This is a genomic window from Mesorhizobium sp. ISC15 (assembly GCF_037162615.1).
Taxonomy (GTDB): Bacteria; Pseudomonadota; Alphaproteobacteria; order Rhizobiales; family Rhizobiaceae; genus Mesorhizobium; species Mesorhizobium mediterraneum.
The window spans coordinates 918,926-1,374,079 of record NZ_JAVSPX010000001.1; the positions used below are offsets into that span (position 1 = coordinate 918,926).

The following is a 455,154-nucleotide window of genomic DNA, read 5'->3' on the forward strand; positions in this document are numbered from 1 at the left end:
GCCGCCGCCGTCGCAAGCGGCATGGTGCCGGTAGCGCATGGCTCCGATATCGGCGGATCGATCCGCGTGCCGGCGGCCTGCTGCGGCTTGTTCGGCCTAAAACCTTCCCGCGCCCTTAATCCTGTCGGCCCTTATCGCGGCGAGGTCGGAGCCGGACTCCATGCCGAAAACGTGCTTTCGCGCACGGTCCGCGACAGCGCCGCCATGCTGGATATGACCGCCGGCCCGGAACTGGGGGCGCCTTACCGCGTGTCCAGATCCGTGCCCTCCTATCTCGACTGGCTGCGCACGCCGAGCGAACGCCTGCGCATCGCCTGCTTGGGACGGCGAGCCGATGGCACTGATGTCACGCCCGAAATCAAGACCCGTTTTCTGGAAGCCATGGCGCTGCTCGAGGAGCTGGGGCACGAGGTGGAGGAAGCATCGTTTCCACCCGAGGCCGATTGCGGCGACGGCTGGAGCATCCTTTGGATGTCGGAGATCGGTCTGACCATCCGGGAACGAGCCGGTGAGATCGGCCGCATGCCGGGAAACGATGAAATCGAGCGACTGAGCCGCCACGCGCTGGAGCGCTTCGAACAATCCTCGGCGGCCGATTACCTCGATGCGCAGGGGTGCGCTCATCGGGCGTCCCTCGCCATGGCGAGGAAATTCGATCGGTTCGATCTGATCATGACGCCGACCACGGCCGAATTGCCGCCCCGCCTGGGCGAAATCAACGGCAACGGCGCGCATTTCGACTATGAGGAATGGTCAAACAGGGCCTACGGATTCGCGCCCTTTACCGAGATCTTCAACGTCACCGGGCAGCCCGCCGCCAGTCTTCCGCTCTTTCAGTCCGAGGGCGGCGTGCCGATCGGCATCCAGCTCGTTGCCCGCCAGAATGAGGATCACCGGCTGCTTCGCATTGCCCATGAGCTGGAGCAGGTAACGCAATGGCCGACGCGGTATCCGCCGATCTGGGCGGGGGAGTGTTAGGATCAGCTGCTATTGGCGTTCACAAGAGGGATCGCAGCCCCAAGAGGCTGCCGCCTGATCAGAATGATTGCCGAGAAAGCCAGTATGCCGAGCATGCCGACCGCTGCGGCCAGCCAGAGCGATGGTTGGACGCCCATGCCTGCCATCGCCATGGCGAGGGCAAATGGTGCAAGTGCCGACGAGAACTGACGCGCCGCCGTCACCCAGCCGAGCCGGGCGCCGTAACGCTCCCGCCCGAACAATTCCAGGGGCAGCGTGCCGCCGACGATGCTGGCGAGGCCCGAGCCCAATCCAAACAGGATGACGAAGGCGATGGCTCCAGGCACCGATGGTGTCGTCGCCAGCAGCACGACAAGGCCGAGCGGCAGCAAGGTCGCGCCGATGACCGCGAGCCAGGTCTGCGCCAGCCGGCCGCCGAACAGCATGTTGATGAGCCGGCTCGCCACCTGGGACGGCCCGAAAAGCGTGGTGACGACGAGCCCGGCGGAGCCAAGCCCGAGCGCCGTCGTCAGCGGCACCATGTGAACGAGGATCGAGGACAGCACGAAGCCCTCGAGCGCGAAGCCGCCAAGCATGAGCAGAAACACTCTGCTGCGGTCGCGCGAGGCAACCGCACCGCCTGCCGGCCCAATGGCCGCAGGTATCGGTGAAGCACTTTCATCTGTCCGATGCGACAGCCGTGCCAGCCAGGCATGGATGGGCAGGCAGATGGCGACATTGATGCCGGCAAAGACCAGGTAGACCTCGCGCCAGGTCAGGTATTCGTGCAGTGCCGCCGTCAGCGGCCAGAACAGCGTGGAGGCGAAGCCGGCGATCAGCGTCAGATGGGTGATGCTTCGCTGCGCCCTGGCTCCGCCGACCTGGACGATCGCCACGAAAGCGGCGCTGTAGAGCACGAACGCGGACGCCAGTTCCATGGCCATCAACGCCAAAACGAAGGTCACCCGACCGGGTGCTAGCGCGCAAGCGACAAGCGCTGCCGCCGCGGCTGCCGAGCCAAAGGTCATCACCCGGCCGGCGCCGAAACGATCGGCCCAGCGCCCGGCTGTCGGGGCAAACAGGCCACCCACCAGCAGCGACGCCGACAAGGCGCCGAAAACCCATTGTTCCGGCCAGGCGAACTCGAGCGCGATCGACGGCACCAGGATGCTAAAGCTGTAATAGAGCGTGCCGTAGCCGATGATCTGCGTCAGCCCCAACGCCCAGAGTGCCGCAGCCGGGATCTTCCGGTCGCTCATTGAGCGGCATCCGCAATCTCGAGATCGCCGCTGCGCACTGCTGCGATCGCTTGCGTGCTGCCGCAGCCGCAGCCAGACTTGCCGCTCGCCTTTGCCTTGGCGTCGTCGACACAGCAGGCGTCGACAGCAGCCGGCGCTGGTCCGCCGCAGCAGCCCTGGGACGACGTGCTTGAAAGCGATACCGGCACCGTGCAAACGCCGGTCTCGGGCAACACCAGCTGCACGGCATCGGCCGCTTCCATGTCGCCGGCGATCGCCGCGGCGACCGAGCGGACCTGCTCATAGCCTGTCAGCAGCAGGAACGTCGGCGCTCGGCCATAGCTTTTGACGCCGACCGTGTAGAACTCGGGCTCGGGATGGCTGAGCTCGCGGTGACCATGCGGCGGGACATCGCCGCAGGAGTGCTCATTGGGGTCGATGAGCGGCCCCAGCGCCTTGACGCCTTCGAGCCACGGATCGAGGTCCAGCCGAAGCTCGCGGGTCAAGGCGAGGTCGGGGCGCTGACCGGTCGCGGCGATGATCCGGTCGACGGGCCCGAGCGTGCGCAATCCATCTTTTGTCTGCCCTTTGACCACCAGACGGCCGTCGACCTCGCGAATGGCAACCGTGGCAAAGCCAGTCACCAGCCGCACGCGCCCGCTTTCAGCGAGATGCCGGACATCGGAACCAAGCTCGCCCCGCGCCGGCAGGGCGTCGGCATCGCCGCCGCCATAGATGCGGACAAGATCGGTGCTGCGCGTCACCCATAATGCCGAGGTGCCCGGCTCGGTTTGTGCGAGCTCCGCCAATTCCAGCAAGGCGTTGGCGGCGGAATGGCCGGCGCCCACCACCAATGTCGTGCGGCCTGCATAGAGATGACGGTCGCGGCCGAGAACATCCGGGATGCCGTAGGCGATGCGATCTCCGAATTCCCTCTCACCTTCGGCCGGCAAGCCGCTGGCACCGAGCGGATTCGGCGTCTGCCATGTGCCGGACGCGTCGATGACGGCACGGGCGCTGTCCCGACGCGTGCCCGCACCCGTTTCGACCAGAAGCATGAACGGCCGCGTCTCTCGCGCTCTGCTCAGAACCTTGTCGGCTCCCCACCGGGAAATGGCGACAACGCGGGCATTGGTCTCGATCGACGGCGCCAGTTCGGAAAGCTTTGCGAGCGGCGCGAGATATTGGTCGACGATCTCATCGGCGGTGGGGAATGCCTCGGGCTCCGGCATTTGCCATCCGTGGCTCTCGAGAAGTTTTCGGGCGACCGCATCGACACAATAGCGCCACGGCGTGAAAACCCGCACATGGCCCCAATCCAGAAGGTTCGAGCCGACCGCGGAACCCGCCTCGTAAACCCTGACCGGAAGGCCGCGGCTGACAAGTTGGGCCGCTGCGGCCAGACCGACAGGTCCGCCGCCGATGATGGCGACCGGGAGATTACTATTGGGAGCCATGACGCACCTTCTATGCTTCTAGGACTATAGAAATATTGGCCAAAAAAGAGTTACGCAGCCGCCTCGCCGACCGCCGGACCGCATGCAGCGTCGGCACAACATTCGTCGGCAAGAAAGCCGAGCAGATCGTTCATGACGGGGTAATTGGCACGGCAGATCAAGGTCGTTGCCTGGCGCTCCTGGGTGACCAGGCCGGTCAGGATAAGCCGGTGCAGATGGTGCGACAGGGTTGACGCAGCGATGCCGAGGGTTTCCTGCAGATAACCGACGGGTCGTCCGGTTTCGCCTGCCCTCACCAGCGTGCGATAGAGGTTGAGCCGCGTTGGATTGCCGAGCGCCTCGAGCTGTTTTGCTGCTTGTTCGAGTTTCATGGAAATAAGGTAGCGCCGGAAATACGTGGCGTCAACCCTATTTCGAAAATTCTCGAATTAGTCGTATACCGGTATCCAACCCCGATCGCTTGTGAGACCGATCAGGATAATCCTGCATCCGGCTACGACGCCGAAGAGCGGCAATCACCTCAGATCGACCGCTGACTGACCCGTTTGGCAACCTCTTCAGCGCTTTCGACGCGCTCGGAATAACGGTCCGTGAGATAGGCGGATCGATCACGCAGGAGCAGCGTGAACTTCATCAGCTCCTCCATCACATCGACGATCCGGTTATAGTACGGTGACGGCTTCATGCGGCCAGCCTCGTCGAACTCATTGAAAGCCTTGGCCACCGACGACTGGTTGGGGATGGTGACCATCCGCATCCAGCGGCCGAGGATACGAAGCTGGTTGACGGCGTTGAAGCTCTGCGAGCCGCCGGAAACCTGCATCACCGCGAGCGTGCGGCCTTGCGTCGTCCTGACGCCGCCAGCCGAGAGCGGCAGCCAATCGATCTGCGCCTTCATGACTCCCGTCATCGAGCCATGCCGCTCGGGCGAGCACCAGACCTGCGCTTCCGACCAGACCGACAGGTTTCGCAGCTCCTGGACTTTGGCGTGGTCGGCCGACGTCGAATCCGGCAGCGGCAGGCCAGCGGGATTGTAGATGCGCACCTCGGCGCCCAGGCGACGCAAGATGCGAGCGGCTTCCTCCGTCGCCAGCCGGGAGTAGGACCGCTCGCGCAGCGAGCCGTAGAGCATCAGCACGCGAGGCTTGTGGATCGACCGCGGCACGTCGAGCAGCGCCTGCAGGTCGATCGGCCGGAACTGGTCTTCGTCCACGTTCGGCAAGGAATCTTCGGGTATCTGGTCAGGCAACGCGCTTGCCCTGCTCGTCGATGACGACTTCGCCGTCTTCCTTGGTGAACGGCCCGATATCCGGGTTGGGCAGGATGTCGAGAACCGCTTCGGACGGCCGTGCGAGCATGGTGCCGAGCGGCGTGACGACAATCGGCCGGTTGATCAGGATCGGATGCTTCAGCATGAAATCGACGATCTCGTCGTCGGTCCATTTGGGATCGCCGAGATTGAGCTCGGCGTACGGCGTGCCCTTCTCGCGCAGCAATTCGCGCGGCGTCATCCCCATCGCCGCGATCAGCTCGACCAGCCGTTCGCGCGACGGCGGGTTCTTCAGATACTCGATCACCTCAGGCTCTTCACCCGACTGCCTGATGATGGCGAGCGTGTTGCGCGAGGTGCCGCAGTCGGGGTTGTGATAGATGGTGATAGTCATTTCGCGGCTCTCATCTGTCTGATTGGTTTAGGCTCGGTGAGCAGCCATCCTGCCAAGGCGATGGCAAGCAGCGCGCCCAGAAGTTCGGCGACGATAAACGCCGGCAAATCCATCGGCCGGATGCCCGCGAATGTGTTGGAAACCGCCCGCGCAATGGCGACCGCTGGATTGGCAAACGACGTCGAAGCCGTGAACCAATAGGCCGCGGTGATGTAGAGCCCGACGAGCCAAGGGATGGACTCCGAACGGAAGCGAAGGCCCGCAAGAATGGTGAAGACCAGACCAAAGGCGGCCACCAATTCGGCAATCCATTGTCCGTTTCCGGTCCGCACGGTTTGGGAGATCTGAAAAATCGGCAGTTCGAACATGGCGTGCGCCAGCAACGTTCCAGCGACGCCGCCGACAATCTGGGCCACGATATAGGCCAAAGCCGTGGTCGCGTCGATTTCGCGCCTCAGCGCAAAAACCAGCGTCACTGCCGGATTGAAATGCGCCCCGGAAATCGGTCCGAGTATGGTGATCAGCACCACCAGGATCGCTCCGGTCGGCAAGGTATTGCCGAGCAAGGCAAGACCCGCATCATCCGTCAGCCTGTCGGCCATGATGCCGGACCCGACGACCGTCGCGACTAGCATTGCCGTGCCGAGCGCTTCCGCGACAATGCGACGGGGCAGGTCAGCCGCCATGGTTAGCCCACTTTCGGCAGATCGCGGCCAATTTCATCCAGCCGTTTCTGCAGGGCGAGCTTGTCGATCGTGTTCATCGGCAGGCTGACAAAGATCGAGATCCGATTGTTGAGCATGCGGTAGGCTTCGGCAAAGGCCAGGTGCTTTTCGGCGTCCGTGCCGTCCACGGCGGCCGGGTCGGGCACGCCCCAATGCGCCGTCATCGGCTGCCCCGGCCAGACCGGGCACGATTCATTGGCCGCGTTGTCGCAGACGGTGAAAACGAAATTCATCTCGGGCGCACCGGGAGCTGCGAATTCCTGCCAGTCTTTCGAACGGGCGAAGGACGTGTCGTGGTTGAGGGTTTTCAAAAGCTGGAGCGCGTAGGGATGGACCTCTCCCTTCGGGCGCGATCCGGCCGAATAGGCCCTGAACTTGCCGGCGCCGACACGGTTCAGAATCGCCTCGGCGAGGATCGACCTTGCCGAATTGCCGGTGCACAGGAAAAGAACGTTGTATGGCTCACTCATGGCGTCCTTCTAACAGTTGCAGGTCACCGCCTGGATGACCGGCTGGCAGAGCTCCGGCGCACCGTTGCAGCAATCCTCCATGAGATAGGCAAGCAGATCGCGGAAGCCGGTCATGTCGGCGACGTAGCGGATTGTCCGGCCGTCGCGCTCTGCGCGCACGAGGCCGGCATGGTCGAGAACCTTCAGATGCGCCGACATGGTGTTCTGCACCGTGCCGAGGCGCGAGGCGATCTCGCCGGCCGGCACGCCGTCTGCGCCCGCCCGGACCAGCAGGCGAAACACCGCGAGCCTGGTGTCCTGGCCAAGCGCTGCCAATGCGAGAAGAGCGGTGTTCTTGTCCATGTATCCTAGAATCCGGAATTATGGATGTATAGCGCCAAAATATGACAGTCAGATGACGATTGATAGTCAAAAATCGTCTTTGCGGACTGCAATGGTCCGCATCCGGCAAAGACGACCTGGATCCGGAAGAACCGGTCCTCGGTCGTGCTGCCTAGTTGCGCAGGTTGAACACGAAGGGCGCCGTGCGACTTATCCGCGAGCCGAGTTCTGGCGGCGGCGTCGGCACTTTGGCACCTTGCAGCGCGCTGAGCGCCGCACGATCGAGGTCGGCATCGCCGGAGGAACGAGCCAGCCGGGCGGATAGGACTCGGCCGGATCCGTCGACCGTAAAGGTGACTTGCGGACTACCCTCCGCGCGCCGGGCTTTCGCCGCCCTCGGATAATCCGTGTGCCGCCTGATCCATGCACCCAGGCGCGAGTCCCACTTGGATGAGTCGCCGCGTCTCGAGGCCGCCGCTTTGGCCGATTTCGGTGCGGCCGCCCTGGTTGCGGGCTTCGCAGCGACACTGGCCGTTGTCCGGGGCGGTGCGGCTTTCTCCTTTTTCGGGCGCTGTCTGGCCTCTTTGACTGGTTTCTTCGCCTTGACCTCAGCCGGCTCCTTCACCTTCGCCTGCTTCTTTGGCTTGGCCTCGACGGGTTTGTCGACCGGTTTCGGCTGAGGCAGCGGAATGACCACGTCCGGCGTGACGGCCTCGGCAATATCAGGCACGACCTCCTCGAGCGGCGGCTGGTCGACCCGTTCCGCCACGGTCGGCGGGGTGGGCTCGATTGCATCGGCCGGAGCGGTTTCCGACGGCTCGACGACCGGCTCTGCCTGCTCGACGGGCGGTTCGGGCGGAGGCTCCGTTTCGGCTATCTCGGGCTCCTCGGCCGGATCCGGCTGATCGGGCGTCACCTCGTCCGGTATCGGGGCCGGCATGGCCGGCGTGAACGCCATCGGCGACAATTCGATCAGCTGCGCCTGCGGCGGCCCGCCATCGGGCGCGGCCGGCCGCCAGCCCTGCATCGCATAGCCGATAGCGGCATGCGCCACCAGAACCAGCGCAGCCGCGCCCGCCCACCATGCCATCTCACGCATGCCGAAGCGGCGCTGATCGGCCATAGGCAGGGCGGCCGCCGGCGACATTATTGGCCCGTTCCGTCTTGCGGCGCCGCGGCATCGCCGGGCGCCGTCTCGAGACCGACCAGCGCGATCTTCAGATAGCTGGCGCCGCGCAAAAGGTTCATCACCTGCATCAGATCGCCATAGCCGACCGCCTTGTCGGCGCGCAGGAAGATGCGCGTCTGCCTGTCGCCCTTTGTCCTGCCGACAAGCGCGGCGGCGAAAGTTTCACGCGGCACGGTATCGTTGCCGATTGCCAGGCTGAGATCATCTTTCAGCGTCAGGAACAGCGGCGTCTCCGGCCGGGGAGCCGGCGTCGCGGTCGAGCCGGGCAGGTCGACATTGACGTCCACCGTCGCCAGCGGTGCTGCGACCATGAAGATGATCAGCAGGACCAGGATCACGTCGATGAACGGCGTGACGTTGATCTCGTGGTTTTCCTCGAGATCGCCGTCGATGTTCTCTCGAATTCTAGCCGCCATGGCGTCGCTCCGTGTTCATTCCGCGGCCATCGACTTTGCCGGCGCGACCGTGCGGAAATCGAGATCCCGGCTGACCAGCCGTTCGACCCCCGCCGACGCATCGGCAAGGATCTGCCTGTAGCCGGCTATCGATCGCGCAAAGACGTTGTAGATGACCACCGCCGGGATCGCCGCGACAAGGCCCATCGCGGTGGCCAGCAAGGCCTCTGCAATGCCCGGGGCAACGACCGCGAGATTGGTGGTCTGCGCCTGCGAGATGCCGATGAAGGCGTTCATGATGCCCCAGACGGTGCCGAAAAGGCCGACAAACGGCGCCGTCGAGCCGATCGTCGCCAGCACGCCGGTGCCGCGCGACATGCGCCGCGCCGCCGCCGCCTCGATGCGCGACAGTCGCGAGGTGACCCGTTCCTTCAGCCCGTCGCCGGACACATGGTCGAGCGAGCCGGCCGAAAGCGCTGCCTCTTCCTCCGCCGCCCGCACCAGCAGGGCGCCAGGACCACCATTGTGGCCAAGCGCGCGCCCGGCCTGGTTCAGCGTGGCGGCATTGCCGATCGCTTGTGCCGCGCGGCGGGCGCGCAGCTTGCTGCCAAGGATCTCCAGCGATTTGGCCAGCCATATCGTCCAGGTGACGAAGGACGCGAAAGCCAGCCCGATCATCACCGCTTTCACGACGATGTCGGCTGCCATGAACATGCCCCATGGCGACAGATCATGCGGCAGGGTCAGGGACGTCGCCGCCGAAGGACCAGTCTCGATGGGTGTGGTCTGGGTGGGCGTGGTCACGCCGGGCTGCGTCGCCTGCGGCACGACGGCGTTTGGCGCGGCCTCCGCCGGCGGCGCGGGAGCGGGCGCCTCGATCGCCGGAGCCGCGCCCGGTTGCTCCTGGGCGGCCGTGCCCGGTTGCTCCTGGGCGGCAGTGCCGCCGGCCGACAGGATGACGGATGCGACCAACGCGGCGAACAAACCATGTCTGGACAAGGGCTTCTTCCTCATTCTCACAGTGGCCTCATTGCACATAGCCGATGGGCTGGCCGGTGACGGGGTGCGCGAACACACCCATTTCGACACCGAAAATTCCTTTGAGCACGTCGCCCTGCATGATCTGGTCCGGCGTGCCGCGCGTCAGCAGCCTGCCATCCTTCAGCGCGATCAGTTCGTCGCAGTAGCGCGCCGCCATATTGGGATCGTGCAGCACCACGACGACGCACAGATCGCGTTTGCGGCTAAGAGCCCTGACCAGCCCCAGCACCTCGACCTGATGGGCGATGTCGAGCGCCGAGATCGGCTCGTCGAGCAGCATGACGCCGGCATTTTGCGCCACCAGCATGGCCAGCCATGCGCGCTGGCGCTCGCCGCCGGACAATTCGTCCACCAGCCGGTCGGTGAAGTCAGCCATGTCGGTCAGGACAAGCGCCTCGTCGACATGGCGCCTGTCCTCATGCCCGAAGCGGCCGAGCGCGCCATGCCAGGGATAGCGCCCGAGCGTCGCCAATTCGCGCACGGTGAGACCGGTCGCCGCCGGCGTCGTCTGCGGCAGATAGGCGAGCGCGCGGGCGAGCTCGCGCGCGCCCCACTGCACCAGCGGCCGCTGCGCGAAGGTGATGCCGCCCGAGCTTGCCGGCTGCTGGCGCGCCAAGAGCTTGATCAGCGTCGACTTGCCCGAGCCGTTGTGCCCGATCAGCCCATAGACGCGCGAGCGTTGCAGCTCGAGTGTGACAGGACCGAGCAGCGTCCGCTCGCCGACAGCAAAGCGCACCGCATCGACATGGAAGGCAGTCTGGGCATGTGTTCCAGCCACGGTGTTGGCCTCTCTTCGGCTTCGCGCGCGCATTTCCGAAATCGGTTTCGGCAATCCGGTTTTCGGCGCCGATGCCCGGTTGACTATGAAACATGACTTTACTAGTCAACAATGAAGATGACTTTTTGAGTCAACAAAATGTCGTGACGCGCCGGATCTGCGTCGAAATTCGAAAAAGTAGGGCTGGCCGAGATGGTGAGTGGTTCTGGTCGCGGAAGAATCCGGTATGAAATGCCTGCGCGCCGAAACCTGCTGATCGCGGCGATGTCGCTGCCTGTGCTGCTTGGCGGCGGCCATGCCGTCGCGCAGGAGGCGACCACCACTCTCGACCCGATCAATGTCCAGGAACGCGTCGAAAGCGCCTTTGGAACGGTCGACGGCTATGTCGCCACCCAGGGCTCCACCGCCACCAAGACCGACACCCCGCTGATCGAGACGCCGCAGTCGATATCGGTCGTCACCAGAGACCAGATGGAAGCGCAGGCGGTGGACAGCCTGAACAGCGCGCTGCGTTATACTCCAGGCGCCAGCGGCAATCTCTACGGCACCGACAATCGTGGCCACGGCTTGCAGATGCGCGGCATTTCGAACTCCAGCGGCGTCTTCTACAAGGACGGGCTGCAGCTCAAAGAAAGCAATTTCACGCTGTTCACCGCGCTCGATTCCTACGGCGCCGAACGCTACGAAATCCTGCGCGGGCCGGCGTCGGTTCTTTACGGCCAGGCAAGTCCTGGCGGCATCATCAATTACGTCAGCAAACGCCCGACCGAGGAGAACCTCCGCGAGGTCGAGCTCGGCGCCGGGAGCTTCAACCGCTATGAAGGAAAGTTCGATTTCAGCGGCGCAGTCAACGCCGACAAGTCGCTGCTGTTCCGCCTCACCGGCGCCGCCCATATGGGCGACACCCAGACAGATTTCGTCAAGGACGACCGCATCTTCATCGCCCCGGCGCTGACCTGGCAGCCGGATGCCGATACCAGCCTGACGATACTCGCTAATTATCAGCGCGATCGCTCCGGCTGGGCGATGCAGTACCTACCGGCATACGGCACGATCAGGCCGGGTAAGGACGGGAAATATCTGCCGAACAGCATGTTCGTCGGCGAACCGGACTTCGACACCTACAACAATGACCAGGCGTCGATCGGTTACGAGTTCGATCACCGCTTCAACGAGACATGGCAGGTTCGCCAGCATGCCCGCTATGTTTATCTGAAGCACTATGAGGAAGGCGTCTTCGGAGGCGGGCTTCTGAATGATGAGGGCGACTATTCCCGCTATGCCGATGCCGGCGGCACCAGGCTCAGCGGCGTGACCATCGACAACCAAGCGCAAGCCGATTTCGATACCGGGCCGCTCGCCCACACGCTGCTCATTGGCCTCGACTACAAGCGCTACACCTATCGCGACGATGCCTCCAGCAACGATATGATCGGCGACGATTTCAATATTTTCGACCCGGTCTATGGCTACCCGGTCGGCGAAATGACGCCCTATACAGACACCGACACGACTCAATCGCAGGTCGGCCTCTATGCGCAGGACCAGATCAAGCTGGGCAACTGGCGGCTGACGCTCGGCGGACGCCAGGACTGGGCGGACTCGAAAGTCTACGACAATCTGGCCGGCGCTTTCGATCCCCGCCAGAAGGACAACGCCTTCACCAGCCGCGCCGGCCTGCTTTATCTCGCCGACAACGGCCTTGCCCCTTATGTCAGCTATTCCGAATCGTTCCAGCCGGTGTCCGGCCCCGACAGCAACGGCAATCCCCTCGTCCCCGAAACCGGCAAGCAGTACGAAATCGGCCTGAAATATCAGCCGGTCGGCTGGAACTCCTTCGTCACCGTTTCGGCCTTCGACCTGACTCGGCAGAATGTCGTGCGCTATGGCGGCGTTGGCCGACCCGACGACATCTTCCAGACCGGCGAGATCCGCTCGCGCGGCATCGAGCTGGAAGGCGTTGCGAGCCTTGATTCCGGCTTCGACCTCAGGGCGGCCTACACCTATCTCGACACCGAGATCACCAGTCCGACCAGCATCAACGGGGATGGAACGAGCAACCAGGGCAACACGCCTTTCGGCGTGCCGACACACGCGGCCTCGCTGTGGGCGAACTACACTGTCGGCAGCGGCAGGCTGGAGGGCCTCGGGCTCGGCGCCGGCATCCGCTATGTCGGCTCGACCTACGGCGACGACGCCAATACGTTCAAGGTGCCGGCCGTCACGCTCGTCGATGCCGCGCTCCACTACAAATGGCAGAGCGCCGAGCTGAACCTCAATGTCAGCAATCTGTTCGACAAGCGCTATGTCGCCTCCTGCTTCGCAGAAAGCTTCGGCTGCTTTTATGGCGAGGGGCGCCGGATCAAGGGCTCGGTGAAGTACACATGGTGACCCTCGCGTGCAGGCCCGGACCCAATTGGCACCCCTGACGCGGCGCCGATGCCTTGCCGGCCTGGCCGCGACGAGCCTCGGTCTGCGCGGCGATCTGGCGCGTGCGGCACCGCCGCCGCGGATCGCCTGCCTCGAATGGACCTCGGCCGAGATGGTCATCTCGCTCGGCATCGGGCCAGTCGCGGTCGCCGACGTCAAGGGTTACCGCGACTGGGTCGTGGGTCCGGCTCTTCCCGCCGGCTGCATCGATCTCGGCTCGCGCGGCGAGCCCAATCTCGAGCTGCTCCTGGAACTCAAGCCCGACCTGATCACCGGCGCCTATGGCTTCGGGCTCGACGAAGCTCCGTTCAAGCGGATCGCGCCAGTGCACACCGTGCCCTTCTACGACGGTGCCGAAGCGCCTTATCGCCAGGCCGAAACTGAAACGCTGAAGCTTGGCTCGCAGCTCGGCCGCGAGGCTGAGGCGCAGCGGCTTATCCAGGAGACGGCGGCGGCAATCGCCCAGATCAGGGCACAATTGGCAGGACGGGCAAAGCAGCCGCTCGCTGTGGTCAGCATGTTCGACGACCGCCACGTCCGTGTTTACGGCAAGGGCGGTCTGTTCCAGGACGTGCTCGACAGGCTGAGCCTCACCAATGCCTGGACGGCGCCGACCGATGGTTGGGGGTTTTCCATGCTGGGCATCGAAGAGCTGGTTGCGATCGGCGAGGCTCGCGTGATTTCCCTCGATCCGATCCCGCCGCATGTGAAGATCAGGATCGACCAAAGCAGCCTCTGGGCGAATCTTCCCTGCGTCAAAGCCGGCAACGTAAGGACAATCCCGCCGGTATGGCCGTTTGGCGGACTTGCCGCCGCTGCCCGTTTTGCAAATTTGCTGGTCCGGGCATGACCGTCATGCAGTCCACGGCCGGCCCTCGTGCTCGTTTCGTGGCAGGCGGCTGGATGCTCGTCGCCCTCGTCGGCGTGCCGGCGGTGCTCGCGGCATATCTCACCGCAGCCGGGCTTTTGCGCCTGTTGCCCGCCGACATGTGGTGGCAGTCGCTCGGGGCGACGGACTTTGCCGATCCGCGGCAGCTGCTTTACCGCCATGCCTTTCTGCCGCGTCTGGCGATCAGCCTGCTGGCCGGCGCGGCGCTCGGCCTGACCGGCACGCTGCTCCAGCAGGTGCTGCGCAATCCGCTCGCCGAGCCGACGACCATCGGCACCAATGCAGGCGCGACCGTCGCCCTGACGATCGCCACGCTCTACGCGCCGTGGATGCTGGAGCAAGGTCGCGAATGGGTGGCGCTCGCCGGCGGCGCCCTGTCGACGCTGGCGGTTTTGGCGCTGGCTCAGGGCCGGAGTTTCTCGCCGGTCGCGATCATCATTTCCGGCCTGGTGGTCAGCCTGACATGCAGTTCGGCGAGCGCTCTGCTGATGGCAGCCAATCGCGAATATTCCGAGGAGCTTTTCATCTGGCAGAGCGGTTCGCTGATCCAGAACGGCGACGCCGTGGTGCTCGGCGACGCGCCATGGCTCGCGGTGGCCGGCATTGCTGCCTTCGTTCTGCTCCGGCCGCTACGGCTTCTGGACCTGAGCGACGAGGGTGCGGAAAGCCTCGGCACGAAACCCGTGGTGACACGGCTGGCCGGGATGACTGTCGCCGTCGCGCTGAGCAGCATGGTGGTCGCAGCCGTCGGCGTCATCAGCTTCGTGGCGCTTGCGGCGCCGGCGCTGGTCAGGCTCGCCGGCGCACGGACCTTGCGCCAGCGCATGATCTGGGCGCCCCTAGCGGGCGCCGCGCTGTTGTGGCTGACCGACCGGCTGGTGCAGGTCGTGCCGTTCACCTCCGAAATCCCGGCAGGCGTGGCGACTGCTTTCCTCGGTGCGCCGCTGCTGTTTCTTCTCCTGCCGAAATTGCGCACCAGCCCGGATCGGGACGGCGCCATGCTGTCTTCCGTGCGCAGGCGAAGCGGGTGGGTCTATCTGCTGGCCGGCCTCCTCGCGATGGCGCTTCTTCTCTGCGCCGCGCTTGTTGTCGGGCGAGGCGCGGCCGGCTGGCACGTGGCCTCGGCCGCCGAACTTGCCGACCTCCTGCCGCTCAGGGCGCCTCGCATCGCCGTCGCAGTTTCCGCTGGCATGATGCTGGGCGTGGCCGGCACGCTGATGCAGAGGATGACCGGCAATCCGATGGCGGCGCCCGAGGTGCTGGGTGTTTCCGGCGGCGCCTCGCTAGGCATCCTGCTGCTCTTCTCCGCGACTTCTGATGTCAGCCGCCCGGCAATGATCGCGGCCGGTCTCGTCGGGGCTCTGGCCAGCCTGGCGATGATTTCGCAGACCGGCCGCCGGCAACCCATCGCGAATGATCGGCTGCTGCTTTCCGGTGTCGCCGTGGCGACGATGGCATCGGCATTCTCGGCGGTGCTGCTCGCCAGCGGCGATCCTCGGCTCGATACGCTCATCGGCTGGCTATCCGGCTCCACCTACCGGGCCACCGCCGCCGATGCCACAATCGCAGCTGTGACGGCAATTGCTCTGCTGGCCGTCGTGCCCCTCACAATCCGCTGGCTGGAAATCCTGCCGCTTGGAGAAGCCGCCTCGCGCGGGCTCGGGCTTAGCCTCTTTCGCGTTCGGGTCATCCTCCTGGTGCTTATTGCGGTGCCGACGACAGTAGCCACGCTTGTCATCGGACCGCTGAGCTTCGTCGGATTGATGGCGCCGCACCTGGCCCGCATGCTCGGCTTCCAACGCGCCTTGCCGCCGCTTTTCGCATCCGCGATCGTTGGCGGGATGATCCTTGTTTTGGCCGACTGGGCCGGCCGGACGCTCATTTTCCCATGGCAGATTCCGGCGGGCCTGCTGGCTGCCCTGGTCGGAGGGCCTTATTTCATGGTGCTGATGTGGAAAGGCCGGCAATGAGCGCTGGCCTTCGCACCGTCAAGCGCTACCGGCTGGCGGCCAGATAGCGTCGGAAGATCCCACTGTTAGCCGGCTCCGTTAGGGATCAGCACACGACCACGCCCTGCCGCGAATTTTAGTGGCGGCACCACCCTATGTTTCCGAAGACAGATCGCAAATTCACGAAACCGGTTTAGTAAAGCGGTTTACAAACCCTGTTGCCTATGCTGAACTCTCGGCTGTTGGGAGAAGTCGATATGAGGGCCGCAGACGTTTGCACTGTTGAAGGAATGTGGCCGAGCCTCCGATGAAAAAGCCCGCTGCATCGACGATCAGGAATGTGGCGCACGCGGCCGGCGTCTCGGTCACCACCGTGTCACGTCACCTGAACGGCCGTATCAAGCTGCCCGCGGAAACCAGCGAGCGCATCAGAGCCGCCGTGGCGAAGCTGGAGTATCGCCCCAACGCCATCGCGCGACGCCTCAGCAAAGGCCGCAGCGAAACCATCGGCCTGATCGTTTCCGACATCTCCTACCCATTTTTCGCCGCCATCGCGAGTTCGGCGGAAGAGGAAGCGAGCCGTCTCGGCTATAGCCTGGTGATGTTCAACAGCCGCAACATCGCCGCCAAGGAACTGGCCTTCCTGTCGCGCATCGACGACGCACAGGTGGACGGCATCCTGCTGATGACCAACCATCCGGACGATGGCGCGCTCGTCGAGAAGATCAATGCCTGCAGCAACGTCGTCCTGGTCGACGAGGATGTTCCGGGCGCCATGGCGCCGCGACTGTTTGCCGATAACCGTCTCGGCGCCCAGCTTGCCACCGATCATCTTCTGGCGCATGGGCACGAGACGATCGCCTTCGTCGGCGGCCCGCCGGCGCTGCTCAGCAGCAGGGAACGGTTCGGCGCCTTCAAGGACAGTCTCAAGAATAGCGGCCTGAGGGTGAATCCCGATCACGTCTTCTTCGGCGACTACGACGAACAGTCAGGCCTGCGTGCCATACTGCAGTTCGCCGCACTCGACAATCCGCCGACCGCCATCTTCGCCTCCGCCGACATGCTGGCGCTGGGGATTTTGCAAGGCTGCCGCAAGCTCGGCATCACCGTGCCGGCCGAGCTGTCGCTGGTCGGGTTCGACGACATCCGCAATGTCGATCTTCTCGATCCGCCGCTGACGGCCATCCACCAATCCGCCGAGGAATTCGGGCGCCGGGCGGTTGGCCTGCTGATCGACCACATCAACGGCGCCGAGATTCCGGACGTGGCGCCGGTCGCGGTGAAGCTTGTCGTGCGCCACTCCGTGGCCGCGCCGCGCAAGGCGCATTGGAAACTGGCAGGAAACGCCTCAGCGGAAAATCGACCGCCGGCAAGAGTGGGAATCTAGGCCATGATCCCGAAAAGATCATGGCCAAGAAAGACAACAGAGACGGATTAAATCCGCGAAGACATGCAGTCACCATCAACAATGGGAGAATGAAAAATGACAATCTCGCATTTCGCACAAGACGCGGCGCAGATCGCGCTGGAAAAATTCAACCGCGGTGAGATCGATCGCCGATCTTTCCTCTTTGCCCTCGGCGGCCTCGGACTTGCGGCCGCCTTCAAGCCGGGTGTTGCCCAGGCCGACGCCTCCGAAATCGTCGTCTGCAACTGGGGCGGTGCCGCGGCGGACGCCTTCGCCAAGGCCTATGGCGACCCCTTCACCAAGAAGAGCGGCATGAAAGTGGTGATCGACGGGGCCGGGCCAGCGGTCGGAACAATCAGGGCCATGGTCGAGTCCGGCAAGGTCATCTGGGACGCCACCGACGGCGGCATGATCGACTCGCTGACACTGGGCAAGGGCAATCTGGTCGAGCCGATCGACTACACGATCGTCGACAAATCGCAGGTGCCCGAGAATTTCGCCGGCGAGTTCGGCGTCTCGAACTATGTCTATTCGAACGTGCTCGCCTATGACGCCGAGGCGACCAAGGGCACAGCACCCACCGGCTGGGCCGACTTCTTCGACACGGCGAAATTCCCCGGCAAACGCACCATGTGCAAATGGATCCAGGGCCAGCTCGAATTCGTCCTCATGGCGGACGGCGTCGCGCCCGCCGACCTTTATCCGCTCGATGTCGACCGGGCGTTCAAGAAGCTGAAGCCGATGCTTGCCGACATCATCTTCTGGGAAGGCGGCGCGCAGACACAGCAATTGTTCCGCGAGGGCGAAGTCGTGATGGGCAACATCTGGCACACCCGCGCCAACCTGCTCAACAAGGAGACGCCCGACAAGTTCAAATGGATCTGGGAACAGAACATCCTTTCGGCCAGCGCATGGTCGGTTCCCAAGGGCAATCCCGCCGGCAAGAAAGTGTTCGATTTCATCAATTCGACACTCGATCCGGCAGGCCAGCTCGTGCTGCTGCAGATCATGGGCAACGGGCCTTCCAATCCCAAGACCCTGGCCTTGATGACGCCGGCGGACGCCGCCGTGAACCCGACGACGAAGGAGAACGCGGCCTCGCAGATCATGCTCAACCCCGCCTATTACGCGGAACACGAGACCGAGCTCCAGAACAAGTATCTGGATTTCATCTCGAGCTGATTGACGAGCCAACAGGGAAGGGCTGCCGCCGGCAAGGCGGCGGCCCCTCATCCGATGCGAATTTGATCCGATGCGCAATTTCAAGACAACAGCTCTGCTGCTGACCGTTCCCGCCAGCCTGGTGGCGATCGGCCTCTATGCAGCGCCGATCCTGCAGGTTCTGGCATTGAGCCTGACCGAGCCGAAGTTCGGCCTTGCCAACTACCAGAGCCTGTTCGCCAACGCAGCCGTGGGCCGCGTCGTCATGACGACGCTCAAAGTGTCTCTGATGACGACGGTGCTGACCGTGCTGGCGAGTTACGTCGTCGCCTTCGCCATCATCCATATGTCGGCAGGCTGGCGCCGCATCTCGCTGTTCCTGGTGCTGGTGCCGTTCTGGATATCGGTGCTGGTCAGGGCATTTTCCTGGATCACCATCTTGCGCCGGCGCGGCGTTCTCAACAGCGCTTTGATGGAGATGGGCGTCATCTCGAGCCCGCTCGACCTCGTCTATAATCTCTTCGGCGTCACCATCGGCATGGTGCACTACATGATGCCGTTCGCCATCCTGCTGCTCTATGCCAATTTGTCGGACATCGACCGCCGTATCATGCAGGCGGCGCGCTCGCTAGGCGCACGCCCGGCCACGATCTTCTGGCGCGTCTGGCTGCCGCTCAGCCTGCCCGGCATCGCGCTTGCGACTCTGTTCGTCTTCGTCTTCTCACTCGGCTTCCTGGTCACGCCTGCTCTGCTCGGCGCCGGCAAAACCCTGATGATCGCCGAATACATCTCGGTTCAGATATCGAGCACCTCGCGCTGGGATCTGGCAACATCGCTGTCGACGATGCTGCTTCTGGTGGTCGGCATTATTGTCTTCGCTGCCATGCGCAGCCCGGCGCTGCGCGCCGCCTTCGTCGCGAGGCCGCAGCAATGAGGCTTCGGCGCATCATAGAAGTCGGCCTGCCGCGCCTGCTCGCCTGGTGCCTGCTCGGCTTCCTGTTCGTTCCGATCCTGGTGGTGATCCCGGTCGCGCTCACCGACCGCGATTACCTGTCGCTGCCGCAGGACGGCATTTCGATGGAGCATTTCGCGGCACTGACCGACTGGAGCAAGGGCTGGCTGCCAAGCATGCTGACCAGCGCCGGCATCGCGCTGGCCTGCGCCGCGATCGCCACGGCTCTCGGCGTCGCCTTCGCCGTCGGCGCCTGGGCGGCGGGCGGCTGGTGGCCGTCCCTGATGCGCATCCTCCTGCTGTCGCCGATGATCGTGCCGCCGATCATCTACGCGGTCGGCATGGTCAAGCTCTGGGCGCGGCTGTCGCTGCTCGACAGCTACACCGGCGTCGTCCTGGTGCATGTCGTGCTGGCCCTGCCGCTGACCGTGCTGGCCATCGGCGCGTCGCTCTCCAACCTCGACCAGCGGCTGGTGCAGGCGGCGAGAAGCCTCGGCGCCAGGCCGATGACCGTGTTCGGCAAGGTGATCCTGCCGAATATCGTTCCCGGCGTTGCCGCCGGCGCCCTGCTCGCCTTTGTCGCGTCCTGGGACGAGATCACGGTGACGCTGTTCATCACCGGACGCGCCGTCGTCACGCTGCCGCGCCGCATCTGGACGAGCATCCAGGATGCCGTCGACCCGGCGCTGGCGGCGATCGCCACCGTCCTGCTCGTCGTCACCGTGCTGGCGCTGGTCGCACGAGCGCTGATCGAACGCAGGCAACGGCAACGGAAATTCTAAATTCAAACACCTCGGAAACAGATCGAAAGGAAAGGAATACCCATGAGCACCGCGATGAGCGACAACGAATACCGTGAGAACAAGTTCTTCAGCATCTTCGGCTCCGTTCCGGAACCGGGCTTCGACACCGCTGAGGAGCAGATCCCGGTATGGGGCCGCCATTGGGGCTGCTCGAACGATGTCGGCAAGCTGCGCGCCGTCCTGATGCATCGCCCCGGCGACGAGCTTTCCGTCGTCGAGAACAAGCCGATGCCCGAAGTCGGCGGCTTCGGCGATCCGGAAAAAGGCTGGTACTGGATGGGCCGCACCATGCCGGACCTGCCCGCCATGCAGCGCGCCCACGACGAATTCACCGGTTTGCTGCGTTCGGAAGGCGTCGACGTCATTCTCGTCGACAAGGCCGCCCCCGGCGCGATGAAGCAGATCTACACGCGCGACAGCGTCATCGGCATTCCGGGCGGCGCCATCGTCACCCGCCTGGCGCGGCGGGTGCGCCGCGGCGAGGAACTGCCGGTGACCCGGGCACTGGCCAAGGCCGGATGCCCGATTCTCGGCACCATCCACGGATCGGCCGTCTTCGAAGGCGGCGGCTTTGCCTTCATCGATGCCAAGACCGCCGTCTGCACGGTCTCCATCGCCTGCAACCCGGAAGGCGTGCGGCAGGTCGAGAGCATCCTCGCCGGCCTCGGCGTGACGCTGATCAAGGTGCCGATGCCCGGATACCGTATTCACATCGACGGCGCTTTCATTATGGTCGACGTCGAGACGGCGATCGTCAATGTCAACGAACTGCCCTACCCGTTCATTGAGTATCTGGAGAAGCGCGGCATCAAGATGATCGAACTGCCTCCCGAGGACAGCGCCATGTCGCTCAATTGCCTGGCCGTCGCGCCCGGCCGGGTGATCATGCATGGCAGCCGCTCGAAGCGCCTGGCCGACAGGCTCGACGCGGCCGGGATCACCGTGCTGACCTGCAATTACGAGACGGTCGAGCTCGGCGGCGGCGGCCTGCATTGCTCGACCGCACCGCTGATCAGGGACCCGATCTGATATGGTCTCGAACTGATGGCATTGCTGGTCATCGACGATCTCGAAAAGACCTATGACAAGGTCACCGCCTTGACCGGGATCAACCTCTCGGTCGAGGCGGGAGAGTTCGTCACCTTGCTCGGGCCCTCGGGGTCCGGCAAGACGACCTTGCTGATGTCGCTGGCCGGCTTCACCACGCCGAGCAAGGGGACGATCCGCCTCGACGGCAAGGACATCACCCATGTCGACCCCGAGGACCGCAATTTCGGCTTCGTCTTCCAGGGTTATGCGCTGTTCCCGCATCTCTCCGTCGCCAACAACATCGCCTTCTCCCTCCGCGTCCGCAAATGGGAGAAGCCGAAGATCGCCGCGCGGGTGGCCGAAATGCTGTCGCTGGTCGGCCTCGACAATCTGGCCGAGCGCAAGCCGCGCGAATTGTCGGGCGGCCAGCAGCAGCGCGTTGCCATCGCCCGCGCCCTGGCCTTCGGGCCGCGCATCCTGCTGCTCGACGAGCCGCTTTCGGCGCTCGACCGCATGCTGCGCGAATCCATGCAGAAGGAACTGAAACGGCTGCATCGCGAGACCGGGGTGACCTTCGTCTACGTCACCCACGACCAGGAGGAGGCGATCGCCATGTCCGATCGCATCGCGGTGTTCAACCACGGCCGCATCGTCGAAATCGGGCTGCCTCGCGACCTCTACAAAAAACCGTCGACGCGCTTCGTCGCCGGTTTTCTCGGCGAGAACAATTTCCTGTCCGGCCATCGTGCCGATGATGACGAGACGATGGTCGAGGCGTTCGGCACGCGCTTCGGCTTTCCCTTGGTCAAAGACCGCGAACGGCCCGGCGACAGTCTGACCGTGTGGGTGCGCCCCGAGGACATCTGCATCGGGCAGGCAACGGACGACGAGATCGGCTTTCGCGCGACGGTCGTCGAGAATTCCTTTGTCGGCGCGCTGGAACGCATCCTGCTGCGGACGGCGACCGGCGAACAGATGGTTGCGACGCTGCGCTCGGAAGCAGCCGTCGCGGCCGTTCCCGGACAAGTCATCGACTGCCGGATTGACCCGTCCGCTATCGGCGTCCTGCCGAACGAAACCCGGGGGTCTTGAGCCGGCGAAACATATCTCGCTGGAGAAGAGAGAAAAATGATCAAGGCGACGCCTTTCGATTTTCCTTACGACGGCAGGCTGGTGCCTGGACATACTGCTCTTGTCGTCATCGACATGCAGGAGGATTTCCTGTCGACATCTGGCTATTTCGCCAAGCAGGGATACGATCCGAGCCCGCTGCGAGCCATCCTGCCGACGGTCAACCGCCTGATCGCGGCCGCCCGCGCGGCAGGCCTGAAAATCATCCACACCAGGCAAGGCTACCGGGCCGACATGGCCGACATGACGCCTTATGAGAAATGGCGCCGCAAACGGGCCGGCCTTGAGGGTACCGACATCCTGCTGCGTTCGAGCCCCGGCTTCCAGATCGTTCCCGAGATCGACGTCGCGCCTGAGGACATCATCGTCGACAAGACCTGCAATGGCGCTTTCACCTACACCGATTTCGAGCACGTGCTGCGCGCGCAGGGCATCACGCATCTGCTGTTTTCAGGATGCACGACCGATGTCTGCGTGCACACGACCTTGCGCGAGGCCTGCGACCGGAATTTCCAGTGCCTGACGATCACGGATGCTTGCGCCAGCGGCGACAGATATGCGCATGAGGCTGCACTCCACATGGTGACGGTCGAAAATGGGATTTTCGGCGCGCTGACCGATTCAAGCGCCGTTATCGCGGCGCTGTCGCTACTCTCCGGCAAGGCGCACTGATATGCCCGAAGATACTGCCGACACACCCGCCGCAGCCAAGACCGGCCGGCTTTACGTCTCGCTGATGCGGTTGACCGACAAGGGGCTGGCTGAGCTTGCCGGCAGCCCCAATCGCCGGAAAATCAGCGAGGAGCGGGTTGCAGCCCTTGGCGGCAAATCCGTCGCCTTCTATGCCACGCTCGGCGCCTATGACTTCGTTCAGGTTTTTGAAATGCCTGATAACGAGGTCATGATGCAGTATGTGCTGACGGCCCGGCGCGACGGCTTCGTCGAGCCTCTCATTCTGCCGGCGTTCGACCCGCCGACCTTCGGCGACATTGTCGAACGCGTCCTGAAATAACCAGCGTTCAGCCTGCGGCACGTGTTTCCCGGACCACGCGGGACGCAAACGCCTCGGGCTGCGGGGCATCGGCCTCGCGACGCGCCACCGAGTTGCGCAACAGCGCGATCACCTCGCGGCCAGCCGTCGCGATTTCGCGTGGCCTGTCGACGCCAACGATCATGAATTCCTGGATTCCCAAGGCCGCGTAAGGAAGCAGCGCCAGCGCGACCTGCGCCGGAGGCCCGGCAATTTCGACCGCCTTCTGACAGGCGGCGTTGTCCTCCGAACGGATCCTGACGGGAAGCGCGAAACGCAGCTTGCCGGCCCGGCCGTGTTCGGCGGCGGCACTGCGCACCCGCTCCATCAGCTGCCGGATCTCGTCGAGCGAACCTGGCGTCAGCTCGAAGACATCGGCATGCCGCCCGGCGACCCTGAGGGCCGTTCCGGACTGTCCGCCCATGCGGATGGTCATGTCGGCGCCATGCGGTCCCTTGCGCGGCACATACCCGGACCTGACGCTGTAGAAGGCGCCTTCATGATCGAACGGCCTGTCGTTCGACCATAACCGCTTCAGCAGCACCAGATATTCGTCGATCCGCTGCCAGACGACCGTATGGCCGACCGGACGTGCCTCGGCATCGTCGTCGCTCAGCGGCTCGCTGAGCATCCTGAGCGACAGCCGACCGCCACTTTCTGCGTCGAGGGCTGCCAATTGCCGCGCCGCCACCGTCGGCTCGATCACACCCGCCCAATGTGCGAGAACGACCTCCAGAGATGAGGTGCGGCTCAGCGCCTGGGCGGCAATATCCATATTGGTCAGCAGCCCAGCCGGATCGTCGACGACGATCTTTTGGAAACCGATGTCCTCGACCAGCGACAGCTTTGTCGCGGTTTCCGCGAAATCGTAGAAAAACGGCACGGTTGAGTCGGCGGGGTGAGTTTTACCGGGAACATGCGTGAACTCGATCGGCATTGCCATCTCCTCCATCACGTTGGGATCACGGGCGCGCAAAAGCGCACCTGAATTCGGTTCATTCAACTCCGGTATTCTGAAAGCGGCAGGTCGCTACCCCCTGATCATTCAGGGCCCGACGGCTCGGGACTTCATGGTCAAGGGATAAGGCCCAGAACAACCGCTCCGGTGAACACAAACGCAAGGGCAAAAACGAGATAGGCAAAGGCGCCTGCATAGGCCGGCCGCCAAGTCTGGTCAGAACCAAGCCTTTGGCCTTTGCGGGCAGTCCGGGCGTTCTGGAAATAGGACATATCGACCTCCGTCTTCGGCGGTTAATCTATAAAATCAGTAGACTTTGTCGAGTGCTATTTTCCAGCGATTATTAGAATGTTTTTCTCAATTATGATGATAATTTGGTTTGTTTTCTGCTTAGAGCTATGCTTCCGAGCCTGATCGGCCAAGTGATAAAAACCCCGGGCTCCTGCAGGCGGAGGGACGGGGATGGGCGGAGCGGCCTCCTATCTGCTGGGCGGCCTGTAAGCTTCCAGACCGAACAGCATCAGCACGAGCGACACCAGGAAGAAGCCGACCGCAACGCCGAGCGCGATCCGGGCGTAGAGTTTGTAAACGTCGCTCATGATGGTGCCAAACACCCGTCGCGCCGGGCCATCGGCTGGGCGCGACTTCTCGTCGAGATAGAGCCAGACTTCGGTGTGCTTGGGATTCTTGCTGCCTGCGGTCGTGGCTTTCCACATCAACGCCAGAACCATGGTCAGCGTGAGGAACGCGCCGGCGCGGAAGGCGGATACCGGGTTGAAGGAGAAGCCGATCATGACACAGCCGATGGCAAGCGATCCGAACATAACGGCGCGCCCGATGCATCCCACAGCAACCCGCCTGATCTCGTCCATCGGCTGCCTCGGCAACAAACTGGCCGACAATGTGCGAGCGCTTCGACCGTATCAAATCACTTTAAGGCGAATATGCCGCCTGGACGGGTGAACCTCCGGGATTCGGATGGACGTGCGGGCGCAGCTCCGGACCGACCGGCGCACTTTGCGAGCGCCACAGCCTAAAATTTGGCCATCGACGCGGCCGGCGGCGGAAATCGGCGGTGCTGGACTCATTGCCATGGACAGGGCTTAATGCTGCGCGGGGCTGGCGAGATTGCCGGGGGGCGATTATGAGATCACCGCAGCAAATGACTGACGGCGGCGATGTTCTCGATGCTGTCGTCATCGGGGCCGGCTGGGCCGGCCTGGGTGTCAGCTATTGGCTGGCGCGACGGGGCCTGCGCCACGCCGTATTGGAGCGGGGCCGCATAGGAGAGACCTGGCGCACACAGCGATGGGATTCATTTCGGATGAATACTCCCAACGTCCAGACCGTCATGCCGGGTGATTGCTATGACGGTCCGGATCCGGATGGTGCTCTGACGCGCGATCAGTTCGTTACTCTCCTTGAGGATTTCGCCGGGCGCAACGCGCTGCCGATCGAACCGGATACTGCGGTAAGCGAACTCACGCACGAGAATGGCGCCTATCGGCTGACCACCTCACACGGCACGCTTTGGGCGCGCAATGTGATCGTCGCAAGCGGCAGCCTGAATTGTCCGGTGCGCCCAGTCTGGGCCACCGCGTTGTCGCCAGCTCTCCACCAGATCGACGCCTCCGGCTACCGCAGCGCTGCCGATCTGCCCGATGGAGCGGTGCTGGTGGTCGGAGGCGGCCAATCTGGTGTTCAGATCGCGGAGGAATTGGCGGACGTGGGTCGAACGGTCTTCCTTGCGACCAGTCGTGTCGGACGGCTCCCACGGCGCTACCGGGGTCGCGACATCATGGTCTGGCTGCTCGAAAGCGGGTTTCTCGACGTGCGCCGGGAGGAAGTCATTCGATTTGCGGGACGCATCCCGCCGCGTGGTGTGCTCGGGTCGATGCATACGATAAGCCTTCAGGCGCTGAGCGCCCAGGGTGTCGTGCTTCTTGGGCGCCTCACCGGCATCGAGGATGGCGGCAGCCTCTCGTTCGCCGACGATCTCGAAGCGAATGCCCGCTTTGCGGATGAAGCCTCCGAAAATGTCAAACGCCATGTCGACGACTATATCAGCCGCGCCGGGATCGATGCGCCCGTTGCGGAGCCCGACCCGGCGGAGACGGTCGCGATGCGTCAGCCGAACCCGACGATCGGTTCGCTCGATCTCTCCCGCTCCGGCGTAACGAGCGTGGTGTGGTGCACGGGTTTTAGGGGCGATTTCAGTTGGATGAGGCTTCCCGGTGCGCTCGACAGCGCGGGACAGCCTGTTCACGCGGATGGCGTGGCCGCCCTGCCGGGCCTTTACTTCGCAGGGCTGGACTTCGCCTCCACACGCAAGTCAGGCATCATCTTGGCGATCGCCGAGGAAGCACCTCGCCTTGTCGAACATATCGCAAGGCATTCGTGACCGCCTTTGGCATAGTCGAGAAGCTCTTGACCGTCAGGGCCGGGATTAGTGTCAGAGGCCGGCAGATCGCCAGCCACCGCCTTGCGCCGCCACCAGGGTCACGTCTCGCCCCTTAGCGACGTTCCTACTGAGCGAAGGCAAAGGCCCCCAACGATCAGCCAATAACTTCGCTCCTGCACGACTGAATGTCTGCTATGATTACCGCTGGAAGCGATCGGTCCCACTTCCGGCCCGAGCTAGTCGAAGATAGGCGAGGACCTAAATGACCGCTTGTGGCGCATTACAGCCGACATCGCGGCCGCCCTCCACTTGCGCGGCGTTCAACGTCTTTTCGCGGCCAGCGCTTCTCTCCGGGATCGGCTATGCTGCAGGGCAAGCAAGATCGACCTTTCCGGCATCGACAGAGCGCTGTCTCGGCAAGCCGGGACATCCGGCAGAGGAATGCTATCGGCTATGCCGAAAGGGACGAAATTGAAGCCGGCGACCGGCGCGACACCGCTGATAGCAATTGCGGCTGCGGCCGTCGACACCGAAACAACCGGGCCCGACGCCACAAAGGCACGCGTGATCCAGATCGGCGCGGTCGGCATCGCGCATGGCAAGGTCGTCCGGGAACGTCAGCTCGATCTCCTCATCGATCCCGGCGAAGCGATTCCGTCCGAGGTCTCGCTCGTCCACGGCATCACGGATGCCGATGTTGACGGGGCCGGGACCTTCCTGGACGCATGGGCGCAATTCCAGGAGTTCGTCGGGGACCGTATCCTCGTCGGCCACTCGATCGGCTTCGATCTGGCGGTATGGGAGCGCGAATGCCGACGCGCCCGTTTGCCCTGGAAAAAGCCTCGGGCGCTGTGCGTCCGGCTTCTTGCAACCATAGCAAATCCCAATCTGGCAGACCATTCGCTGGAAACGATCGCCGCCTGGCTTCGCCTGGAGATAGCTGGCCGCCATTCGGCTCTGGGCGATGCGATCGCGGCGGGAGACATCTTTGCCGCGCTGATTCCGGAGTTGCGCAAGCGCAACATCCGAACACTCGGAGAGGCAGAGGTCGCCTGCCTTGCCCTTTCGGACGCTCTCGAAGCCGGCCATCGCGCCGGCTGGGCCGAGCCGGTGTCGCGACCCCAGGCTCCCGCGTTTCAGCCGGTTGATCCCTATGCCTATCGCCATCGTGTCGGCAGCCTGATGAGCGGCCCGCCGGTCGTGGTGAAGTCGACCAAGCCGACAAGGCAGGTCATCGACCTCATGGTGAAGCGCAAGATCAGCTCGGTCCTCGTGTCCGACCGAGGAACGCCGGATCAGCCGATTGAGGACTATGGCATCGTTACCGAGCGTGACCTGCTACGCCGCATATCGTCCGACGCCGAGCGCGCTTTTGACATGCCGGTCGCAAGCATCGCAACGCGACCGCTGATAAGCATCCGCGCCGCCGCCTTCGCTTATCGGGCGATCGGCCGCATGGATCGGCTGAAAGTCCGCCACCTCGCTGTCCGCGATGACGGCGGCATGCTGGTCGGCGTGCTTTCGTCGCGTGACCTGCTGAGGCTCCGCGCCGCCGCTGCCATCGATCTCGACGACACGATCGAACATGCCAAGGACGCCGCCGAACTGGCGGCCACATGGTCGATGCTGCCGGGCGTGGTACGTTCGCTGATCGGCGAAGCGATCGACCCACGCGTGGTGGCGGAAATCATCAGCGACGAACTTTGCTCGCTTACCCGCCGCGCCGCTGTGCTTGCCGAACAGCAGATGCTAATCGAAGGCCACGGCCCGCCGCCCTGCGCCTATGCCACGCTCGTGCTCGGCTCAGGCGGCCGTGGCGAAAGCCTGATGGCCCCAGACCAGGACAACGCAATCGTCTTCGCAGAAGGCGAGCCGGACGGGCCCGAAGACCGCTGGTTCAAAATTCTCGGCGCCAAGCTCGCCGACATGCTCGACATATCAGGCGTGCCGTATTGCAAAGGCGGGGTAATGGCCGCGAATGCCCCATTCCGCGGAAGTCTCGACACCTGGAAGGCGCGCGTCGAAGATTGGGTTCGCCGCCTACGGCCGGAGGACCTGCTCAACGTCGATATCGTCTACGATCTGCGGCCGGTTCACGGCGACACGACGCTGGCCGCGCAGTTCATCGAATATGCATATGAGCGTGGCCACGCCGAGCCGGTGTTCGCAAAGCTTCTCGGCGAGCAGATGACAACCGGCAATCCCTTCACTGTTTTTGGCGGCTTTCAGCTTGAAGATGGCCGGCTGAACATCAAAAAGCATGGCCTTTTTCCGATCGTCGCGACCGCACGCACGCTTGCAATTCGCCATGGCATCCGCGAGCGGAGCACACGTGCCCGGCTCGAGAAACTAATCGCGCTGGATATTGGCGGCGAGCGCGACATGAAGGCGATGCAGGCTGGTCATGCCATGCTGATCGGCTTGCTGCTCGGCCAGCAGACGCATGACATCTACGCCGGTATACCGGTATCCAACCGCATCGAGGTCAATGCCCTGACGCGCGAGCAGCAAATAGAGCTCAAGAGCCTCATTAAGCGCCTTCAGTCGGCACCCGACCTGGTGCGGGACCTGATGTTCGCATAGCTGGCGACGATTGGACAGTGCAAGGCCGAAGGCGAAGCCCTGGATATCGGCAGGAACAAAGCTCAGATGCGCGCGGCACCAAGCAGTTCGTCGACGAGGGCGCTGCGGTCAGCCTGCTCAAGGAAATCCTCATTCGCGCGCAGCAGATTCATTCTCAGGAAGTTGAAAATGTAATCGTAGTCGTTGGTCAGGAGATTGGGGTGGATCGGGACCATCTCGAAAACCGTTCGCGCCAGCGGCTCGGGGATTTCGCGCACCGGCCGCGGCGGACCGATCTGCGTGGCGGCGAGGCGCTGACGTGTGAGTTCGGCGGCGTCCTCCCAGAAAGAGGGGGCCGAGCCCTCCGGAACGGCATATTTGGAGAAGCTTGCCAGGGCCACTTTTTCCAGCGCCGCCGGCAGACCCCGCTGGCGCAAGCCGGCAGGTTCGCGCAGCGCGCCCTCCACCATTTCCGCCACGATGGCATAGCACGCAGGGTAGGCGCGCCAGCGTGAATGGTTGAGCGCCGCCTGGAACTCCTTCTCGCTGAACAGCTTCTGCCAGTAGACCCCTGCCCTGACGCGGCAGAACTCGACGATGCTTTTCTGCGCCAGGAAGGCGGCGCGCGAATCCATGAAGTCAGCCAGTTCGCCGACGCTGCCGATCGGCTGCGGCTTGCGCAGGAACTCGGGCAACAAATCGTTCAGCAGGCCCATGGCGCTCTCCCTTCGGTTTTGTTCCAACCGATGTTAACCGTTTAGCCTCCGTCACGCCGCACCGCCAGCCCTCTTACGCACCAAGTTCCTCTCACCGATTCTCCAGTCCTCCCACCGATTCTAAAGTCGTATGAACAGCAGCGGCAAGAAGTGTTACTCCTATAAAGTTACGGTCGGCTGATTCTATACCTGGCCGCAACATATGCCGGAGGACTTCCGCGCTAGCGGAAGAGGCAAGCTTTAAACGGCGCCTTGCGCTCGAGACGGTTCGCAAGCTGCCAACCAAGGGAGGTTCAACGCTATGGCGACGCCAGACCGCGTAAGTTATTGGAACAAGACCAAGAGTCTCATGTTCGTCATGCTGGGACTGTGGGTGTTCTTCGGTTACGTCATCCACATGTTCGTGGAGCAACTCAACACCATCGTCATTTTTGGCTTTCCGCTCGGTTTCTACATGGCCGCTCAGGGCTCGCTCATCGCCTTCGTCGTCATGCTGTTCTGGTTCGCACGGCGCCAGAACGCGATCGACGAAGAGCATCATGTCAATGAAGAATGATTGGGGGGGCTTCAATGGCTAACACGACAGCGACTACGGCAGGCGGAGGCGATTTCACCTCCAACCTCGGCCGCATCTACGGCATCTACACCGGCGGCTTCATAGCCTTCATCATCCTGATGGCTATCTTGAGCGCCTTGGGTGTCGAAAACGTTGTAATCGGCTACCTGTTCATGGGCTTTACCATCGTCATCTACGCGGTGATCGGCGTCCTGAGCCGCACCATGCATGTTGGCGAATATTACGTCGCCGGGCGGCGCGTGCCGGCGCTCTACAACGGCATGGCGACCGGCGCCGATTGGATGTCGGCGGCTTCCTTCATCGGTATGGCCGGTTCGCTCTACCTGCTCGGCTATGACGGCCTCGGCTTCGTGCTCGGCTGGACCGGCGGCTACGTGCTCGTGGCCATCCTCGTTGCACCCTATCTGCGCAAGTTCGGCGCCTACACGGTTCCCGACTTCCTGTCGGCGCGCTATGGCGGCAATCTTGCCCGTCTGATCGGCGTGGTCGTTCTGTTCTCCTGCTCGTTCACCTATGTGGTCGCGCAGATTTTCGGCACCGGGCTGATCTCGGCCCGCTTCCTGGGAATCGACTTCAACGTCGCAGTCTATGTCGGCCTCGCCGGCATTCTGGTCTGCTCGATGCTCGGCGGCATGCGCGCCGTCACCTGGACGCAGGTCGCACAGTACATCGTGCTGATCATCGCCTATCTCATCCCTGTCATCTGGATGTCGACGGTGAAGACCGGCGTGCCGATCCCGCAATTGATGCAGGGCCAGGCGCTGGCGAACATCACCGCGCTTGAGACGGCGCAGGGCATCACGGTGCACCACATCACGCCATTCGTGCATGGTGGCTATGATGCCAAGAACTACTTCCTGCTGATCCTCTGCCTGATGGTCGGAACGGCGTCACTGCCGCACGTCCTGATGCGATACTTCACCACCCCGTCGGTGCGTGAGGCGCGCGTTTCGGTCGCCTGGTCGCTGCTGTTCATCTTCATCCTCTACTTCACGGCGCCCGCCTATGCGGCGTTCGCCAAGTGGACGATGCTCGACCTGGTGGCGTCCGGCCTGACGCCTGAAAACATCTCGGAGAAAGCCGGATGGATGATGCGCTGGGCCGCTGCCGACAATACGCTCGTGCAGATTTGCGGCAAAGCGGCGACAGACACCGCGGCGATCGTCGCGGCCTGCGCCGAAAAGGGCGTGACGGCACTTTCGTTTGCCGATATCAACCTCAACGCCGACATGATCGTGCTGGCCACGCCGGAAATGGCCGGCATGCCTTACGTCATCTCGGGCCTCGTCGCCGCCGGTGGTCTTGCCGCCGCGCTGTCGACGGCGGACGGCCTGCTGCTGGCCATCGCCAACGCGCTCAGCCACGACATCTACTACAAGATGATCGACCAGAACGCGCCGACGTCGCGGCGTCTGATCGTGTCGCGCATCTTGCTGGTTATGGTCGCGGTGCTGGCTGCTTACGTCGCATCGACCAAGCCGTCGGACATCCTGTCGATGGTGTCGTGGGCGTTCTCGCTTGCAGCCGGCGGGCTCTTCCCAGCCCTGGTGCTCGGCGTTTGGTGGAAGCGGGCCAATTCGGCTGGCGCTGTCGCCGGCATGATCGCTGGCTTCGGCATCACCATCTTCTATCTCGTCATGACGCAGTACGGCGCCGACTTCGACAAGGCGACGCCCAATATGGAACTGTGGTGGGGCGTGAAGAACATTTCGTCGGCGGCCTTTGGTCTGCCGGTGGGCTTCGCCGTGATGATCATCGTCAGCCTTCTCACCAAGGCGCCGTCCCGGGATATGCAGGATTTCATCGAGGAAATCCGTGTGCCTCGCGGCAAGCAGATGATGGAAGAAAAGATCGCCTGATCTCGCATAGCGATCGGCGCTCGAGGCGGGGTCCGGCGACGGACCCCGCTTTCATTTCGGGGGCGTCGCTGGCATAACGCGGCGCCGCCGCTCCTTGGAAAATCCACATGAACGATTTCTGGTCTTACTGGTATTTCCACCTACCGAATTTCATCCTTGCCGCGGTGATGTACACGCTGATGGGGCGTCTCCTGCTCGGCCTCTTCGTGCCCGAAAGCTGGGACAACTACATCTGGCGCTTCTTCAAGACCGTCACCGACCCATTCCTGCGGATCGTGCGGACCGTCACGCCGTCGATCCTGACCCAGCCGGTTGTGATCGTCTTCAGCGTGCTCTGGCTTATGGCCTTGCGCATCAGCTATCTCGTCTTGCTGATCAATTTCGGCATCGCGCCGATGACTTCACAGGGGGGTTGAGGCGATGGACAGAAACGCTCTTGTGCCTGTCATGGCGGTCGCAATCGTCAACGGTATCTTTTCGCCTTGGGTGCTGATGGTGTTCCTGTTCTATCCGGTTTGGTATCCGGCCTGGGCGCCCCCCCTAAGTCAGATCGTCTACATGGCAAGTGCGCTGATCCTGTCGACGATAACCATCATGCTCGCCGGCGTGCCGGCCGCGCTCTATGAGCGCTGGTCGGCGCAGCCCAGAAGCATCGTCGTTTCGTCTATCTGGCTTGCCGGCACGGTTTTGTTGACGCTGCCGGCGCTGCCGAATGTGGTGCGGGCGCTAAGCGGCGGCTGAGATTTCCCTTCGGCTCGGGTCGGATCAACCGGCTTTCAGCCAGCGGGCAGCGGCCGTGTCCTCTGGGCGCGTGTTGAACGTTGAAGGGGAAGCGGGGTTCCGGCCACGGCCATATTGCCGTGGTGTGCAGTTCATGACCCTCTTGAAGGCCGTGCTGAAGGCGCTTTCGGATTCGTAGCCGAGCGACAGGGCAATGACGGAAATTGGGTCGCTGGAATTTGCCAGCCTGTCCCCCGCCAACAGCATTCGCCAGTTCGTCAGGTACTCCATCGGCGACGTCCCAACCATCTCCTTGAATTTCAGGGCAAAGGTCGATCGCGACATGCCGGCACGCTCCGCCAGCTCCTGCAACGTCCAGCGATGCGCCGGATCGTCGTGCATGGCGTTGATCGCAGCAGCCATCTGTCTATCTGCCAGCGCGAAGAACCACCCAACGCCACCTCCCAGCCCTTCCGCCAGATGCAGGCGCAAGGCCTGAACCAGCATCATGTGGGCGAGGTGTTGCGCGACCAGGAAACCGCCCGGCTGCGGCTCGTGCAGTTCCTGCATCATCCGCTCCACCGACCAGCGCAGCGCCGCCTGATCCGTTTCTTTCCGGATATGCACGATGGGCGGCAGCATGCCCAGCAGCATGCCGGCATGATTGCCACTGACAGCGAAGCGGCTACCGACAAGAAAGAAATCACCGCCGCCATTATACGTCACGACGCCGCCAGCCCGCGCGGGGGGAAAAATCGTGCCGGCTCCGACAGGCGTCAAAGTCATGTCGCTTGCGAGGCGGAAAGGCCGCCCGCTCGGCAGCACGAAGCAGTCCCCCTTCTCCAGCCGCACCGCATCGGCAACACCTTCCACGGTGAGCCAGCACCCGCCGGAAACCACAGCGTAGCATTTGATAAGTTCGTGCTGATCGGAGAACTGGATTGACCAGTTTCCCCCTGCATCGAAGCCGGCGGACACATAACTGCGTGGCTTAAGCAGCGACAGCACATCTGAGAGCGGATCCATGGGCCTCCCGGACGATTGCGAAGATAATACGGACTTTACAGCATAGATCGCATTTCCTCAACAGGCTATTTTATAACAACGTCTCCGACAATGTGGAAACATCTGAAGTAATAATCAAATTCTTGAAATATTCATGATGGCATAGTCGTGGATGTCTACGGATAGAGCGGATAACGTTGCCATCATCACTGGAAGAAATCCGATGATTGCGCCGGTTAAGGGAACAATAGCCATGACAGCGTTCACGATCAATGGACGGGCGGTGGATCTCGCCGCCGAGCCAGATACCCCGCTTCTATGGGTGATACGAGAGCATCTGAAACTCACCGGCACCAAATTCGGCTGCGGCATCGCGCAATGTGGCGCCTGCACCGTTCATGTCGACGGCGAGCCGACGCGCTCCTGCATAACGCTGCTTCAGGACGTGGCCGGAATGGAGGTGACGACAATCGAGGGCCTGTCGCCGGATGCCAACCATCCGCTGCAGCAAGCCTGGATCGCCGAGCAGGTGCCGCAATGCGGCTACTGCCAGTCCGGGCAGATCATGCAGGCGGCGGCACTCCTCAAGAGCAACCCCAACCCCACCCGCGATCAGATCGTCGAACACATGGACGGCAACATCTGCCGCTGCGGGACCTATGTGCGAATCATCAGCGCCATTCAACGCGCCGCACGGGAGGCCTGAGCCATGACCGAGACATTGCAGCTGCACACCAGAACGTTGTCGCGGCGCAGCTTCCTCATCACCGTTGGCGCCACCGGCATCGCGGTTGCGTTCGGAGGCCTGCTCCAGGACGCCTCTGGCGCCAGCATTGCGCCGACGGTCGAGGGCAGTTACCGGCCGAACGCCTGGCTGGCCATCGCGGCCGACGGCACCGTGACCATCATGTCACCCGCATCCGAGATGGGGCAGGGTATCATGACGACGCTGCCGCTGCTCATCGCCGAGGACATGGACGCCGATTGGCACAAGGTTCGCGTCGTCCAGGCTCCGTCCGACGCGGAAAAGTACGGCAACCCTGGCTTTTACGGCGTACAGCTCACCGGCGGCAGCGAATCCACGCGGGGCTATTACACAATGCTGCGCCTGGTCGGCGCCCAGACCCGCAAGATCATCCTGGCGAGTGCTGCCGCCATGCTCAACGTTCCGGTGAGCGAACTCACCACGGAGCCCAACCGGGTCGTGCACGCGCGGTCGGGCCGCTCGCTGGAGTATGGCGAAGTCGCCGCGGCCGGCGCGCTTCCGGATCCGCTGCCGCAGGCGACCGACGCCGATCTGAAGCCGAGCGATCAGTGGCGCTATATTGGAAATCTGACGGTACCGCGTGTCGACATACCCTCGAAGGTCGACGGCACGGCGATCTTCGGCATCGACGTGCAGCTTCCGGACATGCTGTACGGAGCGGTGCTGCGGGCGCCCGTTCAGGGCGAACAGCCGGAAACCATCGACGATGCCGAAGCCATGGCCGTGCCGGGCATCACGCACATCGTGCCGCTGCCTTACGGCGTCGGCATCATCGGCGAAACGGTCGAGGCGACGAAGCGGGCCAAGGATCTGCTCAAAATTGTGTGGACCACGTCGTCGCGGATCCGAAGCTACACCAGCGATCGGCTCTTGGAAGAGTATCGCCGCATTGGCCGCGACCTCGCTCAAAGCGGCGTTAGCGCTGCCACGGAAGGAGATGCACAGACCGCGATCTCGAAGGCCGCAACGGTCATCGAGGTCGATTACATGAGCGACCATGTTCACCATGCGACCATGGAGCCGATGAACGCCACGGCGCTCGTGACGGGCGATACGGTTGAAATCTGGGCTCCGACGCAAGGCCCAACAGGCACCCAGGGCTTTGCCGCGGAGGTGGTCGGCACCACCCCTGACAAGGTCAAGGTGAACACCACCCTGCTCGGTGGCGGCTTTGGTCGCAAAGCCGAGGCCGACTTCATCATCGACGCCGTGTCGCTCGCCAAGGCGGTCCAAGGCCGCCCGGTCAAGGTCATCTGGAGCCGCGAAGACGACGTCCAGCATGGCAAGTACCGGCCGCTCGAAGCGCAACATGTGCAGGTCGGGCTCGACGGCGACGGCAACATTATCGGCTGGCGGCATCGGATCGTGGCGGATTCCATTTTTGCCCGCACGATGCCTCAACTGTTCGAGAGCGAAGGTGGCCACGACAGTGTGGTGACCGAGGGCGCGCATTTCAACTATGCCGTCCCTGCGCATCAGATCGAGTATATCCGTAGGGATAATGGCCTGGACATAGGCTTCTGGTTCGGGGTCGGCGTTGGCTACACCAGGTTCGGCATCGAATGTGTCATCGACGAAATCGCGACCGCCAAGGGGGTCGATCCTGTGGCGCTTCGGCTGGAGCTCCTGAAGGACCAGCCGCGGGCGCGCAAGGTCATCGAGACCGTCGCCCAGATGGCGGAATGGGACCGCCAACGCGACGGGCGGGCGCTGGGCGTCGCCTATTCCGATGCCTTTGGCTCCCACTGCGCTGAGATCGCCGAGGTCTCGCTCGACCGCGAGACCGGCGAGATCCGCGTGCACACCGTGTGGTGCGCTGTCGATCCGGGAATAGCCGTACAGCCACGCAACATCGAAGCGCTGATGATTACCGGGATCACAGGCGGCGCCAGCCATGCGTTGTTCGAGCAGATCAACATCGTCGATGGCCAGGTGCAGGAAACGAACTTCGACACCTATCGGGTGATACGCATGTCCGAGGCACCCGATATCAACGTCACCGTTATTCCAACGCCCGAGGGACCGATCGGGGGCATCGGCCAGGTCGGGCTGCCGCCGATTGGTCCGGCGATCGCCAACGCGGTGGCGCGGCTCACCGGCGGCGTGCGGCTCCGGCACTATCCGTTCCTGCCGGAGCGCGTGCTGGCGGCGCTCAACGCCTGAATTGGGAGGTGCTCACCCTCGCCCTCGTTGCGCTCATGGCGGTCGTCTGGATGATTCAAGCGACCGCCATCGACCGGGAACGCGAGGGCGATCTATCCCGTCGATCGCGAAATGCGGTCACGACACGAAGTGAGAGATCCATATGATCGTCGTCACCACACCTACAGGCAGCATCGGCCACCAAGTCCTCGAGATTCTCCTCGGCAGCGGCGAGCCTATCCGGGTGATCGCGCGCGACCCCTCCCGTCTGTCCTCGCACACACGCGAGCGCGTCGAGGTGGTGCAGGGGTCGCACGGCGACATCGGCATCGTCAACGAGGCGTTCGCTGGCGCCGACGCCGTGTTCTGGCTGGTGCCCCCAAACGTCCACGCCGAGAACGTCGAGGCAGCCTATGTGGATTTCAGCCGGCCGGCATGCGACGCGATCAAGAGCCAGGGCGTGAAACGGGTGGTCGCGGTGTCGGCCCTTGGCCGCGGGACGGCGGTGGCCGGGAAGGCCGGACATGTGTCGGCATCGCTGGCAATGGACGATCTGATTGCGAGCACGGGCGTGAGCTACCGGGCGCTGACGATGCCTTCGTTCATGGACAACATCTTGCGCTTCGTTCATGGACAACATCTTGCGCCAGGTGGTGCCGATCAAGAACCAGGGCATGTTCTTCTGGCCAATCTCCGGGAACCGCAAGCTCCCTACCTGCGCCACCCGCGACATTGCCGCTGCCGCCGCCAAGCTGCTGCTCGACCCCACCTGGAGCGGACAAGACCGTGTCCCAATCCTCGGCCCAGAGGACCTGTCCTTCAACGACATGGCGCAGATCATGTCGCAGGTGCTGGGAAAACCAGTACGCTTTGAGCAGGTCTCCTTCGAGGCATTCAGAGCGGGTTTCATCGAGCGCGGCGCCTCCGAGGCTTTCGCGCAGGCCATGGTCGACATGCTGGAGGCCAAGAACGAGGGCCTCGACAATGCCGAGCCGCGTACACCACAGTCCACCACACCCACCAGCTTCCGCCAATGGTGCGAGGAAGTACTGAAGCCCGCTGTCGCCAGCTAAGGACCCGGCATTTCGCCTGGCTGTTAGCGTTCTTCCCGGCGAAACGGTTTGAGCAACGCCGAAGGAGCGACGGCGTTGCGAGACATAACCGCCATGGCGACGATGGTGAAGATGAAGGGCAGCATCAGGAACGCCTCATAGGGAATGTGGCCGAGCCCGCTCGCCTGCATGCGCAATTGCAAGGCATCGACGAAGGCGAACAGCAGTGCGGCCCCCGCCGAACGCCAGGGATCCCAGCGGCCGAAGACGACGAGCGCGATCGCCACCCAGCCGCGCCCCGAGACGAGGCCGAAGGTGAAGGCGTTGAACTGCACCATCGACAGGAAGGCGCCGGCCAGCCCCATCAAGGCGCCGCCGAGGATCACCGCCTGGAAGCGCGTGGCGATGACGCCGACGCCGGCCGAATCGGCGGCACGCGGATTTTCGCCTACCATGCGCACCGACAGGCCCCATGGTGTCCGGTAGAGAACGAAGGCGGCCAGGGGAACCGCAAGGATCGCCATGTAGACCAGCGAAAACTGATTGAACACCGCCGGCCCGAGCACCGGGATGTCGGAGAGAACAGGGATCGGCAGCGTTTCGAAACTCTTGATGCTCGGCGGCACCGATTGCTGGCCGAAGATCAGCCGGTAGAGGAAATAGGCAAGCCCCGATGAGAACAGCGTGACACCGATGCCGCAGACATGCTGGCTGAGGCCGAGCGCCACCGTGAACAATGCATGCAGGGCACCCATCAGCGCACCGGTGACAACTGCCGCCAGCACGCCGAGCCACAGGCTGCCGCTGAGGTTGGTCGCGGTGAAGCCGGTCATCGCCGACAACAGCATGATGCCTTCGATGCCGAGATTGAGCACGCCGGCCCGCTCGGAGAACATCTCGCCCAGCGTCGCAAAAGCCAAAGGCGTGGCGATGCGGATGATCGCAGCGAGGAAGCCGACCTGAAAAATCTGTTCGAGCACCACGCTCATTTGACTGTCCCCACGCGGCGGATGCGGTAGGCGGTGAACAGCAGCGCCACCAGCATGGCGAGCAGCGCGGTTCCCTGGATGACGTCGCTGAGGAAGGCCGGAACGCCGGTGGCCCGCGACATCGCCTCGGCACCGGTCATGACCGCCGCGAGGAAGAGCGCCGCCGGCACCACGCCGAGCGGATTGAGCCTCGCCAGCATGGCAACGACGATGCCGGAATAGCCATAGCCCGGCGAGATGTCGCTCATCACCTGGAAATGCACGCCGCCGACCTCGCCGACGCCGGCAAGTCCGGCGAGCGCCCCGGACAGCAGCGCCGTCGAGATCAGCACGCGCTCGACATGAATGCCGCCATAGCGCGCCGCTTCGGGGTTCTCGCCGATGATCCTGATCCTGAAGCCGAGCGTCGTGCGCGCGATCAGGAACCAGATGACCGGCGCAGCAAGGAACGCCGCCACGACCCCAAGATGCAGCCGCGTGCCTTCGAGCAGCACCGGGAAATTCGCCGAATCCTCGATCGGCGGCGAGATCGGGTAGCCGCTGAAACTGTCTTTCCACGGACCCTCGATCAGCGCCATCAGGGCATAGAAGATGACCGAGTTGAGCAGCAGCGAGCTGACCACGTCATCAACCCTGAATTTTACGCGCAGCGTCGCCGGCACCAAGGCGATCGCAGCGCCGGCTGCAGCACCCGCCACTGCCATGAGAAGTATGGCGAGCGGCCCCGGCATCGGGATGGCGCCGACCGCGCAGCTCGCCACCGCACCGGCCAGCAACTGCCCCTCGGCGCCGATGTTCCAGAATTTGGCGCGGAAGGCGACGGCGACGGCAAGCCCGGTGAAGATCATCGGTGTTGCACGCACCAGCGTTTCGGTGATTGCGTAGCTGTCGCCGAGCGACGCCGAAAACATCACGCCATAGGCCTCGATCACGCCGGCGCCAGCCAGTGCGATCAGACCGCTGCATAGCACCAGCGCTGCCCCGATCGCCAGCAGCGGCAGAGCGAGATTGAACCAGGCGGGCGTGTTGGTGCGGGCTTCCAAGCGGAACATCAGCCGTGACCCTCCGCCCCGGTCATCATCAGGCCGAGCCGCGCGATGGTGGCGTCGGCGCTGGCGAGCGTGCCGACGATGCGTCCCTCGTACATTACCGCGATGCGGTCGCAGAGCATGAGCAGCTCTTCGAGATCCTCGCCGAGGACGATGATACCGCAGCCCTTGGCGCGCATGTCGAGGAACTTTTCGTGGATGAAGCGCGCCGCGCCGATGTCGAGACCGCGCGTCGGCTGCGACACGATCAGCACCTTTGGGTCGAAGGCGAGCTCGCGCGCCAGCAGCGCCTTTTGCAGATTGCCGCCGGACAGCGCTCCGGCCCGTGTCATCGGCCCGGGGCAGCGTATGTCATAGGCCTTGATCTGCGCCTCGGCGAAGGCGCGGATCGCGTCGGGCCTGAGCAGGCCGTTGCGGCTGAACGCGTCGGTGCCGATGCGCGGCAGCACCATCGAATCGGCGAGCGGCAGGTTGGTGACCAGCCCGGTCGTCATGCGGTCTTCCGGAATGCGCCCGAGACCGAGCGCTTGCACCTCGCGCGGCGAGAACCGCGAGACAATCTTGCCGGCTATGGTCATCCGGCCGGCATCGGGCGCACGAACGCCGGAGATCACCTCGGCCAGCGCCCGCTGGCCATTGCCCGAGACACCGGCAATGCCAAGGATCTCACCGGCTCGCACAGCAAGCGACACGTCACGCAGCGCCATGCCGGAATGCCGCGACGTCGAGATATCGTCGAGCGTCAGCACCGCGGCACCCGGCGTCGATGGTCCCCTGGCCGGCGGAACGATCTCGTGGCCGCACATCAGCCGCGCCATCTCCGAGGACGTCGTGCTGGCAGGCGCGTCGACACGGCCGGCAACGCGGCCATGCCGCAGCACCACGCAGCGATGGGTCAGCGCCCTGACCTCGTTGAGCTTGTGCGAGATGAAGATGATGCCGAGGCCCTGGGCCGCCATCGACCGCAGTGCCGAAAACAGCCCGTCGACCTCTGTCGGCGCCAGCACCGCCGTCGGCTCGTCGAGGATCAGCAGCCTTGCGCCGCGAAACAGCGCCTTGACGATTTCGAGACGCTGCTGCTCGCCGACCGAGAGTGCCGAGACGGGAAGGTCCGGATCGAGCGTGAGCCCGTGCTGCCGGCCGATCTCCCCCAGCCGCGCCAGCCCGCCGGCGCGATCGATCCGGCCCGACTTTCCGGGAATGCCGATCAGCAGGTTTTCCAGCACCGAAAGCCGCGGCGCCAGATGGAAGTGCTGGTGCACCATGCCGATGCCGGCGGCAAGCGCATCGGCCGAACTGTTGATCGTCACCGGACGGCCCTGAACCAGGATCTCGCCGGCATCGGGCGCATAGGCGCCGAACAGCACGTTCATCAGCGTCGTCTTGCCGGCGCCGTTTTCACCCAGCAGCCCGAGAATTTCACCGGGTGCCACGCTCAGATCGACGGCTTCGTTTGCCTTGACGGCGCCGAAGCTCTTGGAGATGCCGCGCATTTCGATGAGTGGGGCGGGCCTCGGCACGGGTGCTCCTGATCGGAATTGGCTCTACGATTCAGCTTTGATCGACGGGATGCGCCGCACCCCCCTCTGGCTTGCCGGCCATCTCCCCCTCAAGGGGGGAGATTGGATGTCACTTCGGCTTTCGCAGATCGTCAACGCTGAAGAAAAGGCGCTGTCCGCGAAGCTGCAAATCTCCCCCCTTGAGGGGGAGATGGCCGGCAGGCCAGAGGGGGGTGCGACAAGCGCCAGATCCCCAAAAAAAAACAGCGCTCTAATCCGAAACCGGCGTGTTCTCGTCGACATCGACGCGGAAATTGCCGTCTAGGATTTCGGCCTTCCTCTTCTCGACCAGCTCCTTGACGTCAGCAGGCAGCGTCTTGTCGAACTTGTGGTAGGGCGCCAGAAAGGAGCCGCCCTTGGCCATGCGCGAGAAATCGCCGTAATCCTGCGCGGTGAAGACACCCGCCTTGACCAGCTTGATCGCGTGCTCGACCGTCGGATACATGTCCCAGACCGGGCCGGTGATCACCGTGTCCGGGCCGAGGCTCGACTGGTCGGACATGTTGGAGATGGCGAGGATTTTCCTCTCGACCGCCGCTTCGATGACGCCGAAGCGTTCGGCATAGATCACGTCGACGCCGGCGTCGATCTGGGCGATCGCCGCTTCCTTTGCCTTCGGCGGATCGAAGAAGGAGCCGATGAAAGCGACCTTCCTCTTGATATCAGGATTGACCTCCCTGGCACCGGCAAAGAAGGCGTTGACCAGCCGGTTGACCTCAGGAATGCCCATCGCCGCGACGGCGCCGATCGTGCCTGATTTCGACATCTTTCCGGCGATCAGGCCGGAGAGATAGGCCGGCTCGTGGATCCAGTTGTCGAAGACTGCGAAATTCGGCTCGGCCGGCCCGGCGCCGGAGCCGAACAGGAAGGCGACCTTCGGGAACTGCTTGGCGGTTCGGCGGGATTCGCGCTCGGCGGCGAAAGCATCGCCGAGAACCAGCTCATAGCCGCCTTGCGCATATTCGCGCATGACCCGGCTGAAATCGGCCGATTGCACCTTCTCCGACCATTTGTATTCGATGCCGAGTTCCTTCTCGGCCCTCTGCAGGGCGACATGGATCTGGTGGTCCCATGGCTCCTCGATCGGCGTGGCGAAGATCGCCGCCACCTTCAGCTTCTTGTCCTGCGCCAAGGCACTGCCCGGCAGCATGGCTGCTGCCAAGCCTAGCGCGCCCAGCTCCAGCACATTGCGTCGCGAAAGTCCTTCGCGTTTCGATTGGATTTTGCTCTTCCCATTTTCCATTGCATGCCCCTCTGATTGACGCCGTGTCGAGCCGGCTGTTTCTTTGAATTATCAGCGAGGGAACTATGGAACGGCGTCCGACCTTTGTCCACATGGTCAAATTTGCCGGGAAGCTGCAGCTGGCCGCGCCTCGTGGCGGCGACCGTTGATTGCAGTTTGTTTTACAGCCTTTCCAGCGCCACGGCGATGCCTTGGCCGACGCCGATGCACATGGTGGCGAGCGCATAGCGGCCGCCGCGCTCGCGAAGCTCCAGCGCCGCGGTGCCTGATATGCGCGCACCCGACATGCCGAGCGGGTGGCCGAGCGCGATGGCACCGCCATTCGGATTGACGTGCTCCGCGTCCTCGGCAATGCCGAGTTGGCGGAGCACGGCGATGCCCTGGGAGGCAAAGGCTTCGTTGAGCTCGATGACGTCGAAATCTGTTGGCTTCAGGCCGAGCCGGGCACACAGCTTCTGCGTCGCCGGCACAGGACCGATGCCCATGATACGTGGCGCCACGCCGGCGGCCGCGCCTCCAAGAATGCGGGCGATCGGCGTCAGGCCGTATTTCTTCACCGCGGCTTCCGAGGCAACGATCAGCGCAGCGGCGCCATCGTTGACGCCCGAGGCATTGCCGGCCGTGACCGTGCCGTCTTGCCGAAACGGCGTCGGCAATTTCGCCAGCGCCTCGAACGTCGTACCGGCGCGGGGATGCTCGTCCTTCGAGACGATAACCGGATCGCCCTTGCGCTGCGGGATCGTTACGGGAGTGATCTCTTTCGCCAGCCGGCCATTGGCTTGCGCGGCGACCGCCTTGTCCTGGCTGCGCAGGGCGAAGGCATCCTGGTCCGCGCGGGAGATGGCGTACTCTTTTGCGACATTCTCACCGGTCTCCGGCATCGAATCGACGCCATACTGCTTCTTCATCAACGGATTGACGAAACGCCAGCCGATGGTGGTGTCGTGGATCTCGGCATTGCGCGAAAACGCCGTCTCCGCCTTGGGCATGACGAAGGGAGCGCGGCTCATCGATTCGACGCCGCCTGCTATCATCAGCTCCGCCTCGCCCGCCTTGATGGCGCGCGCGGCGATGATGACGGCATCCATGCCCGAACCGCAGAGGCGATTGACGGTCGAACCCGAAATCTCCTTGGGCAGTCCGGCGAGCAGTAGCGCCATGCGCGCCACATTGCGATTATCCTCGCCGGCCTGGTTGGCGCAGCCATAGACGACGTCGTCGATACCAGCCCAGTCGATGCCGGGGTTGCGCTCGACCAATGCCCTTAGGGGTATCGCGCCAAGATCGTCGGCTCGGACCGACGCCAACTGCCCACCAAAGCGCCCGATCGGCGTGCGGATGTAGTCGCAGATATAGGCCTCGGCCATCTATGCAGCTTTCTCTTTTCCGGTTTCCTTATACGCCGCCCTGCTACGGTCCCGCCCGCTTTCGCTCAGTGCTTGATACGGTCGCGCATCGCATACCAGAGCATGCCGAGCACATAAAGCGGACCGCGCAGCGCCGTGCCACCAGGAAACGGCATTGGCCTCAGCGTCGAAAACAGATCCAACCGCGAAGCGTCGCCGGTGATCGCCTCGGCGAGCAGCTTTCCCGACAGCGTCGACAGGATCACGCCCTTGCCGGAATAACCATGCGCAAAATAGACCTCGCCATAGTGGCCGACATCCGGCAGGCGCGATGTCGTCACCGAGACGAGCCCGCCCCAGGCATGGTCGATGCGGCGACCGCGCAATTGCGGAAAAGTGTTTTCCATATGCGGCCGCACGAAGCCAGCAATGTCGGCTGGCGGCGACGGCGTGTAGCGCTCGCCGCCACCGAACAGCAGGCGGCCATCCGCCGACAGCCGGTAGTAGTTGACCACGAAGCGCGTGTCGGAAACGGCCACATTGCTTGGGATGACGTCGCTCGTGTCGTCCAGCGGCTCGGTCGCGATGATGTAGTTGCCGACCGGCATGATGCGGCTGTTGACGCGCGGCTCGAGCCCCTGGAGCAGGGCGTCGCCAGCCAGCACGACATGCCTAGCCCGGACCGAGCCCTTGGCCGTCGAAACCCGGATGGAAGGTTGCCGCTCCAGCCGCAGCGCCACCGAATTTTCGTGGATGGTGACGCCCGCCGCTGCCGCCGCGCGGGCAAGACCCAGCGTATAGTTCAGCGAATGCATATGGCCGCCGAGCTTCTCGTACATCGCGCCGTGATAGGGCGTGTTTACCATTCCGCGCGCCTGCGCTGCCGACAGCATCTCGATGTCATGAAAATTCATCACGGTGGCAAGGCACTCGGCCTCTTCTTCGAGGTCGCGCAGGTCGGAGCTATTGACCGCACCGGCGAGGTGGCCGGTCAGCCGGAGGTCGCAATCGATGGCGTGGCGCTCGATCAGGTCGAGCACCAGCCCGCGCGCCTCGAAGGCGAGGTCGAACAGCGCCCGCGCCCGTTCGGGCCCATAAGCTTGACCAGACCCTTGGCGCCCTTGCGCAGGCCGGGGATGATCTGGCCGCCATTGCGCCCGGACGCGCCCCATCCGATCTTGCCGCCCTCCAAGAGCACGACCTTCAGCCCGCGCTCGGCGGCATGAAGAGCCGCGGACAGGCCGGTGCAGCCGCCGCCGACCACCACCAGATCGGCGTCAACGTCGCCTTGCAGCGCCGGATGATCCGGAGCCGGATTGGCCGTCGCGACATAATAGGACTTGCCGATATCCAGGCCGGAGTTGAAGCCCATCATCAAACCTTGAGCAGCAGATGGTCGCGTTCCCAGCTCGTGACGACGCTCTGGAACAAGTCGAGTTCGACGCTTTTGACGCGCAGATAGGTCTGGAAGAAATCCTCGCCGAGCAACTCCCGGACCGGACTGCACGCGGCGAAACGGTCGAGCGCCTCCTCCATGGTTTTCGGCAGCGTGCTCTTGCTGCGATAGGCGTTGCCCGATGCCTCTGGCGAGCGCGAGAGCTTTTCCTCGACGCCGAGATAGCCGCAGAGCAGCGAGCCGGCCATCGCCAGATAGGGATTGGAATCGGCGCCGGGCAGCCGGTTTTCCACCCGACGGGCGGCGCGCCCACCGGCCGGCACGCGCAGGCCGCAGGAGCGGTTGTCATGCGACCACTCGATGTTGGCCGGCGCGCTGTGGTTCGGCCGGATGCGGCGGAACGAATTCACGTTCGGTGCAAACAGCGGCATCACCTCGGGAATGTATTTCTGCAGGCCGCCGATGAAATGCCCGAACATATCGGTGTCGGCATCATCACGCCCGGCAAACAGCGTATTCCCGGCCTCGTCGATGACCGACATGTGGAGATGCATGGAGCTGCCGGCTTGTGCTGCGATCGGCTTGGCCATGAAGGTTGCATGCATGCCGAATTCCTGTGCGGCCTGGCGCGTCAACCGCTTGAACAGCAGCACCTTGTCGGCCAGCGGCAGCGCGTCGCCATGCAGGAAATTGATCTCGAGCTGCGCCGTGCCCGATTCATGGATCAGCGTGTCGAGCGGCAGCCCGGCCTTTGCCGCGTAGTCGTAGAGCCGCTGGATCACCGGCTCGAACTCCTCCAGCGCCGCCATGTCGTAGGGGTGCTGCACGGTTTCGGAGCGGCCATTGCGCCCGACTGGTGCTGTCAGCGGCCGATCAGGATCGGGATTGGGCGCGGTCAGGTAGAACTCGAGTTCCGGCGCGACTACCGCCCGCCATCCGCGCTGGCGATAAAGATCGAGCACGGCCCTTAGGACATGACGCGGCGAGGCCATCCATGGCCGATCGTCCATGTGAAACGCATCGGCAAAGACATAGGCCCTGCCTGCTCCGGCGCCAGGCGCAAGGCAGAGCGTCGCAACATCCGGCACCATCCGCATATCGGGGTCCTGATAGCCAAAACCCTCGTCGTTGGAACCGGAATAGCGGCCGTCGATGCAGACCAGGAAGGCGCTGCTCGGCAGATAGAGCGCGCGATCCTCGAGTGACTTCAGCAGCTTGGCCGTCGGCAAGGTCTTGCCGCGCAACACGCCATTCACGTCCGGCACCAGGCACTCGACTTCCCTGATCCCCTGCTGCTCCAGCCATCCCTTCGGATCCTCCATTGGGGTCATTTGCGGTGCATCCGTTGTTGTGGTCTTGAGCATCAGGTCACGTCCTTACAAGGGCGAGAATGGCTTCGGCGGCGGCGTCGGTTCCCGGCGCCCGTGCCATGGTGGCCGCATTCTCCTTGAGACGAAAGCGCATTTCGCCGTCGGCCATTAGGCCAAGGATGGCGTTTTCCAGTTCATCGTCGCTCCAGCCATCGCGGCTGAGGTGACGGCCGACGCCGGTTTCCTCGGCACGTTGCGCATTGTCGTGCCCGTCCCAGCAATAGGGCATAATCAGCGACGGAACGCCGAAACGCAGCGCTTCGCAAAAGCTGTTGTTGCCGCCGTGATGGATGAAAAGGTCGGATTTCGCAACGACCGATGGCTGCGGAAACCAGGCATCGAGATAGACATTGTCCGGAACCGCGCGATAGGTGTCGCGCAGACCGCCGACATTGACGATGAAGCGGGCCGGAAGCCGGTCGAACACGGCGAGCATGCGCTCGATCAGCCCGACATCCATGGCGCCCAGGCTGCCGAAGCTGAGATAGACCAGCGGCCCGTCATTGCGCGGAAACACCGGCACGTCGAACGGCCCTTCCGAACGGACGCAACCTTCGAGATAGACGAAGCGGGCTGGGTCGAGCGGCTCGGCGCGTTCCCGCCGCACGATCGTCGGGGTCAGCAGCAGATTGAGGTCGGGCGAAGCTTCGAGAAAAAGACCCTTCGGCAAGGACGCAAGACCGGCATCCGCCCGAAGCCGGTTGAACCGGTCATGGGCCGGAGCGACCGCTGCCAGATAGCGGGCCTCGAAGGCTGCGCGGCTTGGGTCGTCGGCGGCGAGACCGGAAAGGTAAGGCGGTACATCGGCGTCGGGCAGCTCGGTTTCGGCGCAGGAGACGACGCGCACCCATGGGCAGCCGGCGGCAGCCAGCGCCGGAAACATGATGACATTGTCGAGCACGACCGCGTCCGGCTTTAGCCGCGCCAGCAATTGACGCAGCGGCGCCTCGGCATTGAGCGCAGTATCGACAATCGCTTCCCAGGTCGGTGCGACGTAGGTTTCGAGCTGGTCGATCGGGCTCAGCCTGAAATGCGGCAGATGCCGGCGCACGAAGGCCTGCCAATAGCTCTGGCGTTCGCTGTCGGTCAGCGGCTCGTCGGTCGGCAACTGGTATTCCTGAAAACCATAGTCGGCAAACACGCCGGAGAAGCCGGCATGGCAGATGAACACCGGCCGGGCGCCACGAGCGCGCAAGGCCTGCGCGATACCGACGCAATTGAGTGCGGCGCCGAAGCTCGCTTCGGGAAACAGCGCGATGGTCGGGCTGGCTTTGCGCGTCACTATGGTCCTCGTCAAGCCGGCCGGCTGATCATGCCGAACAATGCGGGGGCCCCGCGACTGGCCGCCTGCGGCCGCTGGCTGCGGGAAAGCCGCAAGTGGACGCGAAGCAGGTCGGCCGCAACCTCATACTGCCGGCTTTCCAATTGGTCGAGTATGGTCAGGTGCTCGCGTAGCGACTGCTTCAGCCGGAAGACGTTGACGCCGGCATAGGTCCCCGGCAGCCGGCGCAGTCTGAGATGGTCGGACAGCGCGTCGGTGACGAACCGGTTGGCGGCGCCATCGGCGATTAGGCCGTGAAAGTCGATGTCCAGGCGCTGGAACTCTCTGATATCGAATGCGGCGTCGGGCAGCGCCAGCAGCGCCTCCATGCCCTGGCGCAATGCCGCCGCGCGGGCCCCGTCCAGCCGGAAGCCAGGCGCCAGAATGGCGGCAGGTTCGAGCAGCAGGCGGAACTCGTAGCTTTCCCCTTGTGCCTCCGGATCATCGGGCGCCCGCCTGAACAGCCAGGACTGACCCGGCGCGCGGTCCAGAAGATTTTCATCTGTCAGTTTCTTTAACGCTTTTAGTACCGTCTTCCGCTCGGCATCATACCGCCGCATCAGCGCGCCGATGGTCACCGTCTGATCCAGCCGGCGCGCCGACCGATCACGCAGGATCATCTCCGCGAGCTCGTCCTCCTCGGTAACAGGCAGATCGGTGGCAAGAGTCGCCTGGCTGGTGAGGTCCACCGCAAGGCGGTAGCCCGATTCAGCCTCCCAGCGCACGACGCCTTTTTCGGTGAGCAGGCGCAATGCGGCCCGCACCGGAGTCCGCGAAACGTTGCAGAGGGAGGCGATCTGCTGTTCCGGGAGGTGGGCTCCGGCTTCGAAGCCGCGCTGCCGGGCCACATCCAGAATGCGCTGAGCGAGATCGAGATGGTTGGTGCGCGGTCGTCTGGCGGCGGCTTGCATGGCGATTCTCGTGAGCGGGCTTGACCGCTGCGGCTTGACCGATCGCCCTTGCAGACACAATCGGCCAGGTTTCGCAGCGATTTTCCAAATTATGGATTGACGTACTTTTTTCTGCAATAGTACTGTCAGGTCAATCGGCAATAAAAAGACCGGGGAACAGGATCGAAGCGGCGGCATGGTCGCAAGCGCTGGTCCGACGATTGATTGAATTCGACGATCAACCAGAATGGGAGTCTGTCATGACCGCCTCAACCCGCCTGCGCCATCCGTTAAAGATATCTTCGATTGCGCTTGGCCTCGCCCTGGCGCTGTCGGCGCCGGCTTCTGCCGCCGACCTCGTCATTTCCAACTGGGATGGCTACATGGCGCCGGATGCCATGGCCGCCTTCAAGGCCGCGACCGGCGTTTCCGGTGAGGTCGTCGTCCACGCCACCAATGAGGAGATCATGGGCAAGCTCGTCGCTTCGGGCGGCAAGGGCTATGACGTGGTCTTCGTCTCCTCGCCCTTCGCCGAAGTGCTGAACAAGCTCGGCCTGATCGAGACGATCGACCACGCCAAGATCCCCAACCTCGCCAATCTTTATCCCGAGGCGGCGAAGCTGCCGCACGACGCCGGCAACAATTTCTCCGTGCCTTACACCTGGGGCACGACCGGCCTTTGCTACCGCTCGGATCTGGTCAAGACCGAGCCGACCAGCTGGAACGATCTTCTCGCCCCATCCGACGCGCTCAAGGGCAAGACCACCATGCTGGCGACAGACCGCTGGCTGCTTGCCGCCGGCCAGCTCGCCAAGGGCTATTCGGTCAACGAGACCGATCCAGCCAAGCTCGCCGAGGTCAAGGACCTGTTGATCTCGGCCAAGAAGACCTTGCTCGCCTATGACGATACCACCTTCTATTCGAAGCTGGTCTCGGGCGAGGCGCTGATGGTGCAGGCATGGGATGGCTGGTGCAATTATGGCATCGCCGAGAAGCCTGAGATCAAATACGTCATTCCCAAGGAGGGTTCGGACCTGTGGGTCGACACGATGGTGGTGATGAAGGCGTCAGCCAACAAGGACGCCGCGTTCCAATTCATCAACTTCATGCTGGACGCCAAGAACCACGCCTGGGCGGCCCAGAACATCGACTACAAGGTGCCGAACAAGCCGGCTATGGAAAGCCTGCCGGCCGATTTCCTCGCCAAGTTTCCCAATATGGCCATGCCGGTGGCTGAACTCGTCAAGTTCGAGCAGTTGCGTGACGTCGGCGACGCCCAGCGCGATTATTCGAAGATCGTCAGCGAGATCAAGGCCGCGCAGTAAAATCGATTACTGGAAGCAAGCTTGCGTTCCTTCGCGCCCCCCTCTGGCCTGCCGGCCATCTCCCCCTCAAGGGGGGAGATTGGCTGTGGCGTCGCTTTCGCCAATCTTCAATATTTGAAGGTAAGCGAGAGGTTGGAACTGCTAATCTCCCCCCTTGAGGGGGAGATGGCCGGCAGGCCAGAGGGGGGTGCGACTTGACGCAACCTTCCCGCTCCTCGTTGCTGATGGCGCCGGCGCTGGCCTGGCTCACCGCCTTGATGGTGGTGCCATGCGCGCTGGTGCTGGCGCTCGCCTTCTTCCGGCGCGGCATCTATGGCGGCATCGAATACACCTTCACGCTGGAGAATTTCGGGCTGGTGTTCGACCCGCTCTATGCCGGCATCTTCCTCAATTCGGCACGCATCGCCGGCACGGCAACGCTGATCGCGGTGGTGATCGGCTATGCGGCCGCCTATGCGATCGCGGCAGCACCGCGCCGGTGGCAGCCGGTGTTCCTGTTCTTCGCCGTGCTGCCGTTCTGGTCGAACTACCTGATCCGCACCTATGCCTGGATCGTGCTGCTCAACCGCGAGGGCCTGATCACCCAGCTCTTGCGCTGGCTTGGCTACACCGGCGAGCCGCCGTCGATGCTTTACACCGAAGGCGCCGTCATCGCCGGCCTGGTCTACAACTATTTGCCTTTCGTCATCCTCGCCTGCTACGCGCCGCTGTCGCGGCTCAATCCGGAGCTTGCAGAAGCCTCGCGCGACCTCGGCGCTTCGGCCATGACCACATTTCGCCGGGTCATCCTGCCGCTGACCGTGCCGGGTATCGCCGCCGGGGCGGTCTTCGTCTTCGTGCTGTCGATCGGCAATTTCGTCACGCCGGCGCTGCTCGGCGGCGGCCGCTTCCAGATGATCGGCAATCTCGTCTACGACCAGTTCCTGACCGCCAATGACTGGCCCTTCGGCGCGGCGCTGGCGATGGCGCTGATCGCTATCATGCTGCTGGTGCTGACCGCGCAGGCTTTGGCCGCAGATCGCGCCGCTGGCCGTATCGCCGAAGCGAAAGGAGGCGCGGATGGCTGAACGCTCCCCTGCCACGCGTCGCACGCTCTGGCTCGTGCTTTCGTTCGTCTTCGCCTTTCTCTACATCCCGATCGCCGTGCTGGTGGCGCTGTCGTTCAACCAAGGTGGGCTGCCGACCGTCTGGTCGGGCTTTTCGCTGAAATGGTATGCCTCGCTTGCCGGAAACGCCGCGATCCTTTCCGCCGCCCTCAACACGCTGATCGTGGCGCTGGTCTCGACCGCAATCGCCACGCTGCTCGGCACCCTGCTGGCGATCGGCGTCGAAATGCGCCGGCAGTATGGGAGAGGCCTCGAGGCCCTGATCTTTGCGCCGATGATCATTCCCGACATCGTGCTGGCGATCGCGCTGCTCAGCTTCTTCTCTATGCTCGATTTCACCCTGGGCCTGCACACCATCATTCTCGCCCATGTCGTGTTCAATCTCGCCTTCGTCTGTTCGGTGGTGCGCGCGCGGCTGAAAAGCTTCGACTGGTCGATCGTCGAGGCCTCAGCTGATCTCGGCGCCTCCGCGCTCACCACCTTCAGGCGGGTGACATTGCCGGTCATCCTGCCGGCGGTCGTCGCCGGCTCGCTGCTCGCCTTCACCCTGTCGGTCGACGAATTCATCATCGCCTTCTTCACCGCCGGCGCCGGCCGCGCCTCGACCACGCTGCCGATGCAGATCTATTCGATGATCCGCTTCGGCATCACGCCGGAGATCAATGCATTGGCGACCATCGTCATGGCGGTCTCGATCACCGCGCTGACACTGTCGCAGCGGCTCAACCGTGGGGTCATCGGCCAATGAGCGCACCCCGCACACTGCTGGCGATCGACAAGGTGTCGAAGAACTTCGGCCGGGTGACCGCTGTCGACGGCATTTCGCTCGATATCCGCGAGAACGAGTTCTTCGCCCTGCTCGGGCCTTCGGGCTGCGGCAAGACCACGTTGCTGCGCATGCTAGCCGGGTTCGAGATGCCCAATGACGGCCGCATCCTGCTCGACGGCCGCGACATCGCCAGGACCCCGCCCAACAAGCGGCCGGTCAATCTAATGTTTCAGTCCTATGCGCTGTTTCCGCATATGAGCGTCAGGGCCAATGTCTCCTACGGCCTCGAAATGGAACGCTTGCCGGCAAAGGAAATCCGCTCCCGCGTCGACGCCATCCTGGCAACGACCGAGCTCGTCGCCTTCGCCGACCGCAAGCCGGAGCAACTGTCCGGCGGGCAGAAGCAGCGCGTCGCGTTGGCCCGGGCGCTGGTCAAGCGGCCGCGGCTGCTGCTGCTCGACGAGCCGCTCGGTGCGCTCGATAAGAAATTGCGCGGCGCCATGCAGCTGGAGCTGAAGCGCCTGCAGCACGAGGTCGGCATCACCTTCGTCATCGTCACCCATGACCAGGAGGAATCGCTGGTCATGGCTGACCGCATGGCGGTGCTGAGGGACGGCAAGCTGCTGCAATGCGACACGCCGCACGCGGTATACGAGTATCCGGCCGACCGTTTCGTCGCCGACTTCATTGGCGTTATGAACTTCGTGCCGGGCAAGGCCGCCACCGACGGCGTGCTGGCGGCCAACGGCGCGCGGATATCAGGCCGGGTTCCCGCAACACTTATCCCCGGCGCTGCGGCGGTCGCATCAGTGCGGCCCGAACGCATCCGGCTGTTCCCGTCGCCAGAAACGGCCAACCGTGTTGCCGGCACCGTCGAGGCGTTGGCCTATCAAGGGCTCGACCTGCAGCTGCATGTCCGCACCGCCCTGTCGCCAAAGCCGTTCCTGGTGCGCGTTACCGCCGACGCCGCCGACCGACGCCCAGTTGCGTCAGGTGATGCGGTCGAGCTCGGCTGGGACGCCGCCGACGTCAGAATTTTCGCAGATTGATTGAAGGAGAAGCTGTCATGGCGCAGAAGACGATCGCGTTTTTTCCGGAAGCGGCCTATGGCCCGGCGCTCAATTCCGTCGGCATCGCCCAGGCGGTCGAGGCACGCGGCCACAGAGCGGTGTTCCTGTCGGATCCCGGCTTTGTCGACGTCTACAAGGGCTACGGCTTCGAGGCTCATCCGGTGAACCTGTCCGAACCGATGCCGCCCGAACAGATGGCCAAGTTCTGGGAAGATTTCATCAACGGCCATATCCCGAATTTCCGCAAATCGCCCTACGACCAGGTCGACAACTACGTGAAGGACTGCTGGACGGCGATCGTCGATAGCGCCAAATGGGCTGAGAAGGATCTGCCCGGCGTGCTTGCGACGATCAAGCCCGATGTCATCTGCGTCGACAACGTCATCCTGTTCCCGGCGATCAAGCAGTATGGCAAGCCGTGGGTGCGCGTCATCTCATGCTCGGAAAACGAGATCGAGGACGAGGACATCCCGCCGCATCTGTCCGGCTGCGGCGAGAACGACCACGCCTGCCATCAGCGCTATCGCGACCATTTCAACACGGTCATCAAGCCGATCCACGACGACTTCAACGCGTTCTTGATTGCCAACAACGAAGCGCCTTATCCGATCGGCCAGTTTTTCGAGGCCTCGCCCTACCTCAATTTGCTGCTCTATCCCGAGGCGGCAAAGTTCAAGCGCCGCCATCCGCTCGACCCGGCAAAATTCCAGTATCTGGAAGGCTGCGTGCGGCAGGAGAAACCCTACACGGTGCCGACTTTTACGAAGAATAACGACGGGCCGCTGCTCTATGTTTCCTTCGGCAGCCTTGGCGCCGGTGATGTCGACCTACTGAAGCGCATTATCGCGACGCTAGGCAAGACGCGCTACCGGGCGCTGGTCAATGTCGGCGGCTACAAGGACCAGTACGCGCAAGTGCCCGAAAACGTCATCGTCGAGAGCTGGTTTCCACAGCCCTCGGTCATCCCGCAGGTCGATGCGGTGATCCACCATGGCGGCAACAACTCATTCACCGAGTGCCTCTATTTCGGCAAGCCGGCGATCATCATGCCCTATGTCTGGGACGGCCACGACAACGCGACGCGGGTCGAGGAAACCGGCCACGGCTTCGGCATGCCGCGCTACGACTGGAGCGACGCCGCGCTGATCGCGAAGATCGAAACCTGCCTGACGGACCCCAAGATGAAGGCCAAGCTGGCGAAAACCTCGGCGCAGATGCAGTCGCAGAACGGCCCGGAGAAAGCGGCGGGGCTGTTGGAGCAACTTCTATGAGCGCGATGTTTGACGTGCGGAGCCAAGGCACCCCCCTCTGGCCTGCCGGCCATCTCCCCCTCAAGGGGGGAGATTGGATGTCACCTCGGCTTTCGCCAATCACCAACATCGCAGGAGTGAACAGGGGGCCGAAGCTGCTAATCTCCCCCCTTGAGGGGGAGATGTCCGGCAGGACAGAGGGGGGCGCCGTAGAGCGAAGCCATCTCGAAAATGAGCGTCGAACCGGAGCACCCGCATGACCGCCTCTGCGCCGCATCTCCACCAGGCCTCGACCCGCACCGACCTTGTCGACTGGGGCGCACAGCCGGATATGCTGGAAGGCGCGTCCCACTCCACCGGCAGGCTCGCCCACAAGGGACCGAACAACCAGCCGGAATCCGGCATTTGGGTCTGCACGCCCGGCCGCTGGCGTCTGGCGATTCCGCGCGACGAATTGTGCCATTTCGTTGCCGGCCGCGCGACCTACAGATCGGACGACGGCGAGGTGATAGAAATCTCCGCCGCCACGCTTGTCATGTTCCCGGCCGGTTGGACCGGCGAATGCACCGTCCATGAGACCATCCGCAACGTCTACATGCTGGCCTGACTCACGCCTGCCGCACTGGAGCTTCACGAAATGCCAACGCCAATCATGAAATCGCCGCTCGCCATCACGACCTCGTCGACTGGGGCGTTATCCCCACCATGATCGCCGGCGAATCCCGCACCTCCGGCAAGCTGCTGCACAAGGGGCCGGAGGGCCGCTCCGAATGCGGGCTGTGGGTCTGCACCCCAGGCAAATGGCACTGCCATGTCACCCGCGACGAGTTCTGCCATTTCCTCGAGGGCCGCTGCACCTATGTCCACGAATCCGGCGAGGTGATCGAGATCGAGCCGGACACGGCGGCGTTCTTTCCGCAGGACTGGAAGGGCGTCTGCACCGTCCATGAGACCATCAAGAAGGTCTACATGATCCGCTGAGCGGGGTTGAAAGGAAGACCATGGAATTCTCCGCTGACCGGCCGGCCTTCTTCGTCAATCCGGATTATCGGCCGATGGCCGGCACAAGAAAGCCGGTGATCGACCCGGCGACGCTCGAAACCGTCGGCGCGATCGCGACTGCAACCGATGGCGAGATCGACGCCGTGCTGACCGCGGCGACCAAGGCGCAAGCGGCATGGAAAAAGCTCGACGCCAAGAGCCGCGCCAAGCATCTGCATGCAGTCGCGAACGCCATCGAGGCGGCCGACTTCACGCGCTGCGCCGAGCTGATGGTGCGCGAGATGGGCAAGCCCTATCCGGAAGCGATCGGCGAGATCGCCAATTGCGCGCCGATCTTCCGCTATTACGCCGAAATGGCGCGTGACGATGCCGGCAAGATTGCCGGCACGACGCAGGCCGGTTCGTTCCAGTACGCGCGCTACGAGCCTTACGGCACCTCGGTGCACATCATGCCCTACAATTTCCCCATCCTGTTGATGTGCTGGACCGTCGCCGCTTCGCTCGCCGCCGGCAATGCCTGCGTGATCAAGCCGGCCGAAGCGACGACATTGTCGACGCTGGATTACATGGCCGTGTTCCGCTCCTTGCCGGAGGGCCTGGTTTCCTGCCTGCCGGGCGGGGCGGCCACCGCGCAGGCGCTGATCGCTTCGGACCGTACCCACGCGGTCGCCTTCACCGGCTCGGTCGCCGCCGGCAAGGCTGTCGCCGTCGCCTGCGCCGAACGCATGAAGCCGTGCGTTATCGAGGCGGGCGGCAGCGATCCGCTGATCATCAGCCAACACGCTCCGCTTGATATAGCGGCGGCCGGCAGCGTCACCGCCGCGTTCCATCTTACGGGCCAGGTCTGCACCTCGGCCGAGCGATTCTTCGTCGTCGATGCCGTTCACGACCGCTTTGTCGAGCTGTTTGCGCAGAAGACGCGTGCGCTGCGCATCGGCAACGGCCTCGACAAGACCGAGATCGGGCCGCTGGTCAGCGAGGCGGCGCGGGCGAAAGTCATGCGGCTGGTCGATGATGCGATCCGCAGCGGCGCCAAGGCGGTCACCGGCGGGCGTATTCCGCCGGCGCATAATGTCGGCTGGTTCTACGAGCCGACGATTCTCACCGGTGTCACCCCCGGTATGGCGATCGTGCGCGAAGAGTGTTTCGGACCGGTCGCCGCGATCTGCCGGGTCAAGGATTTCGACGAGGCGATAGAACTTGCCAATGACAGCCCGTTCGGGCTCGGCGCCTCGGTCTTCACCACCGACCTTGCCGAGGCGCATGAGGCCGCCGAACGGCTCGAAGCCGGCATGGTCTGGGTCAACAATCCGCTGATCGACAATGACGCGCTGCCTTTCGGCGGCTGGAAGGCATCGGGCCTCGGCCGTGAGCTCGGTCGCCAGGGCCTCGATGCCTTCCGCCGTTCGAAGATGGTCATCATCGACCACAAGCCAGCGATCCAGGACTGGTGGTATCCCTATCCCGACAGCTGGTTTCGCGAGGCCGGCGGACGCAAGCACGTATGAGATATGAACGGCTGCGTCAGCCGATGCTCTCGCCGCCGTCGATCACCAGCGCCTGGCCGGTCATGAAGGACGAACGATCGGAGACGAGGAACAGGATCGCTTCGGCTATTTCTTCCGCCGCGGCCCAGCGCTGCATGGGAATCTTGGTGCGGACATAGCGTTCGATCGCATCGCGCCCGCCCATCTGGGCGATGAACGGCTCGTTGAAGGGCGTGTCGACCCAACCCGGACAGAGTGCGTTGACGCGGACATTGTGCTTGGCATAGTCGAGCGACATCTGCCGGGTCATCGCCACCACGGCATGTTTTGAGGTTGCGTAGGCGATCATCTCGCGGTCATAGAACACACCCGAATTCGAGGCGGTGTTCACGATGACACCGCCGCCCTGTTCGATCATCGACGGCATGACGAGCCTGGCCGCGAGGAACTGCGCCCGTACGTTGATCCGCCAGGAGGCATCCATGCCGTCGACGCCGACTTCGGTCAGCGTGCCGCCGACCTGGACCCCGGCATGGTTGTGCAGGACATCGATCCGACCATGTTTGCCCAGTGTGCCCGTAATGAGTTGCTCGATCGCCGCATCGTCGCCGACATCGGTGGCGACCGCTTCGGCCCGGCCGCCGGCGGTACGGATGTCGAAAGCCGTGGCTTCGCCCGCAGCCTGATCCCTGTCGGCGATCACCACCACCGCGCCTTCCCTAGCCATGATCATCGCACCGGCGCGCCCGATGCCCGACCCGGCGCCGGTCACCACGGCGATGCGATCTTTCAGAATCATGATGCGACTTTCAGTTTGATGGTTTGCGTTGGCGCAATTGCCATTGGGCAAGCACCACAAGCAGAACGGAGGCGACGAGGACGATCGTCGCGATGGCGTTGATTTCGGGCGTCACGCCGCGCCGGATCGAGGCAAAGACATAGATCGGCAATGTCGTCTGCGCGCCGGCGACGAAGAAGGCGACGATGAAATCGTCGAAGGAGAAGGTGAAGGCAAGCAGGAAGCCGGCGATCACCGCCGGCATGATCTGCGGCAACACGATGCTGCGGAACGTCGTCAGCGGGGTGGCATAGAGATCACTTGAGGCCTCGACCAGATTGCGGTCGAGGCTGCCGAGGCGTGTGCCGACGATCATTGCCACCAGCGCCATCGAAAACAGCCCGTGCGCGGCGATAATTGAGCCGTAGCCGAGTGCGAGGCGCGGCGGCTGGTCGTTCGGCCACAGCGACGCGAGAAACGGATTGAGGACCCCAAACAGCTGGACGAGCGCGACCAGCGTCGAGATGCCGATGACGACGCCCGGAACAACGATCGCAGCACCCAGGAGCGCATCGAAAACGGCGCGTGTCCGCGCGCCGACGCGCGCCAGGCCAAGCGCCGCCGCCGTGCCGCACAGTGCTGCGAGCAAGGCGCTGGTGGTGGCGATGAACAGGCTGTTCTTCAGTGCCTCGACCAGAAACGGGTTCGACAGCGCCTTGCCGTACCATTGCACCGACAGGCCGGTGAGCTCGCTGGCGTGGCGGCCGGCATTGAAGGAGAACAGCACCACAAGCGCGATCGGCAGGTAGAGAAATGCAAAGACCGCTATGACGAAGGCGCGCATCAGATCAGGTCCACCCGGCGCGCTCCGGAAAGCCGGGTCGAAATTCGGTTGGCGGCAAGCAGCACCACCACGGAAACCAGAACCAGCGTTATCGCGATTGCCGACCCGAACGGCCAGTTGCGCGACTGCAGGAACAGGTCGACCAGCGCGTTGCCGATGAAGAAGACCTTGCCGCCACCGAGCAGCGTCGGGATCAGATATTCGCCGAGCAGCAGGATCATGACCAGCGAGAAGCCGGTCATCACACCCGGCAGCGACAGCCGCAGCGTCACGCCTAGGAATGTCGAGATCGGCGTGGCGCCGAGATCGGCGGAGGCTTCCAGCAGCCGGCGATCGAGCCGCTCGAGGCTGACATAGATCGGCAGGATCATTAGCGGCAGATAGCCATAGACGATGCCGAGCAGGACCGCGCCCGGCGTGTTGATCAGCCGCACGTCTTCAAACCCGACATAGGCCAGCAATGCCGGGATGCCGCGCCCGCCCAGAACATACATCCAGGCATAGGTTCGCATCAGCAGGCTGGTCCAGAACGGGATGACGACAAGCGCAAGCAGGATCAGCCGCCACCGCTCCGGCGCGCGCAAGGCGAGGTAATAGGCGACCGGATAGGCGACGAGGAGACAGGCCAAGGCGCCTGCCGGTGCCAGCACCATCGTGTTCCAGAAGGCAGTCGCCCGTGCCGGAAGATTGGCATATTGCGTGAGCGTGAAAGCAGCCTGATAGCCGCCTTCAGGCGCCCGCTCGCCGACGCTGAAGACGGCGATCGCGATGAACGGCAGGACCAGAAACACCACCAGCCACGCGGTTGCGGGACCGAGTAGCAGCGCGGTCAGCAGATTATGACGAAGGACATTGCTGCGCATTAAAAAACCGCCCCGGTGCCGGCGGACATCTGCCCGCCGGGTGAGTTGCCTGCATCGGACCTAGGGCCCGCCCGGTTCAAGCCGACTTGAAGCGGGCCATCAGTTCGGCCCGGGCCGGATCGGTCAGCGTCGCAGCCGCACCGAATTCCAGCGGAGTCAATAGTTCGGCCGCCGGGTAGAGGATCGGATTGTCCAGCACCTCCTTAGGCAGCAGCGCATTGACCCGCGCGTCGGTGGAAGGCGCGCCGTTGGCCAGGTGCTCCTTGACCGCGACCTTCGGGTCCATCAGGTAGTTGAGCAGGGCATAGCCGGCGGGCTTATTGGGCGCGTCCTTCGGAATGGCGTAGAAGTCGGTCCAGATCTCGCCGCCCTCCTTGCCAAGCACATAAGCGATCTCGGGAATGTCGCGGTGGAGCTGCGCCCCGTCATTGGTCCAGCACATCGTCAGCCAGGCGTCGCCGGCACGCATCGACGGCTGGTAATCGCTGGAAACGGCAAACAGGTGCGGCTTGACCTTCAGCAGCAGTTCCTCCGCCTTGGCGAGTTCGTCCTGCTTCAGTGAGTTGAACGAGAAGCCGTAATATTTCAGCGCATTGCCGATCGTGGTGAGCTGGTAGTCATGAACCATGGTCCGGCCGTCGCCCTCGGTCATGGCCGTATCCCAGAATTCCTTCCAGCTCGTCACCGGCTTGGTCAGCTTCTTGGTGTTGACGGCAAATCCGGTGGTGCCCCAGTTCTTCGGCACCGCGTAGGTCGCACCGTCGATCGTGCCTTCCCCAGTGAAGCGCGGGTCCTGTTGCGAGCCGTCGAAATTGGCAAGCTTGGCCATGTCGAGCGCTTCGATGATATCGAGCTTCTTGTAGGTGGAGATCGTGTAGTTGGTCGGCACGAAGAGGCTCCAGCCCGAGGCGCCGGCCTGCAGCTTGGCCAGCATCTCCTCGTTTGACCCGAACACATTGACCTCGACAGCAACGCCGGTCTCCGCCTTGAAATTCTCGAACGTCGCCGGGTCATGATAATTGGGCCAGGTGGCGATCGACATGCGGTCGCCAAGACCCTCCTGGGCGAAGGCGGGCGAGGGCATGATGCCGAGTTCGCGGGCCATCACCGCCGTTGCCACGCCAAGACCGGTGAGGCCAAGGAACTCACGGCGGCCGATCGAACCGCGCTTGAGGCGCATCAATTGGTCGACGAATTTTTCGGGGTTTATCGGCAGTCCGTCACGATATGATTTCGACATGTTTGTTTTCCCTCTGGTTGGTCCCGTTGTTCTTGGGATCCGGGAACGCGAGCGGCGTTCCTGATGTAAAGCCGATGGCGACGGGTTCACCCGGCTTGAAGAGATTTCGACCGCCGATCAGGTGATCGGCCTTGGCGAGCAGCGTTCCGATACCGCCGACCTCGATCGCATATTCCGCGGTCGAGCCAAGAAAGATCCGGTTGCGGACAATGCCGTTCAGCCGACCGCTTCCCGGCGCGCCGAGGCTTAGGGCTTCAGGACGCAGGCTGACGGCAACGGCTTCGTCCTGGCGCAGCGAAGTCCGTTTGCGCGCGGCAATGACGGTGCCGTCGGCAAGTGCCACCTCGACGAGGTCGCCCGAGTGCCCGGCGACCTTGCCGCTCAACAGATTGGTCTTGCCGACGAAGTCCGCGACGAACAGATCAGCGGGCTCGTCATAGATTTCGCTTGGCTGTCCGAGCTGGACGATGCGCCCGCCATTCATGACGCAGACGAAATCGCTCATCGACAGTGCTTCTTCCTGGTCGTGCGTGACAAGGACGAAGGTGATGCCGATCTCGCGCTGCAGGTTCTGCAGCTCTATCTGCATGTCGGTGCGCAGTTTCTTGTCGAGCGCCGCCAGCGGCTCGTCGAGCAGCAGCACCGCCGGCTTGTTGACCAGCGCGCGCGCCAGGGCGACACGCTGCTGCTGGCCGCCGGAAAGCTCGTGGATCTTGCGGCGGCCGTAGCCGGCAAGCCGCACCATGGCGAGCGCCTCGCCTGCCCTCAGGCTGATCTCCCGCGACGTCAGCCGCGGCCGCGCCTGGCGCAGCCCGTAAGCGATGTTGTCCTCGACATCCAGATGCGGAAACAGCGCATATTGCTGGAACACCATGTTGACCGGCCGCCGGTAGGGCGGCGTGCCGGCCATGTCGCGGCCGCGGATGAACACCGCGCCTTCGCTCGGCTGTTCGAAGCCGCCGATCATGCGCAGGCAGGTTGTCTTGCCGCAGCCGGACGGCCCGAGCAAGGCGACAAAGGCAGACGGCGGGATGGCTAGATCGATGCCGCTGACCGCAGTCACGCTGCCGTAGCGTTTGGTGACCCCGCGAAACTCGATATCTGGCACTGCGGTCAAAGCTGCGGGCTCCAGCGAAGGCGATTTTCAAGACGCTATCAGAGCCAACGGTGACTAGTATATACCTCGCAGGTGGTATATTTGGTCTATTTTCTCGTTTAAAGGGGTATAAATTGAGCGGATCGCGCGGCGACGAATACAATCAGCTCGCTGCGCTCATCGCGGCGACACGGGAGACGAGCGGCGAGCTTTTCGGCAAGGCGATGGTCGCTTGGCTCCGGCGGCATGTCAGCTTCGATCACTGTGTGATCTTCGGCTATCGCGGCGCCTCGCGCCCGCCGCTGCTGTTCGAGACGTTCTCGCCGGCCGAAAGCCACGTCTTCGTCGCGCTCTATCAGGAAGGGCCTTATCTGCTCGACCCGTTCCATCACGCAGCGGTCGAGCGAAAGGAAGGTTTTTGGCGCATGCGCGAGCTGGCGCCGGACCGCTTCTATGCCAGCGAATATTATCGCTCCTACTATAGCCAGACCAAGCTGGCCGAGGAGGTCGGTTTCTTCGTGCCGCTTAAGGGAAAGGACGCGCTGGTGGTCTCGCTGATGCGATTGCACGCTTCGGGACCATTCGGAACCGCCGACGCCAGGTTGCTGCGTGACATGGCGCCGGCGGTGATCGGTCTCGCCAGGCTGCGCTGGCCGGCCCTTCCGGCCGACCAACCGGCAGCGACGAAGCAGGACGAGGCGATTGCGCCGGTCAACGAGTTCGAGCGTGCTCATATCTGGAAGAGCCTTTCGCTCACGCCGCGAGAAAAGCATGTCGTCGATCTGGTGCTTCAGGGCCATTCGACGGAATCGATAGCCAGGGCGATGCGCATCGTGCCGGGAACCGTAAAGGTCCACCGCCGCAACATCTATCGCAAGCTCAAGATCAAATCGCAGGCTGGTCTCTTCGCGCGTTTCGTCGAGATCATCGACGCGCGGATTCGGTAATCCACGATTTCGAAATGGCCTCGCTCAAGCAGTTTAGCTGGCAGCGCCTTCCCAGGAGCCGGTTTCAGCCATCTGCCTGAGCAGGGGGGCCTGCTTGAAAACGTCCTTGCCGGTCCGCTCGTGCCAGTGGTCCAGCCGTCCGATGATCTTGTCGATCCCTTCGAGACCGGCCCAGAACATCGGCCCGCCCTTGCCAACCGGAAAACCGTAGCCGTTGACCCAGACGACATCGATATCGGAGGCGCGGGCGGCGATTTTCTCCTCGAGGATCTTCGCCCCTTCGTTGATCATCGGATAAAGCGTCCGCTCGATGATCTCCTCGGCGCCGATCGTGCGCGGCGCGATACCCTTCTCGGCAGCCTTGTCGCGGATCAGCGTTTCGACCTCCGGGTTGGGAGCCGGTGTGCGTGAGCCGTTCTCGTATCGGTAGAAACCGCTGCCGGTCTTCTGGCCGAAATGCCCCTGTTCGCACAGTGTGTCGGCGATTATTGCCGTCTGGCCGCGCGCCTTGCGGTTGCGCCAGCCTATGTCGAGGCCGGCGAGATCGCCCATCTGGAACGGGCCCATTGGCCAGCCGAAATCGGTGAATACCTGGTCGATCTGCTGTGGCGTTGCACCTTCCAGCAAAAGCGCCTCGGATTCCGAACCCCGCGCGGCCAGCATGCGGTTGCCGACGAAGCCATGGCAGACGCCGACGACGACCGGCACCTTGCCGATCCGCCGCGCCAGCTCGACGATTGTCGCCAGCGCATCGGGCGCGGTCTTCTCGGCACGCACGATCTCCAGCAGCTTCATGACGTTGGCCGGCGAAAAGAAATGCATGCCGACGACATCCTGCGGGCGCGACGTCGAGGTGGCGATTTCGTTGACGTCGAGATAGGAGGTGTTGGTGGCGAGGATCGCGCCCGGTTTGGCCACCGCGTCTAGCCTGCCGAACACCTCGCGCTTGACCGCCATCTCCTCGAACACGGCCTCGACGATCAGGTCGCAATCGGCGAGGTCGCCATAGTCGGTGGAACCCTTGAACAGTCCGAGCCGCAGGCGCTTGGCGTCTTCGCTGAGGGAACCGCGTGCGACGGAGACGGCATAGTTCTTCTCGATCGTCGCCAGCCCGCGTTCTAGTGCCTCCTGCGTCGTTTCCAGCAGGGTCACAGGAAACCCGCCATTGGCGAACGCCATGGCGATGCCGCCGCCCATCGTGCCGGCGCCGATGACGCCGACCCGCGCGATCTTGCGCCTGACGATATCTTTAGCCCCAACCTTCGCCGCCTCGCGCTCGGCGAAGAACAGATGGCGCTGAGCGCGCGATTGGTCACCAGCAACGAGTTTGACGAACAGTTCGCGTTCCGCCGCCAGCGCCTCGTCGAACGGCAGCGTGATGGCGTTGCGAACCGACTGCGCGCAGGCGATCGGCGCTTCGAGCCCGCGCGCCTTTTTGACAAGCTCCGCTGCTTGCCTATCGAATTCAGGCAATTCCGCCCGGTCGAGACGGCCGTCACGGTCGCGCACCGGCGTGAACGGTCCGCCCCTGCCAACCATTTCGCTAGCGAAACGAACCGCTTGCGCAGTCAGGCCATCCTCGAAGACGGCGTCCACCAGCCCGGCGGCGAGCGCCTCTGCCGCACCGATCGGCGTGCCCGAAACGATCATGCTGAGCGCCTTCAGCGCGCCGACGAGACGCGGCAGCCGAACCGTGCCGCCACCGCCCGGCAGCAAGCCGAGCTTGACTTCCGGCAGGCCCAGCTTGGCGCCGGTATCCGCAGCGCGAAAATGGCAACCAAGCGCCAGTTCCAGGCCACCCCCCAACGCGGTGCCGTGAATGGCGGCAACCGTCGGCTTGGCGATGGTTTCCAGCACGGCAATGATGGCGCGCAAATCCGGCTGCTGCACCGGCTTGCCGAATTCGGTGATGTCGGCGCCGGCGACAAAGGTCCGCCCGGCGCAAGCGATGACGATGGCCGCGACATCAGGCTCGTCGCGCAAGGAGACAAGCGCCTGCATCAGCGGCTCGCGAACATGGAAGCTCAGCGCATTGACCGGCGGATTGTCGATGGTCACGACGGCAATGCGGCCATCCCTTGTAACGCTCACGAAATCGGACAAGCAAACCTCTCGCAATGATCTTGGCCGAACGATTTACAGGGCCGATGCCCGGATGGAAACCGCGATGTTTTCGCGGAAAGGCTCCGGGCCTGCCGTGGCCAGCCGCCGGACTCTGCCATATCAGGTCTCGCCACAGCGATGGCCCAAATGAGAGCCGTCGCGATCCTTCCCACCCCCTCTGTCCTGCCGGACATCTCCCCCGCAAGGGGGGAGATTGGCCGTGATCACGGCCTTCGCCAATCTCGAAGTCATACGAGTAGACGGGCGCTGGAGCTGCCGATCTCCCCCCTTGCGGGGGAGATGCCCGGTAGGGCAGAGTGGGTGCTGTCCCTCCGCCATTAAAAGATTCTGTACCGTCGCGGCACCTTTGTGCGAAAGAACTAGCGCAGCGCTTTCTGGCCGCCCGCAGCGGTGATGACGCCGACGATGATCAGTCCGGTCAGCAGCAGCCGGACGCCGGCGCTGACGCCGAACGTATTGAGCATGGTCAAGAGCAGCACCAGGAACAGGGCCGCGCCCCAGACGCCCGGCACATTCGCCTTGCCGCCGGCGACCGACGTGCCGCCGATGACCACGACCGCAATCGAGGCCAGCAGGTATTCGTTGCCGATATCGACATTGGCCCCGCGGAAATAGCCGGCAAGCAGCGCCCCGTCGAGGCCGCCGAGCGCGCCCGAGAGCGTGTAGGTGAGGAAGCGGATGCGGCCGACATTGATACCGGCCAGCCACGCGGCGCGGATGTTCTGGCCGATCGCCAGCACCGAACGGCCATAGATCATGCGCTGCAGCGCAATGGCAGCGCCGATGGTGAACAGCACGGTGAGGATCGCCAGCACCGGAATGCCCAGAATCTGCCAGTTTGTAAAACTGGCGAAGCCCGGCGGCGGCTTGATCTGCAAGCCGCGGCCATAGCTGATGTCGATCGACTGGATGATGAAGCTCGCCGACAATGTAGCGATGATCGGCGGAATGCGCAGCGCCCAGATCAAGAGATAATTGGCGGCGCCGACCGCCATGCCGCAGGCCAGCGCCGCCAGCAGCCCGACGGCGATCATTGAATCATTGCCGTCCATCACCTTCATGGCAACGGCGCTGGCGAGGCCGATATTGGCCGGCAGCGACAGGTCGACATTGCCCGGTCCGAGGGTGATGACGAACATCTGGCCGACACCGACGATGACGGTGAAGACGGCGAGCGAAAGTGCCGCCGTGATCATGCCGCCGCCGCCATATCCGCCGGTGAAGGCAATCGTCGCCAGCCATACCAGCAGCGCGCCGATGAAGGACCAGATCCACGGTTTGGCGAGCAGCAATCGCAACGATGCCATCGCTCACCTCTCCCTGCGGCTGATCAGCACCCGGGCCGCCAGCACGATGATCAGGATGGCGCCATTGGCGGCCACCTGCCAATCAGGCGGAATGTGCATGAAGGTCAGCAGTGGCGACGCGGCCAGCGCCAGCGTCAGCGCGCCGATCACCGCGCCGATCGGCGACACCCGGCCGCCGACGAATTCGCCGCCACCGAGGATGACGCCGGCGATCGAAAGCAGCGTGTAGCCATTGCCGATATTGGCGTCGGCCGAGGTGGTGATGCCGATCAAGGCCATGCCGGACAGCACCCCGAACAGGCCGGCGAGTGCAAACAGGATGATCTTGGTCTTGAGCAGCGACCAGCCGGCACGGCTGAGTGCCGCGGCATTGCCGCCCGATCCGCGCAGGATCACGCCATAGGAGGTGCGCATCAGTCCGAAATAAACGACCGCCGCGATCAGCAGCGCGGCAATGATCGGAAAGGGAATGAAAGGCGGCTTGAAAGCCATGAGCGACAGCAACCAGTCCGGCGCCTTGCCGCCGGGCTTCGGCAGGATGAGGATGGCGAGCCCCTGCCAGACAAAACTCATGCCGAGCGTCACCACGATCGAAGGCAGGTTGCGCAGATGGATCAGCGCGCCGAGCAGCGCGTAGACACCGATCGAGCCGAGCAGGATCAAGATGCCGACCAGTGGCGCGTCCTTCAGCCACGTCGCCGTGACGCAGCCGACGAAACCGACGAAGGTGCCGATCGACAGGTCGAGCTCGTTGCCGGCGATGACGAACATCTGCGCGATCGTCGCCAGGGCGATCGGGATCGCCAAATTGAGCATCAGGCTGAAGCCGAAATAGCTGATGGCGCGCGGGTTGAGCCACGCGATCGCCAGCAGCACAAGCACCAGCGATAAAGCCGGCAGCAGGCTGCGCAACAGGCGCGCCCGCGCTAGCCTGTCACGCTCGGCGGAACCTTTGAGCCCGGTCTCGACAGGTGCTGCCGTCATCTCAGGCCGCGTCGCCGAACGAGGACTGGATGATCTTTTCCTCCGTCAGCTCGTCGCGCCCAAGATTGGCGACGATCCGGCCGTTCTTGAAGACGTAGATATGGTGGCAATTGTCGAGCTCTTCGGTTTCCGTGGTGTACCAGAGGAAGGTGCGGCCGCGCCCAGCTTCTTCGCGCACGAGGTCGTAGACCTCGAGCTTGGTGCCGATATCGACCCCCCGCATTGGGTCGTCCATCAGCACGATCTTCGCGTCGGAGCCGAGCGCCCGGGCAAACAAGGCCTTCTGCTGGTTGCCGCCGGACAGCGAGAAGATGTTGTTGTTCATGTCCGGAGTGCGGATGCCGATTTTCCCTCGCCAGAAGTCGGCGAGCTCGGCTTCGCGCTGCGGCGAGATCAGCAGGCCGTTGCGCAATCGCTTCAGCGAGCGGATGCCGATGTTCTGCGCAATCGACCATTGCGGGAAAATCCCGTCCGACTGCCGGTCACCGGCCACCAGCGCTACCGGCGCGGTGACCTCGATGCCGGTTTTAGAGCGCGCCGCAGCGGCGAAGATCGCCAGCAGCAGGTCGGTTTGCCCATGGCCGGCCAGCCCGGCAAGACCGATGATCTCGCCCGCATGCGCGACAAGCTCGTTGCCGTCCTGCTGCCGCGCTGGGCGGGCCCGGACCCGCAACGGGCCGGTCTCCGGCTTTTGGGTCGCAATTTCGGCCGCGATCTTCTCACGCGCTTCCGCTCCACCCATGGTCGTCACCAGCCTGTCGCGATCGAAAGCCGTTGCCGCATCTGACGCAACGACCTTGCCGTCGCGCATCACCACGATGCGGTCGGCATTCCCGAGCACCTCGCCAAGGACATGCGAGATCAGGATGCAGCTCTTGCCCCCGGCGACAAAGCGCCGGACGAAGGCCAGCAGCTGGCCGGCCGTATGCGCGTCGAGCGACGATGTCGGCTCGTCGAGGATGACCAGTTCGAGCGGATCCTGCGTCACCGTGAAGGCACGCGCCACCTCGACCATCTGCCGCCTGCCGATGGAGAGGTCGCCGGCGATATCGGAGGCGGAGATGCTGTGGTCCGGGAAGATCTCGTTGAGCTTGGCCGTGATGAGATCGGCAGCCTTGCGTCGCCAGCCGAGGCCGCGCAATGCCGGGTGGTTGATACGCGTGTTCTCGGCAACGCTGAGGTTCGGGCAGAGCGAGAGTTCCTGGAACACGCAGCGTATGCCGAGCTGTTGGGCGCGCGGCACCGAATAGTTGTTCTCGATGCCGCCACGCACCGCGATCTGGCCGCTGTCGGGCACTAGCGTGCCCGCCACCATATGCATGAGCGTCGACTTGCCCGCACCATTGTGGCCGACGAGACCAACGCATTCACCGGCACCGACGTGGAAATCGACGCCGGCGAGGGCACGGACGGCGCCAAAATGTTTTTCGGCGCCGTCCAGCCGGATGATGTCTGCGCCGGCCTCGGGCATCCCTAGCGATATCCGGTCGGCAACGCGTGCGGCATTGGATGTGCCATGCTCACTTGATGTTGGCTTTGATCGCCGCGATGGCGTCTTCCTGTGTGTATTCGTGGCTGGCGACACCACCCTTGGGGATTTTCGGCAGCGCGGCCTCGAAATCATCTTGGGTGAAGGCGAGGTATGGCACCAAGAGATCATGCGGGATGTCGGTGCGGCCGTCGAGCACCTGCTGCGCTACCCAGAAGGCCAGCGACGATACGCCCGGCGCGATGGAGGCCGACCAGGTCTGGTAGCCGTCCTTGTCCTTTTGTTCCTTCCACCATTGCAGCTCGTCCTGACGATTGCCCATGATGATGGTCGGGCGCGGCTTGCCGGCGGCGGCGAAGGCTTGTGCCGCGCCATAGCCGTCGCCGCCCTGATCGACGACGCCGACGATTTCCGGCAGCGACGGCAGGATCGTCGCGACCGCCTTTTGTGCTGTGGTCTGATCCCAGTCACCGGTCACCGAACCGACGATCTTGAACTCGGGATGAGCGGCGACGCCTTCCAGAATTCCGGCATGGATGGCGTCATCGATCGACGTGCCGGCAAGGCCGCGGATTTCCAGCAGATTGCCGCCCTTGGGCTGGAACTTGGCCATCTGCTCGACTTCCTGCTTGCCCATGTCCTTGAAGTCCACGACCACACGGTAGGCGCAAGGCTCGGTGACAATGCCGTCGAAGGAGACGACGACAATGCCGGCATCGCAGGCCTGCTTGACGGCGCCGTTGAGCGCATCCGGCGAGGCGGCGTTGATGACGATCGCGTCATAGCCTTGCAGGATCAGGTTCTGGACTTGGGCCGCCTGGGTCGGCACCTCCTTGTCGGCCGTCGTGAAGATGTCCGCGGCTGCCACCACCCCGTCCGCGACCGCCTTCTTGGTGACGATGGCATAGCTGTCGAGCATCGCCTGGCGCCACGAATTGCCGGCATAGTTGTTGGAGAAGGCGATCTTCTTGTCGCTGGTATCGGCCAGTGCGGTGCCTGACGCGAGCATCGCCGCGAATGCCCCCAAAACGAGCATCTTCTTCATGTCATACTCCTCCCTGAGTTGCTGATCTTTTGTTGACTGCTGATGGTTGTTAAAATTCGCGTCCCTGTTTTTTATCTATTGTCAGACAAATGCAGATGGCTCGCAAGCTGTCAACTGCAATCCGCGCAGAGTTGGCGATCAACTTGCGGTGCATGATTGAAAAGCCTTTGGTTCATGGGCTAGGGAAGGGTCTGGAGGCCGAAATCGAATGGCAGTGACGCCGACTGATGCGCCGGGCGCACCCGGAATTGCGGCGCGCTGGACCTCGAGCGCCAAGAGCGGTGTCGGCACCGCGCTTTCACTGGCTAGCCGCGTCTGGTTCACGATCAGCCACGGCATCCTCAACGAGATCTACTATCCCCACCTGGACAGCGCCTGCACGCGCGACATGGGGTTGGTCGTCACGGGACCGGGCGGCTATTTCTCGGAAGAGAAGCGCGATGCCGAACACAGCATCGAGCCGTTCGAGGACGGCGTGCCCGCCTACAGGTTGGTCAACACCGCGGCTGATGGCACCTACCGGATCGAAAAGCGGATCATTACGGATCCGGAACGTCCCGTTTTGCTGCAGGAAATCAGCTTCACGCTGCTGAGAGGCACGGTTGCCGATCACCGCGTCTACGCGCTGCTGGCGCCGCATCTGGTCAACGCCGGCATGGGCAATACCGCCTGGGTCGACGACTACGAGGGAAAGCCTGTCCTGTTTGCATCGGGGCGTGGTGTTTACTTGGCGCTCGCCTCGTCGCTGCCTTGGGGAGCCTGCTCGGCCGGCTATGTCGGCGCCTCCGACGGCTGGCAGCAACTCCATTGTGACGGCCGGTTCGATCCGGCTTATCAAAGGGCAGAGAACGGCAATGTAGCGCTGACAGGGGAGATTGGCTTTTCGGCCGAGAACCCAAAAGTCTTGCTGGCGCTGGGTTTTGGGGCAACACCGCAAGAGGCGGCGGGGGTTGCTTCCGCCAGCTTGAAGCAAGGCTTCGATGCCGCTGCCGAGGTCTATGTCGAAAAATGGCGCAAATGGCAGAAAGGGTTGCTTCCGCTCGACCGGCATGCAGTGTCCGGGATCAACACCTATCGCGTCAGCACGGCTGTTTTGGCAGCGCACCGGTCGTCCGCGAAATCCGGTGCAGCCGTCGCCAGCCTGTCGATCCCATGGGGCTTCAGCATGGGCGACGACGATCTTGGCGGCTATCACCTGGTCTGGCCGCGCGATCTGGTCGAAACGGCAGGCGGCTTCCTGGCCGCCGGCGATCCAGCGCAAGCGCTTGAGATTCTCGCCTATCTCCGCTCCATCCAGCAGCCGAACGGCCATTGGCCGCAGAATGCCTGGCTCGACGGCACTGCCTATTGGCCCGGCATCCAGATGGACGAATGCGCGTTCCCATTGTTGCTCGCCGACGCGCTGCGCCGGGCCGGGCACCTGCCGCACGCCAAGCTGCTCGCCTTCATGCCGATGATCGAGCGCGCCGCTTCCTATGTCGTGCGCAATGGTCCGGTCACCGGCGAGGACCGCTGGGAGGAGGACGCCGGCTACAGCCCGTTCACGCTTGCCGTCGAGATCGCAGCGCTGCTTGCGGCGGCCGACATGTTCGGTGTTTGCGGCAAAGCAGAGCCGGCAAATTATCTGCGTGAAACCGCCGATGTCTGGAACGACCAGATCGAGCGCTGGACCTATGTCACGGGCACTCCGCTGTGCGAAGAGGTTGGCGTCAAAGGCTATTACGTCCGCATTGCGCCGCCCGACACCGCCGGCGCGGCGTCACCGAAACACGGCTATGTCCCAATCAAGAACCGGCCGCCTGGCGATAGCGACCGGCCGGCCGAGGCGATCGTCAGCCCGGATGCGCTGGCGCTCGTCCGCTTCGGCCTCAGGGCCGCCGACGATCCGCGCATCGTCGACACGATCAAGGTCATCGATGCGCGGCTGCGCTGCGACCTGCCGCAGGGGCCTGTCTGGTATCGCTATAGCGGCGACGGCTACGGCGAACACGCCGACGGCGCGCCCTTCGACGGGACCGGGCAGGGTCGCGCTTGGCCGCTGCTCACCGGCGAGCGCGCGCATTACGAGCTGGCGGCGGGGCGCAAGGACAGAGCGGCGAGCCTGCTGAAGACGTTCGAGGCCTCGGCCGGGTCTGGCGGCCTGCTGCCCGAGCAGGTCTGGGACGGTCCCGACATGCCGGAAAGGGAATTGTGGCGCGGCCGACCATCGGGCAGCGCCATGCCGCTGGTCTGGGCGCATTCGGAGCACATCAAGCTGCTGCGTTCGCTGAGCGACGGCGCCGTCTTCGACATGCCGCCGCAAGGCGTGAAGCGCTACATCGAGGACAGGACCGTGTCGCCGCGCCGGACATGGCGCTTCAACCACAAGGTCCGCATCCTGCCCGCCGGCAAGATGCTGCGCGTCGAGCTGCTGGCCCGAGCGGTGGTGCATTGGAGCAGCGACAATTGGGCGACCGCCCATGACGCCGAGACGACCGAGAATGCCTTCGGCATCCATCTCACGGATCTGCCGGTTGCCGATGTTTCGCCGGGCAATACGATCGTCTTTACTTTTTTCTGGTCCGATGCCGGCCGTTGGGAGAATGTCGACTTTTCCATCGGTATCGACAAGCTGGATTAGAGCATGATCCCGAAAAGTGGAACCCGGTTTTCGGAAAAGATCATGCTCCAACAATAGAGCCAATAGGTTTTCTATCCCTCAAGAATCAGGACGAGAAACATGCAGATCGGAATGATGGGACTGGGCAGGATGGGCGCCAATATGGTGCGGCGCCTGCTGCGCGATGGTCACGAATGCGTGGTCTACGACATCAACCCGGCCAGCGTCGCAGCCCTTGTGACGGCAGGCGCGATCGGAGCGGCGTCGATGGAGGAGTTCGTCGGCAAGCTGACCAAGCCGCGCAGCGCCTGGCTGATGCTGCCGGCGGCGATCACCGGCCGAATCGTCGATCAGGTGGCCGCATTGATGGAGCCGGGCGACATCATCATCGATGGCGGCAATTCCTATTATCACGAGGCTGTCGACCATGCAGCGCGTCTGGCCTTGAAAGGCCTGAGCTATGTCGATGTCGGCACCAGCGGCGGCGTCTGGGGCCTCGAGCGCGGCTATTGCCTAATGATCGGCGGCCCCGACAGCGCGGTCCAGCATCTCGACCCGGTCTTCGCGACCCTGGCGCCGGGCACCGATGCCGGGGCACTTGCTCCGGGAAAGGATGCCGGAACGGCCCCGTTCGGTTATCTCCACTGCGGACCAAGCGGCGCCGGCCACTTCGTCAAGATGGTCCACAACGGCATCGAATACGGCGTCATGGCCGCCTATGCCGAGGGCATGAACATTTTGAAGTCGGCCAATGCGGGCAAGCGGCAGCGGACGGCCGATGCTGAAACCAGTCCATTGGAAAATCCCCAATATTACCAGTTCGACATCGATATCGCTGAGGTGGCCGAGGTCTGGCGGCATGGCAGCGTCATCGGCTCCTGGCTGCTCGATCTGACGGCGGGCGTATTGAAGGCCGATTCGGGGCTGACGCAGTTCGGCGGCCGGGTTTCGGATTCTGGCGAAGGCCGCTGGACGCTGAAGGCGGCCATCGACACCGGCGTGCCGGCGCCGGTTCTGTCCTCAGCCCTGTTCGACCGCTTCTCCTCGCAAGGCGAATCCGAGTTCGCCGACAAGCTGCTATCCGCCATGCGTTACGCTTTCGGCGGCCATGTCGAAAAGCCGAAGGCCGGCTCGTGACGGGGGAGACACGCTCATGAGCCTGGAACGGTCCGATACGCTGGTGCTTTTCGGGGCAACCGGCGATCTCGCCCACAAGAAGATCTTCCCCGCACTTTACGCCATGGTCGCCAAGGGAACGCTCACCGAGCCGGTGATCGGCGTCGCTTTCGACGCCTGGGACCTGCAGCAGTTGCAGGCGCGAGCCCGCGACGGCATCGTCAAGGCGACCGGCAAGGTCGACGAAAAAATCTTCGCGAAACTCGCCTCGCTGCTTCGCTATGTCAGCGGCGACTACCGTGGCGCTGCGACATTCGAGAAGCTGAAAAGCGTGCTGGGGACCGCGCAGCATCCCCTGCACTATCTGGCGGTGCCGCCGACCATGTTCGAGACGGTCATCCAGGGGCTGGAGCAGTCGGGCGCGGCCCAGGGTGCGCGCCTGATGGTGGAAAAGCCCTTCGGTCACGATCTACAATCGGCGCGCTGGCTGAACCGGGTCCTGCACCTGGTGTTCGACGAGCAGTCGATCTTCCGTATCGACCATTATCTCGGCAAGGAGGCGATCCAGAACCTGCTCTATTTCCGCTTCGCCAATTCCTTTCTCGAGCCGATCTGGAACCGCAATTTCGTCGAAAGCGTGCAAATCACCATGGCCGAGGATTTCGGCGTCGAAGGCCGCGGCCGCTTCTACGACGAGGTCGGCTGCATCCGCGACGTCATCGAGAACCATTTGCTCAACATCCTGTTGCTGCTCGCCATGGAACCGCCCGTCGGCCGCTCGGCTGACGATCTGATCGACGAGAAGGTGCAGGTTCTGCGGGCAATCCGGACACTGACCAAAGACGATGTCGTGCGCGGCCAGTTCAAAGGCTATCTCAGCGAGCCGGGTGTCGCGCCAAACTCGCCGGTCGAGACCTTCGCAGCGGTGCGTTTCTTCGTCGATACATGGCGCTGGCAGGACGTGCCCTTCTTCATCCGCGCCGGCAAATCGATGCCGGTGCACGCCACCGAGGTAATCGTGCGGCTGAAGCGGCCGCCGCTCGACGTCTTCGACCCGATCAAGCCCGACGACGCCAACCACGTGCGCTTCCGCATCGATCCGCAAGTAGCGATCTCGATCGGCGCCCAGCGCAAGGCCGCCGGTGACGACATGATCGGCGAGCAGGTCGAGCTGACGGCGCTCGACGACAGCAAGGGCGAGATGCCGCCCTATGAGCGGCTGATCGGCGATGCCATGAACGGCAACGGCCAGCTGTTCACCCGCCAAGACGCCAGCGAGCTTGCCTGGCGGATCGTCGGCCCGGTGCTCGGCGACACCACGCCGCCCCCGCTTTATGACCCGGGGACATGGGGTCCTGCCGATGCAATGGCCGGGTTTGGACCGCCGAACGGCTGGATCAATCCGGCGAAATGATCTCGGGAGGCGACGCAATGGCCAAAGCGGCGAAGAAGCCGGCACCGGAGAGCGAAAAGATCGTGCTTGCGATCGATATCGGCGGCTCCCATGTCAAGATCCTCACCAGCGCCGGCGGCGAGGAGCGCAAGGCCGATTCCGGACCCGGGCTGACGCCGCAACAGATGATCACGGCCGTGCAGGCGCTCGCCGATGGCTTGCCCTACGACGTCGTCTCGATGGGTTATCCCGGACCGGTGCATCACAACAGGCCGCTGACCGACCCGGCCAATCTCGGCAAGGGCTGGGTCGGATTCGACTTTGCCGCACAGTTCGGCAAGCCGGTTAAGGTGATCAACGACGCACTGATGCAGGCCGTCGGCAGCTACGAGGGTGGGCGCATGCTGTTCCTGGGTCTGGGAACAGGCTTGGGTGCTGCGATGATCGTCGACAACGTCGCCCAGCCGATGGAGCTCGCGCATCTTCCTTATAAGAAAGGCCGCAGTTTCGAGGACTATGTCGGCGAACGCGGCCTGGAGAAGCGCGGCAGGAAGAAATGGCGCAAGCACGTCTTCGACGTCATCGAGCGGCTTCGCGCCGCCATGCAGCCTGACTATGTGGTCATCGGCGGCGGCAATGTCGACGAACTCGACGAGTTGCCTGCCGGTTGCAGGCGCGGCGACAACACACGCGCCTTCGAAGGTGGGTTTCGACTGTGGCGCGACAAATCCCTGATTATCTGATATTATGGTGGTTGGGGTCAGACCTGTTGAACCGACCCTGCCGTTAGTATTGTTATTCAAAATAATGTGCGACGTGGCTCGGCGTCATTGCGTTACGCAGATTTGCCGACTAGGAACTCTATGACCCCCACGGACGGAGAAAATAGATTGACCGACGACAGCAACAAGGCCCGCAAGGACATCGACCTTCTCGAGCTGACCGCTCACATAGTGTCCGCCTACGTCGAGAAGAACCGCTTGCCCGCTTCCGGCCTCGGCGATCTCATCGCGAGCGTCAGCGCGTCGATAGGTGGACTCGGACAACCCGCCGTTCCGGTGGCAGCGCCGCTGATCCCCGCGGTCAACCCCAAGAAATCGGTAACGCCGGACTACATCGTCTGCCTTGAGGACGGCAAGAAGTTCAAATCCCTGAAGCGCCATATCGGTGTTCATTTCGGGCTGACACCGGACGCCTACCGCGCCAAATGGGGCTTGCCGGCCGACTATCCGATGGTTGCCCCCAACTATGCGGCCTCGCGCTCGCAACTGGCGAAGGCAATCGGCCTCGGCCGTAAGGCCGCCCCGCCGGCGCCCGTCAAGAAGACCAGGAAGCCCAAGGCCACGGTCTGACACGCCGTTCGAAGCCCGGCGGACATCTCCCTGATCGCTTCAGGTTTGCGCTGCCCCTCATCGCCCTGCCGGGCACTTCTCCCCGTATAGTGACGGGGAGAAGGACGCCTTCGAAAAGTATTTCGCCAATCTCACCTGGAAACCCTTGATCCAGAGCCGATTTTTGCGCGCGCCCCGCACCGAACTGCGCTAAAAAGCGCTGTGGTCGGACCAGCGCCCATTGTGGAAGCCCCGCCGGCCGATACACAGTCTCGCCGGGGCCATTCACAAATGACAGCCGAACAAACATCGCCCGACCAGCGCTATGCCGCCTTCCGCCACAAACCCTTCCTGAGCTATTGGGCGGCGCGCTTCCTCTCCACATTCGCCACCCAGATCGTATCCGTCGCCGTCGGCTGGCAGGTGTATGACCTGACCCGTGATCCGTTCGATCTCGGGCTTGTCGGCATTGTCCAGTTCCTGCCTTCGCTGCTGCTGGTGCTGGTCACCGGGGTGGTCGCCGACCGTTTCGGACGCCGTCTGATTATGGCGCTGACGGTCCTGCTGGAGGCGATCTGCGCGCTGGCTCTGCTGCTGCTGACGCTGCGCGGCCTTAGCGGACCGGGCTTGATCTTCGGCGTGCTCGCCATGTTCGGCATCGCGCGCGCCTTCTTCGGGCCGGCCGCAGCGTCGCTGTTCGCCAATCTCGTGCCACCAGAGGATTTTGGCAACGCAATCGCCTGGAATTCGTCAGCCTGGCAGACGGCAACCATCATTGGACCCGTCGCCGGCGGCCTGCTCTACGGGCTTTCGGCGGAAGCGGCATACGGCACGGCTGCCGTTCTGATGCTTGTCGCCGCGGTGTTGATCTTCACCATCCCGAAACCTGCCCAGCGCAGCGAGACCGACAAGCCGACGATGCAGACCCTGTTTGCCGGCTTCGGCTATATCTGGAGCGAGAAGATCGTGCTCGGCGCCATTTCGCTCGACCTGTTCGCCGTGCTTTTGTCCGGCGCCACAGCACTGCTGCCGGTCTACGCGCGCGACATCCTCGAACTCGGCCCGTGGGGCCTCGGACTGTTGCGCTCGGCACCGGGCATCGGCGCCATCTGCGTTGCCATCTGGCTGGCCGGACATCCGATCCGCAACCACGCCGGCCTGGTCATGCTCGGCTTCGTCGCGCTGTTCGGCACCTTTACCGTGGTGTTCGGCCTCTCCACCATCACCTGGCTATCGATCGCCGCACTCGCCTTGCTCGGCGCCACCGATATGTTCAGCGTCTATATCAGAGAGACGCTGATCCAGCTCTGGACCCCGGACCAGGTGCGCGGTCGCGTCAACGCCGTCAACCAGGTTTTCGTTGGCGCCTCCAACGAGCTCGGCGAATTCCGCGCAGGCACCATGGCGGCGTTGATCGGCACCGTGCCCGCGGTGGTGATTGGCGGCGTCGGCGCAGTCATTGTCGCCGGGTTGTGGGCGGTGCTGTTCCCGCAGCTGCGCAAGGTGCGCCACCTCAACGGGCGAAACTGATCCAGAGCGCACTGATCCGGGCGCGGGCCCGCGGCATCTCGAAGGCCGGGTCGGGCAGAGACACACCCTCGGCGACATGCCTGGCGATGCTATGGCTGAGCGATCGCGCTTTGGCTAACTTACAATTTGTTCGGCGGCAGCTTCATCGAGGCCAGCTGCCGCTTGGGCGGCAAGACCGCGAGCCGCTGCTTGTGAATCGTAAAATTCCTCGAGTGCATAGACCCTGCCCCACCGCAGGGTGAACACGTGGAGACCACGGTTGACGTACGACGCGTCGCCGTTGAGCAGCGTTGCGGTGCCGTCCCACTGGGCAAACACGGTGGTATGCCACGGCCAGCCCTTCACCCAGATGTGGTTGACCGTGAGATGGAGATTAGGCAGGACGCGGCCGAGGCGCTCAAACCAGCGGCGCACGGCTTCTTTGTCGTGGCGCTCACCACCAAGCGCGTGGGCGCCGGAAACGCGGTGACGGACACGCGGTACGAGTGCTTTCACCGCCGCATTCCAGCGATGGTTGTTGACGTGGTCGAAGCTCTGTCGGATCGATTTCTCGACAAAATAACTGTATAGCATTTGACCTCTCCTCCAAACTTATTCGGTGGCGTGATCGAGGGCACCGTGTGGCGCTCCCGTCCGGTGATTTTTGACGACGTTCGCCGCCACGCCCGCCAGCAAGATGGCGGGTCTCGTTTTCATGCCCATCGGCTCATCTCGAAATAGATTGCGTTCGTCCTCTATAAGGGTTATAGATTACGAATGCAATCTAAAAAAAGGAGATGATGATGCGCGTGAGTCGCGTGCAGGCCGCGGAAAACCGTGAAACCGTGATCAATGTGGCAAGCCGCCTTTTTCGGGAGCGCGGCTTTGACGGCATCGGCCTTAAAGATCTTATGAAGGGAGCCGGTCTGACCCAGGGCGCCTTTTACAAGCAGTTCGCATCAAAGGAGGACCTGGCGGCGCAGGCGTCCAGGCGGGCGATGGAGAGCGCCACTCACCGATGGTCGGCCGCGACTGCGGCAAAGCCTGAGGATCCGCTCGGCGCGGTGATCGCATTCTACCTCAGCATGGGCCATCGCGGAGAAAAGATGGACGGCTGCCCGGTCGTGGCGCTCGGCTCGGATGCCGCCAGACAGGGTGCCGAGGTCAAGGCGTCATTCGAGGCCGGGATCAGGGAATATCTTAAGATGCTCGGCAGTTGGGTTGGCGAGGCCGACGGCGAGGAGGCCGGCGGCAAGGCCATGGCCATTCTCTCGACAATGGTCGGCGCGGTGCTGCTTTCGCGGGTCGTCAACGACCCCGATCTCGCCCAGGCCTTTCTGGATGCGGCGACCGACCAGGTTCGCGAAGCAGTCGCCGCTTGAACGGCGTAGGCAATGCTGGCGGCGCACCCAAATTGATAGGAGAGCAGATGCGACGCATTGTTGTTACAGGCATGGGAGCGGTCACGCCCCTTGCTGCCAATGTCGAAGCGTCCTGGTAGCGCCTCCTGGCCGGTCGCTCGGGTATCCGGAGGCTTTCGGACGATGTCGTGGGAGACCTGCCGGCGAAGATCGGCGGCGTGGTTCCCTCCTTGGAAGAAGATCCGGACGCTGGTTTCGATCCCGATGCCATCCTGGCTGCGAAAGATCGGCGCAAGGTGGATCGGTTCATTCTCTTTGCGCTGGCGGCGGCAGAAGAGGCGCTTGCGCAGGCGAAATGGAAGCCTGCCTTGGAAACGGATCGCCTGCGCACGGCAACGATCATCGCTTCAGGGGTCGGCGGGTTCCCAGCCATAACCGAGGCGGTGCGCACGGTCGACGGGCGCGGCGTCCGCCGTCTCTCGCCTTTTACGGTGCCGTCCTTCCTGGTTAACCTCGCGGCAGGCCACATCTCGATCCGCTATGGTCTCAAGGGGCCACTCGGCGCACCGGTGACGGCGTGCGCGGCCGGCATCCAGGCGATCGGCGACGCGGCCCGTCTTATCCGCGCCAATGAAGCCGATATCGCCGTGTGCGGCGGCACGGAAGCATTGCATGAACATCGTCAGTCTCGGTGGGTTTGCTGCCGCACGCTCTCTTTCCACCGGCTTCAATGAGACGCCGGCTCAAGCCTCGCGCCCCTTCGACACGTCGCGGGACGGCTTCGTCATGGGTGAAGGGGCCGGCATCCTGATTATCGAGGAACTGAGCCACGCGCTTGCGCGCGGCGCGAAACCACTCGCCGAGCTCGTCGGCTACGGCACGACGGCGGATGCTCATCACGTCACCTCCGGTCCCGAGGACGGCGACGGCGCGCGCCGAGCCATGGAGATCGCGATTGCCCAAGCCGGCATTTCGGCGCGTGAGGTATCTCATCTCAATGCGCACGCGACCTCCACGCCAGTCGGTGATCTCGGGGAAATCGAGGCGATCAAAAGAATCTTCGGCGCAGATTCCAGCATAGCTGTCAGCGCAACCAAATCGGCGACCGGACACCTGCTCGGAGCCGCCGGCGGGCTTGGAGCCATCTTCGCAATCCTGGCGCTGAGGGATCAAGTGGCGCCGCCAACCCTTAATTTGAGCGCTCCGGATCCAGCGGGCGACGGGATCGACTTCGTCGCAAACCAAGCCCGGCCGATGGGAATGGACTACGCGATCTCCAACGGCTTCGGCTTCGGAGGCGTCAATGCCAGCGCGCTATTCCGGCGCTGGACGGACCAGCTGGCCGGCGCAAGCATCGCAGAGTCCGGTGATTGACTTCCGACCGCCTGGCAGCCCGGCGCTTGCGATCGCGGATGCTATTCGGGTGTTGCAACGCGAATCGGGCGGGTGCCGATCTTTGCCCCACTGACGGCATCCACGGCCACCGGCTCGATTTCTTCTCCTGTCTCTGCATCGATGTATCGCGCCAACCTGCCTTCGCCGCGGTACTGGCGTCCCCACGCACCCAGTAAGATGAGCACCGGCAAAAAATCGCGTCCGGCCGCCGTCAGCACATACTCATCGCGCGGAGGCCGCTCCGAGTAGCGCCGCTTTTCCAGAAGTCCCTCTTCCGTCAGCGTCGCCAGCCGTCGGGTCAGAATGGTGGGGACGATGCCCAGACTTTTCCGGAACTCGTCAAAGCGCGTGAGGCCCAGGCTCGCGTCGCGAAGGATCAACATGCTCCACGCATCGCCGACGCAGGTGAGGCCGCGGGCGATCGGGCAAAAGGCATCGGAAAGATTTTTCATGTTCATATCATTTTGATAGTGACTTGATATCGAAATGATAGTAACATCTTTTTGAAATGCAATCCAGCACAAAGAAGGAGTGACTTCCATGAACAGGACCAACCTTGGCGCCGCCCATCCAGAACTTAACCGTCAGCGCGTGCAATCCGCGCATTATGTCGCCGCAGGCCGGCCGAGATCGGCGCCATCCAAACGGAGCCTCGCGATGATCAACCTTATCGGTGGCGTGGCGGCATTCTTCCTGGCCGCGTCCCCGTTGCATGCCGGTGAGTTGTCGGCCATGGCCGGGGAGAGTATCGATCTCGGCGGTTTTCGCGGCGTCGTACACTACACCGACGAAAATGACGGCTATCGGGTGATCGCAACGATAGCGGAAGGAGAGACCGGGATTCCCTTGCGCTTCTCGGCCACTCTCGCCGAAGGGCAGTCGGCTACGATATCCGTGCCGCGGAAATTGGGCGAGCCTGAGCAAAACCTCGAGATTTCGCGCTCCGGCGACAAGCTTACCGTCACCGAGGTGGGATCAGTGTCCAACCAGCAAACTGGGGCCATTGCCGAGTAATGGCCTCATCGGATCGCGGGGCGTGCGCCTATCTCCATTTGCGCACGCCTGCAGCCGGCAAATCCAGCACAAAGAAAGAAGTGATTTCCATGAACAAGACCAATCTAGGCGTCGCCCTGGTGACGGGGGCATCCACCGGCATCGGGCACGCAACGGCCAAGGCCCTTCAGAACGCGGGCTTTCGCGTGTTCGGAACCAGCCGTCGTGCGGTCGCCGAACGATCCGACGGCGTTACCATGCTGACCTGCGACGTCACCGATGACGCGTCCGTTGCGAAACTGGTCGATGACGTGTTGGCTGAAGCCGGGCGTATCGACCTGCTCGTCAACAATGCCGGCGTCGGCCTGCTCGGCGGCGCGGAGGAGTCCTCGACCGTCCAGGCTCAGGCGCTGTTCGACGTGAACGTCTTCGGCGTTCTGCGCGTGACCAACGCGGTCCTGCCGGCAATGCGCCGTCAAGGGAAGGGCAGAATCGTCAATTTGAGTTCTGTGTTGGGTTTAATCCCAGCACCTTATTCCGCGCTCTATGCGTCGACCAAACATGCCATCGAGGGCTATTCCGAATCGCTCGACCACGAACTGCGCCCTTTTGGAATTCGCGTCGTGTTGGTCGAGCCCGCCTATACCCGAACGTCATTTGAAGAAAATCTCGCCAGGCCGGACCAGTTGCTTGAGATCTATGACGCTGCGCGCGCTGGCATGGATGTGATCCTGCGCAAAGCGATGGAAACAGGTGATGCTCCCGAAATTGTAGCCGGGACGGTCTTGAAAGCAGCGACCGATTCCGTTCCGAGGAGGCGCTATGCGGCGGGAAAAATGGCACGCCAGGTCAGTTTCCTGCGCCGTTTCGTCCCGGCATCCGCATTCGACAAAAGCCTACGAAAGCAGAACGGCCTGCCGGTCTGACGTCAACATTAACGACTCCGGCTTCGGTCGAACCGGCAGGAGTTGTAGGCGCTTCAGGCGGCACTGATCCAGGCACGGGGGCCGCGAACACCGTGCCATGTGCTGCCGGTGCGCTACGCGCTCAAGCTGCCTCCGCGCCTCGCGCGGATGCCTTGAAGAGGTTGCCGCCGATGGCGCGCGCGGCGCCGAAATTAGAGGCTGGATCCTGCGTCTCCGAGCCGAGCAGCAGCTCGGACGTCACGACGGACGCGCCACAGTAATCGAAGATGCCATGGTCGATCTGCGTCTTCATGGCTCCGAAATAGCCGTGCCGCGCATAGGTTCGCAGGTTGGCGCCTCCGATGGCAACCAGATGAGCCCGGAGGTGGCGAAGCCTCTTCACCAGTTTGGCGTCTGGGCCTTCATCGTAAGCCCAGCCATTTGCGAATACCCGATCGATCCATCCCTTGAGAAGCCCCGGCATCGACCACCAGTAGACGGGATAGACCAGCACGAGGGCATCGGCGCGATCAATCCTCGCTTGCTCGGCGGCAACATCGGCTGAGGGCGGCGTCTCCCTGCGATGGACGGCGAGATCCGTCGCGGTGAACCTCGGATCGAAGCCTTCCGCCGCAAGATCCGCAATTTCGAAGGAATTGCCGGGATCGGACAGGGACACACCCTCGGCGACATGCCTGGCGACGCTATGGCTGAGCGAGCTGGGATCGGGATGCGCGATAACGATGAGCGCGTGCATATCGAAAACTCCTGCTGGTTGGTTGCGGCCGAACGACCAAACTTATATACTCTTAGTAAGTTACTTTTGGTATATAGCCATGTCAAGCGCCGAAATGAGTGATCAGGCTTCCCATCCGCGACCGCGTCGCCGGCTGTCGCGAGAGGAACGGCATCGCCAGCTTCTGGACGTCGCATGGCGGCTGATTGGGGAAGAAGGAACGGAAGCCCTGACGCTCGGACGGCTGGCCGAGCAGTCGGCTGTTACAAAACCCGTCGTTTACGACCATTTCGGCACGCGGTCCGGGCTGCTGGCGGCGCTCTATCGGGAATTCGACGCGCGCCAGAATGCGCTCATGGACGCCGCGCTTCAGGCGAGCGAACCGACCTTGGCGGGCAGAGCCGCGGTTATCGCGTCTTCCTATGTCGACTGCGTGCTTCTCCAAGGCCGCGAGATACCCGGTGTCATCGCTGCGTTGGCCGGTTCGCCTGAGCTTGAAAGGATCAAGCGCGACTGCGAGACGGCGTTCATCGAGAGGTGCCGGATTGCGCTTGCCCCATTCGCCGGAACTGGTGCTGTCGCTTCAGCGGGCCTTTGGGCGATGCTCGGTGCAGCCGAGGCCCTGTCCTATGCTGCCGCGACCGCAGAAATCACGGCCGCGCAAGCGCGGGACGAACTCTTCGAAACAATCGTCGCAATGGTCGCCAGAAGCGCAGGCCCCGGCATACGCTAGGCCGTAGACACATAACCCTTTACTCCAGTAGCGAAGAGCAAAATCCCTCAGATCAACCAGCGACGCATCACAAGGCTCCCTCCCAGAGCCCTGAATGCTCACCCGGCAAGCAGTTTTATGAGTTTACGGCCTAGGATGACACCTTGTAGATTGGACACATGGCGCTCAAACGGATGGACAACGTAGGAATCGTCGTCGATGACCTCGGAGGGACGATTGATTTCTTTCGCGAGCTCGGCCTTGAGCTCGAAGGGCGGGGCACGATCGAAGGAGAATGGGCCGGACGTGTCACTGGACTGGGCGATCAGCGCGTCGAGATTGCCATGATGCGCACGCCGGACGGCCACGGCCGGCTCGAGCTATCCCGCTTCCTCACGCCGCCTGCCGTCGCGGATCACCGCAACGCCCCGGTTAATGCTCTAGGCTATCTCCGCGTCATGTTCGCCGTGGACAACATTGACGAGACGCTTGAAAGGCTCCGCAATCGCGGCGCGCAGCTCGTAGGCGAAGTAGTCCAGTATAAAAACGTGTATCGGCTCTGCTATATCCGCGGGCCTGGAGGGCTTCTCATCGGGCTCGCCCAAGAACTCAGCTGAGCGCAATACGACGACAATGACGAAGGGCGACCAGCGAGCGCGTCTCACAAAGGGTCAGCTGTTTGACTAGATTAGGACAGTGCGGGCCTGCCGAAGATCGTCTGCAGGAATTCGCCGAGCCAGCGCTTCAGATGCATGTCCCAGATCAGCCGGCCGCCGAGATGGTCGCGGCCGGGCTGCGCGCCGGGCAACTCGAAGCGGTGCGCGCCGCGAACGACCCAGCGCTGCATCATCGCCCGGGTCAATTCGCCATGGAACTGGATGCCCCAGGCATTGTCGCCATAACGAAAGGCCTGGTTGGGATAGGTCTCGGCCGTCGCCAGCAGCGTCGCGTCCCGCGGCAGCGAAAAGCCCTCACGGTGAAACTGGTAGACCATGTCAGGCCAGTGCATCAGCTTCCGGCCATCCTCCGTCGCCCTCAGCGGATACCAGCCGATCTCGACCAGCCCCTCGCCATGACTCTCGACCTTGCCGCCAAGATGATTGACCAGCATCTGCGCGCCGAGGCAGATGCCGAGCAACGGCCGGTTCTCCCTGAGCGGAACTTTCAGCCAGTCGGTCTCGCGGCGGACGAAGTCGTCCTCGTCATTGGCGCTCATCGGTCCGCCGAACACCACGGCTCCGGCATGACCGTCCAGTGTTTCCGGCAAGGCGTCGCCGAGCGGCGGGCAGCGGAGATCGAGGTCGAAGCCTTCTTCGATAAGCATGTGGCCGACGCGCCCGGGGCTCGAACTCTCCTGATGCAGCACGATCAGGATTTTTGGTCTCGACCTCGGTGTGAATGGCATGGGTATCCCGTCTATTCGTCGCTCGACGTTCCGGTGGCGCCCGGCGCTTCGGCCGCCGCCTTGCGGCGCGCCTCGACGCGGTCGCGGCGTTCAACGCCGATCAGCTCGGCGACCCGCCAGACGATATTGTCCTCGAGTTCGTGCAATTCGCCGTCGGCATAGACGATTTCCCACATCAGGCCGATGAAGGCTTTTCGCGCGTCCGCGTCGAGCTGACGCTTCAACACGCTGGTGAAGGCATAAAGGTCGACCGCCTCATTGTCGGCCCGCTCGCCGGCGGCGGCCAGCGCGTCGAGCTCGTCGCCGCTGATTGAATAGCTTTCCGCCAGCACCGCCTTGAAGCGCTCCCATTCGGCATCCTGACGCACGCCGTCGGCACTCATCACATGGTAGAGAAGGGCGGATGCGGCAACGCGCGGATCATCGGCGTTGTTGCGGGCGCTGCCACCTGCCGGCAGGTCCTTCAGAAACGACAGAACACGTTCGAACATGTGATTCTTACTTCCCATCGGCCAAAACTAACAAGCTCGGCCAGATCAAAACAATCGAAACTTGCGTGGTGATTTTTGGTCTTCGTCGTCCGGATCGACGCCGGGATCGTCGGGCAGCCGGGCCAGTTCCTCCGCCGGTTCGACAGCTTCGGCATCCGGCGGCACCGCGGCAAAGGCCGTGGCGGTGACCGGCGTAACCTGGTCTTCGCCGCTTTCCGATGCCATCGCAGTGATCGGTCTTTCGGTCGAAGCAGCGGGGTTCAGCTCGATCACATTTTCCTTTGCCGGCTTGATGGGCGCCGCAATGGTCGGCACCGTGGCATCCGCCGCGTCCTCATTACTGTCGATGAGCTGACCGAGCCGCTCCATCGGTGCCCGCCATTCGAAGGCGTCGAGCCTGCCGGTGATCGGCGACACCGGCGCCCATCGTTCGGAGACGAGGCCGTCGGCAACCCAGGCCGGATCGCGCGGTGCACGCACCGCCTTGGACAGAAGCTGCCGCACCTTGCCCTGATCGCCGGTCTCGGCCTCCTCGATGTCGGCCAGAAGCAGATAGGCGCCTTCGCGGCGATCCATGCGAATGGCTGCCTCGGCCTCCTGGCGGGCGGTCTTGTAATCTTGCGCATCGAGCGCGGCGCGCGCCACCGTCAGCGAGGATTCGGCGTGGTTCTTCTTCATCTCCTGCAGCTTCTTCGCCCGGTTCAGACGGTCGAGGACGGCATCGGCAGGCCGGGCGTGGGTGTAAAGCTCGGCGATCTCCGGATGCGGCTCGGCTTTCCACGCCGCTTCGAGGATCTTCGCGCCCTTGCGCACATCGTTCTGCCTGAACAGCAGTTTGGCTGCGACGACCGCCGCCGGCGCGAAATCCGGCCGCAGTCGATTGGCCTCGAGAGCAGCGGTTTTGGCGGCATTGGGATCGCTGTCGATCAGCGCCTGCGCCTTGGCGGTGAGCAGCACGGCGCGGCGCCGGTTGGCGGCGTCGCGCTCGATCTGGCGCGTCGATTTCTGCGCCTCGACCAGTTTCAGCGCGCCGTCCCAGTCGCCGCGCCCGGTCAGGTCTTCCAGCGTCGATTCGGCGGCCCAGGCCAGCTGCGGCGCCATCGCCGCGGCGCGGCCGGCATAGTGGCGCGCCGCGTTGCGATCGCCGAGGCGTTCGGCCTCGAGATAAAGCCCGCGCAGGCCAAGCAGCCGCATTTCGGGATCGTCGAGCATGGTCTCGAACTTTTCGCGGGCGCCGTCGTGGTCGCCTTCGAGCAGCGAGGCTTGCGCCTCCAGCAGCTGGATCAACGGCTCCTGGTCAGAGCGGATCAGCTTTGCCGCTTCCTTGGTCTTCTTGCGGGCGAGTGCTCCGTCACCGGCGCCGGCGGCGATCATGCCGGTCGATAGCGCCTGATAGCCACGGTCGCGGCGGCGCACGCGGAAATAGCGCGAGATGGTGTAGGGGCTGTTCCACAGTGACTTGATCAGCCACCAGACGATCATCACCGCGGCAACCACGGCGACGACCGCCACCGCCGCCACCATCAGGCTGACCTGATACTGATAGCCGCTGAAGGTGACGACCATCTCGCCCGGCCGGTCGGCCAGCCAGGCGAAACCCAGCCCGAGCGCGAAAACGACGGCGAGGAAAAGCAGAATGCGAATCATCGGGTTTTCCTCACGCCTTCATCGCACCAGCGATCAACGCGTCGACCTGTGTCTCGACCTCGATCCGCGCCTTCAGTTTGCCGGCAAAGTCGGCGCCGGCGGCCTTCACCGCCTCGGGCAGTGTATCGTATTCACTGAGCGCCTTGGCGTAGTCGCCCTGGCTGACCGCCACCTCCATGCGCGCGACGGTTTCCGGCGCGCCGGCGCCTTCGACGGCACCGATCGGCCTGACCTTGACCAGTGATTCGGCGCTCGACAAAAGGTTCTGCAGGAAGCCGGCATTCTGGTCGACGGGCTCGGAGGCAGCGACCATGGCATTGGCCGCGGCGGGCACTTCGGCGGCGATCTCGGCACGGGTCGAAACGCCCTTTTCGGCGTAGGGACGCAAGGTTGCGATCTCCGGTGCGCCCGGTGAAATCGCCGCAAACGTTTCGAGCTCGGCGGCGAACGGCGCACCGCCGTCGACTGCTGCCTTCAGCGCCGAAGCGGCGATGGCGAGCGCGATCTTCGGCTGTCCCGCCTGTGCCTCGACCTTGCCGGAAAGCTGCGACACTGACTGTTCCAGCGCCGCAAGCCGGCCTTCCTGCGCCGATGCCGCCTCACCGGCGGATTTCACCGCCGCGTCGAGCCCGGCCAGCTTTTCGTTGAGCGGCCCGAGATCGACCGGCGCCGTATTGCCTGCCTGACCAAGGGCAGCAACAGTCGTCTCGATCTGCCTGACTTTGTCGCCAAGGGCAGCAAGCCCGGCAGTGTCGCCGGCCCCACCCTGCTCGACCGCCGATTTCAGCGCCGCGACATCCGTCTTGACCTGATCCAGGGCCGACGACAACCCGTCCACCTTGGCCGACGCATCATTGTTGCCGGCTGTGTCCTTGAGCCCGGCAATCTCGCTCTTCAGCGAAGCGATTTCGCCATTGACGCCATCGAGCGACACGCCGCCCGAACCCGGCGCGCCGAGCAGGCCGGCAAACTGCAGCCCTCCGGCGGCGGCGAGCGCGATGACGCCGCCGACAATGCCGGCAGCGATGCCGTTGATGCCGCCACGCCTCGGCTGTGCTGCCATGCCTTCATCCCCTGCCTGGGCTTCCTTCGGCGCTCCTTTGGCCCCCATCCCGCTGGCTTTGGCAGATGCGTCGTCGAAGCTGTAGTCGAAGGCCCGTTTCGCCGATGCGTCTGAGCCGGCCGGATAAGTCGGTTTGGGTCCTTCAGGACCTTTGGTGCCGCCCTCTGCCGGCTCTTCCGGACCGGCGGGCGGGGCCGCATCGGCATGTTCCCACGGCTCGATGTCGGTCTGGTCGGCATGCATGGGTTCTTCAGGCGCACCCGGCTGCGACGCGTTCGCCGCCTCCTCCGCTTTCGCCTCGTCGGTCCGCCCGTTGGCGGCATTCTCGTCGGCAACGCGCGAGACGGCCCCGGGTTCGAGCTCGATGGTCACAGGCTCGCGACGGCTTTTCGAATGCCGCATCTTCGGCGTCTTGACCATGCTTGGGCTCCGCAAAATTCGCTTCGGGATGGTTCAGAAAGGGTCTAGCACATCACCAAGCGGTGAAAAGGGGCGGCGTGATGACACGGGGTCAACGCCACGTCCGCAAAAGTTCCAGCAACGCCTCCTCGCTGGGCTCCGGCGCAACCCGGAGCTTTTCTGAGGCGACAGCCTCCAAGGCTGCGGCGATACGTCCGGACAGGACGAAAAACCATGTCTCTTCAAAAAGACCACGCAGCGCCGGCCGGCCAGCCAGGGCCTGCATCGCTGTCGCCGCCTTGGCCGAATAAAGAAGCACCGCTTCAACCGGCTGGCCGGACAGGCATGCAAGGATTGCGGCGTCCGAATGGTCCAGGGTGACTGTGTCGTAGGTCTCGATGGCGCGGACGGCGACACAAGCGGCCTTCAGCCGCGCCTCGAACGCCGGAAACCGCACGCGTCCACACAGATAGATGATCGTCTTTGCCATGAAGCCGCCGGCAAGCGCATCCGCCAGCGCCTCGGCATCGCCGGGGCCTTCGCTGACGGACAAGAATCCCGCAGCGCGGGCCGCTTCTGCCGTCCTTCTGCCGACGGCATGGCAGGGCAAAGCGGCGAGCGCCGCGATAATTTCCCTCGGCGCATGGCGCACGGCATTGGCGCTGGTGACCGCAACGGCCACGGCATTGTTTGCGACCCCCTCCACGTCGACGGGCAGAGCCACCGTTTCGGTCAATGGCAGCGGGATCGGCTTAAACCCCCGGTCCTCAAGCCGCCGCATTGTGCGCGAGGCGCCCGGTTCCGGCCTCGTCACCAGGACGCGAACCATGTCAGGCCCAGCCGTCGAAGAATTTTTCGCCGGCCTTGGCCCGCACGGTCCTAGCAGCTTCGTTGCCGATGCGGGCGGCATCTTGCGCCGGGCCTTCCGCCTCGACCTCATGTGATTGCGTGCCGTCCGGCGAGATGATCAGCCCAGCGAAGAAGACGGTTCCGTTGGCGATGACCGCATGGCCGGCGATCGGCGTGCGGCACGACCCGTCGAGCGCCGCCAGGAAGGCGCGCTCGCAGGCCAGAGCCTGTCCGGTCGGCACGTCATGGATTGCCGTCAGCATCCTTTCCACATCGCGGTCGCCGATACGGCTTTCGATGCAGATGGCACCTTGCCCGGGCGCCGGCGGAAAGGTGTCGAGCGGCATCAGGTCGGTGACGACATGCTCCAGGGCAAGCCGCTTCAGCCCGGCATAGGCGAGGATGGTGCCGTCGGCGATGCCCTCGTCGAGCTTGCGCAGCCGCGTCTGCACATTGCCGCGGAACATCACCACGTCGAGGTCCGGCCGCATGCGCCGAATCAATGCCTGACGCCTGAGCGACGACGAGCCGACCTTCGCGCCCTGCGGCAGTCCGGCGATTGTCTTCGCCGCTTTGCCGACGAAAGCGTCGCGGGCATCCTCGCGCGGCAGGAAGGCGGACAGCTCCAGCCCGTCGGGCAACACCGTCGGCATGTCTTTCGACGAATGCACGGCGATGTCGATACGGCGCGCCAGCAGCGCTTCCTCGATCTCCTTGGTGAACAGCCCTTTGCCGCCGGCTTCCGACAGCGGCCGGTCCTGGATGCGGTCGCCACTGGTCGAGATGACAACCACCTCGAACGCCTCAACCGGCATGCCATGCGCGGCCATTAGCCGCGCCTGCGTTTCATGCGCCTGCGCCAGCGCCAGCGGGCTGCCGCGTGTTCCGATTTTCAAGGTTGTTTGCATGGCGCGCGGTCCGTGATAACCCGGCCAGAACATTTCAGGCGAGGGCTTTGCCGGGCCTTCTCCTACCGGGGAAAGCCCGGTTGTACAATCTTCTAGGGACAGCGACGAATTGATCCGCGTTCTGGGCATTGAGACGAGTTGCGACGAGACCGCCGCCAGCGTGGTGACGCTGGATGGCGGCGGCGCACCCAAAATCCTGTCCGATATCGTGCTCAGCCAGATCGAGGAGCATGCCGCCTTCGGCGGCGTCGTGCCGGAAATCGCCGCACGTGCCCATGTCGAGGCGCTGGACGGCATCATCGAGGCAGCGCTGGCCGATTCGGGCGTCGATCTCGCCGACATCGACGCGATCGCCGCGACCGCCGGCCCCGGCCTCGTCGGCGGGCTGATCGTCGGCCTGATGACGGCGAAAGCCATTGCCGCGGCCGCAAACAAGCCGCTGATCGCCATCAACCACCTCGAAGGCCACGCGCTGACCGCGCGGCTGACAGACGGTCTCGATTTTCCCTACCTGTTGCTGCTGGTGTCCGGCGGTCACACGCAGATCGTCGCCGTGCGTGGCGTCGGCGACTATCAGCGCTGGGCGACAACCATCGACGATGCGCTCGGCGAAGCCTTCGATAAGACGGCCAAGATGCTTGGCCTGCCCTATCCCGGCGGACCGAATGTCGAGAAGGTGGCGGCGACCGGCGACGCCACGCGCTTCGCCTTCCCGCGGCCGATGAAGGGCTCGGCGCAGCCCGATTTCTCCTTTTCCGGGTTGAAGACCGCCGTGCGCCAGGCAGCGACGGCCATCGCCCCATTGAGCGACCAGGACGTCGCCGACATCTGCGCCTCATTCCAGGCGGCAGTGGCGGATGCGCTGGATGATCGTGTTTCGAGAGCGCTGAACCGATTCCGTCAGGAGTTTCCAGGCGAGGCGAAACCTGCGCTCGTTGTCGCCGGCGGTGTCGCTGCCAACCGGACGATCAAGGCGACGCTGGAAGCCTTGTGCGAAAAAGCCGGCTTTGCTTTCGTCGCGCCGCCGCTCAAACTCTGCACCGACAATGCGGCGATGATCGCCTGGGCCGGCATCGAGCGGCTGCGCGCCGGCATCGCGGGTGAAAACACCGCCGATTTCGTGCCGCGCTCGCGCTGGCCGCTGGACAGCATCTCCGCCCCGATGGTCGGCTCGGGCCGGCGTGGAGCCAAGGCATGACCGGCGGCGAGGACAGGGCGCCAAGCGGCTGGCGCGTCGCGGTGCTTGGCGGCGGCGCCTGGGGCACGGCGCTGGCGCTGGCCATGCTGCGAGCCGGTCATTTCGTCCGCCTCTATGCGCGCGACCCGGAGACCGTCGCCGCGATCGACCGTGGCGAAAATCCGCGCTATCTGCCGGGCATCGCGCTCCAGGCCGGTATCGTGGCAACGAGCGACATCGAGGCCGCGCTCGACGGCGCCGACTGCGTGCTGGCGGTGGCGCCGGCGCAGTCGCTGCGCGCCATGCTGGCGACCGCGAAGACCCATATGCCGAAAGACGTCCCGCTGGTCCTCTGCGCCAAGGGCATCGAGCGCGACACTGGCGCGCTGCTGTCGGCGATAGTCGAAGAGATTCTGCCTGAAAACCCGGTTGCCGCCCTGTCCGGCCCGAGCTTCGCCACCGACGTTGCCAGGGGCCTGCCGACGGCCGTGGTGGTCGCGGCCCGCAACGAGGGTCTGGCGGCCGATCTTGCCGCCCGCTTCTCCGCGCAGAACCTGCGCTGCTATTCGAGCGACGATCTCATCGGCGTCGAGATCGGTGGCGCGCTGAAGAACGTCTTCGCCATTGCCGCCGGCGCGGTCACCGGCGCCGGGCTCGGCGCCAGCGCCCAGGCCGCCATGGTGACGCGCGGCTTTGTCGAATTGCGTCGCATCGGTGCTGCGTTCGGCGCCAGACCGGAAACGCTGATGGGGCTTTCCGGCCTCGGCGACCTGCTGCTCACCTGCTCGTCCGCCCAGTCGCGCAATTTCGCCTACGGGCTGGCGCTGGGGCAAGGCAAGCCGCTTGCCGGGCTGCCCTTGGCCGAAGGCGTGCCGACGGCGGCGATCGCCGCCCGCATCGCCGCCGAGCGTCGGATCGACGCGCCAATCATCACCGCCGTCGCCGCCATATTGGACGGCACGATCACCATTCGCCAGGCTGTGTCGGCGCTGATGACAAGGCCGCTGAAGACCGAAACCGATGTTTAGAGCGACGTGCGTCCGCTTGGACGCACAAAGTACGCTCTAACAACTTTGAACCTGCGCATCGTGCTTTCCGAAAATCGATTCCGATTTTCGGGCCGATGCGATAAATCTCGAACAATCCGGAGATCGAAAAATGCTGTTTGCGTTGATTTGCAAGGACAAGCCTGAAAACCTGCAGGTGCGGCTCGATACGCGGCCCGAGCATATTGCCTTCCTGGAAAGATTGAACGGCGAGAAGAAGCTGGCCTTCGCCGGTCCGTTCCTCGACGCCGACGGCAAGCCGAACGGCAGCCTCGTCGTGGTCGAGGCGCCCGATCTGGCCGCGGCAGAGGCCCTGTCGGCGGCAGACCCCTACGCCAAGGCCGGGCTGTTCGAAAGCGTCGAAATCAGGCAATGGAACTGGACCTTCAACAAGCCGGCGAGCGCATGACCCCGAAAATCGGAATCGATTTTCGCTGGGGATCATGCGCAAATCAAAGTGCTGCAGCGTCCTTTGCGCGTCTGAGAGACGCGCGGCGCTGTAGCTGATTTCCAGCCTTCAGGAGGAGCAAAAACGATGAACTACTGGCTGTTCAAATCGGAACCCTCGGTCTTCTCCTTTGAAGCGCTGAAGGCGAAGGGCAAGGCCGGCACGCAATGGGACGGCGTGCGCAACTATGCGGCGCGCAACAACATGAAGGCGATGCAGATCGGCGATCTCGGCTTCTTCTACCATTCCAATGACGGGCTCGACGTGGTCGGCATCGCCGAGGTCTGCGGGCTGGCCCATCAGGACAGCACCACCGACGATCCGCGTTGGGAATGCGTTGATATCCGTGCCGTCAAGGATATGCCGAAGCCGGTGACGCTGGAACAGGTCAAGGCCAATCCCAAGCTTGCCGAGATGGCACTGGTCCGGCTCGGACGGCTTTCCGTGCAGCCGGTGACGCCGGCCGAATGGAAAGAGGTCTGCCGCATGGGCGACCTGACGCCGGCGCCGTGACGGCGCTGACGCCAAACAGCGCGAAGAATTTCATCCTCGACAACACGACGCTGATGGCGCCGCCGCATGTGCCGGAGATCCTGCTGCATCTGGCCGACGAGGCGCATGATCTGTGGCAGCGGACCGAGGACGAACTGGCCGAAATCGGCCTGCCCCCGCCCTTCTGGGCCTTTGCCTGGGCCGGCGGCCAAGGCCTTGCCCGCTACATCCTCGACAATCCGTCTGATGTGTACGGCAAGCGCGTGCTCGACTTCGCCTCCGGTTCCGGCCTTGTCGCCATTGCCGCAGTGAAGGCCGGCGCGGCGGAGGTGATCGCCGCCGACATCGACCCGTTCTGCGCGACCGCGATCCGCCTCAATGCCGAGGCCAATGATGTCCGGATCAAATTCCTCGGCTCGGACTGCATCGGAACCGATGCGGGCTGGGATGTGGTTCTGGCCGGCGACGTGTTCTACGACAAGTCCTTCGCCGACAGGCTGATGCCGTGGTTCGCGACACTGAAGTCGCGCGGCGCCGACATCTTCGTTGGCGATCCCGGCCGCTCCTATCTGCCGAAGACGGGGCTGGAACCGCTTGCCGTCTACGAAGTGGCGGTGACCCGGGCGCTGGAGGATTCCCTGGTCAAGCGCACGACCGTCTGGCGCTTTGCTTGACGACACGGCCGAACGGGCGTTCCATCACGCGTCGATTTTGAGACTATGCACGGCGTTGTCCCAAAACCACTGGGACCCTCGGGTCATGCCCGAGGGCAGGGTTTGGGGGACATGCTTCCGGGAGGGGAAATCATGGATTTTTCCGCAGTAAACTGGCTGGCGGTTATCGTCGCCGCCGTGGTGGCGTGGTTGTTCGGCGCCGCCTGGTACATGGGCTTGAGCAAGCCCTGGCTCAAAGCCGCCAAGCTTGATCCGGCGACCATGAGTAAATCGCCGTTGCCCTTCGTCATCAGCTTCGTCGCGGAAATTGTCATGGCGCTCGTCATGTCCCTGGTCATCGGAGCAATGACCGGCGGCGAGCCGAGCCTCATTGCCGGGCTGGTCTTCGGCTTCGTTCTCTGGCTGGGATTCGTCGCCACGACGCTTTCCGTCAATCATCGTTACGAGGGTTTCGGCTGGGACCTGACCATCATAGACTGCGGCCACTGGCTTGGTGTGCTGCTTATCATTGGCGCGGTGATCGGCTGGTTCGGCGCGGCGGCGGCTTGAGCTGGAGCAATTCCAGGAAAAGTGTGCAACGGTTTTCCGTCCGGAATTGCGCAAAAACAAACAGCTAGAGCGGTTCAGCGATTCTCTTAATCGCTGAACCGCTCTAAGGATCCGATCGTCAGGTCGGCGTCTTCGCGACTTCGTCGAGAAGCCATTCGCGAAAAGCGACGATGCGCGGGTCGTGCGCCGCGCTTTTTGGGTAGACCAGGAAATAGGCGAATTCGGGCGCAACCTTGATGCCCAGTTCGAACGGTCGCACCAGCCTGCCCTCGGAAAGGTCGTTTGCCACCATGGCGAAATCGGCGAGCGCGACGGCATTGCCGTCGAGCGCAGCCTGAACGACATCCGAGGACGTGCCGAAGACCATCGTTCGGCTATCGTCGAAATCGTCGACGCCGGCCGCTGCCATCCACATGCGCCAATTCGGCCACGTCACACCCTGGCGCGCCCACTCGATGTGGGCAAGCGTGTGGTGAAACAGGTCGCGCGGCTCCTTCAGCGGCGGCCCCGCCCGCAGCAACGCCGGGCTGCAGACGGGGATGATGACGTTGTCGAACAGCCGGTCGGCGCAAAGTCCCGGATATTTCCCGGTGCCGAAACGGATGCCGATATCGACATCGTCGAGGTCGAAGTCGCGCACCTCATAACTGATGTCGAAGCGGAGCTCGATGTCGGGCTGATGCTTGCGAAACCCGTCGACGCGGCGCATCAGCCATTTTGTCGCGAACTGTGCGTCGAGGGTCACTTTCAGCAGCGCCGTTCCACGCGCCACCTTGTGCGCTCGTGAGACGGCTCGGCCAAGCAGGTCGAGCGCGTCGGTCGCGGCCTCGAACAGCACCGCGCCCGCTTCCGTCAGCCGGATGGTGCGGCTGGTGCGCGTGAACAGCACGATGCCGAGCTGATCCTCGATTTCCTTGATCTGGTGGCTGACCGCGGCCGGCGTCAGGCCGAGCTCGTCTGCGGCGCGGGTGAAATTGAGGTGCCGGGCCGCCGCTTCCAGCGTCCTCAGTGCACGGGTTCCAGGCAGCAGGCGCGCCATCAGCGCGGAATGATTTTTGGCAGGATCATTGCCCTTGATCCACAAATTAAACTTGATGATCTGGAAAAAACTACTCGTTTCCCTCTTAGATTTCAATCCGGCATGATGTGACCATCGATAAACTATCAAACCGGATTTGATGTCCGGATGGAACGGATCACGTCATGTCACACATTGCTTTGAAGTCTCCAGCTGCCGGACCAACCTGGCTGCGCGCAGCAGTTGAATGGTTCCATCACGCGAGAATCGCGATCAACCTCTCGCAAGAGCCCGGCCTGCCGCGTGAAAATGTCGAGGACCTCTCGGACCGCCAACTGCGCGACATCGGCGCCGAGCGGAAGGATGTCGCCCGCGCCATGGACCAGGAACTAGGCCGGCTCGGCCTGCTCGACATCGGCTGGCAGAAGCCGAAACGGTAGGGGAGTAAGGGAGCGCGAACGCGCATATCGGCTGACAACTTCCTACTCCCCTACTCCCCTACTCCCCTACTCCCCTATCGTACCACTCTCATCACCGTCCGGTCCGACAGCAGCGGCAACAGCCGGGCCATCGTGCGTGCCGTCACCGCGACGCAGCCTTGCGTCGGCGTGAAGCCGGGGCGCGCCAGGTGGAAGAAGATCGCGCTGCCGCGCCCGCGGCGGCGCGGCGCAATGTTCCAGTCCAGCACCAGGCAGGCGTCATAAAGCCGGTCGGCGCGCAGCATCCGCTCGTGGCTGGCGCCATAGGGAATCCTGACCGGGCGGTTATAGTTGCGGTCCTCAGGCACCTCGCACCAGCCGAGATCTGGGCCGATCGGCGCCATCGCCAGCCGGGTTTTGCGGCCCTCGGAAAAATGATCGTTACGGAAATATCCCGACAGGATCCGCATCGAACCAAGTGGCGTGGCGCCGTCGCCTTCGCGCTTGCCGGCCGATATGCCGCCGCGTCCCAGCGCACATGAAAACACCAGTTTGCCAGCCTGCAGGAACCCCTGGCTGGCGTGGCCGGGTCTTGCGCGCACCGTGAGAACACGAAGCCCTTTTCGCAAAAATGCGCTCGCCTCATTGCACGCGCGTTTTTTCTTGTATGATCGTGCCACGGAACAAATCACTGTGATCGGCTGTTGTGCCGGTCAGCTTCCGCATAAACAGGCAGCGGTCAACTGAATTTTCTTTTCAAAACAACGGATTGATCCATGACTTCACGCACCATTCTGATCGTCGATGACGATGACGACCTGCGCGGCACGCTCGTCGAGCAATTGTCTCTCTATGAGGAATTCGACGTCCTGCAGGAATCAACCGCCGCCAAAGGCGTCGCCACGGCCCGCGGCGGCCTCATCGATCTGCTCATCATGGATGTCGGCCTGCCCGACATGGATGGCCGGGAGGCGGTGAAGATACTGCGCAAGGGCGGCTACAAGTCGCCCATCATCATGCTGACTGGACACGACACCGATTCCGACACGATTCTCGGCCTCGAAGCCGGCGCCAACGACTATGTGACCAAGCCGTTCCGCTTCGCGGTTCTCTTAGCCCGCATCCGTGCGCAGCTTCGCCAGCATGAGCAGAGCGAAGACGCCACCTTTTCGGTCGGCCCGTACACGTTCAAGCCCAGCCAGAAGCTTTTGATCGACCAGCGCGGCGCCAAGGTGCGGCTGACCGAAAAGGAGGCCTCGATCATCAAGTATCTCTACCGCGCCGACCAGAAGGTGGTGACGCGCGACGTGCTGCTCGAGGAAGTGTGGGGCTACAATTCCGGCGTCACCACGCACACGCTGGAAACCCATGTCTATCGGCTGCGCCAGAAGATCGAGCGCGATCCTTCCAATGCGGAAATTCTTGTGACAGAAAGCGGCGGCTACAAGCTGGTTCCTTAAACATTTAATTATCCAATGAGCGGTCGGGGCGGGGCCGCTTTCGGGCACGATCCTGAGACTGGAGGTGGTTCTGGATCGGACTCGCTGATGCATCGGCCCAAAAATCGGAATCGATTTTTTGGAAAGCACGGTGCGTCGATTTCAAGCGTTTAGAGCGTCCTTTGCGCGCCCAAAGGGACGCTCGGCGCCCTAAGGGAGGGATTGGACTGACCGTTCGGGGACATAGCTAGATGGCGTTGGATGACGACATCCGCATCCTGTCCACCGTGAGGCTCTTCGAGGGCTTCACGGACGAACAGTTGCGTCTGCTCGCCTTTGGCGCGGAAACCACAAGGCTGCAGGCCGACCACAAGCTTTACCGCGAGGACGACGAGGCCGATTGCGCCTATATCGTGGTCAGCGGGCGCATCGTGCTGTATCGCGAGCAGAATGGCGACCGCGTCCCGATAGGCACGGCCGGCCCCGGCACGACGCTCAGCGAACTGGCGCTGATCGCCGACACCAACCGGCTGACCAGCGCATCCGCCGAGATCGATTCGGAAGTGCTGCGGCTCAGCCGCAAGATGTTCCGCCGCATCCTGGAGGAATATCCCGATATCGCGGTCCATCTGCACCAGCGCATTTCCGAGGATTTTCAGGCAATGATCCGCCGCATCGAAGAGCTGGCGTCGCGCTTCGACAGTTGAGCGGGCAACGGTAGTTCGGAACTTCTGAAACGCCGGCGGGACAGAGGGGGACGCGCTACAGGCGGCAGTCCGCACTACTCTAAATCGAACCGCGCGATCACCGGCACATGGTCCGACGGCCGTTCCCAGCCGCGCGCCAGCCGCAGGATCTCATAGCCGGCAAAGCTCGACACCAGATTGGGCGACGACCAGACATGGTCGAGCCGCCGGCCGCGATTCGACGCTTCCCAGTCCTGCGCGCGATAGCTCCACCAGGTGTAGAGCTTCTGCTCATAAGGCACGTTGAGCCGCATCAGGTCGACCCAGTCGCCGGCGAGCCGCATCGCCTCGAAATTTTCCGTCTCGACCGGCGTATGGCTGACCACTTTCAAGAGCTGCTTGTGCGACCAGACATCGTGCTCGAGCGGCGCGATGTTGAGGTCGCCGACCAGGATCGAGCCGGAGACCTCGTTATGCTCGGCGCGGATGGCGTTCATTTCGGCGACGAAATCCAGCTTGTGCCTGAACTTGCGGTTGATCTCAGGATCGGGCTCGTCGCCGCCGGCCGGAACGTAGAAATTGTGCAGCAGGATCGCCTTGCCGCCGGCCCGCACGGTGACCGACAGATGCCGGCAATCCTCGATCTCGCAGAACCGACGCTTTTCGACGATCTCGATCGGCCGCCGGGCCACCGTCGCCACGCCGTGATAGCCCTTCTGGCCGTGGAAGGCGATGTGTTCGTAGCCGAGCTTGCGGAACGCCTTCTCGGGAAACAGCTCGTCCGGAACTTTGGTTTCCTGCAGGCAGAGCACATCCGGCGCCTGTTCCCTAAGCAGGCGTTCGACGATCGGCATGCGCAGGCGGACGGAATTGATGTTCCAGGTGGCGATGGAAAAGGACATGTACAGGATCCGGGGGCAGCACATGGTCGCCAGAGGCAAACACCTTTGGCGAGTCATGCGCCCATGAGAGAGTCGGGCCAGAACCTGCCAGCCGCGAGCTTCAAAAACAAGCCGGGCCGCGCTCGAAGCGCTGCCCGGGCTGGCACCAGGGTTCGCTGAGATTCAGGTCAGGCCGAGTCGAGAATGGCGGATTCCGAGAACCGGAGCGGAGCGTACTCAAAGTACGTGAGCACCGGAAGCGCAGGAAACCGCCGTTCGCAGGCCGGCCTCACCTGAATAACAGCGGACCCTACCGCGACTTGGTGTTCAGTTCCCGGTTAGCCGTATAGTCGATGGCAAAAGTGTCGGGGGCAAAGCTTACGCCTTCCCTGACGTTGAAGATCATCACCGTCGTGTCCTTGCCTTGCGCGTCGGTGATCGTCCACTGGCGCAATTCGTAGGATTTCGGATCGAACATCATGGTGATCTTCGAGCTGCCGAACACGGATTTGTCGGCAAGCTGGATGGTGGTGACGTCGTTCTCTTCCTTGACGCTTTTGACGCGACCGCCGGAGAGGTCGATCTTGGTGTCGAGGAGCAGCTTGAGCGGCGTCTTCGACAACGGGTAGAGATCGGACGTTTTCAGCCGCTTGTTGAGGATGACCACCGACCTGCCGTCGGAAATCACCCTGAAATTCGACGTCCCGTCATAGTTGAAGCGGATCTTGCCCGGCCGTTCCAGAAAGAACTTGCCGCCGGTCTGCTCGCCCTTGGGTCCGAACTGCACGAACTCGCCGGCCATCGATTTGACCGAGGAAAAATGGTCGGCGATCTTCTGCGCGGTGGGTGGCACCGCCGCTTGCGCCGACGCCAGCAACTGGACCCCGGGCACGACATTGATGGCCGCAGCACCTGCCAGGACCAGGCCGAGGCCAAGCAACTGGCGGCGGGTCGGGGCAAAATCGCTGATCGTGGCGAAAGAAGAGTTTTTCATGCCGGTCACTCTCGTCTGGTTTATCTGTTGTCGCAGTGTTTGGCCCCCCAGTTGGGCTTAAGTTTGGCGGGCGAACAGCGCTTGGTCGTTGCAACGCGCCAAAAGGTTCAAAGTTGCCGCCCGTTAAGGTTGTGGCGGGCAGGTCTGCCGGTTGTTGCCGGCCTGATCAGAACTTGTCGTCCTCCGTCGGTACCAGAATCTCGCGTTTTCCGGCATGATTGGCCGGGCCGACAATGCCTTCCTTCTCCATCTTCTCGATGATCGAGGCGGCGCGGTTGTAGCCGATGCCGAGCCTGCGCTGGATGTAGCTGGTCGAGGCCTTGCCGTCGCGCAGCACCACCGAAACCGCCTGATCGTAGGGATCGTCGGAATCCTCGAAATTGCCGCTGCCACCGCCGCCGGAGCTACCTTTGCCCGACGGCTCGTCTTCCTCGTCGTCATCCTCGGTGATGGCGTCGAGATATTCCGGCACGCCCTGCAGCTTCAGATGCGCGACGATCTTCTCGACTTCGTCATCGGAAACGAAGGGACCGTGGACGCGCTGGATGCGGCCGCCACCGGCCATGTAAAGCATGTCGCCCATGCCGAGCAGCTGTTCGGCGCCCTGCTCGCCCAGGATGGTGCGGCTGTCGATCTTCGACGTCACCTGGAAGGAAATGCGGGTCGGGAAGTTGGCCTTGATCGTGCCGGTGATGACGTCGACCGACGGCCGCTGTGTCGCCATGATGACGTGGATGCCGGCGGCACGCGCCATCTGCGCCAGGCGCTGCACTGCGCCTTCGATGTCCTTGCCGGCGACCATCATCAGGTCGGCCATCTCATCGATGATGACGACGATGTAGGGCATCGGCTCGAGATCGAGGTTTTCCGTCTCATAAATGGCTTCGCCGGTCTGCCGGTCGAAACCGGTCTGCACGGTGCGCGAGATCTTCTCGCCTTTCTTCTCCGCCTGCTGCACCCGCGCATTGAAACCGTCGATGTTGCGGACGCCGACCTTCGACATCTTGCGGTAGCGGTCCTCCATCTCGCGCACGGTCCATTTCAGCGCCACCACCGCCTTCTTCGGGTCGGTGACGACAGGCGTCAAAAGATGCGGGATGCCGTCATAGACCGAGAGCTCCAGCATTTTCGGATCGATCATGATCAGTCGGCAGTCCTGAGGCGTCAGCCGGTAGAGCAGCGACAGGATCATGGTGTTGATGGCGACCGACTTGCCCGAACCGGTGGTGCCGGCGACCAGCACGTGCGGCATCTTGGCGATGTCGACGATGACCGCTTCGCCATTGATGGTCTTGCCGAGCGCCAGTGCCAGCTTGGCTTTGGTGGTCTCGAAATCGCGGCTGGCCATGATCTCCCTGAGATAGACGGTCTCGCGCTTGGCGTTCGGCAGCTCGATGCCGATGGCGTTGCGGCCGGGCACCACGGCGACGCGGCAGGCGATCGCGCTCATCGAGCGGGCGATGTCGTCGGACAGGCCGATGACCCGCGACGATTTGATGCCGGGCGCCGGCTCCAGCTCATAAAGCGTGACGACCGGACCGGGACGGACATGGATGATCTCGCCCTTGACGCCGAAATCCTCCAGCACGCCCTCGAGCAAGCGGGCATTCTGCTCCAGCGCGTCCTTGGACAGGCTGGCGTCGCGCACGACGTTCTTCGGCTCGGACAGGAAATGCAGCGACGGCATTTCGAATGTTTCGGAGCCGATCAGCGACGTCTGCGCTTCGCGCTGGACACGAGCGCCCGGAACGGGCCGGGGCGCCGGCGCCTCGACGCGTGTGGCCGCATCGGAGCGGAACGGCTGCACCTTCGCATTGGGCGCGGCGCGGCGCTGGCCCGCGGGCTCCGGCGCAAAATCCATGGCGTCGTCCTCGTCGAAGACATCGGCATCGTCGGGATCGAGCGAGGCACTGCGGTCGTTGACCAGCGCGGCGAAGAATTCCGGCTCGACGCGGGCGCGGCCATCCGGGCTCATCCGCGCTTCGGCGAACTCGGCCGATTCGACCCTCTCGGCAGCGCGGCGCCAGGCGCTGGCGCGCGGTTCCATCTCCGGTTCGAAATCGTCGCGTTCCCGGCGGCGAGCGGCGCGGCGGCGGAGATAGGCGCGCAACGACAGCCACCAATGGGTGATCGCGCCAAGCGCCAGAATGCCCTCGTCGCCTTCATCCTCGTCATTGTCGAAAAGCAGGTCGTCCTGATCCCGGGAATCAGGTGCGGCCTGTTGCTCGAGGACGGCGAAACCGTTCTTGCGTGCAATCAGCGCCGAGCCATAGGCAAACAGCCACAGTGCCGGCGCCGCCAGAAGCACGGCGAGCACGCTGGCGATGAGACCGGTCGGGTAGCCGCCGACGAAGAAACCGGGAATGTTGAGCACCATGTCGCCGAACACGCCGCCGAGACCGGTCGGCAGCGGCCAGGTCTTGGGCGGCACCACGCAGCCGGCCATGGCCGCGGCAAGCACCGCGTAGCCGAACCAGGCGAGCCCGCGCTTCGGCAGCCTGTCGACGCCGCGCGCCGAAAACAGCAGAAATCCCCAGACCACTGCCGGCACCAGCGCCGCGACCGCGGCAAGGCCGAAGAACTGCATGGCAAGGTCGGAGAAGACAGCGCCCACATAGCCCATGGCGTTGGTGACGATGTTATCGGTGGCGTGGGAGAAGCTTGGGTCGGCTACGTTCCAGGTGGCGAGGCTGGCGATACCGAAGGCGACCAGCGCAAACAGGCCGGCGCCGACCAGCCGGCCGACTTGCCGCCGCGCGAATGCCCCGATGCCGTGCCCCGTATCGGCCAGCGCGAGCGGTGCTGAAGCCCCTGAACGCATGCTCTTCCCCGTCTGTCATTGCCCGGCCGGACGCGTGCGCGCAGCTCGGCAGATTCGGGCACCAGACTATCGGCGGGAAGGTTAAGGCAGCATTAACTATAAGGGATTGGGGGAAGTATCTTGCGGCGGGTATCTGGCACGGCATCTGCGCGCAAAAAAGAGGCCCGGAAACGTTCCGGGCCTCAATGCGTGAGCCCTTCTGGAGCGTCACGACGGGATGGGAGGATGCGGGGCGGCCAAGGCCGCCCTAGACAAGGCTTACGGGTGATAGGCCGCTTCGCCGTGCGAGGTGAGGTCGAGCCCTTCACGTTCTGCATCGGCTGTCGGACGCAGGCCCACGATCATATCGACGATCTTGTAGAGGATCGCGCTGCCGATGCCCGACCACAGGACGGTTACCAGGACACCCTTGAACTGCGACCACAGCTGTGTGGCCGTGCCGGCATAGCCGGCGGCGAAGTCGGCTGTCGAATAATCGACGACGCCGGCGCCGCCAAGGGCGGGATTGACCAGGATGCCGGTGCCGAGCGCGCCGATGATGCCGCCGATGCAGTGGATGCCGAAGACATCAAGGCTATCGTCGTAGCCGAACTTGTTCTTCACGACCGAGACGAAGAAGTAGCAGACGCAGGTGGCGACGATGCCGAGCACGATGACGCCCATCGGTCCGGCAAAACCGGCAGCGGGCGTGACGGCGACAAGGCCGGTAACAGCGCCAGAAACCGCGCCGAGCATGGACGCTTTGCCGCGGAGCAGCGTTTCAAGCACGATCCAGGTCACGGCCGCCGCCGCTGTGGCGACGAAGGTGTTGACCATCGCCAGCACCGCGTAGGCGTTGGCTTCGAGGTTCGAACCGGCGTTGAAACCGAACCAGCCGACCCACAGCAGCGAAGCGCCGACCATGGTCAACGTCATCGAGTGCGGCGCCATGACGTCCTTGTTGTAGCCGATGCGCTTGCCGACCATCAGCGCGCCGACAAGGCCGGCGATGCCCGCATTGATGTGAACGACGGTGCCGCCGGCGAAGTCGATGGCGCCGAAGCTGAAGATGAGCCCTGACGGGTCGCTATAAGCGCTCGGGCCACCCCAGAACCAGACCATATGCGCGATCGGGAAGTAGACGAACGTGACCCAGAGGATGGTGAAAAGGATCACGGCGGAGAACTTGATGCGTTCGGCGAAGGCGCCGACGATCAGGGCGGGCGTGATGCAGGCGAAGCTCATCTGGAAGATGACGAACACCAGCTCAGGAATGGCGACGCCCTTGGTGAAGGTTTCCGACAGCGTCGTCACGTCGACGCCGGCGAGAAACATCTTGGAAAGGCCGCCGATGAAGGCATTGCCGGGGGTGAAGGCAAGGCTGTAGCCGTAGAAAACCCAGACGATCATGACCACGCTGGTGATGGTGAAAACCTGCATCAGCACCGACAGCATATTCTTGGCGCGAACCAGGCCGCCGTAGAAAAGGGCAAGGCCGGGAATGGTCATCAACAGCACCAGAATGGTGGAAATCATCATCCACGTCGTGTCGCCCTTGTCGACGGTAAAGGCCGGCACCGCTGGCGCTGCTGGTGCGGCCGGAGCTGCTTCCTGCGCGAATGCGGCAATCGTGCCTAAGGCTCCAAGTGTGAACGCGCCCAGCAGCGCGGTGCGCGCCGCGGACTTCAAAGTGGAAGGAATATTCATTGAACTCTCCATTGGAATACGTGTCCGCAGCTCAAAGCGCGTCGGTGTCTGTTTCGCCGGTGCGGATGCGCACCGCCTGGTCGATGCCGAAAACGAAGATCTTGCCGTCGCCGATCTGTCCGGTCTTGGCCGCCGCAGTGATGGCTTCGACGGCCTTGTCGACCATGTCCACACCGACCGCGACTTCGATCTTGATCTTCGGCAGGAAGCTGACCGCGTATTCCGCCCCGCGATAGATTTCCGTGTGTCCCTTCTGACGCCCGTAGCCTTTGACTTCGGTGACGGTCAGGCCCTGGATGCCGACTGCGGTGAGCGCTTCGCGCACCTCGTCGAGCTTGAACGGCTTGATGATTGCCATCACGATTTTCATAAGGTTTCACCCTTTGCTGTTGCGGGTCCCCGCGTTTGCACGACTTCGCCGATCCCCATGAGAGCCGGAGAGTGCCCGCTAGGATTCAAGCTCCGTGCCAATTGCCGAAGCAGGGAGTTAACCTGTTGTTAAATAAGGAATTGGGGAAGGTTTGTCGGCTGACTGTTCATAGTCGCGGCAGCACAGCTGATTAAAAAGTAGGCAATTTTGCAAAATTGCCTATTCGGCAGGCGGCCGCTTCAGCCTGATGAGGCCTTCCTGGGCAACCGAGGCGATCAGCGTGCCGTCGCGGGCAAACAGCGACCCGCGGGTGAACCCCCGCGACCCTTGCGTCGACGGGCTGTCCTGCGTGTAGAGCATCCAGTCGTCGAGCGGATGGCTGCGGTGAAACCACATGGCGTGATCGAGGCTCGCCGCCTGGATGTCGCTGTCGAAAATGGCGCGGCCATGCGCAAAGGTCGAGGTGTCGAGCAGCGTCATATCGGAAAGATAGGCAAGCACGGCCGCCTGCGTGGCGCGATCGGCCGGAACCGGACCGGTCGTGCGGATCCAGATGTTCTGCTTCGGCTCCAGCTTTTCCCGGCTGGTGTAATGCTCCAGCATCACCGGTTTCATCTCGATCGGCCGGTCACGCTCCCAGTAGCGCCTGATGCCGTCTGGGACGGCCTCGCCGAACTTGCCGATCAATTCGCGCTGCGACAGCAATGTGTCGGGCGCCGGCACGTCCTGCGGCATCGGCACCTGATGCTCGAGCCCGACTTCGTCCTGCTGGAACGAGGCTTCCAGCGAAAAGATCGCCTGGCCGTGCTGGACCGCCACGACACGCCGCGTGGTGAAGGAGCCGCCATCGCGGATGCGGTCGACCTGGTAGATGATCGGCACCTTGGTGTCGCCGGGCCGCATGAAATAGCCATGCAGCGAATGCACGTGGCGTTCGGGCTCCACCGTTCGCTGGGCGGCGACCAGCGCCTGGGCGATGGTCTGGCCGCCGAAGATACGCTGCCAGTCGAGCTTGGGGCTGCGACCACGGTACAGGTTGTGTTCCAGCTGCTCGAGGTCGAGAATGCTGAGAAGCTCGTCCATGGCCGCCGTCATGTTTCGCGCCCTGTCGTTTTGATTTCGAACTTCGTCCAGCCGCAGAAGTGTTATGGCGGTTTCCGACAGGAATGACGGGCAGTCAAGGCCGGAAAGAAATTGGCCGGAAAGGAATTTGCCATGGTGGACCGCAAGGCGGATGCAAAAAACCGAACTTCGCTCGACATTCTGGTTGCCGGCGCCGGCTACGTCGGCCTTGCCGCCGCCGTGTCGTTGAAACAGGCGCGGCCGAGCCTCGCCGTCGCTGTCGTCGACGCCGCGCCCGCCGGCGTCTGGCAAAAGGACGGCCGCGCCTCGGCCATCGCCGCTGCCGCTTGCCGCATGCTCGACCAGCTCGGCGTCTGGGCCGAAATCGCGCCGGAGGCGCAGGCGATCACCGAAATGATCGTCACCGATTCGCGCACTTCCGATCCGGTGCGCCCGGTGTTTCTCACCTTCGATGGCGAAGTCGCACCCGGCGAAGCCTTTGCGCATATGGTCGCCAACAGGGATTTGAACGGCGCCTTGCGCCGGCGCGCTGAAAAACTCGGCATCGACATCATCGAAGGCGTCGCCGTCAGTGCCTTCGACGTCAACGGTGCCGGTATCACCGTGCATCTTGCCGACGGCGCGACGCTGAAGGCGCGACTTCTGATCGCTGCCGACGGCGTCAACTCGAAGCTGCGCGACATGGCCGGCATCAAGACGGTGAAATGGGAGTATGGCCAGTCCGGCATCGTCTGCACCGTCGCGCATGAGCGGCCCCACAGTGGCCGCGCCGAGGAGCATTTTTTGCCAGCCGGCCCCTTCGCCACGCTGCCGCTCAAGCCGGACAAGGACGGGACCAACCGCTCGTCGATCGTCTGGGTCGAGCGCTCGGAAGATGCCGAAAAACTGGTCGCCGGCGACGATCTCGTCTTCGAGCATGAGCTGGAACAGCGCTTTGGCCTAAAGCTCGGCGAAATCCATGTCGCCGACAAGCCACGCGCTTGGCCGCTCGGCCTGACGCTTGCCCGCGCCTTCGTCGCGCCGCGTATTGCGCTCGCCGGCGACGCCGCCCATGGCATCCATCCAATCGCCGGCCAGGGCCTCAATCTCGGCTTCAAGGACGTGGCGGCACTGGCTGAAGTGGTGGTCGAGGCCGACCGGCTCGGCCAGGATATTGGCGCGCTCGACGTTCTCGAACGCTACCAGCAGTGGCGGCGCTTCGACACGCTGCAAATGGGCATCACCACCGATGTCCTGAACCGGCTGTTTTCCAATGACATCGGCCCGCTGCGCGCCGTCCGCGACGTCGGCCTCGGCCTCGTCGAACGCATGCCGCGGCTGAAGGATTTCTTTATCCGCCAGGCGTCCGGACTGTCCGGCGACACACCGAAACTGCTCAAGGGCGAGGCGATCTAGCGCCCGGAAGGGGCGGCAAACCATATTGAGCATCAGGCAATTTCGTTCAGTTGACTTCGAAGCCCAGCTTCTGGCGCAGCCGCAGCATCCGCTGATCGGATATCTGCAGGGGCTGCTCACCAGCCTGCGCTGCGCGGTTCACCATCTGCAGCAAATCGTTTCGCTCAGTCACATCCAGGCGCTCGCGCAGAAATGGCGCCAGCTTGTCGATGACGATCGTGGCATCGTCGATCTGTGACGCCGCCCATTTGGCATAGACCACAGCCTCATCGGTCTTCTTCTCGTCCGCAATCTCCGAAATCACCGATCGAATGGCAGCTTCGCGCTGCGGCAGGACAGGGCCGTTCTCGGAGACCATGGCAGTGATCAGCGTCGCGGCCGCCACGACCGGATCGTCGATCGCCGTCAGCGGTGAGAGCGCCGCCTGGTTACGCAGTCTCTTGCGCCGAATGTTCCCTTGCACACGCCCGACGACGTCCGCGACCTCGCGCGCCGCATCGTTCATAGCCTTCATCCGGTACCACCAGAATGCTGCCGCGCCCAACACGCCAAGGATAGCAATCAAGAACGGCATGCAGAAATCCCCCAACCGCAGCGACGATAGGAGAAGTGCTGTCCCGCTTCAACACGCAAAAGTTGCGCCCGCAGAAGAATCCGGGTCAGGGCGGCACCGCCGGGAGCAGATGGTTGTCTAGGACCCCGGCACCTCGTAGATCGCCCTGACCTCGATCGTGCCGATTTCCGCCAGCGGAATGCCGCCGGCAATCTCCAGCGCCTCGTCGATGTCCCCGGCCTCGATCATGACGAAGCCGAGCAATTGCTCCTTGGTCTCGGCGAAAGGGCCATCGGTGATCAGCCGCTTGCCCTTGCGCCGGCGCACGGTCTTTGAGGTCTTCACCGATTGCAGCGCCTGCGCGATGATCAGCTTGCCTTGCTGATCCAATGACCTGTCATAGGCCAGCGAATCGGCGTCGAGCTTTGCCGATCCCTCCGGAGTGAGCGCGTAGAGGTCTTTTTCCTCACCGTAGACCAGCAGGACATATTTCATTTCCAGCTCCCTTGTGGTGACGAACCATAGGATGCGGCCACGGCGTCAGCGGCGCCTTTGCGTGCCGCCATGTGATCGAGAACGCTTATCGCGACCCCGATGATGGCAACCGCCGCCAGAAGCCGGCCGAAACCGGAAGGCGGCGGATGCAGCCCGTAATCTTCCCGTCGTTCGGGCTTGCGGCCCGAGCTCTTCCACAGTGCAAAAAACAAGCCATCCATGTGAACCTCCATCCGGCCGCGAAATCCGTGACCGCCCGCAGGACGGTTGAGGCCGATGGAAGTCGACATTCTTGCACGCGCATTTTTTCAAGAAAATTCAGCCCCGCCGCCGCCAATTTTGCGCGACTGCGCAAAGAGCGCGGTGGTCTTCGCCCGCGCCCGCGCTATAGTCTTGAAGAACGCCGGCGCCGGGCCGGCGCAATCCGGACAATCAAGGAGAATTTCATGGACCGCACCGCAAACGCCGTCTGGAAAGGCAATCTGAAGGAGGGCAAGGGCACGCTCGACACCCAGAGCGGGACCCTGAAGGGCACGCCCTATTCGTTCAAGGCACGCTTCGAGGACGAGAGCGGCAAGTCCGGCACCAATCCGGAGGAGCTGATCGCGGCGGCGCATGCCGGCTGCTTCGCCATGCAGTTCTCTCACTTCCTGGCCGAGAACGGCACCCCCGCCGACGAACTCGACGCCAAGGCAGTGGTGACGCTGATTCCTGGCACGGGGATCACAGGCAGCGCTCTCACGGTGGTCGGCAAGGTGCCGGGCATCGATGCGGCGAAATTCCAAGAGCTGGCCGAACAGGCCAAGGCCGGGTGTCCGGTTTCGAAGGCGCTCGGCGCCATAAACGTGTCGCTCGACGCCAAGCTCGGCTGAGCGGCCGCTTCCCACATGTGACCGTCTCCTCCAGCTTGGGTTGGAGACCATCAATTGTTGACGTCGGCTCCACCCCTCATTGTCCTACCGGGCATTCCTCCCGTTTAGTGACGGGGAGAAAGAGGCGGGCCGCAGCCGCGGCGCCCTTCTTGCAACGCTGACTATGTGGCGAAACCGTCGATCAGAGCGTCCCTCTCCCCGTCACTATACGAGGAGAGGTCGCCGGCAGGCGGGTGAGGGGCAGCGCCAACGCCTCGAAGGTAAGCGTGAGGGCAAATTCAATCTGGAAACACAATTGAGCCTACTGCGCTACTGTCCTTCGCCAGTCAGCGCGTCGATGCGTGCGCGCAGCGTCGCGACCTCCTCCTCGAGAGCTTGCACTCGCGCCTCGAGATCGGAGGCTGATGAGGTGGCTGATTGCGCCGGACGTGAGGCGACGGCTGCAATCTGCGGCACTCCGCTCAAGAGATGCACATAGCGGTCCTCACGCTGGCCGGGTCCACGATCGATCTGCTGAACGAGCGGCGGCTTGCGGCCGATCAACAGGTCGAGATTGCTGCGAAGCTCGTCGATGGAGGGTAACCGCACCATGCGCTCAGCTCGCGCCAGCAATTCATGAGCGGTCTGCGGACCGCGCAGCAACAGCAGGCCAAGCAGCGCGATCTGCGCCGAGGTCAGCGAAAAGCGCTGCGCGACGATATGTTCGTAGCGCTCGACGCGCGAGGCGAAGACCTGCCTGACCAGACCCTTCTGCTCAAGCTGGCTCAGCGCCCGCCTGACCTCGACCAGCTCGACCGACATCACCGGCTCGCGCGCCGTCTTCTGGTTGGCAGCGGCAAGTGCTGCATTGAGCGTCAGCGGGTAGATATCAGGTGTCAGCTCCTTCTTTTCGATCAGACAACCGAGCACGCGCGCTTCGACGGGAGAAAGGATGGGAAAGTCAGAGTCAGTCATAGATCGGCTATCCTTTTGAAGCTGGCGGGACAGCGCCCCCCTCTGTCCTGCCGGACATCTCCCCCACTTGCGGGGAGATTGACAGCTTCAGCGCTCTGCTCACTTCTGCAACGCTGATGATTGGCGAAAGTCGGCGTGACGGCCGATCTCCCCCCTCGTGGGGGAGATGTCCGGCAGGACAGAGGGGGGCGCGAAGGATCGCTACAGACGACACGATCTCGACGGCACCCGTCCGTCTACACCCTTCTCTCCACCATCATCTTCTTGATCTCAGCGATCGCCTTGGCCGGGTTGAGCCCCTTGGGGCAGGTCTGGGCGCAGTTCATGATGGTGTGGCAGCGATAGAGCCGGAACGGGTCTTCGAGATTGTCGAGCCGTTCGCCCGTGGCCTCGTCCCGGGAATCGATCAGCCAGCGATAGGCCTGAAGCAGTGTCGCCGGCCCGAGATAGCGGTCGCCGTTCCACCAGTAGCTCGGACAGGAGGTCGAGCAGCAGGCGCAAAGGATGCACTCGTAGAGCCCGTCGAGCTTTTCGCGGTCCTCATGGCTCTGCAGCCATTCCTTGGCCGGCTCGGGCGACACAGTTTTCAGCCACGGTTCGATCGAGGCGTGCTGGGCGTAGAAATTGGTGAGGTCGGGCACCAGATCCTTGACCACCTGCATATGCGGCAGCGGATAGACCTTGATCGCGCCGGAGATGTCGTCGCAGCCCTTGGTGCAGGCGAGCGTGTTGGAGCCGTCGATGTTCATGGCGCAGGAGCCGCAAATGCCTTCGCGGCAGGAGCGGCGCAAGGTCAGCGTCGGGTCGATCTTGTTCTTGATCCAGAGCAGCGCGTCGAGCACCATCGGCCCACAATCGTCCATATCGACGAAATAAGTGTCCATGCGCGGGTTTTCGTCATCGTCCGGCGACCAGCGGTAGATGCGGTATTCGCGCAGATTGGTAGCATTCTCCGGCTTCGGCCAGGTTTTTCCGGCCTTGATCTTCGAGTTTTTCGGAAGCGTCAGTTCGACCATTACCGCAGGCCCTTTCGGATGACGAGCTTCAGCCCGGACCAGATATCGTTCACGGCGGCGACCTTGACGTCGACAAGGTCGAGCTTCAGCGCCTCGGCGCGGATGACGTCCTCGGTGACGTCGGTCGGCACTTTCGACGCCTTCTTCGGCCAGGAGACCCAAACCATGCCGTCGCGCTTGATCGCCATCTCGACATCGCTCAGGCAACCCTCGATCTCGGCGCGCTGCCGGGTGAAGGCATGGATGGCATCGTATTTCTGGGCACCTGAAATCTTCGACCAGTCCGGCAGCCGGTCGACGTGGGCGAAGTCGACGGCTTCGGCCAGATCGTCGAGTTCCGCCGGCAGCGCGATAAAGGCGGCTGTCATCCCGTCCTTCAGGCCGAGCTTGGCCGGAAGGGGCGTGCCGGAATATCCTGAGACCGCCAGCGCCATCGTCAATACACCCTGGCCTTCGGCGCGATCTTGGCCGGGTTGATGCCGCCGTCTGCTTCCTTGAGCAGCGGCTCGGTGTGCACAGGCCGATAGCTGAGCGATACCTCGCCAGCCTCGCTGAGCCGGGACAGCGTATGCTTGCGCCAGTTCGCATCATCGCGAGCCGAAAAATCCTCCCGCGCATGCGCGCCGCGGCTCTCCTTGCGCGCCTCGGCGCCGTAGACCGTGGTGATGGCGTTGGCCATCAGATTTTCCAGCTCCAGCGTCTCGACCAGGTCGGAGTTCCAGATCATCGAGCGGTCGAACACTTTTACGTCCTTGAGCTCGCCCCAGATCTGCGAAATGCGCTTGCAGCCGCTTTCCAGCGATTCCTGCGTGCGGAACACCGCCGCATCATCCTGCATCGCCTTCTGCATCTTTTCGCGCAAGACCGCCGTCGGCGTCGAGCCGTTGGCATGACGCAGCCGGTCGAAGCGATCCATGATCTTCTCGACCGAGGCTTCGTTGGGCGAAGGGATCGCCGCGTTGCGGTCGATCACTTGGCCGGCCCGGATCGCCGCCGCGCGGCCGAACACCACCAAATCGATCAGCGAATTCGAGCCCAGCCGGTTGGCGCCATGGACGGAGGCGCAGCCCGCCTCGCCGACCGCCATCAGCCCGGGCGACACCTGGTCCGGGTTCAAGGCAGTGGGATTGAGCACCTCGCCCCAGTAATTGGTCGGCACGCCGCCCATATTGTAGTGGACCGTCGGCAGCACCGGGATCGGCTCCTTGGTCAGGTCGACGCCGGCAAAGATTTTTGCCGATTCCGAAATGCCCGGAAGTCTCTCACGCAAAACGGCCGGATCGAGGTGGTCGAGGTGGAGAAAAATGTGGTCCTTGTTCTTGCCGACGCCGCGTCCCTCGCGGATCTCCAGCGTCATGCAGCGCGAAACGACGTCGCGTGACGCCAGGTCCTTGGCCGACGGCGCGTAGCGCTCCATGAAACGCTCGCCCTCGGAATTGACGAGATAGCCGCCTTCGCCGCGCGCGCCCTCTGTGATCAGGCAGCCGGCGCCATAGATGCCGGTCGGGTGGAACTGCACGAACTCCATGTCCTGCAGCGGCAGCCCGGCGCGTGCGGCCATGCCGCCGCCGTCGCCGGTGCAGGTGTGCGCCGAGGTTGCCGAGAAATAGGCGCGGCCATAGCCGCCGGTCGCCAGCACCACCATCTTGGCCGAAAAACGGTGGATGGTGCCGTCGTCGAGGTTCCAGGCGACGACGCCGGTGCAGGTGCCGTCCGGCTCCATGATCAGGTCGAGCGCGAAATACTCGATGAAGAACTGCGCGTTGTTCTTCAGCGACTGGCCGTAGAGCGTGTGCAGGATGGCGTGGCCGGTGCGGTCGGCGGCGGCGCAGGTGCGCTGCACCGGCGGGCCGTCGCCGAAATTCATCATGTGGCCGCCGAACGGCCGCTGGTAGATCTTGCCCTCTTCTGTGCGCGAGAACGGCACACCGTAATGCTCGAGCTCGTAGACGGCGGCGGGTGCTTCGCGCACCAGATATTCCATGGCGTCGACATCGCCGAGCCAGTCCGATCCTTTCACGGTGTCGTACATGTGCCACTGCCAGGAATCGGGCCCCATATTGGACAGCGAAGCGGCAATGCCGCCTTGAGCGGCGACAGTGTGCGACCGCGTCGGGAAAACCTTGGTGATGCAGGCGGTGCGCAGGCCCTGTTCGGCCATGCCGAGCGTGGCGCGCAGGCCGGCGCCGCCGGCGCCGACGACCACCACGTCGAACTTGTGGTCGACATAGGTATAGGCGGACGCCGTGTTGGCGTTTTTCGCGTCCTTGGCCAAAATTTCAGCCTCCAAATGCCAGTTTGAGCAGGGCGAAGATCGAGGCGACGCCAACCACCACGGGAAAGAATGTGTTGAGCGCGAGCAGCGCCAGCCTCATGCCCTCGCCATGGACATAGTCCTCGATGATCGCCTGCATGCCGAGCCGCATATGATAAAGCCCGGACAAGAGCACCAGGGCCAGGACCAGCGCCACGAACGGGTTGGCAAGTGCGGCGCGCACCTCCACATAGCCGGCGCCATTCAACGCGATCAGGAAGCCTACGAAGAACAGGATCAGCGGGATGTTGGCGATCGCCGTCAGGCGCTGGCGCCAGAAATGCTCCGTGCCCTCGCGGGCGGAGCCGAGGCCGCGGACCTTCGCCAGCGGCGTGCGCATGTCGGTGTTGTGGTGGCTCACGATCAGGCTCCCCGCGCCATATAGCCGGCGACCCAGATCAGCAGCGTCAGCACGATCGAGCCGGCCAGCGTCGCCCAGGCGATCCTGGAGGCGGTGTCCTTTTCAAGACCTGCCCCGGTGTCCCAGATCAGATGGCGCACGCCGCCCAGCATGTGGTGCATCAGCGCCCAGGTATAGCCGAACAGCACCAGCCGCCCCAGCCACGAGCCGAAGGCCCAGTTGACGGCATCGAAGGTGGATTGCGAGCTCGCCGCCGCCATCAGCCACAGGGCGACCAGCAGCGTGCCGAAATAGAGCGCCCCGCCGGTGATGCGATGGATGATCGACATCGTCATCGTGATCGGCGGCCGATAGACGGTCAGATGCGGCGAAAGCGGCCGTTCACGTCTGGCAAATTCGCGGGTGGCTGGTGATTTGCTCATGGCTCCCCCAGTTCGGCGTCTCTGGAGCCCCAGGTGGAAATGCGGCGTTACCGCTTCCGGTTGCGACTTCGGACAGCCGGTTTCTAATGCTCTTTTTGCACCGCGTCAAAGCCAGAAAACCGTTTCGAAAACGTAATTTAGTCTGACAAAAGGGGCGGTCTTTGCTTCAATCGATTAGGGCGCGACCCAAAGCCGGCGCTATGTTCGCTGCAGTGCGGTAAACTGATTAACGCTTACAGGTCAGCGGCGTCTTACCGCCCTTCATCACCAGCGCATCGCGCCCGTCGATCACGATTGCGTCATGCGCCTCGCCGAAGCGGCTGCTTTGATTGGCCGGCGAGGCCGGCAGTTCCTCGCTGGCGCCGTCTGGGCCAAGCACGCGCACCGATGTGCCGAGGTTTTCGATGGTGATCCTGGTGCCATCGGCGCAATTGTAGGTAGCGGTGCGCGGCTGCGGTGCCGTCAAATCGGTCGTGCCGGCCTTCGGCGCATTGGTCTGCGACACGCAGGCAGCAGTGATCAGCAATGAAAAAAGGGCAAGCGTCACCCGAAACGTCCGGCGTAACGCCATATGCTGTCTCCCTACGCATCAAACCAGCCGCGATGCTTGCCAAGATCACCCGACACCGGGCGCGATGGTGCGGGCAAGCATGGCCGAAAGATGACCGCGGCCGCCCAGGCGCCGGATATTAACCATGTTTGCCGAGACCTGACGGCTAGCAGGGCTAGCCTCTTAACAAAGGTTAATAAAAGGTTAATTTCCGAGTCAGAGGAAGTTCGCCTCTGACAAATGGAGGACGCCATGCGTTCGAACTCAGGCAGATCGCGCCTTTCGGCGCTCATCTTGATGGCGGTGGCCATCGGCTTCGCAGCACCGGCACTCGCCGGGACGCGCGACCGCGTCTACGCCGATTCCTTCGGAAATCTGGTCATCGAGAGCGCCGCCGGCTACAAGCGCATCCTCGTTGGCGAGGGCAACCTGGCCAAGGAACTGTCGGACTACACCGGCGCCGGTCAGCCCAAAATCTATGAAAACGAAGCGGATGACGTCAGCAGCCGCGACTGTTACAGGCCACCGGTTTTCGTGAAAGGCCGCAGCTACATGTACGGCCTTTCCGACGGCGAGATGCCCGAACTCAGCCCCTGCCGCTGATTCTGTCAGGCGTCGCCACCGGGGTCTGCAGGGCTGGCTCTAACGCAATACGCACGCGATCGCGCCCGCCGCGCTTGGCTTGGTAAAGCGCTTCGTCCGCGCGCCGCATGAGATCGGCGAAACCCTCGCCCGGTTGAAGCTCGGCAACGCCGAAGCTGGCGGTGCACCGATGGTCCGCCGGCAGGCAGTCGATCGGCAAGGCACCGAAAGCGCTGCGTGTCCCTTCGGCAAGGAGCCGCGCCGCGGCGAGGTTGGTCCCCGGCAGTATGATGGCGAACTCTTCTCCGCCGATGCGGCCGGCGACGTGATGGTCGGCGGCGGCGTCACGCAGGAAACCAGCAAAGGTCCCGATGACCCGGTCACCGGACGCATGGCCGAAACTATCGTTGACGCTCTTGAAATGATCGAGGTCGGCGATGACCAGGGCGACCGGGACGCCCTTGCGCACGGCGTCGCGCATCGCGAGCTCCGCGTGACGTTCGAAGCCGCCCCGGTTGAACAACCTTGAAAGCGTGTCCGTCTCCGACTTCGACGTCGCCTCGGCGAGCACATCGCGGACCAGGATGATCAGAACAAGAAGCGCGATTGCCATGGCGAACACAGTGCCAAGCGATTGCGACACCAGAGCGTAGTCGCTCCGCATATAGGCCTGCGGATTGACGCCCCAGCCACCCAGAGCGTGGGCGATGAACGGCTTGCTCACGAATTGCAGGGCGCTGGCCGCCAGAACGGCCATGAGCACACGGTCGAGCCGGTCGCGTTTTTGCCTGGACGACCAGACGATGCCGAGGCCGACGAACTGCATGGCCGCATAGGGGAGCTGGTAGGCCATCATGCGGGCGAGCGACTGACGTGGCAGATCCTGCACGAAATACACTGTGACGGTGGCTGCAAGTAAGAAGAGAAGCATCGGACGCCAAGGCGTCGCCACGCCGTATTTATGGGCGAGCCCAGCATTGAAGACGATGGTGGCGCCGAGGAAAACGGCGAAAGCCGTAACGACCGCAGGTCGCGCATTGTCGAAGACCGGAATGCTGAATTCGACGATGTAATAGCCCACGCCGAGCAGATAGCCGAGGGCCAGCCAGCGTGCCGACACACGCCCTACATCGTAGAACGCGATCGTCATGAAGGCTGCGGCCAGCAGGCCGGCAACGAACAGGTTGATTGCAAGGATGAAGCCTGCGCCGCCCATGTGATTTTCGCACTCCCTGCGAAAGCAAATCACGGACGGGCGAAAAAGACGTTAATGCGAACCCAAGCGCGTATGATCAGCCGGCTTTGAGCGGTTCCACGACGGATACCGATTCCGGCTGTTCATAGGCCGACCGTTCATAAGATAGCCGCACGCTGTCGCGGCCATTCCCTTTGGCTTTGTAGAGCGCCTCGTCGGCGCGGCGCATCAGCGGCTCAAGTCCTTCGTCGCCGGTGCGAGCCGTCACACCGAAGCTCGCGGTCACTCTTGTGCCGGGCGGAAGCCCGTCGACGCTGCCCGCCGAATAGAGCGTGCGAATGGCTTCGGCAAACAGCCTTGCCGCGCCGAGGTCGCTCAGCGGCAAAAGCACGGCGAACTCCTCGCCACCGATACGGCCGGCGACGCCGCCCGTGCCGGCAGCCGATAGAAGCTTGGCGGCGAAGTCGGCGATCACGCGATCGCCCGCCGCATGCCCGTGAAGGTCGTTGAGCGCCTTGAAATGATCGAGGTCGGCGAGCACCAGCGCGACCGGCATTTTGGCGGTGGCGCAGTGAAGCAGGAGAAGCCTGGCGCGCTCCTCGAAGCCGCGGCGGTTGAGCAGGCCCGACAGCGGATCGGTATACGCCTCGGCCTTCAGCGCCTTCATCACATCGAGCGCCGCCGCGCAGAACAGGCAAAGCGCGATGAGCAGCGACAGCAGCGCATGCGACAGCAACGCCGTCGTCCAGTAGGACGAGGCGTAAAAGCCGTCATAGCTGGTGAAGGGTCCGTGCGCGATGATGACGGCCAGTGTCCGCACGAAGAAATTCAGGCCGGAAAGCAGCGACAGCACGAACAGGATCATTTCGGTCGGACCCCTGCCGCGCACCGGGCGCAGTTCGGCCGCCACAAGCAGGCTGAGGCCGCCGAAGCCAAAATTCATCGCCAGGATCCGCCAAGTGAGGTCTGGCTGAACGAACAGGAACCAGCAGAATGCGGTCAGGCCGCCGCCCGCCAGAACGCCGATCCCGACATAGGGCACGCGCCGCCCATAGCGTGCCACGATCGCGCTGCAGAGGCAGCAGGCGGCAAAGGTGAAGCATGTATTGGAGAGCAGCTTGGTCGGCGCCATGCCGACGGGCAGGGTGAAGTACTGCAACAGGAACCCCGCCGCCGAGAGCGAGTAGCTGGCGGCGAGCACAGCCAGATAGGGGCGGTGGCGCTGGTAGAACCACAGCACGAGAAACACCGCGCCGAGCGCAAGCGCGATCGTCGGATTGAGCAACGCTACCAGCAAACCGGTGTCCAAAGGACCGTGACCCCCACGCTTCCGCCAGGGAAGACCTTAGGGCGGAAGCCCAAACAAGCGGTTAAGTCCAAGCAAGCCGTTGAGCAAAGTCGAATATGCGCCGGGTCGCCCATGAAGCTGATGCGCGGAACTTGAAACCGCGATCGGCGTTTTCCAGCAGCAATCGATGGAGACGCTTCATGGCCGATACGATCATGCTGACTGATCACGAAGCAATTCGCTCATGGGTCGCGGCGCGCGCCGGATTTCCGGCAATCGTCGACGTGTCGCCCGAAACGGGAACGCAAGCCATGCTGAGGCTGGTCTTCGGCCAGCACGCTTATCAGGACCAGGATCTGGGCGAACGTCCGGTCAATGCGGGCGGCTACGAGCTGGTCGAATGGGACGAATGGTTCAAGCTCTTCGACGAACGTCAGCTGGCACTCGTAGTCGCTGCGGAGCAACCCGGCCGGCGTGAGCAATTCCATGAGTTCGTAAGGCGCCCGGCGTGAAGAAAACCCGAACCGCATCGCGGTTCGGGTTCTGGCATGCACTCAACTGTGGCGGCCCGAGTTATTTCCACTCACGCCTGAATCTATTTCCACTCACGGATATCGACGAAGTGGCCGGCGATCGCCGCTGCTGCCGCCATGGCCGGCGACACCAGATGGGTGCGGCCCTTGAAGCCCTGGCGGCCCTCGAAATTGCGGTTCGAGGTCGAGGCGCAGCGCTCATGCGGCTTCAGGCGGTCGTCGTTCATGGCAAGGCACATCGAGCAGCCCGGCTCGCGCCAATCGAAGCCGGCGGCGAGGAAGATCTTGTCGAGACCTTCGGCCTCCGCCTGCTCCTTCACCAGGCCTGACCCCGGCACGATCATCGCATCGACATGCGGGCTGACTTTTTTGCCCTCGACCACCTTGGCGACGGCGCGCAAATCCTCGATGCGACCGTTGGTGCAGGAGCCGATAAAGACGCGGTCGAGCGCTATGTCGGTGATCTTGGTGCCTGGCGTCAGGCCCATGTAGTCGAGCGCGCGCTGCTTCGAGGTGCGCTTGTTTTCGTCGGCGATATCGTCGGGGTTCGGCACGATGCCCTGGACCGAGACGACGTCCTCGGGCGAAGAGCCCCAGGAGACGATCGGCGGCAATTTCGCCGCGTCGAGCACGACCACCTTGTCGAAATGCGCGCCTTCGTCGGACTGCAGCGTCTTCCAGTAGGTAAGCGCGGCGTCCCACGCCTCGCCCTTGGGAGCGCGCGGCTTGTCTTTGACATAGGCGAAGGTCGTCTCGTCGGGCGCGATCAGGCCGGCCCGGGCGCCGCCCTCGATCGACATGTTGCAGATGGTCATGCGGCCTTCCATGGACAGCGCCCGGATCGCCTCGCCGGCATATTCGATGACATAGCCGGTGCCGCCGGCAGTGCCGATCTCGCCGATGATCGCCAAAATGATGTCCTTGGCGGTGACGCCTTCCGGCAGCACGCCGTCGACGCGCACCAGCATGTTCTTGGCCTTGCGCTGGATCAGCGTCTGCGTGGCCAGCACATGCTCGACTTCCGAGGTGCCGATGCCATGCGCCAAAGCACCGAAAGCGCCGTGCGTCGAGGTGTGGCTGTCGCCGCAGACGATGGTCATGCCGGGCAGAGTAAAGCCCTGCTCGGGGCCGATGATGTGGACGATGCCCTGGCGGATGTCCTTTTCGGAATAATATTCGACGCCAAAATCCTTGGCATTCTTGGCCAGCGCCTCGACCTGGATGCGGCTTTCCTCGTTCTTGATGCCGAACTTGCGCTCGGGCGAGGTCGACACATTGTGGTCGACCACGGCCAGCGTCTTTTCAGGATGGCGGACCTTTCTGCCGGTCATGCGCAGGCCTTCGAAGGCTTGCGGGCTGGTCACTTCATGGACGAGGTGGCGGTCGATATAGAGCAGGCAGGTGCCGTCGTCCTGGCGGTCGACGACATGGTCGTCGAATATCTTGTCGTAGAGGGTGCGCGGTGCGCTCATGTGCGTAAATCCGTCGATATGAAAATGGGAAGGACAAGCGCCGGCTAGCCGGCGAACACGGCCTAGCGAAGTCGGCTGGTCAGAGCGCCGGAAACGCGCGCGGAGAATCGCGACGGCAGGCGTTTTCTATCCTGCAGCACGAAGCCCTTGTAGGCCGGATCGCCAAAAAGCTGTTCCATGGCGTGGCTCATATCAATGTTTTGGGTTTTCGGCAATTGGTAGGGTGTGGCGCGGCTTCCCCTTCTCCCCTTGTGGGAGAAGGTGGATCGGCGCGCAGCGCCGAGACGGTTGAGGGGTGCTGGACGGATCGCTGTCGTTGCCAAGCTGGAACACCCCTCATCCGACCGAGCTTCGCTCGGCCACCTTCTCCCACAGGGGGAGAAGGGAAAGTGCCGCCCCTCAAAGCACTTCAAACACGAACGTCTTCACCAGCGCCTCGGGTTCGGCGATGGCATAGCAGCGGAACCATGGGCTTTCTTCGACCGGCCGCCATTTCTTCGCCTGCTCCAGCTCGGCAAAAACGTCACGAAAGCCGCCGCTCTCGAACACCTGGTCGCGAACGGTGAAGATGGCATGGCCGCCCTTCTTGGTGATGCGCACCAGTTCATGCAGGCCGGAAGCCGGCGCGTGGCTGAGGGTGAACACGCCGGTCGAAAAGAAGGCGCGGAAATACCCGTCGGGCCAAGGCAGCGGACCGCCGAGCATCGCCTGTTTCAACTCGCTGTAGGCCTGCCGGCTGCTGGCGATTTTCAGCATGTCCTCCGACAGGTCGAGCCCGGCAATGTCCTGATAGCCCAGCGCCTTGAGCGACGGTCCCGACAGGCCCGTGCCGCAGCCGGCGTCGAGCAGCGGCCCCTCGCCCGATGGCACATGGCGCGCCACCCAGGCGGCGATCAGGAACGGCAGGAGATAGCCGAGCGAGGCGGTTTCGCTGTCATAGGTCGCAGCCCATGCGGCATAAGCTTGCGCCAGCGCTTCCGGTGTATCCGCCGTATAGACGGACTCCAGCGCCGCATTGGCTTTGTCGATGTTCATGGATCAATTCCTCCGCAACCGGGCAGGTCAATCGTAGCGCCGTCTTCGCCTGCCTTCTATTCCTCATGCTGGCGGCGCAACCGCTTCTCCAGCGCCCGCAAGGCCAGCGACAGGCCAACCGTCAGGATGAGATAGATATAGGCGACGATCGAATAGGTTTCGAAGAAGCGAAACGAGCCGGCGGCGTAGATCTTGCCCATCTGGGTGATGTCGGCGACGCCGAGCACCGAGACCAGCGACGAATCCTTGACCATGGCGACGAAATCATTGCCGAGCGGCGGCAAGATGGTGCGGATCGCCTGCGGAAAGACGATCAGCCGGAAACGCTGCGTGCGCGTCAGCCCCAGCGCCTTCGCCGCCTCGATTTGGCCCTTCTCGACCGCCTGGATGCCGGCGCGGAAGACCTCCGAGATGAAGGCCGAGTAGCCGATGGTCAGCGCCATGATGGCGCGCCACAGCAGCGACACGTCTCGCACCAGCAGCTCGCCGAAGACGCCGGCGCTTTGCAGCGGCGCGGTCAGCGCGTTCCATGCCGCGACGAAAGCTGGCGCGCCGGCAAACGCGATCCAGAACAACAGCACCAGGATTGGCACGCCGCGGATGATCTCGACATAGAAACGAGCGATCTGGCGCAGCCAGCGCGACCCCGACAGTCCCATCAGCGCAATGCCGAGTCCGATTGCGGAGGCTAGCGCGAAGGCGACCACGGTGACGAAGACAGTGATGCCGATGCCCTTGGCGACGGTCGCGAAAACCTGGGCGTAGAGGTCGCTTGCGGCGATGAAGATGGCGGCGGCCACGGCGAGCGCGATCGCCGCGGCAAGCCACCAGGGAAAGTCGGTTTTGGAGGTGGAAGACGCGGGCGTTGCCATCAGGCGACGCCGGTGAAGCAGACATCGCGAAGGCATGGTGCCAAGGCACCCCCCTCTGTCCTGCCGGACATCTCCCCCTCAAGGGGGGAGATTGGCTGTTCATTCTGCTTTCGCCAATCTCCAACGTTAGAGAAAAAGCGCGGCCAGCGAAGCTGCCAATCTCCCCCCTTGAGGGGGAGATGTCCGGCAGGACAGAGGGGGGTGGACGAGCGCGGAGTCAGCGCGAGTTCCTGCGCATCACCCAACGTGCGCAACAATGGAAGCTACTGCCCCATCTTGTAATCAAGGAACCATTTCTTGTTGAGCGCGTCGAGCGTGCCGTCGGCCTTCAGTGCGGCGATCGCCGCATTGACCGGCTTCACCAGATCCGAGCCTTTCGGGAAAATAAAGCCGAAATCCTCGGTGCCGAGCGGCCCGCCGATCAGCTTCAGCCCGCCATTGGACGCCTCGACATAGCCCTTGCCGGCAGTGCCGTCGGTCAAAACGACATCGACGTCACCAGTCTTCAGCGCCTGCACCGTCGCACCGAACGTCTCGAACAGTTTGATGCGCGGGTTCTGCTCATTGCCGTCGAGCACGCTGTAGACGGCGGTGTAGAAGGGCGTGGTGCCGGCCTGCGCGCCGATCAGCCCATCCTTGAAGGCGCCGAAGGTCTTGGCGTCGGTGAAGCGCTTCTCGTCGCCGCGCACCAGCATGAACTGTTCCGAGCGCATATAAGGGTCGGAGAAATCGACCTTCTGCTTGCGGTCGTCTTTGATGGTGATGCCGGTCATGCCGATGTTGTACTGGTTGTCGGAAACCGCCTGGATCATCGCGTCCCAGGAGGTGTTCTGGTACTCGACCTGGAAATTCAGCCGCTTGGCGATCTCGTTCATCGCGTCATATTCCCAACCGATCTGCTTGCCGGTCTTGGCGTCGATGAACTGCAGCGGCGGATAGGCGTTCTCCGTCACTACCACCACCTTCTTGCCGCCGAGATCGGGCAGCGCCTGCGCCAGGGCGACGACGGGCGCGAGAATCAGAGCCAACAGGCCGGCCAACAGCAGTTTCGATTTGGTCATGACACACCCCAAGAACTTGAACAGCCTGGACATTGTCGAGGCTTGCAGGAAAACCCGGCGCCGACTTTAGCTTTCCGTTAGCGGCTTGCAAGCCGGTCCGATGGGCCGCTTTGCGCTAAAACGGATTCTAATGCTTCCAACCGAGCGCTTGCGCAACGATTCGTGCCTTGCGGATCAAACCCCGTCCGGCGCGTCACCTCAGGGACAAAAAAGGCGGCCGAAGCCGCCTTTCCGAAGCACGGTTGTTGAAAAAACTTATTCGGCGACAGCCGCTTCCGCAGCCTTGGCGGCCTCGTCGGCGGCCTTCTTCTCGGCGGCGTCCTGGGCTGCCTTCTCGGCGGCCAGCGCCTGCGCGGCGGCCACCTTCTCGGCCTCGATGCGGGCCTTTTCGGCGTTCAGCGCATCGCGCTCCTCATCGTTCAGCTTGCGGGCGCGCACGCCGGTGTTTTCCGAAATACGGGCCGACTTGCCGCGGCGATCGCGCAGGTAGTAAAGCTTGGCGCGACGCACCTTGCCGCGGCGCACGATCTCGACGCCCTCGACCATCGGCGAATAGACCGGGAACACGCGCTCCACGCCTTCGCCGTAGGAAATCTTGCGAACGGTGAAGCTCTCCTGGAAACCGGCGCCGGCGCGGGCGATGACGACACCCTCATAAGCCTGGACGCGGGTACGGGTGCCTTCGGTCACGCGGACCTGGACGCGCACGGTATCGCCGGGCTGGAATTCGGGAAGCTTGCGCTTGGCTTCGATCTTGGCGGCCTGTTCGGCCTCGAGCTGACGGAGGATGTCCATCTCAGTAATCCACTTCTTGTTCTTCCGACAGTCAGAGCGTCCGACACTCGCTTTGCAGTTCCATTGACCACTCGGCTATGCCCTTCGTTCGCGAGAACATCAGGCAGGGGCGACTACACCGCCATTGTTGACGGGTCCGGCAGATTTTTCTTCCGGTTCGGGCGGGCACATACAGCTATTTCGACGCTTTGTCACGCCTTTGCCGTGTTCTTTTTTGGTCGTTGGCCGACATTGCAATCTTTCAGCAGGGGTTGCGTCGAAGGCCCAAGCTTTTTAAGGCGGGTAAAACGTGACTTTCCTCCGGCGGCAATACCCCCATGCCAGTTCTCGATGCGGCCCTGCTCTTTTTCGCGGGCTTTCTCTCAGGTGCCGTCAACGCGATAGCTGGCGGCGGGACGTTCGTAACCTTCGGCGCCATGACGCTGGTCGGCTTGCCGCCGATCGTCGCTAACGCGACCTCGTCGGTGACACAGTTTCCCGGCTACATCACCTCGACGCTCGCCTACTGGTCCGACATCAAGCATTTCTGGCGCACGGCGTTGCTGCTCGGCCTCATATCGGCTTTCGGCGCGCTGGCCGGTGCGCTCATCCTTCTGGCGCTCGACAATCCGTCGTTCCGCGTCCTGGTGCCATGGCTGCTGCTGGCGGCGACCGCGCTATTCGCCGCCGGGCCGTGGCTGAAGCCGGCACCCAAGCCGGGGCATGAGGCCGCGGTGGGTTCGCTGGTCGGCTCCCTGGCGCAATTCGCCACCGCAGTCTATGGCGGTTTCTTCGGCGCCGGCATGGGCGTCATGATGCTGGCAACGCTCGGCCTCACCCAGCCCGGCGACTATCACCGCCTGAACGCGCTGAAGAACATGCTGGCCGTGGTCATCGCGGCGATAGCCATCCTGGTCTTCGTCTCCGGCGGCGTGATCGCCTGGCCGCAAGCGATCATCATGATACCGGGCGGCGCGCTGGGCGGCTATGCCGGCGTCTGGATCGCCAAGCGCGTGCCGCAAATTGCCGTGCGCGGCTTCGTGGTTGGGATCGGCGTGTTCCTGGCCTTTTACTATTTTGCCAAGGGCTGAGCGGCTAACAGGTCAGGCCGCCTTTCCCTGGTCAGCTTTTCCGACTCAGCGCGCCGCCATGCGGCGATCTTCTTGTGATTGCCCGAGGTGAGAACCTCGGGGATTTGCCGGCCCTCGAATTCCTGCGGGCGCGTGTAGTGCGGATGTTCGAGCAGGCCGTTTTCAAAACTCTCTTCATCGCCTGATACCGCATTGCCCATCACGCCGGGCAACAGCCGCACCACGGCGTCGAGCAGCACGAGCGCTGCCGGCTCGCCGCCGGACAGGATGAAGTCGCCGACCGAGACCTCCTCGAGCCCACGCGCGTCGATCACCCGCTGGTCGACGCCTTCGAAGCGTCCGCAGACGATGACGACGCCCGGCCCGGCGGCCAGTTCGCGCACGCGGGACTGCGTCAGCGGTTTTCCACGCGGACTCATCAGCAGCCGTGGCCGTGGATCACCCGGTGGCGAGGCATGGTCGATCGCCTTGGCCAAAACGTCGGCGCGCATCACCATGCCGGCGCCGCCACCGGCCGGTGTGTCGTCGACGGTGCGGTGGCGGTCGCTGGCGAAATCGCGGACCTGGATTGCTTCCAGCTCCCACGTGCCAGCCTCCAGCGCTCTGCCGGCCAGCGACAGGCCGAGCGCGCCGGGAAACATCTCCGGATAGAGCGTCAGCACCGAGGCCGAAAAACTCACCGGTTGCCCCCGGCATCCTTCGGTCCGCGCGGCCTGCCCTTCGGGTCGAAACCCTCGCGGCCGGGAACCTCGCCATCCTCGTCCTCCACGAGGCCGGCGGCCGCCGGATCGACGCGGATAAAACCCTCAGTGATCGACACGTCAGGCACGGCGGCCTGCGTGAACGGGATCAGCACGCCTTTGCGCTCGCCAAGCATCACATCGAGAATGTCGCCGCCACCGAAATTATGCACGGCCACGACCTTGCCGATGTCAGCACCGGTATCGTCCCGGACCGCCAGCCCGACGAGATCAGCATGATAGAATTCGTCCTCTTCGCCATCGTCCGGCAGCATCGAGCGGTCGACGAACAATTCCGTGCCGGCAAGCGCCTCGGCGGCGTTGCGGTCGCTGATGCCCTTGAAGCGCACCACGACGACCGTGTTGGCCGGCCTGATGTCGACGATCTGGAAGGCGCGGCCGTCCCTGGCATAGAGCGGCCCGTAGTCGGCCAGCGCCAACGGGTCACCGGTGAAGGTTTTCACGCGCAACTCGCCCTTGATGCCGTGGGCGGCGCCGATCACGGCCATCTGGACGGGGTTTTGCGGTTTGGTCATCGGCGGAAAAATCCTTTGGCCTTGCTCTAGCTCCAGCCTCTTGTCATTTCAATGACGCGGCTCTTCACCGCTTCCTAACCCGGCTGCCGGAAGATGGCCCAGAATTGGAAGAACGAATTGGAAGAACGGAATATCGAAAGAGCCAATGCAGCAATTTCTTATTCCAGCCAAACCAGACCTTCAGGCGGCCCGCGAAACCTGGCTGAAGATGCTGGCGCGCGAACGCCGGCTGTCGCCGGAAACCGTGGAAGCCTATGAGCGCGACACGCGCCAGTTCCTGCACTTCCTGACCGGCCATTGCGGCGGCTCGCCCGGCATTTCGGATATCGCCGATCTGCGCCCGGCCGATCTGCGCGGCTTTCTCGCCGCCCGCCGCGCCGGGGGCGCCGGCGCCCGCACGCTCGGGCGGGGGCTCGCCGGCATCCGCTCGTTGCTGCGCTTTCTGGAGCGGCGCGGTCTCGTCAATGCGGCGGGCGCTGCGGCACTGCGCGCGCCACGTCAGCCGAAGTCGCTGCCCAAGCCGCTGACGGCCAGCGATGCCAAACACGTCGTTTCGGTGGAAGGCCAGCTGGCGGAGGAGCCGTGGATCGCCGCCCGCAACGCCGCCGTCCTGACGCTGCTCTACGGCTCGGGCCTGCGCATTTCCGAGGCGCTCGGATTGTCGGGCGCCGATCTGTCGTCGGCTGCCGATAGCGTGCTGCGCGTCACCGGCAAGGGCGGCAAGACCCGGCTGGTTCCGGTGCTGCCGCTGGCGCTGAGGGCGATCGCCGAATACCGCCGGCTCTGCCCCTATCATCTCGATCCGAAGGGCCTGCTGTTTCGCGGCGCCCGCGGCGGCCCGCTCAATCCGGCCATCGTCCAGCGCGACATGGCGAAGCTGCGCTCGGCGCTCAATCTGCCCGATACCGCCACGCCGCACGCCTTGCGCCATTCCTTCGCCACGCATCTGCTTGGGCGCGGCGGCGACCTGCGCACCATCCAGGAACTTTTGGGACATGCCAGCCTGTCGACGACGCAGATCTACACCGGCGTCGACACCGCGAGGCTGCTCGAAATCTACGAAGCCGCCCATCCGCGGGCGTGAGCGACGTGCAGGCCTGCAAAGTCCGGACAGCGCACGCGCAACGAGCCCCGTTCAAGACAATTTGGATAAGCCGGTTAACCGTTTCGCCGCTTTTTTAGGCCTAGAAAGAGCCATGAAACGCGTCATCGCCATTACCGACCGCGCGGCTTTTGTGTCGCTGAAGCTGCTTGTGGTACTCAACGCCCTGTTTCTTGTCTCTTTTCTCGTCGTCGCGTTGCTCGCGGCCGGCAAGGCGCACGCCGGGAGTCCGGCTTGCGGCGGCGCCGACATGCTGTCGAGCTTGCTGAAGGACAGTCCGGCGGGCTGCGCCGCATCGAGAAAATGACTTTTCGCCGGCCCCAACAAGTTATCGATCATGCCGGGCCGATCCCTCGCTGCCTTCATGACGCCCTGCATCCTCTCAACGCGGGAGGTCCGGTCGAGGATTTCCCCAAGGCCGCCTGAACCTGACCGTCGTTTACTGAGTTGCACGGTTGAGTTGCGGACCAGGAAGACATGATTCCGATCGATGCCTTCCCGAATCAGGACGCGAGGGCGGCGGTCCGGTCTTGGTGCAAGATGGCTGAAAAGGCTCGTTTTGGCTCGATCTCCGCCAATTTTGCGAGGGAAATGCGTGCGGACAAACGATTCCAGGCGCAGATTGCCCTGTTTTCGGCGTTTTCGATACCTAGCGTGAAACCTGTTCAACGATTGCGCGTTGATTTGTGTTGATTGATACTTTTCATCCACGGAGGACACTTTTATGGCGAATCCAAACGACCCGTATACCACTCCGACCCCCCCTCCCAAGTCGGGTGGCGGCGGCAGCGGCTGGCTGATTGCCCTGGTTGTCGTTATCCTGGCTATTGTCGCTTACTATATTTTCGGAAGAAGCGGTGAAACGCCAGCGCCTGCTGAGCCGCCGGCCGCCAGCACGCCAGCCCCAGCGCCCGCAGAACCGGCGCCTGCACCGGCCCCGGCGCCCGCAGAACCGGCACCTGCCCCGGCCCCGGCAGAACCTGCGCCAGCCCCGGCACCCGCAGAGCCTGCTCCGGCGCCTGCACCTGCACCGGCTCCGGCGCCTGCAGAGCCAGCGCCTGCTCCGGCGCCCGCACCAGCCCCGGCGCAGTGATCGGCTGCTGACTTCAAATACGAACGGCCCGCTGAAAAGCGGGCCGTTTTGCTTTGAGCCATCAGATGGCTGCCGGAGTAGCTTAGAGCAATTCCAGGAAAAGTGCGCAGCGGTTTTCCGTCCGGAATTGCGTAAAAACAAAGACTTAGAGCGGTTCGTCGATTCTATCAAAAGCTGAACCGCTCTAGGACGGCCTACATATGGATCGGCTTGAAGAAGGTCGCCAGTGCCGCTTCCTTCACCGCCTCCGACATCGTCGGATGGGCGTGGCAGGTGCGGGCAAGATCTTCCGACGAGCCGCCGAACTCCATCAGCACCGCCGCCTCGTGGATCATCTCGCCGGCGCCGAAGCCGACGATGTGGACGCCGAGCACGCGATCGCTCTGCTTGTCCGCCAGGATCTTCACGAAGCCGTCGGTATGCAGCATGGCGCGCGCCCGGCCATTGGCGCTGAACGGAAACTTGCCGGCCTTATAGTCGATGCCGGCCGCCTTCAGCTCTTCCTCGGTCTTGCCGACCGAGGCGATTTCCGGACTGGTGTAGACGACGTTCGGGATCACCTCGTAGTTCACATGGCCGGCCTGGCCGGCGATGGTCTCGGCCACCGCCACCCCCTCGTCCTCGGCCTTGTGGGCGAGCATCGGCCCGGCGATGACGTCGCCGATGGCGTAGATGCCGGGCACATTGGTCTTGAGATGGCCGTCCGTCTTGACCCGGCCGCGCTCGTCGACATCGACGCCGGCTTCCTTCAGCCCGAGACTGTCCGAATAGGCCCGACGTCCCGTCGCGATCAGCACCGCATCCGCCTCGATGGTCTCGGCAGCACCCCCCTTGACCGGCTCGAAGGTGACGGTGACACCCTTCTTGGCCTTGGCGACACCGGTCACCTTGGCGCCGAGCCTGAATTCGATGCCTTGCTTGGACAGCATGCGCTGGAACTGTTTGGCGACCTCGCCGTCCATGCCGCCCAGTATGGTGTCGAGGAACTCGACGACGGTGACCTTGGCGCCGAGCCGCGCCCATACCGAGCCGAGCTCCAGCCCGATGACGCCGCCGCCGACCACCACAAGATGGCCCGGCACCTTGTCCAGCGCCAACGCGCCGGTCGAGGACATGATCACCTTCTCGTCGATGTCGACCTTGACGCCGGGAATGCCGGCGACGTCGGAACCGGTGGCGATGACGATGTTCCTGGTCTCGATCTCCTCGACCTTGCCGTCCTCGCCGGTCACCGACACCTTGCCGGCGGACAAGACCTTGCCGGTGCCGCGAAACGAGTCGATCTTGTTCTTCTTGAACAGGAAGGCGACGCCGTTGACGTTGGACGCCACGGTCGCGTCCTTGTGCGCCATCATCTTCCCGAGATTGAGCTTCGGCGCGCCGATCTCGACGCCCAGCGTGTCGAAGGAATGGCCGGCCTCGGCGAACATCTCGGAGGCATGCAGCAGCGCCTTGGACGGAATGCAGCCGATGTTGAGGCAGGTGCCGCCGAAGGTCGGGTTCTTCTCGACCACCGCCGTCTTCAGGCCGAGCTGTGCCGCCTTGATGGCGCAGACATAGCCGCCCGGTCCCGATCCGATGATAACGACGTCATAAGCCATGATACTATCCTTCTGGTCTGGCACTCAGCCTTGGCTGGGATTAGCGGCCGCCGCCCACTTCCAAATTCGCGCCTGTCGTAAAGGACGCCCCGTCCGACAGGAGCCAAAGAATTGCCGCGGCGACCTCTTCGGCGGTTCCCGCCCTCTGCATGGGCACGAGGTGACGCATCCTCTCGACGCGATCCGGCTGCCCGCCCGAGGCGTGAATTTCGGTGTCGATGATGCCTGGACTGACCGCGTTGACGCGAATGCTTTCGCCGGCCACTTCGCGCGCCAGGCCAATGGTGAAGGAATCGATCGCACCCTTCGAGGCGGCGTAGTCGACATATTCGCCCGGCCCGCCAATTCTCGCAGCAATCGAGGAGATATTCACGATAGCGCCGCCCTTGCCGCCATGGCTGGTCGACATGCGCTTCACCGCTTCGCGGGCACAGAGCATGGAGCCAATGATGTTGACGCGCATCATGCGCTCCAGCCGTGCTCCGCTCATTTCGTCGACACGCGCCCTCCGGTCGACCACGCCAGCATTGTTGACGAGCGCATCGAGCGAGCCGAAGGTGCCATCAATCCTCTCGAACATCGCCTGAATATCGGCCTCGCTGCCGACGTCGCCCTTGATGGCCAACGCTTCGCCGCCATCCTGCGCGATTGCCTCGACAAGCGCCGTGGCAGCAGCCTCATTCGAGGCATAGTTGACCACAACACGGTATCCAGCCTTGGCGGCAAGCCTGGACGTGGCGGCGCCGATGCCGCGGCTGCCGCCGGTCACCAGCAGCACTTTTTTGGTCGCGCTCATTCCTGACAGCCCTTCAACGAAAAAACATCCCACGGCACTTTCGAAAACCCGTTGGTGCCATAGGCGGCCGACATCTGCAGCGACGGTCCGAGGTCGGGAAAGATAAGAGTCTTCGGCGCGGCCACGCCTTCGGCTGGCAGCAGAGCGATGTTGCCCTTGTCGTCAGCACTGTAGACGACCCCCTCCCACACCGTGCAAGCGGCAAGTTCGTCGCCGGTGACGTCGCCTGTCGGGCATTTGTACATCAGCGAACCATGCGGCCGCGCCACGCCTTCCGTCCACATGACGATGCCGTCGAGCACGACACTGTTGTCGAGCACCATCTTGAACGTGTTGGTGACAACAGCCGATTCCATGGTCGGCCTGAAATCGATCTCGGCGACGTGTTCGGCATCGCCATAGACGGCGAGCTCAAGCGGGCAGGCGGCGTGCGCCGTCGATGCCGTCAGCGCAAGGCCGGCCACGCACAGCGTGAAAAACAATCCGGAGCGCAACCGAGAGAAGCTCGTTCGGTGGCGCAGATCCATTCTCCGGCTCACCTCGACCGACCCTTAGAGATCGAGCACCAGCCGTTCCGGATCCTCCAGGCTTTCCTTGACCCGCACCAGGAAGGTCACCGCTTCCTTGCCATCGACGATGCGATGATCGTAGGAGAGCGCCAGATACATCATCGGCCGGATCACGATCTGGCCGCCGACCACCACCGGCCGCTCCTGGATCTTGTGCATGCCCAGAATGCCCGACTGCGGCGCGTTGAGGATCGGCGTCGACATCAGCGACCCGTAAACGCCGCCGTTGGAAATCGTAAACGTGCCTCCTTGCATATCCGCCACCGACAGCTTGCCGTCACGCGCGGCGATGCCCAGCCGGCCGATATCCTTCTCGATCTCGGCGATCGACATCTGGTCGGCATCGCGCACCACAGGCACGACAAGGCCTTTTTCGGTGCCGACGGCGACGCCGATATGGGCGTAGTTCTTGAAGATGATGTCGGTGCCGTCGATCTCGGCATTGACCGAAGGGATCTCCTTCAGCGCATGGGTGACGGCCTTGGTGAAGAAGCCCATGAAGCCCAGCTTCACGCCGTGCTTCCTCTCGAACACATCCTTGTATTTGGTCCTGAGCGCCATCACCGCGCTCATGTCCACCTCGTTGAAGGTGGTCAGCATGGCGGCGGTCGACTGCGCTTCCTTGAGGCGGCGCGCGATGGTTTGCCGCAGCTTGGTCATGCGCACACGCTCTTCGCGTGATGCGTCATCGGCCGAGGACGGCGCACGGGCAGCGACCGGTGCAGGCGCCTTCGGCGTCTCAGCCGGTTGCGACGGCGCGCCCCTGGCGATTGCGTCGAGCACGTCGCCCTTCAGCACCTGGCCGCGCTTGCCGGAACCCGAGACCTGGTCGACCGCGAGATTGCTCTCGGCCAGCAGCTTCGCCGCCGCTGGCGCCGGCGGCATCGTGCGCGCCTCGATTGGCCCGGCATCGCCGGCGATCTTGGCGGTTTCGGCCGCGGCTTGCTTGACGGTTGATGCGGCGGTCGGTGCCGAGGCTTGCGATACCGCGTCCTGCCTCGGTTCGGAAGTTGACGCCTTCGCGGGCGCTGCCGCTTTTGCCCCGTCGCCTGCCGAAATCATGCCGAGCAAAGCGCCGACCTCGACCGTCTCGCCTTCCTTGACCGCGATCTCGCTGAGCGTTCCTGCGGCCGCGGCCGGCACTTCCACCGTTACCTTGTCGGTTTCGAGCTCGACCAGCGGCTCGTCGGTGGCGATCGCGTCGCCCACCTTCTTGAACCATTTGCCGATGGTCGCCTCGGTGACGGATTCGCCAAGAGTGGGGACGCGGATTTCGGTAGCCATTGTGCCTGTCCGTTTTTCTGTCGGTTCTGTTCTATTCGCCGAGCTCTGTTCTATTCACCGAGCGCGTCTTCGAGCAAGGCGGCAAGCTGGGCGAGATGCTTCGACATCAATCCGGTCGCCGGCGACGCGGCGGCCGGCCGGCCGGTATAGCGCACCCGCTGATGCTTGGCGTCGATATGCGCCAGCACCCATTCCAGATAGGGATCGATGAACGACCAGGCGCCCATGTTCTTGGGCTCCTCCTGGCACCACACCATCTCGGCGTTGCGGAAGCGTGACAGTTCGGTGATCAGCGCCTTGGCCGGGAACGGATAGAGCTGTTCGACGCGCAGCAGATAAATGTCGTTGATGCCGCGCTTCTCGCGCTCCTCGTAGAGGTCGTAATAGACCTTGCCCGAGCAGAGCACGACGCGGCGGATCTTCGAATCCTTGGTGAGCTTGATCGCCTGGCCGGGGAGCTGCTGGGCATCGTCCCACAACAGCCGGTGGAACGCGCTTTCGCCCGACATCTCCGGCAGCGTCGACACCGCCCGCTTGTGGCGCAGCAGCGACTTCGGCGTCATCAGGATCAGCGGCTTGCGGAAATCCCGCTTCAACTGCCGGCGCAGGATGTGGAAGTAGTTGGCCGGCGTCGTGCAGTAGGCCACCTGCATGTTGTCTTCGGCGCAAAGCTGCAGAAAGCGCTCGAGCCTGGCCGACGAATGCTCCGGCCCTTGGCCTTCATAGCCATGCGGCAGCAGGCAGACGAGCCCCGACATTCTGAGCCACTTGCGCTCGCCCGACGATATGAACTGGTCGAACACCACCTGGGCGCCGTTGGCGAAATCGCCGAACTGTGCTTCCCAAAGCGTCAGCGCCTTCGGCTCGGCCAGGCTGTAGCCATATTCGAAACCGAGCACGGCCTCTTCCGACAGCATCGAGTTGATGACCTCGAAGCCGGCCTGCGCCGCCGACAGATTGTTGAGCGGAATGTAGCGTGTCTCGTCGCGCTGGTCGTAGAGCACGGAATGGCGTTGCGAGAACGTGCCACGCTCCGAATCCTGTCCCGACAGCCGGACCGGATTGCCGTCGAGCAGGATGGCGCCGAAGGCCAACGCCTCGGCCGTCGACCAGTCGATGCCTTCGCCCGACTCGATCGCCTGGCGGCGGTTCTCGAGAAACCGCATGATCGTCTTGTGGGCCGCGAAATCCTTCGGCACCTCGGTCAGCTTCTTGCCGATCTCCTTCAGGGTCTTGACCGGCACGGCGGTCTTGCCGCGCCGCTGTTCGTCCTGGTTGTCGGCCGTGCGCAGGCCAGACCAGGCGCCATCCAGCCAGTCGGCCTTGTTGGGCTTGTAATGCTGGCCGACCTCGAATTCCTGCTCGAGATGTGCCCGCCAGTCGGCCTTGAGCTTGTCGAATTCGGCCTGGGTAAGGTGGCCTTCGGCGATCAGCCGGTCGGCATAGATCTGCACCGTCGTCTTGTGACTGCGGATGCTGCTGTACATGATCGGCTGGGTGAAGGCCGGCTCGTCGCCTTCATTGTGGCCGAAGCGGCGATAGCAGAACATGTCGACCACGACAGGCTTGTGGAACTTCATGCGGAATTCGATCGCCACCTTGGTGGCATGGACCACGGCTTCCGGATCGTCGCCATTGACGTGGAAGATCGGCGCCTCGATCATCTTGGCCACATCCGACGGATAGGGCGACGAGCGCGAGAAGCGCGGATTGGTGGTGAAGCCGATCTGATTGTTGATGATGAAATGCAGCGTGCCGGCGACACGGTGCCCGCGCAGGCCCGACAGGCCGAGGATTTCGGCAATCACGCCCTGGCCGGCAAAGGCGGCGTCGCCATGCAGGAGCAGCGGCAGCACCTTGGCGCGCTCTTCCAGCGGCACGATCTCTTCGCGACTGCGGCCGAACAGAGAGTCCTGCTTGGCCCGCGCCTTGCCCATCACCACCGGATCGACGATTTCCAGGTGCGAGGGATTGGCGGTCAGCGACAGGTGCACCTTGTTGCCATCGAACTCGCGGTCCGACGAAGCGCCGAGATGGTACTTCACGTCGCCCGAGCCCTCGACCTCGTCGGGTGCGGCCGAGCCGCCCTTGAATTCGTGGAAGATGGCGCGGTGCGGCTTGGCCATCACCTGGGAGAGCACGTTCAGCCGGCCGCGATGCGCCATGCCGAGCACGATCTCCTTCATGCCGAGCTGACCGCCGCGCTTGACGATCTGCTCCAGTGCCGGGATCAGCGCCTCTGCGCCGTCGAGGCCAAAGCGCTTGGTGCCCTTGTACTTGACGTCGATGAACTGCTCGAAACCTTCGGCCTCGACCAGCTTCTGCAGGATCGCCTTCTTGCCGGTGGCGGTGAAGGAGATCTCCTTGTCGGTGCCCTCGATGCGCGCCTGGATCCAGGCCTTCTCCTCGGGATCGGAAATATGCATGAACTCGACGCCGAGCGTCGAGCAATAGGTGCGGGTCAGGATGTCGAGCATCTGCCGGATGGTGCCGAATTCGAGCCCGAGCACGTTGTCGAGGAAAATCGGGCGATCGTAATCGGCTGATGTGAAGCCGTAATTTTCCGGCGATAGCTCGTTATAGTCCTCGAGCGGCTTGGCGATGCCGAGCGGATCGAGATTGGCGTGCAAATGGCCCCGCATGCGGTAGGCGCGGATCATCATGATGGCGCGCACGGAATCGCGCGTCGCCTGGTGCACGTCGGCGTCGGAAAGGGCGACGCCGTTCATCACCGCCTTGTCCTGGACCTTCTTCTCGATGTGCTTCTCGACGATGCCCCAATTGCCGTCGAGCGCCGACACCAACTCGCCATTGGCCTGCAACGGCCACGAGGGCTTAGCCCATGAGGCGCCCTTGGCATTCTTGCGAACATCGCCGGCGTCGTCCTTCAGCGCCGCGAAGAAATCCTGCCATTCGGGGTCGACCGAAGAGGGATCGTCCTCATAGGCGGCGTAGAGCGCGTCGATATAATCGGCATTGCCGCCATAGAGGAAAGAGGTAAGCGAAAATTGGTCGTTGGCCTGATCTTGTCTTGCCATTTTTTCAGCGGAGCCTGGCTCCGTCTCCTGTTTTGGAGGGGAGTAGGGCAATAGGGCAGTATGGGAGTAGGGCAATGCCCTCGTCTTGTCCCTACCGCCCTACTGCCCTACTCCCTTACTGCCCTAACCTTTGATCGCCTCGACCAGCGTCGTGCCGAGCCGGGCCGGCGAGGGCGAAACTTTTATCCCGGCCGATTCCATCGCCGCGATCTTGTCCTCGGCGCCGCCCTTGCCGCCGGAGATGACGGCGCCCGCATGGCCCATGGTGCGCCCGGCCGGCGCCGTGCGCCCGGCGATGAAACCGGCCATCGGCTTCTTGCGGCCACGCTTGGCTTCGTCCTTGAGGAACTGCGCGGCGTCTTCCTCGGCCGAGCCGCCGATCTCGCCGATCATGATGATCGATCGGGTCTCGTCGTCGGCGAGGAACATCTCCAGCACGTCGATGAACTCCGTGCCTTTGACAGGGTCGCCACCGATGCCGACGGCGGTGGTCTGGCCGAGGCCGACATTGGTGGTCTGGAACACTGCCTCATAGGTAAGCGTTCCCGAGCGGGAAACAACGCCGACGGAGCCCTTGCGGAAGATGTTGCCGGGCATGATGCCGATCTTGCATTCGTTGGGGGTCAGCACGCCCGGACAGTTGGGACCGATCAGCCGCGATGTCGAGCGGTCGAGCCGCGCCTTGACCTTGATCATGTCGATCACCGGGATGCCCTCGGTGATGCAGATGATCAGCGGGATCTCGGCTTCGATCGCTTCCAGGATCGCCTCGGCGGCGCCCGCCGGCGGCACATAGACGACAGAAGCGTTTGCGCCGGTCTTCGCCTTGCCTTCAGCGACGGTGGAAAAGATCGGCAGGCTCTCGCCCTTGGCGCCGGTCCACGTCTCGCCGCCCTTCTTGGGGTGGATGCCGCCGACCATTTTCGTCCCGTGATAGGCCAGCGCCTGCTCCGTATGGAACGTGCCGGTCTTGCCGGTCAGGCCCTGCACGAGCACCTTGGTGTTCTTGTCGACGAGAATGGACATGGTGGTCCTTTTTACAAACCGTTGATCGAGGAAGGCTGCGTGGTCATCGTCAGAGATGCCATGGTCAGAGCCGCTTGAGATCGGCGACGGTGAGGTCGCTCTTGGCGTTGCCGGTGTTGAGTGTCGTCGCCGGCTCGAACATCAGCACCACCGGCTCCTCGCTCAGCGAGCGCGGGCGGTGCTCGACGGACCGCGGCACGACGATGAACTCGCCGCTGCCAAGCTCCACCGTGCCGTCGCGGAAATCGATGGCGATGCGGCCGCGCAGCACGAGGAACGCTTCGTCCTCGTTGTCATGCGCATGCCAGTCGAAGACATCGCCGAACTTGGCGATCTTGACTTGGGCATCGTTGACGTCGCCGGCGATATGCGGATCGAAGACCTTTTTGATCTTCGCATCCGCCGCCTCGACCAGGTTTATCTTGTGCGGAGGCACCAGATCAGCCCTTCACCGCCGCCACGATTTTCTTCGCGGCATCGTCGAGGTCGTCGGCCGAGACGACATTGAGGCCACTGTCATTGATGATCTTCTTGCCGAGTTCGGCATTGGTGCCTTCCAGCCGCACCACCAGCGGCACCTGCAGCCCAACTTCCTTGACTGCTGCGATGACACCTTCGGCGATGATATCGCACTTCATGATGCCGCCAAAAATGTTGATCAGGATGCCTTTGACCGCCGGATCCTTGGTGATGATCTTGAACGCCGCCGTCACCTTCTCCTTCGACGCGCCGCCGCCGACATCGAGGAAGTTGGCCGGCTCGGCGCCATAGAGCTTGATGATGTCCATCGTCGCCATGGCAAGGCCGGCACCATTGACCATGCAGCCGATATTGCCGTCGAGCGCGACATAGGCGAGGTCGTATTTCGACGCCTCGATCTCCTTTTCGTCCTCTTCGGTGATGTCGCGCAGCTCCATCACGTCGGGATGGCGGAACAGCGCGTTGTTGTCGAACGACACCTTGGCGTCGAGCACGCGCAGCCGGCCGTTCTTCATGACGATCAGCGGGTTGACCTCGAGCAGGCTCATGTCCTTCTCCAGGAAGGCCTTGTAGAGTATCGGGAACAGCGTCTCGCTGTCCTTGGCGGCGTCGCCGTCGAGCCTCAGCGCACCGTTGAGTTCTTTCAAATCATTCGCCGTCACGCCCTTTTCCGGGTCGATGGCGACGGTGATGATCTTTTCCGGCGTGTCGTGGGCGACTGCCTCGATGTCCATGCCGCCCTCGGTCGAAACGACGAAGGCGATGCGGCCGACCGAGCGATCGACCAGCAGCGACAGATAGAGCTCGCGGTCGATGTCGGCGCCGTCCTCGATATAGAGGCGGTTGACCTGCTTGCCCGCCGGGCCGGTCTGCTTGGTGACCAGCGTGTGGCCGAGCATCTCGTTGGCGTTGGCGACGACATCGGCGACCGACTTCGCCAGCCTGACGCCACCCTTGGCGTCGGGGCCGAGCTCCTTGAACTTGCCCTTGCCGCGGCCGCCGGCATGGATCTGGCTCTTCACCACATAGAGCGGGCCGGGCAGCGCCTTGGCGGCGGCTTCCGCCTCGCTTGCCTCGAACACCGGCACGCCCTCGGCCACCGGTGCGCCAAAGCCCTTCAGCAGCGCCTTGCCCTGATATTCATGGATGTTCATGCGCGTTGTCTCCGGGTCACTTGGCGGCGGGTCACTTGGCTGCGAGATGCGGAGCGATCTTGACGCAGGCCTCGCACAGGCCCTGCACCGCCGCCACCGAACTGTCGAACATCTTCTGCTCGGGCTTGCTGAGCTCGATCTCGATGATGCGCTCGACGCCGCCGGCGCCGATCACCACCGGCACGCCGACATAGGTGTTCTTGACACCATACTGGCCGGAGAGATGCGCAGCACACGGCAGCACGCGCTTCTTGTCCTTGAGATAGGCTTCGGCCATGGCGATCGCCGAGGCGGCCGGTGCGTAGAAGGCCGAGCCGGTCTTGAGCAGGCCGACGATCTCGGCGCCGCCGTCGCGGGTGCGCTGCACGATCTGGTCGAGCTTTTCCTTCGAGGTCCAGCCCATCTTGATGAGGTCGGGCAGCGGGATGCCGGCGACCGTCGAATAGCGGATCATCGGCACCATGGAATCGCCATGGCCGCCGAGCACGAAGGCGGTGACATCCTCGACCGACACCTTGAATTCCTCGGCCAGGAAATAGCGGAAGCGCGAGCTGTCCAGCACGCCAGCCATGCCGACGACATGGCTCTTCGGCAATCCTGAGAACTTCTGCAACGCCCAGACCATGGCGTCGAGCGGGTTGGTGATGCAGATGACGAAGGCTTTCGGCGCGTATTTCTTGAGACCCGCGCCAACCTGCTCCATGACCTTCAGGTTGATGCCGAGAAGGTCGTCGCGGCTCATGCCCGGCTTGCGCGGCACGCCGGCGGTGACGATGCAGACGTCGGCGCCCTCGATGCCGGCATAATCGTTGACGCCGGTCAGCCTGGAGTCGAACCCATCGACCGGCGATGACTGCGCGATATCCAGCCCCTTGCCTTGCGGGATGCCCTCGGCGATATCAAACAGCACAACGTCGCCGAGATCCTTGAGGCCGATCATATGGGCGAGCGTGCCGCCGATCATGCCCGAGCCGATGAGCGCTATCTTGTTGCGTGCCATGTCAGGATGTTTTCCCTTTAGACTGTGACGGCGCCCCAATCTTTAACGACTTGGGATGACGACGTCGAGGAAGGAGGCCGGAATGCTGCGGGGAAGCCGCGGGATTTCGCCGCACCCAATAGCCCCGGTGCAAAAAAAATTCAAACGATTATTTCGGAGTGAATAATTTCAATCGGTTAGAAACAACGGGAATTACGTAAGCGTCAAAAGAATTAAGCCGACTTTGGGATATTTACACAATGAAGATGGAAATAAGAAGGCTGCTTCCCGGCGATGACGCCCTTGTGATGCGGGTCGCCGAAGACGTGTTCGACGAGCCGGTGAGGCCTGATCGCCTTGCCGCCTACCTCGCCTCACCAGGACATTTCATGATTGTGGCGCTCGCCGACGGCGTGGTCGTCGGCCAGTGCGCTGCCGTCATCCACCGCCATCCGGACAAGGTGAGCGAACTCTACATCGACGAAGTCGGCGTGGCGCCGGCCTTCCAGCGCCAGGGCACAGCGACAAGAATGCTCGACGCCATGTTTGCGCTCGGCCGCGAGCATGGCTGCGAGGAGGCCTGGGTCGGCACCGAGCCGGACAATGTTGCCGCTCGCGCACTGTATGAGGCGCGAAGGGAGCCGCATGGCGAGGCGGAAGGCTTTGTCATGTATGTTTATCGACTCTAGGCCTGAGCCTGTTGCGCTTCCGGCGACGGCGGCGGCGCACTCTGCCGTTTCGCCCAGTCCTCCAGCCATTCGTGGCTCTGCATCTCGATCAGCCGTGACGCCGTGCGCTCGAACTCGAAGACCTCGGTGCCGCGCTTGGCCGTGTAAAGCTGCGGTGGCGGTGCAGCGGCGCTCACCACCAGCCGCACATGATGATCGTAGAGCGTGTCGATCAGCAGAATGAAGCGCTTGGCCTCGTTGCGGCTGCCTTCGCCGAGCACCGGCACATGATCGATGAAGATGGTCGAGAAGCGGCTGGTAATCGCCAGGAAATCGCGGGCGCCGTGCGGTTTCTCGCAGAGATCGGCAAAAGAAAACCGCGCCGCATCGCCGGCAGCACGCGGCACCACGATCTGCCTGCCCTTTACCGTCAGCGCCGCCGCCTCCGTCGGCCTGCCATGCGTCATCACCTCCCAGGCCTCGTCGAGGACAGCATCGGCGGCGGCATCGGCGGGGGTGACATAGACCGGCAGGCGGCTGAGCTTGTCCAGCCGATAATCCTTGTCGGCGTCTAGCGCCAGCACCTGCGCATTCCGCTCCAGGGTGCCGATGAAGGGTAGGAAAAGCTTGCGGTTCAAACCGTCGCGGTAGAGATCCTCCGGCGCGACATTGGACGTGGCGACCAGCACGACGCCGTTGGCAAACAGCGCCGAGAACAGTCGGGACAGGATCATCGCATCGGCGATGTCGGTGACGGAAAACTCGTCGAAGCACAGCACCCAGGCTTCCTCGGCCAGCGAGCGGGCCACCGGCGCGATCGGGTCGTCTTCCCTGACGGTGCCATTCTTGCGCTCCAGCCGATGCTTCTGGATGCGGTCCTGCACATCGGCCATGAAGTCGTTGAAGTGCACACGGCGCTTGCGCCTGACCGGCACCAGCTCGAAGAACATGTCCATCAGCATGGTCTTGCCGCGGCCGACGCCGCCATGGATGTAGAGGCCCTTGACGGCCTCGCGCGTCTCGCGCTTGCGGGCGAACAGCCAGCCCAGCGCGCTCGATTTGTGCGCCAGCCGCTTTGCCGAAATCTCATCGATCAGCCGGTCGAGTGCCGCGACAATCCGCTCCTGTGCCGGATCGCGGTCGATCAGGCCCGTATCGACCAAATGGTCGTAGCGCTGCCGGACGGTCGCATGGGTCTGAAGGCCGTCACGCAGATGCATCGGTCACGTCGTTCTGAAGTATGATCCCGAAAAGTTGCAGACTTTTCGGACAAGATCATACGCAAAAAAAGACTTAGAGCAGGATGACCGACTCAATTTGAATTCATCCTGCTCTAGAGCAATCCCAGGAAAAGTGTGTAGCGGTTTTCCCTAGGAATTGCGTAAAAACAAATAGGAGGCGGGTCAGCCTCTTGTAAGCGAAATCGGCAGGCCGTTGGAAGTCTGGCCGTCGAATTTCTCTCCGCCCGAGGAATAGAGCCGTGCCAGCGTGCCGCCATTCTCATCATACAGCGTCAGCTGCTTGCCGGCGACGTTCCATGATTTGATGCCGTCGATCGGCGCCGGGCAATGCAGCGGTCCGGCCCGATAGCCGGCGCCGAATTTCGTCTGCGGCGTTGCCACCTGGCAGCTCTGGCCGGACACGCTGGCCTTCCACACGCCGGCGACGCTGCCTGCGGTAAGATCCGGGGCTCCGGCCGGTGCCGTTCCGTCCGGCGGCAACGAGGCGACCTGGGGGTTTAGCGTGCCTTGCGGCGCCGTCGGAAATTTCGACGGGTCGGCCGTGCCGGGCGACGCCGGCGGCGGCAGCTGATTTCCGGTTACCTTGCCGGAGGGCGCGGCTTGCAGCGGCGCTGGCTGCTCCTGGTCCATCGATGAGAACCGTGACGTTGAACAGCCGCTCGCAACGAGCGCGGCAAGCGATACGGCCAGCAGACCGGTTTTCGAAAAATCCATTTCAAACCTCCGTCGATCCGGCTGGGGCTGCCGTCCGCACAATGTCTTCCCCCACCAAGATGGAGAAGGTGGCAGAATTTCAACCCGATATGGTTAAAATACCATTTGCGGCAGCATCTGTTGCAACTTTACCACAAAATACGTGCCGCCTAAAAGCCTGCCCTGTGGGTCTGACCCGACCGTGCACAGCGGTTTTGCCTGGAGAGGCGTGCCCTTGGCATTCGGCCCCAGATGCTTGCGCTAGCCGGCTTCGGTCCTATCTCTGGTGAAACGGAACTCTGCCGGAGGCGAAACCTTGGCTGCAAGAAAAAGAGCCGCCAATCGCTACTACAGCGGCCCGCCCAGCGATCATTTCGACGGCACCTTGTTCTTCAATCCCAACGGCAAGCTGCCTGCGCGTTTTTCCGATCTTTTGAAGTGGCAGCTGGGCGGCGAGCGCTCGAAATGGCCAGCGGCGAATCCGAGCCCGTTTCATCAGGCCACGCCGGCCGAGCGGATCGAAGGCCCCGGGCTGAGGCTGACCATGGTCGGCCATTCCACGCTGCTTATCCAGACAGCCGGCCTGAATATCCTCACCGACCCGGTCTGGTCGCGGCGCGTCTCGCCGCTCTCCTTTGCCGGGCCGAAACGGGTCAACCTGCCGGGCATCGCGTTTTCCAGCCTGCCGCCGATCGACCTCGTATTGGTCAGCCACAATCACTACGACCATCTCGACCTCGCCACGCTGAAGCGGCTGAAGACAAAGCATGACCCGCTGGTGCTGACGCCACTCGGCAACGACGTCATTATCGAAGATGGCGTTCCCGGCATGCGGCTCTCCGTGCATGACTGGGGCGAGCGGGTCGACATCGGCAAGGACGTGGCCGTCCATGTCGAGCCGGTGCACCACTGGTCGGCGCGTGGCACCCGCGACCGGCGCATGGCGCTGTGGGCGGGTTTTGTGGTCAAGACGCCGGGCGGAAAGATCTATTTCGCCGGCGACACCGGTTTCCACGATGGCATCAACTATCGGCTGATGGCCGAAAGGCACGGCGGCTTCCGCCTCGCCATCCTGCCGATCGGCGCTTACGAGCCGCGCTGGTTCATGGCGCCACACCACCAGAACCCTGAGGAGGCGGTGCAAGGCATGCTTTTGTGCAACGCCGCCTATGCTGCCGGCTGCCATTGGGGCACGTTCCGGCTCACCAACGAGCCGATCGACGAGCCGGCAAGAAAGCTTGGTGAGGCCCTGGATGACCAGAGCGTCCCGCGCGAACGCTTTCGCGCCTTGCGTCCCGGCGAGGTCTGGGACGTGCCGACGGCCTAGGCAGGCGACCGGCTTCGCGGCGCAGGGAATTTCCAGGCAAATCCAAGGAATCGGAACCCAAGCCATCGCAGACGCGTTTGTAGGTAGTTTCCACAACCGTCGGCCGCGAGGTTTTTTCTCATGATCAAATGGATCATCATTCTTCTGATCATCGCGGCCGCGGCAAGCCTGCTCGGCATGCCGGCCTTGGCCGGAGCTGCCGCCACCGGTGCCCGTATCCTCATCGGCATCGTGCTGATCATCTTCCTGCTGGTCATGCTCGGCGTCTTCGCGGTGACGTAGCGCATCGGCCCGAAAATCGATTTTTGGAAAGCACGATGCGCGGATTCAAAATGTCCGCGCACTGGTAATTTCGGCCGGTATCCGCCATATAGGCGCCAAACCGGCATGAGACCTTTCGATCCATGGCAAGCACTGTCCCCTTCGCCAAGATGAACGGCATCGGCAACGAGATCATCGTTGCCGACATGCACGGTCGCGCCGATCGGGTGACGCCGGCTGCCGCCCTTGCGCTCAACGCCGATGCCGCGACGAAATTCGATCAGATCATGGCGATCCACGATGCCAGGACGCCGGGCACCGCCTTTTTCATCGACATATTGAATTCCGACGGAACCGGCGCGCAGGCCTGCGGCAACGGCATGCGCTGTGTGGTGCAAGCGCTTGCTGCCGAGACCGGCCAGAAGACATTCGCCTTCGAGACGGTCGCCGGCATCCTCAACGCCGAGGAACATGCCGACGGGCTGATCTCGGTCGACATGGGCAGACCGCGTTTCGGCTGGCAGGATATTCCGCTGGCCGAGGAATTCCGCGACACCCGCATGATCGAGCTGCAGATCGGCCCGATCGACGCGCCTGTGCTGCACTCGCCCTCGGTCGTGTCGATGGGCAATCCGCACGCCATTTTCTGGGTCGACCGCGACGTCTGGTCCTACGAGCTCGACCGCTTCGGTCCGCTGCTCGAAAACCACCCGATCTTCCCCGAACGCGCCAACATCACAATCGCGCAGGTGACCTCGCCCGAGACGATGGTCATCCGCACCTGGGAGCGCGGCGCCGGCCTGACCAAGGCCTGCGGCACGGCGGCTTGTGCCGCCGTCGTCGCTGCCGCCCGCACCAAGCGGACCGGACGCAGCGTCTCCTTGGTGACGCCCGGCGGCGGCTCCTTGCATGTCGAATGGCGCGGCGACGACCACGTCGTCCTCACCGGTGCCGCCGAATGGGAATTTTCCGGCAGCTTCGACCCGTCGACCGGCGTGTGGGCCCGCGACACCGAAAGCGCCGCCTGATGCCCGCTCTTCCCAAGAAGGGCATTGACGTCGTTACCTTCGGCTGCCGGCTGAACACCTACGAATCCGAGGTGATGCGGCGCGAGGCGGAAAGCGCCGGCCTTGGCGCGCTGGCAGGCGGCGCCATCATCTTCAACACCTGCGCCGTCACCGGCGAGGCGGTGCGCCAGGCAAAGCAGTCGATCCGCAAGGCCCGCCGCGAGAACCCGGCCGCCCGCATCATCGTCACCGGCTGCGCCGCGCAGACCGAGCCGCAGAATTTCGTCGCCATGGACGAGGTCGATCTCGTCCTCGGCAATGAGGAGAAGCTGAAGGCGAATTCCTATCGCGCGCTGCCGGATTTCGGCGTCAACGATACCGAGAAGGCTCGCGTCAACGATATCTTTTCGGTACGCGAGACGGCCGCCCACATGGTCGACGCCATCGAAGGCCGGGCGCGAGCCTTCGTCCAGGTGCAGAACGGCTGCGACCACCGCTGCACCTTCTGCATCATCCCCTATGGCCGCGGCAATTCGCGCTCGGTGCCGATGGGCGCCGTAGTCGAGCAGGTCAAGCGGCTGAGCGGCAATGGCTATGCCGAGATCGTGCTGACCGGCGTCGACATGACCAGCTTCGGCGCCGACCTGCCGGGCAGCCCGAAACTCGGCAAATTGGTCAAGACAATCCTCAAGCAGGTGCCTGACGTGAAACGCCTGCGCCTCTCCTCGATCGATTCGATCGAGGCCGACGACGATCTGCTCGACGCGATCGCCACCGAGCCCCGACTGATGCCACATCTGCATCTGTCGCTGCAGGCGGGCGACGACATGATCCTGAAACGGATGAAGCGCCGACACAACCGGGATCAGTCGATCCGTTTTTGCGAGGATTTGCGCAAATTGCGCCCCGGCATCGTCTTCGGCGCCGACATCATCGCCGGCTTCCCGACCGAGACGGACGCCATGTTCGAAAAATCGCTGGAGATCGTCGAGGAATGCGGGCTGACGCATCTCCACGTTTTTCCATTTTCACCGCGCGAAGGCACCCCCGCGGCGCGCATGCCGCAGCTTCGCCGCGAGGTGGTCAAGCAGCGTGCTGCACGGCTGCGCGCCGCCGGTGGCGCCGCCTATGTCAGTCACCTCGCCGCACTCGCCGGAACGCGCCAGTCGATCCTGGTCGAGCGCGACGGGCTCGGCCGCACCGAAGGGTTTACGCTCGCCGCGGTCTCCGCCGGCGCGCCGGGCGAAATCGTTGAGGCTGATATCGCCGGCCATGATGGTATCAGACTGATTGCGGCGCCGCTTGCCGCCAGCGTCGCCTGAGACGCAAAGACATGGCTGGTTTTTTCAAGAAGATATTTTCGTTCGGCAAGAAGGAAGTGGTCGAGGAGCGGATCGACGAGTCGGCACCTCTGCCGCCGATCAAATGGGATGCGCTGGAGGCGCTGAAACCGGCTTCTGAGCAGGCCGTTCCGGAATTTTTGAAACGGGAAGAGCGTCAGCCCGAAACAGAAGCTGCGCCTCCGCCGCCAGTCGAGGCGGAAGCACCGCTCGCGCCGCAGCCGGCGCCTGTTGAAGAGGCCGCGCCCGCTCCTGCACCAACCATTCCGCCCGGGCCAGACATCCAGCCGGAACCCGCTCCGATCGAGGAGCCGGAGGCGCCTGCCGAGGAGCCGGCGCCAGAGCCTGAAATCCAGCCGGTTCCGGTCGAGGAGCTGGAACCGGAGCCGGAAGCGCCTGCTGAACAGGCAGCGCCCGAGGAAATCCCGGCCGTTCCCGTCATCCCTGAGCCGGCTCCTGCACCAGAGCCTCAGCCACCAGAAGTCGCCCCATCCCAGCCGGAAAAACGGCCTGAGCCGGCGCCCGTCGACATGCCGGCGCCGCCCGCCGAGATCCCCTCAACGGCGCCCAAGCCTGAGGCGCCGCCGGCCGAAATCCCGCCCCCCATTCGCCAGCCGGCGCCGGTCGAGGCAAAGCCAATCCTTGCTGAGATCGCACCGGAGCCGGAGGCCGTTCCGCAACCACCGCCGGAGCCAAAGCCAGCCCCCGGCAAGGTGACCGTAACCAAGAAGGTCGAGCAGAAAGCCCAGCCACAGAAGGCGCCGGAACCGGCACCGAAACGCTCGTGGTTCCAGCGTATGAAGGAGGGGCTTGCCCGCTCTTCCCGGGAACTGTCCGGCAACATCGCCGGCGTCTTCACCAAGCGCAAGCTGGACGAGGACACGCTGCAGGATCTCGAGGACGTGCTGATCCGCGCCGATCTCGGCATGGAGACGGCATTGCGCATCACCGATTCGCTGGCCGCCAGCCGCTACGGCAAGGACGTCTCCGAGACGGAAGTCCGCGCCATCATGGCGACGGAGGTGGAGAAGGTGCTGACCCACGTCGCCATGCCGCTGGAGCTTGATCTCAGTCACAAGCCGCATGTCATCCTTGTCGTCGGCGTCAACGGCACCGGCAAGACCACAACCATCGGCAAGCTGGCGGCAAAGCTGACCGATGGCGGCCTGTCGGTGATGCTCGCAGCCGGCGACACGTTCCGCGCCGCCGCGATTGAGCAGTTGAAGATCTGGGGCGAGCGCACCAAATCGCCGGTCATCGCCTCGAAGCTTGGCGCCGACGCCGCCGGCCTCGCTTACGACGCCTTCGAACAGGCCAAGCAAGCCGGCTCCGACGTGCTGATCATCGACACCGCCGGGCGGTTGCAGAACAAGACCGAGCTGATGGCGGAACTGGAAAAGATAGTTCGGGTGCTGGGCAAGCTCGATCCGGAGGCGCCGCACACCGTGCTGCAGACGGTCGACGCCACCACCGGCCAGAACGCGCTCAACCAGGTCGAGATCTTCCGCAATGTCGCCGGCGTCAATGGCCTGGTGATGACCAAGCTGGACGGCACGGCACGCGGCGGTATTCTGGTGGCGATCGCGGCAAAGCACAAATTGCCGGTTTATTTCATCGGCGTCGGCGAACAAGTCGACGACCTCGAACCTTTCTCCGCAAGCGAGTTCGCCAGGGCGATCGCTGGAGTGGCCTAACAAGCATGATCCCAAAAAGTTGCAGACTTTTTGGACAGGATCGTGCGTAAGAAGGAAGCCTATGAACCCGCCCATCCTCGAACGCGACCCGTCCGACCCACAGAAACAGAAGAAGGAAGGCGTCAATCCGCTGCTCAAGCTGGTGCTGGAGCTCGGCCCGCTGATGGTGTTCTTCTTTGCCAACGCGCGTGGCGCGTGGCTGACGCAGAAATTTCCGGCGCTGGCCGAATTCGGCGGGCCGATCTTCGTCGCCACCGGCCTGTTCATGGCGGCCACCGCGATCGCGCTGATCGCCTCCTGGCTGCTCACCCGCACCTTGCCGATCATGCCGATGGTGTCGGGCGTCGTGGTGTTCGTCTTCGGCGCGCTGACGCTCTATCTGCAGGACGACATCTTCATCAAGATGAAGCCGACCATCGTCAACATGCTGTTCGGCGGCGTCCTGCTCGGCGGCCTGTTCTTCGGCAAATCGCTGCTCGGCTACGTCTTCGATTCGGCCTTCAGCCTCGATGCCGAAGGCTGGAAGAAACTCACCTTCCGCTGGGGCCTGTTTTTCCTGTTCCTGGCCCTTGTCAACGAAGTGGTCTGGCGGAATTTTTCCACCGACGCATGGGTTACCTTCAAGGTTTGGGGAATCATGCCGATCACGCTTCTTTTCACCTTCAGCCAGATGCCGCTGATCATGCGCCATTCGCTTGAAGGCAAGCCCGGAAAAGAAGAGAAGGCCGGCAAGTAACAGTTGGGGAGAGGGCATGGAATTCGTCACCACGCGCGAAGAGCTGAGAACGATCTACAAGACGCCTCGGCCGACCGACGGCTCTATCCGCAAGGAATTGAAGGCGCTGGATGGTCACAGCCGTTCTTTCATCGGCAAAAGCCCCTTCGTGCTGATCGGCTCCTCCGACGGCGCCGGCAATGCCGATGTGACGCCGAAGGGCGACAAGCCCGGCTTTGCCGTCGTGCTCGACGAGAGGACCATCGCCATCCCCGACCGGCCCGGCAACAACCGGCTCGACACGCTTGAGAACATTCTTATCAACCCCTCGGTCGGGCTGCTCTTTCTCATTCCAGGCATGAACGAGACGCTGCGCGTCAACGGCGATGCTCGCATCACCGTCGATGCGGGCTTGCGCGAGCGGCTCGCGGTCGACGGCAAGGAACCGCAAAGCGTCGTCCTGGTGACGGTCAAGGCCGCCTACATGCACTGCGCCAAGGCTTTCATGCGCTCCGATTTGTGGAAGCCCGAAAGCTGGTACGACCGCGCGACGCTGCCGACGCTCGGCCAGATCCTGCGCGACCAGTTGGCGCTCGCCGATTCGGCCGAGGCGACCGACCGCTGGCTGGATGACGAATACAAACACACCATGTGGTAGACTGTTTCGGACATGATCCGTCCGAAACACCTCTCGGCCCTCGACGCCTGCTGACCGGCCGCGCTGCAACCATCAAAGGTCGCGGCGAAATTCCTTCAGCGTTTGCTGCGCATCGTCTCGACATCGGTCTCGCCAACGAACCAGTCCCGCGCAGCGACCTCCTCGAAAACCACCCAGACGTCGTTGCTGGTCAGGCCGGTGGCGCCGGTGATGGCCGCGGTCACCTGGGCGGCGATCGCGGCCTTCTTGCCGGCCGGGTCATCGGCAATCACCTCCTTGACCAGGCGGATGTTCACGAATGGCATGGCGCCCTCCCCTGGGATATTGCTTGGCGGCCGCTCAAAATGTCTTTGCGCCGTTGACCATCAGCCGGACCATGTAGAGTGAGGTCGTGCCGGCGATGTAGAGGCAGTTCAGCTTGTTGCCGCCGAACACGCAATTGGCGACGACTTCCGGCACCTTGATCCTGCCGATCAGCGTCCCGTCCGGATCGTAGCAATGGATGCCGTCGGCGGCACTGGTCCAGATCCTATCTTGATCGTCGAGCCTGAAGCCATCGAACAGGCCGGCCGCGCAGTCGGCGAAGACTTTTTCGCCGGACACCTTCTTGCCACCCTTGTCGACATTGAACACCCGCATATGCGCCGGATTCTGCGCGCCGTGCGTGCGGCCGGTATCGACGACATAGAGCTTGCTTTCGTCGAGCGAGAAGGCAAGCCCGTTGGGCCTGACCATATCGGTGATGACAGCGTCGATCTCACCGGTGCCGGGATCGGCCCGGTAGACATGGCAGGCGCCGATCTCGCTCTCGGCCTTGTCGCCCTCATAGTCCGTGTCGATGCCGTAGGTTGGGTCGGTGAACCAGATCGACCCGTCGGACTTGACCACTGCATCGTTGGGCGAGTTCAGCCGCTTGCCGCGCCATTTGTCGGCGATGGTGGTGATTGAGCCGTCATGCTCGGTGCGGCTGACCCGCCGGCCCGAATGCTCGCAAGTGACCAGCCGACCCTGCCGGTCAACGGTGTTGCCATTGGAATTACCCGACGGCTGCCGGAACACGCTGACGCTGCCGTCGGTCTCGTCGTAACGCAGCATGCGGTTGTTGGGGATGTCGGACCACACCACATAACGGCCGGCCGCGAACCAGGCCGGCCCTTCCGCCCAACGGCATCCGGTGAACAGCTTTTCCACCTGCGCATTGCTGTTGAACAGCCGCGCAAAACGTGGATCGAGAATCTCGTAGTCTTCGGCGGCCATGATTTTCCTCCCAGTCATGCAAATCGGTGATGCCGGCGCGATCAAGCCAGCCGGCGATCAATATGGCAAGATCGCTGATATCAGTCTCACCGCATCTTGAGGCATCGAGGCAAGCTGCGGCAGTGCCGCCTGCCCAAATGACGGGGTTCATGCGCCGTTAACCGGCTATGCGTCCGGCGCAATGGTGCATTGCAACATCTTCTTTTTGCAACGCACCATAACTATGTCATGCTCCATACAGATCAAGGGAGGAACAACCTGCCGCAACAATGCGGCGCAAAAGGAACCTCGCTATGATTCTCGACAGCCTCATGAGCCGCGCTCGCGCCACCATCGCCAAGCGCCGGCAATACAACCGCCTCGTCGCCGAAATCGACTCCTTTTCCAGCCGCGATCTGGCCGACATGCGCGCCGACCGCAGCGAAATGCTCTATCAGGTCCACAAGCAGATCTACGGCTGAGGCGAACGCATGATCCCGAACCGAAGGTCAGCGCAGCAAAAAGTTGCAGACTTTTCGGACGAGATCATGCGCAACCAGAACTGTTTGATCGGGCTTAGCCGATCCATTCGATCCAGCGGCCGTGATAATCGCAATGGGCCAAGCGGCGTGTCTCGCCGCCGGGCCATAGAGTGAGGCTGAGTACCGCCCAATTGTTTGTGGGATCGCGCGGCTCCATCCTCAGCCTTGCGATAGGCGCAGCGGCCGTGGCCTGTCTGCCCGCCTGCTCCAGCGCAGCGGTGATGGCATCCTTGGTCGCCCGCGGCAGGTACTGCCACATGATCGAATGGTAGAGCACGAAGGCGCCGCCCCGCTGCCGTGCGGCCAGTGCCTTCTCGACAAAATCCGCCGCGTCCGCTTTGACAAGCAGCGGTGGAAATTTTTCGGCAAGTGACAGCGCGGCGTCGAGCCGGGCCAGCCGCGCTGCCTGATCGGCCCAGACAAAAGACCGAAGCCGTAACCGCGCCGCTGCGTCGGCGACGTCCACCGGCGCGACGTCGCAGCCAGCGCGGTAGCGGACGTCGATCGCCCCACCAAGCGGAACAGCGCGGCCGCGCGCCTCCGGCGCCAACCGGGCGGGGGAGGCCGGGTCGCCCCACTCGGCATCGCGGTAGCTGTAGTGAAAGCTGTCGAACAGGAGATTGAGCCCGGCGCTGGCGCCGATCTCGCACAGGTCCAGCGGCAGGCCGGTTTCCCGCGCGATCGTCAGGAATCCAGGCAGCAGCATCGCCGACCGGGCGACTTCATTGGTCTGCGGCGCGCCGGCGAGGCCAGCGACGATCCGCTCGTCGGATCGCGCAATTGCCTCCGGCAGCACCGCGGCGATCTCGGATTCGCTTTTCTGGTTGGGCGGGTAGATCAGTGCCAGTCGCTCATCGGCACCCGTCAGGACCAACGCATGCAGCGCGCCGCAGAGCCGCAATGAGAGGGCGTCGGCGCGCGCGTCGCCCGGCCAGCCGAGTACCGCCTGCCCGGTCCTAGTGTTTGCGTCGAGAACTTCGGCCAGCGCACGGCATAAATTCGCGGTGAACGGCGAGCCAAGCCTGTCGCAGGCTTTCGCCTGGGCCAGAAAATGATCGCGCATGTCTCGTTCGTTCATCGCGTTTCGGCGTGTCAGCCCGGCGCGGCCAGCGCCTTTTCGATCTCCGGCAAAAGCAGCGTCTGCGCCGAGCCCGGCGTCAGCGGGCCGACATGCTTGTAGGCGATCTTGCCGTCCTTGCCGATGACGAAGGTTTCCGGCACGCCGTAGACGCCCCAGTCGATCGCCGCGCGCCCCGCCGCGTCGACGCCGATCGCCTGGAACGGGTTGCCGAGATCGCCGAGGAACCGGCGGGCGTTTTCCGGCTGGTCCTTGTAGTTGAGCGCGGCGATGACGAAGCGCTTGTCCTGCGACAGCGCCAGCAGCACCGGATGTTCGTCGCGGCATGGCCCGCACCAGGACGCGAAGACGTTGACCAGCGTGACCTTGCCGGCGAACTGCTTGGAATCGAGCCCCGGCAAATTCATGCCCTCCAGCGCCGGCAGATTGGTCTGCGGCGCCGGCAGGCCGATCAGCGCCGATGGCACCTCCGAGGTGTCGCGACCGGACAGCAGCTGCGTCAGGAACAGTCCCGCCAACCCGAGGAAAATCAGCAGCGGCAAAAGCACGATCAGGCGCCGCCCGCGCGCCGGTGTTTTGGCCTCCATGCTCATGATTTCCCCGCCTTGTCGGAGCGCCGCCGCACGCCGGACGCTTCCAGCTCGGCGAGATCCCGCTTGCGTGCCCGTTGGTCGAGAAGGATCCAGCCGACCAGCCCGGCCAGAACCACGGCCGTGATGGCATAGGCGGCGGTCACATAGAGCGCATGCGCGCTCATATGGTTCGCTCCGCTGGCGCAAAGCCTTTCCGCCGGACCATTTCGCTTCGTTCGAACATGTCTTTCCTTAACCTTGCGCTATCGGCTTCGCAATCGACAGCAGCGCCGCAGCCCTTGAGGTCAGGCGGCCGTCTAATTTAGTCCGCCCCATGACGCAGCGCCAGCGCCGCGGCAACCGGCCCCAGCACGGCAAGAAACAAGGTCAGCGCGGCGAGAATGAGGAAAGGCTGCAGGAACGGATCGGGGTCCGCCACCGCGCCATAGCTTGCCGAGACGCCAAAGATCAGCACGGGAATGGTTAGCGGCAGCACCAGCACCGAGATCAGCAGCCCGCCGCGGGGCAGCGCCACCGCCACCGCCGCGCCGGCAGCGCCGATGAAGGTGATCGCCGGCGTGCCGACCAAAAGGGTCAGCGCCGTGGCGCCGATGCCTACCGGCTCCATATTCATGAACAGGCCGAGCAAAGGTGCCGCGATGACCAGCGGCAGCACGCTTCCCGCCCAATGCGCCAGGCATTTCGTCAGCACGGTCAGCGCCAGCACGTGCCGGTCGTCGCCGAGCACCAGAAGATCGAGCGAGCCGTCTTCCCGGTCGGCCTGGAACAATCGGTCGAGACCGAGCAGGCAAGCGAGCAAGGCGCCGATCCACAGGATTGCCGGGCCGATGCGGGCGAGCAGATTGAGGTCCGGTCCGACGCCGAAGGGGATCGTGGCGATCACCGCGAGAAAGAAGATCACGCCGGTCAGCGCCCCGCCCCCGGCGCGGATACTGAGGCGGATGTCGCGAAGGAAGAGGGACCACATTACGATGCAGCCCCGATGTATTCGTAATGGCCAGGCAAAGGCCGGAGTTCCTTCACGCCCCCCTCTGTCCTGCCGGACACCTCCCCCACTTGGGGGGAGATTGGCTGTCGGCTCCGCTTTCGCCAATTTTCAACATTGCAAATTGGGCGGCGACGCCGAAGCCGCCGATCTCCCCCCAAGTGGGGGAGATGTCCGGCAGGACAGAGGGGGGCGCCGTGGAGCTCCGACATCAAACGGCCTCCCCCATCCTCAACTCCTTCGCTCCCTCAATTCCCAGCGGCAGATGCGTGGCCGCCACAACGATCCCTCCGCCTTCCAGATGCTTCCGCATCAGCACGGCGAATCGCTCTTCCGATGCCTTGTCCAATCCTGCCGTCGGCTCGTCGAGCAGCCACAGTGGCCGCCGGCTGACCAGCAGTTTTGCGATCGCCGCGCGCCGCCTCTGCCCAGTCGAGAGATAGCCGAACGGCAGATGGCCGATATCACCAAGTCCGACCGTTTCCAGCGCCTCTTCGGCACGCAAGAAATCCGCGCCCGAAAAATCGCGCCAGAAGCGCAGATTTTCCGTCACGGTCAACGCCGTCTTCATCGCGTTCTGGTGGCCGAGATAGTGGCAGGCCGAGGCAACCGACGGAAAATCCTCGCCGCCGCCTTCGATATGCACACGACCGGCCGCCACCGGAAGCAGCCCGGCGACGACCCTGAGCAGCGTCGATTTCCCCGCGCCGTTCGGCCCGGTGACGATAAGCGCCTGGCCTTTCTCAAGGGCAAAGTTGATGCCGGAAAAGACCGCCTCACCGCCGCGTTCGCCGCCCAGATTTTCGGCGATCAGCCGCATTCGTTCCCCTTCGCCGGAAGTCCTAGCGCGGCTTCGGTGCGCCGCAACAAAAATGGCGATTCCGTGTCTAGAACTATTCCAGGAAATTCTCTATATGCGGGTCATCCGTGCCAGCGGTCGGCACGGGAACAGAATTAGCGCCGAACCAGCGCACGCGCCGCCTTGAACGGCTCGGGTTGGCTGGGAACGGACAGCGGAAATGGCCGTACCCGCACCTTTGCGCGTGATTGCATGCCATCGGCGTCCGTTCCCTTTCAGGCTGAACAGACAAGGACGGACCGCACGTGTCAAAATCCCTCGATAGTTTCAATTGCCGCCGCACGCTGACTGCTGGTGGCGCCGAATATGTCTATTACAACCTCATCGAGGCCGAGAAGAACGGCCTCACCGGCATTGCCCAGTTGCCCTATTCGATGAAGGTGCTGCTGGAGAACCTGCTGCGCAACGAGGACGGCCGTTCCGTCACCAAGGAGAGCATCCAGGCGGTCGCCGGCTGGCTGACCGACCGGGGCACCGCCGGCGTCGAGATTGCCTATCGCCCGGCTCGCGTGCTGATGCAGGATTTCACCGGCGTTCCGGCCGTTGTCGACCTGGCTGCGATGCGCGACGCCATGGCCTCGCTTGGCGGCGACCCGCAAAAGATCAATCCGCTGGTGCCGGTCGATCTGGTCATCGACCACTCGGTCATCGTCGATGAATTCGGCACGCCGCTGGCTTTCGCCCGCAATGTCGAGCTTGAGTACGAGCGCAACGAAGAGCGCTACAAATTCCTGAAATGGGGCCAGCAGGCCTTCCGCAATTTCCGCGTCGTGCCGCCCGGCACCGGCATCTGCCACCAGGTCAATCTCGAATATCTTGGCCAGGTCGTGTGGACCAACACTGAAGATGGCGAAACCACCGCCTACCCCGATACCTGCGTCGGCACCGATTCCCACACCACCATGATCAACGGTCTTGGCGTGCTCGGCTGGGGCGTCGGCGGCATCGAGGCCGAGGCCGCCATGCTCGGCCAGCCCGTCTCCATGCTGTTGCCCGAAGTCATCGGCTTCCGCCTCACCGGCAGGCTCAGGGAAGGCGTCACCGCCACCGACCTCGTGCTCACCGTCACCCAGATGCTGCGCAAGAAGGGCGTCGTCGGCAAATTCGTCGAATTCTTCGGTCCGGGTCTGTCCAACATGACGCTGGCCGACCGCGCTACCATCGGCAACATGGCGCCCGAATATGGCGCCACCTGCGGCTTCTTCCCGGTCGATGGCGAAACCATCCGCTACCTCACCATGTCCGGCCGCGAGGAAAACCGTATCGCGCTGGTCGAGGCGTACGCGAAGGCGCAAGGCATGTGGCGCGATACCGGCTCGGCCGACCCGGTCTTCACCGACCTGCTCGAGCTCGATCTCGGCGATGTGGTGCCGTCGATGGCCGGCCCCAAGCGTCCGGAAGGCCGCGTGGCGCTTGAAGGCATTCCGGACGGCTTTGCCAAGGCGATGGAGACCGAATACCGGAAGGCCGCCGAAATCGACAAGCGCTATGCCGTCGAAGGCACCAACTATGATCTCGGCCATGGCGATGTCGTCATCGCCGCCATCACCTCCTGCACCAACACCTCGAACCCGAGCGTGCTGATCGGCGCCGGGCTGCTGGCGCGCAACGCCAACCGGCTCGGGCTCAAGCAGAAGCCGTGGGTCAAGACATCGCTGGCGCCGGGCAGCCAGGTCGTCGCCGAATATCTGGAGAAATCCGGCCTGCAAAAGGAACTCGACCAGATCGGCTTCAATCTGGTCGGCTTCGGCTGCACCACCTGCATCGGCAATTCCGGCCCGCTGCCGACGCCGATCTCCAAGACCATCAACGATAAGGGCTTGATCGCCGCCGCGGTCTTGTCCGGCAATCGCAATTTCGAGGGCCGCGTCTCGCCCGACGTGCAGGCAAACTACCTTGCTTCGCCGCCGCTGGTCGTCGCCCACGCGCTGGCCGGGACCGTGACCAAGGACCTGACCACCGAGCCGCTCGGCGAGGACCGTGACGGCAACCCGGTCTACCTTAGGGATATCTGGCCGAGCTCGGTCGAGATCCAGGAGTTCATCGAAAAGAACGTGACGCGCGAACTGTTCGCCCGCAAATATGCCGACGTCTTCAAGGGCGACGAGTACTGGCAGAACGTCAAGGCGCCGGAAGGCCAGACCTACGCCTGGGACGACCATTCGACCTATGTGCAGAACCCGCCCTATTTCGACGGCATGACCGCGGGTTTCGGCACAATCGGCGACATCAAGGGCGCCCGCGTGCTCGGCCTGTTCGGCGACAAGATCACCACCGACCATATCTCCCCGGCCGGCTCGATCAAGGCGGCCTCTCCGGCCGGCAAATATCTCACCGACCACGGGGTCGGCGTCGCCGACTTCAACCAGTATGGCACGCGGCGCGGCAATCATGAGGTGATGATGCGCGGCACCTTCGCCAACATCCGCATCCGCAACCATATGCTGGGCGAGAACGGCCGCGAGGGCGGCTACACCATCCACTATCCGTCGAAGGAAGAGACATCGATCTACGACGCCGCCATGGAGTACAAGAAGGAAGGCGTGCCGCTGGTCATCTTCGCCGGTGTCGAATACGGCAATGGCTCGTCGCGCGACTGGGCGGCCAAGGGCACCAACCTCTTGGGCGTCCGCGCCGTCATCGCCCAGTCCTTCGAGCGCATCCACCGCTCGAACCTGGTCGGCATGGGCGTCATTCCCTTCGTCTTCGTGGAGGGTACCTCATGGGCGTCGCTCAACCTTAGGGGTGACGAGCTGGTCGAGATCGACGGACTGAGCGCCATCAAGCCGCGCCAGAAGATGATCGCGAAGATCACCTATGGCGACGGCACGGTGAAGGACGTTCCGATCATCTGCCGCATCGATACGCTGGACGAGCTCGACTACTTCAAGAACGGCGGCATCCTGCAATATGTGCTGCGCGATTTGGCAGCTTAGTAGGGCAGTAAGGGAGTAAGGGAGTAAGGGAGTAGGGAAGACAGCCCCTATTCCCCTACTGCCCTACTGCGCTACTCCCCTACTCCCCTGCCCTTGGCGCTCCGAAGCGCGCCGTCGCCGCCAGCAGCACGCCGAGCATCAGCCCGTTGAGGATGTGCCACAGGAAATGCGTGCCGAGCGGAAAGCTGCCGCAGACCAGCGGATCGATCATCCGGCAGATGACCGACACGACGAAGATCGCCGATCCCGCCAGATTGTACCAGCCGGCGCGGTTGCCGCTCGCCGCCACCCAGGCGCCGAAGAAGGCTAGCGCCAGGAAAGGCGGCAGATAGCCGGTCGTGCCGTTCGACGCCTGGCGTAGCCAGTCCGGCACGGCCCAGGTCAACAACCCGGTGACGGCGTAGAAGGCAACGAAGATGGCGATCGCCTTGCCCCATCTCATGCCGAGGAAACGGCGCAGGTTGAACAGCGTGTAGGCCAGCGTGAACCCGGCGATCGGCAGCACGTCAGCCCAGACCGTGCCGTGGTTGGCAAAGGTATGGAACAGCGCCGAGCCGATGCCGATCGCCACCACCCACCAGGCCAGCGCTTCGGCGAAGATACCTGTGCCGCGCCGGCGCACCTCCCGGACACCCCACAGCCCGGCGGCAAGAAAAGCTAGATTGGTGAGTGCGTTGGCCGGTTCGGCCCAGAGCTCCGGCCCGGTCCGCTCGCAGTAGAGATCGACCGGCGTCAGGAGGGTTTGCCACATGCTGATTGTTGCCCGAATCGGCTTCTACCGTGAAGTGTGACCCTTCCTATTGCGGCCTTGCAGTTGGTTGCAATGGCAAATTTCACCGCAACGTGACTTCCCGTTGACTGTCGCTTCTGCCACATATTTCAGCAATCAGAACAAGGCCGGCATCACCGGCGGGAGTCGAAACGGCCATGACATCTCGAAGACCATTGCGGCTTGCGGCACTTGCGCTGGCCCTCTCGGTGTTTGCCGGCGCTGGACTTGCCGGCAATGTGCTTGCCGGCGAGGCCGACAAGCCCCAGGCTGACAAAACCTTGACCGACCAACCGCTGGGCGTGGTCGAACTCTTTACCAGCCAGGGCTGCAATTCCTGCCTGCCTGCCGATGAATTCTTCGCCGATCTTGCCACCAAGGAGAACATCGTCGCGCTCGCCTATCATGTCGACTACTGGGATTATCTCGGTTGGAAGGACACGCTGAGCCGCAAGGAGAACACGGAGCGGCAATATGAGTATATGCGCGCCTTCGGCAACCGCTCGGTCTATACGCCGCAGGCCGTCATCAATGGCCGCAGTCATGTCAACGGAGCCAGCCGCAGGGAGGTCGACGGGGCGCTCGCCCGCATGGAGAAATCAGGCGACGGCATGCGGGTCAGCATCAAGGTCAGCCGGACCAGCGACCGCGTCATCATCGACGCCGGCGATGCCGGGACCGGCCCCAGCGATGCCCATGTCGTCATCGTCTATTTCGACCCGCCGCAGACGATCAAGATCGGCAAGGGCGAAAACACTGGCCGCAGCATGACCTACTGGAACGCCGTCTCCGGTATCCAGACCGCCGGCATGTGGCACGGCAAGGCGCAGCGCTACGAATTGCCGATGAGCGTGATTTCCAAGAAAGGCGGCTGCGCCGTGCTGCTGCAATCGGTGGGCAAGGACGGCCTGCCGGGCCCCATTCTGGGCGCCGCCATAATCCACAAGCCTTGACCACAGCGCGCCCTTCTCCCCTTGTGGGAGAAGGTGGATCGGTGCGCAGCGCCGAGACGGTTGAGGGGTGCTGGAAGAAATGAGGCGTTAAAATATGAAATGATTTTAGACGCTTACGTCTTCAGCGCAGCGATCCTTCCAACACCCCTCATCCGACCTCGCTTCGCGAGGCCACCTTCTCCCACAAGGGGAGAAGGAGAGCCGCGCTACCCGCCACTCCGCCCAGCCAATAAAAAACCGGCGTCAGCTTGCTTCTGACGCCGGTCATTTAGGTTTTGGGATCGTCGCACCCGATTTTTCCAAGGAAAAACCGAGGTTGGTTCGATCCGACGCAGACCCGTGGGCGGGGGGCTTGGGGTTTACGAGCCAGTGCCGGACCGAACCGTCTCAGGCAACACCCGTAAATTCGTCGGACATTGGGGCATGAGCGCGGATAAAAGAAGGCAGAATTGTGGCGAAGCATCACCAATTCCAACGGGCGTTTTATAAACGTGACTGGACACTGCGGAAACGGTGCGCCGCCGCCTTTGCTCGGTCGGGCTTGCAATTCTACGGCGAAAGCGCCAACTTTGGTTGGCATAAGATTCATTCGAAGGGATCGAGGCATGACTGATCATGGCAGTGGGACGGAGGATGGGGACGCATCCGCAATACTGATCCCGCTGCATGAGGCAAGACGCGAACGCCTCGACCAGCCGGTGCGGTTCGACCGGCGCGAACTGGACCAGATCCTGAGGCTTTACGGGCGCATGGTCGCCGCCAATGAGTGGCGCGACTACGCCATCGACCATCTCACCGATCGCGCCGTCTTTTCCGTGTTCCGCCGCACCAGCGAGGTGCCGCTGTTCCAGATCGTCAAGGATCCGAAGCTGGCGCGCCGGCAAGGCGCATTCGCCGTCATCGCCGCCGGCGGCCGCATCCTCAAGCGCGGCCAGGAACTTGGCCGCGTGCTTGGTGTCTTCGACCGCACGCTGAAGCTGGTCGAGGCCTAACTACTTATTCTGGCTGCGGAATTTCTGTTCCGGCAACGAGTTGATATCGGGCGGAATTAGAGCCCCGTCATTGATCGGCAGTTGCATGAACACCGTGTCCAGCCAGCGTCCGTGCTTATAGCCGGAGCCTTCGAGGCGGCCCGAATGGCGAAAGCCGAGCTTTTCATGCAGCCGCACCGAGGCACTGTCCGGCCGACCGTCGCCGATCACCGCGATGATCTGGCGGAAGCCCGCCGCCGCGGCGGCTTCGATCAGCCCTTGCATCAGCTTGAGCCCGACGCCTTGGCCTTTGGCCTCGGGCGCGACATAGACGGAATCCTCGACGACAAAGCGATACGCGGGGCGTGGCCGGAAGGCGCCAGCATAGGCACAGCCGAGCACGATGCCGTCTTTTTCCGCCACCAGATAGGGAAAGCCGCCCGCTATCAAACTGTCGAATCGCTGGCCCATCTCGGCGCGGCTCGGCGGCTCCAGCTCGTAGCTCGCCGTGCCGTTTGTCACCGCGTCGGCATAGATGTCGGTGATCCTGTCGAGGTCCGCCGATGTAGCGGCCCGTATGGTGATGCTGCTCATAATTTATGCAAATCGTTCATCTGCCTGCTATCACAGCAGAGGCCGGAACAAAAGAAAAGGGCGGCCGTTGGGCCGCCCTTAGCAAACTCGCTGGTCCAGTCAGAACCATGATCCCGAAAAGTGGAACCCAAAAAAAAGCCTGTTAGCGGCGGTCGCCCATGAACTGCAGCAGGAACATGAACAGGTTGATGAAGTCGAGATAGAGCGTCAGCGCGCCCATGATCGCCTTGCGGCCGGCAACGTCGGTGGCGTCGCCCTCGAAATACATCTCCTTGATCTTCTGCGTGTCATAGGCGGTGAGGCCCGAAAAGATCAGCACGCCGAGCGCCGAAACGGCGAAGGACAATGCCGACGACTGCAGGAAGATGTTGATCACCATCGCGATGATCAGGCCGAACACACCCATCACCAGGAACGAGCCGAACGCGGTCAGATCGCGCTTGGTCGTGTAGCCGTAAAGCGACAGCGCGCCGAAAGCCGCCGCGGTGGCGAAGAAGGTCTGCGAAATGCTGGCGGTCGTGTAGACCAGGAAGATCGACGACAGCGACAGACCGACCAGGCCGGCATAGACCCAGAACGTCGTCTGCGCGGCAGAAACGCTCATCGACTGGACGCGGAACGACAGAAACAGCACGGCGGCGAGCGGAGCCAGCATCACCACCCAGCGCAACGGCGACCCGAAGATCGCGTAGCCGAAGGAGGTCAGCATCTCGCCGCTCGGCAGCGTCGCAACCGCCGAAGCCGGATCGGTGGTGGTGGCCAGCATGATCGTGCCGACTGCGGCAAGGCCAGTGATGAGGAGGCCAAGCCCCATCAGATTGTAGACCTTGATCATATAGGCGCGCAGGCCCTGGTCGATGGCAGCATCGACGCCGGCGCCGGGCACAGCGCGCGTCTGATAATTGCGAACGGGTTCAGCCATGGAAATCCTCATATTGCTTCTGCCCCGTCCGGTGTCAGGTCCATTTAGACCCAGGCGCCGCTGGCGGGGCTCCAGCATGCCTGCGGCGAAATATGATGGTTATTGGCGTCAAGAACAAGACCGTAACGGAGCGTAATGCTTCGTGAAGTCCCTGAAATCCGGTTTTTCGGCTTTCAAAGCCGCAACATTACGCAGAATTAATCAAAAACAGCCTCGTCAAGCCTTGCGATCAGAGATTGCGCAGCACCGGCGCCGCCTTGTGGCCCAGCACCCGCCAGGTGCCGGCGAGACCGATGCCGACCGTGACCACCAGCGCAAAGACGATGGTTGCCACCGCCACGTCGGGCATGAAATGCGATGGCAGCGTCATGATGCGCGCGACAACGAACCATGCGGCAACCCCGCCTGCCGCCAGCGCGAAGATCGCGGTGGCGAGGCCGATCAGCATATATTCCAGTGAAAAGGCCGCGATCAGCGTTTTCCTGGTGGCGCCCAGCGTCTTCAGCACCACTGCATCGTGAATGCGAGCGCGATTGCCGGCGGCCAGCGCGCCAGCCAGCACCAGCACCGAGGCGATCAGCGCGACGCCGGCCGCGGCCCTGATTGCCGTGCCGAGTTGCGCCACCAGCCGGTTGACGATGTCGAGCGCGTCCTTGACCCTGACCGTCGTCACCGCGGGAAAGGCCCGGGTGACGGCGTTGAGAAGACGGGCATCGTCGGCCCCCGACGCGCCCTTTTCGGTCAGGGTCGCCAGCCAGCTATGCGGCGCGCCGGCAAATGTGCTGGGCGAGAACACCATGACGAAGTTGATGCCCATCGTCTCCCACTCGACCTGGCGGAAATTGGCGATCTTCGCCGTCACGTTGCGGCCAAGCACGTTGACGGTGATGGTGTCGCCGAGTTTCAGCCCGATCTCTTTGCCTTCCTCGGCCGAAAACGACACCAGCGGCTCACCGGCATAATTGTCCGGCCACCATGTGCCTTCGGTCAGCGTCGCATTCTTCGGCAGTCTCGCCTCGTAGGTCAGCCCGCGATCGCCGCGCAGCACCCAGGCTCCTTCCGCCGGGACCTTGACCTTGTCGACGTCGACGCCGTTCAGCGCCATCACCCGTCCGCGCAGCATCGGCACCTTGACCAGCGTGCCCTGCGGCGCCTCTTTGCCGACCAGCGCGGAGAACGCGTCGACATCGCTGCTCTGGATGTCGACGAAGAAGAAGTTCGGCGCTCTTTCCGGCAGGCTGCCGGAAATCTGCCGCCTGAGATTGCCATCGATCAGCGCCAGCGTCACCAGAAGCGTCAGCCCCAGTCCCAATGACAGCACCACCGACGGCGTCAAGGCTCCCGGCCGGTGGATGTTGCCGATGGCAAGCCTGAGCACTGTCGAGCCCACGCGCGGGCTCTTTTTGGCGGCCCACTGCACCAGCGCGCCGACGACGCGCAGCACCAGGAAGGCAAGAATGGTGGCGCCGACGAAGATCGAGGCGATGCGGCGATCGCCGGAAAACAGAATGGCCAGTGCCGCCAGCAACAGCGCGATGCCGAGCGCCGCCGCCACGTAGAGCGGGCGCGGAAAACCGCGGCCCTCAAAACCCATTTCGCGAAACAGCGCCGTCGCCGGCACGTCGCGCGCACGGCCGAGCGGCAGCAAGGCGAAAGCCAGCGTCACCAGCAGCCCGAACAGCGCCGCCATGCCGAGCGCGCCGGGATAGAACCCGCCTTCCGCCGGCACCGGAATGATCGACTGGAGTGCCGCGCTCGCGGCGAACGGCATCAGCGCACCAAGCACAACGCCAAGCGCGATGCCGAGGGCGGCGATCATCAGGATCTGCACGAGGTAGACGGCAAAGACGAAACCGCCCGATGCGCCCAGGCTCTTAAGGGTGGCGATGACGCCGCGCTTGCCGTCGAGGTAGGCGCGCACCGCATTGGCCACGCCGACGCCGCCGACCACCAGCGCCGTCAGCCCGACCAGCGTCAGGAACTGCGAGAACCGTTCGATGTTAGACGACAACGCAGGTGCTGCGTTGCTGCGCGTGCGGATCGTCCAGCCGGCCTCGGGAAAGTCCTCCCCGGCCTGCTCCTGGATCGCCTTGATACCCGCTTCGCTGGTGCCGACGGGCAGGCGGATCTTGTAGGCATTTTCGACAAGGCTGCCCGGCTGGATCAGACCGGAAGCGGCAAGCCCGTTCGTCGAGACCATCAGCCGCGGCGCAAAGCCGAAACCGTCGGATACCGCGTCCGGCTCGCTGACGAGCCTGGCGCGCAGTTCGAATGTGGCGCTGCCGAGCTTCAGCCGGTCGCCGATCCCAAGGTTCAGCCGCTCGAACAAAAGATCGGGGGCAGCGGCGCCGAAAATACCGAATCTTTCGCCGAACAATTCCTGCTTCGACAGCGCCGGCTCGGTCTCCAGCGCGCCGTAGAGCGGATAGGCTCCGTCGACCGCCTTGGCCTCGACCAGTGCCTGGTCGGAACCGTCCTCGAGCCGCGCCATCGAGCGCATGTTGGCGCTGTGCGAGACCGTGCCCAGCCCGTCGAGAAAGACGTGCTCGGCTTGCGTCGCTGCGCGCTGGTTAAGCTGGAAACGAAGATCGCCGCCGAGCAGCGACTGGCCTTCGTTGGCGACACCGGCAGTAATCGCCCGGGCCACCGAATTGACGCCGCCGATCGCCGCGACGCCAAGCGCGATGCAGGCAAGGAAGACCAGGAAGCCGGACAGCCCGCCGCGCATCTCACGCAGCGAGAAGCGGAAGGCGAGCTTCAGCGTGCGCGACCAGGCAACCCCCTCATCCGGCCGCTTCGCGGCCACCTTCTCCCCGAGGGGAGAAGAGGTTGCCAACGCCGGCGTCAGCCTCTTCTCCCCGCCGGGGAGAAGGTGGCCCGAAGGGCCGGATGAGGGGGCCTTGTCAGCCATGGCGCTACGCCGTCACTTTGAGCAACGGCGCGTCTTCGATCCGGCCCGACCGCATCGACACCTGCCGGGAGCAGCGTGCGGCGAGCGCCGGATCATGGGTGACCAGCACCAGCGTCATGCCGCGCTCGGCCGCCTTGGCGAACAGAAGATCGGCAACCTGCCGCCCGGTTGTCTGGTCGAGATTGCCGGTCGGCTCGTCGGCGATCAGGATGCGCGGTGAAGGCGCCAGCGACCGGGCGATCGCCACACGCTGCTGTTCGCCGCCGGACAATTCGCCGGGATAATGAGTGACGCGATCGCTCAACCCCACCGCCTCCAGCTCCCGCGCCGCCACCCCGAACGGATCTGCATGGCCGGCAAGTTCCAGCGGCACTGCGACATTTTCAAGCGCCGTCATGTTGGGAATGAGGTGGAAGGACTGGAAAACGATGCCAATGTTTCGCCCCCGAAACGATGCGATCTGATCTTCGCTCTTGCCGTTCAGCAATTCGCCGGCAATTCGTACCGTGCCCGAATCGACCCTTTCCAACCCAGCCAGAACCATCAGTAGCGTCGACTTTCCCGAGCCCGACGGCCCGACGATGCCGGTCGCCTCGCCACTTGCCACATCGAGGCTGACACCTTTCAGCACATGAACGGAAGACGCTCCTTCGCCGAGCGTCAGCGATACGTCTTTCAGCGCGATGACGGCTTCTGTCAAAATAAAATCGTCCTATATGGGAGAGTGGAGGCCAGAATTCGGCCTGCGCCAACGTAATGTTCTTGGTCATATGGGGCCTGCCACATGGCTTTCAAACACCCTCTTGCCGCAGTCTTCATCCTTTTCCTCGGAATTTGCGGCGCCATTTCGTCGGCGCGCACCGAACCCCTGGAGATTGTCGGCTTCGGTGACAGCCTGATGGCGGGTTTTGGCCTCGGACCGGACGAAGGCTTCACCCAAAAACTCGAGGCAGCACTTCGCGCCAAGGGCCACGATGTGACGATCGCCAATGCCGGTGTCTCCGGCGATACGTCGAGCGGCGGCCTGTCGCGTCTCGACTGGTCGGTGCCGGACGGCACCCAGCTTGTCATCCTCGAGCTCGGCGCCAACGACATGCTGCGCGGCGTTTCTCCCGATATCACGCAAAAGAATCTGGACGCCATGCTGGCGAAGTTGAAGCAGCGCAAGATCGCCGTGCTGCTGGCCGGCATGCGTGCCGCACCCAACCTCGGCGCCGACTACCAGAACGGCTTTGACGCGATCTTTCCGAAACTGGCGGAAAAATACGGCGTCCCGCTCTATCCGTTCTTTCTCGACGGCGTCGCCGGCGAGCCCGCTTTGCAGCTCGAGGACGGCCTGCACCCGAATGCCAAGGGCATCGACCGCATGGTCGAGCGCATACTGCCGGATGTCGAAAAGGCCATTGCCGTGATTCAGGGCAACTCTTGAAGAACTGGACTTCGAGGAGGCTTCGCCTTCCCCAGGGGAAGATTTTAGGCGGGCCTGCGACCAACAAACCACTTGCCCCGCTCGATTATCGATGATTCGCTAGGGACAAGAGTTCGATTCGAGGACAGGAGGCTTGCCATGCCGCGTCTTTTCACCGCCCTCGAAATACCCCGTGATGCCGCCCTTTCGCTGTCCCTGCTCCGGGGCGGCCTGCCCGGGGCCCGCTGGATCGACGTCGAGAACTACCACATGACGCTGCGCTTCATCGGCGATGTCGAGGGCCATGTCGCCGACGAGATCGCCAACGCGCTCGATCGTGTCCACCGCCCGTCCTTCCAGCTGACGCTGTCCGGCGTCGGCGCCTTCGGCCAGAAGAAACCGCATGCGGTGTGGGCCGGCGTTTCCGCCTCGCCCGATCTTTCGGCCCTGCAAGCCGAGATCGAGCGCATCTGCCAGCGCCTCGGCATCCCCGCCGATCCGCGCAAGTTCATGCCGCATGTAACGCTGGCCCGCTTACGCAATTCGAGCCCGCTCGACGTCGCCCAGTATCTGTCGGCACGCGGCAACTTTTCGACGCTGCCCTTCCGCGTCGGCCGCTTCGTCCTGATGTCATCGCGCGATTCGGTCGGCGGCGGACCCTACATCGTCGAGGAGGCCTGGCCGCTGTCTGGCGCCGACAGCCGCGCTTCGAGCCGCGTCGCCAGCGCCTCCGATGCTTCGCGGATCATGCGGTAGACCGAGGCAAACGCCTCCGGCCCCTCGTGATAAGGGTCCGGCACGTCGCTCACTCTTCCCTGCGCAAACTCCAGGAACAGATGGACACGGTCGCGCATGGCGGCAGGCACCAGCGCTTTCAGATCCCGGAGATTCGATCTGTCCATCGCGAGAATGAGGTCGAACCGCGAAAAATCGTCCGGTGTCAGCTTGCGCGCCCTCTGTCTGGAAATATCGATGCCGTGCCGCTCTGCGATCGACATAGAGCGCGGGTCGGGTGCCGCGCCGGCTTCCCAGTCGCTGGTCCCGGCCGAATCGAGCAGGATATCCCGATCGAGGCCGCGCTCCGCCAGGACGGCGCGCAACACGCCCTCCGCCAGTGGCGATCGGCAGATATTGCCGAGACAGACGAAAAGAATGGATTTTATCGGCTTTGCGCTCATCGATCCGGCACTATGCTGAAGACTGCAAATCCAGATAGCACGGGAAACGAACATGGCGAGAGAGAAACTGAGCAAGGCGGCGGTCGCCGAGGCGCTGGCCGGTCTCGATGGCTGGTCGCTGGCCAAGGATGGCGGCTCGATCGCGCGCAGCTTCACCTTCAACAACTTTTCCGAAGCCTTCGCCTTCATGACCCGCGTCGCCCTGGCGGCGGAGAAAATGGACCATCACCCCGACTGGTCGAATGTCTACAAGACCGTGAACGTGACGCTCAACACCCATGATGCCGGCGGCCTGACCGCGCTCGATTTCGAACTGGCCAAGACGATGAACCGCTATTTCGATTAGGTCGTTGGAGATCTGAAGACGCCGTAGCCGCTCGCTCCGCCCAGGATGACGACGGGAGGGGCGTTTCCGCAAACTCCAAAGCGGGCGATTGCCCGCCACTTGCAGGCCAGCATCACCTGATTTTCAGGCCGGGAACGGCCGAGCTCTTGTAGTGGACGGGCGCTTTCACCACATTTCCCGCTGGCAGGCGCGCGTGGAACGACGAGCGCAGCCTCGTTAGGAGAGGTTGATGGCGCAAAAATCCAGTTTTGATTTCTTCGGCTTTGGCGGCAAGCCGGGCGACGCGCGCGAAGTGCGCGAGAACTTCTGGCGCACGGCCAAGAAGGCTGCCCGGCAAATCCCGTTCATGGAAGAGCTGGTCGCCGCCTATTACTGCGCCATGGACAAGAACACGCCGCTGCGCGCCAAGGGCATTTTGCTGGCGGCCCTCGGCTATTTCGTGCTGCCGACGGACGTCATCCCCGACTTCGTCTTCGGGCTGGGCTTTACCGACGACATCGCCGTGCTGACCGCCGCGATCACTGCCGTCAAAGCCCACATCACCCCCGCGCACCGGCTCGCCGCCAGGCAGGCGATAGCCGACAACAGCTGAGCCGGCGATAAGGCAGAAAAGTCAAACTCTTGCCGCTTTCGTGGCCTCCAAGTCGCGACAGGGACGTTGCAACTGCCGCTTTTCGAGCGACGGGCGCAAGGATGGCGGCGGTTTCCTGGGGTGGAAGTCCTTTTCCCAAGGGAAGTTCACCGTTTGGTAACCCAGATTAAATCAAAATGAAGCGACGGGCAGGACGCCGAGCCGGCCTGCGTCCGCACCATTTGGAATACGGGAAAAGCGATGCGCGGATTGATTGCTACAATTTCGAGCCTGGCACTGGTGGCCATGACAGCGCCGGTGTTGGCGCAGTCGGCGACCAAGATCGGCCAGCACAATGCCTGGGGCACTTACAGCTACCAGGCGTCGGGCGGCAAGGTTTGCTATGTGCTGACCGTGCCGACCGACAAGCAGCCGCCGACGCTTGATCACGGCGACATGTTCTTCTTCGTCAGCCAGCGGCCGGGACAGCAGGTGTCCTATGAGCCGCAATTCATCGCCGGCTACAATTTCCAGGAAAACTCCAAGGCCACCGTCACCATCGACGGCAAGAGCTTTTCCATGTTCACCCGCGGCAAGTCGGCCTGGGTCGAGAACGCCGCCGAGGAGCCGGTGCTGATCGCCGCGATGAAGTCCGGCAGCGACATGAAGGTGCAGGCGAAGTCCGGCCGCGGCAACACCACCACCTATGTGTTTTCGCTGAAAGGCATCTCGGCGGCGCTGTCGTCTATCGCCAAGTGCAAATAGCCATAGGCCGAGTTTGAGTAAGGGCCGGGCCGCAAGCCCGGCTTTTTTGCTTTTGAAGCGCCGCCGGCCGGCACATTGCAGCGAGCCTTGCCCCGCCGCCGCCCATGACTCCGCCATCAACCTGTGCTATGCGCCGCGCTTCATTTCGGGCACGATGCTGTAATCGGCCGCAAATCGCTTATATTGGCGCAACAATGACCCTTTCATTTGATCTTACCACTGACGGCGCCCGTGACGCGTTGCGCGCCCGCGCCATGCCGGCCGAAAAACCGTCCCTGATCGGCCTGACACGGGCCGAGCTTGGCGCCGCCCTCATTGCGTCAGGCATCGTGCCGGAGCGCCAGGCCAAGATGCGCGCCCAGCAGCTCTGGCACTGGATGTATGTGCGCGGCGTCTCCGACTTCGCCGGCATGTTCAACATCTCCAAGGATCTGCGCGCCGAGCTCGACAAGCATTTCACCATCGCCAGGCCCGAGATCGTCGAGGAGCAGATTTCCTCCGACGGCACGCGCAAATGGCTGTTTCGCTTTCCGCCACGCGGTGCCGGCCGGCCGGTCGAGATCGAGACCGTCTACATCCCCGAAGAAGGCCGCGGCACGCTGTGCATCTCCTCGCAGGTCGGTTGCACGCTGACCTGCTCCTTCTGCCACACCGGCACGCAAAAGCTGGTGCGCAACCTGACGGCGGAAGAAATCCTCGCTCAGCTTCTGACCGCCCGCGACCGGCTCGGCGATTTCCCCGACCGCGACACGCCCGACGGCGCCATCGTGCCGGCCGAGGGCCGGAAAGTGTCCAACGTCGTCATGATGGGCATGGGCGAGCCGCTCTACAATTTTGAGGCGGTGAAGAAGGCGCTGCTGATCGCGTCCGACGGCGACGGGCTGTCGCTGTCGAAGCGCCGCATCACGCTGTCGACCTCCGGCGTCGTGCCGGAGATCTTCCGCACCGGCGAGGAGATCGGCGTCATGCTGGCGATCTCGCTGCATGCCACCAATGACGATCTGCGCGACCTGTTGGTGCCGATCAACAAGAAGTATCCGTTGAAAGAGCTGATCGCCGCCTGCCGCGCCTATCCCGGCCTGTCGAACGCCCGCCGTATCACCTTCGAATATGTGATGCTGAAGGACGTCAACGATTCGATCGAGGATGCCAAAGGATTGATCAAGCTGCTCAAGGGCATTCCGGCCAAGATCAACCTGATCCCGTTCAACCCGTGGCCGGGCACCAACTACCAGTGCTCGGACTGGGAGACGATCGAGAAGTTCGCCGACTACATCAACAATGCCGGCTATGCCTCGCCGATCCGCACGCCGCGCGGCCGCGATATCCTCGCCGCCTGCGGCCAGCTCAAGTCGGACTCGGAGCGCATGCGCAAGGTCGACCGGCTGGCGCTGGAGGCGATGATGATCGCGGGGCACGGCGAGGCGTGAATCGTCTTGTTGCCTGGTTCGGCCACGTCGCATTCATATCTTTGGGTTATGTCATTGCCGTCCTGGTTGCGGTCGCCGCCACCTTCTTCGTGTTGCTGCTCCCGACCGTCCTGCCGGATGGCGGCGCCTGGGGATCGTTTTACCGCAGCGTCCGCGGTGTGGGCTTTGTTTACCAATCCGTGCTCATGACTACTTTCCTGACGGCGCTGCCCGGTTTTCTGCTCACGCTGCTTGTCGCCCGTGGACAAGGCTGGAACCGCTGGCTGCCATTTGCGTGCGCTGGCGCCCTGAACGCCATCCTCGCGCTTCTGGTCTTAAGCGCCTGGACACAAACGACCCCGTTGAACATATCCGCTGCGCCACTCCTGCCCTGTCTACCCGGTGGATTCTCCGGCGGTTATGCCTACTGGGCAGTAACCGGGCGTTTCCTTATCAAACAAAGGGAAGCAGTTTCGGCATGAACCGTCTCTTTGCCTACCTCATCCGCTTCGCCGTCATCCTGATCGGCTATGTCGTCGCCTCGCTGGCTGCCAGCGCCTTCCTCAACGTCATGTTTCTGGCGTCGCTGGGCTACACGCCGGAGCACGCGCACCCTACGGCGACTGCTTCCCTGTATTTTTCGATCCCCTTCGTTGCGCTGTTCGTCGCCTATTTCGCCTTCATGCCGGCGGCGGTCGCCATCCTCGTCTCCGAAATCCTGGGACGGCGTGATTGGCTGTTCTACGCGCTGGCGGGCGCGGTGGTCGCGGCGGTCTTCCTCGGCTTCGCTTACCAGACCGCCGATGCCAATTTCGAGATCACCGATCCGCGCGTCGCCGCTGCCGTGATCGGCTGCGGCATGGTCGGCGGCATTTTCTACTGGCTGAGCGCCGGGCGCTCGGCCGGGAGCTGGCGGCAAGCCGGAAGGTCCGCGCCTACTTCGCCTGGGCGGTCAGGATCTTGAGCGCGAAGGCCGAGAACACCCCGGCGAACAGATAATCGACGACGCGTGTGACGCGCGGGCTGGTCTTCATCGCCGCCGAGAATTTTTCCGCTGCAAACACCATCGGCGCCGTTACCGGGATCGACAGCACGACGAACATCGCGCCGAGGAAAAACAGTTTTCCGGGCGCGTTCGGGTCGTGTGCGGAGACGAACTGCGGCAGGAAAGTCATAAAGAACAGGATGATCTTCGGGTTGAGCAGATTGACGCCGAGCCCCGCCGCCCAGGCGCGGAACAGCGAAATCTCAGGCCCGCTCTTCTTCTCGGGCGAAAACGCCGATCCCTTGGTGATCGCCTGCCACGCCAGGAAGACGAGATAGCCGGCGCCGAAAATCTTGAGCGCAAGAAAGGCCGCCGGCGAGGCAACGATCAGCGCCGAGATGCCGACCACCACCAGCGTGGTGTGGATCAGCGTGCCGCACAGCGCGCCCGCCATCGAGGCAAAGCCGGCGGCGCGACCATGGCTCAGCGTGCGCGAGACGAACAGCGTCATGTCGGGACCCGGCGTGATCGCCAGGATCACGGTGGCGATGGCGAACTGGATCAGCGTGGTGGTGTCGGGAATGAAGGACATGGGCGGGCCCCTGAATGAAGAAGGCGCAGCCTATACCGCAAGCGCCAAGCCGGCGCCAGCTTCTGGCCGGCACCACGGCTGATCCAGTATGCCAGCAGCGACCGGGGGATCGTTCGTCCCTTGCGCTAGCCGGAACCGGCGTGATACCTCGCCCGCGAAGAACCCCGTCGCGGAACCGCCCACAATGCCAAAAGCAAAAGCCGTCAAGAAAGTCGTGCTCGCCTATTCCGGCGGCCTCGACACCTCGATCATCCTGAAATGGCTGCAGACCGAGCTCGGCGCCGAGGTCGTCACCTTCACCGCCGATCTCGGCCAGGGCGGCGAGCTGGAGCCGGCGCGGCGCAAGGCCGAGATGATGGGCATCAAGGACATCCGTATCATGGATGTTCGCGAGGAGTTCGTTTCCGACTTCGTTTTCCCGATGTTCCGCGCCAACGCCGTCTATGAAGGCACCTATTTGCTCGGCACCTCGATCGCCCGCCCGCTGATCTCCAAGCACCTCGTCGAGATCGCCAACGAGACCGGCGCTGATGCGATCGCCCACGGCGCCACCGGCAAGGGCAACGATCAGGTCCGCTTCGAGCTCGCGGCCTATGCGCTCAACCCCGACATCAAGGTCATCGCGCCATGGCGCGACTGGTCGTTCAAATCGCGCACCGACCTGATCAACTTCGCCGAGCAGCACCAGATTCCGGTGCCGAAGGACAAGAAGGGCGATGCGCCGTTTTCGGTCGACGCCAACCTGCTGCACTCGTCTTCCGAGGGCAAGGTGCTGGAAGACCCGTGGACCGAGCCGCCGGAATTCGTCCACCAGCGCACCGTCTCGCCGATGGACGCGCCGGACAAGGTGACCGAGATCGAAATCGAATTCCTGAGGGGTGATCCGATCGCGCTCGATGGCAAGAAACTGTCGCCGGCAACGATGCTGGCGGCGCTCAACGATCTCGGCCGCGACAACGGCATCGGCCGGCTCGACCTGGTCGAGAACCGTTTCGTCGGCATGAAATCGCGCGGCGTCTACGAGACCCCCGGCGGCACCATCCTTATCGCCGCCCACCGGGCGATCGAATCGATCACGCTCGACCGCGGCGCCGCCCACCTCAAGGACGAGTTCATGCCGCGCTATGCCGAGCTGATCTATAACGGCTTCTGGTTCGCGCCCGAGCGGCTGATGCTGCAGGCAATGATCGACAAGAGCCAGGAAGATGTCGAAGGCACGGTGCGGCTGAAGCTCTACAAGGGCAACGTCATCGTCACCGGCCGCAAGTCGAAGAAGACGCTCTATTCCGATGCGCTGGTCACCTTCGAGGACGATCGTGGCGCCTACGACCAGAAGGACGCCGAAGGGTTCATCCGCCTCAACGCGCTGAGGCTAAGGACGCTGGCGGCGCGTAGTCGAAAAAGCTAGCCAGTTCCTCTGTACAGAGGGATTTGGCTCTCTGTACAGAGCCTTAAAGGGACTGTGGCGGCCGGCCTGCAGCCGAAAGGCACTTCTTCAGCTCAACATTGCCTGAAGAATACGCGAGGGAAGGACCATGCGAAAACTGATCTCTACCGGCTCGCCGTTCGAGAAGGCCGCCGGTTATTCGCGCGCCGTGGTGCAGGGCAACTGGTGTTTCGTTTCCGGAACGACCGGCTACGACTATGCGACCATGTCGATGCCGGAGACGGTCGAGGCGCAGACGCGCAATTGCCTGGCGACGATCGCCAAGGCGTTGCAGGACGGCGGCTTCGAGATGGCCGATGTGGTGCGGGCGCATTACTACATCACCGACGCGGCTTTCGTGGACATCGTCTTTCCGATCCTCGGCGAAGCCTTTGGCGACATCAGGCCGGCGGCGACGATGATCGTCTGCCAGCTCAACAAGCCGGAAATGAAGATCGAGATCGAGGTGACGGCACTCAAGCGCACGGCCTGAGCGCGTCGGTGCGGGGCGCCAAGGATCGCCAAAGATGCTCTGAACCAAACGCTTGCGCATAGCCCGCTTGGCGTTTAGCAAGGCCGCGGCTCACGACAGCGCCGCGCGTCCTTTTGGACGCGCAAAGGACGCTGTAGAATTTTGTTTCTGCGCATGATCCTTTCCGAAATCGATTCCGATTTCGGGGTCATGCGCCACAATTAGGATGGTTCTGATGGCTTCGAAAAATCTTCTCCTGCTCGCCGGCGACGGCATCGGCCCCGAGGCCATGGCCGAGGTGAAGAAGCTGATATCAGCCATGAACGACAAGCTCGGCAGTGGTTTCGTCACCGATGAGGGGCTCGTCGGCGGCTGCGCCTATGACGCGCATGGCGCGGCGATTTCCGATGCCGACATGGCCAAGGCGATGGCCGCCGACGCGGTGCTGTTCGGCGCCGTCGGCGGGCCGAAATGGGATGCGGTGCCCTATGAAGTGCGCCCGGAAGCCGGGTTGCTGCGGCTGCGCAAGGATATGGAGCTGTTCGCCAATCTCAGGCCGGCCATCTGCTATCCAGCGCTGGCGGCGTCCTCCTCGCTCAAGCAGGACGTGGTCGAGGGTCTCGACATTCTGATCGTGCGCGAACTCACCGGCGGCGTCTATTTCGGAGAGCCCAAGCAGATCATCGATCTCGGCAACGGCCAGAAACGCGGCATCGACACGCAAGTCTACGACACGTTCGAGATCGAGCGCATTTCGGGTGTTGCCTTCGAATTGGCGCGCACCCGCAAGAACCACGTCACTTCGATGGAAAAGCGCAATGTGATGAAGTCAGGCGTTTTGTGGAACGAGGTCGTCACCCAGACCCACAAGGCGCGCTATGCCGACGTCAAGCTCGACCACATGCTGGCGGACGCCGGCGGCATGCAGTTGGTGCGCTGGCCCAAGCAGTTCGACGTCATCGTCACCGACAATCTGTTCGGCGACATGCTGTCCGACATCGCCGCCATGCTGACCGGCTCGATCGGCATGCTGCCGTCGGCATCGCTCGGCGCGCCGGATGCCAAGACGAAAAAGCGCAAGGCGCTCTACGAGCCGGTGCATGGCTCGGCGCCCGACATATCAGGCAAAGGCATCGCCAATCCGATCGCCATGATCGCCTCCTTCGCCATGTGCATGCGCTATTCCTTCGGCATGGTAACCGAAGCAGACCGTCTGGAAAGCGCCATCGCCGCCGTGCTCGACGACGGCCTGCGCACCAGGGATATTCATTCGCCAGGGATGACCGAGGTCGGCACCACCGAGATGGGCGATGCGATCATCGCCAAGTTCCTGGGCTGAGCCTGTGGCGGTCGACGTCCGCTGGGCGACGACCGGGGATGCGGCTACACTCGCCACCATGCTGTGCGAGATGGCGGTGCATTACCGGCAGCCGCCGATCGATGCCGACCGGGCTCTGTCTGCCTCGCAGAAATGGCTTGACCAGGAAAGCCCGGCCTATCCGCATTTCGCACTCGCCTTCGCCGAGGGCGAGATTTGCGGGCTTGCGTCGGTTGCGATCGCACATCCCGGCATCGATCTCGAACGGCTGCTGTTCCTCAAGGATCTGTTCGTGCGGGAAAACGTCCGCAATGCCGGTGTCGGTCGGGCTCTGATGGCATTTCTCGCCGGCCATTGCCTGCGCGAAGGCATCGGCCGCATCGACCTGACCACCGAGGACTGGAACGAAGGTGCGCTACGCTTCTACGACGGGCTTGGTGCCGACCGCCATGGCCAGAAAGTCTTTCTCAGGCTGTCCGGCGAGGCGCTGAAGGCGATCGCGATTAAATCCTGACGCCCGCCGGCACCGGCCCCCAAGGGTTTTCGCCGACCTTGGATGGGATAAGCCCAAGGGCCAACACACCCAGCGTGTTGAAGCCGGGAACGAAGTACAGCAAAACGAACCAGCCGCTCAGGCCGATGTCGTGCAGGCGTCGTACCATAAGGGCAAACCACGGCAAGACAGTCAGAAGCAGGAACACGAAGGCTGGCGCATAACCCAAAGCTCCAAATTCCAGGTCGCCTACGATAGCTGTGATCGCTGCATCGATGAGAACGCCGAACGCAAAAAGCGCGAAGAACACGATCAGCGTGAACAGAAAAAAGCCCCAAAATTCCTTGCGGCGGGCACGGCCGGTGAAGCTGACATGTCTCACTTTGAATGCGCGCCAGAAATACGTCCATAATCCGGTGGTGGATTGGGCAGGTTCAACGCCACGGGGAATGAGGTTGCGGGATTTGGCAGCGCTTGGCCTTCCTGCAATGACGGCGCGCGCAGTCCCATCGTCCGGCTGAAACTCGACGGGCGCGCCTCTGACCAACGCCACGCCGGGACTCAGATCCTCATGCCCGACGATGTAACGCTTGCCGTCGGCCCCATTGATGTATCCAAAACCCTGATCCTGGTCATAATGATAAACCGCGCCGCGCATTGCCTTGCCCCCAAATACTGTGCCGCCTTGATACTATCAAGAGTTGTAGTCAGTTGCAAGGTACACGTTTTAAGCTAGACGCCTGCCGGCACCGAGCCCCACTGGTTTTCACGGGCCTGCGTCGGGACCAGCGCGAAGACCAGGATGATCAGCCCGCCGATGGTCGGGATGAACACCACCAGAAAAAGCCAGCCGGTCAAGCCGATGTCATGCAGGCGCCGCACGTTCAGTCCGATCCATGGCGGGATTGTCGCCAGCACAAACACGCCGCAAAGACCGACCGTTACTACCGGCAACTCGTCCATATTGCCCATGGAGTCGTCGATGAGGAGGCCAATGCCGACGACCACGGTCAGCGCGATCGTCCAGAACAGGCAAAAGCCCCAATATTCCTTGCGGCGGGCACGACCGGCGAAGTTGAAATAATTTTCAGTCAGGCCCCGCCAGAAGTAATCCCACAATCCGGTAGCGGCAGCGGGCTCGTTGTCGGCGGACCGGCCGAAATGTTGCGGCTTAGGCGCTTCAGGCGCGTTGCCGATCCGAGAGGGAGCAGCAGGAGCACCGGCCGCAGCCGTCTGGGCGTTAATCGAAAAGACATCGCGCGCATGCCCGCCACCCGGCTGGAACTCAACGAGCGCGCCCTTGGCCATCGACGTCTCGCGGCGCAGATTCTCGCGCGCGAAGCTGTAGCGGTTGCCGTCCGCTCCGGTGATGAAACCGAAGCCTTGGGTCTCGTCATAGTGAAGAACCTCGCCGCGCATGCTTGCCCACCCCCATTCGCGTCTCGCCCAGACTGTCTAGAGTTGCGGCGGATCGCAAGGGGTGTCTGCGAAATGCAGTGCATCGACCTGTGTCACGACAATGCGGTGGTGGAGAACTTTGCGGAGGCGTCGGCGGGACAGCGCCCCCCTCTGTCCTGCCGGACATCTCCCCCACAAGGGGGGAGATCGGCAGCCTCGCCGTCCTGCCCTCTTTCAACGTTTGAGATTGGCGAAAGCCGAGGTGACATCTAATCTCCCCCCTTGTGGGGGAGATGTCCGGAAGGACAGAGGGGGGCGCGAAGGATCGCCGACGCTACGGTCTTCTTCCTGTTACCGCATAGATCCCAGGGTCTCTGCTATAGAAAGGAACTGTCGACGTTCGCGTCGTATCGGCCTGACGGAATCACCGTGTCGAGGACCTAACCCGGCCGCTTCTTCGCTTTCTTGTGTTTCGGCGATCCGCTGGTCTCGAACTTCGGCTTGCCCGGCTTCTTCGCCCAGGGCTTTGCCTCGAGCGCGGCATCGCGCTGTCCGGCCGGCGCCGCGCGCTTCTCGAATTTGGGCGCGTTCTGGTCGAACGTCCGCTTGCCACGGTGCGGCTTCTTGTCCGGCCGTGGTTCCTGATAGCCGGCGCGCGACAGGTCGGGCATGCCGTCCAGCCGCTTCACCGCGATGTTGTTCTGCAGCTTGCGGTCGGGCCCGATCGCCTGGAGAAACCGGTCGGCCCAGTCGGCCGCGATCTGCACGAAGGTTTCCTCCGGCTGCATCTTGATGGCGCCGATCTCGCGCTTGCTGATGCCGCCTGTCCGGCACAGCATCGGGATCAGCCAGCGCGGCTCGGCATTCTGCCGGCGCCCCACCGACAGCGAGAACCAGACGCTGTCGCCGAAATCGTCGCGGCGGCTTGGCGCCTCGTCCCTGCGCGCAAACTTGTCACCCGACGGCGTGAACGGAGCGACGTCCAAAAGATCCTCGGGCGCCGAGCGGCTGGAGCGGCAGAGACGCACGAAGGCCGCCGCCACCAGTTCGGCGCCACGTTGGTCGAGAAGCGCATTGACGAAGCCGCGCTCGTCGTCCGACACGGGCTCGGTGAAAACCGGGTCGGCGAGGATGCGCTCGTCGTCGCGGCGCAGGACGTCGTCGGCTGAAGGCGGGCTTGCCCATGTCGCCGCAAGGCCGGCACTTTGCAGCAGGCGTTCGGTGCGCCTGCGGGCACTGTTGGGCACGATCAGCGCGCTGACGCCTTTGCGTCCCGCCCGCCCCGTCCGCCCGCTTCGGTGCAGCAGCGTCTCCGGGTTGGTCGGCAGGTCCGCGTGGATCACCAGTTCGAGGTTGGGCAGGTCGATGCCGCGCGCCGCCACGTCGGTGGCGATGCAGACTTTTGCGCGGCCGTCGCGCATCGCCTGCAGCGCGTGGCTGCGCTCGTTCTGGCTCAGTTCGCCCGAAAGCGCCACGACGGAAAAGTTGCGGTTGTTGAAGCGCGCGGTCAGGTGATTGACGGCAGCGCGCGTGTTGCAGAACACCAGTGCGTTCTTCGCCTCGTAATAGCGCAGCACGTTGATGATGGCGTTTTCCCGGTCGGCCTGGGCCACGCTCAGCGCCCGGTATTCGATGTCGAGATGCTGCTTCTCCTCGCCGGAGGCCGAGATGCGCACCGCATCGCGCTGGTAGCCCTTGGCCAGCGTGGCGATGGAGCGCGGCACGGTGGCCGAAAACATCAGCGTGCGGCGCTCGGCTGGGGCAGCGTCGAGAATGAATTCGAGATCCTCGCGAAAGCCGAGATCGAGCATCTCGTCGGCCTCGTCGAGCACCACTGCCTTCAGCGCCGACATGTCGAGCGAATGCCGAGTGATGTGGTCGCGCAGTCGGCCAGGCGTGCCGACGACGATGTGGGCACCGCGTTCCAGCGTGCGCCGCTCGGTGCGCATGTCCATGCCGCCGACGCAGGACGCTATCGCTGCGCCGGTCAGTTCGTAGAGCCATTCCAGCTCGCGCGTCACCTGCAGGGCCAGTTCCCGCGTCGGCGCGACAGCCAGCGCCAGCGGTGCCGCGGCATGGGAAAAGCGTTCGGCGCCATCCAGAAGGGTCGGCGCCAGAGCCAGCCCGAAGGCGACGGTCTTGCCGGAGCCGGTCTGCGCCGAAACCAGCGCATCGGCCTGCCCGAGATCGAGAACCGCCTTCTGCACCGGCGTCAGCTCGACATAGCCGCGGTTTTCCAGCGCCTTTGCCAGCGCGGGGACAATAGCTTCGAAATTGGACATATGCTTCTTTCGGAATTCAAGGTCTGTGCTCATCGGAGCGCATGCCGGGGCCGGCGCAGCGCCAGCCAAACAATCTTGGCCGTTCGTACTTCGCGCGACCATCATTGTACAGGGTGCGCAAAAAACCGCGATCAATTGTCAATGTCGGCGCTGCCCCTCATCTGCCTGCCGGCATCTTCTCCCCGTGAAGAACGGGGAGAAGGGGCTTAGCCGCAACGCCGGCGACCCCTCTCCCCGTTTTTCACGGGGAGAGGGTAAGGGTGAGGGGCAGCGCAAACGCCCAAAAAGGGGCGGGCTATTCAACCTCGCGATTGCGTTGCCGCCTCGCTCGTCGCGATTGACTCTTTACGCAAACCGCGTAAAAGCCGGCACCGAACGGGATAGTTTCGATGCGCGGCCTTTTGATGGCGCTTCTTGCATTCGACCTCCCCGGCCGCAATGCAAACCATTGGGCCGGGCGCGTCGGCGCGTCTCCTCGTTCCAGCAAAACTACGGCTAAAACGACCACTAAAACGGTCTGAGTTCCCTTGGCCTAACCACCCTCTCCCGGGTCCGGCCCGGGGGTTGAAACCCGCATCGGCCGGCGGGTTTTCTCCAAAAACCGAGCGGAGAGGACAGGAGATTTCGATGAGTTTCAAGGTTGCAATCGTCGGCGCCACGGGCAATGTGGGCCGGGAAATGCTCAACATACTGGAAGAGCGCGGCTTTCCGGTGAGCGAGGTGGTGGCGCTGGCCTCGCGGCGCAGCCAGGGCACGGAAGTGTCGTTCGGCGACCGCACGCTGAAGGTCAGGACGCTCGACCAATATGATTTTTCCGACACCGACATCTGCATCATGTCGGCCGGCGGCAATGTCTCGAAGGAATGGTCGCCAAAGATCGGCAAGCAGGGCTGCGTCGTCATCGATAATTCGTCGGCCTTCCGCTATGACCAGGACGTGCCGCTGATCGTGCCGGAAGTGAACCCGGACGCGATTTCGCTGTTCACGCGCAAGAACATCATCGCGAACCCGAATTGCTCGACGGCGCAGCTCGTCGTGGCGCTGAAGCCGCTGCACGACTTCGCCACCATCAAGCGCGTCGTCGTCGCCACCTATCAATCGGTATCCGGCGCCGGCAAGGAAGGCATGGACGAGCTGTTCACGCAGACACGCGCGGTTTTCGTCGCCGACCAGGTCGACGTCAAGAAGTTCACCAAGCGCATCGCCTTCAACGTCATCCCGCACATCGACGTCTTCCTCGACGACGGCTTCACCAAGGAAGAGTGGAAGATGGTGGCCGAAACCAAAAAGATGCTCGACCCCAAGATCAAGCTGACGGCGACCTGCGTGCGCGTGCCGGTGTTCATCGGCCATTCGGAAGCGGTCAACATCGAGTTCGAAAAGCCGATAACCGCAGACGAGGCACGTGAGATTCTGCGCGAGGCGCCAGGCTGTCAGGTTCTCGACAAGCGCGAGGACGGCGGCTACATCACGCCGCTGGATTCGGCCGGCGAGGATGCCACCTTCATCTCGCGCATTCGCGAAGATTCGACCATCGACAATGGCCTGTCGATGTGGATCGTCTCCGACAATCTGCGCAAGGGCGCCGCACTCAACGCGGTGCAGATCGCCGAATTGCTGATCGAGCGCGGACTGATCCAGCCGAAGAAGAAGGCGGCTTAGTTTTCGCTCACGGGCCGTATCGCCGCTGCCGCGGCGGGCCCTCCGCGGGGGCGCCGGACAGCCCGCGGACGCGGGCTCGGCCTTCGGCCGGATAGCTCCCTTCTCCCAGCTCACGGGGGAAAGGTAGTCACCCCCCGATTCTCCTCCGCCAGCCTCCGCAGCACATCTATCGCCTCCTCCGCCCGGTCGGCCGGGACGAACAAATGGTCATGATAGAAGGCCGAGACCGGATTGACGCCGATTTCGGCGGCGGCCAGACGCGTGGTGATGGCGGCGAGGAAGCCTACCGCCTCCAGCGACGAATGGATGTTCAGCGTCACCATCCGGCAGCGGAAGACGGTTTCCAGGCCAGCGGCCTTGGCTTTCTCTTCAAGCGCGATCACCGTCGTGCCCTCGCGCTCGCGAAACAGCATCACCGGCTCGAGGCTGTCTGGCATGGGCGCATCGGGCGGCAGTTTGGCGAAGACATGGATGCCGGGTCGCAATTCCGGCGCCATCGTCGCCAGCAGTTTTTTCAGATCGGTCTCGCCGGCCATCGATTTGCTCCCGAATGTCTTGCGGATTTTCGATAATTTACTTTGCCCCAAACCGGCAAGACGACATCGCCATGTCGCTGGCGGCCGGGCTTGTTCGTGTACTGCATCGCACAATGTAACCGATCAGGACCATTGTCGGTCCGTGAAAGGGGTTTCGATGATCGTTCGCCCGCGGCCGGGATTCTTGCATCTGTTCTTCATCATGCGCGGCTCGGTGGTGCCGCGCATCCTGCCGCAAATCTTCGGCTTCGGCATCTATGGCGCGCTGGTGGTGCTGGCGGTCAGGGCGCTGAAGCTCGATTTCGGCAATGCCGGCCCAGCGCCGTTCGCCTTGCTCGGTGTGGCGCTGTCGATCTATCTCGGCTTCCGCAACAATGCCGCCTATGACCGCTGGTGGGAGGCGCGCAAGCTGTGGGGCCAGCTTGTCTTCGACATCCGCAATCTGGCACGTGCCAGCACCGGGCTGATCGAAAACCGGGCGGAACTGCGTGGCTTCTTGATGGAGGCGATCGCCTTCTGCCACTTCCTGCGCGGCCTGCTCAGGCGGGTGGACGCCACGTCGGATGCACGCGCGTTCATCGGCGACGAAGCCGAAAAAGCCGCCAGGGCGGCCAACCCGCCCGACGCCATGGTGCGGCGGATGGGCGAGCGAGCCGCCGCGCTGTACAAGTCCGGGGCGATCGACGTCATGGGCTATCGCATCCTCGACGAGCGCCTGGCTGAAATCGCCGCAGCGCAGGCCGGCTGCGAGCGCATCATGGGAACACCGCTTCCGTTTGCCTACACGCTGCTCCTGCAGCGCACCGCCTATATCTTCTGCCTGCTGCTGCCGTTTGGGCTCGCTTCGACGGCCGGCTGGGCGACGCCGCTGTTCACGGCGCTGATCGCCTATACCTTCTTCGGCCTCGACGCGCTTTCGGAAGAACTGGAGGACCCGTTCGGCACCGAGGCCAACGATCTCGCCCTCGACGGCCTTTGCCGCGTCTGTGAAATCTCGGTGTTCGAGGCGCTCGGCGAGGCGCCGCCGAAAATGATCCCCGCCGAAAAGTTCTATTTTTCCTAGGTTTGTTCCCACGCTCATCGCAGGACCGCGCGCCCAAAAACCAGAGGCGTGTCGGATCGCCATCTCACGCCGCGTCCTTGGTTCGGGTCCTGGCTAAGAGGATCAGTGCTCAAAACAGCCGAAGGGAACATCAATGACCATTTCTCCAACAGCATCCGTCACGCCGCGCGCGCTGTGGACCGGCCGCGGGCTCAGCGCCCTCATCGTGCTGTTCATGATCTTCGACGGCGTCATCAAGCTGCCGCCGCTCGATATCGTCACCCAGACCATGGTTGAGCTCGGCTGGCCGGCCGATCCCAACGTCTCGCGCATGCTCGGCGTCATCGGGCTGGTCTCGGCCGCGCTCTATGCGGTGCCGCGCACCGCGGTGCTCGGCGCCATCCTGCTCACCGCCTATCTCGGCGGCGCGATCGCGACCCATATACGTATCGGCAGCCCGCTATTCTCGCACACACTGTTCGGCGTCTATCTCGGATTCATCCTGTGGGGCGGCCTTTTCCTGCGCGATCCCAGGGTGCGCGCGCTGATCCCTTTCACGCGTTAAGCGGCGGTCTCGAAAGCCGTTCTATGGCGGTCGCGCCGCCAGAGAGGGCGCTTTCTGCCGCTGCCCTTCTTCGTTGCCTTTGGATCAAATCGCCCGGTTGCGAGTTAGGAGATGTGGCGGTGAGGACGGAAAACCCCCGTTTTGGGAGGAACGACAATGAAGAAACTGGTAGTCCTGATGGTATTGGCAACCTCGCTCGCAGCCTGCTCCCGGACAGAACAGGGCGCTGCGGTCGGTGGCCTGGGCGGCGCTGCGGTCGGTGCTGCAGTGGCCGATGACGCAGTTGGAGGTGCGCTGGTCGGTGGTGCTGTCGGCGCCGTCGCCGGCGCACTGATCGGTCGTGCCACGGAAAGCGGCCAGTGCCGCTATCGCGGTCGCAATGGGCGTGTCTACATCGCCCGCTGCCCGGAAGGCTATTGATCGGGCCACGTCATAAGTCGGACGAAACAGCAAAACGGCGGACAAAAGCGCCCGCCGTTTCGTAGGGGATAGAAAGCGAATTATTCCGCGGTCGCGGCTTCCGCCTCGGCCGGCGCGGCTGCCGCGGCGGCAACAGCGGCGGCTGCGTCTTCCTGCGCCTTCTTCAGAAGTGCGGCGCGTTCCTGCGCCTTCTTGCCGGGCTCGGCCTTCTTCGGGTTGGAGCGGGCCTCTCGCTTGGCAATGCCGGCCTCGTCGAGGAAGCGCAGCACGCGGTCAGTCGGCTGGGCGCCGTGCGAGAGCCAATGCTTGACGCGGTCGGCGTCGACCTTGACGCGCTCGCCGTCCTTGGGGAGCAGCGGGTTCCACGAGCCGAGCGACTCGATGAAACGGCCGTCGCGCGGCGAACGGGCGTCGGCGACGACGACGTGGTAATAGGGACGCTTCTTCGAGCCCGCACGGGCCAGTCGGATTTTCAGTGGCATTTCTTTTCTCCTAAAACTCTTATTTTCGTTGATCGGGGTTTATGATTGTTGTCAGCCGGTTTTCGTAACGCCGTTTGATGCGGCGATCTGCTCGTGATGCCGGATCACTTCGCGGACGACGAAGTTCAGGAATTTCTCCGCGAAATCCGGGTCGAGATGGGCATCCTTCGCCAACTGGCGAAGGCGGGCGATCTGCTGCTGCTCGCGTGCCGGATCGGCCGGCGGCAGGCCGTGCGACGCTTTCAGCACGCCGACCGCCTTGGTGCAGCGGAAACGCTCGGCCAGCATGTGGATGAGCGCTGCGTCGATGTTGTCGATCGAGGCGCGGTAGTCGACCAGCGCCGCATGTGCGTCGGCCATGTCCTTTTCTTCGTTCATGGCGCCCTCACTTCTTCTTGCCGAGTCCGGGAAGCCCGCCGCCGCCCAAACCAGGAAGCTTCATGCCGCCGGGCAGCCCGGGCAGGCCGCCACCACCACTGGGAAGGCCACCGGGAAGACCCTTCATGCCGCCGAGACCGGCTGCCTGCGCCTGCTTCTGCAAGGCTTCGAGCTGCTTGGGGTCCATCTTGGACAGGTCCGGCATGCCGCCGCCCATCATGCCGCCCGGGCCGCCCATACCCCCTGGCATCATGCCGCCGAGGCCCATCTTCTGCGCAAGGCCGCCCATCATGCCGCGCATCAGGCCACCGCCTTTGCCCTTGCCGCCCATCGCCTTCATCATGTCGGCCATGCCGCGGTGCATCTTCAGGAGCTTGTTGATTTCGGCCGCATCGGTGCCGGAGCCGGCGGCGATGCGCTTCTTGCGCGAGTGCTTCAGAATGTCGGGGTTGGCGCGCTCGGCCTTGGTCATCGACGAGATGATGGCGAGCTGGCGGCCGAACATCTTGTCGTCGAGACCGGCGGCGGCCATCTGGTCCTTCATCTTGCCCATGCCCGGCATCATGCCCATGATGCCGCCCATGCCACCCATCTTCGACATCTGCTGAAGCTGGCCGGCAAGGTCGTTCAGGTCGAACTTGCCCGACTGCATCTTCTTGGCCATCGCCGCCGCCTGTTCGGCGTCGATGTTTTCGGCAGCCTTTTCGACGAGGCTGATGATGTCGCCCATGCCGAGGATGCGGTCGGCGATGCGCTTGGGATGGAATTCCTCCAGCCCGTCCATTTTCTCGCCGGTGCCGATCAGCTTGATCGGCTTGCCGGTGACGGCGCGCATGGAAAGTGCTGCACCACCACGGCCCTCACCGTCCATGCGGGTCAGCACCAGGCCGGTGATGCCGACGCGCTCATCGAAACTTTTCGCCAGATTGACGGCGTCCTGGCCGGTCAGCGAATCGGCGACCAACAGGATTTCGTGCGGCGACGACACCTTCTTGATGTCGGCCATCTCGACCATCAGCGGCTCGTCGATATGGGTGCGGCCGGCGGTGTCGAGGATGACGACGTCATGGCCGCCGAGCTTTGCCGCCTGCACGGCGCGGCGGGCGATGTCGACCGGCGTCTGGCCCTCGACGATCGGCAGCGTGGCGACCTTGACCTGCTCGCCGAGCTGACGGAGCTGCTCCTGCGCGGCGGGACGCCGCGTGTCGAGCGAGGCCATCAGGACCTTCTTGTTCTGACGCTCGCTTAGGCGCTTGGCGATCTTGGCCGATGTCGTCGTCTTGCCGGAGCCCTGCAGGCCAACCATCATGATGACGACCGGAGCCGGTGCGTTGAGGTCGATGGCGACGCCCTCGGCGCCCAGCATCTCGACCAGCTCGTCATGGACGATCTTGACGACCATCTGGCCCGGCTTGATCGACTTCACCACAGCAGCGCCGACGGCCTTCTCGCGCACCTTGTCGGTGAAGGAACGCACCACTTCCAGCGCCACGTCTGCCTCGAGCAGCGCACGGCGCACCTCGCGCAGCGCCGCCGAGACATCGGCCTCGGACAGGGCACCGCGGCCGGTGAGGCCGTTCAGGATCGAGCCAAGACGTTCCTGTAGCGATTCAAACATTCTTTTTCCTTTTCCCTGGCACCCGGATGATGCCCGAGAGGTAATGCGTTCGCGCCCAGTGTCCAAACAGTCCGAGCAAAAGTCCAAAGCCAAAAAGCACCCGGGGGCGCACAGCGCTGCCGGATGTTGGCCTCCAGGATCGATTTACAGCACGTCACCTCAACGAGGTTTCGGCGTCCCGGTCGGCTTGCTCGGAGGGATACTCGTCGCGGAATTCGCGGCGTGTAGACAGGAAATCGGGCGCGGAGTCAAGGTACGGACGTGATATGGCCAGGTCAGGCCCTTCCCTTCTCCCCTTGTGGGAGAAGGTGGCCGAGCGAAAGCTCGGTCGGATGAGGGGTGTTCCAGCTTGGCTGCGACGGCACTCCGTCCAACACCCCTCTTCCGTCTTGGCGCTGCGCGCCAATCCACCTTCTCCCACAAGGGGAGAAGGAAAAAAGGGGCGGTCATGGCAGCGTTTCGCCGTCGAGGATCCGGGCATAGAGATCGAGATAGCCCTTTGCGGTGCGGGAGATTGGAAATCGGTCGACGGCAGAGTCCCGGCAGCGCTGCGGGGAAAGGCCGGCGATCGCGTCGAGGGCCGCAGCAAATTCCTCATCGCTGTCGAAGAACCGTCCGGTGTCGTCGTCGACGATCTCGGGCATGGCGCCGCGCCGCGTTGTCAGCACCGGCGTTCCGCACAGCATGGCCTCGACCGGCGCCATGCCGAACGGCTCTTCCCAGGCGATCGGGTTGAGAAAGGCCTTTGCCGCGCCCAGCAGGCGCTGTTTTTCGTCGCCGTCGACGACCCCATGGAAGCGAAAGCGGCTGCCCAGGCTCTTGAAGAAAACGCCATCGCGCCGAACCTGGCTGCGTAGCAACAGCCGCCAGCGCGAGCCACCGGCGATATCGAGGGGAAAATCGAATTTTTTCGCGAGATCGACCGCACGGTTCAGATTCTTGCTGGCGCGCGAGATGCCGGCGAGAAACAGAAGGCGATCGTTCTTCGAACCGGCCAGGCGGTAGGTGTCAGTCGGAAAGCCATTGTAGACGAAGGTCTTCCTGCCGTGGTTGCGCGCGTGGCTGGCGCTGACGAAACTCCAGTTTGGCTGCGGCCTGGGCTTTTCCGGGGAAAAGCCGTGCGCGGTATTGAGGGTCGGGAAGGGAACGTCGAGAAACCAGCTGTGAAAGTGGACGATATCGGCGTCCGCGGGGATGGCGGCCCGGCATTGCGCTTCCGAAGACGCATGCCGCACCTCGCAAAGCGGGTGGCTCGAGTCGGGATCGACAATCAGCACGACACGATGGCCAAGCCGGGCAAGTTCCGACGCCAACCAGTCGACCTGGCGCTGGGTGCCGCCATAGCCCCTGGAGGGGATGGTTCCGGTCACCGCCAGTGCGATGCGCATCAGCTTGGCCCGCCAGTTTTTTGCTTGACCATGATCTTACCCAAAAACCGGTTTCCACTTTTTGGGATCATGGTCTGTCCGGCTCGACCTTCAGCGGCGAGCGCGGATGCAGCAGCAGCAGGATCGTCAACAGGCTGCAGACGATGCCGATCGCTGCGATGAGGACGGCATCAAGCGTCGTCCAGCCGGCGCCTTCGAGCGGCTTGGCGTTGAACAGGGCGAAGGAATTGTAGCTTTGCTGGTGCGAAATCAGCAGGAAGCCGGTCAGATTGTTGCCGAGATGAGCGCCGAAGGCCGCGCCGAGATTGCCGGTGACATAGACCACAAGCGTCAGGAGCAGCGCAAAAGCGGCGATCGCGGCCAGAACGCAGGCGTTGATGGCGGCCGTCGAGCTTGGGCTCCAATGCATCGAGGTGAACAGAAGTCCTGGCAGCAATGCCCAGATGAAGGGGTTTTTAAACCGGTTGGCCAGGCCCCTGAGGAGATAGCCGCGGAACAGCACTTCTTCGGACGAGGTCTGCAGCAGGGTCAGCCCGGCGATCGGGATCAGGAACAGCAGCCAGGACGACAGGCCGATCGCACCGCGCGCAATCTCGGGCTGCAAGAGATAGAGCAGGATTTCGGAGAGCAGCGATGTGACCAGCACCGCGGCCAATCCCTTGAGGAATCCCGAGCGCGAAACACGGCGGCTGGTACCGATCAGCACCGACAGCGGCTCGCGGTGGACCCAGCGCATGGCAGCCCACAGGCCGAGCCAGATTCCGGCAAAAGAGGCGAGCGCAGCGAGGATTCCGGCGGGCGAAGCCATGAAATTCTGCACCGCCCCTCCTTCTATCGGGGCCGAGGATGCCTGCCAGATAACAAAAAGATAGGCGCCGCCGAACAGCACGGCGACGGTTGTCGCGACCCAGAACAGGATGGCGATCGACGTTCCGAGCAGCAGGCGCGGCAGGGTCGTCTTGGCGTTGGGAATATGCCGGTAACGCTCGAAAGCGGTTGGATCGATCGTCACGCGGGTTCCTTGCCTGATGCATCGGGTCGCATGATCTAGAGCATCGGATCCAAAAGTGGAACCGTTTTTGGGAAAATCCGGTGCTCAAAAAGCTGGAGCGGCGGCACGCCGCTCCAGCGCGAAGCTCTGGATGAAACGATATCGGACCGAGGCGGCCGCCGTTGCTCTTGCCCCAGCGGCCGGCCTGGTTGCTTGGTTATGTCAGCGCTCGACGTACATGATGCGTCGGGTGCCCGGATCGACCAGCGCCGGCTGGCCGTTCACATAGACATAGCGGTAGTCGTAGTCCGGAATCTCGCGCAACTCGACGGTATCGGGCAAGGTCGCGCCCGTAACCACCTCGCCCTCGAGATAGACCGGGTCGAGCCGGTTCGTGTCGATATAGGTGCGGACTTCGGCCGGCGGCCGCCTGATCGGCTCGATCGGCTCGCCAGCGACGATCGCTCCGGTATAGGTATCGTCATAGTCCATGTCGGCGGGCGCTTCGACGATGGCAATGCCTGCGTCGGCCGGGCGCCGGGTCAGGACAACGTCGTTGCCGCCGAAATCGGCCGTCACGTAATCGGAATAGATCCAGCCCTGGCCATTGGCCTCCGCAATGGTGCACCATTTGCTGTTTTCGATGCAGCCCTCCAGCGTTGCCGACTGACCGGCAGCGAGCGTGCCGATGACCGGGTATTGCGGGCCGGGGCCGGCGCGCACGTTGAGATCGGCGACAGCCGAGACGGCGGTATCGGCCAAGGCTGCGCCCGACATGGCGACAAGCGCTCCGGCGACAGCAGGAAGCAGTATGCGTTTCATGATTTCGCTCCGTTTTCGTAATCCCTCGCGAACGAAAACGAAACAAGTCCTCATGCGTTCCGGCTAAAATGCCTCGGCCGGCTCACGTTTTGTTCCAGTTTCTTTCGCTACACCGGTCAGGAGTTCATGGACGAAAGCCAGCTTCTGTGCGGTCACCTCCGAGATGACGAAGGGATAGAGGTCCGGCAGGCCCATGCAGCGGTTGATCGAGTTGGACGCTTCCGACAGCACCAGCCAGCGGGCCAGGATCTTTTCGAACGGTTCGGGAACGGCGGCAGGTTCCGACGGCGCCGGTTGCAGCTCGCCGCCGGTGTCGCCCCGCGACAGGTCGTTGGCCTCCACGGTTTCCAGCCGGCCGAGCGGGAAATTCAGCGCATGCACCATCTCCAGCGTGTCGGTGATGTGCAGATGGTGCGCCCATGTCTCGGCCCAGTCCTCCCAGGGATGGGACGTGGCATAGGCCGAAATGTGGCCCTGCTGCCAGTCGGGCACAGCACCATTGGCATGGTAGGCCTTCAGCGCCTGCTCGTAATCGACGCGGTCGTCGCCGAACAATGCGCGGAAGGCGGTGAGCCGTTGCGGGTCGTCGCGGATCAGGCGGTCCCAGTAGTAGTGGCCAAGCTCATGGCGGAAATGGCCGAGCAAAGTGCGGTAGTTCTCGCCCATCTCGACGCGCCGTCTTTCGCGCTCGGCCGAGTCCGCCTCGGCGACATTGAGCGTGATCAGGCCGTTGCCATGGCCGGTCAGGATACGTCCGCCACCCGGACCGCCGCCGATCGGATCGGCGAGGAAGTCGAAGGCGAGGCCGACCTCGTCGTCGGCGTTCCGCTTGGGTGCGACCGGCAGTCCGGCAGCGAGCAGCGAATAGATTGCCCGCTTCTTTGCCGCTTCGACGCGGATCCAGCGACGGCGGTTGCCATCGACCGAAAGGTCCGGGATCAACTGGTTCAGCATGCAGGCGCGACAGAAGGCATGACCCGGTTCCGCCATCCAGTTGCAAGCGCACTCGTCGGCATTGGTGCACTGGAAAACGCCGCCGGCGCCGGACAAGACGAAGCGCGCATGCCTGGGATCGTACAGCACGGAGCTGGCGCAGTTCAGGCACTGGGCGTTCTCGAAGTAAAGGCGGTGCCCGCAATGCGGACAATCGAAGAGCTTCATCCCAATCTCAAATCATCAGGTCTTAGATCGTCAGGCCCGGATATAGTGCGGAGCGGCATTTCGCCCAAACGCCCGTCAGCGGCCGGCGTTCCTGCCGATGCTATTTTGCCGCAAGCTGGGCGGCGACCATTCTCGCCACCGCCTCGCCCGATAGCCTGGCGCCGCCGCAGGTCTGCATCAGCGGGCCGGCCAGATGCTCGCCGGCGAAGAAGATTTTCTCCGCGACCGGCTGCATCAGCGTGGCGCGCGCCCGCGAACGGCCGGGCCGGGCCGCCGCATAGGCGCCGCGCACGAACCGCTCGCCGCCCCAATTGGTCATCATGGCGCGCCCGACATGTTTTCTGACGTCGCCGCCGAAGATGGCGCACAGCCGGTCGACGACGAAGTCGACGCCTGCCGCCTCGCCCGCCGCCGACATCTCCCAGGCGAAATCGCCGCCGACGAAGCCGACCATCAGGTCGAGGTCGAAGGGAAAGCAAAGGAAGTAGATGTCGTGCCGGGCCAGCCGCTCGATCAGCAGGTCGTCGAACGGCTCAAGCCCGAGCCTTGTGCCCCTGATTTCGACCGGCAGCTTGGTCAGCATGCCCATCGGCAGGTCGAAGAAGGCAGCGAAATGCGTGTCGGGCAGCGCCGGCGCGAATTCGATCTCCTCGAAGGCGAGCACCGCCGGCGAGGCGGTGACGATGGCCGCCTTGGCGCGAATGGTGCCGCGATCGGTGACGCAGGCGACGCCAGGCACGTCCCAGAGGATTTTCCGCACCGGCGTCGACAGCTCGACCGGCACGTCGGCACCGAAACGGGCGACCAATGCGCCGAACCCCTCCTTGGTGAAATAGTTCGGCTCGAGATCGGCGGCGGCCTGAAAGTCGCGGATCGATATCTCGTCCTCGTCGGCGCCGAAATCCATTGGCCCGGCGAAGGTGGCGGCGGCGCGCGGCGCATGGCCCCTGGCGAGCAACGCCGAAAGACGGTCGTCGTCGCCATCCTTGACCTCATGCGCCGCCAGCAGCTCGAACAGCCTGATATCGGCCGCCTTCATTGCGGCCTCTTCGTCCTCGCTGGCCTTTCGGTCGCGATAATAGAGATGATCGATATTCATATCGTGATGGTGGAGCGTCCAGCGAGCGGCTTGTGCCTCGGGAAAGTAGGGATTGCGGTCGGCCGCGTGCAGCCAGGCGCAGCCGATGTCGAAAGGAACGCCGAAATGCTGATCGCTGGTCCAGGCGCGGCCGCCGATCCGGTTCATCGCTTCGAACAGCTTGAAAGAAAGGCCGGCTGCACGCAGGGTCTTGGCGGCGGAAAGTCCGGCCGAGCCAGCGCCGATGACCACGACGTCAACGTCTTCCATGAATATTCCAGCCCCCGCCACAATAATTACTTGATCGTAAGCAAGTTCTCCGGCATTCGCCAGCGCTGCGGCGGGGATACGTAAACGACTTCTTAGCGCATCGGCCCGAAAATCGGTTCCGATTCTCGGAAGCACGATGCGCAGATTAGAGTGTCAGAGCGTACTGCGTCCAAGTGGACGAACGCCGCTGCAACAGTGACAAGCGAGCGTTTCGCTGGCAAATTCGTATTTGGGACGTGATCCAGGCAACCAGGAGAGCAACATGGCATTTCTTGCCAAGGGAAAGATTTACACAGCGGCAGCATTGATGATGCTTGCGGCGGCAACAGGTGCGCAGGCCGCCCAATGCGGCAAGACGAGTGCGGGCTTCGAAGCGTGGAAGGCAGATTTCGCCGCGGAGGCTAGGGCCAACGGTGTAGGCTCGAAGGGTCTAGCCGCTCTGGCTCGCGCGACCTACGCAACAAAGACGATCGCCGTCGACCGCGCCCTTCATAAGGCTTTCAGCGGCTCGGTGGAAAGTTTCATGAAGCGCCGTGGCGGATCTGCGATCATTGCCAAGGGCCGTGCGCTGAAGAAGTCGAACGCGGCGCTGTTCGACAAGATCGAACGGACCTACGGCGTACCGCCGGGTGTGTTGCTCGCCATCTGGGGTATGGAAACTGGCTTCGGCGCCTCCATGGGCAAACAGAATACGGTCTCTGCCATTTTAACGCTTACCTATGATTGCCGCCGTCCGGAGTTCTTTTACCCGCATGGCGTTGCAGCCCTGAAGCTGGTTGATCGCGGAGCGTTGAGCGCCTCGTCGGTCGGTGCCGCTCATGGCGAGATTGGCCACACGCAGTTCCTCCCCGGAAACGTTTTGAAGTATGGAGTCGGCAACAAAAATCTGCGCGACAAGAGCACTGCGTTGGCTTCCACTGCCAACTTCCTCAAGGGTCATGGTTGGCAGGCCGGCGCGGGTTATCAGGCGAATATGGGCGCAATTGCTGGCTGGAATTCCGCGAGCGTCTATCAACAGGCCATCGCCCGCATGGCCACGGCGATCGATGGCGATTGATAGAAATCTCTATTCGACGGAAAGCCCGGCCATGGCCGGGCTTTTTTGTTGATGTTCTAAGGTTACGACTGCCGCCGCTCGGCGGCACCCGGGATGACGGCGCGAAGCAGAGGAGCTAATTCGGCGAGCCGAGCGCCTTGTCCATCGCTTCCATGACCTCGGCCGGCCACGTGGTCCGCGCCGGCCATGCGTCCGGCTCGGGCTTGTCGCCGCGGCGGGCGAAATAGAGCTTTTGGTTGGCCGGATCGACCGCCATGAAGCCGTCATTGCCGCCGCAATCGTGCGGCACGCAGCCGCTGGCATAAAAGGCGCCGCCCGAGGCGGTCTTCTCGGTGCCGCCGCCGACCAGCAGGCTGGTCGCCATGTCGGGCATGTCCTTGCCGAGCAGCTTTTCAGCCGCCTTGTAGACGGCCTCATTGCGGAAGGCGTCGATGATGTTGTCGTATTTCGCCGGATCGATATCCTTCCAGCCGGTGCCCGGTTCCGGCATGTAGGTGAGATTGCCCGAGGTCGACAATCCGCCCGTAGGCGACCATTGCAGCGTCGGTTTCGAAGCTCCCGGCAAGAGATAAGGCACGAAATAGATGGCGCTGTCGGACACCGCGGCCGGCGGCGCGCCGCATTCGTCCTGCTCGACCGTGATGCTCTGGATCATGCCGCCTTCCGGCTTCCACACGATCACCTTGGCCGGGCCGCATTGATTGCCGCCGTCGCCGACATCGACCAGCGCCACCTTGACGCCGCCGACCTCGACTATTCTGTCGAAGAAGACGTCGTAATTGCTGGCCAGCTGCTTGCCGTCATAGGCCAGCACCTTCTCGCCATACTCTTCCTGCTGGGTGATGGTCAGCTGGCCGCCCTCGAACGGGACCGGTGCTTGGCTGTCATCGTCGGCTAGGGCCGCATTGCTCGACGCGCCCTGGTCGGCGGCCCCGCCGGACGCATCGTCAGCCGGCACGAGCACCATGTCGGTCTGTGCATGCGCGCCAGCCACCGACGTTAGAATCCACGCCAGCGCGCACGCGCCGGCAAGAAGCGAACGTGTCATGACTGTCCCTCCCTTCAGCCGCCACGAACCCGGCCTGTCGCAGCCGGGGTCATCGCACCGTTCAGGCCCAGGGGCGCAGCTCGGCGTTCTTCTTCTCGAACGAGGCGATGGCGCCGGCCTTTTCCATGGTCAGGCCAATGTCGTCGAGCCCGTTGAGCAGGCAGTGCCGCTTGAAGTCGTCGAGGTCGAACTTGACCACGCCGCCGTCCGGTCCGCGGATTTCCTTGGCTTCCAAGTCGACCGACACCGTAGCGTTGGAGCCGCGCGAAGCGTCGTCCATCAGCTTCTCCAGATCCTCCGGGCTGACGGTGATCGGCAGGATGCCGTTCTTGAAGCAGTTGTTGTAGAAAATGTCGGCGAACGAGGTCGAGATGACGCAGCGTATGCCGAAATCGAGCAGCGCCCACGGCGCATGCTCGCGCGAGGAGCCGCAGCCGAAATTGTCGCCGGCGACCAGGATCTGCGCCTTGCGATAGGCCGGCTTGTTGAGCACGAAGTCCGGGTTTTCCGAACCGTCGTCCTTGTAGCGCATTTCGGCGAACAGTCCGCTGCCGAGCCCGGTGCGCTTGATCGTCTTGAGATAATCCTTGGGGATGATCATGTCGGTGTCGACATTGACGATCGGCATCGGCGCGGCGACGCCGGTGAGCTTGGTGAATTTTTCCATGGTCTTTGCCCGTCTTCTTTTCGCTGCGGGGGATGTGTTGGCGCCCGGTTTACACAAAGAGGCGGGCAAATAAAAGGCGGCTGTCGTCGCTCGTGGTTCGGAACACAAAATCGGCACCAGACAGCTTCAAAACCGCCGCCCTATGGTGCACTTTCACCGGCATGACAACGCGATCCAAAATCCTCTACGCCAGCGAACCAGCCCTCGACGCTGCCGAGTTCCGCCGCGTGCTGGTGGAATCCGGCCTCGGCGCCACCCGGCCCATCGATGACGAAGCCCGTTTGAAGACGATGCTTGCCAGCGCGGATATGGTGTTGACGGCGCGCCTCGATGCGCCTGGCAAGCCGCTGATTGGCCTCGCCCGCGGCATCACCGACTTTTCCTGGGTGTGCTACATTTCCGAGCTCGCCGTTTGCAAATCGGCGCAAGGGCTCGGCATCGGCAAGGGCCTGCTCGACGAAGTGCGGCGGCAGCTCGGGCCGTCCGTCGCCGTCTCACTGATTTCCGTGCCCGATGCCGTCGGCTTCTACGAACGGATCGGCATGACGCGCATGGCGGACGCGTTCTGGTTTGGCCGCGAGGGTTGACGGCCTGGCTAGGCCTCTGCACCGCAGCATCGCCTGTCGCGATCCTTCGCGCCCCCTCTGTCCTGCCGGACATCTCCCCCACACGGGGGGAGATTGGCAGTTTCAGCGCTCCGCTTACTCCTGCAATGTTGAAGGTTGGCGAAAGCGGCGGTGACGGCCGATCTCCCCCCTCGTGGGGGAGATGTCCGGCAGGACAGAGGGGGGCGCTGTCCCGCCGGCACCAAAGAGGACCGTCGCGGCGCCGTTGTTGTTAGATCACGTTCAGCTCCCGAAAAGCCCGCCCTTCGGCGACACGGCTGTACCCAAACGCCGTGCAATCCACCGTGCGGTAGCCGCCATGCACGATCAGCTCGGCCAGCGCCTTGCCGACGGCCGGCGCCTGCTGCAGGCCGTGACCGGAAAAACCGTTGGCGAACAGGAAATTCTTCACCTCAGGATGCGGGCCGATCACCGCGTTCTGGTCGAGCGTGTTGTAGTCGTAATGGCCGGCCCAGGCGCGCGTCGGCTTGATCGCCTCGAAGGCCGGAATGCGGGTCGCCAGCACCGGCCAGATCACCTCTTCGAACAGCGGCCAGTCGGGCTCGAAATCGCCGGGGTCAGCGGGGCCGTCGCCCTCTTCCGGCTCGGCACCGCCGGTGATGTAGACCGAGCCTTCCGGCCTGACATAGATGCCTGAGGGATCGACCAGCAGCGGCATGTCGGCGTATTTTTCGCGCGCCTCGAAGACGAAGACATTGCGCTTGCGCGGCTCCACCGGCAGCGCCAGCCCGACCATATCAGCCACCTTGCCGGCATTCGGCCCGGCGGCGTTGATGACTATGCCGGCCTCGAGCCGCTCGCCATTGCCGAGGCTGACGCTGGTGACACGATCGCCCTGGCGCTCGATGCCGGTCACATCAGCGGTGATGAAATCGATGTTTTTGCCCCGCAGCGCCTTGCGGAACAGCATCAGCATGGCATGCGCGTCGAACCAGCCTTCGCCGCTGCGGCCATAGGCGCCGGCGGTGATGCCCTCGGCCGACAGCCAGGGGAAGCGACGCACCAACGCATCCGCATCCTCAAGCACGATGTCGGCGCCCTCGGCCATCTGCGCCTCGTGGTTGGCCCGCAGAATCGGCAGCCCGTTCTCGCCGGCAAGGATGAGATAGCCGCCCTCGCGAAAGCCGATATCGGCGTCGGCGCCGAACTCTTCCGTCAGCCGCCGAAACAGTTTTAGCGTGAACTGAGACAGGCGGATGTTCTCGGGAATCGAAAACTGCTGGCGAATGGAAGCGCAGGACAGCGTCGTTGCCGCATGGGCGAATTGCGGGTCGCGCTCGACCAGCGCGATCGAGCCCGAAAATCCTTCCCCGCGCAGATAATAGGCAATCGAGGAGCCGACGATGGCTCCGCCGATGATGACGATATCGTAGCGCACTTTCTCGCTTCTCCAGTTCTAGAGCATGATCCCGAAAGCCGGTTTTCGGAATCAGGCTCCAATTCATACAACCGGCAGGATGATCTCGAAGCGCGTGCCGCGCTCGGAGTCAACCAGCCGGATCGTGCCATCATGCGCTTTCAGGAGGGCCAGCACGATGCCGAGGCCCATGCCGGTGCCGCCTGAATCGCGGCGCGTGGTGAAGAATGGCTCGAAGATGCGGGCCTGGTTGCTGGGCGAAATGCCGGCGCCATCGTCGCTCACCTGGATCGTTGCCTTGCCGTCCGCGCTCGCCGCTGTCATCGAAACCAGCGTCGCGCCATGCCGCGCCGAATTGTCGATGAGATTGGCGAGCACGATTGCCGCGTTCTCGGCCGAGATGCGCAGGCCGATATCACCGCCCGCCTCGATACGAACCGCCAGCCTGTCTTCGGCCGGCAGCAGCGCCAGTGCGCCGCCGAGCGACGTGCTTTCGCCGCTGGGGGCAAGATTTTCGGCGCGCGCCAGGTCGAGCAGACGACGCACCAGCAAATTGAGCCGCCCGGCGTCGGTGACGATGTTGTTCGAGAACCGCCGTCGCTCGGCCTCGTCCATCGCGCTACCCGAGTCGCGCAGCAGTTCGGCCGCCCCCTGGATCGCCGTCAGCGGCGATTTGAGCTCGTGCGAGACATGCGTGGCGAAGGTCTGGATGCTGTCCGAGCGCGCATGCAGCTTTTCGGCCATGTCGAGAAAGGCGGCGGACAGCGCTGCCATCTCGCTCGTGCCGTGGTGTTCGAGCGGCCTGATCGCTTCGCGGTCGCCGGCGGCGATGCGCTTCGTGCGTTCCATCAGCGCGTAGATCGGCCGGCTGACGGTGCGCAGGAAGACGAGCGCGATGAGCAGCGTGCCGCCGAGGATGGCGATCGCCGCCAGCACCACCTTGCCGCGCTCGCCATAGAGGTGCTTGACGATGTTGTTCGGCGTTCGCGACAGGTAGACCACGCCGGCGACCTTGCCGGCGACCGCGACCGGCAGGGCGACGAAAACGCGGACTCTCGTGCCGCGGCTCACCGAGTAGAGCGATGGTGGCGGCTCGTCGGAGATCCTCTGCCTGAGCGCGCTGGCGTAGCGGCCCGCAAGTCCTGCGCGAACCTCCTCGACGGCGCTGAGCGACATGCCGACCTCTTCGCGTCCGGCGATGACGACGCCTTTTGCGTCGAGCAGCCGGAAGCCGGCAAGCGTGGTTCTCTGCGTCTCGGCAAGAATGCCCGACAGCCGTGCCCCGACCGCTGAGAAGGCGGGATCGACGATGGCGGCAGTGGCCACAGGCCGGGTTGGAAGAACGGAGTCAGAGGCAAGATCGAGGCGCGGCTCGATCGGCCGGTAGGGAGAGTTCGGATCGCTGGCACTGGCGGCAGGCACGGCCGCTCCGAGCTTCTCGGCCGGGATGCCGGCGTCGCGGACCTCTTGCGCATAGATGGCGGCAAGGGCGGCACCTTGCGCGATCAGCTCGGCCTCGGTCTGGCGGATCAGCTGGTTCTCGTAGAGCCGGAAGAAGAACAGGCCGACCAGCGGCAGCGCCATCACCATGATGAGGATGGCGACAACGATGGTGGCGAGGCGCGGCCGCCATTTGCTGCCAATCCATTTTTGGGCGCTCACGCGCCGCACCGGCCCAGCCGGAAGCCGACGCCATGCACGGTCTCGATCGCGTCCGTGCAGCCGGCCGACGCCAGCTTGGCGCGGATGTTGCGGATATGGCTGTCGACGGTGCGATCGGCGACATGGATGTTGGCTGCATAGGCATTGGCCATCACCATGTCGCGGCCGAGCACATGCGCCGGGCGCGCCAGAAACCCTTTCAGGATCGCGAATTCGATTCCCGTCAGCACCAGCGGCCTGCCATCGAAGCTGGCGGCGTGGCTGGCCGGCACCAAAGCCAGCTTGCCATGCGAGAACTGCCTGTCGTCGGTCTGTTCCGCCTTTGTCGGACGGGCGCGTCGCAGGATGACATTGACGCGGGCGACCAGCTCGCGCGGGCTGAACGGCTTGGTGACATAGTCGTCACCACCCATTTCGAGGCCGAGGATGCGGTCGATCTCTTCATCGCGCGCGGACAGGAACAGCACCGGCACGTCCAATGTGTGCCGCAGCCGCCGACAGACCTCCAGCCCGTCCATCTCCGGCATGCCGATATCGAGCACGACAAGATCGGGGGCGCGGCGCTCGATCGCCAGCAGGGCGGCGGCGCCGTCGGAAACGGCAACCGTCTTCATCCCGGCCTTTTCGAGCGCAAAGCAGATGATCTCGCGGATGTGCGGATCATCGTCGGCGACCAGGATGTGATGCGGCATGAATCAGCGGCCCGGCACGAAGGGTTCGGAGCCCTGAGGAACCACGAACGGGATACGTGTGTCGAGAGTGCGAAGCAGCCGCCAGTCGCGAAAGCTCCAGGCGCGCCAGTTTTCTCGGGCCGCGAGATAGTGGGCCTCGTCCTGCCCAAGCAAACGGGCGAGCTCGCGGTAGGAGGAAACGCTGGCCGCATTCGTCTTGCCCTGATGCTCGAGGAAGCGATCGAGCGCCGGCCAGGCGCTGGGACCGAGCGAGCGCAGATACCCGAAATCGAGCTCGGTGCCCTGGCCGGTCATTTCGAAGGAGTGCTCGACATTGTAGTTGGCGATCAGCGCCGCGAAGTTGATGAAGCAGCAGGCATAGAGTTTCACCGAAAGCGTCAGAAGATTGGCGGAAAGCAGCCATTCGTTGGATTTCTCGAGCGCGATGCGGGCGATGATCAGGGCAAGGCCCGCCGCCACCAGCCCCATCCAAGCGAAGGCGGCGATGCGCCAGTAGGTCAGCGCATAGACGCCGATATAGAGGTCGAGCCGCAGGATCGACGAGACGACCAGCATGATGTTCTGCGCCACCCAGACATAGACCAGCCGGCGGATGAGCGGATCGCCGGAGGTTGTGCTGCCTGGCCGCAGCGCTGCCAGGACGAAGCCAGCGGCGAGCAGCGCCGTGACGATCAAGGGATAGGCGCCGCGATGCGCATAGGCGGCGTAGGTCAGCCCGTCGGGCAGGGCGATGCCGCCCCACAGATAGGTGACGTCGAGCGCGGTCTGCATCGCAAACAGGATGTTGAAGACGACCAGCGCGCGAAGAATGGCGGCCTTGCCGAAGATGATGTCCTCGATTGCCGTGGCGGGTTTTGTCGTCGTCACCTGGCCGACAGGCATAGACGATACCACACGCGGAATGGAGCGAAGAGAGCGCGGCAGGCGCGGGCGCAGAAAGGCCCAGACGCCGGCAAGCACGAACAGCCAGAAGGCTAGCCGCGGCAGCTGGATGAGCTTGAGCCACGCGAGCAGATCGATCAGCGACAGCCAGTATTCGATGACCGGATTAGCGGCGCCGAACAGAGCGAGAAACACCGTTCCCAGCGACAGCGGCATGACCCAGACGGCGATCGCCGCGAAGCGGATGCGGCGCCGGCCAAGCCGCCGCGCCGCCTTGCGCCAGCGGAAGAAATCGTGGACGAGCCGGAATGGTGCCGCGAGCAGGAAGAGCGCGACCAGGCCGGCAATGCGGGCAAGCCCGCGCCGCAGCCGGCCGACCAGCGAAAGCGCGAAGACGGCCATGGCCACCAGCCCGATGGCGACGGACAGCGCACTGACATTTTCAATGAGCGGCAGCAGCCCGACAAACAAGGCGGCAAGTCGGAGCCACAGGCCGCGGACGCTGAGCGCCGAAGGCTGGATGGCCGCGGCTGCGGCGGCAAGCGTAATGCCGAACAGGAAAAGCGTGATGCCGACGGGCTGGCCGTAGAAGAAGAAATCGGCCAGCGCGGCAAGCAGGACCGCAACGCCGAAGCGCGCGCAATAGCTCGGCGCGGCCGTAAGCAACGATGTCATGATCGGACTTTCTCAGCGGCTTTGATCCGGCCGGCATATCTGGGCAGAGATTTGGGGATGAAGGGGAAGAGGGTCGCCGAAGTGCCGGGTGGATCGACGAGCCACCAATCTTCGCTACGGAGCCGGTAAGGCAGCGACCAACGGGGTTTTTCTCTCTCTTGCATGCCGCCCTTTTCGCCGGCCGAAATGCAGGCAGCGAGGCGGGTCCAAGGAGATTTTCGGGAGTTTTATGCAGTTTTTGTGCAGGCGAAGACGGCTTGCCTCGACCGGCCGCAGGCGGCATAGATCTGGGATGACGACCGAAACCTACCGCCCGCGCCGCTCGGTGCTCTACGTCCCGGCTTCGAACGACAAGGCACTGGCCAAGCTTCCGTCGCTGGCCTGCGATGCCGTCATCATCGACCTCGAAGATGCCGTAGCCCCCGCCGACAAGGTTTCCGCGCGCGAAAAACTGGCCGGCATCTTCGCCGATCGCCCCAGCCGCCGCTGCGAGATGGTCGTGCGCATCAATGCGCTTTCCAGCGAATGGGGCGCCGACGATTTGCTGGCTGCGGCACGCTGCGAGCCCGACGCCATCCTGCTGCCCAAGGTCGACACACCGCGCGATGTCCTCGAACCCGGCGACGTCCTCGACGACAATTTCGCACCGGACGCGGTGAAACTATGGGCGATGATCGAAACGCCCAAGGCACTGCTCAACATCGGACCGATTGCCGAGCTTGGCCGCGATCCGGCCTCGCGGCTGGTCTGTTTCGTTGCCGGAACGAACGATCTGGTCAAGGAAACCGGCATTCTCGCCACGCCCGACCGGCGCTATCTCACACCGTGGCTGATGCAGATGGTGCTCGCCGCGCGCGCCGGTGGCCTTGACCTGCTCGATGGTGTCTTCAATGATTTTCGCGACCTGGACGCTTTTGCGCGCGAATGCGGGGAGGCAGCCGCCATGGGGTTTGACGGCAAGTCGCTGATCCACCCGGCGCAGATCGAGGCGGCGAACCGGGCCTTTGCGCCATCTGCCGAGGCGGTGGCCGAGGCGCGCTCGGTGAAAGAGGCCTTCGCGCTTGCCGAAAATGCCGGCAGCCAAGTGATTGCGCTGAATGGAAAGATGGTCGAGCGGCTGCATCTGGCGCAGGCCGAAAAACTGCTGGCGAAGGCGGCCGCCATCGGGGCATGATTGGCAACTCACGACAGGAATGAAAAATGAAACTCTACCGCTTTCTGTCCGCTCCGGACGATTCCAGCTTCTGCCACAAGGTGACCGCGGCGCTGAACAAGGGCTGGCACCTGTTCGGCTCACCGACCTATTCCTACGACCAGGAGGCCAAGGCCATGCGCTGCGGCCAGGCCGTGGTGAAGGATATCGAGGGCCAGGAATACGGGCCCGACACCAAGCTCAGCGACTGGTAGGGCGCTGACATCGCTCGTCCTTCGTCATCCTAGTAAAACAAGCTTATCCTGCTGTCCGAGTGAGCAGTTCTTGGCGAAAGCCGGAACGGCAGCCAACGGCGGCGCGCACGACCCGATCAGCGCCAAAAATGCAAGTCTGGCGCACTTTCCAATGCTAGTCGTCGCATCGCTGTCGGCCGCGAAAGGCGAAGCAAGCTCTATGACGGGCCGGCGTAGCTGTCCATTGTTTCCCTCGCGGTGCTATTAGTCGTGTTGCCGAGGGCGACCAATCACCGAAAGGCGTCTCCGACAGAAGCTGATCCCATGTCAGCTTGCTAAGTGAACAGTTTTAAAACTGTCCCCGGGTTTCCCTGACGGCGGAAGGCCCGGCATCAAATGCTACGATTCCGAAACCGAATCGAAATAATTTCGCGGCTATGAACGCCGATGGGCGCGCATTTGAGGGGTGGATTGCCATGAGGTTGAGGTTCGAATTGCGGTCGGCACTGGCCCGGATCGTCAGCGCCATGGCGACATCCTGCTATGGTCGTTTTGTCCATTCCCGCGCCGCGAACCTTTCCATCGTCATGGCGCTGAGCCTGCTGCCGTTGGTCGGGGCGATCGGGTTTGCGATCGACTATACCAACGTCCTCCGCGAAAAGAATGAGTTGCAGGCCCTTCTCGACGCCGCCCTGCTGGGGGGCGCGGCGCAGGGCGCCACCTCCGCCGAGGCCACGGCGACGTCCCTGTTCAGCGGGTTCATCGCCGGCAGCCCGGATTTCGCGGCCGACCCGGACCTGAAGGCCAACATGTCCATCAAGCTGGACAACAGTACGCTCTCGGGCAGCGCGACCTACAGCTACCCGCGCTTGTTCCCGTTTGTCTTGGGCGACCCGACCGTCAACGTTCGCGTCACGTCCGCCGTCAAGATGGCCACGTCGGCCGTCCCTTGCATCATCGTCCTTGCGAATAACCCGCAGGCGCTGCTGCTCAATAGTGGCGCCAACGTGGATGCCGAGTCCTGCGTGATCGACGTTCATTCTACCAGGGACCCGGCCTTCATCATGAATGCCGGCGTCACCATGAACATCAGCAAGCTCTGCGTGAAGGGCACGAAATACATCAAGAACGGCGGTACGCTGTCCAAGCTGGAGACGGCATGCGCCGTCACGGCGGATCCCTATGCCGGCGCCATTCCTGAGCCCGCCGTTCCCTCGGCCTGCACCACATCCGGCGCGCGTGACGGACAGACGCAGACCTTGAACCCGGGACTGCACTGCTGGGTGAACTTCAATGGCAGCCCTACCATCACGTTCAATCCGGGCCTTCATATCATCAAGGGACCGATGATCATCAATTCCGGCGCCAAGGTCATCGCCGAAGGCGTCACCTTCTACTTCCCGGATACCGACAGCATGATCCAGGCCAACGGCGCCCTCACAATCACGGCCTCGGCCCCGAGCAGCGGTGCCTACAAGGATATCCTGATGTTAGAAAAGACGAGCGATCCCGCCAACAACGCCAACAAGCGCCAGTATGTGTTCAACGGCTCGAACGGCGAGTCTCTGACTGGGATCATCTATCTGCCCAACCGGGACGTCACCTACAACTCGACCACGAACATCACCTCCAGCAAGATCTCGATGGTCGTGAACACCATGATCATCAACTCCGCCAACTGGAAATTCAGCGGCATCGCCGGCCAGTCGGCGAAGATCTATCTCTCACAGTGATGCGCGCCGGCGCAAATGACGCCGAACCGGAGCAGGATAGCGGCGACGAAGCGTGGGCCGTTACTCCGCCGCCTCTTCGATCCGCTCCATATCATCGTCCGACAGGCCGAAATGATGGCCGATCTCGTGGATCAGCACATGGGTGACGATGTCGCCCAGCGTCTCTTCGTTCTCGGCCCAGTAGTCGAGAATGGCGCGGCGGTAGAGCGTGACGCGGTTCGGCCCCTCGCCGGTCTGCGGATTCCAGCGTTCGGCGATCCCGCGCCCCTCGAACAGGCCGAGCAGGTCGAAGGGCGTTTCTAGCGACAGATCGTCCATGATCTCGTCGGTCGGGAATTCGGCGATCTGGATGACGATCTCGCCGGTCAGCTTGCGAAATTCCTCCGGCAGATGGGCGTAAGCCTCCAGCGCCAGGAACTCCATTTCCTCCATCGATGGCGAAAGCTGGTCGTGCCAGACACGGGTCTTGTAGATGCGGGCCATGCTTTGTCCTTCTGATCCCGGCATATAGGCTTTCGAGCCGGGCTCGGCAAATGGCCGGGTTGCCGTCCACGCAAGGGCAGGAATAAATTCCCCATGACTCCGCTTGACTCTTCGGTCGCCCTCTGGAATCTATTAGAACATAACAGGAACAATTGTGAGTGGAAGCTGACCGTCATGGCGACAAGCGCCGTGGCGCGGGAGACTGTTTTTGCCCTGCGCCGCAAGATCGCGAAGATCGAGGGAACGCTGCCCGAGCGCCTGGAGGCGCCGGCTGGCGCAACCCCCGTTGATACGGATGTCACCTTCCAGAATCCAACAGCGGACGTCACGCCCCGGGATCTAACAATCGTTCGCCGCGGCCTCGCCGTGGCGCCGCCCGATGCGTTTCTGCGCACCGGGGCGGAAGGTCTAGATACCGCGCTCAGCGGCGGCCTGCCGAAGGCGGCGCTGAGCGAGATCCATGGCGCCGCGACCCGCGATGCCGGGGCCGTCGCCGGCTTCGCTCTGTCGCTCGTCAGCCTGATCCTCAAACAGGGGCCGCGATTGCCGGTCCTGTGGATCGGCACCGCGGAAATCTTCCGCGAGGCGGGCTTCCCCTATGCCAGAGGGCTTCACGCCGTTTTCGGCATCGAGCCTGAGCAATTGCTGTTTTCCGAGGCGCCAAGGCTCCTCGATGCGCTGTGGATCGCCGAGGAGGCCGCCCGGATGACGGCGCTCGCCGCCGTCATCCTCGAAATCCGCGGCAGCCCGCAGCGGCTGGACCTCACCGCGACGCGGCGGCTGCACGCCCGGGCACAGAATGCCGGCCGGCCGGTGTTCCTGCTGCGCCAGGCCGGCGAACCAGAACCGACGGCGGCACCCGTCCGCCTCGTCCTGTCGGCGGCGCCGTCGGCACCACGCGAGACGATCGCCGGGCCGCTCGCCGGCTCGATCGGCCGCCCCGCCTTCACCGTCAGCATCGGCAAGAGCCGCACGGCCTTGCCAGGACAATTCACACTGGAGTGGAATCCCGATGAACGCAGTTTCGAGGAAAGAAGGGCAGCGAATTCTGTCCCTGTGGTTTCCGCACCTCGCCGCGGAAAGGATCCTGCGGCAGCGTCTGGGGCGGTCCTGGCGTTCCCTGCCGTCGGATCACCTGCCGCTGGTGATCAGTCATCGCCAGGGGAACGCGCAGCGCATCGCCGCCCTCGACGAGCGGGCTGAGGCGCTTCACCTGAAACGCGGCATGGGCATAGCCGACGCGCGCGCCATGCATCCGTCGATCGACGTGGTGGAAGCCGATCCCGAGGCCGACCGCCGCCTGCTCGAAAGTCTTGCCGACTGGTGCGACCGCTACACCCCGCTGGTGGCGCTCGACGCAGCCGATGGCCTGTTCCTCGACGTCACCGGCTGCACCCATCTTTTCGGCGGCGAACGGTCAATGCTGGACGACATCCTGTCGCGCTTTTTCCATCAGGGTTTTGATGTCCGCGCGGGCCTTGCCGCCACACCAGGTGCTGCCTGGGCGGCAGCACGGTTTGCCAGTGACCGCATCGTCCCCGGCGGCGAGGAGGAAGCGCTTCTCGCACCCTTGCCGCTGGCGGCGCTGCGCATCGAGCCTGATATCCGCGCCAGCCTGGAAAGCGTCGGCCTGCGCACGGCGGGGGCCGTCATGGCAGCACCCCGCGCACCGCTCGCCCGCCGCTTTGGCCTATCCCTGCTTTTGCGCCTCGACCAGGCGCTCGGCCGTCTCGACGAAGCCGTGTCGCCGCGCCTGCCAGTCGCGCCGCTTTCGGTCGAACGCCACCTCGCAGAACCCATCATGCTGACCGACGAAATAGAGCGGCTGGTGAAAATGCTGGCGACGACTTTGAAGGCGGATCTCGAGCGCCGCGGCGAGGGCGCAAGAATGCTGGCGCTGCTGCTCTTCCGCGTCGATGGGGCCGTCAGCCGCATCGCCGTCGGCACGTCGCGGCCGTTGCGCGAGCCGCTGCTGATCCAAAGATTGTTCCACGAAAGGCTTGCCGCGCTCGAACAAGATATCGATGCCGGCTATGGCTTCGATCTTGTGCGCCTCTCGGTCCTGACGGCCGCGGCCTTCGACATGCAGCAGGCGGATCTCGCCGGCGAGACGAGCGATGACGGCGCCGATATCGCCCTTTTCGCCGACCGCATCCGCGCCCGGCTCGGCGACAGCGCGGTTTTGAAACCGGTTGCCGTCGAGAGTCATCTACCCGAGCGCGCCGTCGCCACGCTTTCCTTCGTGGAGGCGCCGCAAAGGGTCTCTCCGCCGAAGAAGCCGGGCAAGATACAAGACACTTCATCCAAGCCTGTCTTTCGGCCGGAACGCCCGATCCGGCTGTTCCGTTCGCCTGAACCGATCGAGGTGCCGGTCACCGAAATGCCTGAGGGCCCGCCCATGAACTTCCGCTGGCGGCGCGCGCTGTACCGGGTCGCGCGCGCCGAAGGGCCGGAACGCATCGCCCCTGAATGGTGGCGGGAGGCGGCGGGGCAGGAAGACGCGCCGACCCGGGATTATTTCCGCATCGAGGATAGCGACGGCCGCCGTTACTGGCTCTACCGCCAGGGTCTCTACGGCGCCTCTCAAGTCCCGCCGCGCTGGTTCATGCATGGGGTCTTCGCATGAACGCGCTGGCGGTCGTTCCCTATGCCGAATTCGGCATCCAGTCGAATTTCTCGTTCCTGCGCGGCGCCTCGAAACCGGAGGAGCTGGTGGTCGCGGCAAAGTTTTTGGGATTCTCGTCGCTCGGGCTTGCCGACCGCAACACGGTGGCCGGTGTCGTGCGCGCCTGGCAGCAGGCCAAGGTGGAAGGACTATCCTATCATCCCGGCTGCCGTCTGGTTTTTTGCGACGGCACGCCTGATGTTCTCGCCTATCCACAGAACCGCAAGGGCTGGGGCCATCTGTGCCGCATGCTGACGCAAGCCAATATGCGCGACGAAAGCGAAAAGGGCGCACCGCTTCTCTATCGCGACGACCTTTTCGAATGGGGCGATCTCATGTCGCTGGCGATCCTGCCGGACCTGTCGGCGCCGGCGGAGGACGATCTCAGGCTGATTAGCCGGCTCAAGGATCGCTTCGGCAAGAACCTGCGGCTTGCCGTTTCGCCGGACTATCACGGCAACGACCGCTTCCGCATCGAGCAGGCAGTTGCCATGGCTGAGGCATCGGGCATTCCGCTGATGGCGACCAACGACGTTCTTTACCATACGTCCGAACGGCGCCGGTTGCAGGACGTGCTGACGGCGATCCGCCTCAACGTGCCTATTGCCGAAGCGGGGCTGGAACTGGCGACCAATGCCGAGCGCCATTTGAAGCCGCCAATGGAGATGGCGCGGCTTTTCCGCAGGCATCCGCAGGCACTGGCGGAAACGCTGCGCTTTGCCGGCGAATTGAGCTTCTCTCTCAGTGACCTCCAATACAATTATCCCGACGAACCGACGGAATCCGGCCTCGGGCCACAGGCCGAGCTGGAAAGGCTGGCTCGAGAGGGAGCCGCGATACGCTATCCCTCAGGCGTTCCCGCCTATGTGACGAAGCGCATCCGGGAAGAACTCGCTTTGATCGAGCGCCTGAATTACGCGCGCTACTTCCTGACTGTCTACGACATCGTCAAATTCGCCCGCAGCCAAGGCATACTCTGCCAGGGACGCGGCTCCGCGGCCAACTCGGTGGTCTGCTATTGCATCGGCATCACCGAAGTGGGGCCTGAGCGGATCGACTCGCTTTTCGAGCGCTTCATTTCCGAGGAAAGAAACGAGCCACCCGACATCGATGTCGATTTCGAGCATGAAAAGCGCGAAGAGGTCATCCAGTACATCTATTCCAAATACAGCGCCAGGCGCACCGCGCTTGCCGCGGCCGTCGTCAGCTACCGGGGCCGGTCGGCGATGCGCGAAGTGGCCAAGGCGATGGGCCTGTCGGATGATGTCCGGAGCGCTTTGTCCAGCTCGATCTGGGGTTGGTCGACCTCGGAGCTCGGCGAAAAGGAGACCAGGGCCGGCGGGCTCGATCAGACCGATCCATCGACAAGGCATGTGATCGAATGCGCCAACGAGATCATGGGCTTTCCCCGTCATCTGTCGCAGCATGTCGGCGGCTTCGTCATCACCAGGGACCGGCTCGACGAGATCGTGCCCATCATCAAGACGGCGATGGACGAGCGCAAGATGGTCGAGTGGGACAAGGACGATCTCGACGCGGTGAAGATCCTCAAAGTCGACGTGTTGGCGCTCGGCATGCTGACCTGCCTGCAGCGCGCCTTCACCCTGCTTAGGGATTATTATCCTGATGAGCGGGACGAGTATGGCCAACCCTATGTGTTGGCCACCCTCCCTGCCGAGGACAAACATGTCTACGACATGATCTGCCGTGCCGACACGATCGGCGTCTTCCAGATCGAATCCCGCGCCCAGATGTCGATGCTGCCGCGCCTCAAGCCGAAAACATTCTATGACCTCGTCATCGAAGTGGCGATCGTGCGGCCGGGCCCTATCCAGGGCGACATGGTCCACCCCTACCTACGCCGCCGGCAGGGCAAGGAAAAACCCGAATATCCCAAGCCGGAACTGGAAGAGATACTCGGCAGGACGCTGGGCGTGCCGCTGTTTCAGGAACAGGCGATGAAGATTGCCATCGTCGCCGGCGGCTTCAGACCGGGCGAAGCCGATGAACTGCGCCGCGCCATGGCCACTTTCAAGCGCACCGGCACGATCGGCAATTATCGCAAGCGGATGGTCGATGGCATGGTTTTGCGGGGTTACGAAAAGGACTTCGCCGAGCGTTGCTTCAAGCAGATCGAGGGGTTTGGCGAGTATGGCTTTCCTGAAAGCCATGCCGCCTCCTTCGCCCTGCTGGTCTATGCCTCCTGCTGGTTCAAGACCTTCTATCCCGACGTGTTCTGTGCCGCGATCCTGAATTCCCAGCCGATGGGGTTTTATCAGCCGGCTCAGCTTGTCCGTGATGCGCGCGACCATGGCGTCGAAATCCGCGAGGTCGACGTCAATTTTTCCGGTTGGGATTGCGCGCTGGAGGAAGAGCCTTTCGATCCGGCCCGCATCCTTGAACGCCATACCCAGATGCGCGGTGTTATCCGGACCAATCATGCCGTCCGGCTGGGTTTCCGCCAGGTCAAGGGCCTATCGAAGGAGCGCATGGAGGTGTTTGTCGCCAGACGTGGTGACGGTTACGCAACCGTTCGCGATGTCTGGCTGCGCTCGGGCCTCTATGTCGATGAGATCGAGAAGCTGGCGCAAGCCGACGCGTTCCGTTCGCTCGGCCTCGACCGCCGTGACGCCCTGTGGGCCGTCCGCGCGCTCGACGGCAAGAGTGCCGCCGAGACCTTGCCGCTGTTCGACCGGCCGGCGATCCGTTTGCGCGACCTCGAGCCCGAAACCCGGCTCCCGACAATGCCGCTCGGCGAGCATGTCGTCCACGACTACCGTTCGCTCGGCCTGTCGCTGAAGGCGCATCCGCTTGCCTTTCTGCGCCAGCGGCTGGATCGCTCCGGCGTCACGCCCAATGCGCGCCTCCCCTCCGTGCCGGATGGCAGGCGGGTCTCCGTCGCCGGCCTGGTGCTCGTGCGGCAGCGCCCAGGCACTGGCAAAGCGATTTTCCTGACACTGGAAGATGAGCATGCCGTCGCCAACGTCATTTTTTGGGAAAGAACCTTCAATCGCTACCGACCCATTGTCATGGGGGCGCGGTTCGTTCGTGTCACCGGCAAACTGCAGTCGGAATCGAACGTCATCCATATCGTCGCCGAGAAGATCGAGGATTTGACGCCCTGGCTATCCGTGCTTTTGGAGGAGAAGCCCGATGTACCTGTCGTGCAAAGCGACCGGCAGGATATCCCGACGCTATCGGGGAAGGCAGAAAGCGTCATGCCCAAGGGGCGCAATTTTCAATAGGGGATACCGGTGCGGCGGTGCACAATCTTGCGAAATGTCGGCGCGAAAGATCACTACAGTTCAGGACGGTCCGCCCAGGCGCGGCGGCGGCAATCCGTCGTCGAAGGGGAGCGAGCGCGCCTCCGAAGGCAGCATGATCGGGATGCCGTCACGCACCGGATAGGCAAGCCGCGCGAGCCTCGAGATGAGCTCGCCGCGCTCCGGATCCCAGGTAAGCGGGCCCTTGGTCAGCGGGCAGGCCAGCAACTCCAGCAGCTTGGGATCGACATTGGCCTTCTTTCCGTCACGCCCATCCACCATTCGGCCCGTCCTCTCACCAGCATTTAAGCTTCGCGCGGCTCTTCCTTCTCCCCTTGTGGGAGAAGGTGGCCGAGCGAAGCTCGGTCGGATGAGGGGTGTTCCAGCTTGGCACCGACCGCGCTCCGTCCAGCACCCCTCAACCGTCTTGGCGCTACGCGCCAATCCACCTTCTCCCACAGGGGGAGAAGGAAGAGCCACCTATTGCAAACTCGACCCGAAATCCTCGTTTTCGCGCGCCAGCGCCATTTCGGTGATGGCGATCAGCGTTTCGGCGCGTGTCTTCAGGTCCGCCGCTTCGAGCAACGCCTGTTTCTCGGCCGGCCCGTAGGGAGCCATCATCGACAGCGCATTGACCAGCATGGCATTTTCGGCACGGCTGACACTTTCCCAGTCGGCTTCAAGATCGTTGGCCTGCAAATAGGCGCGAAACGCCTTGAGCAGCGCCGGCCGGTCGATCCCGGCCTCTGCCTGATCTTCATCGAGATCGGTGAGAAAGGGCGCAAACCGACACTGGCGGAAGGGCGTCTTGACCGCGAGCTCCTGCACGATACGGAACCGGCACACACCTTGCAGCGAAATCAGGTAACGGCCGTCGCCGCTCTCGGAAAGCGCGATGATGCGTCCGGCGCAGCCGACATTGCAAAGCTCCGGCTCGCCATCGGCACGCCGCGCACCGTCGAGGCTGGGCTGTATGACACCGATCAGCCGCGATCCGGCGATCGCCTCATCCACCATTTCCAGATAACGCGGCTCGAAGATGTTGAGCGGCATGCGGCCTCCCGGCAGCAGCAATGCGCCTTCAAGCGGGAAGATCGGCACCGTCGACGGCAAATCCGTATCGAGCCGGTAATGCGCGTTTCCCGCCTGCACTTCAGTCCTCCGCTCGCTTCATTGAGAAGCGCATCAAATCCGTCCACCCCATCGCAACTTGACGCGCAAATCGTCGGGAAGCGAAAAACGGATCGGTCTGGCCCCTAATCTGGCGCAGCCGCAGCCGACAGCAAGGCCATCAGGCAAAAACAGTCCATGCCGCGCTCAGGCAAACAGCAGCGATGACAATTTGCGCCGCGCCGCCAGCGTTGCTTCGTCGGTCATGCCCCATGCCTCGAAGAATTGTAGCAATTGCGTCTTGGCGCCGTCGTCGTTCCACGAGCGATCGGCCTTGACGATCGCCAGCAGATTGTCGGCCGCCGCCATGCGCTCGCCGTTGGCGTTCTGGATCATGGCAAGATCGAACCGTGCCTGGTGGTCCCCGGGGTTCTCAGCCAGGCGCCGCTCGAACTCCGCCGGATTGCCAAGAGCTGCCGCCTGCGCGGCAAGCGCCATCTTGGCGCGCACCGCGGCGAGCGGCGGCGCATCCTTCTTTGCTTCCGGCGCCCGGGCCAGCACGGCTTCGGCGCCCTCGGCATCGCCGGCCTCGAACAGCAGATCGCCAAGCCCGGCAATCGCCTCGATCGTCTCCGGCGCCTGTTCCAGGATCGCGTCATATATGTCCGCCGCGGTCTGCACATCGCCGGCGTCGCGCGCCTCCGCGGCCGCGGCAAGCGCCTCGGCCACCTGCGGCGCACCATTGTTCTTGCCGCCGACCTTCTCGATGAACGCGGCGATCTGGCTCTCGGGGATGGCGCCCATGAAGCCGTCGACCGGTTGGCCATCCCTAAAGGCAATGACCGCTGGGATCGACTGGATGCCGAGCTGGCCGGCGATCGAAGGATGGTCGTCGATGTTCATCTTGACCAGCTTGACCTTGCCGCTGGCGGCCGTGACCGCCTTTTCCAGCAGCGGCGTCAGTTGCTTGCAGGGCCCGCACCATGGTGCCCAGAAATCGACCAGCACCGGCTGACGGCGCGACTCCTGGATGACGTCGGCGGCAAATGCGGCGGTCGTCGTGTCCTTGATGAGGTCGACGGCGACAGGCGGCTCGCCAAGCGCGACTTTTGCGGGGGTGGCGTCAGTGCCGCCATACTGCACAGTGGTGGCATACTGCCCGCCATTGCTGCCAAATGGGCCGCCAAATTGGTTGTTGTCGCTCATCTCGTCACCCTTTCGGTCGCGCCGCCGGCCCACCGACCCGGCACAACGTCCATTTCCTCACTCAGAAGTCGGTTTTATCGTCATCCATGTGGCGATCATGCCGTGACTTTCAAGATAACAGCATCATGCCCGGTTGCCTCGACGAATTTGACGAGGTCGGCGGCGGCGATCGATGTCGTTGCCTCGTTGGTCAGCGGATGGGCGTTGATGATGGCATGGCCCATCAGCTCCTGGTCGAGGACGACCTTGACCCGCCGCTCGGTATCGTTGATCACGCCGAACACCGTGACCGCGCCCGGAAGGACGCCGAGAAGCTCCATCAGCATCTCTGGCTTGCCGAAAGACACGCGCCCGGCAGCCCCGATCACGTGGTGGATCTGCTTGAGATCGACCGCCGCCTCCTCGCCGACGCTGACCAGGAAGAAATTGTCCTTCCTATCCCTAAGGAACAGGTTCTTGGTGTGTCCGCCGGCGATTTCTCCGCGTAGCGCCTGCGAATCGGCGACCGTGAACAGCGGCGGATGACGCATGGTCGAGACCTTGATCCCAAGATCGGCGAGAAAGGCAAAGAGCTCGGCTTCGGTTTTCGGCATGTTGTTTCTTGTCGGACTTGTTGTTGTCGCGGTTTGGATCACGCCGTTTACGGCCAATGACGCGGCCGAGACAAGACCGTTGCGCAGCGAGGCTGCCGATTCCGTTGCTATCCACGCTACCGAAGGCTCGTTTACGTCGCCGGGTGCGGCCAAAAAACCTGCGATTTCCCTGTTGCAATCGCCGCGCCCTTCAGCCATATAGGCGCGGCTTGCGGCCAAAAAGCCGCGCGAGCGGGTGTAGCTCAGGGGTAGAGCACAACCTTGCCAAGGTTGGGGTCGAGCGTTCGAATCGCTTCACCCGCTCCAGTTTCTCTCAGGGAATCAAGCGATTAAATCGGCCGCCTTCGGGCGGCCGATTCGCTTTGTGGCCCTGTGTCGCGACCATGTCGCCACGGTGAGCTTTTCGTGCCAAAATCGGCGACGTATCGTCATCCATCTTTTCGCCTGGACCAGTTCAATCATAGATTGCCTTCATCTGAAGATGGGCCGTCAGTCTCACGCGGTGGTACTTTTTCGTTGACAGCCCGGAACGCTGAAAGGCGACCGCACCGGACAGCACTCGATCCGCATTAATGACCAATTCCGTGTCTGCTTTCGGTGGGTAGACGGCAACGCCGAGGACGTTGAAATCGCCGATTGCCATTGACGACCAAGAGTGGGGACGACCAAGAGTTGGAGATCTGCAATGCTACACTTTACTTCGCCGATCCACCCTGGCGAAATCTTGCGGGAGGAGTTTCTTGCCCCTCTGGGTCTGAAGCCTTACACGCTCGCCAAAAAGCTCCATGTGCCACGGACCAGGATTGAGCGCCTTGTGGCCGAAGTGACGCCCGTCACTCCCGACACTGCGCTTCGCCTTGCCAAGTTCTTCAATACGACGCCTCAGTTCTGGATGAACATGCAGGCCGCGTTTGACCTCACTATGGAAGCTGACGCGAAAAAGGAAGAGATCGCAGCGATTGACAGCTACGCCGAAGCGCCGCTTGCAGCTTAGCAGCAGGCGGACATCTTCGGCCGCCATATACGCCATTGATGAGAACCCGCTCGCCAGCTTGGGAACCGCATCGGTAGTCGGTCATTATATCGAGGAGCCGGCGGCTCCCCCCGTTCGGATGGAGAAATCATGCTGCGGATACCGATTGCTTTGTTTTTTCTTCTTGCCTTCAGCGCGCCCTCGACCACCTTCGCGCAGGACCCTTCCAAGAGCATAGAGAGCCAAACAGGCCGCATTGCTGTCGAGACCTTTGCCGAAGGGCTCGAACATCCCTGGGGCGCGACCTACCTGCCCGACGGCACGCTGCTGGTCACCGAGCGTCCGGGGCGCCTGCGGCTCGTCTCGACCGACGGGGCCGTTTCCGATCCGATCGACGGTGTGCCGGACGTCCTCGCCGACGGACAAGGCGGCCTGCTGGATGTGGCGCTCGATCCGGACTTTGCCAACAACCGGACGGTTTATCTCTCCTATTCGGAGCAGCGGAGCGGCGGCGCGGCCACGTCCGTCGGCCGTGGACGCCTGAACGAGAACGGGAGCGCGCTTTCGGGCTTCGAAGTGATCTTCCGGCAGGAACCAACCGTCTCGAGCCAGCACCATTTCGGTTCCCGCCTGGTGTTCGCGCCGGACGGCAAGCTCTTCGTTACGCTCGGCGAGCGCGGCAAGGCGCAACAGGCGCAGGACGCGAGCAATCATCTCGGGACGGTCGTCCGCATCAATCCCGATGGTTCTGTGCCTGACGACAATCCCTTCGTCGGCAAGGACGGCGCCGACGAGATATGGTCCTACGGCCATCGCAATGTGCAAAGCGCAGCGATCCATCCCGAAACCGGCGTGCTCTGGACGGCGGAAATGGGGCCGCGCGGCGGCGATGAGCTAAACATTCCGGAAGCCGGCAGGAATTACGGCTGGCCCGTGGTCAGCTGGGGGCGGCACTATTCGGGCAAACGCATCCCCGATCCATCGACACGGCCGGAGTTTGCCGGCTCCATCCATAGCTGGACACCGGTCATCTCGCCTTCCGGCATGACCTTCTACACCGGCGACATGTTTGCCGATTGGCGAGGCGACCTCCTGATTGGCGGACTGTCCGCGGCAGGCATCGTTCGTGTCAGAATTGACGGCGAGCAGTTCGCCGGCGAGGAAGTCCTCGCTCTCGGCAGCCGCGTCCGAGACGTGGTGCAGGCTCCCGACGGCGCGGTAATGGCGTTGACCGACGAGCCAGCGGGAAGGATATTACGACTGGCGCCGGCAGCGTCGCAGTGATCCCATGCGGCGCGACAGGAGCGGCACTTCGCGCGCCCGGCGTTGGCGGTCCTTTTGCAGAGATCGTCGGGGTTAAAACGCAATAGGCGGCAAGAACCGCCAGTGGTTCCTACCCTCGCACCGCAGCCAGCCGCGATGTGTATCGCGTGATCGCGGAGGATTGCGTCTACGCGCTCCCATCGATTTCGCTATCTCGCTTTGCTGGCTTGTGACCAGCAAGCGTTTGTTCGCCGCGCAATACGCCCCGGATAGAGTTAGGACTTTTGCTTTTCAACCTCGGACCAAGGTCCCTTGCGGACGGCTGTATTTAAAGGAAACTGGCTAAATAGTGGACCTTCATATTAGAGAGTCCTCACATTTATGATCCAGAACCAACCTGGCGGGACGGCGATTCGTAAGGAGAAACCATGAAAACTCGAACCAGTCTGTTCGCAACGGTCGCCGCTCTCGCCCTTGTCGCGTCTCCGGTCTTCGCCGGGCCCGGCGGCAATGGCGGCGGGCACGGTAACGGCGGAAGCAACGGCAACGGCGGAAACTCTGGCGGGGCCGGATCGCAGGGACACGGAGCCGCAACTTCTGCGGCGGCTAAGGATAAGACGACGAGGGGAATTGCTCATGCAATGGGCGTCGTTTCGACGACGCCGGCCTCACCGCAGGCCACCCTATCCTTGCAGGCAGCCTTGGACAAGTTCCTGGCAAGAGAGGCCGACCCGGCAGAGTCTTCCGACGACACATCCGGCGAAATTCCTGACGCAGCCGAATAAAATTGCAATGCGTGCGTCCGCGGCGGCGCACGCAACTATCGAAAATTCTTGCCCGGCTGGCGGGCTCCTTCATCTGTTTGGCCGATGCCATGGGTCAAGGAAGAGCCCACATTGAGCCCAGATCCTCGGGGATCGCTGGACGGTCCTGCCCCTACAGACTGTCCAGAGAGCACCACCGGCTCCGGCCGGTGGTGCGTTTTTGCGTGGGCGCTCAACTGCACCAGCGGGGACTGGCACGGCATCGACGCCCGACTTTCAAAGGCCGGCCCTCGATGCCAGATAGGGGGCCAGGGCAAGCGAATAGCTGGCCGTCAAATGGTGAAGGTCGCGCCAGACGATGATGTTGCCGGCGACTGCGGGACATAGGAGCGGGCCGCATATGGCATCGGTCATATCCACGAAGACCACATTCTTCTGCGACTTTGCTGCCAAGGCAAACGTGCTGTTCGATTCAACTTCACTGCGCTTGGTGAAGCATTTCGTTGGCGTAGTTCTCAAGCAATCGCCGGGGTCGAACCTGATATAGGGCGTGTTGCGGATCGCGACGATTTGCGAGCCTGTCTGCGTCAGTTTGCTCCAGAGGCTCCGTAACCCCTCAACCATCTGTTCTTGCGGAACGGCACTGTAGCCGGATTGACTGGTGAATGTCAGATACGGCCGCAGCTTGATGATCTCGGCGAGCACGTTCTCCCGCCATTCGGCACAAGACACGTAGGGTTTGCCATAGGCGACGATCGGGACACGGCTGAATGGGCAGGCGGACTTCGTAAAGGTGATCAATCTGAATTTGCGGTCCTTGGCAATCTTGTCCAGCGCCGGAATCCATTGGGCGGCATGAGAATCTCCCACGAGGACGATGGCCCTCGCACCGGCCGGATCGCCGAGAGAGCATTTTGTCGGTTCTGCACCTTCCTCCTGGTGGCACTTCGACAGATAGGCGACCGGCAAGTCTCGCTTCAGCCTGGCGAGGGGAGGGAGCAGGTTCACATCGTCCGGAACGGGGGCGTGGCTGAGCAATGCCGCCGGGCCGGGATAGGAAGGCGTCCCAATCAAGGCCGTGTCGATGCTTTCGGTGCGTAGGGAATAGAGCAGGCCGCCGGAGACCGCCACGCAAGCAAGTATCGCAAGAGTACCGTATCCCAGCGATTTCCATTCGACACCGGCGCGAGCCCGTCGATAGCGTTGTTCCACATATCGGTAAGACAGGTCCGATAATGCTGTGGTCAGCACAATCAGCCCAAGGCCGTTGACGAGCGACACGGAGTAACCCTGCGCCAGAAAGAAAATGATCAGTGGCCAGTGCCAGAGATAGATCGAGTACGACCGGTCGCCGATGAAGCGAAGCATTTTCGAATCAAGCCCGCGAAACCGACCGCGTTCAACCTCGCCGGCCAGGATGACAAGAACGGTAGCGAGGGTCGGCAGCAAGGCGTTTGCGCCTGGGAACGGCGTTGACGCGGAGAACAACAGGGCGGATGCGAGGATGCCTGCCACGCCCGCCGCCGCCAATGACTGTCGTGCGAACGCTCCCAGTCGAAACCCGTGTCCGGTGAGGGCCAACAGCCCTCCCAGCGCCAATTCCCATATGCGCGTTTGGGTCACGAAATAAGCCTGCGCAGGGTCCATCTCGGTCAAGATCACCGACACGATCAGCGACCCGGTGAACACGAGCGACAATGCCCCGATCAATGAAAGTCTCAGCGGGAATCCTCGGCGACGCGCCAGCCAGATCGCCGCAACCATGAGGAGCGGCCAGACGATATAGAACTGCTCTTCTATCGAGAGCGACCAGTAATGCTGTACCGGGCTCGGCAGGCTGTCGGCATCGAGATAGCTGACGGCGATCGAGGCCAGCCGCCAGTTCTGGACATAAAGGGCGCTGGCACCGATCTGGTTGGCTGTTTCCTCCCAGCGCGCCTTCGAGAGGAAAAACAACGTTCCGCACAGCGTCACAAGCAGCACCAGGGTTGCTGCTGGCAGAAGCCGCCGGATTCGCCGGGAATAGAATTCGATCAGCGAGATCCGGCCGTCGCGCATTGCTGTTCGCGCAAGCAAGCCTGTGATGAGATAGCCCGAAATAACGAAAAAGACGTCGACACCGACATATCCGCCGGGAAGAACATCCGGCCACAGATGAAAAACCACGACCAGAGCGACCGCGAGACCACGCAGCCCCTGTATATCCGGCCGAAACCGAGGTCCCTCGCGCACTGGCTGAAAACTGTCCCGCAATTCCGAACGGCCTGTCTCAAGAGAAATGTCGGACCGCAAACGTCAGACCACATCACGGGTCATTAGACGATATCAAAACCCGCTGGCGGCCACCATACCGCCGCACGCACCAAACGCGACGCACTGGAAGGGCCAGCGGCGTCAGTTCCGGGGAACCGCGAACATGTCGAAATTCTTCTTCCTGCCGAGATCGTTTTCGGTGAGTTTCGGACCGAACAGCGTCGTCGGCCCCACCAAGTGGACATCGTAGCCCTTGTCGGCAAAGAACCGGCGCATCCGCACCCGCTCGTCCATCGAAAGATTGTGATTGACCTCGGACTTGATGTAGGGCCGGCATTCGTCGATCAGCGCGCCGATCGAGATCAAAACCGACAGATCATGCTGCTCCACATCGGTCTTGATGTAGCGCAGGCGCTTGATGCGCTGGCCGAGCCGGGCACGGATCAACGGCTCAATTCGCCGTCCCTCGACCGGGATACTGAAAGCGCTCCCGTGCTTCCACCGCGACACGCCGGTGTGGTCGCCGCCGTTCTCAAATCCCGGGTTGCCGTAGTCGAAGACGAACGACCCATCTTCCGGCGTCGCCGCGTAAGGAATCGGAAAAATATTCAGTCTGCAAGGGTTGAGCGCGGCATTGGCTCCGAGGATCGTGAAGGCAAAAGGGTTCGGCTCGAAAGCGAGGACCAGGCCCTGCGGCCCGCAGGCGAGGGCGATCGGTATCGTGCTGTCGCCAACCTGGGCACCAACGTCGATCGCCACGTCGCCATCGCTCAGGAACGTCCGCAGGTCATCGACTTCGCCCTGGGTGAGATCGAGGTCTGCCCCGCGCGGGTTCTTCCAGCGAGCGAATTCAATCTTCCCGTCTTTCGGGAGATCGATGACTTGTATCGAGTGGCCGTAAACGCGTGTTCTTGGCTTCAATCCAAGCAGATAGAAATATTCTTTTAGTCTCACCCCTTGCTGATAACGCAAACCATGACGGCATTTCAACCCGGACTATCTGACGCCAGCGCCTCTGCGAAAATCCGACGGCGACATGCCGGCCAGCTTGCGGAACGACTTGTTGAAGGCGCTGAGCGAGCCGAAGCCGGAGTCCATCGCGACGCGCAGCACGTTGGCATCCTGGTGCATCAGCAGCGCCTGGGCGTAGCTGAGCCGCAGCAGGTTGACATATTCGTTGAGCGTCATGCCGGTCGATTTCTTAAAGATGCTCATGGCGTATTTGGGATGGATATCGGCCGTCGCCGCGATGTCCACACAGTCGATCTCGTAGAGGAAATTCTCCGCTATGAAGTCGCACATGCGCCCGACATTGCGCAGGGATTGCTGATCGAAAGGATTGCCTGCTTCCTGCTCGATCGAGGTTTCGGGTGCGAGCCGGTAGGGCTCGAACCGCACCCGCTCCAGCCGCAGCAACAGCTCATTCACGGCGTGCTCGGCCTTGGCTGGATCGCCTGACCGGACATAGCGGTTCCAGCGCTCGAAATTGTCGCTGTCGGACCGGTCGGTGGCATTGGTCACCAATGTCGCGCCCGTCATCAGCCGGTTGCGAGTATCAGCGGGCAAATGCAGCCGGAAGAAATGCACCAGTGGCAGATGCGCGCCGGCGAAGACGGCATCGTCCGATGCATCGATCATCTGATGCGGCAGGCCGCCCCAGAACAGGCACATGTCGCCGGCCGAAAGCGAGATCTCGTGATCGTTCATGCGGTAGTGGACAGTGCCGCACATGATGAAGTTCACCTCGACCTGGGCATGCCAATGCGGCTTGAGCATCACCAGGGGATGATTGTGAAACGTCTGCAGGAGCAGCGGCAGGCCCTCCACGCTGCTGGCGCCAGGCTGGTAAAACGGTCTTTCCGGCATCTTACTTTCCGCCAATTCTTTATTCCCTTTGTCGCGGACAAGCCTTCGCCAGTGCCTAGTCTAGCCATGCTCGCGAAGAGAGAGCAAATGAAATGGGAGGATTTCGATGCGCACCACATTGACCTGCGCCGCGCTCGCGCTTGCCCTGGGCTCAGCCCCGGCCTTTGCGCAGTCCGGCGAAATCACGATCTGGAGCTGGAACGTCGCCGCTTCATCGCTGAAGGCCACTATAGAAGGCTTCAACAAGCAGTTCCCCGACGTCAAGGTCACGGTCCAGGATCTCGGCAACCAGCCGACCTACGACAAGTCGATCGCCGGCTGCGCCGCCGGCGGCGAGGGGCTGCCGGATGTCGTGACGATCGAGAACGGCGAGGCCGAGAACTACTGGAGCCAGTTCCCGGACTGCTTCGTCGACCTTCACACGCTGGGCTATACGGCCGAAGACCAGGCAAAATTCCCCGATTTCAAGCGCACCGAACTCGAAGTGGAAGACAAGGCCTATGCGATGCCATGGGATTCGGGCCCGGTGGCGATGTACTATCGCCGCGACTTCTACGAGAAGGCCGGCGTCGATCCCGCGTCGATCAAGACCTGGGACGATTTCATTGCCGCCGGCAAGAAGATCCAGGACGCCAATCCCGGCGTGACGATGACCAACGCCGATTTCAACGGCGACTCCGAATTCTTCCGCATGATCGCCAACGAGCAGGGCTGCGCCTATTTCGCCGCCGATGGGCAGTCGATCACCGTCAATCAACCGGCCTGTGTGGCGTCGATGACCAAGATCAAGGAGATGAAGGACGCCGGCATCATCACCTCGGCCGACTGGAGCACCAAGATCACCAACAACACCGCCGGCAAGGTCGCCACCCAGATGTATGGCGGCTGGTATGAGGGCACCATACGCACCGAATCGCCCGACGGCAGCGGCAAATGGGGCGTCTACCTGATGCCGAGCCTCACCGCCGACGGCCCGCGCGCCGCCAATCTCGGCGGTTCGTCACTCGCCATCACCTCGGTGTCCAACAACAAGGAGGCCGCCTACGCCTACCTGAAATACTCGCTCGCGACCAATGAGGGCCAGATAGCGATGCTGAAGGGCTTTGGCCTCGTGCCGTCGCTGATCTCGGCGCTCGACGATCCCTATGTCTCCGAAGGCCAGCCCTATTGGGGCGGCCAGGCGGTGTGGAAGGACATCCTCGGCACCTTGCCCAAAGTCGTCCCCAGCCGCGGCACCCCGTTCCAGAGCGACGCGGAGATCATCGTCCGCGCGGTGCAGACCAAATATCTGGGCGGCGGCTATCCCGATGCCAAGGCGGCGCTAGACGATGCCGCAAGCCAGATCGCCTCGGCGACCGGCCTGCCGGCCAAAGAGTGATCTGCACGGCTCTCCCTTCTCCCCCTGTGGGAGAAGGTGTCGCCGAAGGCGACGGATGAGGGGTGTTCCAGCTTGGCATGGAAGGCGCTCCGTCCAGCACCCCTCAACCGTCTTGGCGCTGCGCGCCAATCCACCTTCTCCCACAGGGGGAGAAGGAAACTCAGGCCGGTAAACCTAGAAGCGAGAAGGAGGCAACGATGCGCTATCAGAACGCCACGGCATATCGCTTCCTCGCGCCCTACCTGCTGATCTTCTCGATCTTCTGGCTGTGGCCGATCATCGGCTCGTTCCTGATCTCCTTCCAGGCGACGCGCACCGTGCCGTGGCGGTTCGCCCCCACCTTCAACTGGGGCCGGCTGATCGGCGACCCTGCGTTTTTCAATGCGCTGAAGAACACGCTGCTCATCCTCGTCATCCAGGTGCCGGTGATGATCACGTTGGCGATCGTCATGGCGGTGCTTTTAAATTCGCCGCTGCTGAAAGCCCGTGGCCTGTTCCGCTTCGCCTTCTTCGCCCCGGTGGTGGTCGGCGAAGTCGCCTATTCGGCGGTGTTCCGGCTGATGTTCAACCTCGATTACGGCATCATCAACAAGCTGCTGAACAGTGTCGGCCTGCCCCGTATCGACTGGTTTTCCAACGTCACACCGGCGATGGCGGTCATCATGATCGCGGTGACCTGGCGCTGGGCCGGCTACAACGCCATCATCCTGCTCGCCGGCCTGCAGTCCATCCCCCAGGATGTCTACGAGGCGGCGACGTTGGACCGCGTCAGCAAGCTCAAGCAGTTCTTCTACATCACCCTGCCGCTGCTCAAGCCGATCATCGTATTCTGCGCCGTGCTGTCGATCATCGGCACCATGCAGCTGTTCACAGAGCCGTTCCTGATCACCGAACGCGGCGGACCGGGCGGCGGCACTGAAACGCTCGGGCTGCTGCTTTACCGCCAAGGCTTCAGGTCGCTCAATTTCGGCTACGCCTCGGCCATCGCCTACACCATGGCCGGGCTGGCGATCGCCATCTCACTGGTGCAGCTCTGGCTAACGAGGGACCCGAAATGAGCTCGCGTTCCTCTTCAAAACTGGGGCGCAGCATCGCGCTGCATCTCTTCCTGACGCCGCTGGCGCTGATCTGGCTGTTTCCTCTGTGGATGATGGCGATTTTCTCGACCATGCCCGACAGAGGCATCTTCAGCCCCAGCATCGAGCTTTTGCCGCACGGCAGTTTCCTCGACAATGTCAACAATCTGCAGCGCGACACCAATTTCATTGGCGCCATCGGCATCTCCCTCTCGGTGGCGGTGACCTATACATTCCTGTCGGTGCTGCTCACCTCGATGGCCGGCTGGGCGCTGGCGCGCTACCAGTTCTTCGGCAAGGGCGTGGTCGTCGCCATCATCCTCGGCACCATCACGCTGCCCTATGCTGTCGTGCTGATCCCGCAATTCATCATGGTGGCGCGCGACTTCAAGCTCGCCAACACCTGGGTGGCGCTGATCGTGCCGCCGCTCTTCAATTCGCTCGGTGTGCTGTTCATGCGGCAGAGCTTCTCGATGATGCCGGGCGATCTGTTCGACGCCGCTCGGGTCGAGGGGGTCAAGGAGTGGCGGATCTTCCTGTTCGTAGCGCTGCCGCTGGCGCGGCCGATGCTGGCGGCGCTCGCCATCATCCTGTTCCTTGCCTCCTGGAACAACTATCTCTGGCCGCTGCTGATCAATTCCAAGCCCGGCGCGATGACGGCGCCGGTGGCGCTCGGCACGCTGATCGGCCTCACCAAAGTGTCGTGGGGCGGCATCATGGCGGGCGCCGTGATGCTCACCGTGCCGATGCTCGTCGTGTTCGTGCTCTTGCAGCGCCATTTCGTTGCCGGCATTGCCGCTGGCGCCATCAAATAGGATCAGCATGGCAGCGGTCACACTCAAAAATGTCGTCAAGCGCTTCGGCGGCTTTCAGATCATTCACGGCGCTGACATCGACGTCAATGACGGCGAATTCGTCGTCTTTGTCGGCCCCTCCGGCTGCGGCAAGTCCACGCTGCTGAGGATGATCGCCGGGCTCGAGGACATCAGCGGCGGCGAGATCGCCATCGGCGGCAAGGTGGTGAACGACGTCGAGCCGGCCGATCGCGGCATCGCCATGGTGTTCCAGTCCTACGCGCTCTACCCGCATATGAGTGTCGAGCAGAATCTGAGCTTCGGGCTGAGGATGAACGGCAACCCGAAGGCCGACACCGAGCGGCGGGTGAAGCGGGCCTCCGAGATCCTGCGCATCGCCGAGCTGATGAAGCGCCGCCCGCGGCAATTGTCGGGCGGCCAGCGCCAACGCGTCGCCATCGGCCGCGCCATCGTGCGCGAGCCGCAAGTGTTCCTGTTCGACGAGCCGCTGAGCAACCTCGATGCCGAGCTCAGGGTGCAGATGCGGGTCGAGATCTCGCGCCTGCACAAGGAGCTCGGCGTCACCATGATCTATGTGACGCACGACCAGACCGAAGCGATGACGCTGGCCGACAGGATCGTGGTGCTGCGCGACGGCTATGTCGAGCAGATCGGCAGACCGCTCGATCTTTACAGTGACCCCGACAATCAGTTCGTCGCGGGCTTTGTCGGCTCGCCGAAGATGAACTTCATCAAAGCTCGGGTCCTGGGGCACAGCGCTTCCGGCGTGACGGTCGAATTGGCAGGCGGGACGCGTCTTACACAGCCGCTGAATGGCCCGGTGCCCGAACAGGGAAGCAAGGTAGTGGTGGGCGTTCGCCCAGAACATTTCGGTCATGCCGGAAAGGGCGACGCCGACCTTTCTGTGACCATCGACGTGGTCGAGCATCTGGGTGGCACGAGCTTTCTCTACACCCGTACTGCGGCTGGCGACGATATCGTCATCCAGCGCGACGCGGCCGAGGTGCCCGACGCCCCTGAGATCACCGTTTCCATCCGCAAATCTTACTTATTCGACGACAACGGACGGCGGCTGCGCTGACGGCCAGCTCGTCTCAAATCCCAGGAGAATGACAATGACTTCAATCGCGCCCATCCGCTGGGGCATTCTCGGGCCTGGCACCATCGCCAAGGCCTTTGCCGGCGGCGTGGCACATTCGCGCACTGGCACATTGGTTGCCATTGCCGCGCGCAATCCCGGCAAATCAGGCCTCGCTGAAAACTTCCCCGGCGCCCGCATCCTCGACGGCTACGAGGCTTTGCTCGCGGACCCGAACGTCGATGCGATCTACATTTCGACGCCGCATCCCAGCCACGCCGAATGGGCGATCAAGGCGGCCGAGGCCGGGAAGCATGTGCTTTGCGAAAAGCCGATGGGGCTGACCGCCTTCGAGGCCGATGCGATGATCCATGCGGCGCGCAAGGCCGGTACCTTTCTCGGCGAAGCCTTCATGTACCGGCTGCATCCGCAGACGGCAAAACTGGTCGAGCTGATCAGGTCCGGCGCGATCGGCGAGGTGCGCATGGTGAAGTCGAGCTTCGGCTTCGCCATGCCTGATTTCATGCCGGAGCACCGGCTCTACGCCAACGACCTCGCTGGCGGCGGCATTCTGGACGTCGGCGGCTACCCCGTTTCGATGGCGCGGCTGATTGCCGGGGCGGCGGTCGGAACGCCCTTCGCCGAGCCGGACAAGGTGGTCGGCGCTGCGCATCTCGGCCAGTCCGGCGTCGACGAATGGGCCTCGGCGCTCCTGCATTTTCCCAGTGGCATCGTCGCCGAAGTTTCCTGCGGCATTTCGCTGGCGCAGGACAATGTCCTGCGCATCGTCGGCACCAAGGGTCGCATCGAGGTCGCGGATTTCTGGTATGCGAGCGGCAGGGAAGGCGGCACCGGCGAAATCCGCATCATCCGGCCGGGCGGGGAGGTGGTGGTCGAGGTCAGGGAAGACCGCTGGCTCTACGCTTTCGAGGTCGACGCCGCCGGCGAGGCCATCCTGGCCGGGAAGCAGGAGTTTGCCTGGCCGGGCATGGGCTGGGCCGACAGTCTCGGCAATCTGCGCGTGCTCGACAAATGGCGCGCCGCGATTGGCCTCGAATACGAGATCGAGAAGCCCGAAAAACGCCTCAACACCATCTCCGGTCGGCGGCTGCGTTCCGGCGGCACCGCGATCCCGAAGCGCGAAATTCCGGGCCTGCCGCGGCCGGCCTCGTGCCTGGCGCTCGGCTTCGAGGATTTCCGCACGTTCTCCTCGGGCATGATCCTGCTCGATGCCTATTTCGAAGCCGGCGGCAACGTCTTCGACACCGCCTATATCTATGGCAGCGGCTACACCGAAACGCTGCTCGGCCAGTGGCTGACGAACCGCGGCGTGCGTGAGCAAGCGGTGGTCATCGGCAAGGGCGCGCACACCCCGCTCTGCTATCCCGATGTGATCGGCAAGCAGCTCACCCAGTCGCTCGACCGGCTGCAGACCGATCATGTCGATGTCTATTTCATGCACCGCGACGATCCGGACGTGCCGGTCGACGAATTCGTCGACGCAATGGACAGGGAGGTCAGGGCTGGCCGCATTCGCGGTCCGTTCGGCGGCTCGAACTGGACAAGGGAACGCATGGACGAGGCTATTGCCTATGCCGAGCGGACCGGTAAGCAAAAGCCTGGCGCGCTTTCGAACAATTTTTCGCTGGCCGAAATGCTGGTGCCGATCTGGCCAGGTTGCGTCACATCGTCGAGCGATGAATGGAAGGCCTGGCTGACCGCCCGGCAGATGCCGAACTTTGCCTGGTCGAGCCAAGGGCGGGGTTTCTTCACCGGCCGCGCCGGGCGCGACCAGCGTGATAATGAAGAGTTGGTTCGGGTCTGGTACTCGGAGAAGAATTTCGGCCGCCGCGACCGGGCGATCGAGCTCGCCAACAGACTGGGCAAGAGCCCGATCCATGTCGCGCTCGCCTATGTCCTGGCCCAGCCGTTCCCGTCCGTCCCGCTGATCGGACCGCGCACGCTCGACGAACTGGAGGACAGTCTGCAGGCGCTCGACATTGCGCTTTCGCCGGATGACCTTGCGTGGCTGGACGGCGGTTCGGATCGGCAGCGCGCGCGAGGCACGGGCTGACCTACCTCGCCTTCTCCCCTTGTGGGAGAAGGTGGATTGGCGCGCAGCGCCAAGACGGAAGAGGGATGCTGGACGGAGTGCCGTCGGTGCCAAGCTGGAGCACCCCTCATCCGTCGCCTTCGGCGACACCTTCTCCCACAAGGGGAGAAGGGGAGCCGCGCGAGGCGCAACGCCACGGCTCCCCGGAACAGGTGATGGCGAGGGCGAACGAGACCTACCCGCTCACCTTCGGCCGCCGATCCTTCCACGGCATCTCCCGTTCCAGCTGCGTGGAGACGGCGAGCACGGTCGCTTCGTCGCCGTAGCGGCCGACCAGCTGCACGCCGATCGGCACGCCGCCGGCTGACCAGCCAAGCGGCAGCGAGATCGCCGGCTGTCCGGAGATGTTGAAGGGGAAGGCGAAGACGGCGTCCGTCCACTTCGCATTGTAGCGGTCGATGTCCGGTTCCGACATGTCGTAATAGCCCAACGGCCTCGGCAGTTGCGTCAAGGTCGGGGTGATGAAGAGATCGTAGGGCGCGAGATCGCCGACGATGTCGCGGCCGATTTGCCGGATCGTCTCGACGTCGGAGATGTGGCGAATGCCGCTCGTTGCGCGGCCGCGCTCGATGATCGCCCAGGTTACCGGCTCGACGTCGCTTGGCGTCACCGGCCTGCCGATCACCGTTTCATGATAGCCGAAGGTTGCCGCCGTCTGCACGCAGGTCATGTTGGTGTAGGTTTTCCACACCGCATTGGCGTCGAGCGGCATGTCGTGCTCCTCGACATCGTGGCCGAGGCGCTCGAGCGCAGCCACCGTCGTCAGCACCGTGGCCTTGACCTCCGGGTCAGCAGGCGTGCCGTTTGGCGGCGTGACGGTGAAGCCGATGCGCAGCTTCGTTGGCGCGCGCGTCAAAAGGCTGAGCCAGGTGCCGTTCGGGACCGGCGGCGTATAGGGATCGCCCGGCAGCGCGCCGGCCACGGCATCGAGATAGGCTGCCGTGTCGCGCACCGTCCTGGAGCAGCACAGAAAATAGGCGCCGCCATACCAATAGTCGCCGAAGGGCGCCAGGCTGACGCGTCCGCGCGACGGTTTCAGGCCGACGATGCCGCAGCAGGAGGCCGGGATACGGATCGAGCCGGCGCCATCGCTGGCCTCGGCGATCGGCACCATGCGCGAGGCGATGGCTGCGGCCGCGCCGCCGCTCGAGCCGCCCGGCGTGATGCCGTGCTTCCAAGGGTTTTTCGTCGCGCCGTAAAGCTTGGGTTCTGTGCTGATCGACCAGCCATTCTCGGGCGCATTGGATTTGCCGACAAGCACCAGGCCCGCCGCCTTCATGCGGCGCACAACCTCGGTGTCGAAATCGGCGACGACATCTCTCAGGAAAGAACAGGAGTTGGTGTTGGGCGCTCCGGTCCAGGACGAGCCCAGTTCCTTGAGCAGGAATGGCACGCCGGCAAAGGGCGTGCTTCTTTCGACCGTCTCAGCCGAAGCCCGCGCCATCTCGTACAGGCGGTGGATCACCGCGTTCAGCGCCGGGTTGAGTCGCTCGATCATGGTGATCGCCGCCTCGACAAGCTCGGCCGGTGAGACTTCGCCGCGCTTCACCAGCTCGGCCAGATCCAGCGCGTCGGATTCGGCGTAGGTTTCCAGGAAGCTGTCGGTGATTTCGGCCATGTCTCTCTCCCTCGTTCTGCCGTGCCCGAACGGGCGCTCCTTCTTCCTTCTCCCCTTGTGGGAGAAGGTGGATTGGCGCGTAGCGCCAAGACGGTTGAGGGGTGCTGGACGGAGTGCAGTCGGTGCCAAGCTGGAACACCCCTCATCCGGCCGCGGAGCCTGTCCTCGGGCTTGCCGGAGGCAAGACCCGTGGGCGGCCACCTTCTCCCACAAGGGGAGAAGGCGGAGCTGGGCCTCAGGCCAGCTCGACGGTCCGCCCTTCCGCGATGCTCTGCTCGGCGGCAAGCACGATGCGCAGGCTGTTGACCGCGGCATCCATTTGCTCGGTCAGATCAAGATCCTCGCGGATGGCGCGCAGGAAGAATGCCTGCTCGCGGTCGCAAAGCTCCTGGTGGCCGGGTTCGTCCTCCATGCTGACGATCTCGTCCGGCTTGCTGAAATTCTTGTCGCCGTCGACCTGTGCGTAGTGGATCTTGAGCGCATCGGTCTTGGTGTGGCGATCGATGTCGGCGGAGTTCGATACCTCAGCCAGTTCGGCCGCACTGCTCGTCTGCTGGCCGGCGACTATGGAGACCGCGCCCTTGGGGCCGACCACATCCTTCACGAAATAGGCCGTCTCGCTCATCATCGGCCCCCAGCCCGCCTCGTACCAGCCGACCGAGCCGTCATCGAAAGTAACGTGCAGATGGCCGTAATTCTGCTTGGCGGCGTCGGCCCACAGTTTGGCGCCGATGCCGTGCACGCGGACCGGCTTGGCGCCGGTCAGCTGGCACATGACGTCGACATAGTGGACGCCGCAATCGACGATCGGGATCAGCGAATCGATCAGGTTCTTGTGCCAGTGCCAGGCGCTGCCGCTGCTCTGCTGGTTGAGGTTGAGCCGCATGACCAGCGGCTTGCCGAGCGTCTTGCCGACCTCGATGAACTTGATCCATGACGGGTGGACGCGCAGGATATAGCCGAGCACCAGCTTGCGGTTCTTCGCTCGCGCCGCGGCGACGACCTTTTCGGCATCCTCGATATTGGTGGCGAGCGGCTTTTCCATGAACACATGGCAACCGGCGGCAATCGCCTTCAGCGCATATTCGGCATGCGTGTTGGGCCAGCTGTTGATGGAAACGGCATCCGGCCTGGTCTCTTTCAGCGCCTGATCGAAATCCTCGTAGAGCGGATAGCCGGCTAATTCCGCCGGGATCTTTGTGTTGCTCTTGATCGTGCGGCTCATGATGCCGACGATCTCGAAGCCGTCCAGCCGGTGGTAGGCGCTGGCATGCGACGCGCCCATATTGCCCAGCCCAATCACCAGCACTTTCACCTTGTTGGTCATCTCAGCCTCCCAAATTCTTCGTTGAGTTGTGCGCGGCGATCGGTTGCCGCTCGTATGTCTATCTGGGACAATCACCTTAGGTCAGCACCGCCGCTCATTACCCGGCCCCTTCCTCTCCCCCGTCGATCGGGGGGGAGGTGTCGAGCGAAGCTCGACGGAGTGTGGGTCGACCTTCGCGCCCGCCTGAGGTTACTTGCTCGCCACATTGTGCCTGTCTTGCGGCGACGCGTTTGGCGAACGCCTTCCCCCACTCCGTCGCCGCTTCGCGGCGCCACCTCTCCCTCCTCCGGAGGGAGAGGAAAGGAGCCAAGGCAGGCCAAGGGCAGCGCCGACATAGACAATTGCAGCCTTTACTTGACCGCCGAGTCGAACAGATGCGCCTTGATGTTATCAACATCGAGCGCGGCAAAGCCCTCTGACAGCTTGTAGCCATCGGCATCGGCCTTGACCTTGGCCTTGTCGAAGCTGTTGGCGGGGCCGATCAGCTCGTTGGTGCAGACGTCCTCGGCTTTCACCGGGCTGGTGATCTGGCCGATCTTGTGGATCTCGTCGAAGAAGCCCTGCCAGCTCGCCATGTCGTGCGAGCCCCAGCCTTCGCGCTTGTCCATGTCGCCGCGGAAGACGTTGATCTGCTGCAGGATCGAGGTTGTACCGAGCTCCGGCCCAAGGTTCTTGGCCAGCGTCGGGAACTGCTCGAACACCGCTTCGACGGCGGCGCGTGGATTCTGGTAGCCGAACTCCAAACCCATCGCCCAGCCGCGCAAATACTTTTCCAGGAACGCCTTGCGGTCGGGGTCCTCGAGATCTGCTGCGCGCACAACGAAAGTGTTCGCCGGCAGCTTCGAATTCTGCACGCCGAGCCAGTATTCGAAGTCGAGGTTCTTGGCGATCCATTCGGCCCGCAGCCCTTCCCATGACAGGGCGGCGTCGCCCTGGCCGCCGGCAAGTGCGGTGCCCCAGGTCGGCCAGCCGGCCTCGACATATTTCACCTTCTTGATGTCGACGCCTTGCGCCGCCAGCAGCGGATCGGTGATCGACTGCCATGCGGCGGAGCCGAGCAGGATGGTCTTTCCTTCTAGCTGCTTCAGGTCGTTTGTTCCCTCGCCCTTGCGGAAGGCGAAGCTGAACGTGTCGCGCGCGCCCATGTGGAACACGGATTTGAGCTTCATGCCGTTCTGGATGGCGAAGGAGAAAACGCCGGGCGAGGGGAAGCCCATGTCGGCCTGGCCGACATCGACGAACTTCACCGTCGCGGTGCCGTCCGACGGACCCGGCTGCATGTCGGTTTCGAGGTCGCCGAAATAGCCAGCCTTCTTGGCCGCCCAATAGGGATAATCGTCCAGCACTTCGAGCGTGCCGCGCGGCGAGATCCACGTGAATTTTTCATAGGCCTCGGCCTTGGCCCTGAGGCTGGAAGCGCCGAGCGCAGTCGCCGTTACCAGGCCGGCACCGGTCACCTGCAGGAAATAACGGCGGCTGATCCTCGCACTATGGCTGATTGAACTTTCTTTGGTCATGGCATTCCCCTTTTTTGTTGATTTTCAGTCTCTTGCCGCCCGCCTCCCGGGACCTTTCGTCATTTCTGCGCTCACGCCTCCCAGCTCGCCCATTTCTTGCCGATCAGGAAGAACAGCACATAGATCAGGATGCCAAGCATCGAGAGGATCAGAACCACGGCGAAGAACTGCGGCATCTGGATCATCGACGAATAAGTGGTCAGCCGGTTGCCGAGGCCGAAGCCGCCGCCGACCATCTCGGCGCCGACCGCGGTCAAAAGCCCGAAGATCGCGCCGATCATCAGCCCGACCAGGATCATCGGCAGCGCCATCGGCGCCCGGATCTTCCAGAATATCTGCAAGGTGCTGGCGCCATAGGAACGCGCCAGCGCGATCTTGGCGCTATCGACGCGGCGAAAGCCGGTCGCCGCATTGATCATCACCATCGGGCCGGCGGCCAGCGCCACTGCGATGATGCGCGGTGTGTAGCCAAAACCGAAGCGCAGGATCAAAAGCGGCACCAGCGCCAGCATCGGCGTGGTGACCAAGAGCAAGATGTAAGGCGCCACGATCTTCTCGGCGAAGGGAAATTGCGTGATCACCGCAGCCATCACCAGGCCGATGATGGCGCCGATCGAGAAGCCGGAAATAAGCTCGACCAGCGTATAGCCGAGATGCGGCGCAATCAGCGGGAACTCGTCGAACAGCGCATAGGCGATCGCGCTTGGCGCCGGCATGATGTAGTGCGGCACATTGAAGAGCCGCAGCGCCAGCTCGATGCCGCCGATGATGATCACCGCAACGGCGATGATGGCCGCAACCTCGGCGCCCGACCTGATGCCGGGGCCGCTGGCGAAGGCCGAAAGATTGGTCAGGCTGACGTCGTGCCCGTCACCCGCCTTGGTCTTGGAAAATTCCGGGATAGTGTCGCCTCCGCTCACGGCCTGATCCTCACAATTTCGGCGGTGCCGCGCTCCCGCGCCTTCGGCCGCACGCGTTCGCCGACAATGTCCATCTTGATCGTGTTGGTGAGATCGAAGACCTCCTTCGTCGCCATGATCTCCAGCGAGCGCGGGCGTAGGAATGGCACGCGATATTCCTTGGCGACGCGCCCCGGCCGCGCGCTCAGCACCACCACCCTGTCGGAAAGGAAGATCGCCTCCTCGATGCTATGGGTGATGAAGACGATGGTGGTTTTGGTATCGAGCCAGATCTCCTCGACGAGACGGTTCATCTCCTCGCGCGTGAAACTGTCGAGCGCGCCGAAGGGCTCATCCATGAGCAGGACGGAGGGCTTCAGCGCCAGCGCCCGCACGATCGCCGCGCGCTGCTGCATGCCGCCCGAGAGCTCGCGCGGAAACTTTCCGCCGAAACCGTCTAGCCCGACGCGGTTGACGAGATGGGCGATCCAGGCGCGATCCGGTTTCTCGCCCTTGATCTCGAAGGGAAAATGGATGTTGGCGTCGAGATTGCGCCAGGGCAGCAGGTTCGCCTCCTGGAAGACGATGCCGATATCCGGATGCGGCCCGGTGATCTCTCTGCCGTCGAGCCGGATGGTCCCGCTGGACAGGCGATGCAGCCCGGACATCGACCACAAAAGTGTGGTCTTGCCGCAGCCGGAGGGGCCGACGATCGAGACGATCTCATTGGCGTGGACGTCGAGGCTGCAACGGTCCAGCGCCAAGAGGTCGCCGGAAGCCGTATGATAGATCTTGGTCGCGTCCTGCACGCCAAGCTTCGGGGTTTTTGCACTGCCCGCGTTCATGCGCCCCTCGGAGATTGCGCGATGATCCAGTGGGTCATACGGTCGCAGAAATCAGTCTGTAACTATCCTACTTTACTGTCAAGCGGCGACCGTCGCTATCGCTGGCAAGATCGCTAGGGCCAGCCATATCTGTTTGTTTAAATTACATTTTCTATTTCTTGAAAAGCTTGTTGCTTTCCTACATACTTCGGAAACACGTCGCGTGAAGCGGAGCAGGCAAGCGGTGCGCAAACATGGTAGAGGTCGAGTTCCACGAACGTCAGGGGAATGACTCATGACCGAAGCTGAAGGCCATGCACGACTGACTTCGGATGGCGAGCCGGATACACGCGACCATGTCAGGCGCATCCCCGACATCATCTCGCTGGTCAAGGACTCTTACAGTGAGCTGCGCCCGGCGGAGCGCCGCGTCGCCGACGTCGTGCTCGACGACGTCAGGTTCGCGGTCGACGCTTCCAATGCCGTGCTCGCCCAGCGCGCCGGGGTGAGCGAACCCACCGTGACCCGGTTCTGCCGCGCCATCGGCTGTGAAGGTGTGCGTGACTTCAAGCTGAAGCTGGCGCAGAGCCTCGTCGTCGGCGCGCTCTATCTGAGCAAGCCGCCGCCCGCGAGCGCCGACAATGGCATGCCGTTCTGGAATGCCGTGTTCGGCGAGGCACGCCGGGCGCTGCAGGAAGCCGAACGGCAGCTCGATCCGGCGCAGCTGGTGAAGGCGGCCGAGCTGATCGCCAAGGCACGCCAGGTCACAGTGTTCGGTCTCGGCGGCAGCTCCTCGGCGCTGGCGCAGGAAACCCAATACCGGCTGTTTCGCTACGGCATCACCGTCAGCGCCCAATGCGACCCCTATCTGATGCGGATGACCGCCTCGACCTTGAAGCCCAGCGATCTGGTGATCGCCATCTCGGCGACGGGACGCACGCGCGAAGTGATCGAGGCCGTCGAGCTCGCCAAGCATTACCGCGCCAACGCGATCGCCGTGACCGCGCCCGACACCGACCTTGCCCGCGCCTGCGACGTCAGGCTGACGGTCGCGGTGCCCGAATATCCCGACACGCTGAAGCCGACCGCCTCGCGGTTCGCCTTCCTGGCCGCGATCGACCTGATGGCGGTGGCGGCCGCCTACAAGCTCGACGGCTCGGCCCGCGAAACGGTCCGCCGCATCAAATACAACGCCCAGATCCACAGGACGGGCAAGGAGATGGAACCGCTCGGGGATTGAGGGGCCCTTTTTCCTTCTCCCCTTGTGGGAGAAGGTGGATTGGCGCGCAGCGCCAAGACGGAAGAGGGGTGCTGGACGGAGTGAGACGTTGGTGTTCCTCTGGAACACCCTTCATCCGTCGCCTTCGGCGACACCTTCTCCCACAACAAGGGGAGAAGGGAAGACCGGGCAGCGCCGACTTGAAAAGGTAGAAGGACAACAGATGCTCGACATGGCACCATCGAAACAGGCGGCCACCTGGCTTTCCTCCCTCGCCCGCGCGCTCGAGGCAGGCGACGCCGAGGCCGCGACCAACCTGTTCGTCGAGGACTGCTACTGGCGCGACCTGCTGACCTTCACCTGGAACATCAAGACGATGGAAGGCCGCGCGACGATCCGCGACATGCTGGAAACCACGCTGGCGACGGCACAGCCGACTGCCTGGCAGCTCAGTGGCGAAGCAAGCTCGGACGAAGGCATCGTCGAGGCCTGGTTCACCTTCGAGACGTCATCGGCGTGGGGCCAAGGTATCCTGCGCCTGCAGGACGGTCGGTGCCGGACGCTGTTCACGGCGATGACCGACCTCAAGGGGTATGAGGAGCGCAAGGGACCGGCGCGGCCGCTGGGTGTCCGCCACAAGGCCGATCCAGACCGAGAGACCTGGTCGGAGGCGAGAGCGCGCGAGACGCGTGAACTCGGCGCCGGCCAGCAGCCTTATTGCCTGGTCATTGGCGGCGGCCAGGGCGGCATTATGCTGGGTGCGCGGCTCAGGCAAATGGGCGTGCCGGCCATCATCATCGAGAAGAATGCTCAAGCCGGCGATTCCTGGCGCAACCGCTATCGCTCGCTCGTGCTGCACGACCCGGTCTGGTACGACCATCTGCCCTACATCCCGTTTCCGGAGAACTGGCCGGTGTTCACGCCTAAGGACAAGATGGGCGACTGGCTGGAAATGTATACGCGCGTCATGGAGCTCAACTATTGGACCTCCACGAGATGTGTCGGCGCGTCCTATGACGAAGTCGCAAAAATCTGGACGGTCGAGGTCGATCGCGCCGGCGAGCGCATCACGCTGAAGCCGAGGCATATCGTCTTCGCGACCGGCGCCTATGGTCCGCCGAGGCAGATCGACCTGCCCGGCGCCGAGGCGTTCCAGGGCGAGATCCTGCACTCCAGCCAGTATTCCAGCGGCGAGAAATTCCGCGGCAAACGCGTCGCGGTCATCGGCGCGGCAAGCTCGGGGCACGACGTCAGCGTCGACCTTTGGGAAAGCGGCGCTGAGGTGACCATGATCCAGCGCTCGCCGACGACGGTGGTCAAGTCCGACACGCTGATGGAAGTCGGCTTCGAGATCTTTTCGGAAAAAGCGCTGGCGCGCGGCATCACCACCGAGAAGGCCGACATGATCGTCGCCTCGACGCCCTTCGCGCTGCTGCCGCAAAGCCAGCGGGCGCTCTACGACATCATCAAGGCCCGCGACGCGGCATTCTACGACCGCTTGCGCGGCGCTGGCTTCGCCATCGATTTCGGTGACGACGAGACCGGACTGCTGATGAAGGCCTACCGCACCGGCTCGGGCTACTACATCGACGTCGGCGCTTCGGATCTGATCATCAACGGCGAGATCGGCGTCCGCAGCGGCGTCGGAATCAAGTCGCTGACGCCGACAGGGATACTCTTCGACGACGGCACCGAGCTTGCGGCCGACGTGGTCATCTCCTGCACCGGCTATCAGTCGATGAACGAGACGGTGGCGGCGATCGTCTCGCGTGAGGTCGCCGACAAGGTCGGCCCGTGCTGGGGGATTGGCTCGGGCGTGAGAGGCGACCCCGGACCATGGCAAGGCGAATTGCGCAACATGTGGAAGCCGACCGCGCAGGAGGCGCTATGGTTCCACGGCAGCAACCTGGCGCTGTCGCGTTTTTACTCGAAATTCGTGGCGCTGCAGATCAAGGCGAGGATGGAAGGCATTGCCACGCCGGTTTATGGGGCGCCGGGGGTGAAGCCGTAATCTCCCTCCTTGAGGGGGAGATGGCCGGCAGGCCAGAGGGGGTCGCCGCGCGTCGAGCGCCAACTTCCATCCGTTGCAGGAAGGCGAGCCCGGTCGAACCGACCCCCTCTGTCGCCTTCGGCGACATCTCCCCCTCGAGGGGGGAGATCACCCACGCCCGAAATGCCTAGCCACGACATCGACATGCGTCTCATGCGCATGCGCTTCGAAGCGCTCGGTATCGCCGAGATCGCCTGCCGCCTCGTTCGGCCACCAGGTGCCGCCGATCACGACACCGTCCGAGATCAGCCTTTGCTCGGCGACCAGCGAGGCGCCGACCGCATCGACAAAGGTGAAACTGCCCGGGCGCAGCCGCAGCACCGCGATATCGCCGACCGCGCCGACCATAAGCGCGCCAAGATCGGGCCTTGCGATGGCCTCGGCCGGCCGCTGTGTCGCCGCGCGCAGCACCTCGACAAGCGGCATGCCGAGCGCCAGCAGTTTCGACATGCACACCAGGATGTCGAAGGCCGGCCCGTCGACGCAGTAGAGATGCACGTCGCTGCTGATCACGTCAGGCGCCAGCCCCTCGCTGAGCATCGCCTTGGCAACCTCGAAATCGAACGAGCCCATGCCGTGGCCGATGTCGAAGATGACGCCGCGCTCGCGCGCCAGCCGCATGTCGGGCCGCACCGCGCCGGAGGCGAAGATCGGCGCGTTGGGAAACGGCCGGAAGCAGTGGGTGAGAATGTCGCCCCTGCGCAGCCGCGGCAGCACTTCCGAGCGGCCGGGCGGCGGCTCGTCGATATGCGCCATCAGCGGCAGGCCGACCTGGTCGGCGGCCTCGAGCGCCAGATCGACCGGAGCAATGCCGCTGGTGCCGCCGGCATGGCGGCCCGAGCGGACTTTCACGCCGACAACCACGTCTGCGTGCTCGCGCACCGCCGCCACCGTCTCGCGCGGCTCGCAGAGCCTGAGGTCGCTGCATTCGCCGACCGAAACGGTCTGCGAGAAGCCGAAAATGCCGGCAAAGGAAATGTTGACATAGGCCAGGATGCGGACTTTCGAGCGCTCGATGACGTGACGGCGAAAGCCGAGGAAGTTGCCGGCGCCGGCACTTCCCGCGTCGATGAACGTGGTGGTGCCGCTCTTGGCGGCGAGACGGTCGGCGTCGACGCCGAGCGAGGTGCCGCCCCAATAGACGTGGCTGTGCAGGTCGATGAGGCCGGGCGCAACGATGGAGCCCGTCGCATCGATGACGCGCGCGGCACGCTCGAACGGAATGTCGGCATCGATCGCGGCGATGCGGCCATCGGCAATGGCCAGATCGCGTTGCGCGTCGAGGCCGGACGCCGGGTCGATGACGCGGCCGCCCTTCAGGAGGAGATCAAATTGCATCGGCGTCCGCCTCCGTTCCGTCTAGACCGGCCTGTAGGCGACGGCCTCGACCTCGATCTTGATGTCGATCATCAGCCGCGATTCGACGGTGGTGCGCGCCGGCGGATCCTTTGGGAAATGCTTGGCGTAGACGGCGTTGAAGGCGCCGAAGTCGCTGGCGTTCTCGAGCCATACCGTCGTCTTGACCACGTCGTCCATGGTGCAGCCGGCCAGCGCCAGCGCTGCCTTGACATTCAAAAGCACCTGCTCGGTCTGCTCGGCGATGCCGCCCTTGACCACCACGCCGTCGCTACCGACCGGCACCTGGCCGGAGACATAGACCGTATCGCCGGCCCGGACCGCCGGCGACAGCGGCACATGGGATGTTCCAAAGCACTGTTTGGGCACGGAAAAGTCTCCTGTTCAAACATTGGCGGCAATCGCCGCAGAGTCCGCGCGGGGTCTTTCGCTGCGCCGGTTTGCCCGTTTCCCGCCGGAAGGTCTACGCCTGTCCGAGCGATTCTCATACAGGCTGTGTTGGAAAGCAACATTTTTTGGAATTCATGTTGCTTTATTACAAGAGCATCAGCATCCTGCTCGATCAGCGATTGCTTCGATGCATCCGGCAGGCGAGGATTGGGCGAAGGAAAAGCGAGGAGCCGCATGATCGATTTCGGTGGTCGCAGCGTGGTCGTGACAGGGGCCGCCGGCGGCGTCGGCAGCGCCCTGGTCGCCGTCCTGTCCGCCTGCGCGGCAAGGGTGGTCGCCTGCGATCGCGAGGGCACCGACTTGACCGGCGCCGGAATAGAAGCGCATCATTTCGACCTGCTCGATGACGCCGCCGTCGCGGCGTTTGCCAAGCGTGTCGGTGAGAGGGCGGCCCCAATGGCGGTCATCTCGAACGCCGGCTGGACGCGGGCGGAAACGCTCGCCGATGTCTCGACGGCCGCCCTCGATCACGAAATGGATCTGAATTTTCGCAGCGCCGCACTGCTGTCGCAGGCACTGCTTCCCGTCATGCGCAACCAGCCGCAAGGCGCCGCCTTCGTGTTCATCTCCTCGGTCAACGCGCAAGCCCATTTCGGCAATCCCGCCTATGCCGCCGCCAAGGCAGCACTCAACGCCTGGATGCGCGCCATCGCCACCGAGGAAGGCCGCAACGGCATCCGCGCCAACGCCGTCATTCCCGGCTCGATCCGGACCGGGGCCTGGGAGCATCGCCTTGCGCACAAGCCGGAGATCCTCGCCGCCGTCGGCAAGCTCTATCCGCTAGGAAGACTGGTCGAGCCGGTCGAGGTCGCCCGCGCCGCGGTGTTCCTGGCGTCGCCCTTTGCCAGCGGCATCACCGGCACGACCCTGAATGTCGATGCCGGCCTGATGGCAAGCAATCTGCCGTTTCTGGACCAGATCGGCGACTGATCGGATCAAGTCGAGCCTTCAATCGAGCGAAGCATCGCAACACCCAAAACATCGCAACATAGGGGAGCAGAAGTGACCTTCGACAAGAATCCGTTTCCGCCCGGCGACGCCGACCGCCATGCGCTCTGGGAGATGCTGGTGCGGCGCGACATCGACGCCTTCCTCGGCCAGGACTGGACGATGGTCGAGGATGATTTCGTGGCCTCGAGCTTCTTCGGCATGCACGCCCATTTCCTCAGCGATGCGGATGCCTGGCGGCTGCAATTCCCGACGCTTCGCAGCTACCGCGACGAGTGGCTGCGCCAAGCCAAGGAAACCGCGGCGACCAAATTCGCCGAACCGTTGCGCGAGGCGCTGTTTCGCATCACCAACATGCGCGACATCGATGTCGACGGCGACCGCGCCGTGCTGCACAAGAAGTTCAACGGCTCGGTCGCCAAACCCGATGGCAGCGCCGAGAAGCTGAAATGGCAGACCCTCTATTTTTGCACCAAGGTTGAGGGTCGCTGGAAAATATCGGGCTTCGTCGGCTACATGCCGCACCCGCTCGGCGGCTAGAAGCCGGCCATCACGACGATGCCGGAAACCTTTTGATGCCAGCGGGACAGCGCCCCCCTCTGTCCTGCCGGACATCTCCCCCACATGGGGGGAGATCGGCCGTCATCCCGGCTTTCGCCAATCTCCATCGTTGCAGAAGTGAGCGGGGCGCTGAAGCTGCCAATCTCCCCCCTCGTGGGGGAGATGCCCGGCAGGGCAGAGGGGGGCGCGAAGGATCGCTACAGAACGGCTTTACTTCTGCCCGCTCAGCGGTCGATCCGCGTCGACAGGATGATCGAGGACGACGTCCGCTCGACCCCGTCCATCGCGCCGATCTGGTCGAGAAGCGTGTCGAGATCCTTGATCGACGGCGCGTCGACGATGACGATCATGTCGAAATTGCCGCTTACAGAATGCAGTGTCCGCACCGGTGGCAGCGCCTGCAGGCTGCGCACCACCTTGTCGGCAAGCTTGGGCGTGACGGTGAGCAGGACATGCGCCCGCACCAGTCCCTGTTCGTAATCGGGTGAAAGCCTGACGCCATAGCCGGTGATGATGCCGCGCTGCTCCAGCCGCTCGATCCGGCTTTGCACGGTTGTCCGCGACACGCCGAGCTGCCGCGCCAACTCGGCCGTCGAGGCGCGCGCATTCGCCCGCAGCAGGGAGAGCAGGGCCTGTTCGGCGTTGCTAAGCACTTTCGACGAACCTTATCGGCATATTAATCAAGAAGCCACTTCGTTTCGAACAATTCCACGCTTCCTTTCGACAGGCAAGCTGCGATTCTGTGCGTCGCAATCAATGTTCGGGCGAGGGAACTGTCATGAAGAAAATCATTGTTGTCGGCGCCGGCAAGATCGGCTCGACCATCGCCGAGATGCTGGCTTCAACCGGCGACTATCACGTCACCCTCGTCGACCGCTCGGCGGCGCAGCTTAGCGCGGCCGAACTGCCTGCCACGGTCGAGACGCTGGAGCTCGACATCGAAGCATCAGGCACGCTCGAAGCGGCCATGGCCGGCAAGTTCGCGGTGCTCAGTGCTGCACCCTTCCACCTGACCACGCGCATCGCCGAAGCGGCGGCCAGTGCCGGCGTCCACTATCTCGACCTGACCGAGGACGTCGTCGCGACCCGACGCGTCAAGGAGCTGGCGCGCTCGGCCAACAGCGCTTTCATCCCACAATGCGGGCTGGCGCCGGGCTTCATCTCGATTGTCGCCAATGATCTCGCCAGCCGCTTCGACACGCTGGAAAGCGTGCGCATGCGGGTCGGCGCGCTGCCGCAATACCCCTCGAATGCGCTGAACTACAATCTGACCTGGAGCACGGACGGCGTCATCAATGAATATTGCGAGCCTTGCGAGGCGATCGTCGAAGGCGAGTTGATCGAGGTGCCGCCGCTGGAGGAGCGCGAGGAATTCTCGCTCGACGGCGTCACATACGAGGCGTTCAACACGTCGGGTGGGCTCGGCACGCTGGCCGAGACGCTGAAGGGCAAGGTGCGCACACTGAACTATCGCACCATCCGCTATCCCGGCCACGCCGCGATCATGAAGGCGCTGCTCAACGACCTCGGCCTGCGCCACCGCCGCGACGTGCTGAAGGACATTTTTGAGAGCGCCCTGCCGGCGACGCTGCAGGACGTGGTCATCGTCTTCGTCACCGTCAGCGGCCGCAAGAACGGCCGCCTGCTCCAGGAGACCTACGCCAACAAGATCTACGCCAAGCGCGTCGGCGAAATAGTGCGCAGCGCCATCCAGATCACCACGGCCTCCGCCATCTGCGCCGTGCTCGACATGCTGGCCGACGGCACCTTGCCGGCGAAGGGCTTCATCAAGCAGGAGGACATCGCGCTCGACGCCTTCCTCGCTAACCGTTTTGGGCACGCCTACGCACAGCACGAGATGGTTAGCCGGCTGGCGGGGTGAGGTGCCACCTCTGTGGAGAAGGATGGGAGCCGGAAGGAATAAGTTCGCGCCATTCCTCTCCCCCGTCGACCGGGGGAGAGGTGTCGAGCGAAGCTCGACGGAGTGGGGGGTCGACCTGGCTCGGGCGCCGTTATTTCAGATCGGGGCGATGCCTCGCCCTAATTGAGCCCATGTCGTGAGTTGTCAGCGGCGGCGCATTTGAGGACCGGCTTCCCCCACTCCGTCGCTGCTTCGCAGCGCCACCTCTCCCCCCTCCGGAGGGAGAGGAAAGGCGCCTGGCGACGTAGGTTCGCGCCGTTCCTCCCCTTGTGTCCAACAAGAGGGAAGGGTGAAGCACCTCAAATATGCAGCGCATGCCCCATCGCCTTCAGCGCCGCTTCTTGAAAACCCTCGCCTTGTGTCGGATGGGCATGGATGGTGCCGGCGATGTCTTCCAGCCGCGCGCCCATTTCCAGCGCCAGGCCGAAGGCCGTCGACAGTTCCGACACGCCTTGGCCGACCGCCTGGATGCCGAGCACAAGATGGTTGTCCGCCCGGGCAACGACCCGGACGAACCCCTCCTCACCCATCTTCGTCATGGCGCGGCCATTGGCGGCGAACGGAAACAGCCCGACCTTGATCTCGCCGCCGAGCCCCTTGGCCTCGTCCGGCGACAGGCCTGCGGTGACCAGCTCCGGATCGGTGAAGCAGATGGCGGGAATGCAGCGCTTGTCCCAGCTGCGCTTGTGGCCGGCGACGATCTCGGCGACCATTTCGCCTTGCGCCATCGCCCGATGCGCCAGCATCGGCTCGCCAGTGACGTCGCCAATGGCAAAGATACCGCGCATCGAGGTGCGGCACTGGTCGTCGATGCGGATGAATTTCCCCGCCATGTCGAGGTCGATCTGGTCCAGCCCCCAGTCTTCGATCACCGGCTTGCGCCCGACGGTGACCAGGATCCTGTCGGCAGCGATCTTGGCATTCTTGCCGTCCTTCGTCTCGACCAGCAGCGCATCGCCCTTAGTCGACAGCCCCTTGGCCTTGGCGCCCACCAGCACCTCGATACCGAGCTCGGTGAGCCGCTTCACGACCGGCCGCGTCAGCTCTGCATCATACAGCGCCAGCACGCGCGGCAAAGCCTCGACCACGGTCACCCTGGCGCCCATCTTGGCGAAGGCATTGCCGAGCTCGAGCCCGATATAGCCGCCACCGACCACGGCAAGCCTTTCCGGCACTTCGCTCAGCCCAAGCGCTTCGGTCGACGAGATCACCGGCCCACCAAACGGCAGCGACGGCAGCTCGACCGGCGCCGAGCCTGTCGCGATCACCACCGTCTCGGCGCGGACCACCTGCATCCCGGTCTCGGTCTGGACCTCGACGGTCTTGCCGTCGCGGAATTTCGCCCAGCCGTGCACGGTCTTGACCCCGGCCTTCTTGAGCAGGCTGGCAACGCCACTATTCAGTCGGCTAACAATACCGTCCTTCCAGGCGATGGTGGCTTCGAGATCAATGGATGGTGCTGCGATTGAAATGCCGAGCGGGCTCTTGCCGCCGGCCATGTGGGAGATCTTCTCGAACTCCTCGGCCGCATGGATCAGCGCCTTGGACGGAATGCAGCCGACATTGAGACAAGTGCCGCCCGGTTTGCCGAACTCGACGATCACCGTGTCGATGCCGAGCTGGCCGGCGCGGATGGCGCAGACATAGCCGCCAGGCCCGGCACCGATGACGAGCAGCTTGCAGGAGATTTCTTTCATCATGGCACCTTGGTTCGTCGAGCCGGCGGGACAGCGCCCCCCTCTGCCCTGCCGGGCATCTCCCCCTCAAGGGGGGAGATTGGCAGCTTTGGCGCTCCGCTTAGTCTTGTAACGCTGGAGATTGTCGAAAGTCGGGATGAGAGCCGATCTCCCCCCTTGAGGGGGAGATGTCCGGCAGGACAGAGGGGGGCGCGAAGGATCGCTACCGCTCTCATTCTGCGCCACTGCGATCCTCTGTTCATGGCCCTACTCCACGAAAATCAGCGCCGGGGTCTCCAGCAGCGTCTTGATCCGTTGAATAAACACCGCGGCGTCCCAGCCGTCGATCACTCGGTGGTCGAAGCTGGAGGACAGGTTCATCATCTTGCGCGGGATGAACTGAGTGCCATCCCACACCGGTCGCACCATCATCTTGTTGACGCCGATGATCGCCACTTCCGGGTGATTGATCACCGGCGTCGTCGCGACGCCGCCCATGGCGCCAAGCGAGGTGATGGTGATGGTCGAGCCCGACAGCTCGTCGCGGCTCGCCGTGCCGGATTTTGCCGCCTCGGCCAGCCTGACAACCTCGGCGGCGCAATCCCAGATGTCGCGCGCCTCGGCGTGCTTGACCACCGGCACCACCAGCCCCGAAGGCGTCTGCGCGGCGATGCCGATATGGACGCCGCCATGCTGGTGGATGATGCCGGCCTCGTCGTCGAACAGCGCGTTGAGGTTGGGCTGGTCGGCAATCGCCCTGACCATCGCCCGCATCAGGAACGGCAGCAGCGTCAGCTTCGGCCGTTCCGCGCCGCCGCGCTTCTCCTTGTTGAGCGCGGCGCGCAGATCCTCGAGCGCGGTGACGTCGATCTCCTCGACATAGGTGATGTGCGGGATGCGCGACTTGGCCAGCGCCATTTTCTCGGCGATCTTGCGCCTGAGCCCGATGATCTTGATGTCCTCGACCGCCTCGTTGCGGGCGAGGCCGGAGACTTTCGCGAGCTGCGGTCCACGCGCCAGAAACGCCTCGATGTCCTCATGCTGGATGCGGCCGGCCGGGCCCGTTCCCGCGACCTGCCGAAGATCGACGCCGGCCTCTTTCGCTCTCAGGCGGATAGCGGGCGACGCCAGCGGCTTTTCACCTTCGGGGCGCGGCGCGCTGACGGGCGCAGTACCCCCACCCCTAACCCCTCCCCACAAGGGGGAGGGGGATTCCGTCGCCGGTGCACCATGCACTGAAACTTTTCCGGATGAACCCAGGGCTGGTTTGACGTCGGCCTCGGGAGCCGAAGCGCGTCCCCCTCCCCCTTGTGGGGGTCCGAAGGACGGGCGAGACCCGTGGCTCGCCCCGGCAAGGCTAGGGGTGGGGGTACTCTTGGCGCCCGCCTCGCCTCCTGACTCCGCACCTGCCTTCACATTACCCTCTCCCGCCACTTTCAACCTGACGATGGGCGAGCCGATCGCCACCGTGTCGCCAATCTCGGCGCCAAGCCACAGGATTTCGCCATCGACGGGCGACGGAATCTCGACCGTCGCCTTGTCGGTCATCACAGCGGCAAGCACCGCGTCCTCGCGCACGAGATCGCCGACCTTGACCTGCCATTCGACGAGCTCGGCCTCGGCGACGCCTTCGCCGACATCGGGCAGCTTGATCACATATTCGCCCATCGTCAGGCCTCCCCTACCGAGGCGTTTGCGCTGCCCCTCACCCCTGCCCATTCCGGGGCGAGCCGCTTGTCTCGCCCGTCCTTGGGACCCCCGTGAAGAACTGGGAGAGGGGGATCGCCTGCGTGGCGGCCAGCCCCTTTTCCCCGTCCCTCACGGGGAGAAGATGCCGGCAGGCAGATGAGGGGCGGCGCCATGGTTGGCAATTGGTCCGAAGCGATTGCTCTGCCTCCCATCATCAGGCCTCCATCGTCTCAAGCAAGGCCCGGCCAAGCCGGGCGGGACCTGGAAAATAATCCCACTCCTGCGCGTGCGGATAGGGCGTGTCCCAGCCGGCGACCCGCGCCACCGGCGCTTCCAGATGATAGAAACAATTTTCCTGCACCAGCGCCGACAGCTCGGCGCCAAACCCCGATGTCAGCGTCGCCTCGTGCACGACCACGCAGCGGCCCGTTTTTCTCACCGAGGCGACAATCGTCTCGAGATCGAGCGGCAGCAGGGTTCTCAGATCAATGATCTCGGCGTCGATGCCGCTCTCCTCGGCCGCCGCCTGCGCGACATAGACCATCGTGCCATAGGCGAGCACGGTGACAGCGGCACCCGGCCGCCGGATCACCGCCTTGCCGAGCGGGACCGTGTAATGGCCGTCGGCGACCTCGCCGAGGTCATGTTTCGACCACGGCGTCACCGGGCGCTCGTGATGACCGTCGAACGGGCCGTTGTACAGCCGCTTCGGCTCCAGGAAGATCACCGGATCGGGATCCTCGATCGCTGCGATCAGCAGGCCTTTGGCATCGTGCGGATTGGACGGCACGACGACCTTCAGGCCGGAAACGTGGGTGAACAGGGCCTCCGGGCTCTGGCTGTGGGTCTGGCCGCCGAAGATGCCGCCACCGGTCGGCATCCTGACCACGATCGGACAGGTGAAATCGCCGTTCGACCGGTAACGCAGCCGCGCCGCCTCCGAGACGATCTGGTCGTAGGCAGGATAGACATAGTCGGCAAACTGCACCTCGACGCAAGGTTTTAGGCCGTAGGCGGCCATGCCGATGGCCGAGCCGACGATGCCGGCTTCGCTGATCGGCGCATCGAAGCAGCGGCTCTTGCCGTACTTCGCCTGCAAGCCCTGCGTGCAGCGGAAGACGCCGCCGAAAAAGCCGACATCCTCGCCATAGACGATGACGCGTTCGTCGCGCGCCATCGACACGTCCATGGCGTCGCGGATCGCCTCGATCATGGTCCGCCTTGGCATGGTCAGACCCCTGCCTGCTGGCGCTGGCGCCTGAGATGCGGCGGCATCTCGGCATAGACGCCCTCGAACATGTCGCGCGCCGAGGGCTTGCCGCCGGCATGCAGCGTGCCGTGCCGCTCGGCCTCCCTTTGCGCCGCGATCACCGTTTCGAGGATTTCTGCCTCGGCCTGGGTGTGGCGTTCGGCCGACCAGACGCCGCGCTGGATGAGATGGTTTTTCAGCCTGACGATCGGGTCGCCGAGCGGCCATGCGTCGGACTCGGCCTTCGGCCGGTAGGCGGACGGATCGTCGGAGCTCGAATGCGCGCCGACGCGGTAGGTGACGTATTCGACCAGCGTCGGCCCGAGATTTTTCCGCGCCCGCTCGGCGGCCCATTTCGCCACCGCATGGACGGCGAGGTAATCGTTGCCGTCGACCCGCAGCGAGGGAATGCCGAAGCCGAGACCGCGCGCGGCGAAAGTGCCGGAGCCGCCCCGGGCGATGCCCTGAAAAGTCGAGATCGCCCACTGGTTGTTGACGACGTTGAGCACGACCGGCGCCTTGTAGGTCGAGGCGAAGACCAGCGCCGAATGGAAGTCGGACTCGGCGGTCGAGCCGTCGCCGATCCAGGCGGCGGCGATCTTAGAATCATTGCTGATCGCCGAAGCCATCGCCCAGCCGACCGCCTGGATATATTGCGTCGCCAGATTGCCGGAGATCGAGAAGAAGCCATGCTCCTTCGACGAATACATGATCGGCAATTGCCGCCCCTTCAGCGGGTCGGCCTCGTTCGAATAGATCTGGTTCATCATCGTGACCATCGGATAGCCGTCGGCGATGAGCAGCCCGGCCTGCCGGTAAGTCGGAAAGTTCATGTCGCCCGGCGCCAGCGCCTTGCGGAAGGCGCAGCTCACCGCCTCTTCGCCGAGGTGCTGCATGTAGAAGGAGGTCTTGCCCTGCCGCTGCGCCATCTGCATGCGGGCGTCAAAGCTGCGCAGCGTCATCATGTGGCGCAGCCCTTCCAGCAATTCGTCGTCGGAAAGCAGCCCGGCCCATGGCCCGACGGCTTCGCCGGAGCGGTTGAGCACCCGGATGATCGAAAAAGCCAGATCGCGGATGGTGCGCGGATCGACATCAATCTCGGGACGCGGCACCGAGCCGGCCTTGGGGATGGTCACGTCAGAGAAATCCGGCGTCCCGCCCGGCCGCACCTCCGGCTCCGGCACATGGAAGCGCAACATTCCTGCATCGGCCATGACCTTCGTCCTCCAATGTTGCCTGGCGCGATAGTTGCACACCGCCGGACCAGTGCCAATTCGTCGGGCAAGGCTTCAGGCCAGCGATGCACCAGCCAGCACTCGCCAAGATGAAGATATGTCGGCGAAATTTCTTGTCGATCTTCCGCCGCCACGCGCAATTTGGCGCATGATTGCGCCGGGTTTCCCGCCAGATGAGCAATTCTCGGCGGATTGAGGGGCTTCGCGCGGCGTCTCCTTCTCCCCTTGTGAGACCTTTGCACAGAAGCCGAACGGTGATTCTGTGGTGAAGGTTGGAGCAGGGAGATTCGGGATGGCGGATCGTGTTTTGGGTCAGTTGAGTCTGGCGGACGGTCTGGCGGCGTCGGATGAGACGATTTTCGACCTAGTATCGAAGGAACTGGACTGGGCGCCGATCCGAACATTGCTGGGTCAGCGCAGCGGTCCTGGCTCGGGCAACACCAGCTATCCGGCGGAACCGCTGGTGCGCTGTCTTTTGCTGGGCATGTGGCATGGGCTGAGCGATCCGGCGCTTGAGGCGCAGATCCGGGACCGATTGTCGTTCCGCCGCTTTGCCGGTTTCAGCCTTTCGGACCGCACGCCCGACCATTCGACACTGTGGCGCTTCCGCGAGGAGCTGACGCGTGAGCGACTGATCGACAAGGTCTTTGAGGAGATCAACCGTCAGCTGGAGGAGAAGGGCCTGATCGTCAAGCGCGGCACCTTGGTCGATGCCACGTTCCTGCAGGCTCGTGGCCGTCCGCCCAAGCAGCCGAAGAAGGGCCACCAAGGTCCGGTCAAGCCGTCGGCCGACAAGGATGCGCGTTGGGGCAAGAAGGGCAAGAAGAGCACCTTCGGCTACAAGATGCACATCGGCGTCGACCAGGAGCACACCTTGATCCGGCGTGTCGAGGCGAGCGACGCCTCGGTCACCGACACCGAGCCGGCCGACCAGTTGATCTGCGGCGACGAGAAGGCGGCCTATGGCGATCAAGCCTATTACACCCACGCCCGCCATGCCCGGCTCGCCGCCGCCAACATTAAGGACCGGCTGATGCGGCGGCCCAACAAGCATCACCCCGAGTTGCCGCCGCGCCACAAGCTGCGCAACCGGCTGATCGCCAAGGTGCGGGCGGCAGTGGAGCGGCCTTTCGCCGTGTTCAAGGAGCGTTACGGCATGCGACGCCTGCGCTTCTTCAACCTCGCCACCAACCGCACGCAGTGCATACTGGCCGCCTGCGCTTACAATCTGCGCACCATGATTGGCGTCCTCTATCCACCCGATGAGAGGCGGACATGAGGGAGGAGTGCGTCCACAATCCGGCAGGATGGCTGCCTAAACCGACAAAGGCCCCGCAAGGGCCGCGGAAAACCGCTCTGCCGGCCTTCAAAAAGGCCCTCACTGACCACCGAAATCCACTTCGCTCCCCGTGCAAAGCCCTCCCTGTGGGAGAAGGTGGCCGAGCGAAGCTCGGTCGGATGAGGGGTGTTCCAGCCTGGCAAGGACGGCGCTCCGTCCAGCACCCCTCAACCGTCTTGGCGCTGCGCGCCAATCCACCTTCTCCCACAAGGGGAGAAGGAAGAAGGAGCCCCGCCGTTCACCCCGCGCCCGCATCATGCTAACCATCCCCCATGGCACAGAAGAAAGGTTACGAGGTCGATTCGTGGTTGGCGCGGCCCGATCCGCGCATCTCGATCGTCCTGCTCTATGGTCCCGATCGCGGGCTCGTCGCCGAGCGGGCGAAGGCCTTTGCCGGCAAAACCGGCCTGCCGCTCGACGATCCGTTCTCGGTGGTCAGACTGGACGGTTCGGAAGTCGATCGCGACGAGGGCCGCCTGCTCGACGAAGCCCGCACCGTGCCGATGTTTTCAGAGCGGCGCCTGCTCTGGGTGCGCAATGCCAGCGGCCAGAAAGCGCTTGCCGACGACGTCAAGGCGCTGACCGCGGAGCCGCCGCAAGACGCCATCATCCTGATCGAGGCCGGCGACCTGAAGAAAGGCGTCGGGCTGCGGGCCATCGTCGAAGCGGCCGACATCGCCATGGCCTTGCCGTGCTACGCCGACGAAGCCCGCGACATCGACACGGTCATCGACGACGAATTGCGCAAGGCCAGCATGTCGATGACGCTGGAGGCGCGCCAGGCGCTGCGCCGGAACCTCGGCGGTGACCGGCTGGCCTCGCGCGGCGAGATCGATAAGCTGGTGCTTTATGCCCACGGCCAGACCGAGATCGGCATCGAGGACGTCAAGGCGACATCGGGCGACGTCTCCGGTCTCTCCTTCGACGACGCCGTCGATGCTTTGCTCGAAGGCAAGGTCGGCGACTTCGACATGGCCTTCACCCGCCACTGCCAGTCCGGCGGCCAGGCCTTTCTGGTGCTGTCGTCGGCGATGCGGCAGCTGCAGGCGATCCAGGCGATGCGCGGCCAGATGGACACCGGCGGCCGCAACGCCGCTTCGGTCGTTGCCGCGGCGCGCCCGCCGGTTTTTTTCACCAGGCGCAAGCTGGTGGAGAAGGCCCTCGAACGCTGGAACAGCGAGGCGCTTGGCCGCGCTTTGACCAGGCTGCAGACGGCGGTCCTGCAGACGCGCCGACGGCCGGATCTGTCGGTCGCGCTGGCACGGCAAGCGCTGCTCGGCATTGCCGTGGAGAGTGCAAGGCTGGCTCAGCGCGGATGATCTCCCCCCTTGAGGGGGAGATGTCGCCGGTGGCGACAGAGGGGGTCGCAGCGCGTGGAACGCCGACATCTTCTTCGCTTCCGCAAGGTGCCGGCGCTTGATGTGAGACGACCCCTTCTGGCCTGCCGGCCATCTCCCCCTCGAGGGGGGAGATCAGCAGCCTCGGCGATTTCGCCAATTACCAGAGCACTGAAAAAGGAAGGGCGGCATTCGCCTCGTTGTATTACCAGGGCGAAGATGTCCGCCGGGTTGCTCCTAAGCCGAAGATTATTTGCCGGCTAAAACAGGCGTGCCTCAGCGCGCTACCGCTCCTGCTTCAAGCGCCGGCAGAGCTCATCGAGCTGGTCCAATGTCCGATAGGCGACGCGCAGCACGCCGCCGCGTTCCTTGTGCTCGATCGTGACGATCATGCCTATCGTGTCGGTCATCAGCTTTTCCAGCGCCAGCGTATCGGCATCTTTTTGCGCCGGTTCCGCAGGCTGTCGTTTTACGGTTGGAGCGCCGGCCGGCATCTGCGCCAGCGCTTCGGCCTGGCGCACCGAAAGCCCCTCCTCGACGATCCTCTTGGCCAGGCCCGCCGGATCCTCCGCCGTCACCAATGTGCGGGCGTGGCCGGCCGACAGCGCGCCGTCGACCAGCATGTCGCGGATCACGTCCGGCAGCTTCAGCAGCCTCAGCGTGTTGGCGACATGGCTGCGGCTCTTGCCGATCACCTGGCCGAGATCGGCCTGGGTGTAGCCGTGATCGTCGATCAACTGCTGGTAGCCCATCGCCTCCTCGACCGGATTGAGGTCGGTGCGCTGGACGTTTTCGATGATCGCCAGTTCCAGCGCCGTGCGATCGTTGACGTCGCGCACGATGATCGGGATCTCGCTCAGCCCGGCGCGCTGCGCCGCCCGCCAGCGCCGCTCGCCGGCGATGATCTCGTAGCGGCCAGCTTGCGTCGGCGACGGCCGCGCCACCACCGGCTGCACCACGCCGTGCTCGCGGATCGACTGGGCAAGATCGGTCAGGTCGGCGTCGCCAAAATGCCGGCGCGGATTTTTAGGGTTCGGGCTCAGGAACTCGATCGGCACCTTGCCGTCGGCATTCATGCCTTGCTTTTCCACTGCTGCCGGACGATCGATTTCGCCGATCAGCGCGGCCAGTCCCCGCCCCAGTCTTTTTCTTGAAAGGTCTTCGCTCATCGTCTGTCCAGATCGTTTCGGTATCGAATTATCTTCTGCATACCAGTTCCCAGTTTTGGGCGACTGCATCAAGCGGCGCGCAGTTTGCGCTCGCGGCGGATCACCTCGGAGGCAAGCTGCAGATAGGCCTGGCTGCCGGAGCATTTGAGGTCGTACAGGATCGCCGGCTTGCCGTAAGACGGCGCCTCGGAGACACGCACATTGCGCGGGATGACAGTTTCGTAGACCTTGTCGCCCATATGCGCCCGCACATCCTGCACCACCTGGTTGGCGAGGTTGTTGCGGCCGTCATACATGGTCAGCACGATGCCCTGAATGATCAGATCTGGATTGATCGAGCGGCGCACCTGCTCGACCGTCTCCAGCAACTGGCTCAAGCCTTCAAGCGCGAAGAATTCGCATTGCAGCGGCACCAGGACCGAATCGGCCGCCGCCATCGAGTTCAGCGTCAGCAGATTGAGCGATGGCGGACAATCGATCAGCACATATCCGAATGGGGCGCCACGCTCGCTCGCGGCACGGAGAGCATTGCGCAGCTTGAGCACCCGGTCGGGCGCGGAAGCGATCTCCATCTCGATGCCGAGCAGATCGAGTGTCGACGGCACGATCGACAGCCCGGGCACCGCCGTCGGGATCGCCGCTGCTTCCAGATCCAGATCGCCGGTCAGCACGTCATAGGACGAGACGGTACGGTCCTTGCGGTCGATGCCAAGGCCTGTCGAGGCATTGCCTTGCGGATCGAGGTCGACGATCAGCACCTTTTCGCCAATCGCCGCCAGCGCCGTGGCCAGGTTGATGGCCGTCGTCGTCTTGCCGACGCCGCCCTTCTGGTTGGCTACGGTGATGATTCGGGGGCCATTCTTCATCATGGGTCTATGCCAGAAATTCATTCCGAGGTCGCCGATCTAAGTCAGTTGGCGCAAATCAGACAGTTCGAGGATGACGCCATGAGCGTCGGTCGCGCTGGCATGTTCTACCAGATCGAACGACCATCGTTGAGCGCTTTCTGCCACTTCGGCGCGGTAATCCCGGCCTTTGTGGAACAGGCCGCGCCCGCCCGCCGTCAGCCACGGCGCCGATAGGTCAAGCAACGTCGGAAGCGACGCCAGCGCCCTGGCCGTGACGATTTGAGGTGTCGAAACAAGCGGATAGGCATCGTCGATGCGCCGCGCGATGACTCTCGCCGGCAGATTGAACTGCCCGACGACCGCTTGCAGGAACGACGCTTTTTTCCGGTTGCTCTCAACCAGATCGATGCTGGCGCCGTCACGCTCGGCAAGCAGGAAGGCAAGCACCAGGCCGGGAAAACCACCGCCAGAGCCGAGATCGACCCAGCGCTTCGCGTCCGGTTTGATTCGCGCAAGCTGCGCGCTGTCCAGGATGTGGCGGCGCCAGACATCGTCCTGCGTCGATTGCGCCGCCAGGTTTATCCGGCGGTTCCATTTCTGGAAAACCACCTCGAACTCGACCAGGCGTTCGAATGTTTCACGTGAAACCGGACCTGCAGCCGCTTGCAGGCTCGCCCAGGAGGCAGCGCTCACGCAACATTCCTTCGCGCGGCAGCCTCGGCGTTGCGAACATGCGCGACAATGATTGCCAGTGCCGCCGGCGTCATGCCTTCCATCCGCTGTGCGTCGGCGACGGAACGCGGCTGGCGTGCCAGCATCTTCTGCTTCAGCTCGTTGGACAGGCCCGGCACAGAAGCAAAGTCGAGCGAAGCCGGGATCAGCCGGCTTTCCTCATGCCTGATCTGCGAGACATCAGCCTGTTGGCGATCGAGATAAACCGAATATTTCGCCTCCGTTTCGAGGCGCTCGGCCGTTTTGGCGTCGATGGCGCCAAATTCGGGAGCGGTTCGGGCCAACCAGGCGATATCGACACCGGGATAAGCCAGCAACTCATAGGCCGAGCGACGCACTCCGTCCCTGTTGATCTCCAGCCCATGGCGCGCCGCTTCGTTGGGGGTCATGGTCGTTCCAAGCGCAAGGTCCCTCGCCTTTTCAAGCTCCTGCATGACATCGTTGAAGCGCTGCATCCGCTCCGGTGAAGCGATCCCGAGCTTCGTCGCCAGCGGCGTCAGCCGCTCATCGGAATTGTCGGCCCGCAGCGACAGCCGGAACTCGGCCCGCGAAGTGAACATGCGATAGGGTTCGGCAATGCCGCGGCTGGTCAGGTCGTCGACCATCACCCCGATATAGGCCTCCGTGCGGCTGAGCACGATCTGGTCGCTTGCCGAAGCCTGCCGCGCAGCGTTGAGGCCGGCAAGCAGCCCTTGCGCGGCGGCCTCCTCATACCCGGTGGTGCCGTTGATCTGCCCGGCCAGGAAAAGAGCGCCAATCCGCTTGGTTTCCAGCGTCGGCTTAAGCTCGCGCGGATCGACATGATCATACTCGATGGCATAGCCGGGCTGCAGCATGATGGCACGCTCAAGGCCAGGAATGGTCTTCAGAATGTCGAGCTGAACGTCCTCGGGCAGCGAGGTCGAAATGCCGTTGGGGTAAACGGTGTCATCGTCCAGCCCTTCCGGCTCCAGAAAAATCTGGTGGCCTTCGCGGTCGCCGAACTTGACGATCTTGTCTTCGATGGACGGACAGTAACGCGGCCCGACCCCTTCGATCGAGCCGGAATACATGGCGGAACGGCTCAGATTGGCGCGGATCAGCTCGTGCGTCGCCGCCGTCGTGCGCGTGATGCCGCAATGGATCTGCGGGTTGGCGATGCGGTCGGTCATCAGCGAGAACGGCACCGGATCCTCGTCCGCCGCCTGGCTCTCCAGCGACGCCCAATCGATCGTCCGCCCATCCAGCCGCGGCGGCGTGCCGGTCTTCAGCCGCCCGAGCTTGAAACCCGCTCTGCTCATCGTCGCCGACAGGCCAAGGCTGGCCTGCTCGTTCATGCGGCCGGCAACGATCTTCTTCTCGCCGATATGGATTAGCCCGCGCAGGAAAGTGCCGGTCGTCAGCACCACGGCGCCGCAGGCAAGCCGGCGGCCATCCGCCAGCAGCACCGCTGCTATGCGCTCATTGTCGACTTCGAAATCCAGGACCTCGCCCTCGACCACGTCGAGACCGGCCTGCTCGCGAATCGCCGCCTGCATGGCGAGCCGGTAGAGCTTTCTGTCGGCCTGCGTGCGCGGCCCGCGAACTGCCGGTCCCTTGCGACGGTTGAGCAGGCGGAACTGGATGCCGGCAGCGTCGGCGACGCGCCCCATCAGCCCGTCCATGGCGTCGATCTCGCGAACCAAATGGCCCTTGCCGTTCCCGCCGATCGCCGGATTGCAGGACATGACGCCGATCGTCTCGAAGCGCAGCGTCACCAGAGCGGTTTTGGCACCGGCGCGCGCGGCAGCGCTGGCCGCCTCGCAACCAGCATGGCCGCCGCCCACCACAACCACATCATAGTGATCGGTCATTTTAGAATCCCGCATTCAAGTCGCCCGACACATGTGCCCGTCAGGACGTGGTGTCAAGAATACGTGGAGTTTGGCGGGCAAATCTCTTCGAAGAAGTGGCGAAGCCGGCGCCGTCTTCCCTTGTCGCCTTGTGGGAGAAGGTGGATTGGCGCGCAGCGCCAAGACGGTTGAGGGGTGCTGGACGGAGTGCGGTCGGTGCCATGCTGGAGCACCCCTCATCCGTCGCCTTCGGCGACACCTTCTCCCACAAGGGGAGAAGGGAGAGCGCACAAAAGCTCTAGCGCCGGCGCGCCACGGCTCGCCCCGGAATCAGTGAGGAGCGAACTCGACCTAAAGCGATTGCCCGGCGAATCGTTTCACGTGAAACAATGCCTTCGACGTGATCACTCAGCGTTTCACGTGAATCATCGCGAGCCTTCCCTCCCCAGTGTTTCACGTGAGTCATTTGGCGATGCAGAATTGCGAGAAGATTACGTCCAGCAAATCCTCGACATCGACCGCCCCAACGATCCGGCCAAGCCTATCAGCTGCCAGCCGCAATTCCTCGGCCCGCAGCTCCTGCCCGCGCTCATCCCCTGCCACCGCCGCAAGCAGAAAGCTTTTCGCCTCATTGAGAAGCTCGACGTGCCGCAGCCGCGACGGCAGGATATCGCCGGCCTCGCCGATCTGCGCTGCCGCGCGACGCCCGATCTCCGCCAGCAGCTCCGCCAGCCCGGCACCGTCTCTGGTCGAGATAACGGCATCGTAGCGCGTCGCAAGCGCCGGTGATTCATCTTGCAACAAATCGACCTTTGTCCCGATCCACAATGTCGGGACCTCCGCTGGTATTGTGCCGATCGGGACCGGGTCCACCATATCCTCCAACACGAGCAACAGATCGGCGGTTCCCGCCTTGCTCCTCGCCCTTTCGATGCCAATCGCCTCGATCCTGCCGGGCGTCTCGCGCAGGCCGGCGGTATCCGTCACCCTGACCCGCATCCCCTCCAAATCCAGCACCACCTCGAGCAGGTCGCGGGTCGTGCCGGGCTCTTCCGTGACGATTGCCGCCTCGCGCCGGGCCAGCGCATTGAACAGGCTTGATTTGCCGGCATTCGGCGCGCCGAGGATGACGACCTCAAACCCGTCGCGGATGATCTCGGCCGCCCGGAATCCCTGGACATGACGCTCGATCTCGTCGGTCATCGCGCGAACATCCGACCAGACCGTCTCTGCAACGGAACCGGGCACATCGTCTTCGTCGGCAAAATCGATCTCGGCTTCGATCATCGCCCGCGCATGGATGAGCCGACGCCGCCAGCCCAGATAGAGCTCGCTCTGCATACCCTCGGCATTCTGCACGGCAAAGCGTCGCTGCGCCTCCGTCTCGGCGTTAACGAGATCGGCCAGCGCCTCGGTCTCGACCAGGTCGACCTTGCCGTTAAGAAAGGCGCGGCGGGTGAACTCGCCCGGCTCGGCATGCTTGACGCCATCGAAGCCGGCGATCGTCTCCAGCATCTTCGCCACCACGGCGCGGCCGCCATGGACATGGAATTCCGCGATATCCTCACCAGTAAAGCTGTTCGGTCCTGCGAAGAAAACGATCAGGCCGCTGTCGAGCACCGATCCGCCCGGCGCCCTGAACTTGCGATAGGCCGCAACACGGTTCTTAACCACTGGACCGGCAATCGTTTCGACGACGAATCGACTTTGCGGACCCGAAATGCGGATCACGGCAACGCCGGCGGGCAGGCGGCCGCTCGACAGGGCAACAATGGAATCACTTGAAATCATTTGCCGACCCAGCACAACCGCCCTAGCTTCGCTTATTCATCGACAATTCGCCGAGTGCCCGACCGTGACATTACCCGCGCAAAATCTGCCCGCGCAAAATCTACTTGCCGAAGAGGCCAGCCCCTATCTGCAGCAGCATAGCGGCAACCCGGTGCATTGGCGGGCGTGGTCGCCGGCGTCGCTCGCCGAAGCAAAGGCGCTGGAGCGGCCAATCCTGCTCTCGGTCGGCTACGCCGCCTGCCACTGGTGCCATGTCATGGCGCACGAAAGCTTCGAGAATGACGATGTCGCCGCCGTCATGAACCGTCTCTTCGTCAATATCAAGGTGGATCGCGAGGAGCGGCCGGACATCGACCAGATCTATATGGCCGCGCTGTCCTCGATGGGCGAGCAGGGCGGATGGCCGCTGACCATGTTCCTGACGCCGGACGGAAAGCCATTTTGGGGCGGCACCTATTTTCCACGCGAGGCGCGTTACGGCCGTCCGGGCTTCGTCCAGGTGCTGGAGGCGGTCGACAAGGCGTGGCGGGAGAAGAAAGAAAGCGTTAACCAAAGCGCCGACGGACTGACCACGCATGTCGAGGCGCGGCTGGCGGGCACGCATGCCAAGGCCGTGCTCGACCGCGACACGCTCGCGAACCTTGCCCAAGGCATCGACGGCATGATCGACAGGGATCTCGGCGGCCTGCGCGGCGCGCCCAAATTCCCCAACGCGCCTTTCATGCAGACGCTTTGGCTGTCGTGGCTGCGCGACGGTAGCACATCGCATCGCGACGCCGTGCTGCTCAGCCTCGAAAAGATGCTGGCGGGCGGGATCTACGACCATATCGGCGGCGGGCTGAGCCGCTATTCGACCGATGCCGAGTGGCTGGTGCCGCATTTCGAAAAGATGCTCTACGACAACGCCCAGCTCATCCGGCTGTGCAATTGGGCCTATGCGGCATCGGGCAATGATTTGTTCCGGGTACGAATCGAAGAGACGATCGACTGGCTCTTGCGCGAGATGCGCGTCGATGGCAGCGCTTTCGCCGCCAGCCTCGACGCCGACAGTGAGGGCGAGGAGGGGTTGTTCTACACCTGGAGCAGGGATGAGATCGAAACCGCTCTTGGCGATGAATCAGCGTTGTTTTTCAAACACTTCACACTTTCCGGTCCACATGGCTGGGAGGGCAAGCCCATCATCCACCAGACCGGAGCCCAGCAAACGCAAAGCGTGGTCGATCGCGACGGGCTCATTCAGTTAAAAGAAAAATTGCTGGCAGTCCGGGAGCAGCGCGTCAGACCCGGGCGTGACGGAAAAATCCTGACCGATTGGAATGGGCTGGTGATCGCGGCTCTCGCCGAAGCCGGGCGCGCCCTGAAACGGATCGACTGGATCGAGGCGGCGGAACAGGCCTTTGCCGCCATTGCCAGCGCCAGCCGAGACGGCCGTTTGCCGCATTCGATGCTTGGCGCAAAGAAGCTGTTCCCGGCCCTGTCGAGCGACTACGCCGCCATGGCCAACGCCGCGCTCTCATTGTTCGAAGCTACCGGCACATCGAGTTACGCCGAGCTGTCCGGCCAATTCATCGCGCAGCTCGACCGGTGGCATCGCGACGGTGACGACACCGGCCACTATCTGACCGCTTCGGACAGCAGCGATGTGCCGATCCGCATCAGGGGCGATGTCGACGAGGCCATTCCATCTGCCACCGGCCAGATCATCGAGGCCATGGTCCGATTGTCCTCGCTTTCAGGCGATCTCGAATTGCAGCAAAAGACCTGGAAAATCGCCGAACACGCGGCCGGCCGTGCGGCGCATCAGGCCTATGGCCAGGCGGGCATCGTCAACGCCTGTGCCCTGGCGATCGAGCCATTGAAACTGGTGCTGGTTGATGACCCGGAGAATACCCGGCTTGTTCCGGTTGCGAATCGAAATCCCGACCCGCGCCGGATCGACACTATCGTGCCAGTCGGTTCGGTGGGGAACGTGCCGGCTTTGCCGGGGGGCATGCTGCCGCCAACCGACAAGCCCGGCGCCTGGCTGTGCACCGGGCAGGTCTGCCTGCCGGCCGTAACGAGCGCTGAGGAGCTCGAACGCCTGTTACATCGTCAGTAGGCGCAAAGGTGCGCAGAACCGGGAACAGCGCCCCCTCGGTCCTGCCGGACATCTCCCCCACTCGGGGGGAGATCGGCAGCTTCGCCGACAGCGTCCCTTTTGCAAAGTTGGTGGTTGGCGAAATCAGTCATGACGGCCAATCTCCCTCCTTGTGGGGGAGATGTCCGGCAGGACAGAGGGGGGCGCGAAGGATCGCCGCGCCTCAGCCCTCTTACGTATTCATCGAATCGAAGAAATCCGCATTGGTCTTGGTCTGCTTGAGCTTGTCGATGAGGAACTCGATGGCGTCGGTCGTGCCCATCGGCGCCAGGATGCGGCGCAGCACGAAGATCTTCTGCAAGTCCTGGCGGGCGACCAGAAGATCTTCCTTGCGGGTGCCGGACTTGAGGATGTCCATCGCCGGGTAGATGCGCTTGTCCGCCACCTTGCGGTCGAGCACAATTTCCGAATTGCCGGTGCCCTTGAACTCTTCGAAGATGACCTCGTCCATGCGGCTGCCGGTATCGATCAGCGCGGTGGCGATGATGGTCAGCGAGCCGCCTTCCTCAATGTTGCGGGCGGCGCCGAAGAAGCGCTTCGGCCGCTGCAGCGCATTGGCGTCGACACCGCCGGTCAGCACCTTGCCGGATGACGGCACCACGGTGTTGTAGGCGCGGCCGAGGCGGGTGATCGAATCCAGCAGGATGACGACGTCACGCCCGTGCTCGACCAGGCGCTTGGCCTTCTCGATCACCATTTCGGCGACCTGGACGTGGCGCACCGCCGGCTCGTCGAAGGTCGAGGACACGACCTCGCCCTTCACCGAGCGCTGCATGTCGGTGACTTCCTCCGGCCGCTCGTCGATCAAGAGCACGATCAGATAGCATTCCGGATGATTGGTGGTGATCGAGTGGGCGATGTTCTGCAACAGCACCGTCTTGCCGGTGCGCGGCTGCGCCACGATCAGGGCGCGCTGGCCTTTGCCGAGCGGCGCCACCAGGTCGATGACGCGGGCCGAGATGTCCTTCGAGGTCGGAACCTCCATTTCCATCTTCAGCCGCGAGGTCGGGTAAAGCGGCGTCAGATTGTCGAAATGGATCTTGTGGCGGATCTTTTCCGGGTCGTCGAAATTAATCGTGTTGACCTTGAGCAGCGCGAAATAGCGCTCGCCCTCTTTCGGGCTACGGATCGGGCCTTCGACCGTGTCGCCGGTCTTCAGCGAGAACCGGCGGATCTGCGACGGCGAGATATAGATGTCGTCCGGACCCGGCAGATAATTGGCATTGGCCGAGCGCAGGAAGCCAAAACCGTCCTGCAGCACCTCGACGACGCCGTCACCGATGATCTCGATATCCTGCGTTGCCAGCCTCTTCAGGATCGCGAACATCAGCTCCTGCTTGCGCATGACGCTGGCGTTCTCGACCTCGAGCGATTCGGCATAGGCGATCAGCTCTGGCGGTTTCTTGTTCTTGAACTCTGCGAGTTTCATTTCTTGCATCATTAGACGGACTCTGAGTGAGTAAGCATTGGGAAAATATCGGCGGGATGCGACAAATGCCGGGCGCGGCCGAAGCGATGAATGGGGCGGCGCATGACGGGAAGGAAGACCCGTCTTTTATCGTCGGTCGACTGAAAGAGCAAGCCGCCTTTTGCAGGTCATCGAAGCCTCAGAAAGGCTTCACTATGACCAGCACGACGATGACGATCATCAGCAATGTGGGGATCTCGTTGACGATCCGCCAGTGCCTCGCGGGCTTTTCGTTGCGGTCCTCGGCGAATTTGCGCACCGCGCCGGCGAGATAGCCATGAACGGCGGAGAGCCCGAGCACCGCGGCGATCTTGGCATGCAGCCAGCCGCCCTGAAAACCGAAGCCCTTCCAGGCCAGCCAGAGGCCGAACGCCCAGGTGATGATCATCGCCGGATTGATGATGCCGCGCAGCAGGCGGCGCTCCATCACCTTGAAGGTTTCGGACTGGACCGAGCCTTTCTCCGCATCGGCATGATAGACCAGCAGCCGCGGCAGATAGAGCATGCCCGCCATCCACGAGATGACGGCGATGACGTGGATCGCCTTTGCCCAGGGATAGAAATCATCCGGTCCGAACAGGAACAGAAGCCCGGCCAACACGAGGAAAACCGCAATCGCGATCGCTGCGCGGCGCATTGCGCCAACACCACCTTCCGCAGGGCCTTTCCCCATCATCGTCATGATGCGCTCCGCACCAGCTTCACCATGGCCTCGACATGCGCGATCGGCGTCTCCGGCGTGATGCCGTGGCCGAGATTGAAGATCAGCGGCCCATCGCCCAATGCCTTCAGGATAGCGTCGACGCCGTCGGCTAGAGCCTTGCCGCCGGCCACCAGCCGCAACGGATCGAGATTGCCCTGCAAGGCGCCACCGTGTTGCAGTTCCTTCGCAGTCGATAGCGGCACGGTCCAGTCGAGCCCCAGCCCCGTCACGCCGGTCTTCTGCCGATAGCTCGTGTAGTGAGCGCCGGCACCCTTGGGAAAGCCGATGATCGGAACGTCGGGATGGACGGCTCGCACCTGCCTGACGATCTCCGCCACCGGCCTGACGCAAAACGCCTCGAAAGAAACTTCATCGAGAACGCCGGACCACGAGTCAAAGATCTGCACCAGATCGGCGCCTGCCTCGATCTGCCGGATCAGATAGGCGGCCGAATGATCGGCAAGCACATTCAGCAGCTGCAAGAAAGCTGCCGGCTCGCGATAGGCGAACAGCCGCGCCGGCGCCTGGTCTGGGGTGCCATGGCCGGCAATCATATAGGTCGCCACCGTCCAGGGCGCGCCGCAAAAGCCGATCAGCGTCGTTTCATCGGGCAGTTTTGCCCGCAGCCGTCTGACCGTCTCATAGACCGGTTCGAGATTCACGTGAAACGTTTCGCCGTCCAGAGCCGCAATCTCCATGGCCGAGATCGGCGTCAACAGCGGCCCGCGTCCCTCCTCGAAGCGCACGTCGCGGCCCAGCGCATGTGGCACGACAAGGATATCGGAAAACAGGATCGATGCGTCGAAGCCGAAGCGCTCGATCGGCTGCAGCGTCACTTCCACCGCGAAGTCGGGACTATAGCAGAGATCGAGGAACGACCCGGCCCGCCTGCGTGTCTCCCGATATTCCGGCAGATAGCGCCCGGCCTGGCGCATCATCCAGAGCGGCGGCGGGAACACCGCTTCGCCCTTCAACACGTCCAGCATGATCCGGTTTTCAGGCATTCAGCGCTCGCATGGTGGTCTGCGGCCGATCGCAGATGTTGGAGATTGGCGGCTGAAGGCCGATCGGCAGCGACCGTTCATGATCTCTCTTAGGCCCAGTCAAAGAGTCAAATCCTCTGCCTCTCCAGGCTTCTCTATAATTAAATATTCTATTTCTAGGAATCTTATGATTCTAAGAGTCTGTTGGTATCGGTGGTTGTCTCCTGTCCCGTTTTGCCCCGGAAAAGGCCAGCCAGCATATTGTCGCGTGCTTCTTCTGCCGGATAGGAGGGGATTGGGGACAGTTGGAAATTTCCGACTGGGAACAATGAGTTGCCGCCCGCGCAAAGAAAATGGGCCTGTGGATGGGGCTGAGTCAAAAAAGCCCGTCCCCGGACTTGTCCCCAGCCGCCCGACGAAGCCGACAGCGCATCGAATTGTGGACAAACTGGCATCTGATACAGTCGCCCCAAACCGACCGATCTTTCCGACCGACCTTATCCACATCGGCCCACAGCTTGGAACGAACCCCTGTGAACAAACCCCAGAGCTTCTTTCACCTCCACCTGATTTCCGATGCCACCGGTGAAACGCTGCTGGCGGCCGGGCGCGCGGCTTCCGCGCAATATAAGGATGCGCGTGCCATCGAGCATATCTATCCGCTCATCCGCACCGAGAAGCAGGTGACGAAAGTGTTCGAGGACATCGAGGAGGAGCCGGGCATCATCCTCTATACGGTTGTCGACCAGAAACTCGCCCGCGGCATCGACGAACGCTGCGCCGCCATGGGCCTGCCTTGCGTCTCCGTGCTGGAACCGGTGCTGACCGTGTTCCAGTCCTATCTCGGCACGCCGGCCGGCCGCCGCGTCGGCGCCCAGCATGTGCTGGACGCCGAATATTTTCGCCGGATCGACGCGCTCAACTTCACCATGGAGCATGATGACGGCCAGCTGCCGGCCAATATGGACGACGCCGACATCGTGCTCGTCGGCATTTCGCGCACGTCGAAGACGCCGACCAGCATCTATCTCGCCAATCGCGGCATCAAGACCGCCAACATCCCGATCGTGCTCGGCGTGCCGGTGCCGGAAAGCCTGGTCAGCGCCACGAAGCCGCTGATCGTCGGGTTGATTGCCACCGCCGAGCGAATCTCGCAGGTCCGCCAGAACCGCATCCTCGGCAACACCAGCGCCTATGAGCCGACCGACTATGTCGACCGCGCCGCGATCTCCGAGGAACTCGCCTACGCCCGCCAGATCTGCACCCGGCATGGCTGGCCGATGATCGACGTCAGCCGTCGCTCGATCGAGGAGACGGCGGCGGCCATCGTTGCCCTGCGGGGAAAGACACGGTAGGGTTCGGGCGCTTGTGCTGTGGGCGGTCCTTTCCTTCTCCCCTTGTGGGAGAAGGTGGCCGAGCGAAGCTCGGTCGGATGAGGGGTGTTCCAGCTTGGCACCGACAGCAGTCCTTCCAACACCCCTCAACCGTCTTGGCGCTGCGCGCCAATCCACCTTCTCCCACAAGGGGAGAAGGAAAGACCGGGCGAAAAACCATGACCGAAAAAATCATCCTCGCCTCGGGAAGTCCGTTCCGCAAGACTATGCTCGTCAATGCCGGCATCGCCATCGAGGCGGTTCCGGCGGAAGTCGATGAGCGCGCGCTTGAGGCTCCGCTAAAAGACAGCGGCGTCTCGCCCGAGGACGTCGCCCTGGTGCTCGCCGAGGCCAAGGCCACCGAAGTCAGCGAGAGAAGGCCCGGCGCCCTGGTGCTTGGCTGCGACCAGACGCTGTCGCTCGGCGACGAAGTGTTCCACAAGCCGGCCGACATGGAAGCTGCGCGCCGTCATCTTTTGGCGCTGTCGGGCAGGACCCATCAGCTCAACAGCGCCGTGGTGCTGGCCCGCGATGGCGCGGTTCTGTGGCGGCATGTCGGCATCGCCAGCCTGACCATGCGAAAGCTCGATCCGGCATTCATCGGCCGCCATCTAGCGCGGGTCGGCGCCAAGGCGCTGTCCAGCGTCGGCGCCTACCAGATCGAAGGCGAGGGCATCCAGCTGTTCGAGAGAATAGAGGGCGACTATTTCACCATTGTCGGCCTGCCGCTTCTGCCCGTTCTGGCCAAGCTGCGTGAGCTCGGAGCCATCGATGGCTGAGGCCGCGAAAAAGGCCTTCGTCACCGGCCACCCGGTCGCGCATTCGCGGTCGCCGAAGATCCATGGCTACTGGCTGGCGAAATACGGCATCGACGGCAGCTACCGGGCCATCGACGTCGCGCCGGACGATTTTGCCGAATTCGTCAAAACACTCGAGACGAATGGCTACCGCGGCGGCAACGTCACCATCCCGCACAAGGAGGCCGCCTTCGCGCTGGCGGCGCGCCGCGACGATGCGGCCGAGCAAATCGGCGCGGTCAACACGCTGTGGTTCGAGGGCGGAGATCTTTGGGGCGGCAACACCGACGCCCATGGCTTTGCCGCCAATCTGGACGAGCATGCGCCCGGCTGGGCAAATAATGGCCCGGCCGTGGTGCTCGGCGCCGGCGGCGCCTCCCGCGCGGTCATCCACGCGCTGATTGAGCGCGGCATCAGTGACATCCGCGTCGTCAACCGGACGCTCGCCCGAGCCGAGGAACTGCGCCACCGTTTCGGCGCCAGGGTCTCGGCCCATGGCATGGCTGCGACCGGCGAGCTGCTTGCCGATGCCGGCCTGCTGGTCAACACGTCAGCGCTCGGCATGCATGGCAATGAAGGCCTGTCCGCCGATCCGGCCAGGCTGCCGGACCATGCCATCGTCACCGACATTGTCTATGTGCCGCTGGCAACGCCGTTGCTGGCCGCAGCCAAAGCGCGGGGCCTCAAAACCGTCGACGGGCTCGGCATGCTGCTGCACCAGGCGGTGCCCGGCTTCGAGCGCTGGTTCGGGATCAGGCCGGAGGTCACTGCCGAATTGCGCCGGATGATCGTCGCCGATCTCGGCGCCAAGGAGTAAAAGGCATGATCGTGCTCGGCCTCACCGGATCGATCGGCATGGGCAAGTCGACCACGGCGAAGATGTTTGCCGAGGCCGGCGTGCCAGTCCACGATTCGGACGAAGCGGTGCATCGCCTCTACGCCGGCAAGGCGGCTCCGCTGGTGGAGGCGGCTTTTCCCGGAACCACCGGATCAGGGTCGGTCGATCGCACAAAGCTGGCCGAGCGGGTGCTTGGCGATGCGGCTGCGCTGAAACGGCTGGAAGCGATCATCCATCCGCTGGTCCGCGCCGACGCCGACGCCTTCCTGGCCAGGAACCGTGCCGCCGGCGCCCCGCTTGTCGTTCTCGATATCCCGCTGCTGTTCGAAACCGGCGGCCGAGACCGCGTCGACAAGGTCGTGGTCGTCACCGCCTCGGCCGAAATCCAGCGCGCCCAGGTGCTGGCGCGGCCGGGCATGAGCGAGGAGAAACTGGCGTCGATCCTGGCCAGGCAGGTTCCCGACGCCGAAAAGCGCAAGCGCGCCGATTTCGTCATCGACACCGGACAGGGTTTTGATGCGGCGCGCGCGGCGGTCAATGCGATCGTCGCCGAACTGGCCGGGGATAAGGTCGGCAAGCCTGCTTAACGACGCTTGCATCCGGCGTAATATGTTGCCAATTTGTTCCCATCATGATTCGGCTGGAGTGACGCCGGAGCCAACGGATTGTTTAGATGCGCGAGATCATCTTCGATACGGAAACCACCGGTCTCGATTTCCGCGATGACCGCGTCATCGAGCTCGGCTGCATCGAACTGGTCAATCGTTTCCCGACCGGCCGCACCTTCCACCACTACATCAATCCGCAGGGACGACCGATTCATGCGGAGGCGCAGGCCGTTCATGGCATCAGCGCCGCCGATCTCACGGGCAAGCCGACTTTCAGCGACATCGCCGAGGAGTTTCTTGCCTTCATCGACGGCGCCAAGCTGGTCGCCCACAATGCCACTTTCGACATCGCTTTCCTCAATGTCGAATTTGGCCGGCTCGGCCATCCGGTCGTTGACCCCGGGCTTGTCGTCGACACGCTGGCGCTGGCGCGCCGCAAGCATCCGATGGGACCGAATTCACTGGACGCCCTGTGCCGGCGTTACGGTATCGACAATGCCCGTCGCACCAAACACGGCGCGCTGCTCGATTCGGAATTGCTGGCTGAGGTCTATATCGAGCTCATCGGCGGCAAGCAGGCGGCGCTGATCCTCGACAGTGCCACGGCGCCGGCTAGCGGCAGGAGAAATGTCGACGATATCGACATCAGCATCGGCGTGCGGCCGATAGCGCTGCCGTCTCGCCTGACCGACGCAGAGCGCACCGCGCACGCGAGCATGGTCGGCACCTTAGGCGAAAAGGCGCTCTGGCTGCGCGTCGCCCCGGAAGCGAGTTCCGCGGCATAGTGATTTTGACGGGGGCGATTGGCAGTGAGCGTCGATTGTTCGCTTCAGTGGCCAATCTCAGTGGCAGATCGCAACCTTTGAGATTAGCCGAAACACCCCTCCCTTCGTCATCCCAGGGCGGAGCAGGAGCGAAGCGACGTCGCGGAGACCCTGGGATCCATGCCGTTACATCAGCCGAAGAGTGCAGCGGCTCTCAGGATCAGCCGACCTGTAGTGTTCCTTCGCGCCCCCCTCTGTCCTGCCGGACATCTCCCCCAGGAGGGGGGAGATTGGCAGTTTCGGCGCTCCGCTCATCCCTGCAACGTTGGTGATTGGCGAAAGCCGGCGTGAGATCCAATCTCCCCCCTTGTGGGGGAGATGTCCGGCAGGGCAGAGGGGGGCGCTGTCCCGCCGACTTCCCTACAAAAAAGCCCGGCGCGAGGCCGGGCTTCTTAAACGCTACCGAGATAGCCTTCAGCTCGCCTTGACCTTGCCGGCGGCCTGGTCCTCGGCCAACTTCTGCTGGAACATCTGGGCGAAATCGATCGGGTCGAGCATCAAGGGCGGGAAGCCGCCATTGCGCGTCGCCTCGGCGATGATCTGCCTGGCGAACGGGAACAACAGCCGCGGACATTCGATGAACAGCAGCGGCAGCATATGCTCCTGCGGGAAACCGCTGATGGCGAAAACGCCGCCATAGACCAGCTCGACATTGAACAGCACTTCCTTATCGAAGGACGCCTTGGCGTTCAGCGTCAGATTGACGTCGAACTGCTTGTCCGAAAGCGGGTTGGCGTTGACATTGACGTTGATGGCGATGCCGGGGGCCTTGTCGCGGCCGCGCAGCGAATTCGGCGCGCCGGGGCTTTCGAAGGAAAGGTCCTTCACATATTGGGCGAGCACGTTGAGCGAAGGCTGCGTCACGTCACCGTTGCCATTGGCCGCGCCGGTCGGCGCGTCGTCTTTGCTGGCCATAAGCTGTTGTCCTTTTGCCTGGGCAGCGTTGCTGACCGGATTGAAATCGGGCGTTCGCTACCATGGTCGGCATGACAAGACAAGGTTTGCCGGGCATTCGTTCCGGAGGCGTTTGCCGACCTAGTCGTCCTTGAGGCGACCTAGTCGTCCTTGAGGCGGCGCCAGGGAGAAGTGTGATCCGGTCCACGCCCGTGATCGTCGCCGCGCGAATAGTCGCCGTCGTCGAGATCGATGGTCTTGTCGCGTTGTCGGGCGCGGAATCCGCCGGTGCCGAAATTGGTCGCCAGCACGAGGCGGCCTTTCAGCAGGCGCCAGGCAAGGTCACGGACCGGCGGCAGGAACAGCAGAATGCCGAAAATGTCTGTTATGAAACCGGGAAGGATGAGCAGGATCGCCGCCAGAACGACCATCGCGCCGTGCGCGAGCTGGCGGCTTGGGTCACGTCCGGCGTCCATTTCAGCACGGACCCGGCTCATGACGCCAAAACCCTGGTATCGCAGCAACAGCGCGCCGGCGATGCTCGAGGCCAGCACCAGGCCGACCGTCGCCAATGCGCCGACCTGACGGCCAACAACGACGAAACCAGCGATCTCCAGCAGCGGAAGCGCGAGAATGAACAGGGGAAGCAGCGAAATACGCAAATCTTGACCGATCGTTTCCATGTTTTGCCGGCCGGCGAGCAATCGCCGCTGGCACTGGAGCTTGTAGATAGGTATGCCTGCCTTTAATTTGAATGATGGCACCTTGCGTTCTATATGCTTTGAATGTTGAACGCTATGCGACCGCAGCCATTGCTAGGCCGGGCGGTCCGGCCGGAGTAGGGATTGATTGGCGGAAGATATGGGATTCTTCGACTTCGGCACGATTTTCTTTCTGGTTGCGGCGGTTGTGATCTTTTTCCAGCTGCGCAACGTGCTCGGCCGCCGCACCGGCAGCGAACGCCCGCCCTTCGATCCCTATACGGCGAGCCGGACGCGCGAGGACGCCGCCCAGAAACCCGAGAATGTGGTCTCGCTGCCGCGCAAGCGGGCGCCGGGAGAGCCGGCCATCGACGCCTATGCGGCGATCGACGCCTTCGCCAAGCCTGACACCGATCTCAACAGGGGCCTGCGCACGATCAAGGACAATGATCCGGCATTCGACCCCAAGACCTTCGTCGACGGCGCCAAGATGGCCTATGAGATGATCGTCATGGCCTACGCCGATGGCGACCGCAAGACGCTGAAGAACTTGTTGTCGCGCGAGGTCTATGACGGCTTTGTCGCGGCCATCGGCGACCGTGAGGCGAAATCGGAAAAGATCCAGTCGTCCTTCGTCGGCATCGACAAGGCCGACATCGTCTCCGCCGAGATGAAGGGCGGCGAGGCGCATATCACGCTGCGCATCGTCAGCGAGCTGATTTCGGCGACGCGCGACAAGGCCGGCGCCGTCATCGACGGCGATCCCGAGACCGTCGCCGAGGTCAAGGACGTCTGGACATTCGCCCGCGACACGCGCTCGCGCGACCCGAACTGGAAGCTGGTCGCCACCGAAGAAGAAGACTGAGCCCGGACCACGGCGGGGTCTGTCGTGTCGCTTTCTCAGGCGTTCCGCGAAAAATCCTTTGACGATCTGCCCGGCTGGGACGAGGACGACCATCTGTCTGCGTTCGCGGCTTTCCGGCGTTCGGCTTTTCATGTCCTGACAAAACCCTATCGCTCCGGCGGGCTCGGCGTCGACTTCAACGCCTTCACCGACGCCTACGCTGCGGCCCGCACCGTTCCGCCAACCGACCGGGCGCAAGCCCGCGCCTTCTTCGAGCGTCATTTCATCCCGGCGCACATAAGGGCCGAAAGCGGCGGCGCCGGCCTCGTCACCGGCTTCTATGAACCCGTGGTCGACGCCTCACCGATGCGAACCGAGCGCTTTACGGTGCCGCTGCTGTCGCGCCCGGCCGATCTCGTCGACATCGACGACGCCAACCGGCCGCCCGGCATCGACCTTTATCTCGCCTTCGGCCGCGAGACGCCGAACGGACCGGTCGAGTACTTCGACCGCGGCGAGATCGAGCGCGGCGCGCTTGCTGGCGAAGGTTTGGCCGGCAAAAGCCTGGCCGGCAAGGGGTTGGAAATCGCCTGGCTCGCCGACAAGGTCGACGCCTTCTTCATCCATGTGCAGGGTTCTGCGCGGCTCACCATGACCGACGGCCGGCTTTGCCGCGTCACCTATGCCGCCAAATCCGGCCAGCGCTTTACCGGACCGGGCAAGATCCTGAGTGAGCTAGGCGAAATCCCGCTGCAAGCGGTGACCATGCAGTCGATCCGTGCCTGGTTCAAGGCGCATCCGGATCGCATCGACGAGATCCTGTGGCGCAACCGCTCCTATATTTTTTTCCGCGAGATTTCCCTCAGCGAGGCGGGGGTCGACGACCCGGAACTCGGGCCGATCGCTGCCGCAAAGGTGCCGCTGACGCCGGGCCGCTCCGTCGCCGTCGACCGGCTGCTCCATACGTTCGGCACGCCGTTCTACATCGACGCGCCGTCGCTGACCGCTTTCGATAAAAAGCCGTTCCGGCGGCTGATGATAGCGCAGGACACCGGCTCGGCCATCACCGGGCCGGCCCGTGGCGACCTGTTCGCCGGAACGGGCGACGCGGCCGGCGAGATCGCCGGTGTCGTCCGCAATCCTGCCGATTTCTACGCGCTGATACCGCGTCCGCTTGTTCCGGGGGCGGGGCGATGACCCGGCGTATCGACAGGCTGAGCGAGGACGACCGGGTGCTGTGGAACCTGGTGGCGCGAACGGCCAAGCCGCTGAAGGGCAGGACCGCCATCGACATCCCGGATATCGGCCCGGACAACGGTGATGACACGAAGCCACCGCCGCGTGCCCAGGCCATGGCTCCGGCCGCGGCGGCGAAAGCAAAGACGCAGCACGTTTCACATGCGCTCGACGAACCGACGCTGGAAAAACTGTCGAAGGGCCGGCTGCCTATCGAAGGCCGCGTCGATCTGCATGGCCTGATCCAGGACGAGGCCTATTCGCTATTGTTTTCCTTTCTGCACCGGGCGCATGCCGGCGGCATCCGCTATGTGCTGGTCATCACCGGCAAAGGCTCCTCGTCGGGCGGCGACGGCGTCTTGCGGCGCGCCGTGCCGGCCTGGCTGTCGACACCCGCATTCAGGCCGCTCGTCTCCAGCCACGACCATGCCGCCCGCAACCATGGCGGCTCCGGCGCGCTCTATGTCCGCCTGCGGCGGGCGCGCCTATGAGGACGAACTTGTGACCCCGTTCGGCGAAAAGCTTCGCGCGTTGCGAAGCGAGCGCGGCGTCAGTCAAAAGGCCATGGCCGAGGCGATCGGCGTCAGCGCCGCCTATTTGTCGGCGCTGGAGCATGGCCGTCGCGGCGCGCCGACCTGGACGGTGATCCAGAAGATCATCGGCTATTTCAATGTCATATGGGACGATGCGGAAGAACTCGCGCGGCTGGCCGAGACCTCGCACCCGCGGGTGAAGCTCGACACGTCAGGCCTAAGCCCCGCTGCCACCGAGCTTGCCAATCTGCTGGCCGAGAACATCGAAAAACTCGACGAAGCCGAGCTTCGCCGCATCACCGCATCGATCCGCGCCGCTTTGAAGCAGCCGAAGTGATCGCCTGCTACTGGACCGCGCCGACCAGAACTTGCTGGCCATCACGGATCGAGACCCAGCGGCCGGTATTGTCGATCGCCTGCCGCTTGAGGAAGCGGTAGCCGGTCCGGTCCCACGCGCGGACCTTTCCGTCCAGATTGTCGAGGATGTAGTCGCCCTTGCTCGTGCGCACCGTCAGCACTGCATGGCCCTCGCCGTCGGGCTTGCGCACCACGGTCATCAGAAGATCGGCGTAAGACACGCCCATGCGGTTCAATTCGCGGCGCTTCTCCAGGACATAGTCCTCACAGTCGCCGACACCCTTGGCCGGATAGGCCCAGACCTCGTCCTTGCCGTAGATGTCGAAGTCGCTTATCGGCTTGACGGCGGCGTTGACCCTGGCGTTGACGCTGAGCATCTTGCGCCAGAGCGAGCCGGTCATGGTGGCGGGGGCGAGATTGCCCGGGCGGATCGAGCATTCGGCCGGATTGGTCTTGCAGAAATCGTAATGGCCGATCGGCTGCGATGTCGGGCCGCCGGTTGCCATTGGTCCGGCCGCCGAAGCCGCCGTCGACCAGCCTGCCGCAAGTGCCAGCCCTGCGAGTGCGCACACGCGCACCTTTCTCGCCATTGGTGAGGAAATCATTGTCCCCCTCGTCCCTTGTTGTTAACGAAACGTTAAGGGCGATTCACAGTCCCGTCAATTATACGAACGGCCAGATTTGCGACATGGTTACCGGCACGGCCGAAAACGCGGCTATTGTGCAACAGGTAGATTTGAGCGGCTGCTACCATCCGGGCCTCATAAGGTGCATTCTTACTTTTTGGCGGTGCGGACCAGCTTCGGCTTCACTGCAACGCGGGTCTGGCGGCCATAGCTGGTGATGAAGTCGACGATGCGCGGCACGATTTCGGAGCGGAAGCGCGAGCCGTTGAAGACGCCGTAATGGCCGACCGCCGGCTGCATGTAGTGAGCGTGCCTGTCCGCGGGGATGTTGACGCAGAGGTCGTGTGCGGCCTGGGTCTGGCCGAGGCCGGAAATGTCGTCGTTCTCGCCCTCGACGGTGAACAGGGCGACATTGCGGATCGCTGAGGGATCGATGGCCACGCCGCGATGCGTCATTTCGCCCTTGGGCAGAGCGTGGCGGACAAACACGGTGTCGACGGTCTGCAGGTAGAACTCCGCCGTCAGATCCATCACCGCCATATATTCGTCGTAAAAGTCGCGGTGCTTCTCGGCATTGTCGCCATCATGCTTCACCAGATGCATGAAGAAGTCCTTGTGGGCGATGATGTGGCGGTCGAGATTCATGCTCATGAAGCCCGAAAGCTGCAGGAAGCCGGGATAGACCTCCCGGCCGAAGCCCGGCACCGGCCACGGCGCCTGCATGACGACGTTGTCGCGGAACCAGTCGATGCCCTTTTCCTCGGCCAGAAGATTGACCGCGGTCGGATTGCGGCGGGTGTCGATCGGCCCGCCCATCAGCGTCATTGTCGAAGGAACGAACGGGTCGCCGCGCGTTTCCATCAGCGCCACCGCCGCCAGCACCGGCACCGAAGGCTGGCATACCGCCATGACATGGGTATCGGGGCCTAGCGCGTGCAGCATGTCTATGATGTAGTCGATGTAGTCGTCGAGGTCGAAGCTGCCATCGCTGAGCGGCACCATGCGGGCGTCCACCCAGTCGGTGATGTGCACGTCGGCATGGGGCAGCATCGCCTCGACCGTGCCGCGCAGCAGCGTCGCATAATGGCCCGACATCGGCGCCACTATCAGCAGCTTCGGATCGGGCCGGCGGCCGGCGGGAACCGCCCGCTCGAAGCGGAGCAGATTGCAGAACGGCCGCGACCACACCGTCTTTTCGGTGACGTCGACGCTTTTCCAGTCGACCACGGTTTTGGTCAGGCCGAATTGCGGCTTGCTGTAGCGGCGCGTCGTGCGCTCGAACAATTCGGCCGTTGCCGCGACCGAGCGGCCCCAGGACGTGTGCGTGAATGGATTCAGCGGATTGGTGTAGAGCATCCGCACCGCATCGGCATAGAGGCGGGCTGGTTGCACGGCGGCGTGGTTCAATTCGTAGAACTGGTAGAACATCGAGAACCCCGCTGCTGCGACCGAAGGGACGACAGCAGTGCCGAGCCTTGAATCTCTCGCGGGGAAGTTAACAACAAACTGCTGCGATGCAATACGTCATGTGCCGTGATTTATGCTCATACTTTCGTTTAAGGTGTTGAAATCCGGCTTTGAACGGCGGGAGCCGGCTTATTGTGCGACTGCGAAGGCGTAACGAGGCAAGGCGTGTCCGGCGCTGGCCGGACACAAGAAGCATCACACGCGGTCGGTGCACACGGAAGTATGGCCCGAACTGATGAAGCCGAGCCGCCTGGCGGCGCCCTTCGACAGGTCGATCACGCGCCCCTTGATGAACGGGCCACGGTCGTTGATGCGCACGACGACGCTGCGGCCATTGTTGCGGTTGGTGACCTTCAGCTTGGTGCCAAAAGGCAAGGTGCGGTGCGCCGCGGTCAGCGCCGACGGGTTCATCCGCTCGCCCGAAGCGGTCTTCGAGTGCAGCGCGTACCAGGAGGCGCGGCCGCATTGAGCGGCGGCAGGGGAGGTGGATGCGCCGACCATGAGGCCAGCCGCGATCGTCGCCGCGACAAGCGCAGTCTGTTTGTTTTTGTTCATGTTTGGGAATGTCTCCGTTGACAGACCCAAGCCGTTGGAGGCGAATAAGGCAGGAAATGCGGCAAAGGCCCGGCAGTTCCGTGGCAGCGGCACACGTTTGGAGTCGGCGCGAAACAGTCTGTCAGAGTTTTCTGCTGGCTGGTTGCGAGTCTTCGATGATCTTCGCGCTGATCTTCGAGATGTCGTCATCAAGATCAGACGTTAAGATGCAAGGTCAGGTGAGCGCGATAGGGTCGCTTCCTTTCGCTCTTGCATCACGGTCATGGCGCAATTGACGATCGACTTGGGAAGGAAATTCCGGCGATGAGATTGATCAAGAATCTGCTGGCGTTGTTGGTGCTCGCCATTGGTGCGCTCTGGTCGCTGCAAGGCATCGGCCTCGTCGACGGCAGCTTCATGACCGGCCAGTCGCAATGGCTCTATATCGGCATCGTCGCCATGCTGGTCGGGCTGGTGGGATTGGTGTGGGCGAACCGTTCGCGCGGTTGACCCAATGCATGGCGTTCAGAGCAAGCCTTGGGCTTGGACCGGGGTGCGCAGCGGTTTGTTGCAGGGACCAGACCAGATGGCGCGGGAGCCGGGTCGCGCTATTCACTGTGACCAATACTGCCAGGCCCAGTAGAAGCTTTCGTCGCGCGGCGGCAGGCGGCTGCGCCCGGCGTCCAATTGGACGGGGACTGGCGATCTGGGCTCGTCCTCGGCCGCCTGACTGTCCCTGGCCTGGATCAGGCGAAGCCGGCTGCCAAGAAAGGCAAACAGCGTTGCGGTGGAATGGTCCATCACTGTCTCTCCTTTGTTCACTCCCGTCCTGCCCATGGAACGAGCGCGCGCTCGAGCCTGCGAATGATGAATTCGAGCACGAAGGCGATGGCAGCGATCACCAGGATGCCCATCACCACCACGTCGGTGACGAGGAACTGGGCGGCCGACTGGATCATGAAGCCAAGCCCGCGCGTCGCCGCCACCAGCTCGGCGGCGACCAAGGTCGACCAGCCGGCGCCAAGCGCGATGCGCAGGCCGGTCAGGATCGAGGGCAGGGCGCTGGGCAGGATCACATGCCGTATGACCTGCGCCCGCGTCCCGCCAAGCGAACGGGCCGCGTTGACGCGTTCCTGCGAGACGCCGCGAACGCCCGAAGCCGTCGACAGCGCGACCGGCGCCAGCATGGCGATGGCGATCACCAGGATCTTTGACGGCTCGCCGATGCCGAACCAGATGATGACCAGCGGCAGATAGGCGAGCGGCGGGATCGGCCGCAGGAATTCCAGCAGCGGATCGAAGATACCGCGACCTATCACGCTGGTGCCGATGGCCAACCCGACGGGGACGCCGACGATGACGGCCGCGACCAGCGCCGCGAACACGCGGCCCAGGCTGGCGACGATATGCTGGACGAGCGTCGCGTCCACAAAACCGTCGCGGACGACGGCAATGAATTTGATCCAGACGGCGGCAGGCGACGGTAGAAAGACCGGCGACACAAGTTGCAGGCGAGCCGACAGCGCCCATGCCGCCAGCACCGCCAGAATGGTGACAGCGCTGACCACGCGCGCCGAAACCCGGCCCCGTTTTGGCCGCGGCCGCGACCACGGCACCGACAAGGCGTCGGTCTCGTCGGCCTTGGCGCCGGTATTGGCAATTGGCCGTTCCGTGTAGGAGGAGACGGTCATGCCGCCTCTCCCTCGAAGATCGCGTCGGTCAGCTCGCCGCGGGACGCCGCGAAGGCCGGATCGGCCTTGATGGCGCGGATGGGCTCGCCGGCCGCATAGCGCCGGCTGAAGCCGGTTTCGAACGTCCGCACCACCCGGCCCGGCCCGGGCGCCAGCACCACGATGCGGGTGGCGAGCACCAGCGCTTCCTCTATGCCATGCGTGACCATCAGCACGCCGACATGGCTTGCGGTCCACAGATCGAGCAGCGTCGTCTGCATGCGCTCGCGCGTCAGCGCGTCGAGCGCGCCCAGCGGCTCGTCGAGCAGCAGGAATTGCGGTTCGGCGGCGAGTGCCCGGGCCAGCCCGACGCGCTGGCGCATGCCGCCGGAAAGCTCCCAGATATGCTTGTCGCCGGCGCCGTCGAGCTTCACCAGCCTGAGCAGCTCGTCGGCGCGCCGTGTCCGCTCAGCTGGCAGTGCGCCGCGCAGCCTGAGAGCAAAGGCGACATTCTCCCGTGCGGTCAGCCACGGAAACAGCGCGTCGTTCTGGAACACGACGGCCCGGTCCGAGCCGGGCGCGGTGATCGGCCTGCCGCCGATCGTGGCGCTGCCGCGCACCGGCTCGACCAGGCCGGCGGCAACATTGAGCAGCGAGGTCTTGCCGCAGCCGGAGCGGCCGACCAGAACGACGAAGTCGTGCTTGGCGACATCGATCGACACGCGCTCGACGGCCGGCTGGCCGTCATAATGGACAGAGACTTTGTCGAGCACGAGATGCGTCATGTGGCCTCGCAGAATCTTTGAGAGAATCCGCCTGCCCCGAAGCCGCTCCTCGTCAGCGGTTCGGGGCAGACAGCACGCGGCGTCAGGGAAGGAGAACCGCGCGCGTTTGGCGTCAGTTCGAAGCCAGCGCCTCGCTGACATATTTCGACGATATGTATTTCGAGTAATCCGGCAGCACGGCGTCGACCTTGCCCTGCTCCTTGAGGAAGGCCGATGTCGCCTCCACAGCCTTGACCGTGCCGCCGCCGAGGAACTTGTCCGAGGCCTGCTCTCCGAGCGTCGGGAAGACATAGCCCTTGAGCAGCAGCGGCACGTCGTCCAGCTTGGCGCCGGTGAGCTTGGCGATCTTTGCCGCTTGTGGCGACGACACCGACCATGCGTCCGGCTTGGCCAGGAACTCGGCGTAGGCCGCACCCGTCACCTTGACGAAGTCGCGCACCGCTTCCGGATTCTTCTCGGCGAAATCGGTGCGCACGATCCAGGCGTCGAAGGTCGGCGCGCCCCAGGCGGCGACCTGTGAGGAGTCCACCACAACCTTGCCGGACGTCTTGATCTGGCCGAGCGCCGGATCCCAGACATAGGCCGCGTCGATGTCGCCGCGCGCCCAGGCCGCCGCGATCTCCGGCGGCCTGAGATTGAGGATTTCGACCGACTTCGGATCGACGCCCTCATGCTTCAGCGCGGCAAGCAGGCTGTAATGCGTCGTCGAGACGAAAGGCACGGCCACTTTCTTGCCGGCGAGGTCGGCGACCTTTTCGATGCTGGCGCCGTTACGGGCGACAAGGGCCTCGGATTCGCCGATCAGGCCGACGATGAAAATGGTCTGGATCGGAAGCTCACGGCTGGCCGCGGCAGCCAGCGGGCTCGACCCGACATAGCCGATGTCGACCGAACCGGAAGCGACGGCGGCGATCACATCGGCGCCGGAGTCGAATTTCCGCCAGTCGATGGCCGCCTTGGTCGTGCTCTCGTAGACGCCGTCTGCCTGCGGCACTTTCGAGGGCTCGACCACCGTCTGGTAGCCGATGGTGATCTTGAGGTCTTGCGCCTGGGCCGGGCCGAGGAAGGCGGCGCCCGCAAAGGCTGCCGACGACAGGAGAACGATGCGTCGTGAAATGGTGGACATGAAAGGCTCCTTGAAAAGAGAAAACCGGACTGGCCTGCATAGTCAGCTATTTCTATCGTTCTTGTAGAGTTAAATCCTTCCAGCGGCGGCGGGGTTGGTGGAAAAAAGCTGTCGGCGACGGGCTGGCGAGCGGATAGAGCGGCTGCGGCGGGGTCGTTGCTACAGGTGGCACTAAAACCTTGGAGCTTGGTCGAAGCCATTACGGTGCTGGGTGCGACCGGCAGTAATCGGGGTGAACTTCAATTCCCGATCCAGCGCCAGTCCGGTAAATCCATACTTCAAACAAGCGATAAATTGGAACCTCCTTCCCTGTCTTCGCGAGTAACTATAGTATTCTTATCGACTTAGGGAGTTGACGAGATGAGCGACCATACCCACCGTGCTCCGGCGATCGCTCGTGGCATCGGCCCACATGCTCCGATGCATGCGAGCCGTGTTTCTGTGTCCTCGGCGTCACAAGCCTGGCCCAAAATCGCTGCCACGGCTTGAAAACCAAGCAAAATCAACAGCAACTGGCTTGTATATTATGATTAGAAATTATGTGTCATACAAGCTTGGCCGCGGTGGGGACCCACGCCAGGCGTTTCACAACCGGTGGCCCTGCGCCATCGCACGACAGAGAAACGTTCGGTCTATGCTCACAAAAAAGGGCAAGTACGGCCTCAAGGCGCTCGTGCATCTTGCACGGCTGCCGGTTGGACAGCTCGCCTTCGTCGGCGATATCGCCACCGGAAACAACATTCCGAAGAAGTTTCTCGACGCCATCCTCGGCGAATTGCGCAATGCCGGTTTCGTCCAGAGCCGCAAGGGCAAGGAGGGCGGCTATCGCTTGGCGCGGCCGGCGGATGAAATCAAGATCGGCCATGTCGTGCGCGTGCTCGACGGGCCGCTGGCCCCCATTCCCTGCGCCAGCCGCACCCGGTATCAGCGCTGTGAAGACTGTAACGAGGCGACATGCCAAGTCCGACACCTGATGCTGGAGGTCCGGCAAGCGATCGCCGAGGTGCTGGATCAGCGCAGCCTCGCCGAGATGCGCGATATCGCCAGCGACGAAGACCTTTCGGTTGCGTTGGAAATCCAGGCCTGAGCCAACAAAGCCTGAACCAGCAACGCTGGAACCATTGGCTCCTGAGGCAATTGGTGCGCGCATGACCAGTCGCGCAAATTCGATCATCCCAAATTCGATCATTATCGTCGGTGGCGGCGCCAGCGGCGTCGTCCTTGCCGCGCATCTGTTGAAGTCGCCCAATCCCGATCTCCGCGTCACGCTGATCGAAAAGCGCCCGCATTTCGGCCAGGGCATCGCCTATTCCACGCTGCTGTCGGCGCATGTGCTGAATGTCAGCGCGGCCGGCATGAGCGCCTATGCCGACGACCCCGGCAATTTCTGGCGCTGGCTGCTCGAACGCGGCCTGGCAACCCCGGAGCAGGCGCCGGTCTACGCGCCGCGCAGTGTCTATGCCCGCTATCTGAAGGAGCTGCTGGACGAGCTTGAGGCCCGCGAGACGGGGCGCCTTCGCCTGATCCGCGAGGAGAGCCTGTCGATCTCGCCGACCGCATCCGGGGTCGAGGTGGCGCTGGCCAACGGCACCAGCGTCGTCGCCCACCTTGCCGTGCTGGCGACCGGACATGACGAGGAGCCGGGCGCCGGCCAGGGCCACGCGATCAGGATGGGATCGGAAGCCGACACCGCGCTGGACCCCGAGGCCCGAGTCCTGGTGCTGGGCACTGGCTTGAGCATGGTCGATGCGTTCCTGTCGCTCGAACAGCGCGGCCATCGCGGCGATATCGTCGCGGTGTCACGGCGCGGCCTGCTGCCTTCGCCGCACCGCAAGGGCAACCCGATCAAGCTCGACGTTGCCGATATTCCGCTCGGCACCCAGCTCTCCTATTTCGTCGGGTGGTTCCGCGACCTGATCCGGGAAAACCAGAAAGCCGGCATCGACTGGCGCGATGTCGTCGATGGTCTGAGGCCCTTCAACCAGAAAATCTGGCAGAACTGGCCGTCCTCGGCCAAGCGCCGCTTTGTCGAGCACACCAAGGCATGGTGGGACATCCACCGCCATCGCATGGCGCCGGAAGTCTACGGCCGTGTCACCGAGGCGGTTCAAAAGGGACGCATCCGGCTTGTCGCCGGGCGCGTCGTCGACATCACGGCGGGCGACGAATTCACAGTGCAGGTCCAGTCCCGCCACACGCAGCGTCTCGAAACGTTCGAAATCGCCCGCATCTACGATTGCAGCGGCATCGCCAGGGACATCTCGACCACCTCGAACAGCGTGGTGCGGTCGCTGGTCGACCGCGGGCTGGCCCGGCCGGATCCGCTGCGCCTTGGCCTCGACGTATCAGACAATTGCGAGGTCATCGCCGGCGACGGCACTGTATCGGCCAAGATACTGGCGGTCGGGCCACTGACACGCGGCACCTTCTTCGAGATCGACGCCATTCCAGATATTCGCGTCCAATGCGCGCGGCTGGGGAAGCGGTTGCTGGGTTAGGGCTGTGGGTCGGCGCTCTACGGCGCCCCCCTTTGTCCTGCCGGACATCTCCCCCACAAGAGGGAGATCGGCAGCTTCGCTGACCGCGCCGGCGAAACCCATTGCGACATCCAATCTCCCCTCGTGGGGGAGATGGCCGGCAGGCCAGAGGGGGGCGCTGTCCCGCAGCCTTTTGCGAGCGGCCCACATGTCCAGCCGTGGAATCCCATTCCTCGTCTGGCCAATGGATTGGCACGATCTATCTTCTTTCAGACTGCAAACGGCTGGAAAAGAGGATAGGCTGACAGCCTGCCCAAGGCGGTCGCTTGACCATGGAGCATCTGATATGAGCAAGCATAAGATCGTGGCACGGGACGATGAACTGTCCCGCCTGCGTCCGCCCTATGCATCGGTTCTCGATCTGATCGGGCAGACGCCGGTCGTCGAGCTGACCAAATTCGATATCGGCAAGTGCCGGCTGTTCATCAAGCTTGAAAGCCAGAATCCCGGCGGCTCGATCAAGGACCGCATCGCGCTGTCGATGATTGCCGCCGCCGAAAAACAGGGCAAGCTGAAGCGCGGGGGCACCATCGTCGAGGCGACCGCCGGCAACACCGGTCTCGGCCTCGCGCAGGTCGGCATCCCCAAGGGCTACCGCATCATCCTCGTCGTGCCCGACAAGATGTCGCGCGAGAAAATCCAGCATCTGCGCGCGCTCGGCGCCGAAGTGCGCATGACCCGTTCCGATGTCGGCAAGGGTCACGCGGAATACTATCAGGACATGGCCGAAAAGATCGCCGCCGAGCTGCCCGGCGCCTTCTATGCCAACCAGTTCGCCAATCCCGCCAATCCGCTGGCCCACGAAACCACGACCGGCCCGGAAATCTTTCAACAGCTCGATGGTGACGTCGATGCGGTGGTCGTCGGAGTCGGCTCGGGCGGCACGCTGACCGGGCTTGGCCGCTATTTCGCTGAGGTCTCGCCGAAAACCGAGATGATTCTCGCCGATCCCGTCGGCTCGGTGCTGGCGCCGCTGATCAAGACCGGCAAGATGACAGAGGCCGGAAGCTGGACCGTGGAAGGCATCGGCGAGGATTTCGTCCCGCCCAATGCCGATCTGTCGCTGGTCAAAAAGGCCTACTCGATCACCGACAAGCAGAGCATGCTGGCGGTGCGCGACCTGCTTTCCAGGGAAGGCATCCTCGCCGGCTCGTCGTCCGGCACGCTGCTTTCGACCGCCCTTCGCTATTGCCGCGAGCAGACCGTGCCGAAGCGCGTCGTCACCTTCGTCTGCGACAGCGGCAACAAATATCTGTCGAAAGTGTTCGACGATTTCTGGCTGGCCGAGCAGGGCCTTGCCGAGCAGGAGCAGCATGGCGATCTGCGCGATCTGGTGATGCGCTCGCACCGCACCGGCGACACCGTGTTTGTCGGCCCCGACGAAAGCCTGCTCAACGCCTATGGCCGCATGCGCCGTTCGGATGTCTCGCAATTGCCGGTGCTGGATGAGGGCAAGCTCGTCGGTATCGTCGACGAAAGCGATATCCTCGCCCACGTCGAAGGCCCCTATGACAGCCGCTGGGACCGCTTCAAAGCCCCTGTGCGCACGGCGATGACCTCCACCCTGCACACGCTGCAGGCCAGCCAGACGCTCGACGCGCTGCTGCCGGTCTTCGATCGCAACGAGGTCGCCATCGTCTTCGACGGCGACGAGTTCATCGGGCTGATAACCCGCATCGACCTGATCAACCATCTGAGGCGCGCCCGATGACCATCAAAGCAACCGTATCGGGCAGGAACCGTCTGGCCTTCTCGACGCGCACGATCCATGGCGGCCAGAGCCACGACCCGACGACCGGCGCGGTGATGGTGCCGATCTATGCGACCTCGACCTATGGCCAGCAGAGCCCGGGCGTGCACAAGGGCTTTGAATATGCGCGCAGCCAGAATCCGACCCGCTTCGCCTTCGAGCGCGCGGTGGCCGACCTCGAAAGCGGCACAGCCGCCTTCGCCTTCGCTTCGGGGCTGGCGGCTATCGCCACCATTTTCGAGCTGCTCGATTCCGGCGCGCATGTCGTCGCCACCGACGACATCTATGGCGGCACTTTCCGGCTGCTGGAGCGGGTGCGCAAACGCTCGGCAAACCTGCAGGTGGACTTCGTCGACTTCACCGATCTTGCGGCGGTCGAGGCGGCGATCCGCCCGGAAACCAAAATGCTCTGGGTCGAGACGCCGACCAACCCGCTGCTGCGTGTCGTCGACCTCGAAGCGGTGGCCGCACTGGCCAAGCGCAGGGGCGTGCTCTCGGTCGCCGACAACACCTTTTGCAGCCCCTATCTGCAACGGCCGCTGGAACTCGGCATCGACATATCAGTCCACTCGACGACCAAATACCTCAATGGCCATTCCGACATGGTCGGCGGCGTCGCCGTGGTCGGCGACAACAAGGATCTCGCCGACCAGCTGAAGTTTCTGCAGAACGCCATCGGCGCCATATCCGGGCCGTTCGACAGCTTTCTGGCGCTGCGCGGTCTCAAGACGCTGGCGCTGAGGATGGAGCGCCATTCGTCGAACGGCCAGAAGATCGCGCACTGGCTGGAAAGCCGCCCCGACATACGCCGCGTCATCTATCCCGGTCTCCCGAGCCACCCGCAGCACGCCATCGCGAGGAGACAGATGCATGCCTTCGGCGGCATGATCACGGTCGAGCTCGACCGCGACCTCGCCGGCACAAAACGCTTCCTCGAACACACGCAGCTGTTCACCCTGGCCGAAAGCCTCGGCGGCGTCGAAAGCCTGATCGAGCACCCGGCGCTGATGACACACGGCTCGATCCCGGCGCAAAAGCGCGCGGAAATCGGGATTTCCGATTCGCTGGTGCGGCTGTCGGCAGGTATCGAGGATGGCGACGATTTGATTGCGGATTTGGATCAGGCGCTGGCGAGTTGAGCGGGAATCCATGCCGAGGCGGCTGGTATCATCTCGAAGTTCTGGCTGGGGCCAAGACGATATTTGCTAAGTGATCGGAAGAGAAAAAACGTTGGCGGCGTTGGACTACAGGAGCCGCTCCCCTTTAATCCGCCGTGCCGAATGGGCGGCGAGGGCTTGTTTCTAGTAGGTCCCTCTCCTCTCCCACAATTTAAAAAATGGTTCAGGCACTACCGTTTCAGGGTCCCTGTTAAATTCGGCACTGTGCGGCGAGCCATCTTCCAGAAACCAATCCTTGCCCTCAGATTTCAAATTGGCAAGGTAGGCCCACAAAGACTTTGCTGGATATATCCGGTATAAACCTCGCTGGAAGCGAACGTCTCCTTGATCTAACACGCGGCTTACAAGGCTCAACCGAATTGTCGATTGCGGGCTGTTTATATCCAACCTTTCCAACAAATAGACATGCATCTGGAAATTGGAGATCCCATCGCGCAACCGTGGCATCGACTACTCGCTCCCTAGAGGCACCAAGACGCGAGCCCAGGTTCGCATTGTCTTCCTTCTCAGGACTAGCCTAGGCAGTTCCATTGGCCTCCAACATTTATTAGATACCCGACGCGAACCTTTTGGATGGCTCTCTGATTTTCCGGAATTATGCCAACTCCGATCGGAATATTTCCAAACGGAGCGTGGTTTTTGCCTGCAAGATGCAGGAGCATCGTTTCCGTGACACCCGTCAAGCTGTCGACCCATGCTGACATAAACGCGGTCAGATCGGTCTCATCTATCGGAGTCTTGGGGTGCACCACCTTGATCGACGGCCGCGTAACCGTCCCATTTAAACTGAGGCAAAAATCCGTTGCTATGACCCGCTGATCATCTTTGCGGTGTTCGACACAATGGCGGGTGTTGCGAACTTGATGCGCAAACTTCGCCAACTCCCTAGCAAAAACCGTTGTGACGTCATTCTCGCCAAACTCCTTAGTTAGGACTGAAGTCAAACTATCCGGCCATTTTCCCGCAGCTTTCATTTGCGGACCGTAAAAAACCTCTGCGAGGCGATAAATCGCTTGGAGGGCGTGCTCCGCTTTTTGAATGAAAGTGTTCGCTAGAGTTTCGACCTCCGTCACCGCGGGCAATCGTGTGGAATCCTTGGAGGAGTTCACCTCTGCGATTTGCCTCGCCTCATCAGTTTCGAGCTGGGACAAGATTTTCTGTGCCGCTAAGAGCTGGGTCATGATGTCGGCGGAGGTCGAAATGCCGAAGTCTCTTGTCTTGGGGTCCGGAAAATGGGTTTTTGAAAAAAGCCGACCAGCCGAAAGTAGGGTCCGGGCTACGATATCGGACTCGGAACCGGCATCAGCAAACAATTGCTGGGTGTTGGGGAGGTCAATGTTCGTGCGATCGGGATCAAGTTGATCCGCCAATCTGATCGAATGTACGGAATGTTCCTTGATAAGAAACATCGAATCCGTGGTCACGACCATATCAGTGAGTTTTCCGTCGCCGTCGTGACCAATGGTCATCGAAAAGGCTGACTCACGCTTCCGGTCGATTGGGCGTTTCAAGACTTTGTCTATTGGAGGTTTGCTCATAGTCTCGAATGTCGTGCGTATCTGGTGCCTGAAAAGTTGCCGATGCTACGAAATCGCAATTAGAAGCGTGCGCCTTATTCCCCGCTCATCCTACTGCGAAAATATACCGGCCTTTTGAGCCTGCATTACGGCCTCATAGCGCCTTGAAATCTCGTTCAGTGGCAAAACTTGGCTATCGTCGAAACAGTCCTCCCATGCCGCAGCCCATTGATAAAATGTCGACTTGGCGCGATCCCCCTCCTCGTTCCGAATATGAGTGCGTAAACGCGCATCCTCACCAGCGCCGTTGTAGGTCAGAAACAAAGCGTCCATGAAACTGGAATACGATTCAAAAAATTTGTCATCAAGAAGGTAGCGGTAAATATATACTAGGTGATCCAAGTTTCTTTTTGTATCGATTATCTCATGGGGAGAGAATTTTTTCCAATCCCCAATCCAGCGATAATAGCAAAATAACCTATTTATTTGAGGGGAAATCCTGTCATAGATTTCTATCCTTTTCTCCACTAGCTTTCTGCTAGCCCATTGTTTTTGTTCGATCTCCTTGAGTGTCCGGCTAATTCTCCAACCTAGAATAGCAACGACGATCGGCGTAAGCGCCGAGATAACAAGTTTCGCAATTTCCATCTGCTTCCCCCGCTCCCCTCGGGGGGAACAAACTACATTGTGCACAAATGCTCAAGCTCCACCTCCAACAGTCTCGCCGCCTACGCTTTTGGCGTGAACGATCACCTGATTGATGGAAGGATGGCGGTTCCAGTTGACCCCGACTGTATTCGGCAGAATTGTACGCTCCATCCAGTTGCCGGCGAGCACACCCATGACCACCCCCACGCGCGACCCACTGAAACCCACCGACGCTCCCCTCACCTTTGCCATCCTGGTCTTCCCCGGCTTTCCGATGATGGCGTTCAGCTCGGTCATCGAGCCGTTGCGTGCGGCCAATGTGCTGGCCAAGCGGGATTGCTATCGCTGGATCATCGTCGGCGCTGCCGCAGGTCCGGTCGAGGCCTCGAACGGCGTCGTCATCCAGCCCGGCTTTTTCGCCGGTGATGCGCCGAAGGTCGATCGCATTGTCGTCTGCTCGGGCGGAAATGCCGATCATCTCGTCGCCGACGATGCGGTGAGCTGGATCCGCAAAAGCCTGCGCGGCGGCGCCCATATCGGCGCGGTGGCGGATGCCGCCTTCTTCCTGGCGCGGGCCGGCCTGCTCGACGGCCATGCCTGCACCTTGCATTGGACAAGCCAGGCCGCCTTCACCGAGGCGTTTCCGGATATCGAGCTGAGGCGCGATCTCTACGTCATCGACCGCAAGCGCTTCACCTCGGCCGGCGGCGTCGGCAGCCTCGACATGATGCTGGAGATCATCACCAACGACTATGGCGCCGAGCTCGCGGCCGGCGTCGCCGAATGGTTCGTGCACAGTCCGCTGCGCTCCAGCGTCGACCGCAAGCTGATGCCGCTGCGCTTGCGCACCGGCGTCCAGAACGAGCTGGTGCTGTCGGCCATCGCCATCATGGAGGATGCGGTGGAGGAGCGCCTAGGCATGGCGGCGCTGGCGGAAAAGCTCGGCGTCTCCTCCGACAAGCTCGAGCGGAACTTCCGCTCCGAGCTCAGCATCTCGCCCAACGGCTATTACCGCCGCCTGCGGCTGAAGCGCGCCGCCGATCTCTTGGCGCATTCGACGCTGATGGTGCGCGACGTGGCGCTCGCCTGCGGCTTCGCCTCGATGTCGAGTTTTGCGCGGGCATTTCGGGAGGAGCATGGGCACGCGCCGAAGGTGGCGCGCAGGCGCTAGGTCCTCTCGGACGTTGGCGGGACAGCGCCCCCCTCTGCCCTGCCGGGCATCTCCCCCTCAAGGGGGGAGATTGGCAGCTTCGATGCTCCGCGCCTCCTGCGACGGTCGAAATTCGCGAAAGCGGCGATGACGGCCGATCTCCCCCCTTGAGGGGGAGATGTCCGGCAGGACAGAGGGGGGCGCCGTAGAGCGCTACGGACGACTTCAAGCGGCATCCGGCACAACACCTGCGGGATTCCGCACAGCCTCTGCGCAAGGCATGGCTCATCTTCCCCGTTTCCAGGAGGCACCCCATGAGCATTGTCGTTTTTGATCCCGACAGCACCGAGGACGTCGATTTCAAGGACCGCATGCGCCACCCGGCGGCGGCCGATCCGGCCGGCGGCATGTGGCTGTCCGATACCGAGCCGTCCTTCATCGACGCCGACGCGCTGCGCAAGGGGCGGCTGGCCAAGCTGCGCGCCTGGATGCGCGAGGCCGGCTATGGCGGCGTGGTGCTGTTCGATCCCTACAACCAGCGCTATGCCACCGGCTCGCGCAACATGTTCGGCTATTTCCTGCGCAACTCGACGCGCTATTTCTTCATCCCGACCGAAGGGCCGATCGTGCTGTTCGAATATCCGCAGAGCTACCATGTCTCGATGGTGCTCGACACGATCGACGAGGCGCGTCCTTCCAAGCTGGTGTGGTCCTCGGTGTCGGGCCGCGACGACGAAACAGCGGGTCCCTTCGCCGACGAGATCGCCGAGCTGCTCAAGGCGCATGGCGGCGGCTCGATGAAGCTCGGCCTCGACCGTTGCGGCCATCTGCAGGCGCTGGCGTTGGAAAAGCGCGGCTGCGAGGTCAGGGATTGCCAAGGCGAGATCTTGGCGGTGCGGGCGGTGAAGACGCCGGAGGAAGTAAAATGCCTGCAGGTGTCGATGGCCGGCGCCGAGGCCGCCGTCTATGCGGTGCGCGAGGCGATCAAGCCCGGTGTTTCCGAAAACGACCTGTTCGCCATCATGTATCACGAGGTGATCCGCCAGGGCGGCGAGTTCATCGAAACCCGGCTCTTGACCTCCGGCCAGCGCACCAACCCATGGTTCAACGAAGCGAGCGGCCGCAAGATCAGGCCGGGCGAACTTTTGGCGCTGGATACCGATACGATCGGCTGCTACGGCTATTATTCGGACTTCTCGCGCACCTTCCGCTGCGGGCCGGGCAAGCCGACGGATTATCAGAAATCGCTCTACTGCATGGCCCACGACCAGGTTCAGCACAACATCTCGATCGTGAAACCCGGCATGGCGTTTCGCGAGATTGCTGAAAAGGCCTGGAAGATCCCGGACCGCTTCGTCGACCAGCGCTATACCTCTGTCATGCACGGCGTCGGCATGCATGGCGAGACGCCGTTCATCGCGCACGCCATGGACTACGAGACCTATGGCCGCGACGGTTTTGTCGTGCCCGGCATGGTGGTCAGCGTCGAGAGCTATATCGGCGAGAAAGGCGGACGCGAGGGTGTCAAGCTCGAGGACGAGATACTGATCACTGAGACCGGCACCGAGCTTCTGTCGCGCTTTCCCTATGAGGACGATTTTCTTGACAAGCAGGTTTGAATGAAGGGCAGGTTTGAATGAAGAGCCCTGTCTCGATCGAGCGCGGCACGGCGGCCGCGGTCTTTGTCGACCTCCAGGAGGAGCATCGGCAGGACAGGCGCTATTTGGTCGAGGGTTTTGCCGGCATTCTCGCCAATGTCCAGCGTCTGCAGGCGGCGGCGCGGGCCAACGATGTGCTGCTCTACCATTCGGCCTATATCGTCGATCTCACCAGGGAGGCGCGGCGGTTCCATCCGGTCGATGCCAATGGCAGGTCGGCTTTCTCCGACAAGGACGATCCGCTGACCGCGATCTGTCCGGAAGTGGCGCCGGTCGCCGGCGAGATGATGCTGGTCAAGACTGAGGCCAGCGCCTTCGGTGCAGGGCCTGCAGCGGGCCGGCTCAAGGCCGAAGGCATCGAGTGGCTGGTCGTTGCCGGCGTGTGGACCGAGGCCTGCATCGACGCCACCGTCAGGGATGCGGTGTCATCAGGCTTTCGGGTGCTGCTGGTCAAGGATGCCTGCGGCAGCGGCAGCACGGCGATGCACCAGACTGCCATCATCAACCTTGCCAACCGGCTCTATGGCGGCGCCGTCACCACCACCGACGGCGCCTGCCGCCTGATCGCAGGCGAGACCGTCGATGCATGGCAGGTCGTGGGTTCCGTGCCTTTGCGCTTCACCTACGAAAACGCGGCCCGGCTCTACGACGAGCTCTGACGCTTCCAGCGGATTTGGTGGGATCGGATGGCAATGGTCAGCGACGCCGAAAAGCCCGAGACAGCAAAACGGGGAAAATACGCGACGCTGCTCGACCCGGCGCTGTGGGCCTATATCGACCGGGTCAACGCATGGTATCCGCCCGAAATGGATCTGCCGGTCGACAAGCAGCGGGCGGTCTATGACGCGATGTGCCGGGCGTTTCACACGGGCACTCCCGCAGGCGTCGAAGCCAGCGACAGCGCGGTTGCCGCCGGCGACCATGCGATCCCGATCCGGCGCTACCAACTGGCGGGCAAGGCACCGCAAGCGATGGTCGTTTATTATCACGGCGGCGGCTTTGTGCTTGGCGGGCTCGACAGCCATGACGACATCTGCGCCGAGATCTGCGCCGGCACCGGCTTTACGGTGCTGTCCGCCGACTACCGGCTGGCGCCCGAACATCTGCATCCGGCCGCCTTCGACGATGCGCTGACGGTGTTCGAATGGGCGGCTGACACAGAGGGCCTGCCGATCGTGCTGTGCGGCGAAAGCGCCGGCGGCAATCTTGCCGCCGCAGTCGCGCATGCGGCGCGCCGCCATCCTCGCCACGCGATCGGCCAGGTGCTGATCTATCCGGAGCTGGGCGGTCCGGAGCTAGGTGGCAAAGAGAGCGCCGGCTCCTATGTCGAGCACGCCGAAGCGCCGCTGCTGACGCTGAGCGACATCGAATTTTACAGGCAGGTCCGCTCCGGCAAGGCACGGTCACCAGACGACCCGACCTTCTCGCCGCTGCGCGACAGCGACTTCTCCGGCCTGCCGCCGACGGTCGTCGTCACCGCGCAATGCGACCCGCTGTCATCGGACGGCGAAGCCTATCGCGACCGCATCCTCGCCGCCGGCGGCCGCGCCTGGTGGTACGAAGAGCCGCGCCTCGTGCATAGCTTTCTACGCGCCCGCAAGACCGTGCCGCGGGCCGGCGAAGCTTTCACCCGCATCGTCGCCGCCATCGCCACGCTCGGCAAGGGTGGCTGGTTGTAGTGAGGCTGTTCCGCTGCATCTCGCGTCGGTCGCCGGCGGGAATCACCGGCCACTCGGAACCAGGTTAACTCGAAGGCTGCGATCTTTCGCGCCCCCCTCTGTCCTGCCGGCCATCTCCCCCACTTGGGGGGAGATTGGCAGCTTCGGCGCTGCGCTCCTGCTGCGATGTTGGAAATTGGCGAAAGCCGGGACGACAGCCGATCCCCCCAAGTGGGGGAGATGTCCGGCAGGACAGAGGGGGGCGCTGTCCCGCCGGCGTCTCGAAAAGTTCCGCACTGCAGCAGCGCAAGCTTCTGCGGAACAGCGCACAACAACTGCGGAAACCCGAACACTTCGCCCGTAAAACCCGCACTATCATCGCCCATGGCCAAAGGCGCCCGGCGATCGCATCCGCCCCCGCGACGCGGTCGGCCGGGCGCCGACAGGGAGGAACGACGATGAAGTTCATGCTGACCGACAGAGCGTTGCATCCGCAGGCCGAGCCCGTCGCCGACGGCTTCAAGAAAGGCGGCATGAACCGGCGCGAATATCTCGCCACCATGGCAGCACTTGGGGTCAGCGCCGCTGGCGCGCTGGCGCTGGGCGGCCTTGCGCCCTCCCCGGCCAGGGCGGCCGAGGAGCCGAGGCGCGGCGGCGTCTTGCGCGTCGCCATGAACGTCAAGGGCTGGAAGGATCCGCGCACTTTCGACGGCGTCGAAATGTCCAATGTCGCCCGTCAGTGCAACGAATATCTGGTGCGCTGGAACCGCGATTTCACCTTCGAGCCGTGGCTGCTCGAGAGCTGGGAGACCAGCGACGACGCCCGCGTGCTCACGCTGCACGTCCGCAAGGGCATCACCTGGTCGAATGGCGATACCTTCAACGCCGACGACGTCGTCCACAATCTGACGCGCTGGTGCGATGCCGGCGTCGCCGGCAATTCGGTCGCCGAGCGCATGGGCGCGCTGGTCGACGCCGCTACCAAGAAACCTGTCGACGGCGGCATCGAGCGTGTCGACGACTTTACCGTTCGGCTCAACTTGCCGAAGCCCGACATATCGCTGATTGCCGGCATGACCGATTATCCGGCGCTGATCATGCATCGCAGCTACGATGGCGACGGCGATCCGCTGAAGGCGCTGGCGATCACCACCGGACCTTGCGAACTGGTGGCATGGAACGCCGAGGTTGGCGCCGAGGTCCGCCGTAAGGACAAGCCGTGGTGGAAGGGCGACTTCTATCTCGACGGCATCCAATGGGTCGACTACGGCTCCGATCCCAATGCCATGTTTTCGGCTTTTGAATCGGGCGAGATCGACACCAACCACGAAACCGCCGCCGATACGGTTTCGCAAACGGACGCCATGGATCTAAGCAATTCCGAGCTTGCCACCGGCTCGACCATCGTCGCGCGCTTCAACGTCGGCAATCCGCCCTATGACGACATCAGGGTGCGGCGCGCCGCCCAGCTCGCCGTCGACAACGGCACGATCCTGAAGATCGGCATGGACGACCGCGGCAAGCCGGCCGAGAACCACCATGTCGGCCCGATGCACGCCGAATATGCCGATATCGGCCCGGCCGTGCGGAATGTCGACGAAGCCAAGGCGCTGCTTGCCGAGGCCGGCAAGTCCGACCACGAATACGACTTGATATCCGTCGATGTCGACTGGCAGAAGAACACCGGCGATGCCATCGCCGCGCAGATGCGCGACGCCGGACTGAAGGTCAAACGCACCGTGCTGCCGGCGGCGACGTTCTGGAACGACTGGAGCAAATATCCTTTCTCCTGCACCGAGTGGCTCGGCCGGCCGCTGGGCGTCCAGGTGCTGGCTCTGGCCTACAGATCGGGCGCTGCCTGGAACGAGAGCGCCTACGCCAATCCGGAGTTCGACGCCTTGCTCGACAAGGCGCTGGCCACACCCGACGCCGGCGCCCGCAAGGAGATCATGGCCAAGATCGAACAGAATTTGCGCGACTCCGGCATCATCACTCAGCCCTATTGGCGCTCGGTGTACCGGACTTATCGCAAGGGCGTGCATGGCTGTGAGCAGCACCAGTCGCTCGAGCAGCATTTCGAGAAGGTTTGGCTGGACGCGTGATCGCGGGTCTTCCCTTCTCCCACAAGGGGAGAAGGGAGAGCCACGCCGGACCTTGATATCTCACGTCCGAGGCGCACTGTCTCCCGCACCAGCAGGTCTAGATCCTCGCGCCGGGTTACGGTGATTGTTGATCGCCACCCTGAGGCAATGCTGGCCATGCACCGTCGTGTCCGAAAGGGCGGCGATGCCTTCTTCCTGCAGCCTCAGCATGATCTCGGTGTTGAGCGCCTTCTGTCGCTCGCCCGACGTCTCGTCGCCGCGGTAGCGAAAACAGACGATGTTGATGCTCGGTGGCGCGACGAGTTCCAGCAGCGGCTCGGCCTCGATCAGCGTGCTGAGATAATGTCCCTGCGCGATGTTTTGGTCGATCAGGCGGCCGAACTTCTCGATGCCGTGCTCCTTCAGCGCCATCCATACCTTCAGCGCCTGGAAACCGCGTGACGTCTGCAGGCCGTAATCATGCAGCCAGTGTCCGGAGGCGAGGCCGCGCGGCGTCGATTCCAGATATTCCGGCGTGACCGCGAAGGTTTTGCGATGCGCTGAAGCATCCCTGACTAGGATCAGGACCTATTAATTTGGCATTCAGCAGTCGATTGCAACGGCCGCCAGCCATCGCTCAAGCGATGGACCAGAAGCCCTTGTGTGAGCTCCTGCTCGCCAGGAGTTAGGCGGCGACTTCCCGGATCGCTCGCGCAAAGACGGGCAAAGAGCGCTCCACCATGCCGTCGTTTGCAGTCAAACTGATCCGCAGACGTCCAGGCAATTGGGCGACGCTGCCGGGCAGCACCCAGACACCGTCAGTTGCGAGGCGTGCCGCGAAGGCCACGTCGTCCGGTATTGGGGAGCGTGGAATGAGATAGAAGGTACCTTCAGGCACCGGCAGGTCGTATCCCGCTGCCCTCAAGCCTTCGACCATGCGATCGCGGCGCCGCGCGAGGGCTGCGACATCTATGCTGAGCTTCTCGAGATCAGGCAGTGCCCGCTGCAGGGTACGGCCGGCAAAAGCCCAACCGTGCGAAACCTGCGCTATGTCGACAGCCTCGCGCAATAGTATGCGATCGGCCTCGGGCATGTCCGCCCCGAGTGCGAGCCAGCCCAGGCGCTCGCCGGGCGCGAGCAAGGTCTTGCCGAAGGAATAGGCGATCAGCGTGTGCGGGTAGCTCTCGGCCGGACTGATATGCGCATGGCCGTCAAACACCAGTCGCGCATAGGGCTCGTCGGCAAGGAGATAGATCACCTTGCCAAATCTTTCGGACGCGGCCGCGAGCTTGTCGGCGAGCGCGTCGAGTTGAGCGCGGGGAAAGATGCGGCCGGTCGGGTTGTGCGGCGTGTTGACCACCACCACGCGGGTGCGCGGGGTGATCGCTGCCTCAATCTTTTCGAGATCGAGGTCATAGGTTCCCGGTGCTAGATCGACGGCGACGGGTGTCCCTGCCGCGCCGCGAATCTGGGCACCATAGGCGAACCAGCCGGGACGCGGATAGATGACCTCCTCTCCCACCTCGAGCACGGCGAGCAGCGCAGCCGCTATCGCGCCGAACCCTCCCGCGGTGATCGCAATGTCGTCTGGCTTGTAGTTCCGGCTTCGCGCCTGGCTGAGCGAGCGGGCCACCGTTTCGCGCGCCAGCGCATCGTACTTTTTATAACCGAACCAGTGAACATCCTGTGGCTCGACGTGGCGGATCAATGCATCGACAAATCCACGCAACGGCGTTTCCTGCGGATTGCCGAACATGAAATCGCAGGCATCAGGCCCCAGGCCGTCGCCCTCCAGGACGTTTCGCGCAAAATCCATGACCGTGCGCATTTCCTCGGTGACGGCGAGCATCCGGCTGGACACGGTGGCGATTGGCACGCACTTCCCCTGCTGCAGGCGGCGCATGTCGAGCGTTTCTTCGAAAGCCATGCCGGAGGATTTTGGCGTCGCGTCCATGGTGGTTTCTCCCTCTCCCGCTACTCGGCCGGGAACTGGCAGCCCGGCGTCGAGCGCGAAAGGGCCGTCTCCTCCGCGTCCATCTCGGCTTCGATGCCGTCGAACAGCGGCGTCGTCATGTAGCGTTCGCCGGTGTCGGGAAGCATGCACAGGATCACCGAGCCGGGTGCGGCTTTTTCCGCGATCTGGCGTGCCACGGCAAAAGTGGCTCCGCCGGAGATGCCGGTGAAAATCCCTTCCTTTTGCGCCAGCGCCTTGGCCCATTTGATGCCTTCGGGGCCGGGAACAGGCACGACCTCGTCATAGAGGCTGGCGTCGACCGCCTCCTGCAGCACGTTGGGAATGAAGTCGGGGGTCCAGCCCTGGATCGGGTGCGGCTCGAACGCCGGATGGCTGGCGGCGGGCCCACCGTCGGCGCCGCGCTCCTGTGCCTTGCCGCTGCCGATGAGCTGGGCGTTGGCGGGCTCGGCCAGCACGATCCGCGTCTCCGGGCGCTCGCGGCGCAGCACGCGCCCGACACCGACGACGGTGCCGCCGGTTCCGTAACCGGTGACGAAGCAGTCGAGCCGCGATCCGGCGAAATCGTTGATGATTTCGCGCGCCGTCGTCGCCTCGTGAATGGCGGCATTGGCCTTGGTCTCGAACTGGCGGGCAAGGAACCAGCCATTGGCCTCGGCCAGTTCCACCGCCTTGTTGTACATGCCAAAACCCTTCTGGGCGCGCGGCGTCAGCACCACCTTGGCGCCCAGCATGCGCATCAGCTTGCGGCGCTCGATGGAGAAACTGTCGGCCATCGTCACCACCAGCGGATAGCCCTTCTGGGCGCAGACCATGGCCAGCCCGATGCCGGTGTTGCCGCTGGTCGCCTCGACGACCGTCTGGCCCGGCTTCAGGGCGCCGCTGCGCTCGCCTTCTTCGATGATGTTGAGCGCCAGCCGGTCCTTCACCGACGCCGCCGGATTGAAGAATTCGGCCTTCACATAGATCGTCACACCATCGGGGCCGAGATTGTTGATCCTGATCACCGGCGTATCGCCGACCGTATCGAGAATGCTGTCGAACAGGCGGCCGCGGCCGGCCGTGGTCCTGATTTTTTGCTGATACAACATGGCTGTTCTCCTCTTTTTGTTATTGTCACGAGTTGTCGTCACGAGCCGGTTACAAACCGGCGGCGTGGGCGGCGAGGTTTCGAGACCTTGCCGCGGTACGGTGCCTGTGGCGGCAATGCTGCCCGGAAAGGCGGCAATGCCGGCGTCCGGCGCGGAAAATTCGTTGCCGGATGCACTCTATCGCTTTCAGTGATAAAGCAGAGGGCGATAGGCCAGCGTGGGAGCAAGCGTGGAAACGCACGTGGAATCCGCTCGATCGAGCCTGGGCGGCGCAACGGCCGGGCTGTCCGTGCGGCTGCTCGGGCCGCTGACGATCATGCGCGACGGTGCCGTCGTGCAACTGCCGGCATCGCGCAAGCTGCGCGCGCTCTTCGCCTATCTGGCGCTAGCGCCGCATGCCGTCGGACGCAGCCGTCTGTGCGAGCTCTTGTGGGACGTGCCGAACGATCCGAGGGGCGAGCTTCGCTGGTGCCTCAGCAAGCTCAGAAGCATTCTCGACGACCCCGCCAGGATCGAGACGTCTGGCGATACGGTCGCGCTTGATCTCAGCGGCAGTCTCGTCGACGCGATCGATATTGCCTCGGCCGCCGCTGATGGAATCGAGACGCTCGATCTGGAGCGGCTGCAGGTCTTGTCCGGCCTGTTCGTCGGCGATTTCCTCGACGGGCTGGAGATCGACCGCAGCCCGCATTTCGACAGCTGGCTGATCGCGCAACGCCGCCGGTTCAGATCATGCCATGCCGCCATCCTGGAACATCTCGTCAACAATCTCCCGGCAGATGCCGACGAAACCTCTCCGCATCTGGAAAAGTGGGTGGAACTTAATCCGTTCGACGGGCGCGCGCATGCGGCTCTTCTGGCAGGGCTTGCACGGCGCGGCCAGATCGGCGCGTGCGAGGAACATCTCGCTTCCGCGGAGCAGCTGTTTGCTTCGGAGGATCTGGATTTCAGTCCCGTTCGTGAGGCATGGCGGACGATCCGCAGCGAACGAACTGCCGCGACGCTCTGGGCGCGACCGGCACTTCTGCCCGCGGCCCCCCAGGCGTCGATTGTGCTTCCCCATCCCGATACTGCTGCATCGCAGAAGGCTTCGCTTGCCGTGATGCCTTTCATCGAGGAAGCCGGCATCGGCAGTGCTCGCGGTGGCCCCTCTCGCGGTGGATTAGCCGATGGCCTCACCCACGACATCATCACCCGTTTGGCCAAGCTCAGGGACTTCTTCGTCATCGCCCGCGGCTCGGTCTTTGCGCTGGCGGAAAAAAACATCGCGCCCGAAGACGCCGGCCGGCGGCTTAACGTCGACTATGTCGCCACCGGCACCGTGCGCAGCCAGGCAGGCCGCGTCGTGGTCTCAGTCGAACTTGTCGAGGTTCGCACGGTCAGGATCGTCTGGGCCGAGACGTTCGAGCGCAAGCCCGACGATATCTTTGCCGTCCTCGACGATATCGGCAACAGCATTGTCTCGTCGATCTCGGCCGAAATCGAGATGGTCGAGCGCAACCGCGCCTTGCTGAAAGCGCCCAACTCGCTGAATGCCTGGGAGGCTTACCATCGCGGCCTCTGGCACATGTATCGCTTCACCCGCACGGAAAACGAACAGGCCCGGCATTTCTTCGGCATGGCCCTGAAGCTCGATCCGACCTTCGCCCGTGCCTATGCCGGCCTGTCCTTCACCCATTGGCAAAACGCCTTTCAGCGCTGGGGAGACCGCGACAGGGAAAGCGCGCTGGCCTTCGAAACCGCCGGCCAAAGTCTTCTGGTCGATGACCACAATCCGGCCGCCCACTGGGCCATGGGCCGGGCTCTGTGGCTGCGCGGCGAGCAGGACGGATCCCTCATCGAGTTGGAGCGGGCCGTCGACCTCAGCCCGAACTTCGCGCTTGGCCACTACGCACTTTCGTTTGTACACTCGCAGTCGGGTGACCCAAAAGCGGCGATCGGTTCATCCGACCATTCGCGCCATCTGAGCCCGTTCGATCCGCTGCTGTTCGGCATGCTGGGGGCCAGGGCGATGGCGCATGTCCGGCTCGGCCAGTTCGACGAGGCTGCCGAATGGGCGCTGAAAGCCGCCGCCCGTCCCAATGCCCATGCCATCATCCTGGCGATCGCGGCCCACTGCCTCGCGCTGGCGGGACGGCTTGACGAAGCGCGAAACTTTTCCGCCGCGCTGCGCAAGACGCTGCCGAACTACTGCGCCGATGATTTTATCGGCACCTTCCGCTTCGAGCCGGGCGCCGAGGCCATGTTCCGGCAAGGGGCGAGAAGGATTGGGCTGGGCTGATCCATCCCAGGTCGGGATGGTGCTTGTGAAGCGAATGAGCCCGAGCCATGCCTCCGTCTGACACTACAACCGATCGTGGCCGCGATCCTCGCCCGGGCCCCTCTCGGTGCGGATAACTGAGTGCACTTTACGACTCAGCTATGTATCTTATCGGAGCTGACCTTCTCGGGAGGCTAATGCATGTCGCCAAAAAGGGGTAATGACATGCATACAAAAAAATAAAGCGCGTCGCATGGGCCTCTTCAGACGCGTGCTTCAGCTGCGTGCGGAGGCATGAGGACAGGATGACAACGAACCCCAGGAATGACGTCAATAACGGGGTAAAAGTCCAAACGCGCGCAAAGGAGCGAGAGCGCATCGTCCGCGCTGCGGACAGTGTCGATCGGGTCTACGCGGCGATCAAGGAATTCGCGATCGACTATCGTTTCCGGCCGGGAGAGAAGATCAACGAGGTCGAACTCGCGACTGAACTTGGCGTAAGTCGCACGCCGGTGCGCGCGGCTCTCAACAGATTGCAGCGCGACGGCTTCGTGGCGTCCGTTCCGAACAAGGGATTCTATGCCCGCGAACTCACGCCGGAAGCCGTGCGCGATCTCTACGAACTCCGCGCGGCGATCGAGCGGGCCGCATTCGTCCTGGCCTGTGAGCGGGCAACGGACACCGAGATCCAGGCGACGGTCGACGCATGGACCAAGCATAGCAGCCTGAAGGGTGAAGGGTCGTGGGCGAAGGTTGCCGTTGCCGATGAAAGTTTCCACATGGCCCTGACGCAATTGTCGAAGAATGCGCAGATGGTCAATGCGCTCGAGGGCCTATGTTCGCGGATTCGCTTTTTCCGGCGCATCGATCTGGAGTCCATGCCGCGCCGCAGCCACAGCTACCAGGAGCATGAGGCGATCATTGATGCCCTGCGCCGTCGCGATGCCGCGGGCGGGGCAGCCCTGGTCGAAAAGCACATCACGCTGAGTTCGGCGCATGCAATGGAGGTGGCCGCGCGTGGCTTAGCGCGGATCTTTTTCGGCACTACCGCGTAGGAGGACCATCGCGGAGAGCGGGGAAGAGGAACACAGCGAGGCGGAACGAGCGTGAGCGGCGGAACAGCCGATCTCCCCCGCATGGGGCCGCATGGGGGGAGATCGGCAGCTTCGTCGCCTCGCCCATCTCTTCAGGCCTCTTGTGAATTCCAACCAACCTTCTAAAGTGTACTCACTTTGTGATTTCCGGAGGCGTCATGCGCATAGTGGTGCTGGGTGGCGGCGTCGTTGGTGTCACGACAGCCTATCAACTGCAAAACGACGGTCACGACGTCGCGCTCATTGAACGCAATGCGCAGGTCGCCGCTGAAACGAGTTGGGGCAATGCCGGTATGATCGCGCCAGGCCATTCCTTTGTCTGGTCGTCCCCCAGGGCGCCGATAACCTTGCTGAAATCGCTGGTGCTCAAGGACCAGGCGCTGCGCTTCAAGTTCTCGGCGGATCCGCGGCTCTATACGTGGTCCTGGTTGTTTCTCATGGAATGCACGGCCGCCAAGGCGCGGCGCAACACGCTGCTCAAGCATCGCCTCGCCGCCTACTCGCAGGCAGTGCTGCGCGAGGTCGTTGCCGACGAGCAAATCGACTACGACCGTAACGATCGCGGCATCGTCTATTTCCACCGCAGCCAGCAAGCGCTCGACAATGGTGTCGAGCATATGAAGCTGCTGCAGTCGGACGGACAAGAGATCAAGGTGCTCGACCGAGACGCGGTCGTCGCGCTCGATCCGTCTCTGGCGTCCGCCAAGGACAAGATTGCCGGCGGCATCTATTGCCCGACCGACGAGACCGGCGACCCGGCAAAGTTCACCAGGGCCCTCGCCGCCAAGATTATCGCCCGCGGCGGCGCCATCCACACAGGCACGAAGATCACCGGTATCGAAACGACCGGCGACGCTGTCGCGCAGGTGCTCACCGACAAGGAGCCTTTCAAGGGTGATGCCTATGTGCTTGCGCTCGGGAGCCACAGTCCTGTTCTGGCAAGAAAGATCGGCATTCGACTGCCGATCTACCCGATCAAGGGCTATTCGCTGACGATCCCGATCGGCAATCGTCCGCTGCCGCCGACCATCGCCTCCGTCGACGAGCACAATCTGGTTGCCATCTCGCGCTTCGGCGACCGTATCCGCGTCACCGCAACGGCGGAGTTCGCCGGCTACGACACCAGCCATAAGCCCGCCGATTTCGCCTTCATGAAAGGGGTTGCCGAGGACCTCTACCCCGAGGGCGCCGACTACCATCGCGCGGAAATGTGGGCGGGTCTGAGGCCCATGACGCCGAACAATCTTCCCGCCTTCGGACGGCAACGCTTGCGCAACCTCTTCCTCAACACCGGGCATGGTCACATCGGCTGGACCATGTCGCACGGGTCGGCCCGGATCACCGCCGATCTGATCGCCGGCCGGACGCCGGCCATTCCAATGAATGGTCTTTGAACCGACTTTGAAAGGGAACGCCATGTCTTTCGACAACGCTATGTCTCTCAACAACGTCATGTCTGCCAACCTCGCCGCCACGCGCCTTGCGTCTTCCGGGCCGATTGATCTCGGCGTGCTGCCATCGGAACTCGACGGCGGTCTGGCGTCGCGCGCGGCGATCGGCCTTGTGGTGCTGGCAACGGATCAGACCCTGGAGCATGAATTCCGCGCGCTCGTGCGCCAGTCCGGTGTCGCCTTCTACGAATCCCGCGTGTTCAGCGACAACGACATAACGACCGAGACCTTGCGCGCCATCGGTCCCAGGATCGCGCCGGCCGTCGACCTCATCTTGCCGAGCATTCCCCTGGACGTCGTTGCCTTCGGCTGTACCTCGGCGACGATGACGCTCGGCGAAGAGGCGGTTTTCGCGGAGATCAGGAAGGCACGGCCAAATGTCGCCTGCACCACACCCGTCACCGCCGCGCTCGCGGCGTTCAAGGCTCTCGACGTCAAAGGCATCGGCCTGCTGACGCCCTACGCGCCGCAGATCAATGAAAACCTCGTTGCCTATTTCAGCGGGCGCGGCGTCGACATATCAGCCGTCGCGACCTTCGACCGGCGCGACGATCGCGACGCCGCCCGCATCTCGGCCACATCGATCGAAGCCGCGGCCGAGCGGATGGCTGCCACGCCGGGGGTGGATGCGGTCTTCATATCATGCACCAGCCTGCGCATCGCCGAAGCGGCCGCCGGGCTCGAGCAGCGCATCGGCGTGCCGGTCACGTCCAGCAACCACGCCATGGCCTGGCATTGTCTGCGGCTTGCCGGGATCAATGACGTCGTGCCCGCCGGAAGGCTTTTTGGATTGCCAAGCAACTGACTGGCGATCGCGGCGCACTGCCTTGCGCTGGCGGGACGGCTTGACGAGGCACGAAATTTTTCCGCTGTTCTTCGCAAGACGCTGCAGCCGTGTTCCGGCAAGGCGCCAAGCGCATCGGACTGGGCTGATCCACTCCTGCCCCGGCCTGTTTCAACCGGTCAAGGCCGCGATGCCTAGAGCGCTTCATCGTTTCACGGAAACGCCGAACCGCTCTATCTCTTTGTTTTTGCGCAATTCCGGACGGAAAACCGCTTCACACTTTTCCTGGAATTGCTCTAACCGGTCGACAGCCGAACAAAAGCCCGGCAATCGGCCAAGAAGATCGGCCAGCAAAGCCGCGTTCGTCGCAGCTATATGCCGAGCATCGTCTTGGCTTGGTTGAGCGCGGCCTCTGACCCTGCATGATCGCCGGCGGCGTGCAATGTCTCGCCTTGGGCGCGCAGTTCCTTGACTTTGGTCATATCGGCCTCGGAGAGGGTGGCGGTCGGCAACGCCGCGTCGATCGCGGCCATGATGGTCGGGCACGAATTTGCAAAGGCTGTCGCAGGAACGACCGCCAGGAAAACCGCAAGCGAAATTGATCGTAACATGGACGTTTCTCCCTCGCCGGAACACGCCACGTCGACGACCGGCATAGGAATGGTACAGCGGATGCCCGAACCTGCCAATCACGATGATGCCGCCGGGTTGAGGCAAGCTGCGGTCGGCCGGTTTTTTCTCGAGGTTTCTGAGCCTTTCATCACGGCTGATCGCCACCACCTCACGTCCGAAGTCGACGGCAGCTTCGCGGCAATCGTCAGATCGCCCAAAATTCCTCGACCAGAGCGGATCAGGCAGGCTGAACCGATTTGACATTGCCTTCGGTATCGACAAGGCAGCTTGTCTTCTTGCCGCCGGCATCGAGCTCGACCTGATAGGTTTGGGGATCGATCTTGCTCGACGAAACCGGAAGTATCTTCGTGCTGTCGACGCCGCTCGCCTTGGCGGCCGCGTCGGCGCAAAGAAGCTGAAGGTCCGCCGGGGCCGTCTCGACCTTGGTCCTGGACATCTGTTCCTGGGGAGGCGGCGGCGGGGCGCTGACACAAGCGCTCAGTGTTCCCACCAAAAATCCAATTGTTGTTGCCCGGATCGACGTTCTCACTGCATGTTTTGCCGACATTGCTTGGTCCCTCTCCGAATGCCGCTTCCCGGCCTTACACACCCTTGTAAAGTGCCGCCCCCTGCATGAGAACGATGACCTTGGCTCCAACCTTGACGCGCGATGCGAGATCGGTGATGTCGTCGTTCCTCATCCGGATGCACCCCGATGACACGTCGAGCCCGATCGTCCAGGGCTCCGGAGTGCCGTGTATCCGGTAGATCGTGTCCTGGTCGCGCTCATACAGATAGAGCGCCCTGGCGCCGAGCGGGTTGTCCGGTCCTCCCGGCATGCCTCCCGCATGTTTGACCGCATTCGGATCACGAGCGATCATTTCGGCCGGGGGTGTCCAGGTCGGCCATTCCGCCATGCGGCCGACGCGCACGATTCCGGCCCATCCAAATCCCTCCCGGCCGACGCCGATACCGTAGCGCATGGCCCGCTGACCCGGCTGCACAAGATAGAGAAAATGCTGGTTGCCATCGATGATGATCGTGCCGGGCACTTCCGCGGTGCGGAACTTGACCATCTGCGGCCGAAACGCCTCCGGCACTTCATTGTGCGCGGCATAGTATTTGCGTGCCTTGGTGCGGTCGTAGTCCACCCATTTGCGGGTTTTCGGATCGAAAACCTGTGTTCCCGCAGCCAGCGCCGCCACTGCGACAAGACCGAACGCTGCCGCGACAATTGCCGTCAGGGAGCGCCGCTGGAGAATGGCGCGTCCCGCGATCATCAGCTTGCCGTTCATGGATTTGCCCACCCGTTCACCCGAGCGCCCTGTGCAGCAACCCATTGTTTGGCGTACTCGTAAGGATCCTGACGCTCCACTTGGAGCGCATAACTCATCTTCGCGGCGTCTTCGGGCTTGAGCGCGACCCGTTCCAGGAACTCGACCACCTTCGGATATTTTTTGCGCAGTGAGGTGGCGTAAGCGATATGGAAATGTGCGGTATCCCATGACACTGGCGCGCTGGACTTCGAGACCCAGAGCGGGTCCTCGGAAGGCAGCACGATCTTCCACTTTGCCGGGTCAAAAGGCGGCTCGGTAAGCCGGACAATGTCGTGCAGCTCAAACACGTGATGCGGTGCATAGCAGGCAAACACCATCGGATGAGCCGTGGCGACCGCGGCATCGACAGCCGCCATTCCGACATCCTCCGGCGTCTCCAGCAATGTCATTGTCTTGGCATAGCCATAGCTGTTGGCGCGGACACGCTCGATAGCCGTCGAGGACCAACCCTCCGCGCCAATCCACAGTTCCCCATGTCCGTCCCGATCAGTGTCCAACGCGGCAGTTTTGCGCGGGTCGGTGAGGTCCGAAATGTCGCGAATGCCAAATTTGTCGGCGGTTTCGCGGGTTGCGCATATGCCTTGCCATGCCGGCACACCGATGGGACTGATGGCAACCGTGCCGGCATCGTCCACATACTTCTTCACCAGATTGTCGAGGTTGGGCAGCCACATTTCGGGATGAATATCCACCTCGCCCGAATCGAGGCCGGCAAAGGCAATAAGCGTCCCCATCTCGCGCACATCGGCATCGAGCCCGAAATTTTCCTTCAGGCTGACCTTGAGAATGTTTGCCGTCGCCTGGCCCGACGGCCAGTTCGGCATTGCAATGACGAGATCAGCCGCTTGGGCCGGGATCGCCAGCATCGTCAATGCCGCCAGCGACATTTTCCGCAGGCACTGCCGAAATCGGTCGTGCATTTCTTCCCCCTCGCTTCGGCGCTGAAATGAACCGGGACGGGAACAATCTGTCACGGCAAGCACCGGGTTGTGACAGCAGCCCCATCTGCCGACGGCAACTGCTGAAGGTGCGACAATGCATTCGCCAAAGAGAGCGCCGTCACATGCCGCCTCTGCACGCTACTCGATGACATTCCGTATGGGAAGATGCTTACAACCGGAGGTCGCGCGCCAACTTTCAAGTTGTCCGCGGGCACACGCCTTACGAACTGTAGGGCGTGCTAGGACACCTTGTTGGGTGAGGTCATTCGCAAGGTCATGTGCAGCCGACGGCCCGGAAACCGCAGTTTCCGGGAAATCAAGAACTTACAAAGGGATTTGGTGCCCAGAAGAGGACTCGAACCTCCACTCCTTGCGGAACACGGACCTGAACCGTGCGCGTCTACCAATTCCGCCATCTGGGCTGGTGCGGGCTCTTTAGGCGGGCAAACGGTGAGTGTCAACGCGCTTTTTTGAAACGCACTCGCCGGCTCAGTTCTCCAGCACTTCCTTGGATGCCACGGTCGAATCGGCGTTGAGCTTGTAGATGACCGGCACGCCGGTGCCGAGCTCCAGTTTGACGATCTCCTCGCCCGACTTGCCGTCCAGCGCCATGATCAGCGCACGCAGCGAATTGCCGTGCGCCGCCACCAGCACGGTGCCGCCGCGCAGCACATGCGGCTGCAGGTCGTGCAGATAATAGGGCCAGACGCGCGCGCCGGTGTCCTTCAGGCTTTCGCCGCCGGGCGGCGGCACGTCGTAGGAGCGGCGCCAGACATGCACCTGCTCCTCGCCCCATTTCTTGCGCGCATCGTCCTTGTTGAGGCCGGAGAGGTCGCCATAGTCGCGCTCGTTCAGCGCCTGGTCGCGGATGGTCTCGAGATCGCTCTGGCCGACCGCGTCGAGAATGTGCTGGCAGGTCTTCTGCGCCCTGATCAGCGACGACGTGAAGGCGATGTCGAATTTCAGGCCGCGCGCCTTCAGCTTGGCGCCCGCCTCCTTGGCCTCGGCGTGGCCCAGCTCGGTCAGGTCAACGTCGCGCCAGCCGGTGAAGAGGTTCTTCAGGTTCCATTCGCTCTGGCCATGGCGCACGAGCACGAGAGTTCCCGACATTTTTGCTCCTTCAGTTTGTGGATCAGATCGTCTCAGGCGAGTCCGAGCACGTCCCGCATCGAATACAGTCCCGGCTTCCTGCCGCGCGCCCACAGTGCGGCCTTGACCGCGCCGCGAGCGAAGATCGCCCGGTCCTCGGCGTGATGGGCGAGCGTGATGCGCTCGCCGGTGCCGGCCAGCACCACGGAGTGGTCGCCGACCACCGAGCCGCCGCGCAGCGTGGCAAAACCGATCGAGCCGGTCTTTCGCACGCCGGTGTGGCCGTCGCGCGACCGCACGCTGTTCCCGTCAAGATCGATGCCGCGCCCGACGGCAGCGGCTTCGCCGAGCAGCAGCGCCGTGCCCGACGGCGCGTCGACCTTGTGCCGGTGATGCATTTCCAGGATCTCGATGTCGAAATCATCGGCGTCGAGCGCGCGCGCCGCCTGCTCGACCAGCACCGCCAGCAGATTGACGCCGAGGCTCATATTGCCTGACTTGACCACCGTCGCGTGGCGCGCCGCCGCCTTTATCTTGGCATTGTCGTCCGCGGAGCAGCCGGTGGTGCCGATGACATGGACGATGCGCGCCTGCGCCGCGTAGCCGGCGAATTCGACCGTCGCTGCCGGGCTCGTGAAATCGAGCACGCCGTCGGCCTTGGCGAAGGCCGGCAGCGGGTCGTCGCCGATCGCCACGCCGATATTGCCGATGCCGGCAAGCTCGCCGGCATCCTTGCCGAGATGTGGCGAGCCGGCCCGCTCGATCGCGCCGGCGACGCGTGCGCCCGGTATCGTGTGAATGGCGCGGATCAGCGCCTGGCCCATCCGGCCGGCCGCGCCGACCACCACCAGGCCCATTTCATTGACGGGGGGATCGTTTGTGGCCGCACCGCTCATAAAGTTCTCCCGACCGCCTTTTTCGCGCGGCGCACCGAAGTTTGGATTGGCTTGCCGTCGTCGACAAGCCCCAGCCCCTTGTTGCCCTGCACCCGGTGAAAGCGGGCATAGACGCTGTGCGGGTCGGCCATCAGCGAGGCATGCGTGCCTTGCTCGACCAGCCGCCCCTGTTCCATGACGACGATGTGGTCGGCATTGACCACGGTCGACAGCCGATGCGCGATGACGATGGTCGTGCGCCCTTCCGTCACCTGGGTCAGCGCCTGCTGGACGCGCGCTTCCGCCTCGTTGTCGAGCGCCGAGGTCGCCTCGTCGAGCAGCAGGATCGGCGCCTGCCGCACGATGGCGCGGGCGATCGACAGACGCTGGCGCTGGCCGCCCGACAGCGTCACGCCGCCTTCACCGACAGGGGTGTCATAGCCTTGCGGCTGCTGGCGGATGAAGCCGTCGGCCTCGGCTTGCTGCGCGGCCAGTTCGATCTCGGCGTCGCTGGCGGCGAGCCGCCCGTAGCGGATGTTGTCGCGAATGGTGCCTTCGAACAGATAGGGCTGCTGCGAGACATAGGCGATGGAGCTGCGCAGCGACTGCTTGGTCATCTCTAAAATGTCCTGGCCGTCGACCTCGATGCTACCCGCTTCGACATCATGGAAGCGCTGCAGCAGCGCCACCAGCGTCGACTTGCCGGCGCCCGAGGCGCCGACGATGGCCGTCATCTTGCCGGCAGCGGCGACGAAGCTGAGCTCCTGCAGCACCGGCGCGTCGGCGACATAGCCGAACGACACATTGTTGAAGCGCACCTCGCCCCTGGTGATCTTCGCTTCGACCGCTCCGGGCGCGTCGCCCTGTTGCGGCTCGAGGTCGAGCAGCTCGTAGATCATGCGCGCATTGACCAGCGCCCGTTCCATGCCGACCTGCATGCGCGCCAGCCGCCGGGCCGGGTCGTAGGCGAGCATCAGTGCCGTGATGAAGGAAAAGACCGCGCCAGGCGGCTGGCCGCTGACGGCTGCCCGGTAGCCGGAATAGGCGATGACGCCGGCGACGGCGAAGCCGGCCAGCATGTCCGAGATCGGCGTCAACCGTTCCGACACGCGCGCGATGCGGTTTGCCCGCTGCTCGGCGCCGGTGACAAGATCGCTGATGCGACGCGACAGCTCGTCTTCCAGCGTGAACGCCTTGACGATGGCGATGCCTTGCGTTGCTTCCTGCATGGCGCCGATCAGCCGCGAGTTGATCTGCACCGCTTCGCGCGTGGCGCGTCGTATTCTGCGGGTCAGGTAGACGACCGTGTAGATCAGCGGCGGCCCGACCAGCAGCGACATCAGGGACAGCATCGGATCCTGCCAGATCATGACGCCGATCAGCGCGACCAGCGATACGGCGTCGCGTGCCAATGACGTCAGCGTCATCGAGAGCAGGTCGCGGATGCCGTTGACGTTCTCGTTGATCTGGGCGGCCAGCCGCCCCGAGCGCGTGTCGTTGAAGAAACCGACGCCGAGCTTCATCAGATGAGCGAAGATGCGGCGCTGGTAGCGCGCCACCAGATTGTTGCCGATCCTGGCCAGCGTCACCGCCTGGCCGTAAGTGGCCAGCCCGCGCAGCATGAATGCGCCCAGGATCAACAAGCAGATCAGCGCGATGAGATCGCCGCGCTGTTCGTAGAATATCTGGTCGACGACGTCCTTCATGATCCAGGCGGTGAAGGCAGTCGTAGCCGCAACTATCACCAGGCACAGAACGGCCAGAGCATAATACCAGCGGTACTCGTGGCTGTTCTCGGCGATGATGCGGCGGACCACCGCCACGATCTCGCCGGGCCGGGCTTTGGCTTGGTGCCGGGCTTCCGCTTGATGTTTGGGCGACTGGTTCAAAGTCGGGATCGTTCCGTGATGTCGGTTCGGCCTCGCGGCCGGGCTAATTCGGCAATCCTCTTAGCGCCCCGGTGGCGGCTTGCCTATGGCCGAGGTAGGCAAAACTTCGCCGCGGCTCAGGGCGTCACTTAAGCCCGCCAGCGTCGCCCCGCCGTCTGGACGCCGAACAGCGACGGGTTTCTGGCATAGGCGGCAAGACCGGAAAGCGCTGCCAGCGGATGGGTGATCACATAGACGGGCATGGTGCGCATCATCTCGCTATGCGGCGCCTTGTCCTCGAAGGCGGCGCGGAACTCGCCCGTTTTCAGCGCCGGCAGGATTTTCTGGGCGATGCCGCCGGTCAGGAAGACGCCGCCGCGGCTCATGAACACCAGCGCAAGGTCGCCGGCTGTGCGCCCCAGGCAGGTGACGAACATCGACAGCGCTTCCTCGGCCACCGGATCTGACTTCGCCAGTGCCGCCGCGGTGACCTCGGCCGGCGTGGTGAAGGGCGCCGGCTTGCCGTCCGCCTTGGCCACCGCCCGGTAGGCATTGACCAGGCCGCGTCCGGACAGGATCTGTTCGCCGGAGATTCTGCCCTCGAGCTTCTCGATATGCGGAAAGACCTGGAAATCGCGCGGCGAGCGCGGCCCGATATCCATGTGCCCTCCCTCACCGGGCACCGGAATCCAATGGTTCAGCGCGTGGACCAGGCCGGCGACGCCAAGCCCGGTTCCGGGACCGAGCACCACCCGTCCGGCATTGGGCTCCGGCGCATCGCCGCCGATCTTTTCCATATGCTCTTCGCCAAGCGCCACGACAGCCAGCGCCTGCGCCTCGAAATCATTGAGCACCACGACGTCGCTGAGGCCGAGGCTGGCAAACATCTTTCTCGGCTTGACGATCCACGGGCAATTGGTGAGCGGGATCTCGTCGCTGTCGACCGGGCCGGCCACCGCCAGCACGGCGGAGTTGGGCCGGACCGGCGAGCGGTCGAGCACCGCTGCCTGGATCGCGTCGTCGATGGTGTTGAAGTTGGCCGTCTGGACGATCTGCGGCTCGGTTGGTTCCGAGTTCGCGTCGAGCACGATCGAAAAGCGCGCATTGGTGCCGCCTATGTCGCCGATCAGGACCGGAAACTGCAGCGCTGTGTCGTCGTCGCCTGGCATGCTCTTGTCCGTCCCGGTTCCCAGTGGCGTTCCGCTGTTCTTTCGTTGACTAGCGCATGACCTGGAAAAGGGAAAGTCGCTTCAGAGTCAGTTCCGGAGCAATCACCTCAGGTCCGAATTTCGTGCTAGCCCTATTCAGCGTTGGCGCTGCACCTCACCTGCCTGCCGGCATCCTCTCCCGTATAGTGACGGGGAAAGGGGGCGCTTTCATCGATGGTTCCGCTAATCTCCAACTCTGCAAGAACGGCGCCAAGGCCGCGGCCAGCCCTTTCTCCCGTCACTATACGGGGAGAAATGCCCGGCAGGGCAATGAGGGGCGGCGCCGACCCAACAGTTGGTCGTCTCCAACATCAGTGGAAGCCGAGGCGATTATCCTGGCATCAGTTCCCCGGCCGCGGTCGCGGCAATGGAATGCCGATCTCGGGTGTAGCCGCGAAGGCGTTGATCGAGGCCGGAAGCGCTGCCGCGCCGCTTGCGGATGCCCGCGCCGGCGCCGGGGCCACCGTGAGAGTGGGTGCAGCCGCGACCGGCACGCCGTCGCCATAAAAGGTGACCGCCTCCGCCGAAGCCGGATCGGGCCCGTCGAGCACCGCCTGGCATGCCGCGGGCAGGCTCGCCATCGTCATCACGTCGCGCGCTTTCGGCCTGTCCGGGTTTTTGTTGGGGCGCCACGGTTCCTCGGTGAACCACCATGCCAGAGACTGGTCGCAGCCGTCGCCGGGCGCCGTGTTTTCCTGTGCTTTGCAATTGGGCGAGCCGGGCTGGCAGCCGATGCGGATGTGGAAGTGATAGTCGTGGCCCCAGAACGGCCTGACCTTGCGCAGCCATGCGCGGTCGCCTTTCACCGTGTCGCAGAGCTTCTTCTTGATGCCGGGATTGACCAGGATGCGCTCGACTTCCGCGTAGCTTGCCGCGCGCTTTAGGAGCCGCATATGCGCCGGCACCCAGAGCGCATCCTTCACCAGATGGGTCTTTTCATCGACAAGCAAGGTGGCGCTCATATTTTCGCGCTGGTCGATCGAAAGCTTGCGGTCGGGCATCGGCGTCAGCCAGATGTCGGCGTCGAGGCCGATCTGGTGCGAGGCATGGCCGGTCAGCATCGGGCCGCCGCGCGGCTGCGAAATGTCGCCGACCAGCAGGCCGGGCCAACCGTCGGCCGCGGCGTCGCGCGACAGTTTCTCGATCAGCGCGATCATCGTCGGATGGCCCCAGCGACGGTTGCGCGAAGGCCGCATCACCTCCCATTTCGGGCCGTCCATGGGGATGGCGACGCCGCCGGCAAAGCAGCCCTTGGAATAAAAGCCGATCGATTGCGGCGCAGCCACGGCCGGCAGCTTTTTGGCGCCGAACAGGTCTTTCGCCAGGCCTTCGGCGGCGGCAGGTCGCGCCGCAAGCCCCGCCAGGGCGAGGACGGCGAGCGCTGCTAATGCATGTCGCCCAAAGCATGCCCTCGGGCTTGAACCGAGGGTGCGCAGCGGCTTTGGGACAACGACAGGCATAAACAGAGATCTAAAGCGCGTCGCGACGCGCTTTAGCAGCAATGCTCTGCCGGGCAATGATTGCTTCAACGGTTTCATGAAGCAGAACCCCTCTGCGAATTTAAGTCGAATCATATCATGCCCGGCGCGAGGTTTCGATCACGACCGCTTCATCGGGCTGCGCGCCTCGCCGTCGTGCCATCTGCCGTCAGACCACATTTGGTCGAAGGCCGAGCGGTAGTCGGGAAAGCGAAAGCGATAGCCGGCAGCCTTGATCGCCGCGTTGGCGACACGCTTGTTCTCGCCATAGAAGGATCGCGCCATGGGCGAAAGCTGGGCGGTCTCGAACGGAATTTCGGGCGGCGGTGTGACGCCCATCAGCCCGGCGGCATAGGCGACGACGTCCTGCGGCGGCGCCGGCAGGTCGTCGGTGACGTTGAAGATGCCGCCGCGATTGTCTCCGATTAGATGCCAAAGCGCCCCGGCAATGTCGTCGCAATGGATGCGGTTGAACACCTGGCCCGGCTTGACCAGCCGCCGCGCGGTGCCGTTTTCCAGATTGACCAGGGCATTGCGGCCCGGCCCGTAAATGCCGGAAAGCCGCAGGATCGCCACCGGCCGGCCGATGTCCCGACCCAGTCTCAGCCAGTCCCGCTCGGCGGTGACACGCATCATCGAGCGCTTCGACACCGGCCGGCATTCGGCGGTCTCGTCCACCCAGCCGCCGCCATGGTCGCCATAGACGCCGACGGTGGAGAGATAGGCGATCCATTTCAGCGCCGGCATCTCCGTCCTAATTGTCTCGCGCGCCGCATTCAACACCGGGTCGCCGGCCTCTTCCGGCGCCACCGAGACGACGAGATGGGTTGTTTTCTCGAGCGCGTCACGGATTTCGGGCGTCAGCGCGCCATCGAAAAGCAGCGGCTGGATCCCGGCTTGCCGCAACGCTTCGAATTTCTCCGGCGCGCGTGTCGTGCCAAGGATCGTGCCGGCATCCTTGTTGGCTCGGGCAAATGCCTTGCCCGAATAGCCGGCCCCGAAAACAAAGATATGCTTCTCGCTCATGCATGCGCCTCGATTTGATTTGCCAGCGCCAGGCGCCATTCGCGTTGCACGGCGTCGTCGCTTTCTGCTTTGACCGCAGCGGTGGCGCGTCTGGCAAATTCAGTTTCAGGCACAAGCCGTGACAGCGCCCATACCGCCGCCCCACGCACCAGGGGCGAGGCATCGCCGAGCAGCGCGCGCACGGCGTTGCCGAGCGAGGAATCGCCGGAATTGCCGGCGGCGATCAGCACATTGCGGACAAAGCGGTCGCGACCGATGCGCTTGATCGGCGAACCGGTGAACAAGGACCGGAAAGCCGCGTCGTCGAGCGCCAAGAGATCGGCGAGCGGCGGCTCGCGCAAGTCCGCGCGGGCGGCGAGCTTTGCCTCCGACGCAGTCTGGGCAAACTTGTTCCACGGGCAGGCGGCCAGGCAGTCGTCGCAGCCATAGATGCGGTTACCGATTTTTTCCCGGAACTCGTGCGGGATCGGCCCCTTGCTCTCGATGGTGAGATAGGAGATGCAGCGTCGCGCATCGAGCCGGTAGGGAGCCGGAAAGGCGTCGGTAGGGCAAACGTCGAGGCAGGCGCGGCAGGAGCCGCAATGGTCGTCCTCGGGCGTATCGGGCGCAAGCTCGGCCGTCGTGAAGATGGTGCCGAGGAACAGCCAGGAGCCGTGCGCGCGGCTGACCAGATTGGTGTGCTTGCCTTGCCAGCCGAGGCCGGCGGCTTCTGCCAGCGGCTTTTCCATAACCGGGGCGGTATCGACGAACACTTTTACATCGCCACCGGCGCGCGCCACGATCTTGCCGGCAATCTCTTTCAGCCGGCCCTTCATCACGTCGTGGTAATCGCGGTTCTGCGCATAGACCGAGATCGCGCCGCGGTCGCGCTTCACCAGGACCGCGCGTGGGTCGTGGTCGGGGCCATAGTTCATGGCGAGCACAATGATGGAGCGAACTTCGGGCCAAAGTGCTGTCGGCTCGCTGCGGCGTTCGAGCGTCTCGGCGATCCAGCCCATCGAACCGTGAAAACCGTCGGCGACGAATTCGGCGAGCCGGGCCGGCGCCTGCGGAATGGCATCGGGCGTGGTGACGGCAACGGCATCGAAACCGGCGCGCCGTGCCTCGCGGTCGATCAGCGCGCGCAGGTTTTCCGCTTTAGAAATCGAGGTCCGCATAATGTGACACCGGCGATAGGCCGCGCACCCGGTCGGACAAAAGCGGCCGGAACGATGGCCGCGATTTCACCCGTGCATACCATTCGCGCGCGGCAGCGTGTTCGCGCCAGTCGATCTCGCCGAGATAGTCGAGCACAGACAGCGCAGCTGCAGCCGCGAGATCGGCATAGGTGACCTTGTTGCCGGCCAGCCATTGGCGGGTGCCGGCCAGCCAGTTGGTGTATTTCATGTGCTGGCGGATGTTGGCGCGCGCGGCACGGATCGCTGCCGAATCGGGCGAGCCGCCGCCCGCCGTTTCCGGCATGACCGGCTTCAGCACGCGCTCGCGCACCAGATGCCGCGTCACCTCGCTATCGGCCTTGTTGAGATACCAGTCGGTCAGCCGGCGGATTTCGGCGCGCCCCATCGGATCCTCGGCGAACAGCCGCTTGTCGCGCTTGAGCACGCCGCGCGTCTCGTCGAGATATTCGCCGATGACCATGGCGCCGACGATCGGCACGTCGCCTTCGGCGAGCAGGATCGGCAGCGTGCCGGCCGGGTTCAGCGCCAGGAACTCCTTGCGCCGCGTCCACGGCTTTTCCTCGATCAGCGCCAGCTCCTCGCCATATTCGCCGAAAGCGAGGCGCACGAACCGGCAGGAGGCGAACATCGGGTGGTGGAAAAGCGTCAGCATGGTCCCGCGATAATAGAGCGCACTGGCAAATCGCCGGCTGCGCCGGTAAGTCTTAGCCGCCCCGATTCAAAGGGCTGTCAGGGTGCTGCGACCTATAGGAGGAGTTCCGCGCCATGACAAGCAAGCCCTTTCGCAAGCCGTTCTTCAAGCTCTCACTCGAACGCCGAGGTTGCCATGGAAAGCCAGACCATCGTCGAAGCGCTGCTGCTCGGCATGATCGAGGGCATGACCGAGTTCATTCCGGTCTCGTCGACCGGCCATATCCTGCTTGCCGGCCATTTTCTCGGCTTCCACTCGACCGGCAAGGCCTTCGAGATCCTGATCCAGCTCGGCGCAATACTGGCGATCCTCAGCGTCTATTTCCATCGTCTGTGGCAGATGCTGGTCGATCTGCCGCGTGATCGGGTGACGCGGCATTTCGTCCTCGGCATCCTCGTCGCCTTCCTGCCGGCGGCCGTCATCGGTGCGCTGGCGCACGACTTCATCAAGACGGTGCTGTTTGAATCGCCGAGGCTGATCTGCATCATGCTGATCATCGGCGGCGTGGTCCTGCTGTGGGTGGATCGTCTCAAGCTGAAGCCGTTCTACCACGACGTCGAGCGGTTTCCGCTCAGGCTCTATCTGCAGATCGGACTGTTCCAATGCCTTTCGCTGATCCCCGGCACGTCGCGCTCCGGCTCGACGATCGTCGGCGCGCTGCTTCTGGGCGTCGACAAGCGGCCGGCTGCGGAATTCTCCTTCTTCCTCGCCATGCCGACGATGGTCGGCGCCTTCGCCTTCGACCTCTTCAAGAACCGCAATGTGCTGACCAGCGCCGATCTGCCCGTCATCGCCGCCGGTTTCATCGCGGCCTTCGTCGCGGCGCTCATCGTCGTGCGCTTCCTGCTCAACTACGTCTCGCGCCACGGCTATTCGCTGTTCGGCTGGTGGCGGGTGGTCATCGGCACCGTCGGGCTGGTTGCGCTGTTCGTATGGGGGTGAGGCGGCACAGTTAATTTATCGCCCAAGGCTCTATTTGCTCGTTGGCGTAGCAATGCCGTTGATGGTGGGGACGACCAACGTAGACCTGCCCCCGACCCATGCCGACCTCGCAGGATCGTTCTTGCCGCTTGCGTGCATTCCGTAGCCAAAATCGACTGCGTTCACCACTCTTCAGAACTTTTTCACGTCGATTTCATGACTTCGAACGACCCCTCGCGTTCTCTCTCACAAGCCGTCCCCACCAAGCCGTCCCCACACGGTTCGGGCGTCGAACTGAGGAGATAAAAGATGATCAACCGCATCTTGGGAATTCTCGTGATCGGCGCGGCGACCACCGCGTCCGCTGGTGATGGTCTGAGCCGTCACATTCTCGAACGGGCAGCAAGCTGCTGGCCTACGCAGACGGCGATGCGCGGAATCAGCTTCAGCGCCGATGTCCACGTCAGCTTCACGCGCGAGGGTCAAGTCAGTGCCATCGAAATCGTCGACGTTGCGCCACAGACCGAGACGTTCAAGGCCTTAGCCAAGGATTTCGCTGACGCATTGAAGCAGTGTGGCCCCTACGGTACCGAAGGCATGAGCGAAATGGACCTCAATCTCTCATGGCCGCCGTAGGCGCGGCGAAGTTGCTGCTACTTCGTCACCGAGAATTCGTAACGCTTGAAGCGAGACAGAAGTATGTATTCCTTCGTGGCTCCAGATATGCCGCTCAGGTTGCGGAACACAGCGCCACAGCCTGTCAGTTTACGCGGATATGCGCTGCACAAGCTGTCGCCCTGCACCCACATCTGACCGGTCACGACCTCCTCACCAACTGTTCTGGTCACGCTGCCGTCTGCCGCAACCACAGCATGGTAGGCTGAGACATTGGGCAGAATCTGGCGTCCCGTCAGCTCGTGTCCGATTATGAGATTCCCGATGTCGACGCCGTTCATCCGTTTCGCGGATTCCGGCTCCATTCCGGCGGGAAGCTCGGAAACCCCCGCCTTCCTCAAGCCATCGAGCAGGCGAGCGATGTCCTGCGGCCGCTTGTAGACGAAGAACTGCTGCGCGATCAGCAGGTTGGGCTGCCCCTCTTGCATGTCCGACAGCACGCGTCGGAGCTGCCCTAGGGCCGAGGCCGCTTCCGGCAGGCGATCGAGATGCGCAAGCGCCGCGACAAGAACATGCAGGCCGTAGAACTTCGTCCACGGATTGGGGGAGCGGACATCGACCTGCTTAAGCTGCGCGACCGCCTCCTCGTAGCGGCCTTGGCCGAACGCCGCCAAGCCAGCCTGGTAGTGTCGCCACTCCGTCCATCCGGGATCGACGCGTAAGGCCGCCTCGAGAAAGGCTCGCCCCTCGGCCGGCCTGCCGTTGAAGTTGAGGGCCTGGCTCAGCCCTTCGTAGGTCCAGGAATCGCTCGGGTCGAGCGCTATCGCCTTTTGCAGGGCAGCCACCGCCTCGTCGGACCTATGCTCTCGGACCAGAAGTTCGGAAATCAGCTGATAGTAACCGGGAGACGGATTTCCGGCAGCGATGGCCAGACTGCCATAGAGCTCGTCGTCGATTTCGGTCCAACTGATCCCGAGAGCTTGCCTCCTTACCTCGTCGGCGTCCCAGTGGAGCCACGCCAATTCCGCGGCCGCCGCGCCGAAATCGGCGTCCAGCGCCAAGGCTTGGCGAAGGTAGCCCGATGCTTCCACCGTGCCCGATGGTGTATCCTTTCGTCGCGCCTCGATGGCGCGTCGAAACGCCTGGTAAGCTTCCGGGTCGTCAGTATCACCGGACACGGCGAGGTTTGCTTTTCCCGGGATGAGCTTCAGCTGCAGCGCGGCGATAATTTGACCGATCACCTGATCCTGGAGCTTGAACACGTCGGTGAATGGACCTTCGAACCGCTCGGCCCAGATCTGCCCAACCGTCGAGGCATCGACCAAATGCGCATTGATGCGCACCTCATCGCCGAGACGTCGAACGGAGCCCTCCAGCAGATAGCGGACGCCGAGCTCTTTTGCGATCTTCGCCGGCGGCAGACCGCTGTTGCGATATGCACGCGCGGCATTGCGCGAGACCACGAACAGGCCGGGAACGCGCGCCAGCTCTGTCGTCAGATCGTCCGCGAAACCGTTGGCAAGATAAGCCTGTGCCTCGGCTTCGCTGAGATTTGCGAACGGCAGAACCGCGATCGACAGGGAGGTCGGCACTTCCGTTTCAAATGTGGGCCTCCAGATGAACACCGCGACTGCGGCAGCGATCACCAGTATAGCGACTACAAACATCAGGCCGCGCCGGGCTTTAATTTCGCGCGGATCAGAAGAGGCAGTGCCGTAAATCTGCGGGTAGGAATCGTGCGGTATGCCGGGCGCTTCGGTTTCGGGGACAAAGCGATATCCCCGTCGCGCGACTGTCTTTAGCAGGCTCTGCTTCTCGTCGCCGATGGCTTTCCTGATTTCGCTGATGCACTGGGAAAGGCTGTTTTCCGTCACCGCGATGCCGGGCCAGACGGTGTCCAGGAGCTCCTCCTTGGTCACAACACGGTTGGCGTTGGCGACCAGATGCTTCAGCACCGCGAGCGATTGAGGCCTCAGCGGGACATCTTCACCATGCTCGCCGTGCAGGAGACCGGCGTCGAAATCGAACTCGACACCGTTTAGAACAAGGCTCGGCGGATTGACCAGGGTCAAAGCTGCTCTCGATCATCGTTCTGATCGTTCGGGCGGCATGTTGCTCGGCAGGCCGCCTTGACCTTGAGAATCGGCGCCTGTCGCCGAAAGTCAACTGGCGTTTGAAAGTCGGCATTATCTCCCCGGCAAGAAACCTTCGCGCTGCGATCGCAAAAGTCCGGAAATGGCGGAGTCTTCTCAGCTGCCGTAAAGATAATTCGGAAGCCAGAGCGCCATGCCGGGCCAGATATACATGAGGACCATGCAGAGGATGACGATCAGCATGTAGGGCATCATCCCGGCGAATATCTGGTTGAGCGTGACATGCGGGGGCGAAACGCCCTTGAGATAGTAGGCCGACATCGCGACCGGAGGTGACAGGAACGCCGCCTGCAGATTGACGAAAACGAGAACGCCCCAGAGAACCGGATCGATGTCGAAGTGCGTCAGCATCGGTAGGAAGATCGGCACGAAGATGATGATGATCTCGGTCCATTCGAGCGGCCAGCCGAGAATGAAGATGATCGCCTGCGACAGGATCATGAATTGCACGGGCGTCAGGTCGAGCGCGAGCACCCATTGCTCGAGAAGTGCCTGGCCGCCGAGGATCGCAAAAACGGCGGAGAACAGCGCCGAGCCGACAAAGAGCCAGCAAACCATGGCTGTGGTCTTGGCCGTCAGGAACACTGCTTCTTTGATGCGCTTCCAGTCGAGCGTTCGCGCCTGTAACGCCAGCAGAAAGGCACCAGCGGCGCCGACTGCCGCGGACTCGGTCGCCGTCGTGATTCCGAACAGGATGACGCCGAGCACGACGACAGTAAGTATGGCCAGCGGCATGACCGACGAGACCAGGAGCTTTACGACCTCGAGCCGTTCGGCAGTCATGTTCCGGTAGTAACGGACGAGCACCACTGCGGCGAGTGCTGCGATGATGCCGAAGGTGGCGTAGAAGCTGGTTGCCGGCCCTGCGTCCACTGCGGGTGCGCCAAGTTCCTCCACCGCCGGAGCGCCGAGCTGCTCCAATCCCTCTGGAGCTTCGACGTCGGCCGATGCCTGCGGATGGATGACGACATACCACCACACCAGCAGGAGGGTGAGTGCTGTCAAGGCGAGGGGCACCAGCGCAGCGCAGAAATTCTTGAACAGCTCCCAATATGTGAGGCGTCCGTTCTCCGTCTCGAGCGCCATCGCCCTGGACGGCGAGAACAAGGCGGAAAGAAGTCCAACAAGCATGTTGCGCGAGTAAACTGTCTGAAGGCTTCCCATCCACGCAGGCACCGGAACCTTTGTTTGATCCTCCGGCAAAGGCGGGGCGATCTTCGGACTGATCGTCGCCCAGCCAAGAATGTAGACGAGATAGAGGAAGGCGAGGAAAAAACCGGGGAACATCGCCGCAGCGTAGAGCTTCACGACGGACTGGCCTGCAACTGCCGCATAGACGATGATCATGACTGACGGCGGGATCAGGATGCCCAGCGTGCCGCCCGCGGTGATCACGCCGGAAGCGAGCTTCACATCGTATCCGGCGCGCAGCATCGGATTGAAGGCAATCACCCCCATCAAAACCACAACGGCGCCGACGAGGCCACTGGCGATGCCCCAGAAGGTGCAGACAATGAGCGTAGCGATGGCCAGCGACGCCGGTACTCGTCGGAACGAAAGCTGGATGCTGTAGAACATCTTGTCGACCAGCGCCCCGCGTTCCATCACGTATCCCATGAGCACGAAAAGCGGGATGGAGATCAGGACGTCGTTGGTCATTGCCCCATAGGTGCGCTGGACCATCAGATCGAAGACGCGGTTGTCGATCCAGTGCTCCGCAGGGTTGTAGAACGCGTAGAACCCGAAGAACATGCCAAGGCCCATCAGCGTGAAGGCTGTCGGGAAACCCATGACTATGACGACCACGATGAGCATGAGCATCGTGAGTCCGAGGGCTGGATCGCTCAACTCTGCAGGTCTCCACCCATTCCGCGCTGGCGCGCTTGCTCGTCTATCTTTTGTGCGCGCTCGATCGCGGTCTTGCGCGTCTCTTCATCCACATATTCGCTGAGCGCGAGCTGTTCCTCCACGACGTCGATCTCCGCAACGTCCTTGCGCCGGCTGGGCCATTGCCCGGCCCTGAGACAGACGATGCAGCGCACGATCTCGGCCACACCCTGGAGCATCACCAAGGCGCCGGCCAGCGGAATGACCGACTTGAAGTGGTAGATCGGCGGACCCTCCGCTGTCACGGTCGAATGCTCCCCGATCCGCCATGAAATCGCGGCATAGTCGTAGCCTGCATAGACGAGGGCCGCGATCCCCGGCAGGAAGAAAACCACGTACAACAACAGATCGAGCGCGGCTTGGGTGCGGGGCCGCATCGAGCTGTATAGAAAGTCGCCGCGCACATGTGCATTCTGCGCCAGCGCATAGGCTCCGGCGAGCATGAACAGCGAGCCGTAGAACATGTTGCTGGCGTCGAATATCCACGCCGTGGGCATGTTCAGGATGTAGCGCTTGAAGACCTCGACGCAGACCAGCGTCATCAGCCCGATGATAAGCCACGCCGCGGCCTTGCCGACCCACGTGCTGATTGCATCGACTGTATTCAGGAAATGCTGGACGTTCATGCGCGCCCCCGGATGACGGGTACCTTGGTCAGAAGCATCACCGGGCCGCTGCCCGGTGATGCCCGAACTCACGGGTCAGAACTCCTTCGCCACACCGCCCTGTCCGAAGTAGTGATCGAACGCCAGTCGCCGGCCGACGACGGTGTCCTGCTCCCACCGCGTTGCCCGCTCGGCAAAGGCGATCTGGGAGAGGATGATTTCCTTGAAAGCCGGGTTTTCCGCCGCCTTCTTCTTCACGACCTCGTCGTAGACCTCCAATTGTTTCTTGAGGATTGCCTCCGGCGTCTTGTAGAATTTGACCTTATCGGTCGTCTGCATCTCCACATAGTCTTTCGAATAGCGGTCGATCGCCTTCCAGTGCATGTCCTGCGAGGCCGCCTCGACCGCATTGGTGATGATGGCCTTCATCTGGTCAGGCAAGGCGTCGTATTTCGCCCGGTTGAACAAGATCTCGAACTGCTCGGCATTCTGATGATAGCTTTGCAGCATGCAGATCTTGGAGACGTCCGGGAAGCCGAGGACCCGATCGGACGAGGCGTTGTTGAACTCGGCCGCGTCGATCAGGCCGCGATCCAGAGCCGCGACGATCTCGCCGGCCGGCAGCGCGTTGACTGCGGCACCGAGCGCGGTGAAGACGTCGATCGAGATGCCGACGGTGCGGAATTTCAGGCCCTGGAGATCCTCGGCCTTCGCCACCGGCTTCTTGAACCAGCCGAGCGGCTGTGTCGGCATCGGCCCGTAGAGGAACGAAACGACATTGGCGCCGATGGATTCGTAGAGCTTTGCGAGCAGCTCCTTGCCGCCGCCGTATTTGTGCCAGGCGAGCAGCATATTGGCATCCATGGCGAAGCCCGGACCGGAACCCCACAGCGCCAGCGCCGACTGTTTGCCATAGTGATAGACGACCACGCCGTGGCCGCCGTCGAGCGTTCCTTGCGACACCGCGTCAAGCAGGCCGAAGGCCGGCACCACGGCGCCCGCCGGCAGCACCTCGATCTTCAGGTCGCCGCCGGTCATGTCGTTGACCTTCTTGGCGAAATCGAGCGCGAATTCGTGAAAGATATCCTTGGAAGGCCATGTGCTCTGCCAGCGCATGCTGACCGGCCCCTGTGCCTTGACGACGCTCGGCGCGGCAACGATCGCCGCAGCTGCCACGGCCGCCTCGCCAAGGAACTTGCGGCGCGACCTCATATTCTGGATACTTGCTTTGGTCATCGGTTCCTCCCGAAGGTGTCGGCTTTTCAAGCCCACGTCCGACAATACTACTCAAAGACGGCCCAGCAAAAATTGCAGCGCACGTCCCATTCGCCTAAACTAGTGCGGTTCTCTCTTAAGGACAGGGGCCGGTACTTTCCCAAGCAATGGGCGAATAGCAGTTACGCGCGCGACGGTAGCGCCCACACGTTCTTCCCGGCGATAAGTGTTGCGGCTACTGTTACATTCTGGCGCTGATCAATGAATCCTGAGCTAGTTTCGCCCGTAGAAAACATTCTCGACATGCACCGGCCAGCGCCACGGCAGCACCGCGACCATGTCGAAGCGCACCGACAATCGTCCATAGTCGGACTGGCGCGACAGCCAGAGATCGGCAGCGCTTTCGATGCGGCGCTCCGACTCGTAAGCGATAGCCTCCATGGCTTCCATCAGCGTGCGGCGCGCCTTCACCTCGACGATCAGCACCAGGTCGCCGCGCCGCGCGATCAGGTCGATCTCGCCGAACCGCGTGCGATGGCGGCGCGCCAGGATCCGGTAGCCTTTCACCATCAATGCCGCCGCCGCCAGCCACTCGCTGCGGTGGCCGCGCCGATAGGCCTGCCGGCGGCTGGCGACCGGGCGTTCAGCCATCGCCGTCTTTCTTGATCTCCCCGTTCTTCCCGGTCTCCCCGTTCTTCCCGGTCTCCTTGAGCTCGAGCAGTCGCCGGTAAAGCGCCTGCTTCTGGCCGCCGGTCATCTTGGCGGCTTCCGCCGCCGCCTTGGAGGCCGGCATCTCGGCGGCAAGCGAAAGTAGCAGCCGATCAATGTCTTCAGGCTCGTCGGCGGTCGCTTCCGACGGGCCGACGCAGATGACGATCTCGCCCTTTGGGGTGTCGGCTGCCTCATAGTGTTCGGCGAGCGACTGCAAGGTGCCGGTCCGCATTTCCTCGAAAGTCTTGGTCAATTCGCGGCCGATCGCAGCTTTGCGGGCGCCGCCCAGCGCCTCGACCATGGCACTGAGCGTCTCGGCCAGCCGGCGCGGCGATTCGAAGAAGATCAGCGTCGCCGGCACGGTTTTGAGCGCTTCCAGCCGCGTCAGCCGCTGTCCGGTCTTCACCGGCAGGAAGCCGGCAAACAGAAACGCGTCGGAGGGCAGGCCGGACGCCGTCAGCGCCGCCAGCGGCGCCGACGGGCCGGGGATCGGCACGACGCGAATGCCTTGATCGAGGGCTTCGCCGACCAGCCGGTAGCCGGGATCGGAGATCAGCGGCGTGCCGGCGTCCGAGATCAGCGCCACGCTCTGCCCGGCCAGCAAGGCTGCGATGAGTTTCGGTCCGGCCTCGCCGGCATTGTGCTCGTGATAGGCAGTGGTGCGGCGGCGGATGCCGTAGCGGTCGAGCAGCACGCGGCTGACACGCGTGTCCTCGCAGGCGACGATATCGGCGGCGGCCAGCGTTTCAAGCGCGCGTAATGTGATGTCGGCGAGGTTGCCGATCGGCGTCGCCACCAGGTAGAGCGCCGGCGCGAGCGGCCGGGCTGATATCTCGGTCTGGCCGATTACATAGCTGCGTTTCGCCAACTCGCCGGTCACCGGTGTTCCCCGTCAGGCTCTGACACTTGAATGCATTCGGCCCTGTTTGCCACGGCTCTCGCCTGGTTGCAAAACCCGCGCCGAAGTGAAGTGGCCGCCATGCCTTTGCCATAGTACGGAACGAAACCATGCCCGACGGATTTATCCCTGATCTCGGGAGGAGCAGGATGGACAGCCTCAAGATACAGGACGTTTTCGAACCCTACTATGCAGGGCGCAAACGCTTTGCCGCGCGAAAGGACAAGCGCCAGCCTGCCAAAGCCGGCGCGGGCCTGGCCAAAAAGCCGCGAAAGCGTCGTCCTTCAAAGGCAACCAACCTGGAAATCGAGCCTTCGACCGGTAGCACGATGGAGCACTGACCAGACGATGCCCAATCGCTTCGACATTTTCATCACCCGCCTTGAAACGAAAAGCTCCCGCAATGGAGCGCCCTCACACCCCATAAGCGATCAAAACCGCGCCCGCCGTGACAAGGGCGACGCCGAGCCGGCTCGCTCCGGTGAGACGGACGCCGAGAAAGACCACGCCAAGCGCCGCCACAAGCACGACGCTTGACTACCGCAACCTCGCGATTGGCCGAGACACTTCTCACGAAAGCGCCGGTGAAAACGCTCAGCCACATCATCAACCCAGATATTTCGAGACGCGCGCTTCCAGAAGGCGAACTAAGACCGGGTCCATAAATTCATAATCGTCCGGAATATCGAGGCAGATCACACGAGCCTTCTTCAGGCTGGCCTTGAATTTCTTCTGCAGTTTGGCGCGGTGCGCCTTTTCCATCACGAAGATGATGTCGGCCCAGGAGACGAGGTCGTGCGTCAACGGGTTGTCGGCATCATGGTTGGTACCGGCCGATGCGACCTCGATATCCCTGCGGCCGCAAAACACCTGTTCCGCGGTCGGGCTGCGCAAGCGGTTCTGGCTGCAGACGAAGAGGACGTTCTTCAACGGGTCCCATCTTCCAGTTTGAACATGATCTGGTCCGAAAACCGGATCCCACTTTTCGGGATCATGCTCTACCGCGCCAGATCCGCCACTACGGCGTCGAGCACGATCATGCCAGCCGGCGTGGCGCGCAGGCGGGCATTGCCGATCGGCGCCACCAGCCCCTCGCCCTGCAGCATCGACAGCCGCGCCGTCGACAGGCCGCGGCCGGAAAACGCTTCGTAGCGCGAGAGGTCGATACCCTCGGCCAGCCTCAGCCCCATCAGCAGGAATTCGTCGGCCTCTTCCGAGCGCGTCAGGGTCTCGCCGCCGGTGATGCCATGGCCCTTGGCCTCGACCAGATTGGCCCAGGTCTCCGGCATCCTTTCGGCTATCGTCACCACGCGGCGGCCGTTTTCGACGAAGCGGCCATGCGCGCCGGGACCGACGCCGACATATTCGCCATAACGCCAATAGGTGAGATTGTGCCGGCTTTCCGCCCCAGGCCTGGCGTGGTTGGAAATCTCGTAAGCCGGCAAGCCGCGTGCAGCGGTGATCTCCTGCGTCAGCGCATAGAGATCGGCGGCGTGGTCGTTGTCGGGAATGGCGAATTTCCTGGCCGCATGCAGCGCGTGGAACGGCGTGCCTTCCTCGATGGTCAGCTGGTAGAGCGATAGGTGGTCGGCGGCGTGGCCGATCGCCTGCTCGAGCTCCATCTGCCACGCTTCCGGTGTCTGGCCGGGCCGTGCGTAGATCAGGTCGAAGGACAGCCGCGGAAAGATTTCACGCGCCAGGCCGATCGCATGCAGTGCTTCATCGACATTGTGTAGCCGGCCGAGGAACCGCAGATCCTTGTCGTTCAGCGCCTGCACGCCGAGCGACACCCGGTTGACGCCTGCCGCCCGGTAGCCGCGAAAGCGCTCGGCCTCGACCGAAGAGGGGTTGGCTTCCAGCGTCACCTCGATGCCATCGGGCACCGTCCAGTTCCTCGCCACCGCGTCCAGCACCGTCGCCACGGTTTGCGGCTTCATCAGCGACGGTGTGCCGCCGCCGAGAAAAATGCTGGTCACCTCGCGCGGTCCGGTCCGGTCGCGCATCGTCGCAAGCTCGGTCTCGAAGGCGCGCGCAAAACGCTCCTGGTCGACCGGCTGGTGGCGGACATGGCTGTTGAAGTCGCAATAGGGGCACTTGGCCGCGCAAAACGGCCAGTGGATGTAGACGCCGAAGCCGGGGCTGCGGTCGAGCAGCATGGTCATTTCACGCCCGATCGTGCCAAATCCAGTCTGGCTTGCGCGAACTTCTGGAAGGCGCGGGCGCGGTGCGACAATGCCGTCGGCTGGCCGGGCTTCCAACCATGTTTTTCCTCCGCGCTCATCTCGCCGAAGGTCTTTTCGAAACCATCCGGCATGAACACCGGGTCATAGCCGAAGCCGAGTTCACCGCGAGGCGGCCATACCAGCGTGCCCTCGACCTCGCCGCGGAAATATTCGGCCGCGCCGTCTGGAAAGGCGAGGCAGATGACGGCGACGAAGCGGCCCTTGCGCTGAGCCGGCGCGACCGCGCCGATTTCCTGCAACGCCACTTCCGCTCGCTGCATCGCCATGTCGAAGTCGCGGGACCCGTCCGGCGCCTCGGCCCAGTTGGCGGTGTAGACGCCGGGCGCTCCGCCCAGCGCATCGACACATAGGCCGGAATCGTCCGACAATGCCGGCAGGCCTGTCGCCTTGGCGGCGGCTAAAGCCTTGATTAAGGCGTTCTCCTCGAAGGTGGTGCCGGTCTCGTCCGGCTCCGGCAGGCCGTATTCCTTGGCCGACTTCGCTTCTATGCCGAATGGCGCCATCAGATCGGCGAATTCCCGCAGCTTGCCGGCATTGTGGCTGGCGACGACGATCTTATGTCCATCAAGCGAATGCATCAGATGCCCCAGATTCTTGGCTCGGCGAATTCGATCGAATTGCCGGAGGGGTCGCGAATATAGATCGACCGGCCGCCCTGCGGCCATTCGAACTCGCTTTCGATGGCGATTTTCTTCTGCTCGAGATGCGCTTTCCAGCGCACGATCTCGTCCGCGCTTGCGGCAAAGCAGAGATGGCCGTCGCCGACCGTGCCGTGCGGCGGCACTTTCAGCCTGGCGTCGGGCGCCGGCGGCACCTTGGTCGCCTCGGCGTTGAAGATGAGCAGCACGCCGTCCCCGCAACGGAAGAAAAGATGCCTGCCGTCGACCTTGCCCAGCAGATCGAGCCCAAGCACGCCGGAATAGAATTTTTCCGCGGCATCGAGGTCGGTGACGTAGAGGGCTGATTCCAGGATGGCGGAGGGAATCATGACAGAACCGAAAATTAACCTACAGCCATCTGCTGTAGGCTGACCAGTCGCGCAATGCCCTTCTTGGCCAGTTCCATCAGCGCAGTGAACTGCTCTTCAGAGAAAGGCTCACCCTCGGCCGTGCCCTGGATCTCGACGATGCCGCCCTTGCCGGTCATGACGAAGTTGGCGTCGGTGCCGGCCGAGGAATCCTCGAGATAGTCGAGGTCGATGACCGGCTGACCGTCATGGATGCCGCAGGAGATCGCCGCGACATGGTCTTTCAGCACCTTGGCGACGCTGGCCATCTGTCGAGCTTCCATCCAGCGCAGGCAGTCGTAGAGCGCCACCCAGCCGCCGGTGATCGAAGCGGTGCGCGTGCCGCCATCGGCCTGGATCACGTCGCAGTCGACGGTGATCTGCTGCTCGCCGAGCGCCTGCAGATCAACCACGGCGCGCAGCGAACGGCCGATCAGCCTCTGGATTTCCAGCGTGCGGCCGCCTTGCTTGCCGGACGAAGCTTCGCGGCGCATGCGTTCGCCGGTCGAGCGCGGCAGCATGCCATATTCCGCCGTCACCCAGCCCTTGCCGGAATTGCGCATCCAGCCCGGCACCTTTTCCTCGAGGCTGGCCGTGCACAGCACATGTGTGTCGCCGAATTTCACCAGGCACGAACCTTCCGCGTGCTTGGAGACGCCACGCTCGAAGGAGATGGCGCGCATTTCGTCGAATTGGCGTTTGGAAGGGCGCATTCAGGCTTTTTTCCTATCTTTTTCGGAATCGTGGCCGGCTTGTAGCCGCATGGGGCGCAGGGCGCAAAGGAAAATGGCCGGTTGCGCGGGCGCGGCCGAAGTCTATATCTTTGGGCCGGAGGTTTTTGGCCCGAATGACCAAGGCAGTCGATCCCAGTTCGCAGTCGCCCGTGCTTCAGTCACCCGGGTTTCAATCGCCCGCGTTTCAATCGCTTGACATGCGCTCGCGCGACATCTTTCGGCGCATCGTCGATTCCTACCTGAAGGACGGCGAGCCGGTCGGCTCACGCAGCCTGTCGCGGATCCTGCCGTCTTCGCTGTCGCCCGCAACCATCCGCAACGTGATGAGCGATCTCGAGCATCTCGGACTGATCTACGCGCCGCATATCTCGGCCGGCCGGCTGCCGACCCAGGCCGGCCTGCGCTTCTTCGTCGATGCGTTCATGGAGCTTGGCGACCTCTCCGATGAGGAGCGCCGCATCATCGAGGCACAGGTGCGCGCCTCCGGCTCGGGCGCGACGCTGGAGCACATGCTCACCGAAGCCAGCCAGATGCTGTCAGGCATGTCGCGCGGCGCCGGCCTCGTGCTTGCCGCCAAGAACGAGGTGGCGCTGAAGCACATCGAGTTCATCCAGCTCGAGCCGACCAAGGCGCTGGCCGTGCTGGTATCGCAGAACGGCGACGTCGAAAACCGCGTCGTCGATCTGCCCGCCGGCATCACCGTTTCGCAATTGCATGAAGCCTCGAACTTCCTCAACGCCCACATCCGCGGCCGCACGCTGGCCGAGGCGCGGATCGAGATCGCCCGCATCAAGGAAGAAACCAGGGCCGCCCTCGACACGCTGTCGCAGGACTTGGTCGAAAAGGGCCTGGCGGTCTGGGCAGGCGCCGACAGCGGCCTGCCGGCGCGTCTCATCGTGCGCGGCCGCGCCAATCTGCTGGAAAACGTCACGGCCCAGGCCGACATCGAGTTGTTGCGGCACTTGTTCGAGGATCTGGAGACGCAGGACGGGCTGATCCAGCTTCTCGATCTTGCCGAGGAAGGGTCCGGCGTGCGCATCTTCATCGGCTCGGAAAACAAGCTGTTTTCGTTGTCGGGCTCGTCGCTGGTCGTGGCGCCCTATCGCGACAAGGATGCCCGCGTCATCGGCGCGCTCGGCGTCATCGGCCCGACCCGGCTGAACTACGCACGCATCGTGCCGATGGTCGACTATACCGCGCAGCTTATTTCCCGCATGCTGCGATAATGCATGTCGCCCAAAAGCCTGCCCTCGGGCTTGACCTGTGATGCGCAAGCGGTTTTGGGATAATGACATGCATAAAAACAAGAAAGCAAAGCGCGTCGCAGGAACCCTTCAAACGCGACGCGCTTAGGCCGGACCTAAGGAGAAAAAAATGGCGCTGGAATCGTTCAAGGCCCAGATCAGCCTGTTGCTCGAGCAGATGATCAACCAGCCCGAGGATCAGCATGAAGTGCAGGAGCAGCTACGCGAAAAGCTGAGGGAAATGCGCGCCATGGGCCTGCCGCTGCCGGCCGATCTCGTCGCGCTGGAAAAGCGCCTCGACGACGATTTCTACGCAGCCGGAAACTGAGTTCTGAAAACCGATCGATTCCGTTTCAACTCTCCGTGTGCGCGTCACGTACGACAAAAGTCCGTCATGATCGGCGAGTTCCCGGCCGGCGGCTCTGGTGCAATCGAATCCTAACCTTAGGGAGTACACGCCTGCCCGCGTTTGTGAGACAAGGCGCGCAGTCTTAAAAGTCGATTCCGTTTTTGGGGTCATGCGCTAAGGCCGAAATCATGACCCTCACCGGATTCCTCGCCTACAGCGCGGCCCTCGGCATCGCCGCCGCCATTCCTGGCCCAGGTCTCACCGCGCTTATTGCGCGTGCGCTTGGTTCCGGCTTTCGCTCGGCGCTCGCCATGTCTTTCGGGCTGATGCTCGGCGATCTCACCTATCTCACCGCCGTGGTGCTCGGCCTTTCCCTCGTCGCTCAGACCTTCGGCATGGCCTTCCTGGTAATCAAATGGCTGGGCGTCGCCTATCTCGCTTTCCTTGGCTGGCGCTTCTGGACGAGCGGCATCACGCCCGAAACGGTGGAGGCGAAGAAAGGCAGGGGCGGGCTGGTGTCGAGCTTTATTGCCGGCCTCGCCGTCACGCTCGGCAATCCGAAGACGATGATCTTCTATCTCGCCATCACGCCGACCATCGTCGATCTGAAGACCATCACGCTCGCCGATTACGGCATCCTCGTCGCGCTGACGCTCTTCGTGCTGCTGGTGGTGCTGGTGCCCTATCTGGCGCTGGCGGCCAAGGCGCGCGGGCTCCTGAAGTCGCCGCGTGCGCTGCGGGTGCTGAACCGCACCGCCGCCGGTTTCATGGTCGGAGCAGCGGCTGCGATCGCCGCCCGGCAATAGGCATCTCGCGGTCGAGCCATTCCTAAACAGGACACCGCCTGAAATGCTTTTCCAGGCCGAAGCTGTTTTCAGCATGCGTCCCACTCGGATATTTTCAACCGACAGACTATCTTGCGCGGCGGATGGCCCTATCTTATGCCCGCCTGACACTTGCCTGACTGACTCTGGCCAACCTGACTCTGGCCGATCTGACCTCTGGCCCATCTGAACTCGGGGAGCGAAACCAATGAACAAGCCTGCCACCACCGCGCATGTGCCCGGCCGCGGCCGCATCTACAATTCGATCACCGAAACGATCGGCGACACCCCGCTGGTGCGGCTCGACAAGTTCGCCAATGAAAAGGGCGTCGTCGCCAATCTGCTGGCCAAGCTCGAATTCTTCAACCCGATCGGCTCGGTCAAGGACCGCATCGGCGTCTCGATGATCGAGGCGCTGGAGGCATCGGGCAGGATTGCGCCCGGCAGGACCACGCTGATTGAGCCGACCTCGGGCAACACCGGCATCGCGCTCGCCTTCGCCGCCGCCGCCAAGGGCTACAAGCTGATCCTGACCATGCCGGAGACCATGTCGGTCGAACGCAGGAAAATGCTGGCGCTGCTCGGTGCCGAACTGGTGCTGACCGAAGGGCCGAAAGGTATGAAGGGCGCCATCGCCAAGGCCGACGAGCTGGCCGCGACGCTGCCCGACGCCATCATTCCGCAGCAGTTCGAAAATCCGGCCAATCCGGAAATCCACCGCCGCACCACGGCCGAGGAAATCTGGAATGACACCCAAGGCGAAGTCGACATCTTCGTCGCCGGCATCGGCACCGGCGGCACCATCACCGGCGTCGGTCAGGTGCTGAAGCAGCGCAAGCCCTCCGTGCATGTCGTCGCCGTCGAGCCGGAAGCCTCGCCGGTGCTGTCGGGCGGCCAGCCCGGCCCGCACAAGATCCAGGGCATCGGCGCCGGCTTCGCGCCGAAGATCCTCGACATGACGATCTATGACGAGATCGTCAAGGTTTCCAACGAGGATTCGGTCGCCAATGCGCGACTCGTCGCCCGCCTCGAAGGCGTCCCGGTCGGCATCTCGTCGGGCGCTGCCCTGCAGGCGGCGATCGTCGTCGGCTCGCGGCCGGAGAACAAGGGAAAGAACCTGGTGGTCGTCATTCCATCCTTCGCCGAACGCTATCTGTCGACGATCCTGTTCGAGGGGCTGGGGGCTTAGGTCCGCTTCGTCATCCCAGGGCGGAGCGAACGCGAAGCGGGAGCGCAGACCCTGGGATCCATGCCGTGACCGCGGCCGAGGAATACCGCGGTGCAGAATGAAAGCCGTTCGACAACAGGCCCTTCTCGCGTCGCCTTATCCGGCAGGGGCGCGCTGTCTCCGACATCAAAAGGCTCTGCAACGTCGCGACGCTCGGAAGTTACGGCATGGATCCCAGGGTCTACGCGACGTCGCTTCGCTCCTGCTCCGCCCTGGGATAACGAAGGTAGGTCGGCGTCAGCTAATCTCGAAGGTTTGCGCTAGTCCATTAAGGGGCGACAGGCTCCACCCGTGCGCCGAGGACCCAGATAGCAGCGCTGGACCGCTGAAAAAACACCTGTGGCGGCCGCCGCTCGCTTGAGTAAAGTGGCGCTTCCGGTCAGATCGTCGCCGGCCTTGCATCGGCTGGCGGAGGATTTCATGTACAAGCTCTATACCCGTGCCAACACTGGCGGCTTTGTCGTCGAGGCGGCGCTCGCTTTGGCGGGTGTGCCTTTCGACCAGGTCGACGTTCCGAAATCGACCTCGCCCGATCAGGCCTTTCTCGACATCAGCCCCTTGAACCAGGTGCCGGTCCTGGTCTTGCCGGACGGAAGCTCGATGACCGAGTCGGCGGCGATCTGCATCCTGCTTGCCGAACGCCACCCGGAAGCAGCTCTGGCGCCGGCAGTGAACTCGCCCGCCCGCGCCGATTTCCTGCGCTGGATGACCTTCATGTCGTCGGTCATCTATCAGGCTGACCTGCGGTTCTTCTACGCTCATCGCTACACCGCCGATCCCGGCGGCGTGGACGCGGTCAAGCAGGCGGCGATCTCGGAAATGGATCGCGGCTTGGCCATTCTCGATGCTGCCCTCGAAGGCCGTGACTGGCTGGTCGGCAACCGGCTCTCGCTGGCCGACATCTATCTTATCATGCTGGTGGCCTGGCATCCCGAGATTGAAAAGGTCCCCAGCGCCTGGCCGAACATCGAACGCCTGTGGGCCAAGTTGCGGGAGCATCAGGTGATGAGGACGCTGAACGCCTCCCACGCCATGTGGCCGGCCTGAACGGATCGTGTTGCGTCAGTCTTTTTCCGCGCGGCTGAGCCCTGCCCGTCGTTCCTGCAGGAACCGGCGCACGGCCGGATCACGTTCGAGGCCGATCGCCCGGTCATAGGCCTCAGTCGCTTCCCGAGTTTTGCCGACCCTGGCCAGGAGGCCCGCGCGGGCGGCCCAATAAGGCTGATAATCATGCAGCCGCTTGTCATCGCCAAGCTCATCAAGTGCGCTCAATCCCGCCGCGGCGCCGTCGGCCTCGGCAATGGCCACCGCGCGGTTGATCGATACCACCGGCGAGGCGGCAATCACCGACAGCGCGTCGTAGAGATGTCTGATCGCGACCCAGTCGGTCCGGCCGGTCAGCCGTCTTGTCGTATGGGCGGATTGCACGGCCGCCTCAAGTTGGTAGCGGCCGACCACGCCCTTGGCCGCGGCGCGCCGGAGCAGTGTCTCTGCTTCGTCGATCAAGGCGTCGTCCCACAACGCAAGCTCCTGCTCGGCCAATGGCACATAGTCTCCGGAGGCACTGCGCCGCGCCGCACGCCGCGCCTCGGCAAACAGCATCAGCGCCAGCAGGCCAAGCGCTTCCGGCTCATCCGGCATCAGCGACGCCACCAGACGGCCGAGCCAGATGCCTTCGGTCGCGAGATTGCGGCGCCGGGTTTCGGTGCCGGCCGGGTCGGACCAGCCCTCGGCGAACGCGGCGTAGATCGCTTCCAGCACCGCATCCAGCCGCTCGCCGAGCTCGGTTCTTTCAGGCACCCGGAACGGAATGCCGGTCTCGCGGATGCGGTTTTTGGCGCGCACCAGGCGCTGGCCCATCGTTGCCGGTGACACCAGGAAGGCCGAGGCGATCGTCGCCGCGTCGAAGCCCAGAATGGCCTGCAGGATCAGCGGCGCTCGCACGCCCGCCTCGATCGCCGGATGGGCGCAGGCAAACATCAGCCGCAGCCGCTCGTCGGGCAGGTCTTCATCGATGATGCGAGCCTCCATCTCCTCGGCGATCAGCCTGAGATGGTCGCGGCCCGCCTCGCTGGTCAGCCGCCGCCGGATGGCGTCGACGCGGCGCCGGCGCGCCACCGCCAGCAGCCAGGCTTCGGGCTTCTGCGGCACGCCGGTTTGCGGCCAGCGCTCCAGCGCCGCCGCAAAGGCGTCGGCCAGGGCGTCCTCGGCGCTGACTACATCACGCATGCGCGCGGCGAGATAGGCGATCAGCTTGCCGTAGCTTTGCCGGGCGGCCGCTTCCGCCGCCGCCCGCGCGATGTCAGGCCGTTCCGATATCACATTGTCTGTTCCCAGATCGGCCGCACCTCCACCGTGCCGGTGCTGGCACCCGGACAGCGCGCCGCCCAGGCAATCGCGGCATCGGCATCCTCGGCCTCGATCATGTAGAAGCCTGCGAGCTGTTCCTTGGTGTCGGCATACGGGCCGTCGAGCACGTTGGTCTTGCCATTGGCCATCCGCACCGAGGTCGCGGCCTGGGTCGGCTTCAGCCGGTCGCCGGCCAACCAGGCGCCGGACTTCTTCAACGCCTCGGTATAGGCGCCATAGGCTGCGCTGATCTCGTAGGTCTTGTCGGTCGGCGCGGCCGCCATCGCGGCTTCGTTCACGTAGATCAAAAGCATGTATCGCATGGTCTTCTCTCCCATGTTCACAGGGCCGCATCATTGCGAGCCGGACGTATGTCGCGCGGCCCGGCCCGATTTCGACAGGCGTTGGAAAAATCTTTCGGCTCCGATGGCGTTTTACGCAAGCGGCCATGCGTTGCGGCATCACTCAGCCGTTCGTCTAATGGATACTATTGCGGGTTGGCATTTCCCGCCCGCTGTCTAAACTCGCCTCGGCTCGTGCTGGGAGGGTGGTACGGCCGCTGATATTTCAGGGAGGAAATCGCATGCTCAATTTCAGGACGAAGGTTGTTGCCGCCGGCGCGCTGGCGCTGTCGCTGGGCCTTGGCGCGATGTCGGCCAAGGCGCAGGAATTCATCAACGTGCTGACCGGCGGCACCTCGGGCGTCTACTATCCGCTCGGCGTCGCGCTGTCGGAAATCTACGGCAAGGGCATCGAAGGTGCCCGCACCCAGGTCCAGGCGACGAAAGCTTCGGTCGAGAACCTCAATTTGTTGCAGCAGGGCAAGGGCGAAATCGCCTTCGCGCTCGGCGATTCCGTCAAGCTGGCCGCCGAGGGCAATACCGAAGCCGGCTATCCGGGCAAGCTCGACAAGCTGCGCGGCATCGCCGCCATCTATCCCAACTACATCCAGATCGTTGCCAGTAAGGAGTCCGGCATCAAGACGCTCGCCGACCTCAAGGGCAAAAGCCTGTCGGTCGGCGCGCCGGCCTCCGGCACTGAGCTCAACGCCCGCGCCATCTTCGCCGCCGCCGGGCTGAAATACGAGGATCTCGGACGGGTTGAGTATCTGCCCTTCGCCGAATCGGTCGAGCTGATCAAGAACCGCCAGCTCGACGCCACGCTGCAATCGGCCGGCCTCGGCGTCGCCTCGATCCGCGACCTCGCCACCTCGGTGCCGATCAACGTCGTTGCCGTGCCGGCGCAGGATGTCGCCAAGATCGGCTCGCCCTATCTTTCGGTGACCATTCCTAAGGGCACCTATGAGGGCCAGACCGAGGATGTTGCGACCGCCGCCGTCGGCAACTTCCTCATCACAAGCGCCGACGTCTCCGACGAGACCGCCTATCAGATGACCAAGCTGCTGTTTGAAAATCTCGACCAGCTCACTGCTGCCCATGCCGCCGCCAAGGCGATCGACCCGGCCAAGGCGCTCGACGGCATGCCGGTGTCGCTGCATCCAGGCGCCGAGAGGTATTACAAGGAGAAGGGGCTCATCAAGTAAGCCGTCCCCTCCCCCTTGAGGGGAGGGTGTCCAGCCGCCGAAGGCGGATGGACGGGTGGGGTCCTCGGCGACGCGCTCCAACTTTCTCAGTTAAAGGTCGAGGCAGTTGAGGCGACCCCACCCGCCTCGCTTCGCTCGGCACCCTCCCCTCGAGGGGGAGGGGAGCGTCCCGCCAGGAGCCCGCCAATGACCCGTTCTGAAACTCCGACCGAAGAACAGCCAATTGAAGGGCTGCCGCCGGGTTTCGGCGAAGGCATCGCCGGCAAGGCCGCCTTTCTCATCGCCGTCGCCTTTTCCATCTTCCAGATCTACATCGCCGCTTATGGCAGCCTGCCGAGCCAGGTGGTGCGCGCCATGCATGTCGGCTTCTTGCTGCTGCTCGGCTTTGGCCTGATCGCCAATCTGCGCGCCACAAGCATCCCGGCGAAAGCAGCGTTCTGGGCACTCGGCGTGCTCGGCTTCGCCACCGGCCTGTATAATTGGGTGTTCTATGCCGACCTCATCCGCCGCTCCGGCTTCCTCACCACGCCGGACCTGATCGTCGGCACGGTGCTGGTCGTGCTGGTCTTCGAGGCCGCGCGGCGGTTGATGGGGCTGCCGCTTGCCCTGATCGCCTTGATCTTCCTCGCTTACGCATTTGCCGGCAATCACCTACCGTCGCCCTTCATCCATCGCGGCTATGATTTCGCCCAGCTCGTCGACACCTTCGCCTTTGGCACGGAAGGCATATACGGCACGCCGGTCTACGTCTCGGCCGCCTACATCTTCATCTTCGTCGTCTTCGCCGCCTTTCTCGAACGCGCCGGCATGATCGCGCTGTTCAACGATTTCGCCCTTGGCCTGGTCGGCTCGTGGCGCGGCGGCCCGGCCCAGGTCTGCGTCCTGTCATCGGCGCTGATGGGCACCATTTCCGGCTCCGGCGTCGCCAACGTGGTGGCCAGCGGCCAGTTCACCATCCCGCTTATGAAGCGCTTCGGCTTCCGCCCGGCTTTCGCCGGCGCCGTCGAGGCGACCTCCTCGATGGGCGGCCAGATCATGCCGCCGGTGATGGGCGCGGTCGCCTTCATCATGGCCGAGACGCTGAACATCCCCTATGCTGAAGTGGTCAAGGCGGCGATCATCCCGGCACTGCTCTATTTCGGCGCCTGTTTCTGGCAGGTGCATCTGGAAGCCGGCAAGGCTGACCTGCACGGCATGGCCAAAGCGGATCTGCCCAATCCGTGGGACGCGGTGAGACGACACTGGCCGCTGGTTCTGCCGCTTGCCGCGCTCATCTATCTGCTGTTTGCCGGCTATACGCCGATCTTCGCCGGCACCATGGGGCTGGCGCTGACCATCGTGCTCATCCTCGGCACGCCGCTGGCGGCGTTGATCGGGCCGCTTGCCTTCCGCATTGTCTTCTGGCTGGCGCTGGGGCTTGCCGCCGCCTCTTTCATGAAGTTCGGCGTCAACATCCTCAGCCTTGTGATCGCGGCGCTCGTCATCGCTTGCTTCACCTTCAGGGGCGGACGCGAGACGTTGCAGATATGCATAGACTCGCTTGCCGAGGGAGCAAAGAACGCGCTGCCGGTCGGCATTGCCTGTGCCATTGTCGGCGTCGTCATCGGCACGCTGACGCTCACCGGAATCGCCTCGACTTTCATCGGCTGGATCATCTCCATCGGTGAGAACAATCTGTTCCTGTCGCTAGTGCTGACCATGCTCACCTGCCTGATACTCGGCATGGGCATCCCGACCATCCCCAATTACATCATCACCTCATCGTTGGCCGGACCGGCCCTGTTGGCGCTCGACGTGCCGCTGGTGGTCAGCCACATGTTCGTTTTCTATTTTGGCATCATGGCCGACCTCACACCGCCCGTGGCGCTGGCCGCCTTCGCCGCCGCGCCCATGGCCAAGGAGAGCGGCCTCAAGATCGGCATCCAGGCGACCAAGCTTGCCATCGCCGGCTTCGTCGTGCCGTTCATGGCGGTTTACACCCCGGCATTGATGTTGCAGGACGCCGGTCCGATCGCCGCCCAATTCGGCTATCCCGTCGAGGTTGCCTATGTCGTCGCCAAGGCCTGCATGGGCATCGTTCTGTGGGGCGCGGCTGCTGTCGGGTTTCTCGCCCGGCGCATGGCCTGGTGGGAACGTCTCGTCGCTTTCGCTGCCGGCGCTCTGCTGGTTGCCGCACTGCCGCTCACCGACGAAGCCGGCTGGGTACTCTCTCTCGTCTGGATCGGCTGGCACTGCTGGCGTGCACGGCAGGCGTCGGCCACCGGGTCCGCATGAGCCTCTGCATCCTGACCGCCGGCAAAGTGGTGACGCTCACTGTGGCCGCCTTCACGCTTTCCTGGACGCATTCGGTGGAAAGGACGCATTGGCAGGAGGACTGGAAGGTGCTGCCCTCCGGCTTGCAAATCGTCGAGGCGCGGGTCAAAGGATCGGGCGCCGGCATGGAGCCACCCGAGGGCGCGCTTCTGCGGGACGGCTGGTGGGCCTACACGCCCCCGATCAAGCCTCAGCCGCGCCTCGTGCTTGCCGCATCCGGGGCCACCGGCGAAGGCTGGACACTGTGCACGGTTGAAGACTGCCGCGAACTGGGTAAGGCGGCAGGCGGCACGATCGTGCTGGAACCGTGCGAAGGTTCGAGCCAGCCGCGATAGCGGACGATCGTTCCGATCAAGGGGTGCAAACCCGGGCAGGATGGGCATTCCTGGGGTTCGGCGCTAGCCGATCAGCCGGCCCTTCAATTCAGCGGAGGGAATCTCGCAGCTCTCTTTGCTGCCGAACAGCGCGTAGCGGTTCTTTGCAATGCGATCATAGAGCCAGTTGCGGAGCGGGCGCGGCAGCAGGAGGAAAGACCTCGCCGCCCGCCACGGCCAGCCCAGTTCGGCCATGACGGCGACGAAACTGTCCAGGCGGGTGAAGGCGGCGCCGTCGATGAGGACCAGATTGGTCTCGTAGCTATCCGTCCGCAGCCCGTATTTTCGAAACAGCGCTTCGCCGAGCGGCGACTGCGCCGTGGCGAAGCGGAAGCGGCTTTTGCGGTCGAGCCTGACCACCATGCGCACGAAGCCCGAGCACAGCACACAGACGCCGTCGAACACGATCAACGGATGGCTTGCATCGAAGGCTGGCTTTTCAGGAGGATGGTTTGGCTGGGTGGTCACGCGGGTCCGGCTGCTTGGTGTCAAACGACACTAAGCTTGCCGGCGGCGAGATCAAAGCCCCAGAATCTCAGAACCTTGTTGTCGCACGCCGCCTGTCGGCGAGCGCAGGGCGCTCCGCACGATAGGTGGTCGCACGGTGATCGGCGGCCGGCCTGCAGATCCGGCTGTCATGACGGCTTTCCATGGTCGTCATCAGTGCGCGCTGATGCCGAGCGTGTGGCCGCGGCGTGCGCAGGCGGGCCCTGGGCCGCGCATGTAATAGCGCTCCGGCCGGTAGGTCGGCGCGACGAATTCGCGGATGGCGGCAGCGTAGCCGATGAGGTGCGTCAAGAAGTTCATTTTACCTGTCCCTGTCCCGATTTCGGATGTCCCTTCCGAATTGCGGAGATCATAGCGTCGAGGCGTGAATAGTCGGTGAACACGATGTTAATATCTGGTCGAAAATGCCTTGGTTCGTGGCCGCAATGCGGCTGATTCGGGGTCTTTCCATGCAGTTCGTCGACATTTCGGTCGATGTGACTTTTGCATCACATATGTTTCGTTTGGATGTCGCTGCGGCGCGCTTGTGTTTCAACCTTGGCCGGCGCCGCGAAATTTCCGTGCTTGCCCAGGGAAAGTCAGGAACCCGTCCGATAGCCGCACGTTGACGCCAAGAGCCGCACCAACCCGGCTCCAGCAGACAGCGGCTTCCGTGCGGGACCGCCGCCGGAACCCCAACACAGCAAGAATGATGGAAAGGCAAAAGCCATGGGTTTCTTTTCGAAAGACATCAAGACGCTGGACGACCTCTTCGTCCACACGCTGCGCGACATCTATTACGCCGAAAAACAGATCGAGAAGGCGCTGCCGAAGATGATCGACAAGGCGACCAATCCGCAATTGAAAGCCGGCCTGGAGAAGCACCTCGGGCAGACCAAGGGCCATATCGCGCGCGTCGAGAACGTGTTCGAACTGCACGGCGTGAAGGCCAAGACGGTCAACTGTCCGGCCATCGACGGCATTCTCGAGGAAGCCGATGAAGTCAGCGGCGACATCGACGACAAGGATGTTCTCGACGCCGCCCTGATCGCATCCGTGCAAGCGGTCGAGCACTATGAGATAACCCGTTACGGCACGTTGATTGCCTGGGCCAAGCAGCTTGGCCGCAGCGACTGCGCCAATGTCCTGGCCAACAACATCAAGGAAGAGCAGGCTACCGACCGCAAGCTTACCGAGATCGCGGAGGCCAAGGTCAACCTTCAAGCCGCCGAATAGCACTCTCGATCGAGGCAACGCCGGGCAATCCGGCGTGCCTCGCTTTTCGCGGGGCCGGAACTGAAACGATTTCTATCCGTTCAAGACCTCGTGCCGGCGTCGCCAAGCCGAAGCCTTCGACGCCATAGCAAATCCGCATAGGATCGCGTGTCATGGCCAGCCTTGAGCAGTATCACGCCAAGCGCGATTTCAAGAAGACCGCCGAGCCGGCCGGCAAGGTCGTTCGCAGCAGGAAAGGTGAGGCCGGCATCTTTGTCATCCAAAAGCACGCCGCGACACGGCTGCATTACGACCTTCGCCTCGAACACAATGGCGTGCTGTGGAGCTGGGCGATAACCCGGGGCCCGAGCCTCGATCCGCATGAAAAGCGGTTCGCCGTGCATGTCGAGGATCACCCAATCGACTACGCGTCCTTCGAGGGCACCATTCCCAAGGGCGAATATGGCGGCGGCTCGGTCATCGTCTGGGACGAAGGCAGATGGCAACCGGAGACCGATCCGGCCCAGGCGATGAAAAAGGGCCATATCAGCTTCGAGTTGCATGGCCACAAGCTGAACGGTCTCTGGCATCTGGTGCGCCTGAAGCCGCGTCCCGGCAAAACGCGCGACAATTGGCTGCTGATCAAATCCGACGATGTCGCCGCCCGGCCGGGCGAGGACATTTTGCAGGAGGCGCCAGAATCGGTGAAGTCGGGCCTGACGATCGAGGAGGTCGGCGAAGGCAAGACCGCCGATGGCAAGAAGCCAAGGGTCTGGCATTCGAACAAACGGCTCGCTAGCAAGGCGAAGGCCAAGGCGGCAAAGCAGCTCGAATTCATTGAACCATGCCTCGCCACACTGCAAAGGGATGCCCCTCCCGGCAAGGAATGGCTGCATGAGGTGAAATTCGACGGCTACCGCATGCAGGCGCAGCTTGCCGGCACCGAGGTGCGGCTCTTGACGCGCACCGGCCTTGACTGGACGGACAAGTTCGGCGGCGAGATTGTTGCGGAACTCGGGCGCCTGAAATGCATGGATGCCATCATTGACGGCGAGATCGTCGTGCTGGCGGACAGCGGCGTCTCGTCCTTCGCGCTGCTCCAGGCGGATCTGTCGGCGCGCCGCACGGATCGTTTTCTCTATTACGTCTTCGACCTGATGCGTCTCGATGGCGAGGATCTGCGCACAGAGCCGCTGGTCGAGCGCAAGCAGGCTTTGCAGGACTTGCTTGGCAAACAGCCAGTCAATTCGGCAGTCCGCTTCAGCGACCATTTTGCCGAACCGGGCAAGGTCATGCTGGAGCACGCCTGCCGCATGGGGCTGGAGGGTATCGTCTCCAAGCGCGCCGACGCGCCCTATCGCAGCGGCCGCGGCTTGTCCTGGGTGAAGTCGAAATGCACGCTTCGCCAGGAATTCGTCATCGGCGGCTACCTGCCGTCGGAGAAGACCGGGCGTGGATTGCGCTCCTTGCTGGTCGGCTACCATGAGGGCGGCAAGCTGCACTATGCCGGCCGTGTCGGCACCGGCTTTTCGATGCAGGGCACCAACGACCTGAAGAAGAAGCTTGATGCTCTGAAGGCGAAGACCTCGCCCTTCGACAGGCGCTACCGAGGGGCAAAGGGCTGGGCAAAGGAGTGGTTTGGGTGAAGCCAGACCTTGTCGGCGAAGTGGAGTTCCGTACCTGGACGTCCGACCGTATAATACGCCACGCCTCGTTCCAGGGATTGCGCGAGGACAAACCGGCGGAGGAAGTCGTGCAGGAAAAGCCAAAGGCACCCGCAGGCAAGGCCGATACCAAGGAAAAGCCTGCCGGGGGCAAGGGCACCTCTGTTGAATCCTCGGGGGCGGCAAAAACCGTCGTAAAGCTTTCTCATCCCGACAAGCTTCTGTGGCCGCAGGAGAAGGTATCGAAGCAGGGCCTGCTCGATCATTACGCTTTGGTCTGGCCGCGCCTGCAACAATTCGTCGTCAATCGGCCGCTAAGCCTGGTGCGTGCGCCGGACGGCGTCGAGGGCCAGCGCTTTTTCCAGAAGCATGCATCGGCCGGCATGCATGACAAGATCGCCAGGATGAAGGATCCGACGGACGGCGAGGAGATCCTGTTCATCCGCGACTTCGACGGTGTCGCTGCCTTGGTCCAGCTCGGCGTGGTCGAGATCCATATCTGGGGCTGCACCATCGACGAACTGGATAAGCCGGACCAGATCATCTTCGATCTCGATCCCGACGAAGGCGTCGACGTGAAAGCGGTGCGCGCGGCGGCGCTCGAAATCCGCGGTAGGCTCGATGAGCTGTCCTTGCCGAATTTCGTCAAGACGTCGGGTGGCAAGGGCTACCATGTCGTCGTGCCTCTGAAACCATCGGCGGATTGGGATGAGGTGAAAGACTTCGCCCATGATTTCGCCCGCGCGCTGGAACAGGCGGCACCCGACCGCTACACGGCGACGCTGTCGAAGAAGGCGCGCACCGGAAAAATCTTCGTCGACTATCTGCGCAATAGCCGCGGCTCGACCACGGTGGCGCCTTATTCGTCGCGGGCCAAGAAGGGCGCTACCGTGTCGATGCCGGCGACCTGGGCGGAGATCGAGGCCGGACTGGTGCCGAACGCATTTCCGATCGGCGACAAGACGACGCTGAAGCAGTTGGCCGAAGCCGATCCGTGGAAGGATTTTTTCAGGCAGGGCAAGGTGCTCAAGCGCGGCTAACAATCAAGCGAGAAACACCTTCTCGAACGCCTGCTTGCCCGTCGGCGAAAAGATCACCGCGCGGCTGTCTTTCTCGCGCCTTGCCCATTTTTCGGCAAGGATCTTGTCGAGAATGGCGGCGCCCAGCGTGCCGGCAAGATGTGAGCGCCGCACGCTCCAGTCGAGGCACGCCCGGCACACCGGTCGTCGCGCCTTGCTCTCGACACCGATGCCAATCGCGGCAAAATACGAGGCGGCCGACGGCCCAAGCCTGATCTCCTTGTCGTCGCGCAGGAGCACTTGTCGAGCGACAAGGCGGTCGAGCATCGCCACGGCCTGTTCTCCGGCGAGGTGGTCGTAGCAGACACGCGCCACGCGCATGGCCGTATCACGGGGACCCGGCCGGACCCGCTGCGGCCCGACCGCTGCGGCGACACCGGTGATGGCTTCGATCATGCCAGCCACCTGCGGCCCGGCGAGGCCGTAATAGCGATGCCGCCCCTGGCTTGCCAGCGTCAGCAGCCCGCCCTCCATCAGTTTCGACAGATGCGAGCTGGCGGTCGGCAGCGACACACCGGCCTCGAGCGCCAGTTCGCTCGCCGTCAACGCCGTGCCGCCCATCAGCGCGGTCAGCATGTTTGCCCGCGCCGGATCGCCGACCAGGCTGCCGATGCGGGCTATATCTGGTCCTTCACGCATAGTTCGTTCCTCATCGAAGCATTCCTGTCAGATAACCACTAACCTCCACTGAGATCAAGGAGACGACGATGACTGCAAGAACCGTTCCCGACGCCGTATCCACTGGCCGGTTCGGCCGCCGGCCGTTTCCGTTTTTCGTCTTGCGCCGGTTGCATTTGCGGCTCCTGGCGCGGTGGCACGACCGCTATCTGCAGCGCCTCGACCTTGCCGAGATCGACGAGCATCTTTTGCGCGACCTTGGCCTGACGCCGGAAGACGTTCGCCACGAATGCGCGAAATCGTTCTGGCAAGCATGACCAGCGGAGAAATTGCCTAGCACACTAGAACCACTGAACATTTCGACACCGCTCGAACTGTGGGCGCAAGAATGCATCCACCCGTCTAGGAGACAAAAGATGACCATCACCTGCTTCATCCGCTACGAGATCGACCCGTTCGGCAAGGCGGCGTTCGAGGAATATGCCCGTAACTGGGGCCAGGCCATTCCGCGCTGCGGCGCCGATCTGATCGGCTATTTTGCTCCGCATGAAGGCTCGGCCACGACCGCCTACGCCGCCTACAACATCGACAGCCTGGCGGCTTACGAGGCCTACCGTGCCAGGCTGGCCGCCGATCCGGTCGGCAAGGCGAATTACGAGTTCGCGCGGCGTGAAAGATTCATCCTGAAGGAGGATCGCATGTTCCTGAAGCTGGCGTCCGGGCCGCATGCCTCTCTGGTGAAATTATGATCGCCGTCATATTCGAGGTCGAGCCGGCAGCGGGCAAGCGCGATGCCTATCTCGGCCTCGCCGCCGACCTGCGCCCGCCGCTCGACGGCATCGACGGTTTTCTCACTATCGAGCGCTTTCAGAGCCTCACTGACCCGAATCGCATCCTGTCGCTGTCGTTCTGGCGCGACGAGGAGGCGGTGAAGGCCTGGCGCAACACGGAGGAACATAGGCGGGCGCAGAAGGCCGGCCGTGGCGGCATCTTTGCCGACTATCGTCTGCGCATCGCCCATGTCGTGCGCGACTATGGCCTGACCGAACGGGCCGAGGCGCCTGAGGACAGCCGGGTGGTGCATGGGTGAGTGGGACTATGCGGCCTTTCCTTCTCCCCTTGTGGGAGAAGGTGTCGCCGAAGGCGACGGATGAGGGGTGTTCCAGCTTGGCACCGACTGCGACCCGTCCAACACCCCTCTTCCGTCTTGGCGCTACGCGCCAATCCACCTTCTCCCACAACAAGGGGAGAAGGAAAGATCGAGCTAAGCATTCCCGATCAGCACGCCGGCCGCAAACACCAGCGCGCCGCCCAGCACCACCTGGAAGGCGGCGCGCCAGAACGGCGTCTGCATGTAGCGGTTCTGCACGAAGGCGATCGCCCATAGCTCGAAGAACACCACGACCGCAGCGACAATCGTCGCCGTCCAGAAAAACGGGATGAGGTAGGGCAGCGCGTGGCCGAGGCCGCCCAGCATGGTCATGATGCCGACTGTCAGCCCGCGTTTCACCGGCGAGCCGCGGCCCGACAGCTTGCCGTCGTCGGAGGCCACCTCGGTGAAGCCCATCGAGATGCCGGCGCCGATCGAGGCGGCAAGCCCGACCAGAAAGGTCTGGAACGTGTCGTGCGTGGCGAAGGCGGCGGCAAAGATCGGCGCCAGCGTCGACACCGATCCGTCCATCAACCCGGCCAGTCCCGGTTGCACATAGGTCAGGATGAACTGGCGCTGCTCGGCCGCGGCTTCCTCGTTCTTCACCGCGCCCGGCACATGCTTTTGCTCCAGCCGCTGCGCCAGCGTCTCGTGGCCTTGTTCGGCCACCGCCAGATCATCGAGCAGCTTTCGCGTCGAGGCATCGCTGGTGCGTTTCGCCGCCTCGACGTAGAACAGATACGCCTGCCGCTCCATCGACTCGGCCTGTTGGCGCACATGCTCGATACCGAGCGGCCTGACCAGCCAGTCCGGCTTGCGCTCGTAATAACCTTTCACATGCTCGCGCCGGATCAGCGGAATGCGCTCGCCGAAACGCTCGCGGTGAAGCTCGATCAGCGAGTCGCGATGGCCGTCCTCCTCCTCGGCCATCTCCTCGAACACCTTGGCCGAATGTGGAAAACTATCTGCCAATCCATCGGCATAGGCCCGGTAGATACGCCCGTCGTCTTCCTCGGAAGAGATGGCGAGCGCCAGGATCTCTTGCTCCGAGAGCGATTCGAAGGGACGGCGGCCAAAGCCGAAAACACGGGAAAGCATGAGAAATTCACCCTAGTTTAGAATAGTTCTAAACTATGGTCTGGTGCGCCGTTGGTCAATCGCACCCGTCGCCGGAGGTTCAAAATTATTGGCTCTGGGGATCCTCCGCCGCCCTTAACTATTGGTGAATGTTCACCTATATAGCTGAACCTAAGCCAAGAGAAAGGAATCCGTAGATGCCGGCAAAGCAGCCCACCCATGCGTTTGACCCGAAACCTGTTCTCGACCTCATCGCCAATATCGAGGCCGACCTGCAGCGCCTGAAAGGCCTGGTCGAGCAGCAGGTCGAAAAATTCGATCCCGCCAATCCGCACAACAAGGCCCCCGACGGCAAGCTGACCGAGGAGGGCGTCGAGTGCTGCTACCGCATGTTCGACGAGGGCAAGTCGCGCTATTCGGTTGCCCAGCAGATGAAGATCTCCTTCGCCGCCGCCACCCATCGCTTCAACAACTGGCGCAAGATGGGTGGCGCCAAGCGGCGACGGACGCTTTTGGGGTGAGGCTTCGGCCAATCGCAAACGTCGGGGGCGCTGATAAGGCAACACGCTCGTCTCGCAATCGACGAATTGTGTCGGTCACATCTTTTCAGTGGTGCGCGGCCCTGCTTTCCGTGCACCATGGGCGATCTCACTTCCGCAGGACCTCGCCATGACCACGCCTCCCGGCATCGCCGATATCCACGCCGCAGCAATGCGATTGTCCGGCCTGATCGTCGAAACGCCGCTGATCGAATCGCCTGAGCTGAACAAGCGCTTCGGTGCCAGGATCCTGTTCAAGCCGGAGACGCTGCAGCGCACCGGCTCGTTCAAGTTCCGCGGCGCCTACAACAAACTGTCTTCGCTCACCGAGGAAGAACGCAGCCGTGGCGTCGTCGCCTTCTCGTCGGGCAACCACGCGCAAGGTGTCGCCGCGTCGGCGGCGATGTTCGGGGTCAAGGCGGTCATCGCCATGCCCACTGACGCCCCGGCAATGAAGGTCGGAAATGTCAGGAAAATGGGAGCGGAAGTGGTTCCGTTCGACCGTTTCCGCGATGACCGCATGACGGTGGTTCGCCCTTATATGGACCGGGGCATGGTCCTGGTCCCGCCGTTCGACGATCCGGCCATCATCGCCGGCCAGGGCACGATCGGCCTCGAGCTGATGGCGCAGGCGAAAGCGCTCGGCGTGAGTCTCGACGCGATCGTCATTCCCTGCGGCGGCGGCGGCTTGAGCAGCGGCATCTCCATCGCGGTCAAGGATGCATCACCAGATACGGCCGTCTGGGCGGTGGAACCCGAGCATTTCGACGACACCTGTCGTTCGTTGGCCAAAGGTGCTCGGGTTTCGATCGAACCCGGCCACACGTCGATCTGCGACGCGCTCCTCACCGCCGAGCCGGGCGCGATGACCTTCGAGATCAACCGCAGGAATCTCGCCGGCGGCATTGCCGTTTCCGACAAGGCAGCGGCACAGGCGATGCGCGACGCCATGGCCCACCTCAAGCTGGTGGTCGAGCCTGGCGGCAGCGTCGGGCTGGCCGCGCTATCGTCGGGCGAGATCGAGCTATCAGGCAAATGCGTTGCCGTGGTGCTGTCCGGCGGCAATGTCGATTTCGCCACCTATGCGGAGATCATGGCGGCGGCTTAGGTGGCGACCAGTTCCGGGCCACGCGGCCGGTTAAAGGTGTCAAAGCGTCCCCTACGTGTCCAATCGAACCGTACCATTCAAGGACAGACAGGAATGAAACTGTTCTTCAGCCGCAATCCCAATCCTCGCCTCGCGGTCGCGGTGGCACGCTATCTCAACGCAAAGGTCGAGTTTGAATTCGCCTCCCCCTTCGCTCCCGGCCAGGCCGAGCGATTTCGCCCGCTAAATCCCAATCTTTCATTGCCCATACTTGTAGGCTCGGGAAAAAGCCTCTGGGAGGCCGACGCCATAGCTTGCCGGCTATCACGCGACGCGCATTCGGATCTCTGGCGCACCGGCGACGACGAACCCGAGATGATCCGATGGCTCAGTTGGGGGAAGGAGAACTTCGCAAGAGCTTGCGACGTCGTGCATTTCGAACGCGGGACCAAACAGCGATATGGGCTCGGCCCGATCGATCAGGGCCGGGTTGAGGAGGGCCTGAGAGACTTCCGCACTGCCGCTGCAACACTCGAGGCCGCGCTTTCGGAGCGAGAATGGCTGGTCGAGAATTCGGTTTCCTACGCCGACTTTCGAATGGCGACGTTTCTGCCCTTCAACGATGTCGCCAGATTGCCGCTCGCCGACTATCCGTCTGTCGGCCGTTGGTATCGTCAGTTTGAAGGAATCGACGCCTGGCGCGATCCTTTCAAAGGGCTGGATGCGCCTGAATTGCCGCCGGTACCGGCTCAGGCCAAGCCGGCATGAAACTCGACCCGAATGGTCATGCCTATCGGCACAACCCGACGCGCTTCAAGCGCGCTGTTTCACAACCTATCCGCCAAGGCGAGACTCCGCTTTTTTGTTGATCAAAGCGGAAAAACAACGCTAATTGGCTCCCGCGAGGGACCATGCTGACAGTTGATGAAGTGGGAGCGATCCCGTTGTTTTCGGGGTTGCCGGCGGGCGAGCTGGAGCGGCTGGCGCGGACGGCGGCCGACCTTCATCTCGGCCCCGGAGAGTTCGCGGTTCATGAGGGCGGAGAGGCCGCGCTGTTTGCGGTTCTCGCCGGCAAGATCGAAGTCGTGAAGACCTTCGACGGCGTCGAGCGGACACTCGGCTGGCGGCTGCCGGGAACGATATTCGGTGAGGTGCCGATTGCCTTGGGCTCGGGTTTTCCGGGCGGGTATCGCGCCACTGAGCCGTCCCGCGTCATGCGGCTCGAGGTCCAGCAATATTATTCCATCGCGGCGGTTTCAAAGGACGTGGCCCAGAAGGTCAGCGCGCTTGCGCGCGAGCGGATGGGCGGGCTGCAGAGCATCACCGCCGAGCCGCAGAAGCCGCGCGTGACACTGGTCGGCCATCGCTGGGACACGGCGTGCGGGGAGCTGCGCCGGTTTCTGGCCCGCAACCAGATCTCATTCACTTGGGTGTTGCCCGACACATCGGATGCCGAGGCCTTCTGGTCCGCCACGGGCAGGCCGGCTCTCGATGGTCCCGTTGCCCGGCTGGCGGACGGAGAGATCATGGAAAGTCCGGCCGTGCGCGATCTTGCCATTCGCCTCGGGTTGCAGACGCGCCCGCGCGGCGCCGAGTACGATGTGGCGATCATCGGTGGCGGCCCGGCCGGCCTTGCCGCCGCGGTCTACGGCGCATCCGAGGGGCTGCGCACGATCGTCGTCGAGCGCGAGGCGCCTGGCGGACAGGCGGGGACATCGTCACGGATCGAGAACTATCTCGGCTTTCCCAGCGGAATTTCCGGCGATGAACTGGCCAGTCGCGCGCTGCAGCAAGCAAGACGGCTGGGCGCCGAAATCCTGGTCACCCGCTCCGTCGCCGGCATCGATCCGACCACGCACGATCTGTTTCTCGACGGCACCGATGTCGTGCGGGCGCGCAGCCTCATCCTTGCAACAGGCGTGACATGGCGTCGTCTCGGCATCGACGGGTTCGATCGGCTTATCGGCAAGGGCGTCTATTATGGAGCCGCGCGCAGCGAGGCAAGCACCACCCATGGACTGGACGTCTTCCTGATCGGCGCCGGCAACTCGGCCGGCCAGGCAGCACTGCATTTTTCGGGCCATGCGCGCAGCGTGACACTTCTCGTGCGCGGCCCGTCCCTTGCAGACAGCATGTCTCACTATCTGATCGAGCAGCTCAGGGCGAAATCGAACGTAAAAGTCCAGCTTCGATCCGAAGTCCAGGCCGTGCACGGCGAGACTCACCTGACGGCGATCGATATTCTCGACAAAGCCAGCAACGAGGTGAGCCGGCACGATTGCGGCGGGCTGTTCGTTTTCATCGGCGCCAACGCCGAGACCGAGTGGCTGCCGGCCGATGTCGTGCGCGATGCCCGCGGATACGTGCTGACCGGGGACGATGTGAAGAAGGCCGGTGGCTGGTCGCACGACCGCGATCCCTATCTGCTCGAAACCAGTGCGCCCGGAATCTTTGCCTGCGGCGACGTACGCTTGAGTCCTGTCAAGCGGGTTGCGTCAGCGGTCGGAGAAGGGAGCATGGCGATCGCGTTCGTTCACCAGTATCTGGCGAATGAAGAGAAGGCCAAACGCGGCCAAAGCTAGGCCACAGGCCTTAGTCTAGCGTTCGGCGGAACCGCACCAGCGCCACGCCGGCGAAGAGCGCCACGAACCCGACGAGCCAGCCGATCTCGGTTGCGACCGCCGGCAGTTCGGCGCCCTTCAGCATCACCGCGCGGATGATGCGCAGGAAATGCGTCAACGGCAGGATCTCGCCGAAGATCTGCGCCCAGCCGGGCATGCCGCGATAGGGGAACATGAAGCCCGACAACAGGATCGACGGCAGAAAGAAGAAGAAGGTGAGCTGCAGCGCCTGCATCTGGGTGCGCGCCATCGTCGAAATGGTGTAGCCGAGCAGCACCAGCGCCAACACGAAGACCAGGACCGCCGCAAGCAGCAGTGACAACGACCCGGTGAAGGGAACGCCAAACAAAAGCTTGGCTGCCGCCAACACCACCACCACTTGCACGGCGCCGACCACCAGATAGGGCAGCACCTTGCCCAGCATGATTTCAAGCGGGCTGGACGGCATCGCCAGGAGATTCTCCATCGTGCCGCGCTCGGTCTCGCGCGTCAGCGCGATCGAGGTCATCATCACCATTGTCATTTGCAGGATGACGCCAAGCAGGCCGGGCACGATGTTGTATTGCGAGATGCCTTCCGGATTGTAGCGCCGGTGCACCACCACCTCGAGCTGGCCCCGGGCAGCTTCGGCGGCCGTTTCCTGCATGCCGCGTGCCCTGAGCAGCGCCTGGTTGGCGACCGTGCCGAGCGTCGAGATGGCGCCGCTGGCGACGGCTGGGTCGGTGGCGTCCGCTTCGATCAGGATCTGCGGGCTGTCGCCGCGCTCGACCCGCCTGGCAAAATCGGCGGGGATGGTGACGACGAAGGCGACGTCGCCGCGCGCCATCAGGAATTCCGCCTCGGCGGCACTTTGCGCGACATGGTCGAAGCGGTAGTAGCCGGTGGTCTGCAGCGCCGAAACCATGGCCCGCGTGTAAGGATCGCTGCTCATCGCCACCAGGGCTGCCGGCAGGCTCTTCGGATCGTTGTTAATGGCATAGCCGAACAGCACCAGCTGCATCAGCGGCACGCCCAGCATCATGGCGAAGGTGATGCGGTCGCGCCGCATCTGGATGAACTCCTTGATCAGCAGCGCGCCGAGCCTGGCGAAGGAAAAGACGCTGTTTATCCCATTTTTCATCCCATGTTGTCCTTCGAGCCGGACATGAACTGGATGAACACATCCTCCAGGCTGGTCTCGCCCGGCGTCACCGTCACGCCCTTGTGCTCTTTCTCGACATCGGCCAGTGCTGCTTCCAGTTCCTTCTTGTCGGAACCGACGACATGCAGCGTCGCGCCGAATGGCGCTACCTGGTCGACGCCGGGGCGGCCGCCGAGTGCGGCAGCAACCTGATCAAGCCGTGGGCCTTGCACGACGAAGGTCGTTAGCCCGGCATTCCTGACCACCTCCTCGACCGTGCCTGACGCCAGCATCTTGCCATACGAGATGTAGCTGATGCGGTGGCAGCGCTCGGCCTCGTCCATGTAGTGGGTGGAGACCAGCACGGTCAGGCCGCCGCTGGCCAGCCGATGGATCTCGTCCCAGAATTCACGCCTGGCTTTCGGATCGACGCCCGCCGTCGGCTCGTCGAGCAGCAGCAATCTGGGCTTGTGCATGATGCAGGCGGCCAATGCCAGCCGCTGCTTCCAGCCGCCGGACAGCGTGCCGGCCAACTGGTCCTTGCGCGAGGTCAGGCCGAGCTCCTCTAGCGTCTTAGCCACATGCTCGTCGAGCGGCTTCAACCCATAGAGCCGCGCCACGAATTCGAGATTCTCGGCGATGGTCAGATCCTCGTAGAACGAGAATTTCTGCGTCATATAGCCGACTTCGCGCTTGATCCTTAGACTGTCGGTGCGGATGTCGAAGCCGAGCACCGTGCCGTCGCCCTCATCCGGCGTCAGCAGCCCGCACATGATGCGGATGGTCGTCGTCTTGCCCGAGCCGTTCGGGCCGAGGAAGCCGACGATCTCGCCTTCGGCCACCGTCATCGTCACATGGTCGACGACCGTCTTGTCGCCGAAGCGCTTGACCAGGCCGTGAACGTCGATGACGTTCATTTGCCGATGTCCGCCAGATCGACATCGACGATCTGCCCCGGCTGCAGGGCGCTGGCGTCGCCCTCCGGCCGCGCCTCGACCAGGTAGACCAGCTTCTGCCGGGTCTCCAGTGAATAGATCACTGGTGGCGTGAACTCCGGGTCCGGCGACACGTATCTGACGCGAGCCTTCACGTCCGGCCCGCAGCCATCGCAATGGACATTAAGCAGCGTACCGACTTTCACCGACGAGAACGCACTTTCCGGCACATAGACGCTGAGCTTCACCGCGCCGTCCGGCAGCATCGAAATGACCGGCGCGGTCGGGCCGGCCGTATCACCGGGGTTGCGGATCACGTCGTTGACGCGGCCGGGCGACGGCGCCGCCAGCACGCGCTTCGAAAGCCGCCATCGCGCCTGCTCGAGCGCCGATTGCGCCTGACTGACCTGATTGTCGGCGGCCTTGATCGTCTCGGGCCGTGCCGGCAGGCCGCCAACGGCGAGATTGGCTTCCGCCTGGCCGACCTGAGCGTTGGCTGTCTCCAGCGTGGCCGAGGCGGTATCAAAATCGGCCTGCGTGCCGGTGCCGCGTTTGAACAGATCGCTGGCGCGGGTGTATCTGCGTTTGGCGTCGGCGGCTTGCGCCCTGGCCATGTCGACCTGCGCCTTGAGCACCTCAATCTCTTCCGGCCGCTTGCCCACCTGCAGGTCGGCAAGTTGCGCCTGGGCCTGGGCAAGCGCCGCCTCGGCTTGCGCGACGGCTATTCTTGCGTCGGCGCTTTCAAGCGTCACCACCGGCGTGCCCGGCGCGACGCGGTCGCCGCGCTTGACCGAAATCGTCTCGACCTGCGCCACCTCGATCGGCGCGAGCAGCACGTAGTCGCCCTCGACATAGCCGACGGCGAGCGGCGCGGCCGGTGCGCAGGCGCTGAAAAGCAGGGCGGCGAGCGGCAGAGAACAAAGAAAACTCATGACCTACGATCCTTCCGGGCGGCCAATATGGCCCCAAGGTTATCCGTCACCGCCGCTGCGATCTTAGCGGCCTCGGCGTCGCCGATCGCGCGCCAGCCCATGCGGCGCATCACCGCCTCGCGGCCGATGCGGAAATAGACGACCTGGCCGATCAGCGTGAACACGGTGAGCCGGGTAGCCTCACTCTCGGCGGGCTCCCCCGTCGCCTGTTCCCAGATCAGGCACAGCCGGCGATGCGCCGGTTCGAACACACCGTCATAGATACGGTCGAGCGCGGCGGTTGGATGGGACAGCTCGCGCAGGACGAACTGCACGATCTCGCCGGCTTCCGGCCTTGCCGCGATGAAGGCCACCATCCGCTCCAGTGCGACGAATAAATGTGCCCGCGCTGCCTCGGGATCGGCCATTGCCGCCGCGGGCGCTTGCAGATTGCCGATCGCCTGGCCGGCTATGGTCTGGATGGTGTCGACGATATAGTCGGCCGCGGCGTTGCGGAGCCCTTCCTTGCCGCCGAAATGATAGGCGATCGAGCCGATATTGGCCTTGGCCTCAGCCGCGATCTCGCGCGTCGACGTGCCGTCGAAACCCTGGCGTCCGAACAGTTTCAGCGCCGCGCGTACAAGTGCCGTGCGCGTCATGTCGGCGGGGGAAGCCTCGCGCGGCGGAGTTTTGGCGTTTGTCGATTTGCTCATGATAAACGATTTAATCAATCGAATGATTAAAGTCAACCCGGCCCATCGCCGCCTTGCCATCTCTAGCCGCAAGCGCTTTAGTGTGAAGCCATGGTCAAGGAAATCGAGCGCAAGTTCCTGGTCTCCGGCAATGAGTGGCGGGATCTGGTCGAAGCGGATATCTGCATTCGCCAGTTCTATCTCGCCGCCGCATCCGGCCGCTCGGTGCGCGTGCGCATCAGCGACGGCGCCTCGGCAAAGCTGACGCTCAAATTCGGCAGCAAGGCCCGCGAACGCGACGAATTCGAATATCCAATCCCTCTGGCGGAGGCGGAAGAGATGCTGGCCTTCGCCATCGGACGTGTCATCGAGAAGACACGCCACCATGTTAGGCATCGCGGCCATCTCTATGAAGTCGATGTCTTCGGCGGGATGCTTAGTGGTCTGGTGGTCGCCGAGCTCGAGACGCCTGAGAACGTGCCGGACGAAATGCTGCCAGATTGGCTCGGCCGTGAAGTCACCGGCGAGCAGAGGTTCTACAACGCGTCGCTCGCCCTCGAGGGGATTCCGGAGATCGCCGCATGAGCTATCGCATCAATCCGCGCCTGCCGTTGACCGGCGAGGTTAGGCGCATCCTCGCCGAGGAGATCGGCAAGGCGCTGGTCCATCTGGACATGGCGCGCGACAGGCCGGAACAGGGGCTGCACAAATGCCGCAAGCGGCTGAAGAACGCTCGCGCCTTGCTGCGCCTGGTCCGTTCCGGAGACGAAACATTTTGCGTGACCGAGAATCAGTGTTACCGCGACGTTGCAGCCCTGCTTGCCGGTCCGCGCGAGGCGACCGCGCTGGTTGAAACAATCGACCGGCTGGCAGCAAGCTTTCCCGAACAGAGCGCGGGTGGCGGTCTCGATGCCGTTCGCGAGACGCTCGTCGCGCGCCAGCACGAACTGCATGGTGGAGCAGGCCTCGACGCTGCAATAGGCGCGGCGATTGCGGCTTGCGAGGAGGGCATCAGCCGGATCGACATATTGGTCTTGCCCGACCAGCCCGAACAGGCCGCCGATGTGCTTGCCGACGGCGCCCGCATCACCCTGCGCCGCGCCAGAAAGGCGCTGGACAAGGCTGGCTCGCGCGGCGAGGCCGATGATTTCCACGATCTGCGCAAGGCGGCAAAGACCCACGGCATGCATCTGTCGCTGCTCGGAAGACTGTGGCCGACGCCGATCAAGGCCCGGCGCAAGGCGGTCGACGAACTCGGCGAAAGACTGGGCGAATTGCATGATGTGTTCGTCATGCGTGAACTTCTCGATGCCGACGACCGGCCGCTCGGCTCTCCTCAAGAAACACGGCTCCTGAGCAAGCTGTTGAAGCGCTCGGAGAAAAGCCTGAAGAAGACCTGTCTCGCCGTCGCAGCCGGTCTGTTCGGCGACAGCCCCAGGCGCTCGACAAGGAAACTTGCGCGCAAAGCGCGCGACGATCTGGCCGCCGCGCCGCGCGAAGACGCCAGCGCGCCCGGCGCCGCCGGCTGACGCAGTCCTTCGGTTCGGGATCATGGTCTGGGCCGCCGGCCTGTGGTAATCGCCGTCTGGCATGATCGAGACCGGTGACACGCTTCTGGACCGACTTGGCCGCTGGCTTGCCGGCCGGCTGCAGGAGGAATCGTCCGGCTACGAGCCTTACACGCCGTCCGATGCCGAAACGCTGCGCCGAACGCTCGAGCCCGGCGACATCCTGCTCATCGAGGGCAACCAGAAGATCTCGGCGGCGATCAAATACCTGACCCAGTCGACCTGGTCGCATGCAGCCTTCTATGTCGGCGATGCCTTGCCTGAACCGGCGGACGGATCGGAGCGGCGCCGTCTGATCGAGGTCACCCTTGGCGATGGCTGCATCGCCGTGCCGCTGTCGCGCTACCGGACTTATAACACGCGCATCTGCCGGGCGAGCGGTCTGGCGCCGGAAGATCGCGACGAGGTCGTTGCCTTCATGATCGGCAAGCTCGGCCTCAGATACGATCTCAAGAACATCTTCGACATGCTGCGCTACTTCTTCCCGACACCGCCGGTGCCGGTGCGCTGGCGCCGCCGCATGCTGGCTTTCGGTTCCGGCGACCCGACCCGGGCCATCTGCTCCTCGCTGATCGCCGAGGCCTATGGCCAGATCCGCTATCCGATCCTGCCCGAGATCACCCGGGCGCCCGGCCGTGCCTCGGCCCAGTCGAACTATTCGCGCAAGGAAATCCTGCACATCCGCCACCACTCGCTCTACACGCCGCGCGATTTCGACCTGTCGCCCTTCTTCCGCATCGTCAAACCGACGCTGGAATATGGTTTCGACTACCGGGCGGTGACCTGGGAGGACAAGGCAGGCACAGACGCCGCAGCCGCGAAGGCTGGAGCAATCACCTCAGGCACGTGATGGCTTTTGGCCTGGGTCAGGACATACCCCTATGGCGCGGCCGCTATCCGGCCGAGGTGCAGGCGTTTCACATGGCGGCCTATATCACGCCGAGACCGCAACAGCGCCCTGGTTTTCGGCTTTGTGTTCGACCCAAACATGGACCGGTTCGTCCCGGCCGCGGATGCTCACCGGTCCATGATCGCGCGCATTCAACTGTGTCGTGGGCGATTCCGCCTGCGCGGCCTCAATCAGTCGTGACCCAAAGCAAATATTCGCCTGAAGCTCACGGCAGAGCGCTTGCAAACGGCTGGCGACGTTGACGGTGTCGCCCACCACCGCGAAGGACAGATTGCGCTCGCTGCCGACCGCGCCGATGACGACTGCGCCATATTGTGCACCGATCCGAACGTCCAGCGGCGGGTATCCCCTGGACACCCGCTGCACATTCCAGTCTTTGAGAGCGGCGATCATCGCTTCAGCGCACTGGATGGCCCGAGTCGCGTCGTCGTGGCTGGCTTGCGGAACCCCGAATGTCGCCATGATGCAATCGCCGATATAGTTATCGACTGTGCCATGGTGGTCGAAAACGACCTGCTCCATGCGACGGTGGAACTGACGCAGAAGTTCGAACACTGCTTCGGCCGGATGATCCTCGGAATAGTGTGTGAAGCCGACGATGTCGGCGAACAGCACCGCGATATCCTGCCGGCGGACTGGGCCGAAGGGCTCGTCATCCGTGGCGAGCTGGTCGACGACATTGGGCGAAAAATGCCGGGCGAGATTGGCGCGGGCGCGCTCTGCCTTGACATAGTCTTCCGACAGATGTCGGGAACGAGAGACGACCAGCGCCATGATCGCGCCGATAATCAGCACAACCAACACGTTGGTCGCCTGCGCGAATGTATCGACGAAATTGGGATTGAGATAGAGGTTCAGTCGCTCTGTCATCGGCAGCGAATAGAGGTTCGTCGCCGGAATGACGGTTCCCGCATGAAAAATCACCCACCCCACCCCGATCGCCCACGTCAAGGCCGCGAGCGCGCCGAGATAGAGCGCCAATCGTGTCGAAAGGGTCAGCGCGCCAAGGCATACGAAAATCAGCAGGAATTTGAAGCTGCCCTCGCGCAGTTGCATCGCGGCCGGCGCGACCTCCAGGGAAAACGGGTTGGGCGTTACCAGCAGAACGGTCAGCAGAATGATGTCCAGCGTACCCACGAGGTAACCGATCCACCATGGCGCGTTGCGACGGCGCGCAAAGAGAAACTGGATCAGGCCGACGAGCTGGAACAGCACGAGGCCCGCCAGCACGAAGAGCAGCGAGGCATCCCAGCGGCTGATCGATGAAAAGAAGCAGGAGATCACGGCGAGCGATGCCGTACGCGCCCAGAACTGCAATGCAGCACCCTGGCGTTCTGCGCGCTCCCGCAAATTTTTCAGGCGCGAATAGCGGCGAAGTTCAAGTGTTGGCGCCGTCGGCATAGGATCACTTCGATTTCACGGGGACGTGTCACGCATTCGGCAAACCCGCCCTCTACTGGCAAATCAGTGCGCGAACTCTACCATGAATGTGGTTTCATTTTTGAAGCGCGGCTGCAAAGAGTAAAAAGTGTCCGGACAAAAGATCATCGTGGAAACTGAAGCAGGACAGGCGGAGGCTTCCCAGTTCAGGTCACCAAAAATGGTGGCAGTCGGCGCCGCCGGAGTGGTGCGCGACGAGCCGCCAGGTACAATCCTGCTCGGGATGATTGGCTGTGTCAGGCCGGCAAAGCACGGCGTCCCTTTGCAGGAGCGACGGGCCGGTCGGACGCCCCGGCATCTCGCGGGTGCGGCCCGATCGGCATGATCGCCGGGAACGGCGTCGCGCCAAAGGCAAACGTCCATTTGTAACCGGCGAGCCCGTCTTCGGGCGTCGTGTGCTGATCGTGATGGGCAAGCAATTTGACGCGTTCCGCCAGCTCCTCCGCCTCACGCTTCACCATTTCCGCCGTCTCCGGCCGCATCCGCCTGGAGAAGCTGACGAAGGTCGCCTCCCGCTCCAGATGCGTGATCGCCCAGCCGATAAAATTCTTGTTGGTCATCTCGAACAGCGGCCTGAGCGGCCCTTCGAAATTCCACTGGATCGGCGTCTCGACCAGCAACCTGGCCGACAGGCCGCGGCCAAGCGCGACCAGGCCCAGCTCCTCGAGGTCACGCAGATAGAGGAACATCGAGGCCTCGCTCAACGCTTGTGAGCGCATGATGCCTTCGGGCGTGAATTTCTCGGAGAGCATGACGAAGATGAACAGCAGCGCCGGCCGGCTGGCGAGCTTGCGCTCGATGTCCGACGCGATGTGGTTGGCCGGCCCCGGTCCCCTGTTCAGAGAGCCGAGCACGTTTTCCAGTTCCACGCCGGCAGCGGCGCAAATCTCCACCAGCCGGTCGAGCTTGCAGTTGCGCTCGTGGAAAATTCGCTTCACCGTCGGCTCGGAAACGCCCATGCGCTCGGCAAGCACGCGATAGGTGACGCCCTTTGCCTTGAGCGTCCGCTTCAGCGCCTCGAAGATCAGGCCATTCATGCGATGCACCTCTTTTGGGTGGTTTCGTATCGATCCTCGATACTAGCTGCAATCGTTCTTCCCGAAAAGTATCAAGAACCCTAGTTCTCCGCCATCACTACAGGAGAACCAGCCATGAAAACCCTGATCACCTCGACACTTCTCGCCATCATCGGCATCGCCATCGTGCCTGCCGCTCGGGCCGGTGAAATCTGGCGCGCCACTGGCCTCGAACAGCCGGAATCGGCGTTCTTCGACGCTGCCGGCAAGCGCATCATCGTCTCCAATATCGTCGGCAATCCCGGCGAAGCTGACGGCAATGGCTACCTGTCAATCCTGTCCCTGGACGGCAAGATGGTTGCTCAGCATTGGACCGACGGCATGGACGCGCCGAAGGGCATGGTCATATCCGGCGGCAAGCTATATGTCGCTGACATCACGAAAATCCGCGTCGTCAATCTCGAAAACGGCAAGCTCGTGTCGACCATCGATGTGCCGAATACCGTCTTTCTCAACGACATGACCACCGACGCTTCCGGCAAAATCTACGTCACCGACATGCTGGCCGACGCGATCTACCGCCTCGACGACGGCGGGCAGGAACTGTTCGTCAGGGATGCGGCACTTGCGTCGCCAAATGGTATCTTCGCCGATGGTGGCCGGCTGATCGTCGCGTCCTGGGGCAAGGGCATCAAGCCGGATTTCAGCACCGCGGAACCGGGCGGCCTGCTTTCGGTCGATCTCGCCACCAGGACAGTTTCGCACCTGCCCGGCGCGCAAAAATTTGCCAACCTCGACGGTGTCATTGTCGTCGGCGACAGCGTCTACGCCACCGCCTACATGGCCGGCAGGCTCTACCGTTACAAGGCCGGCGGCAAGCCTGAGGCAGTCGCGACTTTCAAGCCGGGCAGCGCCGACATCGGCACCGACGGCAAGTCGACCATCTATGTGCCGCAGATGAACGAGGGCGAAGTCGCGGCGCTCTCCCTCGACTGAGCTTCCGCAGCGATTGACCGCCGACCGGCTATTCCGGTCGGCGGTTACTCCGCCTCCGTCTTCCTTGCCAGTTGCGCCCGCGCGTCCCTGATCGAGGCGGCGAATGTCACCAGCGGCCGCTTGACACCGTGCTTGATCAGCATGCGCCGTGTCTGCTGCGAAGCGCCTGCTATTATGAAACGGACGCCGGCGCGCCTCGCCTTGTGGGCGGCACCCTCAATGACGTTGGCGGCCGTCGAATCGAAGAACGGCACCGCCGAGCAATCGAGGATGAAGTTCTTGCGCTGGTCGGCGATGCGGTCCAGCACCGTGCCGACGGTCGAAGCGGCGCCGAAGAAGAATGCGCCAGAGATCCGGTAGACGACGGTATCGGCGTCGCTCGCCTCGCTGGAATCATAGGCGCCGCCACCGTTGCTGCCGTCAGCGACATCGTCCTGCACCAGCGGCAGGTCGGTCTCCACGGCGATGCTCTTGGCCATACGGTCGATGAACAGGATCGAGCCCAGCGCGAAGCCGACGATGATGCCTTCGGTAAGATCGCGGAACACGACGATCAGGAAGGTCGCCATCAGCACCAGTGCGTCGCCGCGTGAGGCGCGCAGCAGGGTGGCAAAAGCCTGTTTTTCGAACATGTTCCAGCACACCACCGCCAGCACGCCGGCAAGAGCTGCGAGTGGGATGTAGCTGGCCAGCGGCGCCGCCACCAGCATGAAGACAAGCAGGAACAGCGAGTGCAACATGCCCGAAACCGGCCCGTGCGCGCCGGACCGCACATTGGTCGCGGTGCGGGCAATGGTGCCGGTGGCGCAGATGCCGCCGAACAGGGCGGAAGCGATGTTGGCGAACCCTTGCGCCACCAGTTCGCAATTGGAGCGGTGCCGACGTCCCGTCATGCCGTCGGCGACCACGGCCGACAGCAGCGATTCGATGGCGCCGAGCAGCGCGAAGGCAACGGCGTCCGGCAGCACCGCGATCGCCTTGTCGAGGCTGAGCGCCGGCAGCGCCGGAAAAGGCAGGCTGCGCGGAATGCCGCCATAGCGCGTGCCGATCGTTTCCGCCGGCAGCGCCAGCAGCGCCACGACCAGCGAGGCGAGCCCGGCGGCGATCAGCATGCCCGGCCAGCCGGGGCGCCACCGCTTCAGCCCGACAATGGTGGCGATGGTCAGCACCGCCACCAGCGTCGCCGAGATGTTGAGCGTGCCGGCGGCCTCACCGATCGCCACGAGCTTCGGCAGCAGTGGCCCGGGCTCGTTGCCGGCGAGCTTCAGCCCGAACAGTTCGACGATCTGTCCGGAAAAGATGATGATGGCGATGCCCGCGGTGAAGCCGACGGTCACCGGGTAGGGGATGAATTTGATATAGGTGCCGAGTCTGAGATAGCCGATGGCGAGCAGGAAAATGCCGGACATCATCGTCGCCAGAAGCAGCCCATCGATGCCTTCGCGCTGGACCGTCGCCGCCACCAGCACGATGAAGGCGCCGGCTGGACCGCCTATCTGGAAGCGACTGCCGCCGAGCGCCGAGACGATGAAACCGCCGACGATGGCGGTGAACAGGCCGCGCTCCGGCGTCACGCCGGAAGCAATCGCGATCGCCATCGACAGCGGCAGCGCCACGATGGCCACGGTCAATCCGGCGATCGCATCGGCCTTGAAATGCCCAAGCGTATAGCCCTCGCGCAGCACCGTCACCAGCTTCGGTGTGAACAGTTCGGAAAATGCCGGCCGCGCCGGTTGATGAATTGCCCGTCGGGTTCGATCCATGGACTACCTTCCGCTCCTGATGCATGTCGCCCAAAAATGCTGAGCGGTTTTGGGGCATGCATAAAACCAAGAAGGCGGCGGGGATCGTCGGCAGGACTGTCGGCGGTCGCCGTCGCGACTTTGTCGACTCAGCCCGGCGGGTTCCGCGGCACGACCGGCTTGAGGCGCACGCCCCTGCCACCGCGCTCGCTGGCCTGGTTCTCGCCGATCAGTTCCACGCCGGCCCCATCGAGGGCCTGGATGACCTTCATCAGCGTATCGACCACGCCCCTGACCACGCCGTCGCTCGCTTCCATGCGCTGAATGGTTGGAAGCGAAACCCCGGCGCGCTCGGCGAGCGTCTTCTGATCGATGCCGGCCAGCGCCCTTGCGGCGCGCATCTGCGCGGCAGTGATCATCGGCTAAAAACCCCCGTCTGAGTCTGCATTCCCATGCATAATACTATCATTTTGATGGTTCAAGCATCATGATGCATATGTCAGACATGCACGCACCAAGATCGGTTGTGTCCTGCAGAGCTTGCGTGCCAGCTAGGACAGTAGGCCCTCGGGCGCCGCAAATTTCGAGGAGAATTAGCCGCAGCGTCGTTCTGACGGCCGGTTCAGCCGCCGTCGGTGTGCCCGCGCCATCGCTGTAGCGTCCGTGCGGCCAGCCAGCACAGCATCGCCCAGGCGAAGCCGGCACACCAGCCGGCCAGCACGTCGGACGGCCAATGAACACCGAGATAGACGCGGCTGATGCCGACCAGCAGGGTCGTCAGCACCGCAAGTGCCAACACATAGATCTTGGTCGTTCGCCCAGGCAGGAAGCGCGACGCCATGCTGCCCAGCGTCAAATATGTCACCGCCGACAGCATCGCATGGCCGCTCGGAAACGAAAGCGTCGCCACGTCGGCGAGATGCGAGACCAGATCGGGGCGCGGCCGGTCGATTCCGAGCTTCAGCGTGCTCGACAGGGCCTGCCCGCCCGCCACTGCCACGAAAACGAGAAACGCTGGTCCCGGTCTGTGGATCAGCAGCAGATAAACGATCACCGCAGCAGTGGTCAGCACGAGCACGCTGGCGCTGCCGAGGCTGGTGAGGTCGCGCATCGCTCCTTCCAGCCATGGCGGTCCGATCGGATTGTCAGGCTGGCCCGCTTCACGGAAAGCGAGCAGGATTTCCGTATCGAAGGCGTGCGGCGTGGTGTCTCGCGCCACCTCCATCAGCTCCTCGAACCCCCACAATCCGCCGGCGATGACCAGTCCGGCCAGCAGCACCGGGAATTCGATCCAGTTGAGCAACTTGTTTGCGGTATTCTTCATCGACCCTCGCAATTACAATTTTTGCAGATAGGGTCCGAGCGTTATCAGCGCCACAGCTGCGACGGCGAGCACGATGCCAGTCGCCTGCAACGCATTGACGCGCTCGCCGAAGAAGACCAGGGCCACGACGTTCACCGACACCAGCTGGATCACCGCCGACAGGCTGAAAGACACCGACATGCCGAATTCACGGATCAGCCTCAGCATGATCAGATTGCCCAGCGAATAGAGCGCCAAGGTCAGAACGATCTTGCCGAGGCTCGGCGCCAGTCCCCATTGCTTCGCCGCCGTCGCCGCCAGCAGGAAGATCACTGTAGAAATGCCGAGCTGCCCCAGTCCCCAAAAACTCACTTTTTGTCCCTCTCGAAGCGGTGCTTCCGCGCCTGCAGCAGATCTTGTTTCCGAAGCATCGGTCGCGGTCAAGCGGGGCTGATCATGGACATGAAATCGGGGCTGGAAATTGGCCGGCAACGTCATCAAACTGTGATCTCCCGGCGATACGCGGTCAGTCAAGCAAGACGCTCCAGCCATCCCAAAGAAGCCAGAGGCAAGCCCCCCATGACTGAACATCGCTCGACCGAACATCGCTCCCCCGACGCCCAGTTCCGCACCAGTCTGCTCGAGGAAAACGATGGGCCAGGAACCAATCCCACTGACAACAAGACGATGGGCGAGATCATCGCCGCGCGTTTCTCGCGCCGCGGTTTTCTACAGGGATCGCTCGCGGCAACCGCCATCGCCGTCACCGTCAGCCCGCTCGCGCTGATCCTCGCCGACGATGCCCGCGCCGCCGGCGGCTCGGCCTTCACGTTCGACGAGGTCGAGGCAGGTGTCGACGACAAGCATCATGTCGCTCCGGGCTATGACGCCGACGTGCTGCTGCGCTGGGGCGATCCGCTGTTTGCCGATTCGCCGGAATTCGATCCGACTAAACAGTCGGCGCAGGCTCAGGAAAGACAGTTTGGCTACAACAACGACTATGTCGGCTACATCCCGCTCGACGGCTCGGCCGAGCATGGCCTGCTGGTGGTCAACCACGAATACACCAACCCGCATCTGATGTTCCCGGGCCTCGTCACCATCGTCGATGGTGAGGCCAAGCAGGCGCCGCTGAGCAAGGAACAGGTCGATGTCGAGATGGCCGCGCATGGCGGCACCATCGTCGAGATCCGCAAGGTATCAGGCAAATGGCAGGTGGTGCGCGACGGCAAGCTCAATCGCCGCATCACCTCCAACACCGAGATCGCGCTGTCCGGCCCCGTCGCGGGCCACGACCGCGTCAAGACCAATGCCGACCCGACCGGCACCAAGGTCATTGGCACCGTCAACAATTGCGCCGGCGGCGTCACGCCCTGGGGCACCTATGTCATGGCCGAGGAAAATATCCACGGCTATTTCTCGGGCGAACTGCCGGCCGGTCACGCGGAAGCGGCCAACTACAAGCGCCTGGGCATTCCCGAGGGCGCCTATGAGTGGGCGGCGCATTACGACCGTTTCGACCTCGGCAAGGAGCCGAACGAGGCCAACCGCTTCGGCTGGATCGTCGAGGTCGACGTCAACGATCCGACTTCGACGCCGAAGAAGCGCACCGCCATGGGCCGCTTCAAGCATGAAGGTGCTGAATCGATCGTCGCCAAGGATGGCCGTGTCGTCTTCTATCTCGGCGACGACGAGCGTTTCGACTATGTCTATAAATTCGTCACCACAGGCAAATTCAACGCCGAGGACCGTGCCGCCAACCTGGATCTTCTCGACGACGGCACGCTCCATGTCGCCAAATTCGCCGAGGACGGGTCGGTCGAATGGCTGCCAGTCGTCTTTGGCCAGGGTCCGCTAACCGCCGAGAACGGCTTTGCCAGCCAGGCCGACGTGCTGATCGAGACCCGCCGTGCCGCCGACCTGCTCGGCGCCACCAAGATGGACCGCCCCGAGGATATCCAACCCAATGCCGCCAATGGCAAGGTCTACGTCATGCTGACCAACAATTCGAAACGCAAGGCCGACCAGGTCGACGCCGCCAACCCGCGCGCCGAAAACGCCTTCGGCCACATCATCGAGATCGTCGAGGACGGCGGCGATTTCACTGCTGCCAAGGGCAAGTGGGAAGTGCTGTTGAAATGCGGCGACCCCGCCGTGGCCGAAGTCGGCGCCACCTTCTCGACCGCAACGACCGCCAATGGCTGGTTCGGCATGCCGGACAATTGCGCCGTCGATGCGGCCGGCCGGCTCTGGGTTTCGACTGACGGCCAGGGCCCGAAGGCGACCGGCCGCACCGACGGCCTGTGGGCGGTCGACACCGAAGGCGAGGCGCGGGCGACATCAAAGCTGTTCTTCCGCGTGCCGATCGGCGCCGAAATGTGCGGCCCGCTATTCACGCCGGACGACCAGACCGCTTTCGTCGCCGTCCAGCATCCGGCCGATGGCGGCGAAGACTGGGAGCCTTTTGGCCGTCCCTCTTACTATGAGGACTTGTCGACCCGCTGGCCCGACTTCAAGCCCGACATGCCGGTGCGGCCGTCGGTCGTCGCCATCACCAAACAGGGCGGCGGCAAGATTGCGGTCTAGAGCAATTCCAGGAAAAGTGTGAAACGGTTTTCCGGGGAAAAGCGCTTAGCGCTTTCCCTAGGGAATTGCGCAAAAACAAAGAGATAGAGCGGTTCGGCGTTTCCGTGAAACGATGAGGCGCTCTAGAGCACATCTCGGTCCAAGGTCCACGCTGACAAATCGTGAAGGAGGGGTTTCGGCGCGACCGAAGCCTCTCCTTTTTATGCCCAATTGCCAGTTTATGCCCGATTGATGGGCTTCCGTTCCGTTCTCGCTGCCACCAATTCATCGGTGCTCACCACGCCGGTTGCGCTCCAAAGGGGACATGCGCGATATGACCGACAGTCAGACCGCCCAATGATTCGAAGCCCGTGGGCTGACGGGTATTCCCAATAGCGAAGCGCGGCACGCGGAACTCGACCATGCCCTCCTTGCGCATTCATTTCGACCGCCTGCTCGAAGGCGCAGCGCCGAAGGTGGAGCGGCGGGAGCTGACGCATGTCGAGCGCCTGGCGCTGGTGCGCCGGCATGGCGATTTTTCGCTCGCCTATTCGACCGCCGTCCAGCGCAACCTTTCCTATTTCGGCGACGCTGACGGCTACATCGCCTTCGGCACCAAGATGAAGCACCATTTCGCGCTTGGCGACCCGGTGGCTCACCCGCCCGATCGGCCCGACTACATCAGGCGTTTCGTCGAGGCTGCCGACAGCCCGTGGTTCGTGCAAATCGGCGAACAGACGGCGCGCGTGCTCGCCGGGCTCGGATACCAGGTCAATCGTCTCGGCGTGGATACGCGGCTGGTCCTGCCCGCCCATGATTTTTCCGGAAAGCGCAACGAAACCGTGCGCTATTCCGAGCGCTGGCTGTTGAAAAAGGGTTTTTCCTTTGCCGAGGACAAGCGGACCATCTTTCTCGACGAGATCCAGCGGCTATCGCAGAACTGGCGGGCGGACCGCATCGTCAAGCGATGGGAGATGGCTTTCCTCAACCGCCCCTTCAGCGATCATCTCGGCGTCGACATGCGCCGCTTCGTCCTGCATGGCCCCGATGGAGAGCTCGTCGCCTTGCTCGACTTCGATCCCCTGTTCAGTGGCGGCAAGGTGATTGGCTACACCACCTCGTTCAAGCGCAAGCATGTCGACGCCACGTCGCATGCCGAGATCGGCCTGACCAAATTCGCCGTCGACCGCTTCCGCGAGCAAGGCATCTCCGTCGTCACGCTCGGCCTATCGCCGCTTGTCGACGTCGGACCCGGCGGATTTGCCGAAAGCGACTTCTGGCGCGCCACCTTCCAGCGCGCCTATGGTTCGCCTTGGATCAATCGCCGCAAGTTCAACCTGCAGGGGCAGGCTGCCTTCAAGCGCCGCTTCCACGGCATCGAGGAGCCGACCTACGTCGCCTTTCGCAAGGGGACTTTCGTCGGGATGCTGGGGCTGCTCCGCCTGGTCAAGGCCGTCTAGGGGACGCGCATAGTGATCCTGGCTGAATGCTCTCTGCCTTCGTCATCCTGGGGCGGAGCAAGGAGCGAAGCGACGCGGCGCAGACCCCAGATCCATGCCGTGATTTCAAAGCGCCGCTGCGGTGCTGAATTCTGCTCCGCTGCACTCTTCGGTTAGGGCTACGGCCTGGATCCCAGGGTCTCCGCGACGGAGCTTCGCTCCTGCTCCGCCCTGGGATGACGAAGTTGGATTCGTCAGTTCCGCAGCCGGTAGCCGGTCCTGAAAATCCAAGCGACGATCGCTATGCAGATAAGCAGGAAAACGACGGTCATGCCGAGGCTGATGCCGATCGAGACGTCGGACTTGCCGTAGAAACTCCAGCGAAAGCCGCTGACCAGATAGAGGACAGGATTGAACAGCGTCACCGTGCGCCAGATGCCGGGCAGCATGTCGATTGAATAGAAGCTGCCGCCAAGGAAGGTCAGCGGCGTGATGATCAGCAGCGGCACCAGCTGCAGCTGCTCGAAGCTCCTCGCCCAGATGCCGATGATGAAACCGAACAGGCTGAACGTCACCGCCGTCAGCACCAGGAAGGCGAGCATCCAGAACGGATGCTCGATGGTCAGCGGCACGAACAGTGACGCGGTCGCCAGGATGATCAGGCCGAGTATGATCGACTTGGTCGCCGCACCCCCGACATAGGCAACGATGATCTCCAGATAGGACACCGGCGCCGACAGCAACTCGTAGATCGAGCCGACGAATTTCGGGAAATAGATGGCGAAGGAGGCGTTGGAGATCGACTGCGTCAGCAGCGACAGCATGATCAGTCCCGGCACGATGAAGGCGCCGTAGCTGATGCCGTCGATCTCGGTGATGCGCGAGCCAATGGCCGAGCCGAAGACGACGAAATAGAGCGATGTCGAGATGACCGGTGAGACGATGCTCTGCAGCACGGTCCGAAAGGCGCGCGCCATCTCCATCTTGTAGATCGCCCAGACTGCTCGCAGGTTCATGCGTCCTTCCTCACCAGATTGACGAAGATTTCCTCGAGCGAGCTGTTTTGCGTGTCGATATCGCGGAACTGGATGCCGGCCGTCTCGAGGTCGCGGAGCAGCGAGGCGACGCCCGGCCGTTCGCTCTGGTTGTCATAGGTATAAGTCAGTTGATCACCGTTCGGCGAAAGCTCCAGCGCATAACGCGAAAACGTCTCGGGTATGGCGGCGAGCGGGCTGCGTAGCTCCAGCAACAGTCGTTTGCGGCCAAGCGTGCGCATCAGTTCGGCCTTGTCTTCGACCAGCACGATCTCGCCGCGATTGATGACGCCGACGCGGTCGGCCATCGCCTCGGCCTCCTCGATATAGTGCGTGGTCAGGATGATGGTTACGCCATCCTCGCGCAGCCGGCGCACCATCGCCCACATGTCCTGGCGCAGCTCGACGTCGACGCCGGCTGTCGGCTCGTCGAGGAACAGCACCCTCGGTTCGTGCGACAGCGCCTTGGCGATCATCAGCCGCCGCTTCATGCCGCCGGACAGGGTGATCGCCTTGGCGTCCTTCTTGTCCCACAACGACAGGTCGCGTAGCACCTTCTCGACGAAGGCGGGGTTGGCCGGCTTGCCGAACAGGCCGCGGCTGTAGCTGACAGTCGCCAATACGCTCTCGAACGCGTCGATGGTCAGTTCCTGCGGCACCAGCCCGATCAGGCTGCGCGCAGCCCGATAATCCCGGCTGATATCGTGGCCGTCCACGGTGACCGTGCCCGACGAGCGGTTGACGATACCGCAGACGATCGAGATCAGCGTTGTCTTGCCGGCGCCGTTCGGCCCGAGCAGCGCAAAGATCTCGCCGCGCTCGATATCGAGGTTGATCTCCTTCAGCGCCTTGAAACCGGTAGCGTAGGTCTTGGTGACCCCGGAAATGGAAATGATGGAGGGCATGGCTGAAAAACGGCTGCTTGAAAGAGGTCTGTTGATTTTAATCCGCTGAATGTCGGTGCGCGCAGCCGGAAGTCAATGGCACTCCTGACAGTTCTGGACATTGGCCCGCGAAGACGCATCCACCCCTGCCGCAGTCGTGCGGTCGCACGCCGGTCTGTTCACCAGGCGATAAAAGGCAGAGCCGCACCGGTCGGCAATGCCGCCGCAGACGGAAAAGCGAGCCTTTTCCTGTCCGAAACGGATGAACGGCTCAACAAGTACAAAGCTCGGAACCATTGCGGTCCAAGCGGGTCGGAACGTTCACCGTGATGACCAACCAACCCACAGATCATCTAGTCCAGGATCAGGGATGAATAATCCCGTCCTGCGGCGTTCCGCCTCGCGTGACGCCACGCCGCTTTGACCGTTCGGCGCATCCGGCCTATCTTCCGCCACATAAGCAGCAGCCGGAACCCGCTATGGACCCGCTCATCCTTTCGCGCATTCAGTTCGGCGCGAATATCTCGTTCCATATCCTGTTTCCGGCTATCACCATTGCGCTTGGCTGGATGCTGCTGTTCTTCAAGCTTCGCTATAACGCCACAGGCGATTCCGCCTGGATGCGCGCCTATTTTACCTGGGTGAAGGTGTTCGCGCTGTCCTTCGCCATGGGCGTGGTTTCGGGCGTCACCATGAGCTTTCAGTTCGGCACCAACTGGCCGGGTTACATGAAGACCGTCGGCAACATAGCCGGCCCGCTGCTCGCTTATGAGATCCTCACCGCTTTCTTCCTCGAGGCAGCGTTCCTCGGCATCATGCTGTTCGGCTTCCGCCGCGTCTCCAACCGCATCCACACAATGGCAACCGTGCTGGTGGCCGGCGGCACCACCCTGTCCGCCTTCTGGATCATAGCGCTCAATTCGTGGATGCAGACGCCGGTCGGCTTCGAGATGCGCGACGGGGTCGCCCACGCCGTCGACTGGTGGGCCATCGTCTTCAATCCGTCCATGCCCTACCGGCTCGTCCACATGCTGCTTGCCTCCGGCCTGACGGTTTCGTTCCTGATCGCCGGCCTGTCGGCGCTGCGCTATCTCTATGGCGACCGCTCGGAATCGATGTGGAAGGCATTGCGCACCGGTGTCTTCACTGCGGCGATCCTGATCCCCATCCAGATCTTCGCCGGCGACCAGCATGGCCTCAACACACTGGAGCATCAGCCGCAGAAGATCGCCGCCATGGAGGCCAACTGGAACACCGGTCCCAACGTGCCGCTGGTCCTTTTCGCGCTTCCCGACGAGGCGGCCAAGGAGAACAAATTCGAGCTGACCATCCCCGACGGGGCCAGCCTCATCCTCAGGCACAGCGCCAGTGGGGTCGTGCCGGGGCTGAACGACTATCCCGGCAATCATCCGCCGGTCTTCCCGGTGTTCTGGGGTTTCCGCATCATGGTCGGTACCGGCATTCTGATGCTTGTCGTCTCCTGGTCGGCGGCCTTCTTCCTCAAGCGTCGTCATAGCCTGCCGAAGCCGCTCGCCCTGGCGATGGTTCCGATGGCGTTGTCCGGCTGGCTGGCGACGCTGGCCGGCTGGTACACCACCGAGATCGGCCGCCAGCCCTGGCTGGTCACCGGCGTGCTGAAAACTGTCGATGCCGTCGGCCCGGTCGCCGGCAGCCATGTCGCACTGACGCTTGCGATATACCTCATCCTCTACGTGCTGCTTCTGATCGCCTATCTCGGCGTGCTGGTGCATCTGGCGCTGAAGGCAGCGAAGGACGGCGACGCCTCGCCGCTGCCCGGCGTTCTCGACGCGCCGCTGTCGCAGCCGGTTGCCCAACCAGGAGAACGGTGATGACCTTCGATTGGCCGACCCTGCTCCCTTTGATCTTCGCCGGCCTGATGGGCCTCGCCATCCTGATCTACGTCATCCTCGACGGCTTCGACCTCGGCATCGGCATCCTGTTCGCAGTGGCCGAGGATGCCGAGCAGGACACCATGATCGCCGCGATTGGCCCGTTCTGGGACGCCAACGAGACCTGGCTGGTGCTGGCCGTCGGCCTGCTGCTGGTTGCCTTCCCGCTGGCGCACGGGCTCATCCTCGGCGCGCTCTATATCCCGGTCTTCCTGCTTCTGGTCGGCCTGATCCTGCGCGGCGTCGCCTTCGATTTCCGCGCCAAGGTGCCGGCTGGCAGGAAGCACCGCTGGAACCGCATCTTCTTGCTCGGTTCCGTCATTGCCTCGCTGGCGCAGGGCTACATGCTGGGCGTCTATGTGCTCGGGCTCGATTTCGGCCTGGCGGGCATCGCCTTCGGCGCGCTGGTGGCGCTCTGCCTTGCCGCTGCCTATGCGGCGATGGGCGCGGCTTGGGTCATCTACAAAACGGAAGGCGACCTGCAGAAGAAGGCGGTGCTCTGGCTGCGCAGGGCGCTGGTGCTGACCGCGCTAGGCATGGTCGCCGTCTCGCTGGCCACGCCGCTCGCCAGCCCGCGTATCTTCGACAAATGGTTCGTCTGGCCCGCCATGCTCTATCTGTCGCCGCTGCCGATCCTGTCGGCGGTGCTGTTCGGGTGGCTGTGGTGGCAGACCTTCCATCTGCCGAAGGCGGACGATCGCCATGCGCTCATGCCGTTCCTGACGCTGGCCGCCATCTTCACGCTCGGCTTTGCCGGGCTCGCCTGGTCGTTCTATCCCTTCGTCGTGCCCGACAGGCTGACCATCTGGCAGGCGGCGTCGGCGCCCGAAAGCCTCGCCATCATCCTGGCCGGCACGGTCGTCGTGCTGCCGATCATCATCTTCTATTCGTTCTATGCCTATCGCGTCTTCGGCGGCAAGGCGACGGATCTGACCTACGATTGACCGGCAAGCGCCGCGATCCGGCGGTGTTCCATGACCCCGGAAATAGAATATTCATCTTCCGGGGCAATAACCCTTCTTCGACAGTCCGGCCCCTGCTGCGCGGGCGAGAAGAAGGACAATGCAATGAGCGGTGTCCCCGTCGCATCAGATCGAGTGGCCTTGGTCCTGATCCGCATGATCGCTCTGATCGCGGCGCTTGCCTTGGCCGGCCTGCTGCCGTTCCTGCAGCCGGCGCATGCCCAGGACACGGCCAACTGGACCGGTGCCAACTGGACCGGTGTTTGGGACACGAAATGGCGCGGCGGCGGCGCCGAGATCACGTTCGAGCAGACCGGCGCCGAGGTGAAGGGCGTCTACCCGCTCTATAATGGCCGCATCGAGGCCAAGGCCGAAGGCGAAAAGCTTGTCGGACGCTGGTTCGAGGGCAACCGCCAGGGCGCTTTCCTCTTCGTTCAGTCGCCCGACGGCGAGAGCTTCATGGGGCGCTTCGAAACCGCTACTGCCGAATGGTGGACAGGCGTGCGCGTCAGCGCCGTCGAGGAGATCCGTGTCGACCAGACCAGCCCGATGACGACCATGCGCTCGTTCCTGCAGGCGATGAACGAGAGCGGCGCCGACAATGTGCCGCGCGCAACCGGCGGCGGCATGGGCCTCGCCGCCCGAGCGGCCGGGTTGGTCGATGTCGCCGACGCCGACCGCGGCGGCCTCAACATGCCCGACTACACCAAGCTTCTGTTCAATGTCATCGACAATGCGACCTTCCGCCTCTGGAGCCTGCCGCATGACGCGATCGCGGGCGCCGAGGTGAGCGCCAAGCTCCAGCAATATGGCACCAACGTCTCCTTCGACGTCACCTTCCGCCGCAGACAAGACGAGTGGTTCATCGTCGGGCCGCCGCTCGGCCCGCTCCAGGCCAAGCTCGCCGAATTCCAGGCGGCGCGCGGCGAAGCCGTCGACATGGTCGACAGTCCGAGCAAGCTTGCCTCGCCGCGCGATGCGTTCAAGGTGCTGCTCAGCGGCGTCACCGAGGCCGGCGACCCGGCACAGGCGGCGCTTGATCTGCGCGATTACACTCCAGCCGTGCGCGCCGACGAGGCGGTCCTTCTCGAGCGCTATCTGAAGAAGGTCATCGATCGTATCGGCTATGTCTACTGGCAGGAAATTCCGGACGATCCCAAAAGCAACACGCCCTATGTCTATTTCGAGCATCCGTCCGGCAACATCGTCATCGGCCCGGTGGAAACGGACCCCGCTGGCACCGGCAACGGCAAGATCTGGCAATTCACGCCCGAGACGCTCGCCAACATCCGCACGCTCTATGCCGATGTGGAAGAGGTCCCGGTGGCGCCGGAATTCGCCGCTTTCGCCAGCAACGACCCGTTCTTCGCCACGCGTGGCCTGGCGCGCGAGATCAGCCCCCGCCTGCTCACCCGCGCCGGACCGATGGAGCGCTGGCAATGGTGGATGCTCGGCCTCGCAGTGCTGGCCGGCATTGCCTTCGGCTTCATCGCCAATGCGGTCATTTCCTTTTTTGCGCCCAGTCAGAATCGTTCGCAGCGGTCGGGTTTCTTACGCGTAGTCGAATGGGCGGTGCGCGCGATCTTCCTAGGTCTTTTCCTTTTGGTGGCATTGCGCCCGCTCGGCCTGCCGCAAGTGGTCGCAGCACCAGTGAAGGCAGTGGCCTGGAGCCTGATCGTGATCGGCTTCGTTCCGGTGGTCTGGCATCTGATCGGCAGGATCGCCGATCGTTACCGCAATATGTGGCAGGTGCCCGGCTATCACGACACGCTGATCTCGCTGTCCACCGGCGTGGCCCGCGTGGCCGTGCTGGTCGTCGCCTTCCTGCTGTTGGCCGAAGTGCTTGCCATCCCCTATGAAGGCGTCATCGCCGGCCTCGGCATCGGCGGCCTCGCCGTGGCGCTGGCGGCGCAGCCGACGCTGCAGAATTTCCTCTCCGGCCTCACGCTCTACGCCGACCGGCCGGTCAGCGTCGGCGACTTCTGCAAGTTCGGCGGACAGTCGGGCACCATCGAGCATATCGGCATGCGCTCGACCCGCATAAGATCGCCCGACCGCACAATCATCTCGGTGCCCAATTCGGACTTCGCCGGCATGCAGATCGAAAATTACGCGCATCGCGACCGCACCCGTTTCGCGACGACGCTGCAACTGCGCTACGAGACCACGCCCGATCAGTTGCGCTATACTTTGGCCGAGCTGCGCAAGCTGCTGATCGCGCATCCGCGCGTCATCGACGATCCGTGTCACGTGCGCTTTGTCGGCTTCGGCCCCTATTCGCTCGACATCGAGGTGTCGACCTATGTCATGACGGCGGACGGGTCCGAGTTCCTCGCCATACGGGAGGACATCCTTTTGTCCATCATCAACATCATGGACGATGCCGGCACGCAGTTCGCCTTCCCCTCGCAGTTGGAGTACACCGCCGCCGATCTGCCGGCCGACGAGGAAAAACGCATCGCGGCCGAAAAACGGGTCAGCGAATGGCGCGAGGCGGAAAACCTGCCTTTCCCCGACTTCAGCCAGATCGAGAAGCTCGCCCTCAACAACACCCACGCCTATCCGCCGCAGGGCTCGGCGCATTTTCGCGAGACGAAGCCCGCCCCGACATCGACTGCGGCCGGGGCCACGCCGGAAAAGCTGCGCTGGAGCCTGCCGTGGCGCAAAGGGACGGCATAGCGGACCGTCCGCTCCGCACGACGCCAAATCCGCCACAAGAATTATCTGCACAATATTTAGGCAACCTGCCAGTCGGGCGGCATGGGTCGCGAAAGCGGCCTTATCCAATCCTACAGGGGAAGCCCGATTCCCGCCGATTTCGATGGTTTGGCATGTCTGTTGCTTTGCCCTGGCGACCAATTGGTTTTGTCCAGTCAAAGGGGAAAATAATGAACCGTCGCAATATGTGCATGCTGGCCTTGGCCGCCGTGGTCGGAATGGCCATGGCTCCGTCTTCGCGGGCGCGGGCTGACGCCTTGAGCGACATCGGCGCGCGGGGCACCGTCCGCATCGCCGTTCCACAGGATTTCCCGCCCTTCGGCAGTGTTGGCGCCGACATGACGCCGCAAGGCTACGACATTGATATCGCCAATCTGATTGGCGAAAAGCTCGGCGCCAAGGTCGAGATCGTCCCGGTCACCAGCGCCAACCGCATTCCCTATCTTCAGACCAACAAGGTCGACCTGGTCATCTCCAGCCTCGGCAAGAATCCCGATCGCGAGAAGGTCATCGACTTCTCCGAGGCCTACGCCCCCTTCTACAACGGCGTGTTCGCTCCAGCGGATGTCGCGGTCGCAAAGGCGGAAGACCTCGCCGGCAAGACCATTGGCGTCACCCGCGGCGCGATCGAAGACCTCGAACTGACCAAGGTCGCGCCCGCGAGCGTTGAGATCAAGCGCTACGAGGACAATAACGGCACGATTTCAGCCTTCCTTTCGGGCCAGGTCGAGGTGATCGCGACCGGGAATGTTGTCGCCGCCGCCATTATCGAAAAGAACCCGCCCAAGCGGCCCGAGCTCAAATTCCTGATCAAGAACTCGCCTTGCTACATCGGCATGAACAAGGAGCAGCCGGCGTTGATGGCCAAGGTCAACGGGATCATCGCCGCCGCCAGGTCCGACGGCGCCCTCAACGCGATTTCGCAAAAATGGCTGAAGGTGGACCTGCCGGCTGACCTGTGATCGCCGCCCGCCGCGTGTGGTTTAGGTCAGACAGCAAGCCATGACCTATCAGTTCGATTTCGGCTGGCTGATCGATTCTCTGCCGGTGCTGCTCAAGGGCATCCGGATCACCGTGCAGCTCATCCTGATCGGCGCGGTGTTCGGCGTGGCATTGGGCATTGCCTGCGCCTGGGTGCGCGCCCTCGGGCCGAAATGGCTGAAGCCCGTCGTCGCGACCTATGTCGAGCTGATCCGCAACACGCCCTTTCTGATCCAGCTGTTCTTCATCTTCTTCGGCCTGCCGTCGCTTGGCATCAGGATGTCGGAACTGAGCGCGGCCAACCTCGCCATGATCGTCAACCTCGGCGCCTACAGCTGCGAGATCATCCGCGCCGGCATCCAGGCCACGCCACGCGGCCAGTTCGAGGCCGGCGCGAGCCTCGCCATGACCCCGTTCCAGACCTTCTGGCACGTGGTTCTGGTCCCGGCGCTGCAGCGCATCTGGCCTGCGCTGTCGTCGCAGATCGTCATCGTCATGCTTGGTTCTGCCGTCGTTTCGCAGATCGCCGCCGAGGACCTGACCTTCGCCGCCAACTTTATCCAGTCGCGCAATTTCAGGGCCTTCGAAACCTACATCGTCTCTACCTTGATCTACCTGGCCCTCGCCATCCTGCTGCGCCAGATGCTGGCTGGCCTGGGCTGGATGCTGTTCCCGAGGAAGGCGTCGCGATGAGACATGCGCCATGACCGAGTTCAGCTTCTGGGACATCCTGCGTAACCTGCTTTTGGCCGCCCGCTGGACCGTTGTCCTCTCGCTGGTCTCCTTCATCGGTGGCGGCATCGTCGGCGCGGCCCTGCTTTTCCTGCGCATCGGCGGCCGGCGTTGGGCACGGCTTCTATCACGCGGCTACATCCAGCTGTTCCAGGGCACGCCGCTCCTGATGCAGCTCTTTCTCGCTTTCTTCGGCCTTGGCCTGTTCGGCATCGACGTTCCCGCCTGGCTTGCCGCTTGTGTCGCGCTCATCCTGTGGACCGCCGCCTTCCTCGCCGAAATCTGGCGCGGCTGCGTCGAGAGCATCGCCAAGGGCCAGTGGGAGGCGTCCGCCAGCCTCGGCATGGGTTATCTCCAGCAGATGCGCTACGTCATCCTGCCGCAGGCGCTGAAGGTGGCGGTGCCGCCGACGGTCGGCTTCTCGGTGCAGGTGGTGAAGGGCACCGCGCTCACCTCTATCATCGGCTTCGTCGAATTGTCGAAGGCCGGTTCGATCGTCACCAACGCCACGTTCCAGCCGTTCACCGTTTATGGCCTGGTCGCGCTCATCTACTTTGCTTTGTGCTGGCCGCTGTCGAAATCCAGCCAGCTCCTGGAAAGGAAGCTCAATGTCGCTCATCGCAATCACTGAGGTGAAGAAGCGCTTCGGCGACAATGAGGTGCTGAAGGGGATTTCCATCGACATCGCGCCGGGCGAGGTCGTCGCCATCATCGGCAAGAGCGGTTCGGGCAAGTCGACGCTGCTGCGCTGCATCAACGGGCTGGAGACCATCGATGAAGGCTCGATCGTCGTCGCCGGCGCCCAGTTCCTGCCCGACGAGGTTCATCTCAAGGCGCTGCGCCTGAAGGTCGGCATGATTTTTCAGCAATTCAACCTGTTCCCGCATCTCACGGCCGGCGGCAATGTCATGCTGTCGCAGATGGTGGTGAAGAAGACGCCGAAAAAGGACGCCGAAGCGGTCGCGCGTAAAATGCTCGACCGCGTCGGTCTCGCCCACAAGTTCGACGCATTGCCGGACGAGCTGTCCGGCGGCCAGCAGCAGCGCGTGGCGATCGCCCGGGCGCTCGCCATGCAGCCCATCGCGCTGCTATGCGACGAGATCACCTCGGCGCTCGACCCCGAGCTCGTTGCCGAAGTGCTGGCCGTCGTCAAGGAATTGGCCGCGGAAGGCATGACGCTGGTGATGGTCACCCATGAGATGCGCTTCGCCCGCGATGTCTGCTCGCGCGTCGTCTTCATGCATCAGGGCCGCGTCCACGAGATCGGCGCCCCCGAGGAGGTCTTCGCCAACCCGAGGACGCCGGAGCTCAGGCAATTTCTGGGCGTGCAATGATGCTTGTCGCCCAAAGTGCGCAGCGGTTTGGGACAACGACAAGAACCGCTGCACAGCAACGCCGGCGATCATTCACGCCCCCCTCCGGCCTGCCGGCCATCTCCCCCACGAGGGGGGAGATTGGATGTCACCTCGGCCTTCGCCAATCCCCAACGTTGAAGGAAGGCCGGGATGGCAAAGCTGCCGATCTCCCCCAAGTGGGGGAGATGTCCGGCAGGACAGAGGGGGGCGCTGTCCCGCCGACGTCTGATGGGCAGGCGTCGCCGTCCGCCGCCCGCGAAAAGAAAATCAGCTCTTGTTGGCGGCCAGCACCAGCACCGGCTTGTCGCTGTAAAGGCTGGGGAATAGCGTCTTCAAATTCTCGACCTTGGGCAGGTCGTTGTAGACGATGTAGGGATAGGTCGGGTTCAGCGTCAAAAAGTCCTGGTGATAGTCCTCGGCCGGGTAGAAGGGTTTTCCGGTCTCCAGCGTGGTCACGATCGGCTCCGGAAACACCTTCGCCTTGTCGAGCTGGGCGATGTAGCTCTCGGCGATCTTCTTCTGGGCGTCGCTTTCGGCAAAGATCGTCGAACGGTATTGGGGGCCGCGGTCCGGCCCCTGGTAGTTCAGTTGCGTCGGGTTGTGCGCGACCGAGAAATACACCTGCAGCAACTGGCCGTAGGTCACCTCTGTCGGCTCGTAGGTGATCTCGACGGCTTCGGCGTGCCCGGTCCGGCCGGTGCCGACCGTCTCGTAGACGGCGGTGTCCTTGTCGCCGCCGGCATAGCCGGAGACGGCGCTGGTCACGCCCCTGACGTGCTGGAACACGCCTTGCACGCCCCAGAAGCAGCCGCCGGCGAAGACCGCCTTCTCGGTGCCGCTAGCGGGTTTTTCGTCCATCGCCGGCGGCGGGATCACCACCGCCGCCTCGGCCGAGATCGCCGGCGTCTGCCACAAGGCGGCGCCGGCCGCGGCGAGCATCAGCGCCGCAAGCGCGCTCCTGACGAAGCTCGTCGACCGTCTCGCAACTGGTTCTCGAATACCGGTCATGTCTGATCTCCCATGATGGTGTTGTGACTATAGAACATTGGGTCCGCCGGCGTCTCACATTGCCGTGCATATCGGGCCGTGCGTTTTTGGATTGCTGCGCCGGCGCAGGTTGCCCGCGCCGGGCCGCCAAGGCCGTCCCCGACCTGGACAGGGAACGGCCAGGAACTGCCGAGGCCGACAAGACCTACTTGGCCATCCCCATCGCGTCGCAGGCCTTCGTTGCCTCGTCCTTCTTCATCGCGTCGGTTTCCATGGCTGCCTTGTCCATGCAGTCCTTCATCTTTTCGGCGGCCATCGGTTCGGCGGGCTTCATCGCGTCGGTAGCCATGGCATCGGCGGGCTTCATGGCATCCGTGGCCATCGGGTTGGCGGGCTTCATCGCATCCTCGGCGCGGGCGATGCCGCCGGCAAAAAGCGCCGTCGAGCAAAGCGCGAAGGCAAGCGCCGGCAGCGTCAGGCGGGTGAAGTCGGTCATGCTGGTCTCCTCTGGAGTTGGTGGCGCGCCGGAAATGGCGATCCCATCAGCTCTTCGCCGTGACCTGAGACTTCGTTACAGCCATCACCGCTTCGTGATCGGTGGCCCGGTTTTCCTCGCCAGCGCGATGCCCCCAGGGGCGATCGAGTCGTCGCGATAGCGGCCCAAACGACAACGCCGCCCGAAGGCCGGGCGGCGTTTGTGATGGGACGATGCGATAGGAGGTCTCTTTGGCGGCGCGCCCCGCTATGACCGCCGGCCTATTGTATGAGCACCGTTTCCGAAGGCCGCTTGTTGAAGGCGCACTTGCCGGTCACGGTATAGAAGAAGTCGGCGTTGGACACTGGAGCCGGTACCGTGTTGCCGCCGTCTTCCCAGGCCTGCACGCTGGGTTGGCCGCATGGCACGGCGGTGAAAATGTCCACCGTTTTGCCTTGCCCGACTTCGACGCTGTCGATGTACAGCCGGTTGGACGTCGCCGTATTGTCCGATCGCAGAGTTGTTTTCGTGCCCGTGGGCAGGTAGCCGCCGCCAAGACCAAGACCAGGATTGGGATTCGGAATCTTCATCTCCAGATAGAGCTTGTCCATCAAGCTGACGTCGATCACCGCGCCGGCGCCAGTGGCGGGGTACATGGTGTTGACGCAGGTGGTCGCATATTTGGTGTTGCCGCTCGTCTGGGTGATCGTCGTGGTGGGCAAGCCGTAGAAGCTGGTCACCGTGGTGGTCGTGCATACTTGTTTCTGGGCCAGCGTCTCTGTCGATCCGTTGATCGTATACACACTGGCCGTTCCATAGCCTTTCGGATCGCCATACCTGTTGTGTACGTAGGAGATCTTCATCAGCTTGTTGGCCAGCGTCTCACCGAACTTGGTGCCGTACAGCGTCATCGTTTTGTCCCAATAGCCCGAGATCTTGTTGACCTTGAACGTGGCCTCCACCAGCGCCGGTCTCTTTACTACCGCCGAGCCAACCCCGATCTGCACCGTTGGGAGGTGGGCGATCTGCATGAAATTGGTCGGCATGGCAAAGCCGGCCGAAGCGTTGATGGTGGCGGTGCCGTCGGCGGCGACGACGAAGCGGTCGAGCTTGGCGGTGCCTTGCCCGCTATTGGCGGCAAATGACTCCTGCAACTTAACCTGACGGTCCGCCAATGACGTGTCCGTCGGCAGCGTCGTAATCGACAGGGTCGCGGCGTCGAGCGCGTTTTGCATCGATGCCTTGGTCGAGACGGCCGAGTTGTAGTCGAGCGAAAAGCCCAGTGTGGCAATCATCGGGATAAGTGCGATGGCGAGTATCGGCGCAAGGGAGCCGCTCTCGGAATTGACAAAATGGCGTCCTGCTTGCGGCATGTTTTGGTTCCCCCCAACGGTGACGGGGTGTGCCCTATCACGCAGGGCGCGAACTATGCTCTAATGGGATGGATCAAAGTTTAACGACTTTGCTCCCCGGGGTAGGTGCCGTCGGCGAAGCTGCCGATCTCCCCCGCAAGGGGGGAGATCAGATGTCGCTTCGGCTTTCGCCAAACACAAACTCTGGAAGGCAGGGCGATGAGGGCAGCGCAAACTACAAGCGACTGGCCGCACGCCCGGCCGCTTGCCCGGGCAAGCTGCCCCTGCTAAAGCCGCCCCATCATGACAACGCCGATCAAGAACATCCGCAATTTCTCCATCGTCGCCCATATCGACCATGGCAAATCCACGCTTGCCGACCGGCTGATCCAGTCCACCGGCGGGCTGGAGCTGCGCGACATGAAGGAGCAGGTGCTGGACTCGATGGATATCGAGCGCGAGCGCGGCATCACCATCAAGGCGCAGACCGTCAGGCTGAAATACCACGCCAACAATGGCGAGGACTATATCCTCAACCTGATCGACACGCCCGGCCATGTCGACTTCGCCTACGAAGTGTCGCGGTCGCTGGCCGCCTGCGAGGGCTCGCTGCTGGTCGTCGATGCCTCGCAAGGCGTCGAGGCGCAGACGCTGGCCAATGTCTACCAGGCGATCGACAACAACCACGAGATCGTCGTGGTGCTGAACAAGGTCGACCTGCCGGCTGCCGAGCCCGAGCGCATCCGGGAGCAGGTCGAGGAGGTGATCGGCATCGATGCCTCCAACGCCGTGCTGATCTCGGCCAAGACGGGGCTCGGCATTCCCGACGTGCTGGAGGCTATCGTCAACGAATTGCCGCCGCCGCGCGAGGGCGACATCGCGGCGCCGCTCAAGGCGATGCTGGTCGACAGCTGGTACGACGCCTATCTCGGCGTCATCGTGCTGGTCCGCGTCATCGACGGCGTGCTGAAGAAGGGCCAGACCATCCGCATGATGGGCACCGGCGCCAAGTACCTGGTCGAGCGCACCGGCGTCTTCACGCCCGCCCGCATCAATGTCGACGAGCTCGGCCCCGGCGAGTTCGGCTTCTTCACCGGCTCGATCAAGGAAGTGGCCGACACCCGCGTCGGCGACACCATCACCGAGGACAAGCGCCAGACGGCGCAGGCCCTGCCAGGCTTCAAGCCGGCGCAGCCGGTGGTGTTCTGCGGCCTGTTCCCCGTCGACGCCGCCGATTTCGAGGATCTGCGCGCCGCGGTCGGCAAGCTGCGCCTCAACGACGCTTCCTTCTCCTTTGAAATGGAAACCAGTGCGGCGCTCGGCTTCGGCTATCGCTGCGGCTTCCTTGGCCTGCTGCATCTCGAAATCATCCAGGAGCGGCTGGAGCGCGAGTTCAACCTCGACCTCATCGCCACCGCGCCTTCGGTCGTCTACCGGCTGCTGCTGAACGACGGCACGACGAAGGAACTGCACAATCCAGCCGACATGCCCGACGTGGTCAAAATCCAGGCCATCGAGGAGCCATGGATCCGCGCCACGATCCTGACGCCGGACGAGTATCTCGGCGGCATCCTAAAGCTGTGCCAGGACCGGCGCGGCATCCAGGCCGATCTGTCCTATGTCGGCAAGCGCGCCATGCTCATCTACGATCTGCCGCTCAACGAGGTCGTCTTCGACTTCTACGACCGGCTGAAGTCGATCTCCAAGGGCTACGCCTCCTTCGACTATCACCTGACCGACTATCGCGAGGGCGACCTGGTGAAGATGTCGATCCTGGTCAACGAGGAGCCTGTCGACGCGCTGTCGATGCTGGTCCACCGCACGGCAGCGGAAAAGCGCGGCCGGCTGATGTGCGAGAAGCTCAAGGAGCTGATCCCGAACCATCTGTTCAAGATCCCGATCCAGGCCGCCATCGGCGGCAAGGTCATCGCCCGCGAGACGATCTCGGCGCTGCGCAAGGACGTCACGGCCAAATGCTACGGCGGCGACGTCTCGCGCAAACGCAAGCTGCTCGACAAGCAGAAAGAGGGCAAGAAGCGGATGCGCCAGTTCGGCAAGGTGGATATCCCGCAGGAGGCGTTTATTCAGGCGCTGAAGATGGGCGATTGAGCCCCACGCATTTCGTCAAGCGAAGATTACCACCCCCTTCCTCCTCTCCACGCGCCATGCCATGCTCCCCTCGCGGCCGAGCAAGCCGTTTCATTCCGGGGGGGGAATCATCATGTTGTCTTACGCTTTCGCGCGGCGCATAGCCGTTGCGCTCTGTCTTGCCGTTCTGTTCGCGCCTGCCGCGCATGCCGGCGACGTCACCTTCGCCATCAAGAACAGCCATCCCAACGCCATGCGCGTCGAGCTCTACAGCCAGGACCGTGATTATATCTGGCCGGGCAACGATCAGGACTATTATCTCAACGACGGCGAGACCAAGTCGATCCCGCTGTCCTGCAATGACGGCGAATCGATCTGCTACGGCGCCTGGGTCGATGGCGACGAGGGCACCTATTGGGGCGTCGGCCCCGGCAACACCGAAAAATGCGACGATTGCTGCTACACCTGCAGCGGCGGCGAGACCGAGGAAATCGATCTGGTGCCGTGACAGCCGATCTCCCCCACGAGGGGGGAGATCGCTACTTGACGCCCTTCGCGTAGCAGCCCTAGCCTATCTGCAACCCAGGAGACCCCACCCATGGCAGGCACGGTCGAAGGCGAAAAGATCGATGTCGGCTTTTCGGGAAAACGCTGCATCCATTCGCGCAATTGCGTGCTTGGCGATCCGCATGTCTTCGTGCCCAACGCGAAGGGCCAGTGGATACATCCCGAGGCGGCCAGCGTCGAGAAGATCGTGGCGATCGCCGAAAGCTGCCCGTCGGGCGCCATCACCTATGTCAGGAAGGATGGCGGCCCGCAGGAAAAGCCACCGGTGGTCAACACCGTGCGCATCAGGGAAAACGGCCCGCTGGCGGTGCATGCCGAGATCATGCTCGGCGGCGAAACGTTTATCGCGCCACGCTCTGCCGCTGCGGCGCTTCGGAGAACAAGCCGTTCTGCGACGGCAGCCACACCAAATCAGGTTTTGCCGCCACCGGCGAGCCGGCGCTGAAGGACACGCCGGCGCTGGACGCGAGGAATGGCCCGCTGACGGTGACGCCGACGACCAACGGCCCGCTCAAGCTCGAGGGCAATGTCGAGATCGTCACCGGCACCGGGCACACGGTCGACCGCACCCAACGCACCTTCCTTTGCCGCTGCGGCCATTCGGCGAACAAGCCGTTTTGCGACGGCAGCCACAAGCGCGTGGGGTTTGTCGGGTAGGCGACGCTGGAATCTCCCCCCTCGAGGGGGAGATGGCCGGCAGGCCAGAGGGGGTCGTCTCGCGTGGAGCGCCGACTTCTTCTTTCGCCCTATAAGAGGTTGGCACTTCACGCGAAGCGACCCCCTCTGTCGCCTTCGGCGACATCTCCCCCTCAAGGGGGGAGATTAGGCGCTTGGCCCAGCGCTCGTGGCTTTATCCGCCGGTCCGTATCGGCTAAGGGGCGGAGACGAAAATCCCCGGACCTGCCAAAAATATGACCGCCAAGACCAAATCCTCTCCCCTGTTCCTCGGCATCGACACCGGCGGCACCTATACCGACGCCGTGCTGTGGTCGGAGGCCGGCGGCCCAAGCGGAAAAGTGCTGGCCAAGGCCAAGGCGCTGACCACGCGCCACGACCTCGCGGTCGGCATATCGAGCGCGGTCGATGCGGTGCTGCAAAAATCCGGCACCGACCCTGCCGCGATCAAACTGGTGTCGATGTCGACGACGCTTGCCACCAATGCGCTCGTCGAGGGCCAGGGCGGGCGCGTGGCGCTGGTGATGATCGGCTTTTCCGAAGGCGATCTTGCCCGCGATGGGCTGAAGGCGGCGCTCGGCACCGATCCTGTCGTGTTCTGCCCCGGTGGCCATGATGTCCACGGCAATGCGGCAAAACTCGACCTGTCTGGGCTGGAGGCGGCGCTGCCGGAACTCGGCGCCTCGGTGTCCGGCTTTGCCGTCTGCGCCTATTTCGCCACCCGCAACCCGGCGCATGAGCTTGCCGCTCGCGACCTGATCCGCGAAAAGACCGGCCTGCCGGTCACTGCCAGCCACGAGCTTTCGGCCAAGCTCGGCGGACCGCGCCGGGCGCTGACGACGCTGCTCAACGCCCGGCTGATCTCGATGATCGACCGGCTGGTGGCGGCGACTGAAGGTTTTCTTGTCGCGCGCAAGATCGCCGCACCGCTGATGGTGGTGCGCGGCGATGGCGCCCTGGTCTCGGCGGCCTTCGCCCGCCAGCGGCCGATCGAGACGATTCTTTCAGGTCCGGCCGCCAGCCTGGTTGGCGCCCGCCACATGACCGGCCTCGACAATGCAGTCGTCTCCGACATCGGCGGCACCACCACCGACGTCGCCGTGCTCGACAAGGGCCGTCCCAGGCTCGACCCGGAAGGCGCCACCGTCGGCGGTTTCCGCACCATGGTCGAGGCCGTCGCCATGCGCACTTTTGGGCTCGGCGGCGATTCCGAAGTGGCGCTCGAAGATGGCGCGCTCAACCCAAAAATCCTGCTCGGGCCGCGCCGCCTGGTGCCGCTGGCGCTGGCCGGCATGATGCATGGCGAAGTCGTCGCAGCGGAGCTCGAACGCCAGCTGCGGGCGCCGAACCCCGGCCGCATGGATGGTCGCCTGGCGATCAGGACCGGCGTGCCGGAGCGGCTGGCCGCGGGCCTGACCGGCGCCGAAGCAAAGCTTTACGAGATGATCGGTGCTGTGCCGCTCGCCGTAGACAGGCTTTTGACCTCGAATGCCCAGAACGCCACCTTGAACCGGCTGGTGTCGCGCGGGCTGGTGCATGTCGCCGGCTTCACGCCTTCGGACGCCGCCCATGTGCTGGGCAAGCAGGCGAATTGGGATGCGGCAACGGCCCGGCTCGGCGCCGAGTTGTTCGCCCGCAAGCGCGACGGCCGCGGGCAATCAATAGCCGCCTCGCCGGAGGCGATATCGGAACGAGTGCTGACCACGCTGACCCGCCTGTCGGCGGAAGTCATCCTCGAAACCGCCTTTGCCGAGGACGGGTTAGACGGCGCGGCGACCGTCGCCCATGCGCTGGTCCAGCGCGCCGTCGATGCCCATCCCGGCATTGCCCGCCTCAGCGTCGCGCTCGACCGTCCGGTGATCGGCCTCGGCGCCTCGGCGCCGCTGCATTATGCCGGCTTGCCTCCGCTCATCGGCAACGGCTGCGTCGTGCCGGAGGATACCGATGTCGCCAACGCGCTCGGCGCGGTCGTCGGCCAGGTCAGGGTCTCGGCGGAGGCGCGGGTCAGCCAGCCCAAGGAAGGGCTGTTTCGCGTCGCCTCCGGCGAAACCGTGCGCGATTTCAATGACGAGGCGGCGGCGATCGCGGCGGCGGAAACCGACGTCCGCGCCATTGCCGCCGGGCGGGCCAGGGACGCCGGCACCGACAGCGCCGAGATCGAAATCGCCAGCGAATTCCGCGTCTCGACTGTCGAGGGCCAGCGCATGTTCATCGAGGCGCATGTCGTGGCGGTGGCCTCGGGGCGGCCAAGAATTGCGGTGTAAGCGCGTAATCTCCCCCCTCGAGGGGGAGATGTCGCCGAAGGCGACAGAGGGGGTCGCCGCGCGTGCAGCGCTATTTCCTTCTGTCGCAGGAGGCCGAGCCCGGTCGGACCGACCCCCTCTGGCCTGCCGGCCATCTCCCCCTCAAGGGGGGAGATTGGCAGCTTCGCCGACTTCGAAAATCTTCCCCTTCACCCTAAGCTGAATTGACCGTGCTACCCTGACATGCCAAAGGCCCGGCCAAAGCCTTTCATCTTGGAGAAGCCCTGATGACCGATCGCGTCGAAATCGCCGGATTGCGGATTGCCCGCGAGCTTTATGATTTCGTCGTGAACGAGGCGCTGCGGGGCACCGGCATTGCCGCCAACGCCTTCTGGACCGGCTTCTCGGCCATCGTGCACGATCTTTCGCCGAAGAACCGGGCGCTGCTGGAAAAGCGCGATGCCCTGCAGGACCAGATCGACCGCTGGTATCGCGACAATGGCGCGCCCAGCGACATGGAAGCCTACAAGGCGTTCCTCAAGGAGATCGGCTATCTCGTGCCGGAGGGGCCGGCCTTCTCCGTCGCGACGGAAAATGTCGACCCGGAAATCTCGGGGGTTGCCGGGCCGCAGCTGGTGGTGCCGGTGATGAACGCGCGCTATGCGCTGAACGCCGCCAACGCGCGCTGGGGCTCGCTCTATGACGCGCTCTACGGCACCGACGCTATCCCCGAGACCGACGGCGCCGATAGGGGCGGGAAGTTCAATCCCGTGCGCGGCGCCAAGGTCATTGCCTGGGCGAAGGGTTTTCTCGACGAGTCGGTGCCGGCCACCTCGGGAAAATGGGCTGGGGTGAACGGGCTTTCGGTTGCCCACGGCATGTTGCGGCTGGGCGAGGGCGCCGGCGCCACCACGCTTGCCGACCCAAAACAGTTTGCCGGCTATCGCGGCGATGCCGACAATCCCGAAGCCGTCCTGCTCACCGGGAATGGCCTGCATATCGAGATCGTCATCGACCGCAGCAATCAGATCGGCAAGACCGATCCGGCCGGCATTGCCGACGTCGTGCTGGAATCGGCGCTGACCACCATCCAGGACTGCGAGGATTCGGTCGCGGCAGTCGATGCGCAGGACAAGGTCGTGGTCTACCGCAACTGGCTCGGCCTGATGAAGGGCGACCTTGCCGAGGAGATCACCAAGGGCGGCAAGACGTTTACGCGAAAACTCAATCCCGACCGCTCTTACACCGCGCCCGATGGCGGCGCGCTGACGCTGCCCGGCCGCTCGCTGATGCTGATCCGCAACGTCGGCCACCTCATGACCAATCCGGCGATCACAGACCGCGACGGCAACGAGGTGCCGGAAGGCATCATGGATGCGACGATGACGGCGCTGATCGCGCTGCATGATGTCGGGCCGAACGGACGCCGGCAAAACTCCCGCGCCGGCTCGATGTATGTCGTAAAGCCCAAGATGCACGGGCCGGAGGAAGTCGCCTTCGCCGTAGAGATCTTCGACCGCGTCGAGGCGCTGCTGGAGATGCCAGCGAATACCATCAAGATGGGCATCATGGACGAGGAGCGGCGCACCACCGTCAACCTCAAGGAGGCGATCCGCGCCGCCAAAGACCGCGTCGTCTTCATCAACACTGGCTTTCTCGACCGCACCGGCGACGAGATCCACACCTCGATGGAAGCCGGTCCGATGATCCGCAAGGGCGACATGAAGCAGGCTGCCTGGATTGCCGCCTACGAAGCCTGGAATGTCGATACCGGGCTGGAATGCGGGCTGGCCGGCCGCGCCCAGATCGGCAAGGGCATGTGGGCGATGCCCGATCTGATGGCGGCGATGCTGGCGGAGAAGATCGCTCACCCCAAGGCCGGCGCCAACACCGCCTGGGTGCCATCGCCGACGGCGGCGACGCTGCACGCCACTCACTATCACAAGGTCGATGTTCATGCCGTCCAAGTGGCGCTGAAGAGCCGGCCCAAGGCAAAGCTCGACGACATATTGTCGGTGCCGGTCGCGGTGCGGCCGAACTGGTCTCAGGCAGACATCCAGAAGGAGCTCGACAACAACGCCCAAGGCATTCTGGGCTATGTCGTGCGCTGGATCGACCAGGGCGTCGGCTGCTCGAAAGTGCCTGACATCAACGATGTCGGCTTGATGGAGGACCGCGCCACGCTGCGCATTTCCTCGCAGCATATCGCCAACTGGCTGCATCATGGCGTCTGCACCTCGGATCAGGTGATGGAGACGATGAAGCGCATGGCAGCGATCGTCGACAGCCAGAACGAAGGCGACCCGCTCTACCAGCCGATGGCGCCGGACTTCGACAAGTCCATCGCCTTCCTCGCCGCCTGCGACCTCGTCTTCAAGGGCCGGGTCCAGCCCAACGGCTACACCGAGCCGGTGCTGCACGCGCGGCGATTGGAGCTGAAGGCGAAAGAGCAGGCCTGAGCGAAGCGTCCCCTCCCCCTTGAGGGGAGGGTGGCCCAAAGGGCCGGGTGGGTCCTGCGTGAAGTGCGCCGACGGCTACGCCCTCTCCTTCAGCAGTCGGTGGGCAGCCTTACTTCCAAAGAAAATGCCCGTTCCAACGCACGCAGAACGAACCCACCAGGCGTCATAGCCGGTTAACCAAATGAGCAATAAGACGAGAAGGCTGACAGCACCGGCGACAAGTGCACCCACGGCGAGAGCCACCGCTGGGGATCGAGTTGGTCTGTCTAGTGGCATATTTCTTATCCAGGTCGCGTCGAGCATCCCATCTCCCGGGCCGGTTCTCGGCCTCTCCTTGTATCACGCCGCCTGCGCCATGCGCTCCGAGCTCATGCGGTAGGAAATCGCCTCGGCCAGATGGATGCGGCCGACCGTCTCGCTGGCCTCGAGATCGGCCAGCGTCCGCGCCACTTTCAAAACGCGGTGGTAGGCCCGCGCGGAAAAGCCGAGTTTCTCGCTGGCATCCCTGAGCAGCGCCAGGCCTGATGCATCCGGCATCGCGATCTCCTCGATGACGGAGGGCGAGCAATGCGCGTTGGTGGTGGCGGAGGTCGCGCCGAGCCGCTCGAAACGCTCTCGCTGGATGGTGCGGGCGCGCGCCACGCGCAGCGCCACCGCGGCACTTTTCTCCGCCCGGTCCGGCCGGATGAGATCGCTGGCCGAGACCGCCGGCACTTCGATCCGGAGATCGATGCGATCGAGCAGCGGGCCCGAAATGCGCGCCTGGTAATCGGTGCGGCAACGGTCGCCGCGTAGGCAGCGATAGCCCGGCTCGCCGGCCATGCCGCAGCGGCACGGGTTCATCGCCGCGACCAGTTGGATGCGCGCCGGATAGGTGACGCGATGATTGGCGCGGGCGATCATGCAGTCGCCGGTCTCCAGCGGCTGGCGCAGCGCATCGAGCGCCTGCGGCGAGAATTCGGGAAACTCGTCGAGGAACAGCACGCCGTGATGGGCAAGCGACGCCTCGCCCGGCCGCACGCGCAGGCCACCGCCGACCATCGCCGCCATCGAGGCAGAATGGTGCGGCGCGCGGAATGGCCGCCGGTCGGTCAGTTTTCCCTCACCGAGTTCGCCGGCCACCGACGCGATCATCGAGACTTCGAGCAATTCCCTCGGCGCCAGCGGCGGCAGGATCGACGGCAACCGCTGCGCCAGCATCGATTTTCCCGACCCCGGCGGTCCGATCATGAGGATAATGTGCTATATTAAAAGCAGTTTAGGCGGTTGGAGGTTGGCATGGATTGTAGGGTATTAAAGTCTAAAATCGGAGATCTCATCTGACAAAGCCACTCGCCTATTCCTACGTCCGCATGTCGACCGACATACAGCTGAAAGGCGACAGTTTGCGAAGGCAAACGGAGCGATCGAAGAAATATGCCGACGATCACGATCTCCAGATCGTCGAGGACTTTCGGCTAGAGGACATTGGCGTCTCGGCATTCAAGGGCGACAACGTTTCGTCAGGTGCGCTAGGCAAGTTCCTCGAGGCAGTGAAGGCTGGCAGGATTCCAAAAGGTTCCTACTTGCTGGTCGAGTCGTTTGACCGTCTGTCACGCCAAAAACTGAATGCCTCGGTGTCTCTATTCTTCGACATTACGTCGAACGGAATCAACCTCGTCACCCTCTCGGACAACCAGCTTTACAAGGCTGGTGAAGCTGAATTCGCTCAGCTGATCATGTCGATAGTTGTGATGGCTCGTGCAAACGAGGAATCTGAAATCAAAAGCCAGCGTTTGTCGGCTGCGTGGGGCGCCAAACGAAGGGCAATCGGTGACAAGAAACTGACCGGACTATGCCCAGCTTGGTTGGAGTTATCGGACGACCGAAAGAGTTTTCGTGTGATCGAGGATCGTGCGAGGATAGTCGCGCGCATGTTCGAAGACTGCGCAAGCGGCCAAGGGTCGTTTGTCATTACCAGACGGTTGAACGATTTGGGCATACCAGCCTTTGGTAGGTCGAACGGCTGGGTGCAGTCATATGTCACTAAGATCCTTCAGACGCGTGCCGTATTGGGTGAGTTTCAGCCTCACACCAAGCAAAATGGAAAACGGATACCGTTTGGCGACCCGATTCCTGGCTATTATCCGCAAATCATAGATGAGGAACTGTTTCTTCGAGCGCAATTCGCTAGGGGTAAACGCCGCATAGAAGGCGGGGGGCGGAAGGGAGAAGCGCTGCGCAACCTGTTCACCCATCTGGCCAAATGCGGGTACTGCGGTGCGCCCATGCATTTCCTCAACAAGGGGTTTGGGCCGGGGGGCGGAACATACCTGAAATGCAGTCAGGCATTACGTGGACTGGATTGCGTTTCAACCCCATGGCGCTACCAGGATTTTGAGAGGTCGTTCTTTCTGTACGTCAAGGAGATCGATCTAGGCGAAACACTTGCCGCATCGGCCACGAAATCTGATGCAATCGCCTTGGACAATCGCCTGACTTCGCTGAAGGAGAAACGTCATCAGTTAGAGGTTCAACGGGAACGAAGCTACGCTCTTATAAATCAGGCGATTTCGATCGATTTCGTGTCGGCAAAACTGAAAGAATGCGAAAACGATCTAGCCGGCGTTGACGTGCAGATCACCGACGTCGAGCTACGGCTGTCCGCAATCCGCGAACAGCAGTCGATTTCGCCTGACGAACTGCACCGCTTGATTGACCAGCTTCAAGAGACAGAAGGTCCCGACGCGTTCGCGCAAAGGACAATGCTTGCCGGCCGCTTGCGCGAAATCATCATCGACCTGCGACTAGATATTGAAGGCACCAAACCTCGGCTGGCGAAGGCGGAAGCGCTTTTCGATCAGGCAGGGACCGGTCCGTTAGAGCGCCAGCGAATTATGGAATTGATCGATCAGTCCAACGTTGAGGGTCAGCGCTACAATCGGAGTTTCACGGTCGTTCTAGCCGACGGAATTTCACGCAAAATTGTGCTGAACAATGACGACCCAACGGACTTCATCGCTGAGGTCACTGTGGATGCCGAGGGTAGCCCTAGCGGCACCGATCGTGGCTTGGACCTGCAAACGCTATTCGGACGTGCATTGGAAAAGTCGGTGCATTAGCGAACAGGCCTAACCAGGCCTGGACCGCGAAAAAAAAGCCAGATGGCGGTTGCTTACTCCTTAAGCGTCCACCCTAATATGGAGCATGCTGGGTTATCGAAAATCATCCTTTTACAGAGCGCATTCGCTGCTCACAAATCTAAGGGCTAATCTTGACGACCTCTCGACCCTCCGGGAATTGCAATTCCTGCTTCTCCGTGAAGTAATCCGGGCGGAAATACGCATCAGAGAACTGAAAGCCGATCTCAAGCAATCAATTGCCGGATCGGATAACATCAACAAGAGCGCAACCTACCTTGAAAAGCGGATAGATGGGTTCCGGCAATGCGCCTTCGTCTGGCGCTGTTTCGGTGATTCGATTGCGTTCCTCTATATGGACAAATTCGCTCTTAAACAGACGTTCCTCAACACCCACAACGTCAATCCGAAACAGGATGCGGGTTTCATCGCGGGCAAGGATGGCTTGGAAAGGGAGATCAGCCTGCTGGAGGCGGCGTTAGCCCACAGCGTTCCGGCACTTCTGGTCGATCTGACGAACACGATCCGACATGGCGATGTGTGCCTGATGGGAGCATCGGACCCGTATCTGATTGAAGTAAAAAGCTCTCTCAAACTCAACCAGCGTGGCAAAAAACAGCAGCGAAGCATCGAAAAGCTCCATGGCTTCTTTTCAACTGACAGAAGCTTGGGCCTTCGCGGTATCCCAGACCTGCGCCGCGAGGCTTATAGATCCCCTGAGCGGTCCTACACAGACCAACTCAATCACTGCATCGTCGAGGCGATCTCCTGTGGGCACGCGGTGCGGCAACCTGAGCCAGGCCTTTTTTACATCGTGATGGCCAGATCGGCGATAAACGAGGTTATGAATTCTCTTGGCCTGAAACGCCCTTGGTTGTTCCTTCTGAATGAGCGGAAAACGCTTCGCGATTGGGCTCCTTACTATCCCTTCGTCCTTTCGATCGAGAACAAGGATCACCTTTGGGCCTTCATCAAGGGCGATATCTACATTCTGGTGATTATGGAGATCGACGCCTTGCTCGCAATTTTTGCGGCAAGGGGCGCGATTGCGACGTTCAACACAGAGGATCCGAACTACCCGGTCCGCGTCGACGTGTCAGGGGACGGCGGCCTTGCCGGTATATCTGACTCTTTGCTGGCACGGATCGGCATGGAATTCGTGTCGCCTGAATGGCTCATTGATATATCGTTCGAGACATTCGAGCTCGGAGCGAAGAGCGTCCAGGCTGACTCTGGGGTCGCAGGCGAGTCAATTCCGACCGCACCGGAATAACCCGACAATTGCCGGTAACTTTTCGCGCTGACTAATCGAATTGCGAGAGGGCTGGCGAGATCCGATTTCGATTAGCCATAAATAGATGGCAACATATAGAACCGCCATTCACTCAGAACCTGATCGTTCCCCTTTTATCAGTTCAAATCGGTGTTTGAGCCGTGCCGACGGCAATCCTCGCACGCCTTCAAACATCCAAACGACATTTCAGCCCATCAGGTCGATGGGTCTATATCCCTGTGAAAGAAGACCAACCCACATGCTCCAAAGCCACTCACACGCCTCTCAACCTTCCATCTCGTCTCAATATTCATCCTGGTTCGATGACAGGATCGAGGAGTTCATCGAAGCTCACAAAGGTAGGTTCGAGCCAACCTCATTCTTCAAACGACGGAACGGGTTTTTCATAACGATCTCGTTCAATCACAGCCGTCGCAAACAGCGGCTAGAAGGTTCCGCCCTGATCGACGGCTCAGGTGCCAAAACAATGATGGATACGTTCACCGAACTGTACAATTTCCTATGCCGTGAACTGGTCGGACGGAACTACCATCGCCCTTCGTTCCACGACCTAAAACCTCTGGCGATCGGTTGTCTGGACATGAATGGGTCGAGATACTGGAGATCGATCGGAGAGCTGGAAAATGCTCACATCCATTCAATCTGGATTTTCACCAATCAAACACGAGATGGATTTCAAAAGATATTAGCCGACGAAAAACGACTGCTATCCATCAAAGAACGGTTTTCGATTCGAGAGCTAGATATCCAGCAGCTGGATCATGACCATCGAAATTCGACGGGTGAGGGTCGTGCATCGTCGTACATGGCCAAATTCATGGTGCACAACAATCACGAGCTAAAAGTCGCTGACGACTTCAGGGTACTGCCATTCCAGGTCGAGAAATCAGTGAACTGAGACAGGGTGCAGGCAGGGTGCAGGCGACCTGAAGGGCGGGTTTTGGCATGTTGGATCGAGTCTGATCGCGAAATGCGAAATTCCATTGAACGATTTAGTCACCCTAGGCTGTTTCAGCTAAGAATCTCCTGTGAACCCGGTGTATATGCCCTTTAGGCCACTCCGCATCCCGATCGGCGCTTCCCAGATCGGCGCAAATCGAGCAGGTGGATAGGTGCTGGTCGCTCGCATAGGTCAGGGATTTCGACGCTATGCTAGTTCGAAGGTTTCAGCCTAGTTCGAAGTGCCGAGAACGCAGAAATCGTTCTGGGTTGCGCTGTTCAGATAGCAGTCGCCCCGGTCGGCGATCGTCCTTTTTGAAGTCGGGACGCCGTTGATCTCGAACGACTCGCCGAATTGAACAAGAACGGTCTTACCACCAGACGGCCACACGAAATGGGTAACGGTTGAGGCATGGCCCTCTACCCCCGCGTCGCCGACGTGGACAATAAGGCAGAGCTCATTGTCGATGATCTGGCCGCCTTTGAGAACGAGGCAGCGAGTAGCCCCTGATTGAGCAGATGGCGGTGCCTTACCAGAGTGCAGGTCCTCCAGCCTCGTTGCCGGATTCAAAACCGAGATCGTCTTGAGGCGTACACTGCGGTCCCCGAAATTGGACTGGTCGCAGTCGCCTGTTCCAAGTCGCGCATCGGAATATTCGTCGATACCGCATCCTTGGAGTGCGCTCTCCGTCTTCCAGATAACGCAGCCCTCCATGGCGTAACCAGCAGCCAAGCCTTCAACAATGAATGCCGTCTGTCCGGCTTCCTTGATGAAGCGTGAGCGCCTGTTGCCATTCGATCTTTCGCTAAACTTGGGATAGGTGATGTCTTCTTCTGTCAGTCCGTTTTGCCATTGCAGCGAATTCTCGCAGGCATAGAACGCCTGCTCTTCGGAGAGCAGGGACGATTCTACCGCTCCGATCACCTCGATGTCCCAGCGGCCAACCTTGTCAACAGTATCGATCATGAGCATGTCGTTGCCGATGTGCTGGAGCATTCCCTGAATGAGATCAGGCTTCATCATCGGCTGGCTGCTCCATGGCGATTTTGAATTCGCGATGGCGATGAGATCGAGAGCTGATGAGAGTGCCGCGTCGTATACGAACCGCATCGCACTAATATCGATCGAGCTGCCGGACGGAATGTCGATGAAGGGGCGATGGAAACCCAGTTTGCCTCCAACGTGCAGTTTGCGATTGACGAAGGAGACTTCGGCCCCGGTGGCCGTTCCCATCATGAACATGATCGCGCACGCCGAATAGCATTCTTGGCCATCGTCGATGACCGTTCCGATCCCGTCGTGGTAGAAGTATTTGGCGAATTCGACGCCTTCGGAAAGGCTCCCTCCTGGGCTGTCGAGACAAACCCTGTTCCCGCTCGTGGATTCGCCATCGCTGCCCGGCAACAGAATTTTCCCGAGGGTTACGAACTTCTCGAAATCGCCTTGCACGATCTCGCCGCGGATGCCCATCACACAGTTCGTCGAATCCGATTTTCCGATGGTCGCGGCTCTCAGACTGTCGACAGCAAACAGGGTAGCCATGACGGCCAAAAGTATCGAAAAAGAGCCCCGCATGATTTGCCCCTCCATCCCGGGACTTTTAGTGCGCAGGCCCGGGTACCATGTCAACATTGCAGACCGGACTACGTCTTGCAGGCAATCATCTACAGTAATCAGAGCGATGGCATCCAGGATTGGCTCACAAAGACGTCTTCAACGTCTGCAACGCGGTCGGTTCTGCTGACTTCAGGGTGCTGCCCGTTTCACGTCGAGAAAACGCTGAACTGAGGCATGGTCTACGCAGGGTGCCGGCGTGTTGAAGGATGGAAAGCTGAGTTTAGCATTGAGTTTGACCGGAGGATCGGGATTTCCTGTGACCCTGGTGTCACCCTGTCGATTTCAGACGTCCCAAAAATTCCCCCGTCAACCCGGCGTGTGTGTCTCAGTGTGGTTCGCTTGCACCCAGCCATCAGGCAGGGCGCAGGCTATTCGTCAGCAGATCCATGCCAAACCGGGTTATGAAGTTTATTTTTCAAGGGTACTTGCGCTGCCATTTTGTCGCACCCATTTAGGCCCAACGCTGGCAGGGAAACCTCTGCCGGCGCCCAACGGAGGGTCCATTTGCGCATGGCAGTATCTAAAAAGGGAAAGTCACAACTCGAGAAAATTTCACAGCAGGCAGTCAAGGAGAGCGGGAGAGACATTTATCTATATGCCGGGGAGATATCAGAGGCCGGCTACATCCGATTGGCGCAGGAGATCGTCGGAAACGTACATTCCAGAGAAGTGACACTCATCCTTGTCACAGCAGGCGGCTCAGGTTCTGCAGCGTTCAAAATAGCTCGCCTCCTCCAAAACCACTACAAAGACTTTCAGATTTTTGTCCCGGCGTACTGCAAAAGCGCAGGCACGGTCGTCGCACTGGGTGCGCATATGATTCTGATGACCTCGATGTCGGAGCTCGGTCCGATCGACTCTCAAGTGCTTGAGCAGGATGCAATTGGGATGGTCGGGTCAAGCCTTTGTACCCGTGCATCGCTCGACTCATTGTTTGAAGCTTCGTTCGATTTCTTCGAAGATTCGACCATTCGGCTGGTTCAAAAGAGCCAGGGCAGTATCAGCTTCAAACTTGCTGCAGAGATCAGTGCGATGATGGCTACCAGCATGGTCTCTTCGCTCGTTGCCAAGATCGATCCGGTACTGCTGGGCAAACATCGTCGCGAGGACGAGGAAGGAATCAAGTATGGCCTGCTGCTTGCAGAAGTCTCCGAAAACGCGAAAGATGGTACGGTTCAGAAACTGACAACCGACTATCCAAAGCATGACTTCGTGATCGACCGCATGCAGGCCGAGCAGCTTTTCCATAATGTGGAAGAGCCGAGCCAAACGCTTAAGGCGCTGGCAGCTTTGCCGGACATGCAGGTGTTATACGGGACGGATGGGCCGCCAGTGGTTCGATCGTTTCACAAGACGACAATACGTCCCTCCAACAACGCAGATCCCCATTCACGTGCCGTCGACCGCCGCAAAGCAAACGACGATCAGCCGTCGGCCGGGCCAGTCGTCGAGGATCTGAAGGCCGCATAACCCCTAAGTTCGAAACCGACCGAGCCTCGCCCTTTGGGCGAGGCCTTCGGCATGTGCTTTTCGATCAACATTAGGGGACACGATATGGAAATGTTCGATGAAGGTGTTGCCCATGCGGAGGCAAACCAGCAAGAGCTAAGACGCATAGAGCGAGACGAAGCCAGGTCGCCGGTAACCCGCCGCAGTGGGTCCGGCACAGCTAACGAGCAAACATATTTCACCACGATCGATCCAAACGATCTGCCCGTTACAGTTTTTATCCCACCTGAAAACATCCTCCCTCGACCCAAGCGCAAGGGTGGCCAGAAGAAAGCGCCACCAACCTCTCATCTGATAATTGGGTTCGACAGCGAGTATCAGTCGCGCGATCCAATTGGGCCAACCAAAGACGAGGCCCAGGATGCCAAGAACGAAATTCTCTCCTATCAGTTCTGCACGAAGCTGATCTCCAAGGATCCGTTGCAGCCGGCACCTCAATGCAGCGGGATCATCATCCCGGGAAGAAACGACCAGAGATGGCTCCTGCTGGATTTTGTCGCCGCAGCAATTGGCTCGCTGATCAAGGAATGCCCTGACGTAAAGGTCCCCACCGACATCTATCTGGTCGGGCACTTCACCCGTGCCGATCTGCCAATGTTCCATGAGTTCCGCGGTGAAGCCAAACGGTCATTGAGCAATGTCCGCAACACGTTCGTATCGATCGAGAATTTCATCCCAATGACGATCGAGGATCACGACGGAAACGAGATCGAAAGCTTCCGGATCAGGCTCAGAGATACGATCCTACTGGCGCCAGCGAATGCCAAAAAACTGGCGGACATCGGCGATATGCTTGGGATGGAAAAGATCGAACTGCACAAGGATCGGGCTTCAGAACGGCAAATCAAAGAGAATATGAAGCAGTTTCGGGAAGAAAACTGGCCAGTTTTCCGAGATTACGCGATTCGAGACGCGGAGATCTGCACCGAATACGCAGAGCGGGTGATCAGGCAATACGATACGCTGTTCAATCAATTCAAAATGTCGCTGACCCTCACGTCATTCGGTTTAAAACTGGTGATTTCCGACTGGGAAAATCAGGGATGGGAACCAAATGAAGTCCTGGGTAAGGAGGAAAAGACACAGCCCCGTTTCGACAAAAAAAGAGGGTATTCCGTCATAGAGACGGTCAATCCCTACTTGGAAGACGTGCATTTCGAGTTGGATTTCGTCACCGAAACCTATCATGGCGGCCGGAACGAACAGTTCCTCTTTGGCATATGCGACGAGCATATATGGCGGGATCACGACCTTAGCTCCGCATACACCACGGCAATGTCACTGATAGGGAAGCCTGTTTGGCAGCAGATTCATAGGGTCGAGAACATTGACGAGATCGATGCGCTGGATCTGGCATTCGTGTCAGTTGATTTCGAGTTTCCCGAAACGGTCCGCTTTCCCACGCTTCCTGTAAGGTCACCAAATGGGATCATTTTTCCCCGAAAAGGGCGATCCTATTGTGCTGCGCCAGAACTGATCCTTGCCAAACAGCTAGGAGCGCAGTTGATCCTGAGGAGATCGATCAAGGTTCCGGTCGAACCCGATACCGGAATATTCAGCAGGTTCATTGCCGACTGCATTGTCAAACGGTCAGCGTACAAAAAGAAAACGTTCGAGGAGCTTTTCTGGAAGGAAGTCGGTAATAGCACATACGGCAAAACCGCCCAGGGTCTTCGCAAGAAGCGGGTGTACGACCTGCGTGATGATGACATGGTTGAGCTACCCGAAAGCACGTTGACCCAACCATTCTTTGCATCGTTCATCACATCGTACACACGTGCCGTGCTCGGTGAGATTCTCAACCGGTTTCCCATCAGTGTGCAGGTGTTCAGCGTAACCACCGACGGGTTCCTGTCACATGCCAGCGATGGGGAAATTGCAGACGCGACAAGCGGCCTCCTGTTTCAGTCCTTCCGCACCGCAAGAAGCCGCTTGGTCCAGGACGATCAGCCGTTGGAGGTTAAGCACACGATCCGACAACCACTGGGATGGCGCACCAGGGGTTCAGCAACGCTAAAGCTTGGCGATGGGGAAAAGGGCAATATCGTCATTCAGAAGGGCGGTATCAAAGCCCAGCGGGACCTAACAGACGAGGAAGAAAATACCCGTATCGTCGAACTTTTCTTCAACCGAGCTCCCGGCGAGACCCAGCAATACACATCCGGAATCGGTCTGAAGGACACGATTCGCTACGGATCGGACTTCGTCTATCGCTCGATCACCAAACGGCTGTCGATGGAGTTCGACTGGAAACGACGTCCGGTTGACCCTCAGGATCGCACAGTCGAATTCAACGGCAAAAATTACACACACCTATCATTCCAATCCGAACCGTTGGACAGCCTCGAGGAATTTCTTGGGATAAGGGATGCGTGGCAGAAATGGATCGCCAGCCTTTCAGGCTGCTTAAATCCGGCACGGATTTAAGCAGTTTTCTCGATTATTTAGAGACGAATAGGAAATCCAACCCATCAACACAAACCTATATGAGAAAGTCTGAAAACGCCGATCTTCTACGATTGCGAAGGGATATCACAAGGGCATTCTGTCATCAGCAGGCAGGGTTCGACGCTATCCTTCTGCGGACTGGAAAAATCCGGCACAAGACTCTGGTTGAGATCCTTGAAGGAGTCGAAATTCCGTGCTCGGTCGATGATGTCGAAAATGCAAAGAGGAGTGACTTCATTCCGTACAAAACACCGCCGACAGACCGGGTCGTATTGGCTCTCAACCAACTCAAGCAGGAGCATTTTCCAGAACTGGACATCGACCTGTTCCTCGATCAGCAAAAGTTGGAAACGAATTACTTCGCCATCATCCAGCCAGCCAGTTCTTAGGACCGTCGAATTTCAGGCTACGCAATTCCTTCCCATCTTTCACTGATAACACCGTCCACCCTGACAAACGGTCCGTCAACAGCAAGTTTCCCTTTGAAAGTAAAGTTTCTCTTGGATGTCGGAATTCCTATTGAATTCGAATTTACGTTGAATATTATAACGACATCCCTTCGGGATGAAGTTTGGTTTTCCGTAATTGTTACTCCTCCCACACCCATATATAACTTTTACGGATTTCTTTATTTTTCATAAATGACCATCTTACTATCATTGCGTGTAACTTCCCTCCATTCCAGATAGTGAAGTGACTGGTTCGTTCAGCCATTGTTGACCTTCTCGGTCGTTCTGCCGGATGCCGTTGTCGATCAACAAGGAAGGAGATCACAATGGCATTCGAAGGATTGAAGCTGGTCGCAACCCCGAAGCAGGACGCATCGGACCCCGCATCCAAGCGTCGGCAAAGACTGGTCATGCAGATCGACCATCAGCTGTATATGGCCGAACCTGAGAACCAAGGTCGCAAGTTCCGTGGTCGCTGGTGGACGATCGACATGGGCGGTAAGCCCACGCTGGCAATTAAGTACGGCAAGATTCCCCTGGAGCTTGCAAAGGGCAAGCATGCGATTGCGTGCTCCGATATGGCGGGCGTGGTTGATGCGCTTCAGAAGGCCCGAGAAGCCGCTGTCGACGGGACATTCGACAGCCAACTCGCGTCTGTGTCCGAGCAGGTTCGAGCAAGGTTCAAGAAGGGCCGCTGAGGAGATTATGAAAGAAGACCTATCCCGTTCGAAAAAGCGGGATAGCTTCATGCTAGGCGCTCTTCTTTCTCCCAGCCTTCAAAGTCGCAGGAACCCCTTCACTAGGCTCAGGCTCCCGAAACAGCTGGGCGATGTGAACATCGAGGGCCTTCGCGATCTTTTCTAAAGTTATAATAGTCGGGTTCCGCACCCCACGCTCCAGATGGCCCACGTATGCCCGCTCAACCCCGGAACTATAGGCGAGATCGTCCTGAGAGATGCCTCGCTTGACCCTCAGCTGCCTTAGATTCCAAGCGACCAATGACTGGACTTCCATCCCCAGGAAGCAATCATTTGCACTTGTCTGAAACCACGTATTATAGGACGATGATTTCGGAGTAAGTTGGGGGGACCACGTGGAAGAAACAGCCGCACCAATCAGCACGATCGACTGTCCGTATTGCTCGGAGCCGATCAATCCGAAGTCCAAGAAGTGCAAGCACTGTGGGGAGATCCTCGACCCGCAAATGCGCGAAATCGAGCTTCTAAAGAGCCAACGGAACGCCCCTCAGGTGTTTATGAATGCCGGCGGAGGAGCAGCAGCAGCGGCATCTGGATTTGGTGGGCCGGTCAAGCGGTTCCCCCACTGGCTTCACATTCTGCTGGTGATCGTGACCGGTGGGCTTTGGCTACCGGTCTACATCCTGATGTATCTATTCCGGAACAAGCGGTACTACTATTGATGGCGCTTGATAGATCGCATCATCGAACGACCGCCAGAGCAGGCAAGCTCGAGTTGGCATTGCTGATCTCGATCGCGACGATGGCACGCAGCTCCTTGGCAGAGGACGGCGTCCGCATTCCCCTGGAGAAATATGATCGTGCTGCGGAGGTCGCTATCCGACGTGGATATTCGGGTGAAACAGCCGCGTGCGTCTCCAACCTGGTTCGTTCAATCCGCGCATATGCGGGCAAGCACTCGGGTTGGTTCATCACGTTCGATCGCGACGAGGCGGTCTATTTCGATTCTCCCAAGGTCAAGCACCTCAAGCATCGATGTGTCGAAGGTCGCCAGATCACGACGGAGAACGGTAGGGATGAGGTCGTCCAAGCATACGATGGTGGCGGCAGGCCAACGATGCCTGAGCAATGAGCTGAGGGAGACCTCTCGAAGACCAATCGATCTTCTCCATGAGTTATAGTCGCGCGAAGGCATTTGGCAGCTTTTGACCACGTTTGTGCCATTCAGGAGCGTGTAGTTGGCCGTTCGCAATATGTTCGTAAGGGGCCGCCGAGCAATTCTGGCTAGCCAACCTCGGTTAGACGCCTGCGAAGGAATGAGAAAAAATCTGCGTGAAAAAGCGGAGCGGTCCTCCGTATACAGCTATCGCTTTGATTGTCGCCAACCGGCGGCAACGGCTTCTGCCTCGGAGCAGAACCATCGTTCGCCCTTGGCTTCAGTGATTTTGGTGACGCTGTAATACTTTTGGCCAGGCACGTGATAGATGTGCTCGCCATCCGCTGAAATGTTGCCTTTGATGTTGCAATCTGAGTTGCCGTTGCCGGTCGCAAGAAGAGGTGCCGGCGTCGCTTGCGAGTCGTAGCTATGCTGCGCTCGCCAGTCCCACGGAAATTGAAACGTACCTACCCAAAGACCGGCCTTCGACGCTTTCGCCTTAGCTTGCTGCCCTGCATAGGCACCTTTGCTGTATTTCGGCCAATCGAGCGCTTGGCCATGCTTGACCATCCAGGCGGCGACACTGGAGCCGTCCGCGCGCCGGCAGTCGCCAACATAGCGGTCATAGCTATCCCACGTGACGAAAGTGCATTGGACCGGCTTTGACGCCGACAGGAAGCCGTCCAGTGCTTCGGCGGAAAGGTGCCCGCACGGATATTCGAAACCTTTGGCGTCGTTGCAGTATTGCTGGCTCTCGGGCGCGTCGATGCCATTGAAGCGGATGCGCTGCCCATGGATTTCAATTGTGTCGCCGTCGATGACCGAAGCCACCCCAGAGATCGGGGCCGGGGCCGGCTTGGTCAAATTCTGTAGATTGATCTCAGGCAGCGATCCTGTGTGTTGCAGGGCGAATTGCGTTGCCAAAGCTGAAGCTGCGGCCACGGTCACGAAAACCAGCCGCATAGGCACGCCCGACAACCAGCGCCGATGATGCCGCTTTGGCCCGCTGCGCTTCCGCCACTGGTCGGACCGATTATCGTAGCGAGACCTGTGGCCCATCATCACATCGCGCCGCCTGAGCGGCTTCCGGCCGAACGCAGCGTCACCGAAATAAGAACCGCTGATAGGGCGGCGAAATACAAACGCCAATGCATGAAGGTATCCCCCGACACCAGATGGGATCATGGACCTTCTGCACTTTGTTGTCGAATCTGTCGACGAGCGAGCTTGCGCGCAGTCTTCCACTACGCGATGTTGCCGCCGGGCTGTAAAAAGGGGTGGGGACTGTGAAGCGATTTGCTTTGACGATTTCAACGCTAGCTGGATTGGTGGCGTGCGCCACGCCGCCTGACAAGATCGCAGGAGTTCCGAATGCCGGCCCCTGCACACAGGCTGACAAAGAGCGTTTGGCTATCGTATCAAATCAGCAAAATAAAGCTGCGACCGGGGACGCTTTGGGCGTTTTTCTCATAGGCGTGCCGGTTTCCTCGATGTCGGGCGGGGACCACGAAACCGAGATTGCAATTCTCAAAGGGCGATGCGGCGCGCCAAAAACCTAAATATCAGTTACTTCGGCTCTAGGCATGCCCGTTGGCGTTCATCGGGTTAGCCGGAAGGCTGCAGCCGCCGCACAGAAGCCACCGATACGAGTAGGACTGGCGATCGACGCGATCGCAACCTCGTCGGCTGTAGTACGCTAAGCGCGAGACTGCGGCTGGTGCTGCCATTGAAGGTCGCAGCTATAGTCTCACGCAGCTTCACCAGCGTAGGCATCTGTTGCTCTCCATAGAGCCGCAAATATCGTTCGGAACGGTTGGCCGGTCGGGGGGTTATCTCAGACCAAATGAGAGGACACCCCACTATGGACCACACCAATCATGTACGGCTTACGAATGCGGAACTGCGCGCTGATTTGATTGAAGGAGCGACCATCTACGGTCGCGATGATGAAGAAATCAGTTCGGTAGACCACATCCATGGAACCGGGGACGACGCCCAGGTCGTTTTCGATGTTGGCGGCTTCCTCGGAATCGGCTCAAAGCGCGTGGCGCTTTATGCCAGTCAGCTCGATTTTATGCGGGACGAAGACGGCAATGTGCATGCCATCACGCAAATGACCACCGACCAGCTGAAGGACTTGCCCGAGCACATTGACTGACGTGAACGACAAAGGTGTCTCGCCCGCCGTGCCAAAAGGTGCGGTGAGATTTTTTTCGGTATGGAACAACTTGGCTTGAGCGAAAGTTCGGCTGCTGCAGCATGTTCTCGCAGCCAATGCTGTGCGATCGGATTTCCCGATCAGCCCGCGTCCTTGACCCCGTGGGGCGCGGGCTTCATTTTCAGCTTGGCGCTAAATGCGGCTACCTCCTGGTACCTCGTCGAGGAGATTTGGACCGTTGCTCACAGGCATTTGGCCGTCGGGAGTAAGCTTGTCCACTGCGTCGGGCAGTTCTCTTGTGAGCCGTTCGAGAAGTTCGTCGCGGGACAATCCGGTTTGCTCAGCGAGATCGCTCAACGTTTGCGGGTCGATCGCTTTCTCGACCTGGTCGCGCTGAACGGGGCGATTTGATCCTGTACTGACCCAAGAATCAACTTGATCACCCGCCCCCGCATTCCGGAGGCGGTCCAGGATATCGCCGAGCCCGCCGGGGGAGCCAGCGCTTTTGGGATCTGACGAGTTCCTACCGGCGATTAACTCGCCGATCTTGTCCCTGTTCTTGTAGGCAAGCAGGCCAAGCAAGGCTATGGCGACTTTTCCTATGTCAAGGCTCATTTCGCATCTCCTTCCATGAAGAACGGACAAGGCATGCGGCTTTGAAAGGTTCCACGGAATTGCTGCCGGGCTGGTTTTCCGTTCGGTTAGGGCGATTGGGGCCCCCGGTCCTAGCAGGCGCGCGTCGCGCAGGGATGACGCGCGATCGTCCCATTTTGGGCGCCCCAACAAAAAGGAACGTGGCGGGCTTGTAATCGTTGACAGCTTTTAATCGAGCGACCGTCCCATGCCGTCCACCTCGATACGCAACACGGAATACGATCCGGAGCGCAAAGTCCTTTGGTGTGGTTCGTGGCCAGCGGCAAACGGTACGAGTTTGAGGGCGTGCCGCCGGAGACCTTTGCCGCGTTCAAAGCCGCCTTTGCCAAGGGCCGCTACTTCAACGAGCACATCCGCAATCACTTCCGCTACCGTCTGGTTGGACCGGCGGTCGACTGAGCAGCATCAGCGGACGATCTCTTTTGGCAGGGATGCGGCTCATTCGTCGTGGCCGTCCGGCCGGCCCTTTGCGAGCCAAGGTCGGACATCGGAACGAAAGGCGGATTCGCGAATTCTACTGCTAGATAATCGGAATCGTCGCCCATGAGACTCGCGACCCTCCACCTTGAAACTGCGAGATACGGCGACGTATATCGCGCCGCAAGGCTTGTGCGGCTGAGGCACCAAATGATCCGGCACATCAAGCGCACTGACGCCTCGGCTCAAAAAGTCGAGCAAGCGCTGGCTAGTCTGGCCGAAGCAAACGCACCCATGGACCGGCTCGCGCGGCATCAGTAGGGCCCGCGCTCATGCGCAAGATGCCGCACTCTTTCAATTCACAGGCTGCAGCGGTTGATGCTCTGGTTTCGCGTGATGAAGGACCTGGCCAAGATCGCGCATGTCGAAATCTTGTCCGCACACTGGACAATGTTCGAAATGCTCCGCCTCGGGCTTGATTGGCTGGTCGTGATCTCTGCCCTTGAAGCCCGTGCCTTCGTTGTTGGTCCGGTATCTCATTTCTGCGCCTTGAGCGCCCTCGCAGGTTGTGTCAGGGCAGCCCGATTGTTGCCGATCGTCCTGATCAGATCGCGGACCTGGTCCGGCGTGATCCCCATCTCTAGGGCAAAATACTCCACCTCGTAATTTTCATCGGCAGAGACACGGTTGCGGTCCCGGAAATCTCGCTTGGTCTTGTCGTCGGCCATGTGGTGCTCTTGGTGAGCTTCGGATCGATGGCAACGCCGGAAACGCGGTTTTGTTGCCGCAGCCTGCGGAATTTCGTCCATTCGCACTAGCTAATATAAGGCTGCCGCCTAGAATCACATGAGTGCGTAAAATTGTAAGTACCGTTACCGGCCGGCTGCGGTTCATCCCCCCGATGGAGCCTAAGTTGGTGGCCAAGCCGCCCGAGGGTGACAACTGGATTCATGAGATCAAGCTCGATGGCTACCGTGCCCAGGTGGTCATCAACAGCCCCGAGGATATTCGCGTCTTTACCAAAACCGGCAAGGACTGGACGCGCAAATATCTGGGCATCGTGGAGGCCGCGAGGGAGCTCGCCGTCGAGAACGCCATCATCGACGGCGAGGCGCTCGTCACCAACATTGCCGGCATGCCCGACTTCAATGCGCTCCAGAATGCGGTCCACAACAATCCCTATGCCATGTATCTCTGCGCCTTCGACATTCTGCACCTGAACGGCCAGGATCTGCGCGACATCGGCTGCGAGTCGCGTCGCGAAATTCTCTCCGGCATCATCAAGCCAAACAGCCGGATCCAGTTCAGCGAGGCTATGCCTGGCGACGCCAAATCGATCTTCTATCTCGTCGAGCAGGTCGAGCTTGAGGGGATTGTATCGAAGCGTCCCGACAGCAAATATCGCAGCGGCCCGACCTCGAACTGGCTGAAGACCAAGAGCTTCACGGTCGACGAATTCGAACTGCTGGGCGTCGAGCGCGAGCCTGGCAAGGCAGCCTTCGCCCTTTTGGGACAGCCAGGAACCGGCAGGTATGTCGGCTCTGCATTCATCACCTTGGGCCGCGACATGAAGGAGCGGCTTTTGAAGCGGGTCCGGGAACACGCCGCGCCGCCGCCGGAGGGCATGAAGAAACGGCCTGCAACGCAGTGGGTCGGGCCTGGCGTAAAGCTGCGCGTCAAGCATCTCCGCGGCGACCACAGCCACATACGCCATGCAACGCTGCTGGGTTTTGGTGACGAGGAATAGGGTTGCCAAGAAAAGAACCCGCGCTCCTCCTCCGAGCGCGGGCCGACCGGGTTGCAGCACCCGATCTGCAGCGGGCTGGGCTAAGCGGGGGGTAGCCCACTGGTCCCAGATAACCGTTAGTAGCTACTAATGTTCCGCGTTGGATGAGCGGCTTATTGTTCTGCAGGAATCGGCTGGTGCTCCGGCTCGGCATGTTCAAACACCTGCCCCAGGTCGCGCGCGTCGAATGTCTGCCCGCAGACCGGGCAGTGGATGAAATGTTTCGATTCGTCGTCTACGGGGCCGGCGTGCGGCTTGCCTCGGTGGCCGGTCCCGAGGTTGTCAGTTCTGACCCGCTTCATCTCTTCGGAGCCATCTGGCACCCGCTTGGCAATCGTCAAGGGCGCGCGATTCCGGGAGAAAAGTTGATATGCTAGCTCTCGACCTCTCGCGCCGACGAAGGTTTGCCTTTAAGCATTCGCTGATGTCGAGGACGCCAAAAAACAAAACTGGGTGGACCCGTCCGCGCGAGGAGTTAGAGCAGGCCCTGACGGACCAGGTCGCTTTTATGCGAGCATCTTGCTCTGCTTACGACCAGGGCCACCATGCGGAAGCGGCGAGACTTGCCACATCGGTCTTTATGATGGTGCACGACGGATCGCAGCAACAGTGCTTGCTGACGCAGCTCAAGCTCCGCGCGGGGCTTAGGTTCTCAAGCTATGCTGCTCCATTGAACCCGGCCCACCCCCTCGACTACCTGCCGCAGCCCTTGGCAGTATTGATAGTTACTGGGGGTGCAAAAAGCGGTTGGGCTCCGACGCTTGACCAAGGTCCGAGGCCGGAGAAAAAAATACAATTTCACGAGTGGTGGGAGAAGGAACTTGTATTTCGCTCTCCGAGTGGACAGTCAATGAACCGGCGACGGCTGGTCTTTTCGTTGCGAAACCAAGATGGAGGCGGGCACGTTGATCCACAGTTGACGGATGAAGCCTACGTCGAATTCTCCCGCCATTCATTGTGGTTCGAAAACATTGATGAAATGACAGTTATGATGAACCAGGGCGGAAAGCCAGGGTACTCTCCTATCCGTCCGCTTCCCCACCTTCCCACAATGCGCCAGATAGCGTTCGAGTTAGACCGTACACTCACCCTAGCGGCCATCGCATAGCCGGGATTCTGGCGCCGGCTTGGCAACTGTCAAGGACGGGTCAAAACCCAATTAATCTGAACGACCGAGTACGACCCATTCCAGTCATCCACGGTCACTCGCGCGACCGCGCAAGTTGACCCCGGATGGGACCTTACGGCCCGGCCAGTAAGGACATAGCCGGTCTTCCTGAAAACTTTCATTCTTTCACCATTCATTGAGCCATCGATGGCGCTGTCACGATCAGGGATTTTGAGGTAGACTTTGCCGTCTTGAAATCGTGCCGGGTCCTCGGGCTTGCCTTGGGAGATGCGAAATGCGCGGGTTCTTGCTTTTCATTCCGCTACTGCTTGTACACATCCCGATTGTATCTCACGCCGCCGCCATTCACGACGCCGCGAAAGAGGGTGATGTCGCGGCGATTATGGCAGCGCTCGACGCAGGTGCCGGCGTTGATGAGAGCAATGGGCAAGCGACACCACTCTATCTTGCGGTCAGGGGCGGGCATTTTGCGGCGGCAAAAATGCTCATTGAACGCGGTGCCGACGTCAACGCCGCCCCAACGCCGGCTTTGGGTCCTGCCCTCATGCCGGCTTTGGCAAAACGCAGGATCGATTTGATCAATCTGTTGCTGGACGGGGGCGCAAATCCAAATTCGAAGCGCAGCCGCGAAAACGCTATCCACATCGCGGTCAATCTCGGTTGTTTCGACTGCGTGAAGGCACTGGTCGAGGCCGGCGCGGACGTGAATGCGAAGACAAAGGACGGCAAGACGCCGCTCCATCTGGCAAAATTCAAGAGGCAACGCGAAGTCGCTGACTATCTCATATCGCACGGCGTTGTCTTGCCAACACCAGCTCCCATCTCGATGAAGTTGGCTGCTGCCGATGTCGAGAAAGGCCGAACCTACTTCACCAGCGTGTGTGCCGGTTGTCACAATGCCGCGCCACAGGGAGCGATCAAAGCGGGACCTAACCTGTGGAGCGTCGTCGGCCGCGACAAGGCCTCTGTGGCAAAAATGCATTACTCCGACGCTTTGCTCGGCTGGGAAGGCGTCTGGACGTATGAGGATCTGAACAGATATCTCTTCGGGCCTATGCTCACCACGCCGGGCGTTTACATGGAGACGCCTGGTGTACCGGACGAGACTGAACGGGTCGACCTGATCGCATACTTGCGCACACTCAGTGACAAGCCGATCCCGCTACCCTGAATCGATGATCTCTTGCGCAACTCCTACTACGCGCCTGCGTCGGCTAGTTTGCTCAAATAGCCACCTCGGTGATCCTAAGGGGCCATCGGCCCAAAGGGCATCGGCCGCCAATGAAAAGGGCTAGCCGGTCATCGAACTATTTGACGGGTTTTGGCGCGGCCAAGCCGATCCGGCAGTCAGCTGGAACGTCTAAGTTCCACCCCTTGCGGACATCGAGCTTTGCCTCGGTGCCGGCGCCGTGCCGTGCCACTAGAAGGGCCGGCCAGCGCGCATCATGGCGCGTGCGATCGCCAGCTTGGCCTCGACCTTGGCGTTCTCCTTTTGCATCATGTTGTCTGCGGAGATCAGCCGGCGTAGCGAGCACATGATCTCTCCACGGGCCCAGCCTGCTTCCAGCATGGAATCGACGATCGCCTGAAAGCCTGGCTCCATGGCCTTCTGACACCCGACCTCGCGACCAGGATATTCGCCAGGTCGCTTCGGCGGATTTGTTACCCGGTGCCGCCTTGTCCAGCTTGCGATTGTGATCCCGCACGCCATGCCGGCACAGTCGGCAATCCAGTCGAAAACATCCGAACCGCGACCTAGCAGTTGCGCGCCCTGAACAACTTCAATCGCCACGCCCGAAAATGCGAGGAGAACAATCAGCTTTGCCTTGTGTTTCGTCCAGCCGACACTCGCCAAGGCCGCCAAAACGGTGAATGCGGCGGCGTGGATGAGCTTGCCATGATGGGTGAAGGTCACTCCCCAATTCCGCAGGAGCCACCCCGGGAAAAGAGTGAGCAGCAGGAGAACGCCGGCCAACGCGGCAAGGAAAGCAACCCTTGCCACGATCGGATATGAGCCTGCGCGCAACAATATAGGACAGCCCTTCATCCGAAGTTTGCAGACGCCACCGCCAGCACGAAGCGGTCTATAGCTGGGCCAGATTGTCAATTTCCAGCGGATCGGCGCATCGGCCGAATAGATGAAGGCTTTTGAAGCTGCGGCCAAAGGAGGCCAAGATGCTATTCGCACGGTCTTGGCGGTCTGATCATCCCGGCTGCCTCATAGATATCGCTCGCCTTCGGCGCGGTGCTCGAAACAGAACCAGTGCGATGGTTGCCTCGGCTTGGCAAAGCCCCATCCCGCATTCTTGCTACAGCCTGGATGCTCGCATCTATGGTGCTGAATGCCAGGGCGCGTTCTATTTCACCGGGAAGGCGGACTTCGTCGCTCATCCTACGTCCTCAAAGCAGTGTGCCCTGCGCTGGTGCCTGCTGCGGCACCTTAATTTGCGTAGCAGGCTTCTCGACAATCACAAGAGCATCATCCGGTGCCGTTCGCTGTAGCCGTTTTGCTTCCGACCATGGGGCGGTCAGCCACGTTTCTGTTTCCTCTTGCGTGGTCAGGATCACCGGCATCGCCTTCTCGTGGATAGGCGCGATCAGGGCGTTCGGCTTCGTGGTCATGAAACCATAAACCTCATGATCGCCGGGGCCTTCCTTGACCTTGCGCACTCCCTGCCAGCGCGTCCACAGGCCGGCGAAGAAAAACAGTGGACGGTCCTCGTTGAGTGCGAACCAATAGTTCCGCTGAATGCCACCCGTCTCGGGGTCCTTGTCGCCGGGCGTGGGGCTGGGCTCGGCGAAGCTCGTCACTGGGACAACACAGCGGTGCTCGACGCCGACATACTGTTGCCAATGGCCATAGTGAGGGTTGCGAATATTGGTGGTTCCGGAATCGGCGTTACCCCTGATGCGCTCCAGCGGGGTCGGCATTCCCCACCGTAGACTGGCCAGTTCGCGTGCGCCGTCGGCCGCATTACGCACAACCGGGGCGAATTGGTTGGGATAGATATCGATCGACGGTTCAAGATTGCCGGTGATGTCCCGCAAGGTGCGTGTCCACTGGCGAATGGCCTCCTGGCTGGTCGTGATGTTATAGAGATTGCACATGCCGTTGCCTCAGTTGCGCAGGATCTCGGGGACGCTTAGCGGGCCAAGATGCCCCTCTGCTTTTCCTCGGGCGTTGCGCCCCTGGCGTTCATGATCATGTCCATGACTGCCTCCTGTGAATGTCTTGCCAACAGTGAACGAAATGAGAACATCGGAGTCAAGAGCCTCTTGACGAAGCAGGAATATGTTCCTTTTCTAAGGGGATGGCGCACGATCTAATCGACACGCTTGGCAAGGCGACCCGGCACAATATGCTCGTCAAAGCGGAATGCAGTTGCGGCAATGTCCGCTACTGCCGTTCAGCAGACCTCATGATGGTCTATGGCGGCGGCGCCGACCCGCTGAAACTCAAGTTCGATTGCAGCCGCTGCAAGCCGCAGATCACGATCACCCTGCTCGAAGTGCATCCCGAGCACCTTCCCAAGCGATTGATGATCCACAAGCCGATTAAGGTCGACGGCAAGATCGTTTGGCACACGGAAAGATTTCGGGGATGAGCACCATCACTGGAACATTCTTTTTGTCCGCAGGTTGGTTTATGAGCGCGTTCGTGCGCTTAACAGAGGAGAAAGAATATGAAACGGATACTTCTGGCCTCGGCCGTGTTGGCGCTTTCCACCGGGCTTTCCTTTGCCCAGACGACGAGTGGAACTTCGGGCGGAACTTCTACGACAACGACCACGACCACGACCACGCCCAACACTGATCAGGGAACTGACACCACCACCACCAGCGGCACGAACCCGAACTCGGCCAAGGATTGCGCACCTGGCCAGCAGACCGGCAGCGCGCAGGAGGCCGCCCCTGGTCAGCAGGACACGGACGCCAAGACCGCCGCCCCCGGCCAAATGAAGAAGACCACCGAAGATTGCTGATTGGCCACGGAACAGTAGAGGGCTAATGCGCCAGACAAGGGGAAGGCCGGCGCCGCTTGGGGGCGTTGGGGTAAGATTTGCCTGATGGGGTCCGCCCTTGGAAAGTACCGACCATGGCGATTCAAGTAACTTCCGTGACCGCGGAAGACCTTAGGCGCTGCCGTCTGTTTCGCTTTCCTCGTCGATCGTTCTGACTGGCAAATAGACGTTGGTTTCCAGCCATTCGCGCAGCACGATCTGAATGAGGTCCGACCGGCCAATTTTCATTTCGGCCGCGATGGAGTTGAGAGCGTCCTCCGTTGCGGGCTCCAGCGGCACGCCTGAGACGTTTCTAAGGATCAATGCAGCCCGTCGCAGGATGATCTGCAGATCCGGCCGTGACATATCGGCGATACGGTCGGCGGCGCTTTCAAGCTCTTCCGCAACAGATAGGCGGGTCATTCAGAGGTCGGTCACCTTCAGTGGCAATGATAGTCGCCTGTCTTGTGGTTCTTGTGGCAACCATTGCTGTCCGTGCCGCCGCTATGCGCGTATGCGTCGGCGGCAAAGCTCGATAAGATCAACGCCGCCAATGCGGCCAGAATCGCAGATTGCATTTTAGCCCCCCCTTAATTGAGCCGCAGCAAAACATCATTGCAGCGCCGGCACAAGCGCCCCCGCCAGGACTCGCGGAACGCTTCCCCGCTGCCCGAACCAGCGGCCGCCCTAAACGCGCGCTGGCGACGCGCACGCCGCCCTATATCGGCGCCATGAGCACACGTGCTGCTGTAGCCCGTTCAAAAGCGCGACCGTCGGTTGATTGCCAAACCTTATGTTAGTGCGTCTAATCTGCCGTCCACATTGGGGTTTTCAAAATGCCGCACGTGCCCGCGCATGCCGATGATCTTGTCGTTGATCTTCTGGAAGCCGCGAGATGTCTCTAGCAGCTGACGCCGGATGAGATTAGGGGGGTTCTGCGAGATGCTGCCACCGTCCTTTGCGAGCTGGTTAACCCCGACTGTCCGCCCGAAGCTCGGGAAGCAGGCTGTCAACGAAGCCCTCGCCGAATTTCACCAGGCCTGCGAGGGCGGTGACGCGCCAACATTTGCGGTCGAGCGTTCGCAATAGGTGCGGACTGCCCGAATATCAAAACGTCGTGCAGTTCACGGTGTTGCCGAAGCGGTTGCAAGTCGTTGTTTTTGGCTTACTGTTTTGCATGTTGGCAAAAGCCGCATTTGCTCTGGCTGATGCCCTACCGCGAGACGAAATAGACTCATTTTGGATGCATTGGGCCATGGCTGGGGTTCCAGGCTCGAAGCCGTAGGAGACGCATCGGTTCCGAAAATAGGTTGCCTGTTCCGCCTGCGGTGTGGTGGCAAACCAAGCCGGCGAGCCAGGCATCCCGAGGCCCGAACCGGAGCATCCGCTTAAAAGGATGATCGCAGCCCCCGCCGCAAAAACATAGCGTTTGCGCATGGTGATTTCCCCCTGCGCACACTGAACTTCAAAAGCGTCAGATCCGCAAGGGGCGGCTATCGCGCAAGCTACCTCGGCAGCAGGTCGGCTCGCTCAAAGATCAGGGTGGCGCCGTCCGCAGTGATGAACGCCGCGACGGTTGGGCCTTCTTTCCCAGGAAACTCGATTTGAACAAAGCCAGCCTGACCTTCCGTAGTCGAGAGGCCGTATTGCGGGTGCCCATGCACGAAAAACTCGTTGGCAGCGAACCGGACATCGAACATCGCCAGCAGCGAATCTGCTTCAGGAACGTTCACGAATTCGACGGCAACGTCGATATCAGCGGGCTTAACGACATCTTTTGGCCGGCGCAGACCAGACCGCCGGGAGCCGAAAATCCAGGCTCGGCCTATTCTCTGTTGAGATCTAAGGAACGCCAGCAGTCCATCGAACTCCAAGTCTGTCAAATGCAGATCGAAGGCCCCGGGATTCCTCGGCGGTAGGTCGTAGCTCACTTCGCTTCGCTGCCGCACGGGTGGCGGGCCGTTGCCTACTTTAATCCATGAACTTCTCTGACCATTGAATGCAATACGCGATCGATGAGTTCTTCCGTTATTTCGGAGATCTTCTCGATGCGAAAATCCATGGTAGAGTTTCCTTGATTTCTGCCGGCACCAGCCACGATAGACGTGTACCCCGGATGATGGCTTCGAAAAATCTATCCCGCCTGCACAGAGCCCGTGCTCATCCATACCCGAATTTGTGGCACACGACGCAACGTAGGATACGAAGCCCGTTCGCTGAAATCGCCAGTCGTCCCATCCTCAATGTTGAGAATGATGCTGTCTTTCCATGCTTGTTTCGCAGCATTAAGGCGCGGCATGAGTCGTTCCCTCAATTCAGCCGCTGCCGCGTTGATTGCAGCCAGCTCGCTTGCCGCCTCGTCTGCTTTAGCAGCATCAGCATTGGCTTTGTCGAGCTGAGCATTTTCCAGCATCACTTTAAGTTTGTCGTCGGCCACAATGTTCCCCCATGTCGCGCGCATGTCGCGCCGCCCTGCAAGTTAGGGAGATGGTCGACCAGGCCTTAGATTTCCGTCTTCCGGAATCATTAGCCACCCGCTTTTGACACCTTCTTGGGCTTCCGGCCCAAGGCCGATCTTCCTTGCCATCGCCGACCGAGATGCAGCATAATTTGGGCCGACCATCGGGTAATTAGATCAGCCGGCAGACCACACGTCGCGCGATATTCCTCCGGGCATTGGCCGTAGCTATCATCTGGCATCTGCAATCGTAAACGGACGATCAGCTAAGGTCCGCCGATCACCGTCAGTGTTGCTTTTGCAGGATTTCGCACAACGAAGTGATTGCTTCGTCGATTCCGTGTTCGTTGCGTTTGTAGAAAACATGCGTCCCGATCTTCGTGGAACAGACCAGCTTGGTCTCCGTGAGCCAGCGCATATGTAAGCTGACCGATTCCTGTGTGATACCGAGCCGGTTGCAAATCATCTTGTTTGTCAGGCCGGTCTGCCGAGCGTCTGGAACCTCAGGAAAATACAGTTCTGGCCAGTTCAGGTAGTCCAAGATTTTGAGCCTGCTCTCGCAAGCCAGCGCCTTGATGATTCGTGCGTCCACCGTCGACCTCCATCAGCTACGTTCTGATGGGCGGCGTTATCCTCAACCAGACGACTATCGACAACGGCTAAACGTGGGCAGATTTTGCGAATAGCGACAACTACAGAAAGGGTTTTCAGTCCGTGTCCGGACGCAGCAGGCCCACAACACGACGAATGGCAGCGTATTCCGGTTTGTTACGCCTTTCGTCAGAACCATACCGGCAGATGCGACACTTCATCAGTCGGTGTTGGATAGGTTCGCGTTACCTGAAATGCTTCAGTATGTGCTGAGGCCTTATCGCCCCGAGGGACTGCGGCATCACGAGAAGGTCAAACAGTTTTACGAGCCCGGCCAGCCGGCAGACGGGTGACAAAGCTCTTGACTGTTTGAGCATGAAACTGCTTGCCGGTTGGGCTTGTCGCACAGGTCTCATTCAGCCGGCGAGCTATCTCTGAGTACGACATTGTCGGCCATCCAGGAGGCAGGAAGCTTTCTATGTGGTTGGCAAATGCAATGGCACTTTGTCGGTTTGCTTCGGCCAAGACCGTCCCATTCCGACCAAGGATCGTTCCTCTGCGCTTCGCTTGGGCAAGGGCTGCTCTCGTTCGCTCAGATATCAACCGCCGCTCTTCCTGTGCTAGGGCGGCAAAAATGTGCAGCTGGAAGTCGGTCGCATGGGGCATTTCAGCGACGACCAGCTGAACGCCCTTTTCCATCATAGTGGCGATGAAACTGACACGACGCGAGAAGCGGTCGAGGCGGGCAATCAACAGTGATGCTCCCGCCTTTTTTGACGCGACCATCGCTTTTGCCAGTTCAGATCTCTGATCGTTCCTGCCAGATTCCACCTCAACGAACTCTGCGACCAGCGACCCATTGGCCTCGACAAACTGCCGAACCATCTGCTGCTGTGCCTCTAGACCGAGCCCAGACCTCGACTGCTTCTTCGTGGAAACCCTGTAGTAGCCAACATATTTCATGGAGCCCCGTCAAACATAAACGCTGGTTTATGTTTTAAGGCCTCCTCCAAATGGGAAGCTCAGGCTACAAGGACTGAAAATTCTATCGCTATCGGATTCCCTAGCTCGGCGTGTGCGAGCCCGGGCTTGTGCTGCCTCGCAGAACTGAGCCTAGAAATGCGGGCTTTCCAACATTCTATGGGAAGACTAAGCATGTCTCTGAGATGCTGTTAACTGGCAGTTAGCTTGATGAACTTGTGATTGATCTGGATATCTATATAGTGTGCCACTAATAAATTGGGGGCGTTATGGTATTCTGGAATGGGCGACCCGCAGCTGCCGCCAATCTTCGACTCCTCAATACAAACGTTGGGTGGAAGAGATACGAGGATACCGTTGACCTGGACGGCAAGACGACGTTCTTCGGTGCTAACCGGGAGGTTGAACTTTCGTTTGCGACCGCATTGAACGCGAGCAACCTGTTGCTTCTTACTGGGGCTGGATCTTCATTTTGCGCCCGCAATGCTCAGGGTGCAGCTGGTGCTCCTGGTATGGGCGATCTCTGGGATGCTGTGGAAGCGAAAGTCACAGCGCCCGGTATGGCTGAGGTAATAGCTCTCATCCCAACTGCCGCTGGGATCGGAAAGAACATCGAAAAATTGCTTACGCTTTGCAAATTGTATGTGTCGCTCTTCCTAGATGCCAACAGTAACAAGGTGGAGGCCTTCATCAAGGCTGCTGAGAAGGCCATTCTCGCACGCGTCGACTTTGTCGGCTCAACGACGGATCTGACCAGTCATCGATCACTGGTGCGGAAGATTGCTCGTAGAGGAATTCGGAAGCCAAGGACGAAGATTTTCACCACGAACTACGACTTATGTTTTGAATATGCCGCACAAGGCCAGCAATTCGTCATTGTCGACGGTTTTTCTCATACAACGCCTCAGGTCTACGATCGTGCTCATTTCTCGTACGACACCGTTCGGCGTGGAAGTGCTGACGATGCTCCGGACTATATCGAGAATGTGTTTCACCTTTACAAACTGCACGGTTCGCTGGACTGGCGTCGGGGATCACCTTCCATCATCCGTAGTCGCACAGAGGCTGACGGATCGCCGGTTCTTATCTTCCCGCGAGACACCAAATATCAGGAAGCGTTTGAGACGCCGTATCTGGATATGATGGGGGCATTTCAAACGGCATTGCGAGAACCCGACACGGCCCTAATTGTCTCTGGATTCGGCTTTAAGGACGATCACATTTCAAAACCGATTATGGCCGCGCTCGAAGCCAACATGGGTCTGCGCGTTGTCCTATGTGATGTGGCGTTCATCAGTGACGCGACCTTGGAAGCCGAACCGGATGTCGTTCCCAAGAACGCCCCTCGCATGTTCGCCAATCCGTATTTTGAGCAGTTTATTGCTATTGCCGAACAGGGCGACCCACGGTTAACGCTGCTGAACGGACGATTCGAGGACCTGGCTCTTGTAGTCCCGGACCTAGTGTCACAAACCGAGCGCGAACGACACGCCGAACGAATGATAGCGGCGCGGACGAACGCAGCGAATGGGGTCTTTGCTTGAGCAAGGCCAGCCTTATTGATCCCGACAGATACCTTGGGACCGTCACCTTGGTTGGCGCGTCGGCTGTCCAAGTCAACATGCCTCGTGCCACCGCAAATCCAGAACGGCGCGCGCTGTCTCGCGGGGCAGTTGGGGACTTCGTTTTTGTAGATTGTGAACTGGTCAAATTGTTGGGCAGGATCATTGAAGCAAAGATACCTGATGCGGAGCGACTTGCCGTTGAACCCAGCTTGGGGAGGGTTGAATCGACGAATCCGATTGGTAAGATTCAGCTGCTGGCCTCGGTCGATCAGCGAACCAGCAGACTTTTGCGTGGCTTGAAGGAGTATCCCCGAATAGGCGACGCGGTCTATCTAGCCGATCCATTGTTATTGGGTCAGCTATTTGCGAACGCTCTCAATACCACAGGGCAACTGACTGTAGATATCGGCACATTGAGTGCTGGTTCAAATGTCATGCTGCGACTGCAGCCGGAGCGATTGTTCGGCCGGCATTGTGGAATATTTGGTGCAACCGGTGGCGGCAAAAGCTGGACGGTTGCCTCTGTCGTCGACCAGATAAAAAAAGTAGGGGGCAAGGCAATTCTGTTTGACCCGACGGGTGAGTTTGCGGGCATCCCATCGATCTCAAAGCACTATGCGTTCGATGCTGCTGAAGCCGGTGCCGAACAGGTTCATTTTCCTTATCGCAAGACAACCGAGGACGATTTATTCGCTCTGTTTCGCCCTGGGGGGCAGAGTCAGGGTCCAAAGCTCCGAGAAGCTATTAGAAGTCTCAAGCTGGTGCATGCGCTGGGTGGAACTTCACAGACACTGACAATCTACGAGCAGAGGTTGTTGACTAAGAGGCAGAGACCGAGGGCGGCATTTTATACCGCAGTGGGTGCCAATGCAGCGGCCCTGCACAGTCCTTATTGCGCATTCCAGATTGAGGACTTGCCGGAACAGATTTCGGCAGAATGCATCTACAGCTCTGATTTCGATATACCGGCCAACTTCGGCAAGGTGGATCAGCAGGCGGTTGGCCATTGTGAAAGCTTGATCTCGCGTATTCGGACTCTTGTTCACTCGGCAGAGTTGGCCTGCGTTTTTGCGACGAACGGCCCATCGCTTGCTGACATTATTGATCAATTCATCGCCACCGATGATGACGATATTATTCGCATATCATTCAAAAATGTTCGTTTTGAACACAATACCCGCGAGATTCTGATGAACGTGATTGGCCGCTATCTTCTAGGCCGAGCCAGAAGCGATGTGTTTCGGGATCGACCCATGATAGCCGTTCTGGATGAAGCTCACCAATTTCTCGGACGCACGATCGGTGACGAGTACGTCAGTGTCAAGTTGGAGGCTTTTGGCTTGATCGCCAAGGAGGGCCGCAAATATGGCCTTACGTGTGTTCTGGCGACGCAGCGACCGCGAGATGTCCCAGCAGACGTGCTGAGCCAACTCGGGACGTTCATCGTTCATCGGCTGACGAATGACGAGGATCGAATGGCGGTGGAGCGCGCATGCGGTGATCTCGATCGCAATGCTGCGCTTTTCATCCCCAGCCTCGCCCCTGGTGAAGCAATCATCATTGGGCCGGGCCTACCGGCACCAGTTCCGATCATGATTCAAGAACCTACACACCCACCAAATTCCAAAGGCCCGGATTATGCCACCTTCTGGCGAGACCGCACCGCGGTAAAGGCCGCCGCAAACGCGGGCGCAGCGCTGGCAGTGGACTAGCGTTTAACAGCAAGAATGGGCGAACGCGCTTCAATCGTGGGTTTCGCGGGGTCGCATGATCACGTTTTCACGTCGGCTCCTCAGACGCCTTACGCGAAGCTGCACCTTGCAGGCTGGCTCAGATGACCAAGAAATCGGTAAAAGGCTTAAGCTTTGGCACGAACGGATTCGAGAACATCCCAAAGCCGCAGTTGGCCAAACGCCCAAACAGCAAGCCCTGTCTTATCCGGCTCAGTTCGCGAAATTTCGTCCAATATAGAGACCGCGTCCACAGGTTCAATTTGCCTCCGGAGCTTGGCGCAAAGGTACGCATAGGTTGCTGGATATTGCATGCGGATAGACATCCACGTCTCGGCCGATACCTCGTTCATACGCAAAACAGTCTTACCAACGATCCATCCCGCAACCCAACGAGCCATAAAATCAGGCAATGCTCTAGTCAAAAGCTGCAAGTCGCCTTGGTAAGCTATGATTTTCGCGGCACGCCAATCATTGTTTTCTGTCCAGTATTCGAAGATCGCGTTCATATCCATTAGCAATTTATCTTGTGAGATTGCCTTCAACCACCGACTCCCGACACCAACTCCGCCGCGCCCGCGCCAAAAATCTAACACTGAGACTTTTGTTGGTGGGCTTAGAGTCTCAAAAATGCGGGATAGCAAAGCGTCCGCTCGACGCCGGGTAAGCGTGTCCTTTTTCTCGAATTCGAATAGCAGTTTTTCCGCAACGTCATCGAGGGCCGAGCCTGCGTCTATAGCGGCTTTGACCAGTCGATTCCGAACCACTCCATGTACAGGCATTTCGTCGGCGATCGTTTGAAGTGCCGCCTTGGAAAGTTCGTCGGATGACATGCATGCAGCATATGCGTGTGCCAGACTGCCCCATACGTTGTAAGGGCCTACGTTCTGGATGCATTCACGCAGACGCTGAAGTTTAGTCTCAAAAGTTGGCTCGTCCATAGTGATCCCGCCGGAATAGTAGTTAGAAATTACTTGGTGGTGTGAAATGTCCATAGTCGGATGACCGACGAGAGATTTCAGCACAAGAGCTAACTACCCAGTGTTCTTTCAACCTCTCGACCGCAAACCTGGGCGCATCGTCACCTTCACCGGCCTGGAGAAAATCTATCAAAGGTCTCCATCAGACGTTCGGCGATGCGTTTGTCCGTGACGAGGTCGATTTGATCGTCGTCGGCATCGAGCTCCAGCTGCCCAGCAGCCTGTTCCGCGAGAGCAGGATAACATCGCCAGCCAACGGCCTGTTGAAACCGATCGCGCTCTACTTACGTGCCATTTCGACGCCACTCCGTTTGACGAGAGGTAAGGCTCGCCAAGGCAAACTCAATGGGCAGCAATAGCGAGCGGCCGTGTGCCGGAACCTGCGTCTTAGATCGCCTCGCGACTTGACCGAAGCAGATGGAATCGATCCTGTCTTATCGAGGGCGTTCGTGAAAGGCCTAGACGGCGATCCATAAGTTGTCCAACGATCTGGCAGGGCATTTGACACCTTACACCGTCAGGAGGGCAGCTGCCCCCCAGCGGCTAACAGTTATTCTTCGATAGAAACGGCCACCGCCTTCGCCAATCAGATCGCCAACAACTTCCACAACGATCGGTTGGTTCAAATCACCAACCTTACTTCCCTCCTCGAGCTCGATTGCTAATTCCGAGAATGGGGGCCTCGATGCGCGGTCTTCCCAACCGTCGATCGTAAAGCCGTAGTCACCAACGCTGGTAGACCCCTGGTTCTCGTTGCTCCGAAGTATGCTTCGAGCTTCGTATGATTTGCCTGCCATCTTAAACTGAAGGGGTCGCAGGCTGAGAGATCGACGGTTCCAGTTCACGATGCGTACACGCAAGCTAAGGTATGCTCTTCTTTCAATGTCGAAAGTTGGCGCTGCGTCACCGAGAACAAACCCGGTCTGGCGTCTTTGTTCGCGCAACTGGCCGAGGAGCGGCCCGATCGCAAGGACAGCCGCTAACGCAGCTGCCCACCCACTCGTCGCAGAGATCCACTCGCGTACGCAGTGTTCTTCTCTACCTACGATGCACCACGAGTATTCTGCCAACACGGAAGCTGACACAAAGTAAGCCGCGAACCCGCCAAGAAGCGGTCCAACCATCAAGGTCAACCAGAAAACGTATTTGTCATCTCTCATGACACATCAGATAGCATGGCGTCTTCTGCTCTGACGAGGACGGCGTCAGCATCCGAATCGGCTCCTCCATCATCGTGTCTTTAGGATAGCGGCAAGCTGCCGATCAGAATGTTTGATAAGCCGTCAAAATCTAGGGAAATTTGGCGCAATCTGCATAGGAATAAACATTATATGGGGTGATTGGTTCATTATCTTTCGGTGCAAAGCCGCCAAGAAGGTCTGCGACGAGTCCTCCATAGCGCCTACCCTGTGCTACAGCATACTGTTCGGTTTGGTAGACTTCCTGACGAAATGCGGGAATGACAACCATCTGGACGGCGCCATCGCTGACCGTCTCATACGGCAACTCAATCTGCCCAGCCAGCATCAAAGGGAATGTCAGCCGACAGATTGAGACACCGTTAGAGCAGGCAAAATCACCCTTTGCGGTCCAAGCAGCCTTGTCACCGTGATATTCGGTTAGGTTTACTTTGCCAATCTGGGCGCCCTCGGTGAACTGAAGTTCCTGATATGAAGTGGGGCTTTCGTCCCTATTCAATTTCGACCGGTAGCGCCGAGAATTGAATTCGCAATCTAGTACTGGTGCAGAGGCGCTTTGACCGAGCGACTGCCCTTCAAGCGCCACACAAGCATTTTTCCAATCGACCAGTTTATTGCCATCACCTGCCTGGGGCGCCAAAGGGAACCGTTTCCCAGCAACAATGAGGGATGCACCTTCCCCGCTCTTATCTGTCAAAGCTTCGAAGAAGGCATCAATGGATCCGAGGCCAAATGTAACGATCCACCCGCCATCCATGTCGTTCGAATCTACGCGAACCGAATTGACGGCTAAATCGACGATGGCGGAGCCGCCTGACAACTTAAGCTGAGCCTTAGCCTGGCCTCCTGTTCCAATGATCAGGGACGAGGCGACTTTCTCGACGTTGCCGGAGAAGATTGTGAATTCCGGATCACCCCCGGATGTCTTCTCGCATGAAAGGCTATGGGAAATGCACTCTGCTACTTCGTCGCCTGTGCAAGGGCTTATAGACACCGAAGTTTGAGGTGGATCATCGCTTTCAGAAAAATATGAGAACAGTTTTTCGCAGCTGGCCGGGGACGATGAAAACACCACAATTAAAGCGGCCGTCCAGCCAATAGCACGCATCATCAGCCCCACTGCTAAAAATCATACACTCCGGCGACGAGACTCCAACACTCATCAGAGTGGTATTGCTTCAGGTAGGCTTAACTACCCGAGACCTTTGAAACACCAGAAAGAGGGCGATGACGCTCGAAAGACTTAAGAAAAAGGCAAGCCAAATCGATGTCAGTGCCGTTCGGACAACAGCGATTGACATTCGCGTCCAAATCACAAATTCATTGAACTGGGCCGCTCGAAGCTCTTCGTATCCAATCCCTTGGCATTCCTTTCCGTAGGTAGCAGCTGCCTTTGTTGTGCACTCGTACCCAACAATGATGTATTTTTGCGCCCCGCCAACCGACACCGCAAAGATAGAAAAGAGAAAAATGTAAAGTAATAAAAGAATGCAGGACGCTAACGTCATCACAATAATTGCTTTAGTGACCACTCGTCGCTTGGCACTATAATACAGTTGGAAAGAAAGGATCAAGCCAATCAGCTGAAAAACTGCTGTCATAAGCGCAATGCGGTTGGGCCACGGTGGCGCGACACCCGCAAATGCGGCAAAGAAAGGGATCGACACGCTTGAGACGCCAGCCCAAAGCGCAAGGCTCCGATACTCAGCCAATACTTCCTTGAACGAATCTAATCCTGTGGCCATGGATTACTGCTTCCGAACAACATATTTCTGTTCATCCTCTCCCCCAGAGTTGAACAACTCGATCTGGCTTGTTTGCGTTGAACCGTCTTGCCATCTGGCACGATACCTATACATTCCGTTTGGAAACGCACTGCCTTTCAGCGCCTCGAACCAAAGATCGCATTTGGTATCCAACGGATCAACGCCCGTCGACGTACAGAAGTCAAAGTTGAATTGCGAAATGAGCCATAACCTTCCGTCAGGCGGGTCTAGGAGCATCGAGTTCACGCCGAAATAGTCGCCACCGCAGACACCACGGGCATCAACCTTAGGCAGATCTGGATTTTTATTACGGCGGTAAAGTTCGAGCTCAAGCACTGCGGCCTCTGCATTGGGATAAACTGCCTCTTGGGCATCGTGATAGCTATACCCAGGGTTTTCCCGAGACAGTCTAAGGAGAGAGCTCAATGACGCGCGAGTATAGGCATCCATCACGCGCTCAATGATCTCCGGCGGATACCCGATTGTAATAAACGATTGTTTATCGTTTTCATTGTCGGCTATTCGTTGTAAGTAATCGTAAATGAATTTGTCTTCACCGCTAGAAAAATCCGGTAGATCATAAGCGGAAATCACGCAATCGCCAATTCCGAGCCCCTGAGGAAATATTCCCGCGATCATCGAGCCGATTATATTGTTGCTAACGTCACTTCCGCTTGGGGGAAGGCGCCGTGCAAATTCCGGAATCAACCCTAAAGGGTCTCTAAGTATTGCCTCTCGTATTGGGCTCTCTCTATCCCAGAGAGGCACTTTCTCGCTGGTGTTGACAGCCGATGTGAATACGTAGTTGAAAACGAACTCTCGGAGAGAGTTCTTATTGGACGCACACCCATTTCTATCCAGGTAAGGTTCGTTTCCACGGACAACGATCTTGCTAGGAGTGTAAGTGCCTTCAACTTGGAATGAGGTTTTGGCACAATTCTTACTCACATAGACAGGCATCAGACCGACGATCTTGTTTCCGTCAACGTTAGCCACGAACCTTATTGGGTTATCAAAACGCAATCCTGAGGAGCCTGACTCGAGCGAGAACTTGAGTGTCGGCCCAGATCGCTCAAGAACAAGGGGGTAATCTCCCGCGTCCTCGTGCCAAATTTGGGCTCCAGCCGGGACGCCGACAGCGACTTCAGGCACGCAAAGCACAAATGATGTTAAGAGGACTAGTCGTAACACGTCCGCCCTCCTGGCTTGGGCAGAGAAGGTCATTCTATAGCCCTTCTCAATGGTTGGAATGGATAGGTGATCCCGTGCCAAGGCGCCGCGGCCACAGCAGGATTCCGGCTCCGGCGGTCGCCGCGCCGGCGAGGAAGCGCTTCCAGTGTTTCCAGCGCTCCCATTGGTAGAACCAGTACTCGCACCGAGGCCCTCCACTCGCGGAATGCGTTCCGTTGCGTCTCTTCGTAGGCTCTGTAGTCCTTCCAGCCTCTGCTGCCGCTCATCCGCCGAAGCTAGGGAAAGGAATGCTACTTCAAATTCTCGATGACGCACATGTATCGATGAGGATCGGTGGATGGCTGCCTTATGAGACCGCGGGCCGAAAGGCGAACAATCTTGTCGCCGACCGAATCTGCCTCATTGCCTCCAATCGTTCGCACGTATCTCCCATTTCCGTCGATGCCTTCTTCTACGACTATGGCCGAATGGGACTCGTAGTCATTGTGCGCGGCCGCATGGTCGAAGTCGAATGTGTTTCCGCCGCGGTTGTTCTGAATGATGTCACCGATCTTCGGGGCGTACTGGTTCAAGCGCCGGCCGCGAAAAACCCCGACATTGTTCTGCGCATTCCGTATCGCAACAAATACGAACCGCGCGTGCGCCGCCGCGAAATGAAATTCAGAAGCCGTCGCCCCTGACGATTTCACGAAGAACGACACGAAAACCGCCGACCAGGGGGTGCCGACGCCTGGAAAGTGAAGTCCCACCTCCGTCCAATATTTTCGAATACGGTTCGACATCCTCGTCGTTGTTTCATTAAACCCATGAAATTGGTCGAAATCCGCCTCCGCCAAGGAGGCGATTTTTGCTGCATAAGTTGTTGGCATCGCTTTCCCCTCCCGAAAATAAATTATTCTAAGCTAAATTAGAGACTTCGGCAATACGGAACACCATTGACCCTGCATTTGCATTTCAGGAGTAGATCCGACGAGCAAGTTTTCCAAGGATATCTATGCACGTTGGCGAACGTGGAATAGCTCGACGAGGCGTAATTCGAATCACGATCGGTTCGGGGAAATCACCCGAATGACGTCGATGTGATCGCCGCTGATATCCGCGGCTTCAACCGATGGCTATCGACAATTTTCTCAGCCCGATGCCCGATCATACTGCCCATTTCGGCCACAGCGCAGGATAGTGTCGCGGCGGCTCCTCGCCATGGTGTTAGCGAACGCTGCCCCGGAAGCAAACCGTGATGCATGTGAACTGGTGGTCCGCGGCTCGACCGCCGGACCGAGCCGCTAAGTCACCATTTCCGCCACCTAATCCTGGGGCGATCAAACAGCAGGTCATCAGTTGTAGGTCCCTGACAACGTTAGTGGCTAAGCTAGGTGCGTCGGGGTCGTTGGCCTTCCGATGGGATACCACGCAGCCTCCGGCGGATGGCGGTCTCTAACCATCGCCTCGCATTGTCTCAACAGCTTCAAGTTCGGCCGAGGATCGTCCTCTTTGGAAAGTTCACAGAACCGGGCCTCGGAAACTTCAAAGGTACTGGTTAACTCCTTGTCTATATCCCCATGACGACGAATTCTGCTCACCAAGATAAGCAAATTCGCATAATTATCTGAGTGGCCGACATACAATCTAGTAAGACGTTCGATGCGCTTGTTTAATTGAATTATAGGCTTAGCTACAGCGAGCAAGGCCGAAGCGGTCGCTAACGTGCCCCAAATCCATGGCCCATATGGCTTCTCAGACCCCAGATTGTTAAGGCAGATATTCCGCTGCCTGTCGTGCCTATTGCTATCAAAATCTCCAGTATGTCGTTGCATCGCTGAGTCGATGACAAAGAGCGACCGTAATATTCCCTGTTCAAAGCGCTTCTGCAGAGGAGGTTGTATATTTCCGTAAGTATGTCGGCAGAAACCGAATCTGTCACTTCCTAATTCCCCTTGCACGGCGGTGGGCAGAACCCCCAAGGCCGCTCTTCTACCAAAGGTCGATTGCCCCCGCCGAAAATGGCGCCTGGGTTACGAAGAAAAGAGTTGTCGCCGCCCAATGGGGAGTTCTCCATCGCAACTCCCGGTAGTACATGCTGCATCTGCGGCGGGTTTGTTGATGTCTCTTTTGAGAGATATTGAAGGATGACCGAGCACGGAGCGTCGCCTAAGTGACCCCTGCACATCAGCCCCTGTTGGGGATCGTTGTATAGTACTTGGAGATTGTAAGGAAAGCGGTCATCCTGCGCGAACGATGGGGAAGCCGCCGTTAAAACAGCTGCAAGCAAGAAAGTGGTCGAACAAAAGGCGCTACGCGAGGCACCCACGATTCCTCCTCCTTCACACCTTCAAAGATAGCAGAGCCAGTCAAAGTCATTTCAAGAAATTTTCAACTACTAGAGTCCTATTTATCACGTTGGCGCTTTCGTGAGAACGGAATCTTTGCCGCAGTGCCAAAGCACTAGTGGCCTTAACGACCGCCTTGGAAAAAGCAGCCTCGTACCTCGAAATTAATGCGATACGATGTTAGCACGAGTGGCCCGCCAGCCACGAGGGCGGGTGGTCAAGGAAAGCAAGCTCCATGTGGCCGCCGTCGCAGAGACACGAGACGGGCTCATCTGCGCGACCGCGCTGACACACATCACTGGCGGTGATCATGCTTGCAAACCGGGTTGACATGGACCAACCTCATGTTTCCAGACCGTGGGGGGATGACATGAGACGAGTGAGCATTTTACTGAGGATAGTCGTTGGAATCAGTTCTGTTCTCGTGGGAGCGGCGACGGCGGAAGCCCAGGTCGATTGCAGTTCGTTCGGACGCTTCGGAATTTACGATTACCGGTCGGAGGCGACCGATGCTACACGGGCCTCCTCCTATAGACGATTGTACTGTCAGCAGAATTTTGAGAGCGCGCAGCGTGCCCGAGACTTCAACGCGTCTTTGGGCGCCACGTTACCACTGGACGGCGTTCCGGTTCCGTTCGACCTCGACATCCAGCAGTCGGATTCAGATTTCCAATCCTCGTCCTCTGAGTTTTGTGACGACACGTCTTATGCTCAGGACGATCGAGTAGTGACCGAAAGTTTCGTAAGGGCAATAAATCCCGCGATCATAGCACTTATGCAGCGTTGCACGGAGCTAAATGCGAGCGGACTACACGCATGGCTGATCCAGCACTCCGATCCAGAGTCCTTCGAATTTCGCGCCATTTTCAGGCCGACCGGTGTCACTCAAGAGGCTAGGGTATTAGATTTTATACCGGAGAATGCACTGTGCAGAGCCAAGCCGAGCATCATTACGTCAGCCGGCTTTGGCACTAGGTGTACAAGAATAGATTTACTTAAATCCACGGTAATTACTTTCAATACGTCTGAAAAAAACCATTGGCAGGGCCCAAATGAACTTGCACCGCACGTTCCTAAATCGGATGTGGTGGTTCTAACTTCTTATGTACGACTCGACGAATTGCCCATTATAGGCGGCACTCTTCCCACGACAGTTGGCGGAATGGGAGCGCTTTCTAATGCGCAACGTCGAGACGGGACACCCTTTACCTGGGGAATATCGATGGACTCGCAGACTAGCGGGCCAGGGACTGTGGAATACTCGTTTGGCGGGCAACGCTTTACTTTTCTCAAGTTCGGCGGCCTGTCGCAACTGATCGACAGCTGTCACAATTCGACACTAGGCTCAGTGCAACTGGTAATCCAGGGCCGTCTACCGAACGACAAACTTGTCCCGTTACACGCCGCGACAGTAGCGGGGAGCGGGTGGCAAGCATTTCCTGACATAAAAATCCCAAAGCTCAAGTCGTTGCTGTTAACCGCTGACCACGCTGGAGATAGGCACTGCGATTCCTTGGCTCTCATCACTCCGATTCTTCAACTGAATTGAACGACGTACTACGCGCCAACCATGCGCCATTTGCGGCCCACAGCGCCATTCGGTTCCCGACCTCTATACCTGTCAGCCCGCCGCTCAGCTTAGGCAGTTGGCTCCTACAGGGCCTTCCTGACCGCGAGCATGGCGCGCCGTTTAATTAGCCACAATGTTAGCAGATTGTGGCCGCCGGCGGCCGCCACTTCGAGCGCCCGCTTGGCGGTTTCCTGGCCCTTGATGTCGGCGAGATCAGGCAGGTCGCGCGCCGAGGCATGGATGCCGGCTTCCGGCCGCGAGAGAACCTGGGTGCCGCGAAAATGATTGGCGATGGCGATCAGGCTGCGCGGCGCCAGGATGTCGAAATCCTTGCCGGCCCAGGCCGCTTCCGGTCCGCAGGCGAAAGGGCAGATCAGGCCTTTGCCCTCGGCATTGGCGCCGATCGCCGCCGGCAGCGCGCCGGCCACCGCGGCGATAGTGCCGTCGAGCGACAGCTCGCCAAGCACGACATAGCCGGCCAGCATGTCGCCCGGAATGGCGCCAAGCGCCGCCATCAGGCCGAGCGCGATCGGCAGGTCGTAATGGCTGCCTTCCTTCGGCAGATCCGCCGGCGCCAGATTGACGGTAACCTTCTTCGACGGCATCGACAGGCCCGATGCGTGCAATGCCGCGTGCACCCGCTCGCGGCTTTCGGCCACCGCCTTGTCGGCGAGGCCGACGATGTGCATGTTGACCTTGCCCGGCGCGATCATCACCTGCACGTCGACCGGCACGGCCTCGATGCCCTGGAAAGCGACCGTGCGGACCCGCGCAACCATTTTTTCACCCCGGATGCAGGCTTGCCCAAGCCTCTGCGATCATGCCGCGAACGGCTTCACCAGAGACAACCACAGATTTACGGCCAAGGCAAGAACATTAGGGGAACAGACAAATACCATTGCTGCCAGGAAGTTGCGCGGGCTCGAAATGCGCCTGGGAAGGCTACTTGCGCTTGCCCTCGACCGCATCCCAGAACATGCTCGCAATATCGGCGCCGCCGAAGCGTTTTACCTCGCGCACGCCGGTCGGCGACGTCACGTTGATCTCGGTCATGTAGTCGCCGATCACGTCGATGCCGACGAGGATAAAACCGCGCTCCTTCAGCGACGGGCCGATGCGGGCGCAGATCTCGCGCTCGCGCGCCGTCAGTTCGGTTTTTTCGGCGCGGCCGCCGACATGCATGTTGGAGCGTGAATCATGCTCGGCCGGCACCCGGTTGATGGCGCCGACCGGCTCGCCGTCGATCAGGATGATACGCTTGTCGCCCTTGCGCACGTCCTTCAGATAACGCTGCACGATGTAGGGCTCGCGGAACATCTGGCCGAACATCTCGAGCAGCGAGGCGAGGTTGCGGTCGGCCTCGTGCAGATGGAAGATGCCGGCACCGCCATTGCCGTAGAGCGGCTTGACGATGATGTCGCCGAACTCCTTGCGGAAGGCGGCGACCTCCAGCGGATCCTTGGTGATCAGCGTTTCCGGCATCAGGTCGGGAAACTCGGTGACGAAGATCTTTTCCGGGCTGTTGCGCACCCAGGCCGGGTCGTTGACCACCAGCGTCTTAGGATGGATACGCTCGAGTATGTGCGTCGTGGTGATGTAGTTCATGTCGAAGGGCGGATCCTGCCTGAGCAGGACGACGTCCATCTCCGACAGGTCGGTGCGCACTTCTTCGCCGAGCGAATAGTGATCGCCCTTCTCATCGCGGACCTGCATTGCCTCGATGCGGGCAAACACCTTGCCGCCGCGCAGCGACAGCCGGTCGGGCGTATAGTGGAACAGCTGGTGACCGCGGCGCTGCGCTTCCAGCGACAGCGCAAACGAGGTGTCGCCGGCAATCGAGACGGTGGAGATGTGGTCCATCTGGACGGCGATTTTCAATTTCATGGCGGCTCTCCGGCGCACTTGGAGCGACGTGCGTCCATTTGGACGCACAAAGTACGCTCCAACACTTTGAATCTATCCATCCTGCTTTCCGAAAATCGATTCCGTTTTTCGAGCCGATGCATCGACCACAGCGATATATGGAACTCGGCGCCTTCTGCCAATCGGTAGAGTTTGCTGCAGGGCTACGCTTTGCTTGGTGCAGCGCTTTAGCGGTCGAAGACCAGCCTGGAATAACCCAGGAAGGAAAGCGCCATGGCGACCAGCGAGGCGACGGTAAGCGCCGCCAGCGGCGGCGCGGACGGAAGTGCGAAGAGGATGGCGCAATAGGCGAGGTAATTGAGGATGCTGGTGGCGATACCGACACCGCCATAGCGTGCGCCCTCTTGCGCGATGCCGCGGCTCGACGGCGAGAAGGTCAGGTGGCGGTTGATGGCCCAGGTGACGGACAACGCGAAGCCGATCGAGACGACACGCGCGAGAAACGGTCCAAGCGGCGTGAAGGTCAGCAGAAGCCACAGCGCCGTCGCGTCGGCGACGAAACCGACGCCGCCGGCAAAGATGAAGCGGACGAGGCGTTTCACAACAGAGCCTAGGCCGCCCGTGGGGTCTTGCCCGCTCCGGTCTTCAAGGTCGAGGGCGCGCCTGTGCGTTCGCGTTCGACCCGTCCGGAGGGCATCGACAGATAGAAGATGCGCTTCTGCTCGGCCCGGCCGCGTGATACCGAATCGAGGATCAGGCCGGTCACCGCCGCCAACATCGACAGAAGCAGCAGGCCGACCGACAGCACCCAGGTCGGCATGCGTGGGACAAGGCCGGTTTCGACGAACTCGATCAGCACCGGCATCATCAGGAACAGGCTCGATGCCAGGAAGAGCACCGCGAAGGCGCCGAAAAAGCGCAGCGGCTGCGTCTCCTTCATCAGCATGGCGAACATCCACAGGATCTTCGCGCCGTCGCGATAGGTCGACAGTTTCGACGAGGAGCCCTCCGGCCGGCGGCCATAGTCGAGCCCGATCTCGCTGACCGGCAATTTGAGCTGCGAGGCGTGGACCGACATTTCGGTCTCGATCTCGAAGCCGCCGGAGACGGCGGGAAAGCTCTTGACGAAGCGCCTGGTGAAGGCGCGGTAGCCGGAGAAGATGTCGGTGAACTCGCTGCCGAACAGCCATTTGTAGAGGCGATTGAAGACGCTGTTGCCGAAGGCATGGCCAGTCCTGCCGGCATCGTCGGTGACGCCTCGCCTTGTCCCGACCACCATGTCGGAGCGCTCGGTGAGCAGCGTGTTGATCAGTTGCGGCGCGTCCTCCGGCGCATAGGTGCCGTCGCCGTCGGCCATCAGATAGATGTCGGCTTCGATGTCGGCGAACATGCGGCGCACCACGTTGCCCTTGCCCTGGCGCGGCTCGCGGATGACGGTAGCGCCGGCCGCGCGGGCTCGGAGCGCCGTCAGATCGCGCGAATTGTTGTCATAGACATAGATCGCGGCCGTAGGCAGGGTTTCGCGAAAACGCCGCACCACGTCCGCGATCGTCAGCTCCTCGTTGTAGCAAGGCAGAAGCACGGCGATGGCGGGTTCGTAGCGAACTTCTTGCGGCATTTTCGTCTCCGGATGCCTTGGCCCGGGTCCTTGGCCGTGCTGAATGCCGGCCTGCTCGGGCGCCTTTACTATTTATTGAAGCCGTTAAGGCTAGGTTTAAGTTGCCCCATATTCCTTCCAAAGGTCATAGAATGAGCATAGCCAAGCATGGCGCCTCCATTTGGAGGTCCGAAATCGTGCTGGCGCTGCTTGCCACGCTGGTGGCGTTCGCCGTCAATGCCTGGGCCGGATTCCCCCAATTGACCAACGCCCACGGCGACAACGACAATTTGCTGCGTTTGGTCGAGGTTCGCGACTTTCTGGCCGGCCAGGGCTGGTTCGATCTGCACCAGTACAGGATGGGGCTCGAAGGCGGCTTCGTCATGCACTGGTCGCGGCTGGTCGATGCGCCGATCGCCGCCATCATTCTTGCAGCGACGGCCCTGACCGGCAGCATGGCTCTGGCCGAGAACGTCGCGCAAGTGCTGTGGCCGGCGCTGCTCTTCTGCCTCGCGGTGTTTTTCATCACCCGCGCGGCGCGCAATTTCGCCGGTGAGGCCGCCGTGCTGCCCGCTGTCGTCGTCGGCGCGGCGGCGTTGCACTTCATAGGCATCTTCTCGCCGGGCGCGCTCGATCATCACAATGTTCAGCTCACGCTGACCATAGCCAGCCTCAGCCTGCTGCTTGAAGCCACCATGCGCGGGCCGGCAGCGCTGTTCTCCGGCGTGTGCGCCGCGCTGATGCTGGCTGTCGGCATGGAAACCGCCCCCTATGTCGCCACCATCGGCGCCTGCGTCGCGCTCCTGTTCGCTTTTGACGCAGATGGCGAAAGACGGATCGCCAGGGACTTCGGCGTCGGTTTTGCCGGCGCTTCCGCTCTCGTCTTTGTCACCACTGTTCCCGTCTCCGCCTGGAGCCAGGCGCAATGCGACGCCTTCTCGACCGTGCAGTTCGTCGTCGCCGTGTTGGCCGGAACCGGCCTTGCGGCGATAGCCTCGATCGAGGCCGTCGGCCGCACGCGCCGGCTGGTGTCGCTTGGCATCCTTGCGCTCGCGCTGGGCACGGTCGTCATGGTGCTGTTCCCGCAATGCCTGGCGGCTCCCTACGCGAACCTCGATCCGCGCCTCAAGGAGCTGTGGCTCGATCACGTCGACGAAGCCCAGTCGCTGTTCAGCCTTGTCGCCCAGGACCCGGCCAGAGTGGCGGCGCGCTATGTCACGCCGGCCGTCGCGCTCGTCCTGATGGCGCTTCGCCTTGGCCGTGGCGGTTGGCGGCGGCAGGACAGTCTTGTCGGCGCGCTGCTTGCCGTGGCGTTCGTCGTCAGCGCCTGGCAGGTGCGCGGCTCGACATTCTCGGTCGCGCTGGCGGTCATCCCGCTTTCCGCCTGGATCGCCAGTTGGCGTCAGCGGGCCGAGACCAGTCATTCGAGCAGCGTGGCGCTGCGCATGGCCGCGGTCTGGCTCGTCTCGGTGAATGCCGTGTGGACGGGCGCCGCGGCAGCGGCCGCGGTGGCGTTCGAAGCCGATAAGACGGCGGCCAATGACAGCGGTGCCGACATGGCCTGCCAGCGCCAGGCCTCCTTTGCGGCACTTGGCGGTGTGCCGGACACCACGGTGCTGGCGATTTCCAATCTCGGATCGCCGATCCTCGCCTATTCCGGTCATCGCGTCTTCGCCGGGCCCTATCACCGCAACATCGCCGGAGATCTGCTTGCGCTCGACACCTTCCTGGGGTCATCCACCGCTGCCAGGACGGTCGTGGCAACGCATCATGTCGGCCTCGTCGCGGTTTGTCGTGGCAATGCGGAAAGCGAGCTTCTCGCCGCCAAGGCGCCTCAGGGCTTTCTTGGCGGGCTGATGCGTGGCAACGTGCCGGAATGGCTCGAGCCGGTCACACCAATCAGCGGAGGTTCCCTCGAACTGTACCGCGTTCGGCTCGACCGCTGAAACGGTTCTTCACCTGTGAAAGAAATCGGCTTGGGCTACGGTTCCTAAAGGGTTTGCTGCCAGTCTCGGGATTGTTCCGACCTAACAGGGTTACCGATGCAAACGACGTTTGGCACCGGGCAAGCAACCGGGGAAAGCACGGATCTGGCCTTTACCGATCCGTTGACCGGGCTTGGCAATCATCGCCGCTTCTTCGACAAGGTCGACCGCCTGATCAGCGACCGCGCCGACGATCCGGCGCCGTTCACCGTCGGCATCCTCGACCTCGATGGCTTCAAGCCGATCAACGACTTGTTCGGACACAAGGCCGGCGACGAGATCCTGATCCAGGTGGCGATGCGGCTGCGCGCTTCTATGGACAGCCATTCCACCGTCTGCCGCATCGGCGCCGACGAATATGCCTTCCTCTATCCGATGATGTTCAGCGAGGAGGCGGCGGCCGAAAAGTCGCGAACGCTGATCGAGATCCTGTCGGCACCCTATGATGTCGGCGAACGCACTGCCAGGCTTTCGGCCTCGGTCGGCTGCTCGATGTTCTATTCGGGCGACGAGACCACCGAAATTCTAGTCGGCAAGGCCGAGACGGCGCTGTACCATGCCAAGCGTTCGGGCCGCGGACGGGTGGTCGTCTATAGCAGAGAGATGGAAGAAGCGGCCAAGCGCGTCACCCGCATCGAGCAGGCGCTGCGCCGGGCCGTCTCGGCCGGCGAGGTCGAGCCGCAATTCCAGCCCATCGTCGATCTTAGGACCCGTCGCATCATCGGCTTCGAGACGCTGGCGCGCTGGACAGATGGTGATCTCGGCTCGGTCCCGGCAACGGTCTTCATCCCGATCGCCGAGGAGCGGGGCATCATCGGCCCGCTGTCGCAGCTTGTGCTGCGCAAGGCCGCCGAGGCGGCCAGGAGCTGGCCCAAGGATCTGTTCCTGTCCTTCAACTTGTCGCCGTCGCAGCTCGTCGACCAGAACACCGGGCTGCACATATTGGCGATCCTCGACCGCACCGGCTTCGACCCGCGCCGGCTGGAGATCGAGATCACCGAAACCGGCCTGATGAACGATCCAGCCTCGGCCGAGAAGATCGTCGAGAACCTGCGTCGCGTCGGCATCCGTGTCTCGCTCGACGATTTCGGCACCGGCCAGTCCTCGCTCGGCCGTCTGCGCGAATTCCATTTCGACAAGCTCAAGATCGACCGCGCCTTCGTTTCCTCCATTCTCGACGACCGCCCGTCCGAACATATCATCCGGGCGATCCTGGCCATGTGCGAGGGGCTCGGCATGGACGTAGTCGCCGAAGGCATCGAGCAGGAAGCGCAGGCCGAGCGCCTTGTCCAGTTGCGCCGGTGGGCAAGGGTTTCTGTTCGGCAGGCCGGTCGATGCCGACGCCACGCTCGGCTATCTCAGGGATAGCTTCCGCGGCGCCTTGCGCGTCAAGGCAATCTGACGACCGGCCACGCTGCCACTGCGGCGCAGCCTTCTTTTTGTCAGACATAAGCCGTAAGAATCCGTTTTTCGCCCTTGCTCCCTGGACCGGGCTGGCTAGGATGCGCGCCGGCCAGACTACAGCCCCGTGCGTCCGTTTGGGACGCGCCAAGGACGCTGCCGCACTTTGACTTTGTGGAGAAAAAAATGATGCCATCGGCGCGCTTTGCCGACCTTGAAGGCGCTTCGGTGCTGATCACCGGCGGCGGCTCCGGCATCGGCGCGGCGTTGACGGAGGGTTTTGCACGCCAGGGGGCGAAGGTCGCCTTCATCGACATCGCTGACGGCCCGAGCCTGGCGCTGGCCGACCGCATCGAGAAGGATCTCGGCCGGCGACCCCTCTATCTCAACACAGACATACGCGACATCGAGGCGCTGCGGGCTTCTGCCGCCAAGGCGGCCGAAGCGCATGGCGACGTCACCGTGCTGGTCAACAATGCAGCACTTGACGAACGCCACGCGGTGGAAGACGTCACGGTGGAATTCTGGGACAACAATCAGGCGATCAATCTGCGTCCGCATTTCTTCTCCGCCCAAGCGGTGGCGCCGGGCATGAAGCGGGCCGGCGGCGGCTCGATCATCAACTTCACGTCGACGTCGTTTCTCATCAACCACCCCGACATGCCGGCCTATACCGCGGCCAAGGCCGGCATCGTCGGCCTGACCAAGGGCCTTGCCGGCAAGCTCGGCGCCGACGGCATTCGCGTCAATGCGATCGCACCCGGCTGGGTGATTACGGAGCGGCAGAAGGAGCTCTGGGTCACCGAACAGGCGCTCGCCGCCCATGTCGCCAAGCAATGCATCAAGCAGGTAATGCAGCCGGATGACATCGTCGGCACGGTGCTGTTCCTGGCGTCGGACGCTTCGCGGATGCTGACCGCCCAGATGCTGATCGTCGACGGGGGCTTCCTGTGAGCCCAGGATCCCCGAGCAAAGCACCCTCTGTCGCCGCCGTGGATTGGGGCACCACCCGTCTCAGGGTCTGGCTGGTCGATGAGACCGGAAAAATCCTTGCCGAGCGCCGCGGCGACGACGGGCTGATCACTGCGCAAGCCACCGGCTTTTCGACCATCCTCGAAGGACATCTGGCGGCGATGGGCGCGCCGGAAGCGATGCCCGTCATCATCTGCGGCATGGCCGGCTCGCGCCAGGGCTGGCTCGAGGCGCCCTATGTCACCGTGCCGGCGCCGATCGGCGCCATTTTGGCGGGTGCGGCGCGCATTCCGGGCCAGCGCCGCGACATCCGCATCGTGCCGGGCCTTGCCCAGCGCCAGGCCGACGCGCCCGACGTCATGCGCGGCGAGGAAACGCAGCTTGCCGGCGCTGGTTTGCCGGCAAAGGGTCGCCATCTCGTCTGCATGCCCGGCACCCATTCGAAATGGGTGCTGGTCGAGGACGGCGCCGTTACAGGTTTCGGCACCTGGCCAACCGGCGAGCTGTTTTCGGTGCTGGCGGCGCATTCGATCCTGCGCCATTCGCTGGGCGATCAGCCCAAGCCGGTCGCACCAGGTAATGCGTTCTTTCGGCGCTGGTGCGAGACCGCGTTGGCCGACGGCGGCGATGTCACGTCGAGACTGTTCTCGATCCGTGCCGCGGGCCTGCTGCAGGACCTGAAACCCGACGATGCCGCTGCTTGCCTGTCCGGCCTGCTGATCGGCGGCGAGATCGCCTCTGCCAGCCACCGCTATGGGAAAGGCGCTGCGTCGGTCGTGCTGATTGCTTCCGGCGCGCTCGGCGCTCTCTACGCTGAAGCGCTCGGCCTTGCCGGACTTGCGGTCAAGACTGTCGACGCCGACGAGGCAGTGCGTGCCGGCCTGATCGAGGCCGCGCGCGAAAATGGCATGATTGCCGGAAGCGGAGTTGTAGCATGACCGAGACCGCACCGTTTCCGAAGCTCAGACGCGGCCTTGTCGCCATCCTGCGCGGCCTCAAGCCAGGCGAGGCGGTGGCCATTGGCCGGGTGATCTTCGAGGCCGGCATCGAAGCGATCGAAGTGCCGCTCAATTCGCCGGACCCTTTTGCCTCGATCGCGAATATCGTGCAGGCGCTGCCGGCGACGGCGCTGGTCGGTGCAGGAACCGTACTGACATCAGCCGATGTTGACGGATTGCACAAGGCGGGCGGCCGGCTGCTGGTCAGCCCCAACATCGATGCCGAGGTCATGGCTCGCGCGATGGATTACGGCATTGTGACGATGCCCGGCGTGTTCACGCCGACCGAAGCCTTCCAGGCGATCCGGCTCGGCGCCTCGGCGCTGAAATTCTTCCCGGCCAGCGTGCTTGGGGCTGCCGGCATCGCCGCGATGCGCGCGGTTTTGCCGGCAGAGACGCTGGTCGGCGCGGTCGGCGGTGTCTCGGAGAAGGACTTTGCCGGCTACAAGACCGCCGGCGTCAGCGTCTTCGGCTTGGGATCCAGCCTGTTCAAACCTGGCATGAGCGTCGAAGAGGTGGCCGTGCGGGCCCGTGCTGCCACAGTAGCCTGGGATGCGGCGTTTGGAGCAGCAGGATGAGTGAAGCCAAAGTTTCGGTTTTTTCCGACCATGTCTGCCAGCTCGGCGAAGGCCCGAGCTATGATCCAGCCACCGATACGCTCTACTGGTTCGATATCGTCAACGGCCAGCTTCTGGAAAAACGCCTGTCCGGCGGCGCGGTCAAAATCCACGAGCTTGGCCAGATGGCCAGCGCGATAGCCATCATCGACGACAGCAGGCAGTTGATCGCCACCGAAACCGGCCTGCACGTCCGCGACGTGGCGACCGGCAAGATGACGCTGCACACGGCGATCGAGGCCGACAACCCGGTGACGCGCTCGAACGATTCGCGCGTCCACCCCTGCGGCGCCTTCTGGATCGGCACCATGGGCAAGGGCGAGGAAAAGGCCGCCGGCTCGATCTACTGGTTCTCTAGGGGGGAGTTGCGCCGGCTTTATTCGGACATCACCGTGTCGAACTCTATCTGCTTTTCCGAAGATGGGGCGGTCGCCTATTACACCGATACCAGCACCGGACTGCTGATGCGTGTCGGCTGCGATCCGGCAACCGGCCTGCCGTCCGGCGAGCCGAAGATCTTCGTCGATCACCGCAAGGCCAAGGGCTATATCGATGGTTCGGTGCTCGATCGCGACGGTGTCCTATGGAACGCCTGCTGGGGCGGCAGCGTCATCGAAGCCTACGGGCCCGACGGCAGCCTCATCCGGTCGGTCGCGATGCCGGTGACGCAGCCGTCTTGCCCAGCCTTTGTCGGCAGGAATGCCGACCGGCTGGCGGTCACTTCCGCCTGGTCGGGGAAGGATGAGAAACAGCGCCTGCTGGACCCGCAAGCCGGCATGGCGTTTCTGCTCGATATTCCGGTCAACGGCCGCTTCGAGCCGCGCGTGCTGATCGCCTAGGCGATGATCCCGAACCTTCGGTTCGGAAAAGAACATTGTCCCAAACGGGAAGATCGCACCAGCACTGTCGTGCAGGCGTCCGACTGACGTCGGTTTCCGCGAAAGCCTGATACATTCGCCGTGCGATGGTAGGCAATCGCGCTGCCAGGATCCGCTCATCCCATGTCAAGCCGCAAGCCGAAGCTGATCCTTGTCTACGAGCCGGAAAAGGCCTGCTTCGACCGGCTGGTCGTCGAAGGCCATTTGCCGGCGCGTGCCGCCGAAATCGCCTCCTATCTGGCGCAGTCGACTGACATCGCCCCTGAGTTCGATGCACTAGCCGCAGCCTGTCTGACGCGCGGCCTGTCCTTCGCGCCGGTGGCGCTCGACGATGCCGCAGGCGTGCTTGCCGGTGAGGACCCGAAGGCCACGCTGGTGTGGACGCTGACCGATGGCGTCGCCTATTTCCGTGGCTGTGCAGCACCGGCTCTGGCAAGACTGAACGGCCTGAAGGTGCTCGGCGCCGATGATGCGCTGTTTGCGCTCTGCCAGGACAAATTCCGCTCCGGCGCCGTGCTCGGCGCGCTCGGCCTGCCGGTGCCGCGATCCGGCTTGGCCCGCGACGGCCGCTGGCTGGTCGAGCCGCCGGCTTCGCCAGCCGGCTGGTTCGTCAAGCCGAACCGGCTCGGCGCCAAGATCGGCATCTGGCCGGATTCACGCTGTGCCGATCTCGGCCACGCGCTGGAGCTTAGCCGGCGTGTGTTCGCCGCCTATCGCGACGATGTCGTCGTGCAGTCCTACGTCGCCGGGCGCAACGCGCGCGCTAGTTTTCTGGGCCTGAAGCCGGACACCGGCGTCGAAGCGCTCGGCGTCGCCTTCGTCGATTCGGGTAGTGATTTCCAGACCATGGCAGACAGCCTGGCGCTTTACGGCGACACCGGCGAGGCTGCCAGGGCGGCGGGGACATACGCCGAGCCGGTGCTGCTGCCGGTCGCCGCCAGCCAGCCGCGAGCCGATGCAAGGATACGCCAAGTCGCGCAAAGGCTGATGATTGGGCTTGGCCTGCGGGACGTCTTTTCGATCGATCTTCGGATCGAGGCCGACGACACGGTCCATCTCATAGAGTTTGAAGTGTGTCCCGGCCTGCCCTGCTTCGATTTCCGCGCCTATTGCCGCTCGCAATGGAACATGAGCCTCGCCGATGCGATGGTCGAGACCGCGGCGAGTCGTTTTAGCCGAGTGGCCGCGTCCTGAGCAGAAATCCTGCGCAAAGCTGCCCCGGGCGACCCAGGATCGTATCGGATCTCGACAAATGGCTTGCGTTCCGGCGCTCCACTTAATAGGGTGTTAAGTGAAGGAGGCACTCGGTGAAAGTCGACCCTGCGACATCCCCGGACGTGGCGGCGCTGCCAGCGGCGGACGCGGACAAGACGAAGCATGTCGGTGGGCGGATCAAGGCCATTCGCACGGCCCGACGCATTTCGCTTCGCCAACTGGCCGACATGATCGGCACGACGGCGAGCTTCATCAGCCAGCTCGAGCGCAATCTGAGCGGAGCCAGCGCCAGCACCCTGATGCGGATCGCGGCTGCCTTGGACCTCGGCATCAACGACTTGTTCGAGCAGACCGACGGTGGGTTCCACAAGGTGCTCACCAGAGCCGACCGCCCCCTGCTGCCGATCAGCCACGGTTGTCGAAAGACGTTGCTGTCGCGGCGGCCGATCCATGAATTCGAGGTTTATTCGGGGGATTTCGACGTCGGCGGCTCGACCGGCAACGACGCTTACACGCATGGCGGCAAGCACGAGATGTTCGTCGTCCTGAACGGGACAGTCGAGCTGACACTGGCGGACGAGCGCTTCACCATGAACGAGGGCGACAGCATCGAATACGCAACCTCGACGCCGCATCGCACGGTGAACATCGGCAAGACGCCGGCGCAGGTGCTCTGGATCATCGCGCCCCCGACCAGCGGCGCGGCGGAACTCAATCAATACACGCCCGGACAAGGCTCGCAACCGGGTGGACAGAAGTAATGCGGGTGCACGTAAATGGGAGATAAAACATGAAGATCGGACAGGTGACCGCGCTCGGGCTGCTGATGATCACGACCGCAGCGCTTGCACAGAGCAAGCCCGTGGCAGGCGAGGTGGCCGAGGGCTCGCTGAAGGACAAGACGCTTACCTTCGTCTCGTATGGAGGCATTTATCAGGATGGCCAGATCGCCGCGCTAAAAGAGTTCGTCGACAAGTCCGGTGTGACGCTGCTCAGCGATGGGCCGACCGAAATCTCGAAACTGCAGGCGCAGGTCGAGTCCGGCAATGTGACCTGGGACGTCGTCGACACCGGCGATTTCCCGCCCTACGTCTATTGCGGCAAGCTGTTCCAGAAGCTGGACTTCTCGAAGATCGATACGTCCAACATTCCACAGGGCCAGATCAGTGATTGCAGTGTGCCGGCCATGAACTATGGCGTGGTGCTGATGTACAACACCGAAAAGTACAAGGATAATCCGCCTAGGAGCTGGAAGGATTTCTTCGATATCGAGAAGTTCCCGGGCTCGCGCGCTCTGGAAGGCAGCGGCGATCTGTCCGGCGGCATGATCGAGCAGGCGCTGCTCGCAGCCGGCGGGTCGGTGGAAAACATGACGGTGGCCGACATCGACAAGGCTATCGAGAAGGTGAAGTCGCTCGGTCCGGACACGATCTTCTGGAAGACCGGCGCCGATTCCCAGCAGCTCGCCGAATCCGGTGAAGCCGACATGATCGCGATGTGGACCGGACGTGCCATGACCGCGGTGAAGAACGGCGCGGCGTACACGCCGGCGTGGCAGGACTGGCTGGTTGTGATGGACCAGATGACCATTCCGATGGGCGTCAAGGATCCCGACGCAGCACATGCGCTGATCAACGCCTATGTCGGCAAGAGCGCGCAGGAGACGCTTGCAAAAACCACCTCGTATACCCCGATCCACAAGGACGCGAAGCCCGAAGTGGACGAGGTCACCGCGGCGTTCATGACCAATACGCCGGACAAGCTGAAGCTTGGCTATCAGCAGAACATCAAGTTCTGGGTGGAGAACTTCGAGGTGGCGAACGAAAAGTGGAACGCGTTGATGGCGGGCAACTAGGTCCGCCGCAGTGGCAACGATAACAACCGACAGCCGGAACACTGGTCCGGCTGTCGCAGCAGACGACCGCCGGCGCTGGTTTCGTGGACAGGCTTTCTGGCTCGTCGCGCCGGCGCTGCTGCTACTCGTCGTCTGCCTGGGCCTGCCGCTCGCCATCGTGACCTTGCGTAGCTTTTCCGAGCCGCAATGGGGATGGCAGAACTATGCCTGGTTTTTCGGCACACCGGTCAACCTAACCGTGCTTCAGCGGACCTTCGCGATCTCCGCCTGGGTGACGCTGGTATGTCTCATTGCCGGCTATCCCTATGCCTATGTGATGACTGCGGTCGGGCCCAAGATGCGGCTCGTCCTCATCCTGTGCGTTCTGGTGCCGTTCTGGGTGAGCGGTGTGGTGCGCACCTTGGCATGGGTCATCCTTCTGCAGGATTCCGGCGTGATCAACTCCGTCATACGGGCAGTCGGCCTTAGTCCGGTCAAGCTGATCCGCACGCAGACAGGCGTGGTGATCGGCATGGCGCAGGTGCTGTTGCCGTTCATGATCCTGCCGCTCTATTCGGTAATGAAGACGATTGACCTGCGGCTCATGCAGGCGGCACGAAGCCTCGGCGCAAGCCCGGCGCGCGCCTTTGCCCAGGTCTATCTGCCGCTCTCGCTTCCGGGCGTCTACGCGGGCGCCATCATCGTGTTCATTCTTGCGCTCGGGTTCTACATCACCCCCGCGCTGCTCGGCGGTCCGCGTTCGACCATGCTCTCGACCCTGATCCAGAACCAAGTGCTCAGCCTGCTCAACTGGGGTCGCGGCGGTGCGATGGGTGTGGTGTTGTTGATCGCGACCTTCGTCTTGCTCGCGCTTGCAGCACCGCTGTCGCGCCAACCGCACAAGACGGGCTCGACACGCTGATGAAACAGCCCGGTCGAATCCTGCTCGGTCTGTTCTGCCTGCTGGTCGCGGTCTGGCTGGTCGCACCGACAATCGTCGTCGTGCCGATGTCGTTCAACGACAAGAAGTCGCTGGCCTTTCCGCCATCCGGCTTTTCCTGGCAGTGGTACCAGAACTTCTTCACCAACCCCGAATGGTCGGCGAGCCTGGTCGGCTCGCTCAAGGTTGCCGTCGTCACTGCGGTGTTCGCCACTGTCATCGGCACGCTGGCGGCATTCGGCCTCGATCGCATGAAAAGCCGCGTCAGCGGCGTGCTGCGTGCACTGCTGATCACGCCGATGGTCGTGCCGGGGGTGGTGCTCGCCGTCGGAATCTATGCGGTCTATCTCGATACGCGGTTGGTCGGCACCATGACCGGCTTCGTGCTGGCTCACACGATGCTCGCCGTCCCTTTCGTCATCATCGCCGTTTCCGCCAGCCTGGAAGTCTTCGACAAACGGCTGGAGACGGCTGCGGCCAGCCTCGGCGCGACCCGGCTGACGGCATTCAGGACGGTGACGTTGCCGCTGATCGCGCCGGGCATCCTGTCGGGGCTGCTGTTTGCCTTCGTAACCTCGTTCGACGAGATCATCGTCGCGCTGTTCATCACCAGCCCTTATCTGAAGACACTGCCGGTCCAGATCTTCTCCAGCATTACCCGGGATGCCGACCCCACCGTTGCGGCGGTGGGCACGCTGCTCTTCATCGTGACGTCGCTGGTGATCGGGGCGGGGCTGCTGATCGGTTCGAGACAGGGAAAACGTTGACATGGCCTCACCATCGACCCGCGGCGCAGCCATCGATCTCAAATCCGTCAGCAAACAGTATGGCAGCTTCATTGCTCTCGATAAGGTATCGCTGCGCATCGAGCCGGGGGAGTTCATGACGCTGCTCGGACCCAGCGGTTCGGGCAAGACGACCACGCTCAACGTCATCGCCGGCTTCACCGAGGTCAGCTCGGGTTCGCTTGATGTCGGCGGCAAGAGCGTCATCGGCGTACCGGCGCACAAACGCAACATCGGCGTGGTTTTCCAGCACTATGCGTTGTTTCCGCACATGACGGTGAGCAGGAACGTCGCATACCCACTGACCTTGCGCGGCATCGCCAATCCCGATCGTGAGGCCCGGGTGCGCAAGGCGCTGGACATGGTGAAGATGGCGGATTTCGGCCACCGTTTTCCCAGCGAGCTTTCCGGCGGACAACAGCAGCGCGTCGCGCTGGCGCGCGCCATCGTATTCGATCCGCCGCTGCTCCTCATGGACGAGCCGCTCGGCGCGCTCGACAAGAAGCTGCGTGAATGGCTGCAGCTCGAGATCAAACGGATCCACCGGGAGTTGGGCACCACCTTCGTTTACGTCACGCACGACCAGGAGGAGGCCTTGGTCCTCTCGGACCGCATCGCCGTGTTCAACCAAGGACGCATCGAGCAGATCGGCACCGGTCGCCAGCTCTACGACGAGCCCGAGACCTTGTTCGTCGGAAAGTTCGTCGGCGACTCGACGATACTGCGTGGCGCGGCTTCCACCTCCGGGAACGAGACCGCCATCGAGATAGAAGGGCGGAAAGTGGCCGCCGCCAAACGCCTTCCCGATGGCGCCAAGCCCGTGATGCTGCTGCGGCCGGAGAAGCTGAGCCTCGCCAGACGGGGGAAGGGCGGACAGGATCGAAACACCCTGCCCGGGCGCATCGGCGAAGCCATCTATCTCGGATCGGGCTCCAAATACGAAGTCGTGCTGGCGGACACCTCCAAGGCGATCGTGCGCTCGACGCTGGATGCCGAGACCTTCGCCATCGGCGACGAGGTCGACCTCATATTCGCGGGCAGCGACGTAAAGCTGTTAGCGGACGACGAAAAGGCCGATTTCACGCTGACCTGAATCCTACCTGGGAAAATCGCGACAATGGACGTGAAGAAGAACGGCGATGTTTCATTCTGGTATGCAGACATCGGCGGCGTGCCCGGCTGCCGGCCGCCGCTGCAGGGCGATATCGTGGCCGACGTTTGCATCGTCGGGGCCGGCTACACCGGCCTTTGGACCGCCTATTACCTGAAGCAGGCAGCGCCGCACCTCAACATCGTCATCGTCGAGAAGGAGTTCGCCGGCTTCGGTGCTTCGGGACGTAATGGCGGCTGGCTGTCCGGCGGCTTCTCATGGTCGCGCGAAAAATATGAGGAGGCATCGTCGCGCCAAGGGGTCATCGCCATGCAGGCGGCGATGATGGGCACGGTGGACGAGGTCATATCGGTCGCGGAAGCCGAAGGCATCGACGCCGATATTCGCCGTACCGACGAACTGCTGGTCGCAACCAACGAGGCGCAGGAGCAGCGCGCCAAGGCGATGTATGCCCATGCCAGATCCTGGGAGCTGACCGACGACCGCGTCGGGTACATCGATGCCGCGGAGATGCGCCGGCGCATAGCGGTGCACAATGCGCGCGGCGCCTTCGTCATCAAGAAAGTTGCGCGGGTTCAGCCTGCAAAGCTGGTGCAGGGGCTCGCCAGGGCAGTGGAGCGCCTCGGTGTCCGGATCTGTGAACAGACGACCGTGCTGTCGATCGAGAAGGGCAAGGTCGTAACCAATCGGGGCGTGGTGCGCGCCGAAAAGATCGTGCGGGCAACCGAGGGTTTTACCGCGGGCATCGCTGGCCACGAGAGACTTTGGTTGGCGCTCAACAGCGCCATCGTTGTGACCGAGCCGTTGTCCGAAAAACTGTGGAGCGAAATCGGCTGGGACGGCTACGAGGTGCTCGGCGACGCTGCGCACACCTACTGCTACGCGCAACGCACCCGGGAAGGGCGCATTGCCATGGGCGGACGCGGGGTGCCTTATCGTTTCGGTTCCAAGACCGACGTTCGAGGCGTCACCCAGCAGGCGACGATCGATAAGCTGCACAAGATCCTGACGACGCTTTTGCCGCAGACCAAGGGGCTAAAGCTCGACCATGCGTGGTGTGGAACGCTGGGCGTGCCGCGCGACTGGTGCACGACGGTGGGCTTTGACAAGCAGACCGGAATAGGCTGGGCCGGTGGCTATGTCGGCCTCGGCGTTTCCACCTCGAACCTCTCGGGACGCACATTGAGGGATCTGCTGCTGGGCAACGACACCGAGCTGACGCGGCTTCCCTGGGTCAATCGAACCGTGCGCAAATGGGAGCCGGAGCCGCTGCGCTGGCTGGGCGTGCATTCGATGTATCAGCTCTACCGAATTGCCGACGAGCGGGAAGCGAAGGGACTGCCGCGGACATCGCGGCTGGCCGCCCTGGCCGATCGCATCACCGGGCACTGAACCGCATTACCTCGAGGACTTAAGAAAATGATCGACTTCAAGACCTTCGCCCACCTTGCGCATATCGACCTCGGTGAGCCTCAGCCGAAACCCACCTCGGTGGAAGGCGATCAGCTGGAAGCAGCCAACACGCTCTGGACTTCGGATGACGGCAAGATCGAAGTTGGTGTCTGGGAATGTTCGCAGGGCCGGTTCACCGCGCGCCGAGACACGAATTCCGAGATTTGCCACATCGTCTCCGGCCGCGTGACGCTGCATGGTCCCGATGGCGCGGCCAAAGGTGTCGGACCCGGCGAATTGCTTGTCCTGCCGCTTGGCTGGCAGGGCGAATGGACCATCCACGAGAAAACGCGCAAGCTTTACATCCTGCATTCGGTCTGACCGCCGCAGGCGGTTGCCGCTGGACTAAACCCCTTCGACCAGCACGATCTCGCCGTCGGCCACTTTCTGGCGGATCGCCACGGCGCGCTGATACTCCGGCGAGTGGTAGCAATCATGCGCCGCAGCCAATGACGGAAACTCGATGATCACGTTGCGGTCGCGGCCCGGCCCCTCGGCCTTTTCGTGCGCGCCACCACGCGCCAGGAATTTCACATCGAAACGGTCGAAGGCCAGTTTGGCGGCAGCAACATAGTCCTTGTAGCCTTCCGCATCACGCACATCGACGCGGGCGATCCAGTATCCCTTGGGCATGCTCTTTTTCTCCGAAATCTAAGCGTTAAGCCGAGCGCATTTCGTCAAGGATCGCTTCCGCGACCGCCCGCCTGTCGGTCGCGAAGACGATCGGCCGGCCGACGACGAGATGGCTGGAGCCGTTGCGGATCGCCTGCGCCGGCGTGACGACGCGTTTCTGGTCGCCATGGTCGCTGCCCTTGGGCCGTATTCCCGGCGTGACGACGGCCAGGTTGGGCCCGACGATCCGGCGCACCGCTTCCGCTTCCTCGGCCGAGCAGACGATGCCGCCCATGCCGGCATGCAGCGCCTGCTCGGAGCGCCTCAGCACCAGCGTATGCGGGTCATATTCATAGCCGGCGTCGATCACGTCCTGCTCGTCCATCGAGGTCAGCACGGTGACGCCAAGCAGGCAGAGGTCGCTGCCCCTGGCGGCCTCGACCGCTGCCTTCATCGTCTTCGGATAGGCGTGCAGCGTCAGCATGGTCATGCCCATCCTGGCAATGGCCTCGACACCCTTGGCCACCGTGTTGTCGATGTCGAGCAGCTTCATGTCGAGGAAGATTCTGGTGCCGCCGCTGGCGAGCTCGCGGGCGAAGTCGAGCCCGCCGGCGAAGGCGAGCTGATAGCCGATCTTGTAAAAGGAGACGACCCCGTCGAGCTCGCGCACCGCCTTCTCGGCTTCCTTCAGCGTCGGCACGTCGAGGCCGACGATCAGCCTGTCTTGCATGGTGCTGGCGCGCTCCTGGATCAAGCCTCGATCCGCGTGGACAGCAGGCGCGAGGTTTCGATCAGCGTGCGGCATAGGTGCTCCATCGATCTGTGCAGTCTCTCGTCCCTGAAATTCCCGTCGCCGTCGAAGGCGTTGCCGCCCTCCGGCACCGAGCACTCCGGCGTTACCACCTCCATCTGGCAGCGCACCAGCACGGCGCGCAGATGGTTGATGCAGCGTACCCCGGCGAAGTGTCCTTTGGAAGACGAACAAAGGCCAGCGGGCTTGCCGGTGAACGGCCTGAACGACCGCCCGCCATCCGTGCGCACCCGGCTCACCCAGTCAATGGTGTTCTTGAGCAGCGGCGGGATGGAGCCGTTATATTCAGGCGTCGCGATCAGCAGCCCGTCATGGGCGGCGATCTGCCGGGCAAGCTTGACGGCGTTTTCGGGAACGCCTTTCTCCTTTTCCAGATCCTCGTCCAGGATCGGCAGCGGATAGTCGGCAAGCGAGATCCGGGTCACCTCGGCGCCCTGCATGGCGAGTTCCTTCTGCGCCACGTCGGCGGTCCTGCCGCTGTAGGCGCCAGCGCGAATCGAGCCAGCGAAGACGAGAATTTTCGGGATCACTGCCATTGGCCACCTTTGTTCCCGGACAGGTACAGCCAAGGATCGCTCAGATCAACGCATCGGCCCAAAAATCGAAAATCGATTTCTGGAAAGCACGATGCTTGGATTCAAGGTGTTGTGCGTCCAAGAGGACGCACGTCGCTCAAGGGATCAAACCTCGCTCACTCTGAGCGACCGAGTTCGACGCGGAGCGGACGCTTACTGACGGGCCCAAGGATCGCCTGTTCCAGGCGTCGTTTACGTGTAGATATAGCGCTATGACTCAAGGATTGACCTCGACAAATCCTCCGCAAAAACTTCCGCTTGCATTCGGCGGTGGCGCAATCATTGGCGCTCTCGGCGGCCTGATCGGCCTCGGCGGTGCTGAATTTCGTTTGCCGCTGCTGATCGGGGTCTTCCGCTTCACCGCGCTGGAAGCCGTCATCCTCAACAAGGCCATGAGCTTGGTGGTCGTCGCCACGGCGCTACCCTTTCGCATGGGCACGGTGCCTTTTGGCCAGATTGCGGCGCATTGGCCGATCATCGTGAATTTGCTTGCCGGAAGCCTTCTCGGCGCATGGTTCGGAGCGGGATGGGCAACGCGCCTGAAATCGGAAACGCTCTACAGGGTGATCGCAGCGCTGCTCATCGTCATCGCGGCTGTGCTTGTGTTCGGACATGATGCCAGTGTGGGGCGAGCACTGTTGACGGGTACGGCCCAAATGGCGGTGGGTGCTGTCGCAGGGTTCGCAATAGGCGTCGTCGCGTCGTTTCTCGGCGTTGCCGGCGGCGAGCTCCTGATACCCACGCTGGTTCTGCTCTTCGGTGCGGACATCAAGCTTGCTGGAAGCCTGTCGCTCGCCGTGAGCCTTCCGACGGTGCTGGTCGGCTTCTCACGCTACAGCCGCGATCAGAGCTTCGCCACCATCGGACGAAATCGGTCGCTCTTGCTTGTAATGGCAGCTGGATCAATCATGGGGACCTTGATCGGCGGTTTTCTGCTCGGCATCGTTCCTAGCGCCCTGCTATTGCCAGCGCTAGCCGCGATCCTCGTAATCTCCGCGTGGAAAGTCTGGCACCAGGCGAGGTAGAGATGTCCGCTTCCACCCATTTTAGGCCATTTGCGGCGGCTGGCTAAGTTTCGACCCTAGTGTGCCGCGCGCCGGTAGATCCACAGCTGCGTTGGCGGGATGTTGCGGATGACGAAATGGAAATGCTCAACCGTGTAGTCGCCGCGGCCAGGCGGGATCGGCGACAGCGGGCCGTAGGTCAGCTGCACGATCGGACGGCCTGTCGGGATGCGGTCGAGAAGGCTTTCGACATAGGCGATGCGCTGGGCGACCGGGAAATTGAGCAGTGGGACGCCGGAGACGACCGAATCGAAGGTCAGGCTGCTCTTGTCGCCAAGCGTCGCATCGAGATTGAAGGCGTCGCCCTCGATAACGTTGACGCCGGGATAGAGCCGGCGCAGATGGCGCACGAAATCGGGGGAATATTCGACCGCATAGAGATTTTCAGGCTTTACGCCCTGGGCGAGGATGGCTCTGGTGATGACGCCGGTGCCGGGTCCGACTTCGAGCACCGGCAGGCCCGACTTCGGGTTGACGACGGATGCCATCTTGCGGGCCGTGATGGAACTGGTCGGCACGATCGAACCGACTGCCTTCGGCTTGTCGATCCAGCCCTTGAAGAACTTCAGCTCGTCGTCGAACTTTTCTGCCAGCGCTTTTCGCAGTCCGGGACCATGTGCCATGCAAGTTCTCCTGAACGCTCCCCCGAGAGGCTACTTAGCAGCTACGGGGTTCTAGGCAAGGCGGATGCCGGTATAAGATGTTGATGACGCTAGGGAAGCTTCGCCTTAATTGCACTCTACACCCGATTGACGAGAATAGGCATCAGCGCTCGCTGAAGGTTTCGAAAAAGTCCTTCATGCGGGCAAAAAAGCCGCTCGACTGGGGCGAATTGTCCTTCGAGGAAAGCTGCTCGAATTCCTCCAGCAACTCGCGCTGGCGGCGGGAAAGGTTCTGCGGCGTCTCGACCGCGGTCTGAATATAGAGATCGCCGACATTGTGTTGGCGTAGCACCGGCATGCCCTTGCCCTTGAGGCGGAACTGACGGCCGTTCTGGGTGCCTTCCGGCACCTTCACTTTCGTCTGGGTGCCGTCCAGCGTCGCCACCTCGAAGGAGCCGCCAAGGGCGGCCGTCGTCATCGAGATCGGCACCTTGCAATAGAGATCGGCGCCGTCGCGCTGGAAGAATTCATGCGGCTTGACCGCAAGGAAAATGTAGAGATCGCCCGAGGGGCCGCCGCGCAGGCCGGCTTCGCCCTCATTGGCGAGGCGGATGCGGGTGCCGTCCTCGATGCCGGCTGGAATATTGACCGACAGCGACCGCTCCTCGGTGACGCGGCCCTGGCCGGCGCATTTCGGACACGGCTCCTTGATGGTCTGGCCACGCCCTTGGCATTGCGGGCAGGTGCGCTCGATCGAGAAGAAGCCTTGCGTGGCGCGCACCTTGCCGTGGCCATTGCACATCGAGCAGGTGACGGGCTGGGTGCCGGGCTTGGCGCCGGTGCCGGAGCATTCCGTGCAGGAGATCGACGCTGGCACGTGGATCTGCGCTGTCTTGCCGGCGAATGCTTCCTCCAGCGTGATTTCCATATTGTAGCGCAGGTCGGCGCCGCGCTCACGGCCACCTGAGGAGCGGCGCTGGCGCCCGCCCATCATGTCGCCGAAAATATCCTCGAAGATGTCGGCGAAGCCGCCGGCGCCGAAGCCTTGCGCGCCGCCATTCATGCCGCCCTGCTCGAAGGCGGCATGGCCGAAGCGGTCGTAGGCCGCGCGCTTCTGCGGGTCCTTCAGCGTCTCGTAGGCCTCGTTGATTTCCTTGAACTTGTGCTCGCAGGAATGGTCGCCGGGATTGCGATCGGGATGGAACTGCATGGCGAGCTTGCGGAAAGCGCTCTTGAGCTCCTTCTCGTCTGCCCCCTTTTGCACGCCCAGCGTTTCGTAGAAATCAGCTTTCATCTTTTCCTGCAGTCCGGATATTCAACGTCTTGAAGCCTTGTTGCGTCGTTTGCCGGCACGCTGTTCCGATTTAGGTGCGATGGGGCCGGGATGCCAGTGTCGACGCGGGCTTGCCCGCATTTTTTCGGTCAAGCCCGTATTTTTTCGACCAGAGTTGCAAAAAAGCCCGGCTTTGCGCCGGGCTTTCCGCTTTATCTGCCGTCAGGCGGCTCAGGCCGACTTCTTCTTGTCGTCGTCCTCGTCGATTTCCTCGAAATCGGCATCGACCACGTCGCTGTCCTTGGCGGCATCCGCCTTGGCGTCGGCCTCCGCGGCTTCCTTCTGCGAAGCCTCGTACATGGCTTGGCCGAGCTTCATCGAGGTTTCGGCGAGCGCCTGGGTCTTGGCTTCGATCTCGGCCGCGTCGTCGCCTTCGGCGGCGGTCTTCAGCGCTGCGATCGCATCGGCGATCGCCGTGCGGTCGGCCTCGGAAACCTTCTCGCCATATTCCTTCAGCGACTTCTCCGAGGAATGCACCAGCGCCTCGGCCTGGTTGCGGGCCTCAACCAGCGCGCGCCGCTTCTTGTCGGCCTCGGCATTGGCTTCGGCGTCCTTCACCATCTTCTCGATGTCGGCGTCCGAAAGGCCGCCGGATGCCTGGATGCGGATCTGGTGCTCCTTGCCGGTGCCCTTGTCCTTGGCCGAGACGTTGACGATGCCGTTGGCATCGATGTCGAAAGTGACCTCGATCTGCGGCACGCCACGCGGCGCCGGCGGAATGCCGACCAGGTCGAACTGGCCGAGCGCCTTGTTGTCGGCGGCCATTTCACGCTCGCCCTGGAAGACGCGGATGGTCACGGCCGACTGTGAATCCTCGGCCGTCGAGAACACCTGGCTCTTCTTGGTCGGGATCGTCGTGTTGCGCTCGATCAGCCGTGTGAACACGCCACCCAGCGTCTCAATGCCGAGCGACAGCGGCGTCACGTCGAGCAGCAGCACGTCCTTGACGTCGCCCTGCAGCACGCCGGCCTGGATAGCGGCGCCCAATGCGACGACCTCATCCGGATTGACGCCCTTGTGCGGCTCCTTGCCGAAGAACTGCTTCACGATCTCCTGGATCTTGGGCATGCGGGTCATGCCGCCAACCAGGACGACCTCGTCGATTTCGCCAGCTTTCAGGCTGGCATCCTTCAGCGCTGCCTTGCAGGGCTCGATCGTGCGCTGGACGAGATCCTCGACCAAGCTCTCGAACTTCGCTCGCGTCAGCTTCAGCGTCAGGTGCTTGGGGCCGCTGGCATCGGCGGTGATAAAGGGCAGGTTGATCTCGGTCTGCGTGGTGGACGACAGCTCGATCTTGGCCTTTTCGGCCGCTTCCTTGAGGCGCTGAAGGGCGAGCTTGTCGTTGCGCAGGTCGATGCCCTGCTCCTTCTTGAACTCGGCCGCCAGATATTCGACCAGACGCATGTCGAAATCTTCGCCGCCAAGGAAGGTGTCGCCATTGGTCGACTTCACCTCGAAGACGCCGTCGCCGATTTCGAGCACGGAAATGTCGAACGTGCCGCCGCCAAGGTCATAGACGGCAATGGTCTTGCCTTCCTTCTTGTCGAGGCCGTAGGCAAGTGCGGCCGCGGTCGGCTCGTTGATGATGCGCAGCACTTCAAGGCCGGCGATCTTGCCGGCATCCTTGGTGGCCTGGCGCTGGGCGTCGTTGAAATAGGCCGGAACGGTGATGACCGCCTTCTCGACCTTCTCGCCGAGATAGGCTTCCGCCGTTTCCTTCATCTTCTGCAGGATCATTGCCGAGATCTGGCTGGGCGACTGCTTCTTGCCGCCGGCCTCGACCCAGGCATCGCCATTGTCGCCCTTGACGATCTTATAGGGGACAAGCTTCTTGTCTTTGTCCGTCACCGGATCGTCATAGCGGCGGCCGATCAGGCGTTTGACCGCGAAGATGGTGTTTTCAGGATTGGTGACCGCCTGGCGCTTGGCCGGCTGGCCGACGAGGCGCTCGCCATCGCTGTTGATGGCGACGATGGAAGGGGTCGTGCGCGCGCCTTCCGCATTCTCGATGACCTTCGACTCCTTGCCATCCATGATGGCGATGCAGGAGTTGGTGGTCCCCAGATCGATACCGATTACTTTTGCCATTTTTCTAGTCTCTCCGCTAAGCAGGCTCTCAGGACCCGTACAGGCGTTCCGACGAAAGCCCCTGTTCACAAGAAATTCCGCTTCGGCAACCGGCATTCCGGCGTCGAACGGCTTGGCGCGTATATAAGAACAGGCTGCGCGGCGCGCAAGCATTCTGCGCAAGGCCGCCCAACATCCTTTGCTCGGGCCGAGCCGGGTGTTCTCCGGCCATGGCACGGTGAGCCCAGGCCGTCCAGCGCTTCCCATGAACCTTTCCGCGTCTGTTCGCGACTGACACCTAGGTGCTGCATGGTGCGGCCCCGGAAAGGAAAGTGCCATGACTGGAAATCCAAAGGCTCCGCGGTCTCCGGGAACTCAGCGCGACCACCGCTTTCGGGATGGGGGCGATCCGCTGGGCTTTCCGCTGATTCCGTTGACCCTGCGTAAGAGCCGGCGTATCGTGACTGCGAGGAAAGCAGACAATTCGATCAGGGAAAAACGTGCCGGAACGTCGCGCCTTGCCCTGATTTGCGCGGCAAGACCGGATGTTTCTCCCGCCCGCGGGGGGAATTCCATGTCTTGCGACCACGGCGCGTTCGTGCGCTCTCGTGCTGGCCGTTTGCGCCGTGCGATCCAAGCAACCAGTGGATTCCCGGCAACCAGTAGATTCCTGGCGTTGGCGCTCGCCACCGCCGTCTGGCTTGGCGGTGCCGCCCAGGCGCAGGAAACGCAGATCATCTATCCGGGCTCGATGGCGGTGACAGGGTTTTCCGGCACCGTCATTCCCAATTTCGAAGAGGGGCCCAATTTCGAAGCAGGCTTGCCGCCCGGCGTCGATCCCGTCGACGAAACCTTCATCGACACGACGCGCGCAACCTTGCGCGTTTTCGACGTTTCAAGGCTAGGCGGGCCGGCCTCCGGCCAGCTCGTCTTCACGCCGCCGCCCTTCGAGGTGACAGCCGAGCAGATCGGCCAGGTGTTCGGCATCACCTATGACGACGGCGTCCGCGACGGCGTTCCATCAGGCATTCCGAACCTCTATGCCGGCGCCACCTCGCTGCACGGTATCCGTATCGTCACATCTGACGAAGATGCGGACGGTCGCCCGGAGCGGCAGCGTCGCGGTGCTGCCGGCGCCATCTTCATGGACGGCCAGCTCGGCACCGAGAACGGCGGCGGACCGGGCACGATCTGGAAGATCGACGGCATCACCGGCGCCGTTTCGAAATTCGCCGACATCGACACCAATAGCGGTCCCGGCGTCGGCGACATCAGCTTCGACAATATCCATCGCCAGCTCTTTGCCAGTGACCTCGACACCGGTCTCATCCATCGCATCGACGCCAGTGGCACGCCGGTCGACACGTTCGACCACGGCATCGCCGGGCGCCCGGCGCACCGGCTGGCCCCGCTTGCCGACGACGGCTCGGCCATGGACATCGAGGACGCTGCCTTCGACAGCGAAGACCCCGACACATGGGGCTACACGCAGGACGAGCGCCGCGTCTGGTCCGTCGCCTATCATGGTGGCCGGCTCTATTATTCGGTTGGTAAAAAGGCCGAGATCTGGTCGGTGGGCATTGCCCGCGACGGCAGCTTTGCCGGCGACCCGCGCTGGGAGCTGACGGTCAAGGCCGACAGGGACCACGCCGTCACCGACATCGCCTTCGACAACAAAGGCTTCATGTACCTGGCTCAGCGCGGCCCGGTGGAAAACCGCTACGACTACAGCCAGTTCGCCGATTCCGGCAAGGGCGAGGTCATCCGCTACTGGCGCGATAACCCGGACGATCCGGCGACGGAACCAGTCTGGGTGGAAATGCCGCAGGAATATGCGGTCGGTTTCCCGGAGGACAACCGGCAGTCGGCCGGCGGCCTCGACCTGCAATATGGCTACGACTCCGACGGCAATCTCGATGCCGGCGTCTGCACCGAGACGCTGGTCAAGACCGGCGACAAATTGCGCGACAATCCCGCACTTGCCGAACAGCTTGTCGGCGGCGGGCCGCTCGCCGTGCCCGGCGTGCAGATCACGCCGACAGCACTGGTCAAGTCGGCCAACGTGCCGCCCTTCGGCTCGTGGTTCGTCGACTTCGACGGCTATTTCGAAGACCCTGAGGTTGAAGGCCATGTCGGCGACGTCGAGGTCTGGCACCCCTGCGAGGGCCGTGCCGGCTATTACGAGCAGATACCGGGCGGCGGCTACCTGCCACCTTTCTATCCGCCTGATTTTCCGCCCCCCGGTGGCGTGCCTCCTTGCCTCGATGTCGAGGATGTCAGGTACTTCTGCACGCCCTCCGGTCTCGAGGCCGAACTCTATCTCCACGATCATGCCGGCTTTGGCGGCGATTCGATCAAGGCTCTGTCCAGGACATCAGGCGTCGGGGTGACGTCGCCCCTCTCGCATGCTCCCGGCGCGCCCTACACGATCGGCATCACCGGCCACTATCCTGGCGACACGGTCGATGTCGGGCTCTGCTTCTACAGGCAGTCCGATCGCGACAAGGGCGGCTACTTCCCTTGCTGCAAGATGACCGTGCCGCTCAGAACCCCAGCCATCAGCTGCGAACGTTGAGGAGGGGAAGATGAGCATTTCAGCACTTTCCCCGCTCGCGACGACCATGAAACCGCTGTCACTCGCCAGGCGCGGCGCGCGCTGGCTGATGGCGGCCGGTATCGCGTTCGCCATGCTGAGCCCGGCGCAAGGCTTCGCGGAAGATCTTGTTCCGGTCCAGACCAGCCAGGCCGACATCGACAAGCCTGCCGATTCCGGTCCGCTCGAAACCGCCAGTCCGGATTTCGGGCTCGACCTCGATGAGCCGCGCATCGTCAATCCGCGGCCCGGCCGGGTCGTGCCTTTCTTCACCAAGAAAGGCAGGCAACGAGGCTGCGACTATGTCGTATATTCCCTGAGCTTCGGCTTGCGCGGCAACCCGCAAGCTTTTGCCAGCCCAGGCCTCGCGGCCGCGCTGAAAAAGGCCAGGATCGACTTCAAGGACCAGCTTCCGCATGGCCTGCGGATCGTCGGTGTGCATGTGTCCGGCGACGGCACGGATGTGTCCGGCGGACCGCTGCCCGGAGCCTCGATCAGCACGTCGGCAGATCCCAACGACACGGCTGATGTTTCCGACTTCCGGATATCCGCCGCCGATCTCGACGGCATCGGCGCTCCAAACGAACGCGTCATCACCTTCCAGATCACCGCCAAGATCGACCATGCGGCGTTTGCCTCGCCGGCGATCGTCGACAATCAGGGCATGATCAAGATAACCGTCGGGCCCGGCACCGGGACCATCATCCCGTCGCAGGACCCAAGCAAGCCGGACGACGGCAACATCCTCACCGGCGAAAAGACCTCGATCAAGATCGATCTGACCAAGTGCAACCCGCCGCCGCCACCTCCCGGCGACAAGGAATGCTTCAAGGTCGAACGCGGCACGCTCGATTGCGTGCCCGGCGGCGGCGCCTTCATCTACCATATGCCGGTCGGCCCCGAGATGGGCGGCAAGTGGGTGCAGCTCTCGACGACGACACCCGGCATCACCATCATCCCAGACACGCAATTGGTGCCGGCGGGCGGCGGTGTGCTCGACTGGAAGATCGTCGGGGCCTCACCCGGAGACGTCGTCCACCTCGTCGTCACCGGCATCGAAACCTATGCCGGCCCGGAGGAGGGCTGGGGCCTGTGCTGCACGCAGACGATCGAAATCGTCATTCCGCGTGACCAGAGATGCCCGCCCAAGGACAAGGAACCGGATCTCAAGGTCGAAAAACGCGCTGATGTCCGGCGTTGCACGATAGCCGGCGGCTGCGACTTCACCATCAGGGTCACCAATGTCGGCGACGGGCCGTATCACGGCAAGATCGTGCTCGACGAAGTGACGCTGCCGGCCGGCTCCACCCTCGATTCAGGACCGAATGCGCCCTGGGCCTGTGCGCCGGCGGCCACCCCGATGACATGCACCCATCCGGTGACCACGCTCAACCCGGGTGCCTCTGTCGACCTCAAGCTCGGCTTCAAGCCAGCGGGAGGCTGGCAAGGCCGCGTCTTGCGCAACTGCGCCGCCTATAATTATGGGGCCAGCGGCAAGCCGCTGTTCGGCAGCCAGCAAAACGACCGCGGCTGCGCCTCGATCTCGATCTGCCGGCGTGGTGACCGTGACCGCGGCTGCCGGCCGCCGGTGGAGAACAAAATCGATCTGATCCTGAAGAAGCGTGCCCGCGCCCCGGTCTGCACGGCCGATGGTGTCTGCACCTTCGTGATCGACATCATCAACAATGGCAGCGTCCCCTATGACGGGCCGCTGACGGTCACCGACACCTATCCGGGCGGCGCGCCGGCATCCTCGACCTTCGGCCCGACCCCGCCCTGGACATGCGGGCCGAACGGCCCCGGCCAGTTCCGTTGCGACAATGCCGGCATCGTGCTCTCGCCGGGCGCCTCGACGCCGATCTTCGTCAAAGCGGTGATGCCGGCCGGCTACCGGCCGGACACCGTCGAGAACTGCGCCGCGGTGAAGGCCATCCCCGGTGAGAACGACCTCACCAACAACCGGGCCTGCGCCAAGCAACGCATCCGTGATGGCGGCAAGCCGGCCATGCGCATCGCCAAGGTGTGCAACGGCTCGCTGGCCGGTGCTGCGGCCGTCACTTGCCGCATCACCGTCATCAGCACCGGCACCACGGCCCCCACCGGTCCGGTGCGGGTCAACGATGCCGCCACGCTGGTGGCCGGCGGCGCGCCCATCCAGATCCAGACCGTCATCCCTGATGGCGCGGAATGGGCGTGCGGACCGGTTCCGGCCAATACGCTGTCGTGCCAGATTCCTGGCGCCGTGATGACGCCTGGAACCAGCCGCCACTTCGACGTGACGGTTGCCGCCAATGGCGTGTTCGAGAACTGCGCGCGCGGCTCTTACGGCCCAGCGCCCGGAGACGACATCGTCTATCCGATCGGCAGGGCCTGCGCCAAGGGTGGCGGCCCTGCCACCATCCGGGTCGAGAAGACCGGCGATGCCGAGTGCCGGGTCGGCCAGCCCTGCTCGTTCGAGATCACCATCACGAATGATGGGGAAAGCACCTTCTCCGGTCCGGTTCGCATCGGGGATGCGATCGGCGTTGAAGGCCTCGGCCGGCTGGAAGGCGTTGCGATCACCTCGATCGACCCGCCCTTCGGCTGCGCGCCGGAGCCAGCGACCTTGCCTGCGTCCTGCATCGCCGACCTGACGCTCGGCGCCGGGGAAAGCCACGTTCACCAAGTGACCGTGATCATTCCCGACGACGGCCGCCTGGCCAATCTGCAGGGCACCGTCAGCGGCCAGAACTGCGTCGGCGTGCTGTCCCCCGACACGCCGGTGCGAGGCGCGGGCGACGTGCTCTCCCGCGACCCGACCAACGTGCAGGGCGATCGCGGCAAGGCCTATGCCTGCCATCCCTTCACCATCAAGCGTGAGGTGCAGAAGAAGTGCTCGGCAGGCCTCGTCATGAACGACGCCGGCCGGTGTGTCTGCCCGGAAGGCACCACTTTCCGTAACGGCCAGTGCTCGTCCGGTGGCGGCACGGTCATCATACCGAAGCCGAAGGACCCGCAGCGCTGCGTGCTGCTCAAGGGCCAGATCCGGACCTCCGACGGGCGTTGTATTTGCCCGCGCGGAACCGAGCTGGAGAACCGCAGGTGCGTGTCGACCGACGAGCCGCCGGCACGCCTGTGCAAGCTGCTGCCTGGCCAGATCCGTACCCAGGACGGCGATTGCATCTGCCCGAGAGGGACGGAGCTAAGGGGCGACGCCTGCCAGCCGATCCGGAAAAAGCCGCCGGTAGTGGAGCAATGCAAGCTGCTGCCCGGCCAGATCCGCACCAAGAACGGCGACTGCGTCTGCCCGAGACGGACGGAACTGAAGGGCAGAGCCTGCGTGCCGATCGTCAAAAAGCCGACGGTGGAACAGTGCACCATCCGCGGCCAGGTCCACAACAAACGCGGCGCCTGTGTCTGCCCGCGCGGGACCGAGGTGATCAGAGGCGCATGCCGCCGGCCGCAGGTGGAGTGTGCGCCTGGCTCACGGCTGATCGACGGCCAGTGCCAGCCGATCATCAAGCGGCGCTGTCCGGTTGGGACAACCGGGCAGTATCCGGACTGCACCCCGATCCGCAGAAGGCCGGGCTTGGAGATCAATCCGAACCTCTTGAACCCGAACATCCTGCAGCAGTTTGTGCCGAGGCAAAAACAACGGATTCCCCGGCAGCAGGATCCCGCGCGCAACAGCATTTTGAACTAACCATTCGCACCCACCAAAACCCCGCCGGTGCAATCCGGCGGGGTCTTGGCGCCGACATCTGAAGCCATCGCGCCAAGGACAAACCGGCTTCCCCTTTTCCGGATCATGGTCTAGCAGTCGATCCAGACGATGCGCCCGCAGCCACGGGCGCCTGGAAAGGCCGGATCATGAGCAAAAAAACCCTGATCGCGCCATCTGTGCTGGCGTCGGATTTTTCGAAGCTCGGCGACGAGGTCGAGG

437 protein-coding genes, 2 tRNA genes and 14 pseudogenes (2 of these 453 only partly in view) are annotated in these 455,154 nt (G+C 62.7%); 216 read left to right on the top strand and 237 right to left on the bottom strand.

The window, feature by feature from the left end:
* A protein-coding gene (locus RPG13_RS04580) for an amidase (RefSeq protein WP_337124494.1) crosses the window boundary here: on the top strand, positions 1-978 show its 3' portion. 465 nt of this gene lie to the left of the window's left edge; the window shows 978 of its 1,443 coding nt (coding positions 466-1,443); its start codon lies beyond the left edge, outside the window; its stop codon occupies positions 976-978.
* Between the two features lie 2 nt (positions 979-980).
* Here the strand turns inward: RPG13_RS04580 and arsK are convergent, their stop codons facing one another.
* The 12 genes from arsK to RPG13_RS04640 form a co-directional block, all read right to left on the bottom strand.
* Positions 981-2,216: an arsenite efflux MFS transporter ArsK gene (gene arsK, locus RPG13_RS04585; protein ID WP_337124495.1), complete on the bottom strand. Its 1,236-nt coding sequence runs from the start codon at positions 2,214-2,216 to the stop codon at positions 981-983.
* The gene (locus RPG13_RS04590; protein ID WP_292222572.1) at positions 2,213-3,652 is read right to left on the bottom strand and encodes an NAD(P)-binding domain-containing protein; all 1,440 of its coding nucleotides are present in this window, start codon (positions 3,650-3,652) and stop codon (positions 2,213-2,215) included. The genes arsK and RPG13_RS04590 overlap by 4 nt, the downstream gene beginning before the upstream one ends.
* A 50-nt stretch (positions 3,653-3,702) precedes the next feature.
* Positions 3,703-4,023, bottom strand: coding sequence for an ArsR/SmtB family transcription factor (locus RPG13_RS04595; RefSeq protein ID WP_095485005.1), 321 nt, complete (start codon positions 4,021-4,023; stop codon positions 3,703-3,705).
* Positions 4,024-4,172: 149 nt separating this feature from the next.
* The gene (gene arsH, locus RPG13_RS04600) at positions 4,173-4,874 is read right to left on the bottom strand and encodes an arsenical resistance protein ArsH (protein WP_441338303.1); all 702 of its coding nucleotides are present in this window, start codon (positions 4,872-4,874) and stop codon (positions 4,173-4,175) included.
* Between the two features lie 19 nt (positions 4,875-4,893).
* Positions 4,894-5,316 (bottom strand): arsenate reductase (glutaredoxin), encoded by a 423-nt coding sequence (gene arsC, locus RPG13_RS04605; RefSeq protein WP_095485004.1) that lies wholly within the window; start codon positions 5,314-5,316, stop codon positions 4,894-4,896.
* The gene (locus tag RPG13_RS04610; protein WP_292713685.1) at positions 5,313-6,002 is read right to left on the bottom strand and encodes an aquaporin; all 690 of its coding nucleotides are present in this window, start codon (positions 6,000-6,002) and stop codon (positions 5,313-5,315) included. Before RPG13_RS04610 ends, arsC begins: the two co-directional genes overlap by 4 nt.
* 2 nt (positions 6,003-6,004) lie before the next feature.
* Positions 6,005-6,511 carry an arsenate reductase ArsC gene (locus RPG13_RS04615; protein ID WP_095485002.1) on the bottom strand — a complete coding sequence of 169 codons (507 nt, stop codon included), beginning with the start codon at positions 6,509-6,511 and terminating at the stop codon, positions 6,005-6,007.
* A 9-nt stretch (positions 6,512-6,520) separates the two neighbouring features.
* Entirely contained in the window at positions 6,521-6,853 is a 333-nt protein-coding gene (locus RPG13_RS04620) for an ArsR/SmtB family transcription factor (RefSeq protein WP_292625124.1), read from the bottom strand.
* 151 nt (positions 6,854-7,004) lie between these two features.
* Positions 7,005-7,979 (bottom strand): energy transducer TonB, encoded by a 975-nt coding sequence (locus RPG13_RS04625; RefSeq protein ID WP_095485000.1) that lies wholly within the window; start codon positions 7,977-7,979, stop codon positions 7,005-7,007.
* On the bottom strand, positions 7,979-8,437 hold the full coding sequence (exbD, locus tag RPG13_RS04630) for a TonB system transport protein ExbD (RefSeq protein WP_292713687.1): 459 nt from the start codon (positions 8,435-8,437) through the stop codon (positions 7,979-7,981). The genes RPG13_RS04625 and exbD overlap by 1 nt, the downstream gene beginning before the upstream one ends.
* Positions 8,438-8,452: 15 nt before the next feature.
* Entirely contained in the window at positions 8,453-9,415 is a 963-nt protein-coding gene (exbB, locus tag RPG13_RS04635; protein ID WP_337124496.1) for a tonB-system energizer ExbB, read from the bottom strand.
* Between the two features lie 28 nt (positions 9,416-9,443).
* On the bottom strand, positions 9,444-10,235 hold the full coding sequence (locus tag RPG13_RS04640; RefSeq protein ID WP_164547083.1) for an ATP-binding cassette domain-containing protein: 792 nt from the start codon (positions 10,233-10,235) through the stop codon (positions 9,444-9,446).
* A gap of 231 nt (positions 10,236-10,466) precedes the next feature.
* Between RPG13_RS04640 and RPG13_RS04645 the strand changes: the two genes are divergently transcribed.
* The 11 genes from RPG13_RS04645 to RPG13_RS04695 all read left to right on the top strand — a co-directional run bounded on the left by RPG13_RS04645 (position 10,467) and on the right by RPG13_RS04695 (position 22,999).
* On the top strand, positions 10,467-12,626 hold the full coding sequence (locus RPG13_RS04645) for a TonB-dependent siderophore receptor (RefSeq protein WP_337124497.1): 2,160 nt from the start codon (positions 10,467-10,469) through the stop codon (positions 12,624-12,626).
* Positions 12,627-12,633: 7 nt separating this feature from the next.
* On the top strand, positions 12,634-13,515 hold the full coding sequence (locus tag RPG13_RS04650; RefSeq protein ID WP_337124498.1) for an ABC transporter substrate-binding protein: 882 nt from the start codon (positions 12,634-12,636) through the stop codon (positions 13,513-13,515).
* A 53-nt stretch (positions 13,516-13,568) separates the two neighbouring features.
* On the top strand, positions 13,569-15,524 hold the full coding sequence (fhuB, locus tag RPG13_RS04655; RefSeq protein WP_337124499.1) for a Fe(3+)-hydroxamate ABC transporter permease FhuB: 1,956 nt from the start codon (positions 13,569-13,571) through the stop codon (positions 15,522-15,524).
* Between the two features lie 286 nt (positions 15,525-15,810).
* A complete protein-coding gene (locus tag RPG13_RS04660) occupies positions 15,811-16,890 on the top strand; it encodes a LacI family DNA-binding transcriptional regulator (protein WP_095484995.1) in 1,080 nt (359 codons plus the stop codon).
* Between the two features lie 96 nt (positions 16,891-16,986).
* The gene (locus RPG13_RS04665; protein ID WP_095484994.1) at positions 16,987-18,093 is read left to right on the top strand and encodes an ABC transporter substrate-binding protein; all 1,107 of its coding nucleotides are present in this window, start codon (positions 16,987-16,989) and stop codon (positions 18,091-18,093) included.
* 70 nt (positions 18,094-18,163) lie between these two features.
* Positions 18,164-19,006 carry an ABC transporter permease gene (locus RPG13_RS04670; protein WP_095484993.1) on the top strand — a complete coding sequence of 281 codons (843 nt, stop codon included), beginning with the start codon at positions 18,164-18,166 and terminating at the stop codon, positions 19,004-19,006.
* Positions 19,003-19,806, top strand: coding sequence for an ABC transporter permease (locus RPG13_RS04675; protein ID WP_095484992.1), 804 nt, complete (start codon positions 19,003-19,005; stop codon positions 19,804-19,806). The genes RPG13_RS04670 and RPG13_RS04675 overlap by 4 nt, the downstream gene beginning before the upstream one ends.
* A gap of 42 nt (positions 19,807-19,848) precedes the next feature.
* Positions 19,849-20,856 carry a dimethylarginine dimethylaminohydrolase family protein gene (locus RPG13_RS04680; RefSeq protein ID WP_006327249.1) on the top strand — a complete coding sequence of 336 codons (1,008 nt, stop codon included), beginning with the start codon at positions 19,849-19,851 and terminating at the stop codon, positions 20,854-20,856.
* Positions 20,857-20,871: 15 nt separating this feature from the next.
* On the top strand, positions 20,872-21,948 hold the full coding sequence (locus tag RPG13_RS04685) for an ABC transporter ATP-binding protein (RefSeq protein ID WP_127288278.1): 1,077 nt from the start codon (positions 20,872-20,874) through the stop codon (positions 21,946-21,948).
* A 36-nt stretch (positions 21,949-21,984) separates the two neighbouring features.
* Positions 21,985-22,659 (top strand): cysteine hydrolase family protein, encoded by a 675-nt coding sequence (locus tag RPG13_RS04690; RefSeq protein ID WP_126104416.1) that lies wholly within the window; start codon positions 21,985-21,987, stop codon positions 22,657-22,659.
* A gap of 1 nt (position 22,660) precedes the next feature.
* Entirely contained in the window at positions 22,661-22,999 is a 339-nt protein-coding gene (locus RPG13_RS04695) for a GYD domain-containing protein (protein WP_337124500.1), read from the top strand.
* A gap of 7 nt (positions 23,000-23,006) precedes the next feature.
* Here RPG13_RS04695 and RPG13_RS04700 read toward each other — a convergent pair whose 3' ends face one another.
* Both RPG13_RS04700 and RPG13_RS04705 read right to left on the bottom strand, forming a co-directional pair.
* Positions 23,007-23,954, bottom strand: a complete 948-nt coding sequence (locus tag RPG13_RS04700; protein WP_095485130.1) for an LLM class flavin-dependent oxidoreductase — start codon at positions 23,952-23,954, stop codon at positions 23,007-23,009.
* A 500-nt stretch (positions 23,955-24,454) separates the two neighbouring features.
* Positions 24,455-24,847 (bottom strand): hypothetical protein, encoded by a 393-nt coding sequence (locus RPG13_RS04705; protein ID WP_337124501.1) that lies wholly within the window; start codon positions 24,845-24,847, stop codon positions 24,455-24,457.
* A 290-nt stretch (positions 24,848-25,137) separates the two neighbouring features.
* On the opposite strand from RPG13_RS04705, the gene RPG13_RS04710 reads away from it, so the two are divergent.
* Positions 25,138-26,376: a flavin-containing monooxygenase gene (locus RPG13_RS04710; protein WP_095484986.1), complete on the top strand. Its 1,239-nt coding sequence runs from the start codon at positions 25,138-25,140 to the stop codon at positions 26,374-26,376.
* Positions 26,377-26,829: 453 nt separating this feature from the next.
* Entirely contained in the window at positions 26,830-28,959 is a 2,130-nt protein-coding gene (locus tag RPG13_RS04715) for a DUF294 nucleotidyltransferase-like domain-containing protein (protein WP_337124502.1), read from the top strand.
* Positions 28,960-29,021: 62 nt separating this feature from the next.
* Here the strand turns inward: RPG13_RS04715 and RPG13_RS04720 are convergent, their stop codons facing one another.
* A complete protein-coding gene (locus RPG13_RS04720) occupies positions 29,022-29,654 on the bottom strand; it encodes a hypothetical protein (RefSeq protein WP_127288275.1) in 633 nt (210 codons plus the stop codon).
* Between the two features lie 301 nt (positions 29,655-29,955).
* Between RPG13_RS04720 and RPG13_RS04725 the strand changes: the two genes are divergently transcribed.
* From RPG13_RS04725 to RPG13_RS04740, 4 genes are all read left to right on the top strand, one after another.
* On the top strand, positions 29,956-30,210 hold the full coding sequence (locus RPG13_RS04725; protein WP_095484984.1) for a DUF4212 domain-containing protein: 255 nt from the start codon (positions 29,956-29,958) through the stop codon (positions 30,208-30,210).
* Between the two features lie 14 nt (positions 30,211-30,224).
* Complete coding sequence (locus RPG13_RS04730; RefSeq protein ID WP_126104410.1) at positions 30,225-32,090, top strand: sodium:solute symporter family protein; 1,866 nt, start codon at positions 30,225-30,227, stop codon at positions 32,088-32,090.
* Between the two features lie 107 nt (positions 32,091-32,197).
* The gene (locus RPG13_RS04735; protein ID WP_095484982.1) at positions 32,198-32,506 is read left to right on the top strand and encodes a YggT family protein; all 309 of its coding nucleotides are present in this window, start codon (positions 32,198-32,200) and stop codon (positions 32,504-32,506) included.
* A gap of 4 nt (positions 32,507-32,510) precedes the next feature.
* Entirely contained in the window at positions 32,511-32,831 is a 321-nt protein-coding gene (locus RPG13_RS04740) for a hypothetical protein (RefSeq protein WP_126104409.1), read from the top strand.
* Positions 32,832-32,855: 24 nt separating this feature from the next.
* Here RPG13_RS04740 and RPG13_RS04745 read toward each other — a convergent pair whose 3' ends face one another.
* Positions 32,856-33,836, bottom strand: a complete 981-nt coding sequence (locus tag RPG13_RS04745; RefSeq protein WP_126104408.1) for an AraC family transcriptional regulator — start codon at positions 33,834-33,836, stop codon at positions 32,856-32,858.
* A gap of 232 nt (positions 33,837-34,068) precedes the next feature.
* On the opposite strand from RPG13_RS04745, the gene RPG13_RS04750 reads away from it, so the two are divergent.
* The 4 genes and pseudogenes from RPG13_RS04750 (at position 34,069) to RPG13_RS34900 (ending at position 37,796) form a co-directional block, all read left to right on the top strand.
* Complete coding sequence (locus RPG13_RS04750; RefSeq protein WP_337124503.1) at positions 34,069-34,521, top strand: (2Fe-2S)-binding protein; 453 nt, start codon at positions 34,069-34,071, stop codon at positions 34,519-34,521.
* Positions 34,522-34,524: 3 nt separating this feature from the next.
* A complete protein-coding gene (locus RPG13_RS04755) occupies positions 34,525-36,744 on the top strand; it encodes a xanthine dehydrogenase family protein molybdopterin-binding subunit (protein WP_337124504.1) in 2,220 nt (739 codons plus the stop codon).
* 142 nt (positions 36,745-36,886) lie between these two features.
* Positions 36,887-37,273 (top strand): annotated as a pseudogene (locus RPG13_RS04760) (NAD(P)H-binding protein); the annotation flags it as partial.
* A gap of 124 nt (positions 37,274-37,397) precedes the next feature.
* Positions 37,398-37,796, top strand: coding sequence for an NmrA family NAD(P)-binding protein (locus tag RPG13_RS34900; protein ID WP_442921328.1), 399 nt, complete (start codon positions 37,398-37,400; stop codon positions 37,794-37,796).
* A gap of 23 nt (positions 37,797-37,819) precedes the next feature.
* Here RPG13_RS34900 and RPG13_RS04775 read toward each other — a convergent pair whose 3' ends face one another.
* The 9 genes and pseudogenes from RPG13_RS04775 to RPG13_RS04815 all read right to left on the bottom strand — a co-directional run bounded on the left by RPG13_RS04775 (position 37,820) and on the right by RPG13_RS04815 (position 48,959).
* Positions 37,820-38,764: an ABC transporter permease gene (locus tag RPG13_RS04775; RefSeq protein ID WP_127205293.1), complete on the bottom strand. Its 945-nt coding sequence runs from the start codon at positions 38,762-38,764 to the stop codon at positions 37,820-37,822.
* Entirely contained in the window at positions 38,761-39,816 is a 1,056-nt protein-coding gene (locus RPG13_RS04780) for an ABC transporter permease (protein ID WP_337124505.1), read from the bottom strand. Before RPG13_RS04780 ends, RPG13_RS04775 begins: the two co-directional genes overlap by 4 nt.
* Entirely contained in the window at positions 39,816-41,306 is a 1,491-nt protein-coding gene (locus RPG13_RS04785; RefSeq protein ID WP_095484974.1) for an ABC transporter ATP-binding protein, read from the bottom strand. Before RPG13_RS04785 ends, RPG13_RS04780 begins: the two co-directional genes overlap by 1 nt.
* Before the next feature lie 277 nt (positions 41,307-41,583).
* The gene (locus RPG13_RS04790; protein ID WP_126104403.1) at positions 41,584-42,615 is read right to left on the bottom strand and encodes a BMP family protein; all 1,032 of its coding nucleotides are present in this window, start codon (positions 42,613-42,615) and stop codon (positions 41,584-41,586) included.
* Positions 42,616-42,776: 161 nt separating this feature from the next.
* Positions 42,777-43,982 (bottom strand): 3-oxoadipyl-CoA thiolase, encoded by a 1,206-nt coding sequence (pcaF, locus tag RPG13_RS04795; RefSeq protein ID WP_126104402.1) that lies wholly within the window; start codon positions 43,980-43,982, stop codon positions 42,777-42,779.
* A 65-nt stretch (positions 43,983-44,047) separates the two neighbouring features.
* Positions 44,048-45,336: pseudogene (locus RPG13_RS04800) on the bottom strand (NAD(P)/FAD-dependent oxidoreductase).
* Positions 45,336-46,721 (bottom strand): glutamine synthetase family protein, encoded by a 1,386-nt coding sequence (locus RPG13_RS04805; RefSeq protein WP_337124506.1) that lies wholly within the window; start codon positions 46,719-46,721, stop codon positions 45,336-45,338. Before RPG13_RS04805 ends, RPG13_RS04800 begins: the two are co-directional and overlap by 1 nt.
* Positions 46,722-46,725: 4 nt before the next feature.
* Complete coding sequence (locus tag RPG13_RS04810) at positions 46,726-48,009, bottom strand: glycosyltransferase (protein ID WP_337124507.1); 1,284 nt, start codon at positions 48,007-48,009, stop codon at positions 46,726-46,728.
* Between the two features lie 11 nt (positions 48,010-48,020).
* Positions 48,021-48,959 carry a GntR family transcriptional regulator gene (locus RPG13_RS04815; RefSeq protein ID WP_292648132.1) on the bottom strand — a complete coding sequence of 313 codons (939 nt, stop codon included), beginning with the start codon at positions 48,957-48,959 and terminating at the stop codon, positions 48,021-48,023.
* A gap of 239 nt (positions 48,960-49,198) precedes the next feature.
* Between RPG13_RS04815 and RPG13_RS04820 the strand changes: the two genes are divergently transcribed.
* From RPG13_RS04820 to RPG13_RS04855, 8 genes and pseudogenes are all read left to right on the top strand, one after another.
* Positions 49,199-50,263 (top strand): polyamine ABC transporter substrate-binding protein, encoded by a 1,065-nt coding sequence (locus RPG13_RS04820; RefSeq protein ID WP_337124508.1) that lies wholly within the window; start codon positions 49,199-49,201, stop codon positions 50,261-50,263.
* 224 nt (positions 50,264-50,487) lie between these two features.
* Positions 50,488-51,330: an ABC transporter permease gene (locus tag RPG13_RS04825; RefSeq protein WP_126107309.1), complete on the top strand. Its 843-nt coding sequence runs from the start codon at positions 50,488-50,490 to the stop codon at positions 51,328-51,330.
* Positions 51,323-52,117 (top strand): ABC transporter permease, encoded by a 795-nt coding sequence (locus RPG13_RS04830; protein WP_337124509.1) that lies wholly within the window; start codon positions 51,323-51,325, stop codon positions 52,115-52,117. Before RPG13_RS04825 ends, RPG13_RS04830 begins: the two co-directional genes overlap by 8 nt.
* On the top strand, positions 52,114-53,187 hold the full coding sequence (locus tag RPG13_RS04835; protein ID WP_337124510.1) for an ABC transporter ATP-binding protein: 1,074 nt from the start codon (positions 52,114-52,116) through the stop codon (positions 53,185-53,187). The genes RPG13_RS04830 and RPG13_RS04835 overlap by 4 nt, the downstream gene beginning before the upstream one ends.
* A gap of 17 nt (positions 53,188-53,204) precedes the next feature.
* Entirely contained in the window at positions 53,205-54,479 is a 1,275-nt protein-coding gene (locus RPG13_RS04840) for a glycosyltransferase (RefSeq protein WP_337124511.1), read from the top strand.
* A gap of 235 nt (positions 54,480-54,714) precedes the next feature.
* Positions 54,715-55,065 (top strand): cupin domain-containing protein, encoded by a 351-nt coding sequence (locus RPG13_RS04845; protein ID WP_337124512.1) that lies wholly within the window; start codon positions 54,715-54,717, stop codon positions 55,063-55,065.
* A gap of 30 nt (positions 55,066-55,095) precedes the next feature.
* Positions 55,096-55,439: pseudogene (locus tag RPG13_RS04850) on the top strand (cupin domain-containing protein).
* Positions 55,440-55,459: 20 nt separating this feature from the next.
* The gene (locus RPG13_RS04855; RefSeq protein WP_337124513.1) at positions 55,460-56,968 is read left to right on the top strand and encodes an aldehyde dehydrogenase family protein; all 1,509 of its coding nucleotides are present in this window, start codon (positions 55,460-55,462) and stop codon (positions 56,966-56,968) included.
* Positions 56,969-56,984: 16 nt separating this feature from the next.
* On the opposite strand, the gene RPG13_RS04860 is transcribed toward RPG13_RS04855, so the two are convergent.
* From RPG13_RS04860 to RPG13_RS04880, 5 genes are all read right to left on the bottom strand, one after another.
* A complete protein-coding gene (locus RPG13_RS04860) occupies positions 56,985-57,746 on the bottom strand; it encodes an SDR family NAD(P)-dependent oxidoreductase (protein WP_128243508.1) in 762 nt (253 codons plus the stop codon).
* A 10-nt stretch (positions 57,747-57,756) separates the two neighbouring features.
* A complete protein-coding gene (locus RPG13_RS04865; RefSeq protein ID WP_128243507.1) occupies positions 57,757-58,569 on the bottom strand; it encodes an ABC transporter permease in 813 nt (270 codons plus the stop codon).
* Positions 58,569-59,432, bottom strand: coding sequence for an ABC transporter permease (locus tag RPG13_RS04870; RefSeq protein ID WP_337124514.1), 864 nt, complete (start codon positions 59,430-59,432; stop codon positions 58,569-58,571). Before RPG13_RS04870 ends, RPG13_RS04865 begins: the two co-directional genes overlap by 1 nt.
* Positions 59,433-59,508: 76 nt before the next feature.
* The gene (locus RPG13_RS04875; protein WP_337124515.1) at positions 59,509-60,672 is read right to left on the bottom strand and encodes an ABC transporter substrate-binding protein; all 1,164 of its coding nucleotides are present in this window, start codon (positions 60,670-60,672) and stop codon (positions 59,509-59,511) included.
* A complete protein-coding gene (locus RPG13_RS04880) occupies positions 60,653-61,789 on the bottom strand; it encodes an ABC transporter ATP-binding protein (RefSeq protein ID WP_292713729.1) in 1,137 nt (378 codons plus the stop codon). Before RPG13_RS04880 ends, RPG13_RS04875 begins: the two co-directional genes overlap by 20 nt.
* A gap of 113 nt (positions 61,790-61,902) precedes the next feature.
* Between RPG13_RS04880 and RPG13_RS04885 the strand changes: the two genes are divergently transcribed.
* Positions 61,903-62,715 (top strand): response regulator transcription factor, encoded by an 813-nt coding sequence (locus RPG13_RS04885; RefSeq protein WP_095484956.1) that lies wholly within the window; start codon positions 61,903-61,905, stop codon positions 62,713-62,715.
* Between the two features lie 33 nt (positions 62,716-62,748).
* Here RPG13_RS04885 and RPG13_RS04890 read toward each other — a convergent pair whose 3' ends face one another.
* From RPG13_RS04890 to RPG13_RS04910, 5 genes are all read right to left on the bottom strand, one after another.
* The gene (locus RPG13_RS04890; protein WP_337124516.1) at positions 62,749-64,818 is read right to left on the bottom strand and encodes a 3-hydroxyacyl-CoA dehydrogenase NAD-binding domain-containing protein; all 2,070 of its coding nucleotides are present in this window, start codon (positions 64,816-64,818) and stop codon (positions 62,749-62,751) included.
* A gap of 380 nt (positions 64,819-65,198) precedes the next feature.
* Entirely contained in the window at positions 65,199-66,146 is a 948-nt protein-coding gene (locus RPG13_RS04895; protein WP_126104385.1) for an ABC transporter permease, read from the bottom strand.
* A 3-nt stretch (positions 66,147-66,149) separates the two neighbouring features.
* Positions 66,150-67,130, bottom strand: a complete 981-nt coding sequence (locus RPG13_RS04900) for an ABC transporter permease (RefSeq protein WP_095484953.1) — start codon at positions 67,128-67,130, stop codon at positions 66,150-66,152.
* A 1-nt stretch (position 67,131) separates the two neighbouring features.
* On the bottom strand, positions 67,132-68,601 hold the full coding sequence (locus RPG13_RS04905; protein WP_337124517.1) for a sugar ABC transporter ATP-binding protein: 1,470 nt from the start codon (positions 68,599-68,601) through the stop codon (positions 67,132-67,134).
* Between the two features lie 49 nt (positions 68,602-68,650).
* Positions 68,651-69,664 (bottom strand): substrate-binding domain-containing protein, encoded by a 1,014-nt coding sequence (locus RPG13_RS04910; protein ID WP_127288251.1) that lies wholly within the window; start codon positions 69,662-69,664, stop codon positions 68,651-68,653.
* A gap of 208 nt (positions 69,665-69,872) precedes the next feature.
* On the opposite strand from RPG13_RS04910, the gene RPG13_RS04915 reads away from it, so the two are divergent.
* The 6 genes from RPG13_RS04915 (at position 69,873) to RPG13_RS04940 (ending at position 77,633) form a co-directional block, all read left to right on the top strand.
* Positions 69,873-72,284 carry a glucan 1,4-alpha-glucosidase gene (locus tag RPG13_RS04915; RefSeq protein WP_337124518.1) on the top strand — a complete coding sequence of 804 codons (2,412 nt, stop codon included), beginning with the start codon at positions 69,873-69,875 and terminating at the stop codon, positions 72,282-72,284.
* A 99-nt stretch (positions 72,285-72,383) separates the two neighbouring features.
* Positions 72,384-73,400 carry a phosphogluconate dehydrogenase (NAD(+)-dependent, decarboxylating) gene (gene gnd, locus RPG13_RS04920; RefSeq protein WP_095484949.1) on the top strand — a complete coding sequence of 339 codons (1,017 nt, stop codon included), beginning with the start codon at positions 72,384-72,386 and terminating at the stop codon, positions 73,398-73,400.
* A 16-nt stretch (positions 73,401-73,416) separates the two neighbouring features.
* Positions 73,417-74,793: a glucose-6-phosphate dehydrogenase gene (gene zwf / locus RPG13_RS04925; RefSeq protein WP_292501759.1), complete on the top strand. Its 1,377-nt coding sequence runs from the start codon at positions 73,417-73,419 to the stop codon at positions 74,791-74,793.
* A 17-nt stretch (positions 74,794-74,810) separates the two neighbouring features.
* Positions 74,811-75,515 carry an ROK family protein gene (locus RPG13_RS04930; RefSeq protein ID WP_292501756.1) on the top strand — a complete coding sequence of 235 codons (705 nt, stop codon included), beginning with the start codon at positions 74,811-74,813 and terminating at the stop codon, positions 75,513-75,515.
* 147 nt (positions 75,516-75,662) lie between these two features.
* A complete protein-coding gene (locus RPG13_RS04935) occupies positions 75,663-76,124 on the top strand; it encodes a MucR family transcriptional regulator (RefSeq protein WP_095485124.1) in 462 nt (153 codons plus the stop codon).
* Between the two features lie 270 nt (positions 76,125-76,394).
* Entirely contained in the window at positions 76,395-77,633 is a 1,239-nt protein-coding gene (locus tag RPG13_RS04940) for an MFS transporter (protein ID WP_126104380.1), read from the top strand.
* 114 nt (positions 77,634-77,747) lie between these two features.
* Here RPG13_RS04940 and RPG13_RS04945 read toward each other — a convergent pair whose 3' ends face one another.
* A complete protein-coding gene (locus tag RPG13_RS04945) occupies positions 77,748-78,206 on the bottom strand; it encodes a nuclear transport factor 2 family protein (RefSeq protein ID WP_127288248.1) in 459 nt (152 codons plus the stop codon).
* A 209-nt stretch (positions 78,207-78,415) separates the two neighbouring features.
* Here RPG13_RS04945 and RPG13_RS04950 point away from each other — a divergent pair, with 209 nt between their 5' ends.
* The gene (locus RPG13_RS04950) at positions 78,416-78,994 is read left to right on the top strand and encodes a TetR/AcrR family transcriptional regulator (RefSeq protein ID WP_337124519.1); all 579 of its coding nucleotides are present in this window, start codon (positions 78,416-78,418) and stop codon (positions 78,992-78,994) included.
* A 47-nt stretch (positions 78,995-79,041) separates the two neighbouring features.
* Positions 79,042-80,347 (top strand): annotated as a pseudogene (fabF, locus tag RPG13_RS04955) (beta-ketoacyl-ACP synthase II).
* Between the two features lie 41 nt (positions 80,348-80,388).
* Here the strand turns inward: fabF and RPG13_RS04960 are convergent.
* Complete coding sequence (locus tag RPG13_RS04960; protein ID WP_337126980.1) at positions 80,389-80,820, bottom strand: winged helix-turn-helix transcriptional regulator; 432 nt, start codon at positions 80,818-80,820, stop codon at positions 80,389-80,391.
* A 205-nt stretch (positions 80,821-81,025) separates the two neighbouring features.
* Between RPG13_RS04960 and RPG13_RS04965 the strand changes: the two genes are divergently transcribed.
* Entirely contained in the window at positions 81,026-81,382 is a 357-nt protein-coding gene (locus tag RPG13_RS04965; RefSeq protein ID WP_127205875.1) for a hypothetical protein, read from the top strand.
* Positions 81,383-81,471: 89 nt separating this feature from the next.
* Positions 81,472-82,287 (top strand): oxidoreductase, encoded by an 816-nt coding sequence (locus RPG13_RS04970; protein ID WP_292401570.1) that lies wholly within the window; start codon positions 81,472-81,474, stop codon positions 82,285-82,287.
* 121 nt (positions 82,288-82,408) lie between these two features.
* Here RPG13_RS04970 and RPG13_RS04975 read toward each other — a convergent pair whose 3' ends face one another.
* The gene (locus RPG13_RS04975) at positions 82,409-83,023 is read right to left on the bottom strand and encodes an NAD(P)H-dependent oxidoreductase (protein WP_337124520.1); all 615 of its coding nucleotides are present in this window, start codon (positions 83,021-83,023) and stop codon (positions 82,409-82,411) included.
* 79 nt (positions 83,024-83,102) lie between these two features.
* Between RPG13_RS04975 and RPG13_RS04980 the strand changes: the two genes are divergently transcribed.
* Both RPG13_RS04980 and RPG13_RS04985 read left to right on the top strand, forming a co-directional pair.
* Positions 83,103-83,735: a TetR/AcrR family transcriptional regulator gene (locus RPG13_RS04980; RefSeq protein WP_337124521.1), complete on the top strand. Its 633-nt coding sequence runs from the start codon at positions 83,103-83,105 to the stop codon at positions 83,733-83,735.
* A 158-nt stretch (positions 83,736-83,893) separates the two neighbouring features.
* The gene (locus RPG13_RS04985; RefSeq protein ID WP_337124522.1) at positions 83,894-84,331 is read left to right on the top strand and encodes a VOC family protein; all 438 of its coding nucleotides are present in this window, start codon (positions 83,894-83,896) and stop codon (positions 84,329-84,331) included.
* A gap of 71 nt (positions 84,332-84,402) precedes the next feature.
* On the opposite strand, the gene RPG13_RS04990 is transcribed toward RPG13_RS04985, so the two are convergent.
* The 6 genes from RPG13_RS04990 to hemC all read right to left on the bottom strand — a co-directional run bounded on the left by RPG13_RS04990 (position 84,403) and on the right by hemC (position 90,476).
* The gene (locus RPG13_RS04990; RefSeq protein ID WP_337124523.1) at positions 84,403-85,119 is read right to left on the bottom strand and encodes a glutamine amidotransferase; all 717 of its coding nucleotides are present in this window, start codon (positions 85,117-85,119) and stop codon (positions 84,403-84,405) included.
* Positions 85,120-85,130: 11 nt separating this feature from the next.
* A complete protein-coding gene (locus tag RPG13_RS04995) occupies positions 85,131-85,610 on the bottom strand; it encodes a tellurite resistance TerB family protein (RefSeq protein WP_127288239.1) in 480 nt (159 codons plus the stop codon).
* Between the two features lie 45 nt (positions 85,611-85,655).
* Positions 85,656-87,257, bottom strand: a complete 1,602-nt coding sequence (locus tag RPG13_RS05000) for a heme biosynthesis protein HemY (protein WP_337124524.1) — start codon at positions 87,255-87,257, stop codon at positions 85,656-85,658.
* Between the two features lie 10 nt (positions 87,258-87,267).
* Positions 87,268-88,740 carry a COG4223 family protein gene (locus RPG13_RS05005; RefSeq protein WP_337124525.1) on the bottom strand — a complete coding sequence of 491 codons (1,473 nt, stop codon included), beginning with the start codon at positions 88,738-88,740 and terminating at the stop codon, positions 87,268-87,270.
* Between the two features lie 91 nt (positions 88,741-88,831).
* Positions 88,832-89,548, bottom strand: a complete 717-nt coding sequence (locus RPG13_RS05010; protein ID WP_128243973.1) for a uroporphyrinogen-III synthase — start codon at positions 89,546-89,548, stop codon at positions 88,832-88,834.
* A 1-nt stretch (position 89,549) separates the two neighbouring features.
* Complete coding sequence (gene hemC / locus RPG13_RS05015) at positions 89,550-90,476, bottom strand: hydroxymethylbilane synthase (RefSeq protein ID WP_127205865.1); 927 nt, start codon at positions 90,474-90,476, stop codon at positions 89,550-89,552.
* A 112-nt stretch (positions 90,477-90,588) separates the two neighbouring features.
* On the opposite strand from hemC, the gene tsaD reads away from it, so the two are divergent.
* From tsaD to RPG13_RS05045, 6 genes are all read left to right on the top strand, one after another.
* Positions 90,589-91,674: a tRNA (adenosine(37)-N6)-threonylcarbamoyltransferase complex transferase subunit TsaD gene (gene tsaD / locus RPG13_RS05020; RefSeq protein WP_206072946.1), complete on the top strand. Its 1,086-nt coding sequence runs from the start codon at positions 90,589-90,591 to the stop codon at positions 91,672-91,674.
* Positions 91,671-92,681: an NAD(P)H-dependent glycerol-3-phosphate dehydrogenase gene (locus RPG13_RS05025; RefSeq protein ID WP_127205864.1), complete on the top strand. Its 1,011-nt coding sequence runs from the start codon at positions 91,671-91,673 to the stop codon at positions 92,679-92,681. Before tsaD ends, RPG13_RS05025 begins: the two co-directional genes overlap by 4 nt.
* A gap of 130 nt (positions 92,682-92,811) precedes the next feature.
* A complete protein-coding gene (locus tag RPG13_RS05030; protein WP_337124526.1) occupies positions 92,812-93,108 on the top strand; it encodes a YciI-like protein in 297 nt (98 codons plus the stop codon).
* Between the two features lie 126 nt (positions 93,109-93,234).
* Positions 93,235-93,660 (top strand): EVE domain-containing protein, encoded by a 426-nt coding sequence (locus RPG13_RS05035; protein WP_095484931.1) that lies wholly within the window; start codon positions 93,235-93,237, stop codon positions 93,658-93,660.
* Positions 93,661-93,713: 53 nt separating this feature from the next.
* Complete coding sequence (locus tag RPG13_RS05040; RefSeq protein ID WP_337126981.1) at positions 93,714-94,313, top strand: class I SAM-dependent methyltransferase; 600 nt, start codon at positions 93,714-93,716, stop codon at positions 94,311-94,313.
* 132 nt (positions 94,314-94,445) lie between these two features.
* Complete coding sequence (locus RPG13_RS05045) at positions 94,446-94,862, top strand: DUF1761 domain-containing protein (RefSeq protein ID WP_337124527.1); 417 nt, start codon at positions 94,446-94,448, stop codon at positions 94,860-94,862.
* A 118-nt stretch (positions 94,863-94,980) separates the two neighbouring features.
* On the opposite strand, the gene gcvA is transcribed toward RPG13_RS05045, so the two are convergent.
* Positions 94,981-95,901 carry a transcriptional regulator GcvA gene (gcvA, locus tag RPG13_RS05050; protein ID WP_337124528.1) on the bottom strand — a complete coding sequence of 307 codons (921 nt, stop codon included), beginning with the start codon at positions 95,899-95,901 and terminating at the stop codon, positions 94,981-94,983.
* Between the two features lie 164 nt (positions 95,902-96,065).
* Here gcvA and RPG13_RS05055 point away from each other — a divergent pair, with 164 nt between their 5' ends.
* Positions 96,066-96,320: a hypothetical protein gene (locus RPG13_RS05055; protein ID WP_337124529.1), complete on the top strand. Its 255-nt coding sequence runs from the start codon at positions 96,066-96,068 to the stop codon at positions 96,318-96,320.
* A gap of 74 nt (positions 96,321-96,394) precedes the next feature.
* Here the strand turns inward: RPG13_RS05055 and RPG13_RS05060 are convergent, their stop codons facing one another.
* Positions 96,395-96,928 (bottom strand): L,D-transpeptidase family protein, encoded by a 534-nt coding sequence (locus RPG13_RS05060; protein ID WP_292222465.1) that lies wholly within the window; start codon positions 96,926-96,928, stop codon positions 96,395-96,397.
* Positions 96,929-97,075: 147 nt separating this feature from the next.
* On the opposite strand from RPG13_RS05060, the gene RPG13_RS05065 reads away from it, so the two are divergent.
* Both RPG13_RS05065 and RPG13_RS05070 read left to right on the top strand, forming a co-directional pair.
* Positions 97,076-97,759, top strand: a complete 684-nt coding sequence (locus RPG13_RS05065) for a response regulator transcription factor (protein ID WP_029349304.1) — start codon at positions 97,076-97,078, stop codon at positions 97,757-97,759.
* Positions 97,760-97,989: 230 nt separating this feature from the next.
* Positions 97,990-98,445, top strand: coding sequence for a cyclic nucleotide-binding domain-containing protein (locus RPG13_RS05070; protein WP_127295016.1), 456 nt, complete (start codon positions 97,990-97,992; stop codon positions 98,443-98,445).
* Between the two features lie 74 nt (positions 98,446-98,519).
* On the opposite strand, the gene RPG13_RS05075 is transcribed toward RPG13_RS05070, so the two are convergent.
* The 6 genes from RPG13_RS05075 to tesB all read right to left on the bottom strand — a co-directional run bounded on the left by RPG13_RS05075 (position 98,520) and on the right by tesB (position 106,271).
* Entirely contained in the window at positions 98,520-99,326 is an 807-nt protein-coding gene (locus tag RPG13_RS05075; protein WP_292501720.1) for an exodeoxyribonuclease III, read from the bottom strand.
* 289 nt (positions 99,327-99,615) lie between these two features.
* A complete protein-coding gene (locus RPG13_RS05080) occupies positions 99,616-100,299 on the bottom strand; it encodes an outer-membrane lipoprotein carrier protein LolA (protein WP_095484923.1) in 684 nt (227 codons plus the stop codon).
* A 166-nt stretch (positions 100,300-100,465) separates the two neighbouring features.
* Entirely contained in the window at positions 100,466-103,120 is a 2,655-nt protein-coding gene (locus RPG13_RS05085; protein ID WP_095484922.1) for an FtsK/SpoIIIE family DNA translocase, read from the bottom strand.
* A 258-nt stretch (positions 103,121-103,378) separates the two neighbouring features.
* Positions 103,379-104,806 carry an ammonium transporter gene (locus RPG13_RS05090; protein ID WP_095484921.1) on the bottom strand — a complete coding sequence of 476 codons (1,428 nt, stop codon included), beginning with the start codon at positions 104,804-104,806 and terminating at the stop codon, positions 103,379-103,381.
* A gap of 31 nt (positions 104,807-104,837) precedes the next feature.
* Entirely contained in the window at positions 104,838-105,176 is a 339-nt protein-coding gene (locus RPG13_RS05095; RefSeq protein ID WP_073985197.1) for a P-II family nitrogen regulator, read from the bottom strand.
* Positions 105,177-105,395: 219 nt separating this feature from the next.
* Entirely contained in the window at positions 105,396-106,271 is an 876-nt protein-coding gene (gene tesB / locus RPG13_RS05100) for an acyl-CoA thioesterase II (protein WP_127295022.1), read from the bottom strand.
* A 120-nt stretch (positions 106,272-106,391) separates the two neighbouring features.
* Here tesB and RPG13_RS05105 point away from each other — a divergent pair, with 120 nt between their 5' ends.
* Positions 106,392-107,654, top strand: a complete 1,263-nt coding sequence (locus RPG13_RS05105; RefSeq protein ID WP_128243982.1) for a ubiquinone biosynthesis hydroxylase — start codon at positions 106,392-106,394, stop codon at positions 107,652-107,654.
* A gap of 46 nt (positions 107,655-107,700) precedes the next feature.
* Here the strand turns inward: RPG13_RS05105 and RPG13_RS05110 are convergent, their stop codons facing one another.
* The 3 genes from RPG13_RS05110 to RPG13_RS05120 all read right to left on the bottom strand — a co-directional run bounded on the left by RPG13_RS05110 (position 107,701) and on the right by RPG13_RS05120 (position 108,923).
* Positions 107,701-108,228: a hypothetical protein gene (locus RPG13_RS05110; RefSeq protein ID WP_292222455.1), complete on the bottom strand. Its 528-nt coding sequence runs from the start codon at positions 108,226-108,228 to the stop codon at positions 107,701-107,703.
* 117 nt (positions 108,229-108,345) lie between these two features.
* Positions 108,346-108,702, bottom strand: coding sequence for a YciI family protein (locus RPG13_RS05115; protein ID WP_095484918.1), 357 nt, complete (start codon positions 108,700-108,702; stop codon positions 108,346-108,348).
* Positions 108,699-108,923 carry a hypothetical protein gene (locus tag RPG13_RS05120; protein WP_337124530.1) on the bottom strand — a complete coding sequence of 75 codons (225 nt, stop codon included), beginning with the start codon at positions 108,921-108,923 and terminating at the stop codon, positions 108,699-108,701. Before RPG13_RS05120 ends, RPG13_RS05115 begins: the two co-directional genes overlap by 4 nt.
* Positions 108,924-109,148: 225 nt before the next feature.
* On the opposite strand from RPG13_RS05120, the gene RPG13_RS05125 reads away from it, so the two are divergent.
* Complete coding sequence (locus tag RPG13_RS05125) at positions 109,149-109,574, top strand: OsmC family protein (protein WP_126104357.1); 426 nt, start codon at positions 109,149-109,151, stop codon at positions 109,572-109,574.
* 309 nt (positions 109,575-109,883) lie between these two features.
* On the opposite strand, the gene RPG13_RS05130 is transcribed toward RPG13_RS05125, so the two are convergent.
* The 7 genes from RPG13_RS05130 to RPG13_RS05160 all read right to left on the bottom strand — a co-directional run bounded on the left by RPG13_RS05130 (position 109,884) and on the right by RPG13_RS05160 (position 115,212).
* Positions 109,884-110,528 carry a YceH family protein gene (locus RPG13_RS05130; RefSeq protein WP_127295026.1) on the bottom strand — a complete coding sequence of 215 codons (645 nt, stop codon included), beginning with the start codon at positions 110,526-110,528 and terminating at the stop codon, positions 109,884-109,886.
* 236 nt (positions 110,529-110,764) lie between these two features.
* A complete protein-coding gene (locus tag RPG13_RS05135; RefSeq protein ID WP_095484916.1) occupies positions 110,765-111,544 on the bottom strand; it encodes a succinate dehydrogenase iron-sulfur subunit in 780 nt (259 codons plus the stop codon).
* Complete coding sequence (locus RPG13_RS05140; protein ID WP_127206603.1) at positions 111,544-111,978, bottom strand: DUF3052 family protein; 435 nt, start codon at positions 111,976-111,978, stop codon at positions 111,544-111,546. Before RPG13_RS05140 ends, RPG13_RS05135 begins: the two co-directional genes overlap by 1 nt.
* Positions 111,979-111,980: 2 nt before the next feature.
* On the bottom strand, positions 111,981-113,819 hold the full coding sequence (gene sdhA / locus RPG13_RS05145) for a succinate dehydrogenase flavoprotein subunit (RefSeq protein ID WP_292674255.1): 1,839 nt from the start codon (positions 113,817-113,819) through the stop codon (positions 111,981-111,983).
* 4 nt (positions 113,820-113,823) lie between these two features.
* Entirely contained in the window at positions 113,824-114,198 is a 375-nt protein-coding gene (sdhD, locus tag RPG13_RS05150) for a succinate dehydrogenase, hydrophobic membrane anchor protein (RefSeq protein WP_370453314.1), read from the bottom strand.
* A gap of 23 nt (positions 114,199-114,221) precedes the next feature.
* On the bottom strand, positions 114,222-114,641 hold the full coding sequence (gene sdhC, locus RPG13_RS05155; protein WP_126104353.1) for a succinate dehydrogenase, cytochrome b556 subunit: 420 nt from the start codon (positions 114,639-114,641) through the stop codon (positions 114,222-114,224).
* Positions 114,642-114,867: 226 nt separating this feature from the next.
* Positions 114,868-115,212: a hypothetical protein gene (locus RPG13_RS05160; protein WP_095484913.1), complete on the bottom strand. Its 345-nt coding sequence runs from the start codon at positions 115,210-115,212 to the stop codon at positions 114,868-114,870.
* 231 nt (positions 115,213-115,443) lie between these two features.
* Here RPG13_RS05160 and RPG13_RS05165 point away from each other — a divergent pair, with 231 nt between their 5' ends.
* Positions 115,444-115,794 (top strand): hypothetical protein, encoded by a 351-nt coding sequence (locus RPG13_RS05165; protein WP_095485116.1) that lies wholly within the window; start codon positions 115,444-115,446, stop codon positions 115,792-115,794.
* On the opposite strand, the gene RPG13_RS05170 is transcribed toward RPG13_RS05165, so the two are convergent.
* Both RPG13_RS05170 and RPG13_RS05175 read right to left on the bottom strand, forming a co-directional pair.
* Entirely contained in the window at positions 115,778-116,989 is a 1,212-nt protein-coding gene (locus RPG13_RS05170) for a GGDEF domain-containing protein (RefSeq protein WP_095484912.1), read from the bottom strand. The genes RPG13_RS05165 and RPG13_RS05170 overlap by 17 nt on opposite strands.
* Positions 116,990-117,065: 76 nt before the next feature.
* A complete protein-coding gene (locus RPG13_RS05175) occupies positions 117,066-118,277 on the bottom strand; it encodes a GGDEF domain-containing protein (RefSeq protein WP_292222436.1) in 1,212 nt (403 codons plus the stop codon).
* A gap of 179 nt (positions 118,278-118,456) precedes the next feature.
* Here RPG13_RS05175 and RPG13_RS05180 point away from each other — a divergent pair, with 179 nt between their 5' ends.
* Complete coding sequence (locus RPG13_RS05180) at positions 118,457-118,768, top strand: hypothetical protein (protein WP_095484910.1); 312 nt, start codon at positions 118,457-118,459, stop codon at positions 118,766-118,768.
* Between the two features lie 83 nt (positions 118,769-118,851).
* On the opposite strand, the gene leuC is transcribed toward RPG13_RS05180, so the two are convergent.
* The 5 genes from leuC to rplS all read right to left on the bottom strand — a co-directional run bounded on the left by leuC (position 118,852) and on the right by rplS (position 124,024).
* The gene (gene leuC / locus RPG13_RS05185) at positions 118,852-120,261 is read right to left on the bottom strand and encodes a 3-isopropylmalate dehydratase large subunit (protein WP_095484909.1); all 1,410 of its coding nucleotides are present in this window, start codon (positions 120,259-120,261) and stop codon (positions 118,852-118,854) included.
* 399 nt (positions 120,262-120,660) lie between these two features.
* Positions 120,661-121,296 carry a class I SAM-dependent DNA methyltransferase gene (locus RPG13_RS05190; protein ID WP_337124531.1) on the bottom strand — a complete coding sequence of 212 codons (636 nt, stop codon included), beginning with the start codon at positions 121,294-121,296 and terminating at the stop codon, positions 120,661-120,663.
* A gap of 56 nt (positions 121,297-121,352) precedes the next feature.
* Positions 121,353-122,168, bottom strand: a complete 816-nt coding sequence (locus RPG13_RS05195) for an amino acid ABC transporter permease (RefSeq protein WP_095484906.1) — start codon at positions 122,166-122,168, stop codon at positions 121,353-121,355.
* Between the two features lie 263 nt (positions 122,169-122,431).
* On the bottom strand, positions 122,432-123,229 hold the full coding sequence (locus RPG13_RS05200) for a transporter substrate-binding domain-containing protein (protein ID WP_126104347.1): 798 nt from the start codon (positions 123,227-123,229) through the stop codon (positions 122,432-122,434).
* Positions 123,230-123,484: 255 nt separating this feature from the next.
* Positions 123,485-124,024 carry a 50S ribosomal protein L19 gene (gene rplS / locus RPG13_RS05205; protein WP_095484904.1) on the bottom strand — a complete coding sequence of 180 codons (540 nt, stop codon included), beginning with the start codon at positions 124,022-124,024 and terminating at the stop codon, positions 123,485-123,487.
* A 317-nt stretch (positions 124,025-124,341) separates the two neighbouring features.
* Between rplS and RPG13_RS05210 the strand changes: the two genes are divergently transcribed.
* Positions 124,342-125,094 (top strand): sulfite exporter TauE/SafE family protein, encoded by a 753-nt coding sequence (locus tag RPG13_RS05210; RefSeq protein ID WP_095484903.1) that lies wholly within the window; start codon positions 124,342-124,344, stop codon positions 125,092-125,094.
* Here the strand turns inward: RPG13_RS05210 and trmD are convergent.
* A complete protein-coding gene (gene trmD / locus RPG13_RS05215) occupies positions 125,076-125,774 on the bottom strand; it encodes a tRNA (guanosine(37)-N1)-methyltransferase TrmD (RefSeq protein WP_292627200.1) in 699 nt (232 codons plus the stop codon). The two genes, RPG13_RS05210 and trmD, sit on opposite strands and share 19 nt — an antisense overlap.
* Positions 125,771-126,370 (bottom strand): ribosome maturation factor RimM, encoded by a 600-nt coding sequence (gene rimM, locus RPG13_RS05220; protein WP_337124532.1) that lies wholly within the window; start codon positions 126,368-126,370, stop codon positions 125,771-125,773. Before rimM ends, trmD begins: the two co-directional genes overlap by 4 nt.
* 145 nt (positions 126,371-126,515) lie before the next feature.
* Here rimM and RPG13_RS05225 point away from each other — a divergent pair, with 145 nt between their 5' ends.
* From RPG13_RS05225 to RPG13_RS05235, 3 genes are all read left to right on the top strand, one after another.
* Positions 126,516-127,454 (top strand): tyrosine recombinase XerC, encoded by a 939-nt coding sequence (locus RPG13_RS05225; protein WP_337124533.1) that lies wholly within the window; start codon positions 126,516-126,518, stop codon positions 127,452-127,454.
* Between the two features lie 112 nt (positions 127,455-127,566).
* Positions 127,567-127,779: a hypothetical protein gene (locus tag RPG13_RS05230; protein ID WP_245461542.1), complete on the top strand. Its 213-nt coding sequence runs from the start codon at positions 127,567-127,569 to the stop codon at positions 127,777-127,779.
* A 170-nt stretch (positions 127,780-127,949) separates the two neighbouring features.
* Complete coding sequence (locus RPG13_RS05235) at positions 127,950-128,165, top strand: hypothetical protein (RefSeq protein WP_292222416.1); 216 nt, start codon at positions 127,950-127,952, stop codon at positions 128,163-128,165.
* 131 nt (positions 128,166-128,296) lie between these two features.
* On the opposite strand, the gene RPG13_RS05240 is transcribed toward RPG13_RS05235, so the two are convergent.
* The 10 genes from RPG13_RS05240 to mdh form a co-directional block, all read right to left on the bottom strand.
* The gene (locus RPG13_RS05240) at positions 128,297-128,548 is read right to left on the bottom strand and encodes a hypothetical protein (RefSeq protein WP_292222414.1); all 252 of its coding nucleotides are present in this window, start codon (positions 128,546-128,548) and stop codon (positions 128,297-128,299) included.
* 211 nt (positions 128,549-128,759) lie between these two features.
* Positions 128,760-130,166: a dihydrolipoyl dehydrogenase gene (lpdA, locus tag RPG13_RS05245; protein ID WP_126104344.1), complete on the bottom strand. Its 1,407-nt coding sequence runs from the start codon at positions 130,164-130,166 to the stop codon at positions 128,760-128,762.
* Positions 130,167-130,206: 40 nt separating this feature from the next.
* Entirely contained in the window at positions 130,207-130,962 is a 756-nt protein-coding gene (locus tag RPG13_RS05250) for an SDR family oxidoreductase (RefSeq protein ID WP_126104343.1), read from the bottom strand.
* Entirely contained in the window at positions 130,959-131,489 is a 531-nt protein-coding gene (locus tag RPG13_RS05255) for a hypothetical protein (RefSeq protein WP_370453350.1), read from the bottom strand. Before RPG13_RS05255 ends, RPG13_RS05250 begins: the two co-directional genes overlap by 4 nt.
* 24 nt (positions 131,490-131,513) lie before the next feature.
* Positions 131,514-132,815 carry a 2-oxoglutarate dehydrogenase complex dihydrolipoyllysine-residue succinyltransferase gene (gene odhB / locus RPG13_RS05260; RefSeq protein WP_126104342.1) on the bottom strand — a complete coding sequence of 434 codons (1,302 nt, stop codon included), beginning with the start codon at positions 132,813-132,815 and terminating at the stop codon, positions 131,514-131,516.
* Positions 132,816-132,865: 50 nt separating this feature from the next.
* Positions 132,866-135,853, bottom strand: a complete 2,988-nt coding sequence (locus RPG13_RS05265) for a 2-oxoglutarate dehydrogenase E1 component (RefSeq protein WP_095484893.1) — start codon at positions 135,851-135,853, stop codon at positions 132,866-132,868.
* A 123-nt stretch (positions 135,854-135,976) separates the two neighbouring features.
* Positions 135,977-136,879: a succinate--CoA ligase subunit alpha gene (gene sucD / locus RPG13_RS05270; RefSeq protein ID WP_095484892.1), complete on the bottom strand. Its 903-nt coding sequence runs from the start codon at positions 136,877-136,879 to the stop codon at positions 135,977-135,979.
* 64 nt (positions 136,880-136,943) lie between these two features.
* On the bottom strand, positions 136,944-137,315 hold the full coding sequence (locus RPG13_RS05275; RefSeq protein ID WP_095484891.1) for a cupin domain-containing protein: 372 nt from the start codon (positions 137,313-137,315) through the stop codon (positions 136,944-136,946).
* Between the two features lie 4 nt (positions 137,316-137,319).
* Positions 137,320-138,513 (bottom strand): ADP-forming succinate--CoA ligase subunit beta, encoded by a 1,194-nt coding sequence (gene sucC / locus RPG13_RS05280; RefSeq protein WP_126104340.1) that lies wholly within the window; start codon positions 138,511-138,513, stop codon positions 137,320-137,322.
* A 31-nt stretch (positions 138,514-138,544) separates the two neighbouring features.
* Complete coding sequence (gene mdh / locus RPG13_RS05285; protein ID WP_095484889.1) at positions 138,545-139,513, bottom strand: malate dehydrogenase; 969 nt, start codon at positions 139,511-139,513, stop codon at positions 138,545-138,547.
* Between the two features lie 239 nt (positions 139,514-139,752).
* Between mdh and RPG13_RS05290 the strand changes: the two genes are divergently transcribed.
* Positions 139,753-140,181: a GNAT family N-acetyltransferase gene (locus RPG13_RS05290; RefSeq protein ID WP_095484888.1), complete on the top strand. Its 429-nt coding sequence runs from the start codon at positions 139,753-139,755 to the stop codon at positions 140,179-140,181.
* Here the strand turns inward: RPG13_RS05290 and zapE are convergent.
* Entirely contained in the window at positions 140,178-141,380 is a 1,203-nt protein-coding gene (zapE, locus tag RPG13_RS05295) for a cell division protein ZapE (protein WP_126104339.1), read from the bottom strand. The genes RPG13_RS05290 and zapE overlap by 4 nt on opposite strands.
* A 183-nt stretch (positions 141,381-141,563) precedes the next feature.
* Complete coding sequence (locus RPG13_RS05300; RefSeq protein ID WP_095484886.1) at positions 141,564-142,115, bottom strand: AprI/Inh family metalloprotease inhibitor; 552 nt, start codon at positions 142,113-142,115, stop codon at positions 141,564-141,566.
* A gap of 295 nt (positions 142,116-142,410) precedes the next feature.
* On the opposite strand from RPG13_RS05300, the gene RPG13_RS05305 reads away from it, so the two are divergent.
* The 7 genes from RPG13_RS05305 to RPG13_RS05335 all read left to right on the top strand — a co-directional run bounded on the left by RPG13_RS05305 (position 142,411) and on the right by RPG13_RS05335 (position 149,096).
* Complete coding sequence (locus tag RPG13_RS05305) at positions 142,411-143,421, top strand: MBL fold metallo-hydrolase (RefSeq protein ID WP_095484885.1); 1,011 nt, start codon at positions 142,411-142,413, stop codon at positions 143,419-143,421.
* Positions 143,422-143,541: 120 nt separating this feature from the next.
* A complete protein-coding gene (locus RPG13_RS05310) occupies positions 143,542-143,703 on the top strand; it encodes a DUF1328 family protein (protein WP_095484884.1) in 162 nt (53 codons plus the stop codon).
* Between the two features lie 122 nt (positions 143,704-143,825).
* A complete protein-coding gene (gene dapF / locus RPG13_RS05315) occupies positions 143,826-144,710 on the top strand; it encodes a diaminopimelate epimerase (protein WP_095484883.1) in 885 nt (294 codons plus the stop codon).
* On the top strand, positions 144,710-146,011 hold the full coding sequence (gene mtaB / locus RPG13_RS05320) for a tRNA (N(6)-L-threonylcarbamoyladenosine(37)-C(2))-methylthiotransferase MtaB (protein ID WP_126104338.1): 1,302 nt from the start codon (positions 144,710-144,712) through the stop codon (positions 146,009-146,011). The genes dapF and mtaB overlap by 1 nt, the downstream gene beginning before the upstream one ends.
* An 11-nt stretch (positions 146,012-146,022) precedes the next feature.
* Positions 146,023-147,723 carry a signal recognition particle-docking protein FtsY gene (gene ftsY, locus RPG13_RS05325; protein WP_126104337.1) on the top strand — a complete coding sequence of 567 codons (1,701 nt, stop codon included), beginning with the start codon at positions 146,023-146,025 and terminating at the stop codon, positions 147,721-147,723.
* A 61-nt stretch (positions 147,724-147,784) separates the two neighbouring features.
* Positions 147,785-148,459, top strand: coding sequence for a septation protein A (locus RPG13_RS05330; protein WP_095484881.1), 675 nt, complete (start codon positions 147,785-147,787; stop codon positions 148,457-148,459).
* A gap of 16 nt (positions 148,460-148,475) precedes the next feature.
* Complete coding sequence (locus RPG13_RS05335; protein ID WP_095484880.1) at positions 148,476-149,096, top strand: pyridoxamine 5'-phosphate oxidase family protein; 621 nt, start codon at positions 148,476-148,478, stop codon at positions 149,094-149,096.
* A 95-nt stretch (positions 149,097-149,191) separates the two neighbouring features.
* Here the strand turns inward: RPG13_RS05335 and RPG13_RS05340 are convergent, their stop codons facing one another.
* Positions 149,192-149,401 carry a tautomerase family protein gene (locus tag RPG13_RS05340; RefSeq protein ID WP_128244159.1) on the bottom strand — a complete coding sequence of 70 codons (210 nt, stop codon included), beginning with the start codon at positions 149,399-149,401 and terminating at the stop codon, positions 149,192-149,194.
* 34 nt (positions 149,402-149,435) lie between these two features.
* Entirely contained in the window at positions 149,436-150,356 is a 921-nt protein-coding gene (locus RPG13_RS05345) for an SMP-30/gluconolactonase/LRE family protein (RefSeq protein ID WP_126107303.1), read from the bottom strand.
* Between the two features lie 290 nt (positions 150,357-150,646).
* Between RPG13_RS05345 and RPG13_RS05350 the strand changes: the two genes are divergently transcribed.
* Entirely contained in the window at positions 150,647-150,814 is a 168-nt protein-coding gene (locus RPG13_RS05350; protein WP_095485113.1) for a hypothetical protein, read from the top strand.
* Positions 150,815-150,908: 94 nt separating this feature from the next.
* Here the strand turns inward: RPG13_RS05350 and RPG13_RS05355 are convergent, their stop codons facing one another.
* From RPG13_RS05355 to ccmA, 5 genes are all read right to left on the bottom strand, one after another.
* Complete coding sequence (locus RPG13_RS05355) at positions 150,909-151,952, bottom strand: DUF2332 domain-containing protein (RefSeq protein WP_337124534.1); 1,044 nt, start codon at positions 151,950-151,952, stop codon at positions 150,909-150,911.
* A 14-nt stretch (positions 151,953-151,966) separates the two neighbouring features.
* Positions 151,967-152,545, bottom strand: coding sequence for a DsbE family thiol:disulfide interchange protein (locus tag RPG13_RS05360; RefSeq protein WP_292501652.1), 579 nt, complete (start codon positions 152,543-152,545; stop codon positions 151,967-151,969).
* On the bottom strand, positions 152,542-152,709 hold the full coding sequence (gene ccmD, locus RPG13_RS05365) for a heme exporter protein CcmD (RefSeq protein WP_127295086.1): 168 nt from the start codon (positions 152,707-152,709) through the stop codon (positions 152,542-152,544). The genes RPG13_RS05360 and ccmD overlap by 4 nt, the downstream gene beginning before the upstream one ends.
* 137 nt (positions 152,710-152,846) lie before the next feature.
* On the bottom strand, positions 152,847-153,512 hold the full coding sequence (ccmB, locus tag RPG13_RS05370) for a heme exporter protein CcmB (RefSeq protein ID WP_337124535.1): 666 nt from the start codon (positions 153,510-153,512) through the stop codon (positions 152,847-152,849).
* Positions 153,513-153,741: 229 nt separating this feature from the next.
* Positions 153,742-154,350, bottom strand: coding sequence for a heme ABC exporter ATP-binding protein CcmA (gene ccmA / locus RPG13_RS05375; RefSeq protein ID WP_095484874.1), 609 nt, complete (start codon positions 154,348-154,350; stop codon positions 153,742-153,744).
* A 284-nt stretch (positions 154,351-154,634) separates the two neighbouring features.
* Between ccmA and acnA the strand changes: the two genes are divergently transcribed.
* Complete coding sequence (gene acnA, locus RPG13_RS05380; RefSeq protein WP_337124536.1) at positions 154,635-157,325, top strand: aconitate hydratase AcnA; 2,691 nt, start codon at positions 154,635-154,637, stop codon at positions 157,323-157,325.
* Positions 157,326-157,404: 79 nt separating this feature from the next.
* Here acnA and RPG13_RS05385 read toward each other — a convergent pair whose 3' ends face one another.
* Entirely contained in the window at positions 157,405-158,076 is a 672-nt protein-coding gene (locus tag RPG13_RS05385; protein ID WP_337124537.1) for a ceramidase domain-containing protein, read from the bottom strand.
* A gap of 176 nt (positions 158,077-158,252) precedes the next feature.
* Between RPG13_RS05385 and RPG13_RS05390 the strand changes: the two genes are divergently transcribed.
* Both RPG13_RS05390 and RPG13_RS05395 read left to right on the top strand, forming a co-directional pair.
* A complete protein-coding gene (locus tag RPG13_RS05390; RefSeq protein ID WP_095484871.1) occupies positions 158,253-159,047 on the top strand; it encodes a DUF1223 domain-containing protein in 795 nt (264 codons plus the stop codon).
* A gap of 605 nt (positions 159,048-159,652) precedes the next feature.
* Complete coding sequence (locus RPG13_RS05395) at positions 159,653-160,039, top strand: DUF2794 domain-containing protein (protein WP_095484870.1); 387 nt, start codon at positions 159,653-159,655, stop codon at positions 160,037-160,039.
* Here RPG13_RS05395 and RPG13_RS05400 read toward each other — a convergent pair whose 3' ends face one another.
* The 4 genes from RPG13_RS05400 to RPG13_RS05415 form a co-directional block, all read right to left on the bottom strand.
* Positions 160,040-160,612 (bottom strand): GNAT family N-acetyltransferase, encoded by a 573-nt coding sequence (locus tag RPG13_RS05400; protein WP_337124538.1) that lies wholly within the window; start codon positions 160,610-160,612, stop codon positions 160,040-160,042.
* Positions 160,613-160,754: 142 nt separating this feature from the next.
* Positions 160,755-161,534: a Bax inhibitor-1/YccA family protein gene (locus RPG13_RS05405; RefSeq protein WP_095484868.1), complete on the bottom strand. Its 780-nt coding sequence runs from the start codon at positions 161,532-161,534 to the stop codon at positions 160,755-160,757.
* A gap of 229 nt (positions 161,535-161,763) precedes the next feature.
* Positions 161,764-164,262: an ABC transporter permease gene (locus RPG13_RS05410; protein ID WP_337126982.1), complete on the bottom strand. Its 2,499-nt coding sequence runs from the start codon at positions 164,260-164,262 to the stop codon at positions 161,764-161,766.
* A gap of 187 nt (positions 164,263-164,449) precedes the next feature.
* On the bottom strand, positions 164,450-165,145 hold the full coding sequence (locus tag RPG13_RS05415; RefSeq protein ID WP_292225891.1) for an ABC transporter ATP-binding protein: 696 nt from the start codon (positions 165,143-165,145) through the stop codon (positions 164,450-164,452).
* Positions 165,146-165,229: 84 nt separating this feature from the next.
* Between RPG13_RS05415 and RPG13_RS05420 the strand changes: the two genes are divergently transcribed.
* Positions 165,230-165,874 carry an arylesterase gene (locus RPG13_RS05420; protein WP_337124539.1) on the top strand — a complete coding sequence of 215 codons (645 nt, stop codon included), beginning with the start codon at positions 165,230-165,232 and terminating at the stop codon, positions 165,872-165,874.
* A gap of 138 nt (positions 165,875-166,012) precedes the next feature.
* Positions 166,013-166,609, top strand: coding sequence for an RNA 2',3'-cyclic phosphodiesterase (gene thpR / locus RPG13_RS05425; RefSeq protein WP_095484865.1), 597 nt, complete (start codon positions 166,013-166,015; stop codon positions 166,607-166,609).
* Here the strand turns inward: thpR and RPG13_RS05430 are convergent.
* Entirely contained in the window at positions 166,513-167,031 is a 519-nt protein-coding gene (locus tag RPG13_RS05430) for a low molecular weight protein-tyrosine-phosphatase (protein WP_128244169.1), read from the bottom strand. The genes thpR and RPG13_RS05430 overlap by 97 nt on opposite strands.
* Positions 167,032-167,083: 52 nt before the next feature.
* Here RPG13_RS05430 and RPG13_RS05435 point away from each other — a divergent pair, with 52 nt between their 5' ends.
* The 6 genes from RPG13_RS05435 to RPG13_RS05460 all read left to right on the top strand — a co-directional run bounded on the left by RPG13_RS05435 (position 167,084) and on the right by RPG13_RS05460 (position 171,086).
* Positions 167,084-167,377, top strand: coding sequence for a 4a-hydroxytetrahydrobiopterin dehydratase (locus RPG13_RS05435; protein WP_095484863.1), 294 nt, complete (start codon positions 167,084-167,086; stop codon positions 167,375-167,377).
* 229 nt (positions 167,378-167,606) lie between these two features.
* Complete coding sequence (locus RPG13_RS05440; RefSeq protein ID WP_095484862.1) at positions 167,607-167,969, top strand: YkvA family protein; 363 nt, start codon at positions 167,607-167,609, stop codon at positions 167,967-167,969.
* 240 nt (positions 167,970-168,209) lie between these two features.
* Positions 168,210-168,713, top strand: coding sequence for an invasion associated locus B family protein (locus RPG13_RS05445; protein WP_095484861.1), 504 nt, complete (start codon positions 168,210-168,212; stop codon positions 168,711-168,713).
* Between the two features lie 194 nt (positions 168,714-168,907).
* Complete coding sequence (gene rlmN, locus RPG13_RS05450) at positions 168,908-170,143, top strand: 23S rRNA (adenine(2503)-C(2))-methyltransferase RlmN (RefSeq protein ID WP_095484860.1); 1,236 nt, start codon at positions 168,908-168,910, stop codon at positions 170,141-170,143.
* Positions 170,140-170,604: a hypothetical protein gene (locus RPG13_RS05455; RefSeq protein WP_095484859.1), complete on the top strand. Its 465-nt coding sequence runs from the start codon at positions 170,140-170,142 to the stop codon at positions 170,602-170,604. Before rlmN ends, RPG13_RS05455 begins: the two co-directional genes overlap by 4 nt.
* Entirely contained in the window at positions 170,601-171,086 is a 486-nt protein-coding gene (locus RPG13_RS05460) for a hypothetical protein (protein WP_095484858.1), read from the top strand. Before RPG13_RS05455 ends, RPG13_RS05460 begins: the two co-directional genes overlap by 4 nt.
* Here RPG13_RS05460 and RPG13_RS05465 read toward each other — a convergent pair.
* Positions 171,058-171,699: a LysE family translocator gene (locus RPG13_RS05465; protein WP_095484857.1), complete on the bottom strand. Its 642-nt coding sequence runs from the start codon at positions 171,697-171,699 to the stop codon at positions 171,058-171,060. The genes RPG13_RS05460 and RPG13_RS05465 overlap by 29 nt on opposite strands.
* 184 nt (positions 171,700-171,883) lie before the next feature.
* Between RPG13_RS05465 and RPG13_RS05470 the strand changes: the two genes are divergently transcribed.
* From RPG13_RS05470 to RPG13_RS05485, 4 genes are all read left to right on the top strand, one after another.
* Positions 171,884-173,107 carry an argininosuccinate synthase gene (locus tag RPG13_RS05470; RefSeq protein ID WP_127205918.1) on the top strand — a complete coding sequence of 408 codons (1,224 nt, stop codon included), beginning with the start codon at positions 171,884-171,886 and terminating at the stop codon, positions 173,105-173,107.
* Positions 173,108-173,234: 127 nt separating this feature from the next.
* Entirely contained in the window at positions 173,235-173,618 is a 384-nt protein-coding gene (locus RPG13_RS05475; protein WP_127205917.1) for a RidA family protein, read from the top strand.
* Between the two features lie 214 nt (positions 173,619-173,832).
* A complete protein-coding gene (gene leuB / locus RPG13_RS05480) occupies positions 173,833-174,936 on the top strand; it encodes a 3-isopropylmalate dehydrogenase (RefSeq protein ID WP_127205916.1) in 1,104 nt (367 codons plus the stop codon).
* Positions 174,937-174,940: 4 nt separating this feature from the next.
* Positions 174,941-175,429, top strand: coding sequence for a GNAT family N-acetyltransferase (locus RPG13_RS05485; RefSeq protein WP_292627594.1), 489 nt, complete (start codon positions 174,941-174,943; stop codon positions 175,427-175,429).
* Here the strand turns inward: RPG13_RS05485 and RPG13_RS05490 are convergent.
* The 4 genes and pseudogenes from RPG13_RS05490 to RPG13_RS05500 form a co-directional block, all read right to left on the bottom strand.
* The gene (locus RPG13_RS05490) at positions 175,419-176,066 is read right to left on the bottom strand and encodes a DUF805 domain-containing protein (protein ID WP_127206428.1); all 648 of its coding nucleotides are present in this window, start codon (positions 176,064-176,066) and stop codon (positions 175,419-175,421) included. The genes RPG13_RS05485 and RPG13_RS05490 overlap by 11 nt on opposite strands.
* 74 nt (positions 176,067-176,140) lie before the next feature.
* A complete protein-coding gene (locus RPG13_RS05495; RefSeq protein ID WP_292627595.1) occupies positions 176,141-176,827 on the bottom strand; it encodes a DUF805 domain-containing protein in 687 nt (228 codons plus the stop codon).
* A 109-nt stretch (positions 176,828-176,936) separates the two neighbouring features.
* Positions 176,937-177,125: pseudogene (locus RPG13_RS34905) on the bottom strand (hypothetical protein); the annotation flags it as partial.
* A gap of 121 nt (positions 177,126-177,246) precedes the next feature.
* The gene (locus RPG13_RS05500) at positions 177,247-179,088 is read right to left on the bottom strand and encodes a DEAD/DEAH box helicase (RefSeq protein ID WP_337124540.1); all 1,842 of its coding nucleotides are present in this window, start codon (positions 179,086-179,088) and stop codon (positions 177,247-177,249) included.
* Positions 179,089-179,715: 627 nt separating this feature from the next.
* On the opposite strand from RPG13_RS05500, the gene RPG13_RS05505 reads away from it, so the two are divergent.
* Positions 179,716-180,750, top strand: coding sequence for an aspartate-semialdehyde dehydrogenase (locus tag RPG13_RS05505; RefSeq protein ID WP_095484850.1), 1,035 nt, complete (start codon positions 179,716-179,718; stop codon positions 180,748-180,750).
* Positions 180,751-180,860: 110 nt separating this feature from the next.
* Here the strand turns inward: RPG13_RS05505 and RPG13_RS05510 are convergent, their stop codons facing one another.
* Entirely contained in the window at positions 180,861-181,286 is a 426-nt protein-coding gene (locus RPG13_RS05510) for an ACT domain-containing protein (RefSeq protein ID WP_095484849.1), read from the bottom strand.
* 157 nt (positions 181,287-181,443) lie between these two features.
* Here RPG13_RS05510 and RPG13_RS05515 point away from each other — a divergent pair, with 157 nt between their 5' ends.
* From RPG13_RS05515 to RPG13_RS05525, 3 genes are all read left to right on the top strand, one after another.
* Positions 181,444-182,349 carry a bestrophin family protein gene (locus RPG13_RS05515; protein ID WP_337124541.1) on the top strand — a complete coding sequence of 302 codons (906 nt, stop codon included), beginning with the start codon at positions 181,444-181,446 and terminating at the stop codon, positions 182,347-182,349.
* Positions 182,350-182,482: 133 nt separating this feature from the next.
* Complete coding sequence (locus RPG13_RS05520) at positions 182,483-182,893, top strand: DoxX family protein (protein WP_292627806.1); 411 nt, start codon at positions 182,483-182,485, stop codon at positions 182,891-182,893.
* A 156-nt stretch (positions 182,894-183,049) separates the two neighbouring features.
* The gene (locus RPG13_RS05525; RefSeq protein WP_095484846.1) at positions 183,050-183,313 is read left to right on the top strand and encodes a glycine zipper domain-containing protein; all 264 of its coding nucleotides are present in this window, start codon (positions 183,050-183,052) and stop codon (positions 183,311-183,313) included.
* A gap of 80 nt (positions 183,314-183,393) precedes the next feature.
* Here the strand turns inward: RPG13_RS05525 and rpsP are convergent, their stop codons facing one another.
* From rpsP to RPG13_RS05565, 8 genes are all read right to left on the bottom strand, one after another.
* Positions 183,394-183,795 (bottom strand): 30S ribosomal protein S16, encoded by a 402-nt coding sequence (gene rpsP / locus RPG13_RS05530; protein WP_126036094.1) that lies wholly within the window; start codon positions 183,793-183,795, stop codon positions 183,394-183,396.
* Positions 183,796-183,846: 51 nt separating this feature from the next.
* Positions 183,847-184,173, bottom strand: coding sequence for a chorismate mutase (locus RPG13_RS05535; protein ID WP_292627809.1), 327 nt, complete (start codon positions 184,171-184,173; stop codon positions 183,847-183,849).
* A 7-nt stretch (positions 184,174-184,180) separates the two neighbouring features.
* Entirely contained in the window at positions 184,181-185,791 is a 1,611-nt protein-coding gene (gene ffh / locus RPG13_RS05540; RefSeq protein ID WP_337124542.1) for a signal recognition particle protein, read from the bottom strand.
* 446 nt (positions 185,792-186,237) lie between these two features.
* On the bottom strand, positions 186,238-187,179 hold the full coding sequence (locus tag RPG13_RS05545; RefSeq protein WP_128243418.1) for a glycosyltransferase: 942 nt from the start codon (positions 187,177-187,179) through the stop codon (positions 186,238-186,240).
* A gap of 67 nt (positions 187,180-187,246) precedes the next feature.
* The gene (locus RPG13_RS05550; protein WP_337124543.1) at positions 187,247-188,191 is read right to left on the bottom strand and encodes a CPBP family intramembrane glutamic endopeptidase; all 945 of its coding nucleotides are present in this window, start codon (positions 188,189-188,191) and stop codon (positions 187,247-187,249) included.
* Between the two features lie 201 nt (positions 188,192-188,392).
* On the bottom strand, positions 188,393-188,992 hold the full coding sequence (locus RPG13_RS05555) for a DUF1236 domain-containing protein (protein WP_292404598.1): 600 nt from the start codon (positions 188,990-188,992) through the stop codon (positions 188,393-188,395).
* Between the two features lie 63 nt (positions 188,993-189,055).
* Complete coding sequence (locus RPG13_RS05560) at positions 189,056-190,153, bottom strand: zinc-binding metallopeptidase family protein (RefSeq protein ID WP_126104311.1); 1,098 nt, start codon at positions 190,151-190,153, stop codon at positions 189,056-189,058.
* A 100-nt stretch (positions 190,154-190,253) separates the two neighbouring features.
* Positions 190,254-191,501: a flavin monoamine oxidase family protein gene (locus RPG13_RS05565; RefSeq protein ID WP_126104310.1), complete on the bottom strand. Its 1,248-nt coding sequence runs from the start codon at positions 191,499-191,501 to the stop codon at positions 190,254-190,256.
* 262 nt (positions 191,502-191,763) lie between these two features.
* On the opposite strand from RPG13_RS05565, the gene RPG13_RS05570 reads away from it, so the two are divergent.
* A complete protein-coding gene (locus RPG13_RS05570) occupies positions 191,764-192,558 on the top strand; it encodes a lytic murein transglycosylase (protein ID WP_337124544.1) in 795 nt (264 codons plus the stop codon).
* Positions 192,559-192,673: 115 nt separating this feature from the next.
* Here the strand turns inward: RPG13_RS05570 and RPG13_RS05575 are convergent, their stop codons facing one another.
* Together RPG13_RS05575 and leuD are read right to left on the bottom strand one after the other, a co-directional pair.
* Positions 192,674-193,606: a hypothetical protein gene (locus RPG13_RS05575; protein WP_292627156.1), complete on the bottom strand. Its 933-nt coding sequence runs from the start codon at positions 193,604-193,606 to the stop codon at positions 192,674-192,676.
* A gap of 61 nt (positions 193,607-193,667) precedes the next feature.
* A complete protein-coding gene (gene leuD / locus RPG13_RS05580; RefSeq protein WP_126104308.1) occupies positions 193,668-194,273 on the bottom strand; it encodes a 3-isopropylmalate dehydratase small subunit in 606 nt (201 codons plus the stop codon).
* A gap of 161 nt (positions 194,274-194,434) precedes the next feature.
* Here leuD and RPG13_RS05585 point away from each other — a divergent pair, with 161 nt between their 5' ends.
* Positions 194,435-194,860, top strand: coding sequence for a GNAT family N-acetyltransferase (locus tag RPG13_RS05585; RefSeq protein ID WP_337124545.1), 426 nt, complete (start codon positions 194,435-194,437; stop codon positions 194,858-194,860).
* A 250-nt stretch (positions 194,861-195,110) separates the two neighbouring features.
* Here the strand turns inward: RPG13_RS05585 and RPG13_RS05590 are convergent, their stop codons facing one another.
* The 4 genes from RPG13_RS05590 to RPG13_RS05605 form a co-directional block, all read right to left on the bottom strand.
* Complete coding sequence (locus RPG13_RS05590) at positions 195,111-196,277, bottom strand: NAD(P)/FAD-dependent oxidoreductase (protein ID WP_337124546.1); 1,167 nt, start codon at positions 196,275-196,277, stop codon at positions 195,111-195,113.
* 63 nt (positions 196,278-196,340) lie between these two features.
* Complete coding sequence (locus RPG13_RS05595) at positions 196,341-197,918, bottom strand: HAMP domain-containing sensor histidine kinase (RefSeq protein WP_442921329.1); 1,578 nt, start codon at positions 197,916-197,918, stop codon at positions 196,341-196,343.
* Positions 197,915-198,610 carry a response regulator transcription factor gene (locus tag RPG13_RS05600; protein WP_337124548.1) on the bottom strand — a complete coding sequence of 232 codons (696 nt, stop codon included), beginning with the start codon at positions 198,608-198,610 and terminating at the stop codon, positions 197,915-197,917. Before RPG13_RS05600 ends, RPG13_RS05595 begins: the two co-directional genes overlap by 4 nt.
* A gap of 3 nt (positions 198,611-198,613) precedes the next feature.
* The gene (locus RPG13_RS05605) at positions 198,614-200,167 is read right to left on the bottom strand and encodes a DUF4153 domain-containing protein (RefSeq protein WP_337124549.1); all 1,554 of its coding nucleotides are present in this window, start codon (positions 200,165-200,167) and stop codon (positions 198,614-198,616) included.
* 292 nt (positions 200,168-200,459) lie between these two features.
* Here RPG13_RS05605 and RPG13_RS05610 point away from each other — a divergent pair, with 292 nt between their 5' ends.
* Together RPG13_RS05610 and RPG13_RS05615 are read left to right on the top strand one after the other, a co-directional pair.
* Positions 200,460-201,341 carry an HpcH/HpaI aldolase/citrate lyase family protein gene (locus RPG13_RS05610; RefSeq protein ID WP_164759273.1) on the top strand — a complete coding sequence of 294 codons (882 nt, stop codon included), beginning with the start codon at positions 200,460-200,462 and terminating at the stop codon, positions 201,339-201,341.
* Positions 201,342-201,367: 26 nt separating this feature from the next.
* Entirely contained in the window at positions 201,368-201,574 is a 207-nt protein-coding gene (locus tag RPG13_RS05615; RefSeq protein WP_095484827.1) for a DUF1737 domain-containing protein, read from the top strand.
* 328 nt (positions 201,575-201,902) lie between these two features.
* Here the strand turns inward: RPG13_RS05615 and RPG13_RS05620 are convergent, their stop codons facing one another.
* Positions 201,903-202,082, bottom strand: coding sequence for a hypothetical protein (locus RPG13_RS05620; RefSeq protein WP_158302546.1), 180 nt, complete (start codon positions 202,080-202,082; stop codon positions 201,903-201,905).
* Here RPG13_RS05620 and RPG13_RS05625 point away from each other — a divergent pair.
* A complete protein-coding gene (locus RPG13_RS05625; RefSeq protein WP_158302545.1) occupies positions 202,081-203,286 on the top strand; it encodes a pilus assembly protein TadG-related protein in 1,206 nt (401 codons plus the stop codon). The genes RPG13_RS05620 and RPG13_RS05625 overlap by 2 nt on opposite strands.
* Before the next feature lie 60 nt (positions 203,287-203,346).
* Here the strand turns inward: RPG13_RS05625 and RPG13_RS05630 are convergent, their stop codons facing one another.
* The gene (locus tag RPG13_RS05630) at positions 203,347-203,769 is read right to left on the bottom strand and encodes a metallopeptidase family protein (RefSeq protein WP_095485111.1); all 423 of its coding nucleotides are present in this window, start codon (positions 203,767-203,769) and stop codon (positions 203,347-203,349) included.
* 174 nt (positions 203,770-203,943) lie between these two features.
* Here RPG13_RS05630 and RPG13_RS05635 point away from each other — a divergent pair, with 174 nt between their 5' ends.
* From RPG13_RS05635 to RPG13_RS05645, 3 genes are read left to right on the top strand one after another with little or no spacing between them, the layout of a single operon-like run.
* On the top strand, positions 203,944-204,972 hold the full coding sequence (locus RPG13_RS05635) for an ImuA family protein (RefSeq protein WP_337124550.1): 1,029 nt from the start codon (positions 203,944-203,946) through the stop codon (positions 204,970-204,972).
* Positions 204,914-206,395, top strand: coding sequence for a DUF6504 family protein (locus RPG13_RS05640; protein WP_337124551.1), 1,482 nt, complete (start codon positions 204,914-204,916; stop codon positions 206,393-206,395). The genes RPG13_RS05635 and RPG13_RS05640 overlap by 59 nt, the downstream gene beginning before the upstream one ends.
* On the top strand, positions 206,392-209,679 hold the full coding sequence (locus RPG13_RS05645; protein ID WP_127293891.1) for an error-prone DNA polymerase: 3,288 nt from the start codon (positions 206,392-206,394) through the stop codon (positions 209,677-209,679). Before RPG13_RS05640 ends, RPG13_RS05645 begins: the two co-directional genes overlap by 4 nt.
* Before the next feature lie 60 nt (positions 209,680-209,739).
* On the opposite strand, the gene RPG13_RS05650 is transcribed toward RPG13_RS05645, so the two are convergent.
* The 4 genes from RPG13_RS05650 to RPG13_RS05665 form a co-directional block, all read right to left on the bottom strand.
* A complete protein-coding gene (locus tag RPG13_RS05650) occupies positions 209,740-209,979 on the bottom strand; it encodes a Trm112 family protein (protein WP_095484822.1) in 240 nt (79 codons plus the stop codon).
* A gap of 198 nt (positions 209,980-210,177) precedes the next feature.
* Positions 210,178-210,849 (bottom strand): LON peptidase substrate-binding domain-containing protein, encoded by a 672-nt coding sequence (locus RPG13_RS05655; RefSeq protein WP_095495673.1) that lies wholly within the window; start codon positions 210,847-210,849, stop codon positions 210,178-210,180.
* 165 nt (positions 210,850-211,014) lie between these two features.
* Positions 211,015-212,013, bottom strand: coding sequence for a thioredoxin (gene trxA, locus RPG13_RS05660; protein ID WP_127293889.1), 999 nt, complete (start codon positions 212,011-212,013; stop codon positions 211,015-211,017).
* Between the two features lie 95 nt (positions 212,014-212,108).
* A complete protein-coding gene (locus RPG13_RS05665; protein WP_127293887.1) occupies positions 212,109-212,606 on the bottom strand; it encodes a prolyl-tRNA synthetase associated domain-containing protein in 498 nt (165 codons plus the stop codon).
* Between RPG13_RS05665 and RPG13_RS05670 the strand changes: the two genes are divergently transcribed.
* The 5 genes and pseudogenes from RPG13_RS05670 to RPG13_RS05690 all read left to right on the top strand — a co-directional run bounded on the left by RPG13_RS05670 (position 212,605) and on the right by RPG13_RS05690 (position 214,863).
* Entirely contained in the window at positions 212,605-212,808 is a 204-nt protein-coding gene (locus RPG13_RS05670; protein ID WP_127293885.1) for a hypothetical protein, read from the top strand. The two genes, RPG13_RS05665 and RPG13_RS05670, sit on opposite strands and share 2 nt — an antisense overlap.
* A 29-nt stretch (positions 212,809-212,837) precedes the next feature.
* A tRNA-Gly gene (locus RPG13_RS05675) sits at positions 212,838-212,912 on the top strand.
* A 226-nt stretch (positions 212,913-213,138) separates the two neighbouring features.
* A pseudogene (locus RPG13_RS05680) lies at positions 213,139-213,252 on the top strand (type II toxin-antitoxin system RelE/ParE family toxin); the annotation flags it as partial.
* A 39-nt stretch (positions 213,253-213,291) separates the two neighbouring features.
* On the top strand, positions 213,292-213,600 hold the full coding sequence (locus RPG13_RS05685) for a HigA family addiction module antitoxin (protein WP_095484819.1): 309 nt from the start codon (positions 213,292-213,294) through the stop codon (positions 213,598-213,600).
* 129 nt (positions 213,601-213,729) lie between these two features.
* Positions 213,730-214,863 carry a PQQ-dependent sugar dehydrogenase gene (locus tag RPG13_RS05690; protein ID WP_337124552.1) on the top strand — a complete coding sequence of 378 codons (1,134 nt, stop codon included), beginning with the start codon at positions 213,730-213,732 and terminating at the stop codon, positions 214,861-214,863.
* A gap of 1,019 nt (positions 214,864-215,882) precedes the next feature.
* On the opposite strand, the gene RPG13_RS05695 is transcribed toward RPG13_RS05690, so the two are convergent.
* The 3 genes from RPG13_RS05695 to RPG13_RS05705 all read right to left on the bottom strand — a co-directional run bounded on the left by RPG13_RS05695 (position 215,883) and on the right by RPG13_RS05705 (position 219,725).
* Positions 215,883-217,838, bottom strand: a complete 1,956-nt coding sequence (locus RPG13_RS05695; protein WP_337124553.1) for an acyltransferase family protein — start codon at positions 217,836-217,838, stop codon at positions 215,883-215,885.
* 162 nt (positions 217,839-218,000) lie between these two features.
* Positions 218,001-218,813, bottom strand: a complete 813-nt coding sequence (locus RPG13_RS05700) for an FkbM family methyltransferase (RefSeq protein ID WP_164547076.1) — start codon at positions 218,811-218,813, stop codon at positions 218,001-218,003.
* A gap of 42 nt (positions 218,814-218,855) precedes the next feature.
* Positions 218,856-219,725, bottom strand: a complete 870-nt coding sequence (locus tag RPG13_RS05705; protein WP_292650264.1) for a helix-turn-helix domain-containing protein — start codon at positions 219,723-219,725, stop codon at positions 218,856-218,858.
* A gap of 106 nt (positions 219,726-219,831) precedes the next feature.
* Between RPG13_RS05705 and RPG13_RS05710 the strand changes: the two genes are divergently transcribed.
* The 5 genes from RPG13_RS05710 (at position 219,832) to RPG13_RS05730 (ending at position 226,146) form a co-directional block, all read left to right on the top strand.
* Positions 219,832-221,103: an ABC transporter substrate-binding protein gene (locus tag RPG13_RS05710; protein WP_292650262.1), complete on the top strand. Its 1,272-nt coding sequence runs from the start codon at positions 219,832-219,834 to the stop codon at positions 221,101-221,103.
* Between the two features lie 197 nt (positions 221,104-221,300).
* A complete protein-coding gene (locus RPG13_RS05715; protein ID WP_292650260.1) occupies positions 221,301-222,161 on the top strand; it encodes a carbohydrate ABC transporter permease in 861 nt (286 codons plus the stop codon).
* Positions 222,158-222,994, top strand: a complete 837-nt coding sequence (locus tag RPG13_RS05720; protein ID WP_292650259.1) for a carbohydrate ABC transporter permease — start codon at positions 222,158-222,160, stop codon at positions 222,992-222,994. Before RPG13_RS05715 ends, RPG13_RS05720 begins: the two co-directional genes overlap by 4 nt.
* 7 nt (positions 222,995-223,001) lie before the next feature.
* On the top strand, positions 223,002-224,075 hold the full coding sequence (locus RPG13_RS05725; protein WP_337124554.1) for an ABC transporter ATP-binding protein: 1,074 nt from the start codon (positions 223,002-223,004) through the stop codon (positions 224,073-224,075).
* 34 nt (positions 224,076-224,109) lie between these two features.
* A complete protein-coding gene (locus RPG13_RS05730; protein ID WP_337124555.1) occupies positions 224,110-226,146 on the top strand; it encodes an aldo/keto reductase in 2,037 nt (678 codons plus the stop codon).
* Positions 226,147-226,360: 214 nt separating this feature from the next.
* Here RPG13_RS05730 and RPG13_RS05735 read toward each other — a convergent pair whose 3' ends face one another.
* From RPG13_RS05735 to RPG13_RS05755, 5 genes are all read right to left on the bottom strand, one after another.
* On the bottom strand, positions 226,361-227,803 hold the full coding sequence (locus RPG13_RS05735; protein WP_337124556.1) for an amidase: 1,443 nt from the start codon (positions 227,801-227,803) through the stop codon (positions 226,361-226,363).
* A gap of 235 nt (positions 227,804-228,038) precedes the next feature.
* Positions 228,039-229,130 (bottom strand): Gfo/Idh/MocA family protein, encoded by a 1,092-nt coding sequence (locus RPG13_RS05740; RefSeq protein WP_292227630.1) that lies wholly within the window; start codon positions 229,128-229,130, stop codon positions 228,039-228,041.
* 350 nt (positions 229,131-229,480) lie between these two features.
* Positions 229,481-230,647 (bottom strand): ABC transporter substrate-binding protein, encoded by a 1,167-nt coding sequence (locus RPG13_RS05745; RefSeq protein WP_126104282.1) that lies wholly within the window; start codon positions 230,645-230,647, stop codon positions 229,481-229,483.
* A 71-nt stretch (positions 230,648-230,718) separates the two neighbouring features.
* Positions 230,719-231,567 (bottom strand): ABC transporter permease, encoded by an 849-nt coding sequence (locus RPG13_RS05750; RefSeq protein WP_292227635.1) that lies wholly within the window; start codon positions 231,565-231,567, stop codon positions 230,719-230,721.
* On the bottom strand, positions 231,564-232,391 hold the full coding sequence (locus RPG13_RS05755; protein ID WP_095484804.1) for an ABC transporter ATP-binding protein: 828 nt from the start codon (positions 232,389-232,391) through the stop codon (positions 231,564-231,566). The genes RPG13_RS05750 and RPG13_RS05755 overlap by 4 nt, the downstream gene beginning before the upstream one ends.
* A gap of 274 nt (positions 232,392-232,665) precedes the next feature.
* Between RPG13_RS05755 and RPG13_RS05760 the strand changes: the two genes are divergently transcribed.
* Together RPG13_RS05760 and RPG13_RS05765 are read left to right on the top strand one after the other, a co-directional pair.
* Positions 232,666-233,610, top strand: coding sequence for a MurR/RpiR family transcriptional regulator (locus tag RPG13_RS05760; RefSeq protein WP_337124557.1), 945 nt, complete (start codon positions 232,666-232,668; stop codon positions 233,608-233,610).
* 202 nt (positions 233,611-233,812) lie between these two features.
* The gene (locus tag RPG13_RS05765) at positions 233,813-235,600 is read left to right on the top strand and encodes an NAD(P)/FAD-dependent oxidoreductase (RefSeq protein WP_337124558.1); all 1,788 of its coding nucleotides are present in this window, start codon (positions 233,813-233,815) and stop codon (positions 235,598-235,600) included.
* A 147-nt stretch (positions 235,601-235,747) separates the two neighbouring features.
* Here RPG13_RS05765 and RPG13_RS05770 read toward each other — a convergent pair whose 3' ends face one another.
* Entirely contained in the window at positions 235,748-236,977 is a 1,230-nt protein-coding gene (locus tag RPG13_RS05770; protein ID WP_337124559.1) for an amidohydrolase/deacetylase family metallohydrolase, read from the bottom strand.
* A gap of 21 nt (positions 236,978-236,998) precedes the next feature.
* Positions 236,999-237,364, bottom strand: coding sequence for a RidA family protein (locus tag RPG13_RS05775; RefSeq protein WP_337124560.1), 366 nt, complete (start codon positions 237,362-237,364; stop codon positions 236,999-237,001).
* A 255-nt stretch (positions 237,365-237,619) separates the two neighbouring features.
* Between RPG13_RS05775 and RPG13_RS05780 the strand changes: the two genes are divergently transcribed.
* Together RPG13_RS05780 and RPG13_RS05785 are read left to right on the top strand one after the other, a co-directional pair.
* Complete coding sequence (locus tag RPG13_RS05780; protein ID WP_337124561.1) at positions 237,620-238,375, top strand: SDR family NAD(P)-dependent oxidoreductase; 756 nt, start codon at positions 237,620-237,622, stop codon at positions 238,373-238,375.
* 72 nt (positions 238,376-238,447) lie between these two features.
* The gene (locus tag RPG13_RS05785) at positions 238,448-238,933 is read left to right on the top strand and encodes a hypothetical protein (protein ID WP_292227651.1); all 486 of its coding nucleotides are present in this window, start codon (positions 238,448-238,450) and stop codon (positions 238,931-238,933) included.
* A 245-nt stretch (positions 238,934-239,178) separates the two neighbouring features.
* Here RPG13_RS05785 and RPG13_RS05790 read toward each other — a convergent pair whose 3' ends face one another.
* A complete protein-coding gene (locus tag RPG13_RS05790) occupies positions 239,179-239,607 on the bottom strand; it encodes an Lrp/AsnC family transcriptional regulator (protein WP_337124562.1) in 429 nt (142 codons plus the stop codon).
* A 125-nt stretch (positions 239,608-239,732) separates the two neighbouring features.
* Between RPG13_RS05790 and RPG13_RS05795 the strand changes: the two genes are divergently transcribed.
* Positions 239,733-240,836 carry a saccharopine dehydrogenase family protein gene (locus tag RPG13_RS05795; protein ID WP_128285145.1) on the top strand — a complete coding sequence of 368 codons (1,104 nt, stop codon included), beginning with the start codon at positions 239,733-239,735 and terminating at the stop codon, positions 240,834-240,836.
* Between the two features lie 338 nt (positions 240,837-241,174).
* Here the strand turns inward: RPG13_RS05795 and lpdA (RPG13_RS05800) are convergent, their stop codons facing one another.
* The 4 genes from lpdA (RPG13_RS05800) to RPG13_RS05815 all read right to left on the bottom strand — a co-directional run bounded on the left by lpdA (RPG13_RS05800) (position 241,175) and on the right by RPG13_RS05815 (position 246,703).
* Positions 241,175-242,572, bottom strand: coding sequence for a dihydrolipoyl dehydrogenase (gene lpdA / locus RPG13_RS05800; RefSeq protein ID WP_337126983.1), 1,398 nt, complete (start codon positions 242,570-242,572; stop codon positions 241,175-241,177).
* 246 nt (positions 242,573-242,818) lie between these two features.
* A complete protein-coding gene (locus RPG13_RS05805; protein WP_292672494.1) occupies positions 242,819-244,219 on the bottom strand; it encodes a dihydrolipoamide acetyltransferase family protein in 1,401 nt (466 codons plus the stop codon).
* A 235-nt stretch (positions 244,220-244,454) separates the two neighbouring features.
* Positions 244,455-245,468, bottom strand: coding sequence for an alpha-ketoacid dehydrogenase subunit beta (locus RPG13_RS05810; protein WP_337124563.1), 1,014 nt, complete (start codon positions 245,466-245,468; stop codon positions 244,455-244,457).
* Positions 245,469-245,470: 2 nt separating this feature from the next.
* On the bottom strand, positions 245,471-246,703 hold the full coding sequence (locus RPG13_RS05815; RefSeq protein WP_337124564.1) for a 3-methyl-2-oxobutanoate dehydrogenase (2-methylpropanoyl-transferring) subunit alpha: 1,233 nt from the start codon (positions 246,701-246,703) through the stop codon (positions 245,471-245,473).
* Positions 246,704-247,016: 313 nt separating this feature from the next.
* On the opposite strand from RPG13_RS05815, the gene RPG13_RS05820 reads away from it, so the two are divergent.
* Positions 247,017-248,003 (top strand): IS5 family transposase, encoded by a 987-nt coding sequence (locus RPG13_RS05820; protein WP_126103272.1) that lies wholly within the window; start codon positions 247,017-247,019, stop codon positions 248,001-248,003.
* Positions 248,004-248,335: 332 nt separating this feature from the next.
* A complete protein-coding gene (holA, locus tag RPG13_RS05825; RefSeq protein ID WP_337124565.1) occupies positions 248,336-249,382 on the top strand; it encodes a DNA polymerase III subunit delta in 1,047 nt (348 codons plus the stop codon).
* Between the two features lie 302 nt (positions 249,383-249,684).
* Here holA and RPG13_RS05830 read toward each other — a convergent pair whose 3' ends face one another.
* The 5 genes from RPG13_RS05830 to mnmE form a co-directional block, all read right to left on the bottom strand.
* Positions 249,685-250,569, bottom strand: coding sequence for a ParB/RepB/Spo0J family partition protein (locus RPG13_RS05830; protein ID WP_127205783.1), 885 nt, complete (start codon positions 250,567-250,569; stop codon positions 249,685-249,687).
* Between the two features lie 68 nt (positions 250,570-250,637).
* Entirely contained in the window at positions 250,638-251,438 is an 801-nt protein-coding gene (locus tag RPG13_RS05835; protein ID WP_128285139.1) for a ParA family protein, read from the bottom strand.
* A gap of 36 nt (positions 251,439-251,474) precedes the next feature.
* Positions 251,475-252,110, bottom strand: coding sequence for a 16S rRNA (guanine(527)-N(7))-methyltransferase RsmG (gene rsmG, locus RPG13_RS05840; protein ID WP_128285138.1), 636 nt, complete (start codon positions 252,108-252,110; stop codon positions 251,475-251,477).
* The gene (mnmG, locus tag RPG13_RS05845) at positions 252,107-253,981 is read right to left on the bottom strand and encodes a tRNA uridine-5-carboxymethylaminomethyl(34) synthesis enzyme MnmG (RefSeq protein ID WP_337124566.1); all 1,875 of its coding nucleotides are present in this window, start codon (positions 253,979-253,981) and stop codon (positions 252,107-252,109) included. The genes rsmG and mnmG overlap by 4 nt, the downstream gene beginning before the upstream one ends.
* Positions 253,982-254,422: 441 nt before the next feature.
* The gene (gene mnmE / locus RPG13_RS05850) at positions 254,423-255,751 is read right to left on the bottom strand and encodes a tRNA uridine-5-carboxymethylaminomethyl(34) synthesis GTPase MnmE (protein ID WP_337124567.1); all 1,329 of its coding nucleotides are present in this window, start codon (positions 255,749-255,751) and stop codon (positions 254,423-254,425) included.
* Positions 255,752-255,815: 64 nt separating this feature from the next.
* Between mnmE and RPG13_RS05855 the strand changes: the two genes are divergently transcribed.
* Positions 255,816-257,849, top strand: coding sequence for a thioredoxin domain-containing protein (locus RPG13_RS05855; RefSeq protein ID WP_337124568.1), 2,034 nt, complete (start codon positions 255,816-255,818; stop codon positions 257,847-257,849).
* A 211-nt stretch (positions 257,850-258,060) separates the two neighbouring features.
* Here RPG13_RS05855 and rho read toward each other — a convergent pair whose 3' ends face one another.
* From rho to hemE, 3 genes are all read right to left on the bottom strand, one after another.
* Complete coding sequence (gene rho, locus RPG13_RS05860) at positions 258,061-259,326, bottom strand: transcription termination factor Rho (RefSeq protein ID WP_127293968.1); 1,266 nt, start codon at positions 259,324-259,326, stop codon at positions 258,061-258,063.
* Positions 259,327-259,495: 169 nt separating this feature from the next.
* A complete protein-coding gene (gene hemJ, locus RPG13_RS05865; RefSeq protein ID WP_442921384.1) occupies positions 259,496-260,032 on the bottom strand; it encodes a protoporphyrinogen oxidase HemJ in 537 nt (178 codons plus the stop codon).
* A gap of 2 nt (positions 260,033-260,034) precedes the next feature.
* Positions 260,035-261,063, bottom strand: coding sequence for a uroporphyrinogen decarboxylase (gene hemE / locus RPG13_RS05870; RefSeq protein WP_337124570.1), 1,029 nt, complete (start codon positions 261,061-261,063; stop codon positions 260,035-260,037).
* A gap of 512 nt (positions 261,064-261,575) precedes the next feature.
* Between hemE and RPG13_RS05875 the strand changes: the two genes are divergently transcribed.
* From RPG13_RS05875 to dnaQ, 5 genes are all read left to right on the top strand, one after another.
* Positions 261,576-262,397: a pyruvate, water dikinase regulatory protein gene (locus RPG13_RS05875; RefSeq protein ID WP_126104257.1), complete on the top strand. Its 822-nt coding sequence runs from the start codon at positions 261,576-261,578 to the stop codon at positions 262,395-262,397.
* A gap of 197 nt (positions 262,398-262,594) precedes the next feature.
* Positions 262,595-263,194, top strand: a complete 600-nt coding sequence (locus RPG13_RS05880; RefSeq protein WP_337124571.1) for a Maf-like protein — start codon at positions 262,595-262,597, stop codon at positions 263,192-263,194.
* Positions 263,187-264,029 carry a shikimate dehydrogenase gene (locus RPG13_RS05885; RefSeq protein WP_128242751.1) on the top strand — a complete coding sequence of 281 codons (843 nt, stop codon included), beginning with the start codon at positions 263,187-263,189 and terminating at the stop codon, positions 264,027-264,029. The genes RPG13_RS05880 and RPG13_RS05885 overlap by 8 nt, the downstream gene beginning before the upstream one ends.
* A gap of 5 nt (positions 264,030-264,034) precedes the next feature.
* Positions 264,035-264,637: a dephospho-CoA kinase gene (gene coaE / locus RPG13_RS05890; RefSeq protein ID WP_337124572.1), complete on the top strand. Its 603-nt coding sequence runs from the start codon at positions 264,035-264,037 to the stop codon at positions 264,635-264,637.
* A gap of 86 nt (positions 264,638-264,723) precedes the next feature.
* Positions 264,724-265,443 (top strand): DNA polymerase III subunit epsilon, encoded by a 720-nt coding sequence (gene dnaQ / locus RPG13_RS05895; RefSeq protein ID WP_337124573.1) that lies wholly within the window; start codon positions 264,724-264,726, stop codon positions 265,441-265,443.
* A gap of 453 nt (positions 265,444-265,896) precedes the next feature.
* On the opposite strand, the gene secB is transcribed toward dnaQ, so the two are convergent.
* Together secB and RPG13_RS05905 are read right to left on the bottom strand one after the other, a co-directional pair.
* Positions 265,897-266,397: a protein-export chaperone SecB gene (secB, locus tag RPG13_RS05900; protein ID WP_126104252.1), complete on the bottom strand. Its 501-nt coding sequence runs from the start codon at positions 266,395-266,397 to the stop codon at positions 265,897-265,899.
* Between the two features lie 140 nt (positions 266,398-266,537).
* Positions 266,538-267,038 (bottom strand): FxsA family protein, encoded by a 501-nt coding sequence (locus RPG13_RS05905; RefSeq protein WP_337126984.1) that lies wholly within the window; start codon positions 267,036-267,038, stop codon positions 266,538-266,540.
* A gap of 199 nt (positions 267,039-267,237) precedes the next feature.
* On the opposite strand from RPG13_RS05905, the gene RPG13_RS05910 reads away from it, so the two are divergent.
* Genes RPG13_RS05910 through RPG13_RS05925 form a run of 4 tightly spaced genes read left to right on the top strand, consistent with a single transcriptional unit; the run spans position 267,238 to position 270,027 of the window.
* Positions 267,238-267,942 carry a Tim44/TimA family putative adaptor protein gene (locus RPG13_RS05910; RefSeq protein ID WP_126104251.1) on the top strand — a complete coding sequence of 235 codons (705 nt, stop codon included), beginning with the start codon at positions 267,238-267,240 and terminating at the stop codon, positions 267,940-267,942.
* A 24-nt stretch (positions 267,943-267,966) separates the two neighbouring features.
* Positions 267,967-269,118, top strand: a complete 1,152-nt coding sequence (gene mltA, locus RPG13_RS05915) for a murein transglycosylase A (protein WP_337124574.1) — start codon at positions 267,967-267,969, stop codon at positions 269,116-269,118.
* On the top strand, positions 269,115-269,648 hold the full coding sequence (locus tag RPG13_RS05920) for a Smr/MutS family protein (protein ID WP_337124575.1): 534 nt from the start codon (positions 269,115-269,117) through the stop codon (positions 269,646-269,648). Before mltA ends, RPG13_RS05920 begins: the two co-directional genes overlap by 4 nt.
* Positions 269,649-269,658: 10 nt before the next feature.
* Positions 269,659-270,027: a helix-turn-helix domain-containing protein gene (locus RPG13_RS05925; RefSeq protein WP_337126985.1), complete on the top strand. Its 369-nt coding sequence runs from the start codon at positions 269,659-269,661 to the stop codon at positions 270,025-270,027.
* Between the two features lie 7 nt (positions 270,028-270,034).
* Here RPG13_RS05925 and RPG13_RS05930 read toward each other — a convergent pair whose 3' ends face one another.
* The 3 genes from RPG13_RS05930 to RPG13_RS05940 form a co-directional block, all read right to left on the bottom strand.
* Positions 270,035-270,652, bottom strand: a complete 618-nt coding sequence (locus tag RPG13_RS05930) for a transglutaminase-like cysteine peptidase (protein ID WP_095484772.1) — start codon at positions 270,650-270,652, stop codon at positions 270,035-270,037.
* A 171-nt stretch (positions 270,653-270,823) separates the two neighbouring features.
* Positions 270,824-272,101 carry a polyhydroxyalkanoate depolymerase gene (locus RPG13_RS05935; RefSeq protein ID WP_095484771.1) on the bottom strand — a complete coding sequence of 426 codons (1,278 nt, stop codon included), beginning with the start codon at positions 272,099-272,101 and terminating at the stop codon, positions 270,824-270,826.
* A 234-nt stretch (positions 272,102-272,335) separates the two neighbouring features.
* The gene (locus RPG13_RS05940; protein ID WP_095484770.1) at positions 272,336-272,695 is read right to left on the bottom strand and encodes a septal ring lytic transglycosylase RlpA family protein; all 360 of its coding nucleotides are present in this window, start codon (positions 272,693-272,695) and stop codon (positions 272,336-272,338) included.
* 303 nt (positions 272,696-272,998) lie between these two features.
* Between RPG13_RS05940 and RPG13_RS05945 the strand changes: the two genes are divergently transcribed.
* On the top strand, positions 272,999-273,184 hold the full coding sequence (locus tag RPG13_RS05945) for a hypothetical protein (RefSeq protein ID WP_337124576.1): 186 nt from the start codon (positions 272,999-273,001) through the stop codon (positions 273,182-273,184).
* Positions 273,185-273,286: 102 nt separating this feature from the next.
* Here RPG13_RS05945 and RPG13_RS05950 read toward each other — a convergent pair whose 3' ends face one another.
* The 4 genes from RPG13_RS05950 to tauA all read right to left on the bottom strand — a co-directional run bounded on the left by RPG13_RS05950 (position 273,287) and on the right by tauA (position 276,255).
* Positions 273,287-273,475 (bottom strand): hypothetical protein, encoded by a 189-nt coding sequence (locus RPG13_RS05950; protein ID WP_095485103.1) that lies wholly within the window; start codon positions 273,473-273,475, stop codon positions 273,287-273,289.
* A gap of 17 nt (positions 273,476-273,492) precedes the next feature.
* Positions 273,493-274,365, bottom strand: a complete 873-nt coding sequence (locus RPG13_RS05955) for an ABC transporter permease subunit (protein ID WP_337124577.1) — start codon at positions 274,363-274,365, stop codon at positions 273,493-273,495.
* The gene (locus RPG13_RS05960; RefSeq protein ID WP_095484767.1) at positions 274,362-275,129 is read right to left on the bottom strand and encodes a taurine ABC transporter ATP-binding protein; all 768 of its coding nucleotides are present in this window, start codon (positions 275,127-275,129) and stop codon (positions 274,362-274,364) included. The genes RPG13_RS05955 and RPG13_RS05960 overlap by 4 nt, the downstream gene beginning before the upstream one ends.
* A 112-nt stretch (positions 275,130-275,241) precedes the next feature.
* Positions 275,242-276,255, bottom strand: a complete 1,014-nt coding sequence (gene tauA / locus RPG13_RS05965; RefSeq protein ID WP_337124578.1) for a taurine ABC transporter substrate-binding protein — start codon at positions 276,253-276,255, stop codon at positions 275,242-275,244.
* 634 nt (positions 276,256-276,889) lie between these two features.
* On the opposite strand from tauA, the gene RPG13_RS05970 reads away from it, so the two are divergent.
* The 4 genes from RPG13_RS05970 (at position 276,890) to RPG13_RS05985 (ending at position 281,681) form a co-directional block, all read left to right on the top strand.
* Complete coding sequence (locus RPG13_RS05970) at positions 276,890-277,342, top strand: RrF2 family transcriptional regulator (RefSeq protein ID WP_095484765.1); 453 nt, start codon at positions 276,890-276,892, stop codon at positions 277,340-277,342.
* Between the two features lie 61 nt (positions 277,343-277,403).
* Positions 277,404-278,753 (top strand): FAD/NAD(P)-binding protein, encoded by a 1,350-nt coding sequence (locus RPG13_RS05975; RefSeq protein ID WP_095484764.1) that lies wholly within the window; start codon positions 277,404-277,406, stop codon positions 278,751-278,753.
* A gap of 325 nt (positions 278,754-279,078) precedes the next feature.
* Positions 279,079-280,503, top strand: coding sequence for a pyridoxal-phosphate dependent enzyme (locus RPG13_RS05980; protein ID WP_095484762.1), 1,425 nt, complete (start codon positions 279,079-279,081; stop codon positions 280,501-280,503).
* Positions 280,500-281,681 carry a cystathionine gamma-synthase gene (locus tag RPG13_RS05985; protein WP_337124579.1) on the top strand — a complete coding sequence of 394 codons (1,182 nt, stop codon included), beginning with the start codon at positions 280,500-280,502 and terminating at the stop codon, positions 281,679-281,681. Before RPG13_RS05980 ends, RPG13_RS05985 begins: the two co-directional genes overlap by 4 nt.
* 551 nt (positions 281,682-282,232) lie before the next feature.
* On the opposite strand, the gene RPG13_RS05990 is transcribed toward RPG13_RS05985, so the two are convergent.
* Entirely contained in the window at positions 282,233-283,258 is a 1,026-nt protein-coding gene (locus RPG13_RS05990; protein WP_164897526.1) for a hypothetical protein, read from the bottom strand.
* 90 nt (positions 283,259-283,348) lie between these two features.
* Entirely contained in the window at positions 283,349-283,885 is a 537-nt protein-coding gene (locus RPG13_RS05995; RefSeq protein WP_128285123.1) for a hypothetical protein, read from the bottom strand.
* A 193-nt stretch (positions 283,886-284,078) separates the two neighbouring features.
* On the opposite strand from RPG13_RS05995, the gene RPG13_RS06000 reads away from it, so the two are divergent.
* The 5 genes from RPG13_RS06000 (at position 284,079) to RPG13_RS06020 (ending at position 290,453) form a co-directional block, all read left to right on the top strand.
* Complete coding sequence (locus RPG13_RS06000) at positions 284,079-285,056, top strand: GlxA family transcriptional regulator (RefSeq protein WP_337124580.1); 978 nt, start codon at positions 284,079-284,081, stop codon at positions 285,054-285,056.
* Between the two features lie 293 nt (positions 285,057-285,349).
* Positions 285,350-286,654 carry a M24 family metallopeptidase gene (locus RPG13_RS06005; protein WP_337124581.1) on the top strand — a complete coding sequence of 435 codons (1,305 nt, stop codon included), beginning with the start codon at positions 285,350-285,352 and terminating at the stop codon, positions 286,652-286,654.
* A 17-nt stretch (positions 286,655-286,671) separates the two neighbouring features.
* Complete coding sequence (locus RPG13_RS06010; protein ID WP_337124582.1) at positions 286,672-287,352, top strand: isochorismatase family protein; 681 nt, start codon at positions 286,672-286,674, stop codon at positions 287,350-287,352.
* A gap of 27 nt (positions 287,353-287,379) precedes the next feature.
* On the top strand, positions 287,380-288,372 hold the full coding sequence (locus tag RPG13_RS06015) for an alpha/beta hydrolase (protein ID WP_337124583.1): 993 nt from the start codon (positions 287,380-287,382) through the stop codon (positions 288,370-288,372).
* A 437-nt stretch (positions 288,373-288,809) separates the two neighbouring features.
* On the top strand, positions 288,810-290,453 hold the full coding sequence (locus RPG13_RS06020) for an ABC transporter substrate-binding protein (RefSeq protein ID WP_337124584.1): 1,644 nt from the start codon (positions 288,810-288,812) through the stop codon (positions 290,451-290,453).
* A 44-nt stretch (positions 290,454-290,497) separates the two neighbouring features.
* Here the strand turns inward: RPG13_RS06020 and RPG13_RS06025 are convergent.
* The 3 genes and pseudogenes from RPG13_RS06025 to RPG13_RS06035 form a co-directional block, all read right to left on the bottom strand.
* Positions 290,498-291,011 (bottom strand): annotated as a pseudogene (locus RPG13_RS06025) (pyridoxal phosphate-dependent decarboxylase family protein); the annotation flags it as partial.
* Between the two features lie 106 nt (positions 291,012-291,117).
* Positions 291,118-292,386 carry an aminotransferase class I/II-fold pyridoxal phosphate-dependent enzyme gene (locus RPG13_RS06030; RefSeq protein WP_095484754.1) on the bottom strand — a complete coding sequence of 423 codons (1,269 nt, stop codon included), beginning with the start codon at positions 292,384-292,386 and terminating at the stop codon, positions 291,118-291,120.
* Between the two features lie 20 nt (positions 292,387-292,406).
* A complete protein-coding gene (locus tag RPG13_RS06035; RefSeq protein ID WP_095484753.1) occupies positions 292,407-293,495 on the bottom strand; it encodes a PLP-dependent cysteine synthase family protein in 1,089 nt (362 codons plus the stop codon).
* On the opposite strand from RPG13_RS06035, the gene RPG13_RS06040 reads away from it, so the two are divergent.
* The 5 genes from RPG13_RS06040 (at position 293,494) to RPG13_RS06060 (ending at position 299,105) form a co-directional block, all read left to right on the top strand.
* Positions 293,494-293,688: a hypothetical protein gene (locus RPG13_RS06040; protein WP_127205478.1), complete on the top strand. Its 195-nt coding sequence runs from the start codon at positions 293,494-293,496 to the stop codon at positions 293,686-293,688. The genes RPG13_RS06035 and RPG13_RS06040 overlap by 2 nt on opposite strands.
* A 123-nt stretch (positions 293,689-293,811) precedes the next feature.
* A complete protein-coding gene (locus tag RPG13_RS06045) occupies positions 293,812-295,776 on the top strand; it encodes a BTAD domain-containing putative transcriptional regulator (protein WP_337126986.1) in 1,965 nt (654 codons plus the stop codon).
* 284 nt (positions 295,777-296,060) lie between these two features.
* Complete coding sequence (locus RPG13_RS06050; RefSeq protein ID WP_095484752.1) at positions 296,061-296,810, top strand: GntR family transcriptional regulator; 750 nt, start codon at positions 296,061-296,063, stop codon at positions 296,808-296,810.
* Between the two features lie 197 nt (positions 296,811-297,007).
* The gene (locus tag RPG13_RS06055; RefSeq protein ID WP_095484751.1) at positions 297,008-298,243 is read left to right on the top strand and encodes a D-amino acid dehydrogenase; all 1,236 of its coding nucleotides are present in this window, start codon (positions 297,008-297,010) and stop codon (positions 298,241-298,243) included.
* Positions 298,244-298,265: 22 nt separating this feature from the next.
* Positions 298,266-299,105 carry a maleate cis-trans isomerase family protein gene (locus RPG13_RS06060; protein WP_245461500.1) on the top strand — a complete coding sequence of 280 codons (840 nt, stop codon included), beginning with the start codon at positions 298,266-298,268 and terminating at the stop codon, positions 299,103-299,105.
* Positions 299,106-299,455: 350 nt separating this feature from the next.
* Here RPG13_RS06060 and RPG13_RS06065 read toward each other — a convergent pair whose 3' ends face one another.
* Positions 299,456-299,695 (bottom strand): hypothetical protein, encoded by a 240-nt coding sequence (locus RPG13_RS06065; RefSeq protein WP_095485099.1) that lies wholly within the window; start codon positions 299,693-299,695, stop codon positions 299,456-299,458.
* Between RPG13_RS06065 and RPG13_RS06070 the strand changes: the two genes are divergently transcribed.
* A complete protein-coding gene (locus RPG13_RS06070) occupies positions 299,583-299,957 on the top strand; it encodes a hypothetical protein (protein ID WP_164759207.1) in 375 nt (124 codons plus the stop codon). The two genes, RPG13_RS06065 and RPG13_RS06070, sit on opposite strands and share 113 nt — an antisense overlap.
* Here the strand turns inward: RPG13_RS06070 and RPG13_RS06075 are convergent.
* The 12 genes from RPG13_RS06075 to RPG13_RS06130 all read right to left on the bottom strand — a co-directional run bounded on the left by RPG13_RS06075 (position 299,935) and on the right by RPG13_RS06130 (position 311,348).
* The gene (locus RPG13_RS06075) at positions 299,935-300,153 is read right to left on the bottom strand and encodes a hypothetical protein (RefSeq protein WP_337124585.1); all 219 of its coding nucleotides are present in this window, start codon (positions 300,151-300,153) and stop codon (positions 299,935-299,937) included. The genes RPG13_RS06070 and RPG13_RS06075 overlap by 23 nt on opposite strands.
* Before the next feature lie 145 nt (positions 300,154-300,298).
* The gene (locus RPG13_RS06080) at positions 300,299-300,991 is read right to left on the bottom strand and encodes a L,D-transpeptidase (RefSeq protein WP_095484749.1); all 693 of its coding nucleotides are present in this window, start codon (positions 300,989-300,991) and stop codon (positions 300,299-300,301) included.
* Entirely contained in the window at positions 300,988-301,953 is a 966-nt protein-coding gene (locus tag RPG13_RS06085) for an ABC transporter substrate-binding protein (protein ID WP_095484748.1), read from the bottom strand. The genes RPG13_RS06080 and RPG13_RS06085 overlap by 4 nt, the downstream gene beginning before the upstream one ends.
* Positions 301,954-302,311: 358 nt before the next feature.
* Positions 302,312-302,396 (bottom strand) — tRNA-Leu (locus RPG13_RS06090).
* Between the two features lie 67 nt (positions 302,397-302,463).
* Positions 302,464-303,084, bottom strand: coding sequence for a 2,3-bisphosphoglycerate-dependent phosphoglycerate mutase (locus tag RPG13_RS06095; RefSeq protein ID WP_095484747.1), 621 nt, complete (start codon positions 303,082-303,084; stop codon positions 302,464-302,466).
* A 32-nt stretch (positions 303,085-303,116) separates the two neighbouring features.
* Positions 303,117-303,959: a 4-hydroxy-tetrahydrodipicolinate reductase gene (dapB, locus tag RPG13_RS06100; RefSeq protein ID WP_095484746.1), complete on the bottom strand. Its 843-nt coding sequence runs from the start codon at positions 303,957-303,959 to the stop codon at positions 303,117-303,119.
* Entirely contained in the window at positions 303,956-305,827 is a 1,872-nt protein-coding gene (locus RPG13_RS06105; protein ID WP_128285950.1) for an ABC transporter ATP-binding protein, read from the bottom strand. The genes dapB and RPG13_RS06105 overlap by 4 nt, the downstream gene beginning before the upstream one ends.
* Positions 305,828-305,955: 128 nt before the next feature.
* Positions 305,956-306,975: a glucokinase gene (locus RPG13_RS06110; RefSeq protein ID WP_095484744.1), complete on the bottom strand. Its 1,020-nt coding sequence runs from the start codon at positions 306,973-306,975 to the stop codon at positions 305,956-305,958.
* Between the two features lie 380 nt (positions 306,976-307,355).
* A complete protein-coding gene (gene mepA, locus RPG13_RS06115) occupies positions 307,356-308,474 on the bottom strand; it encodes a penicillin-insensitive murein endopeptidase (RefSeq protein ID WP_095484743.1) in 1,119 nt (372 codons plus the stop codon).
* Between the two features lie 138 nt (positions 308,475-308,612).
* Positions 308,613-309,518: an SDR family oxidoreductase gene (locus tag RPG13_RS06120; protein WP_095484742.1), complete on the bottom strand. Its 906-nt coding sequence runs from the start codon at positions 309,516-309,518 to the stop codon at positions 308,613-308,615.
* Complete coding sequence (gene queG, locus RPG13_RS06125; protein ID WP_095484741.1) at positions 309,515-310,675, bottom strand: tRNA epoxyqueuosine(34) reductase QueG; 1,161 nt, start codon at positions 310,673-310,675, stop codon at positions 309,515-309,517. Before queG ends, RPG13_RS06120 begins: the two co-directional genes overlap by 4 nt.
* A complete protein-coding gene (locus tag RPG13_RS06130; protein WP_095484740.1) occupies positions 310,656-311,348 on the bottom strand; it encodes a glutathione S-transferase family protein in 693 nt (230 codons plus the stop codon). Before RPG13_RS06130 ends, queG begins: the two co-directional genes overlap by 20 nt.
* Positions 311,349-311,522: 174 nt before the next feature.
* On the opposite strand from RPG13_RS06130, the gene RPG13_RS06135 reads away from it, so the two are divergent.
* Together RPG13_RS06135 and RPG13_RS06140 are read left to right on the top strand one after the other, a co-directional pair.
* Positions 311,523-312,329: an undecaprenyl-diphosphate phosphatase gene (locus tag RPG13_RS06135; protein ID WP_095484739.1), complete on the top strand. Its 807-nt coding sequence runs from the start codon at positions 311,523-311,525 to the stop codon at positions 312,327-312,329.
* 288 nt (positions 312,330-312,617) lie between these two features.
* Positions 312,618-312,944, top strand: coding sequence for a hypothetical protein (locus RPG13_RS06140; RefSeq protein ID WP_095484738.1), 327 nt, complete (start codon positions 312,618-312,620; stop codon positions 312,942-312,944).
* 17 nt (positions 312,945-312,961) lie between these two features.
* Here RPG13_RS06140 and RPG13_RS06145 read toward each other — a convergent pair whose 3' ends face one another.
* The 6 genes from RPG13_RS06145 to rsmI form a co-directional block, all read right to left on the bottom strand.
* Complete coding sequence (locus RPG13_RS06145) at positions 312,962-314,995, bottom strand: winged helix-turn-helix domain-containing protein (RefSeq protein ID WP_337124591.1); 2,034 nt, start codon at positions 314,993-314,995, stop codon at positions 312,962-312,964.
* A gap of 177 nt (positions 314,996-315,172) precedes the next feature.
* Positions 315,173-316,924 carry a TRAP transporter large permease gene (locus RPG13_RS06150; RefSeq protein WP_126104221.1) on the bottom strand — a complete coding sequence of 584 codons (1,752 nt, stop codon included), beginning with the start codon at positions 316,922-316,924 and terminating at the stop codon, positions 315,173-315,175.
* Complete coding sequence (locus RPG13_RS06155) at positions 316,921-317,589, bottom strand: TRAP transporter small permease subunit (RefSeq protein WP_095484735.1); 669 nt, start codon at positions 317,587-317,589, stop codon at positions 316,921-316,923. Before RPG13_RS06155 ends, RPG13_RS06150 begins: the two co-directional genes overlap by 4 nt.
* 75 nt (positions 317,590-317,664) lie before the next feature.
* On the bottom strand, positions 317,665-318,804 hold the full coding sequence (locus RPG13_RS06160; protein WP_126104220.1) for a TRAP transporter substrate-binding protein: 1,140 nt from the start codon (positions 318,802-318,804) through the stop codon (positions 317,665-317,667).
* Between the two features lie 252 nt (positions 318,805-319,056).
* Positions 319,057-319,434 carry a YraN family protein gene (locus tag RPG13_RS06165; protein WP_126104219.1) on the bottom strand — a complete coding sequence of 126 codons (378 nt, stop codon included), beginning with the start codon at positions 319,432-319,434 and terminating at the stop codon, positions 319,057-319,059.
* Positions 319,427-320,374, bottom strand: a complete 948-nt coding sequence (gene rsmI / locus RPG13_RS06170; protein WP_337124595.1) for a 16S rRNA (cytidine(1402)-2'-O)-methyltransferase — start codon at positions 320,372-320,374, stop codon at positions 319,427-319,429. The genes RPG13_RS06165 and rsmI overlap by 8 nt, the downstream gene beginning before the upstream one ends.
* A gap of 167 nt (positions 320,375-320,541) precedes the next feature.
* Between rsmI and RPG13_RS06175 the strand changes: the two genes are divergently transcribed.
* Positions 320,542-320,733, top strand: coding sequence for a hypothetical protein (locus tag RPG13_RS06175; RefSeq protein WP_126104217.1), 192 nt, complete (start codon positions 320,542-320,544; stop codon positions 320,731-320,733).
* A 73-nt stretch (positions 320,734-320,806) separates the two neighbouring features.
* Here the strand turns inward: RPG13_RS06175 and RPG13_RS06180 are convergent.
* From RPG13_RS06180 to rph, 6 genes and pseudogenes are all read right to left on the bottom strand, one after another.
* Positions 320,807-320,926 (bottom strand): annotated as a pseudogene (locus tag RPG13_RS06180) (EamA family transporter); the annotation flags it as partial.
* A gap of 72 nt (positions 320,927-320,998) precedes the next feature.
* A complete protein-coding gene (locus RPG13_RS06185) occupies positions 320,999-321,322 on the bottom strand; it encodes a low molecular weight protein tyrosine phosphatase family protein (RefSeq protein ID WP_095484730.1) in 324 nt (107 codons plus the stop codon).
* Between the two features lie 68 nt (positions 321,323-321,390).
* On the bottom strand, positions 321,391-322,554 hold the full coding sequence (gene hemW / locus RPG13_RS06190; protein ID WP_127205584.1) for a radical SAM family heme chaperone HemW: 1,164 nt from the start codon (positions 322,552-322,554) through the stop codon (positions 321,391-321,393).
* Complete coding sequence (gene rdgB, locus RPG13_RS06195) at positions 322,551-323,213, bottom strand: RdgB/HAM1 family non-canonical purine NTP pyrophosphatase (protein WP_292504476.1); 663 nt, start codon at positions 323,211-323,213, stop codon at positions 322,551-322,553. Before rdgB ends, hemW begins: the two co-directional genes overlap by 4 nt.
* Positions 323,213-323,623, bottom strand: a complete 411-nt coding sequence (locus RPG13_RS06200) for a VOC family protein (protein ID WP_292504479.1) — start codon at positions 323,621-323,623, stop codon at positions 323,213-323,215. The genes rdgB and RPG13_RS06200 overlap by 1 nt, the downstream gene beginning before the upstream one ends.
* 14 nt (positions 323,624-323,637) lie before the next feature.
* Positions 323,638-324,354 carry a ribonuclease PH gene (gene rph / locus RPG13_RS06205; protein WP_095484726.1) on the bottom strand — a complete coding sequence of 239 codons (717 nt, stop codon included), beginning with the start codon at positions 324,352-324,354 and terminating at the stop codon, positions 323,638-323,640.
* A 134-nt stretch (positions 324,355-324,488) separates the two neighbouring features.
* On the opposite strand from rph, the gene hrcA reads away from it, so the two are divergent.
* The 5 genes from hrcA to RPG13_RS06230 all read left to right on the top strand — a co-directional run bounded on the left by hrcA (position 324,489) and on the right by RPG13_RS06230 (position 329,067).
* Positions 324,489-325,601 (top strand): heat-inducible transcriptional repressor HrcA, encoded by a 1,113-nt coding sequence (hrcA, locus tag RPG13_RS06210; protein WP_292504481.1) that lies wholly within the window; start codon positions 324,489-324,491, stop codon positions 325,599-325,601.
* Between the two features lie 148 nt (positions 325,602-325,749).
* Positions 325,750-325,947: a hypothetical protein gene (locus RPG13_RS06215; RefSeq protein WP_029347942.1), complete on the top strand. Its 198-nt coding sequence runs from the start codon at positions 325,750-325,752 to the stop codon at positions 325,945-325,947.
* Between the two features lie 209 nt (positions 325,948-326,156).
* Positions 326,157-326,774: a LysE family translocator gene (locus tag RPG13_RS06220; protein ID WP_292504484.1), complete on the top strand. Its 618-nt coding sequence runs from the start codon at positions 326,157-326,159 to the stop codon at positions 326,772-326,774.
* Between the two features lie 226 nt (positions 326,775-327,000).
* Positions 327,001-327,981, top strand: coding sequence for a cysteine synthase A (gene cysK, locus RPG13_RS06225; protein ID WP_337124610.1), 981 nt, complete (start codon positions 327,001-327,003; stop codon positions 327,979-327,981).
* A gap of 459 nt (positions 327,982-328,440) precedes the next feature.
* A complete protein-coding gene (locus RPG13_RS06230) occupies positions 328,441-329,067 on the top strand; it encodes a glutathione S-transferase family protein (RefSeq protein ID WP_337124612.1) in 627 nt (208 codons plus the stop codon).
* Between the two features lie 15 nt (positions 329,068-329,082).
* On the opposite strand, the gene RPG13_RS06235 is transcribed toward RPG13_RS06230, so the two are convergent.
* Complete coding sequence (locus RPG13_RS06235) at positions 329,083-330,339, bottom strand: RNA polymerase sigma factor (protein WP_337126987.1); 1,257 nt, start codon at positions 330,337-330,339, stop codon at positions 329,083-329,085.
* Entirely contained in the window at positions 330,339-330,692 is a 354-nt protein-coding gene (locus RPG13_RS06240) for a YciI family protein (protein WP_095485097.1), read from the bottom strand. The genes RPG13_RS06235 and RPG13_RS06240 overlap by 1 nt, the downstream gene beginning before the upstream one ends.
* Before the next feature lie 260 nt (positions 330,693-330,952).
* Here RPG13_RS06240 and RPG13_RS06245 point away from each other — a divergent pair, with 260 nt between their 5' ends.
* The 3 genes from RPG13_RS06245 (at position 330,953) to RPG13_RS06255 (ending at position 334,560) form a co-directional block, all read left to right on the top strand.
* On the top strand, positions 330,953-331,912 hold the full coding sequence (locus RPG13_RS06245) for a TAXI family TRAP transporter solute-binding subunit (protein WP_337124613.1): 960 nt from the start codon (positions 330,953-330,955) through the stop codon (positions 331,910-331,912).
* Positions 331,913-332,098: 186 nt separating this feature from the next.
* A complete protein-coding gene (locus RPG13_RS06250; protein ID WP_337124615.1) occupies positions 332,099-334,186 on the top strand; it encodes a TRAP transporter permease in 2,088 nt (695 codons plus the stop codon).
* Positions 334,183-334,560 carry a DUF1850 domain-containing protein gene (locus RPG13_RS06255; RefSeq protein ID WP_337124616.1) on the top strand — a complete coding sequence of 126 codons (378 nt, stop codon included), beginning with the start codon at positions 334,183-334,185 and terminating at the stop codon, positions 334,558-334,560. The genes RPG13_RS06250 and RPG13_RS06255 overlap by 4 nt, the downstream gene beginning before the upstream one ends.
* Positions 334,561-334,623: 63 nt before the next feature.
* Here the strand turns inward: RPG13_RS06255 and RPG13_RS06260 are convergent, their stop codons facing one another.
* Complete coding sequence (locus tag RPG13_RS06260) at positions 334,624-335,067, bottom strand: thiol-disulfide oxidoreductase DCC family protein (RefSeq protein WP_337124617.1); 444 nt, start codon at positions 335,065-335,067, stop codon at positions 334,624-334,626.
* 192 nt (positions 335,068-335,259) lie between these two features.
* Positions 335,260-335,406 carry a hypothetical protein gene (locus RPG13_RS06265; protein WP_023801394.1) on the bottom strand — a complete coding sequence of 49 codons (147 nt, stop codon included), beginning with the start codon at positions 335,404-335,406 and terminating at the stop codon, positions 335,260-335,262.
* Between the two features lie 149 nt (positions 335,407-335,555).
* On the opposite strand from RPG13_RS06265, the gene RPG13_RS06270 reads away from it, so the two are divergent.
* The 3 genes and pseudogenes from RPG13_RS06270 (at position 335,556) to ligD (ending at position 339,004) form a co-directional block, all read left to right on the top strand.
* Positions 335,556-335,714: a hypothetical protein gene (locus tag RPG13_RS06270; RefSeq protein ID WP_185928368.1), complete on the top strand. Its 159-nt coding sequence runs from the start codon at positions 335,556-335,558 to the stop codon at positions 335,712-335,714.
* A gap of 100 nt (positions 335,715-335,814) precedes the next feature.
* Complete coding sequence (locus tag RPG13_RS06275; protein ID WP_337124627.1) at positions 335,815-336,321, top strand: YciE/YciF ferroxidase family protein; 507 nt, start codon at positions 335,815-335,817, stop codon at positions 336,319-336,321.
* Positions 336,322-336,473: 152 nt separating this feature from the next.
* Positions 336,474-339,004 (top strand): annotated as a pseudogene (gene ligD, locus RPG13_RS06280) (DNA ligase D).
* 3 nt (positions 339,005-339,007) lie between these two features.
* Here the strand turns inward: ligD and RPG13_RS06285 are convergent.
* Positions 339,008-339,682, bottom strand: a complete 675-nt coding sequence (locus tag RPG13_RS06285) for an ArsR/SmtB family transcription factor (RefSeq protein WP_337124628.1) — start codon at positions 339,680-339,682, stop codon at positions 339,008-339,010.
* Positions 339,683-339,750: 68 nt separating this feature from the next.
* Here RPG13_RS06285 and RPG13_RS06290 point away from each other — a divergent pair, with 68 nt between their 5' ends.
* The 3 genes from RPG13_RS06290 to RPG13_RS06300 all read left to right on the top strand — a co-directional run bounded on the left by RPG13_RS06290 (position 339,751) and on the right by RPG13_RS06300 (position 340,751).
* Positions 339,751-339,978 (top strand): DUF1127 domain-containing protein, encoded by a 228-nt coding sequence (locus RPG13_RS06290; RefSeq protein WP_126104200.1) that lies wholly within the window; start codon positions 339,751-339,753, stop codon positions 339,976-339,978.
* 99 nt (positions 339,979-340,077) lie between these two features.
* Complete coding sequence (locus RPG13_RS06295; RefSeq protein WP_095484713.1) at positions 340,078-340,410, top strand: NIPSNAP family protein; 333 nt, start codon at positions 340,078-340,080, stop codon at positions 340,408-340,410.
* Positions 340,407-340,751 carry an antibiotic biosynthesis monooxygenase family protein gene (locus tag RPG13_RS06300; RefSeq protein WP_337124630.1) on the top strand — a complete coding sequence of 115 codons (345 nt, stop codon included), beginning with the start codon at positions 340,407-340,409 and terminating at the stop codon, positions 340,749-340,751. The genes RPG13_RS06295 and RPG13_RS06300 overlap by 4 nt, the downstream gene beginning before the upstream one ends.
* A gap of 174 nt (positions 340,752-340,925) precedes the next feature.
* Here the strand turns inward: RPG13_RS06300 and mbfA are convergent, their stop codons facing one another.
* Positions 340,926-341,909, bottom strand: a complete 984-nt coding sequence (mbfA, locus tag RPG13_RS06305; protein ID WP_126104199.1) for an iron exporter MbfA — start codon at positions 341,907-341,909, stop codon at positions 340,926-340,928.
* 176 nt (positions 341,910-342,085) lie between these two features.
* On the opposite strand from mbfA, the gene RPG13_RS06310 reads away from it, so the two are divergent.
* From RPG13_RS06310 to RPG13_RS06325, 4 genes are all read left to right on the top strand, one after another.
* Positions 342,086-342,409 carry a hypothetical protein gene (locus RPG13_RS06310; protein WP_095484710.1) on the top strand — a complete coding sequence of 108 codons (324 nt, stop codon included), beginning with the start codon at positions 342,086-342,088 and terminating at the stop codon, positions 342,407-342,409.
* Between the two features lie 148 nt (positions 342,410-342,557).
* The gene (locus RPG13_RS06315; protein ID WP_337124632.1) at positions 342,558-343,535 is read left to right on the top strand and encodes a threonine ammonia-lyase; all 978 of its coding nucleotides are present in this window, start codon (positions 342,558-342,560) and stop codon (positions 343,533-343,535) included.
* 93 nt (positions 343,536-343,628) lie between these two features.
* Positions 343,629-344,282 (top strand): glutathione S-transferase family protein, encoded by a 654-nt coding sequence (locus RPG13_RS06320; RefSeq protein ID WP_337124634.1) that lies wholly within the window; start codon positions 343,629-343,631, stop codon positions 344,280-344,282.
* Between the two features lie 143 nt (positions 344,283-344,425).
* On the top strand, positions 344,426-346,096 hold the full coding sequence (locus RPG13_RS06325; RefSeq protein ID WP_337124636.1) for an FAD-dependent oxidoreductase: 1,671 nt from the start codon (positions 344,426-344,428) through the stop codon (positions 346,094-346,096).
* Positions 346,097-346,106: 10 nt separating this feature from the next.
* On the opposite strand, the gene RPG13_RS06330 is transcribed toward RPG13_RS06325, so the two are convergent.
* Genes RPG13_RS06330 through RPG13_RS06345 form a run of 4 tightly spaced genes read right to left on the bottom strand, consistent with a single transcriptional unit; the run spans position 346,107 to position 349,814 of the window.
* Positions 346,107-347,243 carry an ABC transporter permease gene (locus tag RPG13_RS06330; RefSeq protein WP_095485096.1) on the bottom strand — a complete coding sequence of 379 codons (1,137 nt, stop codon included), beginning with the start codon at positions 347,241-347,243 and terminating at the stop codon, positions 346,107-346,109.
* 8 nt (positions 347,244-347,251) lie between these two features.
* Positions 347,252-348,172 (bottom strand): ABC transporter ATP-binding protein, encoded by a 921-nt coding sequence (locus tag RPG13_RS06335; protein ID WP_127205151.1) that lies wholly within the window; start codon positions 348,170-348,172, stop codon positions 347,252-347,254.
* The gene (locus RPG13_RS06340) at positions 348,169-349,122 is read right to left on the bottom strand and encodes an HlyD family secretion protein (protein WP_127205152.1); all 954 of its coding nucleotides are present in this window, start codon (positions 349,120-349,122) and stop codon (positions 348,169-348,171) included. Before RPG13_RS06340 ends, RPG13_RS06335 begins: the two co-directional genes overlap by 4 nt.
* Entirely contained in the window at positions 349,119-349,814 is a 696-nt protein-coding gene (locus RPG13_RS06345; protein WP_337124638.1) for a CerR family C-terminal domain-containing protein, read from the bottom strand. The genes RPG13_RS06340 and RPG13_RS06345 overlap by 4 nt, the downstream gene beginning before the upstream one ends.
* 90 nt (positions 349,815-349,904) lie before the next feature.
* Between RPG13_RS06345 and RPG13_RS06350 the strand changes: the two genes are divergently transcribed.
* The 3 genes from RPG13_RS06350 to RPG13_RS06360 all read left to right on the top strand — a co-directional run bounded on the left by RPG13_RS06350 (position 349,905) and on the right by RPG13_RS06360 (position 352,211).
* Complete coding sequence (locus RPG13_RS06350) at positions 349,905-350,378, top strand: CYTH domain-containing protein (RefSeq protein WP_337124639.1); 474 nt, start codon at positions 349,905-349,907, stop codon at positions 350,376-350,378.
* On the top strand, positions 350,375-351,322 hold the full coding sequence (locus tag RPG13_RS06355) for a CHAD domain-containing protein (protein ID WP_337124640.1): 948 nt from the start codon (positions 350,375-350,377) through the stop codon (positions 351,320-351,322). Before RPG13_RS06350 ends, RPG13_RS06355 begins: the two co-directional genes overlap by 4 nt.
* A 61-nt stretch (positions 351,323-351,383) precedes the next feature.
* Entirely contained in the window at positions 351,384-352,211 is an 828-nt protein-coding gene (locus RPG13_RS06360) for a lipo-like protein (protein WP_127295509.1), read from the top strand.
* 84 nt (positions 352,212-352,295) lie between these two features.
* Here RPG13_RS06360 and RPG13_RS06365 read toward each other — a convergent pair whose 3' ends face one another.
* The gene (locus tag RPG13_RS06365; RefSeq protein ID WP_337124641.1) at positions 352,296-353,672 is read right to left on the bottom strand and encodes an adenylate/guanylate cyclase domain-containing protein; all 1,377 of its coding nucleotides are present in this window, start codon (positions 353,670-353,672) and stop codon (positions 352,296-352,298) included.
* 275 nt (positions 353,673-353,947) lie between these two features.
* Positions 353,948-354,748 carry a helix-turn-helix domain-containing protein gene (locus RPG13_RS06370; RefSeq protein WP_337124642.1) on the bottom strand — a complete coding sequence of 267 codons (801 nt, stop codon included), beginning with the start codon at positions 354,746-354,748 and terminating at the stop codon, positions 353,948-353,950.
* A gap of 114 nt (positions 354,749-354,862) precedes the next feature.
* Between RPG13_RS06370 and RPG13_RS06375 the strand changes: the two genes are divergently transcribed.
* Positions 354,863-355,723, top strand: a complete 861-nt coding sequence (locus RPG13_RS06375) for an SMP-30/gluconolactonase/LRE family protein (protein WP_337124643.1) — start codon at positions 354,863-354,865, stop codon at positions 355,721-355,723.
* A 44-nt stretch (positions 355,724-355,767) separates the two neighbouring features.
* Here the strand turns inward: RPG13_RS06375 and RPG13_RS06380 are convergent, their stop codons facing one another.
* The 4 genes from RPG13_RS06380 to RPG13_RS06395 all read right to left on the bottom strand — a co-directional run bounded on the left by RPG13_RS06380 (position 355,768) and on the right by RPG13_RS06395 (position 359,140).
* A complete protein-coding gene (locus RPG13_RS06380; RefSeq protein ID WP_337124644.1) occupies positions 355,768-357,486 on the bottom strand; it encodes a SulP family inorganic anion transporter in 1,719 nt (572 codons plus the stop codon).
* A 128-nt stretch (positions 357,487-357,614) separates the two neighbouring features.
* Positions 357,615-357,884, bottom strand: coding sequence for a helix-turn-helix domain-containing protein (locus tag RPG13_RS06385; protein WP_095484696.1), 270 nt, complete (start codon positions 357,882-357,884; stop codon positions 357,615-357,617).
* A 203-nt stretch (positions 357,885-358,087) separates the two neighbouring features.
* Positions 358,088-358,789, bottom strand: a complete 702-nt coding sequence (locus tag RPG13_RS06390) for a phosphatase PAP2 family protein (RefSeq protein WP_128286281.1) — start codon at positions 358,787-358,789, stop codon at positions 358,088-358,090.
* 12 nt (positions 358,790-358,801) lie between these two features.
* Positions 358,802-359,140, bottom strand: a complete 339-nt coding sequence (locus RPG13_RS06395) for a hypothetical protein (protein WP_095485095.1) — start codon at positions 359,138-359,140, stop codon at positions 358,802-358,804.
* 207 nt (positions 359,141-359,347) lie between these two features.
* Between RPG13_RS06395 and RPG13_RS06400 the strand changes: the two genes are divergently transcribed.
* Positions 359,348-361,354, top strand: a complete 2,007-nt coding sequence (locus RPG13_RS06400) for a PhoX family protein (protein WP_337124645.1) — start codon at positions 359,348-359,350, stop codon at positions 361,352-361,354.
* 401 nt (positions 361,355-361,755) lie between these two features.
* On the top strand, positions 361,756-362,793 hold the full coding sequence (locus tag RPG13_RS06405) for a phosphatidylglycerol lysyltransferase domain-containing protein (protein WP_337124646.1): 1,038 nt from the start codon (positions 361,756-361,758) through the stop codon (positions 362,791-362,793).
* A 233-nt stretch (positions 362,794-363,026) separates the two neighbouring features.
* On the opposite strand, the gene RPG13_RS06410 is transcribed toward RPG13_RS06405, so the two are convergent.
* The gene (locus tag RPG13_RS06410) at positions 363,027-363,788 is read right to left on the bottom strand and encodes an ABC transporter permease (protein ID WP_095484692.1); all 762 of its coding nucleotides are present in this window, start codon (positions 363,786-363,788) and stop codon (positions 363,027-363,029) included.
* Positions 363,785-364,711, bottom strand: coding sequence for an ABC transporter ATP-binding protein (locus tag RPG13_RS06415; RefSeq protein WP_337124647.1), 927 nt, complete (start codon positions 364,709-364,711; stop codon positions 363,785-363,787). Before RPG13_RS06415 ends, RPG13_RS06410 begins: the two co-directional genes overlap by 4 nt.
* Positions 364,712-365,169: 458 nt before the next feature.
* On the opposite strand from RPG13_RS06415, the gene RPG13_RS06420 reads away from it, so the two are divergent.
* The 7 genes from RPG13_RS06420 (at position 365,170) to RPG13_RS06450 (ending at position 373,327) form a co-directional block, all read left to right on the top strand.
* Positions 365,170-366,540, top strand: a complete 1,371-nt coding sequence (locus tag RPG13_RS06420) for a cytochrome ubiquinol oxidase subunit I (protein WP_095484690.1) — start codon at positions 365,170-365,172, stop codon at positions 366,538-366,540.
* Positions 366,540-367,544 carry a cytochrome d ubiquinol oxidase subunit II gene (locus tag RPG13_RS06425; protein ID WP_126104183.1) on the top strand — a complete coding sequence of 335 codons (1,005 nt, stop codon included), beginning with the start codon at positions 366,540-366,542 and terminating at the stop codon, positions 367,542-367,544. Before RPG13_RS06420 ends, RPG13_RS06425 begins: the two co-directional genes overlap by 1 nt.
* Before the next feature lie 123 nt (positions 367,545-367,667).
* Positions 367,668-370,241 (top strand): mechanosensitive ion channel family protein, encoded by a 2,574-nt coding sequence (locus RPG13_RS06430; protein WP_337124649.1) that lies wholly within the window; start codon positions 367,668-367,670, stop codon positions 370,239-370,241.
* A gap of 209 nt (positions 370,242-370,450) precedes the next feature.
* On the top strand, positions 370,451-371,242 hold the full coding sequence (locus RPG13_RS06435) for a transporter substrate-binding domain-containing protein (protein WP_442921330.1): 792 nt from the start codon (positions 370,451-370,453) through the stop codon (positions 371,240-371,242).
* 40 nt (positions 371,243-371,282) lie between these two features.
* Positions 371,283-371,954, top strand: a complete 672-nt coding sequence (locus RPG13_RS06440; protein ID WP_128241685.1) for an amino acid ABC transporter permease — start codon at positions 371,283-371,285, stop codon at positions 371,952-371,954.
* 10 nt (positions 371,955-371,964) lie between these two features.
* Entirely contained in the window at positions 371,965-372,624 is a 660-nt protein-coding gene (locus tag RPG13_RS06445; protein WP_126104181.1) for an amino acid ABC transporter permease, read from the top strand.
* Positions 372,602-373,327, top strand: coding sequence for an amino acid ABC transporter ATP-binding protein (locus RPG13_RS06450; RefSeq protein WP_337124651.1), 726 nt, complete (start codon positions 372,602-372,604; stop codon positions 373,325-373,327). The genes RPG13_RS06445 and RPG13_RS06450 overlap by 23 nt, the downstream gene beginning before the upstream one ends.
* Positions 373,328-373,615: 288 nt before the next feature.
* On the opposite strand, the gene msrA is transcribed toward RPG13_RS06450, so the two are convergent.
* The 3 genes from msrA to RPG13_RS06465 form a co-directional block, all read right to left on the bottom strand.
* On the bottom strand, positions 373,616-374,356 hold the full coding sequence (gene msrA / locus RPG13_RS06455) for a peptide-methionine (S)-S-oxide reductase MsrA (protein WP_292648169.1): 741 nt from the start codon (positions 374,354-374,356) through the stop codon (positions 373,616-373,618).
* A 184-nt stretch (positions 374,357-374,540) separates the two neighbouring features.
* The gene (locus tag RPG13_RS06460; RefSeq protein WP_337124653.1) at positions 374,541-374,831 is read right to left on the bottom strand and encodes a hypothetical protein; all 291 of its coding nucleotides are present in this window, start codon (positions 374,829-374,831) and stop codon (positions 374,541-374,543) included.
* Positions 374,832-375,091: 260 nt separating this feature from the next.
* Positions 375,092-376,183 (bottom strand): TadE/TadG family type IV pilus assembly protein, encoded by a 1,092-nt coding sequence (locus RPG13_RS06465; RefSeq protein WP_337124654.1) that lies wholly within the window; start codon positions 376,181-376,183, stop codon positions 375,092-375,094.
* Positions 376,184-376,465: 282 nt separating this feature from the next.
* Here RPG13_RS06465 and lepA point away from each other — a divergent pair, with 282 nt between their 5' ends.
* The 7 genes and pseudogenes from lepA (at position 376,466) to RPG13_RS06500 (ending at position 384,194) form a co-directional block, all read left to right on the top strand.
* The gene (gene lepA / locus RPG13_RS06470; RefSeq protein WP_292506403.1) at positions 376,466-378,271 is read left to right on the top strand and encodes a translation elongation factor 4; all 1,806 of its coding nucleotides are present in this window, start codon (positions 376,466-376,468) and stop codon (positions 378,269-378,271) included.
* Between the two features lie 115 nt (positions 378,272-378,386).
* A complete protein-coding gene (locus RPG13_RS06475; protein WP_127206078.1) occupies positions 378,387-378,758 on the top strand; it encodes a hypothetical protein in 372 nt (123 codons plus the stop codon).
* A gap of 90 nt (positions 378,759-378,848) precedes the next feature.
* Positions 378,849-378,995 (top strand): annotated as a pseudogene (locus RPG13_RS06480) ((4Fe-4S)-binding protein); the annotation flags it as partial.
* Positions 378,968-379,189 (top strand): annotated as a pseudogene (locus RPG13_RS06485) (hypothetical protein); the annotation flags it as partial. The pseudogenes RPG13_RS06480 and RPG13_RS06485, both read left to right, overlap by 28 nt.
* 114 nt (positions 379,190-379,303) lie before the next feature.
* On the top strand, positions 379,304-379,474 hold the full coding sequence (locus RPG13_RS06490; RefSeq protein ID WP_337126988.1) for a CDGSH iron-sulfur domain-containing protein: 171 nt from the start codon (positions 379,304-379,306) through the stop codon (positions 379,472-379,474).
* Positions 379,475-379,728: 254 nt separating this feature from the next.
* Positions 379,729-381,756 carry a hydantoinase/oxoprolinase family protein gene (locus RPG13_RS06495; RefSeq protein ID WP_337124657.1) on the top strand — a complete coding sequence of 676 codons (2,028 nt, stop codon included), beginning with the start codon at positions 379,729-379,731 and terminating at the stop codon, positions 381,754-381,756.
* A 266-nt stretch (positions 381,757-382,022) separates the two neighbouring features.
* Positions 382,023-384,194 (top strand): malate synthase G, encoded by a 2,172-nt coding sequence (locus RPG13_RS06500; RefSeq protein ID WP_337124658.1) that lies wholly within the window; start codon positions 382,023-382,025, stop codon positions 384,192-384,194.
* Positions 384,195-384,533: 339 nt separating this feature from the next.
* Here RPG13_RS06500 and RPG13_RS06505 read toward each other — a convergent pair.
* Positions 384,534-385,436: pseudogene (locus RPG13_RS06505) on the bottom strand (YifB family Mg chelatase-like AAA ATPase); the annotation flags it as partial.
* Between the two features lie 77 nt (positions 385,437-385,513).
* Between RPG13_RS06505 and RPG13_RS06510 the strand changes: the two are divergent.
* The 3 genes from RPG13_RS06510 to RPG13_RS06520 all read left to right on the top strand — a co-directional run bounded on the left by RPG13_RS06510 (position 385,514) and on the right by RPG13_RS06520 (position 389,505).
* Positions 385,514-387,295: a recombinase family protein gene (locus tag RPG13_RS06510; RefSeq protein WP_337126989.1), complete on the top strand. Its 1,782-nt coding sequence runs from the start codon at positions 385,514-385,516 to the stop codon at positions 387,293-387,295.
* A gap of 85 nt (positions 387,296-387,380) precedes the next feature.
* Positions 387,381-388,586, top strand: a complete 1,206-nt coding sequence (locus RPG13_RS06515) for a hypothetical protein (protein WP_337124659.1) — start codon at positions 387,381-387,383, stop codon at positions 388,584-388,586.
* 259 nt (positions 388,587-388,845) lie between these two features.
* Positions 388,846-389,505 carry a hypothetical protein gene (locus RPG13_RS06520; RefSeq protein ID WP_337124660.1) on the top strand — a complete coding sequence of 220 codons (660 nt, stop codon included), beginning with the start codon at positions 388,846-388,848 and terminating at the stop codon, positions 389,503-389,505.
* Between the two features lie 273 nt (positions 389,506-389,778).
* Here the strand turns inward: RPG13_RS06520 and RPG13_RS06525 are convergent, their stop codons facing one another.
* On the bottom strand, positions 389,779-391,122 hold the full coding sequence (locus RPG13_RS06525) for a hypothetical protein (protein WP_337124661.1): 1,344 nt from the start codon (positions 391,120-391,122) through the stop codon (positions 389,779-389,781).
* Between the two features lie 552 nt (positions 391,123-391,674).
* Between RPG13_RS06525 and RPG13_RS06530 the strand changes: the two genes are divergently transcribed.
* From RPG13_RS06530 to RPG13_RS06545, 4 genes are all read left to right on the top strand, one after another.
* A complete protein-coding gene (locus tag RPG13_RS06530) occupies positions 391,675-392,634 on the top strand; it encodes an SDH family Clp fold serine proteinase (RefSeq protein WP_337124662.1) in 960 nt (319 codons plus the stop codon).
* Positions 392,635-392,718: 84 nt separating this feature from the next.
* Positions 392,719-395,100 carry a DNA polymerase gene (locus RPG13_RS06535; RefSeq protein ID WP_337124663.1) on the top strand — a complete coding sequence of 794 codons (2,382 nt, stop codon included), beginning with the start codon at positions 392,719-392,721 and terminating at the stop codon, positions 395,098-395,100.
* Entirely contained in the window at positions 395,046-395,510 is a 465-nt protein-coding gene (locus RPG13_RS06540; protein WP_337124664.1) for a hypothetical protein, read from the top strand. The genes RPG13_RS06535 and RPG13_RS06540 overlap by 55 nt, the downstream gene beginning before the upstream one ends.
* Positions 395,511-395,896: 386 nt before the next feature.
* Positions 395,897-396,268, top strand: coding sequence for a hypothetical protein (locus RPG13_RS06545; protein ID WP_337124665.1), 372 nt, complete (start codon positions 395,897-395,899; stop codon positions 396,266-396,268).
* Between the two features lie 52 nt (positions 396,269-396,320).
* Here the strand turns inward: RPG13_RS06545 and RPG13_RS06550 are convergent, their stop codons facing one another.
* Positions 396,321-396,584 (bottom strand): helix-turn-helix domain-containing protein, encoded by a 264-nt coding sequence (locus RPG13_RS06550; protein WP_337124666.1) that lies wholly within the window; start codon positions 396,582-396,584, stop codon positions 396,321-396,323.
* 79 nt (positions 396,585-396,663) lie between these two features.
* Between RPG13_RS06550 and RPG13_RS06555 the strand changes: the two genes are divergently transcribed.
* Together RPG13_RS06555 and RPG13_RS06560 are read left to right on the top strand one after the other, a co-directional pair.
* Positions 396,664-396,990 (top strand): hypothetical protein, encoded by a 327-nt coding sequence (locus tag RPG13_RS06555; RefSeq protein WP_337124667.1) that lies wholly within the window; start codon positions 396,664-396,666, stop codon positions 396,988-396,990.
* A 53-nt stretch (positions 396,991-397,043) separates the two neighbouring features.
* A complete protein-coding gene (locus tag RPG13_RS06560; RefSeq protein ID WP_337124668.1) occupies positions 397,044-397,400 on the top strand; it encodes a hypothetical protein in 357 nt (118 codons plus the stop codon).
* A 231-nt stretch (positions 397,401-397,631) separates the two neighbouring features.
* Here the strand turns inward: RPG13_RS06560 and RPG13_RS06565 are convergent, their stop codons facing one another.
* Positions 397,632-398,573, bottom strand: a complete 942-nt coding sequence (locus RPG13_RS06565) for a thermonuclease family protein (protein ID WP_337124669.1) — start codon at positions 398,571-398,573, stop codon at positions 397,632-397,634.
* A 712-nt stretch (positions 398,574-399,285) separates the two neighbouring features.
* Here RPG13_RS06565 and RPG13_RS06570 point away from each other — a divergent pair.
* A complete protein-coding gene (locus tag RPG13_RS06570) occupies positions 399,286-399,582 on the top strand; it encodes a PRC-barrel domain-containing protein (RefSeq protein ID WP_337124670.1) in 297 nt (98 codons plus the stop codon).
* A gap of 192 nt (positions 399,583-399,774) precedes the next feature.
* On the opposite strand, the gene RPG13_RS06575 is transcribed toward RPG13_RS06570, so the two are convergent.
* Positions 399,775-400,197 (bottom strand): YidB family protein, encoded by a 423-nt coding sequence (locus tag RPG13_RS06575; protein ID WP_337124671.1) that lies wholly within the window; start codon positions 400,195-400,197, stop codon positions 399,775-399,777.
* 291 nt (positions 400,198-400,488) lie between these two features.
* Between RPG13_RS06575 and RPG13_RS06580 the strand changes: the two genes are divergently transcribed.
* Complete coding sequence (locus RPG13_RS06580; RefSeq protein WP_337124672.1) at positions 400,489-400,635, top strand: KTSC domain-containing protein; 147 nt, start codon at positions 400,489-400,491, stop codon at positions 400,633-400,635.
* 372 nt (positions 400,636-401,007) lie between these two features.
* Here the strand turns inward: RPG13_RS06580 and RPG13_RS06585 are convergent, their stop codons facing one another.
* Positions 401,008-401,193: a hypothetical protein gene (locus tag RPG13_RS06585; protein ID WP_337124673.1), complete on the bottom strand. Its 186-nt coding sequence runs from the start codon at positions 401,191-401,193 to the stop codon at positions 401,008-401,010.
* Positions 401,190-401,381 (bottom strand): DUF3606 domain-containing protein, encoded by a 192-nt coding sequence (locus tag RPG13_RS06590; protein WP_337124674.1) that lies wholly within the window; start codon positions 401,379-401,381, stop codon positions 401,190-401,192. The genes RPG13_RS06585 and RPG13_RS06590 overlap by 4 nt, the downstream gene beginning before the upstream one ends.
* A gap of 188 nt (positions 401,382-401,569) precedes the next feature.
* Here RPG13_RS06590 and RPG13_RS06595 point away from each other — a divergent pair, with 188 nt between their 5' ends.
* Complete coding sequence (locus tag RPG13_RS06595; RefSeq protein ID WP_337124675.1) at positions 401,570-402,400, top strand: ATP-dependent DNA ligase; 831 nt, start codon at positions 401,570-401,572, stop codon at positions 402,398-402,400.
* Between the two features lie 152 nt (positions 402,401-402,552).
* Here the strand turns inward: RPG13_RS06595 and RPG13_RS06600 are convergent, their stop codons facing one another.
* Positions 402,553-402,780, bottom strand: coding sequence for a hypothetical protein (locus RPG13_RS06600; RefSeq protein ID WP_337124676.1), 228 nt, complete (start codon positions 402,778-402,780; stop codon positions 402,553-402,555).
* Positions 402,781-403,842: 1,062 nt separating this feature from the next.
* Here RPG13_RS06600 and RPG13_RS06605 point away from each other — a divergent pair.
* Complete coding sequence (locus RPG13_RS06605; RefSeq protein ID WP_337124677.1) at positions 403,843-404,739, top strand: ankyrin repeat domain-containing protein; 897 nt, start codon at positions 403,843-403,845, stop codon at positions 404,737-404,739.
* A 249-nt stretch (positions 404,740-404,988) separates the two neighbouring features.
* Here RPG13_RS06605 and RPG13_RS06610 read toward each other — a convergent pair whose 3' ends face one another.
* Positions 404,989-405,483 (bottom strand): VanZ family protein, encoded by a 495-nt coding sequence (locus tag RPG13_RS06610; RefSeq protein WP_337124678.1) that lies wholly within the window; start codon positions 405,481-405,483, stop codon positions 404,989-404,991.
* A 485-nt stretch (positions 405,484-405,968) separates the two neighbouring features.
* A complete protein-coding gene (locus tag RPG13_RS06615) occupies positions 405,969-406,676 on the bottom strand; it encodes an SOS response-associated peptidase (RefSeq protein WP_337124679.1) in 708 nt (235 codons plus the stop codon).
* Positions 406,677-406,990: 314 nt separating this feature from the next.
* On the opposite strand from RPG13_RS06615, the gene RPG13_RS06620 reads away from it, so the two are divergent.
* On the top strand, positions 406,991-407,173 hold the full coding sequence (locus tag RPG13_RS06620) for a hypothetical protein (protein WP_337124680.1): 183 nt from the start codon (positions 406,991-406,993) through the stop codon (positions 407,171-407,173).
* A 78-nt stretch (positions 407,174-407,251) separates the two neighbouring features.
* Entirely contained in the window at positions 407,252-407,551 is a 300-nt protein-coding gene (locus RPG13_RS06625; protein WP_337124681.1) for a hypothetical protein, read from the top strand.
* Between the two features lie 150 nt (positions 407,552-407,701).
* Here RPG13_RS06625 and RPG13_RS06630 read toward each other — a convergent pair whose 3' ends face one another.
* The 7 genes from RPG13_RS06630 to RPG13_RS06660 all read right to left on the bottom strand — a co-directional run bounded on the left by RPG13_RS06630 (position 407,702) and on the right by RPG13_RS06660 (position 411,581).
* Positions 407,702-407,992, bottom strand: a complete 291-nt coding sequence (locus tag RPG13_RS06630) for a hypothetical protein (protein WP_337124682.1) — start codon at positions 407,990-407,992, stop codon at positions 407,702-407,704.
* Positions 407,993-408,009: 17 nt separating this feature from the next.
* Entirely contained in the window at positions 408,010-408,147 is a 138-nt protein-coding gene (locus tag RPG13_RS06635) for a YHYH domain-containing protein (RefSeq protein WP_337124683.1), read from the bottom strand.
* 529 nt (positions 408,148-408,676) lie between these two features.
* Positions 408,677-409,006 (bottom strand): hypothetical protein, encoded by a 330-nt coding sequence (locus RPG13_RS06640; protein ID WP_337124685.1) that lies wholly within the window; start codon positions 409,004-409,006, stop codon positions 408,677-408,679.
* A gap of 68 nt (positions 409,007-409,074) precedes the next feature.
* The gene (locus RPG13_RS06645) at positions 409,075-409,500 is read right to left on the bottom strand and encodes a hypothetical protein (RefSeq protein WP_337124686.1); all 426 of its coding nucleotides are present in this window, start codon (positions 409,498-409,500) and stop codon (positions 409,075-409,077) included.
* 203 nt (positions 409,501-409,703) lie between these two features.
* Positions 409,704-410,006, bottom strand: a complete 303-nt coding sequence (locus RPG13_RS06650) for a hypothetical protein (protein ID WP_337124688.1) — start codon at positions 410,004-410,006, stop codon at positions 409,704-409,706.
* Positions 410,007-410,313: 307 nt separating this feature from the next.
* A complete protein-coding gene (locus RPG13_RS06655) occupies positions 410,314-410,619 on the bottom strand; it encodes an ArsR/SmtB family transcription factor (protein WP_337124689.1) in 306 nt (101 codons plus the stop codon).
* A gap of 311 nt (positions 410,620-410,930) precedes the next feature.
* Positions 410,931-411,581, bottom strand: a complete 651-nt coding sequence (locus tag RPG13_RS06660) for a recombinase family protein (protein WP_337124690.1) — start codon at positions 411,579-411,581, stop codon at positions 410,931-410,933.
* A gap of 287 nt (positions 411,582-411,868) precedes the next feature.
* On the opposite strand from RPG13_RS06660, the gene RPG13_RS06665 reads away from it, so the two are divergent.
* On the top strand, positions 411,869-413,143 hold the full coding sequence (locus RPG13_RS06665; RefSeq protein WP_337124691.1) for an SIR2 family protein: 1,275 nt from the start codon (positions 411,869-411,871) through the stop codon (positions 413,141-413,143).
* Entirely contained in the window at positions 413,140-414,876 is a 1,737-nt protein-coding gene (locus RPG13_RS06670) for an ATP-binding protein (RefSeq protein ID WP_337124692.1), read from the top strand. The genes RPG13_RS06665 and RPG13_RS06670 overlap by 4 nt, the downstream gene beginning before the upstream one ends.
* Positions 414,877-415,022: 146 nt before the next feature.
* Here the strand turns inward: RPG13_RS06670 and RPG13_RS06675 are convergent, their stop codons facing one another.
* The 5 genes from RPG13_RS06675 to RPG13_RS06695 form a co-directional block, all read right to left on the bottom strand.
* The gene (locus RPG13_RS06675; RefSeq protein ID WP_337124693.1) at positions 415,023-415,835 is read right to left on the bottom strand and encodes a hypothetical protein; all 813 of its coding nucleotides are present in this window, start codon (positions 415,833-415,835) and stop codon (positions 415,023-415,025) included.
* 1,329 nt (positions 415,836-417,164) lie between these two features.
* Positions 417,165-418,184: a hypothetical protein gene (locus RPG13_RS06680; RefSeq protein WP_337124695.1), complete on the bottom strand. Its 1,020-nt coding sequence runs from the start codon at positions 418,182-418,184 to the stop codon at positions 417,165-417,167.
* Positions 418,185-418,251: 67 nt separating this feature from the next.
* On the bottom strand, positions 418,252-418,818 hold the full coding sequence (locus tag RPG13_RS06685; protein ID WP_337124696.1) for a hypothetical protein: 567 nt from the start codon (positions 418,816-418,818) through the stop codon (positions 418,252-418,254).
* Positions 418,819-418,821: 3 nt separating this feature from the next.
* Positions 418,822-420,063 (bottom strand): hypothetical protein, encoded by a 1,242-nt coding sequence (locus RPG13_RS06690; RefSeq protein ID WP_337124698.1) that lies wholly within the window; start codon positions 420,061-420,063, stop codon positions 418,822-418,824.
* Positions 420,064-420,320: 257 nt separating this feature from the next.
* Positions 420,321-420,899 (bottom strand): DUF2272 domain-containing protein, encoded by a 579-nt coding sequence (locus RPG13_RS06695; RefSeq protein ID WP_337124700.1) that lies wholly within the window; start codon positions 420,897-420,899, stop codon positions 420,321-420,323.
* A gap of 1,837 nt (positions 420,900-422,736) precedes the next feature.
* Between RPG13_RS06695 and RPG13_RS06700 the strand changes: the two genes are divergently transcribed.
* Positions 422,737-423,906 (top strand): hypothetical protein, encoded by a 1,170-nt coding sequence (locus RPG13_RS06700; protein WP_337124702.1) that lies wholly within the window; start codon positions 422,737-422,739, stop codon positions 423,904-423,906.
* 158 nt (positions 423,907-424,064) lie between these two features.
* On the opposite strand, the pseudogene RPG13_RS06705 reads toward RPG13_RS06700, so the two are convergent.
* From RPG13_RS06705 to RPG13_RS06720, 4 genes and pseudogenes are all read right to left on the bottom strand, one after another.
* Positions 424,065-424,706 (bottom strand): annotated as a pseudogene (locus RPG13_RS06705) (magnesium chelatase domain-containing protein); the annotation flags it as partial.
* Between the two features lie 163 nt (positions 424,707-424,869).
* Entirely contained in the window at positions 424,870-425,811 is a 942-nt protein-coding gene (gene gshB / locus RPG13_RS06710) for a glutathione synthase (RefSeq protein ID WP_292713079.1), read from the bottom strand.
* 206 nt (positions 425,812-426,017) lie between these two features.
* Complete coding sequence (locus tag RPG13_RS06715; RefSeq protein WP_292650342.1) at positions 426,018-426,392, bottom strand: GtrA family protein; 375 nt, start codon at positions 426,390-426,392, stop codon at positions 426,018-426,020.
* Positions 426,393-426,400: 8 nt separating this feature from the next.
* A complete protein-coding gene (locus tag RPG13_RS06720) occupies positions 426,401-427,408 on the bottom strand; it encodes a glycosyltransferase (RefSeq protein ID WP_337124705.1) in 1,008 nt (335 codons plus the stop codon).
* Between the two features lie 131 nt (positions 427,409-427,539).
* Here RPG13_RS06720 and RPG13_RS06725 point away from each other — a divergent pair, with 131 nt between their 5' ends.
* From RPG13_RS06725 to RPG13_RS06790, 14 genes and pseudogenes are all read left to right on the top strand, one after another.
* The gene (locus RPG13_RS06725) at positions 427,540-429,333 is read left to right on the top strand and encodes a GtrA family protein (RefSeq protein WP_337124707.1); all 1,794 of its coding nucleotides are present in this window, start codon (positions 427,540-427,542) and stop codon (positions 429,331-429,333) included.
* A 96-nt stretch (positions 429,334-429,429) separates the two neighbouring features.
* Positions 429,430-430,774: pseudogene (locus RPG13_RS06730) on the top strand (putative bifunctional diguanylate cyclase/phosphodiesterase).
* Positions 430,775-430,959: 185 nt separating this feature from the next.
* The gene (locus RPG13_RS06735) at positions 430,960-431,727 is read left to right on the top strand and encodes an SDR family NAD(P)-dependent oxidoreductase (RefSeq protein WP_095484670.1); all 768 of its coding nucleotides are present in this window, start codon (positions 430,960-430,962) and stop codon (positions 431,725-431,727) included.
* Complete coding sequence (locus tag RPG13_RS06740; RefSeq protein ID WP_292639893.1) at positions 431,724-432,683, top strand: 2-dehydro-3-deoxygalactonokinase; 960 nt, start codon at positions 431,724-431,726, stop codon at positions 432,681-432,683. The genes RPG13_RS06735 and RPG13_RS06740 overlap by 4 nt, the downstream gene beginning before the upstream one ends.
* Positions 432,680-433,321: a 2-dehydro-3-deoxy-6-phosphogalactonate aldolase gene (locus tag RPG13_RS06745; protein ID WP_292639896.1), complete on the top strand. Its 642-nt coding sequence runs from the start codon at positions 432,680-432,682 to the stop codon at positions 433,319-433,321. The genes RPG13_RS06740 and RPG13_RS06745 overlap by 4 nt, the downstream gene beginning before the upstream one ends.
* Entirely contained in the window at positions 433,318-434,199 is an 882-nt protein-coding gene (locus RPG13_RS06750; RefSeq protein ID WP_292224596.1) for an SMP-30/gluconolactonase/LRE family protein, read from the top strand. Before RPG13_RS06745 ends, RPG13_RS06750 begins: the two co-directional genes overlap by 4 nt.
* A 162-nt stretch (positions 434,200-434,361) precedes the next feature.
* A complete protein-coding gene (locus tag RPG13_RS06755) occupies positions 434,362-435,432 on the top strand; it encodes a D-alanine:D-lactate ligase-like protein (protein ID WP_337124712.1) in 1,071 nt (356 codons plus the stop codon).
* 113 nt (positions 435,433-435,545) lie between these two features.
* Positions 435,546-436,214, top strand: coding sequence for a helix-turn-helix domain-containing protein (locus tag RPG13_RS06760; protein WP_337124713.1), 669 nt, complete (start codon positions 435,546-435,548; stop codon positions 436,212-436,214).
* A 29-nt stretch (positions 436,215-436,243) separates the two neighbouring features.
* Complete coding sequence (locus RPG13_RS06765) at positions 436,244-437,308, top strand: extracellular solute-binding protein (RefSeq protein ID WP_292639908.1); 1,065 nt, start codon at positions 436,244-436,246, stop codon at positions 437,306-437,308.
* Between the two features lie 10 nt (positions 437,309-437,318).
* The gene (locus RPG13_RS06770) at positions 437,319-438,209 is read left to right on the top strand and encodes an ABC transporter permease (protein WP_127206352.1); all 891 of its coding nucleotides are present in this window, start codon (positions 437,319-437,321) and stop codon (positions 438,207-438,209) included.
* Positions 438,209-438,994, top strand: coding sequence for an ABC transporter permease (locus tag RPG13_RS06775; protein ID WP_095484663.1), 786 nt, complete (start codon positions 438,209-438,211; stop codon positions 438,992-438,994). The genes RPG13_RS06770 and RPG13_RS06775 overlap by 1 nt, the downstream gene beginning before the upstream one ends.
* 1 nt (position 438,995) lies before the next feature.
* Positions 438,996-440,105 (top strand): ABC transporter ATP-binding protein, encoded by a 1,110-nt coding sequence (locus RPG13_RS06780; RefSeq protein WP_126104155.1) that lies wholly within the window; start codon positions 438,996-438,998, stop codon positions 440,103-440,105.
* 24 nt (positions 440,106-440,129) lie between these two features.
* Positions 440,130-441,515, top strand: coding sequence for an NAD(P)/FAD-dependent oxidoreductase (locus RPG13_RS06785; RefSeq protein WP_337124714.1), 1,386 nt, complete (start codon positions 440,130-440,132; stop codon positions 441,513-441,515).
* 27 nt (positions 441,516-441,542) lie between these two features.
* Positions 441,543-441,896, top strand: coding sequence for a cupin domain-containing protein (locus tag RPG13_RS06790; RefSeq protein ID WP_128241663.1), 354 nt, complete (start codon positions 441,543-441,545; stop codon positions 441,894-441,896).
* Positions 441,897-441,920: 24 nt separating this feature from the next.
* Here the strand turns inward: RPG13_RS06790 and RPG13_RS06795 are convergent, their stop codons facing one another.
* The 3 genes from RPG13_RS06795 to RPG13_RS06805 are packed head-to-tail and all read right to left on the bottom strand — an operon-like array spanning position 441,921 to position 443,534.
* A complete protein-coding gene (locus tag RPG13_RS06795) occupies positions 441,921-442,208 on the bottom strand; it encodes a DUF1330 domain-containing protein (RefSeq protein WP_095484659.1) in 288 nt (95 codons plus the stop codon).
* Positions 442,209-442,233: 25 nt separating this feature from the next.
* Positions 442,234-442,917: an orotidine-5'-phosphate decarboxylase gene (gene pyrF / locus RPG13_RS06800; protein ID WP_337126990.1), complete on the bottom strand. Its 684-nt coding sequence runs from the start codon at positions 442,915-442,917 to the stop codon at positions 442,234-442,236.
* 20 nt (positions 442,918-442,937) lie between these two features.
* Positions 442,938-443,534, bottom strand: a complete 597-nt coding sequence (locus RPG13_RS06805; protein ID WP_337124715.1) for an NADPH-dependent FMN reductase — start codon at positions 443,532-443,534, stop codon at positions 442,938-442,940.
* Between the two features lie 251 nt (positions 443,535-443,785).
* Between RPG13_RS06805 and RPG13_RS06810 the strand changes: the two genes are divergently transcribed.
* Positions 443,786-444,598 (top strand): sulfite exporter TauE/SafE family protein, encoded by an 813-nt coding sequence (locus tag RPG13_RS06810; protein WP_095484657.1) that lies wholly within the window; start codon positions 443,786-443,788, stop codon positions 444,596-444,598.
* A gap of 56 nt (positions 444,599-444,654) precedes the next feature.
* Here RPG13_RS06810 and pmtA read toward each other — a convergent pair whose 3' ends face one another.
* The 3 genes from pmtA to dnaK all read right to left on the bottom strand — a co-directional run bounded on the left by pmtA (position 444,655) and on the right by dnaK (position 448,660).
* Positions 444,655-445,260 (bottom strand): phospholipid N-methyltransferase PmtA, encoded by a 606-nt coding sequence (gene pmtA, locus RPG13_RS06815; RefSeq protein ID WP_337124716.1) that lies wholly within the window; start codon positions 445,258-445,260, stop codon positions 444,655-444,657.
* A gap of 142 nt (positions 445,261-445,402) precedes the next feature.
* Positions 445,403-446,533, bottom strand: a complete 1,131-nt coding sequence (gene dnaJ, locus RPG13_RS06820) for a molecular chaperone DnaJ (protein ID WP_095484655.1) — start codon at positions 446,531-446,533, stop codon at positions 445,403-445,405.
* A gap of 210 nt (positions 446,534-446,743) precedes the next feature.
* A complete protein-coding gene (gene dnaK / locus RPG13_RS06825; RefSeq protein ID WP_126104150.1) occupies positions 446,744-448,660 on the bottom strand; it encodes a molecular chaperone DnaK in 1,917 nt (638 codons plus the stop codon).
* A gap of 316 nt (positions 448,661-448,976) precedes the next feature.
* On the opposite strand from dnaK, the gene RPG13_RS06830 reads away from it, so the two are divergent.
* The 3 genes from RPG13_RS06830 to rpe all read left to right on the top strand — a co-directional run.
* Positions 448,977-451,214 (top strand): hypothetical protein, encoded by a 2,238-nt coding sequence (locus RPG13_RS06830; RefSeq protein ID WP_337124717.1) that lies wholly within the window; start codon positions 448,977-448,979, stop codon positions 451,212-451,214.
* Positions 451,215-451,224: 10 nt separating this feature from the next.
* Positions 451,225-454,914, top strand: coding sequence for a DUF7929 domain-containing protein (locus tag RPG13_RS06835; RefSeq protein WP_337124718.1), 3,690 nt, complete (start codon positions 451,225-451,227; stop codon positions 454,912-454,914).
* 167 nt (positions 454,915-455,081) lie between these two features.
* Positions 455,082-455,154 carry the 5' end (the start) of a ribulose-phosphate 3-epimerase gene (gene rpe / locus RPG13_RS06840; RefSeq protein ID WP_127291407.1) on the top strand. 605 nt of this gene lie beyond the right edge of the window, so only the first 73 of its 678 coding nucleotides appear in the window; its start codon is at positions 455,082-455,084; its stop codon lies beyond the right edge, outside the window.

Coding starts and splice junctions, on each gene's coding strand:
- arsK (WP_337124495.1), bottom strand. CDS start 2,216: ATGAGCGACCGGAAGATCCCGGCTGCGGCACTCTGGGCGTTGGGGCTG.
- RPG13_RS04590 (WP_292222572.1), bottom strand. CDS start 3,652: ATGGCTCCCAATAGTAATCTCCCGGTCGCCATCATCGGCGGCGGACCT.
- RPG13_RS04595 (WP_095485005.1), bottom strand. CDS start 4,023: ATGAAACTCGAACAAGCAGCAAAACAGCTCGAGGCGCTCGGCAATCCA.
- arsC (WP_095485004.1), bottom strand. CDS start 5,316: ATGACTATCACCATCTATCACAACCCCGACTGCGGCACCTCGCGCAAC.
- RPG13_RS04610 (WP_292713685.1), bottom strand. CDS start 6,002: ATGGCGGCTGACCTGCCCCGTCGCATTGTCGCGGAAGCGCTCGGCACG.
- RPG13_RS04615 (WP_095485002.1), bottom strand. CDS start 6,511: ATGAGTGAGCCATACAACGTTCTTTTCCTGTGCACCGGCAATTCGGCA.
- RPG13_RS04620 (WP_292625124.1), bottom strand. CDS start 6,853: ATGGACAAGAACACCGCTCTTCTCGCATTGGCAGCGCTTGGCCAGGAC.
- RPG13_RS04625 (WP_095485000.1), bottom strand. CDS start 7,979: ATGTCGCCGGCGGCCGCCCTGCCTATGGCCGATCAGCGCCGCTTCGGC.
- exbD (WP_292713687.1), bottom strand. CDS start 8,437: ATGGCGGCTAGAATTCGAGAGAACATCGACGGCGATCTCGAGGAAAAC.
- RPG13_RS04645 (WP_337124497.1), top strand. CDS start 10,467: ATGCCTGCGCGCCGAAACCTGCTGATCGCGGCGATGTCGCTGCCTGTG.
- fhuB (WP_337124499.1), top strand. CDS start 13,569: ATGCTCGTCGCCCTCGTCGGCGTGCCGGCGGTGCTCGCGGCATATCTC.
- RPG13_RS04660 (WP_095484995.1), top strand. CDS start 15,811: ATGAAAAAGCCCGCTGCATCGACGATCAGGAATGTGGCGCACGCGGCC.
- RPG13_RS04665 (WP_095484994.1), top strand. CDS start 16,987: ATGACAATCTCGCATTTCGCACAAGACGCGGCGCAGATCGCGCTGGAA.
- RPG13_RS04670 (WP_095484993.1), top strand. CDS start 18,164: ATGCGCAATTTCAAGACAACAGCTCTGCTGCTGACCGTTCCCGCCAGC.
- RPG13_RS04675 (WP_095484992.1), top strand. CDS start 19,003: ATGAGGCTTCGGCGCATCATAGAAGTCGGCCTGCCGCGCCTGCTCGCC.
- RPG13_RS04680 (WP_006327249.1), top strand. CDS start 19,849: ATGAGCACCGCGATGAGCGACAACGAATACCGTGAGAACAAGTTCTTC.
- RPG13_RS04685 (WP_127288278.1), top strand. CDS start 20,872: ATGGCATTGCTGGTCATCGACGATCTCGAAAAGACCTATGACAAGGTC.
- RPG13_RS04690 (WP_126104416.1), top strand. CDS start 21,985: ATGATCAAGGCGACGCCTTTCGATTTTCCTTACGACGGCAGGCTGGTG.
- RPG13_RS04695 (WP_337124500.1), top strand. CDS start 22,661: ATGCCCGAAGATACTGCCGACACACCCGCCGCAGCCAAGACCGGCCGG.
- RPG13_RS04700 (WP_095485130.1), bottom strand. CDS start 23,954: ATGCCGATCGAGTTCACGCATGTTCCCGGTAAAACTCACCCCGCCGAC.
- RPG13_RS04705 (WP_337124501.1), bottom strand. CDS start 24,847: ATGGACGAGATCAGGCGGGTTGCTGTGGGATGCATCGGGCGCGCCGTT.
- RPG13_RS04710 (WP_095484986.1), top strand. CDS start 25,138: ATGACTGACGGCGGCGATGTTCTCGATGCTGTCGTCATCGGGGCCGGC.
- RPG13_RS04715 (WP_337124502.1), top strand. CDS start 26,830: ATGCCGAAAGGGACGAAATTGAAGCCGGCGACCGGCGCGACACCGCTG.
- RPG13_RS04720 (WP_127288275.1), bottom strand. CDS start 29,654: ATGGGCCTGCTGAACGATTTGTTGCCCGAGTTCCTGCGCAAGCCGCAG.
- RPG13_RS04725 (WP_095484984.1), top strand. CDS start 29,956: ATGGCGACGCCAGACCGCGTAAGTTATTGGAACAAGACCAAGAGTCTC.
- RPG13_RS04730 (WP_126104410.1), top strand. CDS start 30,225: ATGGCTAACACGACAGCGACTACGGCAGGCGGAGGCGATTTCACCTCC.
- RPG13_RS04735 (WP_095484982.1), top strand. CDS start 32,198: ATGAACGATTTCTGGTCTTACTGGTATTTCCACCTACCGAATTTCATC.
- RPG13_RS04740 (WP_126104409.1), top strand. CDS start 32,511: ATGGACAGAAACGCTCTTGTGCCTGTCATGGCGGTCGCAATCGTCAAC.
- RPG13_RS04745 (WP_126104408.1), bottom strand. CDS start 33,836: ATGGATCCGCTCTCAGATGTGCTGTCGCTGCTTAAGCCACGCAGTTAT.
- RPG13_RS04750 (WP_337124503.1), top strand. CDS start 34,069: ATGACAGCGTTCACGATCAATGGACGGGCGGTGGATCTCGCCGCCGAG.
- RPG13_RS04755 (WP_337124504.1), top strand. CDS start 34,525: ATGACCGAGACATTGCAGCTGCACACCAGAACGTTGTCGCGGCGCAGC.
- RPG13_RS34900 (WP_442921328.1), top strand. CDS start 37,398: ATGTTCTTCTGGCCAATCTCCGGGAACCGCAAGCTCCCTACCTGCGCC.
- RPG13_RS04775 (WP_127205293.1), bottom strand. CDS start 38,764: ATGAGCGTGGTGCTCGAACAGATTTTTCAGGTCGGCTTCCTCGCTGCG.
- RPG13_RS04780 (WP_337124505.1), bottom strand. CDS start 39,816: ATGTTCCGCTTGGAAGCCCGCACCAACACGCCCGCCTGGTTCAATCTC.
- RPG13_RS04785 (WP_095484974.1), bottom strand. CDS start 41,306: ATGCGCGGCATCTCCAAGAGCTTCGGCGCCGTCAAGGCAAACGAAGCC.
- RPG13_RS04790 (WP_126104403.1), bottom strand. CDS start 42,615: ATGGAAAATGGGAAGAGCAAAATCCAATCGAAACGCGAAGGACTTTCG.
- pcaF (WP_126104402.1), bottom strand. CDS start 43,982: ATGGCCGAGGCCTATATCTGCGACTACATCCGCACGCCGATCGGGCGC.
- RPG13_RS04805 (WP_337124506.1), bottom strand. CDS start 46,721: ATGCTCAAGACCACAACAACGGATGCACCGCAAATGACCCCAATGGAG.
- RPG13_RS04815 (WP_292648132.1), bottom strand. CDS start 48,959: ATGCAAGCCGCCGCCAGACGACCGCGCACCAACCATCTCGATCTCGCT.
- RPG13_RS04820 (WP_337124508.1), top strand. CDS start 49,199: ATGACCGCCTCAACCCGCCTGCGCCATCCGTTAAAGATATCTTCGATT.
- RPG13_RS04825 (WP_126107309.1), top strand. CDS start 50,488: ATGGCGCCGGCGCTGGCCTGGCTCACCGCCTTGATGGTGGTGCCATGC.
- RPG13_RS04830 (WP_337124509.1), top strand. CDS start 51,323: ATGGCTGAACGCTCCCCTGCCACGCGTCGCACGCTCTGGCTCGTGCTT.
- RPG13_RS04835 (WP_337124510.1), top strand. CDS start 52,114: ATGAGCGCACCCCGCACACTGCTGGCGATCGACAAGGTGTCGAAGAAC.
- RPG13_RS04840 (WP_337124511.1), top strand. CDS start 53,205: ATGGCGCAGAAGACGATCGCGTTTTTTCCGGAAGCGGCCTATGGCCCG.
- RPG13_RS04845 (WP_337124512.1), top strand. CDS start 54,715: ATGACCGCCTCTGCGCCGCATCTCCACCAGGCCTCGACCCGCACCGAC.
- RPG13_RS04855 (WP_337124513.1), top strand. CDS start 55,460: ATGGAATTCTCCGCTGACCGGCCGGCCTTCTTCGTCAATCCGGATTAT.
- RPG13_RS04860 (WP_128243508.1), bottom strand. CDS start 57,746: ATGATTCTGAAAGATCGCATCGCCGTGGTGACCGGCGCCGGGTCGGGC.
- RPG13_RS04865 (WP_128243507.1), bottom strand. CDS start 58,569: ATGCGCGCCTTCGTCATAGCGGTCTTTGCATTTCTCTACCTGCCGATC.
- RPG13_RS04870 (WP_337124514.1), bottom strand. CDS start 59,432: ATGCGCAGCAATGTCCTTCGTCATAATCTGCTGACCGCGCTGCTACTC.
- RPG13_RS04875 (WP_337124515.1), bottom strand. CDS start 60,672: ATGTCGAAATCATATCGTGACGGACTGCCGATAAACCCCGAAAAATTC.
- RPG13_RS04895 (WP_126104385.1), bottom strand. CDS start 66,146: ATGGCATCGTTGCGATTGCTGCTCGCCAAACCGTGGATCTGGTCCTTC.
- RPG13_RS04900 (WP_095484953.1), bottom strand. CDS start 67,130: ATGACGGCAGCACCTGTCGAGACCGGGCTCAAAGGTTCCGCCGAGCGT.
- RPG13_RS04905 (WP_337124517.1), bottom strand. CDS start 68,601: ATGCCCGAGGCCGGCGCAGACATCATCCGGCTGGACGGCGCCGAAAAA.
- RPG13_RS04910 (WP_127288251.1), bottom strand. CDS start 69,664: ATGAAGAAGATGCTCGTTTTGGGGGCATTCGCGGCGATGCTCGCGTCA.
- RPG13_RS04915 (WP_337124518.1), top strand. CDS start 69,873: ATGGCAGTGACGCCGACTGATGCGCCGGGCGCACCCGGAATTGCGGCG.
- gnd (WP_095484949.1), top strand. CDS start 72,384: ATGCAGATCGGAATGATGGGACTGGGCAGGATGGGCGCCAATATGGTG.
- zwf (WP_292501759.1), top strand. CDS start 73,417: ATGAGCCTGGAACGGTCCGATACGCTGGTGCTTTTCGGGGCAACCGGC.
- RPG13_RS04930 (WP_292501756.1), top strand. CDS start 74,811: ATGGCCAAAGCGGCGAAGAAGCCGGCACCGGAGAGCGAAAAGATCGTG.
- RPG13_RS04940 (WP_126104380.1), top strand. CDS start 76,395: ATGACAGCCGAACAAACATCGCCCGACCAGCGCTATGCCGCCTTCCGC.
- RPG13_RS04945 (WP_127288248.1), bottom strand. CDS start 78,206: ATGCTATACAGTTATTTTGTCGAGAAATCGATCCGACAGAGCTTCGAC.
- RPG13_RS04950 (WP_337124519.1), top strand. CDS start 78,416: ATGCGCGTGAGTCGCGTGCAGGCCGCGGAAAACCGTGAAACCGTGATC.
- RPG13_RS04960 (WP_337126980.1), bottom strand. CDS start 80,820: ATGAAAAATCTTTCCGATGCCTTTTGCCCGATCGCCCGCGGCCTCACC.
- RPG13_RS04965 (WP_127205875.1), top strand. CDS start 81,026: ATGATCAACCTTATCGGTGGCGTGGCGGCATTCTTCCTGGCCGCGTCC.
- RPG13_RS04970 (WP_292401570.1), top strand. CDS start 81,472: ATGAACAAGACCAATCTAGGCGTCGCCCTGGTGACGGGGGCATCCACC.
- RPG13_RS04975 (WP_337124520.1), bottom strand. CDS start 83,023: ATGCACGCGCTCATCGTTATCGCGCATCCCGATCCCAGCTCGCTCAGC.
- RPG13_RS04980 (WP_337124521.1), top strand. CDS start 83,103: ATGTCAAGCGCCGAAATGAGTGATCAGGCTTCCCATCCGCGACCGCGT.
- RPG13_RS04985 (WP_337124522.1), top strand. CDS start 83,894: ATGGCGCTCAAACGGATGGACAACGTAGGAATCGTCGTCGATGACCTC.
- RPG13_RS04990 (WP_337124523.1), bottom strand. CDS start 85,119: ATGCCATTCACACCGAGGTCGAGACCAAAAATCCTGATCGTGCTGCAT.
- RPG13_RS04995 (WP_127288239.1), bottom strand. CDS start 85,610: ATGTTCGAACGTGTTCTGTCGTTTCTGAAGGACCTGCCGGCAGGTGGC.
- RPG13_RS05000 (WP_337124524.1), bottom strand. CDS start 87,257: ATGATTCGCATTCTGCTTTTCCTCGCCGTCGTTTTCGCGCTCGGGCTG.
- RPG13_RS05005 (WP_337124525.1), bottom strand. CDS start 88,740: ATGGTCAAGACGCCGAAGATGCGGCATTCGAAAAGCCGTCGCGAGCCT.
- RPG13_RS05010 (WP_128243973.1), bottom strand. CDS start 89,548: ATGGTTCGCGTCCTGGTGACGAGGCCGGAACCGGGCGCCTCGCGCACA.
- hemC (WP_127205865.1), bottom strand. CDS start 90,476: ATGCAAACAACCTTGAAAATCGGAACACGCGGCAGCCCGCTGGCGCTG.
- RPG13_RS05025 (WP_127205864.1), top strand. CDS start 91,671: ATGACCGGCGGCGAGGACAGGGCGCCAAGCGGCTGGCGCGTCGCGGTG.
- RPG13_RS05030 (WP_337124526.1), top strand. CDS start 92,812: ATGCTGTTTGCGTTGATTTGCAAGGACAAGCCTGAAAACCTGCAGGTG.
- RPG13_RS05035 (WP_095484931.1), top strand. CDS start 93,235: ATGAACTACTGGCTGTTCAAATCGGAACCCTCGGTCTTCTCCTTTGAA.
- RPG13_RS05040 (WP_337126981.1), top strand. CDS start 93,714: ATGGCGCCGCCGCATGTGCCGGAGATCCTGCTGCATCTGGCCGACGAG.
- RPG13_RS05045 (WP_337124527.1), top strand. CDS start 94,446: ATGGATTTTTCCGCAGTAAACTGGCTGGCGGTTATCGTCGCCGCCGTG.
- gcvA (WP_337124528.1), bottom strand. CDS start 95,901: ATGGCGCGCCTGCTGCCTGGAACCCGTGCACTGAGGACGCTGGAAGCG.
- RPG13_RS05055 (WP_337124529.1), top strand. CDS start 96,066: ATGTCACACATTGCTTTGAAGTCTCCAGCTGCCGGACCAACCTGGCTG.
- RPG13_RS05065 (WP_029349304.1), top strand. CDS start 97,076: ATGACTTCACGCACCATTCTGATCGTCGATGACGATGACGACCTGCGC.
- RPG13_RS05070 (WP_127295016.1), top strand. CDS start 97,990: ATGGCGTTGGATGACGACATCCGCATCCTGTCCACCGTGAGGCTCTTC.
- RPG13_RS05075 (WP_292501720.1), bottom strand. CDS start 99,326: ATGTCCTTTTCCATCGCCACCTGGAACATCAATTCCGTCCGCCTGCGC.
- RPG13_RS05080 (WP_095484923.1), bottom strand. CDS start 100,299: ATGAAAAACTCTTCTTTCGCCACGATCAGCGATTTTGCCCCGACCCGC.
- RPG13_RS05085 (WP_095484922.1), bottom strand. CDS start 103,120: ATGCGTTCAGGGGCTTCAGCACCGCTCGCGCTGGCCGATACGGGGCAC.
- RPG13_RS05090 (WP_095484921.1), bottom strand. CDS start 104,806: ATGAATATTCCTTCCACTTTGAAGTCCGCGGCGCGCACCGCGCTGCTG.
- RPG13_RS05095 (WP_073985197.1), bottom strand. CDS start 105,176: ATGAAAATCGTGATGGCAATCATCAAGCCGTTCAAGCTCGACGAGGTG.
- tesB (WP_127295022.1), bottom strand. CDS start 106,271: ATGACGGCGGCCATGGACGAGCTTCTCAGCATTCTCGACCTCGAGCAG.
- RPG13_RS05105 (WP_128243982.1), top strand. CDS start 106,392: ATGGTGGACCGCAAGGCGGATGCAAAAAACCGAACTTCGCTCGACATT.
- RPG13_RS05110 (WP_292222455.1), bottom strand. CDS start 108,228: ATGCCGTTCTTGATTGCTATCCTTGGCGTGTTGGGCGCGGCAGCATTC.
- RPG13_RS05115 (WP_095484918.1), bottom strand. CDS start 108,702: ATGAAATATGTCCTGCTGGTCTACGGTGAGGAAAAAGACCTCTACGCG.
- RPG13_RS05120 (WP_337124530.1), bottom strand. CDS start 108,923: ATGGATGGCTTGTTTTTTGCACTGTGGAAGAGCTCGGGCCGCAAGCCC.
- RPG13_RS05125 (WP_126104357.1), top strand. CDS start 109,149: ATGGACCGCACCGCAAACGCCGTCTGGAAAGGCAATCTGAAGGAGGGC.
- RPG13_RS05130 (WP_127295026.1), bottom strand. CDS start 110,528: ATGACTGACTCTGACTTTCCCATCCTTTCTCCCGTCGAAGCGCGCGTG.
- RPG13_RS05135 (WP_095484916.1), bottom strand. CDS start 111,544: ATGGTCGAACTGACGCTTCCGAAAAACTCGAAGATCAAGGCCGGAAAA.
- RPG13_RS05140 (WP_127206603.1), bottom strand. CDS start 111,978: ATGGCGCTGGCGGTCTCAGGATATTCCGGCACGCCCCTTCCGGCCAAG.
- sdhD (WP_370453314.1), bottom strand. CDS start 114,198: ATGCGCACGCCGCTGGCGAAGGTCCGCGGCCTCGGCTCCGCCCGCGAG.
- sdhC (WP_126104353.1), bottom strand. CDS start 114,641: ATGAGCAAATCACCAGCCACCCGCGAATTTGCCAGACGTGAACGGCCG.
- RPG13_RS05160 (WP_095484913.1), bottom strand. CDS start 115,212: ATGGCGTTACGCCGGACGTTTCGGGTGACGCTTGCCCTTTTTTCATTG.
- RPG13_RS05165 (WP_095485116.1), top strand. CDS start 115,444: ATGCGTTCGAACTCAGGCAGATCGCGCCTTTCGGCGCTCATCTTGATG.
- RPG13_RS05170 (WP_095484912.1), bottom strand. CDS start 116,989: ATGGGCGGCGCAGGCTTCATCCTTGCAATCAACCTGTTCGTTGCCGGC.
- RPG13_RS05180 (WP_095484910.1), top strand. CDS start 118,457: ATGGCCGATACGATCATGCTGACTGATCACGAAGCAATTCGCTCATGG.
- leuC (WP_095484909.1), bottom strand. CDS start 120,261: ATGAGCGCACCGCGCACCCTCTACGACAAGATATTCGACGACCATGTC.
- RPG13_RS05190 (WP_337124531.1), bottom strand. CDS start 121,296: ATGAACATCGACAAAGCCAATGCGGCGCTGGAGTCCGTCTATACGGCG.
- RPG13_RS05195 (WP_095484906.1), bottom strand. CDS start 122,168: ATGGCAACGCCCGCGTCTTCCACCTCCAAAACCGACTTTCCCTGGTGG.
- RPG13_RS05200 (WP_126104347.1), bottom strand. CDS start 123,229: ATGACCAAATCGAAACTGCTGTTGGCCGGCCTGTTGGCTCTGATTCTC.
- rplS (WP_095484904.1), bottom strand. CDS start 124,024: ATGGACATCCTCCGTCAGCTCGAGGCCGAACAGGCCGCCAAGATCGAA.
- RPG13_RS05210 (WP_095484903.1), top strand. CDS start 124,342: ATGCCAGTTCTCGATGCGGCCCTGCTCTTTTTCGCGGGCTTTCTCTCA.
- rimM (WP_337124532.1), bottom strand. CDS start 126,370: ATGACCAAACCGCAAAACCCCGTCCAGATGGCCGTGATCGGCGCCGCC.
- RPG13_RS05225 (WP_337124533.1), top strand. CDS start 126,516: ATGCAGCAATTTCTTATTCCAGCCAAACCAGACCTTCAGGCGGCCCGC.
- RPG13_RS05230 (WP_245461542.1), top strand. CDS start 127,567: ATGAAACGCGTCATCGCCATTACCGACCGCGCGGCTTTTGTGTCGCTG.
- RPG13_RS05235 (WP_292222416.1), top strand. CDS start 127,950: ATGATTCCGATCGATGCCTTCCCGAATCAGGACGCGAGGGCGGCGGTC.
- lpdA (WP_126104344.1), bottom strand. CDS start 130,166: ATGGCTTATGACGTCGTTATCATCGGATCGGGACCGGGCGGCTATGTC.
- RPG13_RS05250 (WP_126104343.1), bottom strand. CDS start 130,962: ATGAGCGCGACCAAAAAAGTGCTGCTGGTGACCGGCGGCAGCCGCGGC.
- RPG13_RS05255 (WP_370453350.1), bottom strand. CDS start 131,489: ATGGATCTGCGCCACCGAACGAGCTTCTCTCGGTTGCGCTCCGGATTG.
- odhB (WP_126104342.1), bottom strand. CDS start 132,815: ATGGCTACCGAAATCCGCGTCCCCACTCTTGGCGAATCCGTCACCGAG.
- RPG13_RS05265 (WP_095484893.1), bottom strand. CDS start 135,853: ATGGCAAGACAAGATCAGGCCAACGACCAATTTTCGCTTACCTCTTTC.
- sucD (WP_095484892.1), bottom strand. CDS start 136,879: ATGTCCATTCTCGTCGACAAGAACACCAAGGTGCTCGTGCAGGGCCTG.
- sucC (WP_126104340.1), bottom strand. CDS start 138,513: ATGAACATCCATGAATATCAGGGCAAGGCGCTGCTGAAGGGCTTTGGC.
- mdh (WP_095484889.1), bottom strand. CDS start 139,513: ATGGCACGCAACAAGATAGCGCTCATCGGCTCGGGCATGATCGGCGGC.
- RPG13_RS05290 (WP_095484888.1), top strand. CDS start 139,753: ATGAAGATGGAAATAAGAAGGCTGCTTCCCGGCGATGACGCCCTTGTG.
- zapE (WP_126104339.1), bottom strand. CDS start 141,380: ATGCATCTGCGTGACGGCCTTCAGACCCATGCGACCGTCCGGCAGCGC.
- RPG13_RS05300 (WP_095484886.1), bottom strand. CDS start 142,115: ATGGATTTTTCGAAAACCGGTCTGCTGGCCGTATCGCTTGCCGCGCTC.
- RPG13_RS05310 (WP_095484884.1), top strand. CDS start 143,542: ATGATCAAATGGATCATCATTCTTCTGATCATCGCGGCCGCGGCAAGC.
- dapF (WP_095484883.1), top strand. CDS start 143,826: ATGGCAAGCACTGTCCCCTTCGCCAAGATGAACGGCATCGGCAACGAG.
- mtaB (WP_126104338.1), top strand. CDS start 144,710: ATGCCCGCTCTTCCCAAGAAGGGCATTGACGTCGTTACCTTCGGCTGC.
- ftsY (WP_126104337.1), top strand. CDS start 146,023: ATGGCTGGTTTTTTCAAGAAGATATTTTCGTTCGGCAAGAAGGAAGTG.
- RPG13_RS05330 (WP_095484881.1), top strand. CDS start 147,785: ATGAACCCGCCCATCCTCGAACGCGACCCGTCCGACCCACAGAAACAG.
- RPG13_RS05335 (WP_095484880.1), top strand. CDS start 148,476: ATGGAATTCGTCACCACGCGCGAAGAGCTGAGAACGATCTACAAGACG.
- RPG13_RS05340 (WP_128244159.1), bottom strand. CDS start 149,401: ATGCCATTCGTGAACATCCGCCTGGTCAAGGAGGTGATTGCCGATGAC.
- RPG13_RS05350 (WP_095485113.1), top strand. CDS start 150,647: ATGATTCTCGACAGCCTCATGAGCCGCGCTCGCGCCACCATCGCCAAG.
- RPG13_RS05355 (WP_337124534.1), bottom strand. CDS start 151,952: ATGAACGAACGAGACATGCGCGATCATTTTCTGGCCCAGGCGAAAGCC.
- RPG13_RS05360 (WP_292501652.1), bottom strand. CDS start 152,545: ATGAGCATGGAGGCCAAAACACCGGCGCGCGGGCGGCGCCTGATCGTG.
- ccmD (WP_127295086.1), bottom strand. CDS start 152,709: ATGAGCGCGCATGCGCTCTATGTGACCGCCGCCTATGCCATCACGGCC.
- ccmB (WP_337124535.1), bottom strand. CDS start 153,512: ATGTGGTCCCTCTTCCTTCGCGACATCCGCCTCAGTATCCGCGCCGGG.
- ccmA (WP_095484874.1), bottom strand. CDS start 154,350: ATGCGGCTGATCGCCGAAAATCTGGGCGGCGAACGCGGCGGTGAGGCG.
- RPG13_RS05385 (WP_337124537.1), bottom strand. CDS start 158,076: ATGTGGCAAACCCTCCTGACGCCGGTCGATCTCTACTGCGAGCGGACC.
- RPG13_RS05390 (WP_095484871.1), top strand. CDS start 158,253: ATGACATCTCGAAGACCATTGCGGCTTGCGGCACTTGCGCTGGCCCTC.
- RPG13_RS05395 (WP_095484870.1), top strand. CDS start 159,653: ATGACTGATCATGGCAGTGGGACGGAGGATGGGGACGCATCCGCAATA.
- RPG13_RS05400 (WP_337124538.1), bottom strand. CDS start 160,612: ATGAGCAGCATCACCATACGGGCCGCTACATCGGCGGACCTCGACAGG.
- RPG13_RS05405 (WP_095484868.1), bottom strand. CDS start 161,534: ATGGCTGAACCCGTTCGCAATTATCAGACGCGCGCTGTGCCCGGCGCC.
- RPG13_RS05410 (WP_337126982.1), bottom strand. CDS start 164,262: ATGCGCGGCGGGCTGTCCGGCTTCCTGGTCTTCCTTGCCTGCATCGCG.
- RPG13_RS05420 (WP_337124539.1), top strand. CDS start 165,230: ATGGCTTTCAAACACCCTCTTGCCGCAGTCTTCATCCTTTTCCTCGGA.
- thpR (WP_095484865.1), top strand. CDS start 166,013: ATGCCGCGTCTTTTCACCGCCCTCGAAATACCCCGTGATGCCGCCCTT.
- RPG13_RS05430 (WP_128244169.1), bottom strand. CDS start 167,031: ATGAGCGCAAAGCCGATAAAATCCATTCTTTTCGTCTGTCTCGGCAAT.
- RPG13_RS05435 (WP_095484863.1), top strand. CDS start 167,084: ATGGCGAGAGAGAAACTGAGCAAGGCGGCGGTCGCCGAGGCGCTGGCC.
- RPG13_RS05440 (WP_095484862.1), top strand. CDS start 167,607: ATGGCGCAAAAATCCAGTTTTGATTTCTTCGGCTTTGGCGGCAAGCCG.
- RPG13_RS05445 (WP_095484861.1), top strand. CDS start 168,210: ATGCGCGGATTGATTGCTACAATTTCGAGCCTGGCACTGGTGGCCATG.
- rlmN (WP_095484860.1), top strand. CDS start 168,908: ATGACCCTTTCATTTGATCTTACCACTGACGGCGCCCGTGACGCGTTG.
- RPG13_RS05460 (WP_095484858.1), top strand. CDS start 170,601: ATGAACCGTCTCTTTGCCTACCTCATCCGCTTCGCCGTCATCCTGATC.
- RPG13_RS05465 (WP_095484857.1), bottom strand. CDS start 171,699: ATGTCCTTCATTCCCGACACCACCACGCTGATCCAGTTCGCCATCGCC.
- RPG13_RS05470 (WP_127205918.1), top strand. CDS start 171,884: ATGCCAAAAGCAAAAGCCGTCAAGAAAGTCGTGCTCGCCTATTCCGGC.
- RPG13_RS05475 (WP_127205917.1), top strand. CDS start 173,235: ATGCGAAAACTGATCTCTACCGGCTCGCCGTTCGAGAAGGCCGCCGGT.
- leuB (WP_127205916.1), top strand. CDS start 173,833: ATGGCTTCGAAAAATCTTCTCCTGCTCGCCGGCGACGGCATCGGCCCC.
- RPG13_RS05490 (WP_127206428.1), bottom strand. CDS start 176,066: ATGCGCGGCGCGGTTTATCATTATGACCAGGATCAGGGTTTTGGATAC.
- RPG13_RS05495 (WP_292627595.1), bottom strand. CDS start 176,827: ATGCGCGGCGAGGTTCTTCACTATGACGAGACCCAAGGCTTCGGTTTC.
- RPG13_RS05500 (WP_337124540.1), bottom strand. CDS start 179,088: ATGTCCAATTTCGAAGCTATTGTCCCCGCGCTGGCAAAGGCGCTGGAA.
- RPG13_RS05505 (WP_095484850.1), top strand. CDS start 179,716: ATGAGTTTCAAGGTTGCAATCGTCGGCGCCACGGGCAATGTGGGCCGG.
- RPG13_RS05510 (WP_095484849.1), bottom strand. CDS start 181,286: ATGGCCGGCGAGACCGATCTGAAAAAACTGCTGGCGACGATGGCGCCG.
- RPG13_RS05515 (WP_337124541.1), top strand. CDS start 181,444: ATGATCGTTCGCCCGCGGCCGGGATTCTTGCATCTGTTCTTCATCATG.
- RPG13_RS05520 (WP_292627806.1), top strand. CDS start 182,483: ATGACCATTTCTCCAACAGCATCCGTCACGCCGCGCGCGCTGTGGACC.
- RPG13_RS05525 (WP_095484846.1), top strand. CDS start 183,050: ATGAAGAAACTGGTAGTCCTGATGGTATTGGCAACCTCGCTCGCAGCC.
- rpsP (WP_126036094.1), bottom strand. CDS start 183,795: ATGCCACTGAAAATCCGACTGGCCCGTGCGGGCTCGAAGAAGCGTCCC.
- RPG13_RS05535 (WP_292627809.1), bottom strand. CDS start 184,173: ATGAACGAAGAAAAGGACATGGCCGACGCACATGCGGCGCTGGTCGAC.
- ffh (WP_337124542.1), bottom strand. CDS start 185,791: ATGTTTGAATCGCTACAGGAACGTCTTGGCTCGATCCTGAACGGCCTC.
- RPG13_RS05545 (WP_128243418.1), bottom strand. CDS start 187,179: ATGCGCATCGCACTGGCGGTGACCGGAACCATCCCCTCCAGGGGCTAT.
- RPG13_RS05555 (WP_292404598.1), bottom strand. CDS start 188,992: ATGAAACGCATACTGCTTCCTGCTGTCGCCGGAGCGCTTGTCGCCATG.
- RPG13_RS05560 (WP_126104311.1), bottom strand. CDS start 190,153: ATGAAGCTCTTCGATTGTCCGCATTGCGGGCACCGCCTTTACTTCGAG.
- RPG13_RS05565 (WP_126104310.1), bottom strand. CDS start 191,501: ATGGAAGACGTTGACGTCGTGGTCATCGGCGCTGGCTCGGCCGGACTT.
- RPG13_RS05570 (WP_337124544.1), top strand. CDS start 191,764: ATGGCATTTCTTGCCAAGGGAAAGATTTACACAGCGGCAGCATTGATG.
- RPG13_RS05575 (WP_292627156.1), bottom strand. CDS start 193,606: ATGACACGTTCGCTTCTTGCCGGCGCGTGCGCGCTGGCGTGGATTCTA.
- leuD (WP_126104308.1), bottom strand. CDS start 194,273: ATGGAAAAATTCACCAAGCTCACCGGCGTCGCCGCGCCGATGCCGATC.
- RPG13_RS05585 (WP_337124545.1), top strand. CDS start 194,435: ATGACAACGCGATCCAAAATCCTCTACGCCAGCGAACCAGCCCTCGAC.
- RPG13_RS05600 (WP_337124548.1), bottom strand. CDS start 198,610: ATGCCGCATCACATCCTGGTCGCCGACGATGATCCGCACATCCGCGAG.
- RPG13_RS05605 (WP_337124549.1), bottom strand. CDS start 200,167: ATGACATCGTTGCTTACGGCCGCGCCGAGCTATTGCGCGCGCTTCGGC.
- RPG13_RS05610 (WP_164759273.1), top strand. CDS start 200,460: ATGACGACCGAAACCTACCGCCCGCGCCGCTCGGTGCTCTACGTCCCG.
- RPG13_RS05615 (WP_095484827.1), top strand. CDS start 201,368: ATGAAACTCTACCGCTTTCTGTCCGCTCCGGACGATTCCAGCTTCTGC.
- RPG13_RS05625 (WP_158302545.1), top strand. CDS start 202,081: ATGGCGACATCCTGCTATGGTCGTTTTGTCCATTCCCGCGCCGCGAAC.
- RPG13_RS05620 (WP_158302546.1), bottom strand. CDS start 202,082: ATGGCGCTGACGATCCGGGCCAGTGCCGACCGCAATTCGAACCTCAAC.
- RPG13_RS05630 (WP_095485111.1), bottom strand. CDS start 203,769: ATGGCCCGCATCTACAAGACCCGTGTCTGGCACGACCAGCTTTCGCCA.
- RPG13_RS05635 (WP_337124550.1), top strand. CDS start 203,944: ATGGCGACAAGCGCCGTGGCGCGGGAGACTGTTTTTGCCCTGCGCCGC.
- RPG13_RS05645 (WP_127293891.1), top strand. CDS start 206,392: ATGAACGCGCTGGCGGTCGTTCCCTATGCCGAATTCGGCATCCAGTCG.
- RPG13_RS05650 (WP_095484822.1), bottom strand. CDS start 209,979: ATGGTGGATGGGCGTGACGGAAAGAAGGCCAATGTCGATCCCAAGCTG.
- trxA (WP_127293889.1), bottom strand. CDS start 212,013: ATGAGCGACAACAACCAATTTGGCGGCCCATTTGGCAGCAATGGCGGG.
- RPG13_RS05670 (WP_127293885.1), top strand. CDS start 212,605: ATGTTGTTTCTTGTCGGACTTGTTGTTGTCGCGGTTTGGATCACGCCG.
- RPG13_RS05665 (WP_127293887.1), bottom strand. CDS start 212,606: ATGCCGAAAACCGAAGCCGAGCTCTTTGCCTTTCTCGCCGATCTTGGG.
- RPG13_RS05685 (WP_095484819.1), top strand. CDS start 213,292: ATGCTACACTTTACTTCGCCGATCCACCCTGGCGAAATCTTGCGGGAG.
- RPG13_RS05690 (WP_337124552.1), top strand. CDS start 213,730: ATGCTGCGGATACCGATTGCTTTGTTTTTTCTTCTTGCCTTCAGCGCG.
- RPG13_RS05705 (WP_292650264.1), bottom strand. CDS start 219,725: ATGCCGGAAAGACCGTTTTACCAGCCTGGCGCCAGCAGCGTGGAGGGC.
- RPG13_RS05710 (WP_292650262.1), top strand. CDS start 219,832: ATGCGCACCACATTGACCTGCGCCGCGCTCGCGCTTGCCCTGGGCTCA.
- RPG13_RS05715 (WP_292650260.1), top strand. CDS start 221,301: ATGCGCTATCAGAACGCCACGGCATATCGCTTCCTCGCGCCCTACCTG.
- RPG13_RS05720 (WP_292650259.1), top strand. CDS start 222,158: ATGAGCTCGCGTTCCTCTTCAAAACTGGGGCGCAGCATCGCGCTGCAT.
- RPG13_RS05725 (WP_337124554.1), top strand. CDS start 223,002: ATGGCAGCGGTCACACTCAAAAATGTCGTCAAGCGCTTCGGCGGCTTT.
- RPG13_RS05730 (WP_337124555.1), top strand. CDS start 224,110: ATGACTTCAATCGCGCCCATCCGCTGGGGCATTCTCGGGCCTGGCACC.
- RPG13_RS05735 (WP_337124556.1), bottom strand. CDS start 227,803: ATGGCCGAAATCACCGACAGCTTCCTGGAAACCTACGCCGAATCCGAC.
- RPG13_RS05740 (WP_292227630.1), bottom strand. CDS start 229,130: ATGACCAACAAGGTGAAAGTGCTGGTGATTGGGCTGGGCAATATGGGC.
- RPG13_RS05745 (WP_126104282.1), bottom strand. CDS start 230,647: ATGACCAAAGAAAGTTCAATCAGCCATAGTGCGAGGATCAGCCGCCGT.
- RPG13_RS05755 (WP_095484804.1), bottom strand. CDS start 232,391: ATGAACGCGGGCAGTGCAAAAACCCCGAAGCTTGGCGTGCAGGACGCG.
- RPG13_RS05760 (WP_337124557.1), top strand. CDS start 232,666: ATGACCGAAGCTGAAGGCCATGCACGACTGACTTCGGATGGCGAGCCG.
- RPG13_RS05765 (WP_337124558.1), top strand. CDS start 233,813: ATGCTCGACATGGCACCATCGAAACAGGCGGCCACCTGGCTTTCCTCC.
- RPG13_RS05770 (WP_337124559.1), bottom strand. CDS start 236,977: ATGCAATTTGATCTCCTCCTGAAGGGCGGCCGCGTCATCGACCCGGCG.
- RPG13_RS05780 (WP_337124561.1), top strand. CDS start 237,620: ATGATCGATTTCGGTGGTCGCAGCGTGGTCGTGACAGGGGCCGCCGGC.
- RPG13_RS05795 (WP_128285145.1), top strand. CDS start 239,733: ATGAAGAAAATCATTGTTGTCGGCGCCGGCAAGATCGGCTCGACCATC.
- lpdA (WP_337126983.1), bottom strand. CDS start 242,572: ATGAAAGAAATCTCCTGCAAGCTGCTCGTCATCGGTGCCGGGCCTGGC.
- RPG13_RS05805 (WP_292672494.1), bottom strand. CDS start 244,219: ATGGGCGAATATGTGATCAAGCTGCCCGATGTCGGCGAAGGCGTCGCC.
- RPG13_RS05810 (WP_337124563.1), bottom strand. CDS start 245,468: ATGCCAAGGCGGACCATGATCGAGGCGATCCGCGACGCCATGGACGTG.
- RPG13_RS05815 (WP_337124564.1), bottom strand. CDS start 246,703: ATGGCCGATGCAGGAATGTTGCGCTTCCATGTGCCGGAGCCGGAGGTG.
- RPG13_RS05820 (WP_126103272.1), top strand. CDS start 247,017: ATGGCGGATCGTGTTTTGGGTCAGTTGAGTCTGGCGGACGGTCTGGCG.
- holA (WP_337124565.1), top strand. CDS start 248,336: ATGGCACAGAAGAAAGGTTACGAGGTCGATTCGTGGTTGGCGCGGCCC.
- RPG13_RS05830 (WP_127205783.1), bottom strand. CDS start 250,569: ATGAGCGAAGACCTTTCAAGAAAAAGACTGGGGCGGGGACTGGCCGCG.
- RPG13_RS05835 (WP_128285139.1), bottom strand. CDS start 251,438: ATGATGAAGAATGGCCCCCGAATCATCACCGTAGCCAACCAGAAGGGC.
- mnmG (WP_337124566.1), bottom strand. CDS start 253,981: ATGACCGATCACTATGATGTGGTTGTGGTGGGCGGCGGCCATGCTGGT.
- mnmE (WP_337124567.1), bottom strand. CDS start 255,751: ATGATTTCAAGTGATTCCATTGTTGCCCTGTCGAGCGGCCGCCTGCCC.
- rho (WP_127293968.1), bottom strand. CDS start 259,326: ATGCAAGAAATGAAACTCGCAGAGTTCAAGAACAAGAAACCGCCAGAG.
- hemJ (WP_442921384.1), bottom strand. CDS start 260,032: ATGATGGGGAAAGGCCCTGCGGAAGGTGGTGTTGGCGCAATGCGCCGC.
- hemE (WP_337124570.1), bottom strand. CDS start 261,063: ATGCCTGAAAACCGGATCATGCTGGACGTGTTGAAGGGCGAAGCGGTG.
- RPG13_RS05880 (WP_337124571.1), top strand. CDS start 262,595: ATGACCGAAAAAATCATCCTCGCCTCGGGAAGTCCGTTCCGCAAGACT.
- RPG13_RS05885 (WP_128242751.1), top strand. CDS start 263,187: ATGGCTGAGGCCGCGAAAAAGGCCTTCGTCACCGGCCACCCGGTCGCG.
- coaE (WP_337124572.1), top strand. CDS start 264,035: ATGATCGTGCTCGGCCTCACCGGATCGATCGGCATGGGCAAGTCGACC.
- dnaQ (WP_337124573.1), top strand. CDS start 264,724: ATGCGCGAGATCATCTTCGATACGGAAACCACCGGTCTCGATTTCCGC.
- secB (WP_126104252.1), bottom strand. CDS start 266,397: ATGGCCAGCAAAGACGACGCGCCGACCGGCGCGGCCAATGGCAACGGT.
- RPG13_RS05910 (WP_126104251.1), top strand. CDS start 267,238: ATGGGATTCTTCGACTTCGGCACGATTTTCTTTCTGGTTGCGGCGGTT.
- RPG13_RS05920 (WP_337124575.1), top strand. CDS start 269,115: ATGACCCGGCGTATCGACAGGCTGAGCGAGGACGACCGGGTGCTGTGG.
- RPG13_RS05930 (WP_095484772.1), bottom strand. CDS start 270,652: ATGATTTCCTCACCAATGGCGAGAAAGGTGCGCGTGTGCGCACTCGCA.
- RPG13_RS05935 (WP_095484771.1), bottom strand. CDS start 272,101: ATGTTCTACCAGTTCTACGAATTGAACCACGCCGCCGTGCAACCAGCC.
- RPG13_RS05940 (WP_095484770.1), bottom strand. CDS start 272,695: ATGAACAAAAACAAACAGACTGCGCTTGTCGCGGCGACGATCGCGGCT.
- RPG13_RS05945 (WP_337124576.1), top strand. CDS start 272,999: ATGAGATTGATCAAGAATCTGCTGGCGTTGTTGGTGCTCGCCATTGGT.
- RPG13_RS05950 (WP_095485103.1), bottom strand. CDS start 273,475: ATGGACCATTCCACCGCAACGCTGTTTGCCTTTCTTGGCAGCCGGCTT.
- RPG13_RS05955 (WP_337124577.1), bottom strand. CDS start 274,365: ATGACCGTCTCCTCCTACACGGAACGGCCAATTGCCAATACCGGCGCC.
- RPG13_RS05960 (WP_095484767.1), bottom strand. CDS start 275,129: ATGACGCATCTCGTGCTCGACAAAGTCTCTGTCCATTATGACGGCCAG.
- tauA (WP_337124578.1), bottom strand. CDS start 276,255: ATGTCCACCATTTCACGACGCATCGTTCTCCTGTCGTCGGCAGCCTTT.
- RPG13_RS05970 (WP_095484765.1), top strand. CDS start 276,890: ATGCTCACAAAAAAGGGCAAGTACGGCCTCAAGGCGCTCGTGCATCTT.
- RPG13_RS05975 (WP_095484764.1), top strand. CDS start 277,404: ATGACCAGTCGCGCAAATTCGATCATCCCAAATTCGATCATTATCGTC.
- RPG13_RS05980 (WP_095484762.1), top strand. CDS start 279,079: ATGAGCAAGCATAAGATCGTGGCACGGGACGATGAACTGTCCCGCCTG.
- RPG13_RS05985 (WP_337124579.1), top strand. CDS start 280,500: ATGACCATCAAAGCAACCGTATCGGGCAGGAACCGTCTGGCCTTCTCG.
- RPG13_RS05990 (WP_164897526.1), bottom strand. CDS start 283,258: ATGAGCAAACCTCCAATAGACAAAGTCTTGAAACGCCCAATCGACCGG.
- RPG13_RS05995 (WP_128285123.1), bottom strand. CDS start 283,885: ATGGAAATTGCGAAACTTGTTATCTCGGCGCTTACGCCGATCGTCGTT.
- RPG13_RS06000 (WP_337124580.1), top strand. CDS start 284,079: ATGACCACCCCCACGCGCGACCCACTGAAACCCACCGACGCTCCCCTC.
- RPG13_RS06005 (WP_337124581.1), top strand. CDS start 285,350: ATGAGCATTGTCGTTTTTGATCCCGACAGCACCGAGGACGTCGATTTC.
- RPG13_RS06010 (WP_337124582.1), top strand. CDS start 286,672: ATGAAGAGCCCTGTCTCGATCGAGCGCGGCACGGCGGCCGCGGTCTTT.
- RPG13_RS06015 (WP_337124583.1), top strand. CDS start 287,380: ATGGCAATGGTCAGCGACGCCGAAAAGCCCGAGACAGCAAAACGGGGA.
- RPG13_RS06020 (WP_337124584.1), top strand. CDS start 288,810: ATGAAGTTCATGCTGACCGACAGAGCGTTGCATCCGCAGGCCGAGCCC.
- RPG13_RS06030 (WP_095484754.1), bottom strand. CDS start 292,386: ATGGACGCGACGCCAAAATCCTCCGGCATGGCTTTCGAAGAAACGCTC.
- RPG13_RS06040 (WP_127205478.1), top strand. CDS start 293,494: ATGGCTGTTCTCCTCTTTTTGTTATTGTCACGAGTTGTCGTCACGAGC.
- RPG13_RS06035 (WP_095484753.1), bottom strand. CDS start 293,495: ATGTTGTATCAGCAAAAAATCAGGACCACGGCCGGCCGCGGCCGCCTG.
- RPG13_RS06045 (WP_337126986.1), top strand. CDS start 293,812: ATGCGCGACGGTGCCGTCGTGCAACTGCCGGCATCGCGCAAGCTGCGC.
- RPG13_RS06050 (WP_095484752.1), top strand. CDS start 296,061: ATGACAACGAACCCCAGGAATGACGTCAATAACGGGGTAAAAGTCCAA.
- RPG13_RS06055 (WP_095484751.1), top strand. CDS start 297,008: ATGCGCATAGTGGTGCTGGGTGGCGGCGTCGTTGGTGTCACGACAGCC.
- RPG13_RS06060 (WP_245461500.1), top strand. CDS start 298,266: ATGTCTTTCGACAACGCTATGTCTCTCAACAACGTCATGTCTGCCAAC.
- RPG13_RS06065 (WP_095485099.1), bottom strand. CDS start 299,695: ATGTTACGATCAATTTCGCTTGCGGTTTTCCTGGCGGTCGTTCCTGCG.
- RPG13_RS06075 (WP_337124585.1), bottom strand. CDS start 300,153: ATGTCCAGGACCAAGGTCGAGACGGCCCCGGCGGACCTTCAGCTTCTT.
- RPG13_RS06080 (WP_095484749.1), bottom strand. CDS start 300,991: ATGAACGGCAAGCTGATGATCGCGGGACGCGCCATTCTCCAGCGGCGC.
- RPG13_RS06085 (WP_095484748.1), bottom strand. CDS start 301,953: ATGCACGACCGATTTCGGCAGTGCCTGCGGAAAATGTCGCTGGCGGCA.
- RPG13_RS06095 (WP_095484747.1), bottom strand. CDS start 303,084: ATGTCGGGAACTCTCGTGCTCGTGCGCCATGGCCAGAGCGAATGGAAC.
- dapB (WP_095484746.1), bottom strand. CDS start 303,959: ATGAGCGGTGCGGCCACAAACGATCCCCCCGTCAATGAAATGGGCCTG.
- RPG13_RS06110 (WP_095484744.1), bottom strand. CDS start 306,975: ATGCCAGGCGACGACGACACAGCGCTGCAGTTTCCGGTCCTGATCGGC.
- mepA (WP_095484743.1), bottom strand. CDS start 308,474: ATGCCTGTCGTTGTCCCAAAGCCGCTGCGCACCCTCGGTTCAAGCCCG.
- RPG13_RS06120 (WP_095484742.1), bottom strand. CDS start 309,518: ATGAGCGAGAAGCATATCTTTGTTTTCGGGGCCGGCTATTCGGGCAAG.
- queG (WP_095484741.1), bottom strand. CDS start 310,675: ATGCGGACCTCGATTTCTAAAGCGGAAAACCTGCGCGCGCTGATCGAC.
- RPG13_RS06130 (WP_095484740.1), bottom strand. CDS start 311,348: ATGCTGACGCTTTTCCACCACCCGATGTTCGCCTCCTGCCGGTTCGTG.
- RPG13_RS06135 (WP_095484739.1), top strand. CDS start 311,523: ATGGAAAGCCAGACCATCGTCGAAGCGCTGCTGCTCGGCATGATCGAG.
- RPG13_RS06140 (WP_095484738.1), top strand. CDS start 312,618: ATGATCAACCGCATCTTGGGAATTCTCGTGATCGGCGCGGCGACCACC.
- RPG13_RS06155 (WP_095484735.1), bottom strand. CDS start 317,589: ATGAACGTCCAGCATTTCCTGAATACAGTCGATGCAATCAGCACGTGG.
- RPG13_RS06160 (WP_126104220.1), bottom strand. CDS start 318,804: ATGACCAAAGCAAGTATCCAGAATATGAGGTCGCGCCGCAAGTTCCTT.
- RPG13_RS06165 (WP_126104219.1), bottom strand. CDS start 319,434: ATGGCTGAACGCCCGGTCGCCAGCCGCCGGCAGGCCTATCGGCGCGGC.
- RPG13_RS06175 (WP_126104217.1), top strand. CDS start 320,542: ATGGACAGCCTCAAGATACAGGACGTTTTCGAACCCTACTATGCAGGG.
- hemW (WP_127205584.1), bottom strand. CDS start 322,554: ATGACCATGCTGCTCGACCGCAGCCCCGGCTTCGGCGTCTACATCCAC.
- rdgB (WP_292504476.1), bottom strand. CDS start 323,213: ATGCATTCGCTTGATGGACATAAGATCGTCGTCGCCAGCCACAATGCC.
- RPG13_RS06200 (WP_292504479.1), bottom strand. CDS start 323,623: ATGATTCCCTCCGCCATCCTGGAATCAGCCCTCTACGTCACCGACCTC.
- rph (WP_095484726.1), bottom strand. CDS start 324,354: ATGCGCCCTTCCAAACGCCAATTCGACGAAATGCGCGCCATCTCCTTC.
- hrcA (WP_292504481.1), top strand. CDS start 324,489: ATGACCAAGGCAGTCGATCCCAGTTCGCAGTCGCCCGTGCTTCAGTCA.
- RPG13_RS06215 (WP_029347942.1), top strand. CDS start 325,750: ATGGCGCTGGAATCGTTCAAGGCCCAGATCAGCCTGTTGCTCGAGCAG.
- RPG13_RS06220 (WP_292504484.1), top strand. CDS start 326,157: ATGACCCTCACCGGATTCCTCGCCTACAGCGCGGCCCTCGGCATCGCC.
- cysK (WP_337124610.1), top strand. CDS start 327,001: ATGAACAAGCCTGCCACCACCGCGCATGTGCCCGGCCGCGGCCGCATC.
- RPG13_RS06230 (WP_337124612.1), top strand. CDS start 328,441: ATGTACAAGCTCTATACCCGTGCCAACACTGGCGGCTTTGTCGTCGAG.
- RPG13_RS06240 (WP_095485097.1), bottom strand. CDS start 330,692: ATGCGATACATGCTTTTGATCTACGTGAACGAAGCCGCGATGGCGGCC.
- RPG13_RS06245 (WP_337124613.1), top strand. CDS start 330,953: ATGCTCAATTTCAGGACGAAGGTTGTTGCCGCCGGCGCGCTGGCGCTG.
- RPG13_RS06250 (WP_337124615.1), top strand. CDS start 332,099: ATGACCCGTTCTGAAACTCCGACCGAAGAACAGCCAATTGAAGGGCTG.
- RPG13_RS06255 (WP_337124616.1), top strand. CDS start 334,183: ATGAGCCTCTGCATCCTGACCGCCGGCAAAGTGGTGACGCTCACTGTG.
- RPG13_RS06265 (WP_023801394.1), bottom strand. CDS start 335,406: ATGAACTTCTTGACGCACCTCATCGGCTACGCTGCCGCCATCCGCGAA.
- RPG13_RS06270 (WP_185928368.1), top strand. CDS start 335,556: ATGCAGTTCGTCGACATTTCGGTCGATGTGACTTTTGCATCACATATG.
- RPG13_RS06275 (WP_337124627.1), top strand. CDS start 335,815: ATGGGTTTCTTTTCGAAAGACATCAAGACGCTGGACGACCTCTTCGTC.
- RPG13_RS06285 (WP_337124628.1), bottom strand. CDS start 339,682: ATGCGTGAAGGACCAGATATAGCCCGCATCGGCAGCCTGGTCGGCGAT.
- RPG13_RS06290 (WP_126104200.1), top strand. CDS start 339,751: ATGACTGCAAGAACCGTTCCCGACGCCGTATCCACTGGCCGGTTCGGC.
- RPG13_RS06295 (WP_095484713.1), top strand. CDS start 340,078: ATGACCATCACCTGCTTCATCCGCTACGAGATCGACCCGTTCGGCAAG.
- RPG13_RS06300 (WP_337124630.1), top strand. CDS start 340,407: ATGATCGCCGTCATATTCGAGGTCGAGCCGGCAGCGGGCAAGCGCGAT.
- mbfA (WP_126104199.1), bottom strand. CDS start 341,909: ATGCTTTCCCGTGTTTTCGGCTTTGGCCGCCGTCCCTTCGAATCGCTC.
- RPG13_RS06310 (WP_095484710.1), top strand. CDS start 342,086: ATGCCGGCAAAGCAGCCCACCCATGCGTTTGACCCGAAACCTGTTCTC.
- RPG13_RS06315 (WP_337124632.1), top strand. CDS start 342,558: ATGACCACGCCTCCCGGCATCGCCGATATCCACGCCGCAGCAATGCGA.
- RPG13_RS06320 (WP_337124634.1), top strand. CDS start 343,629: ATGAAACTGTTCTTCAGCCGCAATCCCAATCCTCGCCTCGCGGTCGCG.
- RPG13_RS06325 (WP_337124636.1), top strand. CDS start 344,426: ATGCTGACAGTTGATGAAGTGGGAGCGATCCCGTTGTTTTCGGGGTTG.
- RPG13_RS06335 (WP_127205151.1), bottom strand. CDS start 348,172: ATGAACGTCATCGACGTTCACGGCCTGGTCAAGCGCTTCGGCGACAAG.
- RPG13_RS06340 (WP_127205152.1), bottom strand. CDS start 349,122: ATGAGTTTTCTTTGTTCTCTGCCGCTCGCCGCCCTGCTTTTCAGCGCC.
- RPG13_RS06345 (WP_337124638.1), bottom strand. CDS start 349,814: ATGAGCAAATCGACAAACGCCAAAACTCCGCCGCGCGAGGCTTCCCCC.
- RPG13_RS06350 (WP_337124639.1), top strand. CDS start 349,905: ATGGTCAAGGAAATCGAGCGCAAGTTCCTGGTCTCCGGCAATGAGTGG.
- RPG13_RS06355 (WP_337124640.1), top strand. CDS start 350,375: ATGAGCTATCGCATCAATCCGCGCCTGCCGTTGACCGGCGAGGTTAGG.
- RPG13_RS06360 (WP_127295509.1), top strand. CDS start 351,384: ATGATCGAGACCGGTGACACGCTTCTGGACCGACTTGGCCGCTGGCTT.
- RPG13_RS06365 (WP_337124641.1), bottom strand. CDS start 353,672: ATGCCGACGGCGCCAACACTTGAACTTCGCCGCTATTCGCGCCTGAAA.
- RPG13_RS06370 (WP_337124642.1), bottom strand. CDS start 354,748: ATGAATGGCCTGATCTTCGAGGCGCTGAAGCGGACGCTCAAGGCAAAG.
- RPG13_RS06375 (WP_337124643.1), top strand. CDS start 354,863: ATGAAAACCCTGATCACCTCGACACTTCTCGCCATCATCGGCATCGCC.
- RPG13_RS06380 (WP_337124644.1), bottom strand. CDS start 357,486: ATGGATCGAACCCGACGGGCAATTCATCAACCGGCGCGGCCGGCATTT.
- RPG13_RS06385 (WP_095484696.1), bottom strand. CDS start 357,884: ATGATCACTGCCGCGCAGATGCGCGCCGCAAGGGCGCTGGCCGGCATC.
- RPG13_RS06390 (WP_128286281.1), bottom strand. CDS start 358,789: ATGAAGAATACCGCAAACAAGTTGCTCAACTGGATCGAATTCCCGGTG.
- RPG13_RS06400 (WP_337124645.1), top strand. CDS start 359,348: ATGACTGAACATCGCTCGACCGAACATCGCTCCCCCGACGCCCAGTTC.
- RPG13_RS06405 (WP_337124646.1), top strand. CDS start 361,756: ATGCCCTCCTTGCGCATTCATTTCGACCGCCTGCTCGAAGGCGCAGCG.
- RPG13_RS06410 (WP_095484692.1), bottom strand. CDS start 363,788: ATGAACCTGCGAGCAGTCTGGGCGATCTACAAGATGGAGATGGCGCGC.
- RPG13_RS06415 (WP_337124647.1), bottom strand. CDS start 364,711: ATGCCCTCCATCATTTCCATTTCCGGGGTCACCAAGACCTACGCTACC.
- RPG13_RS06420 (WP_095484690.1), top strand. CDS start 365,170: ATGGACCCGCTCATCCTTTCGCGCATTCAGTTCGGCGCGAATATCTCG.
- RPG13_RS06425 (WP_126104183.1), top strand. CDS start 366,540: ATGACCTTCGATTGGCCGACCCTGCTCCCTTTGATCTTCGCCGGCCTG.
- RPG13_RS06430 (WP_337124649.1), top strand. CDS start 367,668: ATGAGCGGTGTCCCCGTCGCATCAGATCGAGTGGCCTTGGTCCTGATC.
- RPG13_RS06435 (WP_442921330.1), top strand. CDS start 370,451: ATGAACCGTCGCAATATGTGCATGCTGGCCTTGGCCGCCGTGGTCGGA.
- RPG13_RS06440 (WP_128241685.1), top strand. CDS start 371,283: ATGACCTATCAGTTCGATTTCGGCTGGCTGATCGATTCTCTGCCGGTG.
- RPG13_RS06445 (WP_126104181.1), top strand. CDS start 371,965: ATGACCGAGTTCAGCTTCTGGGACATCCTGCGTAACCTGCTTTTGGCC.
- RPG13_RS06450 (WP_337124651.1), top strand. CDS start 372,602: ATGTCGCTCATCGCAATCACTGAGGTGAAGAAGCGCTTCGGCGACAAT.
- msrA (WP_292648169.1), bottom strand. CDS start 374,356: ATGACCGGTATTCGAGAACCAGTTGCGAGACGGTCGACGAGCTTCGTC.
- RPG13_RS06460 (WP_337124653.1), bottom strand. CDS start 374,831: ATGACCGACTTCACCCGCCTGACGCTGCCGGCGCTTGCCTTCGCGCTT.
- RPG13_RS06465 (WP_337124654.1), bottom strand. CDS start 376,183: ATGCCGCAAGCAGGACGCCATTTTGTCAATTCCGAGAGCGGCTCCCTT.
- lepA (WP_292506403.1), top strand. CDS start 376,466: ATGACAACGCCGATCAAGAACATCCGCAATTTCTCCATCGTCGCCCAT.
- RPG13_RS06495 (WP_337124657.1), top strand. CDS start 379,729: ATGACCGCCAAGACCAAATCCTCTCCCCTGTTCCTCGGCATCGACACC.
- RPG13_RS06500 (WP_337124658.1), top strand. CDS start 382,023: ATGACCGATCGCGTCGAAATCGCCGGATTGCGGATTGCCCGCGAGCTT.
- RPG13_RS06515 (WP_337124659.1), top strand. CDS start 387,381: ATGCTGGGTTATCGAAAATCATCCTTTTACAGAGCGCATTCGCTGCTC.
- RPG13_RS06520 (WP_337124660.1), top strand. CDS start 388,846: ATGCTCCAAAGCCACTCACACGCCTCTCAACCTTCCATCTCGTCTCAA.
- RPG13_RS06525 (WP_337124661.1), bottom strand. CDS start 391,122: ATGCGGGGCTCTTTTTCGATACTTTTGGCCGTCATGGCTACCCTGTTT.
- RPG13_RS06530 (WP_337124662.1), top strand. CDS start 391,675: ATGGCAGTATCTAAAAAGGGAAAGTCACAACTCGAGAAAATTTCACAG.
- RPG13_RS06535 (WP_337124663.1), top strand. CDS start 392,719: ATGGAAATGTTCGATGAAGGTGTTGCCCATGCGGAGGCAAACCAGCAA.
- RPG13_RS06545 (WP_337124665.1), top strand. CDS start 395,897: ATGGCATTCGAAGGATTGAAGCTGGTCGCAACCCCGAAGCAGGACGCA.
- RPG13_RS06550 (WP_337124666.1), bottom strand. CDS start 396,584: ATGGAAGTCCAGTCATTGGTCGCTTGGAATCTAAGGCAGCTGAGGGTC.
- RPG13_RS06570 (WP_337124670.1), top strand. CDS start 399,286: ATGGACCACACCAATCATGTACGGCTTACGAATGCGGAACTGCGCGCT.
- RPG13_RS06575 (WP_337124671.1), bottom strand. CDS start 400,197: ATGAGCCTTGACATAGGAAAAGTCGCCATAGCCTTGCTTGGCCTGCTT.
- RPG13_RS06585 (WP_337124673.1), bottom strand. CDS start 401,193: ATGAGATACCGGACCAACAACGAAGGCACGGGCTTCAAGGGCAGAGAT.
- RPG13_RS06590 (WP_337124674.1), bottom strand. CDS start 401,381: ATGGCCGACGACAAGACCAAGCGAGATTTCCGGGACCGCAACCGTGTC.
- RPG13_RS06605 (WP_337124677.1), top strand. CDS start 403,843: ATGCGCGGGTTCTTGCTTTTCATTCCGCTACTGCTTGTACACATCCCG.
- RPG13_RS06615 (WP_337124679.1), bottom strand. CDS start 406,676: ATGTGCAATCTCTATAACATCACGACCAGCCAGGAGGCCATTCGCCAG.
- RPG13_RS06620 (WP_337124680.1), top strand. CDS start 406,991: ATGGTCTATGGCGGCGGCGCCGACCCGCTGAAACTCAAGTTCGATTGC.
- RPG13_RS06625 (WP_337124681.1), top strand. CDS start 407,252: ATGAAACGGATACTTCTGGCCTCGGCCGTGTTGGCGCTTTCCACCGGG.
- RPG13_RS06630 (WP_337124682.1), bottom strand. CDS start 407,992: ATGACCCGCCTATCTGTTGCGGAAGAGCTTGAAAGCGCCGCCGACCGT.
- RPG13_RS06635 (WP_337124683.1), bottom strand. CDS start 408,147: ATGCAATCTGCGATTCTGGCCGCATTGGCGGCGTTGATCTTATCGAGC.
- RPG13_RS06640 (WP_337124685.1), bottom strand. CDS start 409,006: ATGCGCAAACGCTATGTTTTTGCGGCGGGGGCTGCGATCATCCTTTTA.
- RPG13_RS06660 (WP_337124690.1), bottom strand. CDS start 411,581: ATGAAATATGTTGGCTACTACAGGGTTTCCACGAAGAAGCAGTCGAGG.
- RPG13_RS06665 (WP_337124691.1), top strand. CDS start 411,869: ATGGTATTCTGGAATGGGCGACCCGCAGCTGCCGCCAATCTTCGACTC.
- RPG13_RS06675 (WP_337124693.1), bottom strand. CDS start 415,835: ATGGACGAGCCAACTTTTGAGACTAAACTTCAGCGTCTGCGTGAATGC.
- RPG13_RS06680 (WP_337124695.1), bottom strand. CDS start 418,184: ATGATGCGTGCTATTGGCTGGACGGCCGCTTTAATTGTGGTGTTTTCA.
- RPG13_RS06685 (WP_337124696.1), bottom strand. CDS start 418,818: ATGGCCACAGGATTAGATTCGTTCAAGGAAGTATTGGCTGAGTATCGG.
- RPG13_RS06690 (WP_337124698.1), bottom strand. CDS start 420,063: ATGACCTTCTCTGCCCAAGCCAGGAGGGCGGACGTGTTACGACTAGTC.
- RPG13_RS06695 (WP_337124700.1), bottom strand. CDS start 420,899: ATGCCAACAACTTATGCAGCAAAAATCGCCTCCTTGGCGGAGGCGGAT.
- gshB (WP_292713079.1), bottom strand. CDS start 425,811: ATGAAATTGAAAATCGCCGTCCAGATGGACCACATCTCCACCGTCTCG.
- RPG13_RS06720 (WP_337124705.1), bottom strand. CDS start 427,408: ATGCCGCAAGAAGTTCGCTACGAACCCGCCATCGCCGTGCTTCTGCCT.
- RPG13_RS06725 (WP_337124707.1), top strand. CDS start 427,540: ATGAGCATAGCCAAGCATGGCGCCTCCATTTGGAGGTCCGAAATCGTG.
- RPG13_RS06735 (WP_095484670.1), top strand. CDS start 430,960: ATGATGCCATCGGCGCGCTTTGCCGACCTTGAAGGCGCTTCGGTGCTG.
- RPG13_RS06745 (WP_292639896.1), top strand. CDS start 432,680: ATGACCGAGACCGCACCGTTTCCGAAGCTCAGACGCGGCCTTGTCGCC.
- RPG13_RS06750 (WP_292224596.1), top strand. CDS start 433,318: ATGAGTGAAGCCAAAGTTTCGGTTTTTTCCGACCATGTCTGCCAGCTC.
- RPG13_RS06755 (WP_337124712.1), top strand. CDS start 434,362: ATGTCAAGCCGCAAGCCGAAGCTGATCCTTGTCTACGAGCCGGAAAAG.
- RPG13_RS06765 (WP_292639908.1), top strand. CDS start 436,244: ATGAAGATCGGACAGGTGACCGCGCTCGGGCTGCTGATGATCACGACC.
- RPG13_RS06775 (WP_095484663.1), top strand. CDS start 438,209: ATGAAACAGCCCGGTCGAATCCTGCTCGGTCTGTTCTGCCTGCTGGTC.
- RPG13_RS06780 (WP_126104155.1), top strand. CDS start 438,996: ATGGCCTCACCATCGACCCGCGGCGCAGCCATCGATCTCAAATCCGTC.
- RPG13_RS06785 (WP_337124714.1), top strand. CDS start 440,130: ATGGACGTGAAGAAGAACGGCGATGTTTCATTCTGGTATGCAGACATC.
- RPG13_RS06790 (WP_128241663.1), top strand. CDS start 441,543: ATGATCGACTTCAAGACCTTCGCCCACCTTGCGCATATCGACCTCGGT.
- RPG13_RS06795 (WP_095484659.1), bottom strand. CDS start 442,208: ATGCCCAAGGGATACTGGATCGCCCGCGTCGATGTGCGTGATGCGGAA.
- pyrF (WP_337126990.1), bottom strand. CDS start 442,917: ATGCAAGACAGGCTGATCGTCGGCCTCGACGTGCCGACGCTGAAGGAA.
- RPG13_RS06805 (WP_337124715.1), bottom strand. CDS start 443,534: ATGGCAGTGATCCCGAAAATTCTCGTCTTCGCTGGCTCGATTCGCGCT.
- RPG13_RS06810 (WP_095484657.1), top strand. CDS start 443,786: ATGACTCAAGGATTGACCTCGACAAATCCTCCGCAAAAACTTCCGCTT.
- pmtA (WP_337124716.1), bottom strand. CDS start 445,260: ATGGCACATGGTCCCGGACTGCGAAAAGCGCTGGCAGAAAAGTTCGAC.
- dnaJ (WP_095484655.1), bottom strand. CDS start 446,533: ATGAAAGCTGATTTCTACGAAACGCTGGGCGTGCAAAAGGGGGCAGAC.
- dnaK (WP_126104150.1), bottom strand. CDS start 448,660: ATGGCAAAAGTAATCGGTATCGATCTGGGGACCACCAACTCCTGCATC.
- RPG13_RS06830 (WP_337124717.1), top strand. CDS start 448,977: ATGACTGGAAATCCAAAGGCTCCGCGGTCTCCGGGAACTCAGCGCGAC.
- RPG13_RS06835 (WP_337124718.1), top strand. CDS start 451,225: ATGAGCATTTCAGCACTTTCCCCGCTCGCGACGACCATGAAACCGCTG.